The sequence below is a fragment of the Mesorhizobium sp. WSM4821 genome (genome assembly GCF_055901555.1).
Genome location: NZ_CM148371.1, coordinates 6,913,431 through 7,257,557 on the forward strand (window position 1 = coordinate 6,913,431; position 344,127 = coordinate 7,257,557).

General features: G+C 61.8%; 322 protein-coding genes and 9 pseudogenes (1 of these 331 cut by a window edge). 150 read left to right on the plus strand and 181 right to left on the minus strand.

Translation table 11 applies throughout. The features are described from left to right. Positions 1 to 519 carry the 3' end of an extracellular solute-binding protein gene (locus AC0NID_RS33685; RefSeq protein WP_473455064.1) on the plus strand. 639 nt of this gene lie to the left of the window's left edge, so the window shows 519 of its 1,158 coding nt (coding positions 640-1,158); the start codon falls outside the window, past its left edge; its stop codon occupies positions 517 to 519. Here the strand turns inward: AC0NID_RS33685 and AC0NID_RS33690 are convergent. After that, positions 505 to 1,341, minus strand: coding sequence for an amidohydrolase family protein (locus AC0NID_RS33690; protein WP_473454865.1), 837 nt, complete (start codon positions 1,339 to 1,341; stop codon positions 505 to 507). The two genes, AC0NID_RS33685 and AC0NID_RS33690, sit on opposite strands and share 15 nt — an antisense overlap. A 68-nt stretch (positions 1,342 to 1,409) precedes the next feature. Then, entirely contained in the window at positions 1,410 to 2,198 is a 789-nt protein-coding gene (locus AC0NID_RS33695) for an IclR family transcriptional regulator (RefSeq protein WP_473454866.1), read from the minus strand. Between the two features lie 161 nt (positions 2,199 to 2,359). Here AC0NID_RS33695 and AC0NID_RS33700 point away from each other — a divergent pair, with 161 nt between their 5' ends. The 8 genes from AC0NID_RS33700 to AC0NID_RS33735 all read left to right on the plus strand — a co-directional run bounded on the left by AC0NID_RS33700 (position 2,360) and on the right by AC0NID_RS33735 (position 9,688). Next, on the plus strand, positions 2,360 to 3,679 hold the full coding sequence (locus AC0NID_RS33700) for a type 2 periplasmic-binding domain-containing protein (RefSeq protein ID WP_473454867.1): 1,320 nt from the start codon (positions 2,360 to 2,362) through the stop codon (positions 3,677 to 3,679). Between the two features lie 146 nt (positions 3,680 to 3,825). After that, positions 3,826 to 4,722, plus strand: a complete 897-nt coding sequence (locus tag AC0NID_RS33705) for a carbohydrate ABC transporter permease (protein ID WP_473454868.1) — start codon at positions 3,826 to 3,828, stop codon at positions 4,720 to 4,722. 2 nt (positions 4,723 to 4,724) lie between these two features. Then, complete coding sequence (locus AC0NID_RS33710) at positions 4,725 to 5,591, plus strand: carbohydrate ABC transporter permease (RefSeq protein ID WP_473454869.1); 867 nt, start codon at positions 4,725 to 4,727, stop codon at positions 5,589 to 5,591. A gap of 1 nt (position 5,592) precedes the next feature. Next, positions 5,593 to 6,690, plus strand: a complete 1,098-nt coding sequence (locus AC0NID_RS33715) for an ABC transporter ATP-binding protein (protein ID WP_473454870.1) — start codon at positions 5,593 to 5,595, stop codon at positions 6,688 to 6,690. Positions 6,691 to 6,694: 4 nt separating this feature from the next. After that, the gene (locus AC0NID_RS33720; protein ID WP_473454871.1) at positions 6,695 to 7,807 is read left to right on the plus strand and encodes a mandelate racemase/muconate lactonizing enzyme family protein; all 1,113 of its coding nucleotides are present in this window, start codon (positions 6,695 to 6,697) and stop codon (positions 7,805 to 7,807) included. 10 nt (positions 7,808 to 7,817) lie between these two features. Beyond that, entirely contained in the window at positions 7,818 to 8,147 is a 330-nt protein-coding gene (locus tag AC0NID_RS33725) for an L-rhamnose mutarotase (RefSeq protein ID WP_145713039.1), read from the plus strand. Beyond that, complete coding sequence (locus AC0NID_RS33730) at positions 8,140 to 9,216, plus strand: Gfo/Idh/MocA family protein (RefSeq protein WP_473454872.1); 1,077 nt, start codon at positions 8,140 to 8,142, stop codon at positions 9,214 to 9,216. The genes AC0NID_RS33725 and AC0NID_RS33730 overlap by 8 nt, the downstream gene beginning before the upstream one ends. A 1-nt stretch (position 9,217) precedes the next feature. Then, positions 9,218 to 9,688, plus strand: coding sequence for a MaoC/PaaZ C-terminal domain-containing protein (locus tag AC0NID_RS33735; protein WP_473454873.1), 471 nt, complete (start codon positions 9,218 to 9,220; stop codon positions 9,686 to 9,688). A 135-nt stretch (positions 9,689 to 9,823) separates the two neighbouring features. On the opposite strand, the gene AC0NID_RS33740 is transcribed toward AC0NID_RS33735, so the two are convergent. From AC0NID_RS33740 to AC0NID_RS33790, 11 genes are all read right to left on the minus strand, one after another. Then, a complete protein-coding gene (locus AC0NID_RS33740) occupies positions 9,824 to 10,780 on the minus strand; it encodes a C-terminal binding protein (protein WP_473454874.1) in 957 nt (318 codons plus the stop codon). A 15-nt stretch (positions 10,781 to 10,795) separates the two neighbouring features. Beyond that, the gene (locus AC0NID_RS33745) at positions 10,796 to 11,551 is read right to left on the minus strand and encodes an HpcH/HpaI aldolase family protein (protein WP_473454875.1); all 756 of its coding nucleotides are present in this window, start codon (positions 11,549 to 11,551) and stop codon (positions 10,796 to 10,798) included. A 43-nt stretch (positions 11,552 to 11,594) separates the two neighbouring features. Then, the gene (locus tag AC0NID_RS33750) at positions 11,595 to 12,320 is read right to left on the minus strand and encodes a hypothetical protein (protein WP_473454876.1); all 726 of its coding nucleotides are present in this window, start codon (positions 12,318 to 12,320) and stop codon (positions 11,595 to 11,597) included. Positions 12,321 to 12,340: 20 nt separating this feature from the next. Further along, on the minus strand, positions 12,341 to 13,651 hold the full coding sequence (locus AC0NID_RS33755) for a TRAP transporter large permease (protein WP_473454877.1): 1,311 nt from the start codon (positions 13,649 to 13,651) through the stop codon (positions 12,341 to 12,343). A 3-nt stretch (positions 13,652 to 13,654) separates the two neighbouring features. After that, entirely contained in the window at positions 13,655 to 14,167 is a 513-nt protein-coding gene (locus AC0NID_RS33760; RefSeq protein ID WP_473454878.1) for a TRAP transporter small permease, read from the minus strand. A 261-nt stretch (positions 14,168 to 14,428) separates the two neighbouring features. Then, positions 14,429 to 15,406, minus strand: coding sequence for a TRAP transporter substrate-binding protein DctP (dctP, locus tag AC0NID_RS33765; protein ID WP_473454879.1), 978 nt, complete (start codon positions 15,404 to 15,406; stop codon positions 14,429 to 14,431). Positions 15,407 to 15,503: 97 nt separating this feature from the next. Further along, complete coding sequence (locus tag AC0NID_RS33770; RefSeq protein ID WP_473454880.1) at positions 15,504 to 16,049, minus strand: flavin reductase family protein; 546 nt, start codon at positions 16,047 to 16,049, stop codon at positions 15,504 to 15,506. Continuing rightward, complete coding sequence (locus AC0NID_RS33775; protein ID WP_473455065.1) at positions 16,049 to 17,143, minus strand: LLM class flavin-dependent oxidoreductase; 1,095 nt, start codon at positions 17,141 to 17,143, stop codon at positions 16,049 to 16,051. The genes AC0NID_RS33770 and AC0NID_RS33775 overlap by 1 nt, the downstream gene beginning before the upstream one ends. Next, the gene (locus AC0NID_RS33780) at positions 17,143 to 17,859 is read right to left on the minus strand and encodes a GntR family transcriptional regulator (RefSeq protein ID WP_473454881.1); all 717 of its coding nucleotides are present in this window, start codon (positions 17,857 to 17,859) and stop codon (positions 17,143 to 17,145) included. The genes AC0NID_RS33775 and AC0NID_RS33780 overlap by 1 nt, the downstream gene beginning before the upstream one ends. Positions 17,860 to 18,224: 365 nt before the next feature. Then, the gene (locus AC0NID_RS33785; protein ID WP_473454882.1) at positions 18,225 to 18,884 is read right to left on the minus strand and encodes a Vgb family protein; all 660 of its coding nucleotides are present in this window, start codon (positions 18,882 to 18,884) and stop codon (positions 18,225 to 18,227) included. 9 nt (positions 18,885 to 18,893) lie between these two features. Beyond that, positions 18,894 to 20,114: a helix-turn-helix domain-containing protein gene (locus tag AC0NID_RS33790; protein WP_473454883.1), complete on the minus strand. Its 1,221-nt coding sequence runs from the start codon at positions 20,112 to 20,114 to the stop codon at positions 18,894 to 18,896. 138 nt (positions 20,115 to 20,252) lie between these two features. Between AC0NID_RS33790 and AC0NID_RS33795 the strand changes: the two genes are divergently transcribed. After that, positions 20,253 to 20,561, plus strand: coding sequence for a hypothetical protein (locus AC0NID_RS33795; protein ID WP_473454884.1), 309 nt, complete (start codon positions 20,253 to 20,255; stop codon positions 20,559 to 20,561). Positions 20,562 to 20,601: 40 nt separating this feature from the next. Here AC0NID_RS33795 and AC0NID_RS33800 read toward each other — a convergent pair whose 3' ends face one another. From AC0NID_RS33800 to ehuB, 5 genes are read right to left on the minus strand one after another with little or no spacing between them, the layout of a single operon-like run. Further along, the gene (locus tag AC0NID_RS33800; RefSeq protein WP_473454885.1) at positions 20,602 to 21,327 is read right to left on the minus strand and encodes a GntR family transcriptional regulator; all 726 of its coding nucleotides are present in this window, start codon (positions 21,325 to 21,327) and stop codon (positions 20,602 to 20,604) included. After that, a complete protein-coding gene (gene ehuA / locus AC0NID_RS33805) occupies positions 21,324 to 22,103 on the minus strand; it encodes an ectoine/hydroxyectoine ABC transporter ATP-binding protein EhuA (protein WP_473454886.1) in 780 nt (259 codons plus the stop codon). Before ehuA ends, AC0NID_RS33800 begins: the two co-directional genes overlap by 4 nt. Next, positions 22,100 to 22,759, minus strand: coding sequence for an ectoine/hydroxyectoine ABC transporter permease subunit EhuD (gene ehuD / locus AC0NID_RS33810; RefSeq protein ID WP_473454887.1), 660 nt, complete (start codon positions 22,757 to 22,759; stop codon positions 22,100 to 22,102). Before ehuD ends, ehuA begins: the two co-directional genes overlap by 4 nt. Next, positions 22,756 to 23,484 (minus strand): ectoine/hydroxyectoine ABC transporter permease subunit EhuC, encoded by a 729-nt coding sequence (gene ehuC, locus AC0NID_RS33815; RefSeq protein ID WP_473454888.1) that lies wholly within the window; start codon positions 23,482 to 23,484, stop codon positions 22,756 to 22,758. Before ehuC ends, ehuD begins: the two co-directional genes overlap by 4 nt. 53 nt (positions 23,485 to 23,537) lie before the next feature. Next, the gene (gene ehuB, locus AC0NID_RS33820) at positions 23,538 to 24,407 is read right to left on the minus strand and encodes an ectoine/hydroxyectoine ABC transporter substrate-binding protein EhuB (RefSeq protein WP_473454889.1); all 870 of its coding nucleotides are present in this window, start codon (positions 24,405 to 24,407) and stop codon (positions 23,538 to 23,540) included. 217 nt (positions 24,408 to 24,624) lie between these two features. Here ehuB and AC0NID_RS33825 point away from each other — a divergent pair, with 217 nt between their 5' ends. The 6 genes from AC0NID_RS33825 (at position 24,625) to AC0NID_RS33850 (ending at position 32,061) form a co-directional block, all read left to right on the plus strand. After that, a complete protein-coding gene (locus tag AC0NID_RS33825; protein ID WP_473454890.1) occupies positions 24,625 to 25,815 on the plus strand; it encodes a M24 family metallopeptidase in 1,191 nt (396 codons plus the stop codon). Between the two features lie 64 nt (positions 25,816 to 25,879). Then, complete coding sequence (locus tag AC0NID_RS33830) at positions 25,880 to 27,028, plus strand: M24 family metallopeptidase (protein WP_473454891.1); 1,149 nt, start codon at positions 25,880 to 25,882, stop codon at positions 27,026 to 27,028. Positions 27,029 to 27,038: 10 nt separating this feature from the next. Beyond that, entirely contained in the window at positions 27,039 to 28,295 is a 1,257-nt protein-coding gene (locus AC0NID_RS33835; protein ID WP_473454892.1) for a sarcosine oxidase subunit beta family protein, read from the plus strand. Between the two features lie 13 nt (positions 28,296 to 28,308). Beyond that, on the plus strand, positions 28,309 to 28,605 hold the full coding sequence (locus AC0NID_RS33840; RefSeq protein WP_473454893.1) for a sarcosine oxidase subunit delta: 297 nt from the start codon (positions 28,309 to 28,311) through the stop codon (positions 28,603 to 28,605). Continuing rightward, positions 28,602 to 31,556, plus strand: coding sequence for a sarcosine oxidase subunit alpha family protein (locus AC0NID_RS33845; RefSeq protein ID WP_473454894.1), 2,955 nt, complete (start codon positions 28,602 to 28,604; stop codon positions 31,554 to 31,556). Before AC0NID_RS33840 ends, AC0NID_RS33845 begins: the two co-directional genes overlap by 4 nt. Then, positions 31,549 to 32,061: a sarcosine oxidase subunit gamma gene (locus AC0NID_RS33850; protein ID WP_473454895.1), complete on the plus strand. Its 513-nt coding sequence runs from the start codon at positions 31,549 to 31,551 to the stop codon at positions 32,059 to 32,061. Before AC0NID_RS33845 ends, AC0NID_RS33850 begins: the two co-directional genes overlap by 8 nt. A gap of 27 nt (positions 32,062 to 32,088) precedes the next feature. On the opposite strand, the gene AC0NID_RS33855 is transcribed toward AC0NID_RS33850, so the two are convergent. The 9 genes from AC0NID_RS33855 to AC0NID_RS33895 form a co-directional block, all read right to left on the minus strand. Then, positions 32,089 to 33,126: a phosphotransferase family protein gene (locus AC0NID_RS33855; RefSeq protein WP_473454896.1), complete on the minus strand. Its 1,038-nt coding sequence runs from the start codon at positions 33,124 to 33,126 to the stop codon at positions 32,089 to 32,091. Between the two features lie 31 nt (positions 33,127 to 33,157). After that, positions 33,158 to 34,369 (minus strand): acyl-CoA dehydrogenase family protein, encoded by a 1,212-nt coding sequence (locus AC0NID_RS33860; RefSeq protein ID WP_473454897.1) that lies wholly within the window; start codon positions 34,367 to 34,369, stop codon positions 33,158 to 33,160. 140 nt (positions 34,370 to 34,509) lie between these two features. Continuing rightward, positions 34,510 to 35,388, minus strand: a complete 879-nt coding sequence (locus tag AC0NID_RS33865) for an SMP-30/gluconolactonase/LRE family protein (RefSeq protein ID WP_473454898.1) — start codon at positions 35,386 to 35,388, stop codon at positions 34,510 to 34,512. 44 nt (positions 35,389 to 35,432) lie between these two features. Beyond that, a complete protein-coding gene (kce, locus tag AC0NID_RS33870) occupies positions 35,433 to 36,395 on the minus strand; it encodes a 3,5-dioxohexanoate:acetyl-CoA acetone transferase (RefSeq protein WP_473454899.1) in 963 nt (320 codons plus the stop codon). Continuing rightward, on the minus strand, positions 36,392 to 37,339 hold the full coding sequence (locus tag AC0NID_RS33875) for a 3-hydroxyacyl-CoA dehydrogenase (RefSeq protein ID WP_473454900.1): 948 nt from the start codon (positions 37,337 to 37,339) through the stop codon (positions 36,392 to 36,394). Before AC0NID_RS33875 ends, kce begins: the two co-directional genes overlap by 4 nt. A gap of 10 nt (positions 37,340 to 37,349) precedes the next feature. Then, positions 37,350 to 38,156 carry an SDR family oxidoreductase gene (locus tag AC0NID_RS33880; RefSeq protein WP_473454901.1) on the minus strand — a complete coding sequence of 269 codons (807 nt, stop codon included), beginning with the start codon at positions 38,154 to 38,156 and terminating at the stop codon, positions 37,350 to 37,352. 14 nt (positions 38,157 to 38,170) lie between these two features. Next, positions 38,171 to 40,243, minus strand: a complete 2,073-nt coding sequence (locus AC0NID_RS33885) for an ABC transporter permease subunit (protein ID WP_473454902.1) — start codon at positions 40,241 to 40,243, stop codon at positions 38,171 to 38,173. Then, positions 40,240 to 41,781 carry a sugar ABC transporter ATP-binding protein gene (locus AC0NID_RS33890; RefSeq protein ID WP_473454903.1) on the minus strand — a complete coding sequence of 514 codons (1,542 nt, stop codon included), beginning with the start codon at positions 41,779 to 41,781 and terminating at the stop codon, positions 40,240 to 40,242. The genes AC0NID_RS33885 and AC0NID_RS33890 overlap by 4 nt, the downstream gene beginning before the upstream one ends. 79 nt (positions 41,782 to 41,860) lie before the next feature. Continuing rightward, positions 41,861 to 42,988, minus strand: coding sequence for a sugar ABC transporter substrate-binding protein (locus AC0NID_RS33895; RefSeq protein WP_473454904.1), 1,128 nt, complete (start codon positions 42,986 to 42,988; stop codon positions 41,861 to 41,863). Positions 42,989 to 43,205: 217 nt separating this feature from the next. Between AC0NID_RS33895 and AC0NID_RS33900 the strand changes: the two genes are divergently transcribed. After that, entirely contained in the window at positions 43,206 to 43,886 is a 681-nt protein-coding gene (locus tag AC0NID_RS33900) for a GntR family transcriptional regulator (protein ID WP_473454905.1), read from the plus strand. Positions 43,887 to 43,930: 44 nt separating this feature from the next. On the opposite strand, the gene AC0NID_RS33905 is transcribed toward AC0NID_RS33900, so the two are convergent. Continuing rightward, positions 43,931 to 44,602 carry a GntR family transcriptional regulator gene (locus AC0NID_RS33905; protein WP_473455066.1) on the minus strand — a complete coding sequence of 224 codons (672 nt, stop codon included), beginning with the start codon at positions 44,600 to 44,602 and terminating at the stop codon, positions 43,931 to 43,933. A 145-nt stretch (positions 44,603 to 44,747) separates the two neighbouring features. Between AC0NID_RS33905 and AC0NID_RS33910 the strand changes: the two genes are divergently transcribed. The 8 genes from AC0NID_RS33910 to AC0NID_RS33945 all read left to right on the plus strand — a co-directional run bounded on the left by AC0NID_RS33910 (position 44,748) and on the right by AC0NID_RS33945 (position 53,533). Continuing rightward, positions 44,748 to 45,335 (plus strand): amino acid synthesis family protein, encoded by a 588-nt coding sequence (locus AC0NID_RS33910; RefSeq protein WP_473454906.1) that lies wholly within the window; start codon positions 44,748 to 44,750, stop codon positions 45,333 to 45,335. Continuing rightward, on the plus strand, positions 45,328 to 47,136 hold the full coding sequence (locus tag AC0NID_RS33915) for an alpha/beta fold hydrolase (protein WP_473454907.1): 1,809 nt from the start codon (positions 45,328 to 45,330) through the stop codon (positions 47,134 to 47,136). Before AC0NID_RS33910 ends, AC0NID_RS33915 begins: the two co-directional genes overlap by 8 nt. Next, positions 47,133 to 48,185: an LLM class flavin-dependent oxidoreductase gene (locus AC0NID_RS33920; RefSeq protein ID WP_473454908.1), complete on the plus strand. Its 1,053-nt coding sequence runs from the start codon at positions 47,133 to 47,135 to the stop codon at positions 48,183 to 48,185. Before AC0NID_RS33915 ends, AC0NID_RS33920 begins: the two co-directional genes overlap by 4 nt. Beyond that, positions 48,182 to 49,657, plus strand: coding sequence for an aldehyde dehydrogenase (locus AC0NID_RS33925; RefSeq protein ID WP_473454909.1), 1,476 nt, complete (start codon positions 48,182 to 48,184; stop codon positions 49,655 to 49,657). The genes AC0NID_RS33920 and AC0NID_RS33925 overlap by 4 nt, the downstream gene beginning before the upstream one ends. Before the next feature lie 66 nt (positions 49,658 to 49,723). After that, positions 49,724 to 50,728 (plus strand): ABC transporter substrate-binding protein, encoded by a 1,005-nt coding sequence (locus AC0NID_RS33930; protein ID WP_473454910.1) that lies wholly within the window; start codon positions 49,724 to 49,726, stop codon positions 50,726 to 50,728. A 66-nt stretch (positions 50,729 to 50,794) separates the two neighbouring features. After that, complete coding sequence (locus AC0NID_RS33935) at positions 50,795 to 51,655, plus strand: ABC transporter permease (protein WP_473454911.1); 861 nt, start codon at positions 50,795 to 50,797, stop codon at positions 51,653 to 51,655. A 1-nt stretch (position 51,656) separates the two neighbouring features. Beyond that, positions 51,657 to 52,457, plus strand: coding sequence for an ABC transporter permease (locus AC0NID_RS33940; RefSeq protein ID WP_473454912.1), 801 nt, complete (start codon positions 51,657 to 51,659; stop codon positions 52,455 to 52,457). Beyond that, complete coding sequence (locus AC0NID_RS33945) at positions 52,454 to 53,533, plus strand: ABC transporter ATP-binding protein (protein WP_473454913.1); 1,080 nt, start codon at positions 52,454 to 52,456, stop codon at positions 53,531 to 53,533. The genes AC0NID_RS33940 and AC0NID_RS33945 overlap by 4 nt, the downstream gene beginning before the upstream one ends. A gap of 44 nt (positions 53,534 to 53,577) precedes the next feature. On the opposite strand, the gene AC0NID_RS33950 is transcribed toward AC0NID_RS33945, so the two are convergent. Next, on the minus strand, positions 53,578 to 54,480 hold the full coding sequence (locus tag AC0NID_RS33950; RefSeq protein ID WP_473455067.1) for a LysR substrate-binding domain-containing protein: 903 nt from the start codon (positions 54,478 to 54,480) through the stop codon (positions 53,578 to 53,580). A 193-nt stretch (positions 54,481 to 54,673) separates the two neighbouring features. Between AC0NID_RS33950 and argH the strand changes: the two genes are divergently transcribed. From argH to AC0NID_RS33980, 6 genes and pseudogenes are all read left to right on the plus strand, one after another. After that, complete coding sequence (gene argH / locus AC0NID_RS33955; RefSeq protein WP_473454914.1) at positions 54,674 to 56,140, plus strand: argininosuccinate lyase; 1,467 nt, start codon at positions 54,674 to 54,676, stop codon at positions 56,138 to 56,140. Further along, positions 56,137 to 57,009 carry an amino acid ABC transporter permease gene (locus AC0NID_RS33960; protein WP_473454915.1) on the plus strand — a complete coding sequence of 291 codons (873 nt, stop codon included), beginning with the start codon at positions 56,137 to 56,139 and terminating at the stop codon, positions 57,007 to 57,009. Before argH ends, AC0NID_RS33960 begins: the two co-directional genes overlap by 4 nt. 7 nt (positions 57,010 to 57,016) lie before the next feature. After that, positions 57,017 to 57,787 (plus strand): amino acid ABC transporter ATP-binding protein, encoded by a 771-nt coding sequence (locus AC0NID_RS33965; protein ID WP_473454916.1) that lies wholly within the window; start codon positions 57,017 to 57,019, stop codon positions 57,785 to 57,787. A 50-nt stretch (positions 57,788 to 57,837) separates the two neighbouring features. Next, positions 57,838 to 58,680, plus strand: coding sequence for an ABC transporter substrate-binding protein (locus AC0NID_RS33970; protein ID WP_473454917.1), 843 nt, complete (start codon positions 57,838 to 57,840; stop codon positions 58,678 to 58,680). 125 nt (positions 58,681 to 58,805) lie between these two features. Next, entirely contained in the window at positions 58,806 to 60,197 is a 1,392-nt protein-coding gene (locus AC0NID_RS33975) for an MmgE/PrpD family protein (RefSeq protein WP_473454918.1), read from the plus strand. A 10-nt stretch (positions 60,198 to 60,207) separates the two neighbouring features. Then, positions 60,208 to 61,065 (plus strand): annotated as a pseudogene (locus AC0NID_RS33980) (polysaccharide deacetylase family protein); the annotation flags it as partial. Positions 61,066 to 61,102: 37 nt separating this feature from the next. Here AC0NID_RS33980 and soxA read toward each other — a convergent pair. From soxA to AC0NID_RS34020, 8 genes are read right to left on the minus strand one after another with little or no spacing between them, the layout of a single operon-like run. Then, the gene (soxA, locus tag AC0NID_RS33985) at positions 61,103 to 61,882 is read right to left on the minus strand and encodes a sulfur oxidation c-type cytochrome SoxA (RefSeq protein WP_473454919.1); all 780 of its coding nucleotides are present in this window, start codon (positions 61,880 to 61,882) and stop codon (positions 61,103 to 61,105) included. After that, entirely contained in the window at positions 61,882 to 62,205 is a 324-nt protein-coding gene (gene soxZ / locus AC0NID_RS33990; RefSeq protein WP_473454920.1) for a thiosulfate oxidation carrier complex protein SoxZ, read from the minus strand. Before soxZ ends, soxA begins: the two co-directional genes overlap by 1 nt. Continuing rightward, positions 62,202 to 62,684 (minus strand): SoxY-related AACIE arm protein, encoded by a 483-nt coding sequence (locus tag AC0NID_RS33995; RefSeq protein WP_473454921.1) that lies wholly within the window; start codon positions 62,682 to 62,684, stop codon positions 62,202 to 62,204. Before AC0NID_RS33995 ends, soxZ begins: the two co-directional genes overlap by 4 nt. A gap of 2 nt (positions 62,685 to 62,686) precedes the next feature. Next, positions 62,687 to 63,127, minus strand: a complete 441-nt coding sequence (gene soxX / locus AC0NID_RS34000; protein ID WP_473454922.1) for a sulfur oxidation c-type cytochrome SoxX — start codon at positions 63,125 to 63,127, stop codon at positions 62,687 to 62,689. Between the two features lie 5 nt (positions 63,128 to 63,132). Further along, a complete protein-coding gene (locus tag AC0NID_RS34005; protein WP_473454923.1) occupies positions 63,133 to 64,395 on the minus strand; it encodes an NAD(P)/FAD-dependent oxidoreductase in 1,263 nt (420 codons plus the stop codon). After that, the gene (locus AC0NID_RS34010; RefSeq protein WP_473454924.1) at positions 64,382 to 64,726 is read right to left on the minus strand and encodes a c-type cytochrome; all 345 of its coding nucleotides are present in this window, start codon (positions 64,724 to 64,726) and stop codon (positions 64,382 to 64,384) included. The genes AC0NID_RS34005 and AC0NID_RS34010 overlap by 14 nt, the downstream gene beginning before the upstream one ends. Further along, entirely contained in the window at positions 64,713 to 66,887 is a 2,175-nt protein-coding gene (locus tag AC0NID_RS34015; RefSeq protein WP_473454925.1) for a xanthine dehydrogenase family protein molybdopterin-binding subunit, read from the minus strand. The genes AC0NID_RS34010 and AC0NID_RS34015 overlap by 14 nt, the downstream gene beginning before the upstream one ends. 12 nt (positions 66,888 to 66,899) lie before the next feature. Next, a complete protein-coding gene (locus AC0NID_RS34020; protein ID WP_473454926.1) occupies positions 66,900 to 67,370 on the minus strand; it encodes a (2Fe-2S)-binding protein in 471 nt (156 codons plus the stop codon). Positions 67,371 to 67,687: 317 nt separating this feature from the next. Between AC0NID_RS34020 and AC0NID_RS34025 the strand changes: the two genes are divergently transcribed. The 3 genes from AC0NID_RS34025 (at position 67,688) to AC0NID_RS34035 (ending at position 70,416) form a co-directional block, all read left to right on the plus strand. Next, on the plus strand, positions 67,688 to 68,407 hold the full coding sequence (locus tag AC0NID_RS34025; protein WP_473454927.1) for a response regulator: 720 nt from the start codon (positions 67,688 to 67,690) through the stop codon (positions 68,405 to 68,407). Then, positions 68,404 to 69,882: an ATP-binding protein gene (locus AC0NID_RS34030; RefSeq protein WP_473454928.1), complete on the plus strand. Its 1,479-nt coding sequence runs from the start codon at positions 68,404 to 68,406 to the stop codon at positions 69,880 to 69,882. Before AC0NID_RS34025 ends, AC0NID_RS34030 begins: the two co-directional genes overlap by 4 nt. Before the next feature lie 201 nt (positions 69,883 to 70,083). Continuing rightward, positions 70,084 to 70,416, plus strand: a complete 333-nt coding sequence (locus AC0NID_RS34035) for a c-type cytochrome (RefSeq protein WP_473454929.1) — start codon at positions 70,084 to 70,086, stop codon at positions 70,414 to 70,416. A 249-nt stretch (positions 70,417 to 70,665) separates the two neighbouring features. Here the strand turns inward: AC0NID_RS34035 and AC0NID_RS34040 are convergent, their stop codons facing one another. Beyond that, on the minus strand, positions 70,666 to 70,905 hold the full coding sequence (locus AC0NID_RS34040; RefSeq protein ID WP_473454930.1) for a hypothetical protein: 240 nt from the start codon (positions 70,903 to 70,905) through the stop codon (positions 70,666 to 70,668). A gap of 407 nt (positions 70,906 to 71,312) precedes the next feature. Between AC0NID_RS34040 and AC0NID_RS34045 the strand changes: the two genes are divergently transcribed. After that, on the plus strand, positions 71,313 to 72,017 hold the full coding sequence (locus tag AC0NID_RS34045; RefSeq protein ID WP_473454931.1) for a Crp/Fnr family transcriptional regulator: 705 nt from the start codon (positions 71,313 to 71,315) through the stop codon (positions 72,015 to 72,017). Between the two features lie 6 nt (positions 72,018 to 72,023). On the opposite strand, the gene AC0NID_RS34050 is transcribed toward AC0NID_RS34045, so the two are convergent. Next, on the minus strand, positions 72,024 to 72,227 hold the full coding sequence (locus AC0NID_RS34050; RefSeq protein WP_473454932.1) for a DUF1858 domain-containing protein: 204 nt from the start codon (positions 72,225 to 72,227) through the stop codon (positions 72,024 to 72,026). Between AC0NID_RS34050 and AC0NID_RS34055 the strand changes: the two genes are divergently transcribed. Beyond that, a complete protein-coding gene (locus AC0NID_RS34055; protein WP_473454933.1) occupies positions 72,144 to 72,440 on the plus strand; it encodes a DUF6522 family protein in 297 nt (98 codons plus the stop codon). The genes AC0NID_RS34050 and AC0NID_RS34055 overlap by 84 nt on opposite strands. A gap of 269 nt (positions 72,441 to 72,709) precedes the next feature. Here AC0NID_RS34055 and AC0NID_RS34060 read toward each other — a convergent pair whose 3' ends face one another. The 3 genes from AC0NID_RS34060 to AC0NID_RS34070 form a co-directional block, all read right to left on the minus strand. Further along, positions 72,710 to 73,078, minus strand: coding sequence for a YciI family protein (locus AC0NID_RS34060; RefSeq protein ID WP_473454935.1), 369 nt, complete (start codon positions 73,076 to 73,078; stop codon positions 72,710 to 72,712). Positions 73,079 to 73,407: 329 nt separating this feature from the next. Continuing rightward, positions 73,408 to 73,866 (minus strand): nuclear transport factor 2 family protein, encoded by a 459-nt coding sequence (locus AC0NID_RS34065; RefSeq protein ID WP_473454936.1) that lies wholly within the window; start codon positions 73,864 to 73,866, stop codon positions 73,408 to 73,410. 113 nt (positions 73,867 to 73,979) lie between these two features. Then, entirely contained in the window at positions 73,980 to 74,342 is a 363-nt protein-coding gene (locus tag AC0NID_RS34070; RefSeq protein ID WP_473454937.1) for a hypothetical protein, read from the minus strand. 81 nt (positions 74,343 to 74,423) lie between these two features. On the opposite strand from AC0NID_RS34070, the gene AC0NID_RS34075 reads away from it, so the two are divergent. From AC0NID_RS34075 to AC0NID_RS34100, 6 genes are all read left to right on the plus strand, one after another. Continuing rightward, positions 74,424 to 75,038 carry a TetR/AcrR family transcriptional regulator gene (locus AC0NID_RS34075; RefSeq protein WP_473454938.1) on the plus strand — a complete coding sequence of 205 codons (615 nt, stop codon included), beginning with the start codon at positions 74,424 to 74,426 and terminating at the stop codon, positions 75,036 to 75,038. An 11-nt stretch (positions 75,039 to 75,049) separates the two neighbouring features. Beyond that, positions 75,050 to 76,318 (plus strand): beta-ketoacyl-ACP synthase II, encoded by a 1,269-nt coding sequence (fabF, locus tag AC0NID_RS34080; protein WP_473454939.1) that lies wholly within the window; start codon positions 75,050 to 75,052, stop codon positions 76,316 to 76,318. A gap of 53 nt (positions 76,319 to 76,371) precedes the next feature. Further along, positions 76,372 to 77,226, plus strand: coding sequence for an oxidoreductase (locus AC0NID_RS34085; protein ID WP_473454940.1), 855 nt, complete (start codon positions 76,372 to 76,374; stop codon positions 77,224 to 77,226). Positions 77,227 to 77,896: 670 nt separating this feature from the next. Further along, the gene (locus AC0NID_RS34090) at positions 77,897 to 79,111 is read left to right on the plus strand and encodes a glycosyltransferase family protein (protein WP_473454941.1); all 1,215 of its coding nucleotides are present in this window, start codon (positions 77,897 to 77,899) and stop codon (positions 79,109 to 79,111) included. Position 79,112: 1 nt separating this feature from the next. Then, positions 79,113 to 80,357 carry a glycosyltransferase family 4 protein gene (locus tag AC0NID_RS34095; protein WP_473454942.1) on the plus strand — a complete coding sequence of 415 codons (1,245 nt, stop codon included), beginning with the start codon at positions 79,113 to 79,115 and terminating at the stop codon, positions 80,355 to 80,357. Then, on the plus strand, positions 80,354 to 81,550 hold the full coding sequence (locus tag AC0NID_RS34100; RefSeq protein ID WP_473455069.1) for a glycosyltransferase family protein: 1,197 nt from the start codon (positions 80,354 to 80,356) through the stop codon (positions 81,548 to 81,550). Before AC0NID_RS34095 ends, AC0NID_RS34100 begins: the two co-directional genes overlap by 4 nt. A gap of 90 nt (positions 81,551 to 81,640) precedes the next feature. Here the strand turns inward: AC0NID_RS34100 and AC0NID_RS34105 are convergent, their stop codons facing one another. Next, entirely contained in the window at positions 81,641 to 82,315 is a 675-nt protein-coding gene (locus tag AC0NID_RS34105) for a methyltransferase domain-containing protein (protein WP_473454943.1), read from the minus strand. A gap of 75 nt (positions 82,316 to 82,390) precedes the next feature. Between AC0NID_RS34105 and AC0NID_RS34110 the strand changes: the two genes are divergently transcribed. The 4 genes from AC0NID_RS34110 (at position 82,391) to AC0NID_RS34125 (ending at position 87,102) form a co-directional block, all read left to right on the plus strand. Beyond that, entirely contained in the window at positions 82,391 to 82,654 is a 264-nt protein-coding gene (locus AC0NID_RS34110) for a hypothetical protein (RefSeq protein WP_473454944.1), read from the plus strand. A 17-nt stretch (positions 82,655 to 82,671) separates the two neighbouring features. Next, a complete protein-coding gene (locus tag AC0NID_RS34115; RefSeq protein WP_473454945.1) occupies positions 82,672 to 85,386 on the plus strand; it encodes an ABC transporter transmembrane domain-containing protein in 2,715 nt (904 codons plus the stop codon). A 280-nt stretch (positions 85,387 to 85,666) separates the two neighbouring features. After that, positions 85,667 to 86,116, plus strand: a complete 450-nt coding sequence (locus tag AC0NID_RS34120) for a cyclic nucleotide-binding domain-containing protein (RefSeq protein WP_473454946.1) — start codon at positions 85,667 to 85,669, stop codon at positions 86,114 to 86,116. Between the two features lie 131 nt (positions 86,117 to 86,247). Then, positions 86,248 to 87,102, plus strand: a complete 855-nt coding sequence (locus AC0NID_RS34125; protein WP_473454947.1) for an MBL fold metallo-hydrolase — start codon at positions 86,248 to 86,250, stop codon at positions 87,100 to 87,102. Between the two features lie 111 nt (positions 87,103 to 87,213). Here AC0NID_RS34125 and AC0NID_RS34130 read toward each other — a convergent pair whose 3' ends face one another. Both AC0NID_RS34130 and AC0NID_RS34135 read right to left on the minus strand, forming a co-directional pair. Then, positions 87,214 to 87,990, minus strand: a complete 777-nt coding sequence (locus AC0NID_RS34130) for a polysaccharide deacetylase family protein (protein WP_473454948.1) — start codon at positions 87,988 to 87,990, stop codon at positions 87,214 to 87,216. Further along, a complete protein-coding gene (locus AC0NID_RS34135) occupies positions 87,987 to 89,075 on the minus strand; it encodes a glycosyltransferase family 4 protein (protein WP_473454949.1) in 1,089 nt (362 codons plus the stop codon). Before AC0NID_RS34135 ends, AC0NID_RS34130 begins: the two co-directional genes overlap by 4 nt. A 74-nt stretch (positions 89,076 to 89,149) precedes the next feature. Between AC0NID_RS34135 and AC0NID_RS34140 the strand changes: the two genes are divergently transcribed. The 8 genes from AC0NID_RS34140 to AC0NID_RS34175 all read left to right on the plus strand — a co-directional run bounded on the left by AC0NID_RS34140 (position 89,150) and on the right by AC0NID_RS34175 (position 99,970). After that, positions 89,150 to 90,328: a DUF3095 domain-containing protein gene (locus tag AC0NID_RS34140; protein WP_473454950.1), complete on the plus strand. Its 1,179-nt coding sequence runs from the start codon at positions 89,150 to 89,152 to the stop codon at positions 90,326 to 90,328. Positions 90,329 to 90,436: 108 nt separating this feature from the next. After that, positions 90,437 to 91,780: a nucleotide sugar dehydrogenase gene (locus AC0NID_RS34145; protein WP_473454951.1), complete on the plus strand. Its 1,344-nt coding sequence runs from the start codon at positions 90,437 to 90,439 to the stop codon at positions 91,778 to 91,780. Positions 91,781 to 91,877: 97 nt separating this feature from the next. Next, entirely contained in the window at positions 91,878 to 93,218 is a 1,341-nt protein-coding gene (locus AC0NID_RS34150; RefSeq protein WP_473454952.1) for an adenylate/guanylate cyclase domain-containing protein, read from the plus strand. 161 nt (positions 93,219 to 93,379) lie between these two features. After that, complete coding sequence (locus tag AC0NID_RS34155) at positions 93,380 to 95,275, plus strand: ABC transporter ATP-binding protein (RefSeq protein WP_473454953.1); 1,896 nt, start codon at positions 93,380 to 93,382, stop codon at positions 95,273 to 95,275. Continuing rightward, positions 95,272 to 97,170, plus strand: coding sequence for an ABC transporter substrate-binding protein (locus tag AC0NID_RS34160; protein ID WP_473454954.1), 1,899 nt, complete (start codon positions 95,272 to 95,274; stop codon positions 97,168 to 97,170). The genes AC0NID_RS34155 and AC0NID_RS34160 overlap by 4 nt, the downstream gene beginning before the upstream one ends. A gap of 2 nt (positions 97,171 to 97,172) precedes the next feature. Beyond that, complete coding sequence (locus tag AC0NID_RS34165; protein WP_473454955.1) at positions 97,173 to 98,171, plus strand: ABC transporter permease; 999 nt, start codon at positions 97,173 to 97,175, stop codon at positions 98,169 to 98,171. Beyond that, positions 98,168 to 99,349 carry an ABC transporter permease gene (locus tag AC0NID_RS34170; protein WP_145722172.1) on the plus strand — a complete coding sequence of 394 codons (1,182 nt, stop codon included), beginning with the start codon at positions 98,168 to 98,170 and terminating at the stop codon, positions 99,347 to 99,349. Before AC0NID_RS34165 ends, AC0NID_RS34170 begins: the two co-directional genes overlap by 4 nt. A gap of 141 nt (positions 99,350 to 99,490) precedes the next feature. After that, a complete protein-coding gene (locus tag AC0NID_RS34175) occupies positions 99,491 to 99,970 on the plus strand; it encodes a class I SAM-dependent methyltransferase (RefSeq protein ID WP_473455070.1) in 480 nt (159 codons plus the stop codon). A 57-nt stretch (positions 99,971 to 100,027) separates the two neighbouring features. Here the strand turns inward: AC0NID_RS34175 and AC0NID_RS34180 are convergent, their stop codons facing one another. Continuing rightward, positions 100,028 to 101,443, minus strand: coding sequence for a DUF5939 domain-containing protein (locus tag AC0NID_RS34180; RefSeq protein WP_473454956.1), 1,416 nt, complete (start codon positions 101,441 to 101,443; stop codon positions 100,028 to 100,030). Position 101,444: 1 nt separating this feature from the next. Between AC0NID_RS34180 and AC0NID_RS34185 the strand changes: the two genes are divergently transcribed. The 5 genes from AC0NID_RS34185 (at position 101,445) to AC0NID_RS34205 (ending at position 108,848) form a co-directional block, all read left to right on the plus strand. Further along, positions 101,445 to 102,428, plus strand: a complete 984-nt coding sequence (locus tag AC0NID_RS34185) for a hypothetical protein (protein WP_473454957.1) — start codon at positions 101,445 to 101,447, stop codon at positions 102,426 to 102,428. Between the two features lie 75 nt (positions 102,429 to 102,503). Beyond that, complete coding sequence (locus AC0NID_RS34190; protein ID WP_473454958.1) at positions 102,504 to 103,031, plus strand: GNAT family N-acetyltransferase; 528 nt, start codon at positions 102,504 to 102,506, stop codon at positions 103,029 to 103,031. Positions 103,032 to 103,210: 179 nt separating this feature from the next. Then, complete coding sequence (locus AC0NID_RS34195) at positions 103,211 to 104,596, plus strand: hypothetical protein (protein ID WP_473454959.1); 1,386 nt, start codon at positions 103,211 to 103,213, stop codon at positions 104,594 to 104,596. 252 nt (positions 104,597 to 104,848) lie between these two features. Then, a complete protein-coding gene (locus AC0NID_RS34200) occupies positions 104,849 to 108,148 on the plus strand; it encodes an adenylate/guanylate cyclase domain-containing protein (RefSeq protein WP_473454960.1) in 3,300 nt (1,099 codons plus the stop codon). Positions 108,149 to 108,167: 19 nt separating this feature from the next. After that, a complete protein-coding gene (locus AC0NID_RS34205) occupies positions 108,168 to 108,848 on the plus strand; it encodes a peroxiredoxin-like family protein (RefSeq protein WP_145722178.1) in 681 nt (226 codons plus the stop codon). Positions 108,849 to 109,155: 307 nt separating this feature from the next. On the opposite strand, the gene AC0NID_RS34210 is transcribed toward AC0NID_RS34205, so the two are convergent. The 3 genes from AC0NID_RS34210 to AC0NID_RS34220 form a co-directional block, all read right to left on the minus strand. After that, complete coding sequence (locus AC0NID_RS34210; protein ID WP_473455071.1) at positions 109,156 to 110,565, minus strand: DUF5939 domain-containing protein; 1,410 nt, start codon at positions 110,563 to 110,565, stop codon at positions 109,156 to 109,158. Between the two features lie 324 nt (positions 110,566 to 110,889). Further along, positions 110,890 to 111,204 (minus strand): glycosyltransferase family 2 protein, encoded by a 315-nt coding sequence (locus tag AC0NID_RS34215; RefSeq protein ID WP_473454961.1) that lies wholly within the window; start codon positions 111,202 to 111,204, stop codon positions 110,890 to 110,892. Further along, positions 111,161 to 114,007 carry a glycosyltransferase gene (locus tag AC0NID_RS34220; protein ID WP_473454962.1) on the minus strand — a complete coding sequence of 949 codons (2,847 nt, stop codon included), beginning with the start codon at positions 114,005 to 114,007 and terminating at the stop codon, positions 111,161 to 111,163. The genes AC0NID_RS34215 and AC0NID_RS34220 overlap by 44 nt, the downstream gene beginning before the upstream one ends. Positions 114,008 to 114,939: 932 nt before the next feature. Between AC0NID_RS34220 and AC0NID_RS34225 the strand changes: the two genes are divergently transcribed. The 4 genes from AC0NID_RS34225 to AC0NID_RS34240 are packed head-to-tail and all read left to right on the plus strand — an operon-like array spanning position 114,940 to position 120,262. Next, positions 114,940 to 115,605 carry a hypothetical protein gene (locus AC0NID_RS34225; protein WP_473454963.1) on the plus strand — a complete coding sequence of 222 codons (666 nt, stop codon included), beginning with the start codon at positions 114,940 to 114,942 and terminating at the stop codon, positions 115,603 to 115,605. A gap of 7 nt (positions 115,606 to 115,612) precedes the next feature. After that, complete coding sequence (locus tag AC0NID_RS34230) at positions 115,613 to 118,678, plus strand: OmpA family protein (RefSeq protein WP_473522279.1); 3,066 nt, start codon at positions 115,613 to 115,615, stop codon at positions 118,676 to 118,678. Between the two features lie 15 nt (positions 118,679 to 118,693). Then, positions 118,694 to 119,188 carry a Rab family GTPase gene (locus AC0NID_RS34235; protein WP_473454965.1) on the plus strand — a complete coding sequence of 165 codons (495 nt, stop codon included), beginning with the start codon at positions 118,694 to 118,696 and terminating at the stop codon, positions 119,186 to 119,188. Positions 119,189 to 119,191: 3 nt separating this feature from the next. Then, positions 119,192 to 120,262, plus strand: a complete 1,071-nt coding sequence (locus tag AC0NID_RS34240) for an adenylate/guanylate cyclase domain-containing protein (protein ID WP_473454966.1) — start codon at positions 119,192 to 119,194, stop codon at positions 120,260 to 120,262. A 239-nt stretch (positions 120,263 to 120,501) separates the two neighbouring features. Here AC0NID_RS34240 and AC0NID_RS34245 read toward each other — a convergent pair whose 3' ends face one another. Continuing rightward, entirely contained in the window at positions 120,502 to 120,975 is a 474-nt protein-coding gene (locus tag AC0NID_RS34245; protein ID WP_473455073.1) for a DUF2269 family protein, read from the minus strand. Then, on the minus strand, positions 120,975 to 122,261 hold the full coding sequence (locus AC0NID_RS34250; protein ID WP_473454967.1) for an SDR family oxidoreductase: 1,287 nt from the start codon (positions 122,259 to 122,261) through the stop codon (positions 120,975 to 120,977). Before AC0NID_RS34250 ends, AC0NID_RS34245 begins: the two co-directional genes overlap by 1 nt. A 158-nt stretch (positions 122,262 to 122,419) precedes the next feature. Here AC0NID_RS34250 and AC0NID_RS34255 point away from each other — a divergent pair, with 158 nt between their 5' ends. Further along, on the plus strand, positions 122,420 to 122,608 hold the full coding sequence (locus AC0NID_RS34255; protein ID WP_473455074.1) for a DUF2934 domain-containing protein: 189 nt from the start codon (positions 122,420 to 122,422) through the stop codon (positions 122,606 to 122,608). A gap of 220 nt (positions 122,609 to 122,828) precedes the next feature. On the opposite strand, the gene AC0NID_RS34260 is transcribed toward AC0NID_RS34255, so the two are convergent. Continuing rightward, positions 122,829 to 123,035 (minus strand): hypothetical protein, encoded by a 207-nt coding sequence (locus AC0NID_RS34260; RefSeq protein WP_473454968.1) that lies wholly within the window; start codon positions 123,033 to 123,035, stop codon positions 122,829 to 122,831. Positions 123,036 to 123,162: 127 nt separating this feature from the next. After that, a complete protein-coding gene (locus tag AC0NID_RS34265; RefSeq protein WP_473454969.1) occupies positions 123,163 to 123,372 on the minus strand; it encodes a hypothetical protein in 210 nt (69 codons plus the stop codon). 222 nt (positions 123,373 to 123,594) lie between these two features. Here AC0NID_RS34265 and AC0NID_RS34270 point away from each other — a divergent pair, with 222 nt between their 5' ends. Together AC0NID_RS34270 and AC0NID_RS34275 are read left to right on the plus strand one after the other, a co-directional pair. Further along, positions 123,595 to 123,834, plus strand: coding sequence for a hypothetical protein (locus AC0NID_RS34270; protein WP_473454970.1), 240 nt, complete (start codon positions 123,595 to 123,597; stop codon positions 123,832 to 123,834). A 6-nt stretch (positions 123,835 to 123,840) separates the two neighbouring features. Further along, positions 123,841 to 124,251, plus strand: a complete 411-nt coding sequence (locus tag AC0NID_RS34275) for a GFA family protein (protein ID WP_473454971.1) — start codon at positions 123,841 to 123,843, stop codon at positions 124,249 to 124,251. Here the strand turns inward: AC0NID_RS34275 and AC0NID_RS34280 are convergent. Both AC0NID_RS34280 and AC0NID_RS34285 read right to left on the minus strand, forming a co-directional pair. Next, positions 124,248 to 124,607: a response regulator gene (locus AC0NID_RS34280; protein WP_473454972.1), complete on the minus strand. Its 360-nt coding sequence runs from the start codon at positions 124,605 to 124,607 to the stop codon at positions 124,248 to 124,250. The genes AC0NID_RS34275 and AC0NID_RS34280 overlap by 4 nt on opposite strands. Further along, positions 124,604 to 127,705: a CheR family methyltransferase gene (locus AC0NID_RS34285; RefSeq protein ID WP_473454973.1), complete on the minus strand. Its 3,102-nt coding sequence runs from the start codon at positions 127,703 to 127,705 to the stop codon at positions 124,604 to 124,606. Before AC0NID_RS34285 ends, AC0NID_RS34280 begins: the two co-directional genes overlap by 4 nt. Positions 127,706 to 127,940: 235 nt before the next feature. Between AC0NID_RS34285 and AC0NID_RS34290 the strand changes: the two genes are divergently transcribed. Beyond that, a complete protein-coding gene (locus tag AC0NID_RS34290) occupies positions 127,941 to 128,645 on the plus strand; it encodes a response regulator (protein WP_473522278.1) in 705 nt (234 codons plus the stop codon). 37 nt (positions 128,646 to 128,682) lie between these two features. On the opposite strand, the gene AC0NID_RS34295 is transcribed toward AC0NID_RS34290, so the two are convergent. Next, positions 128,683 to 128,955: a hypothetical protein gene (locus AC0NID_RS34295; RefSeq protein WP_473454975.1), complete on the minus strand. Its 273-nt coding sequence runs from the start codon at positions 128,953 to 128,955 to the stop codon at positions 128,683 to 128,685. Positions 128,956 to 129,229: 274 nt separating this feature from the next. Between AC0NID_RS34295 and AC0NID_RS34300 the strand changes: the two genes are divergently transcribed. The 20 genes from AC0NID_RS34300 to AC0NID_RS34395 all read left to right on the plus strand — a co-directional run bounded on the left by AC0NID_RS34300 (position 129,230) and on the right by AC0NID_RS34395 (position 148,510). Further along, entirely contained in the window at positions 129,230 to 130,336 is a 1,107-nt protein-coding gene (locus AC0NID_RS34300) for an NAD-dependent epimerase/dehydratase family protein (RefSeq protein WP_473454976.1), read from the plus strand. Continuing rightward, positions 130,333 to 131,406, plus strand: coding sequence for an NAD-dependent epimerase/dehydratase family protein (locus AC0NID_RS34305; RefSeq protein ID WP_473454977.1), 1,074 nt, complete (start codon positions 130,333 to 130,335; stop codon positions 131,404 to 131,406). Before AC0NID_RS34300 ends, AC0NID_RS34305 begins: the two co-directional genes overlap by 4 nt. Continuing rightward, complete coding sequence (locus tag AC0NID_RS34310) at positions 131,403 to 132,695, plus strand: TIGR04295 family B12-binding domain-containing radical SAM protein (RefSeq protein ID WP_473454978.1); 1,293 nt, start codon at positions 131,403 to 131,405, stop codon at positions 132,693 to 132,695. The genes AC0NID_RS34305 and AC0NID_RS34310 overlap by 4 nt, the downstream gene beginning before the upstream one ends. Beyond that, entirely contained in the window at positions 132,680 to 133,780 is a 1,101-nt protein-coding gene (locus AC0NID_RS34315) for a glycosyltransferase family 4 protein (RefSeq protein ID WP_473454979.1), read from the plus strand. Before AC0NID_RS34310 ends, AC0NID_RS34315 begins: the two co-directional genes overlap by 16 nt. Before the next feature lie 2 nt (positions 133,781 to 133,782). After that, on the plus strand, positions 133,783 to 134,913 hold the full coding sequence (locus AC0NID_RS34320; RefSeq protein ID WP_473454980.1) for a CgeB family protein: 1,131 nt from the start codon (positions 133,783 to 133,785) through the stop codon (positions 134,911 to 134,913). Continuing rightward, complete coding sequence (locus AC0NID_RS34325; RefSeq protein ID WP_473454981.1) at positions 134,910 to 136,004, plus strand: CgeB family protein; 1,095 nt, start codon at positions 134,910 to 134,912, stop codon at positions 136,002 to 136,004. Before AC0NID_RS34320 ends, AC0NID_RS34325 begins: the two co-directional genes overlap by 4 nt. Continuing rightward, complete coding sequence (locus tag AC0NID_RS34330) at positions 136,001 to 137,110, plus strand: CgeB family protein (RefSeq protein ID WP_473454982.1); 1,110 nt, start codon at positions 136,001 to 136,003, stop codon at positions 137,108 to 137,110. The genes AC0NID_RS34325 and AC0NID_RS34330 overlap by 4 nt, the downstream gene beginning before the upstream one ends. Positions 137,111 to 137,133: 23 nt before the next feature. Beyond that, positions 137,134 to 138,177, plus strand: a complete 1,044-nt coding sequence (locus AC0NID_RS34335) for a UDP-glucuronic acid decarboxylase family protein (RefSeq protein ID WP_473455075.1) — start codon at positions 137,134 to 137,136, stop codon at positions 138,175 to 138,177. A 161-nt stretch (positions 138,178 to 138,338) separates the two neighbouring features. After that, positions 138,339 to 138,488, plus strand: coding sequence for a hypothetical protein (locus AC0NID_RS34340; protein WP_473454983.1), 150 nt, complete (start codon positions 138,339 to 138,341; stop codon positions 138,486 to 138,488). 159 nt (positions 138,489 to 138,647) lie between these two features. Beyond that, on the plus strand, positions 138,648 to 139,751 hold the full coding sequence (locus tag AC0NID_RS34345; protein WP_473455076.1) for an inositol-3-phosphate synthase: 1,104 nt from the start codon (positions 138,648 to 138,650) through the stop codon (positions 139,749 to 139,751). Beyond that, a complete protein-coding gene (locus AC0NID_RS34350) occupies positions 139,748 to 140,344 on the plus strand; it encodes a histidine phosphatase family protein (RefSeq protein WP_473454984.1) in 597 nt (198 codons plus the stop codon). Before AC0NID_RS34345 ends, AC0NID_RS34350 begins: the two co-directional genes overlap by 4 nt. 13 nt (positions 140,345 to 140,357) lie before the next feature. After that, the gene (locus tag AC0NID_RS34355; protein ID WP_473454985.1) at positions 140,358 to 141,461 is read left to right on the plus strand and encodes a CgeB family protein; all 1,104 of its coding nucleotides are present in this window, start codon (positions 140,358 to 140,360) and stop codon (positions 141,459 to 141,461) included. Then, positions 141,461 to 142,267: a sugar phosphate nucleotidyltransferase gene (locus AC0NID_RS34360; protein ID WP_473454986.1), complete on the plus strand. Its 807-nt coding sequence runs from the start codon at positions 141,461 to 141,463 to the stop codon at positions 142,265 to 142,267. The genes AC0NID_RS34355 and AC0NID_RS34360 overlap by 1 nt, the downstream gene beginning before the upstream one ends. A 2-nt stretch (positions 142,268 to 142,269) precedes the next feature. Next, positions 142,270 to 143,034, plus strand: coding sequence for a TIGR04290 family methyltransferase (locus AC0NID_RS34365; protein WP_473454987.1), 765 nt, complete (start codon positions 142,270 to 142,272; stop codon positions 143,032 to 143,034). Further along, positions 143,027 to 143,959 (plus strand): glycoside hydrolase 5 family protein, encoded by a 933-nt coding sequence (locus AC0NID_RS34370; protein WP_473454988.1) that lies wholly within the window; start codon positions 143,027 to 143,029, stop codon positions 143,957 to 143,959. Before AC0NID_RS34365 ends, AC0NID_RS34370 begins: the two co-directional genes overlap by 8 nt. A 7-nt stretch (positions 143,960 to 143,966) precedes the next feature. Next, positions 143,967 to 144,812, plus strand: coding sequence for a PIG-L deacetylase family protein (locus AC0NID_RS34375; RefSeq protein ID WP_473454989.1), 846 nt, complete (start codon positions 143,967 to 143,969; stop codon positions 144,810 to 144,812). Next, complete coding sequence (locus tag AC0NID_RS34380) at positions 144,809 to 145,873, plus strand: glycosyltransferase family 4 protein (protein ID WP_473454990.1); 1,065 nt, start codon at positions 144,809 to 144,811, stop codon at positions 145,871 to 145,873. The genes AC0NID_RS34375 and AC0NID_RS34380 overlap by 4 nt, the downstream gene beginning before the upstream one ends. An 8-nt stretch (positions 145,874 to 145,881) precedes the next feature. Continuing rightward, positions 145,882 to 146,871: a GNAT family N-acetyltransferase gene (locus AC0NID_RS34385; RefSeq protein WP_473454991.1), complete on the plus strand. Its 990-nt coding sequence runs from the start codon at positions 145,882 to 145,884 to the stop codon at positions 146,869 to 146,871. A 62-nt stretch (positions 146,872 to 146,933) separates the two neighbouring features. Then, positions 146,934 to 147,821 (plus strand): class I SAM-dependent methyltransferase, encoded by an 888-nt coding sequence (locus AC0NID_RS34390; RefSeq protein WP_473454992.1) that lies wholly within the window; start codon positions 146,934 to 146,936, stop codon positions 147,819 to 147,821. A 506-nt stretch (positions 147,822 to 148,327) separates the two neighbouring features. Continuing rightward, positions 148,328 to 148,510: a hypothetical protein gene (locus AC0NID_RS34395; RefSeq protein ID WP_473454993.1), complete on the plus strand. Its 183-nt coding sequence runs from the start codon at positions 148,328 to 148,330 to the stop codon at positions 148,508 to 148,510. On the opposite strand, the gene AC0NID_RS34400 is transcribed toward AC0NID_RS34395, so the two are convergent. Next, positions 148,511 to 149,074: a sigma-70 family RNA polymerase sigma factor gene (locus tag AC0NID_RS34400; protein ID WP_473454994.1), complete on the minus strand. Its 564-nt coding sequence runs from the start codon at positions 149,072 to 149,074 to the stop codon at positions 148,511 to 148,513. 583 nt (positions 149,075 to 149,657) lie between these two features. Here AC0NID_RS34400 and AC0NID_RS34405 point away from each other — a divergent pair. The 3 genes from AC0NID_RS34405 to AC0NID_RS34415 are packed head-to-tail and all read left to right on the plus strand — an operon-like array spanning position 149,658 to position 154,005. Next, positions 149,658 to 150,644, plus strand: a complete 987-nt coding sequence (locus tag AC0NID_RS34405) for an ABC transporter substrate-binding protein (protein ID WP_473455078.1) — start codon at positions 149,658 to 149,660, stop codon at positions 150,642 to 150,644. Between the two features lie 2 nt (positions 150,645 to 150,646). Further along, positions 150,647 to 152,929, plus strand: coding sequence for an ABC transporter permease (locus AC0NID_RS34410; RefSeq protein WP_473454995.1), 2,283 nt, complete (start codon positions 150,647 to 150,649; stop codon positions 152,927 to 152,929). Then, positions 152,929 to 154,005 (plus strand): ABC transporter ATP-binding protein, encoded by a 1,077-nt coding sequence (locus AC0NID_RS34415; RefSeq protein ID WP_473454996.1) that lies wholly within the window; start codon positions 152,929 to 152,931, stop codon positions 154,003 to 154,005. The genes AC0NID_RS34410 and AC0NID_RS34415 overlap by 1 nt, the downstream gene beginning before the upstream one ends. Here the strand turns inward: AC0NID_RS34415 and AC0NID_RS34420 are convergent. Further along, the gene (locus AC0NID_RS34420) at positions 153,995 to 154,789 is read right to left on the minus strand and encodes an inositol monophosphatase family protein (RefSeq protein WP_473454997.1); all 795 of its coding nucleotides are present in this window, start codon (positions 154,787 to 154,789) and stop codon (positions 153,995 to 153,997) included. The genes AC0NID_RS34415 and AC0NID_RS34420 overlap by 11 nt on opposite strands. 45 nt (positions 154,790 to 154,834) lie before the next feature. Beyond that, positions 154,835 to 155,407 carry a histidine phosphatase family protein gene (locus tag AC0NID_RS34425; protein WP_473454998.1) on the minus strand — a complete coding sequence of 191 codons (573 nt, stop codon included), beginning with the start codon at positions 155,405 to 155,407 and terminating at the stop codon, positions 154,835 to 154,837. A gap of 327 nt (positions 155,408 to 155,734) precedes the next feature. Between AC0NID_RS34425 and AC0NID_RS34430 the strand changes: the two are divergent. Continuing rightward, positions 155,735 to 155,877: pseudogene (locus AC0NID_RS34430) on the plus strand (GNAT family N-acetyltransferase); the annotation flags it as partial. A 143-nt stretch (positions 155,878 to 156,020) separates the two neighbouring features. Here AC0NID_RS34430 and AC0NID_RS34435 read toward each other — a convergent pair. Genes AC0NID_RS34435 through AC0NID_RS34445 form a run of 3 tightly spaced genes read right to left on the minus strand, consistent with a single transcriptional unit; the run spans position 156,021 to position 158,969 of the window. Continuing rightward, positions 156,021 to 156,797: an ABC transporter ATP-binding protein gene (locus AC0NID_RS34435; protein ID WP_473454999.1), complete on the minus strand. Its 777-nt coding sequence runs from the start codon at positions 156,795 to 156,797 to the stop codon at positions 156,021 to 156,023. Further along, complete coding sequence (locus AC0NID_RS34440; protein WP_473455001.1) at positions 156,791 to 157,870, minus strand: FecCD family ABC transporter permease; 1,080 nt, start codon at positions 157,868 to 157,870, stop codon at positions 156,791 to 156,793. Before AC0NID_RS34440 ends, AC0NID_RS34435 begins: the two co-directional genes overlap by 7 nt. Then, positions 157,860 to 158,969: an ABC transporter substrate-binding protein gene (locus AC0NID_RS34445; RefSeq protein WP_473455079.1), complete on the minus strand. Its 1,110-nt coding sequence runs from the start codon at positions 158,967 to 158,969 to the stop codon at positions 157,860 to 157,862. The genes AC0NID_RS34440 and AC0NID_RS34445 overlap by 11 nt, the downstream gene beginning before the upstream one ends. 142 nt (positions 158,970 to 159,111) lie before the next feature. Between AC0NID_RS34445 and AC0NID_RS34450 the strand changes: the two genes are divergently transcribed. Then, positions 159,112 to 159,903 carry a class I SAM-dependent methyltransferase gene (locus AC0NID_RS34450; RefSeq protein WP_473455002.1) on the plus strand — a complete coding sequence of 264 codons (792 nt, stop codon included), beginning with the start codon at positions 159,112 to 159,114 and terminating at the stop codon, positions 159,901 to 159,903. A gap of 46 nt (positions 159,904 to 159,949) precedes the next feature. Here AC0NID_RS34450 and AC0NID_RS34455 read toward each other — a convergent pair whose 3' ends face one another. The 7 genes from AC0NID_RS34455 to AC0NID_RS34485 all read right to left on the minus strand — a co-directional run bounded on the left by AC0NID_RS34455 (position 159,950) and on the right by AC0NID_RS34485 (position 168,210). After that, the gene (locus tag AC0NID_RS34455) at positions 159,950 to 160,279 is read right to left on the minus strand and encodes a hypothetical protein (protein ID WP_473455003.1); all 330 of its coding nucleotides are present in this window, start codon (positions 160,277 to 160,279) and stop codon (positions 159,950 to 159,952) included. A gap of 47 nt (positions 160,280 to 160,326) precedes the next feature. Next, a complete protein-coding gene (locus AC0NID_RS34460) occupies positions 160,327 to 161,745 on the minus strand; it encodes an FAD-binding oxidoreductase (RefSeq protein ID WP_473455004.1) in 1,419 nt (472 codons plus the stop codon). Positions 161,746 to 161,773: 28 nt separating this feature from the next. Further along, entirely contained in the window at positions 161,774 to 163,216 is a 1,443-nt protein-coding gene (locus AC0NID_RS34465) for an NAD-dependent succinate-semialdehyde dehydrogenase (RefSeq protein WP_473455005.1), read from the minus strand. Between the two features lie 49 nt (positions 163,217 to 163,265). Continuing rightward, positions 163,266 to 164,021 (minus strand): IclR family transcriptional regulator, encoded by a 756-nt coding sequence (locus AC0NID_RS34470; protein WP_473455006.1) that lies wholly within the window; start codon positions 164,019 to 164,021, stop codon positions 163,266 to 163,268. A 121-nt stretch (positions 164,022 to 164,142) separates the two neighbouring features. Beyond that, positions 164,143 to 165,234, minus strand: coding sequence for an extracellular solute-binding protein (locus AC0NID_RS34475; protein ID WP_473455007.1), 1,092 nt, complete (start codon positions 165,232 to 165,234; stop codon positions 164,143 to 164,145). A gap of 31 nt (positions 165,235 to 165,265) precedes the next feature. Beyond that, positions 165,266 to 167,059, minus strand: coding sequence for an ABC transporter permease subunit (locus AC0NID_RS34480; protein ID WP_473455008.1), 1,794 nt, complete (start codon positions 167,057 to 167,059; stop codon positions 165,266 to 165,268). Continuing rightward, entirely contained in the window at positions 167,056 to 168,210 is a 1,155-nt protein-coding gene (locus tag AC0NID_RS34485) for an ABC transporter ATP-binding protein (RefSeq protein ID WP_473455010.1), read from the minus strand. The genes AC0NID_RS34480 and AC0NID_RS34485 overlap by 4 nt, the downstream gene beginning before the upstream one ends. Positions 168,211 to 168,513: 303 nt before the next feature. Between AC0NID_RS34485 and AC0NID_RS34490 the strand changes: the two genes are divergently transcribed. The 11 genes from AC0NID_RS34490 to AC0NID_RS34540 all read left to right on the plus strand — a co-directional run bounded on the left by AC0NID_RS34490 (position 168,514) and on the right by AC0NID_RS34540 (position 180,079). After that, positions 168,514 to 169,302, plus strand: coding sequence for a CoA transferase subunit A (locus AC0NID_RS34490; RefSeq protein ID WP_473455080.1), 789 nt, complete (start codon positions 168,514 to 168,516; stop codon positions 169,300 to 169,302). After that, complete coding sequence (locus tag AC0NID_RS34495) at positions 169,299 to 170,075, plus strand: CoA-transferase (protein ID WP_473455011.1); 777 nt, start codon at positions 169,299 to 169,301, stop codon at positions 170,073 to 170,075. Before AC0NID_RS34490 ends, AC0NID_RS34495 begins: the two co-directional genes overlap by 4 nt. A gap of 17 nt (positions 170,076 to 170,092) precedes the next feature. Then, positions 170,093 to 171,304, plus strand: a complete 1,212-nt coding sequence (locus AC0NID_RS34500; RefSeq protein WP_473455012.1) for a CaiB/BaiF CoA transferase family protein — start codon at positions 170,093 to 170,095, stop codon at positions 171,302 to 171,304. 15 nt (positions 171,305 to 171,319) lie between these two features. After that, on the plus strand, positions 171,320 to 172,381 hold the full coding sequence (locus AC0NID_RS34505) for a 2-hydroxyacid dehydrogenase (protein ID WP_473455014.1): 1,062 nt from the start codon (positions 171,320 to 171,322) through the stop codon (positions 172,379 to 172,381). 13 nt (positions 172,382 to 172,394) lie between these two features. Further along, positions 172,395 to 173,072: a class II aldolase/adducin family protein gene (locus AC0NID_RS34510; protein ID WP_473455015.1), complete on the plus strand. Its 678-nt coding sequence runs from the start codon at positions 172,395 to 172,397 to the stop codon at positions 173,070 to 173,072. Between the two features lie 8 nt (positions 173,073 to 173,080). Then, the gene (locus tag AC0NID_RS34515; protein ID WP_473455016.1) at positions 173,081 to 174,595 is read left to right on the plus strand and encodes an FGGY family carbohydrate kinase; all 1,515 of its coding nucleotides are present in this window, start codon (positions 173,081 to 173,083) and stop codon (positions 174,593 to 174,595) included. After that, positions 174,592 to 176,142, plus strand: coding sequence for an acetolactate synthase large subunit (locus AC0NID_RS34520; protein WP_473455017.1), 1,551 nt, complete (start codon positions 174,592 to 174,594; stop codon positions 176,140 to 176,142). The genes AC0NID_RS34515 and AC0NID_RS34520 overlap by 4 nt, the downstream gene beginning before the upstream one ends. A gap of 10 nt (positions 176,143 to 176,152) precedes the next feature. Further along, positions 176,153 to 178,465: a molybdopterin-dependent oxidoreductase gene (locus tag AC0NID_RS34525; protein ID WP_473455018.1), complete on the plus strand. Its 2,313-nt coding sequence runs from the start codon at positions 176,153 to 176,155 to the stop codon at positions 178,463 to 178,465. Positions 178,466 to 178,479: 14 nt separating this feature from the next. Further along, complete coding sequence (locus AC0NID_RS34530; protein WP_473455019.1) at positions 178,480 to 179,049, plus strand: peroxidase-related enzyme; 570 nt, start codon at positions 178,480 to 178,482, stop codon at positions 179,047 to 179,049. A 2-nt stretch (positions 179,050 to 179,051) separates the two neighbouring features. After that, positions 179,052 to 179,462, plus strand: coding sequence for a rhodanese-like domain-containing protein (locus tag AC0NID_RS34535; RefSeq protein WP_473455020.1), 411 nt, complete (start codon positions 179,052 to 179,054; stop codon positions 179,460 to 179,462). Between the two features lie 302 nt (positions 179,463 to 179,764). After that, on the plus strand, positions 179,765 to 180,079 hold the full coding sequence (locus tag AC0NID_RS34540) for a hypothetical protein (protein WP_473455021.1): 315 nt from the start codon (positions 179,765 to 179,767) through the stop codon (positions 180,077 to 180,079). 62 nt (positions 180,080 to 180,141) lie between these two features. Here AC0NID_RS34540 and AC0NID_RS34545 read toward each other — a convergent pair. From AC0NID_RS34545 to AC0NID_RS34575, 7 genes and pseudogenes are all read right to left on the minus strand, one after another. Then, positions 180,142 to 180,605 (minus strand): annotated as a pseudogene (locus tag AC0NID_RS34545) (DUF995 domain-containing protein). A gap of 232 nt (positions 180,606 to 180,837) precedes the next feature. Continuing rightward, complete coding sequence (locus AC0NID_RS34550) at positions 180,838 to 181,782, minus strand: glycoside hydrolase family 26 protein (RefSeq protein WP_473455022.1); 945 nt, start codon at positions 181,780 to 181,782, stop codon at positions 180,838 to 180,840. A 14-nt stretch (positions 181,783 to 181,796) separates the two neighbouring features. After that, positions 181,797 to 182,303: a DUF995 domain-containing protein gene (locus AC0NID_RS34555; protein ID WP_473455081.1), complete on the minus strand. Its 507-nt coding sequence runs from the start codon at positions 182,301 to 182,303 to the stop codon at positions 181,797 to 181,799. Positions 182,304 to 182,337: 34 nt separating this feature from the next. After that, the gene (locus AC0NID_RS34560; protein WP_473455023.1) at positions 182,338 to 183,765 is read right to left on the minus strand and encodes a UDP-glucose dehydrogenase family protein; all 1,428 of its coding nucleotides are present in this window, start codon (positions 183,763 to 183,765) and stop codon (positions 182,338 to 182,340) included. A 14-nt stretch (positions 183,766 to 183,779) separates the two neighbouring features. After that, positions 183,780 to 185,624 (minus strand): glycosyltransferase, encoded by a 1,845-nt coding sequence (locus AC0NID_RS34565; RefSeq protein ID WP_473455024.1) that lies wholly within the window; start codon positions 185,622 to 185,624, stop codon positions 183,780 to 183,782. Then, complete coding sequence (gene galE, locus AC0NID_RS34570) at positions 185,621 to 186,607, minus strand: UDP-glucose 4-epimerase GalE (protein ID WP_473455025.1); 987 nt, start codon at positions 186,605 to 186,607, stop codon at positions 185,621 to 185,623. The genes AC0NID_RS34565 and galE overlap by 4 nt, the downstream gene beginning before the upstream one ends. Further along, positions 186,607 to 187,620, minus strand: coding sequence for a UDP-glucuronic acid decarboxylase family protein (locus AC0NID_RS34575; protein ID WP_473455026.1), 1,014 nt, complete (start codon positions 187,618 to 187,620; stop codon positions 186,607 to 186,609). Before AC0NID_RS34575 ends, galE begins: the two co-directional genes overlap by 1 nt. A gap of 875 nt (positions 187,621 to 188,495) precedes the next feature. On the opposite strand from AC0NID_RS34575, the gene AC0NID_RS34580 reads away from it, so the two are divergent. After that, complete coding sequence (locus AC0NID_RS34580; RefSeq protein ID WP_473455027.1) at positions 188,496 to 189,635, plus strand: helix-turn-helix domain-containing protein; 1,140 nt, start codon at positions 188,496 to 188,498, stop codon at positions 189,633 to 189,635. A 70-nt stretch (positions 189,636 to 189,705) separates the two neighbouring features. Here the strand turns inward: AC0NID_RS34580 and AC0NID_RS34585 are convergent, their stop codons facing one another. Continuing rightward, positions 189,706 to 190,239, minus strand: coding sequence for a hypothetical protein (locus AC0NID_RS34585; protein ID WP_473455028.1), 534 nt, complete (start codon positions 190,237 to 190,239; stop codon positions 189,706 to 189,708). Beyond that, positions 190,211 to 190,456 (minus strand): hypothetical protein, encoded by a 246-nt coding sequence (locus tag AC0NID_RS34590; RefSeq protein WP_473455029.1) that lies wholly within the window; start codon positions 190,454 to 190,456, stop codon positions 190,211 to 190,213. The genes AC0NID_RS34585 and AC0NID_RS34590 overlap by 29 nt, the downstream gene beginning before the upstream one ends. 621 nt (positions 190,457 to 191,077) lie before the next feature. On the opposite strand from AC0NID_RS34590, the gene AC0NID_RS34595 reads away from it, so the two are divergent. Continuing rightward, complete coding sequence (locus tag AC0NID_RS34595) at positions 191,078 to 191,746, plus strand: adenylate/guanylate cyclase domain-containing protein (RefSeq protein ID WP_473455030.1); 669 nt, start codon at positions 191,078 to 191,080, stop codon at positions 191,744 to 191,746. A 212-nt stretch (positions 191,747 to 191,958) separates the two neighbouring features. Here the strand turns inward: AC0NID_RS34595 and AC0NID_RS34600 are convergent, their stop codons facing one another. After that, the gene (locus tag AC0NID_RS34600; protein ID WP_473455031.1) at positions 191,959 to 192,324 is read right to left on the minus strand and encodes a hypothetical protein; all 366 of its coding nucleotides are present in this window, start codon (positions 192,322 to 192,324) and stop codon (positions 191,959 to 191,961) included. A gap of 61 nt (positions 192,325 to 192,385) precedes the next feature. Between AC0NID_RS34600 and AC0NID_RS34605 the strand changes: the two genes are divergently transcribed. Next, positions 192,386 to 192,631, plus strand: coding sequence for a hypothetical protein (locus AC0NID_RS34605; protein ID WP_473455032.1), 246 nt, complete (start codon positions 192,386 to 192,388; stop codon positions 192,629 to 192,631). 27 nt (positions 192,632 to 192,658) lie between these two features. On the opposite strand, the gene AC0NID_RS34610 is transcribed toward AC0NID_RS34605, so the two are convergent. From AC0NID_RS34610 to AC0NID_RS34630, 5 genes are all read right to left on the minus strand, one after another. After that, positions 192,659 to 193,048 (minus strand): SWIM zinc finger family protein, encoded by a 390-nt coding sequence (locus AC0NID_RS34610; protein ID WP_473455033.1) that lies wholly within the window; start codon positions 193,046 to 193,048, stop codon positions 192,659 to 192,661. Positions 193,049 to 193,147: 99 nt separating this feature from the next. After that, positions 193,148 to 193,480, minus strand: coding sequence for a DUF3024 domain-containing protein (locus AC0NID_RS34615; protein ID WP_473455082.1), 333 nt, complete (start codon positions 193,478 to 193,480; stop codon positions 193,148 to 193,150). Between the two features lie 196 nt (positions 193,481 to 193,676). Further along, positions 193,677 to 194,846 carry an ATP-binding protein gene (locus AC0NID_RS34620; RefSeq protein ID WP_473455034.1) on the minus strand — a complete coding sequence of 390 codons (1,170 nt, stop codon included), beginning with the start codon at positions 194,844 to 194,846 and terminating at the stop codon, positions 193,677 to 193,679. 154 nt (positions 194,847 to 195,000) lie between these two features. Then, complete coding sequence (locus AC0NID_RS34625) at positions 195,001 to 195,381, minus strand: aldo/keto reductase (RefSeq protein WP_473455035.1); 381 nt, start codon at positions 195,379 to 195,381, stop codon at positions 195,001 to 195,003. A 103-nt stretch (positions 195,382 to 195,484) separates the two neighbouring features. Further along, positions 195,485 to 197,098 (minus strand): GMC family oxidoreductase, encoded by a 1,614-nt coding sequence (locus AC0NID_RS34630; RefSeq protein ID WP_473455036.1) that lies wholly within the window; start codon positions 197,096 to 197,098, stop codon positions 195,485 to 195,487. A 216-nt stretch (positions 197,099 to 197,314) separates the two neighbouring features. Between AC0NID_RS34630 and AC0NID_RS34635 the strand changes: the two genes are divergently transcribed. The 4 genes from AC0NID_RS34635 (at position 197,315) to AC0NID_RS34650 (ending at position 202,025) form a co-directional block, all read left to right on the plus strand. Continuing rightward, positions 197,315 to 198,397, plus strand: coding sequence for a sugar ABC transporter substrate-binding protein (locus AC0NID_RS34635; RefSeq protein ID WP_473455037.1), 1,083 nt, complete (start codon positions 197,315 to 197,317; stop codon positions 198,395 to 198,397). 101 nt (positions 198,398 to 198,498) lie between these two features. Beyond that, entirely contained in the window at positions 198,499 to 199,539 is a 1,041-nt protein-coding gene (locus tag AC0NID_RS34640; RefSeq protein WP_473455038.1) for an ABC transporter permease, read from the plus strand. Between the two features lie 5 nt (positions 199,540 to 199,544). Further along, complete coding sequence (locus tag AC0NID_RS34645) at positions 199,545 to 201,047, plus strand: sugar ABC transporter ATP-binding protein (protein ID WP_473455083.1); 1,503 nt, start codon at positions 199,545 to 199,547, stop codon at positions 201,045 to 201,047. A gap of 9 nt (positions 201,048 to 201,056) precedes the next feature. Next, a complete protein-coding gene (locus AC0NID_RS34650; RefSeq protein WP_473455039.1) occupies positions 201,057 to 202,025 on the plus strand; it encodes an ABC transporter permease in 969 nt (322 codons plus the stop codon). 86 nt (positions 202,026 to 202,111) lie between these two features. Here AC0NID_RS34650 and gloA read toward each other — a convergent pair whose 3' ends face one another. Continuing rightward, complete coding sequence (gene gloA / locus AC0NID_RS34655; RefSeq protein ID WP_019856614.1) at positions 202,112 to 202,522, minus strand: lactoylglutathione lyase; 411 nt, start codon at positions 202,520 to 202,522, stop codon at positions 202,112 to 202,114. A gap of 161 nt (positions 202,523 to 202,683) precedes the next feature. On the opposite strand from gloA, the gene AC0NID_RS34660 reads away from it, so the two are divergent. Beyond that, positions 202,684 to 204,123: an FAD-binding oxidoreductase gene (locus tag AC0NID_RS34660; protein WP_473455040.1), complete on the plus strand. Its 1,440-nt coding sequence runs from the start codon at positions 202,684 to 202,686 to the stop codon at positions 204,121 to 204,123. Between the two features lie 7 nt (positions 204,124 to 204,130). Then, complete coding sequence (locus AC0NID_RS34665; protein WP_473455042.1) at positions 204,131 to 204,916, plus strand: FadR/GntR family transcriptional regulator; 786 nt, start codon at positions 204,131 to 204,133, stop codon at positions 204,914 to 204,916. Between the two features lie 53 nt (positions 204,917 to 204,969). Here AC0NID_RS34665 and AC0NID_RS34670 read toward each other — a convergent pair whose 3' ends face one another. After that, positions 204,970 to 205,875, minus strand: coding sequence for an NAD(P)-dependent oxidoreductase (locus AC0NID_RS34670; RefSeq protein ID WP_473455044.1), 906 nt, complete (start codon positions 205,873 to 205,875; stop codon positions 204,970 to 204,972). A 104-nt stretch (positions 205,876 to 205,979) separates the two neighbouring features. On the opposite strand from AC0NID_RS34670, the gene AC0NID_RS34675 reads away from it, so the two are divergent. Continuing rightward, entirely contained in the window at positions 205,980 to 206,720 is a 741-nt protein-coding gene (locus tag AC0NID_RS34675) for a FadR/GntR family transcriptional regulator (protein ID WP_473455046.1), read from the plus strand. Positions 206,721 to 206,728: 8 nt separating this feature from the next. On the opposite strand, the gene AC0NID_RS34680 is transcribed toward AC0NID_RS34675, so the two are convergent. The 5 genes from AC0NID_RS34680 to AC0NID_RS34700 form a co-directional block, all read right to left on the minus strand. Next, positions 206,729 to 207,460, minus strand: coding sequence for an ABC transporter ATP-binding protein (locus AC0NID_RS34680; protein WP_473455047.1), 732 nt, complete (start codon positions 207,458 to 207,460; stop codon positions 206,729 to 206,731). Next, a complete protein-coding gene (locus AC0NID_RS34685; protein ID WP_473455048.1) occupies positions 207,457 to 208,182 on the minus strand; it encodes an ABC transporter ATP-binding protein in 726 nt (241 codons plus the stop codon). The genes AC0NID_RS34680 and AC0NID_RS34685 overlap by 4 nt, the downstream gene beginning before the upstream one ends. After that, positions 208,179 to 209,210: a branched-chain amino acid ABC transporter permease gene (locus AC0NID_RS34690; protein ID WP_473455049.1), complete on the minus strand. Its 1,032-nt coding sequence runs from the start codon at positions 209,208 to 209,210 to the stop codon at positions 208,179 to 208,181. The genes AC0NID_RS34685 and AC0NID_RS34690 overlap by 4 nt, the downstream gene beginning before the upstream one ends. Further along, positions 209,207 to 210,079, minus strand: a complete 873-nt coding sequence (locus AC0NID_RS34695) for a branched-chain amino acid ABC transporter permease (RefSeq protein ID WP_473455050.1) — start codon at positions 210,077 to 210,079, stop codon at positions 209,207 to 209,209. Before AC0NID_RS34695 ends, AC0NID_RS34690 begins: the two co-directional genes overlap by 4 nt. Before the next feature lie 111 nt (positions 210,080 to 210,190). Continuing rightward, the gene (locus AC0NID_RS34700; protein ID WP_473455052.1) at positions 210,191 to 211,411 is read right to left on the minus strand and encodes an ABC transporter substrate-binding protein; all 1,221 of its coding nucleotides are present in this window, start codon (positions 211,409 to 211,411) and stop codon (positions 210,191 to 210,193) included. Positions 211,412 to 211,570: 159 nt separating this feature from the next. Here AC0NID_RS34700 and AC0NID_RS34705 point away from each other — a divergent pair, with 159 nt between their 5' ends. Beyond that, positions 211,571 to 212,557 (plus strand): aldo/keto reductase, encoded by a 987-nt coding sequence (locus AC0NID_RS34705; protein WP_473455053.1) that lies wholly within the window; start codon positions 211,571 to 211,573, stop codon positions 212,555 to 212,557. Between the two features lie 321 nt (positions 212,558 to 212,878). Here the strand turns inward: AC0NID_RS34705 and AC0NID_RS34710 are convergent, their stop codons facing one another. The 5 genes from AC0NID_RS34710 to AC0NID_RS34730 form a co-directional block, all read right to left on the minus strand. Next, positions 212,879 to 213,934: an ABC transporter ATP-binding protein gene (locus tag AC0NID_RS34710; RefSeq protein ID WP_473455054.1), complete on the minus strand. Its 1,056-nt coding sequence runs from the start codon at positions 213,932 to 213,934 to the stop codon at positions 212,879 to 212,881. 22 nt (positions 213,935 to 213,956) lie between these two features. Then, positions 213,957 to 214,697: an RraA family protein gene (locus AC0NID_RS34715; RefSeq protein WP_473455084.1), complete on the minus strand. Its 741-nt coding sequence runs from the start codon at positions 214,695 to 214,697 to the stop codon at positions 213,957 to 213,959. 82 nt (positions 214,698 to 214,779) lie between these two features. Next, positions 214,780 to 215,658: a carbohydrate ABC transporter permease gene (locus tag AC0NID_RS34720; protein ID WP_473455055.1), complete on the minus strand. Its 879-nt coding sequence runs from the start codon at positions 215,656 to 215,658 to the stop codon at positions 214,780 to 214,782. Continuing rightward, a complete protein-coding gene (locus tag AC0NID_RS34725) occupies positions 215,655 to 216,473 on the minus strand; it encodes a carbohydrate ABC transporter permease (RefSeq protein ID WP_473455056.1) in 819 nt (272 codons plus the stop codon). Before AC0NID_RS34725 ends, AC0NID_RS34720 begins: the two co-directional genes overlap by 4 nt. A gap of 107 nt (positions 216,474 to 216,580) precedes the next feature. Next, positions 216,581 to 217,861, minus strand: coding sequence for an ABC transporter substrate-binding protein (locus AC0NID_RS34730; protein WP_473455057.1), 1,281 nt, complete (start codon positions 217,859 to 217,861; stop codon positions 216,581 to 216,583). A 420-nt stretch (positions 217,862 to 218,281) separates the two neighbouring features. Between AC0NID_RS34730 and AC0NID_RS34735 the strand changes: the two genes are divergently transcribed. Continuing rightward, a complete protein-coding gene (locus AC0NID_RS34735; protein WP_473455059.1) occupies positions 218,282 to 218,983 on the plus strand; it encodes a FadR/GntR family transcriptional regulator in 702 nt (233 codons plus the stop codon). A 73-nt stretch (positions 218,984 to 219,056) separates the two neighbouring features. On the opposite strand, the gene AC0NID_RS34740 is transcribed toward AC0NID_RS34735, so the two are convergent. Then, a complete protein-coding gene (locus AC0NID_RS34740) occupies positions 219,057 to 220,043 on the minus strand; it encodes an aldo/keto reductase (RefSeq protein ID WP_473455060.1) in 987 nt (328 codons plus the stop codon). Positions 220,044 to 220,333: 290 nt separating this feature from the next. Between AC0NID_RS34740 and AC0NID_RS34745 the strand changes: the two genes are divergently transcribed. Together AC0NID_RS34745 and AC0NID_RS34750 are read left to right on the plus strand one after the other, a co-directional pair. Next, positions 220,334 to 221,494: a mandelate racemase/muconate lactonizing enzyme family protein gene (locus AC0NID_RS34745; protein WP_473455061.1), complete on the plus strand. Its 1,161-nt coding sequence runs from the start codon at positions 220,334 to 220,336 to the stop codon at positions 221,492 to 221,494. Positions 221,495 to 221,572: 78 nt separating this feature from the next. After that, complete coding sequence (locus AC0NID_RS34750) at positions 221,573 to 222,475, plus strand: NAD-dependent epimerase/dehydratase family protein (protein ID WP_473455062.1); 903 nt, start codon at positions 221,573 to 221,575, stop codon at positions 222,473 to 222,475. Between the two features lie 531 nt (positions 222,476 to 223,006). On the opposite strand, the gene AC0NID_RS34755 is transcribed toward AC0NID_RS34750, so the two are convergent. From AC0NID_RS34755 to AC0NID_RS34790, 8 genes are all read right to left on the minus strand, one after another. Further along, on the minus strand, positions 223,007 to 224,407 hold the full coding sequence (locus AC0NID_RS34755; RefSeq protein ID WP_474033388.1) for an L-serine ammonia-lyase: 1,401 nt from the start codon (positions 224,405 to 224,407) through the stop codon (positions 223,007 to 223,009). Between the two features lie 116 nt (positions 224,408 to 224,523). Then, on the minus strand, positions 224,524 to 226,059 hold the full coding sequence (locus tag AC0NID_RS34760) for an aldehyde dehydrogenase family protein (RefSeq protein ID WP_473459109.1): 1,536 nt from the start codon (positions 226,057 to 226,059) through the stop codon (positions 224,524 to 224,526). A 25-nt stretch (positions 226,060 to 226,084) separates the two neighbouring features. Continuing rightward, entirely contained in the window at positions 226,085 to 226,969 is an 885-nt protein-coding gene (locus AC0NID_RS34765; protein ID WP_473459039.1) for an NAD(P)-dependent oxidoreductase, read from the minus strand. Positions 226,970 to 227,121: 152 nt separating this feature from the next. Further along, on the minus strand, positions 227,122 to 228,030 hold the full coding sequence (locus AC0NID_RS34770; protein ID WP_473459041.1) for a LysR family transcriptional regulator: 909 nt from the start codon (positions 228,028 to 228,030) through the stop codon (positions 227,122 to 227,124). Between the two features lie 68 nt (positions 228,031 to 228,098). Beyond that, positions 228,099 to 229,259, minus strand: coding sequence for a M20 aminoacylase family protein (locus AC0NID_RS34775; protein WP_473459111.1), 1,161 nt, complete (start codon positions 229,257 to 229,259; stop codon positions 228,099 to 228,101). An 8-nt stretch (positions 229,260 to 229,267) separates the two neighbouring features. Beyond that, positions 229,268 to 229,783 carry a hypothetical protein gene (locus AC0NID_RS34780; RefSeq protein ID WP_473459043.1) on the minus strand — a complete coding sequence of 172 codons (516 nt, stop codon included), beginning with the start codon at positions 229,781 to 229,783 and terminating at the stop codon, positions 229,268 to 229,270. A 13-nt stretch (positions 229,784 to 229,796) separates the two neighbouring features. Next, on the minus strand, positions 229,797 to 230,612 hold the full coding sequence (locus tag AC0NID_RS34785; protein WP_473459045.1) for a DUF3100 domain-containing protein: 816 nt from the start codon (positions 230,610 to 230,612) through the stop codon (positions 229,797 to 229,799). Between the two features lie 158 nt (positions 230,613 to 230,770). Beyond that, a complete protein-coding gene (locus tag AC0NID_RS34790; RefSeq protein ID WP_473459047.1) occupies positions 230,771 to 231,676 on the minus strand; it encodes a LysR family transcriptional regulator in 906 nt (301 codons plus the stop codon). A 203-nt stretch (positions 231,677 to 231,879) separates the two neighbouring features. On the opposite strand from AC0NID_RS34790, the gene AC0NID_RS34795 reads away from it, so the two are divergent. The 8 genes from AC0NID_RS34795 (at position 231,880) to AC0NID_RS34830 (ending at position 239,844) form a co-directional block, all read left to right on the plus strand. After that, positions 231,880 to 232,908 (plus strand): transporter substrate-binding domain-containing protein, encoded by a 1,029-nt coding sequence (locus AC0NID_RS34795; protein WP_473459049.1) that lies wholly within the window; start codon positions 231,880 to 231,882, stop codon positions 232,906 to 232,908. A gap of 114 nt (positions 232,909 to 233,022) precedes the next feature. Further along, positions 233,023 to 234,234 carry an ABC transporter permease subunit gene (locus tag AC0NID_RS34800; protein ID WP_473459051.1) on the plus strand — a complete coding sequence of 404 codons (1,212 nt, stop codon included), beginning with the start codon at positions 233,023 to 233,025 and terminating at the stop codon, positions 234,232 to 234,234. Next, positions 234,231 to 235,358: an amino acid ABC transporter permease gene (locus AC0NID_RS34805; RefSeq protein ID WP_473459053.1), complete on the plus strand. Its 1,128-nt coding sequence runs from the start codon at positions 234,231 to 234,233 to the stop codon at positions 235,356 to 235,358. Before AC0NID_RS34800 ends, AC0NID_RS34805 begins: the two co-directional genes overlap by 4 nt. A gap of 2 nt (positions 235,359 to 235,360) precedes the next feature. Beyond that, entirely contained in the window at positions 235,361 to 236,140 is a 780-nt protein-coding gene (locus AC0NID_RS34810; RefSeq protein ID WP_473459113.1) for an amino acid ABC transporter ATP-binding protein, read from the plus strand. A gap of 81 nt (positions 236,141 to 236,221) precedes the next feature. Continuing rightward, positions 236,222 to 237,037 carry a serine O-acetyltransferase EpsC gene (gene epsC, locus AC0NID_RS34815; protein WP_473459055.1) on the plus strand — a complete coding sequence of 272 codons (816 nt, stop codon included), beginning with the start codon at positions 236,222 to 236,224 and terminating at the stop codon, positions 237,035 to 237,037. After that, positions 237,034 to 237,921, plus strand: a complete 888-nt coding sequence (locus tag AC0NID_RS34820; RefSeq protein ID WP_473459057.1) for a VOC family protein — start codon at positions 237,034 to 237,036, stop codon at positions 237,919 to 237,921. The genes epsC and AC0NID_RS34820 overlap by 4 nt, the downstream gene beginning before the upstream one ends. Before the next feature lie 11 nt (positions 237,922 to 237,932). After that, positions 237,933 to 238,952 carry an asparaginase gene (locus AC0NID_RS34825; RefSeq protein WP_473459059.1) on the plus strand — a complete coding sequence of 340 codons (1,020 nt, stop codon included), beginning with the start codon at positions 237,933 to 237,935 and terminating at the stop codon, positions 238,950 to 238,952. 19 nt (positions 238,953 to 238,971) lie between these two features. Continuing rightward, positions 238,972 to 239,844, plus strand: a complete 873-nt coding sequence (locus AC0NID_RS34830; RefSeq protein WP_473459061.1) for an NAD(P)-dependent oxidoreductase — start codon at positions 238,972 to 238,974, stop codon at positions 239,842 to 239,844. Between the two features lie 204 nt (positions 239,845 to 240,048). Here the strand turns inward: AC0NID_RS34830 and AC0NID_RS34835 are convergent, their stop codons facing one another. From AC0NID_RS34835 to AC0NID_RS34870, 8 genes and pseudogenes are all read right to left on the minus strand, one after another. Beyond that, complete coding sequence (locus tag AC0NID_RS34835; protein ID WP_473459063.1) at positions 240,049 to 241,215, minus strand: aminotransferase class V-fold PLP-dependent enzyme; 1,167 nt, start codon at positions 241,213 to 241,215, stop codon at positions 240,049 to 240,051. Between the two features lie 288 nt (positions 241,216 to 241,503). Next, complete coding sequence (locus tag AC0NID_RS34840; protein ID WP_473459065.1) at positions 241,504 to 242,307, minus strand: IclR family transcriptional regulator; 804 nt, start codon at positions 242,305 to 242,307, stop codon at positions 241,504 to 241,506. A gap of 224 nt (positions 242,308 to 242,531) precedes the next feature. After that, on the minus strand, positions 242,532 to 243,113 hold the full coding sequence (locus tag AC0NID_RS34845; protein ID WP_473459067.1) for a sarcosine oxidase subunit gamma: 582 nt from the start codon (positions 243,111 to 243,113) through the stop codon (positions 242,532 to 242,534). Then, entirely contained in the window at positions 243,106 to 243,732 is a 627-nt protein-coding gene (locus AC0NID_RS34850; protein ID WP_474033389.1) for a glycine cleavage T C-terminal barrel domain-containing protein, read from the minus strand. Before AC0NID_RS34850 ends, AC0NID_RS34845 begins: the two co-directional genes overlap by 8 nt. A 214-nt stretch (positions 243,733 to 243,946) precedes the next feature. Continuing rightward, positions 243,947 to 244,976: pseudogene (locus AC0NID_RS34855) on the minus strand (IS110 family RNA-guided transposase). After that, a complete protein-coding gene (locus tag AC0NID_RS34860; protein WP_473459069.1) occupies positions 244,973 to 245,164 on the minus strand; it encodes a DUF2783 domain-containing protein in 192 nt (63 codons plus the stop codon). The pseudogene AC0NID_RS34855 and the gene AC0NID_RS34860 overlap by 4 nt, the downstream one beginning before the upstream one ends. A 3-nt stretch (positions 245,165 to 245,167) precedes the next feature. Then, a complete protein-coding gene (locus tag AC0NID_RS34865) occupies positions 245,168 to 246,793 on the minus strand; it encodes an FAD-dependent oxidoreductase (protein WP_473459071.1) in 1,626 nt (541 codons plus the stop codon). 30 nt (positions 246,794 to 246,823) lie between these two features. After that, positions 246,824 to 247,774 (minus strand): MBL fold metallo-hydrolase, encoded by a 951-nt coding sequence (locus AC0NID_RS34870; protein ID WP_473459073.1) that lies wholly within the window; start codon positions 247,772 to 247,774, stop codon positions 246,824 to 246,826. A gap of 181 nt (positions 247,775 to 247,955) precedes the next feature. Here AC0NID_RS34870 and AC0NID_RS34875 point away from each other — a divergent pair, with 181 nt between their 5' ends. Then, on the plus strand, positions 247,956 to 248,441 hold the full coding sequence (locus tag AC0NID_RS34875; protein ID WP_473459075.1) for a MarR family winged helix-turn-helix transcriptional regulator: 486 nt from the start codon (positions 247,956 to 247,958) through the stop codon (positions 248,439 to 248,441). A 32-nt stretch (positions 248,442 to 248,473) separates the two neighbouring features. Here AC0NID_RS34875 and AC0NID_RS34880 read toward each other — a convergent pair whose 3' ends face one another. From AC0NID_RS34880 to AC0NID_RS34910, 7 genes are read right to left on the minus strand one after another with little or no spacing between them, the layout of a single operon-like run. Beyond that, positions 248,474 to 249,172 (minus strand): ABC transporter ATP-binding protein, encoded by a 699-nt coding sequence (locus AC0NID_RS34880; protein WP_473459077.1) that lies wholly within the window; start codon positions 249,170 to 249,172, stop codon positions 248,474 to 248,476. Then, positions 249,172 to 249,885 (minus strand): ABC transporter ATP-binding protein, encoded by a 714-nt coding sequence (locus tag AC0NID_RS34885; RefSeq protein WP_473459079.1) that lies wholly within the window; start codon positions 249,883 to 249,885, stop codon positions 249,172 to 249,174. Before AC0NID_RS34885 ends, AC0NID_RS34880 begins: the two co-directional genes overlap by 1 nt. Then, positions 249,885 to 250,844: a branched-chain amino acid ABC transporter permease gene (locus AC0NID_RS34890; protein WP_473459081.1), complete on the minus strand. Its 960-nt coding sequence runs from the start codon at positions 250,842 to 250,844 to the stop codon at positions 249,885 to 249,887. Before AC0NID_RS34890 ends, AC0NID_RS34885 begins: the two co-directional genes overlap by 1 nt. Then, positions 250,844 to 251,797: a branched-chain amino acid ABC transporter permease gene (locus AC0NID_RS34895; protein ID WP_473459083.1), complete on the minus strand. Its 954-nt coding sequence runs from the start codon at positions 251,795 to 251,797 to the stop codon at positions 250,844 to 250,846. The genes AC0NID_RS34890 and AC0NID_RS34895 overlap by 1 nt, the downstream gene beginning before the upstream one ends. A gap of 58 nt (positions 251,798 to 251,855) precedes the next feature. Further along, positions 251,856 to 253,112 carry an ABC transporter substrate-binding protein gene (locus tag AC0NID_RS34900; protein WP_473522364.1) on the minus strand — a complete coding sequence of 419 codons (1,257 nt, stop codon included), beginning with the start codon at positions 253,110 to 253,112 and terminating at the stop codon, positions 251,856 to 251,858. Between the two features lie 38 nt (positions 253,113 to 253,150). Continuing rightward, the gene (locus AC0NID_RS34905) at positions 253,151 to 254,755 is read right to left on the minus strand and encodes a GMC family oxidoreductase (protein WP_473459087.1); all 1,605 of its coding nucleotides are present in this window, start codon (positions 254,753 to 254,755) and stop codon (positions 253,151 to 253,153) included. 10 nt (positions 254,756 to 254,765) lie between these two features. Further along, positions 254,766 to 256,172, minus strand: a complete 1,407-nt coding sequence (locus AC0NID_RS34910) for an aldehyde dehydrogenase family protein (RefSeq protein WP_473459089.1) — start codon at positions 256,170 to 256,172, stop codon at positions 254,766 to 254,768. Between the two features lie 151 nt (positions 256,173 to 256,323). On the opposite strand from AC0NID_RS34910, the gene AC0NID_RS34915 reads away from it, so the two are divergent. Continuing rightward, entirely contained in the window at positions 256,324 to 257,274 is a 951-nt protein-coding gene (locus AC0NID_RS34915) for a helix-turn-helix domain-containing protein (protein WP_473459117.1), read from the plus strand. Here AC0NID_RS34915 and AC0NID_RS34920 read toward each other — a convergent pair. From AC0NID_RS34920 to tnpC, 4 genes and pseudogenes are all read right to left on the minus strand, one after another. Further along, positions 257,269 to 257,661 (minus strand): annotated as a pseudogene (locus AC0NID_RS34920) (transposase); the annotation flags it as partial. The gene AC0NID_RS34915 and the pseudogene AC0NID_RS34920 sit on opposite strands and share 6 nt — an antisense overlap. Beyond that, positions 257,662 to 257,893: pseudogene (locus tag AC0NID_RS34925) on the minus strand (tyrosine-type recombinase/integrase); the annotation flags it as partial. 1,312 nt (positions 257,894 to 259,205) lie between these two features. Continuing rightward, positions 259,206 to 259,637, minus strand: a complete 432-nt coding sequence (locus AC0NID_RS34930) for an IS1096 element passenger TnpR family protein (protein WP_473459091.1) — start codon at positions 259,635 to 259,637, stop codon at positions 259,206 to 259,208. Positions 259,638 to 259,645: 8 nt separating this feature from the next. Next, positions 259,646 to 260,785: pseudogene (gene tnpC / locus AC0NID_RS34935) on the minus strand (IS66 family transposase); the annotation flags it as partial. A 403-nt stretch (positions 260,786 to 261,188) separates the two neighbouring features. Between tnpC and groES the strand changes: the two are divergent. The 3 genes from groES to AC0NID_RS34950 all read left to right on the plus strand — a co-directional run bounded on the left by groES (position 261,189) and on the right by AC0NID_RS34950 (position 264,118). Next, positions 261,189 to 261,485: a co-chaperone GroES gene (gene groES / locus AC0NID_RS34940; RefSeq protein WP_254023998.1), complete on the plus strand. Its 297-nt coding sequence runs from the start codon at positions 261,189 to 261,191 to the stop codon at positions 261,483 to 261,485. A 61-nt stretch (positions 261,486 to 261,546) separates the two neighbouring features. Continuing rightward, the gene (groL, locus tag AC0NID_RS34945) at positions 261,547 to 263,220 is read left to right on the plus strand and encodes a chaperonin GroEL (RefSeq protein WP_473459093.1); all 1,674 of its coding nucleotides are present in this window, start codon (positions 261,547 to 261,549) and stop codon (positions 263,218 to 263,220) included. Positions 263,221 to 263,341: 121 nt separating this feature from the next. Next, positions 263,342 to 264,118: a sulfite exporter TauE/SafE family protein gene (locus AC0NID_RS34950; protein ID WP_473459095.1), complete on the plus strand. Its 777-nt coding sequence runs from the start codon at positions 263,342 to 263,344 to the stop codon at positions 264,116 to 264,118. Positions 264,119 to 264,132: 14 nt separating this feature from the next. On the opposite strand, the gene AC0NID_RS34955 is transcribed toward AC0NID_RS34950, so the two are convergent. From AC0NID_RS34955 to AC0NID_RS35020, 14 genes and pseudogenes are all read right to left on the minus strand, one after another. Beyond that, complete coding sequence (locus AC0NID_RS34955) at positions 264,133 to 264,375, minus strand: hypothetical protein (RefSeq protein WP_473459097.1); 243 nt, start codon at positions 264,373 to 264,375, stop codon at positions 264,133 to 264,135. Beyond that, a complete protein-coding gene (locus AC0NID_RS34960) occupies positions 264,369 to 266,312 on the minus strand; it encodes a putative bifunctional diguanylate cyclase/phosphodiesterase (RefSeq protein ID WP_473459099.1) in 1,944 nt (647 codons plus the stop codon). Before AC0NID_RS34960 ends, AC0NID_RS34955 begins: the two co-directional genes overlap by 7 nt. Before the next feature lie 212 nt (positions 266,313 to 266,524). Next, positions 266,525 to 267,706 carry a 5-demethoxyubiquinol-8 5-hydroxylase UbiM gene (ubiM, locus tag AC0NID_RS34965; RefSeq protein WP_473459101.1) on the minus strand — a complete coding sequence of 394 codons (1,182 nt, stop codon included), beginning with the start codon at positions 267,704 to 267,706 and terminating at the stop codon, positions 266,525 to 266,527. 436 nt (positions 267,707 to 268,142) lie between these two features. Continuing rightward, positions 268,143 to 270,044 (minus strand): glycoside hydrolase family 127 protein, encoded by a 1,902-nt coding sequence (locus tag AC0NID_RS34970; RefSeq protein ID WP_473459103.1) that lies wholly within the window; start codon positions 270,042 to 270,044, stop codon positions 268,143 to 268,145. Between the two features lie 337 nt (positions 270,045 to 270,381). Continuing rightward, on the minus strand, positions 270,382 to 270,537 hold the full coding sequence (gene ccoS, locus AC0NID_RS34975) for a cbb3-type cytochrome oxidase assembly protein CcoS (RefSeq protein WP_008871940.1): 156 nt from the start codon (positions 270,535 to 270,537) through the stop codon (positions 270,382 to 270,384). A 36-nt stretch (positions 270,538 to 270,573) separates the two neighbouring features. Continuing rightward, positions 270,574 to 271,232, minus strand: a pseudogene (locus AC0NID_RS34980) (HAD-IC family P-type ATPase); the annotation flags it as partial. Next, positions 271,154 to 271,333: a hypothetical protein gene (locus AC0NID_RS34985; RefSeq protein WP_473459105.1), complete on the minus strand. Its 180-nt coding sequence runs from the start codon at positions 271,331 to 271,333 to the stop codon at positions 271,154 to 271,156. The pseudogene AC0NID_RS34980 and the gene AC0NID_RS34985, both read right to left, overlap by 79 nt. Continuing rightward, positions 271,330 to 271,827, minus strand: coding sequence for a FixH family protein (locus AC0NID_RS34990; protein ID WP_473459119.1), 498 nt, complete (start codon positions 271,825 to 271,827; stop codon positions 271,330 to 271,332). The genes AC0NID_RS34985 and AC0NID_RS34990 overlap by 4 nt, the downstream gene beginning before the upstream one ends. Continuing rightward, a complete protein-coding gene (gene ccoG, locus AC0NID_RS34995) occupies positions 271,824 to 273,383 on the minus strand; it encodes a cytochrome c oxidase accessory protein CcoG (protein ID WP_474033390.1) in 1,560 nt (519 codons plus the stop codon). Before ccoG ends, AC0NID_RS34990 begins: the two co-directional genes overlap by 4 nt. A gap of 168 nt (positions 273,384 to 273,551) precedes the next feature. After that, positions 273,552 to 274,415 (minus strand): cytochrome-c oxidase, cbb3-type subunit III, encoded by an 864-nt coding sequence (gene ccoP, locus AC0NID_RS35000; RefSeq protein ID WP_473522329.1) that lies wholly within the window; start codon positions 274,413 to 274,415, stop codon positions 273,552 to 273,554. Positions 274,416 to 274,417: 2 nt separating this feature from the next. Beyond that, on the minus strand, positions 274,418 to 274,567 hold the full coding sequence (locus AC0NID_RS35005) for a cbb3-type cytochrome c oxidase subunit 3 (RefSeq protein WP_473458217.1): 150 nt from the start codon (positions 274,565 to 274,567) through the stop codon (positions 274,418 to 274,420). An 11-nt stretch (positions 274,568 to 274,578) separates the two neighbouring features. Continuing rightward, a complete protein-coding gene (gene ccoO / locus AC0NID_RS35010; RefSeq protein WP_473458216.1) occupies positions 274,579 to 275,310 on the minus strand; it encodes a cytochrome-c oxidase, cbb3-type subunit II in 732 nt (243 codons plus the stop codon). Further along, positions 275,301 to 276,932: a cytochrome-c oxidase, cbb3-type subunit I gene (gene ccoN, locus AC0NID_RS35015; protein ID WP_473458215.1), complete on the minus strand. Its 1,632-nt coding sequence runs from the start codon at positions 276,930 to 276,932 to the stop codon at positions 275,301 to 275,303. The genes ccoO and ccoN overlap by 10 nt, the downstream gene beginning before the upstream one ends. Positions 276,933 to 277,532: 600 nt before the next feature. After that, positions 277,533 to 278,282, minus strand: coding sequence for a Crp/Fnr family transcriptional regulator (locus AC0NID_RS35020; RefSeq protein ID WP_473458214.1), 750 nt, complete (start codon positions 278,280 to 278,282; stop codon positions 277,533 to 277,535). 154 nt (positions 278,283 to 278,436) lie between these two features. Here AC0NID_RS35020 and hemN point away from each other — a divergent pair, with 154 nt between their 5' ends. Continuing rightward, the gene (gene hemN, locus AC0NID_RS35025; RefSeq protein ID WP_473458225.1) at positions 278,437 to 279,786 is read left to right on the plus strand and encodes an oxygen-independent coproporphyrinogen III oxidase; all 1,350 of its coding nucleotides are present in this window, start codon (positions 278,437 to 278,439) and stop codon (positions 279,784 to 279,786) included. 151 nt (positions 279,787 to 279,937) lie between these two features. Here hemN and AC0NID_RS35030 read toward each other — a convergent pair whose 3' ends face one another. The 13 genes from AC0NID_RS35030 to glmS all read right to left on the minus strand — a co-directional run bounded on the left by AC0NID_RS35030 (position 279,938) and on the right by glmS (position 293,908). After that, entirely contained in the window at positions 279,938 to 280,210 is a 273-nt protein-coding gene (locus AC0NID_RS35030; RefSeq protein WP_473458213.1) for a DUF2274 domain-containing protein, read from the minus strand. A gap of 12 nt (positions 280,211 to 280,222) precedes the next feature. Continuing rightward, positions 280,223 to 281,437, minus strand: coding sequence for a TraB/TrbI/VirB10 family type IV secretion system protein (locus AC0NID_RS35035; RefSeq protein WP_473458212.1), 1,215 nt, complete (start codon positions 281,435 to 281,437; stop codon positions 280,223 to 280,225). A gap of 13 nt (positions 281,438 to 281,450) precedes the next feature. Beyond that, a complete protein-coding gene (trbG, locus tag AC0NID_RS35040; protein WP_473458211.1) occupies positions 281,451 to 282,476 on the minus strand; it encodes a P-type conjugative transfer protein TrbG in 1,026 nt (341 codons plus the stop codon). Further along, a complete protein-coding gene (gene trbF, locus AC0NID_RS35045) occupies positions 282,473 to 283,198 on the minus strand; it encodes a conjugal transfer protein TrbF (RefSeq protein WP_473458210.1) in 726 nt (241 codons plus the stop codon). The genes trbG and trbF overlap by 4 nt, the downstream gene beginning before the upstream one ends. Beyond that, the gene (gene trbL, locus AC0NID_RS35050) at positions 283,199 to 284,521 is read right to left on the minus strand and encodes a P-type conjugative transfer protein TrbL (RefSeq protein ID WP_473458209.1); all 1,323 of its coding nucleotides are present in this window, start codon (positions 284,519 to 284,521) and stop codon (positions 283,199 to 283,201) included. 29 nt (positions 284,522 to 284,550) lie between these two features. After that, positions 284,551 to 285,276: a P-type conjugative transfer protein TrbJ gene (gene trbJ / locus AC0NID_RS35055; protein ID WP_473458208.1), complete on the minus strand. Its 726-nt coding sequence runs from the start codon at positions 285,274 to 285,276 to the stop codon at positions 284,551 to 284,553. Beyond that, positions 285,273 to 287,723: a conjugal transfer protein TrbE gene (trbE, locus tag AC0NID_RS35060; RefSeq protein WP_473458207.1), complete on the minus strand. Its 2,451-nt coding sequence runs from the start codon at positions 287,721 to 287,723 to the stop codon at positions 285,273 to 285,275. The genes trbJ and trbE overlap by 4 nt, the downstream gene beginning before the upstream one ends. Beyond that, entirely contained in the window at positions 287,717 to 287,989 is a 273-nt protein-coding gene (locus AC0NID_RS35065; RefSeq protein WP_473458206.1) for a VirB3 family type IV secretion system protein, read from the minus strand. Before AC0NID_RS35065 ends, trbE begins: the two co-directional genes overlap by 7 nt. Further along, positions 287,989 to 288,297, minus strand: coding sequence for a TrbC/VirB2 family type IV secretion system protein (locus AC0NID_RS35070; RefSeq protein WP_473458205.1), 309 nt, complete (start codon positions 288,295 to 288,297; stop codon positions 287,989 to 287,991). The genes AC0NID_RS35065 and AC0NID_RS35070 overlap by 1 nt, the downstream gene beginning before the upstream one ends. A gap of 11 nt (positions 288,298 to 288,308) precedes the next feature. Continuing rightward, positions 288,309 to 289,277 carry a P-type conjugative transfer ATPase TrbB gene (gene trbB / locus AC0NID_RS35075; RefSeq protein WP_473458204.1) on the minus strand — a complete coding sequence of 323 codons (969 nt, stop codon included), beginning with the start codon at positions 289,275 to 289,277 and terminating at the stop codon, positions 288,309 to 288,311. Then, positions 289,274 to 289,687 (minus strand): CopG family transcriptional regulator, encoded by a 414-nt coding sequence (locus AC0NID_RS35080; protein WP_473458203.1) that lies wholly within the window; start codon positions 289,685 to 289,687, stop codon positions 289,274 to 289,276. The genes trbB and AC0NID_RS35080 overlap by 4 nt, the downstream gene beginning before the upstream one ends. Before the next feature lie 119 nt (positions 289,688 to 289,806). Then, positions 289,807 to 291,837 carry a conjugal transfer protein TraG gene (locus AC0NID_RS35085; RefSeq protein WP_473458202.1) on the minus strand — a complete coding sequence of 677 codons (2,031 nt, stop codon included), beginning with the start codon at positions 291,835 to 291,837 and terminating at the stop codon, positions 289,807 to 289,809. A 247-nt stretch (positions 291,838 to 292,084) separates the two neighbouring features. Then, positions 292,085 to 293,908 carry a glutamine--fructose-6-phosphate transaminase (isomerizing) gene (gene glmS / locus AC0NID_RS35090; protein WP_473458201.1) on the minus strand — a complete coding sequence of 608 codons (1,824 nt, stop codon included), beginning with the start codon at positions 293,906 to 293,908 and terminating at the stop codon, positions 292,085 to 292,087. A gap of 326 nt (positions 293,909 to 294,234) precedes the next feature. Here glmS and AC0NID_RS35095 point away from each other — a divergent pair, with 326 nt between their 5' ends. Beyond that, positions 294,235 to 294,495: a hypothetical protein gene (locus AC0NID_RS35095; RefSeq protein WP_473458200.1), complete on the plus strand. Its 261-nt coding sequence runs from the start codon at positions 294,235 to 294,237 to the stop codon at positions 294,493 to 294,495. A 408-nt stretch (positions 294,496 to 294,903) separates the two neighbouring features. On the opposite strand, the gene AC0NID_RS35100 is transcribed toward AC0NID_RS35095, so the two are convergent. The 15 genes from AC0NID_RS35100 to queC all read right to left on the minus strand — a co-directional run bounded on the left by AC0NID_RS35100 (position 294,904) and on the right by queC (position 307,531). Continuing rightward, positions 294,904 to 295,293 (minus strand): hypothetical protein, encoded by a 390-nt coding sequence (locus AC0NID_RS35100; protein ID WP_473458198.1) that lies wholly within the window; start codon positions 295,291 to 295,293, stop codon positions 294,904 to 294,906. A 552-nt stretch (positions 295,294 to 295,845) separates the two neighbouring features. Beyond that, positions 295,846 to 297,816: a relaxase/mobilization nuclease RlxS gene (rlxS, locus tag AC0NID_RS35105; RefSeq protein WP_473458197.1), complete on the minus strand. Its 1,971-nt coding sequence runs from the start codon at positions 297,814 to 297,816 to the stop codon at positions 295,846 to 295,848. 209 nt (positions 297,817 to 298,025) lie between these two features. Beyond that, on the minus strand, positions 298,026 to 298,700 hold the full coding sequence (locus AC0NID_RS35110; RefSeq protein WP_473458196.1) for a lytic transglycosylase domain-containing protein: 675 nt from the start codon (positions 298,698 to 298,700) through the stop codon (positions 298,026 to 298,028). Then, positions 298,688 to 299,236 (minus strand): signal peptidase I, encoded by a 549-nt coding sequence (gene lepB / locus AC0NID_RS35115; RefSeq protein WP_473458195.1) that lies wholly within the window; start codon positions 299,234 to 299,236, stop codon positions 298,688 to 298,690. The genes AC0NID_RS35110 and lepB overlap by 13 nt, the downstream gene beginning before the upstream one ends. Continuing rightward, positions 299,233 to 299,502 carry a helix-turn-helix transcriptional regulator gene (locus AC0NID_RS35120; protein WP_473458194.1) on the minus strand — a complete coding sequence of 90 codons (270 nt, stop codon included), beginning with the start codon at positions 299,500 to 299,502 and terminating at the stop codon, positions 299,233 to 299,235. Before AC0NID_RS35120 ends, lepB begins: the two co-directional genes overlap by 4 nt. Positions 299,503 to 299,668: 166 nt before the next feature. Further along, the gene (locus AC0NID_RS35125; protein ID WP_473458193.1) at positions 299,669 to 299,992 is read right to left on the minus strand and encodes a DUF736 domain-containing protein; all 324 of its coding nucleotides are present in this window, start codon (positions 299,990 to 299,992) and stop codon (positions 299,669 to 299,671) included. Positions 299,993 to 300,297: 305 nt separating this feature from the next. Then, the gene (locus tag AC0NID_RS35130) at positions 300,298 to 300,639 is read right to left on the minus strand and encodes a hypothetical protein (protein WP_473458192.1); all 342 of its coding nucleotides are present in this window, start codon (positions 300,637 to 300,639) and stop codon (positions 300,298 to 300,300) included. Positions 300,640 to 300,723: 84 nt separating this feature from the next. Continuing rightward, entirely contained in the window at positions 300,724 to 301,143 is a 420-nt protein-coding gene (locus AC0NID_RS35135) for a DUF2958 domain-containing protein (RefSeq protein ID WP_473458191.1), read from the minus strand. A gap of 144 nt (positions 301,144 to 301,287) precedes the next feature. Then, complete coding sequence (locus AC0NID_RS35140) at positions 301,288 to 302,274, minus strand: ArdC family protein (RefSeq protein WP_473458190.1); 987 nt, start codon at positions 302,272 to 302,274, stop codon at positions 301,288 to 301,290. A gap of 399 nt (positions 302,275 to 302,673) precedes the next feature. Beyond that, a complete protein-coding gene (locus AC0NID_RS35145) occupies positions 302,674 to 303,390 on the minus strand; it encodes a DsbA family protein (RefSeq protein WP_473458189.1) in 717 nt (238 codons plus the stop codon). A 252-nt stretch (positions 303,391 to 303,642) separates the two neighbouring features. After that, positions 303,643 to 304,692 (minus strand): cation:dicarboxylate symporter family transporter, encoded by a 1,050-nt coding sequence (locus AC0NID_RS35150; RefSeq protein ID WP_473458224.1) that lies wholly within the window; start codon positions 304,690 to 304,692, stop codon positions 303,643 to 303,645. A gap of 422 nt (positions 304,693 to 305,114) precedes the next feature. Next, positions 305,115 to 305,477 (minus strand): glycosyltransferase family 9 protein, encoded by a 363-nt coding sequence (locus tag AC0NID_RS35155; protein ID WP_473458188.1) that lies wholly within the window; start codon positions 305,475 to 305,477, stop codon positions 305,115 to 305,117. 268 nt (positions 305,478 to 305,745) lie between these two features. Then, complete coding sequence (gene queE / locus AC0NID_RS35160; RefSeq protein WP_473458187.1) at positions 305,746 to 306,480, minus strand: 7-carboxy-7-deazaguanine synthase QueE; 735 nt, start codon at positions 306,478 to 306,480, stop codon at positions 305,746 to 305,748. Further along, positions 306,477 to 306,833, minus strand: coding sequence for a 6-carboxytetrahydropterin synthase QueD (gene queD / locus AC0NID_RS35165; RefSeq protein ID WP_473458186.1), 357 nt, complete (start codon positions 306,831 to 306,833; stop codon positions 306,477 to 306,479). The genes queE and queD overlap by 4 nt, the downstream gene beginning before the upstream one ends. Beyond that, positions 306,833 to 307,531: a 7-cyano-7-deazaguanine synthase QueC gene (queC, locus tag AC0NID_RS35170; RefSeq protein ID WP_473458185.1), complete on the minus strand. Its 699-nt coding sequence runs from the start codon at positions 307,529 to 307,531 to the stop codon at positions 306,833 to 306,835. The genes queD and queC overlap by 1 nt, the downstream gene beginning before the upstream one ends. A gap of 402 nt (positions 307,532 to 307,933) precedes the next feature. On the opposite strand from queC, the gene AC0NID_RS35175 reads away from it, so the two are divergent. Both AC0NID_RS35175 and AC0NID_RS35180 read left to right on the plus strand, forming a co-directional pair. Further along, complete coding sequence (locus AC0NID_RS35175) at positions 307,934 to 308,323, plus strand: hypothetical protein (RefSeq protein WP_473458223.1); 390 nt, start codon at positions 307,934 to 307,936, stop codon at positions 308,321 to 308,323. 3 nt (positions 308,324 to 308,326) lie between these two features. Then, complete coding sequence (locus AC0NID_RS35180; protein ID WP_473458184.1) at positions 308,327 to 308,617, plus strand: hypothetical protein; 291 nt, start codon at positions 308,327 to 308,329, stop codon at positions 308,615 to 308,617. Between the two features lie 652 nt (positions 308,618 to 309,269). On the opposite strand, the gene AC0NID_RS35185 is transcribed toward AC0NID_RS35180, so the two are convergent. From AC0NID_RS35185 to panB, 4 genes are all read right to left on the minus strand, one after another. Further along, positions 309,270 to 309,899 (minus strand): acyl-homoserine-lactone synthase, encoded by a 630-nt coding sequence (locus AC0NID_RS35185; RefSeq protein ID WP_473458183.1) that lies wholly within the window; start codon positions 309,897 to 309,899, stop codon positions 309,270 to 309,272. A gap of 94 nt (positions 309,900 to 309,993) precedes the next feature. Next, positions 309,994 to 310,719 carry a LuxR family transcriptional regulator gene (locus AC0NID_RS35190; protein ID WP_473458222.1) on the minus strand — a complete coding sequence of 242 codons (726 nt, stop codon included), beginning with the start codon at positions 310,717 to 310,719 and terminating at the stop codon, positions 309,994 to 309,996. Positions 310,720 to 310,886: 167 nt separating this feature from the next. Further along, positions 310,887 to 311,750, minus strand: a complete 864-nt coding sequence (panC, locus tag AC0NID_RS35195; RefSeq protein WP_473458182.1) for a pantoate--beta-alanine ligase — start codon at positions 311,748 to 311,750, stop codon at positions 310,887 to 310,889. Further along, on the minus strand, positions 311,747 to 312,583 hold the full coding sequence (gene panB, locus AC0NID_RS35200; RefSeq protein ID WP_473458181.1) for a 3-methyl-2-oxobutanoate hydroxymethyltransferase: 837 nt from the start codon (positions 312,581 to 312,583) through the stop codon (positions 311,747 to 311,749). The genes panC and panB overlap by 4 nt, the downstream gene beginning before the upstream one ends. A 175-nt stretch (positions 312,584 to 312,758) precedes the next feature. On the opposite strand from panB, the gene AC0NID_RS35205 reads away from it, so the two are divergent. From AC0NID_RS35205 to AC0NID_RS35270, 14 genes and pseudogenes are all read left to right on the plus strand, one after another. After that, positions 312,759 to 313,721 (plus strand): NUDIX hydrolase, encoded by a 963-nt coding sequence (locus AC0NID_RS35205; RefSeq protein WP_473458180.1) that lies wholly within the window; start codon positions 312,759 to 312,761, stop codon positions 313,719 to 313,721. A gap of 64 nt (positions 313,722 to 313,785) precedes the next feature. After that, positions 313,786 to 314,760 (plus strand): quinolinate synthase NadA, encoded by a 975-nt coding sequence (gene nadA / locus AC0NID_RS35210; RefSeq protein WP_473458179.1) that lies wholly within the window; start codon positions 313,786 to 313,788, stop codon positions 314,758 to 314,760. Beyond that, on the plus strand, positions 314,757 to 316,304 hold the full coding sequence (locus AC0NID_RS35215) for an L-aspartate oxidase (protein WP_473458178.1): 1,548 nt from the start codon (positions 314,757 to 314,759) through the stop codon (positions 316,302 to 316,304). Before nadA ends, AC0NID_RS35215 begins: the two co-directional genes overlap by 4 nt. Next, entirely contained in the window at positions 316,301 to 317,188 is an 888-nt protein-coding gene (gene nadC, locus AC0NID_RS35220) for a carboxylating nicotinate-nucleotide diphosphorylase (protein WP_473458177.1), read from the plus strand. Before AC0NID_RS35215 ends, nadC begins: the two co-directional genes overlap by 4 nt. A gap of 183 nt (positions 317,189 to 317,371) precedes the next feature. Further along, entirely contained in the window at positions 317,372 to 318,382 is a 1,011-nt protein-coding gene (bioB, locus tag AC0NID_RS35225; protein ID WP_473458176.1) for a biotin synthase BioB, read from the plus strand. Beyond that, a complete protein-coding gene (locus tag AC0NID_RS35230) occupies positions 318,379 to 319,518 on the plus strand; it encodes an 8-amino-7-oxononanoate synthase (protein ID WP_473458175.1) in 1,140 nt (379 codons plus the stop codon). The genes bioB and AC0NID_RS35230 overlap by 4 nt, the downstream gene beginning before the upstream one ends. Further along, entirely contained in the window at positions 319,515 to 320,150 is a 636-nt protein-coding gene (bioD, locus tag AC0NID_RS35235; RefSeq protein WP_473458174.1) for a dethiobiotin synthase, read from the plus strand. The genes AC0NID_RS35230 and bioD overlap by 4 nt, the downstream gene beginning before the upstream one ends. Next, entirely contained in the window at positions 320,150 to 321,415 is a 1,266-nt protein-coding gene (locus tag AC0NID_RS35240; protein ID WP_473458173.1) for an adenosylmethionine--8-amino-7-oxononanoate transaminase, read from the plus strand. The genes bioD and AC0NID_RS35240 overlap by 1 nt, the downstream gene beginning before the upstream one ends. Next, a complete protein-coding gene (locus tag AC0NID_RS35245; RefSeq protein ID WP_473458172.1) occupies positions 321,412 to 322,395 on the plus strand; it encodes a beta-ketoacyl-ACP synthase III in 984 nt (327 codons plus the stop codon). The genes AC0NID_RS35240 and AC0NID_RS35245 overlap by 4 nt, the downstream gene beginning before the upstream one ends. Before the next feature lie 338 nt (positions 322,396 to 322,733). Beyond that, on the plus strand, positions 322,734 to 324,380 hold the full coding sequence (locus AC0NID_RS35250; protein ID WP_473458221.1) for an MFS transporter: 1,647 nt from the start codon (positions 322,734 to 322,736) through the stop codon (positions 324,378 to 324,380). 480 nt (positions 324,381 to 324,860) lie between these two features. Beyond that, positions 324,861 to 326,062 (plus strand): annotated as a pseudogene (locus tag AC0NID_RS35255) (porin). Between the two features lie 776 nt (positions 326,063 to 326,838). Continuing rightward, on the plus strand, positions 326,839 to 327,990 hold the full coding sequence (locus AC0NID_RS35260) for a porin (RefSeq protein ID WP_473458170.1): 1,152 nt from the start codon (positions 326,839 to 326,841) through the stop codon (positions 327,988 to 327,990). 939 nt (positions 327,991 to 328,929) lie between these two features. Beyond that, the gene (locus tag AC0NID_RS35265; RefSeq protein ID WP_473458169.1) at positions 328,930 to 329,682 is read left to right on the plus strand and encodes a carbonic anhydrase; all 753 of its coding nucleotides are present in this window, start codon (positions 328,930 to 328,932) and stop codon (positions 329,680 to 329,682) included. 182 nt (positions 329,683 to 329,864) lie between these two features. After that, entirely contained in the window at positions 329,865 to 332,399 is a 2,535-nt protein-coding gene (locus tag AC0NID_RS35270; protein ID WP_473458168.1) for a two-component system VirA-like sensor kinase, read from the plus strand. 111 nt (positions 332,400 to 332,510) lie between these two features. Here AC0NID_RS35270 and virB11 read toward each other — a convergent pair whose 3' ends face one another. The 11 genes from virB11 to AC0NID_RS35325 all read right to left on the minus strand — a co-directional run bounded on the left by virB11 (position 332,511) and on the right by AC0NID_RS35325 (position 341,943). Further along, positions 332,511 to 333,551 carry a P-type DNA transfer ATPase VirB11 gene (gene virB11, locus AC0NID_RS35275; RefSeq protein WP_473458167.1) on the minus strand — a complete coding sequence of 347 codons (1,041 nt, stop codon included), beginning with the start codon at positions 333,549 to 333,551 and terminating at the stop codon, positions 332,511 to 332,513. Beyond that, the gene (gene virB10 / locus AC0NID_RS35280) at positions 333,535 to 334,677 is read right to left on the minus strand and encodes a type IV secretion system protein VirB10 (RefSeq protein ID WP_473458166.1); all 1,143 of its coding nucleotides are present in this window, start codon (positions 334,675 to 334,677) and stop codon (positions 333,535 to 333,537) included. The genes virB11 and virB10 overlap by 17 nt, the downstream gene beginning before the upstream one ends. Next, positions 334,674 to 335,555 (minus strand): TrbG/VirB9 family P-type conjugative transfer protein, encoded by an 882-nt coding sequence (locus AC0NID_RS35285; RefSeq protein ID WP_473458165.1) that lies wholly within the window; start codon positions 335,553 to 335,555, stop codon positions 334,674 to 334,676. Before AC0NID_RS35285 ends, virB10 begins: the two co-directional genes overlap by 4 nt. Next, entirely contained in the window at positions 335,552 to 336,265 is a 714-nt protein-coding gene (locus AC0NID_RS35290) for a type IV secretion system protein VirB8 (protein WP_473458164.1), read from the minus strand. The genes AC0NID_RS35285 and AC0NID_RS35290 overlap by 4 nt, the downstream gene beginning before the upstream one ends. After that, complete coding sequence (locus AC0NID_RS35295) at positions 336,262 to 336,420, minus strand: type IV secretion system lipoprotein VirB7 (RefSeq protein ID WP_095814513.1); 159 nt, start codon at positions 336,418 to 336,420, stop codon at positions 336,262 to 336,264. The genes AC0NID_RS35290 and AC0NID_RS35295 overlap by 4 nt, the downstream gene beginning before the upstream one ends. 21 nt (positions 336,421 to 336,441) lie before the next feature. Next, positions 336,442 to 337,329: a type IV secretion system protein gene (locus tag AC0NID_RS35300; RefSeq protein WP_473458163.1), complete on the minus strand. Its 888-nt coding sequence runs from the start codon at positions 337,327 to 337,329 to the stop codon at positions 336,442 to 336,444. Between the two features lie 58 nt (positions 337,330 to 337,387). Then, complete coding sequence (locus AC0NID_RS35305; RefSeq protein WP_473458162.1) at positions 337,388 to 338,071, minus strand: TrbJ/VirB5 family protein; 684 nt, start codon at positions 338,069 to 338,071, stop codon at positions 337,388 to 337,390. Between the two features lie 13 nt (positions 338,072 to 338,084). Then, complete coding sequence (virB4, locus tag AC0NID_RS35310) at positions 338,085 to 340,454, minus strand: type IV secretion/conjugal transfer ATPase VirB4 (RefSeq protein ID WP_473458161.1); 2,370 nt, start codon at positions 340,452 to 340,454, stop codon at positions 338,085 to 338,087. Further along, positions 340,454 to 340,780 (minus strand): type IV secretion system protein VirB3, encoded by a 327-nt coding sequence (locus tag AC0NID_RS35315; RefSeq protein ID WP_473458160.1) that lies wholly within the window; start codon positions 340,778 to 340,780, stop codon positions 340,454 to 340,456. Before AC0NID_RS35315 ends, virB4 begins: the two co-directional genes overlap by 1 nt. Then, positions 340,780 to 341,085, minus strand: coding sequence for a pilin major subunit VirB2 (gene virB2, locus AC0NID_RS35320; RefSeq protein WP_473458220.1), 306 nt, complete (start codon positions 341,083 to 341,085; stop codon positions 340,780 to 340,782). Before virB2 ends, AC0NID_RS35315 begins: the two co-directional genes overlap by 1 nt. Positions 341,086 to 341,160: 75 nt before the next feature. Continuing rightward, positions 341,161 to 341,943, minus strand: coding sequence for a type IV secretion system lytic transglycosylase VirB1 (locus AC0NID_RS35325; protein ID WP_473458159.1), 783 nt, complete (start codon positions 341,941 to 341,943; stop codon positions 341,161 to 341,163). A gap of 140 nt (positions 341,944 to 342,083) precedes the next feature. Between AC0NID_RS35325 and AC0NID_RS35330 the strand changes: the two genes are divergently transcribed. Next, positions 342,084 to 342,296 (plus strand): hypothetical protein, encoded by a 213-nt coding sequence (locus tag AC0NID_RS35330; protein ID WP_473458158.1) that lies wholly within the window; start codon positions 342,084 to 342,086, stop codon positions 342,294 to 342,296. A gap of 850 nt (positions 342,297 to 343,146) precedes the next feature. Next, positions 343,147 to 343,872 (plus strand): two-component system response regulator VirG, encoded by a 726-nt coding sequence (virG, locus tag AC0NID_RS35335; RefSeq protein WP_473458219.1) that lies wholly within the window; start codon positions 343,147 to 343,149, stop codon positions 343,870 to 343,872. Positions 343,873 to 344,127: the final 255 nt, after the last annotated feature.

Here is a 344,127-nt window from a genome sequence, read left to right on the forward strand (position 1 = left end):
GCCTGCGCGCCGCTGATCTATGGCTATGTCTCCTATGCCATTGCCGGATTCCGGACCAACCCGCTTGCCTTCACGGATATTCCGGTCGCCGGCAATGCCGGTCCGGTCGGCTCGGCGCTCGGCGGAACCGGCATTGCCGTTTCGGCCTTTTCGAAGGCCAGGCAGGCGGCCATCGACTTTGCCTATTGGATCGCCGGCGGCGAGGTGCAGCGCGGCCCCTATGCCTCGGCCGGCGGCCAGCCCGGCCACGCCGCAGCCTGGGGCGATGCCGCCGTCAACGCGGCCGCCGGCAATTTCTACAAGGACACGCGTGCCACGCTCGAAGGCGCCTGGGTCAGGCCACGGCACGATGGCTACATGGCCTTCCAACAGGCCGCGTCCGATCGCATCGATCTCGGCCTGGCCGAAAAGCACGATGCCGGTCGCGTCGTTGCCGATCTCAATCGCCTGTTTCTGGAGAGTCTCCCAACGCGGGTGGCCGGCGCTGCCGACGGAGGAGCGGCGTCAGAAATTCCATAGCCGCTTGGCATTGGCGGACAGCAGCCATGTCCGCTCGTCGGCACTTACGCCTTCAAGCAGTGCGTGCGTGGCCGCCACCCAGGTCGCCAGCCCGCCGCCAAGCGTGCAGACGGGCCAGTCGCTGCCCCAGACGACGCGGTCCCAGCCGAAACAGCCGATCGTGTGTTCGACATAGGGGCGCAGGGTCTCGACGGTCCAGGATCCGGCATCCGCATAGGCGACCACGCCGGAAATCTTGGCCATGACGTTCGGGCGCCGCGCGATCTCCGCCATATGCTCGCGCCAGGGATGCTCACCGCCGCCCTTGATGTCAGGCACGCCGCAATGGTCGAGCACGAACTGCACATCCGGTGCGAGATCGGCGAGTGCGATCGCCTTGGGGATCTGATGCGGCAGAACGACGAGATCGAAGGTCAGCCCGGTACCGGCAAGCCGCTTGATGTTCTCGCGAAACAGCGCGCCTTCCGAAAGCTCGTCCGGCATGACGTGAAGCACACGGCGAAAGCCTTTTACGAAAGGATCGGTGCGCTGCGCCTCCAGGTAGGCGGCAAAGCCCGGCACTTCCGGACGGCAAGAGGCGATTGCCCCGCGCAGCAAACTGTCCTTCTGGTGCGACAGCGCCTCCACATGGCCGGTTTCAGCCTCGATGTCGGCCGGATCGACATCGACCTCCATGTGAAACGCGCCCACTATGCCGACGCGGCGCGCCTGGACTGCATAGTCGTCGTGGGAAAAATCGCGGTTGAGCGCCGGGACGCCGGAGAGCCAGGGATAGCGCAGCGCCGAAAGGTCGATCAGGTGCAGATGGGTATCGAAAATCATGACGGCGTGCTCCTCCTCCGACGTTTCGAAAATCATCTCACGGAGAAATTTTTCATTCAAATAAGAATTTATTCCGACTGCCTGACCGCCGACCCCGCCAATTGCGAGAGTTTTTCGGCCGCCGCCTGCAGCAACTCGATCGTCCTGGTGATATCGGGCGCCCTGGGTGCGTTGACCAGGGTTATATAAGGGATCGACAGCGCGGCGATCGCCTTGCCGTCCGACCCCAGCACCGGGGTCGACAGGTTGAACACCCCGGCGGTTTGCATGGACGCCATCATCTCGTAGCCGCGTTCACGAATCTGGTCGAGGCGGGCAAAGAACTCCGGTGATTGAGGCGGCTTGTCGGTGCTGCGCAGATGCTCGGAGATCATCATCTGCCGCTCTTCCGGCGAGCGGAAAGCCAGCAGCACATGTCCCGAGCCGGTGTCGAACAGGCTGATATGCGAGCCGACGCGTATAGAGATGCCCCAATAGTCGGGAGCCTCCTGCTGCGCGATCACGACGGCGGAACCGCGGTCGAAGACGACAAGCTGGTTCGCCTGCTGCGAGGTTTCGGCAAGTTCACGCATCAGCGGCGTCGCGTAGGAAACCAGCCGCCGCACCGGCGCGTGCAGTTGCGCCAGGCCAAACAGCTTGAGCGTCAGCGAATAACGGTCGCCGTCGGGCCGCGTGACATAGCCGCGCCGCACCAGCCGGTCCAGCATGCGGTAGAATTCGTTGGGGCTGCGGTCGAGCTTCTTGGCGATTTCCGCCTGCGTCAGGCCGCCATCGACGCCGGCCAGAAGCTCTAGGATGTCGAGCCCCTTGTCCAGCGCCGGGGCACGATAACGGTCATCGTCCTCGTCTTCCGCCATAGTCACTCCCCAGTGAATTTCTGCTTTCATATACGCACAATGATCCGCATCGGAAAGAACTTTCAGCTTGACGGATGCATAAATGTTTTGTTTGTATATGAATGAAGCGCTGCAAATCGGGGCGATACGTATCGCCGACACAGGCCTTTGGGAGGAATCGAATGACCAGACTGTTTTACGGCCTGTCGGCCGGCGTGGCCCTGCTTGCACTTGGTGCGGGCGCTGCTTTTGCTGCCGAACTGCCAGGCAAGTTCGACGGCGTCACCATCGACGCCAAGCTGATCGGGGGCCAGCAATATGAAGGGCTCTATGCGCGCATCGGCGAATGGGAAAAGCTGACCGGCGCCAAGGTCAACGTGATCTCGAAGAAGAACCACTTCGAGCTCGACAAGGAAATCAAGTCGGATATCGCCTCCGGCAGCATCAACTGGTGCGTCGGCTCGAACCACTCGTCCTTCGCGCCGCAATATCCCGATATCTACACCGATCTCGGCGCGCTGCTGCCCAAGGAAGAAATCGGCGCTTTCGTGCCGTCGACGATCAAGGCCTCGACGCTCGACGAAAAGCTGGTGATGCTGCCGCGCGCGCAGTTCGACGTCTCGGCGCTCTACTACCAGAAGAGCCTCTATCAAGACGAGGCCAAGAAGGCCGCCTACAAGGCCAAGTACGGCACGGAGCTGGTGCCGCCCGACACCTGGGACGAGGTTGCCCAGCAGGCGGAATTCTTCGCCAGCCCGCCGGATTTCTACGGCACCCAGTTCGCCGGCAAGGAAGAGGCGATCAACGGCCGCTTCTACGAGATGCTCATTGCCGACGGCGGCGAATACCTCGACAAGGACGGCAAGCCCGCCTTCAACTCGGAGGCCGGCGTGCACGCGCTCGACTGGTTCGTCAATCTCTACAAGGCCAAGGCGGTGCCGGCCGGCACCACCAACTATCTTTGGGACGATCTCGGCCAGGGCTTTGCCTCGGGCACGGTCGCCATCAACCTCGACTGGCCGGGCTGGGCAGGGTTCTTCAACGATCCGAAATCGTCGAAGGTCGCCGGCAATGTCGGGGTGAAGGTGGCGCCGAAGGGTTCGGCCGGTATTCGCACCGGCTGGTCGGGACATCATGGGTTTTCGGTCACCGAAAACTGCGCCAGCAAGGAGGCTGCCGCGTCCCTGGTCTGGTTCCTGACCAATGAGGACAGCCAGAAGCTTGAAGCCGCAGGCGGACCGCTGCCGACCCGCACGGCGGTCTGGGACTGGGACATCCAGCAGGCGGCCGGCGATCCTTACAAGGCGGAAGTGCTTGCGGCTTTCCAGGAAGAGGCAAAGCACGCTTTCGCCGTGCCGCAGACGCCCGAATGGATCGAAATCTCCAACGCCGTCTATCCCGAATTGCAGGCCGCCATCCTCGGCGACAAGACCTCCAAGCAGGCACTGGACGACGCTGCCGCCAAGGCCACCCAGATCCTCGAGGACGCCGGCAAGCTTTGACATCCTCCCAGCGGGGCCGCCGCGCCTATCGAAGAGCGGCGTCCCCGGACCGTTTCCAGATTGACCATGCGCAATACGCCTTGTCTTGATCACCGTTCGCCGATCGCGGCCTTCGGCATCCGGGCGCCAACCAGAACCGGATCGATATGAAAGGCTGGAGACCCTCGCCGCCATTGCTGCTTCTGCTGCCGGCGGTCATCGTGCTGGCGGCGGTGGTGGTCTTGCCGCTGCTGCTTTCACTCTATTCCAGCTTGACGCCGTTCCGGTTGACCAAGCCGGAGACGCTCTGGGTCTTCATCGGCGCGCGCAACTACGTCAACCTACTGACCAACGGGGATTTCTGGATCGCCTTCGCCCGCACCGTGGTGTTGCTGACGGTGGCGCTCAATCTGGAAATGCTGATCGGACTCGGGCTGGCGCTGCTGGTGGAGAAAGCGTCGCGCGGACAGCGGGTCCTGCGCACCATCATGATGTTCCCGATGATGTTTTCGCCGATCCTCGTCGGCTTCCAGTTCAAGTTCATGTTCAACGACAATATCGGCCTGGTGAACAACGCCTTGCAGGCGCTCGGCCTGACCGACCGCGCCATCCCGTGGCTGATCGACGGCAGTCTCGCCTTCATCGCCATCCTCACCGCCGAAATCTGGTCATCGACCTCGGTGTTCGCGATCCTGATCCTGGCCGGGCTGCTGGCGATGCCGCGCGAGCCGGTCGAGGCGGCCCGCGTCGACGGCTGCACGCCGTGGCAGACATTCCGCTATGTCACCTGGCCGTTCATCATGCCGTTCGCCTTCATCGCCATGACCATCCGCTCGCTCGACGTAGCGCGCGCCTATGACATCGTAAAGATCATGACCGACGGCGGTCCCGCCGGCCGCACCGAGCTTGTCTGGACGCTTGTCGCGCGCACCGCCTACAGCGACGCCAGGATGGGCCTGGCCAACGCCATGGCCTATTTCTCGATCCTGCTGTCCATCCTGTTCACCGTCTATTTCTATCGCAAGCTCGCCGCGGCGCGCACGCAGATCGCGGCGGAGTGGTGAGGATGGACCAGAACAGCCTGCATCGCGCCCGCAACAAGGCGCTCGGCATCGCTCACGGCGTCGGATTGTTCCTGGCCATGCTGGTGATCTGCCTGCCCGGCATCTGGATCGTGCTTTCGTCGCTGCGGCCGACCGTCGAGATCATGGCCAAGCCGCCGGTGTGGATCCCGCGGGAGCTTTCGCTCGACGCCTACGTCGCCATGTTCAGCGGCATCGGCAAGGGCGGCATTCCGGTGCTCGACTATTTCCGCAATTCGCTGATCATCTCGGTGACCTCGACCGTGATCGCCATCGTCATCGGCATGGCCGGCGGCTATGCCTTTGCCCGCTATCGCTTCCGCGCCAAGTCGGCGATGTTCCTCGGCCTGATGCTGACGCGCACGGTGCCCGGCATCGCGCTGTCGCTGCCGCTGTTCTTCGTCTTTGCGCGGCTCGGCGTCATCGACACGCATTTCGGGCTGATCCTCGTCTATGTCGCGCTCAACGTGCCCTTCACCATCTGGCTGATCGACGGCTTTTTCCGCCAGGTACCGAAGGACCTCGCCGAGGCGGCGCAGATCGACGGCTGCACGCGCTGGCAGGCTTTCTGGCAGGTCGAGTTTCCGCTTGCCGGGCCAGGCATCGCGTCGGCCGGCATCTTTGCCTTCCTCACCTCGTGGAACGAGTTCGCGCTGGCCTCGCAGCTGACGCGTTCGATCAACTCCAAGACGCTGCCGGTGGGCCTGCTCGACTACACCGCCGAATTCACCATCGACTGGCGCGGCATGTGCGCGCTGGCCGTGGTCATGATCATACCGGCGCTCACGCTTACCTTCATCGTCCAGAAACACCTCGTCGGCGGCCTTACCTCCGGCGCGGTGAAAGGCTGACATGGCAACCGTATCCCTGAAGAAACTCACCAAAAGCTATGGCCCCGTCGCGGTCGTGCACGGCATCGACCTCGAGGTCGCCGACCGCGAGTTCATCGCGCTGGTCGGTCCGTCCGGCTGCGGCAAGTCGACGACCTTGCGCATGATCGCCGGCCTCGAGGACATCAGCGACGGCCTCATCGAGATCGGCGGCCGCAAGGTCAACGACCTGCCGCCGCGCTCGCGCAACATCTCGATGGTGTTCCAGTCCTATGCGCTCTACCCGCATATGACGGTGCGCGAGAACCTCGGCTTCTCGTTGAAGATCGCCGGGGCCGCGAAAGAGGAAATGGACCGCCGCGTCGCCGAGGCATCGGGCATTCTCGGCCTCGACCAGTTGCTCGACCGCCGGCCGTCGCAGCTGTCGGGCGGACAGCGCCAGCGCGTCGCCATGGGCCGCGCCATCGTGCGCGATCCCGACGTCTTCCTGTTCGACGAGCCGCTTTCCAATCTCGACGCGAAGCTTCGGACGCAAATGCGCACAGAGATCAAGAAGCTGCACGCCAAGGTCCAGTCGACGGTGATCTACGTCACCCATGACCAGGTCGAGGCGATGACGCTCGCCGACCGCATCGTCATCATGCGCGACGGCTTCATCGAGCAGGTCGGCACGCCTGACGAAGTCTTCCGCCGGCCGCAGACGCGCTTCGTGGCGGGCTTCATCGGCTCGCCGCCGATGAACCTGCATGAGGCGGCCGTCGATGACGGACAACTGCTGTTCCAAAGCGGCGAGAGATTGCCTTTGCCCAGCCAGTTCAAGGCGAATGTCACGACCGGCGACAAGGTGGTGTTCGGCCTCAGGCCCGACGATATCTATCCGACGGGACACGGCATCAGCTCCGGCGACGACGCCGATGTGCACCAGCGGGAGTTCCCGGTGACGGTGACCGAACCGCTCGGCAACGAGACGCTGGTGTTCGCCGAATTCAACGGCAGCGACTGGGTATCGCGCATGCTCAATCCAAAGCCGCTGAGAGCGGGCGACCGGGTTAAAATGAGCCTGGACCTGTCGCAGGCCCATCTGTTTTCTGCTGAAACCGGCAAGACATTGCGAGGTTAGCGTCATGGCGAGGATTGAAAAAGTCGAACTGCGCATGGTCGACCTGGTGCCGAAGGTCAAGCGCACCGATGCGATCCAGAGTTTCGTGTCGCAGGAAACGCCGATCGTCACCATCACCGACGCCGACGGCGCGGTCGGCACCGGCTACAGCTACACGATCGGCACCGGCGGCTCCTCGGTGATGCGGCTGTTGGCCGACCATCTTGCACCGCGGCTGATCGGCCGCGACGCCGACATGATCGAGGCGATCTGGCACGAGCTCGAATTCGCCACCCACGCCACGACGATCGGCGCGATCACGGCGATCGCGCTGGCGGCCATCGATACCGCGCTGTGGGATCTGCGGGCGAAGAAGCAGGGCCTGCCGCTATGGAAGCTGGCCGGCGGCGCCAAGGACCGCTGCCCGCTCTACACGACCGAAGGCGGCTGGCTGCATATCGAGACCGAGGCGCTGGTCGAGGACGCGCTGGCCGCCAAGGCCAAGGGTTTTCGCGGCTCGAAGGTCAAGATCGGCAAGCCGCACGGCTCCGAGGATTTCGCTCGCCTGGCTGCGGTGCGCCAGGCGGTCGGCTCGTCCTATGAAATCATGACCGACTGCAACCAGGGCTTCTCCGTCGACGAGGCGATCCGCCGCGCGGAACGGCTGCGCGAGCTCGACCTCGCCTGGATCGAGGAGCCGTTGCCGGCCGACGACATCGACGGCCACGTGCGCCTGTCGAATGCGACGTCGACGCCGATCGCTATCGGCGAGTCGCTCTACTCGATCCGCCATTTCCGCGAATACATGCAAAAGGGCGGCTGCTCGATCGTGCAGGTCGATGTCGGCCGCATCGGCGGCATCACGCCATGGCTGAAGGTCGCGCATGCGGCCGAGGCGTTCGACATACCGGTCTGCCCGCATTTCCTGATGGAACTGCATATCAGCCTGACCTGCGCGGTTCAGAACGGCAGATATGTCGAGTATATTCCCCAACTCGACGATCTGACCGGCAAGAAGATGCGCATCGAGGACGGGCACGCCATGGCGCCGGACGAGCCCGGCATCGGCATCGACTGGGATTGGGATGCGGTCAAGGCGAAGAGCATCGCGGAGTTCACCACAGAGATAACGAAATAGGGAGGCGGACATGCAGCGGATGGGAATGGTGCTCGGCCTCAAGCCGGAAAAGGTGGCCGAGTATGTGCGGCTTCATGCTGCCGTCTGGCCTGATGTGCTTGCCATGATCTCCGCCTGCAACATCAAGAACTATTCGATCTATCTCAAGGAGCCGGAGCACCTTTTGTTCAGCACCTTCGAGTACCACGGCACCGACTATGCCGCCGACATGGCCAAGATGGCCGCCGATCCCAAGACGCAGGAATGGTGGGCGCTCTGCATGCCTTGCCAGGAGCCGTTGCCGACCCGCAAGGAGGGCGAGTGGTGGGCGTCGATGGACGAAGTCTTCCATCATGACTGATCGCGTTTTCGATCCCGCCTCGCTCTCTCAAGCCTGGGCGCAACCGTCGAAACCCAAGCCGATCGTGATCTTCGGCGCAGGCTCCATCGTCGGCGATGCGCATATCCCGGCCTATCGGAAGGCCGGCTTTCCGGTCGCCGGGCTTTTCGATCCCGACCATGCCAAGGCGGAAAAACTCGCGGCAAAATGGGGCGTCACCGCTTACCGGTCGGTCGAGGAAGCCGCTTCGATCAAGGAGGCCGTCTTCGATCTGGCGACGCCGCCGGCTCATCATGCCGGCGTGCTCAAGGCGTTGCCCGACAATGCGGTGGCGCTGATCCAGAAGCCGATGGGCAGCGACCTTGCCGAGGCGAGCGAGATCCTCGAAATCTGTCGCTCTAAGAACCTGAAGGCAGCGGTGAATTTCCAGCTTCGCTTCGCGCCGATGATGCTGGCTCTGAAAGATGCGATCGCCAAGGGATGGCTGGGCGAGGTGGTCGATTTCGACGCATGGCTGGCGCTGGCGACACCCTGGCAGCTCTGGGAATTTCTGCTGAAGGCGCCGCGCGTCGAGATCGCCATGCATTCGATCCATTATCTCGACCTGATCCGGCAATTGCTCGGCGATCCGCATGGCGTTCATGCCAAGACGCTCGGCCATCCCAACCACAAGGTCGCGCAAACGCGCACCAGTGCCATCCTCGACTATGGCGATACCGTACGCTGCGCGCTGTCGATCAACCACGACCACAAATTTGGCCGCAGGCACCAGGCCTGCGAATTCCGCATCTGCGGCACCGAGGGCGCCGCCTATCTCAAACTGGGGCTCAATCTCGACTATCCGCGCGGCGAGCCTGATATTCTTGAAATCCATCCAAAGGGCGGGTCCGACTGGGTTACGGTGCCACTCGTCGGCGAATGGTTCCCGGACGCTTTTGTCGGCCGCATGGCCAATGTCCAGCGCCATGCATCGGGCGAAGACGCAGAACTTGTCAGTTCCGTCGAGGAGGCATGGAACACCATGGCGCTTGTCGAGGCCGCCTACCAATCGAGCGCGGCGCCGGCAACACCGATCGCGGCGAGGCCCTGACATGGAGCAGACGATCTATTTCGAGGACTACCAGATCGGCTCGTCGCGCACGACCGGCGGGCGCACCATCACCGAGACCGACTTCGTCGTCCATGCCGGCCACACCGGCGACTTCTTTCCCCACCACATGGACGCCGAGTTCATGAAGACGACACCGTTCGGCCAGCGCATCGCTCATGGCACGCTGGTGTTCTCGGTCGGCGTGGGGCTGACGGCGAGCATCATCAACCCGGTCGCCTTCTCCTATGGCTACGACAGGCTGCGCTTCATCAAGCCGGTGTTCATCGGCGATACGATCAAGACCCGCACCACCATCTCGGCCAAGGAAGATGACCCGAAGCGGCCCGATTGCGGCCGCGTCATCGAGCGCTGCGAGGTGATCAACCAGCATGGCGATGTGGTGCTGGCGGCCGACCACATCTACATCGTCGAGCGCCGCGACAAGCCGGGCGGCGCTTCGAACTCAGGTTGACAAAGAGCGCCAACAAAAAACCCGCCTCGGCGGCAGGTCGCCAGCGTTGATGCCAGGGGGACCTCATATGCGATCGCCCTGCCCTTGCGGGGGAGATCGGCAGCTTCGCCGCACGGCGCCGACTTCGAGAATTGGTCACACCCGGTTGACCGGATATACCGGCTTGCCGCCGCGCAGGACCGATGCGACATCGGCAAACACCTTGTTGCGAACCTCGGCGTAAGACTGGGTCGAGTAGTGCGCAGCGTGTGGACTGACCAGGACGGCATCCAGCGCCAGCAGCGGATTGTCGGGCGAAGGCGGCTCATGTTCGAATGTGTCGATGCCGGCGCCCGCCAGATGGCGGCGCCGGATCAAATCCGCCAATGCGACCTCGTCGACCAGGCCGCCACGGGAGACGTTGATGAGGATTGCCCCTTGCTTCATGCGCGACAGGGCTTCTGCCGATATGATGTTCCTGGTCTCCGGTGTCGCGGGAACATGCAGCGAGACGATGTCGGCCCTGGCAAGCAGCTCGTCGAAACCGACCGGTTCAGCACCGCCGGCCGTAATGCGCTCTGCCGGCATATGCGGGTCGTAGGCAATGACATGATAGCCGAAGACCCGCGCCCGCTCGGCAGTCAGGCGTCCGATCTGGCCGAAGCCGATCAGGCCGAGAATCTGCCTGTCCGGCCGCGTGATGCCGGCGCCGTCACCCATTGCAGCCCAGCGGCCGGCGCGTACTGCGCTGTCGAACTGCTTCAGCCTGCGCGTCAGGGCCAGGATCAGGGCCATTGCATGCGTGCTGACTTCTATCAGATTGGCGTCCGGCACGTACGTCACCTGAACACCGGCACGGGTGGCGGCTTCGACGTCGATCGAGTCCAGGCCTACGCCGAACCGTCCGATTACCCTAAGGTTCTTCAGTTCCGCCAGGACGCGAGCCGTGATCGGCTCCCGCAGGATCATCAGCGCATCGGCGTCCCGGCACTGTTCGATCAGGGCGTCCTCCGTGAGGAGCGTCTTTTCGACAAACTCGGCGTTCAGGCCGTCGAGATAGCGCAGCTGCTCTGCCTCGACTGACAACACGCCGTCGGTCTTGATTATCTTCATGCCAATCTCTTGCAATCAGGCGGTGCGCGCGGCGGCGGCGCCGGCGGCAAGGCCGGCGCCGAGGAACATCGTGTCGCTGGCCAGCATGTAGAAGCTGATGCCGTGCTTCGACCATTTGCCGACATCGTCCGCCGAGGGGCGAAAGATGCCAACGGCCTTGCCGGCCGCGCGCGCCGCGGTCGCGATCCTGACGATCGCGGCATTGAGCTTGTCCTGGCCGGCCGGCCCCATGGCGTCGATCGAGACCGACAGGTCGCCGGGGCCAATGAAGATCACGTCGACGCCGTTAACCCTCACAATGTCGTCTATGTTGGCGAGGCCCTCGGCCGTCTCGACCTGAATCGCGACTGCCAGGGTCTCGTTGGCCGACTTGAGGTAATCCGGAATCCTGTAGCCATAGCCGGCGGCGCGGCCTGGACCGACACCGCGAGCGCCGGCAGGCGGGTAACGGCTGGCCGTAACCGCCATGCGCGCCTGCTCGGCCGTCGAGATGCGCGGCACCAGGACGCCGGACGCGCCGGCGTCGAGCGCGGCCGCGATCCACTCCGGCGTGTGGCCCGGCACGCGCACCATCGCGGGAACCTTGTGGACGTCGGCTGCTCGGATCAGGTCCTCGATCCGTTCGCGGCCAATCTGCGAATGCTCCCAGTCGATGCACAGGAAATCGACCCCGCTTGCGGCCGCCACTTCGACTGCCACCGGATGCGGGATGGCGCAGAAAGTGCCGATGAGGCGATCGTGAGAGACACATTTTTTTCGAAAGTCGTACATGAAATCTCCAGAGATTTTTCGGCGTAGGCGAAAACTGTTCGCTCTACGCTGCGATGGGCTGGGGCAAGGGATGCACGGCTTCCGTCGACATCGGGAAATGCCGGCTGCCGCCTGAAAAGGGCGGGAAGGTCTGGTAGTCGGCGCGCATCTCCAGCCGCGCCGGCGATTGCAGTGCGTGCGTGAGCGCCGCGGGACTGTCGAACATGACCCGGTTGCGCTGCATATGGTCGACCCGCGGCCATGGCAGCGAGCCGCACCAATCCAGCCGCGACAGGACCTCGATGTGGCGAATGCCGGGGAAACCCCGCATCAATTGTGGATGATGCGTCACGTAGTGGTGGAGCCAGGCGTTCATGTCTTCGGCCGGCCCGGGGTAATGGACAAGGTAACTGCAGGGAAGCCCGCCGGCAGGCGTCCTGACGTCGGCGTCATCGACGGGAAACGGACGCACGCACATTGCCTGCTGCGTCGGCCTCGACCCGGAAATGCTCGACAGCACGCCCGGTGCGGCAAGCGCCAGCAGATGGCCGGAGGGCGCGAGCGCCGCCTCCATGTCCGCCAACTCGTCGAAATAAATCTGGAGGCCAAAGACCGGCGGTGGGCCATCCTTGTTGAACATATCCGTCGCCACTTCAGGCAGATAGATGTTTGCAAGCGCAAGGCCCGGCGTCGTCGCGATCACGCGCCGCACCGCGTCGACGTCTTCACGGGCGATGGCCAGGTTTTCCTGGCGGTCGTCGTGGAAGAAAGCGAGATAGGCAAAGCGCATCTGGACACCTGCTCGTTCGGCTAGATCAAGTTCGGAAGGAAGAGGGCGATCCGCGGAAAGACGACAATCAGCAGGATCAGCAGGAGGGTCAGCGCGATGTAGGGCGCCGCGGCCATGGCAACCGTTTTGAGCGACGTACCTTTTGGCGCAACACCGATCATGATGAACAGCAGCAGGCCAAAGGGCGGCGTGGTGAAGCCGACCTCGTAGGCGAGCAGCAGGATCAGCCCGAACCAGACAGGATCGTAGCCGAATTGCTGGGCGATCGGCAGGAAGATCGGCAGCGTGATCAGCATCATCGAGACCTGATCCATGAACATGCCGAGCAGCAGGATGACGAGCACCATCAGGAACAGCATGGAATACGGTCCAAAATCGTAGCCCACGATGAACTGGATAAAGCCGCTCGACGCCCCGGAGAAGGCGAATATCTGCGAGAACGTTGTCGAAGCCGAGATGATGAGGAAAGTCATACCCGTGACCTTCATCGCATCGTCCAGGGACTTCCAGACAACCGACCAGCTGAACCTTCGGTAGGCGAACAGTAACCCGACAACGGCGGCGCATCCGAGCCCCGCCGACTCCGTCGGTGTCGCTATTCCAAGGATGATCGTGCCGACCACCATGAACACGATGACGCTCATCGGAACGATGTTGACCGCAACCGCCCTCACCTTCTCGGCCGCACGAACGGTCGGCACCGGATAGTGCGGAGCAGCGTCAGGGTCGATCTTCGTCTGTGCGAAGATCAGCGTCGCGTACATGACGACGAGAAGTAGCCCAGGCAACGCACCTGCTATGAGCAGCGCGCCAACGTCGATCTGGGCCAGCGAGCCGAGCAGGACAGCCAGCGAGGACGGCGGGATGATGACGGCAAGGCTTCCGGCGCCAAGCACCGGCCCGTAGGCCATGTGCGGCTTGTAGCCCCGCTTCAGCATCTCGGGCACCATCAGCGAGCCCATCATGCCGGTATTGGCGAGGCTCGAGCCTGACAGCGCGGAAAAGATCGTGCCGGCGGCGAGCACGACATAGGCAAGACGTCCCCGCAGATTGCCGATGCACAGGTCGAGCGCGTAGATGACTTTCTCGCCGAGGCCGGAGCGGAAGAACAGGCTGCCCATGACAAGAAACATCGGCAGCGGCGCAAGCGCATAAGTCGAGACGGCGTCGGAGAAGTTGGCGATCATCTGCGTCACGCCGACCGAACCGCCGAAGAACAGGTACAGTCCGATCACATTGGTGACGAAGAACGCGAAGGCGACCGGCAGCCCAAGGCCCATCAACACAAGGATGGCGCCGACAAGCACGGCGAATGGAAACAGCCAGGCCATCGGTCAGAGCCCTTCCATTTCCAGAGGATCGAGCGTGTACAGCGTGTCATGGCCCAGCAGATATCTGAGCCATTCCAGCGCCGAGAGGTAGAAGGCGAGCGCGATGGGCAGAAAGACCAGCCATTTCGGCATGTCAAAGCTGCGCGTCTCATATTCGCCGCCAGACACAGCTGTTATCAGGGACGACAAGGCGACGCTGCCAAGGTAGAGGCAGACGCCGATGCAGGCGAGATACACCAGCTTTTCAAGCACCGCCCGAGCCCGCACAGGCAGCGCCTTGCGCAGGAACTCGACGAAGACATGGCCCTTGCTGTGGACGAGCCAGGGCATCGGCAGAAAGGCCGCGTAGAGCAGACCGTATTCCGTCGCGGACACCGCCCAGGCAAGCGGTCTCAGGCCTAGATTGCGGACACACACATCGGCGACCACGGCGACAATGATGAGGCCAAGCACCACCTTCGCCGCCGCTGCGAGCGCAAGGCTCAGCTTCCCGATCGCTGCAAACAATCTGTCCATTCCCGACGGCCCTCATGCCTACCTTGACGCAGGACAAACGCATATGTGGTCCCCCTCATCCGGCCCTTCGGGCCACCTTCTCCCCGCTGGGGAGAAGAGGCTGGCATCAACGCCGGCGGGCCTCTCTCCCCTCGGGGAGCGGTGGGATTGCCCCGAATTGCCCTTCGCAATTCGGTTGGCAATCCGAGTGAGGGGGCTCTTGCCCCATGTGCGATTGCCCCAACCCTCGACGGGGGCGCAGAAGCGCGCCCTCCCATCGGGCTATTGAAAGAACTTCTTCAGCTGGTCGATGTTGGTGGGGTCGCGTTCGGTCATTCTGGTCCAGCTCGCCTGCGCGGCGGCCGCCAGGAATTTGTCGCGGCCGGCGCCGGTCAAGCCGATCACCTTCTGCCCGCCGTCGATCATCGCCTGTGCTTGCTTTTCGGACTCGGCAAGATTGGCGTCGTAGCTCGCGCGCTCGTACTCGACGGCCGTGTCGGCAAGCAGCTTCTGCGCCTCGGGCGACAGCGTGTCCCATTTTGCCTTGTTGATCGAGACCAGCACGTCGGTTTTGAAGAATTGCGGGTCGACGCGGTATTTGGTGAACTTGTCCCAGCCGAAGGACGCATAGCCGAACACCGTGTAGGCGTTGGCATTGACGACGCCGCGCTCGAGCGAGGTGTATACGTCTCCCGGCGCCTGCACGATCACGGTTGCGCCCAACGATTCAAGGAAATCGCGATAGAGCGGCGACGACCGGATCTTCAGACTGCTCCAGTCGATGCTGCCTTCGTCATCGAGCTTGGGTTCGTCGACGGTGAATATGTTGAAGCCCGAGCCCGCGTCGACATGCGCCAACAGATGGGCGTTGGCCTTCTTCTCGAAGATTCCGCTGATGAAATCCCAGCCGCCATTCTCGCGGACCTCCCAAGGCGTCTTGGTCGATGCGGAGAAAACCTCGCCTTCGGGAACGAGCTCCAGGAACTGACCTGCCGGTGTGTCGATCAGGTCGATCAGGCCGCTCTTGAGTGCCGCGCCCTGCTGAATCGGCGGAATGACCTCCGGCCCGCCGCGCACATTGATCTGTACAACGCCCTTGCCTTTTTCGTTCACCTTTTGAACGAACTTCAGGAAACTCTGTGCGTAGCCGTTCTGCGTCGGCGTAAAGTGCACGGCGTTGAGGACAACCTCCTCGGCCGTCGCAATACCCGCTGCACCCGACATGAGTGCAGCCAGAACAAGGGATTTCCAAATGCGCATTGCCGTACTCCCTCTGATAGATCACTTCACCTAGGATCTGGACCCACGGTCGGGTCGATCTGAATTGCGTCGCTGCGCCGCCATGTGAACGGCAGTTTCAGTTGGCATCTTCTCCTACTGTCAGGAACCGCCCATGCGCGTAGAAGACCGGCGATCGGTCGGCGCGATCCAGCGCGACCCCCGAGACGATGCCGATCACGATCACGTGCGATGCCCGCACGATGATTTCAGCTACCCGGCATTCGAAATTTGCCCGCGCGCCGACGAGCAAGGGCGCGCCGGTTTCGCCGCGCACCCACGACCCGGCCGAGAACCGCGCGACGCCCTTGGCTGTGGTCATGCCGCCAAAGGCCCGCGCAACATTCTCCTGGTCGCCGGCAGGGAGATTGACGGAAAAGGGCAAGCCTTCGCGAATGGCCGAGGCAAAGGTGCTGCCGCGGTTGACGCAGGCCAGAAGCGAAGGCGGCTCGGCGCTGAATGAGCAGACGGCCGTCGCCGTGATGCCGCAAAGGCCGATCTCGCCGTGCTCCGACGCGAGGATGGCGACCGACCCCGCCACGGCCCGCATCGCCTGCCTGAAGGCGCGCGGATTGATGGCGTCGCGCCCATGCACCCAAGTCGTGGGACTGTCGGCCGCCGGCATCAATTTATTCGAAGCCCGGCCTGGCGCATCAGCGGCAGCACGCGATCGCAGAAGAAAGGCAACTCGTAGGTGTAGTTGACGAATGTGAGAGCGGCGCCGGAATAACCCTGGTCCATGATCTCAGTGAGATCGTCGACGATCTTTTCCGGCGTGCCGATGAGCGGGAACGTACCCGCGCCGCCGGCGAACCTTTGCCGGTATTCGGTGAACGCCCTTGCGTCATGCGAGTTGGCGAATTCCTTCTTCTTGCGCATATGCTCGTCGACCGCGCCGTCGTCCGCGCATTCCAGCGCGTAGTGCCGGTAATAGTCCTCGGCTTCCTGCTGGGTCTCCCGGCAGACGACGTGGCAGACGGTGTAGACGCCGACTTCGCGACCGACTTCAGCGGCGCGGTTGGTGATGTCGACCACATGCGCGCGGCCATCGGCAATTTCGGAAAAAGTCGAGAACAGGTAGTCGCAGTGGCGCGCCGCATAATTGCGCCCCGGCGCGCCGAAAGCGGCGTTCATGGTCACCGGGCGCGGCGCCTGCAGGCTTGGCGGGCGGCTGACGACCCCCTTCAGATCATAGAACTCGCCGCCGAAGTCGAACGGCTCCCTGGATTGATAGGCACGCACGATGATGTCGATCCATTCCTCGGCCTGATCGTAGGTCCGGTCGCCGACCGTCTGGCCGAACATGGCGAACTCGTCCGGGTTCCAGCCGCAGACGATGTTCAAGCCCGCACGCCCGTTGGAGATATGGTCGACCGTCGCCAGCGCTTTTGCAGCCTGCAGCGGATGAACCAGCGGCACGTGCACCGTCATGAACAGACCGATGTTTTCCGTGGCGACGGCAAGGCCCGCCGCCCAGGTGAAAGTCTCGAACGACCATTCCCGCACATGCGTCAAACCGCCGAAGCCGCGCCAGCGCGCGATCGGCAGCAGGAATTCGAGGCCGGCGCGATCGGCGATGCCGGCAGAGTTTAGGTTGTCTTCCCAGCGGGCGCGCCAGCGCTCTGGAACGGTGGTCATCGCCAGGCCGCCATCGGCGTTCATCGAGAAGACACCGAGCTTGAACCGGTTTGGGCCTTTCAGCGGATGCTGCTTTCTGATCATGATTTTCCCTGCCGTGGGATGCTCGCAGCTTCATCGTTGAAGTGTTGCAACGGTGGGCTCAGCTTCATGAAACGCTCCTCGGCGTTCTGAATGAAGTGGGTCATCCGGTCGTAAGCCGCGACGGCGTCGCGCTTGAGGAATGCCTCGTAGATGGCGCGCATGCCGGCAACGATGACGGCCTGCGTCGGCTGGTGTGACAGCGTCTTTAACCGGACGACGAGTACATGGTCGGCGAACCGGGCAATCGTCTGTGAAAGGCGATCGTTCTCGACAGCGCCGAGCCAACAATTCCTGAATGCCGAATTGGCCTGGAAAAAGAGGTCGGCATCGCCGGTGGCGGCGGCGGCTTCCGCCTCCTGAAGCGCGGCTGCCAGCGTCTCGAGGCCAGGGGCATCAAGTGTGCGGGCGGCATGCGCGGCGGCCCGCGGCTCGAGCAGGCGTCGGACTTCGAAGATGTTGGAGATGTCCGTCGCGGTCAGCGTGGGCAGTGTGAAGCCGCGCGTCGTGCCGACCAGATAGCCTTCATGCACCAGTTGCATCAACGCGTCGCGGACAGGCATTCTGGAAATGCCAAGCTGGGCGGCGATATCGACATCGACGAGCTTCTGGCCAGGCGCCAGTTCGCCGCGCTGTATGGTCAGGCGAACCTGCTGATAGACCTGGGCACGCAGGTTGCCCTCGCCAATCCGTTTGAACTCGATCGGTTCCGTCATCCACGCCTTCCCCTGCGAAGATTTCGTATATCGTTGTGACTGTGTTCTCGCGATCGTCCCGTTTGAATGCAGCCACATGGCGGTGAAATTCGACCTGCCAGCTGTGTTCCCGCCACAAGTGGAGCATAGGCTGGGTCGCCTGGCAAGATATTTTAAGTCTATAATGTATACTGTTTGATTTCCGCGACGAGGAGGGCGGCCGCGAAACGGCGCTATCTGTGCTGTCGTCATGAAAGAGCGGAGGCGCAGTAACAGGCGATCGGCTGGGCAAGAGCTCAGCGATCCAGTCCGCCACGTCGATCGTCACTTGATCCGCAGGCGATCCGGGAGGACCGGTTCGTCAAGGGTGGGCAGGGTCGCTTCGCTTACTTGCTCGTGGGAACTTCGGAGCCTCGCCTGGGTCGGCGGACGGCTCTCACCTTGCCGCTGTTTCCACCGCCGCAGAAGAACTGATCGCCGCCATTTGACTCGAGACCCGACACGCCTGTTGCCGGCGGCATGTCGAGCCTCTCCAGGACCTTTCCCGTTTCAGGATCTATTCGCCTGACGTCGCTCTCGTCACCTTCCCAGGTGCCGTGCCAGAGTTCCCCGTCGATCCAGGTGACCCCGGTGACGACGCGGTTGCATTCGATGGAGCGAAGAACCGCTCCTGTCTGAGGATCGACCTGATGGATCTTCCGGCCGCGATAGTGCCCCACCCAGAGCGTCCCTTCGGCCCATGCGAGCCCCGAGTCACCACCGCCACCAGGGGCCGGGATCGTCGCCAGCACTTCGCCGGTCTTCGGATCAATCCTCTGGATGCGATCCTCGGCGATCTGGAACAGGTGCTGGCCGTCGAAAGCCGTTCCCGCGTGTGCGGCGACGTCGATCGAGCGCACCACATTCCCGCTCTCAGGATCCAAGGCGTTCAGCCTGTCTCCGGACGCAAACCAGACGTGCTCGCCGTCGAACGTAACCCCAGCCACCTCGTCGGCGCCCGGAAAGGGACCATATTCGCGAAGGATTTCGGCTGCGGATCGTTTCATGCGTCCATCCTAGTAACCCGTGAGCGGACCGGGGAGTAACAAGGTTGTCGGGAATCCCGGCACGGGCGGCGTCATCCAGCGACGCGCTCGCGCGCGGCCATAGAACTGCACCTTGCCTGCCGCCGCAAGCTGCTCGAGCCAGCGCTGCACGGTGCGCGGGCTGGTGCCGAGCGCAATCGCCAGCGCCGAGCTCGACCATGACTCGCCGTCGGCGAGGAAGGCCAGCACCGCTGCATGCTGCTCGTCGACGGGCGGCGCCAGCACCACGACATCGCATGCGCGGCGCGGCTTAAGCGCAAAGCCTTGGCTGGTCGCGCTCACCTCGGCCAGCGACCGCAGCTCCACGCGGAGCCGACCGACTTCGACCCGCAACCGGGCGCGATGCGATTCATCGGCATGCTTGCCGCCGAAGGCGCGGGCGACGAGCGCCTTCCTCGGCACGTCCGCAGGCCAGGCTTCGCCCAGCGCGCGGGCCAGCGCGAACAAGACCGGGCGCGTCGCGAGCGAGACGACCGTGCCGGCGTCCCGCACGACATTGCGGCAGGCGTCCACGACGAGCGCCCCCGACGCCAGCAGCGCCTCGACCTCATCGAGCAGGAGCGAGCGCTCCTCGCCACGCGCGATCAGGCGCGCCGCGGGCGTGTTCATCACGAGGGATGCGCTTTCGACCTCCGCCGTCAGTGCCGGGATATCCGCCTCGCGCGCGGCATTCTCGGCCCGGGCGAGCGCGGCGCGCGCCGCCTTGGTCCGCAGGCGTCGAATCGCCACGCCCGCGATCACCAATTCGTGGGCGGCCCTCGACGCCGGCGGCAGCGGTGCGGGGTCGAACCCGGCGAGCCTGCGCTCGGCCTCGTCGAGGCGTCCGATCAGGAGCAGGCGCCGGACCTCGAGATTGCGCGCATGCGCGGCATTGATGCGGTCACCATGCTTCTCAAGCGTCGCCCGCGCCGCGTCGAGCGCCTTCGCCGGCCAGCCGAGGTCGCGCGAGACGAGTGCGATCTCGGCTTCGGCGACGACACACCGGGCGCGGGCCACGGCCTCTTTCGGACCGAAGGCGCGCGCCGCGCTTTTGAGGAGAGCCTTTGCTCGAGCGAGATCGCCGAGCTGCGCCATCGCGATGCCGCGCAGCGCGAGCGCGGGCGCATCGTCACGCAGGGCGACCCGCTTCAAGGCGCCAAGCGGATCACCCATTGCAAGCGCCCGCGCCGCAGCGGTGATCAGCGAGTCCATCTGAATCCCGTCACACTTGTCACTCTCACCGTTCGATATCCGGTCCTAATCTATCTCGGAACCGACAGCCAGCACGCCGTATCGAGACGCGCCGTATCGATACCGTGTGAAACGACGCAGACACGAGGGAGAAGAGTGATGACCGGCGATTTCACCGCGAGGTCCAGCACGATCGTTGCTGCTCGGCATGAAACTGCGGATGCCTGTGCCGGAAGCGGCAACGCGGCCACGCTCGGCGCGGCCCACTGGTTATCCCTGGCGGCCGCGCCAACATTCGCAATCATGGCGCTGGTGACGGCCGTTTCCGGTGGTGCGGACATGATCTGCTCAGCGGAAGCGTCACCGCTGAACGGAATGGTCATGATGTACTTGCTGATGAGCGCCTTCCATCTGGCGCCCTGGCTGAAGCTGGTCGCCAGCCGACGAAGCGCTGCCCGGCGGTCGTGATACGGCGCTCGCCAGATCAAACCGTAACCGGCAACGCAAATCACAAAGTCCCATCGGACGTGCCGGCCTCGCCTGCATGGCGCATCATGCGGCGAAAGCTCATCGAGATATGAGCTCGCCTTATGTGCCCGATGGACTCCCAGTCGCCGATCTCGGCGGCGGCAAGGACCTCTTCCATTTCGCGGCGGAACGCGGTGAACTCCTCCACGAGGCCCAACTGCGGCATCATCTTCAGGACGACACGCGCGACTTGAAAATACAGGCGCTCGCTGATCTCGCGCAGCGGCTGGTTGCCGGTCATCGCCGTAAGTTCGTAGAAAAAATCCATGTTGAGGCGCAGGAAAGCGCGCTGATCGGGATTGAGCACATCGGAATCGCAGCGCGCGATGAGCGCCCTGATGCGGTCGAGGTCTTCCGCCGTGCGCGGGATCGGCGAAAGCTTGCCGACGAGGAGCGCCAACTCCAGGCGCAAGTGATAGACCTGCTGCAATTCCTCGATGTCGACGTCGGTGACGATCGTGCCGACGCCATGGACGGATTGAACCAGGCCCTCGGATTCGAGGCGCGCCAGGACACGCCGAACCGGCGTGCGGCTGATCTGGAATTCCTGGGCAAGTTCTTCCTCGGAGAGATGGCTTCCCGGGGTGTAGTCTAGCAGGCAGATGCGGTCGCGCAGTATCCGGTAGATGCGCTCGAACCGCTCCCGCGCCGAGAGCGGGCGCGGCGGCGTCACGGCTATCGGCCCGGCATCCGTCTCAAGCGTCATCCAGCCTCCAGGACAGCGTGCAGGAACTGCCGTGTCCGCTCGTTCTTGGGTGCGCCGAACAGCTCGTTCGGAGGACCCTGCTCGCAGATCTTACCCGCGTGGAAAAAGCACACGCGATCGGAAAACTCCCTGGCAAACCCCATCTGGTGGGTGACCATCAGCATGGTCAGGTCATGCTCCCTACCGAGTTTTCGGATGACTTCAAGCACTTCGCCGACAAGTTCCGGGTCGAGCGCCGAAGTAACCTCGTCGAACAGCATGATCTTGGGCCGCATGGCGCAGGCGCGGGCAATGGCTACGCGCTGCTGCTGGCCGCCGGAAAGCTGCGAGGGATAGTGGTCCTTCTTTTCCGACAGGCCGACCATGTCGAGCAGCTCGGCCGCACGCGCCTCGGCATCGGCCCGCTTCATGCCGAGCACGGTTATCGGCGCCTCGATGCAGTTCTGCATCGCCGTCATGTGCGGGAACAGGTTGAACGACTGGAACACCATGCCGATCTTGGCGCGGATCTTGCGGATGTGGGCGAGATCGGCGGGAACCAGCTTGCCGTTCCTCTCCATGTGGGTGAGCGGCTCGCCTTCGACCCAAATGACGCCGTCGTTGATCGTCTCCAGCGTCATCAGCATGCGCAGCACCGTGGTCTTGCCGGAACCCGACGGGCCGATGATGGAGACCTTTTCGCCGCGTGCAATTTCCAGGTTGAGCCCGTCGAGAACGGTCAGCGCGCCGTATCGCTTCGAAACATTGTCGAAGCGGACCATCGGTTGTTCCGTCATCGCATGGCCCTCCGGTTGAGCACGCGTTCCAGCGTGCGGATGAGCGCGGCCGAAACCAGGCTCATGGCAAGGAAGAACAGGCCGACCAGCGTCATCGGCTCGGTATAGCGGAAGGTATCGGAGCCGATGATCTTGGCGGTCTGCATCAGTTCCATCACGGCGATCGCGGAAAGCAACGGCGTCTCCTTGAACAAGGCGACCAGATAGTTGCCGAGCGCCGGAACGATCGGCGGAATCGCCTGCGGGATGATGATGTCGCGAAACGTCGTCCAGGACGACAGGTTGAGGGCGATCGAGGCTTCCCACTGGCCGCGATGGATGTTGTCGAAACCGGCGCGATAGACCTCGGAACAATAGGCGGCGTAGTGGACACCGATGGCAAGCACCCCGGCGGTGAAGGCGTCGAGCACCAGGCCGAACTTCGGCATGACAAAGTAGAGAAAGAATATCTGGATCAGCAACGGGGTCGAACGGATCAGCTCGACCAGCACCGAAATCGTCCAGCCGGTCCATGGCACGGCAATGCGGACGACCGCCAGCACCAGGCCAAGCGAGGCGGCAAGCGCAAAGCCGATCAGCGTCGCCTCGATGGAGACGACGGCGGCGCGGGCGAGCACCGGCAGGATTTCCAAGGCAAATGCCCAATCCCAGATCATGCTGCCTTCCCCCGCGCCAGCCCGAGCGAAGCCCGCCGTTCGAGAAGCCGCATGCCGATGGTGAGGACCAGCGACATCGCCAGGTACATCAGCAGCACGAGGGTGAAAATCGGAATGGTCTTGAACGTGTTCTGGTTCATCTGCTGCGCCTTGAAGGCGAGGTCCGAGAGCGTGATCAGCGAGACCAGCGCCGTCGATTTCAAAAGCTCGATGAACAGATTGCCCCAAGGCGGGATCATGGCGACGAAAGCCTGCGGCAGGATGATCCGGCGCAGCATCTGGGGGCGGCTCATGTTCAATGCAGTGCACGCCTCCCACTGGCCGCGGGCGACGGACTGGATCGCGCCGCGCACGACTTCCGATCCGTAGGCGCCAACGTTCAGGCCGAGCGCCAGAACGGCGACCAGAAATGCGTCGAGCGTGACACCGAATTGCGGCAGCACGAAAAACAGCCAGAACAATTGGACCAGCGCCGACGTGCCGCGGAATATCTCGACATAGACCGTGGCCAGCCATCTGAGCGGCGCCGGGCCGTACATCCGCGCCAGAGCCGCCAGCACGCCCATGACAATTGCCAGCAGGCTGCCGAGGATGGCGATCTCGACCGTCAGGACCGCGCCCTGCAGCAACCCCGGCAGAAACAGGCTATAGGCTTCCTGCGTTGCCAGGGCGGCGATTACGCCAAGCGCAATGATCAGCATGGTGACAAGCGTGCGGATTCCCATGCGATTCCCCTAGAAAAAAGGGCGGCGCTTTCGCGCCGCCAGCAGTTGGGAACCTACTCGCCCGCGCAAAGCTGCGCGGTGGTCTTGTTGGGGAGATAATCCTTGCCGAACCCGAGCGGCTCGACCAGCGCAATGTGCTCCGGCGAACCGAGGAACGTCTTCAGTTCGGCGTTGAACGCTTCCTGCAGATCCGTATCTTCCTTGCGGAAGCCGAAACCGCCATGGCCTTTCACCGACTTGCCGGCAACCTCGCCGAAGGGTGTGGTCGATTCGACGCCGTCGGCCTTCTTGGCCATGTCGGCGATCGAAAGGGCGGTCAGCGCGGCAGCGTCCGCGCGGCCAGCCTGAACGGCGGCGACGAGGCTCGACTGGTCGGGCAAAGCGACAATCTGCCCTTCGGCGACGCCCGCGTCCTTGGCGTAGCCGCCCTCGACGGCGCCGGCCATCACGGCGAGCTTGAGATCCGGATTGTCCTTGATGCTGGAATAGTCCTTCACGCCCTTCGGATTGCCTTTTGCCACCAGCATGGCCTGACCGATGCCGTAGGACGGCTCTGAGAAATTGATCTCGGCGCAGCGTTTCGGGTTGATGAACATGCCGGCGGCGATGATATCGAAGCGGCCAGCCTTGAGACCCGGAATAAGCGAGCCGAATTCGGTCAGCACGCCGTCGACCTGCGCGATACCCATCTTGGCGAGCACCGCCTTGGCGACTTCCGGCGCCTCGCCGGTCAGCTTGCCGTCAGGCGTGGCGAAACCGAACGGCGCCTCGTTGGCAAAGCCGACGCGGATGTAGCCGTCCTTCTTGGCCTGCTCGAGGGTGGTTTCCGCATGAGCGGGCCATGACGTCAATGACGTCGCGGCAAGCGCGAGGCAGGCGGCGGCTTTCACCACCATCCGGCGTGATATCGATGATCTGACCATGCTTTTCTCCCATTGAACGACTGATGAATGGTTCCCAGGATGCGTCTTCTTCGAGATCGACATCCGTCTGATTAGACGTATACAACTAGCCTAGACATTCTGCAAGCGAGGATGTAAAAACCTTTTAAATCCGGCTGGAATTCGTAGTTGCACGACGAAATTATTGCCTAGTTGTGCACAATTTAGGCCCAGCGCATCCGTTAAAGGCGGGATTTTGGTGGCGAGCGCGAGCGGTTTCGGGACATTCACGCAAGCGGAGTATGCGCAGCGACTGGCCGGCGTGAAGAGACGCATGGAGAGGGCCGGCTTCGACCTGATCATCTGTCAGGATCCCGCCAACATGTGCTGGCTGACCGGCTATGACGGATGGTCGTTCTATGTGCCGCAATGCGTGCTCGTCCATCTGGAGGAGGACCGGCCGATCTGGTTCGGCAGGGCGCAGGACGTCAGGAGCGCACGCCTGACCACCGGCCTGCCGGAGAAAAACATCGTGCCGTTCTCGGAGCGGCTGGTGCAGCAGCCCGTCGAACACCCCTATGACGAACTCGCCCAACTGATCCGGTCGCGCGGCTGGGGAAAGGCCCGCATCGGCGTCGAGATGGACGCGCATTATTACACCGCGCGCTGCCACGCCCATCTCGCCGGCGGGCTGCCTGAGGCGCACTTCGTCAACAACAACGATCTCGTCAACTGGGCGCGGCTGGTCAAATCCGAAGCCGAGCTGGTGCTGATCCGCGAGGCCGGTGCGATCTGCACGCACGCCATGGACCGCGCCATCGAAAAAATGCGACCCGGCGTGCCCCAGAACCATGTCATTGCGGAAATCTATCACGCACAAATCATGGGCGTGCCTGGAGCGGGCGGCGACTATGCCGCGATCTGTCCGCTGATGCCCGTTGGCGAGGGCACCAGCACGCCGCATCTGACCTGGTCCGACGCGCCGCTGCCGGACAGCGGCCTCGCCATTCTGGAGATCGCCGGGGTGCGGCGACGCTATCATGCGGCGCTGACGCGGACCGTACATTTCGGCAAGCCGCCGCAAGCCATCATCGACATGGCCAAGGCGATTGTCGAGGGCGTCGACGCCGGTCTCGAAAAGGCGCGCCCTGGCTGCACCGCCGAAGAGGTGGAAGCCGCCTGGCAGGCGGTCTTGCGGAAGAACGGGCTGAAGAAGGAAAGCCGCGTCGGCTATCCGGTCGGGCTCGCCTACCCGCCCGATTGGGGCGAACGCACGGCAAGTCTTCGTCCCGGCGACACCACCGAGATGCAGTCCGGGATGTGCTTCCATTTCATGGCCGGCGTTTGGCTCGACGATTTCGGCATCGCCATCTCGGAATCCTTCGTCGTGACCGATCGCGGCGGCGAACGCCTCTGCGAAGTGGCGCGCGAACTCATCGTCATCGACTGACCATGACGGACGGGACGAAAGATCATGCCGGCAATGCAGCCGGCAACCAGCACGAGGACGCCTGATGGACCGTAATCCGTTTTCCGAAGCCGAAATCGCCGGCCGCCTTGCCAAGGTCCGTGCGGCGCTTGCCGAGCGCGCGCTCGACGCGGCGGTCTTTGCTTCGCCGGAGAACGTCTTCTACCTCACCGGGCTTGACCACTGGGGATATTTTGCCCCTCACCTGCTGATCGTCCCGCTCGAAGGAAAGCCTGTTCTGGTCACGCGCTCGATGGAAAAGGTGACGATCGAGAAACAAGTGACGGCAGCGGAATTCCGCGGCCATTCCGACAGCGAAACGGCGGCCGACCTTGCCGCGCGGGTGCTTGCGGAACTCGGCCTGTCCGGCAAGCGGATCGGCCTCGAATACTGGACGGCTGGCCTCAGCCATGGGCTTGCCGTCGCGCTCCAGGCGCAGGCCGATGCCAGATGGAGCGACGTCTCCGGCCTGGTCGACAAGATGCGGCGGATAAAGAGCGCAGAGGAACAGGCGCTGATGCGGCGCGCCGCACAAGTGACCGACGCCGGCGCCGGCGCCGCGATCGCGGCGATCTCTGAGGGCGCCTCCGAACAGGAGGTCGCCGCCCAATGCGTCGCGGCGATGATCCGCGCCGGCGGTCATGCTCCAGGCTTCGGCCCGTTCATCCGCCCAGCGGCGCGCCTGGGCGAAGAGCACACGACGTGGGGCGACGGGATCTACCGCAAGGGCGAGCCGGTCTTCGTCGAGCTCTCCGGCTGCATCTCGCGCTATCACGCGCCGCTCGGCCGGCTCGTTCGCATCGGCTTTATCAGCGACGAAGACGCCGCGATGGCGGAAGTGACCGCCGAAGCGTTCAACGCGGTCGTCGAGGCGCTGCGGCCCGGCACCAGGGCGCGCGACGTCTACGCCGCCTGGCAGGCCGTCGCCGACGAGGCCGGTCTTTCCCACTATCGACGCCACCACTGCGGCTACCTCGTCGGCGTCGGCCAGCCGCCGTCCTGGACAGGCGGCAATTCGGTAACGGGCCTCAGGCACGATTCCGACCTCGAGATCGAGACGGGGATGAGCTTCCATATCCTGTCGTGGCTGATGGGCACCGGTCGCGGCGACGACTTCGTCTCCAACACCGTACTTCTGACCGATGCGGGTGCCGAAGTGCTCACCCGCACACCGGCCGGCCCGATCGTTCGATAGGCCCGCACGCATGGCGCGCTACTCGGCATTCTCGATTTTCCGCAACGCGCTGTCCGGCCAGAAGAACTGGCAGCGCGCCTGGCGTGCGCCGGAGCCAAAACCGTCCTATGACGTGATCGTCATCGGTGGCGGTGGACACGGCCTCGCCACCGCCTTCTACCTCGCCGAGAACCACGGCATCCGCAACGTCGCGGTGCTCGAGAAAGGCTATGTCGGCGGCGGCAATGTCGGCCGCAACACCACCGTCATCCGCTCCAACTACCTGCTCGACGGCAACACCCAGTTCTACGAATTCTCGATGAAACTCTGGGAGAACATGTCGCGGGCGCTGAATTTCAACGTCATGTTCTCGCAGCGCGGCCAGCTCGTCACGGCGCATTCGGCCGATCAGCTCGACGGCTTCAGCCACCGCGCCAACATCATGCGGCTGAACGGCATCGATGCCGATATCCTCGACCGCGACGAAGTGCGCCGGCTGGTGCCCTATCTCGACTTTTCCGACACGGCCCGCTTTCCGATCCATGGCGCCATCTTCCAGGGCCGGGCGGGCACGGCGCGCCACGACGCCGTCGCCTGGGGCTATGCGCGCGCCGCCGACGGCCATGGCGTCGACATCATCCAGAACTGCGAGGTGACCGGCTTCCTCGGCGACGGCGACAGCATCGTCGGCGTCGAAACGACGAAAGGCCGGATCGGCGCCGGCAAGGTCGGCCTCGCGGTCGCTGGCCATACATCCGTGCTCGGCGCCAAGGCCGGCCTTGAACTGCCGATCGAAAGCCACGTCCTGCAGGCCTTCGTCACCGAACCGCTGAAGCCTTTGGTGGACCATGTCGTCGCCTATGGCGCCGACCATTTCTACGTTAGCCAGTCGGACAAGGGCGGGCTGGTCTTCGGCGGCAATCTCGACGGCTACAATTCCTACGCCCAGCGCGGCAATCTCGGCGTCGTGCGCGAAGTGGCGGAGGCGGCGATCGCGCTGATGCCATGCATCTCGCGCGTCCGTCTGCTGCGCCATTGGGGCGGCGTCATGGACATGACGCCCGATGCCAGCCCGATCATCTGCCCGACGCCGATCGACGGCCTCTATCTCAACGGCGGCTGGTGCTATGGCGGCTTCAAAGCGACGCCGGCTTCCGGCTGGTGCTTCGCCCACACGATCGCCACCGGCAAGCCGCATGCCTTGATCGCAGGCTTCGGTCTCGACCGTTTCGGCACCGGCCGCACGCTCGACGAGGCCGGCGCCGGCCCCTCCGCCTGGCTGCAATAGGAGGCGGAATAAAATGCTGCGCATCGAATGCCCCTGCTGCGGTCCGCGCGACCATGACGAGTTCCGCTACGGCGGCGATGCTTCCGTCACGCGTCCGGCCCACGACGATCCCGATCCGGAGGCCTGGTACGCTTACGTCTATGTCAGGACGAACCCGGCAGGCCTGCACCGCGAATTCTGGCAGCACGTAATCGGTTGCCGGCAATGGCTGGTGGTCGAACGCGACACCCGCAACCACGCCATCGCATCCGTCGACTTCGCCAGGCAATCAACTGCCAGGCAATCACCGGCCAGGAAATCACCAGCATGAGCTCGAACCACAAGCGGCTGTCGATAGGTGGCCGCATCGATCGCGAGCGGCCGGTCGATTTTACCTTCGACGGCCGCAAGCTTACTGGATATCGCGGCGACACGCTTGCCTCCGCGCTGCTCGCCAATGGCGTCACCCTGGTCGGGCGCAGCTTCAAATATCATCGTCCGCGCGGCATTTTTTCCGCCGGGCCCGAGGAGCCCAACACGCTGGTTACGCTCGGAACCGCAGGCAGGCGCCAGCCGAATCTGCCGGCGACGACACTGGAACTCGCGGACGGCATGGCCGCGGAGAGCCAGAACCGTTGGCCTTCGCTTGCCTTTGACGTGCAAAGCGCCAATGGCCTGTTCGCGCCGTTCCTTTCGGCCGGCTTCTACTACAAGACCTTCATGGGCCCGACGCGCCGCGCCTGGATGGTCTACGAGCACTTCATCCGCAAGGCGGCCGGGCTGGGCAGAGCAGGCACCGACCCTGATCCCGTCCGCTACGAGGTTCGTCACGCCTTCGCCGATGTCGCAGTCATCGGCGCCGGCCCGGCGGGATTGTCGGCGGCGCGTGCCGCGGCGGCGGCCGGTGCGCGGGTCGCGCTGATCGAACAGGATTTCCTTCTCGGCGGCCAGCTTCTGGCGGAACCGTCCGACAGTGCCGCGGCCTCATGGTTGAGACAGGCCGAAGCCGAGCTGGAGGGTTTCGAAGCCGTCGCCCTGATGAAGCGGACGACCGCTTTCGGCACCTATGACGGCAATGTCATCGGACTGGTCGAGCAACGCGACCCAACCGATCCGCGGCCGACCGGCGAAGCGCTGCAGACGTTCACCATGCTTCGCGCCCGCTCGATCGTTTTCGCCACCGGCGCCATCGAGCGACCAATGGTATTCTCGAACAACGACAGGCCCGGCGTCATGCTTGCCTCGGCCGCCCGGACCTATCTCAACCGTTTCGCCGTCCTGCCCGGCAAGAAAATCATCGTCGTCACCAGCAATGACGGCGCCTGGCGCGCCGCTCTCGACCTTGCCGCGGCCGGCGCGGAGGTAACGGTTGCCGATCCGCGCGCCGCGCCGCCCACAGCACTTGTCGCGGAAGCCGCACGGCTTGGTGTGATGGTGCGGGCCGCAACGCACATCATCGGCCTGCGCGGCGGCCATGCCGTCAGGCGTGCAACGCTCAATGGACCGGACGGCCAATCCGAGGCCGCCTGCGACCTGGTCTGCATGTCCGGCGGCTGGTCGCCGACCGTGCATCTCACCTCGCATCTGGGCGTCAAGCCCCAATATCGTGACGACATTGACGGCTTCGTGCCGGGCGCGTTTCCGGCGGACCGGTTCGGCGCCGGCGCGATGATGGGAATCTATTCGACCGCCGATGCCATCGAGGACGGTCATCGCGCCGGCACCGAAGCGGCATCGTTCTGCGGCAAGTCGGCGCCGGCGCCCGCTCCGCCGAAACTCGATCTGGGCGAGACCGCCACGGCCCCGCTTCGCGAAATCCCGTCCGTTGGACGTGGCAAAGCCTTCGTCGATTTCCAGATGGACGTGACGACCGGGGATATCGATCTCGCCTATCGCGAGGGCTACGAATCGGTCGAGCACCTGAAGCGCTACACCACGCTCGGCATGGGCACCGACCAGGGCAAGACCAGCAATTTTCCAGCGCTTATCGCGATGGCGGCGCTGCGCGGCGCAACGATCCCCGAGACCGGCGCCACCACCTTTCGCCCGCCCTACACGCCGATCGCCATCGGCGCGCTTGCCGGACGCGCCACCGGCCATCATTTCAAGCCGATCCGCCTCACGCCGATGCACGACTGGCACATGGCGAACGGCGCCGAGATGCTGGAGGTCGGTCTCTGGATGCGGCCCTATTTCTACAGGCAGTCCGGACGCGACGTGAACGAAGCCTATGTCGCCGAGATGCGGACTGTGCGCCAGGCCGCGGGCCTGATGGACATCTCCACCCTCGGCAAGATCGACGTCCAGGGTCCGGACGCCGCGATTTTCCTCGATCGCGTCTATGCCAACGGATTTGCCAAGCTGCCGGTCGGCCGCGCCCGCTACGGCGTCATGCTGCGCGACGACGGCATCGTCTTCGACGACGGCACCACAACGCGGCTGGCGGAGAACCGGTTCTTCATGACCACCTCGACCGCCAAGGCCGCCGACGTGCTGTCGCGTCTCGAATTCCTGCTCGATACGGCCTGGCCGGACTTGCACGTCGCCGTGACCGCGGTGAGCGATGAATGGGCGGCGATGTCGGTTGCCGGACCGAAAAGCCGCGCAATCCTCAGTGCGGCGTTTCCCGCGCTCGACGTTTCCGATGCGGCGCTTGCGCATATGGGACTGCTCGACAGCGAATGGCAGGGCCGGGCGCTGCGCATCCTGCGCCTCAGTTATTCCGGCGAGCGCGCCTATGAAATCTATGTCGGCGCAACCGCCGGCGAACGGCTCTGGAGCCGCCTGCTCGAAGTCGGCGGAGCATTCGACCTGAAGCCTTACGGCGTCGAGGCGCTCGGCGCGCTGCGCGTCGAAAAGGGCCATGTCGCCGGGCCTGAAATCGATGGGCGCACGACGCTCCACGATCTCGGCCTCGGCCGCATGGCCGGCAAGCGCACCGGCTGCGTCGGCGACGTGCTGCGCCGGCGCCCCGCCTTCCAGGCGCCCGACCGGCAGCGCCTGGTCGGACTGGAATGCATCGAGGAGGGAAAACGCCTGCGCGGCGGCGCCATCCTGTTCCTGCCGGGCGAGAACCCTTACGGCCACGGGCGCGGCCGCGTCACCTCCGTCACCTTCAGCCCTGAACGCGGCCACTATGTCGGGCTGGCCTTGCTTGCCGGCGATGTCGCTGCTGAAGGCAGCGAGGTAGTGGCCGTCTATCCGATGAAGGCCGAAACGGTGCGTGCCCGCATCGTCTCGCCGGTATTCCTCGATCCGCAGGGAGAGCGGCTGCATGGCTAGTCAAAGTTGGGCTAGCCCGGATTTCAGCCTGTCCGTGGCCGATTGCCCCCTCATCCAAGTCGAGGCCTGGGACGGGGCGCTGACGCAATTCGAATCGAGCCTCTCGGCGTCGCTCGGCAGCAAGCTTCCGGCCTCGGTCGGAGAGACGGTTCGTCACAAGAGTTTCCTCGTCATCCGCGTTGCACCTCGCCGTCTCTGGCTGACCCTCGACGACGGCACGCTGGCACCTTCGCTTGCCCTCGACCCGGATCTCGGCTGTTCGGTTTCTCTCGGCGAAGGCCGCGTGCGTTTCAAAATGGCCGGGCCCGACATCTCACGCGTTCTCTCCAAATGCATCGCCGTCGACTGGCGCGCGCCGACTGCCGCTCCGGGCCGGGCCGTGCAGACGTCCTTGCATCATGTGCCCGCGCTTTTCCTGCGCACCGGCGAGACCGCGTGCGAACTCATCGTGCCGCGAAGTTTTTCGCGAAGCCTCTCGGATTGGATTGCTGACGCCGTGGTGTAGGAAAGGACCTGGGCGCGAACGCTCCCGTCAGGCGGCGCTCCACGGTCTTGCCCCGTGGATGATCTCTTGAGCGCGTACGGCAAAGCGGCCGGCGAGAGGCCACTTGCTGGCGGCATCGGCCGACGCCGCGCTGCCTGCCCGCGCCCGGTCGGCGATGCCGACGAAGATCACCGCGAAACGGAACAGCGAAAAAACCAGGTGGAAGCGTTCCAGGGGCGCAGTGGGTATGGCATGCGCGAAATAATGGTCGAGGAATTCGCGCTGGCTGGGGATGCCCAGTGCGGCATGATCGAGGCCGAGGATGCCGCCATATTCGTCTGGGGTCGAATGCCAGGTCATCGAGCAAAAGCCGAGATCGGCGAGCGGATGGCCGACCGTCGACAGCTCCCAATCGAGAATGCCGATCACCTGCGGCTTCGCGGGATGGAACAGCAGATTTCCGAGGCGGAAGTCGCCATGCGCGATCGACACGCGTCCGTCATCCGCCGGCAAGTGCTGCGGCAGCCAGTCGGCTACCGCTTCGAGCGCCGGAATTGTCTCGCTCGGCGATTCCCTGAGCTGCCTGGCCCAGCGGGCAATCTGGCGCTCGAAATAGTTGCCGGGCCGGCCATAGTCGCCGAGGCCGACCTCGTCGGGGCGGACCGCATGCAATTTTGCCATCGCTTCGGCCATGCCGAAATAGATGGCGCGTCGCTGCGCGGGCGAAAGGCCGGGCAGCGAACAGTCATGGAAGACGCGGCCATCCAGCCGCTCCATCAGGTAGAAGGGCGTGCCGAGCGGCTCGACATCCTCGTGATAGAGCACGGGTCCCGGCACCGGGACGTTGGTCGGCGCGAGCGCTTCAAGCACGCGGAATTCGCGGTCGACGGCATGCGCCCCGCGCAGGATCGGCCCGGCCGGCTTCTTGCGCAGCACCATGCGATGCGCACCATAGTCGACGAAGTAGGTGGGGTTGGACTGTCCGCCGGCGATCCGCTCGAGCGTCATTGAGGCATCGCCGAAGCGGCTCGCGAGAAAGCCCTTCAATGCGGCAGGATCGAAATCCGCATTCAACGGCCGCGCCATCTTTTCCTCCCGGGACGCCACCGCGCGTCCCTTATGCCTCGCCTTCGACCGCCCAGCGCCAGAAGCCCTTCTGTTCCTCGTTGAGGAAACGGTTCAGCACCATCTTGTGGACCTCATCGGCACCGTCGACCAGCCGCGCCTGGCGAGCATAGCGGTAGATCCATTCGAGCACCGTGTCCTTGGAATAGCCCCGCGCGCCATTGATCTGGATCGCCACATCGGCCGCGTCATGCAGCACATTGGCGACCTGGACCTTGGCCATCGACACTTCCTTGCGGGCAAAGCCGCCGCGGTCCAGCTCCCACGCAGCCTTCATCACAAGGATGCGGCCGATCTCGATGCGCATAGCGAGGTCGCCGAGTTTCAGCTGGACGCTTTCGCGGTCGGCGAGGCGTTGACCGAAACCGTGGCGCTCGGCAGCGTAGGCGCGCGCGATCTCGACGCAGCGTTTGGACAATCCGAGCCAGCGCATGCAGTGGGTGAGCCGCGCCGGGCCGAGCCGCACCTGCGTCACCTTCATACCCCTGCCCTCGCCGGCCAGCATGTCTTCGACAGGGATTTCGAGCCCATCGAATTCCAGCTCGCAATGCCCGCCATGCTCCTCCGGGCCCATGATCTCGATGCGGCGCAGGATGCGCCAGCCTGGCTGGCCCTTATGGAACATCAGGGCCGACAGGCCATGGCGCGGATCGTCCGAGGTTCGCGCGATCAGAATGAAATGGCTGGCCTCCTCCGCGCCGGTGATAAACCATTTGCGGCCGGTCACCACATATTTGTCGCCGCGCCGCTCCGCACGCGTCATGATCATCGAAGGGTCCGAGCCGCCGCCGGGGTGCGGTTCGGTCATGGCAAAGGCCGAGCGCACCTTGCCCTCGACGATCGGCTTCAGCCATTTTTCCTTTTGCGCTGACGTGCCGAGCGCCTCCAGAACCATCATGTTGCCATCGTCGGGCGCTGCCGAATTGAACACCACCGGTCCGAAGATCGACCGGTTCATCTCCTCGTAGCAGACCGCCATGTCCATTTTGCCGAGACCGGCGCCGCCGGTTTCGGGCTTGAGTTGCAGGCACCACAGGCCCGCCATTCGCGCCTTGGCGCGAAGCCCTTCCAGCAGCGGCAAGGCGATATTTCCATGCGCGTCATAGGACATCTTGTCGGCCTCGAGCGGCAGGATCTCGCGCTCGACGAAGTCCGCAATGCGGACGCGGTAATCTTCGGTGCGGGCGGGAATGTCGAAATTCATGGACAATCTCTCAGCGATGAAACGAGGTGGCCGCCATCGACCTCTTTGGACGAGATCGCCGAAGTAGTATTGGCCATCGTCAAGAAACCGAGCCAGCGCTCGCTTTCCTTATTCGCCTCTATCCCCTTTTGCAGCCGCCGTCATCCGGCGAAGCGTGGTTCGGCAACGCCTTTCACTCCAAGGCCGGTTATTGCGAACAGGCTGCCGCGCAGGACGCCATCGCCGGGGAAGCGCGGCAGCGGCGGCTTTGCCATCGAGGTCACGTAGAGCGTGTCGAGCTTCGGCCCGCCGAACATGACGCTGGTGATCTTCTTGACGGGCATGTCGATGATGCGGTCGACGCTGCCGTCGGGCGCATAACGCACCAGCCGGCCGTCATAGACGAGGGCATTCCAGAGGAAGCCTTCGGCATCGACGGTAGACCCATCGGCAGCGCCGCCCCGGCTGGTGTCGACGCGGACGAAGGTGCGCCGGTTGGTGGCGGCACCAGTCGCGATGTCATAGTCGTAGGCCCAGATCTCGCCGGTCCAGGTGTCGGCGAAATAGAAGGTGCGATCGTCGGGGCTCCAGCAGGGGCCGTTGGAGCAGATGATGCCGGAGTCGATCCTGGTGACGGAAAAATCAGGATCGAGCCGGTAGAGGCCGCCGGACGGCCCCTCTTCCATCGTATCCATCGACCCCGCGAAAAAGCGGCCCCGGCGGTCGACCTTGCCGTCATTGAGCCGATTCATCGGCTTGTCCGGTTCCGGATCGTGGATCAGCGTCACCTCGCCGGTGGCGAAATCGAGCAGATGGAAGCCGCGCTGAAGCGAGACCACCGCGCCGCTGCCGTCCTTGCGTAGCGCCATCGAGCCGATCTTCATCGGCACATCCCAGCAACGGATTTCGCCACCGTCGGCGGTCGCCCGAAACACGCGCCCGTCGAAACTGTCGATCCAGTAGAGACGCTCCTGTTCGACATCCCACAATGGGCCTTCGCCCAGCGTGGTCTTCACGTCCACCACGACTTCGATCTTCATGCCGTCCTCCTCTGTTGGCACCGTGCGGCGATAGGCGAGCCGCCTCAGAACGCGACGTTGTCGCCGCCCTTCAATGACAAGATTTCGCGTGCCTCGTCGGGCGTCGCCACTTCCATGCCGAGGCCTTCGATGATCTTGCGGGCAAGCACCACCTGTTCGGCGTTCGATTTGGCAAGCTTCCCCTTGCCGGCCCAAAGACTGTCTTCGAGCCCGACGCGGATGTTGCCGCCAAGGGCGGCCGACTGCGCGGCAATACGCAACTGGCTGGCGCCGGCACCGAGCACCGACCAGCGGAACTGGTCGCCGAACAGCCGGTCGGCAGTGCGCTTCATATGGGCGACGTCTTCGGGATGCGTGCCGATGCCGCCAAGCAGCCCGAACACCGACTGCACGAAGAAGGGCGGCTTCACCAGCCCGCGATCGGCGAAGTGCGAGAGGTTGTAGAGATGGGCAATGTCGTAGCACTCGAACTCGAAGCGCGTGCCGTTGTCGTAGCAGGTCGCAAGAATGTATTCGATGTCTTTGAACGAGTTGCGGAAGACAAGGTCACGCGTCGCTTCCAGATGCGGCTTTTCCCAGTCGAACTTGAAGGTCTCGTATTTGTCGACGAGGTGATAGAGCCCGAAATTGATCGAGCCCATGTTGAGCGAGGCGACCTCGGGCTTGAATTCGGCGGCCGGGCGCACGCGCTCCTCGACCTTCATGTAGGGGCTGCCGCCGGTGGTGATATTGATGGCGGCATTGGTGGCCTGCTTTATGCGCGGCAGGAACCGGGCGAAGGCCGCCGGCGTCTGGTCCGGCTTGCCGGTCTCCGGATCACGGGCATGCAGGTGCAGGATCGCCGCACCCGCCTCCGCCGCCGCGATCGCCTCGGAGGCGATCTGGTCCGGCGTGATCGGCAGATAGGGCGACATGGTCGGCGTGTGGATCGCCCCCGTCACCGCACAGGTGATGATTACCTTGCCCCTGGTCTGCGCAGCGCCGGGCTTGCGGTTCGTTTCCGTCATCGTCCGAACTCCCGATCCGATTTTCTCTTGTGCGCCGCCAGCGCCATCAGCCGGCGGTCGCGCCACACCTGCCGTTGGCCGAGTTCTTCCCGCGGCAGCCGCTTGCGACGGTCGGCCTCGACGGTTGCCAAGACCTCGCCCGCCCAGTCGACGCGGCGCAGCATCTGCGGGAAGATATTCGAATAGATCGCCTGATAACGCTCGACATAGTCGCGCACGCCGCCGGGCGCATTGAGATCGATCGTCTCGAACGGACCCATGAACGACCAACGCAGCGCCAACCCGTCGCGGATGCCGATATCGACATCCTCGACGCTGGCATAGCCGTCGGCGACAAGGCGAAAGGCCTCCTCCAGCAGCGCGCCCTGCAGGCGGTTCATGATGAAGCCGTCGAGTTCGTGCTTCATCACCAGCGGCGCATGACCCGCAGCGACGAGGAAGGCGCGGGTCCTTTCGACCGTCTCGGCGGAGGTCCACGGCGCCGGCACGACTTCCGCCGCCGGGATGAGATAGGGCGGATTGATCGGATGCACGACCAGGCAGCGGTGCCGCCCTTGCAGATGGTCGGTGAATTTCGACGGCAACAGCGCAGAGGTGGAACTGGCGATCACCGCTTGCGGAGCGGCCAGTGCATCGATCAGGGAGAACACCTCGCGCTTCACGCCGAGATTTTCCGGCGTGTTCTCCTGGATGTGGACCGCATCGGCCAGCGCTTCTTCCAGTTCCGCAACGATGGCGATGCGACCAAGCACGGCGTCGATTGGCTGTCCCCGCAGCAGATCGTTCGCGGCGAGGTCGCCCAGCACGCCGGCGATATAATCGCGCGCACCTTCGGTCGCGGCCGGCGACTGATCCCACATCCGCACATGGTGGCCGGCGCGGGCGAAGCTGATCGCCCAGGCCCGTCCGATGAAGCCGCTGCCGACAATTGCTACCTTTGTCATAGTCCCTTCCTCAAAGCGTTTCGACATTGCCGTCGACGCCGAGCGACTGGCCGGAAATGTTGATGCCCGCATCGGACAGCAGGAAGGCGACCATCGAGGCGACGTCATAGGGGCTGGTCATGCGGCGCAGCGAGATGTTCTGGAGATAGCGCTCCGTCATTTCCTCGTTCGACACGCCAAGCTGCTTGGCCCGGTCGGCGATGACCTTGTCGATGCGCGGCCCCTCGATGATGCCGGGCAGGATGGCGTTGACCCTTATGCCGTGCGGCCCGAGTTCCTTGGCGAGGCTTTGCGTGAAACCAATGACGCCGAATTTGGCTGCCGAATAGGGCGTGCGGAAAGCGTAACCATGGCGGCCGGCCGCGGACGACATTGAGACGATCGAACCGCCGCCCGCCGCCTTGATCAGCGGCACGGCGCGCCGGGCGCAGAGGAACTGGCCGGTCAGGCAGACGTCGATGCAGCGCCGCCAGTCCGCCGGATCGATCTCGTCGACGCCGCCGGTCGGCCCGGCAATGCCGGCATTGTTGATCAGCGCGTCAAGGCCGCCGAGCTTTTCCTTCACGGTCTCGAACAGCCGGTCGACGTCGTCGTCGCGCGAGACATCGGCTTTGACCGCGGCGACGAGGGCGATCCTGTCCGGAGCAGCGGCCAGCGCCTCGTCGGAAACGTCGCAAACGACGATGCGCGCGCCGAGCCGCGACAGCGTGTCGGCAATAGCCAAGCCGATGCCGCCGGCCCCCGCCGTCACCAGCACGCGCTGCCCCTTCAGCCCGGTCAGAAAATCGTCCGCCGATGACGGTGCCCCTTTACTCATCGTCCTGTCCTTTCTCATTGCAGCCGCCGTTCGCGCAGCGCCATGACAGCACCCAGAACGACCAGCCCGTACAGAATTGCCCTTGTGGCATAGGGAAGCGTGGTGCCGGCCAGCAGCATCTGCAATGCCGTGAGCAACAACACGCCGCCGAGCATGCCGAGATAATGACCGCGTCCACCGGTGATCAGCGCGCCGCCAACCACGACAACCGCGATCGACGGCAAAAGATAGTCGTCGCCCATGCCCAGGCTCGCCTGGCCCGAAAAACCGGTGAGCATGATACCGACGATCGCCGCGCAGACGGCCGAAAGCATGTAGACCAGGATCAGCGTGCGTCCGACCGCGATGCCCGACAGCTGGGCCGCGCGCAGGCTGTTGCCGATGCCGTAGACGCGGCGGCCGAAAGCGGTGCGGCCGAGCAGCAGCACGGCAAAGACGACAAACGCGATCATGAACAGCACCACCGGCGTCAAGGCGAATAGCTTGCCTGTCATGAACCAACGCAGCATCGGCGAGGAAAAGCCGGCCGGAGTGCCCTGCGAATAAAGGAGGGCGAAGCCCTGCAGAATGCCGTTGGTGGCCAGCGTCATCACGATCGGCGAGATGCCGAGGAAGACGATGCCAATGCCGTTCGCCAGTCCTATCAGGCAGGCGATGACCAGGACCGTCGGCAGCGCATAGGCAAGTGCCGCATCCGACCCGTTGACCATGCCGGCAAGGAGGATGCCCGAAAGGCCGATCGTCCACGGCACCGACAGGTCGAGCCCGCCGGTGAGGACCACGCTGCCCTGCCCCAGTGCGAGGATGGCGAGGAAGCTCGACAGCACGAACATGGAATTCCAGTAGGTGACGTTGAAGACGGCGCGTCCGAGCCAGATCTGGGTGACGATCACGACAATGGCCAGGCAGACATAGGCCGGCGCCGCATAGCGCAGCGTCTCGGCATTGCGGACGTGGAAGGGCGGTCGCGGCACCGGCTGGTGGCCGGCATTGTCCCGCGCGATCTTCAGCCGCCGGTCGACGCGATCGATCTGCGACGGCAGCATTCCGGCGCGCCACGCGGCCAGCCGCGCCCGCGTGGCGCGGAACTGGCGCGCCAGGACGGAGCCATGCGACAACGAACCGGCAAGCACCGCAAGGATCAGGATCGTGCCCTCGGCAATGGTCGAATAATAGGCCGACACGTTGAGCACGAGCAGGATGTTGACGACCATCATCAGGATGTATGCGCCGAACACCGTGCCGACCGGCCCGCCCTGCCCGCCGCCCAGCCTCGTGCCGCCGACGACGACCGCCGCGAACATCGACAACAGCAGCGGATTGCCGACGAGCGGATCGCCGCTGCCGGTCTGGGCGCTGATGAAGACGCCCGCGAGCCCGTAGCAGCCGCCGGCAATGACATAGACGAAGAAGCGGACGAGAACGACACGCACACCGACGGAGGCGGCAGCATCGGGATCGCTGCCGACCGCATAGAGAGCCGTCCCAAAACGCGTCCCCTTCAGCCAAAACCAGGCGAGCAGGACGACGCCGATCACCACCAGCGGCATCGGCAGCCAGCCGTCGATTGCATCGCCGAGATAGAAGGCGCCGAGATCGGGCGAGACGAAGCCGCCCGGCTTGTCCATGACCAGCAACGTGACGCCTTGCAGGATGAACATCGTCGACAGCGTGACGACGATGGGCTGCATGCGCAGGACGGCGATGAAAAAGCCGTTGAAGGCGCCGACCAGCATGCCGACGCCAATTCCCACCAGCGTCCACAGGGCAACGCTCGAACCGGTCGCCATCGGATCCATGCTCGTCGCCAGGACGACGTTGACCAGCGAGATCACCGCGCCGGCGGACAGGTCGAAGCCGCCGGACAGGATGACCAGCGTCTGGCCAATTGCCGCCAGCGCCGAGGTAGCACCGCCGCTCGAGAGGAACGAAATGTCGAAATAGGTGAGCCGCCCGGCGCTGACCAGATCGACGACGAGCAAAAGCGCTGCGAAGACGATCGCGGCGATGATCGCGCCCCTGTGCCGCGACAGGAGCCGCGACAAGGTTCCGGCTGGCGCGGCGGCGGGGGAACTGATCGCGCTCATTCAGCCGCCTCTCGAACCGCATCGCCATGGCCCAGCGCCGGCCTCATGATCGCACTTTCGGAAATATCCTTACCCGCAAGCTCCGCCACCAGCCGGCCGTCGTAGAGGACGAGCACCCGGTCGCACTGGTGGACGAGTTCGGGAATTTCGGTCGAATGCAGAAGGATCGAGCCGCCGGCCGCCACATAGTCGCGCATCATCACATAGAGCTCGTGCTTGGTGCCGACGTCGATGCCGCGGGTAGGATCGAAGAGCAGCAGGATGCGGCTTTCGGCGACCAGCCATTTCGCGATGGCGATCTTCTGCTGGTTGCCGCCCGAAAACGCCCCTGCCCTCGTCCACATGGCGCGGCGGTCGACCTCGACGGTCGAGAAGGCGGATTGTACGGCGCGTGCTTCCTCGCCCTCCCGGATCAGGCCAAACCGCGTGAAGCGCCCAACGACTGGAAGCGATGCGTTCTGCCGGCCAGGGAGCTTCAGGAACAGGCCCTCGGTCTTGCGGTCCTCCGGCACCAGCCCGATCGCCATATTGGGCTTGAGCGCGTCGGCCGGCGAGCCGAGCCACACCTTGTGGCCGTCGACCACGACATGGCCGCGTTCGATCTCGGCCATGCCGAAGCAAGCGAAGAACAGGTCAAGCTGTCCCATGCCCTGAAGTCCGGCAATGCCGAGGATCTCACCCCTGCGCAGGTCGAAGCTGACGCCGTCGAGCTTTCTGCCGGCCTTGAGATCGCGCACGCCGAGCACCGGCGGACCGAAGACGGCCTCGCTTTCGGGTTTCGGCGGAAAGGTCTGGGAGATGCTGCGGCCGATGATCTTTTCGATCACCTCACCATCCGAGACATCGGCGACCGGCGCGGTGACGATATGACGGCCGTTTCTGAGGATGGTCAGCGTGTCGCAGAAGGCCCGCACCTCGCGCATGCGATGGGTAATGAACACGACCGTCGTACCGGCCGCCTTCAGCCGCGCGATGATGCCGCCCAGCCATTCGACGTCGCCGCCCGACAAGGTCGAAGTCGGTTCGTCGAGCAGGAGGATGCGCGGCTTGCGGTAAACGGCGCGCGCGATCTCGATCTTCTGCCGTACGGCAAGATCGAGCGTCGCCACCTCGGCGTCGAGATCGACCGAGAGCCCAAGATCCAGAATGTGCTTGCGAACCGCCTTGCGCGCGGCCGACTGCCTGATCAGGCCGATCGGGCCGACAGGCGCGTAGGGCAGCAGCATATTGTCGAGAACGCTCAGATCGCGGACCAGGGTCATTTCCTGGAAGGCTGTCTGTATACCCTTGGCATGCGCGGCGCGCGGCGAGCCGAGCGGCGCCGGTTGGCCAAGGACGGTGATTTGCCCCTCGTCGGGCCGCACCAGCCCCGAGAGCAGCTTGACCAGCGTGGACTTGCCGGCGCCGTTCTCACCGAGCAGGGCGTGCACGCTGCCCGATGCGATCTCGAAAGAAACGCCGTCAAGGGCGACCGTTGCGCCGAACGCCTTGCGGACTCCCTCTATGCCGACAGCAGTCGAATGCGCTGAAGCGTTCATAATTCCCGATTCCCGACCGCCCTTTGGTGAAGGCGGCGCATGGGGCAATTGAAATGCCCCACGCGCCGCTTCGGAGAGCTTACTCCTCGGGCTGGCCGACAAGCGCGGCGGCAAGGCCGATCTCTGGCGTCTGGTCGGAGAAGATCGAGGCGAACCAGCCGGGATTGGAGACCAGCGACGGCTTGAAGGCGTTGCAGCCGGCCTTCATCTCCGCCCAGGTGCCCTCGTCGCAGAGCTTGATCGTCTCGTTGGAGACGACCGGCAGCGGCAGGATCGTCTTCTTGGGCACATCCTTGCCTTCAAGAGCCTCGACGGCAAGCTTGAGGGCAAGTGCACCGGAATAGGGCGGCGACGCGTAGGAAATGCGCGGCGCGCCGAGTGGTGCATAGGGAGACGCCGCACCCTCGACCTCGGTGCCTTCCGGCAGCATCTGGATGCGGCCGCCATTGGCGCCCTCGCCGGCACAGGGCAGGAGTTCGCTGGTCTTCTTGCCGGCTTCCAACTGCATCGAATTGGCGGTGAAGCAGCCGACCTGCATCCATAGCCCATCGATGTCGTCCCAGCTGCGCGTCGCCAGGATCTTCGAGAGCTCGGTACGAGCCACCGCCTGGCTCCACATGCCCACCGCCTCGCCGACGATCTTGATGTCGGGGTATTTGGCCAAGACTTCCTTGGCCGCCTTGGTGCGCAAATCGTCGACCGAAGTGCCGGGAACGCCGGTCACCGCGATGATGTTGCCTTTGCCGTCGAGTTTCTTGACCAGCCATTCGGCCGTCACCCGTCCTGCCTCCTCCTGGTCGATATGGACGTTGTAGGCGCAAGGCTCGGTGATCTCGGCATCATAGGCGAACACCTTGACGCCTTTGGCGCAGGCATTCTTGACCACCTGGTTGAGCGCAGTCGGCGAGATCGGAAATATCACGATCGCCTCGGCGCCGGCCTGCACCATCGCGTTGACCTGCTGGATCTGGCGCTGCGCATTCGGCCCCGCGACCTGAACCTGAAGATCGACCTTGTCGGCCATGCTCTTGTGCGAGGCCATGGCCTTGACCATGTTCGCGGCCTCGGCCTGCCAGTCGTTGCCGATGAAGCTCATACTCAGAAAGATCTTATGCTTTTCGGCCGCATCGGCGGCGGACACCCCACAAGCGCAAACAGCCATGCCAGCCAGCAGCGCGAGCCGCCGGGCTTTCGATCCGATACCCATTCGAAACTCCTCCCAATTCAGACGACCGAATGCCTCCCAGGGACCACCAAACGCAGCCCTTGTCATTCGATGCGGTCGACCGTATCATGATTTGATCAAAGATCAATGATAGAATGGATTATATCAAAACCGGGATGCGCCGACGCTTGACGTGGCAATCCGAACCTTGCATGCCGGAGGCAGCAGCGGCGTCGGCCCGTGCAGGAAGGTAATGCGGATGGCTGGGGCAGCGTTCAGGAGGCCAGGTGTCGAGATCACTCCCCTGTCCAGGGATACCCTGCAGGAGAGGGTCTATAGCCATCTCACCGAACTGATCCTCGACGGCAGCATCGTGCCGGGCGAGATGGTGACCGTGCAGAGCCTTGCCGACGCTTTCGGCGTCAGCCCAATGCCGGTCAGGGAGGCGCTGCGACGGCTGACGGCCGCCAACGCGCTGATGGTGGTCTCGGGCCGCTCGATCGGCATCCCGGCACTAAGCCGCGCGCGCCTCATCGATCTCAGGAATGTCAGGTTCGAGATCGAGGCGATCGCGGCGGCATGGGCGGCGGAACGCATGGACGACAAAAGCATGGCGCAGCTCGGCCGGCATCTGGATGCGCTCGAACAGGCCAATGCCGCCGGCGACGTCAAATCCTACCTGCGCGCCAACTACGCCTTTCATTTCTCGATCTACCGGGCGGCGGGCTCCGAGAACATTCTCAACATCATCGAGAACCTGTGGCTGCAGATCAGCCCGTATTTCAACATGCTGCACGATTCCGGGAATTACTCGACCGCCAACGAGCATCATCAGCAGATGTTTGCGGCCTTGCGCGACCGGGATGCGGATGCGGTTCGCGCCGCGGTCCGCGCCGACATCGATGCGGCCTTCATGGTGCTGGTCGAGCTGCTGAAGTAGCGACGAAAGCACTGCCCGCTGGTGCTCAAGCCAAATCGCTTACTTCAGCTATCGCTAAGGGTCTGTTGCGCAATTCGCCAAGCCTGCTCCACATGCCGCCGGGCCGCGGCTTCGGCGTCATCGCCGTTGTGCGACTTGATCGCGTTCATGATGTCGGTCATTTCGGCAATCGCGGCGTCGCGACGATTCACCGAAGCGATGGTCATGGAACGCAGTTGGTTGATGCGCACGTTCAGACCCTGGACGATCTCCCAGGCGATACGCTTGTCGGCAGCATCGAAAAGCACTTCATAGAACTTTGTCGTCGCCCGCATCACCTCGATCGGATCGGCTGAGGCCCACGCCGTGAGCAGAACATCAAATGCGCGCTCAAGCGCGGCGATCTGGTCCGCCGTCGCTGTCAGCGCGCAGGCGCGCGCCGCAATGCCCTCCATCAGAGCGCGCAGTTCATAAATCTCGTCGGTGCGACTGAGATCTGGGCGGGCCACGGCGGGTCCGTGGCCCGGTATCATCTGGACCAGGCCCTCGGTTTCCAACTGCCGCAGAACTTCGCGCACCACCGAGCGACTGACGCCGAGCTGGTCGCAAAGCGGCCGTTCGACCAACCTTTCGCCGGGTTGGAAGTGAAACCCCATGATCGCGTCGCGCATGCGCTCCAGAGCCAGTGTCCTGAGCGTCTTGGTGGATCGTTCGATCCTGAGTGTGTCGTCGGCCAATTCGTCTACTCCCACCATCCGCAAAGAAACAGATTCGACGATCCGTTGACAAGGTATTTGGTCTTCAATAGTATGGTATACCATAAGACGACCGAGGCGAAAGTTAACTTTTCCGGGTGCCTCCCGATCGACCAGTGAGGATTTGATGAAGCCGGCCATCCGAAAGATCGTCACCTATGTCGAGAACACGCTGATCGAGGGCGGCAAGGCGGCCCCACGGCCGCTGCGCCTGATCGGCGTGGCGGCGGTGCTCGACAATCCCTGGGCCGGGCGCGGTTTCACCGAGGACCTTTCTCCAAAGATTCGCGCCTATGCGCCGGTCTTGGGGGAAGTGCTGACCCGTGAAATCCTCGCAGCCGCGGGATCTGGCGAAGCGATCGAAGGCTACGGCAAGGCCGCAATCTGCGGCACGTCGGGCGAGATCGAGCATGCCTCGGCACTCATCCACACGCTGCATTTCGGCAACCACTATCGGCGTGCCGTCGGTGCCAAGACCTATCTTGCCTTCACCAATCTGCGCGGCGGACCCAATACGCCGATCATGATCCCGCTCATGGACAAGAACGATGAAGGCCGACGTTCGCACTACCTGACGGTGCATTTCCAGATCGGAGACGCGCCGGCGCCGGACGAGCTGGTGGTGGCGCTTGGCGCCTCGATCGGCGGGCGACCGCATCATCGCATCGGCGACCGCTACCAGGATCTCAAGGAGGTCGGCGATCTGCATGGTTGAGCCGACGGCTCCTGGCTGGCATCGCCGAACGGCGCCTGACGGCACCGGCTTCATCCGTGCCGGATCCGGCGCGCCGGTTCTCCTCATTCACGGCGTCGGCATGAACGCGGCGATCTGGGCACCCCAGATCGAGCTGATGAAGGGCAGATGGGATGTGATCGCGATCGACATGCTGGGACATGGCCCGTCCCCGCTCCCGCCAGCGGACGCAAGCCTTGCCGACTATGCAGGACAGGCAATCCGGCTTCTCGACTATCTTGGCCTGGATGCCGTCTCGATCGTTGGCCATTCAATGGGGGCGCTGGTCGGGCAGGAAATCGCTCTCAGTGCGCCCCAAAGGGTCCGCCGCATCGTGTCGCTCAACGCGGTCTTTCGCCGCCCGGCCGACCTTGCGCAGGCGGTACGCGAGCGCGCCGCCGAATTAAATGGCGCGAAAAGCACGTCAGGAACAGACGCGACGATCGCGCGCTGGTTCGGCAATCCGGTCCCCGACGCCCTGGCCGAGGCCGCAAGGACGACGCGCGCGGCACTGCAAAGCGTCAGCTCGAAAGGCTATGCGCGCACATATCGACTTTTCGCTCACGCGGATGCCGCACATGGCGATCTTCTTTCCGGTCTCGCGATGCCGGCCCTGTTCATGACCGGCTCCGAGGACAGGAATTCGTCACCTGCGATGTCGGCGGCGATGGCACGCCTCGCGCCGCTGGGTCGCTGCGTCGTTCTGGAGGGCGAACGACACATGATGGCCATAGCCTCGCCCGATACGATCACACGGCGCATCGTTGATTTTCTAGAGAGCAACGACGGCGCAAGCCCATCGGAGCGACCGGCGATGGATACAACGTTCGACGCGGGCGAATTCAGGCGGGCGCTCGGTTCCTTCCTGACCGGTGTTACCATCGTCACCGCGATCGGCCCGGAAGGGGAGCCTCGGGGGTTCACTGCCAATTCGTTTACATCCGTTTCGCTCGACCCACCGCTTGTCCTCGTCTGCATCGCCAAGAAAGCGCTAGGTCATCCCGTGTTTTCGACCTCGAAGTGCTTTGCCATCAACGTGCTCTCGGAGGAACAGAGAGCCGCGTCCGGCGTCTTTGCTTCGAAATCGCGGGACAAGTTCTCGGCTGTCGAATGGCGTTTCGGCCCGACCGGCAGTCCGTTGCTCGGCGGGTCGGTGGCGACATTTGACTGTGACATGGAGCAGTTGGTCGATGCCGGCGACCATTCGATCCTCATCGGCCGCGTTCGCGAATTCTCTCACAATTCATCACAGCCCCTCGGCTATTGTCGTGGCGCCTATGTCTCGCCTGGTCTGAGCCAGGAAGCGCTGGCGGCCGCGCCGCCTGACATGGAGGTCGGCGCAATCCTCGAAGATGAAGGCCGCGTTCTGTTCTTCAAAACCGTTGATGGCTTTTTCGAATTGCCAGCGGGCCGAGGACTCGGGACGCCCGGCGACACGCGAAGCCTCAAGGGACGCCTCGCCTCGAAAGCGATCGAGGCTCATCTCGGATTTCTGTTTGCGGTCTGGGACGATGCAGCAAACCCGTCCCGAGCGCATGTCTACTACCGCGGCACGGTAGACGCGCCCCACTCCAGCGATGGCCAAGTCCGGCTCGTCGACATCGACAGGATTGCCGGACTGAACATCGCCGACGCTGCCGTGCGCTCGATGCTCGCCCGCTACGTTCGCGAATGTCGGGAAGATGCGTTTGGAGTCTATGTCGGCAACGAGGTCGAGGGTGAAGTCCGTCCGCTCGCCGAGCCGGCATCCATGAAAACTTCCAATCCGGGTGAACAGATATGAAGTTCTCGCTCTTCGTCCATATGGAACGCTCGGACCCGGCAAAGCAGCATGCCGAGCTTATCGACGAGCTTGAGGAACTGGTCCTGATGGCCGAGGCGGCAGGCTTCGAGACAGCCTGGATCGGCGAACACCATGGCATGGAGTTCACCATCTCGCCGAACCCGTTCATCAACATCGCCTATCTCGGTGCCAGGACAAAACGCATCCGGCTCGGCACGGGAACGGTCATCGCGCCGTTCTGGCATCCGATCAAGCTCGCCGGCGAAGCAGCCATGGCCGACCTCGTCACGGGCGGGCGGCTCGACATCGGCATCGCGCGCGGCGCCTACAGCTACGAATATCAACGCCTGTTCCCAGGACTTGACGCCTGGGGCGCGGGCCAGCGCATGCGCGAGATCATCCCCGCCATCAAGGGGCTATGGGAAGGCGACTTCGAGATGTCCGGGGAATTCTGGTCGTTTCCCTCCACCACCTCGTCGCCCAAGCCGCTGCAAAAGCCGCACCCGCCGATCTGGGTGGCGGCGCGCGATCCGAACTCGCACGACTTCGCCGTGTCCAACGGCTGCAACGTCCAGGTCACGCCGCTCGCCTCCGGCGACGGTGAAGTAACCAGCCTGATGGAGCGCTTCAACGCTGCGTGCGCGGCGCATCCGGACATGGCCCGCCCCGATATCATGCTGCTGATGCACACATTCGTTGCCGAGGACGCCGCCGATACGGAGCGGCTGACGAAGGACCTGTCGCTGTTCTACTGCCAGTTCGGCGCGTGGTTCCAGAACAAGAAGCCTGTCCGCCAAGGCATACTGGAGGCGCTCGACGACGATGAGATCGCGGCCATGCCGCAATACGCGCCGGACAAGATCCGACAGAACCTGGTTATCGGCGAAGCCGAAGAGGTGATCACCCGGCTGAAGGCATACGAGGCGCTCGGCTACGACCAATATTCGATCTGGATCGACAGCGGCCTGCCACACGAACGCAAGAAGAAGTCCCTGCAGCTGTTCGTCGACAAGGTGATGCCGGCATTCCGGCACGGGAGGCCGCAATGACCCTTGTGGCCTTCAGGAACTTCATAGACGGGGCGTTCGACCCGCCGATGGCCACGTTCGAAAGCATCGATCCGTCCACCGGAGCGCCCTGGGCGACGATGCCGGCCGCGACGGAAGCCGATGTCGATCGCGCCGTCGAAGCGGCGCACCGGACGCTGCGCTCCGCCGCCTGGGCCTCACTGACGGCAACGGCGCGCGGCAAGCTGCTGGTGCGCCTCGGCGATCTGGTCGTCGCCAATGCCGGCCGCCTGGCCGAACTGGAGACGCGCGACACCGGCAAGATCATCCGCGAGACCCGCGCCCAGATCGCCTATGTCGGCGACTACTACCGTTACTATGGCGGGCTTGCCGACAAGCATGAAGGCTCGCATGTGCCTATCGACAAGGCCGATATGGACGTCACCATCCGGCGCGAGCCGATCGGCGTCGTCGCCGCCGTCGTGCCGTGGAATTCGCAACTCTTCCTGTCGGCCGTCAAGCTCGGCCCGGCGCTGGCGGCCGGCTGCACGGTCGTGCTGAAAGCCTCGGAGGACGGCCCCGCGCCGCTGCTGGCCTTCGCGGAGCTCGTTCACGAGGCCGGATTTCCCGCCGGAAGCGTCAGCATACTGACCGGGTTCGGGCATGATTGCGGCCGACGCCTGACAAGTCATCCACTGGTCTCACGCGTCGCCTTCACCGGCGGACCCTCGACCGCTCGCGCGGTCGTCCGCAACACGGCGGAAAATCTCGCCTACACGACGCTGGAACTGGGCGGGAAAAGCCCGGTTGCCGTTTTCGCCGACGCAGACCTGGACAGTGCGGCAAACGCGGTCGTGGCCGGGATTTTCGCCGCGTCTGGACAAAGCTGCGTCGCGGGCTCCCGGCTGCTCGTCGAGCGTTCGGCAAAGGCCGATTTCCTGGACAGGCTCAGGCGCAAGGCCGACGCCATCAGGATAGGCGATCCGCAGGATCCGGCCACCGAAATGGGACCGCTGGCAACGCTACGCCAGCGGGAATGGATTGAGAAGATCATTGCCGAGAGCCTCGCCAATGGCGGCACGCTGGTCACCGGCGGAAAAAGGCCCGACGATCATCCGCGCGGCTTCTACTACGCACCAACCATCATCGATGCCGAGGACACGGGACTGCGCTGTGTGCGGGAGGAATTGTTCGGTCCGGTGCTCAGCGTGCTTGCCTTCGACACGGAAGCTGAAGCACTGGCGCTTGCCAACGATACGCCGTTCGGCCTGGCCTCGGGCGTGTTCACCACCAATCTCGCCAAGGCGCACCGCATGGCGCGCGACATCCATGCAGGCGTAGTCTGGGTCAACACATACCGCGCCGTTTCGCCGCTTGTGCCGTTCGGCGGCTATGGTCAGTCGGGGCTCGGCCGTGAGGGCGGGGCCGACGCCATCCGCGATTACACGCGCTCGAAATCCGTCTGGATACGAACATCCGACGAGCCGATCCCGGATCCGTTCGTCATGCGATGAGGCCGGCGCCGCGGTCGCGCAATTTCATAACAACAAGAAACCAAGCAACCAACAGAGGAGAATGACATGAAACTGATTTTGACCGGCCTCCTGGCCGGGCTCCTGGCAGCCACTGCCGCGCACGCCGATGAAATGGTGTTCACCAGCTGGGGCGGAACCACCCAGGAAGCGCAGACCAAATCCTGGGCTGCTCCGTTCGAAGCGAGCTCCGGCATCAAGGTGCTGCAGGACGGCCCAACGGACTACGGCAAGCTGAAGGCCATGGTGGAAGGCGGCAGCGTCGCCTGGGATGTCGTCGATGTCGAAATGGATTTCGCCATCAAGGCGGCCAAGGATGGCCTGCTGGAGCCGATCGATTTCAACGTTGTGCCGAAAGCCGATCTCGATCCTCGTTTCACCACCGGCCATGCGGTTGGCAGCTTCTACTACTCCTTCGTTCTTGCCTGGAACAAAGGGGCCGTGCCGGGCGAACCGACGGGCTGGGCCGACATGTTCGACCTGACGAAATTTCCCGGCAAACGCACGTTCTATAAATGGTCGGCGCCGGGCGTCATCGAGATCGCACTGCTGGCCGACGGCGTGCCGGCGGACAAACTCTATCCGCTCGACCTCGACCGAGCCTTCAAGAAACTCGACACAATCAATCCGCAAATCGTCTGGTGGGACAGCGGCGCGCAGTCGCAACAACTGATCGCTTCCGGTGAAGCGGCCTTCGGCCAGCTCTGGAACGGACGCGTCTTCGCCCTCGAGCAGGACGGCGCCGATGTCGGCGTATCCTGGAATCAGAACATGACCGCCGCCGACGTACTCGTCATCCCCAAAGGTTCGAAGAACAAGGCGAGCGCCATGAAATTCCTGGCCACCGCGACAAGCCCGAAAAGCCAGGCAATGTTTGCCGAAGCAAGCGGCTACGCACCCATCAATACCGCAGCCAAGGCCGAAATGCCGGCCGATATCGTCAAGTCGCTGCCAGACGCCTATGTCGACGGGCAGATCGACCTCGACATGAGATACTGGGCTGAAAACCGCGACGCGATCGCGGAGCGCTGGTACGCCTGGCAGGCCAAATAGCCGACCTCACCCATGAACCGGCGGGACGCCCCAAGGCATCCCGCCTGATCTGACGGGATCATCGCCATGTCGGGCAATTTGCTTCATCGACCGCCAATCCTCCGAGGGCCAGATGGCATCGGCGGCGCCTTGCCGGCGCTGATCCTTATCATCCTGTTCTTCGTGGTGCCGGTCGTTGCGTTGCTGCTGCGCAGCGTAACCGAACCCGTACCGGGCCTGCAGAACTACGCCACGCTGTTCGGCGACGGTACCTATGCGCGGGTCTTCTTCAACACCTTTCTGGTCGCCACCGTCGTCACCGCCGTCACCGTCATCGTGGCGTTTCCAGTCGCCTGGATGCTGGCGATCATGCCGCCCGCCCTCGGTTCGATTGTCTTCGGCATCATCATCCTGTCGATGTGGACCAATCTGCTCACCCGCACCTATGCCTGGATGGTGCTGCTTCAACGCACCGGCGTCATCAACCGGACACTGATGGATATCGGCCTTATCAGCGAGCCGCTGCCGCTGATCAACAACCTGACCGGCGTCACCATCGGCATGGTCTACATCATGCTGCCCTTCATGATACTTCCGCTGGTCGGAACCCTGCGCGCCATTGATCCGATGACGCTGCGTGCCGCCGCTCTGTGCGGTGCGAGCCCCTTCGATGCCTTCCGCCGCGTCCTGCTGCCATTGTCGCTCCCGGGAATCGCTGCAGGCGGCCTGATGGTGTTCGTCATGTCGCTCGGCTATTTCGTGACGCCCACGCTGCTCGGCGGCACCTCCAACATGATGCTCGCCGGAATGATCGCCCAGATGATCCAGTCCCTGCTCAACTGGGGGCTCGGAAGCGCAGCGGCCTTCATCCTGCTCTTAGTCACCATGGCGCTCTACGCGCTGCAACTGCGCCTCGTCGGCGCCAAGCGCATGACAGGAGGCGTCTGAGATGCTGCTTGACTACGACCGGCTGGGCTGGCTGCGCGCAGCACTTCTGGGTTTCACCGGCCTGGTTGCGGCGTTTCTGTTGCTGCCGGTGATCTTCATCGTGCTTCTGTCGTTCGGATCGTCGCGATGGCTGGCCTTTCCGCCGCCCGGCTGGACGCTGAAATGGTATGAGGAACTCTTCGCCGATCCGGCCTGGCTCGAAGCGGTGCTGACCAGCGCGCGCATTGCCACCATGGCTGCGATTCTTGCCGTCGCCGTCGGGCTCCTGGCTTCCTTCGCCCTGGTCAGGGGACAGTTTCGCGGGCGCAACACGCTTCGCGGCCTTCTGCTGACGCCAATGGTGCTGCCGGTCGTCGTCTTCGCCATCGCCCTTTATGCATTCTTCCTGCGGATCGGGCTCGGCGGCACCACGGCAGGCTTCGTCATCGCCCACACAGTCCTGGCACTCCCCTTCGCCATCATTCCCATCACCGCGGCACTCGAAGGCTTCGACAAATCCGTCGAGGACGCGGCGATCGTCTGCGGCGCGAGCCCATTCGAGGCAAAACTCCGGGTCACCTTGCCGGCGATCAAAATCGGGATCTTCTCGGCGGCGATCTTTGCCTTTCTCGCCTCATGGGACGAGGTGGTAGTCGCGATCTTCATGGCCAGCCCCACCTTGCAGACCTTGCCGGTCAAGATCTGGGGCAGCCTGCGCCAGGATCTGAGCCCGGTCATCGCTGCGGCCTCCAGCCTTCTCGTTCTTCTGACGCTGAGCCTGATGATCGTGACCGCACTCATTCGGCGGAAATTGTCCAAATGACTGAACCCTTCCTCTCCATTCGCGACCTGCGCAAGACGTTCGGCAGCTTCGTCGCCGTGCACGATGTCACGATCGATATACCCAAGGGCGAGTTCCTGACCTTTCTCGGCCCTTCTGGCTCTGGCAAGTCGACGACGCTCTACGCGATCGCCGGCTTTCAGCATCCGACATCCGGCAACGTTCTTCTCGAAGGGAGGTCGCTGCTGTCGGTGCCGTCGCACAAGCGCAATATCGGCATGGTGTTCCAGCGCTACACGCTGTTCCAGCATCTCACCGTCGCCGAGAACGTTGCCTTTCCATTGCGCGTGCGACGTCGACCGGACGCCGAGGTGAAGCGAAAAGTCGCCGAGATGCTCTCGCTGGTGCGACTCGAGAGTTTCGGCGGCCGATATCCCGGCGCGCTTTCCGGCGGACAGCAGCAGCGCGTGGCGCTTGCCCGGGCGCTTGCTTACGATCCGCCGATCCTATTGATGGACGAGCCGCTTTCGGCGCTGGACAAGAAGCTGCGCGAGGAAATCCAGGCCGAGATACGGCGCATCCACCGCGAAACCGGCGTGACAATCCTTTACGTCACCCACGATCAGGACGAGGCCCTGCATCTTTCGGATCGCATCGCGCTGTTTCGGGACGGGCGCATCGAGCAGATCGGCACCGGCGAGGACCTCTATCTGAGACCTGCGAGCGAATTCGTGGCCAGCTTCATCGGAAATTCCAATTTCCTGCCGGCCGAGCATCTTGAAACCGTCAACGGCTCCGCCACGATCCGCCTGGCAGATGGCTCAGTTGTCTCGGGTGTCAGGATCGATCAGGATTTTGGCCATGGCCAGAAGACCAGGCTGATGGTGCGGCCGGAAGCGTTTCGGCTGAGACCCGGCCCGGCCACCGCCGGGCTTGCGGTCGAGTTCATCGACACCGCCTTCTTCGGCGAGCGGCGGCGCGTCGTCGCGCGAACGGCCACCGGCCAGGAGATCGACGTCAGGCCGACATCCGACATGCCAGAAGCACATGAAGGCATCGCCTCGAGCAGACAGCAGATTTTTTTCGATCCCGCCGCCGCATTTCTGTTTCCAGCCTGACAGACGACAGTTTGACTTCAGCGCGGCGGATCTCGGCGCAACGTTCAGTCCCGCGTCCCTTCGGTTTCCGCCATCAGCCACTTCTCGAAGGTCTGCATCGATGCGCTCGGCGCGATGTCTTGCGGCTTCGCGAACCAGTAGCCGTAGTCGCTGCGGTAGCCGAAACTGCTCGGGTTGGCGAGCCGCCCGGCTGCCAGATCGTCGAGCATCAAGCCGCGCGGGATCAACGCCATGCCCTGTCCGGCGAGCGCGGCGCGAATCACCATGGTGTAGTAGCCGAAGCGCGTGGTATGCCGCGCTTCCAGCCCGGCTTCGCCACGACTCTCGGCAAAGTGTCGCCAATGCAGCGGGGTCTGGGGATGCTCCAGCATCACGCCGTTGGCCATATCCGCAATCGTCTCAGGCCGACCGGCTTTTTCCCAGTAGGATGGCGCGCTCACCAAGAGCACCTCGCGCCCGAAAAGATAATGCGTCTCCTCCCCTTGCTCAGGCTCCGAAAGGAAACGGAATATGCCGTCGGGAACCTCCGACTGGGTGGGCGACACGAAAGTGGTGAACTGCACCTCGATCTCGGGATGCTTTTCGGTGAACTGCACGAAGCGCGGCAGTAGCCAGCGATCGCCGAAGATGGGTGGCACCTGAAGACGCAGCACGCGGGGTCCAGGTTTCAGGCGCGCGACGCGCAGCGCAGCGTCCTCCATCGCCTTCAACGCCGTCCGCGCCTGTTCGATATAGATCGAGCCGACCTCGGTCGGTATCATGCCGCGCGGTGTGCGGATGAAGGCCGGACTGCCGATCAGGTCCTCCAATGCCAGCAATTGCTTGCTTACGGCGCTCTGCGACAGGGAAGTGCCGTCGGCGGCGGCGCTGGTCGATCCTCTCTCGGCCACCGCCAGCAGCACCTGTAGGGCGGTTATCGAAGGCAAGCGCTGCCGACCGGACGCCACGCAATTCTCCGCTTCATCCCCGTTGACCATGTCACGCATCCGTCATGGCCGCGTTTTTCGCATGAATGCCAATAAACCCTACGGGATATTCGAGCTAGTCGTTCTTGTCATAGCGAAGTGAAATAACTTCATTTGCACAACAAAGGGGCACATGGGAACCTTGCCGAAAGTATAAACAAACAGGGGAATACGAATGCCTGAACCCACTCAGCTCTGGGGTGGACGCTTCAAGTCCGGACCGTCGGAAGCCTTGGCCAATCTGTCGCGCGCTCCGGTGTCCTATTTCCGCCTGTACCGGGAGGATATTGCCGGCTCGCGCGCCCATGCCTCCGAGTTGAAGCGTGCCGGCGTGCTGGATGAAGGCGAGTTCTCCGCCATGCGTGCCGCTCTCGACGCTATCGAGGCGGACGTCGGCAGCGGCCATGAGGAGCCTATCGCCGGCGACGAGGACGTTCATACCTTCCTGGAGCGTCTGCTGATGGCGCGCCTGGGCGCCGTTGGCGGGAAGCTGCGGGCGGGGCGTTCCCGTAACGACCAGACCGCAAACAACACACGCCTCTATCTTCGCCGGATGGCCCGCGAACTCTCGCGGGCCATTATTTCCGTCGAGGAAGCCCTGATGGACCAAGCCTCGCGTCACACCGAAACCGTCATGCCAGGTTTTACCCATCTCCAGCCGGCACAACCGATCGTGCTTGGCCACCACCTGATGGCGCATGCCCAGTCGCTGTTGCGCGATCTGCAGCGGCTTCAGGATTGGGACCGTCGTTTCGATCGCTCACCGCTCGGCGCTGCCGCGCTCGCCGGTTCCGGCATTGCCTGCCGGCCGGACCAATCCGCCATCGAGCTCGGCTATTCCGCTGCCTGCGAGAACTCCATTGACGCCGTCTCGGCCCGCGACCACGTGGCCGAGTTTCTTTTCATCTGCTCACTCGTCGCGGTGGACCTGTCGCGGTTGGCGGAAGAGATCTGCATCTGGAGCTCCAAGCAATTCAGCTGGATTCGGCTGCACGATTCATACTCCACCGGCTCGTCCATCATGCCGCAGAAGAAGAACCCGGATGTCGCCGAGCTGACGCGGGGCATGTCCGGGACGTTGATCGGCAACGTCGCAGGGTTCCTCGCCACGATGAAGGCCATGCCGCTTGCCTACAATCGCGACCTGGCCGAAGACAAGCGCAGCCTGTTCGAGACGATCGACATCCTCGATCTGGTTCTTCCGGCCTTTTCCGGCATGGTTGCTACGCTCGAGTTCGACGTCGAGAAACTGCGTGAGGAGGCTCCAAAAGGCTTCACGCTGGCAACCGAGGTCGCCGACTGGCTGGTCGGGCAGAACGTGCCCTTCGCGGAGGCGCATGAGATAACCGGCGCGGTTGTCCGCTACTGCGAGGAGCGCGGCCATGATCTCGCCGGCCTGACGGAGGATGATCTGCCGAAGATCGACTCGCGTCTGAACGCAGGCATGCTTGCCGCTATCGCGCTCGACAAGGCTCTCGCCAGCAGGACTGGCTACGGCGCCACCGCGCCGCTCCGTGTCCGCGAACAGATCGCGCGTTTCGAGACGGCGATAAGGGCCTGCCGCGCCTTCGCCGAGGCGCCCGTGAAAGCACACACCGCCGCACACCAGAGGAACGACGATCAGGAGCTGCGAAGCCGATGACAGCCGCAACCATCAGCCCCACCCGCACAGACGACAAATACGAGATCGCCCATCTGAAACTGGTGCAGAAGCGCCTTATCGGCCGAACGGTCGCCGCAGCCATCGTCCTCCTCCTGCTGGCCGGCCTGGTCCGTGCTTTCAGCGTCGGCCAGATCGAATGGAGCTACGTACGCGATTTCCTGTTCGCGCCGGCCATTCTCGAGGGCCTCGTCAACACGCTTCTGATGACCGTGGCAGCCATGACTCTCGGTATTGTGCTCGGCGTCGTCATCGCCATCATGCGCATTTCCGGTAATCCCGTGCTGTCTTCGATTGCCATCGGCTATGTCTGGGTGTTTCGCGGGGCACCGGCTCTGCTGCAACTGATGCTATGGTTCAATCTGGCACTGATATTTCCGACCATGGGAATCCCTGGCCTCTTCGAGTTCAGGACAGTGGATATCATGACGCCTTTCGTTGCCGCCATGCTCGGCCTCGGCATCTCACAGGGAGCGTATACCTCGGAAGTCGTGCGAAGCGGTCTTCTCGCGGTAGACAGCGGTCAGTACGAAGCAGCGCGGACCATCGGCATGACACAGATGAAGATGCTGCGCCGCATCGTCCTGCCACAGGCCATGCGTGTCATGGTTCCTCCGATCGGGAACGAAGTGATCGGCATGGTAAAGCTGACATCGCTGGCAAGCGTCATCCAATATTCCGAAATACTGCACAACGCCCAGATAATCTACTTCGCCAACACCCGCGTTCTTGAACTGCTGCTGGTGGCAAGCTTCTGGTACCTCGCCGTGGTTTCCGTCCTGTCGGTCGGCCAGCACTACATCGAACGCTATTTCGGACGCGGTTCGAAATCTATCCGCGCATCGATGTGAGGTCGTCATGAACAAGGACACCCTCATAAAAGCCGTCGACGTTGTAAAGAATTACGGAGACTTCCGCGCCCTCGACAAGGTCAGCATGGACGTTGCTCGCGGCGAAGTGAGCTGCGTCATCGGTCCGTCCGGCTCCGGAAAGAGCACGCTCCTGCGCTGCATCAACCTGCTTGAGCGCTTGGATGGAGGCGCCATCTGGGTAGACGACGAACTGATGGGCTATCGGCGGGAAGGCAACAATCTGCACGAGATCAGCGACGCGGAAATATCCCGTCAGCGTCGACGCATCGGCATGGTCTTCCAGCGGTTCAACCTGTTCCCGCATAAAACCGCGATCGAGAATATTACCGAAGGCCCGGTGCATGTGCTGGGCGAACCGGCCAAGGAGGCACGCGAGCGAGCCCACGCCTTGCTAGAACGCGTCGGTCTCACGGAAAAGGCAAATCATTACCCGTCTGAACTTTCGGGCGGCCAGCAGCAGCGCGTCGCCATCGCCCGCGCCATGGGCATGCAGCCGGATGTCATTCTCTTCGACGAGCCCACATCGGCGCTCGATCCGGAACTCGTCTCGGAAGTCCTCGACGTCATGAAAGATCTGGCAGCGTCCGGAATGACCATGATCGTCGTCACTCACGAATTGGGTTTCGCACGCAATGTGGCCAATACCGTCACGTTCATGGAGACCGGAAAAGTGGTTGAAACAGGCTTGGCATCGGAGGTTCTCAGTGCCCCGAAAAGTGCCAGAACGGAAGAATTCATCAGGGCCGTTCACAGCTGAGAAAAACTGGCGGGTTTGAAAAATCTTCCAGTACCAAACCAGGATCAGAAATGGGGAACCACATGAACAAATATCTCGCAATGGTCGCCGTTACATGCCTTGCCGCCACCTCGGTCAATGCCGAAGGACTGCCGGAACGAATCAAGTCAGCCGGCAAGGTGATCGTCGCCAACCAGCCGAACTACCCTCCGATGGAATACAAGGATCCGGCGACCAACGAACTGATGGGCGTCGACATCGATCTCGGCCTTGCTCTCGCAAAGCAGCTCGGCACCACGGTCGAGTGGGCCGACATCGGCTTCGAGCAGATGATCTCCTCGCTGACCACCGGCCGCGTCGACCTCATCCACAGCGGCATGAGCGACCTGCCGAAGCGCCGCGATACGCTCGACTTCGTCGACTACATGAAGTCCGGCGCCCAGTTCTACACGACCTTTGCCCGCAAGGATGAGCTCAAGACGCTGACCGACTTCTGCGGCAAGACCGTCGGCATGAGCCGCCGCACCTCCTTCCCGGATGAAACGGCGAAGTGGAGCGCCGCGAATTGCGAAGCTGCCGGCCTGCCGGCCATCAAGGTCGTCGGCACGGAAGGTTCGGCCGATGCCCGCGCGCAGTTGAAGCAGGGCCGCGTGGATGCAGCGGTGCAGGGCTCCGAAACGCTCCCCTACCTACTGAACCTCGAAAAAGACACCTATGCTGTTGTCGGCGAACCCTTCACCGCTGTCTACCAAGGCATCGGCTTCGCCAAGAAGGACACCGAACTGCGCGACGCCTATGCAGCCGCCCTCAAGGCATTGATAGACAGTGGAGAATACAAGGCGATCTTCGCCAAGCATGGCCTCGAAGGCACCCTACTCGAAGGAATCTACATTAACGGCAATGCCGTCAAGTAGCGCGAACACATCCTGGCCCCGACCCGATCGGCCGGGGCCAGGCACCCATGACTACTGGCCGCGCGCTAACGCCGCAGACGAAACACGGGATGCCGACCCAGTTCCTGTACCCAGAGAAGACAACCATGCCCCGCGTTCTCGACGACGCCCCTGTCGACAGGCTGGCATCTTTCGTTTCGACCCTTCGCTTCGAATTGCTTCCGGCCGAAATCATCGAAAAGACGAAAATACACATTGCCGACACGCTCGGCGCCGCTCTGGCCGGCACCCGCTCGAACGAGTTCCGAATAGCGCGACAGGTGATCCGGTCGGAGGGCAATGCCCGTATCTGGGGCACCGCCGAGCACGCCGGCGCGCGCGATGCCGCGCTGGTCAACGGCGTTGCCGCCCACGCCTTCGAACTGGACGATTCAGGCGGCTGTGACCACTCGGGTGCCGTCGTGATACCTGCCGTACTCGCCGCCCTGGCGGAATCGCCGCACGCAATATCCGGCAAGGAACTGATCGCGGCGGTCGTCGCCGGATACGACGTCGGACGGCGCGTCCTTGAGGCGACCGGTGGCTACGACAGCCACAATAGTCTCGGCTGGCACTCGACAGGCACATGCGGCACGCTCGCCGCCGCCGCGGCCGTTGCCAATCTTCGCGGCCTTGATGCGCTCGCCACGCGACACGCCATCACACTCGCTACCAGTTTCTCGTCCGGCCTTTGGGCCTTCATTCATGACGGATCGCAGGCCAAGAAGATCCATGCCGGCCGTGCGGCTGAAGGCGGCCTGCTCGCCGCCCTTTTGGCGGCGCAGGATTTTGCTGGTCCCTCGATGGTCTTCGACGACGTCTGGGGCGGCTTCTTTCGTACTTTCAACAAGGACGCCTGCCAGCCGCCGAAGCTTTGCGAGGATCTTGGCGAAATCTGGAAGATCAAACGTGCCGTGCTGAAACCTTATGCGTCCTGCCGGGGCGCTCATTCCGCGATTGACGCACTCGAGGACCTGCTTAACGAAACAGGGCGCGATCCCGCCCAAATCGATACGATCGGACTGCGCATGAGCGCCATGCTGATGGGGATGTGCGGCGCCAAGCAAAATGGCGCAATGGCGCCGACCCAGATGAGCCTTCCCTACGCGCTCGCCGCCCGCTGCGTATTCGGCACAGCCGGCCTGCAAGCCTATTGCGCCAAGCGCCGCGCCGACAGCCGCGTGCATGCACTGATGCAAAAAATGCATCTCAGTATCGATGAGACCATGTTGCCGCTGGATGAGCCGGTCGTGACTCTCGTCTTCGAGGATGGTCCAAGCGTTTCGCGTATGGTCCCGCGCGCCACGGGATCAGCGGAAAGACCCATGCAACCGACCGCGATCGAGGCAAAATTCCACGAATTGGCAACCATGAGCCTGCCGGCCGAGCAGGCGGCAAGACTGTGGTCCGCCCTTGCCGATCTTGAAAATCTCGAAGACTGCCGCACGCTGGAGGCTATGCTTGAAGGCGATGCCGGCACCCGCCCGCTGTTCCAATGAGGTGCGCCTTTTGACCCACGATCTCAGCCCACGCCCGCTCAATCCGGCTCCGAAAGCACCACCGATGACCTGGCCGAACGGTGCGAAGAGCGCTTTGTTCATCGGTTTCGACGTCGACGCCGAGACAGCCTGGATCGGCAACAATCCATCGAATGTCGATCGCATGGTAACCACGTCGCATGGTGGTTACGACGCCCGTGTCGGGATAGGCAGGATTCTCGAGTTGATGGACGAACTTTCCCTGAAGGGAACGTTCTTCACACCAGGCTGGACGGCGCTCGCCCACTTTGCCGCATGCGAGGACATCGTGAAAGCGGGCCATGAAATCGGCCATCATGGCTATCTGCATAAATTGCCGGAGCGCGAGAAGCTGGAGGAGGCATTTGAGGAAATCGACCGCGGTTTCGAGGCGCTGCAAAAGGCGCTCGGCGTAAGACCGGTCGGCTATCGGGCACCTTCGGGCGAGAATTTTCCGGAACTTCTGGCCTATCTCGCAAAATCCGGCATCCGCTATTCCAGTTCCTTCCGCGACGACATCCTGCCTTATCGGCATGCATCCCACAACGGCGTTGCCGGACCGGTTGAAATTCCGGTCAACTTCGCCTTCGATGACTGGAACTTCGGCATGTCGAGCCGTGCCAGCCCACGACCGTTGTTTGGCCGCGAAGCCATTCTGCCGCTTTGGATCGACGAATTCGAAGCGACCCACGCCTGGGGCGGCGTGACCACGCTGGTACTGCATCCGCAAGTCTCCGGGCGGCCAATGCGCTGGCACTGCCTACGCGACTTTCTGCGGCACGTGCAGAGTAAATCCGATGTCTGGATCGCGACCGGCCGGCAGATCGTTGACCACTTTGAAGCCTGTGAAGCGGCCTCCCCTTCGCCGGCGGGCCTTGCCAGCGGCGTCACGGCCGCACGGCCGGCGTCTCGATCGGCAGGCCCCGGGCCTGTTCCATGAGGTAGAGTTCCAGGTCGACGAGTTCGGGCGCGCCGAAGGCGAAGGGCTCGGCCCTGACCCCAATCATGCAGTTTCGCAGGCGCCGTTGCAGCGAGCCGACCGTCTGCCATTCAAGCCGGTAGAGCGGATAGCCGGTCGGATGTGCCTGCGGGATGACGCTGCCGCCGAGCCGCTTGCCCCAATTGCCGTCGTGGCAGGAGGCACAGGCGAGATCGAGCTGGCCGATGCGGCTCTGGAACAGACGCCGGCCGTTGTCGCGGAACGGCGCGAGCCGAGAGTCGGCTGCCGGCGTGATTGGCATGCCGCGCGACTGGTGCGCCACATAGGTCGTCAGGGCGAGCAACGCATCAGACTCAGGCGCCAGCGGCTCGGCCTGCTGCCGCCGCGTTCGGCAGGAGTTGATACGCCCGGCCAGATCGATCGGTCGTTCCGTCGCCTCGTCAAGGGCCGGGTGGCGCGCGGCAACGCCGCGCATGGTCCGGGAGGCGTCGCCATGGCAGCCGGAGCAGGCGACACCCACCCTTCCTTCCGCCTGCTGCCAGAGCTGCTCGCCCTGCAGCACCCACAGCATGCCGGGGTTGCTCATGTCGTCGGCCTGCAAAGCCTGCGTCTGCGGCGTCATGAAATCGAAGCCCGAGCGCTTCTCGCCGTCTTCGATGCCGGCAGCGACGGCCAAGCCGCAGACAAACGCCGCAATGATCCCCGCCAAGCCCCAGAGGGCGCGCATCAGCTCACCGTGATCTCGGCCGACGCGGTCTGCGTCTTCCCGGCATCGTCCGTCCAGGCGAACTCGATCGTGCCACTCGTGGTGGCGACGAGCGTGAAGGCGAAGAAGGGATTGGCCGACACTGCCGGGTGGAGATCGGCCCAAAACACCTCCTCGCCGTCATAGGTGCAAGCGAAGCGGCGGATGATGTCGCGGGGGATGTTGGAGCCGTTCGGGCCGACACGGTAGCCGGTTTCCATCGGATGCGCGATCATCGCCTTGATCTCGACGACCTCCCCCTGCTTGACCGCTTTCGGCACATTGATCATCGCACGCGTCGTCATGACAGATCCTCGATGCAGGCGGCCAGCGTGACGATCGCGCTCGCCCTGCTCGACCAGAAGCTGCCGTCGCTCATCTCCGCGACCGCGACCACCACCTGCGAGCTAGCAAGCCGAATCCGCGTCGAGACGGCGGCGCGGCCGGAGCGCGGCCCGAGATGGAAGACCGCGACATTCGCTTCCGGGTTCTTCTCGTTGAAGACCGCGATGCGCCGGACATGATCGCCCGCGCTCATCGGGCTCTCGGCGGCGACTGTGATCCCAACCGCATTGCCGTTCTCGACCAGAGGCGGCAGGTCGAGCCGGACGCGGCCGTCGAGAATGTCGGCTCCCCCGGCGAAGGCGCGGATCGCTTCGTCGAGGCTCGGACGGGCAATGGCCCAGCGCGGCAGACTGATTACCAGCAGGCCGGTCATGCCGGCCCGAAGAAGTTGCCGCCGTCCGACCAACCTTCCGTGAACTCGAAGCGGGTCTTCGTGCATGATCACCCCTTCAGCGTGGCGAGATAGGCGACGATGTCCTCGATATCGGCGCCGGTCAGGATCGGCTTGCCGCGCCAGACGGTGGCAACGCGCCGGCCTTCCTCATCCGCGATCCGGTAGTAGGAGGGCATGATCGTATTCGGCGCCAGCCACTTCATGTCGGCCACGCGCAGCCGGATCTGGCCTTCAGAAAGCCTTGCCCCGACGCCTGTCAGGTCGGGTGCCAGCGTGCCGTGCAGATGCGCATCGGGAAATGGCCCACTGTGGCAGAGCGTGCAGAGGCTGCGCTGCCGGTCCGAGATCAGCGCGGCGCCGCGCGCAGGATCACCCTTGCCGCCGACCAGAGGCCCCATGATCGCGTCGCCGGTCACGGCATAGGAACCCTCCTCGCCGGCACCGGGCGAGCCCGCAAGCAGCAATCCGGTAAGAGCGAGACAAGCCATCCTCGTCATCCGAACACTTCACTGGTGATCGTCCGAAACCAGTCCTGCGCATAGGCGGCCTCCAATTCGCGGACGGAGGGCGGCGCTTCGAGCGGGCTGGTGCCGCCCGCACCCTCGACCTCGGCAAGCAGGCCGTCGCGCGGCTGGTAGACGCCGGCGATCGAAATGCCGTAGCCGGGCGCGACCAGGCTATAGCAGGTATTGATGAGCTTCGGCTGCGCCGGCTGCCGGTCCCTGACCAGGGCGGCGACCGCCGCGGCGCAGGCTTTTGCCTGGGCGTTGGCGCTGAAGGCGGATTTCGGCATCGCCCCGCCGATTGCCGCGTCGCCGACGACGTGGATCGCCGGCTGCAGGCGGGACTCGAAGGTGACCGGGTCGATCGGGCACCAGCCCGTCTGATCCGCGACGCCGGCTGACTGCGCGATCCTGCCCGCGCGCTGCGGCGGGATCACGTTGGCGATATCGGCCTTGTGGCTGTCGAACTCGGTTACCAGCGTCCTTGTCGCCGGGTCGACTTCCGTCACCCTGCCGCCCGAGGACAGCGGCACCCATTCGATCAGGCCGGGATAGAGTTCCCGCCAGGCGGCTTCGAACAGCCGCTGCTTCGAAAAGGCGTCCTTGGCGTCGAGGATGATCAGCTTGGAGCGCGGCTTGCTGGTCTTGAGGTAGTGCGCGATCAGGCTTGCCCGCTCGTAGGGGCCGGGCGGGCAGCGGAACGGGTTGGCTGGCGCTGAGAGGACGACGACCCCACCGTCCGGCATCGCCGTGAGCTGGTCGCGCAGCAGCAGCGTCTGCGCCCCCGCCTTCCAGGCATGTGGCATGATCTCCGCCGCCGCCTCGTCGTAGCCCGGCAGCGCGTCGAAGCGCAGGGCGACACCCGGCGCCAGCACCAGCCTGACGTAGCCGATGTCCGTACCGTCATCCAGCCGGACGCGCCGGCGCTCGGCATCGACGGCGACAGCGCGCCTGCGGATCAGCCCGACATCGCCGAACCGGTCATAGCGGAAGGTCTGCGCCTCGATGCCGCGCAGCCCTGCAAGCACGGCATTGCTGAACGGGCAGGCCAGATAGTCCGCCTCCGGCTCGATCAGCGTCACGGCAAGGTCACGATCCAGCTGCTTCAGTCCGCGGGCGCAGCTTGCCCCGGCAAAGCCGCCGCCGACCACGACCACGTGGGGCTGTGCCTGCGCACGCACCTGCGGCGCGGCAAGGACGGCCGCGGCGACGCTGGCCGCCGCGCCGCCGATCAAGGCTCTACGGCTGGGCATGGCGTGCCGCCTCCGACTTGGTGAGCCATTCGGCGATGGCGCGCGTCTCCTCCTCGGTAAATCCCCTGGCGATGCGGTCCATGACCGTCGCCTCACGCTCACCGGAACGGAAGGCCTGCATCTGGGCGACGATGTCGGCCGCCGCGTGGCCGTCGAGCGAGGGGATGGCTGAGCCGAGCGCCGCTGGCCCATGACAACCGGTGCATGCCGCCGCACCGGGCGCCGCGTCGGCCCATGCCGGCGCGCTAGCCACGAGCGTCATAAGCAAGACGGGCGCGAGCGATCGTTCGCCGCGCCTGTCCTTCGAGCGCTCCACGTCATGCGAGGTCATGGTTCTTCAGCGGCAGCGTGCGGATGCGCTTTCCGGTGGCGGCGAAGATCGCATTGAGGACGGCGGGTGCTGCGACCGCGATGGTCGGCTCGCCAACGCCGCCCCAGAAGCCGCCGGACGGCAGTATGATCGTTTCCACCGCTGGCATGTCGGCCATGCGCACGACCTCGTAGCTGTCGAAGTTCTCCTGTTCCATGCGGCCGCCATTGACGGTGCATTCGCCGTAGATGCAGGCGGATAGACCATAGACGAAGGAGCCTTCGACCTGCCGCTCCACCTGTGCGGGGTTGACGACATGACCCGGATCGGTGGCCGCCACGATACGGAGAATCCTGAGCTGCCCGTCGGTGACCGATACCTCCGCCGCCGCCGCCACATAACTGCCGAAGCCCATGATCTGCGCCAGGCCGCGGTGAACGCCTGCCGCGGGCGGGGTATCCCAGCCGATCCGCTCGGCAACCGCCTCCAGCACGGCGAGGTGCTTCGGATGGTTGGCCATCAGCTTGCGTCGGAAGGCGAGCGGGTCGACGCCGGCCGCATGGGCGAGTTCGTCCATGAAACACTCAACGTAGAGCGCGTTCTGGTTGAGGTTCACGCCACGCCAGAAGCCTGGCGGGATCGGCGGGTTGCGCATGGCATGGTCGACAAGCAGATTGTCCACCGTATATCCCAGCGTGCCTTCCGCGCCATTGAGGACGAGGCCCTGGAAGACCACCGGGTCCATACCGTTCTGCATGCCTTCCGGCCGCACTGCGGCAAGGATCGACTGGCCGGATATGCGCATGTGCAAAGCGGTCAGGTTGCCGTCCGCGTCAAGCGCACCGGTCAGCCGGCATCGCGTGGTCGGATGGTAGGCGCCGTGCAGCATGTCCTCCTCGCGCGACCAGACGAGCTTTACCGGCGCTCCCGGCACCTGTTTGGCGATACTGACCGCCTGACGAACGTAGTCCTGGAAGTTGCCGCGCCGGCCGAAGCCGCCGCCGAGATGGATCTTGTGCACCTCGCATTGCTGCACCGGCAGGCCGGCGGCCTCGGCCGCCGCCGCAAGGCTCGCCTCGCCGTTCTGGGTCGGCACCCATACCTCGCAGCGCTCCGGCGTGTAGAGCGCCGTCGCGTTCATCGGTTCCATGGTCGCGTGGTTCTGATAGGGGAAGGCATAGGTCGCCGTGACCGTCCGGTCAGCCGCGGACAGGGCAGCACCAGTATCGCCCTGCTGGGCGCCGATGAAGGCGTCATTCGCGCCGAGCCCTTCTTCGAGCATCGCCGCGATCGAGGCGCTGGTGACCTGCCTGTTGGGACCTTCGTCCCAGACGACCGGCAGGGCGTCGAGAGCGGTCTTCGCCCGCCACCACGTATCGGCGACAACCGCAACCGCGGTCTCGTCGACCTGAACGACGGTGCGCACCCCGGGCATTTCAGCCACCGCCGCCGCGTCGAAGCTCTCCACCTTGCCGCCGAAATACGGGCAGGCCCGGATCGCCGCGTTGAGCATGTTCGGCAGCTTGAGGTCGACGCCGTAGACCTGGCTGCCGTTGAGCTTGTCGGCGGTGTCGAGCCGCGGCAGCGGCTTGCCGGCTATGGTCCAGTCCTTCGGGTCCTTCAGCGTGACATTGGCAGGCGGCGCCATCCGCGCGGCGGCGGCGGCCAGCTGTCCATAAAAGGTGGCGCGATCCGATGCCGGATGCGTGACGATACCCATCCTTGCAGTGCATTCGCTGGCCGGCACACCCCATTCGGCGGCCGCGGCGGCGATCAGCATCTCGCGCGCGACGGCGCCACCAATGCGAACATATTCGTGCGACTCGCGGATGCCGCGGCTGCCCCCGGTCGAGAAGTTGCCCCACACGCGATCGCGCGCGAGGTTCTGGGCCGGCGACGGATATTCGGTCGTGACCTTGGACCAGTCGCAATTCAACTCCTCGGCGACGAGTTGCGCCAGGCCGGTCAGCGTCCCCTGCCCCATCTCGGAGCGGGCGATGCGGATGACAACCGTGTCGTCGGGCCTGATCACCACCCAGGCATTGATCTCCGGCCCAGTCTCGGCGCCCTCGGCAAGCGCAGGCTTGATGAACGGCAGGTTGAAGCCTAGGGACAGGCCGCCGGCCGTGGTGGCCACGCCGACGATGAAGCTGCGGCGGGAGATGGAAATTATGGCGTTCATGACCGTTCTCCTTCAACCGCGCTGCACAGATTCACCGCTATTGGCGGCCAGCTTGATCGCGGCGCGCACCCGGTTGTAGGTGCCGCAGCGGCAGATATTGGTGATCTCGGCGTTGATGTCCTCGTCCGTCGGATTCGGGTTCTGCATGAGCAGACCCGCCGCGGCCATGATCATGCCGGCCTGGCAGTAGCCGCATTGCGGCACATCGAGTGCCAGCCACGCCTGCTGGACCGGATGCGAACTGTCCGGCGAAAGCCCCTCGATCGTGGTGATTTGCTGGTCCGGCTCGACCGCGCTCACCGGAAGCACGCAGGAGCGCGTGGCGACGCCGTCTATATGGACGGTACAGGCGCCGCAAGCCGCAACCCCGCAACCGTATTTTGTCCCGGTAAGCCCGATCTGCTCGCGGATCACCCACAGCAGCGGCGTGTCCGGATCGACCTCGATATCACGTGGCGCGCCGTTGATGGTTAGTCTGGCCATTGTGCAAATCCTTTCGGTCAAAGGCTGGCGAGGACCGCCGTCCGGATGCCGCGCGGCATGGCCTGGCGGTGAAGACCGGAAGCCCCGGCTAGCGACGAGGCCAAGCTAGCCGGGAGCTGTCGCAGAACCTTGTCCGGACGACCGGTAGTTCATCGCAAGCTGTCGCAGGCGCGAGCCCTGATACATTTCGTTACACTTCTCACGTTTTGTTGAACCCGCGCGAGCTTGCCGCCATGGTGCGGAAGGTGATCATCGGTGTAGACGCGAACTAGATATCGCCGATACTGGCCGACTATTTGGCGGCCTTGGAGCAATGCATGGAAGCAGCGCAGCACATCGCGGTTGTCGACGACCACAGGGACATCCGCGATCTCGTGGGGAAGTACCTTACCCAGCAGGGTTACCGCGTCAGTGTCGCCGACAGCACCGCGGCGCTCAAGCGGCTGCTCGACCGCAGCCTGCCCGACCTCATCGTCCTCGACATCATGATGCCTGGCGAGGACGGCATTAGCGCCTGCCGGCACGTGCGCGGGACGGTCGACGTTCCGATCATCTTCCTTACCGCCATGGCCGAGGAGATCGACCGGATCGTCGGCCTTGAGATCGGCGCCGACGACTATCTGACCAAGCCGTTCAATCCGCGGGAATTGCTGGCGCGGATCAAGGCGGTGCTCAGGCGCGTTCACAGCCTGCCGCCGCAGCGTGGCCGTCTCAAGTCGAACGCGTTGCGGTTCGACCGCTGGACGCTGAATGTCGGCCGCCGCGAGCTGGTTGGGCTCGACGGCGTGGCGGTCGCGCTCAGCACGGCTGAATTCCGCCTTCTGACCGCCTTCATCGAGCATGTCGGGATCGTGCTCAGCCGGGATCAACTGCTCGACCTCACGGTCGGGCGCACCGCCGACGGTTTCGATCGGGCCATCGACAACCAGGTGAGCCGACTGCGCAAGAAAATCGAGGCGGACCCGAAGAATCCGATGCTGATCAAGACGCACTGGGGCGGCGGCTACTGCTTCACGGCCGAGGTGGCCCAGGCATGATGCTGTTGTGGAGACGCAGCCTGGCGGCCCGCTTCCTCATGCTGGTGCTGCTTGCGCTTGCCCTGTCGCAGGCGATCACCTTTCTGATCTCGTGGGACGAGCGTGGACAGGCCCTGCACGCGGCGGCCAAGGGCGAGTTCGTCAGCCGCACGTCGTCCCTTGCCCTTCTGCTGGACACGACGCCGCCCTCGCTTCGGCCCGAAATCCTCAACGTCAGCGGCACTGCCTATACGCGCTTCTGGACCTCGGATGACGGCCCCAGCAATCCCCTCGCCTGGCAACAGGAAGCCCTGACGCAGCTCGCCAAGCCGCTGCCCGGGATCGCCGGCAAGTATGCTGCCTACATGAACGGACAGACTTCGAGCGCAGTCGATGCCGCCGATCCTTCCGTGCCGCCGCGCATGCTGGATTTGTCCGGCAATGGCAGGCCGTTCTCGCGGCCGGCCAAGTTTCTTTATATGGACGCCGCCCCAAACGGCATGGGCCTTTCCGTCCGCCTCGACGACAGCACCTGGCTGAACGCCGCCTACGCCAAGGCGATGCCGAACGCGTTCTGGACGACGCAGTCGGCGATCTCGCTGGCGCTCACCGCACTCATCCTGTCCGCCATAGCGATCTTCGGGGCGCGGGCAATCGCGCGTCCGCTGCGACGCCTGGCCAATGCCGCCGAACTGTTCGGCCGCGGCGAGGCCGTGCCGCGGCTGCCGGAATCCGGCCCGGACGACATCCGCCAGACCGCCGAGGCGTTCAATCGCATGCAGGAGCGCCTGCAGCGCTTCGTCGAGGACCGCACGCGCATGCTGGCGGCGATCAGCCACGACCTGCGCACGCCGCTGACCTCGCTCCGGCTGCGCGCGGAGTTCGTCCAGGATCCCGATCTCCAGGAAAAGATGCTGAAGACCATCGAGGAAATCCAGACGATGACGGAAGCGGCGCTCGCCTTCGCGCGCGAGGACGCCGCGGTAGAGGAGACGCGGACCGTCGATCTTTCGGCGCTGGTCGGCAGCCTCTGCGACGATCTCGCGGAGTTGGGTCAAGACGTCACCGTCAGCGACGGGCCCAAAGTGCTATACCGTTGCCGTCCGGACTCGCTGCGCCGGGCGATCCGCAACCTCGTCGAAAATGCGGTCCGCTACGGCGAGCATGCCGAGGTGAGCCTGGTCAGGAGTGCCGACAGCCTTGACATCGTGATCGAGGACGCCGGATCCGGCATTCCGGCAGGCGACATGGAACAGGTGTTCGCCCCCTTCTTCCGCCTGGAGCAGTCGCGCAACCGGGAGACCGGCGGCGTCGGCCTCGGCCTGTCAATTGCCCGTGCCATCGCCCGCCATCACGGCGGCGACATCGTGCTGGAGAACCAAAGCAAAGGCCTTCGCGCGGTCCTCAGGCTGCCGCTGATCGACATGGCCAAGCAGCTTGCACCGGCGCCTGTGCCTGAGACCGCTCCGACCGGACTGCGATCCTTGCCGGTTTGACCGAAATCCGTCCCGCGATCGGAGCACGCTCTGGCGCGCCACGAACCGATCATCGCCGCGGCAACGAAGGACAAGTCACCGCCCGCATCTTCCCCAGCACCTTCCTTGGCCCTGCCGCCGCTCTCGCTGATGGCGGCTGGTCCTGCCGGAGCTTCCGGTCACCAGCAAACCCCTCCCCCAACGTTCTGCAGAGGTCATACGATGAACCGTTCACAAGCCACGACACGCAACCACATCATTTCCGCCGGAACTGCGGCCGCGTCACTGGCGACGTCTGTCACGCGAGCGCGCGCGTTCCTGACTGGGCTTTTCGCCGCCGGCCTGCTGTTGCCGGCCGCCGCTTTCGCGCAGCAGGCTGATGGGGAGCGGCTGTTCCGGCAACGCTGCGGCACCTGCCACAGCCTGGAGCCCGGCCAGAACAGGGTTGGCCCGCATCTGTCGGGCGTCATCGGCCGCACGGCCGGGTGTGGAGGGCGGCCGCTATACGGTGGCGTTGCGGGAGTCGGGCATCGTCTGGGAAGGCGGCACCCTTGATGCCTTTCTCGCGGCACCGCGACAGGCGGTGCCAGGCACGTCTATGACAGCGGGCGTTGCCAATGCCGCCCAGCGGGCAGCGATTGTCGCCTATTTGGAAGGTGGGGTCACGCGGTAGCGTCCGGCCCGCACATTCAACGACCTGCGAGATTCATCGATGGCGGCACGATTTTCCTGCGCCGCATGTCCAACCACCCTCGTTGCATGGAGGGTGACTGGACATTTTTTGGATCGGGCAAGTTCAGTATATTAACGGCCCGCCCATGGTGCACGACCCTTATGGACCTTGCCGGGCTGTGGTTGTCCTTCTTGCGAGGCCACCACGGGCAGCGGCAAGGAAGCCGTATGACTCGTATCCAAGGTCATTTCGCTTTTGTCGACATCAGGAGCGAACCCGCGGGTCGGGTCGCGGTCCGGGTTTTGATTGGCAGCGAAAGAGACCCCTGTCGACAAGGCGAGAAGGGCGAAAGCCGTTACAAGTTTCTTCATCGTATTTTCCTTTCTTGGAATGAGCGGACCGCCAACAGGCGCCTCGCGCGGTGTTGACTCCCGCTTGCGAAACCGCTGTCGGCTTTCTGTCTCGTCACCATGACGAGGCTTCCTGCTCACGATTGAAACTTACGCCACGCCTGTCGCAGGGATTTGCCCGAGTACGATCGAAATGTACCCGAATGTATGCGAATCTACGCGAGAGCCTCGTAGTTCTTGGATTTCGGGTCGCTTCGACAAATTTGGCTACAATTTTTATCGGCCGGCCATCGTACGCGCACAGCCGACGGGCGTTTGAAAAGGCCACACTGGTGACGGCTTGTCGCCGTTCGGTCACATGTGACATTGTGGCGATGCATTCGCGCATCGAGTCTTTTAAGTGCCACCCGATGGAAGGAGGAGTTATCGTGAGCCGCCTCGACCGCTCGCTGATTGCTGGGCTGTCTCCATTCCAGGGCGTGGCTCCGGCGGACCTCGATCGCATCCTTCAGAAGGCCCGTTCGTTGCGGATAGCGAAGGACGAGGCGGTTTTCGAGCAAGAAGGCGAAGCCCATTCCTTCTTCCTCCTGATCGCAGGGCATGTCCGCGTGGTGAAGACGACACCGGACGGTCAGCAGGTGATCGTGCGCTACATCAGTCCGGGGGAATTGATGGGCATCGCCCAGGCATTGGGCCGATCCACTTATCCGGCGAGCGCGATCGCAGCGGTCGATTGCGTGGCGCTGGCCTGGCCGAGCAATCTCTGGTCGAACTTCGCAACCGCTTTCCCAAATTTTGGCACCAACACCTATAAAACGGTGGGGACCAGGCTTAACGACACGCACAGCCGGGTCGTCGAGATGGCTACCGAGCAGGTGGAACAGCGCGTTGCCCATGCGTTGCTACGTCTCGTCAAGCAGACCGGAAAGACCACGGATGAAGGCATTCTCATTGACTTTCCGATCTCACGCCAGGACATCGCGGAGATGACCGGCACGACGCTTCATACGGTCAGCCGCCTGCTCACCTCCTGGGAAGACAAGGGTCTGGTCAAGAGCGGCCGCCAGAAAGTGACTATTGTCGAACCGCATCGCCTGTTCCTGCTTGCGCAGGGACGCGCGGAGAAGAGTTGAAGCGACCTATCCCTTCATGGCATCGACCAGATCGTGGACGAGCCGTGTTTCGTCCACCTGATGCTCTTTGGCCGCATCCGCAGGCGTGTGAAAGGATGCAATGGGACAGCCCACACAAAGCAATCCATGATCAAGAACCACGCGAATGGTGTCCGGCCACTCGCGCATGATTGCGTCCATCGTCATGTCATCGTGAAACTTCGGTTTCATGGCTCCTATCCGCTCCTGGAACACCATCATCAGGCATCGGAGCGCCCCCGTCATTGCGGATCAGCAAACAGAAACCAGATTGGCGATGACGAGGGCAGACACCGTCTTTCCTTCCGGCATCATGACCGCGAGTTGACGATGATCGTCGATCATGATGGCGAGATCATCAGCCAAGAACTGACCGCGGCCGCACCCAGACGGAAGCGGACTTGAGCGGGACGCCGTCAGAGAACGGCATGCTGAGTGGCCGAACAGATAGAACATCCACGATCAAATACGGCATCTCGCCGGGCCGGATTGCCAACATCGCGGCCTTCGCGATCGATCAGCCCGAGGACACCACGATCAACGAGTTCACAGTGGGCCGGCCAACCAGCCGTTAAGAAGGGCGGCGGGTGCTTTCGATCTTCAAACCGTTTGTCAAACCAGTAGCGGGGTGAGTGCACCATCGCCGCCGTGCAAGGCTGAACAGGCCTAGCAGCTCACTGCAAATCAGCCATCTCATACAGCGGCCGGATTTCGATCTCGCTCGGTCCCGGCATCGGATTGGGGCAGCGTTTCACCCAGGCGACCGCCTCGTCCATGTCCTTGACTTCCCAGAGCCAGAAGCCGGCGACTAGTTCCCGGGTCTCGGCGAAAGGTCCGTCGATGACCGTACGGCCTGGACCATCGAACGCAACACGCTTTCCCTGCGAGGAGGGCTTGAGGCCGTCGGCGGCGAACAGGATGCCGGCATTGCGAAGCTCGTCGTTGAATCTGCCCATCTCCGCCATCGCCTCGCTCGCCTCGGGCGTGGGGAGAAAGCCCTTTTCGCTGTCGTCGGTCGCCTTCACCAGCACCATCACACGCATCGTCTGTCTCCTTGTTGAGCCGGCCCTCATCGGCCTGGTATCGGAACGACGAACGGGATCTTCGGAAATCGACATCGTCCGGCATTTTTTCGACAATTGAGGCGCAGTGCGCAAGCGGCCGCTTCCAGGTCAAGGGATCGCGATGGCGCGATGACGGGATTGAAGCGCGCAACGGCCTCGCCTTGTGCACGCTTATTCTCCGTTGGAGCAGCCTGGCCCTTTGGAGCGATTTTACATCATTCGGCAGACGGGCATTGTTCGAACCTGCGAGTTCCGAGAGGAAAAACGCCAGCCCAGCGGGAATGGGGACGCGGAGGGCTGCGCTTCTGCTAGCTTACAATCTGTTCGGCGACAGCTTCTTCGAGGCCAGCTGCCGCTAGGGCGGCAAGACCGCTGGCCGCTGCTTGTGAATCGTAAAATTCCTCGAGAGCATAGACTCTGCCCCACCGCAGGGTGAACACGTGGAGACCGCGGTTGACGTACGGCGCGTCGCCGTTGAGCAGCGTTGCGGTGCCGTCCCACCGGGCAAACACGGTGGTATGCCACGGCCAGCCCTTCACCCAGATATGGTTGACCGTGAGATGGAGGTTGGGCAGGACGCGGCCGAGGCGCTCAAACCAACGGCGCACGGCTTCTTTGTCGTGGCGCTCACCACCAAGCGCGTGGGCGCCGCAAACGCGGTGATGGACATGCGGCACGAGTGATTTCACCGCCTCATCCCAGCGATGGCTGTTGACGTGGTCGAAGCTCTGTCGGATCGATTTCTCGACAAAATAACTGTATAGCATTTGACTTCTGCTCCAGACTTATTTGGTGGCGTGATCGAGGGTGCCGTGTGGCGCGCCGCGCGGACGCAAGAGCCCGCGGCCGGCAGCAGGCAGGCTGCGGTCTGCACGTCGGGTCAACGCATTGTCGCGTCGGCCCGCAGATGCGTGTCAGTCTCGGTCGAGACCGTCACCTCCTCGCCCGACCTTGAGAACGCGTAAAGCCAGTCCTGGTGGCCTGGCATGGAAAATGCCACGGAGTCGCCGTCGGCGAGGCCCATGACGACGCGCAGCGGATCGCCTCCGATCTTCGGCGCGAAGGTGGCGGTGACCTCCAGGAGGTCGCCGTGCACCGGGACGTAGTAGACCACCATGTCGAGGTGTCCCTCGTGCAGGCTGCCGCCTTCGATTGGGCGTCCGATGGTTGCTTCCCCGGCAAAAGCCGGGGTTGCAAGAAACAGCGCGGCCAGAAGCGATGTGCTCAGGGTTTTGCGGATCATCTCATAATCTCCGTTTTTAGATTGCGTTCGACCTCTATATAGGATATAGATTACGAATGCAATCTAAAAAAGGAGATGACGATGCGCGTAAGTCGCAGTCAGGCCGCGGAAAACCGCGAAACCGTGATCAATGTGGCAAGTCGCCTTTTTCGGGAGCGAGGCTTTGACGGCATCGGCCTCAAGGATCTGATGAAGGGTGCCGGGCTGACCCAAGGCGCCTTTTACAAGCAATTCGCGTCAAAGGAGGACCTGGCTGCGCAGGCGTCCAGGCGGGCGATGGAGAGCGCTACCCACCGATGGTCGGCCGCGACTGTGGCAAAACCCGAGGATCCGCTTGGCGCGGTGATCGCGTTCTATCTCAGTATGGACCATCGCGGAGAAAAGATGGACGGCTGCCCGATCGTGGCGCTCGGTTCGGATGCCGCCAGACAGGGCACGGACGTGAAAGCGTCGTTCGAAGCCGGGATCAAGCAGCATCTCGAGATCCTCGGCCGCTTCATTGCCGAGACCAATGGCGAGGATACCGATGGCAAGGCCATGGCCATTCTCTCGACGATGGTCGGCGCGCTGATGTTATCGCGCGTCGTCAACGATCCCGACCTCGCGCAGGCCCTTCTGGATGCGGCGACCGATCAGGTTCGCGAAACCGCCGGGCGCTTGAACGGCGTGGCAGCGCCGACGGCGCACCCAAACTGATAGGAAAATAGATGCGACGGATTGTCGTTACGGGCATGGGAGCGGTCACACCCCTTGCTGCCGATGTTGAAACGTCCTGGTCGCGCCTGCTTGCCGGCCGCTCGGGCATCCGGAGGCTTCCGGACGATTTGGTGCGCGACCTGCCGGCGAAGATTGGCGGCGTGGTTCCCTCCCTGGAAGAAGATCCAGACGCTGGTTTCAATCCCGATGTCATCCTGTCTGCGAAGGATCAGCGCAAGGTAGATCGGTTCATTCTCTTTGCACTTGCTGCGGCAGAAGAGGCACTTGCACAGGCGAAATGGGAGCCTGCCCTGGAAACGGATCGCCTGCGCACAGCAACGATCATCGCTTCAGGCGTCGGCGGATTCCCCGCCATCACCGCGGCGGTGCGCACGGTCGACCTGCGTGGCGCCCGCCGCCTGTCGCCCTTTACGGTGCCGTCCTTCTTAGTGAATCTCGCGGCGGGCCACATCTCGATCCGTCATGGCTTCAAAGGTCCATTGGGCGCACCGGTGACGGCGTGCGCCGCCGGCATCCAAGCGATCGGTGACGCGGCCCGTCTTATCCGCGCGAACGAAACTGATATTGCCGTGTGCGGGGGCACGGAAGCCTGCATGAACATCGTCAGTCTCGGTGGGTTTGCTGCCGCACGCTCTCTTTCGACCGGCCTCAATTGGGCGCCGGCTCAAGCCTCGCGGCCTTTCGACACGTTGCGGGACGGCTTCGTGATGGGCGAAGGGGCCGGTATCCTGGTCATCGAGGAATTGAGCCACGCGATTGGTCGCGGTGCGAAACCGCTCGCCGAGTTCGTCGGCTACGGCACGACGGCGGATGCTCATCACGTCACCTCCGGTCCCGAGGACGGCGACGGCGCGCGCCGTGCCATGGAGATCGCAATTGCCCAAGCCGGTATTTCGGCGCGTGACGTTCGCCACCTCAATGCGCATGCGACCGCCACGCCAGTGGGCGACCTGGGTGAGATCGAAGCGATAAAAAGCGTATTCGGGCGCGATTTCGAGATTGCTGTCAGTGCAACGAAATCGGCGACCGGACACCTGCTCGGAGCCGCCGGCGGGCTTGGAGCCATCTTCGCAATCATGGCGCTCAGGGATCAGGTGGCACCGCCAACGCTCAATTTGAGTGCTCCGGATCCAGCCGGCGACGGGATCGACTTCGTCGCAGACCAGGCCCGACCAATGGGAATGGATTACGCGATCTCTAATGGCTTCGGCTTCGGAGGAGTCAATGCCAGCGCGCTGTTCCGACGCTGGACCAACTGACCGGCGCGAGCACCGAACGAAACGCAATCCAGCACAAAGAAAGAGGTGATTTCATGAACAACACCAATCTTGGCGTCGCCCTGGTGACGGGCGCATCCACCGGCATCGGGCATGCAACCGCCAAAGCCCTGCAGAACGCGGGCTTTCGCGTGTTCGGAACCAGTCGTCGTGCCGTCGCCCAAAGGAGCGACGGCGTTACCATGCTGACTTGCGACGTGACCGACGACGCGTCCGTGGCGAAACTGGTCGATGACGTGCTGGCCGAGGCCGGGCGCATCGATCTGCTTGTCAATAATGCTGGCATGGGTCTGCTTGGTGGCGCGGAGGAGTCCTCGATGGCCCAGGCTAAGTCGTTGTTCGACGTGAACGTCTTCGGCGTTTTCCGCGTGACCAACGCGGTGTTGCCGATATTGCGACGCCAAGGGAAGGGCAGAATCGTCAATTTGAGCTCGGTGCAGGGTTTCATCCCAGCTCCCTATTTCGCGCTCTATTCGTCGACCAAACATGCCGTCGAAGGCTATTCCGAATCGCTTGACCATGAGCTGCGCGCGTTCGGAATTCGCGTTATATTGATCGAGCCCGCCTATACTCGTACGTTATTCGAAGATAATCTCGCCAAGCCGGATCAGTTGCTTGATATCTATAACTCTGCGCGCTCTAGCATGAATGTAGTCGTGCGGAAAGCGATGGAAAAGGGCGACGCGGCCGAAGTGGTAGCCAAGACCGTTTTGGCGGCTGCGACCGATCCCGCTCCGAAGAGGCGCTATGCGGCAGGAAAAATGGCGCGCCAAGTCAGTTTTCTGCGCCGTTTCGTCCCCGCATTCGCATTCGACAAGAGCCTGCGAAAGCAGCTCGGGCTTCCGGTCGAACGTCGACGAGTTCCACATCTACGAAAGAGCATCCCATGAAGATCGGTATCATCGGCGCTGGGAACATCGGCACCACATTGGCGCAAAAGCTTGCCGCAACCGCCATGAGGTCAAGCTCGCCAATTCGAAGGGGCCGGCGTCCGGCGCCGCGCCCAGGCCGTCTCGAAAAAGTACCGTCACCGCCCCAGTTGAGGCATTAGCCGGAAGCCATCGCGATCGACAAGCAACCGGTGTTGCACACACCCTACTGCCAGGCGATGTGTTGCGAGCGCTGGCATCCACTCGATTCCTGCCGAATTTCCGGCTAGCCTAGGCGATAGATGGCTCAGTTCTGGTGGGTGAATCACAATCAGACCGCCCGTCAAGAGTTTGATGGGCAGCACCTTTGGTCCCCCAAGACCGAGAGCAATGGCGCGCGAAGTGAGTTCTACAACGATATGCGCCGTGCGGCTCCCGGCGATCTTACCCTTTCGTATGCCGGTCAAGCAGTTAGGTATTGGCAGGATAGCGGAATTCGCCTTTGCTCCGAAACCAATGGAGTTCGGAGAGACTGGAGCTTATTGGAATCAAGAGGGATGGCTTCTGCCGATCGTTTGGACACCGTTTTCACTTTCGATCCATCCCAAAACAATAGTAGGGAGTCCCGGCCCACTCCTGCGGGGTCGCCCACTGTCCTCAAGCCGAGAATTCTAAAAGAGACGTTCAACAAATGACCCAGCACGCACAAAACGCTCGAATTCTCATGTACAGCCACGACACGTTCGGGCTCGGCCACTTGCAGCGCTGCCGGACGATCGCGCATTCGCTGGTCGAGGATTTCCGCGGACTTCAGGTGCTTATCATTTCGGGTGCGACTATCGCTGGCGCCTTCGACTACCGCGCCCGTGTCGACTTCGTGAAGATCCCCAGCGTCATCAAGTTGCGCAACGGCGAATACACCTCGCTGGAAAAGGATATCGATCTGCATGAGACGCTAAGGATGCGCCAGTCAATCATCCGCCACACAGCCGAGACCTTCCGGCCGGATATTTTCATCGTCGACAAGGAACCGCTCGGCCTGCGTGGTGAAATCGAAGACACGCTGTCCTACCTCAAGACGCGGGGCACCACGCTCGTGCTTGGCCTGCGCGAGGTGATGGACGCGCCGCATCTGCTCGAAGCTGAGTGGGCACGCAGGGATGTGATGCGCAAGATAGGCCTGTTCTACGACAAGGTCTGGGCCTATGGTCCGCCGGATTTCTACGACCCGTTGACCGGCTTGGATGTGCCGCCGGCTGTCAGGGCAAAGATGAAGTTCGTCGGTTTCCTGCAACGGAGCCTGCAGAAGAACGAGTTGCCCGGCCACCGGCCCGAGGGCGACTATATCCTCGTTACCACCGGTGGCGGCGGTGACGGCGGCGACTTGATCCACAACGTCATCGATGCCTATCAGCAGGATCCGCACTTGCGGCATAGGGCGCTGATCGTGCTTGGGCCTTACATGCCGGCGCGCAAACGCGACAAGCTGCTCAAGAAGGGGTCCAAGATCCCCTACATCAAGATGATCGAGTTCGACAACCGCATGGAAGAGCTGATTGCCGGCGCCAAGGCGGTCGTGGCGATGGGCGGTTACAACACCTATTGCGAGATACTGTCTTTCGACAAGCCGGCGCTGATCGTGCCGCGCGTCAAGCCCCGCGAGGAACAACTGATCCGCGCACGGCGCGCAGCCGAACTCGGCCTCGTCGAGATGCTCTTGCCGGAAGAAGCCGAGGATACAAAGCGGTTTGCCGATGCACTGGAGGTGCTGCCGGACCGGCCCCGCCCATCGCAGAGCAATCCGCATCTGACGCTGGAAGGGCTGCCTCATATTTCCGAAATCGTCGCGGAACTGCTCGAGCGGCGGGCCGGCCATCACCTTTCGGTCATCGAAGGCATGAACTGAGTTGCAACATCGCAAGATCGTCGTGGTTCTGAAGGGCTATCCGCGGCTGTCGGAAACCTTCATCGCGCAGGAACTGCTCGGTCTGGAGCGCGCGGGGTTCGAGCTGATACTCGTCGCGCTCAGGCGGCCGACAGACGCAAAACGCCACCCCGTGCATGACGAGATCAAAGCGCCCGTTCACTATCTGCCGGAATATTTGCATGAGGAGCCGCTGCGCGTGGCTCGCTCGCTGTTTGCTTGTCTGGTGCGGCCGGGCTTCTGGCGCGCGCTCGGATCGCTGGCTACCGATATCCCACGAGACTTCACGCGCAATCGCGTGCGCCGCTTCGGGCAAGCGCTCGTGCTGGCGGCAGAATGGCCGAAAGATGCGGGCTGGCTGCATGCACATTTCGCGCACACGCCGGCATCGGTGACGCGCTATGCCAGCCAGCTTCGCGGCCTGCCCTGGAGCTGCTCGGCCCATGCCAAGGACATCTGGACTTCGGCGGACTGGGATCTGGCTGGCAAGCTTTCCTCGGCGTGCTGGACGGTCACTTGCACGAAAACCGGCTTCGACCGGCTGCAAAAACTCGCCAACGGCAACTCGTCCGTGCATCTGAGCTATCATGGGCTCGACCTTGATCGCTTCGGCAGTTTCGGCGAGGCGCGAAAACAGCATGACGGCTTGGCGCCGGACGAACCGGTTGTCGTTCTGAGTGTCGGGCGCGCCGTCGAAAAGAAAGGTTACGATACGTTGCTGGAGGCCCTTGCCCTGTTGCCCGGCGATTTGGCGTGGCGTTTCGAACATATCGGCGGCGGCGAGGAACTGGAACGGATCAAGGCGCTGGCGCAAAAGCTCGGCCTTGATGGTCGCGTCTCTTGGAAAGGCGCGCTTGCGCAGGAGGAGGTGCTCGAGCACTACCGCCGCGCCGACATCTTCGCCCTGGCCTGTAGGATCACGGCAAATGGCGACCGGGACGGTCTGCCGAATGTTCTGGTGGAGGCGGCTAGCCAGCGGCTTGCCTGCGTGTCGACCGATATTTCCGGCGTGCCGGAGCTTTTATCGCCGGATGAAACCGGGCTGCTGGTTCCGACGGAAAACCCAATTGCCCTGGCACAGGCGCTGGAGCGCCTGATCCGTGATCCCGTGCTGCGCGCCCGCCTCGGCGACGCCGCAGAGCGGCGGGTGCGCGGCAATTTCGATCATATGGCAAGCATTGGACAGCTCAAGGAACTGTTCGAGCGGGAGTGGCGGGCCGCCGGATGAAGCGGCTGCGTGCTTTCTTCTATGTCCAGCACCTGCTCGGTATCGGCCACCTCGCGCGCGCCAGCCGCATTGCGGCGGCTCTGGTCGATGACGCGTTTGACGTAACCGTCGTGACCGGCGGAGCGCCGATCGCGGGGTTTCCGGGGCCGGGTGTAAAATCTGTAACCCTGCCACCTGTCACCTCCGGTGATGAAGGATTTTCCGGACTTGTAGACCTGCAGGGCAACCCCATCGACGATGATTTCAAGAAATGGCGTTCAGAGCTGCTGCTGCAGGCATTCCGGGATTGCAGGCCTGATATCGTCATTGTCGAGGCGTTTCCATTTGGACGCCGGCAGATGCGTTTCGAACTCTTGCCGCTGATCGAGGCCATCGACGCGACGTCGCCCAGACCGCTGCTGGCGACGTCCGTCCGCGATATCCTTCAGGAGCGCGTCAAGCCGGGCCGAAACGAGGAAACGGTCGATCTCATCAACAGGCATTTCGACCTTGTTATGGTTCACGGCGATCCGGCTTTCGCAACCATCGACAAGACATTCCCACTGGCTGGGGCGATCAGGGCCGAGGTCGCCTACACAGGGCTCGTTGCCGCGCCGCCATCGCCCGCGACCTCCGAGCGCTTCGACGTTCTGGTGTCGGTTGGCGGCGGGGCTGCCGGAAAGAGCCTTGTCAGTTCCACCGTCGCAGCCGCGCGGAATGCCAACAACGCTTGGAAATGGTGTTTGATCACCGGCCCAAACCTGCCGAAAGACGAGTTTGACGCGATCGCACGCGATGCCACGCCGGGCCTGTCCATCTTCCGGTTCCGCGAGGATTTCGCCAGCCTGCTGACCGGCGCCCGCCTGTCAGTCTCGCAGGCGGGTTACAACACGGTCTGCGATGTCCTGCGCGCGGGTTGTCGCTCCCTGCTCATTCCATTTGCAGCCGGCGGGGAAACCGAGCAGACGTTTCGCACCCTGATGCTCGAAGAACTCGGTCTTGCAACGGTGCTGATGGAAACGGACCTGACCCCTGAAGGTTTGGCGCAAGCGATCGACCAGGCGTTGGCAGGACCGCCGCCATCCGCGCATGGTCTCGATCTGAATGGCGCGCGTCGCTCGGCGCAAATCCTGCGCGAGCGGTACCCAACATGGTCCCTAAAAGCGGGGCCCGGTTTCGGAAAAGTTCATGACCAAACAGACGATAGATCCTAACGCGCGTCGCGTCTTGAAGCCATTGATGCGACGCGTTTCAAGTCCTTGTTTTTCATTAGCCCAAACTGCTGCGTACTTGGGCGAAATGCATTAGACAGTTCCGATCAGCATGAAGCGCGTATAATTTTTTGTCGGCAGTTCGCCGGAGAACCGCACCTCCCCTAGCGCCGCCATTGCTTCGAAGGCTGCAAGTGAAGCCACGCAGTTGATATGCGTCGGCTCGCTGAAATAATCGTTCGATTGCAGCAGTACATTCGTGCCACGCGGAAGCAGAGCAAGCCAGGCGCGCAGATCGGCTATGTGTTCGCAGCTCGTATTGACCACCAGGTCGGGCCGCCCGGCCGCATAGTCGAGTGCGTACATATCTGACGTCAGCGCCCGGAACCGGTCGCCGGCTTCCCGGTTGAGGGTCCGGGCGACCGGCGCGACTTCAGGATCGATGTCGATGCTATCGACCGCCGAGACGTCGAAGCGGGCGTCATTGAAAAGCATTGCCGGCAATACGCCGTACCATCCACCCAGAACCCATATGCGCCCGAACCGGCCGCCGCAGCTTTCGACCAGCCTGTCGAGCGCCCACATCTTGCAGGCGACCTGCTTATGGTTGAAGGCGTTGGCGATCTCGGCCTTCGGATGCTTGGCGATGACGCGCGCCAGCCCTGCCACGAGAGGGGATTTGACATAGGCAGCAATTCCCCGTGTGAGATCCAAGGCTTGCTCGTGCCCGTCCATCCCGGCATTGCGTGGTTGCGTGACATCCATCATATTCGTCTTGTATGTTGGGATTTCGGGCGACGCAATCTTGCCTCCCGCAAGGTTGTTTGATCCGCGGACGTGATCATGCTGCAAGCCGCTTCGCCATTGCCCGGTGCCGGAGAGAGCCGGTTGCATCTGTCCAGACCATCGGCGTGCATCCGCCAGCACCAGCCACGCAGCCGCGGCCTCGTGCTCGGCTATTCGCCAATACCCTACGAGAGCCGCGAACCGTTTGAGCGCGGGACAATCTCCTTGCACTGCAGCTTCGAGCTTGTTGTTAGCGACGAAGAAATTGCCGATACGCCATTCGCCAGCAGGTGCTTTTACATCCTGCATCCTTCCATCTGAAGGGTCCACAGTCGCATATGGAACCCAGCCTAGCCCGCTATATCTGGACGCACACCAAGAAGCAGCAGCTCTGGATATTGATGATCGTCGTGCTTTCGATGATCCCGTATTTCATGTCCTTCGACCTGCCGAAGCTGATCGTCAACGGCCCGATACAAGGTGGCGGCTTCGAGCGGCCGGGCGCGACCCAGCCATTCATGAGGCTACACTATGACCTGCCGTTCATCGGAGAGGTCCAGTTCTTCTCCGGCTTTCAGCTCGACCGCAAAGAGACGCTGTTTGCCCTGAGCCTAGTGTTCCTCCTGCTAGTCGTCATCAACGGCCTATTCAAACTCTACATCAACACCTACAAGGGCCGCCTCGGCGAACGCATGCTGCGGCGTATCCGCTTCGATCTGGTCGATCGTGTGCTGCGGTTTCCGCCGTTTTACTTCAAGCGGGTGAAATCCGCAGAAGTGGCGACCATGATAAAGGATGAGGTGGAGCCGCTGGGCGGCTTCATCGGCGATGCCTTCGTGCAGCCGGTGCTGCTCGGCGGTCAGGCGCTGACGGCCATGCTGTTCATCGTCGTGCAGAACTTCTGGCTCGGAATGATAGCGGCCGTGATCGTGGTGATCCAGATCCTGCTCATCCCGCGAATGCGGCGGCGGCTGATCGTGCTCGGGCGCGAACGGCAGTTGACGGCGCGCGCGCTTTCGGGCCGGGTTGGCGAAATCGTCGATGGCATCGGTGCGGTTCACGTCCACGATACATCAAACTACGAGCGCGCCGACATAGCTGCCCGGCTCGGGCACATCTTTAAGATCCGCTTCGATCTTTACCAATGGAAATTCATGGTAAAGTTCCTCAACAATTTTCTCGCGCAGGTCACGCCCTTTCTGTTCTACATGATCGGCGGGTATCTGGTCATCCAGGGGCGGCTGGACGTCGGCCAGCTCGTGGCCGTGATCAGCGCCTACAAGGACCTGCCCGGCCCGATGAAGGAACTGATCGACTGGGATCAGGCGCGGCAGGATGTCCAGGTCAAATATCAGCAGGTCGTTGAACAGTTCACCGTCGAGGATCTCATTGCGCCGAGAATCGGGGCATTGACGATCGATGATCCCGATCCGATGACCAACCCCCTGTCGGCGATCAGTCTGTCCATAGCAGACGATGGCGGTGGAATGCTCCTCGACCATATCTCCCTCCAGGTCAAGCCGGGTGAGACGGTGGCGCTGGTCAGTACCGCATCAGGCGGAGCGGAGGCGCTTGCAGAAGCCTTCGCGCGGCTGACCTGGCCGGATAGTGGAAGGATCGCTTCGGGCGCCGACGACCTGCTTGAACTGCCCGAAGCAGTGACCGGCCGGCGCATGTCCTATGCCTCGTCGGATGTTTTCCTGTTCCAGGCAAGCCTCCGCGATAACCTGCTCTACGGGTTGAAGCATGCGCCGCTGACATCGGTGCCTTATGACGGTGCTGCGGCAGACCAGCACCGCTGGAACATCAACGAGGCGCGCCGGTCGGGCAATCCGGACCTTGATATCCACAGCGACTGGATCAACTATGCTTCCGCCGGCGCTACCGGCCCGCACGACCTCTTTGAAGCCGTGCGCCGGGTGCTGGACGCAGTCGTTCTATCGCGCGACATTCTGGATCTTGGCTTGCGCTCTTCGGCCGACCTCAAACGTCACACGGAGCTTGCCAGGCGGATCGTCGAACTGCGTGCGGCGCTGCGAACCCGGCTGGAACAGGAAGGGCTGAGCGGACTGGTGGTTCCTTTCGAACCGGGCGCCTATAACAAGGAAGCAACGATCGGCCAAAACCTGCTCTTCGGCGCTGCCGCCGGCCCCGAACTGGCCGACAGGGCTCTAGCGGCCAATCCCTATTTTGCTTCTGTGCTGAGGCAAGCCGGGCTCGACCGCACGCTCTACGAAATGGGCATGGAGATCGCCGAACAGGCGATCGAGCTGTTTGCCGACCTGCCGCCCGATCACCAGTTCTTCCAGCAGCTCGCCTTCATGAGCGCCGAGGAGATACCCACTTACGAAACCTTGCTGCAACGGCTCAAGAACCGTCCCCACGAGGCGGTTTCGGAGAGCGACCGCGCCATGATCGTCACCTTGAGCTTTGCCTATATCGAGCCCCGGCACCGCTTCGGCCTGCTGAGCGACGAGCTGATGAGCAAGATTGTCGCGGCACGCAACCGGTTCTATGAAAACCTGCCGCCCGAGCTGCAAAATGCGATCGAACGGTATGATCCTGCCAAGTACATTGCCGCGGCCACCGTCATGGACAATGTCCTGTTCGGGCGTGTGGGCACCAATCATCCCGACGCGCCGGACCGCATACGCTCCATCGTCTATGAGATTCTCGACGAACTGGGGCTTTATGCCGAACTTCTGGATGTCGGCCTGGACTTCAACGTCGGCTCCGGCGGCAGGCGGCTGACCGGTGGACAGCGACAGAAGCTCGACGTTGCCCGGGCCCTGCTCAAGCGTCCTGATTTTCTCATTCTCAACCGGCCGCTGTCGGCGCTCGACCAGCGCATGCAGGAAAAGGTGCTGCGAAACGTCCTCGAGGAAGCCAGGCGCGACGGTTATTCGCCGACAATAGTGTGGGTCGTGACCAATCCGGGGATGGGAATGATGTTCGATCGCGTTATCGTCTTCGACTCGGGTCAATTGGTGGAAGACGGAACACCCGAGACACTTTTGGCAAGGAACGGTATCTTCAAGGAACTGTTGTCATAGAGCAATGGACATTCAGATGGGAGCATTCTGCCGGTGGAATTTACTGCAAGCTCAAGGGATTCGGCCAAGGGCGTAGGGGGACCACATCCGCGCCTAAAACCCGAAGGTTTGCCGCAAATTCGCCCGGCTCTTCGGGTTTCAGGCGGCACCGCCCGATCGCACGACATCGGGCTTGCCGCCTTTCGCGTGGTTCGTCTCGCCGTCCCGGAAATAGAATTGATTCCATCTGGGCGGCCGTTGGTCTAGTCTGGCAAACGCGAATTTGGGAAGGTTTGCGACAATGCTGCTCAAGGATGAAGTTGGAATGCTGCAACGCGTTCCCTTGTTCTCTGCCATCGAGCCCACAAAGCTCAAGCTGCTTGCGTTCACATCCGATCGTGTGAGCTACAGCGCCGGCCAGATCCTTTTCCGGCAGGGCGACGAGGGAGACGCCGCCTATGTCATCCTTTCAGGCAGGGCCGATATTCTGGTCGATTCCGACAGCGGACCGATAAAAGTTGCCGAACTGGAGCCAAATTCGATTGTTGGCGAGATCGCCATATTGTGCAACAGCTCCCGCACTGCCACCGTCAGAGCGGCAAGTCCGCTGGAAGCCTTGAGAATCCGCAAGGATCATTTCCTGAGGCTTATGCGGGAGTTCCCGGAAATGACCATTGAGATGTTGCGGGTTCTTGCCGATCGCCTAAGCCATACGACCGCGGATCTGATCGACGCACGAAGCGCCAAATAACGAAGACGTGCGCTCGACCTACGTCGTCGTGATGGCACTGTCCTCTTTGTGAGAAGGTCACCCGAGAAAACCTGTCTCGCCTAGCAGCAGTTGTTTGGCTACGATGGGCGACGGGGCTGCGAAGGGCTAGCATGGACGACGACGTTTTCCTGGTCAGGTTTTGGGGCGTGCGCGGCAGCATTTCGGTATCGGGGCCAGAATTCTCTCGCTATGGCGGCAACACGACCTGCATTGAGATGCGATGCGGAAAGCATACGCTTCTATTCGACGCGGGCTCTGGCCTACGGCCTGCCGGCGACGCGCTTCGGGCATCGGGCGTGACCGATTTCGACCTGCTTTTCACCCATTGCCATTACGATCACATCATCGGGCTGCCGTTTTTTGCGCCGATCTATGACTGGAGCGTCAAGGTTACGCTTTGGTCCGGGCATCTTGCAGGACGCATGACGACGCGGCAGATGGTCGATGAGTTCATGCGGCCGCCGTGGTTTCCGGTGAAACTAGATATCTGCAAGGCAAGGCTCGACTGCCGCGATTTCGTGTCCGGAGACGTGCTTCGGCCGCGCGAAGGGGTGGTGGTCCGAACCGGCAGTCTTATCCATCCGGGCGGCTGCATAGGCTACCGGGTCGAATGGGGCGGCCGCGTCGTGGCGGTGATCACAGACACTGAGCACGAGCCGGACAAACTCGATCAGGCGGTGCTCGGCCTGATCGAAGATGCCGACCTTGTCATTTACGATTGCACCTACACCGAGGAGGAAATGGAACGCCGCCGCGGCAACGGGCACTCGACATGGCAACAGGGCGTCAAGCTCTGTGAGGCGGCCGGTGCGCGCGGGCTTGCGCTGTTTCACCACGGTCCGACACGCACCGACGAGGAACTGGACGAGATCGAGAAACTGGCCAAAGACAGGTTTGCCGGCGCTTTTGCCGCGCGGGATGGCCAGACGCTCAAATTTCCAGTCTCATCGCACAAAAAGCGCTGAGCCATTTTCTCTAGATCGCTTCACCGTTTCACAAAACGGTGAAGCACTCTATCTCTCTGTTTTGACGCAATTCCTCAGGGAAAGCGCTACGCGCTTTTCCCGGGAAACCGTTCACACTTTTCCTGGAATTGCTCTAGCGGCGCTGCGCCCGATCAATGTCCTGATCGGAAGCCATGCGCAGGCTTCAGTCCGTGCGGTGACCGTGAACAGCCGTTCGAGGAAAAGCCAGGCCGACTCATCATGTACGAGATGATGGGTGAGCAGGCCGACCGGTTCGCCGCCGTCGAATGCATGCTGCAATTGCGCGATGACAGCCTGAACCAATAGGCCATGATCGCGGCAGCCGCGCGTGCCATGCCAATCCATGATGTCGACATTGCTGTTGATGACCGCCAGTGGAGCCGGCTTCGGCGGACCATAGACCGACAATGCCGCAAATCCTATCGATCCAAGGTCGGATACCAAGCCGGCGTCGATCCTGTTCCAGGGTGGCACCAGCATCGGAACGGCACGTGCGCCGTGCAGGCCTGTTACGTGCGACAGCCCGCGAGCCAAATCATCGAGCACCGCCTCGCGTGGACGATGCGGGCCGAGTTCCTGCTTTTTCTGGTCCTCGGGCGCATGATTTCGGTGCGCCCAGCCATGGATGGCGACCGTGACATGCGGCGCCTCGTCAAGCCGGACGACAAGCTTCTCATCAGTCAGGGCCGGTATGACGGCCAGAGTGACCGGAACCGCGAATTTGCCGGTGAGGTCGAGCAGCCGATCAAGCGCAGGCGTCGGATCCACGGCGTCATCGTCGCGCAGCCAAAACTCTGCCTTACGGTCCGCCCGTTGCCGGCACGCCAGTTCTTCCACCAAGGGCTGCCAGATCTGATCGGATGTCATGAAACCAGGATCTTCGCAAGAAGTTCGGCGAGACGCGCCGCTGCAGCATCGAGGGCACGTTCTTCGAGGATGAAACGTCTGGCTTCCGCGGCCATGATGGTTCTTTCGTCGTCATGGGCCAGGAGCCTTGCAATGGCAGAAGCGAACGCCGCCACATCACCCGGCGGGGTGAGAAGCCCGGTCTGGTCATCCCGCACGACCTCCGGCACGCCGGCGATGTCCTGAGCCACCACCGGAAGGCCGGCGGCCTGCGCTTCAAGATAGGCAACGCCATAAGCCTCGCCGTAACCCGGCCAGACGTAAATTCCCCCACTGTAGAGGACATCCGGCACGGCGGCCGGCTCAATCGCGCCAAGCCATTCGATACGGTCGGCGGGCAAGCCGGCGAATTGCGCCTTGACCTCGTCACGGGCAGGCCCATCGCCGACGACCGACATGGTCCAGGGCAGGTGGCCGATCCGACTAAGCGCCTGCGCCAGCATGCGATAGCTTTCGACTTTGTCGCCCGGGCGCATCATGGCGACGGTAACGAGGCGCGTTGGACAACCCCGTACCGGCAGTTCCCGGAATACCGATGTGTCGATGAAGGGCGAGAGCATACCGAAAGCGGCGTCGGGAATCGCATCTGTCAGTCCCTGGCGATCCCTTTGCGTGAAGCAGATGTTCAGCGCTGCCTGTTCGACGGCTCGCGCCACCAACGCTTGCGTATCGCCCCACAAACCGGCATTGCGCCGCCTCGAATAGGAGGCTTCCGCTGTCACATAGGGGATAGCAAAAGCCGACGCCAGCTCGGGTCCGATCAGGTCGGGTGCCTTGTAATAGGGATGATAGGAGAACCAGAGATCGGGCTTGCCGTCGCGATCCCAAAGCTTGGTCAGTCGCGCGACTTCCTCTCCGGCCTCGACCTTGAGCGCATCGAAACTTTTCGAGTCCGGTTCGCGTAGATAGAAGCGCAATTCGGATGCCAGTTCGACGCTATGCCCTCCATGCTCCAGCGCCTTGACCAGCGTCCGTGCCATCTGGCGGTCGCCGGACGCAACGGGATGATTGGGTGACTTCAGCGGCGCGTAGAAAGCAATTCGCATCGCCGGACCCTATCATCGGAAAGCCTGCGCAAGTCAATTTCGAAGCATGATCGATTTGACCTTCGAGCAGTCGAATGTGCTATCTGATGCTCATGGAAACAGCTGCCGCGTCCGACCCGTTTGTCGCTTCTTTGCCGGTCTTCGCAAAGTTCGAAAGCGTTGCCGATATCGATAACTATCGGCCTCTCCCCGATGGCTGGGCGCTGGCCACCGCCGACATCGTCGGCTCGACCAAGGCGATCGAGGCTGGGCGCTATAAAACCGTCAATATGGCTGGCGCCAGCGTCATTTCGGCGCTGCTCAATGCGCTGGGTCGGCAAGATCTTCCCTTTGTCTTCGGCGGCGACGGCGCGCTCGTGGCGTTTCCCGGCTCGGCGCTGGAGATCACCCGCAACGCGCTGGCGGCTGTCCAGAGATGGGTGGCGGACGAACTGGACCTGACCTTGCGTGCCGCAATCGTGCCGATAAAGGATATAAGAGCGCAAGGCCTCGACGTTCGCGTGGCGAGGTTCCAGGCCTCGGAAGCGGTCTTCTATGCCATGTTCGCCGGCGGCGGCGGCAGTTGGGCGGAAGCCGAGATGAAAGCGGGGCGCTACCGCATCGATCCGGCGCCGGCCGGCGCGCGGCCGGATCTGACTGGTCTCTCCTGCCGCTGGAACCCGATCGAAGCCCGGCATGGCGAAATCGTCTCGATCATAGCCGTACCGGGGGTGTCGCGCGACTTGCGCGGTTTTCAGTTTCTGGCTTCCGACATCATCGTCCTTGCCGGCAGGCAGGAACGCGATGGCCACCCGGTGCCGGTGAACGGGCCAGGCTACAGTTTTCTGCCCGCCGGCCTCGATATCGAGGCGCGGGCCATGGCGCCGTCAGGATGGCGGTGGCTGTCGAAGCTGTGGATAGTGTTCCTGATGACGCTTACGGCCGTCACCGATAGATACGGCTGGACGATCGGCAGTTTCGATCCGAAGGTCTACAAACGCGACGTGGCCAGCAATTCGGATTTCCGGAAGTTCGACGACGGCTTGAAGATGACCATCGACGTTGACGCGGATGTGTTGCAACGGATCGAGAACCGGCTGAAACAGGCGGAAGAGGCGGGCATCTGCAACTATGGCCTGCACCGCCAGAAATCGGCCTTGATGACATGCCTCGTCGCCTCGCCGCTGCAGCGCGATCACGTTCATTTCATAGATGGCGCCGCCGGCGGCTATGCGATGGCTGCCGCAAGCCTGAAGGCGAAGGTGCCGGTCTGACGACGGCTTGCGGAAATCGATATTCCGCAATATGCCTCGGGGTTCTTGGGGACCAGTTGAGCCTCGCCATTAGAGCGGATAGCCTGCCGAATTGACGGAAAGCAATTTTTGGACGCCTCGCGATCGACATATGACCGTCTTCTGAACCGGATTTCGACGCGCGCCGCGCAAGTCGGCGTGATCGGACTGGGCTATGTCGGGTTGCCGCTGGCGGTTGCGATCGCGCGCGCCGGCTTCCCGGTTTCCGGCTTCGACATCGAAGCCCAGAAGGTCGAGAGCCTGAACAACGGACAATCCTACATTGAGGCGGTGACGTCGACAGCCCTTGCCGGCCAAGTGGCGAGCGGACGGTTCCGCGCCACTGCGGATTTTGCCGAACTGGCCGTCTGCGATGTCATCATCATCTGCGTTCCGACTCCGCTGACGAAAAACCGTGAGCCGGACCTCTCCTTCGTCAGGAACACGGCAGGCACCATCGCGAAGCATCTGCGTCTCGGCCAGCTGATCGTGCTGGAATCGACCACCTATCCCGGCACCACCGACGACGTGATCAAGCCCATACTGGAAGAAACCGGCTTGCAGTCGAAGACAGACTTCTTCCTCGGCTTCTCGCCCGAACGCGAGGATCCCGGCAACGTCAACTTTGACGTCGCGACGATCCCCAAGGTCGTGGCAGGCGACGGCATTGAAGCGGCGACACTCGTACAGGCTTTCTACCAGGGCGTGGTCAAGACCGTCGTTCCGGTTTCCACCACGGCGACCGCCGAGGCGGTGAAGCTGACGGAAAACATCTTCCGTTCGGTCAATATAGCCCTGGTCAACGAGTTGAAGGTCGTGCTCGGTGCGATGGGCATCGACATCTGGGAGGTTATCGAGGCGGCAAAGAGCAAGCCCTTCGGCTACATGCCTTTCTATCCTGGCCCCGGACTTGGCGGGCACTGCGTTCCGATCGATCCCTTCTACCTGACCTGGAAGGCGCGCGAATACGAACTGCCGACCCGCTTCATCGAGCTGGCGGCAGAGATCAACACGGCCATGCCGCGTCATGTGGTCGATGAACTGGCGAAGGCGCTGGACCGGCGCTGCGGCAAGGCGCTCAGCCGCTCGCACATTCTCATAATCGGGCTTGCCTATAAGAAGAATGTGCCCGACATCCGCGAAAGCCCCTCATTGCGGCTCATTGAACTCATCGAGGAATGGGGCGGCAAGGCGGAATTCCACGATCCGCATGTTACCGAGATCCCGACCACACGGGAGCATATGGCGATCAAGGGGCGGCGCTCGGTCGAACTGACCGAGGCGGCCTTGAAGGATTTCGATGCTGTCGTCGTTGCAACCGACCACGACGCGATCGACTATCAGGCGATCGCTGATCACGCTCTTCTGATCGTCGACACACGCAATGTTTTCAGCCGCCTCGGGCTAGCCCGAGCGACGGTGGTGAAGGCCTGACAGCGTCTGAGCCGGCGAATTTTTGCCCGATGTCAGGATCGTGATTGCACTCCGCCGGCAGTCTCGCCACATAATGCCCCAGTAGTTCGGAGAGAGCATGAGCACAGCGCAAGCAGAAATTTCCACCATTCTTATGGATAAGGTTGCCGATTGGCTGACCCAATCGGCGCTGGCGGGCGACGACCTGGAAACATTGGTAAAGGGCTTTTGTGAACGGCTGGCGGCTGCCGGCCTGCCGTTGAAGCGGGTGCATTTGGGCTTTTCGATGCTTCATCCGCTTTACGACGCGCTTGGCTTCACCTGGCTCCGCGGCCAGGGAATGGAGGTGGAAGGCTTCCGCAATGAGGACGGCGCTCATTCTGACAGATTCCTGAACAGCCCATACTACCATCTGCTCAGCCACAAGCTCGACCATCTGCGGCGCCGGCTCGACCCGTCGGTGACGTCGGAATTTCCTGTTTTTGATGAACTCAGGCTTATGGGCGTCACCGACTACATGGCTTTCGTCCATCCCTTCAACGGCAATACCAGTCAGGGCATGATGGGCTCCTGGTCCACCGACAGTGCCTCAGGCTTCAGCGACAGCATGATTTCGGCGCTGTTGCGCATCCAGAACCATCTCGCCATCGCAACCAAAATGGCAGTGCTCACCAAGCTCGCCGACAACATGATGACTACTTATCTCGGCGGCGACGCCGGCAGGCGGGTGCTGGACGGCCAGATCAAGCGCGGCGAGGGCGACACAATCCGGGCCGCACTGGTCATGGGCGATATGCGCGGCTCGACAAGGCTTGCCCAAACCTCCGGCCGCGAAATCTATATCGAGACGCTGAACCAGTTTTTCGATGCCATTGCTGCACCTTTCAATCGCAAAGGCGGGCAGATCATGAGTTTCCTGGGGGATGGCTTCATTGCCGTCTACCCTTGCGAAAGGCACCGTGCGCAGTCCGAGATCGCCTGCCAGGCTGCCCTTGCGGCGGCGCACAAGGCCAGCGCGCGCATGATGGATCTCAATCTGCGCAGAAAGGAGCAGGGGTTGGGCGGTATAAAATTTGGTATCGGCCTGCATGTCGGCAATGTGATGTTCGGCAATGTCGGGCTTACCGACCGGCTCACATTCTCTGTCTTCGGCTCGGCTGTAAACGAGGTCCAGCGCCTCCAAACCCTGACCAAGAAATATCCGCATAGCGTTCTCGCCAGCAAAGACTTCGCCAGCTATTGCGGCGCCGACAGCTGGCTGACGCTCGGCGAGGAGGAACTGGCGGGTATCAAACAGAAGCTGACGGTGCTTTCACCCGATCTGTCGGGTGCTCTCGCACCCGATGAAGACGGTGCGCTGGAGCCGATTTACGACCGAATATCGGACGCCGAGCAGGTCATGCTGCTTCATCGCGATGCCGCGCGGCAGTCGGCGGGCGACCCGAGGAAGCTCCAGTAACCGCAACGATCTGATCCGAACGCCTTTGGTATGCAGTCCGGTCGCCGGTTCCGCAGGGAACTGGCGACCGTTTCGAATCCAAGTTGCTCTAGGCGCGCAATCCGCTAGTCTCGCTTTCTGGGTCTGCCGGCCGGCAGTCCGCCAGAGTGGGCTGGTTGAGAATGAATTCGGGCGTTGATCTGCTGCGGATCGAGGATGTTGGCATCTCTTTTGCCATTATCGGGGGACCGTTGCACGCCGTCAGGCGCGCAAGTCTTCGCGTGCTGCCCGGCAAAGTTACCGCGCTTGTGGGCGAGTCCGGTTCCGGAAAATCGGTTCTCAGCCAGGCAGTGATGGGCATTTTGCCGAACACAGCTCATGTTCGCGGCCGTATCCTGTTTTCCGATCCTGAAAAGCCCGGCACGACGCAGGATATTCTGCAGATGCCGCGTGACGGACCAGAAATCCGGGCGTTGAGAGGCCGCCGCATCGGCGAGATCTTTCAGGAGCCGATGACATCGCTGTCGCCGCTGCACACGATCGGCAATCAGGTCAGCGAATCCCTGCAGATTCATACGCCCATGGCTCGGGTGGAGCGCAAGGCGCGGACCGAGGAAATGCTCGGCCTTGTCGGCTTTCCCAACCCCAAGCGCGCCTATGACATGTATCCCTTTGAACTTTCGGGAGGATTGCGTCAACGCGCCATGATCGCCATGGCGCTTATCTGCCGGCCCGCCCTGTTGATCGCCGACGAGCCGACGACGGCGTTGGACGTCACCATCCAGGCGCAAATCCTGCAATTGCTGCGCGGGCTCCAGACCAAGCTGAACATGGCGATGCTGCTGATTACGCACGACCTTGGCGTGGTCGCCAATGTCGCCGACGAGGTGGTGGTCATGTACCATGGCGAGATCATGGAAGCGGGACCAGTGGAGGCGATATTCCGCCGGCCAGGCCACCCTTACCTGAAGGGCCTGATGGCAGCCGTTCCGCATTTCGACCTGAAGCCTGGCGAAAGGCTAAAGGCGCTTCGCGAGGTGCCGGTGAATGTCGGGAACCTGCTCGGCAATCAGACGGCGCCGGCATCGAAGGGGCTGGACGACATCCTGCTGTCGGTCAGGGATCTGACAAAGACCTTCACCATCCGCAAGTCCGGATGGTTCGGCGGGGATCATCAAACCTCCGTTCGCGCCGTGGACGGTGTGAGCTTCGATATCAGGCGGGGTGAGTGCCTGGGTCTTGTCGGCGAAAGCGGCTGCGGTAAAACCACCGTCAGCAAGATCCTCATGCGGGCTGTCACCCCTAGCGGCGGCTCTGTGATCTTCAACGGCCGCGATGATCCGATCGACGTCTTGGAAGCCGAGGGAGACGCCCTGCGCATGTTGCGCGCGAAAATCCAGATGGTCTTCCAGGATCCGGTTTCGTCGCTTTCACCTCGCATGACGGTGGAAAACATCTTGAGCGAGCCGCTGGAAATCCATCAACGTGGCAATGCCGCGTCCCGACTCGTCACGGTCAAGAGCCTGATGCAGGCAATCGGGCTCGATCCGCGCTTCATAAAGCGTTATCCGCACAGTTTCTCCGGCGGGCAGCGTCAGCGTATCGGGATCGCGCGCGCGTTGGCGCTGGGGCCTGAACTCCTGATCTGCGACGAGCCGGTTTCGGCACTCGATGTCTCTGTCCAGGCGCAGATCCTGAACCTGCTGAAGGACCTGCAGAAGGAACTGGGCCTGACCTACCTGTTCATATCCCACAACTTGGCAGTGGTGGACTACATGGCAGATCGCATCGCGGTGATGTGCGGCGGGCGTATCGTCGAACTCGCGCCGCGCGACATTCTGCTAAGGAAACCGGTCCACCCCTACACGCGCTCACTGGTCGCCGCAGTACCTTACCCCGATCTCGACAGGCCGATGGATTTCAAGACGCTGAAGCTCGGCGGCGCTTCCGACACCAGTGCATGGGGACCGCAATTCCGCGATGAGGGCGACGAGGATATGCTGTCGCCGCTCGACCTTGGCGGCGGCCACCTCGTGCTGGCCCGGCGTACGGCCGATGTCAGCGAGTTACGCCATTGATCAACCGGCGCACCGTCCTTGGACTTATGGCTTCGGCATTTCTGCCGGGCACGTCGCGCGCCGGCGATCTGGAGCCGGCATTTCTTCAACCGCGGCTGAAGGCCAGGGCGCTGCCGGCACTCGCCGAACGCCTGCCCAAGAGCCCGCGCGCGTTGAATCTCACTGCGATGGGCCGGCAGCCCGGCCAGTATGGCGGCACGCTGCGTACGATCATCGGCAGCCAGAAAGATATCCGGATGATGACGATCTATGGCTATGCTCGCCTGGTCGGCTACGACGAAAAGCTTAACCTGCAAGCCGACATTCTCGAAAGTTATGACGTAGCGGATGATCGCGTCTTCACTTTCAAGATACGGGAAGGGCATAAATGGTCCGACGGCAGCCTGCTGACGCCGGAGGATTTTCGCTATTGCTGGGAGGATGTCTGGCTGAACGATGAGCTTTCGCAAGGCGGGCTTGCCCCGGCCCTGCTGGCGGACGGCAAGCCGCCACGCTTCGAGATCGTCGATCCATCGACGGTCCGCTATAGTTGGGATGCGCCAAATCCCGACTTCCTGCCCAAGCTCGCTGCTGCATCCCCGCTATCGCTTGTTCTGCCGGCCGCCTATCTCAAGCAGTTCCACAAGAAATACCAGGATCAATTTCGGCTCGCCGGCCTAATGAAGGAGAATCGGGTCAAGAAATGGACGCTCCTGCATATCCGCATGTCGCGGCAGTATCGCCCGGAGAACCCGGAGCTGCCGACGCTCGATCCCTGGCAGAACCGGACCAAGCCGCCGGCTGAACAGTTCGTCTTCGAGCGCAATCCGTTCTTTCATCGAACAGACGAGAACGGCCGGCAACTGCCCTACGTTGACCGGATTGTCATGAATGTCAGCTCGTCGGCGATCATTTCCGCCAAGACCGGTGCGGGCGAGAGCGACCTGCAATGCATGGGAATTGACTTCACCGACTACTCCTTCCTGAAGGATGCCGAGAAGCGCTACCCGGTGAAGATGCATCTGTGGAAACGCACACAGGGTTCGCGGCTGGCGCTGCTCCCAAATCTGAATTGTGCCGACCAGGTCTGGCGCGGTCTCTTGCGTGACGTGCGCGTGCGCCGCGCACTTTCGCTCGCTGTGGACAGGCGAGAGATCAATATGGCTGTGTTTTACGGATTGGCGCAGGAAAGTGCCGATACTGTCATGCCGGAGAGCCCGCTCTACCGGCCAGAATTCGCGAAAGCCTGGATCGCCTATGATCCTGACCAGTCCAATGCCCTGCTCGACGAGGTCGGGCTTAAGACGCGTGACGATGACGGCCTGCGGATACTTCCCGATGGACGCCCTGCGCAGATCATAGTGGAAACGGCCGGCGAAAGCACACTGGAAACCGACGCGCTCGAACTCATCACCGATCACTGGCGCAAGATCGGCATCGCCCTGTTCATCCGGACTTCGCAGCGCGACATCTTCCGCAGCCGCGCGCTTGGCGGCCAGATCATGATGTCGATGTGGTCGGGCATCGACAATGGCGTGCCGACCGCCGACATGAACCCGAGCCAGTTGGCCCCCACCATCGACGACCAGCTGCAATGGCCTCTCTGGGGTGCTCACTACTTGTCTCATGGCAAGATGGGTGAGGCACCCGATCTTCCTGAAGTAGTCGAGTTGATGGCTTTACTCAAGCGCTGGAAAGCATCGACCGAAGCCACGGAGCGCACCGAAATCTGGAATTCGATGCTGTCGATCTACACCGATCAGGTGTTTTCGATCGGCACGGTGAACGGAACGCATCAGCCGGTTCTGGCGTCTTCGCGGCTGCGTAATCTGCCTGACAAGGCGCTCTACGGCTACGACCCGACGGCCTATTTCGGTGTCTACATGCCGGATACATTCTGGCTTGGAGAGTCCTGAGCGTGCTTCGATACATTGTTTGGCGCATCACCGTGATGGTTCCAACGCTGCTGGTCATATCGGCGCTGGTGTTCACGATCATCGAACTTCCCCCCGGCGACTATTTCGACAGCTTTGTTGCCGAGCTTCGGGCTCAGGGTGAAGGGGTGGATTCCGATCGCATCGAGATGATGCGCAAGGAATATGGTTTCGACAAGCCGCCGATCATTCGCTACTTTTACTGGGTCGGCGGGATGCTGCACGGCGATTTCGGCTATTCCTTCGAATATGAGCTGCCGGTTCGCGACGTCGTCGGGGACCGAATGTGGCTGACCGTGCTGGTTTCCTTCGTCACGATCATCTTCACCTGGCTCATCGCCTTTCCGATCGGCATGTACTCCGCAACGCATCAATACAGCTGGGGCGACTACGGCCTGACTTTCTTGGGCCTTCTCGGCCTTGCCATTCCGAACTTCATGCTGGCGCTGATCCTGATGTATTTCGCCAACATCTGGTTCGGCACCTCCATCGGCCATCTCATGGACCAGCAATATCTCGGCGAGCCGATGAGCTGGGCCAAGGCGAAGTCGATCCTCGCCCATCTCTGGATCCCGGTCTTGATCATCGGCACCGGGGGCACGGCAAGCATGATCCGGCGGCTGCGCGCCAATCTGCTCGATGAGCTACACAAGCAATATGTCGTAACCGCGCGCGCCAAAGGCCTTCATCCCTTCAGGGCGCTGGTCAAATATCCGCTGCGCATGGCGCTCAATTTCTTCATTTCCGACATCGGCTCTATCCTGCCGGCCATCATCTCCGGCGCCGAAATCACGGCGATCGTGCTGTCTTTGGAAACGACCGGGCCGATGCTGATCAAGGCGCTGCAAAGCCAGGACATGTATCTGGCGGGGTCGTTCCTCATGTTCCTCGCCTTCCTGACGGTCATCGGTGTCCTGATTTCCGACCTGGCGCTGGCGCTGCTTGATCCACGAATTCGTTTGCAGGGCGGCAGCACCAAATGAACACGCATTCGCCGCTGCCCGCTCCGGGTGCTCCACTGCAACACTACGTTTCCACCGCGCCCATTGACCTGCAGTCGGTCGAGGCGATGACGCCGGAGCAGTCGAAAGTCTTTCAGGCGTCGCAGTTGCGGCTGATGTGGTGGAAATTCCGGATGCACCGGCTTGCCGTTGTATCCGGCATATTCCTGGCGGCGCTTTATTTCGGGATACTGATCTGCGAGTTCCTGGCGCCCTACAATCTGCACACGCGCAACATGGACTACATCCATTCGCCGCCGCAGCGGGTGCACCTGTTCCACAACGGCCAGTTCGTCGGGCCGTTCGTCTATGGCCGACAGATGACACTGGATATGGACACGCTCAAGCGGAACTACATCGAGAAAAAGGATGATGTTCAGCGGATCCGTTTCTTCTGCAAGGGCGACAGTTATCAGTTCTGGGGCCTGATCGAAGGTGACAGGCATTTTGTCTGCCCTGCCGAAAACGGCCAGCTCTTTCTAGCCGGCACTGACAGGCTGGGGCGCGATGTGCTCTCGCGCATCATCTATGGCGCACGCATTTCACTGACAATCGGCCTCGTCGGCATCAGTTTCAGCTTCCTGCTCGGCATCGTCATCGGCGGACTGGCCGGCTATCACGGCGGTATCTTCGACCTGATCGTTCAACGGATAATCGAAGTTCTGCAATCGATCCCCAGCATACCGCTATGGCTGGCTCTGGCGGCGATCATGCCGATAACCTGGAGTCCGATCCTGATCTATTTCGGCATCACCGTCATCCTCGGGCTGCTCGACTGGACCGGATTGGCGCGGGCCGTGCGTTCAAAGCTTCTAGCCTTGCGCGAGGAGGATTACGTTCTGGCCGCGCAATTGATGGGCGCCAGAAGCAGCCGCATCATCGGGCGGCATCTCATTCCCGGTTTCATGTCGCATCTGATCGCGACGGCGACGATCTCCATACCCGGCATGATCCTGGGCGAGACGGCGCTAAGCTTCCTCGGGCTCGGCCTGAGGGCGCCGATAACCAGCTGGGGCATCCTGCTCACCGAGGCGCGCAGCGTCAGCGTCATCGCGTTCTATCCATGGCTGCTTTTGCCGATGCTCCCCGTCATTCTCGTCATCATGGCGTTCAACTTCCTCGGCGACGGCTTGCGGGACGCCGCAGACCCCTACAAGTGAGATCGCTATTCCGCCGCGCGGCCTGCCGACCACTCGTATTACGCTTGCCGGCGGCCGGTTGCGTTGTTGCAAGGTTCGTCGTTCGCCTCTATATGCGGCAAGCCTCGATCGGGGCTGCTGGTTCAGGACATACAATCGCATATGAGTCGTCTCGATAATTTCATCAGCAGGATGACCGCACAGCGCGACATTCTCAATCAAATCTGCCCCGAGGTGGCGAAGATGGATGGGCTTGTGCTCGAGCTCGGCCTCGGCAACGGCAGGACGTTCCACCATCTGCGCGAGCGCCTGCCCGGGCGCCGGATCGTGGTGTTCGACCGCGAAGTTGGTGCACACGCCAGCTCAATTCCCGACGCTGAAAACCTCGTGCTTGGCGAAATACGCGAGACGGCCCGCAAGTTCATTGGCATCGACGCGGCTCTTGTTCATGCCGACATCGGCACCGGCTATGACGATCGCGATGCAGTGACCTCTACCTGGCTTCCCGATCTGATTGCGCGCCTGCTTCGCGTCGGCGGCTTCGCGGTCAGTGGCACGCCGCTCGACCACCAGCTGCTGCAACGCCTCCCGCCGCCAACTTCGGAGCCCGCCGATCGTTATTTCCTCTGCAGGCGCGTGTAAGGGGCGGAGACGGCCCAAATCTTCAGGGGCCCAAGCCTTCGCTTCGGGGCCGAGTCTTCAGGGGATCGTATAGACTGCTATCTCCCGCTCAATGCCGCGCAGCGAGACCTCATGAGGCACCGGCGTCAGCGCGTTCCTGTGCAACAGATCGGCGGTGAGATTGTCTTCGACCACCGCACGCGTGGCGAAGATCGCCTGTGCCTTGGCAAGGTTCTGGACCCGTGAAGCAATGTTGACCGTCTGGCCGAAATAGTCCTGCCGCTCGTTCATCGACACGGCGATGCAGGGGCCGGCATGGACACCGATCTTGAGCAGCAGATCCTCGCGCCCGCTCTTGTCATTGAGCGCACGCATGGCATCGCGCATCCTGAGCGCCGCGGCAATTGCCCGATCGGGCGTCGCGAAGGTCGCCATCACCGCATCGCCGATCGTCTTCACCACCGCGCCTGCCTCCGCCGCAACGATCTCATGCAGAACCTGGAAATGCTCGCGCACGAGATCGAAGGCTGAAAGATCGCCCACCCGCTCGTAAAGCTCGGTCGATCCGCGCAGGTCGGTGAACAGGAAGGTCAGACTGGTGATCTTCAGGCGCTGATTGATGTCGAGCGTATCCGTGCGATAGAGATCGCGGAACGTCTGGTTGGTGAGCAGGCGCTTGGCGGTCAGGAATGGCCGGCGTTTGCCCAGGAAATCATGCAATGCCTGGCCGGCGATGAAGACCGTCGGCAGCACGCGGGTGTCGGTCCTGTTCTCCAGCGAAATGCGCAACGGGCCGGGTTGAATCTCCAGCGTCTGGTTCTGGACATGGTCGCGATCGAAGACCAAAGGGAGGCTTCGGCGCTCTTTTGTCGGTTCGCCCTTCCCGTCGATGAACTGCGCTGAATGGGTGACCGGCTCGAAGACGATGATGAATTCAGACGGAAGCTGTATCGGCAGAACCGCCTTTTCACCGGGGGCAAGCTCGATATCCTCCAGCGAGAAGGCTTCTATCTTTTTCGCGAAATCCTCTTCCGGCAGATCGACGCCGGACGCCCAGTAGATCTGGCGGAAATATTCCACCAACGGCAGTTCGTGTGGATTGTGGGCGGCAATCCTGCGCACGCGGGGACTGACGGTGAATGTCACCTCGACCATCTCGTCGAGGGTCGGTGAATAGCCCTCGGAGCACAGCGCGCAAGTGTATTCGTCCTTCTGCAGGGTTTTCAGGGTGGCGTTGGTGTCGAGCACGCCGCCACAGCCGGGGCACAGAACATTCCACGAAATGTCGAAGATGCCCACCCGCGCCGCATGGAGAAAGGCGCTTATGGCGCGTTCTTCGTCGAGGCCATGCTTGCTGGCGAAGGCTGGCGCATTGATGCGGCAAAGTTCGCGGTCCTTGCCCTGCGCGATGGTTCGCTTGATCGCATCGATTGCCTGCGGATCGACATCGGTCGATTGCCGCAGAAGCGAGAACAGATCCTGAGCTTCGTTCATCGTGCAGGCTCCGAGTGCTCCATCTTACTTCGAAACGGATCATACGGCCATTCGAATAGATAAGCCTGATGACAGTTCAATTTCCATTCGGCGGATATTCACCGGCCGCAAGCGGCACTATGATGGATCCATGGGGCATTCATCTTTGGGGCTTTCTCCCATGCCAACGTCCGACAACCCGCGATTTCCCGCGGCCCTGCGCCTTTTCTCGGTGGGGGTCATCATCGTCCTGATTGTAGGGGCCGGTTTGTTTTTCGCGCCTGCGCTGGTCAAGCTGCGCTGGCCTTGGGCGGTGACGCCGTTTAATGCCCGCTTCCTCGGCGGCTTCTACACCGCCGAAATGGTCGTGATGGCGGCGCTGCTATGCTGGAATCGTTGGTCGCCCGGCAGGCTCGTGCTCGTCATGGCCTTCATCTTCACCGTCACCGTGTCGGTGGCTTCGTTCATCAATCTTGGCTATTTCAACTTCGAGCGCAAAGCGCCCTGGCTCTGGTTTTTGGTCTATCTTGCTTCGGTCGCGGTATCCGGGGTGTTCCTGTGGCGGGCCAGGGCCCGTCCTTCTGCAAAAGGCGCGATGTTGAACCCCGCATGGCGCGGCTACATGCCGGTGGAATCGGCGATCCTCGGGCTCTATGGAGTCGGTCTGTTGCTGTTTCCCCTGACATTCAGCGGCTTCTGGCCATGGCCGATCGATGCCTTCCACGCTCAGGTCTACAGCGCTATCTTTCTCGCCGGTGCGGGCGGCACATATCTTGTCTGGAGAAACGCGCCGCGCGAGGAACTGCTGGTGCTCGGCTTGGCGCAGTTTCTGGTTGGCCTGCTTGCCATCCTTGGCCTCGTCATCACCGACGCTGCGGTGCACCGGATCGACTGGACGACGACCGGGACATTGTGCTGGCTAGCCCTTTTCGGCTGGATCGGCATCAGCGGCGTTTTCAAACTCTACGCCGCCTCCCGGTATTTTAGCTCGCAATCGGCATCATAGGTTGCAGAGACGGTTGGATTTTCACATGATGTGCGGTGCATCGTGCCGGGCCGATTGCCTTTCGCCGGGAGCGCCATGACCAGCACGACCTCGTCATCGTCCGAGAAGAAGATCCAGCCGCAGCTCCGGTCCGTCCGGCCAAGCGATGCGAAGGCGCTTTGCGCTATCTTCAACATGCCGGGCTTCCGCTGGGGCACGCTCAGGATGCCCTTCGAGATGGTAGAGCAGGTGGAGCGGCGCATCGCCAAGTCCGGCCAGGAAACCACCTGGATCGTTGCGGAGTTGGACGGCAAGGTCGTCGGCCATGGTAGCCTGGTCGTGCAGAGTTCGCCGCGCCGTTCGCACATCGGCGAGATCAATATCGGCCTTCACGATGCCTTTGTCGGCAAGGGCATCGGCTCTGCCATACTTGGCGCGCTGCTTGACGTGGCCGACAACTGGCGCGCCCTGAAGCGGGTCGAATTGACCGTCTATGCCGATAACGAACCGGCCGTCCGTCTCTACACAAGCCACGGCTTCGAGGTCGAAGGTCGGCATGTTAAGGCCGGCTTTACCGACGGGCAGTACCACGATCTCCTGAGCATGGCCCGGCTGCGGTTCTGAGATACGACTTTTGGCCTTAACTGTTTGGCCAATCCAACAAATTCGTGCGGGCGAACAGGTGATTGCTCATGGCGAACTCCGGTAGGACACGGTCAATTGGCAATCTATGTGTGGGCCGGCTGCATCCAGCAGGTCTGGTCTCCCTTGGCGTTTGCACCGCAAGTGGCTAGACGGGACCAATGACCGCCGTCTTTGACCCAACTCCTACGCCTCCGGTGGAAATCCTGGCCGTGCTGTCGCTGCTCTGCCCGGAAGTGGTGCGTGACATCGAGCAGAACTGGAATGCACCGGTTTCCGATTATGCCCGCCATCTGTGGCGACCGGTGGCAAGGCCTGCATCGGGCCCGGCGATCGCTGCCCGCTCGATCCTGCGCGAAGTCCTGCATCAGCGCCTTGGCGTGATCATGCAGCCTGAAGAGATCGGCAAGGCCCTCGAAGAATTCGAGCACAGACCGGTGATTCAGTCCGGCCTGCATTGCCTTCTTCTGATGGACCGGACCACCTTCGATGCCCTCCTGCTTGCCTGGCTCGGCGCGGTCGAAAACGGGCTGTCGGCCTTCTTCAGCTTCATGGGAACGACGATGACCATGGAGACAATTGGCCGGGAGGGGCCGGGATGGCTCGATGTCGGCGACGACAAGGTCAACTTGTTTGGCATGGGGCGCCACAAACTGTGCCGCAAAAGTGCCTGCGTGGCCGGTCCCGTCACCCTCAACAAGCGCGCGCTCGAAGCGGTGGGCGACGAAACGGATGCCAGCCGCTGGCTGGGCACACTGCTTGCCAGCCAGGACAAGGTGTTTGGAACCGCAGCCGATGCGCTGACAGCCCTCAACGAGGATCTGGTCGCCGATTGGGATCGTTCCGGCATGGCCCTGCCGGTTTTCATCGATGATCGGCTCGCCGCGGCTGCCGTGGCGCGGCATCTAGAACATGATGGCAGCCTTCTTTCCAGGCTGCTCATTGAGCCCGCAAGGCGCCAGCGTCTCGAATGTGCCTTGCAAGCGGCCGCATCGAGCCCATTCGGCAAATTCCTGCCCAATGCCACGGCCTATTTCTGGGGCATCCGCGAGGAGCGCGTGCGCAAGCTTGTCCTCGAAAACGGGCACCTGATCGAGCCTGACAGGCCGCATGGTCTTTCCATCCCGTTCGAGCGGCTGCATCTCAGGCAGGCGCTGCTGGATGGCGTGCTGCTGCCGAACTTGTTCCTGATGTTCCTCGTCCTTGCCATATTGCCGCGCGTGCGGGTTGTGGGCGGCCTGAGACAGATTGGTTATATAGCGCTGTTCCACTCGATCCTGCTGGCTGCGCTGGATGAAAACGCACCGGAAGAGCGCCATCTGGCTGCGGAGCTGCAGGTTCGGGAAAATGCCTGGGGCATGCGGGTCATCGATGAAAAGATCTCGGTCCGCGAGCAGCTTGCCGGGCTGCCGGAAGGGGCGCTCTTTCCGGACCTGCTCCGGCAATACCGTTTGCGGACATTTGCCGAGACGACCGACGACCTGAAACTGGTTCGCGAAAACGCCCGATGGCGCAAGATCGGCCAGGCAGGGATCAAGGCGAGCTGAGCCTTACTTCAGATGATTTTCTGGAGCGCAACCGCAAGCAACGGAGATCTGTCGGTGAGCCTCCGGCGTCTGATCCGGCCGCTTCCTCGACGCTGACGCCTTTCGGGATTTCGACGATGGCCGCACGAATCGCTTGATGCCCATTTGCGCTGCCACTTGCTGGTCGACGGCTATCGGTTCATCCTGTGAACGTTCTGGCCGTGAAGTGCGTAGCGAGATCACGCCGACACGGCCCTAGCGAGGTCTTGTCCTATGGACTGCTCTGGCTGCGGTTTCGAAGTTGAGGGCGGTTACGCTTTCTGTCCGAGGTGTGGCAGGCGCCAACCCGTGCCATGCGCCAGTTGCGGCTACCCCTGCGCACCTGATTTCGAGTTCTGTCCGAAATGCGGGGCAAGCGTCGGTGCGCCCGCAAAAACCGTCGAACGGCCTGCTCCGACACCAAGCCGGACCATTGTACCGCCTTCTCGAACTCCGTCGCTGCTTCCGAACATTGAAAGCGAAGAGGAGCTGCATTCCGTCTCTGACGCCGATCGACGGACGGTAACGGTCCTGTTCGCCGACCTTTGCGGCTTCACGACACTCAGCGAGCAGCTCGACCCCGAGGTCATGCAAGCGCTGCAGAACGAACTGTTCAAGGAATTGACGGCGGCCGTGCGAAACTTTGGTGGTTTCGTCGACAAATTCATCGGCGATGCACTGCTCGCTTTGTTCGGTGCGCCGGTCGCGCACGAGGACGATCCGGAACGTGCGCTTCGCGCCGCCCTCGACATGATCGCCCGGACGGCGCGGCTCGGCGAAAGCGCCCCCCACTCCGGCTCGCCTCTGTCACTCCATATCGGCATAAATACTGGTCCGGTCGTCACTGGCGGATTGGGCATCGGCACCGCCAAATCCTATTCGGTGACCGGCGATACAGTGAATACGGCGCAACGCCTGCAATCGCTGGCCGCACCGGGTGAGGTGCTGGTAGGCGAGCTCACTCACAGGCTGACCCGGCATGCCTTCTCTTACGAGTCGCTGGGTGATGTCGTGCTTCGCGGCAAGTCCGGCAGTGTGCTTGTCCATCGACTGGATGCACCGCTTGCGGCGCCGCGTGCAGCGCGTGGGCTCGAGGCGCTCGGCCTCAGCGCGCCGATGATAGGTCGTGCTGCGGAGCTCCATAGAATGCTGGCGAGCCTTGACCAGGCGTGCGGCGGCTCGGCCCAACTTGTCCGCCTCGTCGGAGAAGCCGGTATCGGGAAATCGCGGCTGGTGAAGGAGTTCGTCGCCCGCGTCGGCGACGAGGATCGTTTTCGCAACGTCGCCGTGCGGCAGGCCACGTGCTCACCGCTGGGCGAACGATCATTTGGCGCCTTGGGCGCAGTGGTGCGCAGCGCTGCCGGCATGATGCAAAACGACAATGCGGACGAAATGCGGGGAAAGCTCGCAAGCTTGCTTGCCGATCTCGGCCTGCAGGGCGAGGAGGCGACGCGGCTGATGCCTTTGCTCTACCATGTGCTTGGCCTTGGCGACCCCGATGCTACCTTGCAGCATGTCGAGCCCGAGCAGCTGCGGCGGCAAATTCTCCACGCAGTCCGCACAATCATCGAACGGCGGCTGGCGCTGTCGCCTCTGTTGATTGTCGTCGAAGACCTGCACTGGGCCGACGCCGTGTCGCTCGAGGCACTGCGTTTCGTGATGGACAGGTTGGTGCGCACGCGGTTGATGGTGTTGGTCACGCATCGTCCGGCGCCGGACAACGACCAGCTCGACTCAAGTCGGGTCAGTCACACAGCGCTCAGGCTTTCGCCGCTCAACAGTGATGATGGACGCAGCCTGCTGGCGGCGCTTTTCGGCGAGAGCTGGGTAAACTCCGCCGGAGCGCTTGTCGACCAGATCCTCGAGCGCGCGGGCGGCAACCCGCTTTTTGTAGAGGAGATCGTTCGCGGCCTTATCGATCGCGGTATACTGATGCGCGAGGGCCAGCGATGGCGGACCGTGGCAGGGGAAATCGCAACCGGCATTCCAGCCACTATCCAGGCAATGTTGCTTGCTCGCGTCGACCGGCTGCCCCAAGGGGCGCGTCGGTTGGCCCAGGAGGCCGCGGTAATCGGCCCGCGCTTCGATGCCACACTTCTGAAAACCGTGACAGCCGACCCCGGCCGGCTGGAAGCCGACTGCGAACTGCTTTGCGATGCGGAATTCATCGAGGAAGTTGCCGGATCAGGCTCGGTCTCGTCGCAGAGCTACCGCTTTACGCAAACATTACTGCAGGACGTGATCTACCAGAATCTGCTCCTGCAACGCCGGACCGACATCCACGGGCGGGTCGGCGCTGCCTTGGAGCAACTGTGCGGCGACAAGCCGGAACGGCTCGAGGATTTGACCGTGCTCGGTCATCATTTCTCACAGAGCGCCGAGCGGGAGAAGGGCGCGCACTACCTGCAGGCGGCGGGCGATCGCGCTCGCATGATATACGCCAACGACGACGCCCTTCGTTTCTACGAGCGAGCACTGACTGCGTTGGACGCGATCGGGCAAACACCGCTCAAACTGGCAATTGCAGAGCGCATTGCCGATTTGAGCGGCCCGGTAGGCCGCCGCGAGATTGCGCACCACCACTACGAGACGGTGTTGCAGGCATACCGCGAGTCCGCCAATCGTGTCGCTTCGGCGCGAGTTTTGCGTAAGATCGGTCGGCTGCTCTGGGACGTCGGCAAGCGGGACAACGCAGAATCCCGCTATGCTGAAGCGGCAGCGCTCCTCGATGGAGCGGACGCCCCGACCGAGCAGGCGCATCTCTGGCAAGAACGTGGCCGACAGGCGTTCCGTAGCGGAGATCACGCTCTCGCGGCAAAATGGGCAGACGCGGCACTGGATTGCGTACGTACTCTGACAACGGAACATGTCTCCGAGGTAGGGTATGACGCCACTCTTGTGACCGCCGAGGCACTTAATACCAAGGCTGTTGCGCTGGCTCGCCTTGGGCGAGACCGTGAAGCCGTGCGTCAGGTTGAACGTAGCATTGAATTGGCCGAAGCCGCCGGTCTACTGGGTGCGGCCTGCCGCGGCTACACCAATCTCGGCGTGCTTTACACGACCATCGATCCGGCACAGGCAATGGAGGTCTGTCGGCGCGGTCTTGAAGTGGCGCGCCATATTGGTGATTTGGGTTTCCAGGCGCGCCTCCTCGCCAATCTGGCGGTCGCTTGTTGTACTTTCACGGATCGCTGTCCAACGGAGGGCGTGCCTGCTGCCGAGAAGGCCATCGAGATCGACCGGGCGCTCGATCAGCGCGAGCACCTGCCGGTGCCGTTGATCGTGCTTGGGCAGATCCACCAGTGCCACGGGCGTCCGGAACTGGCGATTGGCTTGTTCCACGAAGCACTGGACGTAGCCCGCGAAACGGGCGAACCCCAACTGCTGTTTCCGTGCTATGATGGTCTCGCAACGCTTAATCTCGACCTCGACAATCTGGCCGAGGCCGAACGCTACTTTTCCCTGGCGCAGGATATATGCGCCCAGCACGGGCTCGACCCGGAGGCGCTTGTGGTGCTGCCTTTTCTCGACTAGCCGGGGTTGGAGGTTGGAAATGTCCTCGCGCAGTGACTTGGTGCCGCTTCAACCGGGCGACCGTGCGCCGAACTTGGTACTCGACGCCATTACCCAGGAAGGCAAGATCGCGCTTGACGACTTTCGCGGACAAAAACCGGTGCTGGTCGGCCTGTTTCGAGGTCTGCATTGTGCGTTTTGCCGGCGCTATATCGCCGCCCAGGCGCGGCTTGATCCGGATCTGCGCGACAAGGGCGTGGAGAGCCTGACGGTGGTCAACACGCCGATCGAACGGGCGCGTCTCTATTTCCGCTACCATCCGATGCCGAATCTGCTTGCGGCCTCCGATCCTGAACGCGCTTCACATCGTGCTTTTGGACTGCCCAATCTCGAATTCACCCAAAACGAGACGAACTGGCCGTACAAGGTCTCGATGGCAGCGGCAAAGGATATGCGGGTCGACATACCAGGCGAGTTGCCAGGTCCGATGGATCCTATTGCGGCCAGCGAAATCCTCAACAAGAAGGACAATTACGAAGTGACCGAAGCCGACGAGCAGATGATGGCAACGGGACACGGACAATTGGTCGGTCAATTCCTGCTGGACCGGCAGGGGATCGTCCGCTGGAGCTTCACGGAGGTTCCAGAGGGTGGGCGCTACATGTTTGGGAAGCCAAACCCGCAGGAGCTGATGTCAGCCGTGTCCCAAGTCGCCCAATAGACACCTTTGCAAGAGTGTTCCGGGGCAGTGGTGAAATGCAGTACGCGGGCCTCAGGCGTCCTGGCTCGGAACTCTACCTCCAGTTTCTTCTTGGAGAGAATACCGCCCCCGATAACCCATACACATTTCTCGTCGAGCGGCTTCCACCTACACGAATAAAAGCCCCTCGGAAGCGGGCCGACGTCGTGCCGGCGCAATGACGCGCGACCGTGTTTCGGGCGGCAAGCTGGACCGCTGGACCTGCCCTGAGTTTTTTACCGAAGGAAGCCGTCGCAACGATTGATAAGTTTGTGGCACGCAGTCGCCTCTATTCCCGCATAATGCGATAGACAGTTGCATCGCCCTCTACACCTCGAAGAGGCGCATCAAACGCGACGACGCCTCGGCCGGCAAGCAGGTCACTCACGCCGGGCGCGGAATAGAGCGCCTCGGAGATGCAAACTTGTCCGGCTTCCGCCAGCGACTGCACGCGTGCGGCGACATTGACGGTCTGGCCGAAGTAGTCGAGATTGTCGTTGAGTGTGACGGCAATCGATGGACCGCAGTGGGCACCCATCTTCAGGATAATCCCCGGCCTGACATTGTCGCCGTTGAAGCGATCGATTTCTTCAAAAATGTTGAGGGCCGCCGAAATCGCATCCGATGGCCGCGAGAACACTGCCATCACCGCATCTCCGATCGTCTTTACGACAGCGCCGGAATGCTGGTGGACCGCCGCATTGAGAAGGGCGAAATGCTCGCGGACCAGGGCATACGCGTTGAGGTCGCCAAGGCGCTCATACATGGCGGTGGAACCCTTGAGATCCGTGAACAAGAAGGTGATCTGCCGGATGCCGAGCCCCTCCTTCTCGTCGACACGCTCGGAACGGAAGAGCCGGCGGAAGGTTTGCCGCGCAAGCAGCGCCCCGCCGGAAACAAATGGATCGAAATCGAGCGTCGGCTTGGTCGTCAACGCGACAAGCTCGGGCGGCCAGTTGATGAGAAGCAACGCGCCACGACCGGGTCCCGTATTCGCAACCTCAATGACAGCCGGACCGGGCGGCATGGCCGGCAAGTCAGGCAAGAAACTCTTGCCGTCATAGTTGATCTTAAGAAGTGTCGGCGCCAACACCGGATCCCCTGATATTGGTACCGCGAATGCCGCCTGTGTCTGCACGTTGACGCCTGACAGGGAACCGGGGTCGAGGTCAGCGCGCAGCGTTGTTGTCGTGCCCGGCAGCAGGAACGTCATGCCCCGCACGAAGCCTCGCAGAACGTCCAGAAAGCGTACGTCCTGCCCGGGCAGCCGCCCGTCATTGCCGAAGCGTAGCTTCCAGTGAAAATCCTCGACAGAGAGCGTCTGGGGCTCGTGGAACGAAAGCCGCCGCAGATGGGGCGATACAGAGAAGGAGACCTCAATGAAGTCGTCGAGGTTGGTTTCGCCCGATACGTCGCACAGGCCGCAGACGTAATGCGTCTGCAATGTGCGCAGGGCGCCGAAACTATCGAGCACCATCCCGGATTGAGGACAAAGCACGTCCCAGCTCATATCGAACAGGCCGCAGCGGGCCGCGTGAAGGAAGAGGTCGATTGCTTCAGGCTCGGCGATTGCGCGGTCGCGGGCAAAGGCCAGCGGATTGACACGATAGAGCGCCTGGTCGTCGCCGCTCCTGATAAGTGTTTCGAATTTTGAGATGACGCGCGGGCTCCAGGCTCGCGCTTGCTCGATCTCGGTCATCTTGCCTTCGAGAAGACGATCGTTGACCACTGGAACGACAGCTCCACCCGTTTGCCTTGTGGCAGCCTACCAAAAATCCTGCCCGATGCGAATGGACCGGAAACGCTTCGTCTGTCTGTAGACTTGGGGCGGCACGCGCCACACTGGTGCAGACGCTCTGAATGTCGGGCGGTCATTAGCGGACTTTGCAACATACCGACTAGCGCTATTCGACGAGCCAGATTAACGGTTCTGGCGATGCTTTCTGCCGCCTCTGGAGGAGCGACGTCCTTTGTAGATGGCTCCTGCAACAAGGGGTCGACGCGACAACACCCCTTCCAACCGTCAGAATGCCGTCACCGGGAGCGAGCCCCGTCCACGTGGGGTAATCGCGGAACAACGCGCCCTGGCGGCAACGCCGGCGTTTGCGTGCTCGATCAGCCGCACGCCCGTATCGGTCTCCGCGTGACATCGCGCGATCGCGGCAGTCTGGTCACATGAGCCATTGTCAACAACGATAATCTCCAGCGCACGATAGGACTGAGCGCGTACGCTGCCGAGCGTCTCGTGGATTGTGTCTTGCCCAAGATGAGCGGAAATAATGACACTGACAAGTTCACCGCTCTTTGAGCACGGCCTCGACAATGGCAACAAAGTCATCGAGCGAGCGATCTCCGCGAATCTCGATGCGCGGAAGATCGATGGGATCGCAATCGAGGTCCGCCGGCCCGTGCTTGCGGCCGAAGCCGATCCGATATCCGCACTCCCTGGCCAGCCGGCCAAGCCGTCGGTCGGTGACAGAAAATGGTGCCGCGAACGCCGTGGTTGGCCGACTGGTCCACCGTTCAATGAACATACGAGATCGCAACAGCTCGGCGGCCAAATCAGAGCTCGACAGACCATCGATCGCGCGATGCGTCGCCAGATGGCTTCCGAAGAACGCACCTTCGGCGGAGAGGCGTCGCACCGTTCCGGCGTCCATAAGCTGTATCGGCGGACCGCTGTCGGCGTCCCACAGTGCACTTTCACCCACCAAGTCCGTCACCAGGAACACTTCCGCGGTCAGGTCGTTCGCGCGCAAGATCGGCCAGGCATGGTCGGCAAAGTTCTGGAAGCCGTCATCGAAGGTGATGAGCACTGGGCGGCCAACGAAAGGGCTACGGTTGGCGATGGACCCTTCCAGCTGCTCGGACCCAATCGCGTGAAAGCCATTGGCGCGCAGCCATGCCATCTGGCTGGCGAATGCGGCGGGTGTGAGCCGAAACCGGGTGAGCGCGGCCGGACCATCATGGGCGACGCTGTGATACATGAGGACAGGGATACGCTGCCGCCGCTCGCTACGTGCGACGTCGCGGCGCAAGGCCCGTGCCCCGCCCCAGACGATATTTCGCGAGACCCCGATTCCGACGGGCGCGCGGATTGGCACATGGTCTATCATAGGTTCCGTCGCCACCTCGCCCGGTGACAGGCGGCGGAAGCGGTCTATGCGATAGAGCTCGGTCTGGATCGATTGCTCCAGGACAAGGCCTTCGGTCGCTACCAGCGTCTCCGAGATCGCTTGTGCACCGAACGTGTTCCAGTCGAAGCCTGTCCTTTCCACATTGTCACGCAGCACGAATGCGTGTGCGCTGATGAAACTGCCGCCAGGCGCCAACGCCTCGGCGAATTTTTTAACAACGCGCCGCAACTCGGCGAGATCGTCCAGGTAGTAGAGCACTTCCGAACAGACGATCAGATCCATCTCACCCGGCAGCGTCTCGGCAGAGAAATCCAGTACGCGAAATTCAATATTCGGCTGATCGCCGCATCGCGCGCGGGCCCGTTCGACGGCTATGGCGGAGATGTCGGTTGCGGTCAAATGGCCCACTCGCGGCGCCAGCTGGCGCGTGAAATGGCCTTCCGCGCAGGCCAGCTCAAGCGCCCGTCCGATGGGAACGGCCGGCAGAATTTCGAGCTGCCGCTGATATTTTTCCTGCTCATAGGGCGAACCGTAGTTCCAGGGATCCTCTGTCGCGAAATAGCCATTCCAGAACGACGTGCGATCCCGGTCGTGCCTGGTCCGTGCACGGCGCGGCGCCGCGGGAGGCTCCGCAGGTTCGGGGCTCGACCGAACCAGCTCCCGCGCTTCCTCGGCCAATTGGGCGAGTTTGCCGAAGTGACTGTCCGGATCGGACCGGCGTTCAAGCCGCTCGGGGGGCACAACATTCAGGATCAATTCGCTCCAATAGTCCCTTGTCACTGTCCCAAGGGCGGCGAATTGCACGACAGCCTCGATCTGGCCATCCATTATCAGGTAGGCATAGATTTGATCGATTCCTTGCGGAAGTTCGACTGGGGTCGGATTTCGAGCGTCGACGCGAATTCCAAGTGTCCGCGCCAGTCTGCGCGGCGCGGCAAGGTCGTCGCCGTCGAGAAGCATTTGCTCAAGCTGATACTGTACGCGGCAACCCGCGACGGGATTGTTCCAGACCTTGCCGAGGTCGATGATCAACTGGGTGAGGGAGCCGCCGAACCTGTCCCACCTGGCAGCCAATTGCGCTGGCACCGATGAGCTTCCTGCCATAAGGCCATCGAAGGCCACCCTGGCGATCTCACGCGCCCATTTGCGTCCTGCCGGGAGCGCGCGCAGGGACTGCGGGTCGATCAAGCGCGAGCCGCTGCCGCAATCCGACGCGGCGTTCCACAACGCGAACCACGCGAGTGCTTCGGAGGCGGTGCCGCCGTTCGCCGAAATCGCTCCATTGACGTGAGCCGGTGCCGGGTGTTTGACCCTGGGATCAGGAGAAAAGCCGCGGGCGATCACGATTTCCGCATCTACCAGCATCTGCGCCGAATTGCGGCTGAGCGAGTTGGGGCTGGCCCGATAGAAAGCGAGCGGTTCGTCGACCATCACCCAATTTTTGCCCAGACGTGCGAGGCGCTGCCACAGATCCCAGTCCTCGCAGGTGCGCAGCGACACATCGAAGCCGCCCAACTCGACAATTGTCTCCCGGTCGACGAGCAGCGCGTGAGTGGCGATGGCGCATCGGCGGGCGAATGTTTCGAAGGGCTGGGTAGCAACTTCCGCCGGAATGCTCGACGGCGCGAGTTCGCCATCGGGCATCACGCGCCGGGAACCGCAATAGGCGGCGACCGCATCGGGCGCGGTTTTCAGTGCGGCCAGCATTTTCGCAAGGAAGCTGGCATCCACCCAATCGTCCGCATCCAGAAACATGAGCCAGCGGCCGCGTGCTGTCGAAATCCCGCTATTGCGCGCGCCGGCGGCGCTATACGTGCAAGAGCTCAACTGCCGAAACCGGGCATCGCGCTCCACATAACCGGCCAAAATCGCGGCGGTGGCGTCCGTGGAAGCCTCGTCGACAACGATCGCCTCCCAGTCCATTATTTGCTGATCGAGAAGGCAGTCGAGCGCGCGCGCCAGCGTTACCTCCGCGTTGTGCGCGGGAACCACGATTGAAACCAAGGGATTATCCGCCACGCCGTCTTACCCGCGCCTGGTTCGAAGGTAGAACAAGAGTCCCGAAACATAGCCGGCGAATTCCTGCCAAAGGAAACGGTCCTCAGGGACGCTGCGTCCGAGCAGTCCCCTGCGAACTCTTCCGAGCCGCCGCGACTCCGCCACTTGGCTGCAGAGCGAGCCTGCCCCTGTCGTGCTATCGATGTTGGAAGCCTGGTGCAGCATTCGCTTCCGTGCCGCCGAGCCTGGGCGCCCGCTGTCGCAGATGCACGTCAAAGCCAAGCATGCCGCATACTCATGTCGATACCCGGAATCGGCGCCATGGCTACAAGCTGCGGTCGCTGGCGCCGTATGAGGTGCAATAGCTATGGCAAACTGACGGCTTTTGCAATCGGGGGCGCAATAAATGCAGGCCCACTGAAGCTGGTGTGAAGGACTGCAGCTATTGTGACTATTGCCCCCTCCTATCGACCGGAATGCCTCGATTCCGAGGTGTATTCTCGAACAGCCATTCTCCGTGCGAAAGAAGTCCTTCTTCTACCGTTGGGCCCGCCTCGGAAGCCAATCGTTGCAGTATAGCAGCCGGGTGCGAGACAGTATGTGCCCGCCAAACCAGATAATTTAGCCGCATCTAATGAATATGCGCTACTTAATTCCGCCCCAGTAGATAATGGCCTGATAGTGTATTGCCCATTTCGATAGTAGATAGCGCCCAATGGTCGATTAGATTAGCCGGTTGTGGCTGCTATCACAAAGGGATGCGAGAGCGACGCCAATCGGAACTTGTGCATTTTCTGCTAGTCCAAGAGATGTAAAAGGGACGCACGAATTGGCTTACGTCAAGAAGATTCCGGCTTGCGAGCCGGGTATTTTGCTGACATGCTTGCGTGTTTTTCAGTTTTGCACCGTGGCAGGTGTTCAAACGATGGGGCATAGGGATGGCTAAGGAATCTGCGAATACCGCTTCTTCAGCAAATAAAGCGGACGAAAATCTGATAGGTAATGCAGACGGGAACGGGCTGGCCTTCATGGGGGTCCAGGCGCGCGAGGGCGGCGTCTCCGGCGACGCTGTAGGTGTCGACAAGATACGTGATCTGCTGTTCGGCAACCAGATGCAGGACTATGACCGCCGTTTTTCCAAGCTTGAAGAACGGTTCTTGCAGCGCTTCAAGGATGTCGAATCCGAGGCCAAGCGCAATCTGGAAATGTACGAGTCGAATGCAAAGAAGCAGGTTGAATCGCTCGCGGCGCAATTGCGGAACGAGAAGGATGCACGAGCCGAGGCCGACAAGGAGATTGACCGCAATCTTCGCGAACAAAATCAGGCGCTTGAAAAGCAGGTGCGGGCGTTGTCGGATCAATTGAGCGAGCTTGAGCGCGAAGTTGCGGACCGGATAAATCGAAGCGATCAATTGCTGCGTGAGGAAATCAAGCAAAAGAATGAAAGCATTCAGATGCTTATCGAGAAAATGTTTTCCGATCTCAGCAACGTCAAGACTGACCGAAATCTTTTGGCTGGCCTGTTTGTCGAGGTTGCAAAGTGTCTAAATCAGGATCCCGTCGGCAGCAAGAGCAATTCGGAACGTAGCTGGAAAGTGAGTTGATCGGAACTTGACGTCGACCGTCGACCCAATCAGCCTTCCTCAAAGAGCAGCTTCGAACGATACAGAGATTGATCGCGAGGCTCTGGCTAGTCTTTTGGTCGAAATTGCCCGGAACGTCGATCCGGACTATCGCGCACGTTTGGACGGCGTTCCAACCGCCGATCCTCGCATGGAAACGCTGCGCCAGTTGCTGGTCGGCCGTGAAATTTCAGAGCTTTCACGAGTTACCCACCTGCTCGACGAACCTGAGCAGCTTGCGGCCGCAATGGGGGACGTTCTCCCCAGTGCAGCCGCTCGTGCGCCTCATGTGCAACTCGGAGAGGCCCTTGCGCCAGCTGTCGAGAGGGCGGTGCAACGGTCCATCCAGAAGAGCCCGCGTACGCTTACGGATATATTGTACCCGGTGTTTCTGCCGGCAATTCGCAAATCGATCGGGGAAAAGATCGATCAGACCTTTCAGTCGCTGAATGAAACTTTAAGACATATATTTACCTGGCATGGGCTCAAGTGGAGATTTGAAGCCTGGAGAACAGGGGCAAGCTTCTCAGAAGTTGTTCTTAAGCATTCTCTTGTCTATCGTGTAGAACATGTCTTTCTCATTAACCGCAATTCCGGTCTTTTGATAGCGCACGTAACTGCTGATAATGCAACGAGCGAAGATCCTCAACTTATTTCTTCGATGCTCAGCGCAATTCAAGATTTTGTGAAAGACTCATTTAACGAGAAAGAACAAAGCGGCCTGGACACCATCCGTTTCGGGGAGCTTCGTCTCTGGTCAGAAGTCGGACCGTTTGCGACCTTGGTTGCGGTGATCCGGGGAAATCCGCCAGAGGAATTACATGAGATAGTTCGCGATGTGTTGCTTCGCATCCATGATGAATGCTCACAGGCTTTAGAGCAGTTTGACGGCGACAGTTCGCAGTTGGCTGGCGTAGAGGCGCGGTTGCAGTCCTGCGTTGAACTGAAGCAGGAGGAATCAAACCAGGGATTTCCATGGCTGGTGGTGGCTGCAGTCCTGCTGGTTTTGATTCCGGCAGGCGGTTGGTTCTTTCTTTCCTGGCAATCCGGGCAGCGCTGGCAGGCCTATGTGTCGCGACTGGGGACCCAGCCGGGCATCATCGTTGCCGAACAAAAAATGCGCGATGGCCAATTCTATATTGCGGGCCTGAGAGATCCGCTTGCTGCAGACCCGCAGTCGCTGTTGTCCGGAACGCAGGTCAATCCCGCCCGCGTTCACTCGCAGTGGCAATTCTATCAGAGCCTTGAGCCGGAGTTCGTGGTGAAGCGGCTAACGGCGTCGCTGGCTCCGCCGGATTCAGTACGACTTTCGATCGTCAATGATCGCATCGTTGCCGAGGGCGAGGCACCCGACACCTGGATAGATCGGGCGCGCGCAGCCGCCCGACAGCTTTCAGCAGGCGGACCGGTATTCGACATCTCCAAGGTTCGTGATGTGAGCCCCGAAACACGCGCGGCGGAGCACTGGCAGGCCTATGTGTCGCGACTGGAGACCCAGCCGGGCATCATCGTTGCCGAACAAAAGGTGCGCGATGGCCAATTCTATATTGCCGGCCTGAGAGACCCGCTTGCCGCCGACCCGCAGGCTCTGCTGTCCGGAACAGAGGTTGATCGTGCTCGCGTTCACTCGCAGTGGCAATTCTATCAGAGCCTAGAGCCGGAATTCGTGGTGAAGCGGCTAACGGCGTCGCTGAACCCGCCGAAATCGGTTCGCCTTTCGATTGTCGAGGATCGCATCGTTGCCGAGGGTGAGGCTCCCGACACCTGGATAGATCGGGCACGCGCAGCCGCCCGACAGCTTTCGGCAGGCGGACCGGAATTCGACATCTCCAAGCTCCGTGACGTGAGCCCAGAAGCACGCGCGGCCGAGCACTGGCAGGCCTATGTGTCGCGACTGGAGACCCAGCCGGGCATCATCGTTGCCGAACAAAAGGTGCGCGATGGCCAATTCTATATTGTCGGCCTGAGAGACCCGCTTGCCGCCGACCCGCAGGCTCTGCTGTCCGGAACAGAGGTTGATCCTGCTCGCGTTCATTCGCAGTGGCAATTCTATCAGAGCCTTGATCCGAAGTTCGTGCTGAAACGGCTGATGGCGTCGCTGAACCCGCCGAAATCGGTTCGGCTTTCGATCGTCGAGGATGGCATCGTTGCCGAGGGTGAGGCTCCCGACACCTGGATAGATCGGGCGCGCGTGGCGGCCCGGCAGCTTTCGGCAGGCGGACCGGAATTCGACATCTCCAAGGTCCGTGATGTGAGCCCAGAGGCACGCGCGGCCGAGCACTGGCAGGCCTATGTGTCGCGACTTGAGGCCCAACCGGGAATCATCGTCGCCCAACAAAGGGCAAGGGGCGGACATTTCTATATTTCCGGCCTGAGAGACCCGCTTGCCGCCGACCCGCAGGCGCTGTTGTCCGGAACGGAGGTCGATCCTGCCCGCGTCCATTCGCAGTGGCAATTCTATCAGAGCCTTGATCCGAAGTTCGTGGTGAAGCGGCTGATAGCGTCGCTGACCCCGCCGAAATCGGTTCAGCTTTCGATCATCCAGGATCGCATCGTTGTCGTGGGTGAGGCTCCGGCCGCCTGGATCAACCGGGCCCGGGCCGCCGCTCAGCAGCTGTCCGCGGACGGAGTGGCTCTGGATGTCTCGCAGCTGCGTGAGCTGAGCCTTGCGGAACTCAATCATTTGAGAGAGGTCATCCAGGCGACAGATATTCTCTTCTATTCCGGCAAGGTTGTGCCGGGACCAGAACAGACGCCGGTTCTCGACAAATTGGCGGATCAACTGAAGGAATTCGCCCAAAATGCCCGCAAGTCAGGCGTAACAGCTCGGTTCATGTTGACCGGGCATTCGGACGCCACGGGCCGTGAGACGGCCAACGCGTCGATCAGCGCCGCCCGCGCCGAGACAGTTCGTGCGCTTCTCAACAAGCGCGGCGTCGCTCCGGAACTGCTGCTGGTTCGGGGCGCGGGCACCTTTGAGCCGGCGGTGCCTGAAGATAGTCGAACTGGGAGCTCCGCCAATCGCCGGGTTTCGGTTACGGTAAACCTAGACTAGTCCGGAGCCCGAGGGATGTTGCAAAAAAAGATCTGCATGTTGGGCGGGTTCGGTGTCGGAAAGACGAGTCTGGTTCGCAGGTTCGTGCAAAGCATCTTTTCGGAAGCCTACTTGACCACGGTCGGGGTGAAAATCGACAAGAAGAGTGTCGCACTCCCGGACAAAACCGTGGATCTGATCTTGTGGGATTTGGCCGGCGAAGACGATATCGGCTCATTCCGAGTCAGCTATGTGCGAGGTGCGACCGGGCTCGTGCTTGTCGTCGATGGAACCCGCGCCGCTACTCTTGCCGTGGCACTCACGTTGCGCGAGCGGGCCGAGGCCGAATTCGGCGCTATGCCGTTTATATTGCTGTTCAACAAATCCGATCTGGCCGATCGGTGGGCAATATCCGATAATGAGATTAACGAACTGAGGCAACTTGGCTGGCAAATCTATCTAACAAGCGCGCTTTCGGGTGAATGTGTTGATGATGCGTTTCGTCAGCTTGCTTCGATGGTCACCGAATAGACCATGCATGGATTTCCAAGAGAAGTCAGAAGCTGGATTTACAATTTCTTCAACATTGAGCACTCCGTCGCATTTCTGAAAATTGACGCCCAGCTTTGCATAGCTGCGAAGGGCGGCAGTATCAAACATTACGGACTCTCATCACTTCGCATTGGTAAGCCAGTTGCCGAGCAGCTTGAGTTCATGGAAGGTCTGCTGCCTTGCCCGGAGCTTCCATTTCATATGGCCATGGTCGAACTGCCCGGCGGGCGTGTCGCGGACCTTCATCTTTTTGCTGACAATGGCTGCGTGTGGCTGCTCTTTCTTGACGCCACTGCCGAACGTGACAACAGGCAGCGGCTTCAACAGAAGGCTTATGAAATGACGCTCCTGCAAGAGAGGGAGCGTCAACTCAACGAGAAATTACAAGCGACGAACGAGGCGTTGAGGGAGAGCCAAGAGGGATTGTCGCGTGAATACCAGCGCGCCGAAAGCCTACTCCTCAACATTCTTCCGGCGTCGATCGCTGAGCGGTTAAAAGCGGACGAGCAAATTGCAGACAACCACGCAGAGGTGAGTGTGCTCTTTGCCGACATCGTCGGCTTTACGGAAAGAGCGCGGAGCGTCGGAGCTGAGACAACGCTCGCAATGTTAAATTACTTCTTCAAGGCGGCGGATCTGCTCTCGGAACGATACGGCTGCGAAAAGATCAAGACAATCGGCGATTGTGTGATGGTGGTCGCGGGCCTGCCCGCCGCGCGATCCGATCATGCAGAAGCCCTTGCGCACTATGCACTTGAACTGCGGAAGGCGGTTAAGCTCGAGCGCTTCGCGGGACAACCGCTAAGACTCAGGATTGGAATTCACTCAGGACCAATCGTTGCGGGCGTCATAGGCAAAAGGCGGTTTGCCTATGACCTGTGGGGCGAGACCGTTAATCTCGCCTCACGTATTCAAACATCCGCGGAGCCCGATGAAATCCGTATTTCGGATGCAACCCACAAACTGCTTGGACCAGACTTTGCTTGCGACCCACTCGAGGAAACGGAATTGCGTGGTACAGGCCGTGTGCGAATGTGGCGACTCCCGGCCTGATTTGCCGCTTGGCAGTGCCGACCCTGGAGCGGCTGACAGGCACGCCCAGCGACCTTACGATCCGTAGAGGATCGAGGCGCTCACGCGGTTCATAGCGTTTGTATTTCTGGAACTGCTGAAAGCTGATGCCGATGGACCGAGCAAGCTGCGCCTCTTCGAAGGTCTGCCGGGAAACTGCGAGAATAGCGAAACCGGTCGACGAGCGCATCGACTTCATTGCCAGCGCAGAGGGCGACGGCTCACCACTCGATCGCCGGTCGCGCGATCATCAGCCAGAAGATTCCGAGGATCGCGGCAAAGGCGGGAAAGCCAAAGGCGAACCACAGCCAGAAAAGCCGGTGGTACCGGGCGGGCAGCGAGGCCCCGGATTTGGCTGCTTCGCAGGCCAGATTGCGCATCTCCATCTGCATCCAAACCACCGGCAGCCAGAAAATACCGGTGATGATGTAGAGCGCAATGGAAAGCACGATCCAGCCTTCGGAGAGCGGGTAACCCGCCTGCCAGGCGAGCGCGACGCCGGTTATGGGCTGCGCCACGACGGCGGTCGCCGTGAAGAGAAAGTCGGCGATCACCACAATGCGCGCCACTGCTGCAATTGTTGCCGTGTTGGCGGTCCTGTGTGCGAGAAGCATGAAGAAGGCGATGCCGGCGCCGGTGCCAAGCAGCACGCTGGCGCCGATGATATGCAGGAACTTAAGCACGAAATAGAGCATCATCGCTCCTCCAGGATTGCCAGCGCAACAAAGTGAAGGACGATGATCGGCAAGACCTTCAAGAATGGCCCAAGCGGTTCGTTCCACAGGTCCGGGCGCAGGAAAGTGCCCAAGATCAGATAAAGCAGCGAGAGCGCAATACCAGCGTAGAGGCCTTTTCGCGCCGTTGGCCGCCAGGCTATGAGTGCGCCGACAACGATGTCGGCGAGAGCGCCGGCGACCACGGTCGGAGCCGACAACATGCCAGCCCCCGTGCTTTGCATAAGGCTGATGCCGTTGCCGAAACCAGTGGTCAGCGACACAATCCCCGTCATGATCCAGAAGAAGGGCAGGACAACGAGGATTGCAGGCTTGGCGAGATAAAGCCCGGCAAACCATTTCTCCTGCACCGTCGCCGGATTGAGCGCGAGGACCTGCGCCAAGCTTTGGGGCTGTATGCCGGTCAAGGACTTCCACTCGGAGGGGTTTCCGACCGCCCCGCGTGTCATCTCCTTGCCCGCGTTGGTGCGCATTGGGGGCCGCCAGCCGAGCATCGCGGCAAGGTCGCCGAGGCGGTAGAGAAGCCGCGCAACCCACCCCGGCAAGACAAGTCTGGCTGCGGGAGCCCATCCGAGCCAGCGGCGGAAAGAGCCGACAATATCGTCCATGGTCAGTTGTTCAGGACCTGCAAGTTCCAGCGCGATACGAGACCGACTGCCGGGATTGAGAAAGAAGAGCACCGTCGAGACCACATCCTCGAGCTGCACGACTTGTAGCCGGCCGGTATCGGGCATTGACGGCAGGACCGGCAGCGAGGCCAGACCGCGAAACAAGGCGCTGGCGCCAAACACAGGCCGGCCGAGCACCACGGAGGGGCGAAGGATTATCCAATCCAGATCAAGCGCCATCAGGGCCTGATCGCCGGCATATTTCGTTGCCGAGAACGACGAAGGCTGGGCCCGATCCACACCCATTGCCGAGAAGTGGATAACCTTGGCAACGCCGGCACGCGCGCAGGCACGGAAAAGAGCCGCCGCCGCATCGTGATGAACTTGCCCGGCCTTTTCGCGAGGACTGTCCTGCAGAACGCCGGCACAGTACACGACGGCGTCGATGCCGGTGAGATGCGGCAGCCAGTCTTCAGGGCGTAACGCGGTCGCCACGTCCAGCACCAACGTTTGGTAATCGAGGGCTTCATTTGCCCGAGGGCTACGGACGACGCCGACCACCTCATGTCCTTCGGAAACGAGGCGGGCGCTGACCGAAGCGCCGATCAGGCCGGTGGCGCCGACAACAAGGACTCTCATGCGATTTCGATCTCGGCTGCTGGAGGCATATTGTTCATTCTACTCTCCAGCTGCAAATGTTCGACGTGCTCTCCCGCGCGGGAACTGTCGGGCAGCGTGGACAACATCAGGAGGCCTAGCATGGACAGCGAAAAGCGTGTCAGGGGGGAGCCCATGAAATATGGGAGCGTGAAGGCCGTCCGGAAGGACGAGAGCGGGAGCATTGGGATCAGGCAGTCCAAGAGATCGAGGCAGGGGGTTCCGAAGCAGAACGCGGTCCGGTCGTTCCCGACCCGACCGTTGGAGCCGGCTCCGATCCCGCACGGGCTACGCCAATTCCCGGAGCTAACGGCAAGCCGGCGACTTGACCGGCTGTTCGGGACGGAAAGGAAAATGCCAATGCCTCGTCTTATCTCCTTGGGAGCGATCGGAACGGCGGTACTCTTCATCGTTTGGCCAGACCAGACCGGCCGGACTAGCGCCGAGATCCAGCCTGCGCCCCATGCAATAGAGCTGGATGGATAACGATAGCCGTCGAACTCCATTCGGAACAGGGCGTGCAAGGGTCGCAGCTGACGCGATCCTGGCCTAGGTCGAGGGCGCGGCATCCTCATTCCTGTACTCCTGAATGAGGCGAAGGATTTGCGATCGAACCAACTCGCGAGCCTCGGGCTGAACGAAGGGCATCAGGAGTTCGACCCGCTCCTCGATCTTCTCGGGAAGTTCCGCGGCAGGATCGATGAGGTCGTTACCATGCGCGTAAAAGCTTCTTGTCGGGTTCGGAAAAATGCCCATTCATCTGCTCCAAGCCAGCTTCTCTGCTTTAATTGGTAGGCTGACGAATTGTTCCCCCCGGCGATCGGTGACTAAAAGGCTGCTTCTCCGGCAGAAACGCAGTCCCTGACGTGCCGGAAGGTCGCGATTATTGCTGATCCGGCATCTCCGTATTCTCCTGGGGATTCTTCTTTATGCCCGCCGCAGGCGAGGTGTCGGCCGGGGCGTTGCCGCCTTGATTCTGCTCAGGCGCTCTTTTAATCGGCGAGGTTTGCCAGCCCATGTCGCCATTATGAGAAAGCCGACGATAAATGATCGCGGCTATCGCCAGTGAAAGTATAGCGTTGCGTCGCTGCATGTCCGGCTCCTTCCTGCGAGCCGCACAGCCAATATCGAAAATGGTTCCCATCTAAAGCAATGCGCAGGATCAACGCCTTGCAGCATACGTTGGGCACCCAGGAAAACGCCTGAAGCTTCGGGCCGTGGAACTTCGCACCTCGCCGGCGGTTGACATGCACGAATGATGAGCAGCGAGCGAAATGAGCTGTTCACCGATCCAGTCGCGACAGAAGGGGATACCATGGCCAAAGAGAATTCCACATCGAAGCCGACAATTCGGCAGGCGAGTGCCGACGGCTTGCCGCATCCAAAGCGGGACGCCGACAATATGGATGCGGGAGCGAAGCCGCCGACCCCGAAGACTGCCGGCACCTCGAAACCACCGACTGCTCCGCTGGACAATCCGGTGGCGAACCGCAATGCCGGCCGGCCGCGCCAGCCAGGCACCACGCCGCGACCGTCCGAAAAGCCGCTGGACTAAAGGCCGGTGACGGGGCTCGAACGGGACGGCGGCTGCCTGTGCGGCGCCGTTCGCTTCAAAGTGAGCGGCGCACCGTTGCGCGTCGGAATCTGCCACTGCCAGGATTGCCGCCGCGCCAGCGGCAGTTTGTTCACGCCGTTCGGCGTGTGGGCCATCTCCGCCTATCACGGCAGCGGAGAAATGAAGACGTTCGCCAAACGCAGTTTCTGTCCGCAATGTGGTTCGCATGTCGCCTGGCTGCGGGATAACGAGGCCGAGATCATGCTCGGCTCGCTCGACATGGCTCCCAGCGACCTCATTCCGGAGTATGAACTGTGGGTAACGCGCCGTGAGGACTGGCTTATGGCATTACCTTGGGCGGAGCAATTTGCCGGCGATCGCTTTCCGATCCATGACGAGGCTGATGAAGCAAGTTAGGAAGTGCGGGCCAATTCTGCCAATGCACTCAAAATGGCAGCCTGATCTGCCGGCTTGCGAACAAATTTGAAGTTGGCGAAGGCGAATGGAACATCGTGCGGGCCAAATCCGCTCAGACACGCGAACGGAATATCGCGGGTTTGCAATTCTTCTGCAATTGCCAGGCTTGTCTCGTCATTCAGCTGAACATCCAGCAACGCCATGTCGACATGATCTTCGCCGATAAGGCGAAGCGCCGCCGCCACCGAAGGGGCGGGGCCGACGACCTGATGTCCCGAAGCGCGCAAACAAGCAGCGATGTCCTCGGCGATGAGCCATTCATCCTCGACCACCAGAACGCGCAGCCGGTCGCTCATGGCGTCTCCTTGCGCGTCATGGGAAATGTGATCTGGACCTCAAGGCCGCCACGATTGAAGGCGATCTCGACGTTTCCGCCCAGCCTATAGCCGATCTCGCCATGCAACAGCGAAAGCCCGAAACCGTTTGCTTGGGGCTTTCTCACCGGCGGCCCGTCTCTCTCGCGCCAGGCGAGCATGAAGACATTGCCCTCGCCCGACCATTTTACAACGACCCTGCCCAGGGGCTTCGACAGCGCGCCATATTTGGCGGCGTTGGTCGCCAGTTCATGTATGGCCATGCTGAGGGAAAGGCCCTGTTGCGGACTGAGCTTCACTTCAGCGCCGTCGAGCTCGAACCGGTCGATGCCGAAAGGTTCGAGTTCCTGCCGCAACAGTTCGTTGATAGCGGCTTCCTTCCAGCGCTCCTTCGACACCAGCCCGTAAGCCCGCGACATGGCGTGCAAGCGACCGATCAGCGCCTCGGCGAACTCCTCCTTCGTTTCCGAATTTTCGCGGGTGCGGTTGGCGATGCTGGCGACGACCGCCAGCATGTTCTTGACGCGGTGGTTCAGCTCTGAAATGAGCACCTGGTTTTGCGCTTCCGCCTCGGCCAAGGAGGTGACGTCGACCAAAGTGACCACGACGCCCTGAATTCTATCGTCCTTGTCGCGATAGGGATTGATGCGAACCATGTGAACCCGGCCCTGTGCGTCGCGCGCCGGATGATGGCTCTGGGTCTCTCCGGTTTCGAACACGGCATCGATGTGCTGTTTCAGTTCGGGATAGTCGAGCTGACTCGAAAGCTCGGTCAGCGGCCGGCCGACGTCGGATGGACGCAGGCTGAAGAAAGACGAGGCCGCAGGAGTAAAGGTGCGCACCACCAGGTCGCGGTCGAGAAAAATGGTTGCGATCTGGGTGCTCTCGAACAGATTGCGCAAGTCGCTATTGGCGCGATCGAGCTCCTCTATCTTGCTGGTCAGTTCCGAATTGATGGTGTTGAGCTCCTCGTTGAGCGACTGCATCTCCTCCTTCGACGCCTCAAGCTCCTCGTTGGTCGACTGCGCCTCCTCATTGACGGAGACGAGTTCCTCGTTCGACGATTTCACTTCTTCCAGCGCGGTTTCGTACTCCTCGATCGTTGATTGCAGTCGCTCGCGCGTGTCGCGCAGCTCCCGCTCGAGATCCGCAGTGCCTTCGCGATCACGGTCCTCGCCCCCCACGTCCGACCGCGCCTGCGCCGGGCCCGATGGTTCGAACAGGACAAGATACAGCTGTTCGCCCTTGCCGCGTTCCGCCAGAGGCTCGACAGTAAGTTTGATCGACTGGACCGGTTCGTCGTCCTCATCGACGATGACATTTTCCCGCACCACGGTACGGCGCGCCGCGACCGCTTCCCGCAACGCCGCACGCAGGTCGAGCCGCAGCCCGCGGCGGGCCAAAGTCAGTACTTGCCGGCTTGGAATGCCTTGTGGCGCTTCGAGATATCTGCCGGTGCGGGCCGAATAGTAGACAATATCACCTTCGCCATTGACCAGGACATGCGGTGGCGCGAAACGCTCCAGCACCTGCGCCTCGACCGCCTGCCGAAGCCGATAGCTGGCAGTCCCTTTCTTCGATCCCATGCCGTCCGACAAAAAGGCGCCCGAACGGCCGTCGCCGATCAGCGTCGGCAAGGTTATATGGGGCGAGGCATGTTCCCGCGCCTGGAAAATGCGCTGCTTCTTATCGACGACGGCGAAGAGGTTGTCGTGCTGGCCGATGCTTTCGGACGTGCCGAGGAAAAGGTAACCGCCCGGCTTCAGCGCGTAGTGGAAGATCGGAATGACCCGGTTCTGGTTGTTCGAGCCGAAATAGATCAGCAGGTTGCGGCATGAAACCATATCCATGCGCGAAAACGGCGGGTCGCGGACGACGCTGTGAGGAGAAAAGACGCACAGTTCCCGTACCTCGTTGACAAGCAAGTAACTGTCGCCGTCGCTGCTGAAAAAACGCTGCTTGCGTTCGGGCGAGAGCCCCTGCAGCAATGCCGCCGGGTAACGCGCCGCGCGCGCCACCGCGAGTGCCGGCTCATCGATATCAGTCGCAAATATCTGGACGCGTGGGACGACCGAAAGCGTCTCCATATGTTCGCGCATCAGCATGCCGATGGAGAACACCTCCTCGCCGGTGGCGCAGCCAGGCACCCAAACCCTGACGGCGTCGCTGGCAGTCTTGCCCTCGAAAAGCTGTGGGATAATCTTCTCCTCGAGCAGCTTGAAGGCATCGGGATCGCGGAAGAAATCGGTGACGTTGATCAGCAGATCACGAAAGAGGTTCATCGATTCGCGCGGGTCCTTCTTCAGCCATTCGACATAGGCTGCAACCGACTGAAGCTGTGCGATCTGCATGCGCCGTTTTACGCGACGCAGGAATGTCTTGGTCTTGTAGCCGGAGAAGTCGTGGCCGGAATGACCGCGCAGAATGCCGTAGATTTCCTCACGCAGCCGACCGATGTCTGCCGCACCGTTCTCGCTGCCGTCGTCGGCAACCCCGTTCAGCATATCGAAGCTGCGGGCAAAGCCCTCGAGCTTCGCCCCCATCTCGTCGGCAGGCGCCGCAATGTCGACCAGCCCGCTGGAGATCGCACTTTGCGGCATGTCCGGATTACGTGGACCGTGACCGTTGGGGGCTTGGGCGACCGTCAATCCGCCACGCTCCTTGATCGCCTTTGCGCCCAGCGTGCCGTCGGAATCGCCGCCCGACAAAATGACCCCGACGGCATATTCGCGCTGATCCTCGGCAAGCGCGCTGAAGAAGATGTCGATCGGCTTGCGTTCGCGGCTGAGCACGTTGGACGGCCGCAGGTGCAGCACCCCCTTCTCGATCGTGAGAACGACGTTCTGCGGCATCACGTAAATGTGGTCGGAGAGGACTGTCATTCCGTCCTCGGCGACTACGACCGGCATCTGCGTGTAACGCCCGATGACCTCGTGAAGCAGGCTTTCGCGCTCCGGGCTTAGATGGGTAACGATGACGAACGCCAAACCGGGCTGACCGCTGACGCCTTTGAACAGACCTTCCATGGCAGGAATGCCGCCGGCTGACGCACCGACTCCGACAATGGGAAATCTCTTCATCCGGGTGTCACCGCAAACCCCTGGTTGAACAGCCTCGACGACAAGGGCGGCCAGATGGCCCAAACCCCGATCGCACTGAACGCAAAGCCAGCATATAGCGGACGAGAGGGCCGGAACAAGTCAGTGCACAAGGCGTTAACTTCTGGAACCCTTGTGGTAATTTCAATGTCAAAACGAACACCTGACGTAAAGCCGACAAAACAAGCGTTGCTGCGATCCACGGAACTGATGGGCTTTGCTGGAACTGAGCCCATTCCGCCCCGGATGCTGGTTTTGGCGAAACGATTACAGGCAGCCTTGCAGCAGCATTCCCAACGAGTTCGCGCGGACAATTGGAAATCTCGCACAAAGAGAGGAAAATGAAGTGCGCGATCTGCGAGGGGTGCACATCCTGATCGTGGAAGACGACTGGGTATTGGCCGGCGACCTTGCCAGATACTTCGGCAATATGGGCGCGGTCGTCCTTGGCCCTGCGGCGACAGTCGAGCAGGCGTCCGCGCATACCGAGACGGCTGAGGCGGCGATCCTCGACGTCAATGTCAATGGCCGGAGGGTGTTTCCGATAGCAGATGAACTGATGCGCCGCGGCGTGCCTTTCGTTTTCTTCAGCGGCGACGAGGATATCGTCATCCCGGAACGTCTGCGCCACGCCAGCAATCTTCGAAAATCATTGGATAGCCACGCCATCTTCGACGCCTTGTTCCCTCCGGTCTCTCCAGTGAATTTGTCTGACAACGTGTTTTCACTTTTGCCTAAGCTCAGGCTCGCGGCGCGCCTGCTTCTGGGCGACGTTGGCGCTTCGGACCGGCTGGTCGAGCGAACGCTGGAGCGAGCCATCGGCGAGATCGACAGGAGGCGGGCCGGCGTGTCGACCGAAGATTGGCTGAACGGAATTATGCGAAGTCTCGCCAGATCGAGCGGAATGAACCTGTTGCACTGAAGCGCGACCGATCGGCAACCATCGACGTAGAAGCCTATCAGCCGCTCTGGTTACGTTCGATGAACTTGTTGAACCGGCTTTTTTTGCCACCGCCGGTTTCGTCCTGGTAGAGGAAGGCCAGATCGTTCTGGTCGAAAATCCGGAAGAACTCGCCCCATTCGATGGCTTCGAACTCCTCCTCGGGCTCTCCAAAATCGATCCGCAGGATGCCGCCCTCGCCCCTGGTTCGCACAACCGCAGGTCGGCCACCCCGATCTTCGGCCCACTGGCGGATCTCGTCGTGATTGGTGGTCGTCTTCGATTCAGACATTGAAATCTCCTTTCGATCTGAACTTTCGCGGCCGGTTTGGCTTGCTGTGCGCGCCACCGCTTGGAGGACAGCTCCTGCCTGTCCTTTGCTTCCAAATACGGCCGGATGAGCGCCTAACCCCAAGCGGGCTGCAATGTTCCAACGCACCCGAGGCTTGTTCGCGGCGCGTTCACCTCGGATTGAGGGACCCCCAAACCATCTTTGTTGAAGGAGAGGGAACAAACCTTTTGTCAAACAGTTCGGGGCGCCAAGGCCATCTGCACAAGGAGTTGTCGTGGAACGCATACTGGTTACCGGAGGTTGCGGCTTCATCGGCCGCCACGTCGTCCAGGAACTCGTCGAACAGGGTTATGCCGTCTGCATTCTCGATGCGCTGCTGGAACAGGTGCACGGGGGCGAGGCGATCAGCCTGCCGGCGGGAGCCGAACTGATCAAGGGCGACGTTCGCGATCGCGACGCTGTCGCCGAGGCGCTCCAGGGCGTCGACGCCGTCCTCCATCTGGCGGCCGAGGTCGGCGTCGGCCAGTCGATGTACGAGATCGCCCGCTATGTCGGCGCAAACGACCTCGGCACCGCTACCCTGCTTGAAGCACTGATCAAACATCCGGTTGGGCGGATCGTTGTCGCCTCATCGATGAGCGTCTACGGCGAGGGCCTCTATGGCACGCCGGACGGCCGGCGTGTCGACAATGCACGGCGCCAGCCGAGCGACATCAAGAGCGGCCGATGGAATTTGCTGTCGATGCAGGGTGAAGCGCTGTCGCCTCTGCCGACGGACGAGGAAAAGCCGGTCGATCTTGCCTCGATCTATGCGCTGACAAAATATGCCCAGGAGCGCGCGGTGCTGATTTTCGGGGACGCCTACGGCGCCGATGCGGTGGCGCTGCGCCTGTTCAACGTCTTCGGCGCCGGACAGGCGCTCTCAAATCCGTATACCGGCGTCCTGGCAAACTTCGCCTCACGGCTCGCCAATGGCCAGCGGCCGATGATCTTCGAAGATGGCGAGCAGAAACGCGATTTCGTCCATGTGCGAGACGTCGCCCGCGCCTTTCGCCTAGCCTTGGAACAGCGCCAGGCACGCGGCCACGTCATCAACATCGGCAGCGGAAAGGCCTATGCGATCAGCGAGGTCGCGCGGCTGCTCGCCGACGCAATGGGTGTGCCGGAGCGTCAGCCTGAAATCCTGGGCAAGGCGCGCACCGGCGATATTCGCAACTGCTTCGCCGACATTTCCAAGGCGCGCGAATTGCTCGGCTTCGAGCCGCAGCACCGGCTGGAGCACTCCCTCGACGAGTTCGTCGCATGGGTGCGCAACACGGTCGCCATCGACCGCGGCGCCGACATGAAACGGGAACTCGAAGAGCGGGGGCTGGTGTCATGAGGCTGGATCGTTTTCGCGAAGCGCCGGTCACCATCGTCGGCGGCAGCGGCTTCATCGGTTCAAACCTCGCCGACAGCCTGTTATCGGATGGGCTGCCGGTGCTGATCGTAGACAATCTCAGCCGTCCGGGCGTTGAGCAGAATCTGGCTTGGCTGGCGCAGAAGCACGGTAGTCAACTTGCCGTGGAAACCGCCGATGTCCGGGACGCGGACGTCCTGGCACCGCTTGTGGCGCACTCCAGGGCGATATTCCATCTTGCCGCGCAGACCGCCGTCACCACGAGCCTCGTTCAGCCAAGCGAAGATTTCGAAATCAATCTTCGCGGGACGTTCAACATCCTGGAAGCCGCCCGCCGGAGCGGCAAGCGCATCCCGGTGATCTTCGCCAGCACCAACAAAGTCTACGGCGGCCTGCCCAATGTCGCCGTGCGAGAAGAAGAAGACCAGTGCGTGCCCTGCGACGCCGGCATACGCACCAACGGCATAGCCGAGACCTTTGGTCTCGACTTCTGCACGCCCTATGGCTGCTCCAAAGGCGCGGCGGATCAATATGTGCTCGACTATGCCAAGTCGTACGACCTGCCGACGGCGGTCCTGCGCATGAGTTGCATCTATGGACCGCGCCAGTTCGGCACGGAAGACCAGGGCTGGGTCGCACATTTTCTGCTCAGCGCTCTTTCCGGCCGGCCGATCACGATCTACGGCAACGGGAAGCAAGTGCGCGACATCCTTCATGTCTCCGATGCCGTTGCGGCCTATCGCGGGGTGCTTGCCCGGATCGAGGACATCAAGGGGGAGGCATTCAATCTCGGCGGCGGACCGAAAAACGCCGTCAGCCTGCGCATGCTGCTCAATGAGATCGGCGAGATGACCGGTCGCACGCTTTCGATCCTCTACGGCCGGGAACGCACCGGCGATCAGCCCTTCTTCGTGGCCGACACCCGCAGGATAGAAGCGACGCTCGGCTGGCAAGCTCATGTTTCCTGGCGCGACGGGATCCGCGATCTCGCCGACTGGCTGCAGCGTCATCGCCTTGAGCCTCAAGCCGAAGCCGCGAGGTGCGTGGCATGAAAGTCGCCCTGGTCAATCCGTTCTGGAGCTACGAGGACAGTATCTATTTCGGCTGCCGCCAGCCGCATCTGCCGCTGGAACTGGGCTACTCGAAAGCCCTGCTGGAGGCCGATGGCCATGAGGTGCTGATGCTGGACGGTCAAATCCAGAAGCTTGACAACGCGGCGCTTGCCGATCGCGTCGCCGCCTTCGCGCCGACCATGACGGTGGTCAGCACGGCGCCGACTTATCTGTTCTGGCGTTGCGCGCCGCCGGAGCTGCGCGTGCCTGCCGATTTCCTCAACCGCCTCGCCGGGCGCGGCGGCCGCACCGTCGCTGTCGGACCGCACGGCTCGGCGACGCCGACGCCGACGCTGCGCAAACTTGGCGTCGACGTCGTCGTGCGCGGCGAATGCGAAGAAATCGTCGCGGAAATCGCCAGCCGTGACGAGTGGAGCGCGCTACCCCACACCGCTCATCTCCACGAGGGAAAACTTGTCGGCAATGGGGGCGTCCACACCAGTTCCTTCGTCGGTCATCCGCCCCTCAGTTGGCCGTCCGACTGGATTGCCGCCCATCCGCACCATCACCACAGATTCGACGACAATCAGGCGGGTTTCGGAGCGGAGGTCGAGGCGTCCCGCGGCTGCCCCTACAATTGCAGCTTCTGCGCCAAGATCGATTTCCGCGACGCCTACCGCCGCCGGAACCACGATGCGGTCATGGCGGAAATCGACCGCCTGATCGAACAAGGCGTCGGCTACATCTACTTCATCGACGAGATCTTCCTGCCGCAGAAGGCGCTGCTGGAAGCCTTGGTAGATCGCGACGTCAGGTTCGGCGTGCAGACCCGCATCGATCTCTGGAAGCCGGAGCTCCTCGAATTGCTAGGGGCTGCCGGCTGCGTTTCGATCGAGGCCGGCCTTGAAAGCCTGACCGTCGAAGGCCGGGCCATGCTGGCAAAGCGTTGCCGGCTGGGTACCGAGGAACTGGCCGCGCTGCTGGTCGATGCACGACGTCACGTTCCGTTCGTACAGGCCAATCTGATCGGCGTGGTCGAGGACGATCCCGCTTTGGTCGATCATTGGCGCAAGCACCTCATTGACCGCGGTGTGTGGGCCAACGAACCGGTGCCGCTCTATCCCTACCCTAGTTCACCCAGCTACCGCGAGATTTGGGGCGAGCCGGACGATCTCGCCTGGGAGCGAGCGCACGAGCATTATCTGGCGTCGTTCCGGACATTCAGCGACATCCAGGAGAAGCGCCCACGTGCACTGGCCGAGTTGGAGGCCACATGTTGCAGCCACTGATCCGGCGTTCGCGGCGAATCCTGATGACCGTCGATGCCGTCGGTGGCGTCTGGCGCTACGCGCTTGATCTGGCGCGGGAGCTGGCTCAGGGCGGCGACAGCATCGTGCTCGCCGGATTAGGTCCGGAGCCGTCCGAGGAGCAGGTGAAGGAGGCGCAGGCTTTCGCAGCCCTGGCATGGCTCAAGACACCGCCGGACTGGACGACCAGGAATGAGGACGATCTGGACAGGTTGCCGCAGGAACTAGTGCCACTTGTTCGTGACTATGCGATCGACCTCATCCATCTCAATGCGCCGACGCAGGCCGTGGGACTGGATGTGCCGTGCCCGATCGTGGCGGTCTCGCATTCCTGCGTCGTGACGTGGCTCCGCGCCGTCAGAGGACAGGCCGTGGACGGCGAATGGGGCTGGCAGAAGGGCCGCAACAGACGCGGTTTCGATTGGGCAAATGCGGTAATCGCCCCCAGCCGCAGCCATGCCGACATGCTGGAGGCCTGCTACGGACCGATCGCCCGCCTGAGCGTCGTCAGCAACGGCACGCGGCCGGGTCCAAAGGCACAGAGGCGCGAGGCCGTGGTTCTCGCCGCCGCGCGCTGGTGGGATGAAGGAAAGAACGCAGCTACGCTGGACCAGGCGGCAGCGCTGACCAAATGGCCCGTCTTTGCTGCCGGGCCGCTGCGGGGCGCCGATGGCCAACGCGCCGATTTCAGCAACGTCGTCCCTCTTGGTTCTGTCTGCCACGATGAGGTGCGTCTGTTGATGGCGCGGGCCGGCATCTTCGTATCGCCGTCCGTCTATGAACCCTTCGGCCTTGCGGTGCTGGAGGCCGCCACATCCTCGACACCTCTGGTGCTTGCCGACATCACCACCTATCGCGAATTGTGGGACGGCGCGGCTATGTTCTACCAGGTCCATGATCCACGCGATCTCGCCAGATGTATTGATCGTCTCTCTTGCGACGCCGAGTTCAGGCGCCGGCTCGGCGAAGCCGCCGCACGCCGTGCGCACAAGTTTTCACCGGCAAGACAAGCGGTCGCCATGCGCGACATCTACGATCGGGCCGCGCTGGCCGTTGCGGAACGCTGACGATGCGGTTTTTGTTCTACACCCATTCCGTCGTTTCGGACTGGAACCACGGCAACGCGCATTTCCTGCGCGGCATCATGCGGGAGCTTGTTGCGCGCGGGCATCAGGCGATCGCCCTCGAGCCCGCAGACGGCTGGAGCCGTTCGAACCTGCTGGCGGAGAAGGGCTCTTTCGCGGTCGAGCGCTTCAGAAAGGATTTTCCGGAACTGGTGCCGGTGACCTACGACGCCTCCTTCGACCATGAAAGCTGGATTGCCGATTCCAATGTGGTGATCGTCCACGAATGGACCGACCCGGAGCTTGTCGGGCGCATCGGCAGGGCAAAGGCGGACGGAGGCGGCTTCACGCTTCTGTTCCATGACACCCACCATCGCGCCGTCTCTGCGACGCAGACGATCTCGGCTCTGCGGCTGGAGCATTACGACGGTGTGCTCGCCTTCGGCGAAGCGCTGCGGGAAAGCTACCTTCGTGCCGGTTGGGGCAAACGTGCTTTCACCTGGCACGAGGCGGCGGATGAGCATCTGTTCAAGCCGCACCCGGAAATCACCCCTAAATCGGACGTGATCTGGATCGGCAATTGGGGCGACGACGAGCGCAGCGCCGAAATCAAGGAATTCCTGATCGACGCGGTGGAAGAACTTGACCTGCGTGGCACCGTTCACGGCGTACGCTATCCACGCGAAGCGCTCGCCGATCTTGCCGCCGCCGGTCTGGATTACGAGGGCTGGATTGCCAATGCCGACGTGCCCAAGGCATTCGCGGCCCATCGCGTTACCGTCCACATCCCGCGACGTCCCTACCGAGAGAGTTTACCCGGAATCCCGACGATCCGCATGTTCGAGGCGCTCGCCTGTGGCATCCCGCTCGTTTCGGCGCCTTGGACCGATGCCGAACACCTCTTCAGGCCAGGCACTGACTTCCTTTTCGCGCGCGACGGAACCGAGATGCGCCATCTTCTGCGCGACGTGCTGGGCGACGCTGACTTGGCCGCCTCTCTCGCGAGGTCCGGCCTCGAAACCATCCGGACGCGACACACTTGCCGTCACCGGGCGAAAGAGTTGTTCGACGTACTCGCCCAATGCGGGAATCGCCAAGCCATCGATCCCATCGCCATAGAGGAGAGCTTCGCATGAAGATCGCATTTTATGGGTCGAGCCTGCTGTCGTCCTATTGGAACGGCGCGGCGACCTACTACCGCGGATTGCTCAAGGCGCTTTCTCAGCTCGGCTACGAGATCACTTTCTATGAACCGGACGTCTACGACAGGCAGAAGAACCGCGATATCGAGGCACCGGACTGGTGCAGTGTCGTCGTCTACGAGGCGAACACGCACGCGCTGATGCAGGTGGCGGCACGCGCGGGCGAAGCCGACATCGTCGTCAAGGCGAGCGGAGTGGGCTTCGAGGACGAAGCGCTGCTGCGCGCCGTGCTCGACCACGCCCACGCCGATTCGCTGACGGTATTCTGGGATGTCGACGCGCCGGCTACTCTGGGCCAGTTGCGCGACGAGCCGGACCACCCCCTGCACTGTGCGTTGCGGGAGATCGACCTTGTCCTCACCTATGGCGGCGGCGATCCGGTCGTCTGGGCCTATCGTGCGCTGGGGGCGGCCGAGTGCGTGCCGATCTACAATGCGCTCGATCCCGAGACGCATCATCCGGTGGCGAAAGACAACCGTTTCGCTTGCGACCTCGCTTTTCTCGGCAACCGCCTGCCGGACCGCGAAGCACGCGTCGAAGCCTTCTTTCTCGATCCGGCCGGCCGATCGGGCGATCAGCATTTCCTGCTCGGCGGATCGGGTTGGGGTGACAAGCAGCTTCCTGCAAATGTTGCATGGCTCGGCCACGTCGGCACGCGCGACCATAATGCGTTCAACGTCACGCCTAAGGCGGTGCTGAACATCAGCCGCGACAGCATGGCAGCCAACGGCTATTCACCTGCCACGCGCGTCTTCGAGGCTGCAGGTGCCGGCGCATGCCTCATCACCGACGCCTGGCTCGGCGTCGAATTGTTCCTGGTCCCTGGGGAAGAGATCCTGGTGGCGCGCGACGGCAACGATGTCGCCGAAATCATGCGAACCCTTACACCCGAGCGGGCAAAGGCGATCGGCGCATCAGCGCTTCGGCGTGTTCTCGCCGAGCATACCTATGCGTTAAGGGCAGCTGTGGCCGACGCTGTCTTCAAGCGTCATTTCGAGCGCCCCACGGTGGAGGCAGCGGAATGACCAAGCGGCTCGATATCGTCTTTCTTGGCCTGTCTTTGTCCTCTTCATGGGGAAACGGCCACGCCACGACCTTTCGCGGGTTGCTGAAGGGCCTGCACGAGCTCGGCCATCGCGTCACCTTCCTCGAGCGCGACGTACCGTGGTACGCAAGCCATCGCGATCTGCGCGACCCGAATTTCTGCACGTTGCGCTACTACGAAACGACGAACGATCTTCGTCGCACCTATGCTCGCTGCCTGAAACAAGCCGATATCGTGGTGGTTGGGTCCTTCGTCCCAGAGGGGCGAACAGTCGTCGACATCGTCGCATCCCTGTGCACGGGCCAGTTCTGCTTTTACGACATCGACACGCCAGTCACTTTGGCAAAGCTCGCCGCGGATGATTGCGACTACATGTGCCGACGGCAGGTTCCGTATTTCGACGTCTATTTCTCATTCGCCGGCGGGCCAACGCTCGCCCGTTTGGTGGCGGACTTCGGTGCACGCCGCGCCGAGCCGCTCTACTGCTCCGTCGACCCGGAGCGGCATCGCCGAACTGCCGATCCGATCTGCTGGGACCTTGGCTACCTCGGCACCTACAGCTCTGACCGGCAGGCGACGCTGGATGCACTCCTGCTTGAACCGGCAAGACGCATGCCGGACCGCCGCTTCGTCGTGGCCGGCTCGCAATTCCCATCTGAGACCGTTTGGCCGAGCAATGTCGATCGCATCGAGCACTTGCCGCCGGCGGACCACGCCGCCTTCTACAGCCGCCAGCGCTACACGTTGAACGTCACGCGCAGCTCCATGATAGCGGCTGGATGGTCTCCCAGCGTACGTCTTTTCGAGGCGGCTGCCTGTGGCACGACGATCATCAGCGATCGCTGGACAGGTCTAGATAGCTTCTTTCCGACAGCCACGATCAACACGGCCAGCCAAGCCGAAGACGTGATCGACATACTATCCGGGCAGTCCGACCGCGCCAGGCTGGCTATAGCCAAGCGGGCACGCGAAACGATCCTGGCAGCACATACCGGCGCCGCGAGAGCCCGCGAATTCGTTTCGCTGCTGGCGCGGCCAAGATCGGCACCTCGGGCCCTCGATCTGAACATTGAAAGTGCAGCATGACTGGCAGACAGGAGAAAATAGAGATGCGGCAATCAAGAAGGACGCAACGGACCAAGACGGCGCTTGTCGCCGGTGGCGCGGGTTTCCTCGGTTCGCATCTTTGCGAAACACTGCTTCAGGCCGGGTACCGTGTGATCTGTGTGGACAATTTCCTTACCGGTCGAATTGATAACATCATCTCGATCATGGACCGCCCTCGTTTCCGCTTGATCGAGCAGGATATTTGCCGACCATTGGACCTTACTGAGCCTGTGGACCGCATTTTCAATCTTGCGTGCGCCGCGTCACCGCCGCGCTACCAAGCCGATCCGGTACACACCACGCGAACCTGCGTGATCGGAACGCTAAATCTGCTTGAGCTCGCCGCCCAAAACTGTGCGCGCTTCGTGCAGGCATCGACAAGCGAAGTGTATGGCGATCCCGAACAGCACCCGCAAAGGGAAGACTATTTCGGTCACGTGAACTGCACCGGTCCGCGCGCCTGTTATGATGAGGGCAAACGAACCGCAGAAACCCTGTGCTTCGACTATCTGAGAGCCGAAATGGCGGACATCCGGGTCGCGCGCATCTTCAACACCTATGGCCCTCGCATGGATCCTGCGGACGGCCGGATCGTCTCGAACCTGGTGATGCAGGCCCTCGAGAGGCGACCAATGACGATATTCGGCGACGGGCTGCAAACCAGATCGTTCTGCTACGTCTCCGATCTGATTGACGGTCTGGTTCGCCTTATGAATATCGCTTCGAATCCGCGCCAAGCGGTCAATTTGGGCAATCCCGGGGAATTCACCGTCCTTCAACTGGCCGGATTGGTGAGAGATATGACCCATAGCAAGTCAGCCTTCAAATTCCTGCCACTGCCGCAAGACGACCCTCGCCGGCGGCAACCGGACATTTCCCGAGCAAAAACCCTTCTCAATTGGTCGCCAAAGGTGCCGCTCAGGCAAGGCCTGATGCAGACGATCAGCTATTTTCAACTCGAAGCCAATCGGATCGGGGATCGAATTCCCCCTGCAGCGACAAGCGCGAGGTCCGCTCCAGGCCGACTGCAAAACCTGCCGGCCTGAAGCCACGGGAGAGGGCCGCGCTCGGGCATGGAATGTGAGACCGTCCGAACGCGCGATCTCACCAATTATGGGAACATCCAGCCGCGCTCGCCGTTGGGCGATGATACCAGCATGGAGGACGGCCCGTGCGTGAAAGACAATCCGCCAAGGATATCGAGCAAATGGCCGAAAGGGAAACCGCTGCCTTTCTGAGACGCGCCTCGATCACCTACCTTGAATGCTGTGTGAGCCTGATGATGACGCATCTTGAGCGCGAGGAAGTGGCCACCATCCTGGAAAAAGAAGCGGATATGCTGCGAAAGCTCGACTGAGGCTGCGCGCTCGCGCGTCGATCGCTGAGTAAGTCTCAAAAGCGGCGCGGCTTGGATCCAGCCATGGAGTTCGTGATTTTTCCAGGTCGCAAGGAACATTCCTTCCCGCTGGCAGTTCGGCGCGAGGAACTTACCTTCAACAACGATGGCGGCAGTTTCGTGGGATCGAACAAGGTACGGATTGGCATAGCCGGCGTCGGCAATTGCGCGTCTTCCCTCGTCCAGGGCCTCTCATATTATCGAGACGCCAGAGGCAATGAGCCTATACCCGGCCTGATGCATGCCGATCTCGGCGGCTATCATGTCGATGACATCGAGGTGGCCTGTGCTTTCGACGTCGCCAAGGGCAAGGTTGGGCGTGATGTGGCGGAAGCCATATACAATGCGCCCAACAACACGTTCCGCTTTGCCGATGTCGCGCCAACCGGCGTTCATGTCGAGCGCGGACCAACACTGGATGGCATCGGTAAATACCTGCGCGATGAGATCGAGGAGGCCGAGGAGCCGGTCGCGAATATCAGCGCGCTCCTTCGGCAAAGCGGCACAGATGTACTGATCTCATATCTGCCGGTCGGCTCGGAAGAGGCTACGCGCTATTATGCCGAGTGTGCGCTCGAGGCAGGCTGCGCCTTCGTCAACTGCATACCGGTTTTTATTGCATCGCGGCCGGAATGGCGCCAGCGGTTCGAACAGCGTGGCCTGCCATTGATCGGCGACGACATCAAAAGCCAGGTCGGCGCGACAATCGTGCACCGGCTGCTTGCCAATCTATTCCGCGAGCGCGGCGTCCGCATCGACCGCACCTATCAGCTGAATTTCGGCGGCAACACCGATTTCCTCAACATGCTGGAACGCGAGCGGCTGGAATCGAAGAAGATTTCAAAGACACAATCCGTAACGAGCCAGATCGACGTGCCCCTGGAGGCCGGCAACATCCATGTCGGCCCCAGCGACCATGTGCCCTGGCTTACCGATCGAAAGTGGGCCTACATCCGCGTCGAAGGCACGACCTTCGGAGGCGTGCCTCTGAATGCAGAGCTCAAGCTGGAAGTATGGGATTCGCCCAACTCGGCCGGGGTCGTTATCGACGCTGTCCGCTGCGCCAAGCTGGCGCTTGACCGCGGCATCGCAGGAGCTCTGACCGGTCCCTGCAGCTACTTCATGAAGTCGCCGCCCGAGCAGTTCACCGATGCCGAGGCACGCCTGCATACGCTTTCTTTCATCGCCGGGAGGGACGAGTCGATGCTCGACGCCGCGGAATGACGACGACCTTCTTTTTGATCCGTCATGCGGCGCATGACAATGTCGGCGACTATCTTGTAGGACGCATGGCTGGAGTTTGCCTTGGCGAAACCGGCAGGGCACAAGCCTTGCGCGTGGCCAACCACATGGCACCGGAGCCGCTGGCAGTCATCTGTTGCAGCCCTCGCGAACGAACGCTGGAAACCGCAAAACCGATCGCAATCGCCTGCAGCCCCGATACGATCACAATCTGCCAGGAGCTCGACGAGATCGACTTCGGCGTGTGGTCGGGGAAGACTTTCGAAGAGTTGAGCCAGGACGCCGACTGGCGGGTGTGGAACAGTCGACGTCAGCAGGCGAGGACGCCCGGCGGCGAGACCATGCTGGACGTGCAGCAACGTGTCATCTCGCTGATGCAGCACCTTCGCGAACGCTACCGGAACCAGTCCGTGGCTCTGGTCAGCCACGCCGACGTGATCAAGGCCGCCGTCTGCAAGGTGCTCGGCTTGCCGCTGGGAGACTGTTTTCGGTTCGACATCGACCCCGCTTCGATTACGACGGTCGTCTCCGGTGACTGGGGCTCCAAGCTGATCCGATTGAACGAAGCCGCCTGACGAGGACTGCCGGATGCGAATGGTCATTTTCGGTCTCACCGTTACCTCTTCGTGGGGAAACGGACACGCCACGCTGTGGCGCGGGCTGATCCGGGCGCTCGGCGGCATGGGCTGGTCCATCACCTTCTTCGAGCGTAACACCCCCTACTATGCCGGGGCGCGCGACCTGGATCATCTCGATGGCGGCAATGTCGTTGTCTATCCGGACTGGAGGGACATCCGCCATGTCGCGGAACAGGCGATCAGGCAATCGGACGTCGTCATCGTCACATCCTATTGCCCCGACGCCGTGGAGGCATCACGCATGGCGCAGCAGGCCTGTCACGGACTGAGGGTTTTCTACGATCTTGACACCCCGGTCACACTCGCCCGGATCGAGCAAGGTCTAAGGCCGGCGTATTACGGGCCCGAAGGCCTGCGCGATTTCGATCTTGTCCTGAGCTATACTGGCGGGACCGCAATTGATGCGCTCAAAACGCTGCTGGGTGCCCGCTGTGTCTTGCCTCTCTACGGTCATGTCGATCCCGAGAGACACCGCCCGGCACAGCCCCGGGCCGAATTTGCCGGGGATCTGTCCTATCTCGGAACTTATGCCGCAGATCGCCAGGCCGGCGTCGAAAAGCTGCTGGTGCGCACGGCAGCGCGCCTGCCGGACCACCGCTTCGTCATCGGCGGCGCCCAATACCCGCACGAATTTCCGTGGGGCGAAAACATCTTTTTTGTTAGGCACCTTCCACCTGCGGACCATCCAGCCTTCTTCTGCTCATCGCGCCTGACGCTAAACGTGACGCGCGAGGCAATGGCCGGGAGGGGCTGGTGCCCTTCGGGCAGGCTGTTCGAGGCGGCAGCCTGCGGCGCGGCTATCGTCAGCGACACCTGGCCCGGGCTGAGCAGTTTTTTCCAACCCGGCAGCGAAATCATCCTGGCCGACACCACCGACGACGTGGTCGCGGCAGTTTGCTTGTCCGACAGCGAAGTTGACGCAATCCGGCACCGTGCGCGCGAGCGGGTACTGGATGAACACACCTCTGCGCAACGCGCCAAGGAACTGGACCGCCTTCTGTCCGATTCGTTGCAAGGCTCGACGGCGAGCGAGCCGTTGAAGGAAGCAATCTGATGTTGGGCATCGTCCCCGCCGCCGGCCGCGGCAGCCGCATTCAACCGCTCGGCTTCTCGAAGGAGCTCCTGCCGGTCGGCAGCCGCATCGATGGCCAGACCGAGCGTCCCTGCGCGGTGAGCGAATATCTGGTGCGCCGCATGGTGCGCGGCGGCGTCGACAAGATCTGCTTCGTCATCGGATCGGGAAAATCAGACATCCTCGAATATTATGCCGCCGGCTACGGCGACGCCGCCGCACTGTTTGTCGTGCAGCCTACTCCCGTCGGTCTTTGCGATGCGATCTTCCGCGCCGCGTCGCTCGTCGCGCCGGACGAGGCGGTTCTGATCGGCCTGCCCGATACGATCTGGTTTCCAGAAGATGGCTTTTGCCGCCTGCCGGACGACCGGCTGTCGTTTCTACTCTTCCCCGTGGATCATCCGGAACTCTTCGATGCCGTCGTTCTCGACCAGGACGATCGAGTGCGGGAAATCCAGGTCAAGCAGCAGGATGCCGCCACGAACTGGATTTGGGGTGCATTCAAGATGCCTGGCCGCATCCTTCATCAACTCGCGATGCTCTGGCGCGAACAGGATCGCCATGACGAATATGTCGGCACGCTGATCAACGCCTATCTCGCGACCGGCGGTGAGGCCTATGGCGTCAAGGGAGGCACCGCCTATGTCGACGTCGGCACCTTCAACGGCTACCGCACGGCACTTCGGTTGCTTGAGAACAACGACGCCACTTTGGAGGACCCGATAAAGCTCATGTTCATGCTGCGAGGGCAGTCGCATATACCTAGCCATCCAGGCGAAGGAGGCTAGCCATGCTGCATTCGAACGCCGAAATCCGCCGCCGCATCGATGCCCTTGGCCCGTGGTTCCACAACATGGAGCTGGCGGGCGTCGAGACCGCCCCCGACCATTTTCTCGGCAATTATCCGCTGATCAAATGGCGCGAGTTCGCCGACGCCATTCCTGCCGATCTGTCCGGCAAGGCAGTGCTCGACATTGGCTGCAACGCCGGTTTTTACTCGATCGAGATGAAGCGACGCGGCGCCGGTCGTGTCCTAGGCATCGATTTCGATGAAGCCTATCTGGCGCAGGCGCGCTTCGCCGCCGAGATCGCCGACTGCGACATCGAATTCCAGCAGCTGTCGGTCTACGACGTCGGTGCCCTGCGGGAGAAATTCGACATCGTGCTGTTCATGGGTGTGCTGTACCACTTGCGGCATCCCCTGCTGGCTCTCGATCTGATCCGGGAGCATGTCGCCGGCGACCTGATGATCTTCCAGTCCATGCAGCGCGGCAGCATCGAACTGCCTGCTCTCGATGAGAACTATCCTTTCTGGGCACAGGATCTGTTCGATCGAGCGGAGTTTCCCAAGCTGCATTTTATCGAGCACCGCTACGCCGACGACCCGACCAATTGGTGGATTCCCAATCGCGCCTGCACTGAAGCGATGCTGCGCAGTGCCGGCTTCGACATCGTGCTTCACCCGGAACAAGAGGTTTATTTCTGCCGCGCCGCCGAGGAGCCGGTCGGCGCCGGCGCCGTCTACCCGTCGAAAGGACAACTTCTTCATGATTGAAGCTGCGATGATCTGGAACGAGCCGAACAACAAGTCTCATTGGGACCCCGAACTCGACCTCGACTGGAGCCGCTTCGCCAATATGGCAATACTGGCCGCCGACCGGATCGCAGCCGAAAACCCCGCCATCACCAAGGTCTTGGGCGGCATTTCGCCGATCGATGCCGATTTCATGGCACTCATGAAGCAGTACGGCGTGCTCGATCACGTCGATGCTGTCGGTGTGCATGGCTTCCCGCTCGACTGGAACCTCTGGCAGATCCAGGAATGGCCCCAGAAGATCGGCGAGATTTCGACCGTCACCGACCTTCCTGTATGGGTCAGCGAAGTTGGCGTGTCGAGCTTCGGCGCCGAGGAGGTACAGCTGTGGGGTCTGCGCCGGACCGCCGAACTGCTGCTTGGCAATGTCTCGCGCGTACAATGGTACAGCCTCTACGATCTTCCGCGCGAATGGGGGGCAACGACGCGTCATCGCGAGGCGGAAGGCTCCTCCTACTATCGCCATTTCTACATGGGTCTGCTGCGCGAGGACGGTACGCCCAAACCCGCGCTCGACGAATTCCTGCGTCACGCCCCCGAAATGGGACTGGTGCAATGGTTTCACTTTGAAGATCCCCGGCTGGATGAGGCCGTCGCCTGGATGAAACGGCTGGGCGTCACCAATCTGCGCACCGGGCTGTCCTGGGCCGACAGTTTCAGGCCGAACGCGCTGGACTGGTACGACCGGCAGATGGAAGCACTTGCCGATTTCGACGTGACCATCACATTCTGCTTCACTCCGGAGCATCGCGGAGTGATGCCGCATCACACCAGTCCGCCGCTAGTGCCAGAGGAATTCGCGGAGTTTTGCGCGACGATGACCCGCCGCTATGCTCCTGGCATGATTGCCTCCCCGGTCGAAGCGGTTCGGGCATCGGCGACATGAGCGTTTCATGCAACACGCACTTGACAGGTCCGGAACGCTTGCCGAATTCGCGGCCCTGCTGCTAGGCGCTGCTTCGAACGGCTCCGACGGCGCTGAGATCTTGATCGTAGTCGCGCATCCGGATGACGAGACCATCGGCATCGGCGGGCATCTTGCCGGTTTGCGCGGAGCTCGCATTGTTCATGTCACTGACGGCGCGCCGCGAGACCTTGACGACGCGCGAGCCCACGGCTTTGAGACTTGGCAGGATTACGCCAAGGCCCGCCACAGGGAGTTGCAGGCGGCGCTGGCGGCAGCGGGTTCGCCGTCGACGGCCCTGACCAGCCTCGGTTACCCGGACAAGCAGGCCGCCGGAAACCTTAGCTCGCTCGCAAGGGAACTGACCGGCCTTTTGGCAGATTCTCACGTCAGCTTCGTCTGCACGCATCCTTATGAAGGCGGTCACCCCGATCATGACGCGACTGCCTTTGCCGTCCATGCGGCCTGCCATTTGCTGCGCCGCAAGGGACGCCGGGTCCCGGCCGTCGTCGAGATGGCGTACTATTCGGCCGGACCCGAGGGTGCGGTCCTTCAGGATTTCAACGGGGGACCCGATTGCATCGAACTGCACCTCACGGAAGCGGCTTTCGAACGCAAGCAGTGCATGCTGGCCTGCCACCGGACACAACGAAGGACGCTGGCGCCGTTTACGGCGCGCGTCGAACGGTTCCGGATGGCACCTGCCTATGATTTCCTGGCGCTGCCGAACAACGGCAGGCTCTACTACGAGGCGCTGCGGCTCGGCTTCGAACCGGCGGGTTGGCTCCACGCCGCGGCTGCTGCGCATGAGGAGCTTCGGCTCGGCCGGCCATGACCCTCACCGTCCTGAACGTCGCCTACTCTCTCGCGCCAGTCGGCCCGGACGCGGTTGGCGGTGCCGAGCAGGTCCTTTCGATGCTCGACCAGGCACTCGTGCGGGCGGGACACGGTTCTATCGTAATCGGTTGCCAGGGCTCCAAAGCGGCGGGCGTCCTCATCGAGACACCTGCTGAACCAGGTGTGCTCGACGATGCGGCGAAAAAACGGGCACAGCGCCACCACCGCACCGCGATAGAAGCCGCACGCGCCCGTTGGCCGATCGACGTGATACATCTGCACGGCATCGATTTTGATGCCTATCTGCCTGACGATGGGCCGACGCTTGTGAGCCTGCACCTGCCGCTCGATTGGTATCCGGCCGATGCTTTGCGCCCGGTACGCGACGATCTGTGGCTTCACGCCGTCTCAGTGGCCCAACAGCGAACCGCGCCGCCGGGCGCCAGGCTGGTTGCGCCCATTCCAAACGGCGTCGACATCGACGCGCTGAGCGGTCGGCAGTCCAAGCGCAGCTTCGCTTTGGTGCTCAGCCGCATTTGCCCGGAAAAGGGCATCCATCTGGCGCTGGACGCAGCCAAGCAGGCTGGCGTACCGCTGGTCATCGGTGGCAAGGTCTATCCCTATGAAACGCACACGCAGTACTTTCATGACGAAGTTCAGCGGCGCCTCGACAAGCAGCGCCGCTTCCTCGGTCCGCTCGGCTTCACCGCAAAACGGCGCTTTCTCAACGCCGCCCGTTGCCTGGTTATTCCCAGCCTTGCGGCGGAAACCAGCTCGCTTGTCGCGATGGAGGCCCTCGCCTGCGGCACGCCGGTGGTCGCCTTTCCGAACGGCGCACTGCCAGATGTGGTCAGACACGGCAAGACCGGCTTCCTAGTGAATGACGTCGACGAGATGGCAGAGGCCATCGTCGCAGCATCCCGACTGGATGCCGAGATATGCCGGGCCGAGGCGCGGCAGCGCTTTTCGCTCGACCGAATGATTTCGTCTTACATGGACGCCTACCGTGCGCTGGCAGGGCTTGGTGCCGTTAGCAGGCGCTTCGCGGCGGCGCAGTGAGCGGTTTTATGCTTCGCTCCGAGATCATCGACGATCTGGCCACTCTTGAGGCCCTGGCGCCGCGGTGGTGGAAACTCTGGGCGCACAGCCGGACGGCGACGCCTTTCCAATGCCCCGCCTGGCTGGTGCCGTGGTGGCGTGCATTCGCGCCCGGGGACCTGGCGGCGATCGCGGTCTGGCGTGGCGACGATCTGGTGGGATTGGCGCCGCTTTACCTGGAAGACGCAACGTCCGGTTTGAGGCTGCTTCCGGTCGGGATTTCGCTAAGCGACTATCTGGATGTCCTGTGTTTCCCCGGCATCGAAGCAGCTGTCGCCGCCGTCATCGCAGACGAGGTTCTTGCGATCAATTGGTCGCAATGGATCTTACCGGACCTACCGGCCGATGCTGCGGGCCTCGCAATTACACATCCCGCGCTGGGGGCAGGTCAACCCGCCGACCACGCAGCTTGTCCGGTGCTCCCGATTGCCGGTGACGATGCCCTTGCGGTCTGCATTCCAGCGCGGCGAAGGCGCCAGTTGCGCCGTGCACATAAAGCCGCATGCAGGCGCGGCTGCGTCTCCATCATACCGGCGCATACCGATCCCGGTGGATTTTTCGATCACCTGATTCGCCTTCACGGCGCGCGCTGGGCCGGGCATGGCGACGGCGTGCTGACCGACCCGGCTGCAGAAGAATTTCATCGGCAGGCGCTTTCGTTGCTTGCCGCACAGGGCCTTGTCCGATGCTGGCTTGTTGCTATCGATGATGCGGTGGTCGGCGCCTACTATGGATTTCACCATCGTTGCCGCGCCTACGCCTATCTTGGCGGCTTTGATCCGGCCTACGCCGAGGAAAGTCCCGGCGCAATCCTGATCGGTCACGCGATTGCCGAGGCGGCTCGTGAAGGGGCGCGAGAGTTCGATTTCCTGCGCGGCCAGGAAACCTACAAATATGGCTGGGGTGCCGTCGATCAATGGACAATGCGAAGGGTCTGGACGCGAAACACAGCCCAATGAGCACGACTGGCCGAAAACCATCGCCACAGGCGTCGACAGCAAGAATAGTACTCGACGAGTGCATGGCCGACGGTGTCTGTGTCGAAGCCACCATCGCCAGACTGGCGCTTCGCTTCGAGACGGGGATCGAAGCGGCGGAGCTGGCGGAGATCGCGCTGGATATGTATTCAGCCGACCTGCGAAAACGAGGCGGACTGGAGCGCATCGCCGAGCTGCTTCGCCACAGGCCTGATATCTTTGCCACGCTGCGCGAAACAGGCGCGGCCGTTCGCCACGAGCGTAATGAGGAGGAAACGGATGCCGCTGTCGTCAAGCGACTGGCCGCCGGCTTCGATGCCGCGGCGGCGATTTCCCTGGCGGCGAGCGTCCAGCTGTCTTCATTGGGAGACGAGGAGAAACTCGCCGCCGCCACCGACGAGATCGTCGCATGGCTGGACAGGCAAGGCTTCACCACCGACCGTGACATTCTGGACATTGGCTGCGGCATTGGGCGTTTCGAAAGCGCGCTCTCCGATGCGGCGCACCGGATCGTCGGCATAGACATATCGTCAAAGATGATTTCGATCGGTCGGCAGCGATGTGCCAGGCTGAGCAATGTGGAATTGCGGCTGACCTCTGGTCTCGATCTTGCCGATTTCGGCAACGCAAGCTTCGATTGCGTGCTGGCTGTCGACAGTTTCCCCTACCTGGTGCTGGCTGGCCTGGCGGAGCGGTATTTCAAGGAAATTGCGCGTGTCCTGAAGACGGCAGGCATGGCAGCACTTCTGAATTACTCCTATCGAGGATCGCCGGCGCTGGATCGTGCCGATGTTCATCGCCTCGCTAGAACCCACGGCATGCAGGTCGTGGTTGACGGCGAAAAGCCGTTCCGGCGGTGGGATGGCAATGCTTTTCTTCTTACCGCATCCGACGGAACATTACGGCCCAATAATTGTTCGGGCGTCAAATAGAAGAGGCCACCTGTGTGTGCCCACAATCCGAAGGAGGACCAGGTTGGCATCCGGCGGCAAGAAGCACATCAGCTCGGTGGCGGTGGCAACGGCTCCGGCGCCGGCGCGATGACCGATTCGGTCAAGGACAAGGTCGAGGAAACTCGGTTTGTCCAACAGAGACTAAAGCAGCGCACCGAGTAGCGCAGGCTCGATGGCTATCGGATCAAGTCCGATCGGCACCAGTATCATGCCGCAGATCGGCTCTCTTAAAGACTGGCTGTTGCAACCGTAGACGCGAATCATGACCAGTGGCCAGCTAAGTTCGCGAGAGTCGAATTGTCGAGCGCTCCCGGATTGCCGGGAAGGAGCGGAGGGAAAGGCATAGTTTCCCCCGACGACGCCAGCGGCTTCGAAACAATGCTGTGCAAGGGTCGGTGCTGACTGCCAGAATGGCGCGTGAATCCTTGCAAACTCTGATTGCTGTCACCACACTGGTGAAGGGGCCAATTCGTTAAGAGAACACGATGTCTCGTTTGAGCGACGATACCATCAGCCCGCAACTCCGGCAGGCTATAGACCGCAAGATTGCATTCTTGCTGACCGCCATCGAGCGGGAAAAGGTGCCCGACCGGTTGACCGATCTCGCCGTCCAGTTGCAGAACGCCCTTGTCGAGAAGCGCCGATGTGAAGCGAAAAAAGACAATTAGCTAACGGCGCCTGTCGACTGCGAAGTTTCCCTGTGCCTCGGACAGGTGATCGCGGTGCTCTATCAATGTCTGTAGCGAACTTTCGCCAAGGTATTCCAGCACGTCGGCGCGCGCTCGGTTAAGACGGCTTTTTACCGTTCCCACCGCGCAACCGCATATTTCAGCAGTTTCTTCGTAGCTGACACCAAGAACCCCGATGAGCATCAGGACCTCGCGCTGATGTTCCGGCAGCTTCTGGACCGCACGATAGACTTCCTTGCTCTGAACGGACCAATCCTGTGTAGCTTCCGAAATTGGGATCAGAGAAGCGCAGTCAAGCAAGCCGGGTTTTTCCCTGTCGGCGGCCTTGACACGCGTATAATAGGTGTTGCGCATGATGGTGAAGAGCCATGACTTCATACGCGTTCCAGGCTCGAACTTATCGATGTTGGCGAGCCCCTTGGTCAACGTCTCCTGGACAAGGTCATCGGCATCGTCAGGTACACGGCAGAAGGTGCGCGCGAAGGCTCGCAAGGCGGGTATCAGGTCAACGATGGAAACTTGATCCGCTTCCCGGTTGGCCAAGGCGTAGCCCCTGGAGGACAATGGTCCAGCTCCCCAGCAAGAATGAGTTCATGAACGCAGACCTAGCTAAATGCATGAAGGTTTGGATCGTTCCGGACATCGAAATAAGTCGCTAGAAAACGTTGGATCGGCGAACGGCACGCCCGTTGCGGGTCTCCGCCTGCCGTTGGGCGGCTGCGAAGGAAAGAGTGGTGAAAGGGGCCAGACGTCATGATGCGGCGACCCCGGCACAGGTTGCCGTTGAGCTGTGACCCGAGGCTGACTGGCCAGCTGCGGTTCATCGATCCGGGCCGCAGCGCCGCGACCTGCCTGGTCGGTTTGCCTTTCGTCGCCACGCCGACGATCCGCTTCTCTTTGACCATCAATCCTGGATCTCATTGACGACGCGGCTGACTTTAACATCGATGGGAGGAAATACGGGACAGCCCTGTTCCACCCGCCACCGACTCGAGTTGCAAATCGGCATAAAAGCTCCCAATCTCGTTGCCGCCGCAGCAAAGCTTGATACTTGTTAGACGGCGAAGCAATGGGAGGAAATACGCACATGAAAAAGATTTCTGTCCGTCTGGCGTCAACGGTTGTCATGCTCGTCTCTGCAGCCACGTCGGCTTACGCCGACAGCCTCACCGTCTATTGCGCCGCCGACGAGGCCTGGTGCCAGCAGATCAGGACTTCCTTCGAGGAAAAGACCGGCATCACTGTCGACATGACCCGCAAGAGCTCCGGAGAGACATATGCGCAGTTGCGCGCCGAGGCCGGAAACCCGAAGGGCGACGTCTGGTGGGGCGGCACCGGCGATCCTCATCTCCAGGCCGCCGAGGAAGGACTGACTGAGGAATATACGTCCCCGATGCGCGGCGAACTGCATGACTGGGCGATCAAGCAGGCGGAAGCCGCCAACAACAAGACGATCGGCGTTTACTCCGGTGCGCTCGGCTTCGGCTACAACAAGGATCTGTTGGCTAAGGGCAACCTGCCGGAGCCCAAATGCTGGGCCGATCTGACCAAGCCGGAATACAAGGGCCACATCCAGATGGCCAACCCGAACTCATCGGGCACCGCCTATACGATGCTGGCCACGATGGTTCAGCTGATGGGCGAGGACAAGGGTTTTGAGTACCTGAAGGCGCTCCACGCCAACATCAACCAGTACACCAAGTCCGGCTCCGCTCCGATTAAGGCCGCGGGTCTCGGCGAAACGACCATCGGCATCGTCTTCATGCATGACGCGGTGACGCAGACCGCAGCCGGCTTCCCGATCGTCACGGTGGCGCCTTGCGAAGGCACCGGCTATGAGATCGGCTCGATGTCGCTGATCAAGGACGCCCGCAACCCGGAAGCAGCAAAGCAGTTCTACGACTGGGCGCTGACCGCCGAGATGCAGTCGAAGGCGAAGGACGTGAAGTCGTTCCAGTTGCCTTCGAACAAGAACGCCACCGCGTCCGAACTGTCGCCCGACCTGTCGACCATCAAGCTCATCGACTACGACTTCAAGAAGTATGGATCGAGTGCCGAGCGCAAACGCCTGTTGCAGAAGTGGGACACGGAGGTCTCGACCCTGCCGCAGTAATCATGCGCGTCCGCACCGCCACGAGCGCGCTTCACCCGACCGTTGTCCTGTGGACGGCGGCCGGCTTGGTTGGCTATGCGCTGCTGCCTTGGTATGGGCTGGAAAGCAACTTCTTCACCTTGTCCTGGCTGTTGGACGGCTATCCGCTTGACGATGACGTCGCGCCGGCGCTTTTCCTTGTGCTGCAAGGCGAGAAACTCTGGCTCGCTCCCCTAGGGCCGCTGCTTGTCGCGCCGCTCCTGCTATGGGGGCGCCGGAAGTCGGACCCATTCTTTGGGAATTTGCTAATCGCCGTCGGCGCGACCGGCGGCGCCTACTTCCTGCTTCAAGGTTTCGGCATTGGTCTGCGTGGTTTCCAGTGGCAATGGCTGACCTGGCTCTTTGGCGAGCTTGACGACCGCCAGTTCGGCATGGGCTGGGGAGCACTGCTGGTAAGCAGCGCGTTCCTGTTCCTGTTCACCCTCGGGCTTGCGGCGCGCGGCGCGGTGGCCGGCGACGAATTCGTCGTCGGCTCGATCGGCTTCGTCGTTACGGTGGTCGCCATCTTCATCTTCATGCCAATCGGTCAAATGTTGGGGAGTGCGCTGCTCACGCAAGAGGGCGACTATTCGCTACCCGTCTTTCTCGCGAAACTCTCCAGCGGCCGGCTCTGGAGTCTCGGCTGCCTCTTCGGCGGTCCGCGCTGCGGCGTCGCCTGGAACTCGCTCTTTCTCGCCATCCTCGTTGGCGTGATGACCACTGCACTCGGCCTTGTCTTTGCCCTAGTGGTGACCCGTACCGGCTTTCGCTACGGCGCGCTGTTGCGCGCAATGACCGTGCTGCCGATTATCACGCCACCCTTTGTCATCGGCCTCGCCATCATTCTTCTGTTCGGCCTCTCGGGTGCCATCAACCTGGGTTTCGCGGAGCTGATCGGCGTCCAACCGACACGATGGATTTATGGGCTGCCTGGTCTGCTCATCGCCCAGGTGCTCGCCTTCACGCCGATAGCCTTTCTGGTGATGATTGGAGTGGTCGAGGGGGTCAGCCCTTCCATGGAAGAGGCCGCCCAGACCCTGCGCGCCAATCGCTGGCAGACTTTCATCACCGTCTCCCTGCCGTTGATGCGGCCGGGTCTGGCAAACGCCTTTCTGCTCGGCTTTATCGAGAGCATGGCTGACTTCGGCAATCCGCTGGTGCTCGGCGGCAATTTCGATGTGCTGTCCACCGAGATCTTCTTCGCTATCGTCGGCGCACAATACGATCAGGCACAGGCGGCGATCCTCGCCCTCGTACTCTTGTTCTTTACGCTCGGGGCTTTCTACGCCCAGCGATTCTGGCTCGGCAAAAAGTCCTACACGACCGTCTCCGGTAAAGGAGACGCCGGCGTCCACCCGCATCTGCCGGCAACATTTCGCAACCTCGTCTTCGCGGTGGCCGCCGTCTGGACGCTTTTTACCTTGCTGATTTATGTGACAATCTTTTACGGCAGCTTCGTCAAGCTGTGGGGCGTCGATTTCTCTCTGACCTTTGAACACTACGTGAGGGCGTTCTCCATCGGGTGGAATGAGTTCGGCATCCACTGGCACGGCTCGGCCTGGAATTCGTTCTGGACGACCATGAAAATAGCGTTGATCTCAGCGCCACTGACCGCGGCCATCGGACTTTTGACCGCCTATTTGCTGGTCCGCCAGAATTTTGCCGGCAAGGACACTTTCGAATTTGCAACGTTGCTGTCCTTCGCCATTCCCGGCACTGTTATCGGCGTTTCCTATGTGATCGCGTTCAACGTGCCACCGATCGAACTCACCGGCACCGGCATTATCCTGGTGCTCTCCTTCATCTTCCGCAACATGCCGGTCGGGGTCCGCGCCGGTGTCGCGTCGATGTCGCAGATCGACCGCAGCCTCGACGAGTCCTCCCTGACTCTCGGGGCAAACTCGTGGCAAACCTTCCGCAAGGTGGTGCTGCCGCTGCTGCGGCCGGCCATCCTCGCCGCGCTGGTTTATTCCTTCGTTCGCGCCATGACCGCCATCAGCGCCATTATCTTTCTGGTTAGCGCGCAGTACGACATGTCGACCAGCTACATCGTCGGCCGGGTCGAGAATAACGAATACGGTGTCGCCATCGCTTATTCCGCCGTCCTGATCGGCGTCATGCTGGCGGTGATCGGTCTGATGCAGCTTGTGGTTGGCAGCCGCATGATCGGCCGCCGCGGTCTCGACGGCGATCTGGCGCAGTCGCGCACCAATGTCAGCCAGGCGGTCGTGGCGCGTCCCCAGCCGGCGATCTCGGGAGGCGGATGATGGCCGAAATTCGCAGCAATGCCGCCTCAGTCGAATTCAGGAACGCCACCAAGATCTACGGCAATAGCAAGGCGCCCGCCGTCAACGACATCTCGCTGTTTATCGCGGCCGGGAAGCTGGTCACCCTCCTTGGACCATCGGGCTGCGGCAAGACGACCACCTTGCGCATGATCGCCGGGCTGGAAATGGTAACGAGCGGCCAGATCCTGATCGGGGGCGCCGACGTAACCCGGCTGCCGGCAACTGATCGTGATGTCTCCATGGTGTTTCAATCCTACGCGCTTTTCCCGCATATGACCGTGACCCAGAACGTCGAATACGGCTTGGGCTTTTCCGGCTTCGCTAGGAAGGAGACGGCCGAGAGGGCCAGAGCCGGGCTTGATCTGGTCGGACTCTCCAATTTCGGCGACCGCCTGCCGAGCCAGCTTTCGGGCGGACAGCAACAGCGCGTCGCGGTGGCGCGGGCGCTGGTTCTGGAGCCGCAGGTGCTGCTCTTCGACGAGCCTTTGTCGAACCTGGATGCCAAGCTGCGCCGCCGCGTGCGCGAGGAAATTCGCGAGATTCAGCAGAAACTCGGCCTGACAGTCGTCTATGTCACCCACGACCAGGAGGAGGCGCTCGCCGTCTCCGATCGGATCATCGTCATGAACAATGCGGCAATTGCTCAAGACGGCACGCCGCGCGAGCTCTACGAGCAGCCCGCAAATGCCTTCGTGGCCGACTTCATCGGCGAAGCCAACATATTCCAATGCGAGGTCGTGTCGGTCGAGGGCGACAGTGCCACCGTGCATCTAGGCCCCGCGGTCCTGAAGCTGCCGGCTCGCGGCCGCAAGCCGGGGCCAGCCAAGCTGGCGACACGACCGAGTCGCATCGAGATTGGCGAACCGAACGCTCCCGGCACGTTGCCCGGCATGCTCGAAAAAGTGACCTATGTCGGCAGCCACCTCGAATTCGTAGTCGCCACGGAATTCGGCGAAGTCTTCGTGATCTCGCCGGATGTCGATACGGCGTTTCAAGCGGGGCAGCCGGTGAGCATCGGCTTTCCCGAACGTGGACCCGTGCTGATCACAGACTGAACGCCTCTTTGCAAAGTGCGTGGACCTTGTCGAACACGCCCTTGCCGCCCGCGATGACCAGTGTTCCTTCCTCCAGGACCGTTTTCGGGTCGGGCGGGACGACCAATCCGCCGGCCTCTTCGACCAGAAGCATGCCAGCGAGGCAGTCCCAAGCATTCATATGCTCCTCGACATAGGCGAGCAGCCTGCCCGACGCGACGTAGGCAAGCATAAGCGCACCAGATGCATTGCGGAAAAAGACGCCGCCCTCCTGAAGCAGGAGATCGATCAGCTTGGCGACGCTGCGAGCTTCACGACGATTGGAGAAGCCGGTTCCGACCGAGCCTTGCGTCAGGCTCGTCGTCGGGCTTGTCTTGATGGGTCGGTCGTTGAGAAAAGCTCCGCCGCCGCGTCGCCCATAAAAAGTCTCGCCGGTAGACGGTTCATGGATAACGCCCAAGACGGTCACATCCTCCTTGACGCAGGCGATGACGACGGTCCAGGCCGGGATGCCGCGCAGGAAATTGGCAGTGCCGTCGATCGGATCTATCACCCATGTGTAACCCGACCCGCCCGCGAGCGCGGCGTGTTCCTCTCCTATGACGCCGTCTTGGGGATATTGCGCTGCAAGTTCCTGGCGGATGAACGTCTCGACATTCCGGTCGGCCTCGGAAACCAGGTCCTGATGACCCTTGCTCTCGATTGTGAGTGTCTCCAGTTGTCGGAAATATTGCAGGCCGAGCTCGCCGGCGCGCCGCGCCAGGGCAGTCGCAAACAGCATCCGATCATTATTGTCACCGGCCATGGGCGCGCGCTCCGTGTTTGATGCACATCGTTGGGAAGATTGAGATTAACCCTCGGCGATCGGCCGCCACTCGTGGATGATTTTGTAGCCCGGCAACTCGAAAGCGAAGAAATGTCCTTGGAACGGCTGGTCCTGACTGCGCGAAATCGGCACATCCAGTAGCTTGCAGAGCAGGAGCGTGCCGACACCGCCGTGCGCGACGAAAGCAATGTCGCCGTCATGATGGGACCCAAGAATGCGAAACACGGCCCGTACGACGCGTTCTTGGGCATCGACCGCACGCTCCCATCCGCGGACACTCTCGTGTGGATTAGCGAAGAAGGAGTCAGCAACTCGTTCGAAATCGGCGGGCGGAAGGAAGCCTGTTGCGGAGCGGTCATTCTCGCCAAGATGCTCATCCATTTGGACGGGCAAACCAAATCCAGCGGCCAGCAGGCCAGCCGCTTCAATTGCCTTGGCCTCAGAGCTCGACCATATGGACGTCAGGCCCGACAGCACCGCATTCCCCGCGAAAGCCCTCATCCGGGTGATACCACGATCCGAAAGCCGCCAGGCTGGGACTGGTAGGTCGGGATTAACGGAAACTTCTGGGTGAGTGATAAAGAAGGCCGTCGGCATGCCGTTGCGCTCCGATAAATCCTTCCGAAGGCCTAACAGAGCTGATTAAGCTGTCTTAGGCGATATTGCCACCCGGCGTGCCGCCAAATTTGCATAATAGCATCGAGGCGGTGGTCGCCGACACCTCCAGCCTCGTGTTATCGTGATCTCATTGGAGAGCATCGACCATGTCGTCCGAAGGCATGAGCGCAAACGATCCGGGCACGGCCGAGGCGAGATCGCGTAGTCAGTGCGATCAAAGAACATGCCGGCATGTCGAACGCCGACGTCCGAAATCCGCTAAGCAATGGAGATCATAGTAGTGCCGCGACACACGCTGGCCCGCCTGGCGTATATGCAGAGTTTCTACAGCACATCGGCCTCGGGATTGACGAGACCGTAACGCCAATGTCCAAAGGCCGCCGCTTCCTGAACCGGGGGAAACCAACGGGCCTTGGGTTTATGGATTGGCCGGCCACGCCCTGAGCTGAAGCACGCTCTGCCCTCAACAAGCGGTCAGGGGCGCAGCTCGTCAGAGTGCTAGTTGATCAATCGGCGCAATGCGGTTGCCGTCACGCGGCCGGAACTACTGCCGTTTCGAATTTCCTCCGAATCGCGGTTCGGTTTTCCTTGCCTAGATAAGAACCGTCCGACGCCCATCCGCCGCGCCGTCCACAATAACGTGGCCGATGCCGCGCGAGCACGGCTCGATGCGCGCATTGACGTAATAAACGTCCCGCAGCAGATCGGATGTGATGATGTCCGGCGATGGCCCGCAGGCAACCAGACGGCCGTCGGCGATGACCATCGCCTGATCGGTGAAGCGCAGGGCGTGATTGAGGTCGTGCAGGGCGATCAGCACGACCATGCCTCGCGCCTGAGCAAGTTCCCGCATGAGGCCGAGCACTTCCACCTGCCGCGACAGATCGAGTGCCGATGTCGGTTCGTCCATCAGCAGGATCTGCGGCTCGCGCACCAGCGTCTGTGCCAGGCTGGCGAGTTGCCGCTGGCCGCCGGAAAGCTCGCCTATGTTGCGAAAGGCGATGTCGGCGATACCGAGCGCGGCCAGAGTCTCGTCGATTCGAGCCAGATCATCGTCGCTCACAGACCAGCCCATTCCCTGCTTGCGGGCGAGCAACACCGACTCGTAGACGGTGAGCACCGCGTTGGCGGACGTGTCCTGTGGCATGTAGCAGATGCGGCTCTTCCCGCGAACGGCCCCCTCGACATGTACCGCTCCCGGTCCGTGCAGAAGGCCGGCGATGCGCCTGAAAAGCGTCGACTTCCCGGCGGCATTCGGACCGATCACGGCCACGATTTCTCCACCCTCGAACGCAGGCGTGGTTACATCCCGAAGCCGGAGGCTCTTGCCGTAGCATGCGCCGAGCGCCTCGAGCCGGATCGTCACCATGAGCGCCTCGTGCTGGACAGGATCAGTGAGATAAAGAACGGGATGCCAATGAGCGAGGTGACGACGCCAATCGGGAAGACCGTCCCCGGGATAAGCGACTTGCTGACGACCGAGCTAACCGACAGGATGAGCGCGCCCGCAAGGGCCGAGGCGGGCAGGAAGAAGCGTTGGTCCTCGCCGATGACCATGCGCGCAATGTGCGGGCCTACGAGGCCGATAAAACCTATGGTGCCGACGAAGGCGACGGGGATGGCGGCGACAAGGCTCACCAGGATGAGCGTCTCGAGCCGCAGGCGAGCGACCTTGACGCCGAAGCTTGCCGCCTTGTCCTCACCGAGCCGCAACGCCGTCAGCGCCCAGGCGCGCCGCGCGAAAATAGGTAAGACTGCGAGGACAATGAATGTGGTGACGGCAAGCTTGGGCCAGGTGGCCTTGGTGAGGCTCCCCATTGTCCAGAAAACGACCGCCGCCAGCGCTTCCGCCGACGCGAAAAACTGGACGAGCGCGAGCAGCGCGTTGAAGGTGAAGACCAGCGCGATGCCGAGCAGCACGATGGTCTCAACACTCACGCCGCGCTTCACACTCAGCATGTGAATGAGGAAGGCGGCCAGCATCGCCATCACGAAGGCGTTGATCGGCACAACATATTCGACTGCGGCGGGGATAAGCCTCACCCCGAAGGCCAGTGCAAGCGCGGCGCCGAAGCTGGCGGCGGCGGATATGCCGAGCGTGAAGGGGCTCGCCAGCGGGTTGTTGAGGATGGTCTGCATCTGCGCGCCGGCCACTGCGAGCGCCGCCCCGACGACGACGGCCATCAGCGCCACCGGCATGCGGATTTCCCACAGTACCACGCGCACCTGCTGCGGCACCGTTTCGGGGAGCACAAGCGCCTGCACGACCTCACCCAGGCCGTAGCGGGCAGGACCGACCGCAAGATCGACGCAGAGGCTCAGAAGCAGGGCGGCGGCGAAGCCAGCGAGAATAAGCTGCCGCCGCCCGACGAGGGCGCGGTAACGGCCCCGTCCCGCGGTGCTGTCGAGCGTGGTGCCGATGGCCGTCCATTCAATCGGCATCGGTCAACGAGACCCAGTGGCCAGGCCTGTAGGCGACGGGCAGGAACTTCTCGTGCAACTGCCTGAACGTCGCCTCGGGATCGAGATCGGCGAAAAGATCCGGATGCAGCCACTTCGCCATCTGCTGGATGGCGACGAACTGATAGGGGCTGTTGTAGAACTGATGCCAGATGGCATGCACCTGACCACTCTCGGCGGCCTTCACGCCGGTCAGCGCCGGCCTCTCGGTCAGCCCTTTCAGCTTGCGCAGCGCCTCGGCCTCATCGCGGCCGGGGCCGACGCCGACCCAGGCACCGCCCGGCACATAGGCTTCCCACCAGCCGCCAGTAACGATGATCTGATCCGGGTTCGAGGCGATGATCTGTTCGGGATTGAGTGTGCCGAACGTGCCGGGAATGACGTTCTTGGCGATGTTGTCGCCGCCCGCTATCTCGACGAACTTGCCGAAATTGTCGTCGCCGAAGCTCATGCAGCAGTCGTCCGAATAGCCGCCGGCGCGTTCGATGAAGACCTTGGGCCTTTCCGGCTTGGCCTTCTCGATGACGTCGGTAACGCGCGCGATCTCGGCGGCGCGCCAGGCGATGAATTCCTCGGCGCGCTCCTCCTTGCCGAACAGCTTGCCAAACAGGCGCATGCTGGGTTCGGTGTTGGTAAAGGGACGCTCGCGAAAATCGACATAGACCAACGGAATGCCGGCTGCGGCGAGCTTCTCGATATAGTTGGCGTCTTCCGTGGCCTGCTTCGACTCGATGTTCATCAGGATGACGTCGGGCTTGAGCGACACCGCCTGCTCGACGTCGAAGGTGCCGTCCTTGAAACCGCCGAAGGTGGGGATCTTCGCCATCCGGGGAAATTTCTCGACATAGGCGGCGTAATTGTCCGGATCCGCTTGGCTGAAATCCTCGCGCCAGCCAGCGATGCGCTTGAACGGATCCTCGGTGTCGAGCGCCGCGACGAGATAGACCTGCCGGCCCTCACCCAGGATTACCCTCTCGACCGGGACGTTCACCTCGACCTGGCGGCCCGTGATGTCAGTCACTGCCACCATTTCGGCCCTGGCGGCCAGTGTCATCGACAAGGCGACGATAGCGGCCGCCATCGCCCCTGCTGGGATGTTTCCGAAATTCATCGCGCCCTCTCTTGAAGTGGATTGTCAGAGGCGGCTTATAAAAGATGACTTCAAATCTCAAGAAATATCTTTTAGAGCCATTCCAGACTGATACGACGACAAGAGGTTCGGAATGGCGGGCGAGGCCAATTATTCGCTACGGGACGAGATACGCGACTATTGGTCGACGCGCGCCGAGACATTCGACCTTTCGGTGGGGCATGAAGTCTTCTCTCAGCGGGAACGCCTGGCGTGGCACAGGCTGGTGCTCAAGCACTTGGGGCCCGGGCATGGGCGTCGCGCGCTCGACCTCGCTTGCGGCACCGGGGTTGTATCCCATCTCATGCACGACCTGGGTTATGCCGTGACCGGGCTCGATTGGTCGGAGGCCATGCTTGCCCGCGCGCGTGCAAAGGCGACGCAGCGGGAACGCGGCATCCGGTTTCTGATCGGCGACGCCGAGCGAACCCTTGAAAAAAGCGAAAGCTACGACGTCCTCGTCACCCGTCATCTCGTCTGGACGTTGGTGGATCCCCGAGCGGCATTCGCCGAATGGTTCTCGCTGCTCAAGCCTGGCGGACGGCTGCTGATCATTGATGGTGATTTCGTCAGTGAGACCTGGGTAACTGCTCTGCGACAAGTCCTGGAAAGGACCGTTGGCCGGACAGTCGGACCGGTCGACGGACTGGATCAGGCGATGGTGGAGCGCCATCGCAGCATCCTGTCACGGCTTCACTTTTCAGGCGGCGCCAAAGCGGACGAGGTCTGCGCGCTTCTCGTGGAGGCTGGCTTCGAGATGCCTGTGGTCGACATCCGGCTCGGCGCGATTCATCGCGCGCAGGCGCGGTACATGACCTTCCTCAGGGCGCTGGAACGCTCGACGCAGCATCGCTACGCGATCTGCGCGACCAAGCCGGCCTCGTAGAGGTCAGTCTCTCAATCTCGCGGGACCGCGGGCCAAGGACTTCGTTTCACCGAGGACGGTCAAGAACGACGGCGATGCCGTAGATCAAAGTTTCATCGAGGTGGGTTGGGCGATGATGGAGATGCTGCTCGAGCCAGAACAGTTGCCGGCCGGCCACCAGGCACGATGCATCGTTCGGCTTTTCGACCTGGATTGTGTTCGGGGACGACTTGAAAATCCGTTTAGAGCATGATCGGCAGGCCTTTGGTGATCCTGCTCTGATTGATGCGGACGCTCGGCCTATGCCATCGAGCGGTGCCAGAAAAGTCGGCGCATGGTCATTTCCTGGGAAGAAGAACTCCTCGGCAGATAAAGCGGCCATGCTGTCGTCGATCAATTGTCCGAAGCCAGCAGCATTGTTGAGTAAGCGTATCGATCAGATACTTACGAGCTGTCGAAGATCCGCCCGCGGTTCAGGATTCCCTTCGGATCGAGGGCGGATTTCAGCCGGCGCATCGTCCCGATCTCGGCTTCGCTCCTCGTCAGAGACAGCCATGGCTTCTTGTCGACCCCAATGCCGTGCTCGGCCGCGATCGATCCGCCGCTCTCCGCGACGAGCCGATAGACCACGTCCATGACCTCGCGGGCATTCGGCGTCCGGACCACATAATGCAGGTTTCCGTCTGCCAGATGGCCGAAGACGATGAACTCCGTCTCGGGATCGATCCGCCGAACCGCAGCTTGGCTCGCCGCCACAAAGGCCTCCATGCGATGGACCGGGACGCTGATGTCTCCGCCCATGACGTGGTCGCGCGTGCGGACATAGTCCGCACAGGAATCGCGCATCGTCCAAAGCGATTGGAACTCGCGCGGCGACTGCGACACGACCGCATCCTCGGCCACGCCGTCTTCCAGCGCCTCCATGAGGCTGGCGGCAAACCGCTCGATTGTCTGGTCCTCGTGAAAGGACTGTACCTCGGCAAGCACATAGAAAGGCGCCCCCATTGGGAGCGGGCGCGTCGTGCCGAGGAACCCGGTTACGCCTTCATAGGCCTGGGGCAACATGAGTTCGAAGGCGGAAAGGCCCGAACCGACGGCACCGCGCAGCCGTTCGAGGAGGCGCACCGCCGCATCGAGCGAGGGAACCGCCAGAAACGCATTGGCCTCGTCGACCGGTCTCGGATGCAGCCGCAGCAGCGCCCTGGTCACCACGCCGAGCGTTCCCTCGCTGCCGATGAAGAGATGGCTGAGGTCGTAGCCGGCATTGTCCTTGTCGAGGCCGCGCAGGCCCGACAGCACGGTTCCATCCGCCAGCACGGTTTCGAGCCCCGCCACCTGGGCGCGGAACATGCCGTATCTCAGGACACGGATGCCCCCCGCATTGGTGGCGACATTGCCACCCACGGTCGCGGTACCGCGCGCCCCGATGTCGACGCCGAACTGATAGCCGGCGGAATCGGCTGCCTCCTGAACCGCCTGCAGCGGCACGCCCGCCGAAGCCAGGATCGTCCGCGTGACCGGTTGCACCTCGCCGAGCAAGCTCATCCGTTCCGTCGAGAGCACTGCCTCCCTGTCGGCGATGCGGTGTCCGCCGGAAAGGCCGGTGCGCCCGCCATGGACGACCAGCGGCTGGGCGAAATCGTTGCACGCGGCAAGGCAGGCGGCCACTTCTTCGGTCGTTCCTGGCCGGGCGATGAAACGGGGCCTGGCCGAATAGCGCCCCCTCCGATCCTCCTGGTAGCGCGGATCGATCGCATCGCCCACCAGCAGCGCATTGCGCGGCAGGGCGAGCGAGAGTCGGTCGAGCAGAGCCGGGTGAGCAGCGTCATCAGTCTCGATGGCAGAAGAACTTGAGGGGAACATGATCGCGCGTCCAGCCGGCCAGATACGGCTACGCGCCCATCTCGGTCACATATTTGGTGACCAGATAGGCTTCAATTGCCTCCGATCCACCCTCGGTGCCGTAGCCCGAGTCGCGGACGCCTCCGAAGGGCACTTCCGGCAAGGCGAGCCCATTGTGGTTGATTGTCGTCATGCCCGCGTCAATCCGCAGGCCAAGGGCCCGGATTGTCTCCGCGGACCGTGTGAAGGCGTAGGAGGCGAGCCCGAACGGCAGTCGGTTGGCCTCTTCGATCACTTCGTCGAGGCCCGAGAAGCGGTTGACGATCGCCACCGGTCCGAACGGCTCCTCGTTCATGATCCGGGAAGCCGTCGGAGCGTTGGCGACCACGGCCGGCTCGAAGAAATTCCCGACATTGCCGATGCGTCGCCCGCCCGTGGTGACTTCGGCACCGCGGGACACTGCGTCGCCGATCAGGCCTTCGAGCGCCGGGATCCTGCGCTCATTCGCCAGCGGACCCATCCGGCTCTCCGGGTCCAGGCCGCCGCCGACCTTGATTGCCTTGGCGGCGCGGGTGAAGCCGTCCAGGAACTGGTCGTAGACGCCGTCCTGGATCAGGAAGCGCGTCGGCGAAATGCACACCTGTCCGGCATTGCGGTACTTGGTGGCCGACAGGACCATGATCGCCTTGGAGACATCCGCGTCGTCGAAGACGATCGCCGGCGCGTGGCCGCCGAGCTCCATCGTGGCCCGCTTCATGTGCAGGCCGGCCAGGCTGGCGAGGTGCTTTCCGACCGGAGTGGAGCCGGTGAAGGAGATCTTCCGGATCACCGGATGCGGGATGAGGTACTCGGAAATCTCGGAAGGCACGCCGTAGACGAGGTTGACGACGCCCGCAGGGATGCCGGCGTCGACGAAGCAGCGGATGAGTTCGGCCGGTGACGCGGGCGTCTCTTCTGGAGCCTTCACGATGATCGAGCAGCCGGCGGCGACCGCGGCGGAGAGCTTGCGCACGATCTGGTTGATCGGGAAGTTCCAGGGCGTGAACGCCGCGACGGGCCCTACGGGAAGCTTGATCGCGAACTGCGCAACACCGCTCGCCCGTGCCGGGATGATTTGGCCGTAGGCGCGCCGCGCCTCCTCGGCGAACCAGTCGATCGTGTCGGCGCCGCCCATGGTTTCCGACCGTGCCTCGGCGAGCGGCTTACCCTGCTCAAGCGTCATGATCGCGGCGATCTCGCCGGCGCGCGAACGCAACAGCTCGGCGGCCTTGCGCATCAGTTTGTAGCGGTCGAACGCCCCAGTGGCGGCCCAGACGCGCGAGCCCCTCTCGGCGGCCGCGAGTGCGTCGTCGAGATCGCAACGGCTCGCACGGGCGACGGTGCCGATGATCTGTCCGGTTGCCGGATCGGTGACGTCGATCGTACCGCCGTCGATTGCATCGCGCCACTGGCCGTCGATGAAGAGCTTGGTGTTCGGATAGGCAATCGACATTGGACTTCCTCGAAATGCGTGATGGGAAAGTCGGATGGACTTTCGCGGCTCAGCCGCGGGGGGAATAGCCGAGTGCGATGGAAATGCTGCGTGCGGCCTCGACGACGTCGACGGAATACTGCTTGATCTGCTTGCGCTTGATGCGGGTGTCGGGGCCCGACATGCCGATCGCGCCGACCAGTTCACCGTTGCGGCCGAGGATGGCGCAAGCGCAGGCCGCGATGCCCTCGCGCCATTCGCCGTGGAGGACCGACGCGTAGCCTTGCGCACGCGCGAGCTCCACGTCCTCCCGCAATTCCTCCATCGCGGTGCGTGTGGTTTCGGTGTAGCGCGTCAGCTGCGGGCGGAAGCGCTCCAGATAGCTGTCGGGAAGCTGCGCCAGCATGGCCTTGCCGGTCGCCACCGTGTAGGCGGGCGCCCGGGCGCCGACGCTCGTGTGGGCGCGGATGTGGTGGTCGCTCTCGATCTTGTCGACATAGAGGACTTCGGTGCCCTCGAGCACCGACAGGTGGATCGTCTCGCCGGTCGCGGCGGCGAGCTTGGTCATTGCCGGGCGCGCGAGCTTGACGAGATCCATGCGGCGGATGACGTGATTGCCGAGCTCCCAGATCTTCGTCGTGAGTTCATATGTGCTGTGCGGCGGGATCTGGCGTACGTAGCCATGGATCTGCAGCGTCGTCAGCAGGCGGTGAACATTGCTCTTGGTGAACTTGAGTTCCGCCGCGAGGTCGGTCACCCCCCGGGGCTGTTCACTGAGCGCAAGCATCTCCAGAAGTCGCAGTCCCTTGGTGAAGGCTTTGTCCATGTATGACCGCTTCGATGTCCATTCCCGGGGGCTGTAGCACGCCGGGCCGCGCCGCCAAAGCCCGCTGATGAGGCGGTCGCGATACGGCATCGCGGCCGCCCGGCGGTCGTCTTGGGAGACGTTACTGCGCGAGCAGAGCGTTCAGCTTCTCCTGGCCGTACTCCTCATTCGTGGAATTGCCGGCGGGCGAAGGCGCCCCCCAGTAATCCGGGCTCCATTCGATCGCCCGCGAGACGTTCTTCGGGTTGTTGGCCCAATAGATACTGATCGCGGGATCGGCGGCTTCGAATACGACCGGCGACGGCAGCGCGACCGGGAAATTCGAGGTGAGTTCAGCCGCGCGCTGCGGGTCGAGGCGCCACGACAGGAGCTTGTGGGCGTTCTCCCGGTCGGGCGCACCCTTCGGGATCGAGAAGAAGTCGTAATAGACGAAGCCCTGGTTCCATTCGAGTTCGACCGGCGCGCCTTCGAGTGCCAGCTTGCTCATCGAGCCTGTATAGGCCATGCACATGTCGGCCTCGCCATCCAGCAGCAGCTGCGGCGGCTGGGCGGAGGTGGTCCACCACTTGGCGATGTGCGGCTTGATCTCCGCGATCTTCTTCAGGGCGCGCTCCATGTCGAGCGGGTAGAGCTTCTCCTTTTCGACGCCGTCCGCCATCAACGCGGCCTCGAAAACGAAGCGCGGCCAGCCGGGCATGCATCGGCGGCCCGGGAACTTCTCGACATCCCAGAAGTCGGCCCAGTTCTTGGGAACGTTGTCTCCGGTGAACTTCTCCTTGTTGTAGACCATGGCCACGCCGATCACCTGCAGCGCCACGCCTTTCTTGCGTTTCAGGTTATCGGGCATCGCCGCCAGCGTCTTCTGGGCAGGCTCGGATAGCATCGAATAGTCGATATCCTCAAGACAGCAGTCGCCGAGCAGCTTCGTTTCCTGGTCGAAGATGAAGGTCAGGTCCCATTCGGCCTTGCCGGCGTCGGCCTGGGCCTTGATGCGCGGCCCGCTGCGAGCCTCCTGCACGGTGATGACCTTGATCCCGGTCTCCTTCTCGAACGGGTCGTACATAACCTTGCGCAGCGCCTCGCCATAGCCGCCGCCCGGGTCCTGCATGATGACCTCGGAGCTTTGGGCCATCGCAATGCCGGTGCCCGCGGTCGCAGCGACGGTCGCGGCAAGCAGCGCCCTCGACAGTCTCCGTATCGTCCATTCAATCATTTCAAATCTCCTCCGATTAATTTTTGCATTCTCACGCCACTCCCCGCGACCGGGCCAAGACCGGCCGCGCCAGAGCTATTCCCCCCACGACGAGCAACACCTCGAGGGTCGACACGACCGCGAGCACTGGATTGAGCTGGTAGTTGATGTCCGCCCACAGCATGAGGGGCAGGGTTCTCAGATGCGCGCTCGACAGGAACAGCGAGAGAACCAGTTCGTCGAACGAATGCAGAAAGGCGAAGAACGTCGCTGCGGCAAGCCCGGGCGCGATAGCCGGAAGGGTGACGGTCCGGAACACGGTCACCGGCGAGGCGCCGTGGACCGCGGCCGCCTGCTCAAGTTTCGGGTCGACCGCCTGGAGCGAGGCCGCCACGATGACGACGACGATCGGCAGCCCGCCGATGGCGTGCGCTGCGGCGAGCCCCCACATCGAGCCAACCAGGTCGAAGCGCAGGAACAGCGTGTACAGCGACAGGCCTAGCACCACAGGCGGCACGATCACGGGACTGACGAGCAGCAGCATGATCGCCGACTTGCCCTTGATCCGGCTGCGCACGATGCCCATCGCCGCCGACGCCCCCAGCGTCACGGCGATGCAGGCCGACATGGAGGCGATTACGAACGAGTTCCAGAACGCCGCCATCCAATTGGAATCGGAGAAGAACTTCTCGTACCAGCGCAACGAGAACGCCGGCGGCGGAAAGGTGAGATAGGTGGCGCTGCTGAAGGAGATGATCATCACCACCACGATGGGCAGGATCAGCCCGGCCACCACGAGACCGCCCATCACTCGGACGGTCCAGGTGCCGAAACTCTCCGGCAGACGGCCGAGGAGGCGCAGCAGCGGCCACCCGATCGCATCGGCGGCCGCGCTTGCTGACGAACGCCGGCGCCCGGAACCGCGCCGCGCCGCGCCGGCGGCCGGCTTTGCCGCCACATCCGATAACTCGCCGCCGCCCCAGATGAACTCGAAGCCGAGGAAGCGCCCGGCGATCCCCACTACGGCGAGCGTTATGACGAGCAGAACCACGGCCAGCGACTGCAGGAAGCCCTCCGAGGTGGCGAAATCGGCCTGCTGAGTGATGTGCATGGCGAACATCTGGTCGCCCGGGCCGCCGAGCAGGGTAGGCGTGATGAAGAAGCCGAGCGCCGTCACAAAGACCAGCAGGAAGCCGGCCCCGACGCCCGGCAAGGTCAACGGGAACAGCACCCGCCAGAACGCGGCGATGGGCCCTGCCCCCGCTGCCAGTGCCGCGCGCGCCAGGCTCTGGTCGAGGCGCGCCACGCTCGCATAGATGCTGAGGACCATGAGCGGCAGGAGAACCGCGGTCATGCCGAGCAGAACGGTGCCTCGGTTGAAGAGAAGCTGCGCCGGTTCGGCGAAGACGCCGAGGGCGGTCATCACCTTGTTGATCGGGCCGTTGCGGCCCAGCAGCACCATCCAGGCGTAGGTGCGGATCAGGATCGCGATGAAATAGGGCAGCACGATCGCGGTCGCGATCAGCACCTGGACCACGCCGCGGCTCCGGTGGATCAGGAGCGCGGTCGGATAGCCGAGCAGCAGGCACAGGCACGCCACGGTGAACGAGATCTGCATCGTGCGCAGAAGTGATTCCCAATAGAGCGGAACCGAGAAGACGCGCTCGAAATAAACGGACCATGTCGGTCCGCTCACGCTGATGCGGCTGAGGTCGATTAGCGGCAACAGGTAGATGAAGGCGAGGAAGCCGGCAGCCGGCAGCAGCAACACGGCGGGATTCTTGATCCGCTCCGAAAGCCGGACCGCAGGAGTGCGCGCGGGCCGCGAGTCGAAGGCGGTCGTCATGACAGGACCCAGCAGTCTTCGGCGCTCCAGCTGAGATGCAGCGGGTCACCGACCGACGGCAGGGGGCGACCGACCCTGTCGGTGCAGCGGATGAGCAGGGTTTCCCCGCCTTCCATCCGCGCCTCGACACGCAGGATTTCGCCGAGGAAGAGCGCCGAAGTGACGACTGCCGGAATGGAGTTCGCCGCCGGCGTATCGGAGATCGCGATGCGCTCCGGGCGGACGAGGACCGTCGCGCGTCCGACGTCGATCGCGTCGCGGCTCTCCGCGCTGAACACGTAGCCGGCGCGATTCTTGAGCGTCATGGTGGAGCCGCGCTTCTGCACGACCTCCGCCTCGATCAGGTTGCTCTCGCCGACGAAGGAAGCGACAAAACGGTCCTTCGGGTGACGATAGATTTCGGTCGGCGTGCCGACCTGGATGATCTTGCCGGCATCCATGACCGCGATGCGGTCGCTCATGGTCAGGGCCTCGCCCTGGTCGTGCGTCACGAAGAGGATCGTGCTGCCGAGGGTCCGGTGGAGCTGCCGGATCTCGATCTGGATCGATTCGCGAAGCCGCCGGTCGAGGGCACTCAGCGGCTCGTCCATCAGCACGACCTTGGGCCGCAGCACGATGGCACGTGCGATCGCCACGCGCTGCTGCTGGCCCCCGGACATCTGCGACGGCATCTTCTTGGCATGTTCCGACAGCCGCATGATCTCGAGCGTTTCGGCGACACGCCGCTCGGCCGTTGCGCGGTCGATGCCGGCCATGCGCAGCGGAAACGCGACGTTCTGCGTCACGGTCATGCTGGGGAACAGGGCATAGCTCTGGAAAACCATGCCGAAGCCGCGCTTGTGGGTCGGCACATCGTGGACGGCCCGGGCGTCCACCAGGATCTCGCCCTCGTCGAGCCGCTGGAAGCCGGCGATGAGGTTGAGAAGCGTCGTCTTGCCGCTGCCCGAGGGGCCAAGCAGCGTGATGAATTCGCCCGACTCTATGTCGAGGCTTATCTGGTCGGCGGCGCGGAAGGCCCCGTAGGACTTCACCACCTCCCGAATGGCGATACCCGATCCAATGACGCCTCGCCCCATGGCGTCGCACGCGGCGCCGGACGCATTGTCCGCCATGTTCCGGCGCTCGACGCGCCAGGCCATCTTGTCGGCCATCTCACCTCTCCTCCCGCTGTTCCATATTATAGAACAGCATTCTGTTTTTATCATTTGCTGCCGCTTTGCACTTGTCAAGCCTTTCGTGAAAGGGTTGCCGGTGCGTCCGACTCATCGGAGCTGTTTCGCCTTTCCTGGACCAGCCGAAACCGGATTGACAAGAACCGGCGGCTGGGACTAGGTTGTTTTTCAGAATAGCGTTCTATATTGTGGAACAATTGCGCAAAGGCCAACGGCCGGCCGTCCAGTTCGCGCGAACGGGACGGAACTGGGAGGATAGAAGTGCCGATTTCCCTTCGCGACATGGCGAAGCACATCGAACGGGGAATGCGGATCGCCCTGCCCGTCGATTATGCGGGCGTCTCGATGGCCATGACGAAGCCGATCATCGAACGGGATGCCGGCGATCTTCACCTGGTCTGCGTTCCGACCGGCGGCCTTCAGGTCGACCAGTTGGTCGGCGCCGGCCTCGTGCGGACGGTGGAGACCAGCGCCGTGTCGCTCGGCGAAGCTGGTAGCGCCCCCCGTTTCAACGAGGCGGTCCGTGAAGGCGCGATCCGGGTGATGGACGCGACTTGTCCGGCCATCCATGCAGGCCTGATGGCGGCGCAGAAGGGAAGTCCCTTCGTACCGATGCGCGGCCTCATCGGCACTGACGTCCTCCGCTACCGCAGCGACTGGCGGGTGATCGACAACCCTTTCGCGGAGGCGGGCGACCCTATCGTTCTCATTCCCGCCATCAAGCCGGACATAGCCGTTTTCCATGCGCCGGTCGCCGACCGTCTCGGCAATGTGTGGATCGGGCGCAGGCGTGAACTTGCCGCGATGGCCTATGCCTCCGCCGCAACCATCGTGACGGTCGAGCGCATCGTAGAGGAGAGCCTGCTCCTGTCGGAGACCACCGCTGCGGGCACCTTGCCAGCGATCTACGTTACCGCGATCGCCCATGCGCCGAAGGGCGCGTGGCCGTATGGCCTGTGGGGCGAATACCCCACCGACACCGCGGAAATCCTCCGCTATGCCCGCGCGGCGAGGACGGCCGACGGCTTCGCCGACTACATGCGGGCGGACCGGATGGAGCCCGCGCAATGAGCGGGATCCTGCCACGCGAGGTGCTGATCGTCACGATTGCACGGCTCCTGGACGGGGTTCGCCACGTCGCCGTGGGCGCCTCCTCCCCAATTCCCGCCGCGGGCGCCATGCTGCTGCGCGCCATGAAGACGCGGGCCGGAGCGCCCGAGCCGCGCCTATCGATCCTAGGCTCCGTCGAACACAACTTCTTCACCAACGGCTCAGCCGAACTGTTCGACTGCGCCGGCCAGGGCCGCATCGACGCCTTTTTCCTCGGCGGCGGCCAGATCGACGGCCACGGCAATGTCAACCTGGTCGGCGCGGGAGGCTACCCCCGCTCGACCGTGCGCTGGCCCGGCTCCTTTGGTTCCAGCTATCTCTACTTCGTCGTGCCCCGCGTGATCCTGTTCCGCGAGGAACACAGTCCGCGCGTCTTCATCAATAAGGTCGATTTCGTCAGCGCGCCCGGCGTCAGCGATGACGGCGTCTACCGCGCCGGCGGCCCTTATGCGTTGCTGACCGGCAAGGCGCTCTTCAGCTTCGACAAGGCCCGGCCGGGCTTCCGGCTGGAAAGTGTGCATCCGGGTCACGATCTTGGGGAAATCCTCCAGTCGACCGGCTTCGCCTTTGCCCACCATGACGAGGCGCGGCAGACGGAGCTCCCGGACGACGGGACGCTCGCCCTTTTGCGCGGACGCGTCCTGGACGAACTGTCGGAAACCTATCCCGAGTTCGCCGACCAGATGCGCAAGGATCTGGGCCGCGCTCAAGCGCCCGCCGTGTTCGCCTCATGAATGAATTGGACAGGACGATGATATTGAACACGGGCTCGCTGGCCAATATCAAGGTGATCGACGCAAGTCGCGTGCTGGGCGGTCCCTATGCCGGCCAGGTGCTGGCTGACCACGGCGCGGCCGTCGTCAAGGTCGAGCCGCCGGCAGGCGACGAGACGCGCGGCTGGGGCCCTCCCTTCCTCGACGGCACCGCGAGCTACTTCCTCGGATTGAACCGGAACAAACGCGGCATGGCGCTCGACATGGCGCAGCCGGCCGGGCAGGAACTGCTGCTGGCGCTGCTGGAGACGGCGGACGTCTTCATCGAGAACTTCAAGACCGGCACGCTTGAGCGCTGGGGGCTGACCAGGGAAGAACTGGAACGGCGCTTTCCACGCCTCGTCCACTGCCGTGTCTCCGGCTTCGGCGCCGACGGGCCGCTCGGCGGCCTGCCGGGATACGATGCCGCGATCCAGGCCTCGACCGGCATCATGAGCGTGAACGGGGAGCTCGGCGGGCAGCCGCTGCGCGTCGGCTTGCCGGTCGTCGACATGGTGACCGGGCTCAATGCGGTGATCGGCATCCTCCTGGCTCTCAACGAGCGGGCGGTGAGCGGCAAGGGTCAGTTCGTCGAAACCGCGCTCTATGATTGCGGCATTTCGCTGCTGCATCCCCACCTGCCGAACTACTATCTCTCCGGCAAGGTCCCCGGGCCGTCCGGCAACGCGCATCCGAACATCTGTCCCTACGACACATTCGCAACCGGAACGGAGCCGATCTTCCTCGCGGTCGGCAACAACCGGCAGTTTCAGACGCTCTGCCAAACCATCGGCCGCCCCGACCTGCCCGACGACTTGCGCTTCGCCAGCAATGGCGAGCGCAATATCAACTGCGATGCCCTGAAGGTCGAACTCGAAAAGGCGCTCGCGGCGTTCGAATGCGATCCGCTCGCCGACACTCTGATCAAGGCGGGCGTTCCGTGCGGCGCCGTGCGCACAATCGACCAGGTCGTCGCCGACCCACATACGAGCCATCAGGAGATGGTCGTCGACATCGGCGCCTACCGCGGCACCGGCAGCCCGATCAAGATGTCGCGCACGCCGGCAAGCTACCGGCTTGCGCCGCCGCATTTCGCCGAGCATACGGCCGAGATCCTCGGCGAGGTCTCTCTCGATGGCGATCGCTATCGGGACGTCCTGCCCGGTTTTGATGGCGGCGGCCCCGTCCGGGCCAAGACGAAGACCGCATAGGAGGTGCCGGAGGCCATGGACTTGGTGTCGCAAACGCGTCCGCTGTCGATCGGGATCATCGGCGACGGCTTCATGCAACCCAGCTTCTTCGAGCAGGCGCTGTCGAGGCGGCTCGCAGGGCGTGAGGCGACCTACCGGCAGATGCAGATCGACTGGCCGCTCAAGGTGCAGTCGACGAAGTTTGATCCGCATCTTCCCGTGGCCGAATTCGTCGGCCGCCCGGAGCACTATTTCGACTTCATCGCCGACCTCGATATTCTGGTGACGCACCTCGCGCCGATCACGGCCGTGAGTCTCGGGCATGCGCCGAAGCTGAAGATCATCGCGGTGTCGCGCGGCGGGCCGGTCAACATCGAGATGGCGGCCGCACGCGCCCGCGGCATCACGGTCGTCAACACGCCCGGCCGAAACGCCTCGGCGGTCGCGGAGTTCACCGTCGCCTCGCTGCTGGCGGAGACGCGTAACCTGATACGGGGCCATCTGTCGGTGGCGAGCGGCGAATTCCGCCGCGAATTCTACCATTATGACCATGCGGGCCCGGAATTGGGCGAACTCATGGTCGGCATCGTGGGCTTCGGCGACATCGGCTCGCGCGTGGCGCGGCTCCTGCGGCCCTTCGGCTGCCGCATCGTGATCTATGATCCGTTCCGGCAACTGACGCAGGAAGAGACCGAGGCCGGCATGCACAAGATGGAGCTGGACGAACTCCTGTCCCATTCGGACGTCGTCACCCTCCATCCGCGCGTCACGCCGCAGACCAAAGGCATGATCGGCCGCGCTCAGATCGCCTCGATGAAGCCCGGCTCCTACATCGTCAACACGACACGCGGCCAGGTGCTCGATTACGGCGCACTCTATGACGCGCTGGTGTCGGGACAGTTACGCGGCGCGGCGCTCGACACCTTCGATCCCGAACCGCCGCCGGCCGAATGGCCCCTGCTGAAGCTGCCCAACGTGACGCTGTCGCCGCACATAGCGGGCGCGTCGCGTTATTCCATCACCAAGGCCGCCGACATGATCGCCGAGGACATCGGTCGCATCCTGGAAGGCAAGCAACCCCTCTACCCGATGAAGTGAAACGGTGCCTGCAATGAACGACGAACAACGCGCGCTGAGAACCGAACTGATCGAGGCATGCCGCAGCATGAACAGCCTCGGTATCAACAAGGGCACGGCCGGCAACATCAGTGTCCGCCACGGCGACGGATTCCTGATCTCCCCGACCGGCATCCCCTATAAGGACCTGCTTCCCGAACACGTTGTGGCAATGAACTGGGACGCCACTTTCGCCGGCGACGTCCTGCCGTCGAGCGAGTGGCGCTTTCACCGCGACATCCTGCGCGCCCGGCCGGACCTGAAGGCGATCGTCCACACCCATTCAACGCATGCGACCGCCGTCTCGATCCTCGGCAAGGACATTCCGGCGATCCATTACTCGATCGCCGCGACGGGCGGCGCCACTATCCGCTGCGCGCCTTACGAGATCTTCGGCTCGCAGGCGCTGGCCGACGTCGTGGTCAAGGCCCTGGAGGGCGGCCGCGCCTGTCTCATGGCCCATCACGGCGTCATCGCAGCGCATGTATCGATCGCCCGCGCGCTGGCGCTTGCGGTAACGGTGGAGCAGTTGGCGCAACAGTATCTTCTGTGCCTGCCCTGCGGCGAACCGCCGGTGCTCTCGGACAGCCAGATCGCGGAGGTGCTGGTGAAGTTCAAGACCTACGGACAGCAGGACACGGCCGCGCCCGAAGGGCTGCGGCAGGCCTCCTGATCCAGGACATGGGCCCTTTCCTGCTCTGCCTCGATTCCGGGACGACAACCGTCAAGGCCGCCGTCTTCGACGGGCATGGCCGGATCGTGGCGACGGCGGAGCGCCAGAATCGAGCGCTGCGGCGCGAGGGCGCACGGATCGAGCAGGACATGGCCGCAACGCGCGACGACGCGTTTGCCGTTATGCGGGAGTGCGCGGCCGGGCTCGGCGGGACCCTCGACGGCATCCTCGTCACCGGCCAGGGCGATGGCCTGTGGCCGCTCGACACGCAGCTTCGGCCCGCCGGGCACGCCATGACCTGGCTCGACGGGCGGGTACGGCAGATCGCGGTCGAGCTGCAGGACTCGGGCACGCTGGACAAAATCCAGGCGGTGACGGGGTCGCGTCCGACCGCCGCGTCGCAGAGCCTCCAGCTGCTCTGGCTGCAGCGGAACGACCCGCAGCGTCTGGCGACGATCGCGCATGTGCTGCGGCTGAAGGAGTGGCTGTTCTTCACGCTGACGGACGCCCTGCTCGGCGAGCCGACGGCTGCCCTGCCCGTCTGGGGTGACTGGCGTTCGGGCGCCATGTCGCCGATCGTCCAGCGGACGCTCAACCTGCCGCGCGGGCTGGAGCTCCTGCCCGATTTCGCCCCCGTTGGCGAATGCCGCGCCATGCTTTCGCCGGAAGCGGCCTCGGCTACCGGCATTGCAGCGGGCACGCCGGTGCTGCTCGGACCAGGCGACGTCCAGTCGACCCTCGTCGGCCTCGGCCTCGGCATCCGGCCGGCGGTGACGCGCGCCTCGATCTTCGGCACCAGCGCCATCCATGCCTGCCACATCCTGGACCCGGCGCTGATGCGGGCGACGCCGCCTGGCGCCATGCTGCAGCGTTTCGTGCTCGGCGACGGCTATCTTTCGTTTCACCCGAGCTTCAACGGCGCGACGCTTTTCCAACACATCGGGCGCATCGCGGCTGGCCTGCCGGCCCATGCCGAACCTGCCTATTCCGGACTGATCCTGCACCCGTTCTTCGAGCCGGGCGGCGAGCGGGCTCCCTACACGGCACCCAATGCCACCGGCGCGCTGTTCGGACTTACGGCGCACGCCCGGCCCGAACAGATCGCCTGGGCCGCACGCGAAGGCCTGGCCTTCGTCGCGCGCATCAGCCACGACATGATGAACGCGCCCGCCGGCGTCCTCTCGCTCGGCGGAGGGCTGGCGGCGGACCCCCACTTCGCCGGGTTCCTCGCGACGCTTATGGGCACCCCCGTCGAGCGCACCAGCGAGGCCCAGGCCGGCTTGCGCGGACTAGCCGCCATCGGCGCGAGGCATCTGTTCGGCGCCGGCGACGCGGAACTCGCCGGCTCGTGGGTCGTCGCACCCGATGCCGTCGCCGCGCCGCGAACCGGCAAGGCGGCAGCGTATGCCCAGGACAAATATGCACTGTTCGTGAGCCTGCTCGATTCAATCTCGCCACATTGGCAAAGGATGGCTGCGATCCGTGATCTTGCAGACGACATGATGGAGACCACGCGCGCATGAACGGTGCCGACCTGCTCTGCGAGACACTGCTCGCCAACGATATCGACGTGTGCTTCGCCAACCCGGGCACGTCGGAAATGCATTTCGTCGCCGCGCTGGACCGTCAGCCGCGCATGCGCTGCGTGCTCGGCCTGTTCGAGGGCGTGGTCACTGGCGCGGCCGACGGCTATGCCCGCATGGCCGACAAGCCGGCGGCGACGCTGCTCCACCTCGGCCCCGGCCTGGCCAACGGCCTGGCCAATCTCCACAACGCGCGGCGTGCCCGCTCGCCGATCGTAAACGTGGTGGGCGAGCACGCGACCTATCACCTTGTGCACGATGCGCCACTCACCTCCGACATCGACTCCCTGGCCCGGCCGATGTCGCACTGGGTGGGGCGCGCTGAGACCGCCGATACGGTCGGCGAGCGGACGGAGGATGCGATCCGCGCCGCCCGCAGCACCCCGGGCCAGATCGCGACCATGATCCTGCACGCCGACGCCGCGTGGAGCGAAACGTCGCGCGGCATGCCGGTGCCGCTTCCCCCCACCCTGCCGGCAAGCCCCGACCAGACGCGTATCGACGCGGCGGCCGCGGCGCTGCGCTCGGGTCGGCGCACGACGATCCTGGCGACCGGAGCTGCACTACGCTCGGCACAACTCGAGCTTCTCGACCGCATCGCCGCGCGCACCGGAGCGCGCCTGATGGCGCAGCAGGCGAACGGCCGCATGCAGCGCGGTGCCGGGCGCGTGGCCGTGGACCGGGTGCCCTATGTCATCGATCAGGCCGTCAGCACATTCGCCGACACGGAACAGGTGATTCTCGTCGGCGCGCAGGCTCCAGTCGGCTTCTTCGCCTATCCCGGAAAGCCGGGGAGCATGTTGCCCGAGGGATGTCGCGTGCTGGACCTCTACGTCGCGGGCGAGGATCCCGTCGCCGCGATCGGAGCGCTGGCCGAGACGGTCGGCGCAAGCGAAGGGCCGGCGGCGCGCCTGGCGCCGCGGCATTCGCCCGAAATGCCGTCCGGGCGGCTGACTCCCGAGGCGATCGCGATCGCCCTAGCCCGGTTCATGCCCGCCGATGCGATCATCTGCGACGAATCCGTCAGTTCCGGACGCGACTTCTTCCGCAGCAGCTACGGCGCCGAGCCGCACGATTTCCTCCAACTCACCGGGGGCGCGATCGGGATCGGCCTCCCGCTCACCACCGGCGCCGCCATAGCGTGCCCTGATCGCAAGGTGATCGTGCTGCAGGCAGACGGCAGCGGCATGTACACCGTCCAGGCCTTGTGGACGCATGCGCGCGAGAAGCTCGACGTCGTCACCATCATCTTCTCCAACCGCCGCTACCAGATCCTGCTGGGTGAACTGAAGAATGTCGGGGCCGGAACGCCCGGCGAGAACGCCAGCCGCATGCTGAACCTCGACGACCCGGCGCTGGACTGGATCAAGCTCGCCGCCGGTATGGGCGTGGAGGCGGCGCGCGCCGAGACGGCGGACGGTTTCGCGGACCTGCTGGCGTCGGCGTGCCGGCGCAAGGGACCGTTCCTTATCGAGGCGATGATCTGAGGAAGCTGACATGGGAGCGATCACGAGGTATCCGCACTGCAGCCACTGGGGCGCCTACACAATCCTCGTCGAGGACGGCCGCATCGTCGGCGTCGAGCCATTCGAGCACGATCCGGCGCCCTCGCCGATCATTGATTCGATCCGCGAATGGGCGAAGCCCGACCGCCGCGTGCTGCGGCCGATGGTCAGATCCGGATGGCTCGAAAAGCGACTGGCGAGCGACCGCGGCGGTCGCGGCAGCGAAACCTTCGTGCCCATCAGCTGGGACGAGGCGACGAAGCTGGTAGCGGACGAGATCCAGCGGGTTTCCGGCGAATACGGCAACGCGTCCATCTTCGCCGGCTCCTATGGCTGGACGAGCTGCGGGCGCTTCCATCATGCCTCGTCGCTGCTCAAGCGCATGCTCAACCTCGCCGGCGGCTACACCGGACATGTCGACACCTATTCGATCGCGGCGGGGCCGGTGATCCTTCGCCACACGCTTGGCGACGACACCGCTTGCGGCGGTCAGGCGAACACGCTCGACGCGATCGCCAAGAATACCGAAACACTCGTGGTCTTCGGTGCGCTCTCGCCGCGGACGGCCCAGATCGAGGCCGGAGGCATCGGCAGCCATGCGCTGGAGACCTATCTGAGACGGTTTTCCGAGCGTGGGGTGAAGATCGTTCTCGTCTCGCCGCTGCGTGACGATCTTCCCGATTGGCTGGCGGCGGAATGGTGGCCGATCCGGCCGAACACGGACACGGCGCTGATGCTTGGTCTCGCTGGCGAGATCGTCAAGACGGGCCGCCACGACCGGGAATTCCTCGCCCGCTGCACGAGTGGTTCGGACCGCCTCCTCGCCTATCTCGACGGCAGCGAGGACGGCGTGCGCAAGGATGCGGCCTGGGCAGCCGGCATTTGCGGGCTGCCGGCGGACCCGATCGCGCAACTTGCGCGGCGCCTGGTCGATACGCGCAGCATGCTGACGGTGAGCTGGAGCCTGCAGCGGGCCCACCATGGCGAACAGCCTTTCTGGGCCGCCCTCGGCCTCGCCTCGATCGTAGGGCAGATCGGCCTGCCGGGCGGCGGCGTCGGCTACGGGTACGCCTCACTCGGCGGCGTCGGCGCGCCGTACAACATCGGCAAATCGCCGGCGATGTCGCAGCTCGCCAAGCCGATCGACAGTTTCATTCCCGTCGCCCGCATCAGCGACATGCTGTTGAACCCGGGCGCGCCGTTCACCTATCAGGGGCAGACGAGGAACTACCCGCACGCCCGGCTCGTCTACTGGGCGGGCGGCAATCCCTATCACCATCACCAGGACCTGAACCGCCTTTCCGAGGCGTGGACGCGGCCCGAGACGATCATCGTGCAGGATCCAATGTTCACGGCCACCGCCCAGCGCGCCGACATCGTCCTGCCGGCGAACACCTCGATCGAGCGCAACGACATCGCCGGCAACAAGCGCTCGGACTTCATCCTCGCCATGCACCGGGCGATCGATCCAGTCGGCGAGTCGAAGTCCGATTTCGATATATTCGATGCGATCGCCGGTAAGCTCGGCGTCGGCGAGCGCTTCAACGAGGAACGCGACGAGATGGGCTGGTTGCGCCATCTCTACGGGATCAGTCGGGACGACGCAGCCAGGCGCCTCGGGTTCGACATGCCGGATTTCGACACGTTCTGGGAGCAGGGCTACGCGCGCTGTCCGGTCAAGGCGGAGCACACCTACCTGGCCGAGTTCCGTGACTATCCCGAGGAATATGCGCTGGACACCGAGAGCGGCAGGATCGTGCTCGGCAGCGAAACGCTGGCAAAGCTCGACTATGCGGACTGCCGGGCGCACCCTGCCTGGATCGAGCCGGCGGAGTGGCTGGGCAGCGCCGGCAAGACCGGCCGGTTCCATCTCATCTCGCATCAGCCGGTCGGGCGCCTGCACAGTCAACTGGAGACTGCCGCGACGAGCCGGGCAATGAAACGCGGCGGACGCGAGCAGACGCGGATCAATCCCACCGACGCGGAAGCGCTCGGCATCGCCGACGGCGATTGCATCAGGCTGTGGAACGACCGCGGCGCCTGCCTAGCGACCGCGCAGGTGAGCGACAGCGTCCGGCAGGGCGTCGTCGTGCTCCCGACCGGCGCCTGGTTCACGCCCTCCGGCAACAGCGGGTTGGAAATCGCCGGCAATCCGAACGTCCTGACGCTCGACGTCGGCACCTCGCAGTTCGGCCAAGGCTGCTCGGCCCAGACTTGCCTCGTCAACGTCGAGCGCTATGTCGGCGAAACCGCCGACGCCTTCGACAAATACCACGAAAAACTGGTCGCTCTGGCGGCCGTCTGAGGGAGACAACACGAATGACCGCGCCCGCCATAAGCCGCTTCCCCGTTCCCGAGATCGCCAGCCTTCCCGACGACATCCGCGAACGCATTCTCGCCGTGCAGGAGAAGTCGGGCTTCGTGCCCAACGTTTTCCTCGTGCTGGCGCATCGGCCGGACGAGTTCCGTGCCTTCTTCGCCTATCACGACGCGCTGATGGACAAACCAGGCCCGATCACCAAGGCCGAGCGGGAGATGATCGTCGTGGCCACGAGCAATGCCAACCAGTGCCAGTACTGCGTGGTGGCGCATGGCGCGATCCTGCGGGTGCGCGCAAAGAACCCGCTGATCGCCGATCAGGTGGCCATCAACTACCGCAAGGCAGATATCACCCCGCGACAGATGGCGATGCTCGATTTCGCGATGAAAGTCTCCGCGCGCGCCTATGAGGTCGGCGACGCCGACATCGCCGATTTGAAGAAGCACGACTTCAGCGACGAGGACGCCTGGGACATCTCGGCCATCGCCGCTTTCTTCGGGATGTCAAACCGGCTGGCCAACGTGACCAGCATGCGACCGAACGACGAATTCTACGCGATGGGGCGCTGACCATGGCAAAAGGCTACAAGGATCTGCTCGCCGAGGCCGACGCGGTCGTCAAGTCCGTCACGGTGGCGGATGTTGTTGCCGCCACACCGGTCGACATGGTCCTGGTCGACATTCGCGATCCGCGCGAACTTGAGCGGGACGGCATGATTCCGGACGCCTTTCATGCACCGCGCGGCATGCTCGAGTTCTGGATCGATCCGGAAAGCCCCTACCACAAGCCGAAATTCGCGGAAGCCAAGACCTTCGTCTTCTACTGCGCCTCCGGCTGGCGCTCGCTCCTCGCAGCCAAGATCGCGCAAGAGATGGGGCTCGACGCGCGCAGCCTTCGCGGAGGCTTCTCGGAATGGAAGAAGGCCGGCAATATCATCGCCGAGCCCAGAAAGGACAGTTCTCATCGAGCAGATCGAGCTTGAGGGAACAGCAAGTATCACAGCGGGCCCGACCCAGACAGGAAGTTGGAACGCCTCGCCTCCATGACTGACGACCTTGACGTTGGTTTGCAATACGCAGAAACGCGCATTGCGCGGTGCAACGAGGAAACGAAGTGAAATTTCGCATCCCATCGGCGGACGCGCCGCCGGGCTCATTTGGTCAAATCCCCACTTGAGGCATGAGGAATGCAACATTTTGTCTAAATTTATCAAGATATTTCAAACCAGAACCTAAAGTCCTGTGGGTACAACGCACTCCAGACAATAACATTGGAGGCTAGCACATGACGTCTACTGCGCATCGGAACCGTTTTAGAAGAGTGGCGATTGCATCGATCGGGCTTGCTGTTTCCGCGCTTCTCGGCGCAAACGCGCAAGCAGGCGAGATGCGCAAGCCAAAGGAGGAGACACGGTCCGTCTACCTTGTCAAATATCGGGTAAACAACGATGTTCGCTACAACAAGAAGCCCGTAGGCAAGGTCGTTAAGATATCGACGTCCCGATACTTGAACAGCAACTCCTATGTCTGCACTCCGAGCGGCTTTGGTCAGAAAGCGCGCTGCTACACGCGAGGGTTCTCGAATCAGCCACGCGTTTAAATTGGACCTGGTTTGACGGAAGCCGCCGCGTCTGAAGGCCGCGGCGGCTCCGTTTTGCGCGGTTATCGAGAATTCGCCTTAAGACGCGAAATTTCTTTGCTTACCCGATCACCTTTGACCAGTTTGCGCGCTTCATCGTCCCGGCGAGCGGGATTGTGACGAAAGACATACCATCTTCCACCGATGGAAGGCTTCTGATAAACGACGCCATTTTTTCGCGGTGCAGGAAACATGTGATTGCACCGCTTCTTTCCAGACCCCCTTTCGCTACTTTGCTGGTCCAGAGAGCGCGCATGCAGAGCTTGCCCCCATTGGTCGCATACCAGTTTCCCTCAGCATGGGACGAGGCTTTCCCTTTTGCGCGACCAAGCGGCGAACGGCTTCCGATTTGCAGAGAACAGCCCGCGAGCAGTTGTCTCCGCAGAATAGAACCCACCGCCGTTTGCCATTTCCAGGTGCGGCAGGCATAGAGCTTTTCAAGCGCTGAGGCCTTCATTGGCGTCGCGGCAGCGGCGCGTTTTGCCATAGTGTCGCTCGCCGGTTGTTTGTGAAGAGCGGCGTAGGCATTGCCAGCAAGCAAGAACACAAACAGGGCCGCACTTGAGACAACCAACGGATCGAAAACATTTTACTTCCTATCCAACAAGGCAATTCCAGTAAGACTGCGTAAGAGTCCTGCGTTGGGACCGCATATGACCAAAGGGATAGAGCGGTTCGGCCATCTGGGAAAGCCGAACCACTCTGTCGAACGACTTGGATCAGTCCAGTGGATGGTTGGCCACGCGCCAATCAGGCCGGCCGACATTTCTCGGCCATGGATAGACTTCAAGATCGTTGAAGTAAACAACGGCTGTCATGTCCGGGAACTCGGCATGCGGCTTGTTTGCTTCCGCAGCCCAGTCACGAACATATTCGTCGTTACCTTCGTAGCCAAGCTCCGCAATGGCGATAGGTTTGCCGAATCCCGTCACACGGTCATAACCCGGCTTTGTCCGCTCCACAAAAGTGGTATCACGGCCGACCTCCAGCTTGTCATAGGGCTGATAGCCAAAGACGGACAGACCGATAATGTCGACATACTTGTCGCCAGGATAGAAGGCTTTCAGCCCTTCTTCCCCCTTCGGTGACCACATGTATTGGGCCGTCGGAAGATGCTTGCGGCATATGTCGATGACATGCCTGTAGGCGTTCACATAACCTTCAGGGTTCCAGAAAGCCCAGGTGAATTGCCCGTCATTATCCTCCATTTCCTGCGCCCAGCGGATCGTGACGGGGCTTTTCAGCTGCGCCGCCGCAGAGCAGACCGCTGACATATTGGCATCGTAGCGCCCGCCCAAAATCCCGGCGAGCAAATCCTCAGGACTTACACGCCAGTCCCTCGCCCAGGACCACGGCTCGACCGTGATTAACAGGGAACGTCCACGCTCACGCGCATAGGCATCTGCGACGCTGAGCGTTGCCAGATCAACATCTTCCCAAGGAAGAAAAAGGTGTTCGATTTTTGAGTTGGAATCGTTGGTATAATCCGCGTGCGGATCGTAGGCGCCGGGGGTTACGGAGTCAGCCGTAATGATGGGACGCTTGTCCCGAAACTGATTGCGGCTGTCGACACTCGCTCCCGACACGCCGCTGGCTGCATAGACACCACCGGAAATGCATGCGCTGCAAAGCAAGGCTGCTGATAGTTTAAAGAGACTTTTCAAGACCCCCTCCTTTTTTACTGTTCAGATTGCTGTGCCGCACCAAGTGCGGCTTTGATGGCATTGAGTTGACGGGAAACCAGATCGGTGGACACCAGCTTGCTGGCCTCGTGGTCTTCGTGAACCTCGGCGTGACGGAACACATACCACTCACCAGCGGGCTCGCGCTTTTGGTAGATCGTTCCATTATCGATGCGATGCGAAAAGCAGGTCTTGGCGGGAAATGCGCCTTGTTTGGAATGCCATGTCGCGTTGAGACACATCCAACCTGTCTCGGTGATGATCCAGCGGCCTTCCGCCCAGGATTTGCCCGTCTCACCGTCGGTCCATGCCGAAAATTGCCGGTCCGCGCCCACCATTCGTCCGGCTCCGCTGTCCCACTGCCAGCTTTTGTCTCTATAGAGAACGTAGATTTCGCCTGCTGTCATGCGGCGTGCCCCTTCCGGCAGAACGGAAACCTGTGAGGAAGAGGCAAAGGCCGGTGCAGCAATGCAGGACACTGGCCAAGCGACTGCTGTCAGCATCCGGAAACCTGACAGCAATAGAGCCCGCTTGAATTCAGAGAGTGCCACGGGAACCTCCTGCCATCTCGAGATGAGCGGCGCCCGTCAACTGTCCTCGATGGGCATGTCCCGTCGCATCAGGAAGCGCGCCCGGGAAATTGTCATGCCGGTTCGTAGCTGAGCGGCCGATGGCCGAAACACGGAAGCCAATTTTTTCTGCAACGCCTGGTTCAAAGGCATTCCTGAGATCGATCAAGACCGGCTGGCGCATGGTCTTCTTCAGGCGCACGAGATCGAGCTTTCGAATGCTGTCCCATTCCGTGATAACGACCACAGCTTCGGCGTTGCACGCGCATGCATAGGGATCGTCAAAAAATTCGACTTCGGACAGGAGTTGACCCGCATTCTCCATGCCCACGGGATCATGGGCACGGATCTTGGCGCCGAAACGCTGCAAGGTTTCGATAAGCGGAACAGAGGGTGCATCGCGCATATCGTCCGTATCGGGTTTGAAGGTGAGCCCCAGAACCGCGATCGTCCGCCCTTCGACGTCGCCGCCCAGAGCGTCCATCACCTTCAGCGCCATGCGGCGCTTGCGTGCTTCATTGGCGGTCACTGTTTCCTCGACGATCCGAACCGCTACCCCATAATCCTGCGCTGTGCGCAGAAGAGCCATCGTGTCCTTCGGGAAACAAGAGCCCCCGTAGCCCGGGCCGGCATTGAGGAAGCTTGTGCCGATGCGCTTGTCGAGACCCATGCCCAGCGCGAGTTCTCCGACATTGCTGCCGACTTGCTCGCAAAGATCGGCCAATTCATTGATAAATGTAATCTTGGTCGCCAGGAATGCATTGGCAGCATATTTGATCAGTTCGGAAGTGCGGCGCTGGGTGACGACGATCGGCGTCTTTTGTGCTTCGAGAGGTGCACCGTAGAGTTCCATGAGAACGTTGCGCGCCCGCTCATCCTCAACACCGATCACGACACGGTCGGGTTCCATAAAATCGCGGATGGCGACGCCTTCGCGCAAGAATTCCGGATTTGACGCAACGGAGAAATTGCCTGCCGTACGTACAGATCCGATGATCTTCTGAACTACATCGCCGGTGCCCACCGGAACGGTGGACTTCACCACCACCACGGCGCCGTCGTCGATCAGCGGCGCAAGTTCGCGCGAGGCCATATAGACAAACGACAGATCAGCATCCCCATGACCGGCTCGCGGTGGCGTCCCAACCGCGATGAAAACGACCGATGCCCCCTTGACCGCCTCAGCCAGGTTGCACGTGAAGCTCAACCGGCCTACCGCTGAATTGCGTTCCACCAGTCCATCCAGACCGGGCTCGTAAATCGGTACGATGCCGCGTACGAGACCATCTATTTTCTGAGCGTTCTTGTCCACGCATGCAACTTGGTGGCCCCAGGCCGCGAAGCATGTGCCGCTGACCAAACCGACATAGCCTGTTCCAATGATCGCGATCTTCATGTGTTGATTGCCTTCTATCGCTGATTTGAATTGCTGGGAGCATTGGTGCGCCAACGTGGATTGAAGACGGTTTTGTGAAGAGCGCGACCACCGACGCCTGCCCCGGCAATTGAGAAGCTGTCGTCGAACAGGGAAAAGCTTTTGGTTCCCCAGGCGAGCGCCTCGATGCCGTCGCGTCCACGCTCGACCGTGGCGAAACTGGTAACCATCAAAAGGGCCATGAAACTGCTTGCCAGCGCGGGGCGATAGGCGCGACTTTTTATCCGCACGTCATTCTCCCTGCCATGCTGCAGCAAGATCATGAAAATCAGCAGCAAGTAAAAGCATGCATTGATGATGGCGAAGACGAAAAAGCCGCGCGTTTGATACGCATCCTGCACGAACACGACCGGCAGAATGGAGATCAGGACCACGAAGGCATACGGCGCCAGCACGCGAAACGGTAGCGGATCGACTTCGGACGTGCCTTTTGGCGTGACGCGAAAATCAACAAAGGATCCGGTCATCCAGTCACGGAACGCGGCAAAGGTTCCAGCCAGACCCCACGGCCAGCGCGCCAGCAAAAACAGCATCGCTTCCCAACTGAAAATCTTGCCGTCGATAGGCCGAAATGTGCGACTCGATCGCCACCAGAATGCCAGAAGCAGGAGCATAAACGACTGCGGCATGAAATGGAGCAGAAACTCTGGATAAGTGACGTCGATGAAATTGTCGCCCTGGATCAGTACGATCACGGGCAACAGGAATGTCAGAGCAAAAAAGAAGGCGTAAAGCGGGTACCATAACTGCGAAAATAGGAATTGAACCTTCAAACGCAGCGGCAAGTGTCCGATCAGTTTTGGTGAGTATTGCAACAGGATCGTCACCAGGCTCCGCGACCACTGGAACTCCTGCGTTACAAGATCGGCAAACGTCCGTGGGCCGTCGCCATGGGCGATGGCATCGAGCGCGTGAGCCCCTCGCCAGCCATGGGCATTCATGAACAGCGTTGTGGAATGATCCTCGGCGAGTTCTGGCCCCAGTCCACCGATTTCCTTCAATGCCGCTGTGCGCACCGCATAGTGCGATCCGATGCATATGGGCGCGAAGCCATTATTGTATCCGGCTTGCAGTGACCCGTGCATGCTCGCTTCAATGTAGAGGCGGCCACGCGCGGACCAGCTTTCATGTGCATTGCGATCGCAAATGCTGGGCGCGGAAACGTAGCCGATTGTCGGGTCGGCAAAAGGCCGCAACATGTTATAAAGGTAGTCCGGTTCGGGAACATGATCGGCATCGAGCTGCGACACAAAATCATATCGGTCGTAGCCATAATGATCGTAGAAGAAAGCCAGGTTGCCTTCCTTGCAGCGTGTGCGGCGAGGCCAGGACTGGCGATGGTAATCGACGCGACTTTTGCGGGTGGAAACGAATACGCCATGTTCGCGGCACCATGCGAGCGTTGCGGGCGATGGATCCTCATCGGCCAGCCACGTGTCGTGAGGCACGTTCTGGGCCAACATCGCCCGCAAGGTTTCGGCCACCACCTTAAAAGGTTCTGATGGAGCCTTGGTGACCACCATGGCCACGCGACTTCCTGCGGAAATACGCAGCCGTCCGTGCGGCCGGCGTGCATTGAAGAAAATGGTGATGAAGTAGGCTGGCAAAAGCGTTATCCACGCCAAAAGCGCCGTCACCAGAATTGAGCCGACCATGTTGATGTGGGTGGCTCCGAAAACCCACCATTGCCAGAAGAATGCGACGGCCATCGCCCACAAAACCGCACCCACAATGTACTCGACGCGCTTTCGGCCGGTGAAGACCGGCACCATCAGCGGTTCTTCCCTGTCAACAGACAGCGCGATGGGCGGCGTGCTCATGACCGCACCTCAAGCCCGAAGAAGGGAGCCGCCGTGCGAATTATCGTATCGAGATCGGAATAGAGCGCCTGAAAGCCAAGTTTTTCGGCAGCGAGTGCCGGATCGGCATAAAGCACCGGAGGATCGCCCGCACGACGAGCGCGCATCTCGACCGGCACGTTGCGACCTGTCAGCCGGCTGATCGCTTCGAGAATTTCCTTAATGGATGTACCACGCCCGCTGCCAAGATTGACGGCCAGATTGCCACCGCAGTTGATCAGATGTTCGAGCGCCAGCACATGAGCGCGCGCCAGATCCGCGACATGAATATAGTCGCGAATGCAGGTGCCGTCGGGCGTATCGTAATCCTGGCCATAGACTTCGAGAAAATCGATCCTGCCTGCAGCGGCCATCATGGCTCGCGGAATAAGATGTGTTTCTGGATCGTGGGTTTCGCCGATTTCCCCGTCGATATCCGCGCCGGACGCATTGAAATAACGCAGCGCCACGTAGCGCAGCGCATAGGCAGCCGAATAATCGGCAAGCATCTGCTCCGCGATGAGCTTCGTGCGTCCATAAGGACTGATCGGACGCTGGCTCTCGCCTTCGCGGATCGGTAAGCGATCTGGAATGCCATAGGTAGCGCAGCTTGACGAGAAGATGATATTGCGCGTTCCGCTTCTCTGGCAGGCGTCCAGCAGCGATTGGGTCCCGGTGACGTTGTTCTGATAATATTTTGCCGGTTTCTCCACGGATTCGCCGACATAGGCCGATGCAGCAAAATGGATCACCCCGATAGGGCGATACTCCTCCATGACCTGGGTCAACCGCTCCGAGTCAAGGATATTGCCTTCAACGAAGGCGCCCCATCGGACGGCTGACCGGTGACCCGTGGATAGATTGTCGTAGACAATCGGATCATAACTCTGCCTGGCCAAAAGCTTGGCTGTATGGCTGCCGATAAAGCCGGCGCCACCAACGACAAGTACGTTCTTGCCGGACATCAGGCGGCCTCCGCCAGCATTCCGGAGGGCTTCCTCAGCTGCCGTTCGAAATAAGCGATCGTCGACTTCAGACCATCGGGCAACGCCACGGTTGGTTCCCATCCAAGTTCTCTCTGGGCCACTGTGATGTCGGGCCGACGCTGGCGCGGATCGTCCACAGGCAACGGGCGATAGACGACTTTGGAGCTCGAGCCGGTCATTCCCACGATCTGCTCGGCCAACTCACCGACTGTAAATTCGCCGGGATTGCCGATGTTGACAGGCGTGTGGATCGCCTGAGGGCCGTACATGAGCCGGTAGAAGCCCTCGATCAGATCGTCCACGTAACAGAAGGAACGCGTCTGCGACCCGTCGCCGTAGACTGTGATGTCCTCGCCCTTGAGCGCCTGCACGATGAAGTTGGAAACGACCCGGCCATCGTCCGGACGCATGCGCGGACCGTAGGTGTTGAAGATGCGCACGATACGGATGTCGACGCCGTATTGCTGATGAAAATCGTAGAACAGAGTCTCGGCAGAGCGCTTTCCTTCGTCATAACAAGAGCGCGGACCGAAGGAATTGACATTGCCCCAATAGCTTTCGGGCTGCGGATGCACATGGGGATCGCCGTAGACTTCCGAGGTGGAAGCCTGGAAAATCCGCGCCTGGTAATGTGCTGCCAGTTCCAGAAGATTGAGCGCCCCGATCACGCTTGTCTTCATCGTATGAACCGGGTCGGCCTGATAGTGCGGCGGAGAAGCCGGGCAGGCGAGATTGTAGATCTCGTTGACCGGCAGATCGAGCCGGTCCACGATATCGTGGCGCACAAAGCTGAATGTGTCGTAGCTCAGGAGGTGGCGCAAATTCTCTAGCCGCCCCGTGGAAAAATTGTCTACACAGATAACAGAATGGCCGTCTTGCAAAAGACGTTCGCACAGATGTGATCCGAGAAAGCCGGCCCCACCTGCGACAAGTACCCTCCGTTGCGAGGAAAGATCAGATTTCAACTTTGCAGACTGAAATGCGATACTCACGGGAGCCCCTCATTCATAAAAATCCTCAGTGCCAAGAGGAAGGAATGTAGTGTCTAAAAATGCACTGAGACTTCAGGATTTCTTCCTGTAGTGAATCTGAGGATTTCTAATACCTTCCCGGTTCCTACGTTGCGATATCAGGGAATCCGGAAACTTTTCAAAGCGTCCATTTTTGCAGCTGACCCGCCGCAGACATTGTTTTTTGATGGAGACGGGGTGCTTCAAGCGATTCGATTGCCTGCGCCGAGATCGATGCTGCCACTGGCCTTTTATCTCGAACCGAGCCAAGAAACCCATTCATGGTCGGTTCAGGATCGAGCCGCTAATGGCTATCGTTTGTTGACTTGGTCAACAATACTTAACTAATCCACAAGATTGATCCTTTAGTGTATATAAAATTATGTTTATATTATACCCATACACGTAGGAGGCGGATATGCTTGCATGATGCGGATGGACTTCTGGGCTATATTACTGAATTCCATGAACGTCTGCGTAATCCTGGCTGCAGTTTCCGTGGCCTGTCGTGATTTCGCTCCTTTCCCGGGTTCGGCTCACCTCAGTATTTCTGATCTTTATCGATCCTCTCCATTCAGGATGATGAAGGTGCCTTCCGGCCTGCTGCGAGCTGTCATTATCTATTTCTTTTGCCCGACCTGGATCGGCGCGCGCTTTTTTACGACAAGAAGGAGGTTGGAGAGCGGCGCTTATCACTTCCATCGCAAGCTTCCCCTTCATGTCCTTTTTGCATACAAGCTGGCAGGTCGGAATGTTTGTCTATGCGGTCGGTCAGTTGCTTCCCATGGCGATGACCGTGACATATCTCCTGAAGCAGCGCGGCGTTGCGACCTTCCGGATCGTGGCTGGAGGCAGTAATGTCAGATAAGACGGTCCCACCTAACGACATGGAGCCGACATCTGTCGAACGTCGCCGCTGGCCGCGCATGTCGCAGGATCCACGCGGTGAGGATGAGGTGGAGAAGGCCGTCCTGACGCCGTTGCGCTTTGAGACGGAAATCCTTCCACCAATCCAGCAGTTTGCTGCCTGGCGGGAGCATATGGCGGTATTGATGGATACGCGCCTGCCGAACAATGTGGGTCCCGAGGATGGATTTGTCGTCCAGCAGGCGGTGTGGAATCTGGGCGGCATGCTTTTATTGCAACAAACTGTTCCTGCCTTCAGTTACGAACGCTCGCCAGACGCGGTGCGGTTCAGTCCAATTGACCATTGGCAGATCACCGTTCTCCGCGCCGGTCGGACCTGGACCGGAGTTGACGGACGCGTCGCACAAAATGAACCGGGCATGATTGAAATCCGCTCGCTCGGCCATCCGTTTAGCGGGCGGGCGCTGGCAACGGAGTCGATCAGCCTAATCGTTCCCGTCGATTTGTTTACAGATGGCGGTAGCTTGCCGGCGACGAGCAACAACGTCGTTTTGGGTGGACACCGAGCCAAACTTCTGATCGATCTTATGTCAAGCGTTGAAGCCAATCTCGATCGCTTCACGCAAGATGACCTTCCGAGAATCAAAGACCGTTTGCGGAAAATGATACTCGACGCCGTTACACCTTTGGTGGATCGTGATGACGGCAACGATCAGATCTCACAAATCGGATTGATGACGCGGGCGAGACGCTTCATTTCGAGCAATCTTGCCTCGCCCGGCCTGACGCCGGATGCTCTCGCCCGGGAACTGGCGACCTCGAGGACACGGCTCTATGAGCTTTTCGAAACGTCCGGCGGCGTTGCTAATTACATTCGTCGACGACGTCTATCCGCAGCTCATGCAATATTAGCGGATCCCTCCGACACCCGAAAGGTCGCCGAAGTTGGTCTAGCAATCGGCTTTGATTCAGCGGCGAATTTCAGTCGAGCTTTCACGCAGCAGTTCGGGTATAGTCCGAGCAACATACGCAAGCAGTCGTCCGAATACTACATCTACCTGGATAGGAACACAGGCAATAAACCAAATATCACATTCGAAAGCCTGCTGCAAACTCTCGGTCTTTTTTGATTATAACTGGGGCAATTATTATATTTGCATCAAAGATGTCGATGACGACTTTTTGCATCTAAGAAATCGATCAACCTTCTGTGCCTAAAATCGGAAATTTTCGAATAAGCCGCATGTCGCCGATAGTAGAAGAAACGCCTCTTCGATAGTAGGCCTCGCGATGTAGATCTCCCACTACCATCTTCCAACACTCCTTTGGCGCCGTGCGGGGAAGCCTTCTCGCGCGAAAGCGCTTGCGTTCCCATGAGGCCGGCGGAACGGACATGCGCATTGAGATCCGCCTAGCGCCGGCGATTCCCAAGGCACAGCAGTAATAAGACACGTCCATCTCGACCTCGGTGTGCGCAATGCTCGCAGCATCCTGCGGTAAACGATCGGGCGTGACCGCATGAGCGGCGTCGCCAAGCAAAACCGCTCTTGCGCGGATGAACGAGGGCATTGGATCGAGATCGAGGATATCGGTCCAGATCAGCCAGTCCGCCGTGGTCCGGTCGAGAACCTCAGGGACGGGATCGTGAACGCCGGAAAACGTCGCCTGTACTCCGGCATGATCGCTCTGAGCCAGTTTGGGGTCGTCAACACGGTCGGCGCTGCAGCAGGGCAAACCAGTATACTCTTTCGCCGGGAATCGTGGCCAGACCGATGCGTTTGCCGGCGCCCCAGCTCTCGGAAAGACGCGCGGGATCCATTCCTTGGGGGAGCCCGGGCGCGATGGCGCGCCAGCAGGCGTAGCGGGCGAAATGCTCGCGCGACTGCGGAAACAGCGCCCTACGAACCGCGGAGTGAATGCCATCGCAAGCGAGCACCAGCTCGCTTTCCACAATCTCCCCATTTGCGAAGCGCAGGGCAATGTTCTCACCAACCGGCCGTGCATCCCCGCATTCCATGTTGGTGCGAATGATAGAGCGCGGTAGCTCCGAAAGAAGGGGCCTGTGGAGATCGCCGCGATGCAGTACGGCCGGCCATGCTGAGGTGACCGTATCGCTGGCTGAAGCGCTGAAAATCCGTGGATTGGAGAACTTGTCCCTTGTCGTCGAGAAGGTCGAGTCTGTGTATTGGCTGCGCCTCGGCCACAACCGCTTCGTAGAGCCCGAGCGTACGAAGGGCACGAAGCGCGTTGGCGCTTAAGACTGAGACCCGCACCCAGAGGTTTCAGTTCGCTCGCCTGCTCGTAAATCTCGGTCTCCCATCCGAGGAGTTGCAGACCCTTGGCAACTGCAAGTCCGGCGATGCCAGCGCCAACGATGACTGCACGCATATTCCTGCTCCCTTTCGCCTTTGTCACGCGGCAAACACTTTGCGACACCAAAGCGTTCCTGGCGAAGAGCGAGGAACGACACAGCTAGTGCCTTCTCCGGTTTCACGCGGAGGGAGTTCTCCGGTATGGCGTATCCATGCGTTTGAGATTCGCGAAACCGTGCGATTAGCGTTAAATACTTTGCATGGACATGAGCCAGACGCAGAGTTCAGCCGACGCTTCGGTCACGGTTGCATTTATCGATCTTGCGGGCTTTAGCGCCATCGCGGACGTTTATGGAGATGCAGCTGCAATCGATGTTCTCCAGATTTTCGAGAGCATGGTCCGCAAAGCACTGAGCGGCTATGGACCTCCGATCAAATGGATCGGCGATGAGGCAATGCTTTCATTTCCCGAGCCGGAGATCGCGATCCAGGTACTTGGAGAACTGTTGCAGGCATGCCGAAAAGAACCGCGCCTGCCGCTAACCCGGGCGGCGCTGAACCATGGGCCGGTCATCCGCAGGGCAAATGACCTCTTTGGATCGACCGTTAACATAGCAGCACGCATTGCGTCGCTCGCTTCCCCCGGCCAATTGCTGGCTACTCGAACCATCGCCGAGGCGGCCGCCGCCAAAGGCATCCTGACGAAGGAACTCGGAAAAGTGGCGCTGCGCTCGGTCGCTGAGGAAGTCCCGCTTTATGAGATCGAGCTTGCGCCGTCGCCTGACCCGGCCTGGATCGATCCCGTGTGCAAGATGCATGCTCCGTATGCATCCTATCGACGGGCTGCTCCAGAAGGGCCTTGGTTTTGTTCGCCGCGTTGCGAAGAGGCATATCGCAAGTCGCCGCAGACCTATCCGTTCCCTCGATGACCGGCAGCCTCCGGTAGCGGCCTTTTTTGTCAGTGCCATGTTTCAGTCAGCGTCGACAGCATCGCTATTGGGTCGGTACTGCATTCGGTACTGCATCGCCGTGGCATTTCCCTTAAGCCTTGATTTTTATCCGCTTTTTCGTCTCAGTCCGTGCCATCCACCATTGGGCGCAACTGCCCTGTCTCCGAAACATGACTTATCGAAAAATACCGTCAGTAACGTCGGAATTTCCTGATCATAAGGCCGTTCCGCTCATCCGGCCGGTCGTCCTCGAAAAGCCACAGCCCCTCCTCCACATGGCGAAGCGCTTCCTCCTTCTGGCCCTGCGCCTGGCAGAACTCGGCAAGCTGAAGATAGGCCCACGGCGACGACAGGTTCTTGGCACGCAGCGCAATGCGCGTGTCCATGTCGCCATCGCGTTCGGCGAAGGAATCAAGGATCGCCATAAGCCCGAAGTCATCGAATCCATACTCCTCCACGCCGCGGCGGGGACCGATCCGGGCCGGCAGCTTGTCCCAAGCCTCCTGCGCCAACCGCCGAAATTCGGACGAGCCCTTCCTCGCCCAGAACTTCCGCATATTGCGCCGCCGCACCGTAAAAGGTGTCGTATGTTCCTTCCGTCTCGCGCAGGAAGAGATCGTGAGCGAGTGCCAACGGATCTGGCTTGGCGGTCCGGCACGCAGCGAGGTGAATACGCTTCGCATGAGTGAGCAGCGCGGTGCAATAGCCGTGGGAATCGTCGATATTCTCGACGGCGCGCTCGATCTGGGTGCTCGCATACTCCGCAAGCTCGACGACCAGCGCCGCACGGGACCGGAGGCTAGTTCGGCCAGCATGTCCAGCGCGGCATCCACGCCGGCAGCCCATCCTGACGCCCGCCGGTAATCGACGAAGCCACGGATACGGGTCGCGTCAAGGATCGCCTCGCGACAACTGCGATTCGAGCGCCTTGTCGTCAGCGCCCGCGGCCGCCGTCGCGATCTCAAGCTTGCGAAGCAGCGCCGGATCCCTTTCGGCGATGTCCATGATCATCCCGGCCAAGGCATCGACGCTCCTAGTCCAGAGATAGCCCCGAACCCGCGCAAGCGTGTCGCCGCTGTCGGCCTCGCCGGAGGCAACCGCGGCATTCGCCGCCAGAGCCACCGCCACCATGTGCTTGCACAACCCTTCGCGCTCGAAGGCCGGACACGAGCACTCGCCATCGATCGCCGTACGTTGGCCGGTGATTACGGTACGGTAATACTCCGTTCCGGCAACCCGGGCGAGAATCCGGGTTGGCTCGATGCCTAGAATGTCCACCATCCGTCTTGGAAATAAGCCTCCCCGCGCGCGAAGACCGCGTCGCCGGCAAGGTCTCTGAGGGCGTGTGGATCAAATCGCGGGTGGCTTTTCGAATTTATATCACCGGATGGAGCAGACCGTCGGTCTCGATAAGGTGGAGCGCAGCGTAACCGAGGCATGCAGGCGAAACCACTGGCCGGTATGTCGATGCCACATGACCTCGAAGCGGGTTTCCACAAGATGGTGCTCCAGATGATCGAGCCGCGTGAAGGCACAACCGAATTCCTCGCCTAAGTTCTCCGCAAAGCCGGAACAGTACCGGGTGATGAAGCTGTATTTGCTGCCGTGCCACTTGCCGAAGACGGGATAGTTGAACTGCGTCGGGCGAATCTCTGGCAGAAAACGCGGCTTGAGCGTTCCTGCGATATTGCTCGCAGATGGTCGCGACTGCAGTCTTCTCCTCCTGGGTCAGAGCTTTGACCCGAATCCATCTGCGTTCCTGCCTCGGCATATTCCGCTCCAGCCAATCAAAGAGAGTAATACGGCAGGTACAACTTTTCTTGCCCATTGTGCCAGCTCAGAGGCCTTGGAAGGTCATTGCCAGCGTGCCCGGATGGCGGCAGTCTGGGATTCCTCTGCCCGGCGCCTACTAAAGGCCGATCAGCTCCGAGACCAGGGCGGACAGACCCGTCGCCTCGGTGTCGCTGTTTAGCGGATATCGATCCTGACCGGCATAGACAACGTACTTGCGTGTCGGTGCGGCATCTTCGCAGGCGAGATGAAAGCCCTTCTCGATGCGTGGCGCCAGACCGCGCGTGATCTCGATCGCCCATCTTCCATGTTTCGGAATGTCGAGAAGCAGATCAATTTCGGCGCCCGCCGATGTGCGATAGAAACTTGCCGAGCTATGCGCCGGCGCTGCCGAAATCAAATTCTCGATCGCAAAGCCCTCCCAACTCGTACCGACGACCGGGTGGCCCGAGAGCTGGTCGAAATCGATGATACCGAGAAGGGCGTGGAGCAGCCCGCTGTCCCTGACATACACCTTTGGCGATTTGACGAGCCGCTTGCCGATGTTGGCATGAAAAGGCGGCAGCCGACGGACCAGCATCAGATCGGCGAGCAGGTCAATATAGCGCGTCACGGTCTGCGCGCTGATGGCGAGCGAGGCAGACAGCCTGGATGCATTGAGCAGGCTCCCCTGCCCGTGCGCCAGCATGGTCCACAAACGCTCCAAGGTTTCGGCAGGAATGCGCGGCCCGAACTGCGGAACATCGCGTTCGAGGTATGTGCGAATGAAGTCGCGGCGGACATCAAAGCTTTGCGTGTCATCCGCAGCGAGGAAGGAATCCGGAAAACCGCCGCGTACCCACAACGCAAGAAGGTCCTCTGGGGTTCGTGCAGCCTCGGCAACATCAAACGGCCCCATCTCAATATAGGCAATGCGGCCGGCCAGCGTCTCGCCGGATTGGCGCAGCAGATCGATTGAGGCCGATCCCAGGACAAGAAAACGTCCGGTGCGATGCCCGCGCCGCCGACCTTGATCGATCAGTCCACGCAGCGTCTGAAACAGTTCCGGCGTGCGGTGGATTTCGTCCAGGATCACAAGCCGATCTTCGTAGGCTCTGAGGAACAGTGCCGGCTCGGCAAGCTTCGCGCGATCTTCCGTGGCTTCCAGGTCGAGATAAAGGGATGGCCGCTCATCGGCTATGCTTTGAGCGAGAGTCGTCTTGCCGACCTGTCGAGGTCCAATCAGTCCGACGGCAGCCTGCCGTTGAAGGGCGGTGTCAACCAGCTTGCGTGCTCTTCGCTCGATCATCCTTGCAAATTATCCATGATGCGGATGATTTGCAAGGATAGATAGCTGGAAACGACTCACGCGCTGCATTCCTGGATAATAGCCGCTTCCCAGCTTGATCGGCTTATCTGAGTGTGAACCGGCTCGGGGTCTCAGCGCCGATCGGCTCGAGAAGTCATTGAAAATTCGGTGGCCGGCGGGCTTCGTCCGGATCATGGATCGAGACCATGTCGACATAATCGGTGCCGAGGCGCTTCAGCGTTCCCTCGAGCGAGCGCATCACGGCATCGCGCGAATAGTCGAATTCAGCGCGGAATGAACCGGGCTGGTCCCACAGCGCCGGCTGAAGGTCCTCAGGAGGGATCGGAACGAGGTCGTAGCCGATCTTCGACGAGATGACGATGTCGGCGCGCGGCAGCGACTTGATCGCCAGCCCCAGCCGGGTCTCGCTCACACCGAAGCCATAGACCGGCGCTGTGTCGAAATAGCGGATGCCATTCTCGTAGGCCGCATGCACCGTCTTGACCGCAGCATCCGTGTCGACGGCGCGGTACATGTTCCCAGCCCGGTTCCGCCAAGCCCGATCGTCGTCACCTTCAGGCCGTTCTTCGCTACAGCCCTGAACTTGATCTCTGCCATTTTGCTTCCCTTGCCGTGTTCTATATTCCCGGGAGAGTCTTATGCTGGTGGCTGACCCGCCCCGCGATCATGTCCGCCGCCTTTTCGGCGATCATGACGACGGCGGCATTGGTGTTTGACGACACGATGCTTGGCATCACCGAGCTGTCGCAGACGCGCAGGCCTTGAAGGCCGCGCACACGAAGCTCGGGATCGACGACGCTCTGCGCATTGCCGCCCATCCGGCAGGAGCCGACCGGATGGTAGGCGCTGCGGCCGTGCTCGCGGGCGAAGGCTTCGAGCGCTGCACGCCCGTTCATTGCCGCGCCCGGAAGGTGCTCGCGGCTGATGTATTTGGCGAATGCCGGCTGCGACAGGATCTCGCGGCTGATCTCGATGCCGTCGATGGCGCGCTCGAGATCGTAACGTTCAGCGAAGGGATTGGGATCGATGATTGGCGGATCGCGCAGATCAGCCGATTGCAGCGTGACGCTGCCGCGCGAACGGGGGCGGACATGGTAGGAGTTCAGCGTGCAGCCATTGCCGCCGGGAACAGAGCCGATGCCTTCCTCGACACCAGCGCCAGGCAGGAAATGGAACTGGATGTCAGGAGTTTTCTCAGTGCGGTCGCCCCACCAGAAGCCACCGGCTTCGACGATGTTGGACGCCACCGGTCCTTTGCCGAACAGCGCGTATTCGAGACCGGCGACCGCCTGCCAGCGCATCTTCTTGTAGCGATCGATGCCGTGCGGCCCGTTGAGCTCGGCGACGACATCGACATCCATGTGATCGTGCAGGTTCTGGCCGACGCCGGCGAGGTCATGGATCACCCTAATGCCATGTTCCCCGAGATGCGCGGCCGAGCCGATTCCCGACAACATCAACAGCTTGGGCGAGCCGATGGCGCCGGCGGTGACGATCACCTCGCGGTCGGCGCGCAGCATTTCGGTGCGGCCATTGACGACGATCTCGACGCCGATCGCACGCCCGTTTTCGACAACGATGCGGCTGACCGTGACGCCGGTGCGTAGCGTCAGGTTCTTGCGGCCAAGCGCCGGCCTGAGATAGGCGACGGCCGTGCTGCTGCGTTTCCCCAGACGCGTCGTCGTCTGGTAGAATCCCGTGCCTTCCTGCTGGCCGGCATTGAAATCGGCCCTGAAGGGAAGGCCCGCCTGCTGCGCCGCCTTGACGAAGACCCGCGTCAGCGGATGCGGCGCGCCGCTGGAGACGCCAAGCGGTCCATCTATGCCATGTTGCGGGCAGGCGAAGGTGTCGTTGCCCTCGGAGCGCCGGAAATAGGGCAGCACCTCGGCGTAGCTCCAGCCCGCACAGCCATCGTCGGCAGCCCATCCGTCATAATCGTCAGGGCAACCGCGGGTGAACACCTGGGCGTTGATCGAGGAGCCGCCGCCGAGCACGCGCGCTTGCGGATAGACCATGGTGCGGCCGTCGATCGCCTTGCCGGGCGCCGTCTCATAGCCCCAGATCAGCGGCCCGGACGTCATCTTGAAGAAGCCGACCGGCAGATGGATGTAGCGATCGGTGTCGGGCGGGCCGGCCTCGAGCAGGACGACTGACAGGTCCGGATCCTCGCTCAGCCTGGCCGCCAGAATGCAGCCGGCCGAGCCGCCGCCGACGATGATGTAGTCCGACATTTTCGCTCCCTTTGCGTGGGCGCAATCAACGCCCTGCCCTCCCGTGTGCGACGATCTCAAGCCGCTTGTGCCGCGTCAAGAGAAAGGGTATGGTTATCGTGTTGAAGGGTTGTCGTACAAGTGGACGAACTTGGCAATCCCCTCTTTCGGAGTCCCGGCCGCGCTCCCCGCGCAAGCCGCCGGGCGGGAAACAGAATTCAATCGGGAGGTTTGATAATGAAGGACAGGACAGGTTTTACGCTCTCCGGCACAGTCAGCCGCCGGACGCTGATGATGGGTGCCACAGCCGGCGTCGCCGCGCTCGCCATGCCGAAGGTGTTGCGTGCCCAGGAGAAGCCAACGCTGGTGACGTCGATCCGCTCGTTGTCCAACCCCTACCATGCTGTGTGGAAGACCGGCGCCGAGGCTTACGCCAAATGGGCCGGGCTCGAACACGTCACGCTGGTTTCCGAAGGCAACAGCGAGAAGGGCATCGCCGACATCAAGGCAATGCTGGCCAAGACCGGCGGCAACATGGTGCTCAATTCCGATCCCAACGATACGCCTGATGCGCGCCCCATCGTCGAGGCCTGCGCCAAGGCCGGCGCCTATGTCGTGACGCAATGGAACAAGCCGGCGGATCTGCATCCGAAGGACTTCAATCCGAACTACGTTTCCCATATCGAGTTCGACGGCATCGCAAGCGGCAAGACCATCGCCGAGATCCTATTCAAGACCATCGGCGGCAAGGGCGGCATCGTAGCACTTGGCGGCCTGATCTCGACCACGGCGGCGATCGAGCGCAAGAAGGGCCTCGATGCCGCACTGGCCGCCAATCCCGACATCAAACTGCTCGACTTCCAGGTCGCCAACTGGAAGTCGACCGAGGCCTTCGACCTGATGGGCAATCTGCTCACCCGTTTCGGCGACGACATCAAGGGCATCTGGGCCGCCAATGACGATATGGGCTCGGGCGCACTCGAGGCGCTGCGCGCCGAGAACCTCGCCGGCAAGGTGCCGATCGTCGGCGTCGACGGCATCAAGACGGCGGTCGACGCGGTGCGCACGGGCGAGTTCGCCTGCACCGTCACCTCGGACCCGTTCTGGCAGGGCGGCATGGGACTGGCCATCGGCTACAATGCCAAGATCGGCAAGTTCGACCCAACCAAGGAGCCACCGGAACACCGCGAATTCTATGGCAAGGCGGTGCTGATCTCGCACGACAATGTCGAGGAGTATTACAAGACCAACGTCGATGCGAAGCCGGAGGTCGACTGGAACGATCTGTGGGGTCGGGTGACTGGAGCGATCCGGACCTGACCATCGGAGCGGGCTGCTCTCCCTGGCGGCCCGCTTCCTCTTGCCGTCGTCGTGCACTGCCTCGCATCGGCGACTGTCATCAGCAGACGGGAAGCGGTTTCTTGACAATCCATACAGAACCCATGAAGTCCGTTTCGGACATCGAGCGGACGACGCTTATGACATTTCTCTCCGGCCGCATCGCCACTGTGTTCGGTGGCAGGCGCTGGCGCAGCCTGGCCCCGCTGGCGGTATTGCTGGCGCTCTGCGTGTTGATCGCCATCGCCAATCCCAATTTCATCGAACTGCGCAACCTGGTGCGGCTTGCCAACTCCGCCGCCGTGCCGCTGACGCTGGCGATGGGCCTGACCTTCATTATCCTGATGGGCAGCATCGATCTTTCCGTCGAGGGAACCTTGTCGGTGGCCGCGATGGTGGTCGTGCTGCTCGCCGCCAATGACAGCAATGGCAACGACTATGGCTGGTGGGCGGTGCTGGCCGCGATCGTCGCCGGCACTGCCATGGGTTTCCTCAGCGGTCTGGTCCAGACCATGCTGCGCATCCCGTCCTTCATGGCGACGCTCGGCATGTGGTTCATCGGCCTCGGCCTGTCGGTCTACATGCTCGGCGGCTCGGCGATCCGGCTCAACGACGCCTCGATCCGCGACCTTGCCCTGCATCGTTTCTTCGGCCTGCCGCTGGCGGTGTGGGTCGCGACCGGGGCGTTCCTGCTCGCCGCAATCGTCCAGTACCATACCAAGCTCGGCCGCCACATCCTGGCGATCGGCGGCGACGAGGATGTGGCAAAACTCTCCGGCGTCAACGTCATACGCGTGCGCATCACCGCCTTCGCGCTGGCCGGCTTCTTCTTCGGCATATCAGGCGTGCTTGCCGCGGCGCAGCTCGGCCAGTCGCATGCCGTCATCGGCGACGGGAGGCTGTTTGCGGCGGTGACCGCCGTCGTCGTCGGCGGCACGGCGCTGACCGGTGGCGAAGGCGGCGTCGTCAACACGCTGATCGGCGTGCTGATCGTCACCGTGCTCGCCAACGGCATGATCCTGCTCGGCATTTCGCCCTACATCCAGCAGACGGTGCAGGGCCTGATGATCATCGCCGCGGTGGCGCTGTCGCTCGACCGCATGCGTCTCAGAATCGTCAAGTGAACGCCATGCTGCGCGCTTCCGGCATCATCAAGAATTTTCCCGGCGTCCAGGCCTTGCGCGACGTCAGCATCGAAGTCCGGCCGAACGAAGTGGTCGGGCTGATCGGCGAGAACGGAGCCGGCAAGTCGACGCTGATGCGGGTACTGGCCGGGACCTACCGGCCGGATGGCGGCAGCCTCACCCTGGACGGCGAGCAGCTTCGCATGCGCAATGCGCGCGACGCGGCACGGCATGGCATCGGCATGGTGTTTCAGGAACAGTCGCTGGTGCTCAACCTGACGGTCGCCGAAAACATCTATCTCGGCCAGGAGGACCGCTTCACCCGCTTCGGTATCGTCAACTGGCGCGCCATGAACGCGGCGGCGCGACGCCAGCTTGGCAAGATCGGCATCGACATCGATGTCACCGCGCGCACTTCGGAACTCACTTTCGCCGCCCGCCAGATGGTGGAGCTGGCCAAGGCGCTGACGCTGGAGGAGATGGTCGAGCGGCCGCTGCTCATCCTGCTCGACGAACCGACCTCCGTGCTCAACGCCGCCGACATCGAAGTGCTGTTCGCGCGCGTGCGCTCGCTCAAATCGCGCGCCAGCTTCGTCTTCGTCTCGCACCGCCTCGACGAGGTGCTCGATATCTCCGACCGCGTCTACACCATGAAGGACGGCACGGTCGTCGCCGAACACCGCGCGGCTGATGTCACCGCGCCGGAGCTGCACGAGATCATGGTCGGACGCGGGCTGCAGGCTGAATATTACCGCGAGGCCCGCCAGCAGCAGCCGCGCGAGACGGTCATGGTCGAGGCCAAGGGATTGGGCGCGAATGGTGCCTATCATGGCGTCGATCTCAAGATCAGGGCCGGCGAGATCGTCGGCATCGCCGGGGTCGTCGGCTCCGGCCGCGAAGAGGTCACGCGCACGATCGGCGGCTTCCTCCAGCACGATGCCGGCGAGATGAAAATCGCCGGCGACACGGTGCGCTTCGGCTCGCCGGGGCCCGCGGTGCGCAGGGGTATCGGCTATGTGCCACGAGAGCGGCGGCTCGAAGGGCTGGTGATGTTCCTGTCGATCGCAGAGAACATTTCGCTGTCCGATTTGTCGAGCGTCATGCGCCATGGCGCCATCGACTATGGCAAGGAGCGCCGGCTCGCCGCCGACTGGATCAAGCGGCTGCGCATCAAGGCGCCCGGCCCCGACGCCGCCTGCCGCAAGCTCAGCGGCGGCAACCAGCAGAAGGTGGTGCTGGCGCGCTGGATGACGGCAGGATCGCGCATCCTTGTGCTCGACCACCCGACGCGCGGGCTCGATGTCGGCGCCAAGGAGGAAGTCTACGAACTGGTCCGCGATCTCTCCGCTCAAGGCGTGGCCATCCTGCTGATTTCAGACACGCTCGAGGAAACCATCGGCCTGTCGCACCAGGTGCTGGTGATGCGCGACGGCGAGATCACCGCCCGCTTCGACGCCAGCCCGGGAAACAAGCCGAACCAGGTCGAGTTGCTGCGGGCGATGGTGTGAGGCAGACCGATGAATGAAGCTTTCTCCTTCAGGCGGATCTTCGAAGGCAAGTGGACGCAAGGCGCCATTCCATTGGTTCTGCTTGTCGCCCTGCTGCTGATCATCGAGATCGCCGCACCCGGCTTTCTCACCGGCGAAACCGTGGCTCTGCTGTTTGCCAACACGGCAGTGCTGTTCATCCTGGCGACGGGAGTCACCTTCGCCATCCTGCTCGGCGGCATCGACCTGTCGATCCAGGCGGTCGCCTCGCTGGCCAGCGTGATCCTGGCGCAGTTGCTGCCCTCGCTCGGCCTCGCCGCCTTTCCGGTGGCGATCCTGTCCGGCCTCGCCTTCGGAACGTTGAGCGGCATCGTCCATGTCAAGCTGCGCGTCCCGTCCTTCGTGGCGACGCTCGCCACCGGTGGCGTGGTCACCGGCATTGCGCTGTGGGTTTCCGATGGGCGCGCCATCACCATCGAGGAAGGCGGCCGCGAAAACACCGCCTGGATCAACGCCACGGTCGCCGGCCTGCCGGTCGTTGTGCTGATTTCGGCTGTCATCGGCATCGCCAGCTTTCTGGCGCTGCGCTACACGCGCTTTGGCCGCCAGGCGATCGCGGTCGGCGCCGGTGAGCCGGCCGCATGGGCGGCGGGCATCAATGTCGACCGCACCAAGATTATCGCCTTCGCCGCTTCCGGCATGCTGGCCGCAGTCGCCGGCGTGGTGCTGGCGGCGCGGCTTTCGAGCGGCTCGCCGGTTCTCGCCAATCAGCTGCTGCTGCCGGCCATTGCCGCCGTCATCGTCGGCGGCACCGCCATCACCGGCGGGCTGGGCGGCGTCGCCCGCACAGCAGTCGGCGCGCTGATCATCTCGATCGTGCGCATCGGCATGACCTTCGTCGGCGTCAACATTTTTCTGGAAAACATGGTGTTCGGCGCGGTGCTCATCGCCGCTGTCGCCATCACCATCGACCGCAGCAAGATCGCGGTCATCAAGTGACAGGTCGCTCCGCACCGCCTCCCAAGCAAACGCGGACAGGACGGGACCGCATCGGCGCGAGGCCGATGCGGTCCGACCCGAAATCCCTACATCGTGTCGAGGCCGATCAACTCGATCTTGTAGCCGTCCGGATCCTCGACGAAGGCGATATGGGTGGTGCCGTGCTGCATCGGCCCTGGCTTGCGCGGGATCTTGGCGCCACGCTTCTCGAGTTCGGCACAGACGGCGTAGATGTCGTTGACGCCGAGCGCCAGATGGCCAAAGCCGGTGCCGATCTCGTAGGGCTCTTCCCTGCCCCAGTTCAGCGTCAGCTCGACGACGGCCTCCTTGTCCTCCGGCCCATAGCCGACAAAGGCATTGGTGAACTTGCCGCCGGGATAGTCGTCGCGGCGCAGCAAGGTCATGCCGAGAACCTCGGTGTAGAAGGCAATCGACTTGTCGAGGTCGAGAACCCTGATCATGGTGTGCATATAGCGAAAGCCCGGGGCGTCGCTCATTGGGAAAGTCCTCCGAATTCAGTGATTTGCTGGTCTGACCATCCACATCAAACGGTTGGCGGAAACATGACCTCGCTTGATGTTCTAAATCAGGGTTGTATGATAACACGACAAGATCGGTGGTTGTCCAGTCGTTTTACCAGAGGTTCGATAACCGGATCATGAATGTCGTGCCACCCACCTCCCAATCGCTGATCACGGCTCTTGCCGGCGTACTGCCGAATGGCGGCCTTCTGACCGAGGACGGGGACCTGGCGCGCTATAGCCGCGACTGGTCGGGCGACCATTTCGGCCGCCCGCTGGCGGTCGCGCGCCCGGCTTCGGTCGAGGAGATGTCGGCGCTGATGCGGCGCTGCCATGCGGAGCGTATTCCGGTCGTGCCGCAAGGTGGCTTGACCGGCCTCGTCGGCGCGGCGGTAGCGGCGGATTTCGGCGAGGTCGTCATCTCGCTGGAGCGCATGAACAGGATCCGCTCGATCAGCCCGATCGACTTCGCCATGGTGGTCGAGGCCGGCTGTATTCTCGAAGACGCCAAGCGCGCCGCCGAGGAGAGTGATTGCCTGCTGCCGATCACGTTCGGGGCGCAAGGCAGCTGCCGCATCGGCGGCAATGTCGCCACCAATGCCGGCGGTTTCAACGTGCTGCGCTACGGCATGACGCGCGACCTTGTGCTTGGCCTCGAGGTGGTGCTGGCCGATGGCCGGGTCTGGAACGGGCTGAAGGTGCTGCGCAAGGACAATCGCGGCTACGACCTCAAGCAGATTTTCGTCGGCAGCGAAGGCACGCTCGGCATCGTCACCGCCGCGGCGCTAAAGCTCTTTCCCAAGCCGACGCAGATCGAGACGGCGCTGGTCGGCCTGCGTTCGGTCGAGGACGCGATGGCGCTTTATGCGCGGGCGCGACGCGACTGCAGCGACCTTCTCACTGCCTTCGAACTGATCCTGCGCCAAGGCATCGAAATCACCATGCGCGAGGGCGTGGACTTTCCCGATCCGCTGACCGGGGCCTACCCCGCCTATGTGCTGATCGAGGTTTCCTCCGGCGGGTTGATCGACCTGTCCGCCATGCTCCTGGATTTCCTGGCGGGCGCTGCTGATCTCGTCGGAGACGGAATCATGGCGTCGACCAGGGCCCAGGCGGAGCGGTTGTGGCTCTATCGCGAAATCATGGTCGAGCGCCAGGGACGCGGCGGCCGCTATCTGCGCACCGATGTTTCGGTGCAGATCTCGAAACTCGCCGATTTCGTCACCGACGCCCTCCTCGAACTGGAACGGGCGCGCCCTGACGCACTGGCTGTCACCTATGGCCATGTCGGCGATGGCAATATCCATCTCAATGTCGTGCCGCCGGAAGGTATGACGGCCGAAGCGATGGAACTTTTGTTCGAGGAGGCGGAAGCGAGGATTTTTGCGGTTGTCGATCGCTACGGCGGCTCGATCAGCGCCGAGCACGGCATCGGCCGGGTCAAGCAGAAAGCGTTCCTCGAACGGATTGATCCAGTGACGCTCGATCTGGCGACTGGCATCAAGGAGGCGTTCGACCCGCGCCATATCTTGAGCAACGGACGCATTCTGGCAACCAAGGCTGATCATGGTCTATAGGTGAGCGATGGCACTGAAACTCGACAAGGTGAATCGCGGACCACACCTTTCAACTCTGGTTGCGAGTTCGATCTCGCGCGAGATCGCGCAGGGGCGGCTGAAGCCCGGCGACCAGTTGCCGACCGAGCAGGCGCTGGCGACCACGTTCGGGGTCAGCCGCAACGTCGTGCGCGAGGCGATCGCGCGGCTGCGGTCGGAGGGCCGCATCTGGTCGCAGCAGGGACGCGGCGCTTTCGTCACCGATTCCAACAACCCCACCGTGCTGACCATCGATTACGAGGCGCTGCAGCGTGCCGACTCATTTCGCAACCTGTTCGAACTGCGCGGCATCCTTGAGGTGCAAGCGGCTGCACTTGCCGCAAGGCGGCGCACCGAAGCCGATCTCACCGCGATGGGCGACGCGCTCGCCGGCATGCGCGCGGCGCCCTATGGCAGTGTCGCCTGGCTGCGCAGCGATCTCGAGTTCCACCGCACCGTCGCCGAGGCGACACGCAACGCCTACATGGGGCAGTTTCTGGTCTTTGTTTCCGAGCGTGTCCGCGAAAGCATTCTCGCTGCCGGCAACCAGCAGAAATCGGACGATATGGCCCGTATCACGCTGGGTGAGCACGAGCGCATCCTGGCCGCCATAAGCGCCGGCGACGCCGAGGCGGCGCAGACGGCCATGCGCGACCATCTGGCGGGCGCGGCTCTGCGTGTTGGACTGCACGAGGGTGATGCGATTGCCGAGGCAACACCTTCATCGCGACACACAAGACTGAGGAAGGCTATCCGCAAGCAAGCCGCCGGATAATTGTGCCGCCCCCGGCGCCTCAGTCGTCCCGGCGCTTTATCGGTCCGGCTTCGTCACTTCGTTGGCGGCTCAACCAGCGAGACGCCGTTGAGACCGGCAATGATGTCGGACAGTGCCGGCACGAACTTTTCGCCATGGCCTGTGGTAACCGCGGTGGCAAAGCCGTTGCGCACCGCCGCACCGATCGGGTTGGCGACGCCAGCGGCTTGAGCGAAGGAAGCGAGATAGGTCATGTCCTTCAGCGCATTGACGATGGCAAAGCGCTGCGCGTTCTCGTTGCGGTTCAGGACGAAATCGAAGAAGGCATGGTAGAAGCCGCAGTCCATGCGGCTGCCGGAGATGACGCTGTTGAAGACGTGCGGCGTCAACCCGGCCTTGACGCCAAGCGTCAGCGCCTCTGAATAGATCGCCGAGTAACCCATCGAAACGAAATTGTTGAGCAGCTTCATAGTGTGCCCGCTGCCGGTCGGCCCCGTATGCACGACGCGCGCGGCGAAAGCCTCGAGCACTGGCCGCGCCCGGGCGACAGCCTCGTCCGGACCGCCGACCATGACGTCGAGCTTGCCTTCGGCCGCTTCCTTGGGCGTGCGCGCCAGTGGCGCGTCGATCAGCATCACGCCTTGCGCGGCAAGTTCGGCCGCAAGTGCTGTCGTCGATGATGGGTTGGAGGTCGAGCAGTCGATGACCAGCAGCGGCATTTCGGCCGTGGCAAGCCCATCCGGACCCTTGATCAGCATTTCGACCTCGCGCGATCCGGTGACGCAGAGAATGACAATGTCGCAGGCGGCGGCGAGTTTGCGAGGGCTAGCCGCGTCAGTGGCGCCGGCTGCTATCAACCGGTCGGCGGCAGTGCGGCTGCGATGCACACAGACTGTCAGCGGCCAACCCTTGCGCAGCAGATTGTCGGCCATGCCGGCACCCATGCTGCCCAAACCAATGAAGCCTATGCGTTCTTTCATGCAATCCTCCAATCTTGGCCCGCCCGGCGGGCCACATTTCCTCACCTTGCGGCGGGCACCTGTCGATGCAATCCTTTGCCGGAGAATCGGACCGGAGTCCCCCGATGGCGGAGCCCATGCTTTTTGATGCCATACCGCAAGCGCCCAATCTGCGGACCGGGCTCGTCAACACGCTGATCGCGCAGATCGAGGCCGGCGACCTGGCGCCGGGTCAAAGGCTGCCGACCGAGCAGGAGATCGTCGCCGCGACAGGCGTCAGCCGCACCGTCGTGCGCGAGGCGTTTGCTGCGCTCCGCGCCCGGGGGCTGATCACCACGCGCCAGGGGCTCGGCGCTTTTGTCGCCAAGGATCCCCTGCCGAGGACCTTTTCCATCCTGCCGGATGATCTTGAATCGATTGACGAGGTGCTGCGTGTGCTGGAACTGCGCATGGGTATCGAAGTCGAAGCGACCGGCCTTGCCGCCGAACGGCGAAGCGACAGCGCGCTCGAGCAGATGAGTTCGCGGCTGGACGCGCTGGAAGCCGCGGTGCGTGCCGGCGGGTCGGGCTCTGAAGAGGATTTCGGCTTCCACCGCGCCATCCTCGCCGCAACGCAAAATGCCAATTTCACCCGGCTGTTCGACACTTTCGGCAGCGCCATGATCCCGCGCCAATGGACACGCCTGGACCGAATGACCGTTCCCGAGCGGGAAAAGTACCTGGCCCGGATGCAGCGCGAGCATCGCGCCATTCTCGCCGCCATCGAGGCCAGGGACGTCAACGCGGCGCGGCGCGCCATGCGCACCCATCTGACCAAGAGCTATGCCCGCTTCGAGGAGTTGCGCGACAGGGCAAGGCAAGACTGACTGGCCGCTCATGACGCGGCTCCCGCAACGCCGCCGAGATACAGTTCCCGCATCAGTGACATGTTGCGCAATTCGGCGATCGGCCCCGTGACGACGATGCGGCCGTTCTGCATGAGATAGCCGCGCGACGCGACGGCCAGAGCGAGGCCGGCATTCTGCTCGACCAGCAGCACCGACGCACCGAAACGCTCGCCTATGCCGAGAATCATTGCCTTGACCTCCTTGACCAGCAGCGGCGACAGCCCAAGCGACGGCTCATCGAGCAACAGCACGCGCGGCCGCGTCATCAGCCCGCGCGCAATGGCCAGCATCTGCTGCTGGCCGCCACTCAGCGAGCCGCCCTTGTCGCGCCGCTTGACGGCGAGGATCGGGAAGAAGGCCAGCATCGTCTCGAAATCGGCTTCGACAGCGGCATCGTCGCGGCGCGAATAGGAGCCAAGACGCAAATTCTCCTCGACCGTCATGTCGACGAATATCTTGCGCCCTTCCGGCACCAGCACGACGCCTCGTCTGGCCATGACATCGGCCGCAAGTCCGGTCACTTCGGCGCCATTGAAAGAGATGCTGCCGGCGCTTAGCCGGATCAGCCCGGCGATGGCCTTGAGCAGCGTCGACTTGCCGGCGCCGTTGGGCCCGAGGATGGTGACGATCTCACCCTCGCCCAGCGTCAGCGAGACACCCCGGTTGACGATCGTCGGCCCATAACCGGTGACAACGTCCGAGACGGCAAGCAGGCTCACAGATCGCCTCCCAGATAGACTTCCAGCACCATGGGATCGGCAAGCACGGCTTCGGTCGGGCCGTCGGCGATCTTGGAACCGAAATCAAGCACGGCAAGGCGGCGGCACAGCATCTGCATCAGCTTCATGTCGTGGTCGATGACGCAGACGGTGATATCCTTGGCGGGCAGCTGGCGGACAAGCGCGACCAGAGCCGTGGTCTCGCGATCATTGAGGCCGGCGGCGGGTTCGTCGAGCAGAAGTAGCGACGGCCGCGTGGCGAGTGCCAGCGCGAGGCCGAGCAGACGCAGGCTGCCAAATGGCAGCACGCCGGCTTTTTCTCCCGCAAGCGCGCTGAGCCCGACGAAGTCGAGCAAGGCCTGCGGCGTCGGCCACGGATTGGTGGCGCCGGCATCCACCCGGACATGCTCGCCGGCAATCTGGACGTTCTCCAGCACGCCGAGGCCGGCAAAGGCCATCGCCTGCTGGAAGGTGTAGCCGATGCCGGCCCGCGATATGGCGTGCGGCGCCAGACCGGTGATGTCTTGCCCTCGAAATGTCACGCTGCCGCCGCTCGGCCTGTGGACGCCGGTGACGACGTTGAACAGTGTCGTCTTGCCCGATCCGTTCGGGCCGACGACGCCTAGGATTTCCCCGTCTTCGATAGTGAGGTCGACGCCTGCCAGCGCGGTGACGCCGCCGAATTGCTTGCTCAGGCCGCTGATCGCCAGGATCGGGCTCATTGCCGCGCCTCCGAGGGCGTTGCGTCGCGCTGCTCCGGCTCCGGTTTCGGCTTGCCCGCGAACACTGCACGAAGCGCCCGCACCATGCCGCCGATCAGGCCTTCGGGCAGCAGCATGATCACCGCGATCAGGCAGACGCCATAGACGATGCGCGACTGAACCGGGTCGAGATTGAACACCTCGGGCAGGAAGGCGACCAGTATGCCGCCGGCCAGCGGTCCCTCGATAAGGCGAGCACCGCCGATCATGACCATGAGCGCCAGGTAGATGCTCGGGAAGGAGGAGAACTGGGAAGGCGAGATGTGGCCGAGAAAGTAGGCAAGCAGCACGCCGGAGATGCCGGCGAAGATACCGCTGACGACGAAGGCGCCGATCTTGTGCCGCCCGACATTGACGCCGAGCGAGGCTGCAAGTTTCTCGTTTTCCCTGATTGCGCGCAGCGTGCGGCCATAGGACGAGTTGATGATCGCCCAGCTCGCCACCGCCGCGACAGTCACGAAGGCCACGACCATCAGATAGTAGCGCGTCAGGTCACCGACATCGGCGCCAAAGAGGGTGACCGGACCAGCCAGATCAAGCCCTGTCGCCGCACCCGTATAGTCGCCGCCATTGGTGAGCACGATGGCCAGCAATTGCCCGAAGGCAAAGGTCATGATGACGAAGTGATGGCCGCCGACGCGCAGCGACGGAATGCCGATGATCATCGCGAATACGGCGCTCGCCAGCACTGCCGCCGGCAGCGCTGGCCAGAAGCCGACGCCGAAATCGCGCGCCAGTATCGCCGCAGCATAGGCGCCAACGCCGACCAGTGCTGCATGGCCCATCGACAGGATGCCGGTCTGGCCAAAAAGCACCGACAATCCGTAAAGGGCGATCACGTTGGTGCCGGCCGAGATCGCCAGCGACAGGAAGCGGTTGCTTGGCGAGAACAACGGCACCAGCGCGATCAGCGCCAGGATGACCAGCACCGGCAGCAGGGACCTCAACGCCTTGAAGGCAGGCCCCGCGCGATCGAGGCCTCCGTTCATGATGCCATCCTGGGTCCGCTGGTGCCGCCGAACAGGCCGTGCGGGCGAACGATCAGCACCATGATCATCAGGGCAAAGGAATAGGCGTCGGTCCATTGCGAGAAGCCGTAGCCTGCGCTGAATCCTTCGACGATGCCGAGGATCAGACCGGCGGCGACGGCGCCGTAGATGTTGCCGAGCCCGCCGATGAGTGCGACGGCGAACCCCTTCATGACCATGGTGCCGCCGGTGAAAGGCGTGATCGGAAACAGCGCGATCAGCAATGCGCCGCCAAGCCCGGCCAGCGCACTACCCAGCACGAACACGCCGGTGATGTAGCGGCGCACCGGAATGCCCATCAGTGCCGCAGTATCGCGGTCCTCGACGCTGGCCCGCAACGCCCGGCCGTAGCGGCTTGCCGTGATCATCCTGAAGCTCAGCGCCACAACGGCGATGGTGATCAGAATAACCATGACGCGCACCGACGCGATACGCACGCCACCGACTTCCCAGACCGTTGCAAGCGGACGCGGAATGCTCTTCTGGTTGGGGTTCCAGAACAGCACGACGACATGTTGCAGCACGACAATGAGGCCGAGCGAAACGATGAAGCCGTTGGTCGGCCGCTCCAGCGTGAAGCGGAAAAGACCGCGCTCGAGCACGTAGCCCATCAGGCCGACCGCCAGGATCGCCAGCACCACCGCCACCGGGAAGCCGAGGCCGGCGCTGACGGCAAGCCAGGTGACGATGCCGCCGATCATCAGGAATTCGCCATGGGCGAAGTTGATGATACCGGTCAGGCCGAAGATCAGTGTGACTCCAATGGCGATGAGCGTGATCACGCTGGCGATGGAAAGGCCATTGAGTATCTGCTGTATGAAAATATCCACCGCTGACGTCCGCTGTTGACGTGGAGGCCGGCGACCCGGACCCGCCTGTATTCAAGAAGGATGAGTTGGCGGCGCGAGTGACGCCGCCAACAGACGGATCAATTCCGTAGATCAGCTTTTCGGCGCTTCAGCCGGCGGCTGCTGCATCGAGCAGGAGATGGCCCCGCCGGGTGCCGCGGCGCAGACCTCGGTGGCATGGGTGACCTGGTGGGTTGGATTGAAAGTCAGGTCATCCGAGACCACGCCTTCATGGTGCAGCGTTAGCAGCGCTTCGACCGTCTTGTCCGGATCGAAGCTGCCGGCCTTCTCCCAGGCTTCGGCCAGAAAGTGGACGTAGTCGTGGTAGAGCAGTGACACCGACGAGGTCACACCGTGTGGCGCGCCCGCCGCGAAATAGGCGTCGAAATAGGCCTTGGCTTTCGGGTTGGACGACTCGCCCCAGCAGACCGGGACGCAGCTCATCGCCACGGGCACATCAGCTGTCAGCGCCTTCTCCTTCCAGATGCCGGGGTCGACGCCGAACAGGAAGTAGCTCTTGGCGGCACCCAGTTCCAGCGCCTGCGGCAGCGCCGTCAGCGTTGAATCGCCATTGTACCAGAAATGGATGATGTCCGGGCTGAGGCTCTTGGCGCGGGTCAGGAAGGGCGAGAAGTCCGTGGTGTCAGGCGGGTAGAAGATGATGTCGGGAACCTCCTGCCCCTCGGCCTTGAGCGCCTTGAAGTAGTAGGACGACAGGAATTGGCCGGTCGCGTCGTTGCCGACGATCATGACCGACTTCTTCGGCTTGTAACCAAGAAGCGGCTCGAGAAGCGTGAGTACGCCGCGCGCCGTCGAGCCGGACCGCTGGAACTCCTGTGGCTCGGACTGAAAGAGATAGTGATCCTCGCCGCCCGGCTTGACCGAGTCAGGTGTGAGGATTTTCGCCAGCGTCGAATTGCCGGCGAAATGGACGATCTTGGCCGGCTGCGTGATCTTGGCCATGGCCAGCGTGAAATCATGCGTCTCTGATCCGAAGATCGCCTGCACCTTGACGTCGCGCACCAGTTCCTGGGTGGCGGCGATGGCAGTCGAAATGTCGGTGCGATCGTCGCGCTTGACCATTTCCAGCTTGTAGGTCTTGCCGCCGACCTTGATGCCGCCGGCGTCGTTGATCTGGTTCACGGCAAGGCCGACGCCTGCTGGCAGGGTATGGCCGGCGGAAACGAACGAGCCCGACTCCGCCGCGACGACGCCGATCTTGACGATATTGTCTGCGTCCTGCGCGAATGCAGGATAGGCAAGCGCGCCCAGGCAGAATGCTGCCGACGCGCTTATTTTCAGAACGGTTTTCAACTTGAGATCCTCCCGACTCCAAATCTTTGCAGTCTTACCGTGTTGTCATACAACCCTGTTATCTGGTAAATCTAACGAACAGGGATGTCAATCGCGTTGCCATGCGATAAAACGCGGTCCGCAGACCAAGCCTCAACAAGCCGCAGTTAGGAACAAGACATGCAGTCACGGAAATTCGGCCGCACCGGTCGCGATGTCAGCGAAATCGGCTTTGGCTCATGGGCGATCGGCGCCGCCTGGGGCGAGGTCAATGACAACGACGCCATTGCCGCCCTGCACGCGGCACTCGACGCCGGCGTCACCTTCATCGACACCGCCGATGTCTATGGCGACGGCCGTTCCGAGAAATTGATTGCCCGGGTGATGAAGGAGCGTGGCGGCGAACGCCCTTTCATTGCCACCAAGGCCGGAAAGCGGCTGCCGGCACAGACTGTCGAAGGCTTCAGCCAGCAAAATCTGACGAGTTGGGTAGATCGCAGCCTCAGATATCTCGAGGCCGACACGCTCGATCTCGTACAACTGCATTGCCCGCTGACAGACCTATACTATCACCCGGAAGTTTTCGAACGCCTCGACCGTCTTGTCGAGCAAGGCAAAATCCGCAACTACGGCGTTAGCGTCGAGCGCGTCGAAGAGGCGCTGAAGGCAATGGAATATCCAGGCGTTGTCAGCGTGCAGATTATTTTCAACGCTTTCCGCCAGCGGCCGGCGGAATTGTTCTTCGACCTGGCGAAAAAGAACAATGTGGCGATCATCGCCCGCGTCCCGCTGGCGAGCGGTTTGCTCACGGGCAAGTTCAAGGCGGACAGCAAATTCGAGGACTCCGACCACCGCAAATTCAACCGCAATGGTGAGGCGTTCGACGTCGGCGAAACCTTCTCGGGCGTGCCCTATGAGGTCGGGCTGGCAGCGGTCGAGCGTATCCGGCCGCTTGTTTCGGGCGACACGACGATGGCGAAATTTGCCCTGCGCTGGATCCTGATGTTCGACGCGATCACGGTGGTCATCCCGGGCGCGCGTAACCCGGAGCAGGCGCGTTCCAATGCTGAGGCCGCAGACCTTCCCCCGCTGCCCGATGAAATCATGGGCAAGATCCGAAACATCTATGATCGGGATATCAAACCCTACGTGCATCAACGCTGGTGATCAAACACCGCCTGGCCGCAGTCGATGGAGGTTTGCTGCCGTTTTGCCGAAGTTGTCAGCTTCCCCGGCAGCCTGGGGCTGAGCCTTATTCCGCTCGAGGCATCGACGGCAAACGGCAACACGGTGTTGACCATCGCCGCGGGCTGGCGTCGTCTTGTATCCTGGGATACCGGATTGTTCGCTCCTCTGGTTTACACCTGACCATACCCGGCTGCCGACAGCCTCCGCTCATGGACAAGGGGGCGGCGCGCTCGAACTTACAGGCCTGGGTACTTATAGGGGCGCGGGGATAGGGCTGTGATCCGCCCGGCAGCGCCTTCCCTAAACGATCCTGGTGCCGTTTCGCGCATCGAAAAGATGCAGCTTATTGACCATGATCTCCAAACCAATCTCCTGATCAGGCCTGAACGGAGGCTGATCCCGTGCCTCTGCCATGAGGTCGATGCCACCTGCATTTAAGGTAAGTTCCTGGGCCTCCCCGGTCGGCTCGACCACATGAACCGCCGCACGAGCGTGGTTGCCGCCGATTGCAATGTGCTGCGGGCGAATCCCATACACCACCGCTTCCCTGTCTCCCATCGGAGCGTCCTCCGGCAAGGGTAAGCGAAGGCCCTGCTCGGCGACGAATGCGCCGTTGTCGATCCGGCCCGGGATCAGGTTCATTTCCGGCGATCCGATAAAGCTGGCGACGAACAGGTTGGCGGGTCGCTCATAGAGCTCTGAAGGTGTGCCGATTTGCTCGACCCGGCCACGGTTCAGCACCACGATGCGGTCGGCGAGCGTCATCGCCTCGGTCTGGTCATGTGTGACGTAAATGCTGGTGCGCCCGAGCCGTTGGTGAAGCTTCTTGATCTCGGCACGCATCTTCACGCGCAGCTTGGCGTCGAGGTTGCTGAGCGGCTCGTCGAACAGGAACGCCGCCGGGTCGCGTACGATCGCGCGCCCCATGGCGACACGCTGGCGCTGGCCGCCGGACAGCTGCCGCGGCATGCGGCCCAGCAGATCCTGCAGGCCGAGGATTTCGGCGGCCGCCTTCACCCTCGAGACGATCTCTTCCCTGGGAACCTTGGCCAATCGAAGCGCGAAGCTCATATTGTCCGCCACGCTCATGTGCGGATAGAGCGCATAGCTCTGGAAGACCATGGCTATGTCGCGCGACTTGGCGGGCATCTCGTCGACCACACGCCCGGCGATGCGTATCTCGCCGGTTGTCTGTTCTTCCAGCCCGGCGATCATGCGCAGCAGAGTTGACTTGCCGCAGCCTGACGGGCCAACAAGAACCACAAACTCGCCACTGGCGATCTCGATGTTCACGTCGCGCAGGACTTCCACGGCGCCGAAGCTCTTGCCGAGCTGCTCTATCTCAATTGCAGACACCTATTTTCCTCCGGTCTCGGCATCACTCATCTTGTTGCGCATGCCGCCATGTCCGGTATTCGGCCGCGCCCTCGGGGCTCAACGGGTAGTATCTCCGCAGATCCCCACCTTTGGCCAAGCGCGAGCGTGAAAACTCTTCCCACTCGATATGCTCGCCGGCGAGCTCGACCAATTTTGGGGCAAGGGCGACCGGCACGACGACCACGCCGTCATTGTCAGCGACAATGATGTCGCCAGGGATGACGAGCACGTTCGAGCAGGCGATGGGAACGTTGACGGCGAACGGGACAATGTTGGTCTGGGCGTGGAAATTTGGCGTGACATCCCTCACCCAGATACCGATATCCAAGGCCGCGGCCTGGGCAGAATCCCGGATACAGCCGTCGACGACAACGCCGGCCCCGCCCCGCCCGGCGAAATAGGTCAGCATCATCTCGCCGAAGATGCCGCTGCCGAGATCGCCGCGCGCATCGACCACGACCATGTCGCCCGGCTGTGTGAGGTACAGGACGTGACGGTGGAGTTGGCGTTCGGGCTCCTCGTACTCAGTCTCGTTGTAGAGATCTTCCCGCTTCGGCATACATTGGAGCGTGAGAGCAGGCCCGGCCGCCGTGCGGCCGGCCTTTAGCGGCCGCGGCCCTCGGATGTGCGGATCGCGGATACCCATCTTGTGGTAAAGCTCGCTGGCCAAGGTCGCTGAACCGATCGCTGCGAGTGCGTCGACCAGTTGCCTCTGTGGCCGAGAAATGTCCCTTATTGCCAGAACTTGGTCCACTTCCACCTTTCATCCTCCCGTTATGTCGGCGACGGGCCCGCGCCGTCGATGTCGCTCAAATCCTCTCAATTCAGCCGCGAACTGCACCGGTCGTGAGACCCTTGACCAGCAGGCCTTGAGCAAACCAGACAAACACCAGTGTCGGGATGACCATGAGAACGCCGGCCGCCGACATCGCCCCCCAGTCGATTCCGAACTGCGAGACGAAATTGGTAAGCCCGACTGGCAGCGTCTGCGCAGCCTTGCTTGAGGTCAGCGTCAACGCGAGCAACAGGTCATTCCACGTGAAGAGGAAGGTGATCACCGCGCTGGCCCCGATGCCAGGTGCAATCAGAGGCGCCACGATCTGAACAAGTGTGCGCACCGTGCCGGCGCCGTCCGACTGGGCAGCCTCCTCGATCTCTTTCGGCACATCCTGGATGAAGCCCAGCAGCAGCCAGATGGCGACGGGCAGTTTGGCCGCCGTATGGCTCAGGATCAGCGCCCAAATAGTGTCCAGCAGGCCCATGGCGGCAAAGACGGCGAAGAGCGGGATGGCAAGCGCGATGACCGGGATCATGCGCATGATCAAAAGCAGCCCGAAGACCAGCATGACACCCGGCATCCTGAAGCGTGACAGGGCGTACGCACAGGGTACGGCCAGCAGATGCACCAGGATGACCGTCGCGACCGAGACGATGACGGTATTCCAGACATAACCCATTGTGTCGTACTCCGTGAAAACGGAGACGTACTGCGCCATGGTCGCGGTCACGGGAATGATGTGCACGGGGACGGAGAAGATGTCGGCCGAACTGCGGATCGATGTCAGGAACAACCATGCCAGCGGAAAGACGGTGAGGGCGACGGTCAGAACCAGCGCCAGGTACTGACCGGCGACGCCAGCCGTGAGACGGCGGCGGCGGCGCTTTGGCTTGGGACGCGTGCTGACGATCGCGGCTTCGGTCATATCGCCCTCCGTTTTGCAAGCAGCCACGGCACTCCGTACAGGAGGCCGAGCACGAACAGCGACATCCCAAGCGCGATGTAGGAAACCGCCGCCGCGTGTCCGAAATCCACCGCCTGAAACGCCAGCAGATAGGAATAGACGGTAAGCAGGTTGGTGGCGCCTCCCGGGCCGCCCTGCGTCATCAGCCATACGACGTCGAAGGTGCGGAACGTGTCGATGATGCGAAGCATCAGCGCTATCATGATGACTGGACGCATCAGTGGCAGCACGATGTGCCAGAAGCGCTGCCATGGTGTGGCGCCGTCCACCGTGGCGGCCTCGAGCGGCTCCTGCGGCAAGGATTGCAGACCGGCAAGGAACAGCAGCACCATCAGCGGCGTATTCTGCCAGACATCGGCTACGATCACCGAAACAAGCGCCCATGTCGGGTGGTTGAGCCACGGAATGTCGGGCAGGTTGAACATACGCAACAGCGCGTCGACCAGGCCGTATTGGGTGTTGAAAAGCCAACGGAAATTCAGCCCCACGACGGCGGGCGCGATCATCGGCGGCACCAGCAGCAAGGTGCGCGCGAGCCGCATGCCGCGCAATTTGCCGTTGACGAGCAGGGCGATCGCCATTCCGGCCACTACTTCAACCGTGATGGAAATGACGCTGAAGATGGTCTGATTTCGTAGAGCCTGGTTGAACTGGCGGCCGAAGAGTTCGTCGGTGTAGTTGCCCACGCCGGCAAATGGCGCGGAGCCGCTCAGATCCCAGCGAAAGAAACTCATTATGAACGAGTATCCGAGCGGATAGATAAGGATGGCGACCATGACGAGGAGCGCCGGGCTGGCCAAAAGGTACCCTCTCTGCCAGGTGTAGGGCAGCGGCGAACGTCGCCGGCGCCCTGACGCCTGGTGCTGAACAACGGGCGGCATCCTCAATCGTATGCTCCGGCCCGGCGCATGATCTCCTCAGCCTCGGTGGCCGCCTGGTTGAGCGAATCGCTCGGCGAGACCTGGTCGGTCAAAGCCTGTTCGATGGTCGAGAACATCAAGGTGCAGACTTTCGAGAAACCGGCGAGCTTCGGCCATTCCTTGCCGTTCGCTATCGTCGTCTCGAGTTGCTGCAGCCACATTGCCTGCGGGCCCTTTGCCGCCGCTATCACTTCCTTGGCGATCGCCTGGCTGCTGGGGAAGTTGGTGAACTGATCGAACTGCAGCCGCTGCGCCTCTGGACCAACCGTATATTTGATGAATTCGACGGCAGGCTCTGTGCGTCCAGATTGTCCATTGAGAGCCATGGCATGGGAGATGGCGCACGAAATCGCCGCCTTGTCCCTGATGTAGGGTGCAGTCGACCACTTGCCGACAATGCGCGAGGTTTCCCGATTGGACAAGGTGGCGAAGGCGCCTGGCCAATCGAAATTGGCATAGACCGTTCCTGACGATAGCTCCGTAGAGTTCTCGTTCCACCGATATCCGACCGCATCCGGCGGCACGATTTTGTGCTTTTGGATCAGGTCGCGATAGAAGGTGAGCGCCTTGATGCCTGCCTCTGAATTGAAAGCCGGCTTGTTGGCCTGGTCGACCCAGTCCCCCCCGGCTTGCCACAGGAGATCGCTGAAGGTGCGCTGCGCGGGGTCACCCTGCCCCGGCACGACCAGCCCGTAACGGCCATTGCCTGTTAGTTTCAGGCCAACCTCAACGAGATCCTCCCAGGTCTCGGCCGGCTTCAGGCCTTTCTCCTTGTAGACGTCGCTGCGGTAGTACTGCACACGCGCATCCATATTGCGCGGGATGGCGGCCAGATTGCCGGTCTTGGGATCGCGTAGGTATTTGACCGCAACCGGATAGAAGTCAGCCAATTCGGACTCGTTGAAATAGCTGTTCAGCGGCGCAAAATGGTTGAAATAGGAATCGATCTGGGCGGTGTGCGTGCTGTAGACGTCGTACTGGCTCGATTTCGCGGCGCTCAGCGTGACGACTTTTGATGTCAGTGGAGTGAATTCCAGCAGATCGTAGCGAACCTTGATGCCAGTCTTGGCGGTGAAATCCTGGACGATCTTCTCCCAGTATTTGGGATAGAGCGGGCCGCCGGTGATCAGCAGTGCGGTGATCTCGTTCGCCTCTGCCCTGGCGATCCACGGCGCGGCAAGCGAGCCGGCCGTCACCGCGGCACTCGCCGCCAGGAATCTGCGTCTCGATAGGTTTCCGGACATCACAATTTCCTCCTTGCTTGTGATTGATCGGCCCCTCGGGGGTCGAGCGACGGCCGCAAAGTATTCCCGTGGATCCCGGTGTGGCTTTGCTCCTCCCACAGCGAGACTATCCGGATCACTCCCGTCCACACACCGCCTTCTCCTGCCGAGGTTCGGTGGCCTCAGAGGCCTCCGGCGATAGATCTTCCTTTCGTCCTGCCTTCCTTCCGGCGACCCGCAATCGGTGCGTCGCGAGCCGTCGAGCCGGCCGGACACAATGCGACGAGCGCGGTCAGCCAACCGCGTAACAATCCCGAGAGTCCAATCTCCCTTCCCGCGGGCCGAGTTTTAGGTTAGTGAGCATTCATGAGATAAGTTGACTGCATATCCAACCATCAGCCTATAAGCTTATCAGACAAGTAGATGTTAATGGTCGATTCCATGGAGGTCAAGCTTCAAACTTTGCCCAAGCAGGTGGCGGGCGTGCTCGCGCGTCGCATCGCCACCGGCGGCGTCCCAGGTGGCCAGGGGCCGTCGGAACAGCAGATCCTTCAGGAGTTCGGGGTTTCGCGCGCGGTCGCGCGGGAAGCGCTGAAAATTCTGGCCTCTCTCGACATGATCGAGATCGCACAGGGAAGGCGCGTGGTGCTGCGTCCTGCCGAAGAATGGGACTATCTCAGTCCATTGCTCATCGACTGGCTGCCGCCCGAACAGGTCCGCAAACTCCTTGCCGAAGCCCACGCGACGCGAATAATCATCGAACCCGCCATCGCCGCCATCGCGGCCAAACACATGACCAAGGAAAACCTCGAACGTCTTGGCACCCTGCTCGCAGCGATGTCGGCGACCGAGGATAATCCGGACGCCTATCTGAAGCTTGACCTGGACTTCCATATGGAAATTTGCCGCGCTTCCCAGAACAGGATCCTTGACCGCTTCATGTATTCGTCACGGTGGTGGCAAGCGGCGAGCAGACGCGTTAGCAACCAGATGCCGCATGCTCTTCCTTCCGCGACGGAAATGCACAGAGCGATCTACGAGGCGTTGGTGGCACGCGACGCGAAGCGCGCCGAAGAGGCAATGCGCCGCCACCTGAAGGCAACCACTGCCGTCGCCATGCCCGACAAAGAAATGGCGAGTTGAACACCGTTCTTCAGGCGCGGCCAGCTGTCGAGGCTGACCGCGCCGCCTGCGTGTCGGGAGGACACGGACCGAACTAGGCTCTTCTGGCTTCCTGTTCCTGAAGCTGTTTAGCGCGATATCCGAACATGTCGCCCTTGTCCTTGATTTCCGCCCAGATGGGGGCGGTGAATTTGTCGATGGCCGCGACGTCCGCATCGGAAATCTTCCAACCGACACTCTCGACGTTTTCCTCAAGCTCCCTGACCGTCCGCGCTCCCACAAGGGGCGAACTCACACCCGGCCTGCTGGTGAGCCATTGGATCGCAAGCTGCGGCAGCGTCTTGCCGTATTTGGCCGCTATTGGCTTGAGGGAATCGACGGCTCCGACAGCTCGCTCGTAGGTGCCCGGTTGGAACAGCACGGTGGTGCGCCGCTCGTCTCCCTCGGCGAACTTGGTATCCGGCGAGAGCAAGCCCGTGAGCAGCCCTTGGGCCAGACCGCTGTAAGGCATGACGCCGATATCGTGCTTGCGGCAATAGGGCAGAGTTTGCCCCTCAACCTCGCGCCAGAGCATGTTGTAAGGAGGCTGAAGCACGTCGATCACGCCATGCTGGCGGGCGCTGTCCATATCAGCTGTGCTGAAATTCGATACGCCGACAGCTTTGATCCGCCCTGACGACCGCAGCCTCTCCAACCTCTCCATAGTCGGGCCGATGGGACAATCTGAGTTCGGCCAGTGGACAAAATAGACGTCGACATAATCCGTCTGCATCCGTTTCAGCGAGCCGTCGAGTGCCGCCTCTATCGCTGCAGGTTCGAGATGGTTGGGCGCAACCTTGGTCGCGATGATCGCCTTGTCCCGGCGGCCGGCCAGCGCCTTGCCGACGACCTCCTCGGCATGGCCTTGTCCATAGGCTTCGGCTGTGTCGATCAGCGTAATGCCAAGCTCCAGGGCACGTCGAATCACCCGGATCGATTCCTCGTCATCGGCCGCGCCCCAAAATGCGCCGGACATTCCCCAAGTCCCCAGACCGATCTCCGACACCTTGACCGGCGACGATCCTAGCTGTCGCTGTTGCATCCTATTCCTCCAGTTTGCAGCATCCATGGCTACGCTTGCCGCCTTGCTGCGACTTATTTATACGCTTATATGCTCGTCTAACAAGTATGTTTTGGCCGATGAAATCCCTTGACCGGAAGCGGCAGGGTTCCCGCTATCGCCACCACTCCAGCGCTTTCCACGCGAATTTCTGCGTAATCGCTCAAAGGGGGTTTACGCCATATCTTCTCACCTTGTATGCTCATCGGACAAGTTAGAATTTGCTCGTACTGCACGTTTGAAGCGCGGCGCCATCATTGGAGGAGGGTTCGATGAAGATCGTGGACATCAAGACAGCGGTCGTCGCCTATCACGGCAAGGCGACCCTGATCCGTATCGACACGGACGCCGGCATCTCCGGTTACGGCGAGGCGAACCCCGATGCGGGCGCTGCCGCCATTGTCGGGTTAATTTCAGAGCTCAAGTCGGAGCTTATCGGTCAGGATCCGCGTAACGTCGAATATTGCTGGGACAAGATTCGCCGCGACCATGTGTTCTCCGGCGCCCAGGCCGGCATCTTTCTCATTGCCCTGACCGGGCTTGAGATGGCGCTGTGGGATGTAGCGGCGAAGGCTGCTGGCCAGCCGCTCTATCGCATGTTCGGCGGCAAGTTCCGCGACCGGATCAGGCTCTATGCCGATTGTGGCGACGGCGATGAACAAACTGGTTCGTCGCAAGGATGCGCGGCGCGTGCCCGCCGCATGGTGGACGAGGGCTTTACTGCGCTAAAATTCGACATCGACAATTTGCGCCATCCGGCAAAGTTCGACGCGGTGAACCACACCATCAACGGCGCGGAGCTACGCTTCATGGTCGAACGCGTGGCAGCGGTGCGCGAGGCGATCGGCCCCGACATCGACCTCTGCATCGACCTGCATGCGCGCTACGACGTGCTCAGTGCCAGCCGCATTGCGGTGGAGATGGAGCGGTTCAACCTTCTGTGGCTGGAAGAGCCCATTCCGGCGGAAAATGTCGAGGCTCTGAAGCAGATCCGCATGCGCACCAAGACCCCGATCTGCGTCGGCGAGAATCTCTACATGCGCTGGGGCTTTCGTGAGTTGTTCCAGAATTATGGCGCCGACGTCGTCATGCCAGACGTGCCGAAATGCGGCGGTCTCGCGGAAAGCCGCAAGATCGCCAATCTCGCCGAAATGTATTACGTGCCATTCGCGCCGCATCTCGTGTCGACGCCGCTCGGCACAATGGCGACATGCCATGTCTGTGCGAGCGTTCCCAACTTCCTTGTGCTGGAGTGGCATGCCCTCGAAGAGCGGGAAGCGTGGGACAGTTATGTACGCCTGCCGGACGGGGCCAAGTCTATCGTTCTAAATGGTCATATTGTCGTGTCGGAAACGCCCGGCATCGGCGTCGAACTCGACATGGACGGCGTGCATAAATACGCGGTGCCCGGCTACGGCATTTTTGAAGAGTGAGTGACTGATAGCTTTTGGACCGAGCGGAGATGCCTCTTGGCCAGGTTTCCGCTCGATAGAAGTCTGTTGGGAGGACCCATGGGCAAGCGGATCATATTCACCGGTGGCAGCGGCAAGATCGGCCGTCACGTCATACCCGACCTGCTTAAGCGCGGGCATCAGGTCCTGAACCTGGACCTGACGCCTCTCGATGTGCCAGGCGTCGACACTGTCATCACCAACCTTGCGGATGCCGGCGAGACCTACAATGCGCTGACGTTGCATTTCGGGTTCAATGAATATCTCGACGGAAAGGGCCGCAGCCCGGTCGACGCCGTGGTCCATTTCGCGGCCATCCCGCGAATATTTCTGCGACCGGACAACACCATGTTCGCCGCAAATGTGCTGTCGACCTACAACGTGATCGAAGCGGCCACCAAGCTCGGCGTCCGCAAGATCATCACCGCGTCCAGCGAGACGGTGTATGGCGTGTGTTTTGCCGAAGGCGAACGCAACTTCACTTCGTTTCCGGTGGAAGAGGACCGCGATACCGATCCGACCGACAGCTACGGCCTTTCCAAGGTCCTAGGCGAGAGGATCGCACGTTCCTTCGCTTCCCGCACTGGTTCCGACATCTATGCCCTGAGGATAGGCGGCGTTGTCGAACCGCAAGACTATGTCCGCTTCCCGGAGTTCCTCGCGGACGCCTCGAAACGGCGTCGCGACGGTTGGACCTATATGGACGCACGCGATCTGGGCCAGATCGTGCATCTTTGTATTGAGAAGGACGGTTTGGGATTCCAGATCTTCAACGCCGTCAACGACAATATCGTTGCCGATGCACCAACGGAAGAATTTCTCATGAAGCATGCAGCAGGGACACCGATTACGCGCTCGATGGAGGAATTTGAGGGGCCAATCTCAAATCGCAAGTTGCGTGAGCTTTTAGGATTCCGGCAAGAGCATGATTGGCGAGCGCAGCCTCTGGCTCATGATGAATGACCGCCAGACCGGTGGTTGCGCTTCACCAAACGGCGGAAGGCGAGACGCCTGTCCTCGCCACCGTGCTGACCGGCCTGCCACGAACGCCTAGATCAGATGTGAGCTCATTTTTGTCGCGTCGGCCCAATATAGGACTTTAACTGCATCATAGTGATAGCTTGCCGATCGAACCCCCTCCATCGACATGCAGAGTCTGGCCGCTCATGAAAGCTGCGTCGTCGGATAGAAGGAAGTCTTTCGACGCTCATTTCTGGCATTCTGCAGCTCGAGTATTTGAAACAGCTTGACCCGCGGAGCGGTCATTCTTAACCTCCGTCTCAGAAGCAGGATTTCGGTAAGCCGCGAAGCAATTCAAACTCAGTGGAGAATTTCGTCGGTAGATTCTTAGACTCGAGCCAGACGTGCAAAGCTGAAGGGCAGCGCGTCTATACTGTTTCTAGAAGCTGATGCCGGACCGGTCCTCAAGGCAAGCTGTGGACCGAGCAAGTGTCCATAATAGACCGGCTGCATATTGTTCAAGTGCTGGAGTAGTCAGCACTCCACGACATTCACCGCCAGCCCGCCCAGGCTGGTCTCCTTGTATTTCTGGCTCATGTCGATGCCGGTCTGGCGCATCGTTTCGATCGCCGCGTCGAGCGGCACGAAATGCGTGCCGTCGCCCTTGATGGCTAGCGAAGCGGCAGTCACCGCCTTCACCGCGCCGAGTGCGTTGCGTTCGATGCAAGGCACCTGCACCAGTCCGCCGACCGGATCGCAGGTCATGCCGAGGTGATGTTCGAGCGCGATCTCGGCGGCATTCTCGACCTGCTCGGGCGTGCCGCCCATGACGGCGCATAATCCCGCCGCCGCCATCGCCGAGGCCGAGCCGACCTCACCCTGGCAGCCCACTTCGGCACCCGAGATCGAGGCGTTCGTCTTGATGATGCCGCCGACCGCCGCCGCGGTCAGCAGGAAATCGCGGATGCTCGGCTGGTCGGCCTCGGGATGGAAATGCAGCCAGTAGCGCAGCACCGCGGGCAGCGTGCCCGCGGCACCATTGGTCGGCGCGGTGACAACGCGCCCGCCGGCGGCGTTTTCCTCGTTCACCGCCATGGCATAGATCGACAGCCAGTCATTGGCGAGCAGCGGGTTGGGCCGGTTCTGTTGCCATTGTTCCTGCAGCTTGTCATGCAATTGCCGCGCACGGCGGCGCACCTTCAAACCGCCCGGCATGATGCCGTCCTGCGACAGGCCGCGCTCGATGCAGCCGAGCATCGCCTGCCAGATCGCGTCGAGCCCCTCGTTGAGCTTCTCGCTCGGCATGTGGGTCTCTTCGTTCTCGCGCTTCATCTCGGCGATGGAGAGGCCGCTCTTCTTCGCCATCGCCAGCATCTCGACGGCGTTCCTGAAGGGATAGGGAACGCGGGTCGAAGACTTGTCCGGACCCTTGGCCTTCAGCCGCTGCAGCTCTTCCTCGGAAACCACGAAGCCGCCGCCGATCGAATAGTAGATACGCCTGAGCAGCAGGCGGTCGTCGGCATCGTAGGCGAAGAAAGCCATGCCATTGGCGTGGCCGGAAAGCGGCGTCTTGCGGTCCAATACCAGATCCGTCGCCGGGTCGAAGCAGTAGGAAGGATGGCCGGGCGGTGAAACCCGCTTGTCGGCAGCGATGCGGGCGCAGATTCCATCGGCCTGATCGGGGTCCACCGTCTGCGGCGTCTGGCCGGCAAGACCGAGCACCACCGCGCGGTCGCTGCCATGGCCGATGCCTGTATAGGCCAGCGAGCCGTGCAGGCTGGCGGCGATGCGGTCGACCTTGGCGCCGGCCGGGCGTGGCCAGTCGTCTCCCGCAACTTCGTCGAGAAAACGCCGCGCAGCCGTCATCGGTCCCATCGTGTGCGAACTCGATGGTCCGATGCCGATCTTGAACAGGTCGAAAACCGAAAGGAACATTATCGGTCGCTCCCTGTGCCATGCCGGGGATCGTGGCCGTTTCTCAGTTTGGGGATGTGGAGGAAACAAAGGCATGGCACGCGGAAAGTGCTCCGCACGCCCTGCCGGACCACCCGTCAGCCTTGGGAGAAATAGCCGAAGGTGATCGTGGGCTCCGCCGCCGTTTCGACCCAGACGCTTTTCGTCTGGGTATACGCGAGTAGCGCGTCCTTGCCGCTTGAGCGACCATAGCCGCTGCGGCCGAACCCGCCGAACGGGGACATAACGCTGATGGTCTTGTAGCCGTTGATCCAGAAGGTTCCGGCGCGGACGCTGGCCGCCACCCGATGCGCGCGTCCGACATTCTGCGTCCAGACCGCGCCGGCGAGCCCATAAGGATTGTCGTTGGCGATGGCGATCGCCTCTTCCTCGGTGTCGAAAGGAGTTACTGCCACGACGGGCCCAAAAATCTCCTCCTTCGAGACGGTCATATCGGGCAATACATCGTCCAGGATGGTTGGCGCGTAATAGTAGCCGCCGCTCGCCTCGAGTTCGGCCGGCTTCTTGCCACCAGTTACCAGGCGGGCGCCCTCGTTGAGGCCATGCCGCACCATATCCTCAATCTTTGTCCACTGCCGGGCATTGTTGATCGGGCCTATTTGGGTGGTGTCGAGATAGGGATCGCCGACGGGGATCTGCTCGCTCGCCCTGGCGTAGCGTTCGACAAATTCCATATGGATCGACCGGTGAACCAGCAATCGGGAGCCAGCCACGCAGCTCTGGCCAGCGCCGCCGAAGATCGCCGATTGCGCCCCCGGGATGGCGCGGTCGATCTCGGCGTCACCGAAGACGATGTTGGCCGACTTGCCACCTAATTCCAGGATGCAGGGCACGACGTTCTTGGCGGCGGCGGCCGCAATCAGCGCGCCGGCATGGGCAGAGCCGACGAATACGACAAGGCCGGTTCGTGGATGTGCGACGGCAGCCTGGCCGGCCGTGATGCCCTGTCCCGCGATAACGTTCACCAACCCGCGCGGCGCGCCGCCGCGCTCGCAGAGCACACCGAGTATGAGCGTGCTGAGCGGCGTCAACTCCGAGGGCTTGATAACCACAGCGTTGCCTGCGCAGATCGCCGGCGCGATCTGCCAGCCGCCGGTGTTGAGCGGTGCGTTCCAGGGCGTAATTTGGAGGACGACGCCAATCGGCTCCTGTCGCGTATAGTTGAGATGGGTGGTCGGCACCGGAATTACATCGCCGTGGAGCTTGTCGCACCAGCCGGCATAGTATTCGAACATCTCGGCGACCTTGACCACCTCGCCACGTATGTCCCGGATCGGCCGGCCCGCCGAGCGGCTCTCGAGTTCGGCAAGCGCGACTGCGCTCTCGCGGATCTTTCGGGCGATCTCGTTCATAACGCGGCCCCGAGCGGACGCGGTCAGTTTCATCCACTCAGCCTGCGCGCGCGACGCGGCGTCCATTGCCGCATCGATGACGGACGCGTCGGCGTCGCGGAAGGTCGCGAAGCCCTTGCCCGTCGCCGGATCGGTCAGCGTCAGTTGGTCGCCGGAGCCGATCAGCACTTCGCCCCCGACATAGCTGCCAATATCCTTGCCCGGCAGGAAACCTTCGAGCAACTCGCGAATACGCTGGCCGGGATCGGCCGAGATCGTCATATTGCCCATATCACGTCACTTTCGATCAGTTGGAGGAGTCTTGAAATTCGCCCATGCGGGTAAAGTCGTCGCTGTCTTTGAGCGCGGTCGAGCCGGCCCAGAGCTTTGCGACGAGGTCGGAAACCGGGAGATCTGCGCCCGACCGCTTGGCCAGTTCGGCGGCGAGACGGACGTCTTTGCGCATCAGACCCATTGAAAAACCGCTGTCAAACCGGCCTGACATAATCCAGGTCGGGAAGTGGACCTCACTGATCATGGAACGTCCGGACGCGGCGTTGAGCACGCGCAGTGCGGCCTCGGGGCTGATACCCGCGGCAAGGGCCAGCTTCAGCCCCTCGCTGGTCGTAACCATGTGCGATGCCGCCAAAAGATTGTTGACGAGCTTGGCGACATTGCCAGCGCCGCTCGGGCCGACATGCAGCGCCTTTGACGACATCGCCTCGACGACCGGCCGTGCCAGCGCAACATCCTCGTCGGAGCCACCAATCATCATCGTCAGGTTGCCGGAGGCCGCGCCGCTGGGGCCGCCGCTGACCGGTGCGTCTAGAAAGCCATGGCCCATCGCGCCGAGCCTGGCAGCGAGTTCTCGGCTGACATCGGGTTCGGAGGTCGATGTGTCGATTATGATGACGCGGCTGCGGCCGGACTCCAGCAGAGCAATATTATCGCGAACGACGCCGGCCACGTCTTTTGCGGTCGGCAATGAAAAGACCAAAAAGGCGCTGCCTTTGAAGGCGTCAGCGATGGATGCGATCGGCTCGACGCCGGATTTCTGTGCTAGCGCCTTTCGATCTGCTGAGAGATCAAAGCCGAGGACGCGGAAGCCCTTGCCGGCAAGCGTCTGCGCCATGCCCAGGCCCATACTGCCCAATCCAACGACGCCCACCGTCGTGTTTTTCAAGTCTGACATGGCTCCACTCCAACCTGAGTTCCCGCGACTGGATGATGTCGTCCTAGTCGAAACAGGCACTTTGTCGGGATGAGGCTCGCACCGATTGCATGGCATCGGTAGATGGAATGCCCGGAACAATACGTTGCCGGTATTGCAACACACCATTCGCGTCAGATCGCAAAGGCCGCCATTTCTCTGGCAAGGCATCCGGCGAGCCGGTCCACCGATGTCGGGAGGCGCCGGCGCGCTTTGACGAGAAGATGCGCGCTCGCCTCGGCCAGCAGCGGATCCGACAATTCCACGACACCAAGCGCGTCCCGAGCGAGTTCGGTCGATACGGCGAAGCGAGGCAGGAAGGTCACGCCGAGGCCCGCGCTTACGAAGCGGCGAAGCACGTCGATGGACGGCGTTTCGATCATCGGCGCGACGGCAACACCGCAATCGGCGGCCACGCGGCCGACGAGCTGCGTCACGCCATGCCCTTTGAACAGCAGCGCGCATGGCGTCTGCAAACACTCGGCCAAGGTAACCCGCCGTCGACCAAGCAGCCGATGACCGGAGGGAGCCACGAGGCAGAGCGGCTGGCGAGCGATCGCGAGTGATCGGATGCGGGTGTCGATGACGGGATTATACGCGACCCCAATGTCGGCGTCGCCGTTGGCAATGCCATCAACGACGTCAGACGTGCTCCCCAGATCCACGACGTATCGGATCGTCGGATAGACTGCGGCGAACGTGGTCAATCCATGTTCAATCAGGTCGGCCAGAAATCCTTCGCCGCAGCAGATGCGGATTCTGGCCTGCTGCAGCCCCTTGAGTTGGTCGAGTTGCTCGGCGAGATGCCCGCTATCCTCCAGGATGCGCTGGCCATGCTCGAGCACCAAAGCGCCGGCATCGGTCAGGCTGACCCCGCGGCTGGTCCGGTCAAACAGCGCCAGCCCAATATTGCGCTCCGTTTCTGCAATCTGGCGACTCACCACGGAGGGAGCCACATTCAAATGCTCGGCGGCGCCGCGGATCGAACCGATCCGGACCACCGACATGAAGATGCGCAGCGCCTTTGCATCGAGCGTTTCCACGCCTCGATATTGAGGCTGGATCAGGCATGAGTCAAATTGCGTTGCTGGGATCGCAACACCCGATCGCGTCACAATGGACGCAGGGCGTCGGCCACCAGCACGGTCCAAAAATTGGCGCCGAGGGGAAGAACCTCATCATTAAAATCGAAGAACGGAGAATGCAGGCCGGGGTTTTCGCCGCTGCGTCTGCTGCCCAGCCAGAAATAGCAGCCCGGCTTCTCACGCAGCATGAATGCGAAGTCTTCGGCCGCCGTGCTGGGCAATGTCTCGACAACGGTCATTTGGCTTCCCGGTCTCGCGGCAAGCGAGCGGACCCGCGCGGCGCAGGCGGCGTCGTTGATGGTGGCCGGGTAGCGAGCGACGTGTTCGATCGACGCCTCACACTCGAAACCCTCGGCAATCGAAGTAGCGATCCGCGTCATTCGCCGAGCGATCTTCGCGCCGATCGCTTCATCAAACCATCGTGTCGTGCCGCGGATCGTGACGGTTTCGGGGATGACGTTCCAGGCATCCCCGCCATGTATCTGCGTTGCCGAGACCACCGACGCTTCGAGCGGCGATATGTTCCGGCTGGTGATGGTTTGCAGCGCAGATACGATCTGAGAAGCGGCAACCACCGGATCGGCTCCCTCGTGTGGCATCGCCCCGTGCGATCCGCGGCCGTTGACGCGAATTTCGAACGTGCCAAGTGCGGCCATCATTTCAGCATCACGAGCAACGCATTCGCCAATATCGAGGGCCGGCCAGTTGTGCATGGCGTAGACTGCGTCGACTTCAAAATCGCGAAACAGCCCGTCGTTGACCATTACGCGTGCGCCGCCCTCGTTTTCCTCCGCCGGTTGAAAGATGAAGTGAACGGTTCCCTGGAGGTCGAGCGTGGCGCAGGCGCGGGCAGCGGCCAATGCCATCGCGACATGGCCGTCATGGCCGCAGGCGTGCATCGTGCCCGAAGTTATCGAAGCATAAGGAAGCCCCGTTTTTTCGAGGATCGGAAGCGCATCCATGTCGGCGCGGATTCCGATCGCTCGGCGCGACGTGCCACGGCTTAAGGTCGCAACGAGCCCTGTCCGGCCGTAACCTCTGGTAACGGCATATCCCCATCCGGTAAGAAGCCCGGCCACGAAGTCGGCTGTCTGATGCTCCTCGAAGGCGAGTTCTGGATGTTGATGCAGATGCCGCCGCCAGCGGACAGCCAGTTCGACATCATCGGCCGATAGCGTTGCCGGCATCCCCATCGCTAACCGGTGATGCGCAGGACGAGATCGGCGACGACGACCGAACCCAGATAGGTCCCGAGCATCACGCAGATCGCCACAATCACGATCTTCCATCCCGACTTCCTGGCGATCACGAACTCGTTTTGGGTGAGCGCCAATCCTCCATAGGCCAGAGCTGGCGTCGCGAGCGCAAGGAAGTTTAGCGCGGTGACCTTTTCGACCACATAGGCCGAGCCAGGCACGCCGGGAATGGTGATGAGAATTGCCAGAAGTGAGATCCACGCGACGCTCGGCAGATAGAACGGAACGAAGCGGGCAAGCGCCAGACCGGCGACCGAAACCACGTAGAGGATGGCCATTCCCGGGAATGCCTTGAGCGGGTCGGTTCCGGTCGCGACCCAGTTCGAAGCCAAAGCCAGGGCCGACGCGATCAGCAGCAAGGCTGAATGCCGGCCGACTTCTATCTTGCGTTCGTCATCGGTGTCGAGGGGCAGCGTCTGATCTTTCACAGGCGTATCTGTCGTGTGCGCGCTCATAGATCTTCTCCGGTCAGGCCGACGCAGCAACTTGGTAGGGGCGGCTCTTGCGATAAAGCCACTCTGTCAGCGGCAGGGCGACAAACAGACCGACATACAGTCCCGTCGCATATGTTAGGATGTTGCTTGCCGCGGCGAGCGCCAAGATCAGGTCTTTTTGCTCTGGAATAGACGCGACGAGGCTGCCGGTGCAGGCAGCCAGCATGCTGCCCGAACCGACGCCGCACGACATTGCGAGGGCCCGGAAGTCGAACCAGCCTAGTCCGTGGATCAGCGGTGGCATGATCGCGAAGACAAATGTGCCGATGAGCGTTCCCGTGGCATAGACACCCATCGCGCCGGCGCCTTCAGCGCTGTTTAGTCCATAGCGATCGGCGATCAGCGCCAGATTGGGCTCGCGGTCGATAGAATAGGTCGCGCCGATCGCCTCGCGGCCCATGCGCAGTACGAAGACCGCAACCGGAAAGGCGATCAGGATCGTTCCGAGATTGCCGATCTCCTGCATGACAAGGGCCGGCCCCGCTTCGATTATCTTGTCGATCTGCGGTCCGACGGTGGTGCCGAACTTGGCGATGAACGGCATGATAGCGATGGTGATCATCGTGCCGGCAAGTTTGACGGAGCCTGCCGGCAGGAAGCTGCCAGTCGCCTTGAGAATATTCGGATTGAGCAACACGCCTAGTGCGAAAGCATAGAGGATGGGCAGCAGGATGATGGTGCCTATCCCGATCGGAATGCGTCGAAGACCGATCAATTCCGCGACTATGACGATCGCCAGCACCGTGGCGTGCAGCCAGATGCCGTGACGTGGAGCTTCCGATACCGCCATTTATGTCCTCCTGCTCGAGCCAAACATGCTCGGTCAGTATGATTTGCGGTAACCAAATTGGTAGCTGGCGCTGGCGGAACAAAGCGTTGCTGCAAATGCAACGTGGCGCACACCTGCTTTGTCAGACGACAACCAATAGCCTCTTCTCGCCTTCGACGCTAGAAGATGGGCAGCAAGGTGGCCTCCGCCCGCAATCGCTCCAGCACGGCCGCGACGGCGGGCTTGCGCCTTTCGCCCTTGCGGAAAGCAGCGAAAATCTTGCGGCGCAGGATCGGCGTGATCTTGCGCGCGATCAGGTCACCACCGTGATTGACCATTCTCAGGCCCGGCAGGACAGCGATGGACTGTTCGGCACGAATGAGGGCCGACACGACATCGAAAGCGTTGCACCGGCCATTGATAACAGGGCTGAAGCCGGCGGCCTGGCACGCCCCGATCAGGACATTGGCGTAGGGGCTGGAACTTGTATCGACGGCCCAGCGCTCGTCCTTGAGGTCGCCTAAGCTGATGCTGTCTCTGGACGCATAGCGATGGCTAGACGGCATGATCGCTACGAGGGAATCCTCGTAGATCTCGATTGTCTCCACGAATTCCCCCGGCATGTCCTGGGCGTCGCTGAGATCGTCGATCAAAGCGATATCGGTCTGCCAGGCGCGGAGCGCAGCCAGGCCCGGACTTGGTTCGAGTTCTTCGAGGAGGATTCTGAGCCTGGGATGCAGCGCCTCGACGCTTCGCATCGTTTGCGGGATCAGCGCCGCCGCAATTGAGGGGAATGCAGCGATGCGCAGTTCTCCCGCCACGATGCGATTGAACTCCGCAATGTCGGTCCTGGCTTCTTCAAGGATCGCGATGATGCGCTGGGCATGCGCCACGAGGTTTTCGCCAGCTGGCGTCAAGGCAACGCCTCGTCCGCGCCGCTCGATCAACGTCACGCCGGCCTCGTCCTCCAGTAACGCGATCTGTTGGGAAACCGCAGACGGGGAGATCAGCAGCGCCTCTGCCACCGCCGCCATTGTCTTGCGCTGTGCCAATTCCCGCAAAGTGCGCAGCCTTCCGAAATCCACGCTTCCTCCACCAAATGGCCCATTTTTCTAATGTATATAGCAAAAATTATTAACTAGACCTAACCAAAAAGCAGCGCTTTGCTGCATCGGACAAAAAGGGACGTCGAGAGCCGTCCGATTTTTGTTCTTGGCGATCACGCAAGCGATAAGGCGCCGGATCAGTGACTTGGCCGCGCCCAGCTCTAAACAATAAGAGGGTGAACATGAAACTTGGTGCCATTTTCGTTTCGACCGCGCTGGTGCTTACCGGTTTTGCCGCCGCACCTGCCTCGGCTACAGTACTGGATACGGTTCTTCAGAGAGGAACACTGAACTGTGGGACAGACAATACTGCCCCCGGCTTCGGCTACCTGAATACCAAAACCGGCGAGATGGAGGGCCTCGACGTCGACTTTTGTCGTGCCGTTGCCGCTGCCGTTCTTGGCGACGCCAAGAAGGTCAACTTCGTGGTCGTCACCGACAAGAGCCGATTTACTGCTGTGCAGACCGGTCAAGTTGACGTGGTCTTTGCCCACACCACCGTCAAGCCCGCGCGCGAATCGGCGATCACCGTCGATTTTCTGCCGATGAACTTTTGGGACGGCACGGGCGCCATGGTAAAAACAGCGTCCGGCGTCAATTCCATCGACGAACTGGACGGTGCCAATCTCTGCACGACGCAAGGATCGGGCACAGAAGCCACTATTGCCAACCTGATCAAGGCCAAGAGCTGGAACAGCAAGGTTCTTACCTATGAGAACCTGGAGAAGCTATTCGGAGCGCTGGATGCGGGCCGCTGCGACGCCATGCTTACGGACAAGTCGGCGCTTGCAGCCTGGCGCGGGAACTCTTCCAACCCGGCTGACTTCACGATCCTGCCCGAGATTCTTGAGAAGTCGCCGTTCGCTGGTTTTGTTGCGGCAAACGATTCCCGCTGGCGCAACGCACTTCGCTGGATCACCTTTTCGCTATTCCAGGCAGAGGAGAGCGGCATCACTTCGACAAACCTCGAAGAGAGCCTGAAGACCAAGGATCCCGCGACGCAGAAGTTCCTCGGCCTTGACGGCACGTTCGGAAAGGACTTTGGCATCCCCGCCGATTTTGTCGCCCAGACCATTAAGCAGGTCGGCAACTATGGCGAGATCTACGATCGCAATCTCGGCCCCTCGACGCCCTACTTCATCGACCGGAAGGGCACCGCGAACGCTATGTCAAAGGACGGCGGCGCGATTTTGTCGCCACTCTGGAACTGACGAGGCACTGCGGTAGCCCGCTCACTCCGGGCTACCGCGTCGCCGGAGCGCAGAGACAAGCAATGAATGCCTGTCGTGCGCGTTCGGCAGGGTACCGTGCGGCGGGGCAGCACAATGGCGATCGAGACCAATATTCCCGTCCCTCGGCCATCAGACTTGACGGGTCCGTCAAGACTGGGTGTTCGACGGGCGAGACAGTTTGCGCTGCAAGCGGCGATTATTATCGCTGCGGGCACCGTCGTGGTCCTATTTTGCCTGGCTGTAAAAGACGGACTCGCGGCGCGCGGCATCGGCTTCAGTTTCGACTTTCTATGGGCGAGCGCCGGCTTTGAAATCAGCGAAGGAATAACGCTGCGGGCGAGCGACGGCTGGTGGTGGCCCGTGCCGTTCTCGTCGTCAGATACCAACATGCAGGCGCTGATCGCCGGCCTCATCAACACGCTCAAGGTCGCCATACTCTGTATTCTGGCCGCTACTGTGCTGGGCGTGGCATTGGGAGTCGGGCGCCTCTCGACCAACTGGCTTGTCCGACGGATCACATTCTGGATCGTCGAATTCCTCCGGAACACGCCGCTGCTGATCCAACTGACTTTCTGGTACATCGCCGTCGTTCTCAAATTGCCCCCGGTGGCCGCCGCGACGAACCTGTTCGGTGGTTTTATTGCCAGCCAGCAAGGGATCTTCTTTCCGTCCGTCACGATGTCTCAAGAAGCCAGTGGCGCCGCGCTGGTCTGCCTGGCACTGGGTATGGCGTTGATCCTGGCACCAATCGCCCGATCAATGCGTCAATGGCGCTTGTGGTTCTGGGGCATTGGCCTTGCGTTGCTGGCGGCCTGTTTCGCTCAGGGCTTTCCGCTGGTGCTTGATCTTCCAGTCGCGACGCGCTTTCGCGCTTCGGGCGGTACGGCCCTGAGTCCCGAAATGGCGGCCATCTTCCTGGCCATCACGGTCAACAGTTCCGCTTATCTGGCCGAAATCGTGCGAGGCGCGATCGAAGCCTTGCCCCGGGGACAGTGGGAAGCCGCCAGTTCGCTGGGCTTCTCGCGAGGCGACACCTTGAGGGACATCGTGCTTCCACAGGTCTTCCGCGTCGTGCTCCCCTCGTTTGGAAACCAGTATATCGGCCTCGCCAAGAACACGTCGCTCGGCATCGCGATCGGCTTTCCCGATCTGTTCAATGTGAGCGGCACGGTCGCCAATCAGACAGGCCGCAGCCTCGAAGGCATCCTCATCGTGATGGTCTGCTATCTCCTGCTGAGTTGGACGATCAGCGGCATCGTCAATCTGCTCAACGCACACTTCAATCGGCCCGGAGTGCAAAAATGAACGCGTCGCCGGCTGTCTGGATCCGCCGCAACCTGTTTGCAAAGCCGTTCGATGCCGCGCTGACGTTGGTCGTCGTGCCGCTGCTCGGCTGGATCCTGTGGTCGATCCTGCACTGGGCCTTTGCAATGGCCGACTGGTCGGTTGTTCGTGACAGCCTCAAGGTCTTGATGACGGGGTTGTTTCCCGCACAGGAGTTGTGGAGGGCCTGGATCGCCACAGGGCTGATAGCCGCTCTTCTCGGACTGGCCTGCGGCGACGGCTTTCCGATGACGCGTATGCGCGCCATAGCCATCCCCACCGTGGTGGCGGTCGCAAGCGTGCTTGCGGGCTCGTTGTCATCCGCCATTTGGATCGCAACGACCGGCGCTGCGTTTGGTATTGCCTGGCTTGTCGCGACGTGGTCTCGCCCCCTGCGCAGGGTTACCGCGCCGATCTGGCTGTTTGGCCTCGGCGCCGTCTTCCTCGTCCTTACTCCGGCTGGCGTTTCATCCTGGGGCGGTCTGCTCCTGTCGGTCCTGATCACACTGACGGCGGCGATCCTGATCCTGCCCATCGGGGTGCTTCTCGCCTTCGGACGGGCTAGCCGGATCGCCAGCCTGCGCATCCTGTGCACGGCCTATATTGAATTGATGCGCTCGGTGCCGCTGATCCTGATCGTCTATTGGATCTGGGTGGTGCTGCCTCTGCTCTTGCCCCAATGGCCGATCCCGGACGTCGTCCGCGGCATGATCGGCTTCGTCGTATTCTACTCCGCCTATGCCGCGGAATTCGTGCGCAGCGGGCTGCAGAGCGTCCCGCAGGGCCAGCGGGAGGCGGCTCAATCGCTTGGCATGAGCGCGCTCGACGTGAACAGGATCATCGTGTTGCCGCAGGCGCTGCGCGTCGCTGTCCCGGGATTGGTTGGCAATGTCCTGGATATCTTCAACTACGCGCCGCTTGTCTTCATCATCGGTCTGACGGATTTTCTGCGTGCCGGACAGATGATCCTGGCCGACCCGGCCAACAGTGGCAACACCTACGAGGTCTACGTCTTTCTGTTCGGCGTCTATTTCGCTATCGGCAGCGTAGTCACCTTCCTCGCGAGACGCCTCGAAACACATCTCGGCAAAGGAACGCAGCAATGACCATGGTGACGCTTGGGGCTGGCAAGGACGCGATCGTGAAAATGATCAACCTGAACAAATTCTACGGCACCTTCCATGTGTTGAAGAGTGTCGACCTGGCGGTCGAGAAGGGCGAGGTGGTCGTCATCATCGGCGCCAGCGGTTCGGGAAAGTCGACGCTCATTCGCTGCGTCAACGGCCTGGAGATGTTTCAGGACGGGCAACTGGAGGTGGATGGCTATCGCATGCCGCCTGCGAGCGAGCGCCAACTCGGGGCCGAAAAGGCCCTGCAGGCGATCCGCAAGGGGGTCGGCATGGTCTTCCAGCAGTTCAATCTTTTTCCGCACAAAACGGTCCTTGAAAACGTTGCGCTGGCGCCTATGCGGGTCCGCAAGAAACCTCGTGCCGAAGCCGAGGCCAACGCGACCCGGCTTTTGAAGCGCGTCGGTCTGGGCGACCAGGCGCACAAATATCCCGCCCAACTTTCGGGCGGACAGCAGCAGCGCGTCGCGATCGCGCGATCCCTCGCCATGGATCCGCATGTGATGCTGTTCGACGAGCCTACCTCGGCGCTCGACCCGGAGATGATCGGCGAGGTGCTCGACGTCATGCGCGAACTGGCCGCCGAGGGCATGACCATGATGATCGTTACCCATGAGATGGCCTTTGCCAAGGAAGTCGCCGATCGCGTCATCTACATCGATCACGGATCCATCCTCGAAGTCGGCTCGCCCACTGAGATATTCGATACGCCGAAAAACGAGAGAACCAGGCTGTTCCTCTCGCGCGTGTTGAAACACTAGGCGATGCAGCCCGCCCGCCTCCAATGAAATCGCCGCCCAGCCCTCGCGGCGCCCTCGACCGGAAACACAGCAGAATTGCCAATGCCAGAGAAGATAAACATTGTGACTTCGCCTGAACCAGACATTAGCGTCGATGAGCTCGTGCGGCACGCGCGTGAGATGTTCTCGCAACAACCTGACATGACACTCATGTTCGGTTTCAACCCGGATGAGATGCAGTCAGACGGCGAGCTGTTCGCGTCGGTTCTCACGTCCACCCTGCCATCAGGTGCGCAGCGCAGCCTGGTCCATAAGCTTGCAGCGGAGGTCTTTGCGAGGGATCCGGAGGTGGTTGGTGCCGCGCGCGCCGACATCAGGGCAACCGCCATCAAGGACAACGATCCCCTTGGCGAGATCGGATCGCTGCTGTTTGCCAACGGACTGCACGCCCTGCTCGCCTATCGCGTTTCGCATCACCTCTGGAAGACAGGGAGCAGGGTGCTTGCGATGGCGCTAAAGAGCGTATTCGGCCGGGCTCTCGCGGTGGACATCCATCCTGCAGCCGAACTCGGCCGAGGCCTCTGGATCGACCATGGAATTGGCGTGGTCATTGGTTCCACGTCGATCGTCGAAGACGACGTTTCGATGTGGCATGGCGTGACCCTTGGCAGCGATCTGAAGGACCGTAGCGCGACGCGACACCCCCGGCTGCGCAAGGGAAGCACAATCGGCGCCGGTGCGGTGATCCTGGGCGGCATCGACATCGGATCGGGTGCTGTAGTGGCCGCCGGATCAGTCGTCCTCAAGGAAGTCCCGCCGAACATCACGGTTGCCGGCGTGCCGGCCAAGCCAAAAAATCGGGGTGGCGAATCTTTCAAGGGCTTCCACCCAAGCAGCGAAGATGCGGTGACGAAATGACCGGGTTTCTTGGAATCGACCATCCGCTTGTTGTCGTCCGTGACCTGGAAGCAATGCGCCAACGCTACACGGCCCTGGGCTTCCGGATGACTAACCCCAGTAAGCATCCTTGGGGGACCAGCACCTCCGTCGCCGTCTTCAGGAAGTGCCTGCTGGAACTCATGAGCATCTATGACGAAACGCTGATCGACGAGAAGCCAGCAGGCGATTTCCGGTTCGGCCGGTTCGTTCGCGACGACCTCGACGAGCGCGAGGGAATCTCTCTGCTTGCACTGCATTCGGAGGACGCCGAAGCGGATGCCGAACTCGTTAAGGCGCGTGGCATTGAATGCCAGGGCACGATCGAGTTCGGCCGCGACATCGTGTTGCCTGACGGGTCAAGAGACCGCACCTCCACGACGCTGAAGATACTCGCTTCCGAAACGCTCCCCCGCCTTTCGAACTTTGCCTGTCACCAGCACCGACCCGACCTCATCGAAGTGCCACAGTGGATGGACCACCCAAACGGATGCGTAGGTATTTCGAATGTTTCCATACTGGCGCAGCGGCGGGATCACGCGCTGGTACGCGATCGTCTCGTAGGACTTTATGGGGCCGCCGCAGTGTCATCTACGGATGCGGGCCTTTCGGCGGTCACGGGCAACGGGAGCTTCACCGTCATTGACCGAGCCCAGGCGGCGGAGGTTTATGGCGATCTTCCGCAGGACCTGCTCGCTGACACCCGGCCCTGCTACTTCGCGATCGACGTCACCACGCCCGACCTTTCGCGCGCGCTTGCATTCGTGGTTCAGGCAAATGTCGCTCATAGCAGCTTTCAGGACCGCATTCTGCTGTCGGATGCAGGCCACTTCGGCAACGTGTTCCTCTCCTTCGTGAAGGCTTGAGAGCAACGCTGATGCCACCCAATGTCTCGACGATTGGAAAAGCCGGTGACCTGGTTGGCCCGCAGCGAACGGTCATGGTCGTCGGAACTGGGGGAACGATCGCCCAGGCCGGTTCGAGAGAAGCGACCATATCCGTCTCCGAACTGACGGCGGCAGTCAGCACACAAGCGACCGGCGGCCTCGTGGTGTGCAGCGAGCAGGCTTTCCAATTGACCAGTCCAAACGTAACGCCCCAGCATTGGAGCCAGCTTACCCTTCACACCAAGCGGCTGCTGGCCGATCGAGAAATCAGCGGCGTGGTCGTCACACACGGGACTGACACTCTCGAGGAGACCGCTTTCTTCCTTCATCTGGCAACCGGTAGCGAAAAGCCGGTCGTCGTGGTCGGATCGATGCGGCCGACCCACAGCGACCAGGCGGACGGTCCACGAAACCTGCGCAACGCGATCGTGCTGGCTGCGTCGCAGGAGGCGGTCGGGATGGGTGTTCTGGTTACGCTGAGTGATCGTATAGAGAGCGCGCGGGACGTCACAAAGATGCATACCAACTCGCTCGATGCGTTTCGAAGCCCCAATTCGGGACCACTCGGACATATTGCTGGTTCACACGTCGTCTTTGAACGGTTCCCCACCAAGCGGCGTGGACCTCTATCGGCTTTTGCCAGCTTTGGCGGTGAGCCCCTGCCCAAGGTGGACATCATCTACGGCTATGCCGGCGTCGGCCCCGAATACCTGATGGCTGCACTTTCAAATGGCGCCGCCGGCATAATCTTTGCCGGCACCGGCGACGGCAGCATTCCGACTGCACTCGAAGAGCCTCTCATGGCCTTGCGCAGAGCCGGAGTCTCCATTGTGCGATCTTCTCGGACCAACGGGGGCACGGTCTCGCGAAACGGCGAAGTCGACGATGATCGGCTGGGCTCGGTGGCCGCAGGAAACCTCAATCCGCAAAAGGCCCGCGTCCTGTTGATGCTTGCCTTGCTCCACACCTCCGACCCGGTCGTTGTTCAGAAACTCTTCGATCAACACTAGCAATTCACAGGGGCAAACCATGTTTTCCAAAGTTGGAATTGTCGGCCTTGGCAGGATGGGTCTTGCCATGGCCGAGCGGTTCATCGAGACCGGGATCGAAACTGTCGGGACCGATGTGAGCGACGCCGCCCGCAATGCGGCCTGGGAACGCGGCGTCGGTGTGGTTGGCACCGCAAGCGAGGTCTTCGAGGCGGCCGATGTCGTGGTGCTGTCTTTGCCGACCGCTCAGGACGTGCAGACGGTCCTTGCTGGGCTCCTACAATCGAGCGCTGGACGCGACCTCTATATCATCGACACCACGACTTCGGATCCGGCGGTTACCCGGGATCTGGAAGCAAAGTTGTCGTCTCGGAACGTCCATCTCATTGATGCGCCAGTTAGCGGCGGGTTCTTCGGAGCGAGATCAGGAACACTCGGTATCATGGTAGGCGGAGACCAACAGCACCTCGAAACGGTACGTGGCGTTCTCGAACGAATCGGCACTAAAATCATGCTCATGGGAGGTCCCGGGAGCGGACATGCGACCAAGCTGCTAAACAATTTGCTCGGCGCGGCCAACCTCCTAGTCACCACAGAGCTGATGAGGATGGCAACCGCTCAAGGCCTCGACCCTGCCAAGACGATCGCTGCGCTGAATGCGGGAACGGCTAAGAACAGCGCAACCGAGTTCAACTACCCGAAATGGGTGCTCAATCGGCAGTTTGATTCCGGGTTCTCGATTCGTCTGATGCGAAAGGACGTCCGGCTAGCACAAAGGTTGGTTGGAGATGCGGGTGTACCGCTGCCGATTTTGGACGCAATCGCGCAGATTTGGAACGACAGTGAACGATCGATTCCGAACGGTGCTGATTTCAACCAGATTGTGGATTTCCACCCTGGGGGCGGCGACTGAATCTTCTGCGACAAGGGCGGCAAACACAGAGTGTATCGCTGGGCGGTAGACAAAGAGCAGATCTTGTTCACGCCTCAAAAGAGCCATTCTTGGGCCGCGAGCCCGCACAAATCGCAGCTATTCGCGCGCCTCTACCGGACGGAATCGATCACTTGGCAGATATTCTGATCATGTTCCGCAGTGGGAATGGCGGCCCACGAGTGATCACGCGGCCCTGTTGGATCGCGCAGTTGACACGCCTCGTTTCTGGACAACCTCGAGGAACCGATCGACGTCGGATGCCGTGTTGAACATGCCGAAGGAGATGCGGACGCCGTCGCGCTCGGGCGAAACACGGACGCCATGTTCGGAGAAATAGTCGATCCATTCGGCTGCCGGGAGTGCAGCCACATAGATGTGCGGGGCACGGTTTTCCCGATGGCGCGGTCCGACCAGCGCAATGCCCAGCTGGTCCAGGCCGTCGATCAGCCTGTCGCCGAGATCGAAGCAATGGTTTTGGATATTCCCGATGCCGACAGACGCGACCAGGTCGAGCGCGGCGCCGAGCGCTTGAGTTACGGGCAGGTTGAAGTTACCGATCTCGAACCGGCCGGCCGTCGGCGCCAGAGTCATATCGTCCGGCCGGGCGACGAAGTCGGCGGGCGGATTGGCGAGGCTGATCGCCGCAAGATAGGCAGGCTCCAGCTCGATCAACTCGTGATCCCAGTAAAGAAAGCCGAGGCCCTGCGGGACGAGCAAGCCTTTGTGCGTGCCAGAACCGATGAAGGACGCGCCGGTCTCCTTGGCGTCGATCGGCACCACGCCGACGGCCTGCATGATGTCGAGCACGTAGTAGAGATTTCGTTCCTTGCAGAGCTCGCCAACGCCATAAATGTCGAAACGATGGCCGGCATGGAACGTCACATGCGACATTGAGATCGCCTTGGTATTAGCGTCGACATGCGGACGGAAGCTGTCGGCGTTGACGAGTTCCGTCATCGGAATGAAGCGGACCTCAACCCCCTTCTTCTTCAGATTCAAAAAGGCATAGGTGTTATTGGGATGGTCGCCATGAACCATCAGCACGTTGTCGCCAGCCTTCAGCGGTAGCGCGTTGGCCGCTATGTTCATGCTCTCAGAGGTGTTCTTGGTGAATGCGATCTCTTGCGGGCTGGCGTTCACCAGGCGTGCGACCTTCCCGCGCGTCTCCTCCATACGCTCGATCCAGACGGATTTCGGCCCGGCGGTCTCGTATCCTTCGCGAATGAAGGTCTCCAGCGCCTCCTTGACCGGCAGCGACAGAGGCGTTTGGAAGCCGGAATCGAGGTAGACTAGTTTTTCGACAGCAGGAAAGAGCTTTCTGATCGCCTGCACGTCAAAGTATTTTGTCATAGCCATCTCCATCCTGGGCGGCAGACGGCACCCGCCGTCGCCTGAAGCGCGTCGTTTCTCTGCTGGTTCAGCTAAGCCGAACCAGGTCTGAATTCTGCGCTCCACGCCATGGCCTGTTGCACCGCACAAAATCTGCGCACCTTGGCGATGGCTAAAATGATAGGCAAAATATTCACGCCGTCCACGGTAAGATAAATTATGAGTATAATTTATTCCGAAAAATGAGAAACAGCGCTTAAGGCGAGGAACCATCCGCCATGGTGCCACGACTGAAAGTGTTAAACTTTCTCAGATCGTTCTCGAGAAGGCGGTCTCAAAATCAGAGTCCATCTGCAGGATTGTCTCTGAAAGATGGTGCGCGGCGCGAAGGAGGGGCTCACGGAACCGGTCGAGGTCCTCGAAACTGACCCGGGCAACCGGCACGGAGACGCCAAGACAGGCGATCAACGTGCCGTCGGGCGACATGATCGGAACGGCACAACCGACGACGCCTTTGACGAATTCCTCATTGGTTCTTGCCCAACCGGTTCGCCTGGTTTCCTCCAATACGGCCAGCAACGTGTCCGGATCCGTGATGGTCCGTTCGGTGTGCTGCTTTATGGTGAGGGATCGTACTAGCCGCTCCCGTGCTCGCGCTGGCAGCAGGCTCAAATAAATCTTGCCGGTCGATGTGCAGTAGAGCGGAGCCCCGGTGCCGGGGTCAAATTGCAGGCCCTGGGGCGCCGCCACACGCACACTATCGACATAGACAATGGCGTTGTTCCGAACGATCCCAATTTCACATTGTTCGCCAATCTCGGCTGCCACAGCTTGCAGTACTGCATGACGACGAGATGTCCGGAACGCAGATCCGATCGTCTTTCCCGCCAGAATTACCAGTTTGTTGCCAACGATATATCGCTTTGTGCCTGGTGCTCTCTGCAGGAGACCGCGGTCCTCGAGATTTCCGATCAGCCTGTGGGCGGTGGGCAGAGGAAGAGCGAGATCCTTAGCAATGTCGGCGGCCGAAACCGCTTTGAGCTGCCCCGCAACGTAGTCCAGGACCGAGAATGCACGGTCAAGCGGTCCATCTTGGCCGGCGAGCGACGTCATGGTTTCTAAGCTAATGGAAGGATCGAAATTCGAAAAGGATCATGTCAAAAGTCGATCGGATAAAAAACTTGCGCCTGATCAACGCGAAATCAGGCGTCCGACCGGGCTGCTCCACCCCGACCAGCTCCCCGGTCGAGCGCTCACCGTCATGCCCTTCACAGTGGTCCCTTTTGGGGTCTGACGCACTCTTGCGTCCCTAACTCATTGGAGATTCTTGGATGCGTTCAAGGTTGTGGAGTCTCTTTCTCGATTGCGTCAGCAAGGGCATCCCACAGGTACTCGGACATGGAACGTCGGACCCGAAGCAAGTAGCGATCGTGATCGAGTTGTGCGACGAGGATCAACGCCTGCAGAAAATGGCTCTGGGCGCAGCGGCCCGGGCCAAAGGCGCGGGGATGCAGATCGATCGGGCAGCCCTTCTCGAGAACCCGGCGGGCAGCGCCGCCGCTCAGCTTAATCGCGACCGAATGGTCGGACACGTCGTTGGCCGCGAAGTGTCGACCCGAAAGGCCGGCCTCCAGCATGTCCTTCAACTTCGGAATCCGGTGGAGCGGAGCCTGCACCATCCACTCGTCCGGCCCCAGCCACAGCACCGTCACCTCGCCTTGTTGGTCGAAGGCGTTGGCGTCGCGGGGGATTTTGGCGCCCAGCACGCGGGTCGCAATGGCGAGATCGGCCTCGTTGCCCAGGCGAAGATTGAGGGTGCCGAGGTCTTCGACCTGGTTCAGATTGGCCACGCCGATAACGGGCTGCTTTTTCGAGATCAGCGAACGCGCCATAGGGGCGGTGTCGATTACCTTAAGCATGCGCACGCTCTCCCTCGGCGTCGAAGAAGGAAGGTTTCGTCAGCGTCACCTCTTCGGCATCGCCATGGATGCTTCGCACGGTCAGCGTCTGACCGATGCGCGCTCGGCCGTCCTCCACCAACGCGAGGGCGATGGAGCGCCCGAGCGTTTCGGACCAGTAGGTGGAGCAAACCCAGCCGATGGTCTTCACCGGCGGCTTGCCGGTCGCACCCTCCACCAGATGAGAGCCGTGCGGTATGATGTAATCCGGCTTGCCGGTCAGGAGCCCCACCAGTTCCTTGCGCCCTCGGCGGGCGACTTCCGGCGCGGCAAAACCGCGCTTGCCGATAAAGTCGTTCTTCTTTTTCGATACGATCCAGCCCATCCCCAAGTCGAAGGGCGTTACCGTACCGTCAGTGTCCTGCCCGACCACGACGAAGCCGCGCTCGGCTCGCAGGATATGAAGCGCCTCTGTGCCGAACGGGCAGATATCGTATTCGATTCCCGCCTCGATGACCCGCTCCCAGATATACTGGCCGTAGCGGGCAGGCACGTTCACTTCGAAGGTGGATTCTCCGGTAAAGCTTGCCCGCAGAACCCGGCAATCGACCCCCGCGACAGGGATGGTCTTCATCGTCATGAATGGGAGCGCCTCCGCCGAGATGTCGGCGTCGGTCAGCTTCTCGCAGGTGAGATCTTCCTATGTTCGTTACGCAATCTGCTAAACGATGGCAGTTGCTTCCCGCTTCGCGGAATGATCTCAGCCATCCCGGCAGGGACGGCTCGGTGCGTCCTGTAAGAACGCTGTTGGTGGAATGGCCTGACAGAATCGTCGCAGGCGAGCGTCTGCAGGATCAGGCAGCGGCGGGCGTTCCTCCGTGCGGATCGAACAGCTCGCCCGTCCTGAGCATCGTATGCATGATCACTGCCAGCTTGCGCGCCAGGGCCACGGCGGCTCGTTTGAAGCCGAGCCGTTCTTTCAGCTCCAACGCCCAGGTTCGCAGGGTGCTGGTATCCGTCGACCGGTTCAGGATGACCGCGGCCGCTTCGTATAGCAATCCGCGCAACTGATTGTCGCCACGGCGCGAGATATGGCCGTCATTATCGACCTCGCCAGATTGGTAGCGTCTCGGGGTCAGGCCCACCCATGCGCCCACGGCACGCGAGTTCCTGAAGTTCGCCGGATCCTCCACGGCCGCGGCAAAGGCGGTGGCTGTGACGGTGCCGACACCGGGCACCGACATGAGCAGACGGCAGTGCTGGTCTTCACGAGCCATCGCGGCCAGTTGCTCAGCTCCGCTATCTGGTATCGAATATCACTCCCCATGCCCGAAGCATTGGCACGACGATGCGCGCCAGCTTTGCTTCGCCCTGCAGAAGATCGTGAACGTTGCGCTCGAACACACTGCCGGCGCCCTTGGGCACGACGGGGCCGAACGTCTTCATCAATCCGCGGATCTGGTTGGATATCTGCAAACGCATCTTGAGAAGCTGGCGCCGCGCGGTGATCAGCGTGCGGATCAGCATGCTGTCGAAACCTTTGACCCGAACCTCTCCGTAGAAGCCGACCTCGGCCAGATGTGCCAGGCCATCGGCATCGTTCGCATCGGTCTTGTTCGCGGCCATGTCGAGCGCGGCCTTGGCATGCCGCGCCTCGATGCAGATCGCGGGCAGCCCCTCTGCCGTCAGCGCATGGTAGAACCACACCGACAGCGGCCCCGTCTCGAACACGACCCGCCAGGCATACGGTGCGCGCTTGCGGATCAGCGCCGCGAGCAGTTGCGGGTCGGACGCGCACTTGCCCCGCCAAATCCTCTTGCCGTCCTGCCGGATCGATATTGCCGTCTCTTTCATGGATACGTCGAGACCGATATACTGCTTCATGGCTCGGCTGCTGTTCGGATTGCGTCCCGCAGCACGGCACGGTCACCGACATGATTGGCTAGCAGCAGGATCAGGCGCGCGTTCAGGGCAGCACTTTCGCTGTCGCTCAAGCCTTCATGCGCAGCGAGCAGTTCCGCATAGAACCCGTCTGGATCTGGAATGTTGGGCGTCGTGATGAGTTCGGCCATGGTTCAGTCCTTTGCACACGCCTTGCGAAGTGCGGTACGAACGGCGCCGGCGTCGAAACTTGACCAACGCGCCGCCACATGCTGGTCGGGGCGGATCAGGTAAACCGCTGAAACGGCGTCGCCGAGATATCGCTCACCAAGCATGCCGGAAGGATCGTCCGACGCGTTGAGGCCGACCCGCTGCATTGGGATCCCGTCGATGTTGGAGATCTCCGGCGCGTCGGCATCCACCGTTAGCAGCACGAAGTCCGATCCGAGGCTGGAGAGCAGGAAGCCGTCTGCGACAGGGGCGTCGGGACAGGGACTGCCGACGCGCGTTCGAGGCGGGCCGCCCGGAAGTTCGTCTGGCCCGTTGAGCGAAAGCCCGGCATAGGTGCAGGGGACCGACAATCGACCGGAATTCACGAGCGGGCGGGCGAAGGCGAAGTGCTCCGCCAGGTAGAGCACCGCATTGCGGAAGATGTGGCTGACCTTCGATTTGGGCGTGATGAAGTCGGTCGATCGGGTCGAGTTCAGGATGTTTTCGTCGGCGCCGAAGACGCGCTCCTCGTCGTAAGAGTCGAGCAGCTTTTCAGGAGCCAGTCCCTTGACCACGAGGCCAAGCTTCCATCCGAGATTGTCGACGTCCTGCATTCCGGAATTGGCGCCGCGCGCTCCGAAGGGGGAGACCTGGTGCGCGGCATCCCCTGCGAATAGCACGCGGCCATGCCGGAACTTCCTCATCCGTCGGCACTGGAAGGTATAGATGGAGGACCAGACGATTTCGTACTCGACCCCGTCGCCAAGCATGGCGTCCAGGCGTCGCCGGATGTTCTCTTCCTTCTTCTCCTCCTGACGATCGACGTCCCAGCCGATCTGGAAGTCGATGCGCCAGATTCCGTCGGGCTGCTTGTGCAGGAGCGCGGAGGCGCCCGAAGACTTGAATGGAGGCTCGAACCAGAACCATCGCTCGGTCGGAAAGTCGGCGTTCATCCTGATGTCGGCAATGAGGAAGCTGTCCTGAAAGACGCGTCCTTCGAAGTCGAGGCCGAGCATTCCACGCAACGGCGACGCGGCACCATCGCAGCCGATCAGCCACTCCGCCTCGAGGCGGTACGGGCCCTCGGGCGTCATGACGTCCAGGACGACATGGTCAGGCTTCACTTCGACGGCGTCGACCCGGTTCCTGCCGCGCAACTGGATCGGCGCGCCGGCCGTCTGCGCCTCTCGCACGCGATCAACGATGAACTTCTCGAACCAGGGTTGCTGGAGGTTGATGAAGGCGGGGAAGCGGTGACCGGTCTCCGGCAGGAGATTGAATTCGAAGACCTTGCGGTCGCCGTGGAAGACCTTGCCCACGTTCCAGACGACACCCTTGTCGATCATGGCCTGCCCGCAGCCGTAGCGGTCGGCGATCTCGAGCGTGCGCTTGGCGAAGCAGATCGCACGGCTGCCCATGCCGATGCCCTCGTGATCGTCGAGCACGACGACCGGTATGCCCTGGAGCCCAAGGTCGAGCGCGGTTGCGACGCCGATCGGCCCGCCGCCCATGACCACGACCGGGTGGCGCACCGGGGCCGGCGCGTCCTGATCGGGACAACGCTCGTAGGGGTAGAGCTTGAAGGCGAGACTGTAGCGATCCTGCATCATGCGGTTTCCTCCCAACCTGCAGAAGCGATTTCAGCCCTGAAGCTGCTCCCACATCTCGACATCGCGCTGGGCCGTCCAGATGCGCGGCGTATCGATTCCACGGGCCTCGTCGTAGGCGCGCGCCACGTTAAACGGCAGGCAGTGCTCGTAGATCGCGTAGTCCTTGAACTTGGGATCGCAGGCATCGCGCACGGCGCCAAAGGCTTCCTTGAGCGAACCGCCGCGCGCCGCTACCTGCTGGGCCGGGCGGTAGGTGCTTTCGACAAAGTCCCGCGTCGCTGCAAGCGCCGCATCCACCATGTCGCGGCCGACAAGGGCATCGCCGCGGCCGGGGGCGATGGATTGCGGATCGTAGGCCTTCACCGCGTCGAGCGTCGCGCCCCAGTCTCCGAAATGACCGTCGCCACAATAACAGGCCGAGTGGTATTCGACGACGTCGCCGGTGAACATAGTTTGGGCATCGGGCACCCAGATCACGGTGTCGCCCGCGGTGTGAGCGCGACCTATCTGCCTGATCTCGATCTTCCGCTTGCCGAGGTAGACCGTCATGCTGTCGCCGAAGGTCGTCGTCGGCCAGGTCAGGCCGGGGATCGATTCATGTCCCTGAAACAGGCGCGGGAAGCGCTGGAACTCGCTTTCCCAGTCCTCCTTCCCGCGTTCTACGACCATTGCGCGCGCCTTGTCGGACATGATCACCTGGCTTGCTCCGAAGGCTGATGCCCCGAGAACGCGCACGGCATGGTAATGCGTGAGCACGACATGGGTGATCGGCTTGTCCGTGACCTCGCGGACCTTCTCGATGACCTTGTTCGCCAAGCGCGGCGTTGCCTGCGCCTCGACGATCATGACGCTGTCATCGCCGATGATCACGCCCGAGTTCGGGTCGCCCTCGGCGGTGAAGGCCCACAGCCCCTCCCCGATCTCGGTGAAGGCGATCTTCTTGTCAGCCATGTCGCCCTGCGACGCGAATGCCTTGGACATCGGTTGCTCCTCTTCCCTCAGACGGCTTCGAAGCCGCCACTGTTTCTACCGCGAATCCGCCGTTCTCACATCGTTCATGCAGCGAGTTCGGATTTTCATTGCAGTCGCAACGATTCATTTATCGTTGCGACTGCAATGAAAGTCAATATCATTTCGATCGAAACGAATCTGGAGACCCGTCATGGCTAACAACGATTTCGTCCTCTCGGCATTCCTGCCCTACCGCCTCGCCGTACTCTCAGAGCGCGTCAGCAGGCGGCTGTCGGTCGAGTACGAAAGGACGCACGACCTTTCGGTCGCCGAATGGCGCGTTCTCGTGCATCTACGGCGCTGCAAGGAGGTTTCGGTGCGCGAGATCCACAACTGCGTGAATCTCGAAAAGCCCAGGGTCAGCCGCGCGGTGGCGCGGCTCGAACGTGCAGGTCTCGTAGGGAAAATGCCGAGCGAAGGCGACCGGCGGCTGGTGGTGATCTCGCTGACGGAAAAGGGGCATGCGGCACTCGCCGACATCCTTCCTGCGGCGATGGAAGTGCAGGCGCGCCTCATTGACGGTGTCGGGCGTGCCGAGATCGAAAGGTTCTGCGGGGTCATGGAAAAGCTCCACGCGTTGCTCGATGACGACCCGCAAGCCCGGCCGCGCTCGCGAATGGACCTGACCGACCGCTGATCCTTGATGCCGCCGTCCGACCTCATCTTGGTCTAGAAATACGCTTCGTGCAGACGGCTGGCATCATCGCGCAGCGGCTGCGCGGGCCCGGCATAGGTCATGCCGCCCAGCCGCATCACGACTGCCGTCTCGGCAATCGACAGGGCGACCTCGGTGAACTGCTCGACGATGATGATGCCCATGCCGCGGGCCTTCAGGCTCTCGATCGTCGAGACAAGGCGGCGCACGATGAGCGGCGCCAGGCCGAGCGACATCTCGTCGATCAGCAGGTAGCGCGGTCGCGCCATCAGCGCATGGCCGATCGCCAGCATCTGTTGCTGACCCCCTGACATAGTGCCGGCGAACTGCCCACGGCGGGCGGCAAGTTCCGGGAACAGCGCGTAGACCTCGTCGAGCGCGCCCGCGACCTGCTGCATCGGCAAAACGCTTGCCGCCGCCCGCAGATTGTCGTCGACGCTGAGCCGGCCGAGGACGCGATGGCCCTCGGGCACCGCCGCCACGCCCGCCAGCCTTATCGCATCGGGACGCAGGCCGCGGAGCGAACGTCCATCGACCCGGATGTCGCCAGACGTTGCCGGCAGCATCCCGGCGACGGATAGGACGAACTCCGACTTGCCCGCGCCATTCGCGCCGAGGATGGCGACCGCCTCTCCCGCCCCGACGCGGAAGGTGACGTCGCGGACTACGGTGCGGCCGTCACGCTCTACCCGAAGGCCCTCGACTTCCAGCATCAAGCGACCTCCTCGGCCAGACCGAGATATGCCGCCCGCACCTTGGGATCGCCAAGCGTCGCTTCCGTCGGGCCGAGGGCGATGCGCTTGCCAAAGTCGAGCACGAGGATGTCGCTGCAGATGCGCGAGATCAACTCGACGTCGTGATCGATGACGAGCGTCATCGCGCCCGTCAACTTGTGGATCTCGACGATCAGGTCGCCGAGGCGCGCGGTCTCGTCCGTACCGAGTCCGCCCGCGGGCTCGTCGAAGACGACGAGGCGCGGCCGGCCGACCAGGCAGCGCGCCACGTCGCACAGCCGGCGTTCGAACGTATTGAGGTCGCGCCCGAGAACCGGCGCCTTGGCTGTCAGGCCAGCCATGTCGAGCGCGCGGGCGAGGTCCGCCTGCTTCTGCGACGGGGTTCCGGCCAGGGAGTCCAGTACGACGCGGACATTGTCGGCCACCGAAAGGTCGTCGGCGATCTGCTCCTTCTGGAACGAGCGGCGCAAACCCCAGCGGGCGCGCAAATGGGGCGGCATGGCGAGCAGGTCGGTATCGCCGAAGTGCATCGTTCCCGCCGCGCGCAGGAAACCCGAGATGACATTCATCAGCGTCGTCTTGCCGGCACCATTGGGCCCGATGATGCCGCTGACGGGCGCGGTGAACGTCGCAGATACCGCATCAAGGGCCGTCACGCCGCCGAACTTCACGGATATGCCGTCGAGCCTCATCATTGGCGCTTCCTCGCAGCCAGAGAGATGATCTGCCCGGCGATCCCGTCCGGTGCTGTGATGATGGCGTGGAGGAGTGCTGCCCCGAACACCACGAGCGCGAGATCGGCGTCGAGGCCCCAATTGTTGAGCACCGCCGGCAGGATGCGGTAGAGAGCCGCGGCGATCACGATGCCCAGCCAATACCGCGCGCCGCCGACGACAACCAGCGCGAAGAGCATGATCGATTCGGACGCCCTGAAGGTCGCGGCATCGAGCAGACCGAGCGAACCCGCCAGCAAGCCGCCGGCGAGACCGGCCAGCAGCCCGGACAGGGAGAACGCCCAACCCTTGTAGAGCGTGACGTTGATGCCCGAGGCCATGGCCGCCGCTTCCGAGCGGCGGATCATCGCCCAGGCCCGGCCGGGCGCCGTGCGGCGGTGCAACTCGATCAGCAGGAAGCCGAGCGCGGCCACCACGATCGCATAGCGCAGATAGGCGCCGTCGCCCACTGCAAGCGCCGGGCGGCGGAATGGGGCGGAGACCGAGGCCATGACGCCCCAGAAGCCTTCGCCACCATTCGGAAAGCGGAAGGTGGAGAGCATGATCTCGATGCCGCCGGCCGCCATCATGGTGATCAGCGCGAGATAGAGCCCACGCATGCGCAACGCCGGAAGGGCCAGCACGATGCCGAAGCAGGCCGTGACCAGCCCGGCGGCGAGGACATTGACCTCAAAGGGAAGGTCGAGGCCGTGGTTCATGCGCAGCATGACCCAGCCCCCGACGCCCATCAGCGCCACCTGCGCAAGCGAGACCATGTTGAGACGGGCATAGAGGACGCCGATGCCGGCGGCAGCGAGCGCGAAGCAGACTGTCGAAGTCAGGATCCGCACCCATTGGCTGCCGACGATACCCGGCAGGAAGAGCACCGCGAAGGCCGCAATCGCGATGCCGGCCAGGCCCGAGGCTGTCGGGCGCATCACTGGTCTGCCTCGAACAAGGGGCGGCGGTTGCGCTGCATCCACAAGAGAACGATCGCGGCGATGACGAAAGGGGCGAGGGGCCTGACCGATTTCAAGGTAGCAGACAAGGTCAGCAGCGACTCGATCACGCCGATCGACAGCCCGCCGACCAGAACCAGAAAAAGGCTGTCCAGCCGTCCGCAGATCGCCGCGGCGATGCAGGGAATGACCAGGAAGGTGATGATGGTCGGCTCGAGCCGTACCAGATCGCCGAACATCAGCCCGGTAAACCCCGCGATCACGCCGGCCATGGCCCAGGCCAGGGTTTCGACGCGCAGGACGGGGACGCCGAGCATCGCCGAGAGGTCCCGGTTGTTGGCGAGCGCGCGCATCTGCAGGCCGGTGCGGGTGTATTCGAGATAGGCCCAGATGCCGGCCACGATGGCAATCGCGCCGAGCACGACGATCAGGCGCGTGACCGTGACCCGCAGACCGAGGATGGAAACCGCCACCGCATCCGTGGGCAGGGAGAATTTGCGCACGTCGTCCTCCCAGAGGAACGCGGTGATACCGAGGACGACAAGTGCGAAGCCGAGCGTGGCGACCGCCTTGACCACCGGGTCGCGCCAGGCAAGCTTGGGAGCCACCAGCCGCCCGTAGACGAGCGAGAGCCCGGTTGCCGCGAGGATGGCGGCGAGCCATGTGACAGGTCCTGGCCACCCCCACTGACCGAGCTGCCAGGCCAGCATGACTCCCAGCGCGCCGACCGCTCCACCTGCGAAATTAAGCACGCCCGTGGCCCGATAGAGCACGACGAGCCCAATGCCGCCGAGGCTGTAGAGCGAGCCGACCGCGACGCCGCTCACCAGGAAGAGGCCGACCACGGAGGCCGGCTTGCCCCAGACGAGCAGACCGACCACCACGGCCATGGTCAGCAGATAGATGATGATCGAGTTCAGGTGCCGCACCATCGGTCCCCACTCCACTGGGCGGCGCCGGCAGCGGCCGGCGCCGCACGGATTGCCGGGGTCAGCGCAAGCCCAGGGCCTTCTCAGCCTCGATCAGCGCTGCGAAGTACGGACCATCGTATTCGTAGCATTCGCGCACGACCTTGAACCCGTCGCCCGCCACGACAACCATGGTGCCGGCGTGGTTAGGCATGTGCCGATCGGCCTCGCCCACATAGTAGGGACCACACAGGAGGTCGCTCTTGTAGCCGGCAATGGCCTTGATGGCCGCCGTCACCCTGGCGCGGTCGTCGAGGTCACCCGCGGCCATCGCATCTAGCGTCTGGGTGAAGAACTTCGCCGAGAGATAACCAGCCTGGCTGAACGTGTCACGGGGCGCGCTCGCCGCCGCATGAGCCTGCATCACGGACAGCCAGTGCGCGTTGTCCGGTCCGGCGCCGTCGAATGGTGTGAGTTCGGCGTTCACATACATGGCGCCGTCCCAGTATTTTCCAAGCGCGGCGGGAATGGATCGGTCGTAGAGCGGCGTCGAGCTGATCCACTTGTAGGTGTCGCGGATGTCCTGTTCCTGCGCGGAGCCGAGAACCGCGATGGCGAGACCGGCGGGCAGGTTGACGAGCATCGTATCGGCGCCGGAAGCAATCGCCTCCAGCAGGCCGGAATTGACATCCGGCGCTGCGGGATTGAGCAGGACGGACGATCCTGCGAGGCCCTTCGCCGCCATGTATTCCTCGACCGCTCCGCACGACCAGTTGCCGACCGATGGGATCGCAAGGCCAATGCAGGAGATGTTTTTCGCGCCAAGCTCCTCGACCGCATAGATCGCTGCGCCGATCGACGATGCCAACGGTCCTTGATTGGTCGAAACAATGTTGGAACTCTCGAAACATTCCGACACGGCGCAACCGGCGGCCATCGCGATGATGTTCTCGCGGGCGTAGAGCGGTGCGTTGACGCTCATCTCGACGAAGGACGCGTTGCCGACCATCGCCACGACGCCCTGGTCCTGGACCAGCTTGGCCGCCGCCTGCGCGGCAAGCTCGGGATTCCACTGGTCGTTCTCGACCATGTACTGCACCGGGCGGCCGTGAATCCCTCCGGAGGCGTTGACGCAGTCGAAGAAGGCCTTGGCCGCGGTCGTCGCCGAGGAGAAATCGCCGGGCGCCGCATTGCCGAAGATGCCGCCGACCTTGATTGGCGCGCCGGCGGCGGGTGTCCCGCCGCCGGAGCCGCAGGTAGGCTTGTCCGCGGCCATGGCGGCCCCCGAAAGCATCGTTGCCGCCAAGGCTGCCGGTGCCAGTATCGCAAGTTTCCTCATTGCAGTTCTCCTCCCGTTGAGTCGGATTATTGTCGTTTTCAGGCGCCGAGACTCTCCTTCCCGGTGATGAAGCGCGACGCGCGCTCGGCGATCATCATCGTCGGTGCGTTGGTGTTGCCCGACACCAGACGCGGCATGACCGAAGCATCCGCAACACGCAGCCCGCGCGTTCCCCTGACACGCAGTTCGGTATCCACGACTGCCATCCTGTCGGTTTCCGGTCCCATCTTCGCCGTACCCGCCGGGTGGAAGACCGTCTTGGCGGTCTGCCGTATAAAGTGGCGAAGCTTCGCGGGATCCTTTTCCACGCCCGGCTCGGGCAGCGCGCGTCGCTTGACGAGACGGGCCAGCGACGGCGCTTCCAGTATCTCGATACCCTTGAGAACGCCGCGCACCAGGACTTCCAGATCGTCGGGATCACTGAACGTGCCGGCGTCGAACAAGGCCGGATCCTTTGGATTCGCCGATCTGAGCCTCACGCTTCCCCGCGATTTGGGCCGCAGGAAGCAGGGGCCGATCGCGATGCCGTGCTTCTCGACCGGGACGCGATCGGCCCAGCCCACCATGAAGGGCAACACATGGAACTGGAGGTCCGGCAGGCCGGCGTCCGACACGTCGATGAAACCGCCGCATTCCACCACGTTGGACGTCAGCAGTCCGGTTCGCGTGGTCAGGTACTGCAGCATGTGGCGGATGGCTCTGAAGCCCTTGTCCTCGCCGTAGATAGATACGGGATCGACCGTCTCGCCCTGCACCGTCGTCTCGATGTGGTCCTGATAGTTCTGCCCGACACCCGGCAGGTCCGAGACCACCGAAATGCCGTGCTGGCGGAGATGGTCCACCGCCCCGACGCCGGACAGCTGCAGCAGCCGCGGCGTCTCGATCGCGCCCGCGCACAGCACCACTTCGCCACCGGCCTCACAGCGCGTGCCGTCCTCGAGCTCGACACCCGTGGCCCGGTTGCCGGTAAAAGTGACTCGCGCCACGCGCGTCTCGGTCAGGATCTTCAGATTGCTGCGCTCCTCCGCCTGGCGAAGGAAGGCCTGGGCGGCGCTCCATCGGCGACCGTCATGCGTGGTCGTCTGGTAGAAGCCGACGCCTTGCTGGACGGAGCCATTGAAGTCGGGATTGTAGGGGATACCGACCTCCTGCGCCGCCCTGATGAAGGCGCGAGAGAGCGGATGGTGGAAGCCTGTTTCCGAGACATGTAACTCCCCCGAAGTTCCGTGATACTCGCCCGAGATCTCCATATTGTTCTCGAGATCGCGGAACACGGGGAGGACATCGGAAAAGCTCCAGCCGCGGTTGCCGTCCTGGGCCCATCCGTCATAATCCTGGCTCTGGCCGCGGACATAGAGCATGGCGTTGACCGAGGAGCCGCCGCCGATCACGTGACCCTGGAGGACGATGGACGGACGACCGTTCAGACGTTCAGACGGCTCGCCCACATAGGCGACGATGTCGCGGCCCTTGTGGATGATTTTGAAGAACGTGGCGGGGATCCCGATCCAGCGGTCGGTATCGCGCCGACCGCTCTCGATCAGCAACACGCGCGCCCCGGAGTCCTCCGATAGGCGGTTGGCCATGACGCAGCCCGACGAGCCGCCGCCAACGATGATGTAGTCGAATTTCTCGGTCGCCATCTTCATCGCCTCAGCTGAAAACGACTTGGATGTCGGTATATTCGGCAAGGCCTTCCTCGCTGAACTCGACCCCCAGGCCGGATTTCTTGACCCCGCCGAAAGGCGCGTTCGGCTGGATGGCGCCATGCTTGTTGATCCAAACCGAACCGCACTGCATGCGCCGCGCGACCTGCTTTGCCTTGTCTATATCCTTCGACCAGACCGATCCTCCGAGGCCGTTGGGACTGTCGTTGGCGGCGGCGATCGCCTCGTCCAGGTCGGAGTAGCGGATGACCGGCAGCGCCGGGCCGAACTGCTCTTCGGCCACTAGCGGGTCGTCATTGGTCAGGTCGGCGATGATGGTCGGCGGATAGAATAGCCCCTCGCCCGGCTCGCCGCCGAGAAGCACCCGCCCTCTCCCCTTGGCACTTTCGACCAGGCGCGCCACCTTGTCGAACTGCATACGGTTGTTGACGGGGCCGAGAACGGAGTTCGCGTCCAGACCGTCGCCGACCGGGATGTTGCGGGCGTAGGCGACCAGTGCATCGCAGACCGCATCGTAGACATCGTCATGCACATAGAGACGCTTCATGGCGGCGCAGGTCTGGCCGTTGTTGATGAAGGCGCCCCAGAATAGGCCCTCCGCGATGGCCTTCGGATCGACGTCAGGCAACACGATTCCGGCATCGTTTCCGCCCATTTCGAGCGTCAGCCGCTTCATCGTCTCCGCAGCCGACATCATCACCTTCTGGCCTGTTGCGCAGGAGCCGGTGAAGACTATCTTGCGGATGCCGGGATGGGCCGACATGGCAGCCCCGATGTTGTTCTGCACGTCGTCCGAGGTGACGACATTGACGACGCCTGCCGGCAGCACCTCGTTCATCAGTTCGACCAGCCGCAGGGTCGAAAGCGGCGTGAACGGCGATGGCTTGACCACCACCGTGTTGCCGGTGCGCAGAGCCGGCAGGATGTGCCAGACAGCGATCATGACCGGGAAGTTCCACGGCGTGATCGAGCCTACGACGCCGACCGGGTTGCGGTGCATCTCGACCCGCCCCTCGTTGTTGTCCTGCAAAACCTTCATCGGCAGCGAGAGAGATGCCGTGTATCCGGCCCACGCCTGTGCGCCGCCGATCTCCCAGCGCGATCCGAGTCCGCCGAGCGGCTTGCCCTGTTCCCTGGTCAGAAGCTGGGCCAATTCCTCGGCATGCTCGCCGATCTCAGCCGTCACCGCCTCGCAGGCGGCTTTCAGCTCGGCGTCCGGTTTGCGTGACCAGATCTCAAATGCCGCTTGCGCGGCCGCAACCGCTGTGTCCAGATCCGCGAGGGAAGCGTTCGGCGCACGGCCGACCTCTTCGCCTGTCGATGGATTAATGACGCCGAACGTATCGGCAGTCGCCACGCGAGCGCCGCCAATCGTCATGCCTGAAGCTGGCATGTTATCCTCCCTGGTAAGTCTCCTCGGCTCTCAGAGTAGGCAAACCTGCGGCCCTGTCTTGAAGGGCAGCGACGGCTGGGTTGGATTCCTGCGCCAGACGGTCGAATCTCCTGTATTGCGCACGGGAGACAACTGCTGCATTCTTCAGCTCATGCTGACACAGATTTCGGCAGAGCGCCTTCCGGTCGAACAATTCCGAACTGACCTGCATCGCATCTGCGGCGAGTTCGATGCGCGGCCGGGGGATGTCCGTCCCACTCTGCGCGGCGCCCTCCATCTGGAAACGCGCGCCGGGCTGGAAATGGCACATGTCGCTGCCGACATTCAGCAGATCGTACGCACAAGGCAACACGTCCGGCGCGACGACGGCGAAAACTACTTCCTGGTCATCCAGGAGGAAGGCCGCGCGCTGATGTCGCAGAACGACGAGGTGCGCATGATCTCGCCCGGCGACATGATCCTCATCGACTCCGCCCAGCCGTCCGACTTCACCTTCTTCAGCACCTTCAGCCGGCAGCTATCGCTGCATTTGCCGCGGGTCGAGATGTGGGCGCGCTTTGGCAACAATGTCCGCGGCGGCCTTTTCGTGCCCCGCTCCGACCATACGGCGATCGCAATATGTGCCGTCATCTCTAAGGCATTCTCGCCCTCGTCCAGCGAGGCGCAGAGCGGATACCTCAACGAGGCACTCTTCGGCCTGATCGGCGCGATGCTCTACGGGAGACTTCATACACCCGGTTCAACTCCGATCGAAGCCGACGTGGCGGGCGCTGAGAACCTCAAACGCGGGATGGCCTACATCGACAATCGCTATGCCGATCCCGAGTTGACCATCGCCACCATCGCCGAGGATTTGTCCGTCTCGGTGCGGCAATTGCAGCGCGGCTTTACCCTGATCGGCACGACACCGACGTCTTACCTGCTCCAGAAGCGTCTCGAGCAGGCCTGCGCGCATCTGTCTGTCCGCAACTCCCGCCGACCGGACATTTTGATCTCCACGATCGCGATGGATTGCGGTTTCAGCGACGTATCGTATTTCAACCGGTTGTTCCGCAAGGCCTTTGGCTGCGCACCGGGTCAGTATGGCACCGTAGAGCGGTGAGCCGGACATATAAGCGATAGCGTTGATTTGCGTTGAGGCGCGCTGGACGGCCCACTCGTCGTTCTGTTCGAGCAGCAGCGCGCCGACGAGGCGGATGATGGCGCCGTCGTTGGGGAAGATGCCGACGACGTCGGTGCGCCGCTTGATCTCGCCGTTGAGGCGTTCGATCGGGTTGGTGCTGAGGAGCTTGGCCCTGTGCGCCTTCGGGAAGGTCATGTAGGCGAGCACGTCCGGTTCGGCGTCGTCGAGGATAACGGCGAGCTTTGGCACCTTCGGCCGGATCTGGTCGGCTACAGTGCGCCACTGGGCGCTGGCGGCCTCCGGTGTCTCCTGCGCGAAGGAGGCGGTAGCGATTAAGGCCGAGACGACGCGGCGGCCGCTCTTGCCCGGCTTGAATAGGCCGAGCTTGTCGAGCGGGCTCGTGACCGTGCGCACCGTCCAGGTCGCGACCTTGGTGTAGAAGGCGGTGTTGTTCAGCTTGGCGTGTCCGAGCAGAACCTGGATGATCCGAATAATCGGTACCATCCTCCAGAAGGTGCGTCGCGAAGCTGTGGCGCAGCGTGTGCGGTCCGACCCGCTTGGCGATGTAGGCAGCCTGCGCCGCCTCCACGAAACTACGCTATTGCCGCCGATTCCCCCCCTATTCCCATTCAATCATCAATTAGACTATCATCTTATTAATTTTCTTTACTAAATCATATCACATGATTTCGCATACCGTCAATAATACCGTCAGATTCCTACGCTGTTGAAAAGACTGAAACAATGTGGTCGACGCCGCGGTATGCACACTTTTGACTGCATTATTTACGAGCTGTCATTCGGCGAGGCAAAGCTGGAGTTCTCCGACCATAAGGCAAGGACGGGCTTGCTCATGCTCGACAGTCCTAGATCGAGTAGACGAGCGGCTGTATGAAAGGCACAAGTGGTCACTCAATTCACCCCACACAAACGGCCCCCAGCTGGCGGTCACAACAATCCCGCTCGACACCCCACGCGCATGCTGGACCACATTGCTCGACGCGTCGATCTAAATTCATAATGGCTTAGAGTTTCCCTGCCGCCGGCTCTGTCGGCCATGCGACGGATGGTAGAGAGCCGACGGGCGGTAGAAAGCATAGCCAGTTGTCCTGCGACGGCATTGTTGGGGGCGTCCTGCTATTAACGCAGATCGGCGTTCTTTCCTTCCTCGTGCACTGTTCCGTTTAATCTCGGTTTAATGGTCAAATCGGCGTGGGGCCCAGGAGGGTGGCAAACCGGCGTGAGGGCCCTGAGGGTGCGAGCCGCAGATTATCGCGGCGAACCTGTCTGTTCCCTCCGGAGAAGCCGCAGAGCAATGGAAGGGGCCGAACGAAGCTCTTACCTCTTGGCCAACGTCTCAGTGCTCGATTGGTCTTGTGAACTCCGAGGCCACAACCGTAAAGCAAACTGTGACGCCCATGGAAAATCGGTCTTCCGATCGCAATGACGTCAAGGCCCGCGTGACCACCTACAACATCGCAGCACACGCCAGTATCCGGCACGATGTCACGGCTTTCCGGTTCCGTTGCGGTTCAACGCCCTGCGTTCACGGCGGAATTCGTGCAGGGAGAGATTCGCGCGGTAGGCGCACTGGACGGGCGCGCCATCTTGTCTATCTAATCGCCGACACGGGACTCAGGCTCTCTGAAGCGGCAAACCTCACACGGAGACAATCCACCTCGATCACAAAATCCCAAACAGTTCGTCCTCAAAACGAGCATTCCTCTCGACCTGCCGATCGGAACCTATCGAACAAGCAAATTGCGAGCGCCTTGCTTTAGGATTGCCAGGCGCTTCTGCAGGCATTTGCAGACCATCGATTGCGATAAGCGCTCCTTTTGGCGAACCACTTAGGTTATGATGAATTGCAAAAGTAATTACCCACGCCCCCTCGATGCGGCAGTGCGTCGTCACTCGTCCTCGATGTCCGGGTACTGCGGGGGAGCCTTGCCGATCTTGCCGACGATCCTCGGGTACTTGGCATCGGGCTGCGCCTGCCCTGTTCCAATAACTTCAACGCGGAAGCGCCACTCGTCACCGTAGTCGTACAAGAAGGTCATTGCCGAGCCCACCTTCTGGAAGGCCGTGATGACGCGCGTGCCTTTCACGCTGCGAGAGCAGCTCCTCTCTATGTCGGCGAAGAGTTCGAACCGCTGTGGCGAGTCAAACAACTTTCCCGTCAGCTTTGAATAGAAGCCGTAGGCGTGGTCCATATCGAAGCCAAATGCCGCTACGATGGCTTCAGCCAGATCCGCTAGCGCGCTCGAACTCGACACCTCGATGTCCCGATAAAGTCGTGCCCGAAGAGAGGCTCGGAAGATCAAGGTCGCGGGCTCAGTCATAGCGGATTTCAGGCGCTGACGGTTTGAAGGATGATTTTGAAGGGGTTCGTGCCTGGCGCGAGACGAGCCGGGTCGACGACGGTTCGAATGTCGGCTTCGCCCTGGGCGGCCCACATGGCGCGATAGCCGTTGGTGATCTTCCGTTGAACGACGGCGGGTCTCAGCGCCCGTTCGCAGGCATTGTTCGTCGCGTCGACCATTCCTGGCCATTGGGCAAAGGTCAAAAGTTGATCGCGAGCTCGCCTGAACTTGTTTTGGATGTTGCGGGCCAGATCGCACGACGTTGTGGTGGCGAAGATATCGTCCAGACTTCGCTCCAGGGCGCGACGCTTGCCAGTGATGGTCGAGGCGGCGAAGGTTTCGATACCGTCGGCTAGGGCGAAGGCCCTTTGCAGCCAACGCTTGAGCCGTGAGGGCAACATGTCCCCACTTGCCTCGTCCGCATAGGCGACGTCGCGGGCGAGATGCGCCAGGCAGGTCTGATGCGCATTTGCGTGACCTTGTTGCGCGGCATAGCGATCGGAACACCAGACGTCGGGCCGATGGCCGTCCATCAGGGTCCGGACCACGACGGCGCCGCCCGTTGGCGCCGCTTGATGAACAACCGCTTCGGGGCAGCGAAACACCCAGTGGTAGGCGTTGCTTCCTTCGATCCGCACGCCGGTCTCGTCGGAGGCGATGACCTTGGCCCGGCGCAACGCCGCGACGGCCTTGTCGCACTCGGCCGCGAAGGCGCCCTGCGCACGACGCAACATGTTCATCAGTCCGCCCTGACTGATGGTGAGACCGAAAAGGTTCGCGAAGGCGCCCTGCAGCCGCTCGTAGGACAGGGCCTGGAAAGTCTTGAGATAGGTCGCTACGGCGTGCACGCGTGGTCCGAACGGCGTCCCCTTCGCCGCATCTGGCACAGCCGCGACGACCAGCGTGCCGCAGGACGGGCAACGGACTGCCAGACGCCGATGGCGCTCGATCAAAGGCCTGATCGCGGGAAGCTCAATCTTATCGTGCTCGCTGACGGTTTCGGCAGGAAGATCGCTCGACAGGCTGGCGCGGCAGCAACGGCATCGGTCGGGATGATGATCAATGATGCGATCGGCATCCTCACTCATGGCGCGGCTGTGACCTTCATGACCCGCCTTGGCGCCGCCGCTGCAAATCAGTGCGATCCATATCCGCATAGATTCAGCGATTCTTGCCCCTGACAAGGGCGTGGGTAATTACTTGCAAAAAGCTCAAGACTGTTTGGCTGGCCATCGATTCCGGCGGACTGCTCGGCCATTAATTTCACATAATTTCACATTCCAAACAGAGACGAAAGTTGGCCGAGCGCTTACGGCCGAAACGCTCGACTAGGCAGTTGGATGCACCCTAACCGACGCGAGGCTTCCGCGCCGATTCCAAATCCTTTGCTCTTCGGCCGTCCCCTCGTCCGTCTTGACTAGTACGAGCCCACAGCCTATTTCAGCGCCACGTTAGCACTCTCCACTGGCGAGTGCTAACCACGCTCCGGCAACGGAGAACCTTTCAACCTCCGCACCAGGGATATCCAAAATGGCAAAGTCGAATTTCCGGCCGCTGCATGACCGCGTGGTCGTACGCCGGGTTGAATCCGAATCCAAGACCTCCGGCGGGATCATCATCCCCGATACGGCGAAGGAAAAGCCGCAGGAAGGCGAGATCATCGCCGTTGGTTCCGGCGCCCGCGACGAAGCCGGCAAGCTCGTCCCGCTGGACGTCAAGGCCGGCGATCGCATCCTGTTCGGCAAGTGGTCGGGCACCGAAGTCAAGCTCAATGGCGAAGACCTTCTGATCATGAAGGAATCCGACATCATGGGCATCATCGGCTGAATATCGGCCTCACCATCACTTAAACCCCGGGCTCAATTCAAGCCCCTGCCAGGAGCTAAAAATGGCTGCCAAAGACGTAAAATTTTCTCGCGATGCCCGTGAGCGCATGCTGCGCGGCGTCAACATCCTCGCCGACGCGGTCAAGGTCACGCTCGGCCCCAAGGGCCGCAACGTCGTCCTCGACAAGTCGTTCGGCGCCCCGCGCATCACCAAGGACGGCGTCACCGTCGCCAAGGAAATCGAGCTTTCCGACAAGTTCGAGAACATGGGCGCGCAGATGGTCCGCGAAGTCGCTTCGAAGACCAACGACATCGCCGGCGACGGCACCACGACCGCGACCGTTCTGGCGCAGTCGATCGTCCAGGAAGGCCACAAGGCGGTTGCCGCCGGCATGAACCCGATGGACCTGAAGCGTGGCATCGATCTCGCGGTCAGCGACGTCGTCGCAACGCTGATCAAGAACTCCAAGAAGATCAAGACCTCGGAAGAGGTTGCCCAGGTCGGCACTATCGCCGGCAATGGCGATGAGTCGGTCGGCGCTATGATCGCCGAAGCGATGCAGAAGGTCGGCAATGAAGGCGTCATCACGGTCGAGGAAGCCAAGACCGCCGAGACCGAACTCGAAGTTGTCGAAGGCATGCAGTTCGACCGCGGCTATCTCTCGCCCTACTTCGTCACCAACGCCGACAAGATGGTTGCTGATCTCGAGGACGCCTACATCCTCCTGCACGAGAAGAAGCTCTCCAACCTGCAGGCCATGCTGCCGGTTCTCGAAGCCGTCGTCCAGACCTCGAAGCCGCTGGTCATCATCTCGGAAGATGTCGAAGGCGAGGCTCTGGCCACGCTCGTCGTCAACAAGCTGCGTGGCGGCCTGAAGATCGCCGCCGTCAAGGCGCCGGGCTTCGGTGACCGCCGCAAGGCCATGCTGGAAGACATCGCCATCCTCACCGGTGGCCAGGTCATCTCGGAAGACCTCGGCATCAAGCTCGAGAATGTCGGCCTCAACATGCTCGGCCGCGCCAAGAAGGTGTCGATCTCCAAGGAGAACACAACCATCGTCGACGGCGCCGGCAAGAAGGCCGAGATCCAGGGCCGCGTCGCCCAGATCAAGCAGCAGATCGAGGAGACCACCTCGGACTACGACAAGGAGAAGCTGCAGGAACGTCTCGCCAAGCTGGCGGGCGGCGTTGCCGTCATCCGCGTCGGCGGTGCGACCGAGATCGAAGTCAAGGAAAAGAAGGACCGCGTCGATGACGCCCTCAACGCGACCCGTGCGGCCGTCGAAGAAGGCATCGTTCCCGGCGGCGGCGTCGCACTTCTGCGCGCTTCGCTGGCCATCACCGTCAGCGGCGCCAATTCCGACCAGACCGCCGGCATCAGCATCGTGCGTCGCGCGCTGCAGGCTCCGGCTCGCCAGATCGCGGCCAACGCCGGTGCGGAAGCATCGATCGTTGCCGGCAAGATCCTCGAGAACACGGGCCCGACCTTCGGCTTCAACGCCCAGACCGGCGAATATGGCGACATGATCGCCATGGGTATCGTCGATCCGGTCAAGGTCGTGCGCACAGCTCTCCAGGATGCGGCCTCGGTCGCTGGCTTGCTGGTCACCACCGAAGCCATGATCGCCGAGGCTCCGAAGAAGGAGTCGGCTGGCGGCGGCATGCCTGGCGGCATGGGCGGCGGCGGCATGGGTGGCATGGGTGGCATGGGCGGTATGGGCGGTATGGATTTCTAAGGTCCACGCACTCAACAATCTCGATGGGCGGCAGCGATGCCGCCCTTTTCTCTGACGCGGAGCCAAGCCGGATGCCACATCCACAAGGCTACATACGGCGGCACTTTCACGGCGGACACCAATGACTGACTTCATTCTGTTCGCCATTGTCGGCTTCCTCGCCCAGGCCGTTGACGGCGCGTTAGGCATGGCTTATGGCGCGATCTCCTCCACCGTGCTGCTCTCCTTCGGTGTTCCGCCGGCGCAGGCTTCCGCCGCGGTACACGCGGCGGAAGTGTTCACCACGGCCGCTTCCGGCACGGCGCACCACTACCACCGCAATATCGACTGGAAGCTGTTCTGGCGGCTTGCTCCTTTCGGCATTCTCGGCGGCTGCCTCGGTGCCTTCGTGCTGACCTCGTTCGACGGCGACATGGTGAAGCCCTACGTCACAACCTATCTCGCTGTGATCGGGCTCTGGCTGTTCCTCCGGTCGTTCCGCAAGATCCCCAGCAATCCGGTTCCTACCCGTCTTGTGGCGCCGCTGGGCACTGTCGGCGGCTTCCTCGACGCTGCAGGTGGCGGCGGATGGGGCCCGATGGTCGTGACCGGACTGCTCGGCGCTGGCGCGCCGCCCCGCTATGTGATCGGCACTGTCAATGCGGCCGAGTTCCTGATCACGCTAGCGGTGTCCGTCACCTTCATCGCCGCGCTCGTCACTGGGCACTGGCAGGAAGCGGGGGCGCTGTCGACACATGCAAGCTCGGTGCTGGGGCTGATCGTGGGCGGCATAGTCGCCGCTCCGCTTGCGGGATGGGTGCTCAAGGCGATTGCCGACCGGACGCTTTTGCGGCTCGTCGGCTGCCTGATCATGCTGCTCGCTTTGTTCCAGACCGCCCAACAACTGGTATTCGTCTGACCTGAGCAAGCGGACTACCCTTCTAAGTCTTCGCTTTGCTTCCGGACATCATGATCGGCGTAACCGAAGTGAATCGCGGACTGGAGGCGACTTGCCACCCTGGAAAACCTAACCTGCGCCACGAACAGCGTATGGCACGCCAGTGGATCAACGTGTTTCCCGTTTTGCCTCGCCCAGCCCATCGGTCCTTTGACGCTCTGCTCGATGCAGTGACTGCTCTGCTCGCTGCTGTGACTGATGACGGCGGCGATCAACATTGCTTCGCGTGCTCCTTTAGTGCCAATTCAAGCGCTTGGCTCAAAGGCACCGCCTTGGAGAATAGGAAGCCCTGAGCGGTTCTGCAGCCAAGCTTGTGCAGAATTTGCCGGTCTGCCTCCGTCTCGACGCCCTCGGCCATGACCTCGATGCCGAGCGCCCGACCAAGATCGACCACCGTTTTGACAAGCAGCCGGTCCTCCCGAGACTTGGCTAAGCCGCGAACGAAGCCCTGGTCTATTTTCACCTTGCGTATCCGGCTGTCCTTGAGCGATGCCAACGTGGAAAACCCGGTGCCGAAATCATCGAGGGCGATGGAAATGCCGGCATGTGAAAGGCGCCCGAGCTTCTCATCCACTCTGTCCGGGTCTACAGGGGATTCTTCGGTGATCTCGATTTCGAACATCGTTGCTGGCAGGCCTTTTGCCGCCAAACCATTCAGAATCATGTCGTCGATATCGCCGGCCTCCAGTTCGCGCGGTGAAACATTCATTGCCACACGTACATCACGACAGTCAGCTTTCACCAAGCCGTCCATAAGAGCACAACAGTCGGCGAATACCGTTTGGGTCAGCAGCTGAAGCATTCCGGTCTCGCGTGCGGCTGTCATGATTTCGGGCGGAAAGATGGAACCGTGAATCGGATGGGACCACCGTAGCAAGGCTTCAAAACCGACCACGATCTCGGTGTCGAGTCTTACGATGGGCTGGAACCAAGGTCCCAAGCTTCTCGTCTTTATCGCCGAATGAAGATCGCGTTCAATGGACTGGCGGCGTTGCAGTTCCCTGTCGAGTTCGGCATCGAACAGGCAAAATTCGTTCCTGCCACAACGCTTGGCTGTGTAAAGGGCGATATCCGCCCGCAGCAACATTTCCGTCAGCCCCAGGCTTTCAGCCAAGTATATTCCTATAGATGCCCCGATCCGGACGGACGCGACCCCAGGATAGGGGCAAGCAAGCTTGGCTATGATGTTGGATGCGAGAATACCGGGAGAAGGAGAATTTCTGAGCGAGGGAAAAAACAGCACAAATTCATCGCCACCGATGCGGGCAAGCCTTGAGCCTTCCGGCGCTTCCTCCTCTATTCGGCGGGCGATCCTGACGAGCAGTTCATCACCGGTCCTGTGACCGTAGGTATCGTTGACAGATTTGAAACCGTCCAGATCAATCAGCATTGCCACGAAGGGGCCGTCTGTGTTCTCGAACTGACCGATTGCGTGTTCGAGGCCCCGCCTGTTTAGGAGCGCGGTCAGGTGGTCCTCCCTGGAATTGCGCTCCATTTCCGCCGCAAGCCGCTCGGCCTCATGTCTCAGGCGGCTCGCTTCGCGGAAGCGGGCTTGTCCTACAAACGAGGCTCGAACCAAGCCGCCCTCGAAGAGCAGAACGGCAAAAGCCAGCATGTAGTTTTCCAAGTTGCCTTTCGTCAGCAACCACCCCGCTGTGATGAGGAGTGGCGGTGTGATGAAGTTGATCGCTGCCGCGGCATATGAACTCCCGTATGTAACCGCACCAGCTGAAATGCCGGCCAGAATAATCAGATGCAGCGGCGCTTGGGGGGTTGTGTAGCCAACAGTAAGGACGGCAAGAAAGGACCAGGCAAACCCTGCCAGAAGAGCAAGGATGCCAAACCAGCGAAGCCGCGGCGAAACCCTCGTCAAGTCGTCCTGGACTCCCGGTTCCTTCAGCTGATAACGGGCGAGTGCAAGGCGGGCGGCATTTATCGTATTGATGACCAAAAACCAGGCTACGCTGGCAAAGCCGTTCTCGGAAAGGGCCTGCACGGTCAAAATCAGGCCCGAGAGGATAATGCTTATCGGCATTGATACGAAGAGACCTGCCCTAAGGTCAGCAAGCTGATCCTGAAGGATTCTGGCCTCCAGCTCGTCTTCTTTCTTCAGGTTCGGACGGGTCAGTTTGCATCTCCTGCTTGTACGCAGCACATGTCTATGCAAGCCTACTAAAGGAGGGGTTAACTGTTCAGCGCGACATCAGCCTCTGGGTTGATCAGCCAAATAAAGCGCTGAGACTATGCCTCTTCGGGGCGACATTTAGGACAGCCGCGGGAAGCTGCCGCCTCTGCGTGCGGGGGCGGCGATTACTCCGGCGAATGGGGCGTCTCATCGCGCAAAAGTCCAAAGCTGCTGGTACGGTTTCATCGCCTAAGCATGGCCGAAATGCCATGCCGCATAAAGGGAACATGTTGGGCGAACCGAAGCCCAACATGTCTTGCAAGCCGTGCCGCCGGGTGCTCGCTTGAGTAGAGTCCGACGACAATGTTCGTGCCATGGAAGAGCGGCGCCGCTGACAGGCGAAGCCACCTTTCGTATCCGTGCAGCATGTCGGGATCGGCAATCTCGCGACCGTCGCGACATGCTGTTAGGATTCCATAGGCGAGTTGCTTCTGGCTGCTGATACCGATGTTGAAACCATGCGCAGTTACCGGGTGCATGCCGATGGCAGCGTCGCCGATGAGTGCGGCGCTGGGAGCTCGGAATTTGTGCGCCCAAGTCGTGACCAGCGGGTAGGTATAGCGCTTGCTTGCCAAGGTCATTTTTCCTAGGCGCCCTCGACACCGGTTCGTCAATTCCCTCAGAAACAAATGGTCGCTGAAGGCAAGCAGTCTATCGGCCTCGTTTGAGCGCAGGGTGAGCAGCAGCGACGACACGCCCTCCGCCAGGGGCAACATCGCTATCGTCTGATGGTGATCGAACCATTCGATTGCCACCTGGTGGTGGGCGCGCTCATGCCGCACCCGGCATATTAGCATGGAGTAGCCAAGCCGATGGATATCGGCGCCTATACCGAGCAGATCACGAGTGGCCGACAGACGTGAATCGGCGGCAACCACAAGGCTAGCGTTCAACTGCACGCCATCAGACAGCGTTACGACTGCTCCTGTCTGGCTGGTTGTTGCATCTACGACCGAGTGGCCGCACAGCAGCCGCGCGTGATTCTGAAAGTGGATGGTCTTGAACAGCGCGTCGCGAATTCGGCAATTTGGGACCAAAACTCCGAGGGGTTCTCCAGACCCGCTGGGAGGATCGAAACGCAGAGCGAAAGGGCTCGAACCGTTGAGCACGCGGGCGCCGTGAAGCGGTGATTTGTCCGAAGCGGGGATGGCATCCCAGGCGCCGATCTCGCGAAGGATTCTGATCGAGGCGTGGGTCAGCGCGATTTCCCGACCGTCAAAAGGCGGATTGGCGAGAGTATCGATTGAGTTCTGTTCGACAACTGCGACCTTGAGTTGGCTTTGAGCGAGTGATGCGGCGAAGGAAAGGCCGACCGGCCCGGCTCCGACAACAACGATATCGAATCTGTCATCAGCGCCGCCCATCAGCGTGCCGCCATCGCGGCGGCTATCCTCGTGAGACGCTGGTTAAGTTCAGCCTCCTGTCGTTCGCTGCGTTCCAAAGCCCGCCGTATCGCCTCAAGGCGCAGGGCGGGAAAATCCGCATGCATCAGCAACGAAGCAGGAAATCGCCTCAAACTCGTACGCGGGTGATCGGACCAGCGCTCGCGTCCGCGCAGCCAAGCACATACCCAGCCAGCAAGCGAGATTGTCCCGTCGGCAGTTTTTGACCGACGCGGCGCCCTTGTCCCCCTGTATGCAGGGTCGGTTCCAATCAGGTCGTGGAACTCGTCAACCAGGAGCACGGACCGGTGGACCGCCCGCCGGACGAATGAGAATCTTATCTGAGGCTTCTGATGACTGCATATTGTCGGCATTCATTGGTTGAGAAGTGGCCTCCCATACGTCGACAGCGCTGAATTCAGCTTTCCAGCAGCCACACTTGCATCGAGCCTTTCGCCCGATTGTTCCAGAGGTAATATGGGACAGCGGTTAGCCGGCAGCCGGAAACGATCGGGGGCGCATTCCTGTACAGGCTGTCTCCCCACGCTTGGTCTTCGACACGCTCTGCGGAGGCGGTCAGCGTGACCACGCCATCGAAGAGATCGCCCCGTTCCACCGTTTCGATCCTGGCGTCTCGCGGCAGTTTGAGCTGCTGCACCGCCCCCCCGGGATTGTCGACCTCTTCAACGCAATAAACCAACGGCCCGCGCTTGAGCGCCACCCGGCCGATGTCCTGCTTGACTGAGGGATGAGCATAGATGCGCTCGGGAGAAATCGGTAGTTCGAGGGCGATGATGTCTCCGGCATGCCATAGCCGCGAGATCGCAAGATAGCCATTTCTGGTGCATGCCGTCACGTCGACTGCATATCCCCCGACTGAAGCTTCGGCTTCATGAGCCCAACCGGGAATGCGGAGGTTAATGGTGAACTCGGCCGGCGCGTCAGGGCTGACCTCGATCCTGATCGAGCCGAATAATGGATAGGCGCTGGTTTCCCGCAGGAACACATTGCCCGTAGCGAGTTGGATGTTCGTCGAAATGCCGCCGTAGAGATGGAAGGCGATTGCGTTCTCACTGGCCGAGACAAAATAGCCTCCGACCGAAGCAATCAGACGAGACGAATTCATCGTGCAGCATGGGCATGGGTGCCAGGCCCATCTGCTGCGTCGCCCATCGCTCTCGAGCGGATTGGAGTAGAAATAGCGCTCGCCATCGCGCGAAAGGCCGGTCAGCGCGCCGTTGAACAACGCCTGTTCCAGAACGTCGGCGTATCGGCCGTCGAGTTCGAGATGCAGCATGCGATGTGCCCAGAAGATCAGGCCTACCGAGGCGCAGGTCTCCGCATACGCCGTATCGTTCGGCAGGTCGTGATCCTCAGTAAAGCCTTCATTCGCGGCAGCCGGACCCAAGCCGGACGTGATGTAGATTTTCGAGGAGATGACGTCGGCCCAGAGCACCTCGCATGCTTTCTTGAGGCTGCCGTCATTCAGTTCCGCCGCGAGGTCGGCCATGGCAGAAAGCATGTACATCGCTCGGACCGCATGTCCGACCACCTTAGTTTGCTCGCGCACCGGCCTGTGCGACTGGTTGTACTCATATCTTTTCGCCCTGAAATCCTTGGGGTTCTCCCCGCGCGCGACCGCTTCCTGATCGAAGTAGTGCGGCTGACGCCCGCGCTCATTCATGAAATAGGCCGCGAGGTCGAGATGCATTCTGTCTCCAGTCAAGCGATAGAGCTTAACGAGGGCCAGCTCGATTTCCTGATGGCCGCAATAGCCGCGCTTCTGGCCGGGGTTCGGGCCGAATGTCTTGCACACATGGTCAACATACCGCTCAAGGATGTCCAGCAGCCGGCGCCGGCCCGTCGCGAGGAAGTAGGCGATACCGCCCTCGAGCAGATGTCCAAGATTGTAGAGTTCGTGATTGTCGCGCAGGTTGGTCCAGCGCTTGTCCGGCTCGCGCTGCAGGTACCAGCAGTTCAGATAACCGTCGGGAGCCTGCGCCTTTTCGAGATCGTCGACAATGTTTTCGATCCATGCCTCGATGTCGGGATCACGCCTGTGCGACAGCGCGTAGGATGCTGCTTCTATCCACTTGCCGGCGTCGGAATCCCAGAACACCTGCCTGAAATCGTGCTCGTTGCCTGGGACGCTCAGTGGCAGCGACTGGTTCGGCAGTGTGAGGGACAGCAACACACCTTGCTTGCCAAGCTGGACGTGCTGGCTGGGGATGGTCCGTGTCAGCACCGTCTCCAGCCGCTCGCGCCAGAATTGCCCCTCCAGCGCGACATCAACGAACCGAACTGGCTTGAACTCGCTCATTCGAACGCATCGGCTCCTGCAATGACATGCGCCGGCCTGCTCACGGCTTCGACAATGCCGGCGCCCCGGCGAACAGGGCCAGCACCTGATACCGCTCAGCTTCCGTCCGGCTAGACATGCGTTCTCCCCTTGAAAAGACTCGTCCATTAAATCAGGGCGGTGGGGAGACAGCACTGATCTGGGTCAGCCAGACACGACAAACCCGCGCCGCCGGTCTGTCCGCTCCGTTGTACTTGGAACACGTCCATCGCCAGCGCTCGTGCGGCCGTGGGAGGTACTTCGTGGCATCGGCCGCTTGCATGGCGGAATGGGCGACGCAGGCCCTCGAGTGGCGGAATCAGCGTTCCGGCCTCTCGTCCCGGTCAATGAGGATACGCTCGGCGGCTCCGTCGAGATCCTCGTATTGACCACTCCTCAAGGCCCACAGGAAGCCAGACAGTCCAAGCCCGCCCAACAACAGAGCCACCGGTATGAGATAGACCAGGATTGTCATGAGGGTTGCGTCAATGTGCCGGTGTGGGAGCGGCTTTCAGGCGGAGCAGTCTGGCACAAAACCTTGCAGCCTCGACGCATTGCCAATGACAAGCAGTGATGAGGCCGACATCGCGATTGCCGCAATCAATGGTGTTACCTGCCCCAAAATGGCGATCGGGACGGCAATGGCGTTGTAAACAATCGCGATGGCGATGTTTTGCCGGATTAGTTGTCCGGCCTTTCGCGAAACGTCGAGGGCAAGGGAGATGGCCGAAAGGCTTTCGTGCAGGAAAACGAAATCCGCAGCTTTGCGGCCGACATCGGCCGCCATGGCTGGAGCGATCGAGACATATGCCGCGCCCAGCGCAGGGGTGTCGTTGAGGCCGTCGCCAGCCATGAGCACCTTGTGGCCGTCCTTCGCCAGGTTTTCAATATACTTGACCTTGCCCGAAGGAAGCAGCGCCGGAACAAAGTGATGTATCCCCAACGTCGCGACCTCGCCGCATGCAGCCCCGGTATCGCCCGACAGCATTTCACGGAAACTCGGGCGTTGTTCAATTGCTCTATGGCCGCCCTGGCGTCCGGACGCAGCGCGTCCTTGAAGACAAAGGACGCCACGATGATCCCGTCTTTGGTCAGAACCGTTCCGCCGTATCTGCTTTCGCCACCGGTTCGAGCCTTCCATCCAGCCCAACCGCGCCGCCCCAATCGCCAAGCGAGCGGCTTGCCAGCCGGATCTCCTGGCTCGACGGCAGGACGGATGTAACCCCATTCAGATCCAGCGCCATTTCAGCGCCCGGCGCACAGCAGCTCATTGCAGCGCTCCCCCAGAAATCATGATTCGGCGAACGTCGCGATAGGGCTCTGTCAGACCGGCATCGGCATCGACTTCGACGATCCAGACGCCATCCCTTGGCAAGTGCTGCGCGGCAAATACCTGGTCCGAGGCGAGGGCGAGAGTGACGGCCTTGTCCCCTGCCTCGTAGGCGGGATGTCGAAACAGTATCTTCACGCCATGCAAGGGGACCGGCTTGCCGGTGGCATCGCTCAATCTGTAGCGGACCTCACCCCCAGCGATCGCCAGATTGCCGGTCCAGCCGAGTGCCGCCTGCGCACGCCCTTCCTCGGCCTTTCGGTTGAATTGCTGGCTTGCCACATAGGTATTCTCGACGACAAGCCCGGTCCAACTCGTGCTGGCGAGTGTCGCCATCGTCAGATTGACCGCGATGATCACGCCGAAAAAGGCGAGAATGGTGACCAACATCTGCTTGCCGGTGAATTCGCGGGATTTTTGCGTTTTGCTGCTCATCTGGCGGCCTCCGGTGCGTTGAAAGTGGCCGTGTATTCGTCCGTTTCGAAGCTCGCCTTGTCCTCGACGCGGAACTTGAACGTTTGCGTTGCGCTTCCCACCTGATCCGCCGGCTGGCGCACGAAAACCTTCAGCGTTTTCAGCCGGTCGGGTTCGGCCGCGACGGCGAAGGACCGGTCAGCTGGAAGGTCGACACCAACGACGTTCATTTCGGCTCCATGCAATCCCTGCATCGTGACGACGATCGTTCTCGGCTCGGGGATCATGTTGAGCAGCTTGACGGTGTAGCCGTTGCGGATCGAACCGTCCGACAGGGTGACGAATTGCGGGTTGCGGTCGTGCAGGACGTTGACCTCGAGCCGGTCGCGGGTCAGCAGCGAATAGAGCAGCGCAAGACCGATCGCCGACCATGCGCCCATGTAGATGAAGGTGCGCAGCCGAAATATCTTGCGGAGATTGAAATGGGCTAGTTTGTCGGAGAAAGCGCCGCCGTCGGTGCGGACGAGCGACGGGTTCACCGAACAGGAGCCGCCTGCGGTCGCCACCGCCATGTTGGCGTTGTAATCGGACAGCGTTGCGTAGGAGATCAGCCCGCGCTCCTTGCCGAGTTTGTCCATGACGCTGTCGCAGGCATCGATGCAGAGCGCGCAAGTGATGCATTCGAGTTGCTGACCGTCGCGAATATCGATCCCCATCGGGCAGACAGCGACACAGGCGTTGCAATCGACGCAGTCTCCGACCGGTTGCCCCGCAGCCTGGACCTTCTTGGCATGACGCGACCGAGGTTCGCCGCGCCAGTCGTTGTAGGTCACGGTGAGCGAATTTTCGTCGAGCATGGCCGCCTGGATGCGCGGCCATGGGCACATGTAGGTGCAGACCTGCTCGCGCATCAGCCCGCCGAATGTGTAGGTGGTCGCCGTCAGCACGGCGATGGTGATGTAGGCGACGGGCGCGGCGGTGCCGGTGAAGACCTCGCCAGCCAGCGTCGGCGCATCGGCGAAATAGAAGATCCAGGCGCCGCCGGTGGCAGCCGCTATGACCAGCCAGATGGCGTGCTTCGCTACGCGCAGCGCAAGCTTGCGCGCGGTCCACGGTCCGGCGTCGAGCTTCATGCGGGCGTTACGATCCCCCTCGATCGCGCGCTCCACAACCAGAAACAGATCGACCCATACGGTTTGCGGGCAGGTATAGCCGCACCAGGCTCTGCCAATTGTGGACGTGATCAGGAAAAGGCCGATGCCGGCCATGACCAGAAGGCCGGCCACATAGTAGAATTCCTGCGGCCAGATCTCGATGAAGAAGAAATAGAAGCGGCGGTTGGCAAGATCGATCAGTACCGCCTGATCGGGAGCAAACGGACCTCGATCCCAGCGCAGCCAGGGCGTCAGATAATAGATGCCCAGCGTGATCGCCATCACCAGCCATTTGAAGCTGCGAAAACTGCCCGAAGCCCGCTTGGGAAATATCTTCTTGCGTGGGGCATACAGCGGCTCACGGGTGTTGGGGGAGTCAATCGCTTCTGCTTCGGGCGGTTCTGTCTGCGTTTTATCACGCACGTGGCATCTCCAGTCCCGCTGCCGATGTCAGGGCCGCCCATCGAACAGCCTCGCCGTGGGCGGTCCGCCCCGTGTTGATGCAGGTCACAGCCGGAATGGTGTCGAGGCCCGGCTCGCGCCGGGCCTCGTCGCTTGGCAGGGGGGAGGGCCGAGAATAGGCTTCCGTTCCTATTCTCCGCCGCCAAGCGAATGGACATAGACCGCGAGTTCCTTGACCTTGGTTTCGCCGAGACGCTCAACCCAGGCCGGCATCACGCCGTGTTTGGGTGCGCGGATCTGCGCGGCGATGGCTGTTTCGCCGGATCCGTAGAGCCAGATCGAGTCGGTCAGGTCGGGTGCGCCAAGCTCCGTGTTTCCCTTTGCATTATCACCATGACAGGCGGCACAATTTTCGGCGAAAACATTGGCGCCGGGTATGACCATTGCTTGATCGCCAACAGCGCCGGAGAGACTCGAGACATAAGCGCTGACCTGTCTAATCTGCTCGGGCGCAATGATGTCACCAAACGCCGGCATTTCCGACAGGCGCGTGTCGGGGTCGGAGGCAACGCGGATGCCGTGCGTGATTGTCTGCTGGATCTGTTCGGCCTTGCCGCCCCACAGCCAATCGTCATCATTCAGGTTGGGAAAGCCCTTCGAACCCTGGGCGCCGGAGCCATGGCACTGAACGCAATTGACCTTGAAGGCGGCGCCACCGGCCGCGATAGCGAATCCGCGCAAAACATCGTCGGCGGCAATCTCGGAGACAGTCTTCGCCTGAAGGGCGGCAACATACTTGCCCTTGGCGACCTCGGCCGCTGCCAGCTCATTCTTGACATCGTTGCGGCTGGAATAGACGAGCACGCCTCGGGTGGCGGAGCTTAGCATTGGCCATGCGGGATAAGCGATGGTGTAGCCGATCGCCCAGACAATGGTGACGTAGAAGGTGATCACCCACCAGTGCGGGAGCGGATTGTTGAGCTCCTTGATCCCGTCCCATTCATGGCCGGTGGTCGAGAGGTCGGAGACTTCGTCAATGTGCTCTCCGCTCATGATCAGTCGTCCTTGAGAGGCATTTGAGCAGCTTCGTCGGCTCGCGTCCTGCTGCCGGGACGAAGCGCAAAGGTGATGCATCCTACGAAGAACAGCGCCATAGCGAGCAGGCCCCAACTGTCGGCAAACGCCCGCATGAAGTTATAGGTCATCACCATTCTCCTCAGCGGTAACCGGCGGCTTCGTCGTAGGTCTTGAAATCGACCAGCGTGCCAAGCATCTGGAGGTAAGCGACCAGCGCGTCCATCTCGCTGACCTGTTGCGGGTTGCCGTCGAAATCGCCGAGCTTGGCCTTCGGGTAGCGGCCCTCCAGGTCGGATGTGTCGGCATTGGGATTGGCCTGCGCCATCAGATCATCTCCGGCGCGAGCGATCATCTCATCGGAGTAGGGGACGCCGACGCGCCGGTTTGCGATAAGGTGCGTCGAGAAGTCCTTCACGTCGATCGCCGTATCCTTCAGGAAGGCATAGCTCGGCATGATCGATTCCGGTACCACCGAGCGCGGCTCGGTAAGATGCTGAACGTGCCACTCATTCGAGTAGCGATCACCAACCCTGGCGAGATCCGGTCCTGTGCGCTTCGATCCCCACTGGAACGGGTGGTCGTACATCGACTCGGCCGCCAGGCTGTAATGCCCATAGCGCTCGACCTCGTCCCGGAACGGCCTGATCATCTGGCTGTGGCAGAGATAGCAGCCCTCGCGCACATAGATGTTGCGGCCGGCGAGTTCGAGCGGCGAATAGGGCCGCATGCCTTCGACCTTCTCGATCGTATTGTCGAGATAGAAGAGCGGCGCGATCTCGACGATGCCGCCGATCGTCACCACCAGAAGGGAGCCGACGAGAAGCAGCGTGGCGTTCTTCTCGATGGCGGCATGTTTGTCCATCAAGCCCATTTGCTGGCTCCTGATCGCGCAGGTCGGACGGCGGTGATGGGACGCGGCATCGGTTTCTCCTCGCGCTGGTAACCGAGGATTGTCATGGTGATGTTCCATGCCATGATAAGGGCGCCGGACAGGTACATCGCGCCGCCGATGGCACGCGTAATGTAGTAGGGATGCATGGCGGCGACAGTTTCGGCGAACGAGAAAACCAGAAAGCCCTGCTCGTCGTATTCGCGCCACATCAGGCCCTGCATGACGCCGGAGACCCACATCACCGCGGCGTAGACGACGATCCCGAGCGTTGCCAGCCAGAAGTGCCAGTTGACGAGCCGCAGCGAATAGAGCCGCTCGCGGTTCCACAATTTCGGCACCATGAAATAGATCGCGCCAAACGAGATCATGCCGACCCAACCGAGTGCGCCCGAATGGACGTGACCGATGGTCCAGTCGGTGTAGTGCGACAGCGAATTGACGGCCCTGATTGACATCATCGGGCCTTCGAAGGTCGACATGCCATAGAAGGCTATGGCCATGACCATCATGCGGACGATCGGATCCGTCCGCAGCTTGTCCCAGGCCCCGGAGAGCGTCATCAGGCCGTTGATCATGCCGCCCCAGGAGGGCATCCAAAGCATGATCGAGAACGCCATGCCTAGCGTCTGGGCCCAGTCCGGCAGGGCGGTGTAGTGGAGGTGGTGCGGGCCGGCCCAGATGTAGAGAAAGATCAAAGCCCAGAAATGGATGATCGACAGCCGGTAGGAATAGACTGGCCGGTTGGCCTGCTTGGGCACGAAATAGTACATCATGCCAAGGAAGCCGGCGGTGAGAAAGAAGCCCACGGCATTGTGGCCGTACCACCACTGCGTCAAGGCGTCCTGGACGCCGGAGAAGGCTGAATAGCTTTTTGAACCCACGAACGAGACTGGCATCGACAGGTTGTTGATCACATGCAGCATCGCGATGGTCACGATGAAGGACAGGTAGAACCAGTTGGCGACGTAGATGTGCGGTTCCCTGCGCTTCAAAATGGTGCCGAGGAACAGGACGAGGTAGGCGACCCAGACGATGGTCAGCCAAAGATCCACATACCATTCGGGCTCGGCGTATTCGCGGCTTTCGGTGATGCCGAGCAGGTAGCCCGTCGCAGCCATGACGATGAACAGCTGATAGCCCCAGAACACGAACCAGGCCAGATTGCCGCCGAACAGCCGGGCGCGGCAGGTGCGCTGTACGACATAAAGGGACGTGCAAAGCAACGCATTGCCGCCGAAGGCAAAAACCACGCCGGATGTATGCAACGGCCGCAAGCGGCCAAAGTTGAACCAGGGCTCGACGCTGAGATCGGGATAGGCAAGCTGCAGCGCGATGACCACACCAACCAGCATGCCTACGACGCCCCAAAACACCGTCGCGACGGCCCCGTAACGGATTGGACCGTCCATAAAAGCGGAGGGGTCTATCGGAACTACAGGCTTGAACTCCGTATTGCGCAACAGGATCGCGGTGAAACCAGCTACGGCGAAGAACAACACCCACATATGCTGGCGGAAAGGTTCATCTACGCCGAAACCGGCAGCCACCAGGGCCGCAAAAGCAAACAGGCTTAGAAGCACGATCTCTGTGCCGAATTTCATCGCAAATCCCGATCTCGAATCCGGCGGACGCCAAATCCGCTGTGCATCAATTGCGCAGCCGCCGCCTGCTCGCCCTGATCCATGTCAGGGCCGCCCATTTGTTTCCGGCAGCATCGAGTTCGGCGCAATCAGATGGTGGCGAATGAAGAGGGAACGTAGCGGGCCTGCTCGCTCATGGACAAGTGGGGTGGGCTCGGAGCCGGGGCGGGCGTGGAGACGGGCGACACAATGAGGCGTGCCCATTCGAAAAAGCTGGGGCTCAGCGACGGGCTGAAAAGTACTGTCGTGCCTTGCTAAACGTCGCTCGCTTCGAATGGCTCGGGACGGCCAACGCAATCGTTGCGTTGCTTCGTGACATTCACCGGTTCGAGGAGGGGCAATCTTGCCTCCACCAGCCGCTTGCGCGCCGGCCACCTCGGGGATCAATGCTTCGCCGGCGAGCTGTCCGAAACACTCCTGGCGATTGGTCAGGTGATCCGGTAGCGAGCGCGGAAGCTGTCGGGTTCATGCTGCCGCGGCATCACGAAGGGTTATGGCGACACATTGCATTCGAACGGCGCCACGAAACGGAGTTGGCGACGCAGACCCCGCAGCTTGGGCCTATCCAAACTGCCGCGCCATTCGGCTGCCGCAACGCTGCTCCAGCCGGCTCATGCTGTCCACGATCACGCGGCGTTTGTTCTCGATCCGGATCACGCCGTCAGCTCGCAATCGCGTCAGCTGGCGGCTCACGGTCTCGTTCGTAAGTCCAAGGAAATCAGAGATGTCGGCACGAGTCAGCGGCAGATCGAACGACGCTGACCTGGCGGCCGGGTCAACACTGGAATCGATATTCCGGGCGATCATGACGAGAAAACTCGCCACCTTTTCCGATGCCGTCTTGCGCCCCAGCGTCACCATCCATTCGCGTGCTGCGTCGAGTTCGTCCAGCGTCTGCCTGAGCAGGCGATGCTCGAGTTCCGGTGATTCCTTCATCATCCGTTCCACGGCTGCCTTCGGAAACGAGCACAGCGTGACAGCTGTTGCCGCTTCCGCATTGATCTCGCTTTCCACCTTGAAGGGTCGTCCCAGAAAATCCGGCGCAAACCGGAGAGCTACGATCTGCTGGCGCCCGTCCGAAAGGCTCTTTGTTAGCTTCACCACGCCTGAAAGCACATTCGAATAGCTGTCGACGGCCTCGGCATCGCCGATCAGTTCGACTCCCGACTCGATCTTGTGGCGCGTCGAATTTTTGGCGAGCCCAACCAAACGGTCTGGATCGAGCGCACCGCAGACACCACGACGCCTTGCCTCGCAAGAGAGGCAAAGAACGGGAACGCCGGAACTGTGAATGTCTTGCCGTAATGTCATGCCGTCGCTCTACCCTTCTCCCAAGCGCCGACAGGGTAGCAATCTAAGGTAGAAAAATCCTTGCGGCAGTTTGTCCGAGTTGCTGACCGAAATCAGGGCTTTGGCTCGCCAATAAGCCCAGAGTTCCAGCGATGCAAACATGGTGGACCACAACATGCAGTCCGAAATAGCTGCCCAGGTTGGCGAGAACGTCCCGCGCTATACCAGTTATCCAACTGCACCGCATTTCCACGCGGGCGTCAATCCTGCGGTTTATCGTGGCTGGCTGGAGGCGCTTAAAAGTGGCAGCGAGATCTCGCTCTATCTGCACATCCCCTATTGCGACAGACTCTGCTGGTTCTGTGCGTGTCATACCAAACAGACGCGCCACTATGAGCCGGTGACGGCCTATCTGCGCTCGCTACACGCGGAGATCGCGACGGTTGCGGGTCTCGTCAGCGGCAAGGGCCATGTCCGCGCAGTCCACTTCGGCGGCGGTTCGCCCACCATGCTGAAGCCCGAGGACATGGTGGCGCTTGGCGCGTTTTTGCGGGACAGCTTCGATTTTCTCCCGGACACAAAAATCAGCGTCGAGATCGATCCAAACGACATGGATGAGGCGCGCCTTGATGCGCTGGCCGAAATCGGCATGACCAGGGCGAGTCTCGGCGTCCAGGATTTCGAGCCAAAAGTGCAAAAGGCAATCAACCGCGAGCAAAGCTTTTTGCAAACGAAGGCTGTCGTCGACGGAGTTCGCTCCCGCGGCGTCGGTTCCGTCAATCTGGACCTGCTCTACGGATTGCCGCACCAGAGTAGGGAGAGCGTCTGTTCCACCGTAGCGCAGGCGCTGACCCTGGAACCGGACAGGATGGCGCTGTTCGGCTACGCGCATGTGCCCTGGTTCAAGAAGCATCAGACGATAATCAAAGAGGCGTGGCTGCCTGGCCCCATGGAGCGTTTGGCGCAATCGCAACTCGCCGCGCGAGCGATTGTGGACAAGGGGTATGAAGCAATAGGGCTCGATCATTTCGCCAAGCCAGGCGATGCCTTGGCGATAGCGGCCCGCGCAGGGGCTTTGCATCGCAATTTTCAAGGCTACACGGAGGATTGCTGCGAGACACTGATCGGGCTTGGCCCTTCGTCCATCGGCCGTTTTCGCCAAGGCTACGTGCAGAACAATATTTCGACCGCCGAGTACGGAAGTATGGTTGCGCATGGCGGGCTGGCGGTTGTCCGCGGTATCGCGCTTTCCGACGACGACCGCGTTCGCGGCTGGATCATCGAGAGGCTGATGTGTGATTTCGCCTTCTCGGCAGTCGATCTGCTGGAACGCTTCGGCAAAGCCGGCCAGAAGCTCCTTCTTGAGTCGAGTACCATGGCCCTCCACGATCCCGTTCGATTGCTTGAACTGGATGGCGACCGTTTCGTCGTGCCGGCTGAAAGTCGCCCATTCGTCCGAAGCATCGCGGCCAGGTTCGACAAATATTTCCAAAGCGGAAGGGCCAGGCACTCGGTTGCAGTTTGAGCCAAAGAGTGCGGTCGCGGTGACGCGCTCCCCTGTTTGCCTCCATTGTGAGTGAGCCTGTTCACGTGTGATCCTTGACGGATCGGGTTACATATTCAAGCGGAGTTAGCCCATCGAGGCTCGTGTGCGGGCGGTTCACTCATTGCCTCGGTTACTCGGAATCTGAGCCTGCCAGACGCCGCGACTTCTCCGGCATGCTGGACGTCGGCAAACCTTCTTTTCTGGCCTTGGCAAACGCTCGGTCGCCTTCCAGAAACCCCGCCAGCATGAAAGGGATGAGTTCCGCCACCGTTTCAGACTCGCCATAGGCCTGACGATAAAGGGCAGCATACTCCTTGAGTGCTTGGCCCAACTGCGCGCTGACGGTGATGGTAATCTTCGAAGGTGTTCGGTCTGGAAGCTTTCCAAGTTTCAAGTTGGCCATATTCACTCCTGCTCAACTCGCGTATGGCCGTAGCAGCAGATCCTTGTGCACGATGACGCGCAGTGGCCAACCTGGGCGGATGGTGATGGTGGGCTGAACATTGAGGTTCTTCTCGGTGATGCGCTGGCCGGCTTGACTGACGTTCTGCTGAGTGGATTCCCGGATCGCTTTGACCAGATCGCTTTCGTTTTCTCCAAAACTTAACTCGGTGCCGACGCCCAGCAATGTGGCCAGCGCGACTCCCTTGATCAGCTGCCAGGTGTGGAAATCGATCTTGTCCTCGAGCCCGGCATAGCCGGCAGTGTCTGTCGCCGGCAGATTGTCGATTTCGATCGAAGAACCGTCTGGCAGTATTATTCGCTGCCAAACCAGAAGCGCCCGTTTTTGCCCAAATGCGACGACGCTGTCATAGGTCCCGATCAGCCGCGAGCCTTGCGGGATAAGCAGGATGCTGCCGGTGAGCGTATCGTGCACGTTCTCGGTGACCTGCGCGACGACAAACCCGGGCAAGTCGGAATTTATGCCGGTGATGAGACTTGCGGCGATCACGCTGCCGGCCATGAGCTGATTTGGCGAAGCTGGCGTCTGCAATGCATGCAGGTTGTAGATCCCGCTGGTGCTACGCTGGCTGACAAAATCGAGCTTGCGTTGTTGATTGTTCTGATCGCCCTCAGCCGGGGCAACGGAATCTGACGGCCGAGCGGCATCAGATTGCGGAGGCGCCCCGAACGGCTGCTGGGCACTTTTCGCATTACCGCCGATGCCCCCCTCCTTGGGTTGATTTTCAATGCGGAAGAAGACTTGTGATTCGCGCGCCTCAATCGCCTGCTGGGCAACACGCTGCTCCTCGGCGGAGTTGTCCTGCCCTGGCGCGATGCCGAGCTGGCGCCGCCGCTCAAGGATGGGGCGACCGAGGTCGCCCGGCAGTGGTGGTCCAAGCACAGGAGGGTTCGGCTTCACTCCGGAATAGTCCTTGGGAAGTGTTTCAAGTCCTTCAGGGGTTGGCTTGCGGTCAGTGTTGTAGAGATCTTCCGCCTTTTCTTTGAAGCGAAGCGCCGGTCCCTGCAGCGCCATCATCGTGACGCCCAGGATGGCACCGGACCCGACGGCAGCGATGGCGACGATCACGCCGCGCTTGAACTGCACGGCGCGGCGGGGCGAGGCCCGTAACTGCAGCTGCTCGGGATCGAGTTTTGGCGGAGCATTGGATGGGGAAGTGTCGGTCATAAGGCCCCTCTCCTCACCTGCTGGAGCGCGCAAAGAGAGATACGCGACGCGGCGGTTGCCGGCCGTCCGTCCTTGTGATGCGCACCACTTGCTGCTGCTTGGTGCCGAGGCGTAGTTCGGCCGCGGCGAAGAGCCGATCGACAATGTAGTAGTTGCCGCGCATGCGGTAGTTGACGAGCTGGTTGTCCCCGTCAGAGCCGACGATGAAGAGTGGCGGGGCCTCTCCCTGGTCTATGCGGCGGGGGAACTCGATATAGACCTTGCTGCCATCATCGAAGGCTCGCGTCGGTCTCCAGGGCGGTGTGTCGCCCCTAATCGAGTAGCGAAAGCGAATGTTTTCGAGCGCCACGTTCGACGCCACCGGCATGGTAGCCTCGGCCTGAGCGTTACGCTGGCGGAGCGCGACGATCTGGTCCTCGCTGTACGTCCAGGAGATCGCCGCCATAGCGGTCTTATCGGTGCTTTGAAGCTGCAAGTGGTAGGTGCGTCGTTCCGTGGTGATCACCAGATTGGTGCTAAGTCCCGGCGCGAAGGGTTTTACCAGCACATGGGTGCGCCGGTCGTCACCGGTGCCGCTGACGGTATCGCCGATGACCCAGCGCACCGTGTCGCCGGCCGACACGGCTGTCAGTTTCTCGCCCGGCTGTAGGGCGATATCGGTGACGCGCTCCGGCGCGGCATAGAGCTGATAAAGCGCGCCATCGGTGAAGGGATAGACCTGCACCGCATTGACGTAGCCGTACCGGGTGGGTTGCTGCGTCGCCGCCTTGTTGGCGTCGGCGACGCGTTCTTCAGGAGAGCGCTTGTCGTCGGCGATTTTGCCCGGTTCTGGCTGCAACTGGCCGGGGAGCGGCAACGGCTTTGGCACCTCGACTATCTTGACCGGTGTCTCTGGCGCCTTCTCGATTGCCGCTGCTTTGAAGTCGGCAGCATCATACGAGATTTCAGGCGGCACCGGCTTCGATGCGCAGGCCAAGAGAACTGCTGCCGATGCGGATAGGATCAGCGCGGCACGGAACGATTGGGCTCTATTTGTCATCGGCGGGCTCCTTCGGGGAAAACGGATGTCGGTGCGGCACTGTCGAGCTCGCGCGACCAGTCGATGGCGTTGATGAATACACCGAGCGGATTGTTGCGCAGCTGATCCGTATTGCTTGGCGGGCGGATCACGATGGTGAGGATCGCGGTCCAGCGCGTGGTGCTGGCAAGGCTGCCGCGCTCAAAGACCTGCTCAGTCCATTTGACCTGGAACGAGCTGTCGGAAGCCCTGACCACACTGGTCACCTGGACGGACACGCTGCGCGTTCCGATCTGACCGAAGGGATCGTTTGCCTTGGCGTACTCATTGAGGAAGAGTGCCGCACGGTCGGTGGCAAGGTCGTAAGCCGCCAGCCAGTTCTGCCGCACCAGCACCGGATCAGTGGAGACGGAACGGACATTCTGGATGAAGCGGCCGAGGTGCCAGGCTATCTCGGCGTCGGAGGGCTCGTAGTCTTGGATAGCCGGCGCGACGGCGCGTGCCTCGCCGAAGCGGTCGACCTCGACGACGTAAGGCACAACACGGCTCTGCATCGACTGCCATACGAGTCCGCCAGAGAGCCCGGTCGCCAAGGCCAGACAGCCGAGGGCCATGAGCCGCCAGTTCCTAGCCTGTACTCGAGATGAGCCGATGCGCTCGTCCCATAGCTGGGCGGCCTTTTGATACGGCGTGACCGGTTCGGGTGTCCTGCCGTAACGTTGAACGGGTCGCTTGAACAGCATCTAGTCATCCTTGTCGTTGAGAGAGGGATTGGCGCTGCCTCCCGGCCTGTCGCCTTCACGGACAGCCTGCATGGCGGCGTGGCGGTGGGCACGGGCGGTCTGTTCGGAACGCAAGCGTCTTGCCCACGTCGGAGCGGCATTAGGATCTGCAGCGGTTGGGTTTCCAGTCATGGACGCGGTGGTCGCACCACCGGTCGCGGTCCATGCCGCTTCCCGGCCGGCATCGGCGCTGCGCCCGAACGTTCCCGCGGCAGCTCTTGCTGCTCGCATCGCGGCGCCGCCGGCGGCACTGGTCACGCCCTGCAATCCAGCAGCCACACCGGACAGGCCGGTGTGGGGCGAGGTTGCTCGCCCGATCTGCCAGGCCGTTAAAGCAGCCGATCCCATCGTTGTGCCGGCCCGAATTGCGGCGAGACTGCCGCCGGCTGCCATGCGCGCGCCAGCAAATGCCGTGCCTCCGGCAACGAGCGATGCACCAGCAGCCGCCGCAGTCGTGCCAAGTGCGGCGCCCGCGCCAAGCTGCGGCGCGCCGGACACTAGACCCGACGCGATGCCGGGCCCAAAGATGCCGAGCCCAAGCAACGCCAGCGCGCCCAGCACCTGTGACATCGCGGCGGCCAGGTCCGGCTCCTTGCCTTGCAGCGCGGAAGCAAACTCGCCGAAGAGTGTGGAGCCGATGCCGACGATGACGGCAAGTACCATCACCTTGATGCCTGAAGAGATGACATTGCCGAGCACGCGCTCGGCCAGAAACGCCGATCGATTCCAGAGTGCGAAGGGAACCAGAACAAAGCCGGCAAGCGTGGTGAGCTTGAACTCAAGGATTGTGATGAACAGCTGAATGGAAAGGATGAAGAAGGCGATGATGACCAGGAACCAGGCCATGAGCAGCACGAAGATGGTGAGCGCGTTGCCGAAGATTTCTGGAAAGCCGAGCAGCTGACTTGCCTGATCAAGCAGCGGCCAAGCGCCTTCGAAGCCCGTCGCGGCGATGCGGCCCGGGCGCATGAGATTGTCTGGGGAGAGATTGCCGGAGGACGCGTTGATGCCGAGCCCGGCAAAGGAGCGATAGATGATGTCGGCGAGGTTCTTATAATTATTCAAGATGAAGGCGAAGACGCCGACATAGAGCACCTTGCGGGTAAGCCGGCCGAGAATGTTGGGCTCGTCGCCGAGCGCCCAGGCCAGCCCGGCCAGCGTGATGTCGATGCCGATCAGGATGGTGGTGAGGAAGGCGACGTCGCCCGAAAGCAGACCGAACCCGCTGTCAATGTAGTGGATGAAGGTCTCCATGAAGCGATCGATGACGCCAAGGTCGTTCATGCCACCGCCTTCCTCGTCAGAGTTGGTGATCAATTGCCGGGATAGGCCGAGCCGGTACCCAGGAAGCGCTTGGTCGTCTCGCGGGCGGCTTCCTCGGACTGCGCCTTGCGCGCGGCATCCTCGGCCTCAGCTCGAAACTGAGTCGCGAGCAGCGTTTGGATCTGCATCTGCTGCTTGGTCGAAAGCGCGATCAGCTGGTTGGTGGCCTGGCTTGCCTGAAGCGCACCGGCTGCCCCTTGGCTGCGGTTGACGAGATCGGCAAGCAGGTCGCCGTCGGCGCGGACGTTCTCGACGATCTGCGACTGGACCCGCATGGTCTGGCGGAACGCCTGCATGGCGCTCTGCCAGCGCTCGCGCGCAGCGGTTGCCACATCGCTGACCTTGATCGTGGCCTCGTAGCTTTCTGGATATTGGCTGCGCCACTGGTCTTGAAGCTTGCCCAGATCAAAGCTGAGGCCACTCGCCTGGTCCATCAAACCGTCAATGCGATGGATCGAACCGGTGAGTTGGCCCACGGAAGAGAAATCCAGACGCTGAAGATTGCGCGCCATGTTCTGCAGCATGGTTGCCTGGTTCTGCAGCGACTGGATCTGGTTGTTGATCTGCTCCAGCGCGCGCGCCGCCGTCAGCACGTTCTGCGCATAATTGGATGGATCGAACACGATAAGGGCGTAGGCCGGCTGCACATAGTCGGCCATTGGCTTGGCGATCAGGGAAACGGTGATCAGGCTGGTGAAAAGACGGCGTCCAATCATGAGGATTGCTCCATGTCTGGTTGAGGGAATTGCTGGAGAAGCTCGGCAGCCCAATCGACGCCGCGCGCGCTCAGAAAGCGGGAGGCAAAGCTGTCTTGCCCGTCTTCAGACTGGATTTTGTCGATCAGGGTCTGCGTCGCCGGATCGGAAGCGCCGCAAAGCGCAAGAGTGATGGGGCCAAGCCCGAGCTCGAAGAGACGATTTCCGCTACGTGACTGAAGATAGTAGTGGCGCTTCGGCGTGGCGCGGGCGATCAATTCGATCTGCCGCTCGTTCAAGCCGAAGCGCTCGTAGGCTGCCCGCGCTTGTGGTTCCACAGCACGATCATTGGGAAGGAAAATGCGCTGGGGGCAGCTCTCGATGATCGCCGGCGCGATTGAAGAGCCCGCGATATCAGCCAGCGATTGCGTAGCGAAGATCACCGAAACATTCCGCTTTCGGAGCACCTTCAGCCATTCGCGGATACGGGCGGCGAAGAGCGGATTGTCGAGATAGACCCAAGCCTCGTCGAGCATCAGCAGCGTCGGCCGTCCATCGAACCGCTCCTCAAGACGATGGAACAGGTAAGTGAGCACAGGCAGCACAGCGCCTTGGCTCTGCATCAGCTCTTCCGTCTCGAAACACTGCACATTCGATAAGGCCAGCCGATCATCATCGGCGTCGAGCAGGCGGCCGAAAGGACCGTCGAGCGTGTAGGGCATCAACGCGGACTTCAGCCCGTTGGACTGAAGCAGGACCGAAAGGCCGGTCAGCGTGCGTTCCTGCGCCGGCGCGGTGGCAAGGCTGGTGAGTGCCGACCAGATTGCCTCCTTCACCTCCGGCGTGACGGTGACATTCTCATGGGCAATGAGGCCGACAATCCACTCGGCTGCCCAACTGCGGGCAGCCTGGTCGCCGATATTGCGCAGGGGCTGGAAGGCGAGCGCACCGTCAGCACCCAGCGCGTAGTGTTCTCCACCCGTGGCAAGGACTGCCGCGCGCGCCGAATTGCCTTTGTCGAAGACATAGACCTGCGCGCCGGCATAGCGCCGGAACTGCAGCGCAATCAGGGCAAGCAGCACCGATTTGCCGGCGCCGGTCGGGCCAACGATCAGCATGTGGCCGACATCGCCGACATGGGTGGATAGTCGGAATGGTGTCGACCCGTTGGTCTCTGCGAACAGAAGTGGCGAGGCCTCTCGCTGGGTGACCTTGGCGAGATGCTCGTTCGCCGTAGGACCTGCCCAGACCGACGACAATGGCATGAGATGCGCAAGGTTCAATGTGTGAACGAGCGGCTGGCGAACATTGGCATAGATATGACCAGGCAGCGAGCCGAGCCACGCCTCGACCGCATTGACGCTTTCGCTGATGGTGGTGAAGCCGAGCCCATTGATGATTCGCTCGACCGCGCGAAGTTTCTCCGCGGCGGCTTGATGGTCCTCATCCCACACTGTCACCGTTGTGGTGAGATAACCGAAGCCGACATGGTCGCCGCCCAACGCCTGAAGGGCTGCGTCGGCATCGAGCGCCTTGTTGTCGGCATCGCTGTCGACCAGCGGGACAGGTTCGTTGGTCACGACCTCGCGCAGGATGGCCGCGATCGATTTGCGCTTGGCAAACCACTGGCGGCGCAACCGTGTCAGCGTCTTCGTGGCTTCCGTCTTGTCGAGCGGGATGAAGCGCGTCACCCAGCGATAGGCGAAATCCTGATGATTCAACGCGTCGAGAATTCCGGGCCGGGTGAGATTCGGGAATCCGAGGACGGTAAGGGTGCGAAGATGGTGTTCGCCGAGCATCGGCTCCAAGCCGCCGGTAAGCGGCGCGTCCACCAGGATGCCGTCGAGATACATCGGCGTTTCCGGGACAGCGAGTGGATGGCGGCGGGTCGAGATTGTGCCGTGGAGGTAAGTCAGGGTCTCGGCATCGTCGAGCACGCGCACCTCGGGCATGAAACCGGACAAAAGATCGAGGACCCGGTCGGTCTCGTCGCGAAACCGCGCCAGCTCCTGGGGCCAGTCTCTCCCGCCGCCAGATTGGTGTGCGTCAACGAGCGCGCTTTCAGCCCTCGCCCGTGCGTCCGGGGGCGGCATGAACAGCAAAGTCAGGTGATAGCGGCTCTCGTAATGCGCGACCTTGCCCTCGAAGGCCGCGCGTCGTTCTTCATCGACCAGCCAAGACGCGGCGTCGGGAAAGGTTGAGTTAGGATAGCCGAGCGCCTCTATGCGCTCGGCTTCGAAGAACAATGCCCAGCCGGAGCCGAGCCTTCTCAACGCGTTGTTTGCCTGGGCGCAGATGCCGACAAGTTCTGCTTCCGTCGCGCTTTCGAGATCGGGCCCGCGGAACCGTAAGGTCCGCTGAAAGCTGCCGTCCTTATTAAGCACGATGCTGGGCGCGACGAGCGCTGCCCAGGGCAGATGGTCGGCAAGTTTGTCGGCTTTGCTGCGGTATTCTGACAGGTTCAGCATGCCAACCATCCCTTCAGACGAAGGTGACGAACGAGCACGCTGGTGAAGTCTGGATCGCGTCTTGTGGCAAAGACCGCCAGAGTGTGGCCGGCAATCCACAGCACCAGCCCAGCGATCCACTGCTGCAAACCGAGTCCGATAGCTGCGGCCACCGTGCCGTTGACGATCGCCACCGCTCGCGGTGCACCGCCCAGCAGGATGGCTTCGGTCAATGCCCGGTGAACGGGAACCGCGAAACCCTCAATATGCTGCTCTCCAGCGACCATCAGACGAGTGCCCCGCCGCCAAAGGAGAAGAAGGAGAGAAAGAAGCTCGATGCCGCGAAGGCGATCGACAGCCCGAAGACGATCTGGATCAGCCGGCGGAAACCGCCTGCGGTGTCACCGAAGGCAAGGGTTAAGCCCGTGGTGATGATGATGATCACGGCGATAATCTTGGCGACCGGTCCCTGTACAGACTCCAGGATCTGCTGCAGCGGCTGTTCCCAAGGCATGCCGGAGCCTGCTGCGCGGGCTGGGACCGTGAGAACAAGCACGAGCGCGGTGGACGAAAGAAAGCGAAGCTTCTTGCACATGAATTGGCCTTTCAAAACTGCTGAAGTTGCGGGAGCGTCAGTTGGGTGACGGCGTAATCGCCGCTGCCGTCGAGACCGGTGACCTCGGCGATGGCGTCAATGCGGCACGAGGATCCGCGCCCGGCGATGAAGACAATCAGATCGATGGCATCGGCGATCAGACGGCGTGGTACAGTGACGACGGCTTCCTGCGCGAGTTGCTCGATCCGGTAGAGGGCGGAGCGCGCCGAATTGGCGTGAACCGTGGCGATGCCGCCGGGGTGGCCAGTGTTCCATGCCTTCAGCATATCGAGGGCTTCCGCACCCCGGACTTCGCCTACGACGATGCGGTCGGGCCTGAGCCGCAGCGTCGAGCGTACGAGATCGGCAAGCGTTACCGAGCCCCGTCTTGTCCTGAGTGCAACGCAGTCCTTGGCAGCGCACTGCAGCTCGCGTGTGTCTTCGATAAGGATCACCCGCTCGTCGCATTCCGCGACTTCGGCCAGCAGCGCATTTGCGAGCGTGGTTTTGCCCGACGACGTGCCGCCTGCGACCAATATGTTGCGCCGCTCGCGCACGGCCTTCCTCAGCGCATCGGCCTGCAGCGGCAGCATTATTTGGTCGGCGACATAGTTGGCCAACGTGTAGAGTTTTGCGGCCGGTTTACGGATGGCGAAGCATGGCGCCAGAACGACTGGCGGCAACAGCCCCTCGAAGCGCTCTCCCGAGGGCAGTTCGGCGCTGACGATCGGACTACCCGCATGCGCCTCGGCACGCACATGGGAAGCGACCAGGCGGACGATGCGTTCCGTCTCGGATGGGTGCATATGCACGCCGGTACCGACCCGACCTTCTCCCAGCCGGTCGAGCCGCAGCGCACCGTCGGGATTGACCATCACCTCGATAACAGATGAATCGGCAAGGGCCTCAGCGATTGCCGGGCCCATGGCGGTGCGCAACATGGCACGATGGCGATGGTCGACCTCCGGATGAGAACTCATCCTTCCCCTCCCCCGCCATTATCCGTCCCAAGCGACCGTTTGCCTGAGGCGATCTGGCGGCCCACTTGCTCGACGAATTTGTCGAAGCGCTCCTGGGCAATCGCCTGCGTCGCCCTGTCCGGGACTGGTGTGTGAGCATGAAGCGTGACGGAAAAGCGAATGAAGAGCGCCAGGCTCTCTAGGATCATGTCGACGTCGCGTCTGAGATGACCGAGGTCACGGGAAAGACGGTCGAGCCTTACGCCGTAGCGCCGGTCGAGCTCGTTCTCGCCACGCCGCTCGATAAAGGCCTCGACTGCCTTCGCCACGATCGCTGATTTGGTCGTCGATGGATCGCGGCTGAGGTCGTCCAGTTTCTTGCTCAAGTCGGGTTCGAGCAGAAACTGATGACGAATGCGCTGAGGGCTCATGTGGCTCTTCCAACTATCCCAGCGCTGTTGCGCGGGCGGGAACGAGCATCGCCGACTTCCTCGAAATTGCTTATGGCCGTTATCTACGCTGATTTGCGCTCTGCCTTCGGCGGCTTCTTTCAGAAGCCGGGTACGATGTCCTTGTTGTCGCCCCTTCCCTCGTTGATGCCATAGGCGCGTGCGGCAGTGGAAATTCGGTCCATCACGCGCCTGTCGGCAACTGCCTCGCTATCATCGTCCGCGGGCTTGAGCAGGTCGTCCCGGTCGGGCTCCAGAGTGACGGCTGTATGCTCTTCAGGCAGACCCGGATGTCGCTGTTGCTGGACACCTCCTTCATCTTCAATTGCCTCGCCCGCGCTTTCGCCGCCGCCAGCAAGACGGCGGTCAACGCCCCGCACCTGCCCGATCCAACAGTCCGGACGCGGTACTGGCCGATCCGCGTAAGCGCCGTCGCGCAATACCGGCGCAGAAAGCACGCGCTCGGTGAAATTTGGATCCTGGTAGTAGCGCAGCTTCTTTGCCCGGATCGGCGGCAGCCCTGAAACCAACACCAGTTCATCGGCTTGCGGCAACTGCATCACCTCGCCCGGCGTCAATAGTGGGCGGGCGGTCTCCTGGCGGCTAACCATCACGTGCGACAGCCAGGGGGCCAAGCGATGGCCGGCATAGTTGCGCATGGACCTCAGCTCCGTCGCCGTGCCGAGCGCGTCCGAAATGCGTTTGGCCGTGCGCTCGTCATTGGAGGAAAAGGCAATCCGCACATGGCAGTTGTCGAGAATGGCATTGTTGTCCCCATACGCCTTGGAGATCTGGTTCAAGGATTGCGCGATCAGATATGCACGGATGCCATAGCCGGCCATGAAGGCGAGCGCGGTTTCGAAGAAATCAAGGCGACCGAGCGCCGGGAATTCGTCCAGCATCATGAGCAGTTGATGCTTCCTGCTCTTCTTAGGATCCCCCTCCAGCCGCTCCGTCAGACGCCTGCCGATCTGATTGAGCACAAGTCGCACCAGCGGCTTCGTGCGCGAGATGTCCGATGGCGGCACGACCAGATAGAGTGACATCGGTCGCTCGGCATCCAGGAGGTCGGCAATGCGCCAGTCGCAGGCTGATGTCGCTGCCGCCACGGTAGGATCGCGATAGAGGCCGAGGAACGACATGGCGGTCGAAAGAACGCCTGAACGCTCGTTCTCCGACTTGTTCAACACCTCGCGAGCTGCCGAGGCCACGACAGGATGGACCTGGGGCTTATCCGCCGCGCCGAGATGGTTGGTCGTCATCATCCGCCGTAGTGTCGCGGCAAACGAGCGTTGCGGGTCCGACAGGAAGGTGGCGACGCGAGCGAGCGTCTTTTCCTCTTCGGCGTAAAGCACGTGCAAAATGGCGCCGACCAAGAGTGAGTGACTGGTTTTCTCCCAGTGGTTCCGCCGGTCCAGCGCGCCTTCCGGATCTACCAGGATGTCGGCGATGTTCTGGACGTCGCGGACCTCATCTGGACCTTTTCGTACCTCCAGCAGCGGGTTATAGCGCGCCGACCTCGGATCGGTCGGATTGAACAGGAGACAGTAGGAGAACTTCGAGCGCCAGCCGGAGGTCAACTGCCAGTTCTCGCCTTTGATATCGTGAATGACGGCCGAGCCGGTCCAGGACAGAAGAGTTGGAACAACCAGTCCGATGCCCTTGCCTGATCGTGTTGGGGCAAAGGCCATGACGTGCTCGGGCCCGTCATGGCGCAGATAGCGATCCTTCAGCTTGCCTAGGAAAACGCCGGCCGGCCGAAACAGCCCTGCCGTCTCGATCTCGTGAGTCGCGGCCCACCTTGACGAGCCATATGTGGTGACCGACCCGAGCTGTCGCGCGCGCCAGAGCGAGCCGGCGATCGCGGCGGCACAGCCCACCAACCCACTGGCGCCGGCAAGTGCACCGGCCTTATCGAAGACCTCGGGCGCATAAGCGTCGAAGTGGAACCACCATTCGAACAGTTTCCACGGCTTGTAGATCTGCCAGCCAGCCGCGACTAACCATGGCGCGCCGAGTGGCGGTTGATGGCCGAGCATGTGGGCGCACCACTGCGTGGCCGCCCATACGCCGAGTATCACGATTGCGAACACGACGGCGATCTGCCCAATCAGCAACTTCGTAGGCGTCATCGGCTTGCTCCGCAGTTCTGGACATGCGGGGCCAAGCATCGCGCGGTGCGATGTGAACTGAAATGCACACTACGCACGACCAGGTGCGATGAGGGAATGGGCAGGATCGCTCAGACTGGAAACTTTCGGTGGAGCAAATATGCCCATTTGGCCGCAGACCTGATCTGCGTCTCGTCGACATCCTAATGCCGGTGACGCTTTGAAGTGTATTTCCGATGGACGCATGCCACCTGTGAGCGCGTCACAATCATTCGACGGTGACCGATTTTGCGAGATTGCGCGGCTGGTCGACATCTTTGCCCATGGAGACCGCCGTATGATAGGCAAGAAGCTGTATCGGCAGCGAGAAAATCATAGGTGCGATAATCTCGTCGACGGCCGGCAGCACGATCGTATGCATCGTGTCGAGTTTCGACGCAGCGGCCCCATTTTCATCGGTGATGAGGATAATCCGCCCTCCACGGGCGGCCGCTTCCTCCATATTGGAGACGGTCTTGTTGAAAAAGCGATCATGTGGCGCGATGACGATCACTGGCATGTTCTCGTCTATCAATGCGATCGGACCATGCTTCAATTCGCCAGCCGCATAGCCCTCAGCATGGATGTAGGAAATCTCCTTGAGCTTCAGCGCACCTTCCATCGCCAGTGGGAAACTGGTGCCGCGGCCAATATACAGGACACCATGACACTTTGACAGTTCGCGCGACAGGAGCTCGATATCTGGCTGGATGCTGTTCAGTACCCGGCCCATGACGCCCGGCATTTCGGCAAGGCTCCGGACGAGCGCCTTCACCTCATATTCAGTTAGCGTTACACGGTCCTTGGCAGCGCCGATGGCGAGTGTGGCCAGAACCGCAAGCTGGCACGTGAAAGCCTTGGTGGAGGCGACGCCGATCTCCGGGCCGGCAAGGATCGGGAAGATCGCGTCGGCCTCCCGAGCGATGGTCGATTCGCGGGAATTGACGACAGCGCCGGTTTTCAGCCCACGCCCCTTGCAGTACCTCAGGGACGCGAGCGTATCGGCGGTTTCGCCGGATTGCGAAATGAAAAGAGCCGCCGATTCCGGCGGCAACGGGATCTCCCGGTAGCGGAATTCGGACGCAACGTCGATTTCGACCGGCAGGCGCGCATAGCGCTCGAACCAGTATTTTGCGATCAGTCCGGCCAGATAGGCGGTGCCGCAAGCCGAGATCGCCAGGCTCGGGATGCTGGCGAAATCTATGCTCGAAACCGTATCGACGCGATTCCCTTCGAAGTTGATGTAATGACCGAGCGCACGGGCGATGACCTCGGGCTGCTCGTAAATTTCCTTCTCCATGAAGTGGCGACGGTTGCCCTTATTGGCCAGGTATGCCCCGGCCGTGGAAGTCTGGCGCGGACGTTCGACGGGATGGCCATCGAAATCGAAGATATCGGCGCCTGCCTTGCCGATAACGGCCCAGTCGCCGTCGACGAGATATGTGATTGCATTTGTGAAGGGAGCTAGCGCCATGGCGTCGGAGCCCAGGAACATCTCGCCGTCGCCGTGACCGATCGCCAGCGGTGGTCCATTGCGCGCCGCCATGATGGTCGACGGATCATCCTCGAAGAGAATGGCAAGCGCGTAGGCGCCCCTGACGCGCTTCAGCATGGCGTGCATTGCCTCACCCCGCCCCATGCCCTCCCGGCGGTGTCTTGCCAAGAGATGCACGACGACCTCGGTGTCGGTGTCGGTCTGGAACTCGGCGCCCGCCGCCGCCAGTTCGTCCTTCAACTCGGCGAAATTCTCGATAATGCCGTTGTGAACGACGGCCACACCGTCCGTAAAGTGCGGGTGCGCGTTGCGCTCAGTCGGTGCCCCATGAGTTGCCCAGCGCGTGTGTGCGATGCCGATGGTGCCACTCAGCGGCTCTTCCTTCAACCTCGTCTCGAGATTGATGAGCTTGCCCTCGGCGCGCCGGCAGTGCAACGAGCCCTCGGTGATGGTGGCAACGCCGGCCGAGTCATATCCTCGATATTCAAGACGCTTCAAAGCGTCGACCAACCGATCCGACACCGGCTGATGCCCAACGATGCCAACAATCCCGCACATGATCGTCTCCGAATTCTTCCCGGTAGCCTCAGCCGACCCGAAGGGCACCGCCCGGCGCTGAGCCTCCTAGTAGAATTCGGTAAAACAGGTAAAATCGATTGTTGGGATGGCTGCCATCCAGCCAGTGGATAAAAGAGGACGTGTTGACCAGCGAGAAACGGTACGCGCGGTGCCGGCTTGCGTCCACCAACCGCCAGTTGGGACGAGTTTCCGTAGTCGGATGAGGCGTAACGATCATCGCAATGTCCGCTTTTTACATGCTGTTGACTCGCCCAGTTAACGGCCCTTAGATCCATTGACTGCTACAATGCTTAGGGGTTTTCAAAATGCCGTTCAAACGGGCCGGTCTATACCCTGCCGATCTCGACCTATGCCAACGGGTATTCGACCAGATATGCAGTGACGAGCATATCGCCCGCTCATCGTTGGAGGCCGACAATCTCGCCCTGGATATTTTAGTCGCGTTGGAAGAAGAGGCTGACGCGGATGAGGCTGAGCTGCTTGAACTCATCAGATCGAAGCGGCGGGCTACTCGTCATCTCAGAAACCCTGCAGAGAGGCATGGCGGACGTCTTCGTCGCCGCTGAGGGATGCAGTCACCCGGACCTTCCCTTTGCCTGTTCGACTGCCTTGCTGGCCGCCTTGGCAAACTCCTGCATGTTTGCTCACGCGCACTGTCGGCCGTCTGGAACTTGCGCCAAACTCATCAGTTTTGGACAATGCCAAACAGCGCGTGGCAACGACCCTGACTTCCATCGGCACGCTGACATCCCGGCCGGCGGCTCGACGCCCCTCAAGGCGTGGCCTGGAAGCATCGCAGCCGGCGCCCTCGGCAGCGCGGCGGCCAACCTTGACTGCGTCTCGACACGAGGTCGGCGCTTCACCGGAAACGGCGCAAGGGCAGCGATAAGCACATGCGCAGGAGCCTGCCGTGGCAGTCACCTGAACCAGCAAGCGGCCCCGGGTGTTCTTCCGCTTTCATCCGGGCTTCGCCATCAACCCAAAACGGACAGCTGATGTGCTACAAAAACCCGACTACTTGAAAAGCTACCGACACACCCATGATCGACGCCGAGCCGGTTCGTGCCCTCGAAATCGATGACGACAACTTCGGCGTCGAGCTCCGGCCGGAGTTTCGCCACCACCGGGCCGATCCCCATCTCAAAGAAGTAGACAGCCTCTATAGGGGCGTTTGCGGTTTCGAGTTGGGTTCTCAATGGCAGATAGCTGCGGTGAAGGTGTGGGCTGAGCAATTGCGGGTCGGCCGGAGACATGCGCAGCAACAGTTCGTTTTTATGTGCCGTTGCTGGGTTATGAATCGGCTGCGCACGGTCGCGGTCTTTTGAGTAGGCGAGGCCAATCTTCGAGGTGTTGGGGCTGCTCATGGCTCCCTCCCGAATTGGGACGGAAGCATGATGCTCGCCTACAGCCGACGATGCTCGTAACGTTTATCGCCGATGTCGACATCGTTACACACCATCGGTGCGACGAGTCTCGCCTTTTCCGAGCATAAGAGCGGTTCACCTCGTCCACCGATCAGCTTGGAAAGCGGCGATACTCTGATGCTCGAAGCGCATGGCCAAACTGTTCGACCTCGTCAGATCGTTCGCGAGCCATTGAAGCGGAGGCGGCTCGTTGCTCGGAATGCCCTTATCCTCATGCCATGTGGAAGGGCATCCACAGCGACAGCAGCCGGGAGGAGCTCGATCCCTTGTTTTTGTCGAGCTGGTTCAGCAAATGTCCTCGACGTTTGCGCGAGCTCCGGCAAGCTTAGCGGCGATCTGGCGCGAGCCCGAGCATCTTGGTTAAATGGGATCGCAATTGGCCACGGGCGCGCTATCGTTTATCCGATAGACCTGCCAGAGCTGGTGGCACTCACGCTCTCGGAGCGCCTTGGTCGAACTCTAGCCGGGCCAGTCCAAGGCACACCACACAAGTTATGAAACGCTAGGACCACTCCTTTGCCGACCGACGTTCCAGGAGATACCGTCTCGCTGCACTATGCCAGAAATCTCTTTGCCGATATGCCGCTCGAGCACCGGCCGCCACGGGACCAGCACGAACTCGCGCGATTTCTCGATAACGGCGCATTTGCCGCTGGCGAGCTCAACTGAGCGGCGGAGAGTGCCTTGTACCCGGTCTCCGGGTCGCACTTCAGCATAGGACAGACCGAGCTCTTCCGAGAGCTGACCGGCAACACGGTTCAGTTCACGCTGGCGGAGGATCGAAATCATGTTGGCGCGATAGACGGTGCGGTCCTGCTCTTCATGCGCGAGACCCTGAGCAATCAGCCATTGCCGCCTGCGGGCTTGCGCCTCCCTCACCTCACGGCCAAAGCCGGAGTTGCGCAGGGCCTCTGGTGCATCGGAAACCATTTCCCGGTCGATCCAGGTGGCACCGTCGAACCCGATTTGCTGATCCAGCGGCATTGATGAGAGCTTGTCGACGACAACAGGCACAGCCATGGCTCGCTTGCGCTCGTAGTCGGCGACTTGGTCGAGATGGTTCGGCGCGATAATCCATGTGCCGTCGGCTTCGCGCCTGACAGTGCCGGTCTCGCGGCGAATGGCTTCCAAACGACGCACATGGGTTTCGGCGAAGCGTTCGCTGGCAGACGGATCATGCTTCAGGTGGATATCAACATTGTAGCGCCCGCCATGGACGGCAGCGATCTCGACGACGGTGCGGTCAACCTGCCTCGGCCCGGTGTTTCTCGGCGAGACACGGACGATGCAGCCGTCGGGCGTCGGTTCGGTGGCCTCGCCTTTGCCTACATCGATGTAGTGGCTTTTCCCGTCCACCCCATCCACAATGAGGTAGTGGCGGTCGTTGATCTCGTCGGCAAGCCCGCGCGCCACAAGGCGGCCAACGAAAGGTTGCGCGAGCTGCCCGGATTGATCGTGGATCACACAGTCGGCTGCACTTCGGGATAGTCCTTTACCCGCAATGTCTCGGTGCATCGTCTTGATTATGTCACCGCGCTCGCCGATGCGCTGCAGTGTCGCTTCGAGCTCATCGTCGAGGCGCCAGCGGCCGGAGCTGATCTCCTCGGCCAGACCCATCCGTCCGAGTTTGCGCAGGCGGCCCTGGTGCAGGGTCTGTCGAAAGGCGTCGCGGCCGACCGGAGAAACCAGTCCATCGCTGTCGCGCATGCTGAGCAGTTGCCGGTCGACGCTGGTGAAGCGCTCCTGCTCCATTTCCTGGCGCAGGCGGTGCTCGATCTCGCGATCGGTTCGTGGACCGAGATCGAGGCTGACCAGCTCGGCGGCCCGTTCGCGGATTCCGCTTGAGATATATTCCCGCGCGATGACGAGGTTCTCGCCGCGGTCGTCCTTGCCACGGACGATGATATGGGTGTGCGGGTGGCCGGTGTTGAAATGATCGACGGCAACCCAGTCGAGCTTCGTGCCGAGATCCTCCTCCATCTGCGCCATGAGCCGGCGCGTGAGTGGCTTCAGGTCGTCATACTGGATGCCGTCTTCGGGTGCGACGATGAAGCGGAATTGATGCCGATCGCCATCGGCACGATCAAGGAAGGCCTTGCTGTCGACGCGATCACTGTCGGCGCCGTAGAGCTCGCCAGGCGCGCCTTCCCGGGTAACGCCGTCGCGTTGGATGTAGCGCAGATGCGCACGCGCCCCACCCTGGCCTTTGCCGGCCAGCTTGACGACGCGCGCCTTGACCACCACCCGCCGCTGCCGGAAGGCAGCATACCTGTCGCGTGATTTCAGCAGCGCGGCGGCCGCTCCACCGCGCCCTGCCCGGCTGCCGTTAAAGCGGCCGCCGCCCTGCGGCCGGCCGCCGGCTCTGTTAATCGCCGCCCGGACCTGGCTGGCGAAGCGTTTGCCTGCCTTCGAGCCGCGCGAACCTATTCTGCCGAGCTTCGGCCTGAATTCGTCATCCTGCATCGTGGCCTCCCAGAAATCTCAAGCAGTGTCAGATATTTGCGTGTTCCACACTCCCGGCTCTGCCAGCAGCCTCCAGAAAAAACGATGTGCAGACAAAGACGTCGCTGCCTCCTGGAGGCAATGCCTTTATCTTGCCTTACGCCGCCCTTCCGCTTTCCGGCTTCCGCACCCGCTCTTTCCCGCCCCGCAAAACCGCCCCGCTCGCCGAGTCACCCGCCATTCGGTTTTGTCCGAGCGCGCAGCGGCACAAAGAGATCGCCTTTCGCTTCGCCTGCGCGAACGCCGTTACGAAGGAAGAAGAGCGAGCGGCCGGAGGGAGCGTTTTGGCTGTTTGGCGCCTTGGAGTCCCCTTCGAATTGATCAATGTCGTCCGCCGAAATCCCCTTTCCCCTGAGCTGTTTAAGATAGGCAGCTGTCTCCTTGGGCAGCGGCTTCCCACGCTTCAAATGCTCTTCGTAGCGCTCGGGTCCTGCATTATAGGCGGCAAACAGGCCGGGGAATCCGAAGCGGTCAAACATGGCGCTGAGATAGGCGGTTCCGGCGAGAATATTGTCACGCGGATCGTGCGGATCGGCTCCCAGACCGTATTCGGCACGCATGTCCTCATACGTTTCCGGCATCACCTGCATGAGGCCCATTGCGCCCGCGCGTGAGGTAATTGGGCGGCCGTCGAGCATGGTCTTGCCGCCGCTTTCGGCATCCATGACGGCGTAAATCCAGGCCTGAGGAATACGGAAGCGTCTGCTCGCTTCGCCTGTGAACTCGTGCCACCTTTGAAGGTGCGGAATTTGGGAGATGGCGACCGGTTCAGCGCCGGTCGAGGCGGAACAGGCGCATGGCGCAAAGGCGATCATGCCGAACATCAGGAGGGTCACTCGGTCCATAGCAGCACGAGCCTCCCGACGACATTTGCGCGCGGCACCGGCCCGAAATAGCGGCTGTCGAATGACCGAATATCGTCGCTGCCGACTAGGAAGATTTCGTTGTCGGCGAGTGTCCGGCACCCGTTCCACCGTGGCAGCGGGCGGCCTCTGGTATCCTTCGCCAGCCGTCGCGCAACGATCTCGCCGTCGATGATGACCGCGTCATTGAAGGTGCAGACTTCGTCGCCCGGCAGCGCGGCAAGACGTTTTACCAGCGGCACGTTGCGGGGCAGATAGCCGCGTTGGGCGGCGAGTTCGGCGAGCGATTCTGGCGGGCGGACGAGCACCAGATCGCCACGAGCCGGTGCTGCAAACCCGAGGCGATAGAGGCCGACGGGCGCGCTGGCCGAGGCGTTCCAGACCAGCCAGGGCCATGGTTTGACGGTGCCGGCGAAGCCGATCAGGGTCAGTCCAATCACGGCAGCGGCGATGGTTTTGCGTGCCTGGAGGCGCCGCAGGCGGCTGCCGATCAGACGGATGGAAGGGCGCCGGCTCATGCTCGGCCTCCCTGGCCGGCTTGGCCGGAACCGGCCTCGCCACCCTCATTACCGGCGTACTGCGGGTGTCCTTTCGACCATCCGTCGAGTTCGTCGATGTGGTAGCGGACATAGCGGCCGTGCTTGCGGAATTTCGGGCCGCCGCCCTTGAGTCGCATCTTTTCCAGCGTGCGCTGGGAGAGCCCGATATAGAAGGCGGCTTGGGCCGTGCTGAGAAAGGGACTGCCCTTTTTGGCGCGGGCCGCGCGTTCGTTTTCGTCGTCCATGGTGATCCTCGTTTCGCTTCGGACAAGCGAGGGCGAGGATGGGCGAGTGAGATCGCCTCCGGGACGGGCGAAGAGTCCGGGGGAGAGTTTTCGCCGGGGCGGGTTTGGCTGGAGCGCCTGGGAATGAGCCCCGCGCCGGCTGGGGCGCGAGGCTCGGGTCGGCCGGTCAGTCGGCCGGGTTCCAGATGATGGCGTAGGTCTCGTCATCGTCCTGGCCGGCGGCGCGGCCGAGATTGGCGTAGAGCCTGCGCGGTCCGAACTCCGGCGCTGCAATCGACAGGCTCACATAGTCCTTGCCGGAGGTTTCGCCGGTGCGGATCCAGCCGGCGCCAACTTCGACCCCTTGCGTCAGCACCCGGAAGTCGGGATGGTTGTCGGCGCTCTTGGCCTGGTTGGGGACGATGTCGATTTCGGCGCGGACGCTGAGCGTCTTGAGCTGGCCCTTGTAGCCGCCGTTTTCCTGCTTGTTGACGTAACCGATCGCGGTCATTTCGAAGTCTCCTTTTGCTGTCGCCGGGGACCATCCCCTGCGATGGCGGACCGTAATGGGCGCGTCCGGACCGCCTGAACCCGACAGGGCCGAAGCGATAGCGGAGGACCCGAGCGGGCAGTTTTTTTGAAGCGAAGCGGCGCGAGGAAGCCGCCGCAGGCGGCGGGGAAAAAAGCTGATCGGCGAGGGTTTCGGGCGGCCGGATCCGCCCATAGGTCACAAGCCAGCCGCAGGGGATGGTCCTTGAAGAGAGCAGGAGAGCATGGGAAACGCGGTCGCTACAGCCAGGCAGGAGGGGCGGGAATTTACAAGGCCTGCGGCTGATCAGGTGCCCACGCCGATCGAGATCGTGACCGCAGGTTGAGCGCAGAGCAGGCATCGCGCGGGCGGGCTGATCCATGGGGATCAGGAGTTTGCCGGACTGGATTCTGCTGCGCGATGCGGGGCAAAGGAAGCTCGAACATGCAGCAACCGCGATTCATCCAGCGCGGCAGCCAGGTCTCGAGCCGTTGGGGCCGCACCAGAAGCGGCACGAGGACGCCGCGCGCGCGGACGGACGGCAAAATGTCGGACAGGTCGGGCGCGCGTTTACCGTAGCGCATGTTGAGGGCGGAAATATTCAGTCGGTCGAGCGGGGATATGGGCAAGCTTCGTGTCTTTCTCCTTCGTTTGGGGTGCGATTGTCCCCGCCGGGGAGACCGAAGGCCGATGCGGCGGGGACGGGTTTGCGCCTAGCGGCGCCCTGGCTCCGCCACGTCTGGCGGAAGCTCGGAATTGGATTTGGCAAGTGCTTCCGCTGCCTGCCGCAGAAGCCGCTCGGCTTCGGTGATCTGGCCGGCGCTGCGCGCGGCCTCCGCATAAACGGACAGCGGAAAACGCGCTATGAAATAAAGGTCGCGCTCGATGCCCAGTCCGAGCGGACCCTTGATGGATTCGAGTTCGGCAAGGCTGACGCTGCCGAGTTCAGGGAAGCCGAAGCCGAGGTCGCAAAGGCCGAACAGCGTGTCGCCGTCTGCATCGAGTTCGGTAAGAAGCCAGATCGCAGGACCGGCCGGATCGAACAGTTTCACGACCGGTGCGTGGTCGGTTTCGGTGTCGGCAGCGCCGTTGGCGAGGAGCCGGGCGCGCAGTTCATCGGTGATCAGGATCATTGCGGAATTCCTTCAAGACGGTTCGGGCTGATTGAGTGCGGCTTTTTGAAACAGTCGGATACGAGCGGCTGGTGCGCCGCGCGCGGGCGCGCATCGGCGCGCCGTCAGAAGCGCAAGGCGGTCGCGCATGGCGATGGAGCGCGCTCACGCGGCGATCTCGGCATTCGCCTCACCTTCGATCTCGGCATGCGCCTCGCTTTCGACGTCGGCATTGAGACCAAGCAGGAAATCGGCGGCTTTCGAGGCATGGCTGGCGGCGCGGAAAATGGCGCGATTGTCCTCGCGCAGAACCGTCAGCCATGAGCCGATGTAATCGGAATGGCGCACGGTCGGCTCGATACCGAGACTGCTGCAGATGAAGGCTGCGGCCATCTCGGCGACCAGTTCCTCGCGCGCATAGGTTCTGGAGCCGAATGAGCCTGACAGGTCGCGCGCGAGTCGCGTCGGGTGGCCGGTCCAGTGGCCAAGCTCGTGAAAGCAGGTCCGATAGTAGTCGATCTGGTGGAAGAAAGCCGGCTGGGGCGGCACCTGGATGGTGTCGCTTCCGGGCATGTAGAAAGCGCGATCGCCACCGATACGGAAATCCGCACGGCTTCTGCGAATAAGTTGCTCGGCCTGCGGGACGATTTCGCGCGTCGGCAGCGGCTCGGCGGCGGCATGGAGATCGTCGGGAAGATTGTCGCACTGCGCGACATTGAAGACGGTAAAGCGCTTCAAAAAAGGCACGGCCTGCGGTTCGTCGCCGTCAGCCTTGGCGCGTTCCTTTTCGCCCCTGGGAATAAAGCGGTCAGCGTGAACGATGGTCGTGCCGCGCTCGCCCTTCCTGACATTGCCGCCAAGGGCAAGCGCCTGCCGGAAGGTGAGCCAGTTCTGGCTGGGGTATGGGCGCTCGATGACGGCGCCCCACAGGATTAGGATATTGATGCCGGAATAGCGGCGCTGGGTGGCTGCATTCCTGGGCAGGCCAAGGGCTGCCTTTGCCCTGCCCCAGGGCTTGACCCATGGCACGGTGCCGCGCTCCAGTTCGGCAACGATGCGGTCTGTGATCTCCTGGTAGAGGCTGGCGCCTGAGCGCCCGCCCTTGCCCGAGCCTGCCCCTCGGCTGCCGGAACGCTTGTTGTTTGCACGCATTGTCTGGTCCTCCATTCGCCAATCGCGCCCTCCCCGGAAGCGGGGTGGGCGGCGAAAGCGACCGGAAGGCCCGCCGTAGAAGGCGGACCGCATCCGAAGGACCGGAACGAAGAGGAGGACCCGGAGCGGCAAGCGGAGGGTTGCGGGATGCCGCGGCTGGCCTAGAAGGGAGTGCCGCCCACCCCGTGCCACCGGGGGAAGGCCACCACAAAAATCGACGCCGGCCAGCTGGCCGGCGACCGTCAGCAGCCGACAGGCTGCCCGCGTCAGGGGGCGAAGCCGGATGGCCGAGACCGCCTGAGCCTGTTGAAGAAAAGCGGGCTCGGTACACGAGCACCCGGCGCGCGCCTTCAGGCGCGCGGGCGCTCAGGACTCTGGTCCCGAGAGCAGTTGATGCGGTCAAAATGCCGATTTTGCAGCTGTGGAAGACTGAACCTTGGCGTTTGCGCGCACATCGGCGATGCAGCTTCGCAGCCCGGCCGTCTCTACCACCCCGGCTATCACTTCGTCGCCGACCACCAACGCCGGCGTGCCGGTGATGTACAGCTCGTTCGCGAGCGCGCGATCGCGTGCGATGGCTTCGGTGATGGCCGGGCCTTCCATATCCCGCTTGAGCTGCTCAACATCGAGGCCGACACGTGCCGCAATGACTAGGGTGGTTCTTTGGTTCACCAAGCCGGGAAAAGCAAAAAGGGCGCGATTGAACGCCTCATATTTTCCCTGTTTGTGGGAGGCGAGCGCCGCACGCGCGGCGAATTCGGAAGCAGGTCCCAGGACCGGGAGCTGTTTACGCACAATCCTCAGATTGGGATCATGCTTGAGGGCTTGCTGGAGAATGAGGTCCATTTCCTTGCACAGCGGGCAGTTGTAGTCGAGGAATGAGACCAAAGGGACGTCGCCCTGCGGATTGCCGGCGACTGGCGAAGCGAGGTCGTTGAGGAGTGCGTCGCGATGCTGCGGAATGAGTATCCTCAAGTCCGCCGCGAGCAAGGCGTTCATCTCCGAGCCGTTGCAGGTCGTCAACCTATCTGGCTGTCGCCTTAGCGTACCCAGCACGGACAGGGCGAGGACTAAAAAACCGATTACGGCGACAAGGACGGCGTTTTGCTTTGACATGGGTCGGGCTCCAATCAGCCGTTAGCGGGGCAGCAACGGCTGGCCTTTTGGCGTGAAAGTTGGTCGTCGCTTTGGATCGCTTGCCCGGCAGTTCCCGCAGTATCGGCAGTCGCGGGGGGCTCACAATGTCGATGCCGGCGCCATCTGGCGGTTGCTTTATGACGGCTTCGCTCCAATGGGCTGACTGCAATAGCTGAGCGGCGTTCGCGAGTTGCCAGAGACCACCGGTCATCACGCCGGGCGATCTGCCCTTCAACGCCCGAGCGCCGAATGACCGGCTCGCGAGAGCCTTTGCCAGTCGTCCATCATCCGGCTCGCCCTGCTCCAGGCGACAACGAGCCTTCCCACTGCGCTGCCGAGAAGAATGGTCAGCACACGGCACTCCGACATAAAGTGGTCGACGCCAAGAATAAGCGTCGCGCCGGCAGCTGGGGCGGTCGGAACGACAAAGAGCGCTGCAGCCAACGTGAGGAGGCCCGCGCCGGTAATGCGAGTTGTTCCCTTCGAAGAGAGCAAGGCGACGAACAGCAGCAGGATCCGACCGCCGATCGACAGATCCGTGTTCGTCGCCTGGGCGAGGAAGAGGGGGGCCAGCGTCATGTAGATATTGGTGCCGTGCAGATTGAATGAATATCCGGCGGGGATGCCGAGGCCCACGACCGAACGCCTGGCGCTCGCCCCTTCGACGGGCGCGGCCCTCATCAGAATGCCGACCAGCTTAAACACCGGCGCAAGGACCGCCTGAAGCAAAGAAAGCACAGGCTTGCCCGTGTCGCCGACCATCGCCAGAGCGATGCCGAACAGGACCGAGAAGAACAGGACCTGCAGGATGTCGCCTTCGGCGAAGGCACCAACGATTGACGGCATCAGAAAGCCGGTCACGAACTGCTCGTGGATCTTCGCCGCATAGCCCTTCACGGCCTGAGCATCGAGCGACGCTGGATCGATGTTGAGGCCGGCACCCGGCTGAACGAAATTTGCGACAATGAGACCGACAATCAATGCGAGGCTCGAGAAGGCGAGGAAATAGATCATTGCCTTGCCGGCGACCCGGCCGACCTTCTTGAGATCGTTCATGCCGCCGATGCCGGTCGCAATTGTCAGGAAGATGACAGGCGCGATGATGATCTTCACGAGCTTGATGAAAGCATCGCCGAGCGGCTTCAGAGCCTCTCCGGTCCCCGGATAGAAAAAGCCAACAGCAACGCCAAGGGCGACGGCGGCAAGCACCTGAACGTATAGCCGCGCAATATGGGGCTTACGAGGCCCGGCGTTCGCGCTGTGGAGTTGTGGAGCTAACACCGTTTCTCTCCCTGCCGGATCGGGTCGGGCTCTTCCTCGCTTCAAGGGCCGTTCACTGGCGGCGCTCCGGCCGAACGCTGCTGCCATCTCTGGCGCAAGTGCCGTGCCAAGCAGCGGCGGTGCGATAACGCGCAGGACCTCTCACGCAGTGCCGCATTCGCCGCAGGCGCGTGCCCTCTTAAATGCAAGGGCAGACCGTCGGCGGACATGCGGCGTGGCAGCGGCCGAAAGGTCGTCGAGGCAATCTGTTTGCCTTGGTGGCTGCGATCGGGATCTAGATGGTCGACATCTGGCTATGGCTATGTCCAAGCCATCGCCCGGTCGGCTGAGCTTGTCGGATATCAAACACCGCTGTCGACAGGGGATCGCTACCGCGATCCGTATAGTCTGTCGCTCCACAGATGGAGTAATCGACGGCCGTGTTACGGCATGGGCCCTGAGCTGCCTCTTCGCGCGCGATCGTCGTTCTGGCCGCACCGCCCACGTGCCACAATAAGTTTGTCCCGCCCCTTACAATAATTCATCAAGGCGTCCACCTCGGCAATCACCAGATCGGGCGTGATGTCGAGCTTGCAGCGGACTTTGACTGGGCAGCGCCACACTTTGTCCAGACCACATCCGCGACATTCAATAACGCTCATAAGCATGCTGACCAGGGGACCACGAAATCCCCAAATTTCCGGCAGATGTGACGCGGTGAAAATTCCGACAGTAGGGCGGCCAAGCTGGGCAGCGACATGCCCAGTGCCTGAATTGTTCGACACCACGAGCGCGGCCGAATTCATGATTGATTGAATTCCAATTCTGACAAGTCGACAGCCGTTCGAATCTCCGCGGCTCCACGGTCGCGAGCTGTCATCGCAACCTCCTCAAGCGCTTCCCGGCTTTCGCCACGGCCGACGAGGATCACCACACTACGGGAGAAAGAGCAGCGACAAGTTTGCCGAAGTTTTCAATCGGCCAATCGCGCAAGCTGTAATTCGAAAACGCCGCCAAATGGCGGCCAAGCCGTCGAACCGAAAAACCGCGGGCGCAATTCCCGCACAGGCGCGACTAAACGCCTCTCCTGTTTCCCCAGAGCATAACGTGCAACTGCGGCAACACGCGTGCTTCGAACCACCTGTCGTGTGTCACCCTTTCCACAAGCCACTCCATGCGTTTTATTATTCCGTCCAGGTCGACAGGTGCGTCTTCATTGGCAAGGCGCGGTGGCGTGTGATTGCCGGGTTGCAGATAGACCGGAAGGCGCGGAAATCGCGCCGCGGCGTCTTTGGCGTAGGCGTAGTCTTTCTCGTCGAAAACAACGAGCTTGAGCACGATTTGCGGCTTCTGCTGCGCCGCTTCTATGCACGCCTCGAATGCAGCCCAATCGGTCCTCATTTCGCTTGACGGCGGCTTTGGGCTGAGAACCAGCACATCAAGATCCGCAAACCAGTCGCTGACCACCGAACCTTGGGTTTCCAGCGCAAAACGGTAACCTTCACCAAGGCCTCGCTCGATCAGCGCACCGAAGGGCTGAATGGCCGGATTGCCGCCTGACAGCGACACCATCACTGGCCGGCCACCGGAAAGCGCAACGACGCTTTGCCACACCGCATCGATTGGCATCACCTCCCATTCGTGGCGGAATTGACTTTCCACCGCATGGAGGCTGTCGCACCAGGAGCACCGGTAGTCACACCCGCCGGTTCTGATGAAGACTGTAGGCAAACCGATGAGCACTCCCTCGCCCTGGATCGTGGGCCCAAATATCTCGCTCACACGGATTGCGGGACGCGTGTCCGTCACGGCCGGTATTCCGCCCAGGTTTTCGGGGTTTCGCTCACCCGCACGGCCGCGGTTTCCGGCAGACGTGCCTTGCACCATTCATAGAAATGTCTGGCCAAGTATTCCGCCGTGACTTGCTCATGTCCCAGCACCTCGTTGAGGTGCCGATGGTCGAGGCTCTCGTCGATATAGCGTTTGAGCGGCGCCAGATCGTGATAGTCGCGCACGAAGCCGTGCGCGTCCAGGTCCTTCGCCGAAAGTTCCACTTCGACGATATAGTTATGCCCGTGCAGGCGCGCGCACTGATGCTCCGGTGGCAAAGAGGTGAGCTGGTGCGAGGCCGAGAAGTGGAATTCCTTGGTGATGCGGAACATCAGGCGCTCCTCCTCCGCAGCGCCTCGAGCCAGAAGACAGGGTCTTCGTAGTCGGTAGGATCAGCGTGCCCCGCGAGATGAAACGCCTCGCGCCGCTCCACGCAGGTCCCGCACCGTCCGCAGTGACGCTCGCCGCCCTTGTAACACGACCAGGTCTCCGCAAATGGCGTTCCGTGTCTTGATCCATCCCGGACGATGTCGCCCTTCGTGAGGTTGACGTAGGGCGTATAAAGGCGAATCTCTGCGTAGCCTTCCAGCGCGCGGTCTTGCATCATCTGGAAAGCTTCGATGAAGGCCGGACGGCAATCTGGATAGATGAAATGGTCCCCACCGTGTACGGCCATTGCCACCGCTTCGGCCTTGTGCGCGGTGGCGAGACCGAAGGCAATTGCCAACATGATGGCGTTCCGGTTCGGCACTACCGTGATCTTCATCGTGTCTTCGGCGTAGTGGCCGTCCGGCACGTCGACATTATCGGTAAGCGCTGAGCCGGAGAGGCCGCGGCCGATTTCGGGGATGTTGATGATCTGGTGCATAGTGTTCAGTCGCTCCGCGCAGAGAGCGGCGAAGCCCAATTCTTTCCTGTGCCGTTGGCCGTAATCGAAAGACAGGAGGCCGGCGAGCTCGTGCTCCGCTGCCACGCTGTGAGCAAGGGAAACGGAGTCCAATCCGCCGGAGCAGATGACGAGAGTCTTCATCGTGGTATCCTTGTTTTGACCGGGTAAGGCTGCGACCGGAGATTTCTCTGCGGTCCCCCTACCCCAGCGAGTCAACTTTGTGAACCCGGTGGAGTCTGATCGCTGACGTGCCGTGGCGCACCGGGCGCCGACAGCGGGCTCTTTCATGGTGTCCAAACCCAAGCATATGCTCAGAAGGACAAATGCGAAGCGACTCGAGGCATTGGTGGGAAAGAAGCTGACCTATCCAAATCTGCGTTACGGAAAATTGGCGAAGCAACGAGGAAGGAACGGAGTTAGTTAATGGCGGGAGTGCACAAGCCCAAGTTCAAGGACAGTGCGCGCGCCCCGCTTCAGGATCAGTTCGATCTGCAACACGAATCCGCCGTTGCAATCACCCCTATATTGCGCGCAATAGCCTACATGGCGTTGGATGAACTGGATTTGGCGATTTTCCAGATGGCGGTCGAAAGCGTCCGCTCACTCTCCCTAAGCTTCAACCAAAAAGCCGCAGAGATAGCCATGAGAAGCCACGGTGTCCTGGTTTTTGACGTGAGGGTCGATGGTGACTCAGAGGTCCAGCGGATCGCAGCCATCCGATATCGAGCCGACCAGACGGGCGTGGTCGCGTTGGACAGACAAGGCCTTGTTACCCGCTCTTGCATGGTCAATGGCACTTTCTCACATTTCATTTCGCCATTGGAGAACTGGGCCAGCATGCCCCTGTCAATGCAGGCCAAGATCGATGTCACCGTCCATGCCGGTGTCTTCCTAGGCGCCTTGCGAAATGCCGGTCATATGCTTGGCAGCTAGCATATGACCGGAATGCATCTGTGGATTTTTGGCTCCACCTGCGCGTCCGAGCGGCCGGCCACCGAGGCTCTGTGGCGCGCGGATGTGTCCGGGGAGAGCGCGACGATCTGCTGCACACGTTCGGATATACCTCACGCGCACGAGCCGCGCTCCTTAGTTACCTTCTCCTTCACGTTACAGGGATTGCGCGAAAATATTACTCCGGTGCGCCTGCTTGGCAGTTACGCCGCGCTTCTGCAGTTAATCGAGCAGGAAAATCGCGCAATCAGTGGAGATCCACGAGAACTGGCTTGAGGCGACCCGCTACCACAACATGGATCATCTGCGCGAGCACAAGAAAGAGAACCTGAGGGCATTGGCCGCCTGAGACGCGGCCCGCCATGTCCGCCGCTCCGCTAAACACGGGGGCTGCACGGCGGCCACGCCAACGTCACCGCTGAATGCCACGCCATTTTGCTGACACACACAACTGCAACACTTCTTACATGGGAGCATGAATACGAACCCCGTTGCGCGATTCACCATTCCTTCACTTTATTAGCTCACGTTCATAAGCGGACATGTTGGTGTAGCTCGTACGTGCCCAAAGCCCCGGCGCATCGACCCAGCGCCGGGGCTTTTTTGGTACCAGAAGGTACCGCTGAAAGGAGCAATCGTCCAGCGGTGCAGGCCTTGGCTGTTCTGTGACGATTCCGGAGTTGCTGCTTTTTTGCGGCGTAGAGAAATCCGGGCTTTTACGGCGTCCAAAAACTCGGGTGTCTGCGGCGGGGCGCGCCATTTGGCGCGGTGACGTCGGAATTGCGGAATGCACCTAAACTTCTTGGAGCCAGGTCGTGCGGGGGAATCGACCGGAATAGAAGCTTCGCACTACGCGGTCCGGCCAGCATATCAACCGTAGGTAGCGCCCGCGGGCAGGAGCATTGGTCAGGCTGAGCATCGTTAAGCGCTAGGCCGACGGGCCGAGAACCGGCTGCCATAATACAGGTCCGTTCAGACGTCCCCTCCAGCGGATGCGCTTGAGGCTAGCGTGGGAAATCTCGAGAAAACCGGCGACCGCCTTCGTGTTACCAACCGGCTTGGGCTGTCCGATGCGCGTCAACGGCCACGTTGCGAGACGCAGGATCCGTTCCATGCGTGTATCGGTCACTGTCACAATCCGAGTGAGATTATTCGCCAAGCCGAATTCGATCATGCCGGCGAAGAGCTCGTAGGTTGCTTGCGCCAGTCCGCCAGACTTAGGCGCTGATGGAGGGAGATCGAGTGCGAAACGACTGCTCTCCCAAATGCGGGCACTCGCGGGCGCCGCGGTCTCCCCCAGCAGCATCGGAAAGGTATCGCGCAACATTGTCGGTCCGGTAGTCGGTAAAAGACGGACGCAACCGCAAATTCGCCAGTCGGATCCCTTGAGAAGCAGATAGACGGGGTTCAGGCTGTCGAATGCGTCTGTTTCCATCTCGCTTTCGGTCTGAACTTCCCAATCCAGCCTTTCCTTGAAGACCCGATGCCTGAGCCCGTGCATTTCGTTGAGCTCGTTTGGAAACTCGCCGTAGAGCTCAGGTGTTATCAGCTGCATCATCTGTCGCCTCCGTGCAGGATGTGTTCCCGCTATCGAAGAGCAAAGCCGACATTGATGCAGCCTGTAGACCTTTACAGCTTTCCAACAAAACGAGTCAGGATCTCCACTGACGGGAAGCAGTCAGCCGTGCTACGCCCTGGTTTATGGTTCGCACGCCAAGCTTTGCCTTGGCGTTTTCCAGATGGAAGGTCACGGTGCGTTTCGAGACGCCGAGGATCTGGCTGATATCCCAGGCGGACTTACCGCGCGCCGCCCATTTCAAGCATTCGAATTCTCGCGGGGTCAGGATTACGCCATCGACCACGCAATCTTCGGCGAGCCTGCGCCGGGCATATATATGAAAGCTGATCGCGACCAGCTGCAATGCCTTTTCGTAACGTGTCAGTGACCGCAAGAGAGGCGGACGGGACTGGTCGGAAGCGAAGGTCAGCGCCGCAAAGCGGCTGCGATGGTCGTGCATCGACATGGTCAATCCGCCACGAATGCCAAATCGAGCTGCTTCTTCTAGAATCTGTTGCTGTGAAGACGCGAGATGTTGCCGAGGTCGATCCACACCCCAATCAAAGATGTCCCAGCCTTGAAGCCCGCGCAGGATGACCGGATCATGGCTGTGGTAGCGCATTTGCATATAGTGTGATGTCCAGGATGAAGGATAATTTGAAATCAAGCGCGGCCTCTGGCAGGAGGCCGACGGGTAACTGAAATAGGCGAAGTGCGGAAAGTCGAATGCGGCTGCGGCAGACGCCATTGCCTCACACAGATCGACCGCATCGACGCTTTCGGAGAGTTGCTCAAGGAAATCTTCAAAAACGCGATGCATCTGCGCTTGCATAACCTCCGTGCCGTTGCTCGATTGCAGGCGGAGACCTTGGTCTAAATGATTGGCGATCAAGGCAACGTGTGCGAGTTCGTCAGTTTGATCGCCGGTATTGCTCTGCTACTTTGGTTAATGAGGCTGTTTGTGCGGCGACTCAGCGCCGCGAGCGTCTAATTTGTTGCACCGATCGGTGACATTCCTATGTTGTCGATGAGCCGTATGTCGCCGAGCCATGCCGCCACAAGTAAGCGTGCCGGTCGGTCAAGGCTCGTCAGCGGTTGCAGATCTGCCTCGCCGCGAAGTTCCAGGTATTCGACTTCGCGATAGCCTGTCGCCAGAATTGTTGCGCGCGCTTCATCAAGCATGGGCAGGACAGGAGAGCCACGCGCAAGCCGCTCAGCCGTGTCGAGCAAGACCGAAGCCAGCTTTGGGGCAATGGCGCGTTCTGCTGGCGAGAGCCGGCTATTGCGCGACGATAGTGCAAGACCATCGGTTTCGCGGACTGTCGGACATGCGACCACCGTGATCGGGATGTCAAGGTCCCGGACCAAGCGCCTGACAAGCTGAAGCTGCTGGAAATCCTTTTCGCCAAAGAAGGCGAAGTCAGCGCCGGTCTGCAGGAAGAGCTTGGCCACGACCGTCGCCACGCCATCGAAATGGCCGGGCCGGAAGGCGCCGCACAGGCCCTCGCTGAGAGTGGACACCGAAACGGCCGTGGCGAAGCCCGCTGGATACATCTCGTCTGCATCCGGTACATAGAGCAGATGTGCGCCTGTCGGCACGAGCTTGGCAGCATCTTCGTTTTCCGTCCGGGGATAGGCGGCAAGGTCGGCGGCACTGTCGAACTGCTTGGGATTGACGAACAGCGTCACGACTACCCGCTCGGCCTTCTGAAGCGCGGCCCGCACGAGGCTCAGATGGCCTTCATGCAAGGCTCCCATGGTCGGCACAACGGCGACACGGGCGCCTGAGCGACGCCATCCCGCGGCAACAGCGCGGAGTTCGGCAACGGTTCGAACGATCGGCACGCTCATGTGACGTCTCCGGCCTTCGTCTCATTGGCGTAGAGATGTTCGGCCGCCGGAAAGCGCCGTTCCCTCACGTCAGCGGCATAAGCCGCAATCGCCGCATCGGCCTGGTTGCCCAGTTCGGCGTAACGCTTGACGAATTTCGGTCGGAAAGAGCCGAAAAGCCCAAGCATATCATCGCTGACCAAAATCTGGCCGTCGCAGGCGGGCGAGGCGCCGATGCCGATTGTGGGGATGGCGATCTCCGCAGTGATGCGCCGTGCGAGCGGCTCGGGCACTTTCTCCAGCACCACCGAGAAAGCGCCGGCTTCCGTGACCGCACCGGCGTCGCGCCTGATGCGCTCGGCATCGTCTCCGCGCCCCTGGACGCGGTAGCCGCCGAGAGTATTGACCGCCTGCGGCGTTAAGCCGACATGGGCCATGACAGGCACGCCGCGCGCGGCGAGGAAGCGGATCGTCTCGGCCATGGTCTGCCCCCCCTCGAGCTTCACCGCTGCACAACCGGTCTCCGCCATCAGGCGCGCAGCGTTGCGGAAGGCCTGCTCGGGGCTTTCTTCATAGGAACCGAATGGCAGGTCTACGACCATCAATGCTCGCACCAGACCGCGGCGCACCGCCTGGCCGTGCATGATCATCATGTCGAGGGTGACGCTCAGCGTCGACGAGAGGCCGTGCAGGACCATGCCGACGCTGTCTCCGACGAGAACGATGTCGCAGTGTGGATCAACCAGTCTGGCGATCGGCGTCGTATAGGCCGTCAGGCAGACGAGCGGAGTCTGGCCTTTCCGCATTCGAACATCCGGCGGTGTCATCGCCTTTGTCTCACCAGTTGCGCTCACCCGAGGCATCCTTCCCTAGCGTTACCCGCCGCGGGTGTCGCGTTTGGCATATTTTTGTGCGCGTGCGAAGAGCTAAAAAAGACATCCAGTTGTGCGGTGTTGACGTTCGTGCAGCATCGCTTAAATTCAATCGATTCAATCACCCTGCATTTGGGGCCAACTCATTATCGCGAACATGGACCATCAGGGAAAAGGAACCAGAAAAGGCAGAGCCGCTCTCAAGGCCGACGAAGCAAAAGTGGACCTGATCGCCGTTGTCGTCGCCGTAAACGACAGTGAACCCTGTCTTCTCACGATCGGGAACGCGGACACCCTTCCGTCCGGACCATATGCGCTAGAGCATCGATCGCTGCAAGCCGGTCTACGGGGTTGGGTGGAGCAACAGACCGGCCACCCGCTGGGGTACATCGAGCAGCTCTACACCTTCGCTGATCGGGACCGCATAGGGGCCGAGCGCCAGGAACGCGCCATCTCAATCAGCTATCTGGCACTCACTCGGATGGACCAGGCAACGGGCTCCGCCAACTGTGGGTGGCGGAGTTGGTACGAGTATTTTCCCTGGGAGGACCATCGCTCCGGCACGCCCGTGGTGCTCGAGATTTTACGACCACGCCTGATTGAGTGGGCTGAGGGCGCCAGCGACGCCACTACGCGACGCGAACGCCGGCAGCGCGGCGCGATTGCCTTCGGTTTCGATGACCGCAATTGGAACGAGGAACTCACGCTCCAACGCTACGAGTTGCTCTACGAATCCGCCCTGATCGAAGAGGCTGGTGGCGGGCGGCACGTCGCGCCCGCGGCGGTATCTGGCAAGGCAATGATCGCCGACCATCGACGAATCCTGGCGACCGGCGTTGCGCGGCTCCGTTCAAAGATCAAGTACCGGCCGGTGGTGTTCGAACTCATGAGACCGTCGTTCACGCTGCTTCAGTTGCAGCGGACCGTGGAGGCGCTCGCCGGGAGGCTCATCAACAAGCCGAACTTCCGAAGACTTGTAGAGCAGCAAGAGCTGGTCGAGGAAACTGGCGAGACCTCCCTCGAGACGGGCGGGCGGCCGGCAAAGCTCTATCGGTTCCGCCATGCCGTCGTCGACGACAGGGCTGTGGCCGGAACAAAATTGCCGCTCACGCGGGCTTGACATACTTATAGTCAAGGTAGACATATTCCCCTTATTGTCAGATCGAATATAATCGGAGGCGCTGATGACTGGGGCGTTACCTACGGCTGCGTCCCTGTACGAGCGCGTCCGGCGGGTGATCCCGCCGGTCGAATGGCCGGCGTTCACCAGCGACATTGAAGCCATCCTGGCGCTGAAGCGCAATCGCAATGCGGTCATCCTTGCGCACAATTACCAAACGCCGGAGATCTTCCACTGCGTGGCCGACATTGTCGGCGACAGCCTCGCACTGGCCCGCAAGGCGGCTACGGTCGAGGCGCAAATCATCGTGGTTGCCGGCGTGCATTTCATGGCCGAGACGGCCAAGCTGCTCAATCCGAACAAGATCGTCCTCCTCCCGGATCTCGGCGCCGGTTGCTCGCTGGCCGATTCGATCACGGCACAAGACGTGCGGCTGATGCGGCAGCGCTATCCGGGGGTCCCGGTTGTCACCTACGTCAACACTTCGGCGGCTGTAAAAGCGGAGTCGGACATCTGCTGCACCTCGGGCAACGCCAGGGCGGTTGTGGAATCGCTCGGCGTGCCGCGTGTGATCATGGTGCCCGATGAATATCTGGCGAAAAACGTGGCGGCGGAAACGGAGGTCGAGATCATCGCCTGGAAGGGCCACTGCGAAGTGCATGAGCGATTCACGTCGGCCGACATCCGGGAACTGCGCGATGCGCATCCAGGGGTCATCGTGCTCGCCCATCCCGAATGCCCGCCACAGATTGTAGCAGAGGCGGAATTCTCCGGCTCGACCGCGGCCATGTTGGAATATGTCGAGCGGGAGAAACCGCCGCGCGTCGTCCTGCTAACGGAATGTTCGATGAGCGACAATGTCGCGGTCGCGCATCCCGAGGTCGAGTTCGTCCGCCCCTGCAATCTGTGTCCGCACATGAAGCGCATCACACTGGCTAACATTCGCGTCGCACTCGAGGAGAACCGGCATGAGGTTCGGATCGATCCCGGAATTGCAGGGCGCGCGCGCCGTTCGGTCGAGCGTATGCTTTCCATATGAGCCTCGACGTTCATGACATCGGCGGGGCGCCGGTCATCATCGGCGCCGGTGTGGCAGGCCTGATGACGGCGCTTCATCTGGCGCCAGAACCGGTTGTGCTTCTGTCCAATGCGAGGCTGGGAACCGGAGCCTGCAGCCAACTCGCCCAAGGCGGTCTTGCGGCAAGTGTCGGCGGCGAGGACAGTCCCGAATTTCATCTTTGTGACACCCTCGCAGCCGGCGACGGCCTCTGCGACGTGACGACGGTGCGGCGAACGGTGCAAGCTGCACCCGAAGCGATCAGGACTCTGGAACGCTTCGGTGTGGCATTCGACCGACGCGCTGACGGCGCGTTGCGGCTCGGGCTTGAAGCGGCGCACTCGCAGCGGCGAATCGTGCATGCGGCGGGCGATGCCACGGGTCGGGAGCTGGTCCGCGCGCTGATCGCCGCGGCACGGCGCACAGCCTCCATCACTATCCTGGAGAACGTGGAGGCCCGCCGGCTTATCGTGGAAGACGGGGCGATCATCGCCGTGGTCGCGGCCGGGTGCACGGGCGCCATCGCCTTGCCAACGCGCCGCGCGGTCCTGGCGACCGGCGGCATCGGCGGCTTGTTTAGCGAAACGACAAACCCGGCTGGCTCATGTGGACAGGGGCTCGCCCTCGCCGCCTGTGCCGGGGCGGAGTTCGCCGACCTGGAATTCGTGCAGTTCCACCCGACCGCCCTCGAGGGTCCGCGGCGGCCGATGCCGCTGGTGAGCGAAGCGGTGCGCGGCGAGGGTGCTGTGCTCATCGACGAGCAAGGAGAGCGTTTCCTCGCTGAAACCCCCGGGGGCGAGCTTGCGCCTCGCGACGTGGTTGCGCGCGCGGTTTGGCACCAGCTCGCTGTCGGACGCCGTGTGTTCTTGGACGCAAGGCAATGTCTCGGCCTCAGATTTGACAAGCGCTTTCCGGCAATCGCCGATTTGTGCCGCCAGGCCGGCATCGATCCCGCGACCGACCCGATCCCGGTGCGCCCGGCGGCACATTATCACATGGGCGGTGTCGCTGTAGACGCTGCCGGCCGCAGCTCCATCGAGGGGTTGTGGGCATGTGGCGAGGTCGCATGCACCGGTCTGCACGGCGCGAACCGACTCGCCAGCAACTCGCTTATCGAAGCGGCGGTCACAGCGAGCTGGGTTGCTGAAAGCGTCGCCGACGTATCACACACCCGGCGACCGCGCGTGTGTTCCGCATTCGTGCCTCGACGGCCAGACGCCTCCGGCATCCGCCCAATCGTCTCGGCCGCGCTCGGCATCATCCGCGATGGCGAGACGCTACGCGACGGGGTGGCGACCCTGTTGCCGATTGCAGCTCACGACAGCGCTGCCTCCGGCCCCGCCCTGGTCGCGCTGATGATCGCCATTGCGGCCCTGCGGCGCGAAGAGAGCCGCGGCTCGCACTGTCGTTCCGATTTCCCCGGACGCGATGCAGATGCGCGCCAGTCACGGCTGACACTGCGCAGCGCAATACAGACCGCCGTCGCACTCAGCTGGCGGGCGCCGATACGGAGCACCCTGACATGAATTCGTTCTCACCCCTTCCCTCAACCCTGATCGAGCCAATCGTGCGCGGTGCTCTTCTCGAAGACCTGGGCAGATGCGGTGATCTGACCAGCGACGCCGTGATCCCGCGTGATCGCACGGCCACCTTGGTGCTCAAGTCGCGACAGATGGGCATCGTTGCCGGTCTCGATCTGGCCGCCTTCGCCTTCATGCTCGTCGAGCCTGCGATCGACATGCACATCTGGCGCGCTGACGGCAGCGATGTCGCGGCGGGCGAGACTATCGCCAAGTTGTGCGGACCGGCGCGAGGCCTGCTCACGGCCGAGCGCACGGCGCTCAATTTTCTGTGCCGCCTGAGCGGCATCGCCACTGCCACAGCGACGATGGTCGAGGCCGTGCGTGGCCACAAGGCGAAGATCGTGTGCACGCGAAAGACGACGCCCGGCCTGCGCGCGCTGGAGAAATACGCCGTACGCGTCGGCGGCGGCGCCAATCACCGCTTCGGGCTCGACGACGCCGTGCTGATCAAGGACAACCACATCGCGATCGCCGGCGACATTGGCACGGCAATAGAGCGGGCGCGCGCCGCCGCAGGCCACATGGTGAAGATCGAGGTCGAGGTCGAGACCCTTGAGCAGCTCGATACAGCGCTCACGCTGGGAGTCGACGCAGTGCTGCTCGACAATATGTCGGTTGAGGACCTTGCCCGCGCCGTGGCACTGGTCGGTGGCCGCGCCATCACCGAGGCCTCCGGTCGGGTGACGCCGAAAACGGCTCCATCGATTGCTGCGACGGGGGTCGACCTCATCTCGGTCGGATGGCTGACACACAGCGCGCCCATCCTCGACATCGGCCTGGATATGCCGGCGCATCGGCGCGCGCTTGAACTGATGGAGATGGAATGAAAACCATTCCCACCTCCGCTGGAGCGCGCCGACGCAGGAGCCGCTCCATGCGAGCCTGCATCTTTGTGGGGCACACCCTCCAACTGGTTCAGGCTCATCGGGCTGATCGACGATCATAGCGAGCCCGAGGAGGGTCGACAGACTCCTGCACGCGCTGTCGGACCAGCGACAAAGCTTTTGACGATGACGATTGGAACGAACTCGGAGTGCGACGTGAAGCAAGCCATGCAATCGATCGAGGGGGCACTATCCCGATGGAACCGCAAAGAGGCCGAGGCCATCCACGGGATGCCATTCAATGACCTGCTCTTCCTGGCTCAGACAATCCACCGCCAGAACTTCGATCGCAACCGGGTGCAGCTGTCGCGGCTGCTCAGCATCAAGACCGGCGGATGCCCGGAGGATTGCGGCTATTGCAGCCAGTCTACACATTACGAAACCGGCCTGAAGGCGTCCAAGCTGATGGAGGTGGAGCGTGTCATTGCCGAAGCGATCAAGGCGCGGGACGCCGGCGCCACCCGCTATTGCATGGGCGCCGCATGGCGCAGTCCGAAGGAACGCGACATGGGGTCCGTGGTCGCCATGATCGAGGGCGTGAAGGCGCTCGGCATGGAAACCTGCATGACGCTTGGAATGCTGGACCTCAGTCAGGCGCAGCGCCTGAAGGCGGCCGGTCTCGACTACTACAACCACAACATCGACACGTCCGAGCGCTATTACGGCGAGGTTGTTTCAACCAGGACCTTTGCCGACCGGCTGGAAACACTTGGGCACGTGCGCGAGGTCGGCATGAAGGTCTGCTGCGGCGGCATTGTCGGGATGGGAGAGGAAAAGGCCGATCGCATCGACATGCTGATCACACTCGCGAACCTGCCCGAGCCGCCGGAAAGCGTGCCGATCAACATGCTGATCCCCATCAGGGGGACGCCGCTTGCCGAGGCCGAACCCATCGATCCGATCGATTTCATCCGCACCATTGCGCTCGCCCGCATCATGATGCCGAAGTCCTATGTACGGCTCTCCGCCGGCAGGACGGCGATGAGCGACGAGACCCAGGCGCTGTGCTTCTTTGCCGGCGCCAATTCCATCTTTGTCGGCGACACGCTGCTGACTGCGGACAATCCCGGGGAGGACAAGGATACTCGTCTATTTAGACGTCTGGGCATCGAACCGATGCAATGCGAGGCGAAATGAACGAGCCACCGCTTGCCCGCTATGAAGCAACCTTGCAGGGGCTGGCACGCAAGGACCGGCTGCGCACATTGGCGCCGCGGGTCGGGCTCGACTTTTCGTCCAACGACTATCTCGGGCTTGCCGCCTCGAAGAGACTTGGCGATGCAGTAGCGGCGGCAATCGAGCGGGGCACCCCGGTCGGCGCTACCGGATCGCGGCTTCTGCGCGGCAACGCGCCGGAGCATGAGGCGTTGGAGGCAGATGCGGCCGCGTTCTTCGGGGCCGAACGGGCGCTGTTCTTCGGCAGCGGCTACATCGCCAACTTCGCCCTGCTGAGTACCCTGGTGAAAAAGGGCGACCTGCTGATCCTCGATGAACTCGCGCATGCCAGCATGCATGAAGGGGCGCGGGCTGGACGCGCCGAGTTCAGGCTGGTGGCGCACAATGACATTGATGCTTTTGAGGATGCTATCAAGCGCTGGCGCGCCGAAGGCTGCATGGGGCGCATCTGGATCGGGGTCGAAAGCCTCTACAGCATGGATGGCGACTGCGCGCCGATGGAGAGCCTGGTCGAGCTTGCCGATCGGCAGGAGGCATTCATACTGGTCGACGAGGCACATGCCACCGGGGTCTGGGGATCGGGGGGCCGAGGGCTGGCCGCCGCTTTCGAGGGCCGCGACAACATTGTCGCGCTCCACACATGCGGCAAGGCGCTCGGCGCATCCGGCGCACTCGTCACTGGGCCGGGAGTGCTGTGCGACTATATTGTCAATCGCTGCCGGCCGTTTATCTACGCCACCGCGCCATCGCCGCTAATGGCAGTGGCGGCGCGCGAAGCACTCGCAATCCTGGTCGACGAGCCGATGCGCCGCGTTCAGTTGCACGAGCACGTTGCCTTCGCAAGCCGGCAGCTGGCCGAGCATTGCGGAGCCAAGCTCAGCAGTTCGCAGATCCAGCCATTTGTCATTGGGGAGGTGACGCGCACCATGGCGATCGCGGCGGCTCTGCAGGCTCGCGGCTTCGACATACGCGGCATTCGTCCGCCGACAGTGCCGGAGGGCACGTCGCGGCTGCGCATTTCGCTGACGCTCAATGTCGGCAAGGCTGACATTTCGGCCATGGTCGAAACGCTTGCCGAATTGTTGGCCACGGCATGAGCAAGCGCATCGTCGTCACCGGAACAGATACCGGAATAGGCAAAACGGTTTTTGCCGCGGGGCTCGCAGGCCTGCTCGACGGCTTTTACTGGAAGCCGGTGCAATCGGGTCTCGATGAGGAGACCGACAGTGAGGCGGTTGAACGGCTCGCCGGCCTGCCGTCAGGGCGCGTGCTGCCGGAAGCTCACCGCTTGAAGAGCCCGCTGTCGCCGCATCGTTCAGCCGAAATTGACGGCGTCTCGATTGAGGCTGCCGATCTAGCATTTCCAGTCCTGCCGACACCGCTCGTCATCGAAGGCGCTGGCGGACTGATGGTGCCGATCAACCGACAGACAAGATTCATTGACATCTTCGCTCAATGGCGGCTGCCGGCCATACTGTGCGCCCGCACCGCGCTCGGCACAATCAACCACACTCTGTTGTCGATCGAGGCCCTGCGAGCCCGCTCCATCCCGCTGATCGGCATCGCCTTCATTGGCGATGAGGTAGCCGACACGCAAAGGACAATCGTGGAATTCAGCGGCGTGCCGCAGCTCGGCAGGCTGCCGCACCTCGATCCACTGACGGGTGAGACGTTGAGAGATGCAATGATTGCCGGCTTCGACCTTGCCTTGATTTCCGGAGTTGGCTGATGTCGCAGTCTCGAATCTGGCACCCATTCACCCAGCATGCGCTTGAGCCCGCGATCCCTGAAATCGTGCTTACTGAAGGCACTTATCTACACAAGGCCGACGGCGCTCGCATTCTGGACGCCATTTCCTCCTGGTGGGTCGTCACCCATGGCCACCGCCACCCCCGCATCATGAAAGCCATCGAGACGACCGCGTCGACCCTCGACCAGATCATCTTTGCGGGCTTCACGCACGAGCCGGCAGAACGCCTGGCCAAGGCGCTTGTCGGCCTCGCTCCCGCCGGACTCGACTGGGTGTTCTATTCCGACAGCGGCTCGACTTGCGTCGAAGTCGCATTGAAGATGGCGCTCGGTTATTTCCGCAACATCGGCGCGCCGCGCTCGCGCATCGCCGTCATGGAGCACAGCTATCATGGCGACACGATCGGCACGATGAGCGTTGGCACCCGCGGCGTATTCAATGCTGCCTACGAACCCTTGCTGTTCGAGGTCGACACCATTCCCTTCCCGGCAGCAGGGCGTGAGCAGGAAACGCTGGATCGGTTCGAGGCCGTCAGCCGCGACCGGCGCGCCGCCGCGCTGATCGTCGAGCCGCTCGTGCTCGGCGCCGGCGGCATGCTGATGTATCCGGCTTGGGTTCTGACCGAATTGAAGAAGATCACTGAGGCCACCGGCATGCTCTTGATCGCCGATGAGGTGATGACCGGCTGGGGACGTACCGGAACCATGTTCGCCTGCGAGCAGGCCTTGATCTCTCCGGATATCCTGTGCACCTCGAAGGGCTTGACCGGCGGCTCCGTCCCGCTGGCAGCCACGCTCGCCAGCAATGCCATCTTTCAGGCCCACTATTCCGAAGACCGGAAGAAGACTTTTTTCCACTCAAGCTCCTACACCGCCAATCCGATCGCCTGCGCGGCCGCATTTGCCAATGTCGAGGTCTGGCGGAACGAGCCTGTCGCCGAGCGGATTGCGGCGTTGAGCGCGAAACAGGCCACTGGCCTGCAACGCTTCCGAAACAATCCCTTCTTCGCCGACAGCCGAGCGAACGGCACGATCCTCGCTCTCGATCTGCGCACCAGCTCGGCCGGCTATCTGGCGGAGATCGGGCCGAAATTGCGCGCTTTTTTCCTCGAGCGTGGCATGCTGGTGCGCCCGCTCGGCAATGTGCTCTATCTCCTTCCGCCCTATTGCATCACCGGCGAGGAGCTCGATCGGCTCTATGACGCCATCGAGGAGGCCGGCGAACGCTTCGGTTCGCGGTCATGAACCGGTCGTCGCGCATACTCGGCTTCGGTCATCATGCGCCGGCGCGCAAGGTTGAGAATCCGGAAATCGAAATCCGTCTCGGGCTCGAACCCGGCTGGATCGAGCGACGCACCGGAATCCGTTCGCGCTTCTGGGCAACGGGCGAAGACACGTTATCGGGCCTTGCCGCGCGTGCCGGCGACATGGCGCTGGCGAATGCCGGCATCGGCCGTGACGATATCGGCCTGCTGTTGCTCGCGACGTCTACGCCCGACCATCTTCTGCCGCCGAGCGCGCCGCTGGTGGCACACCGGCTGGGACTCGACCGCGCCGGTGCGGTTGACCTGACAGGCGCCTGCGCCGGCTTCATCTATGCCCTGCTGTTCGCGGACGGATTCACCCGCCTGCATGGCAAAGCGAGCCTGGTCATTGCCGCCAACATCCTCAGCCGCCGCATCAATCCAGCCGAGCGCGCAAGCGCGGTGCTGTTTGCCGATGCCGCCGGCGCCGTGGTGGTTGCCCCTTGCGAAGAGCCGGATCGAGGCATCCTCGGCGCCGCGCTGGCTTCGGACGGCTCGCGCTATGGACTGATCCAGATTCCCGCCGGAGGAAGCAATGCACCATTCCACGGCGGCCTGGACCTCGAGCAGACCTGGATGACGATCGCCGACGGCCGCGAAGTGTTCGCCAAGGCCGTGGAGATGATGTCTCGCTGCTCGCAGGATGCCCTCTCTGCTGCCCGAATGGGATCGCAAGACATCGACCGGTTCGTGCCACACCAGGCCAATGCCCGGATTTTCGATGCGGTCGGTAGGGTTCTCGGAATAGCGGATGAAGCAATCGCCAAGACGATTGCCGAGTACGGCAACTCTTCCGCCGCGACCATCCCGCTCTCGCTCTCGCTTTCGCATCGGGCACAGCCGTTTCGGCCCGGCGAAAAGATTCTTCTTGCGGCAGCCGGTGCCGGTCTCAGCGGAGGCGCCCTGATCATAGGAATTTAGCCGCACGGCGGCCATGCACAGGAGTGGTCACGGATGACAAGAGCAAACGGGTCCGCGAAAAAATGGTCGCCGGCAAGCTTCATGGGCGCTGGCGCGGTGAGGCGAGAGCGATCAAAGTTGCAGGCGATTCTGTCGATCAGCACGATCGGCAATGCTGTCTTGCCGCAAGGGGTTGTCGGCGCCAGCCTGGGAGAGCGCAGCCGACAGAGCTCATGCACAGCCTCCTCGTTCGACGAAGTCATCCCGGTCGATTGGTCGGCCCTTCCGATCCAGAGATCAACATTGTAGCGGCAGCAGTGCAGCCGAGAATTGAACAAGCGGCCCTTGAAGGCATCATCATGCAGTCCGAAAAAAATACCCATCTGCCTGCCTCAACAACGCTCGCTCCCTTCCGAAACCGGGTGTTTCGCTCGATATGGACGGCCACACAAATATCCAGCCTCGGCTGGCTCGTGCAAACGGTGGCCATCAGTTGGCTGATGGCCACGATTTCCGCTTCGGATCTGATGGTTGCACTCGTGCAGGCTGCATCCACCTTGCCGGTATTCCTCCTTTCAATCCTGGCCGGAGCCATTGCCGACAACTTCAGCCGCCGATGGGTAATGTTTGCGGGGCACTGCCTGATAGCATTGGCATCAACGACGCTGATGATTTCTGTGGGTCTAGGATTTGCCGGTCCCTGGCTAATTCTCGGATTGGGTTTCCTGGCCGGCTGCGGCTTTGCCTTGAATGATCCGGCCTGGCACGCTTCTGTTGGCGACATCCTTCACAAAAGGGACATCCCGGCCGCGGTCACCCTCATGTCCGTCGGATACAACACGGTCCGCAGCATAGGACCGGCCTTGGGGGGCATGGTCTTGGCGTTCTTTGGACCGCTGGCCGCTTTCGCCTTGGCAGCGCTGAGTGATCTGGCGCCCCTAAGCGCAATATGGCGTACTCGATGGGATGTTCGCACTTCCCCTCTCCCTCGTGAACGAATGACGATGGCAATTCATGACGGAGTGCGCTTCACGGTGATGTCCCTGGAGATCAGGGCAGCAATTGCCCGTGCAACCCTTTTCGGCCTGGCAAGCATCTCCATCCTTGCATTGCTGCCTCTGCTTGTCCGGGACCAGCTGAAAAGCGGACCCATCATCTACGGCATCTTGCTGGCCGGCTTCGGGATGGGTGCTTTCATCGCGGGCATGAGCAATAGCTTTCTGAGGCGGGTCACGTCTCAAAACAGGCTGGTGTCCTTCGCCTCCGTCGCTTGTGCAGCATGTTGCCTTTCGCTTGCACTCACATCATCGATCCCTGTGGCGGCGATTTCGCTGGCACTTGGCGGCGCGGGTTGGCTCATCACCTGGACTGGCATCGACGTGTCGGTGCAGCTGGCAAGCCCCAGGTGGGTGGTCGGCCGCACATTGTCGATCTACTACGCGTTGAGCGCAGGCGGGATGGCGGCGGGCAGCTGGATCTGGGGTACTGTCGCACAGAACTACTCCTTAGGCTGGGCCTTGGAGGGCGCCGCAGGCGCTTTGTTGCTGGTTGCAGCTGCGGGAATACTGTTTCCGGTCGGTCCATGGGAGGAAACGGATCAGGAAAGTTCGGATTTTCGGCCGCCTGAGCTGGCACTCGACTTAAAGCCCAGAAGTGGCCCCATAGTGGTGAAAGTGGAGTATCGTATATCTGAAGAGAATATCGAGACCTTTCTGGGCTACATGCGCGCAAGGCGGCATGTTCAGAGCCGTGCTGGTGCGCGTAACTGGACACTGCAGCGAAATCTTCAAACGCCTTCGATCTGGACAGAGACATTCCGCACGCCAACCTGGATGGATTTTCTTCGCCTGAATCATCGGCTCACGGCAGCGGATAAGGAAATCGGTGATCATCTCCTGTCACTGCATGATGGGGAGCGTCCGCCTCACACAGTGCTTTCCATCGAACGCACGACTGAGGCAGCTCGTACCCGTTCCCCGACACTCTTTTCTCGCCCCCCCAGGTGACGACCTCCAAGAGCGATGCTCAGCCTGCGCCGACAAGAGAGCGCCACGAGCAGCAGCGGCCAATTTAAATTATCGCGAAGCCAGCTCGTCGGAATGGCACGTCGCTTGCTGCTCCGCATGGAACGCACCCTGCTAGCCCACTAACAGCGGAGATGATTATGGCGATTGATTCACAAGGGCTGCCCCTCCCGTGTGCCCGAAGAGTTTGGCCGAACAGCCGTGTGGAAGCGGGGCGGTAGGCGTTGTGACGTCTATTTTTAAGCCGGACGCAGGTCGATCCTCACTTTTGTCGGCAGAAGGCAACCCAGCACAGCGTTTCTTCCGTGTGTCGCACCATTGTCGAAGCAGTACGTCCTCGCGCCAGACAAGACGTCGATTTCCTTATGCCAATATCAGACGGCAACTCACCTATTCAGCGGGGTTCCGCATTCCTCAGATCGCAATGAAGAACGCGATCCCCTTTTGAATGGAGAATCCAGAATGAACGTGAGCAGCCTTCTTCTCGGCTCGGTTGCGGCCCTGATCTCCGTTTCGGTGGCTCGCGCGGCGGACGAAAACTCCGCGTCGGATCGGACCGAACATGTCCACATCTGCGACGTCTACGGTGCAGGCTACTTGCATGTCCCCAACACCGACACCTGCCTGCGCATCGGCGGCTACGTCCAATATGACGTCGGCATCGGTGGTGTCCCTTCGCATGAGGGGGCAAGAACATCCAGTGCGAGAACCGGGGAGGCTCAGGGCAGTTGGCGAAACAACACGCGTTTCACGTTCAAGACTTGGACGCGCCAGGAAACCGAAATGGACCACTGAAGACCTATACTGAAAGCCGCCTGAACTTCGGCAACCGCAACCCTTATCCGGGTCCGGACAGTGCTCAGAACCAAGCCTTCGACAGTGGCGCCAAGTTGGCTTCCGCCTGGATCCAGCTTGGTGGTCTCCGAGTCGGGAAGGACGAATCGGCCTTCGACACATTTATCGGATACACCGGGAACGTCCTCAATAACGCACTTGTTCCGTATGGCGACTTCGATCAGTACTACATGGATACCGTCAATGGGTTTTCGGCTGTGGTTTCACTTGAACAAGGGGCGAGTGAGGTCGGTTTTCTCGACAGCCATGTTCCCGACGTCGGTCTTAGGCGTGAGACAGAGGCCGGGGAACTGCGCTCTCTGGGCGATCCGCAAGGCGGCAGAAGCGCATTGGTCTTGAGGGCTGGTGGTCGCCGGCTTTCGCCCTTCGGCGGGCGGTTCAGCCAGTTGTGCAGCCCGGATGGCGGGCAAGAGGGTCCCGCTCGCTGCAGGGCAGCCAGAAACGGGGCTGTTCGAGACCGAGCGTTTCGAATTGCACCTGGCGAAGCGCACGCAGGGTCCTCGAGCTTTCGGCGCCGGAGACGGCGGGTGAAGGGAGCCCCGGGACGAGAACGCGTTCAGTGTCATTGCTGCGCAATTTGGGCGGCTTGCCTTTCGCGATGTTCGAACGCGTCGGTGAGCTATCGAGTTCTTGGTGGGTCATCCCAAGCGCCCGCCCCTCCTCTCGCCAATGGCGACCACCCTCTCGACGTCTGCGAGCTTTTGGGCAAACGTTCGGCGACGAGGAGCAGGTCTTGTTCGTTCCGCTGGGCGTCGACGATCTTAGTCAGAGCCTCTTCAAAGCCCAGAACAAAAAAGGTCATGGCGTAAGCACCCATAGCCACCGTGGGGTCTCCTTTTTCATCTTCAAATAGGTGCTCTTTGCGATGCCCACTCGTTCCGCCATCATCATCACAGTCAGGCTGCATTTTTGCGGGCGAGCGCAATGTCGGCCCAGACTCTGGGAGGCAATGTGTCGGTCACTGTCGAGCGCATCTTTGTCTCATAAAAACGGCCTTAACTCATTTTAGGTCGTTTACATAAGCCCGAAGCCGGAATGTGTCGGTATTGGCAAAGGCTGTCGGCATCGGGCGAAAGTGTCAGATTCCAAACATACGAAGTTGTCCCAAGCTTTGATTCTCGTGCTCAGCCTGCGCCGACAAGAGAGCGCCACGAGCAGCAGCGGCCAATTTAAATTATCGCGAAGCCAGCTCGTCGGAATGGCACGTCGCTTGCTGCTCCGCATGGAACGCACCCTGCTAGCCCACTAACAGCGGAGATGATTATGGCGATTGATTCACAAGGGCTGCCCCTCCCGTGTGCCCGAAGAGTTTGGCCGAACAGCCGTGTGGAAGCGGGGCGGTAGGCGTTGTGACGTCTATTTTTAAGCCGGACGCAGGTCGATCCTCACTTTTGTCGGCAGAAGGCAACCCAGCACAGCGTTTCTTCCGTGTGTCGCACCATTGTCGAAGCAGTACGTCCTCGCGCCAGACAAGACGTCGATTTCCTTATGCCAATATCAGACGGCAACTCACCTATTCAGCGGGGTTCCGCATTCCTCAGATCGCAATGAAGAACGCGATCCCCTTTTGAATGGAGAATCCAGAATGAACGTGAGCAGCCTTCTTCTCGGCTCGGTTGCGGCCCTGATCTCCGTTTCGGTGGCTCGCGCGGCGGACGAAAACTCCGCGTCGGATCGGACCGAACATGTCCACATCTGCGACGTCTACGGTGCAGGCTACTTGCATGTCCCCAACACCGACACCTGCCTGCGCATCGGCGGCTACGTCCAATATGACGTCGGCATCGGTGGTGTCCCTTCGCATGAGGGGGCAAGAACATCCAGTGCGAGAACCGGGGAGGCTCAGGGCACCTGGCGAAACAACACGCGTTTCACGTTCAAGACTTGGACGCGCCAGGAAATCGAAATCGGACCACTGAAGACCTATACTGAAAGCCGCCTGAACTTCGGCAACCGCAACCCTTATCCGGGTCCGGACAGTGCTCAGAACCAAGCCTTCAACAGTGGCGCCAAGTTGGCTTCCGCCTGGATCCAGCTTGGTGGTCTCCGAGTCGGGAAGGATGAATCGGCCTTCGACACATTTATCGGATACGCCGGGAACATCCTCAATAACGCACTTGTTCCGTATGGCGACTTCGATACCAACGTGGCTCAGTACTACTTGGATTTCGCCAATGGCTTTTCAGCTCTGGTTTCACTTGAACAAGGGGCGGGTGAGGTCGGTTCTCTCGACAGCCATGTTCCCCACGTCGTCCTAGGCGTGAGACAGACGCAGGCCGGGGGCGCAATCACCGGCGTCATCGCTCGTGACAGCAATTACGACGCTTTGGCCGGCAAGGTCCGCATCGACGTCAATGTCACAGATGACCTGTCGCTATTCGGTATGTTCGGCTACGGCTCCGTTGGCAATCTCAACGACGACCCAACCAAGGCAGTAGCCGCTCATGGTCGCGGCTTCTACAAGAATTGGAGCGGCGACTGGGCTTTGTGGATGGGTGCCACTTACACGCTCGACGAGAAAACGTCGTTGAACCTCCAGCTCTCTGGTGATCAGCTCAGGAACTCCGGACTGGCTGCAAACGTCGCCTATATGGCCATTCCAGGTTTCACAGTCACAGCCGAAGTCGACTATGCCCACTACGCCAATCTCACTGCCGTCGGCCGTTCCGGCATGAATCCGACACACGGCAAAGCGGACAGCCTCGGCGGCGTACTGCGATTCCAAAGCTCGTTCTAGCGCAACGAATCTGAATGTCGGGGGTCCGAGTGGTGACCTCGGTGTCCGGCCTTGCGATGTTCAAGACGTCGTCCCGGAAGATCATGCCCGGAATTCCTTGCTGGACTTCATAGCCTGCTCAGCGAGGCTCCCACCGAGCGCTCAGTAATGCCACTCAACAGCTGGTCCGGGACATCTTTCGGCCCATATGAATCCCGGTTGTGCTACCCCCATTACGATGAGCTGCTCGATAGCTCGAGCTTCGCCGGCGGCAAGAACGGTAGACACCTGGACGTTCCCTCCAGGCACTCGTCAAGTTTCCTCAGTGGTTCAGGATCAGCTTTCGGCGGGCGTCTTTGCAACATCAGTACAGTTCACCAAGAACCTGAGTTGCCCATGAACATGGCCGACCACGCAGCGGACCGCCCAGAGGGGCGCAAGCCTCGGGGTCCTGATGTCGCATTCGCCGAGATATGGCGGACACTCCGATGTCAACCGGTGTCCTCAGCAGCACCGCAAACTGGGCATCAATGCATCCATGTCGTGGATGTTCTTATCGAAGCAATCGATTTTTCTGGCTGTCCAATGATGAATATGAAGCGTCACTTGGCGTGGTGGGCGCCATCGGAGTCGTTGCATGGAATCGCTTGCCCAGTGCGGCCAGGGTGCCGAGGCGATCTTCGGTGGGGGCGACCATCTGATCTGCGACGCAACGGCAATCGGCCGTCGTGGAGACAATGGCTTCGGCCAAGTAGCTGGGACCATCTGCCGGGTGAAAATCACTGCACACCGTATGTGGTGGCGAGCACGGCCGCGGGACTGTCCTATGTCGGTCAACCCGAAGCAGCGATGGCGGCGGACCGAACTGTTCGGCTGCAAATTGCGACGACGTCGCCCACAGCCTCGACCGCAGTTTCTCGGCCAGCGCTAAATTGACGTGTTGAGAGGAGCCAAGCCAATATGCACCGTCGTAATCTGATCAAGGGGTTCATTGCGCTGGGTGCGTGTCCTATTTGCGCTGAAGCCGCGCGGGCGGCCAGCACCGAATGGGGATGTGCAGGCCCGGTCGGACCCGAACAATGGGGGCAGCTGGACAAGACGAATTTGGTCTGCTCGGCGGGCATGCAGCAATCGCCGGTCGATATCAAGGGCGCGGTCAAAGCGGATATACCCCACATCGCCATAGGCTGGCACAGGGGTGGCGGCAGGATGATTAACAACGGCCACACCATTCAAACGAACCTGCCGCAAGGCAGCACGCTCACTCGGGGGGATCGTGTCTATGAGCTGCTACAGTTCCACTTCCATGCGCCAAGCGAGCACCACGTCGCAGGCAAGACTTTCCCGATGGAAGCGCATTTTGTCCATAAGGACCGCAACAGCGATACTCTGGGTGTGCTGGGCGTGTTTCTGACGCCAGGCGCGACAAATGCCAGTTTTGCCAGGCTTGCTGCAGCATTTCCAGCAACGTCGGGCGAAGAGGCAGCGGTCGACAATGTTGACCCGAACGGGCTTCTGCCGGCTTCGCTTGGCTACTGGACATATGAAGGATCCTTGACATCACCACCATGCACGGAAAACGTCGACTGGATGGTGGCGACGGAACCGGTTGAGGTCGACCCAGCAGACATGGAGCGATTTACCTCGCTATATCCCCGGAACGCGCGCCCTATCCGTTCACCCAATCGGCGCTTCATCCTGGGCCTCAGCTGAGGGTCCCTGAAGCCGCGAAGGGGCGAAGCACCGCCTGCGCGTTGTATTCATCTGCTTCCAAGACCGCAACGATGTGCTCCGCATCGCGGGGGTCCCTTGGACGCTCATTCGCGTTCTGGAAGCGGCTCAAAACCAAGTTTTGGCAACGGTGTTGAACCGTTCTCATAAGGGGAGAGGTAGGCGTGGCTTTCTTATTCCAGCAGCATCCGGCCGCCTACCGAATCCGTGGCGAGCTGGACTGCGGGTTGGACCTTCGCAAGGCGTGCACCGCGCATCAAACGCCGTTTCCTTGGGAAACACGGCTCAGTTCCGACAAAGCAATTGTAATCGCCCTAGCCGCCTCGACTGCGCTCTTGGTCGGGACGCAGGGGCAGCCTCCGCAGATCAACGACGCGATCCTAAGCCAACTGCGAACGATTCAGATCAACGATGCATTACTCCGGCGCGACGTCGCCCGCGCCCGGACGGATATGGTCTTGGACTCCCGGTCGGTTTCTTCTACCGGACAGGCATTGCAAAGGAATCGTGAAAACTTGCAACGCCCTCCCGAGGTTTCGCCCGATGAGAGCTCCGGGCAATCCAGATTGCGCGCGCAGCTCATAAACTCGATCGAAAACAAAGAGGCTGCCGTCTCAGCCTTGGTCAAGCAAGATCAGCTTGTGCAAAACTTTCTTGCAGATCTTGCTCGCTCGCTTGGTCGCCTTGGGGGGGCATCGTCGCGCAGGGTTGCACTGTCTAAGCTGATCGCGTTTTCGGCCGAACCGGGGCTCACCCTTGCATCACAGATGGATCAGCCTCCCGACCAATTTGCTCCGAGCCAGGCCCGGGCTGCCGCGGATGCTTTGGGCATTTTCCGCAGTCTCCTGTCTTGTTTATGGAGGTTGGACCAAGCTGCCAATCAGATCGCATCCCTCGACACGTCCTCCAGGGCCGCCGAACTGGAGCGAGAGCATCTGAAAGGCTACAACTTGGCCAGCGCGCAAGCGCAGCGTACGCGATTTTCCTTTGGCTTGCTGTCCATATGCCTCTGCTTGTTTGCGATCATTCGTTCCTCCAGGCAGCATCTGCGGATGAACCGGCTGAAAAGGCGGTTGCAGCTTGAAGAGGCAATGCGTGAGATCGAATCTCGCTTTAACGATAGCAAAGCAAAGAACGCCGCGGCGCGCTTTTCCACCGAAGCAGCGCTTAGAGTCGTGCAACGCGTTTTCGATGCGCATCAATGCGCGCTTGCTCTGGTGGATCCGAGTCTCAGCAGGCAGACTGAGTGCTTTGTGGCGAACACGTGCATACCCGTCTGGAACGTGGCGCTTATTGAGGAAGTCGTTTCACTTGTCCGTGCCGGACGACCAGTGTTTCGCGTCGTTTCGGCGGCGGAAATGGTTCGGACCGCCCTAGGTACTTCCGGTGTTTGTCAAATTGTTGCTTGCAGGGCCTCCGATCAGCAGGCTGTGGTTTGCATCCTTGTTTTTGAACGAGATCGCTCACTCCCCTCAGCAGACGACCTGCGGGTTCTTGCCAGTGCCATTGTGCGTTTGAGCAACCATCTTGAAATGCAACGTGTAAATACCGAACGCGACCTTCTGGTGAGTCGATGGGAGCATGTGGAAAGGCTGAGGACCGTCGGCACGATCGCAAGCGGCGCCACACATGAGTTCAACAATATTTTAGGCGCGATAATCGGATATTCAGAAATTGCCCAAGGTCTGGTGCGTCGCCCCTCCAGAATTCGGAACCACATCGACCAAATCATCTTAGCTGGACACCGAGCCAAGCTGATCGTTGACCAGATCTTGTCGCTCAGCCGAAACCGAAAGCGCGTTGCAGTGCCTTTCAACGTCTCCGAAATTGTCATGGATCTCGCGTCATTGCTGCGGGTTACAGTTCGTGCGGATGTTCAGTTGAACTTCAAGATCAACGAGTGGCAAACGATGGTCGAGGGCAGCCCAACCGAGATGCAGCAGATCCTCATGAATCTGTGCAAGAACGCGTCGGAGGCTGTCTTGAACGAGGGCCGTGTCGAGGTTAGCGTTTCCCGCGCTCAGGTGTGCCAAACCAAGCCGCTGGCTCAGGGCACCTTGAGACCTGGAGATTACGTTCTCCTCTCCATCAGCGACGATGGCCCAGGAATCGCAAGTTCGATACTTCCGCATGTCTTTGAGCCCTTCTTTACCACGCGCTCTCTCGTCGGCGGGACCGGGCTGGGTCTTGCTGCGGTTGACAGGCACGTGAGCGCGCTCGCAGGATGCCTTGACGTCACCTCGGCTGTTGGCCAAGGGACGCGGTTTGACATCTACTTACCGGCCTGCGAGGAGAAGCCAGTCAGCGCAGACATCGCTTTCGGTCCATACGACGGGTCACTTGGCAACGGAGAAATCATTGCAGTCGTGGAGCCCGATCCAGCAGAGTTGGAGATCTACAAGGACAAGATCGCCGCGCTGGGTTATAAGCCCGTCGGCTTCGCGACCTTCGAAAGTCTTTGCGGCTGGACCGAGAGCGGGAAGGCAGCCGACCTGCTGATCTTGGGTAAAATGCCTTTCCTGGAGCGAGGACAGGCCGAATCCGTATGCCCCACCCTGATGACGGTGCCTGTCATAGTCGTGGGCGAAATCGACCCCATGCCGGTCACATCTGCCAATCAGGCCTTCGTCCTTTGGCTAGCGAAGCCGGTTTCGTCCCGGACAATGCAGCATGCGGTTCGTACAATGATGATGGCATGATCCCGCCGACTCGATCGGGCTACCCAAGCAATCCGAGAAGACCGTCAAAAGGGCATTGGAGCAGAACAATGACGCGTCACATCACCGACTTATCGATCCCGAGACGTTTCCTTAGTGCTTATTGAGAAGGTCGGCTACGGTCTCTCCCCGTCGCCGGGCATCGGCGGCGAGCCATACCTCTCCCACCTCATACACGTCGCCTTGGGTACGGAACGGTACGATGACGTCAATGGCAGCCGACAGCATGTCAAGAAGCGTGCGGTCTTCCACAGCGGCTCCTTGCGCGCTGCTCTTGACGAGTGAAAAGAGCTTTTTGAAACCTTGGACCGGATCAGCCCCATGAATCGTTGATATCGATCCTGCATGGCCGGAGACGACTTCACTAAGGTAGGCCCAAGCGGCATCATCGCGCATCTCGCCAAGCAATATTCGATCAGGGCGCATGCGCAAGCTGGCTTGCAACAGTTGCTCGGCCGTCACTGTACCTGCGCCTGCCCGGTCCTTTGGATAGAGTAAGCGGACATGGTTCTCGTGCGGGACTGCAAGTTCGAGCGTGTCCTCGATGCTGATCAACCTCTCATGCGGGGGTATAGCGTTGATCAAAGTCTTGCTCATTGTCGTTTTGCCGCTTCCAGTTGGTCCGCAAAGCAGCATCGTGAGCCGCCCGCAGACGCAGGCTCGCAAAAATTCCTCCAGGTCGCCATGGTCGTAGTGCTGAAGAATCGTTTCGTCCTGCCGCTCTTGGCGCTCTTTTCGTGACCGCCATTGATTCCAACGCGAGTATTCGTAACGAGAAGAAACTTCCTTGAGTTCGGTCACACGACTTGAGGGACGCCGTATCGTCAGGCTTATTGTTCCTGAGGGTACAGCGGGCGGCAAACAGATCTGCAGCCGCTCTCCGTTCGGCAACTCAGTCGCACAGAGGGGGCTTTGGGGTCCGACATCTTGCTTGCGCAGCGCTCCGGCGAGGATCGCGATGTCCTCCAGATCGTCATAAGACAGTGGCAGCGCGTGTTTCGTGAACACGCCGGCCTGTCGGACAAAGGCTTCCCCAGGCCGGTTGATGGCGACCTCTTCGGTCCTTGGCTCCTCAAGCCATTTCAGAACGGGCTCGAGAAGCAAACGCAATTGAGGATCAGCCTCCGATTGCATTGTTGTCTCTCCGGCGTTCGCGATGTTGGGGGGACGGCGCCACGGCAGTCGCTCTAAGATCGTATACATCGGAGAAGTCGAGGTCCCGAGCCACAAAGATGGATACGGCGTCACCCTGGTTTTTCTTCAAGGTTGGGGGAAGGTTGATCGTCGCTCTCAATGTCGTCTCGACGGCTTGTCCACCATTGCTCTGGAAGCTGTTGATGCCGCTTCCTCCGCCAGAGCTGGCCGCATATTGACCAGCCGCCTGAAACGCGCCTTGGATGACACTCATGAGAATCGCTCCGCCAAAGCGTTCCCGGAAGTGATTGTCCACCGTGCCAGGCATTCCGGAGCGGCCGAGCTCGTCAGCGCCCGGCGATGCTATCGAAACGAGGGCATGGTCAGGTGTTTCGATGCGCGTCCACAGCACGAAGACACGCGCATCCCCCTGCTGGAGACCGTGCTGGATCTCGCCAATCACGGTCGTCCCACGATCCAAGAGCACGACATTGTTGGTGGCGCCGCGGACGGCTTTAGGTAAGACGCACTTCACATAGCCGGGCAAATTTGTGTCGACCGCCGTTTGCAAAATGCATGGAATGATCGTTCCTTGAGTAATCACGAGATCAGGGTGCGGCAAAAGTGTGGCCCGGCTCGACTCCTGTATATCTGGCTTCAACCGGCCTGACAGATCGCCACCGCTTGAAATCTCATCCGGTGTCGTGGGAGCATCCTTATGGTCGTCTTCGCTCCGCTGACCGTCTTTGGGCATTTGACTGCTGCTACTGTAGGCGAAAATTGGTGTTTCCTCTGGCGGCGCATCAGCTGGCGCCGTTGGGGGCGGCGTGGATGGCGCAAGATCTGCCGCCTGCGCCGCCTCTGCCGGTGCTGGAGGTTCTGGAGCAACCTCGATTGGCACGGGACGGAATGGCTCGGCGTTGGCGACAATTGGCGGTTTTGGCTGAGATGGTTCGTCTTGTGTGCTGGAACGACCTCCGAGCCAGATGAGCGATAGAGACGAGATCAGAACAAGAGCAGCGACGACCAACTTCTGTGATCCCGAAACATGCCGGCGGGCCGGCTCCGAGACCATCGATCCGGATGCATGGACATCATGTCCCGCCTGTGGGCCGGTTTCATTCATCGTCCCGAGCCTTTCAAAACGCGCCACACGTCGGGTGTCACTGTACCGGTCCCTGGCGCTCGTCCCACAGGGTCATAAGCCCTGTTGAAAATGGACAAGACCGTGTTGCCATCTCTCAGACGCCATTCCCGGGCGACGGCGGATACTTCAACATAGTCGCCTTTGACCGTGTAATTGGCAGCGGCTTCCTTGCCGTCGGGATTGATAATGTACAGGGAGGGTATGCGGGAATTGCTTGCGAAGCCAAATACGGTCGTAAAGCCATTATCGAAAACTTCCAGCGGCGCCAGCGATCGATCGCCCTTTGCGACATAGTGAAAATTGCTTTCGTCTGGACTGGCAGTTGCGGCGGGCCGATTCAACAAATCCTGAACTCTCTCGTCTTGCAGCACTTTCGCCCGGGCTCGGCCAAGACTCCAGCGCCTTTCTGCTTCCTTTCTCTGAGCAGCAGCCTCATCAGCAGGATAGGTGAACTGCACACTGTAGTATAGGTCTGGTTGCTGCTCATCGAGTTTTGGCATCTCTTTTGTTGAAATACTGAAGACGTATCTGCGTGTACCGGACTCGCTCTCGGCCAGCACGACGACCGGCTGCGGCGACAGCATCCGGCTAGCCTTGAAAAAGAGATAATTGGCGCGCGGGAGCGCAGCCAGGTCCTTGCTATTGGAAACGGCCACGGCTGCGACGGTCTCGTTGGCCGCGAATGTGACAACCAGCGTTGCCCCAACTGCGGTCGATAGGCGCACCACTTCGTCGGGACGGTAAGTCAGGTAGCGCATCCGCGCATCATGCTTGCCGGCAAGCGGCGTGTCTTCGGCGCACGCTTCCATCGTTAGGAAGAGTGAACAGGCCAGCGCCAGAAATGCTCTTTTTGTCATGGCTGCACGTCGCCCAGGTTCGATACGGTATCTTCCGAGGTTTGATAGGAGGTGACGAGTAGACCTCCCGGATTGGTGAGCCTCGATTGCCCAGGCAGACCCGTCAAGCGCTCGTAGCGGATGGTAGCTGTCCAGGAGGTCACTATCGGTGTCTGCCCATCAACAACAAGCGTACGTTTGTATCGGATCTGCTGAACGTCGGGACTGATGTCGTTTGATGAAATATGCCCGACCTCGAGCTTGCCGCGCTTGCCAACCGTGACCTGCGGCGAGGTGGGATTGGGATAGTTGAAGGAATCTTGATATTGCTGTTGCACAGCCGGTGCGCTGAAACTGGATACGAGGTCATAGGCGTATTGGGCTGTATCTGCCGTGTAGCCCTCGCGCAGGCGTACATATTCCCACAGCGAAGCGTTTATGACGGCTCGGTCTTGAGTTGCGGGCAGTCGAGAGATTGACACTTCGCTGTCAACGGTCCCGTCCGGCCGCACCCAGAGGAACACAGGTACGAGCTTGGCCAACGGGACCATGGCAGCGATGGTAAATGCCTGGGCAACATTTCCTAGGACCGCCACTGCCGCAAAGGCTACAAGGGCCTTTGACAGGCGCCGCGCAGACTTCGCTCGCGAAGTTTGAAACGCTTCCACCTTCTTGTAGTGGGCGGCTAGCGTTTCTCTCTCCACCAGAAGAGCATGTTCAGGAAATTTCACTTGGGCTCTTCCGCGCACTCGACCTGAAGATCCTCAGGGGTGGTTTCCCATTGTCCGGCGTTCAGTTGGAATGGCGTACCCGTGCAGGTCGCAAGCCGATCGGTTGTCTTGCAGGCCGCCAAAGCGAGGATTGACAACAGTAGATAGCGTTTCATGTTTTTGGCACCTGTTATTGATTAATGACGCGCCGTTTTGGCAAAGTAGCGGTTGAGGTTGTTCAGAGATCGGTTCTCGCCTGCCCAAGAGCCGCCGGCGATGCTGCTGGCGATCGTCGGAAGCGCGATGATCAGAGCGTCGCCAGCCAGGAAGAGCATGTCGAGCTCGTAAAGCCCGATGATCTTGGCTGCTGTCGTGGACGACATTTTGATCATGATAATCATGCCCCCCAGCGCGACTGCTTCGGCAGCGATAACTATCGTTGCAACGATGTTGAGGAGGAGAAGCAGCAGCCCGTACGAGAGCAGTTGGCCGATCCATCTGGTGGCCATGTCTCGCGTGTGATCGAAAAGATAGCCTACAAGGACCAAAGGGCCGATCGTCAAGAGCACCTTCGTCAGAATTCCCACGGCATCGTAGATCTCGAACGCTGTCCACATCGAGCCGTAGAAAATCCATTGCGCTCCCTCGAACGCAAGTATGTCCTGGCCGTTCATAGGCCCAATTTCGGAAGCAATCATCTGAAACGCAAACTGGCTTGAAGCAAACATCAAGTCGAGCTTCCCGGGAATATCGACGAATGGCAAGTCGCTGCTACTTATCTGGTGAGCAAACCTTGGAATCGTGTCGTCGAAGAACGCTTCAATGTAATGCTGGTAGTTGGACTGGTCTAAGATAAGGGCAACGACAATCGACACCATGATTACGCGCGAGATACCCCCGCGCGCATCGACTTGACCACGCATGACCAGACAGCCTTGGATTATTATCCAAAGCGTCACACACGCAACCAGAGGCGCGCTGACCGCCTCTTGGATTTTTTCAAGCACGTTGTGCAGCCCTGACGTAAAGGCCACATCAAAGATCGTGTGTATGGCCGTGAATGGCGCGGGAATCCTGAAACTCATGGCCTGAGCCTGATTTGTCCCTGATCAGCGCAGCTGAGCCGGATGAACTCTGCGTGGTTCACGGGAGGCTGCCGAACATTTTGGCGGTGTCCCGGCGTTCGCGACGCTGCGTGGCAGCCTCCTCCGCGGCGTGAAGGCTCGCTTGTGCAGTGGCCATCGTCAGCAGACTCGTGGCCTGGACATTCTGAATGATCGCATCGTGAATCTGCTTGAGGACCAGACCATTGGTCACTGTGGCCTGCACGATATTTCCCGAGCGGGAAAGCTGACCAAGCGTGTCGGCGTTATTCTTAAGGCGCCTGTCCATTACGCCCATAGTGTCGGCTGCGAGAGCTGCGGTATTGGCGGCACCAGAGATCTGTGCCTTTAACAGTTCCGCTTCTGCATCGGAGCCGGTGACTGTCCGATTTGAGTCCCCCGCAATGTTCCACGCCATGGTCGAAGCTGGCTTCCCACCATCAAACATCTGCTCCTCCAGCCTATTGCTGGATGGGTAGTGATTTCCTTGGTTGAGTGCGCCCAACAGTCCCGTGACAGCAAATGACGACGTCAGCATCTCCACCATTTCGATCGTAGCAGCGAGCGTTTGGGCTGACTTTATAAGGATCGCCGCAGTGGAACCCGCTGTTAAGGCCGATTGTGCTTCCGTTAGCGGATCGCTGACAATAAATTGCGACCGGGCCTGTGTGCTAAGCAGAAAGGAAGCAGCGAGCGTCGTCGCTGCAATCTTGGCAAATCTCATGAATAGTCCTCCGTCAGTCTTGAACTTCGTGGTAACGAGCCATGAACTCGTCGAGCCACGCACTTGGGGCATCTCCGTGCTGCTCACGAAGCTGGTCGGCAAAGCGCACGGTGTTGGCACGCCCCGAGAGTACGGCTACATGCTCGCGCATCTGGCCGAGATCGAATTCGCAAACAACACTCCCGCTGTCGCGCTTGAGCAAAAACTTGCGGCTGCCAATTGCGATTCCCTGGCGGATTGCCTCGAACTCCTGCGTGGTGCACTTCAAGCCATCGACATACGCAACCCGGTCCGCCGTCGGTGATGGGTAGAAAATCTTCGTCATGCATTGCGCAACGAGACTGGCTCCGAGCGGCGATTCAAGCACGTGTTCAGGCTGCTGCGTTGCGAGTATCAACATCCCATTATTCTTGCGGACGGTAAGCAAGAACTTGTCGATAACAGCCGAGAACTGGGGGTTGAGCAGATAGAAGCGAAATTCGTCGCAGCTCATGACGAACCGACGGCCATCGACAACAGCGCCCACGCGGTGCAGAAGATATGCGGCGGCCGGCGCGCAGACTTCCTCAAATTCCAGGAGCTGCGTCATGTCGAAGCCGGTAATGGAGGCATCCAGCTTTACTTCATCGGCATCGCCGTCAAAGGCCCATCCAAGCGCATTCCCTCGACACCAGCGCTGCAGCCGTGCTCCTGCGCCCTCGGAGGGGCCGTGCAGCAGAAATTCGCGCAGGCCCGCAATTGAGCGCATGACGGGTTCGAACGAAAGTTGACGAACAATGCCACGCTCCAGTCGACGGCTTTCCTCCGGCGAGATCGGGCCACGGCCGTCACTCTCGATCAGGGCCATCAACCACTCGCGCAGAAAGTCCAGCGAGGCGGAGGTGTTGTCCAGTCCACGCAGAGGGGCCAAGCCGCTCGGAGCGCCTCTGCGCAACGCTAGATATGTCCCTCCGGTGGCTCGCACCAGCAGTTCACCACCCCGGTCCTTGTCGAAAAAGACGATCGCACCATCGCGATCCACCACGCTTTGCTCAAGCATCGCGAGGATAAACGTCATCAGCGTCGTCTTGCCTTTGCCGACGGGTCCGAATATCGCCGTCATACCGACGTCATTCTCATGCGGGATGTAGTCGAAACAAGTTCCACCGTTCGTGCGAAAGCGCGCAACAGCTTTGCCCCAGTGGCCGGAAGTGGAACCACTTGGAAAATTCTCAAAAGAGACAAGCCCGGCAAAATTGTGCGAGGTGATCGCCCCGGGGCGCGTGCGCCACTTCTTGTTCCCCGGAAGTTGGGACCAGTACGCGGCCTCCATGCCGATACCCTCTTGGACAATAACGGCGCCAGTGTCGGCCAGCCTTGCGCGGGCATTTGCTGCGCGATCTCCAAGGCTGTTGAGGCTTTCGGCATAGACGCACAGGCTCAAATGATGTGAACCCATGACGAACTCGTTACTTGCCAGTGCGTCCTCTGCTTCGGCAAGTTCATTGATTTGGGTGAGAGCCTTGTCGCCGGCGCTCGTCATCTGGCTGGACTTAAGGCTGAGCTTCGCATGAGCTTGTGGCCGAGTGAGGAAGGAAAAGCTCTGGCTGAGCACAAGCGGGAAGTTGGCGGACAGCAACGGATTTAGCATTCCTGGCCGCGTCGTCGCCGGATACTCACGCAACGAAAACAATGATCCCACGGAGCTATCCCCGGGTCTTCGAATCTCAAGCGCCCGCTTTCCGCATATGACTTGGTCAGTGTAGATCGAAGCGCCAAGTGAGCCGGTAACCATCGGAACCGGGAGAAACCGGCAAGTCATGATCAGCCGAAGCGCCTCACCGATTTCCGTGAAGAGCACGTCGCCTTTCTCACGAACACCCAACCGGCGCAGACCGTAACCGCCGAGTGACCCAGCAATGATCTGCCAGAGGTCCTCCAGGGTTCGTATTTGTGCGGCCAGATCGTTGTCATTGCGCCTGGGGGATTTGGCAATGCGCCAGCCGATCTTGCCGATTGCGGTGCGAGGGAACACGATGACAGTGAGGAAGTGATCGTTGCGAAACAGCTTGCCCGACAGCACCCGGCTCTCATAGGCCTCGCTCAGACTGCCAGCGAATGAACTTTGAAACTGGCGCGATGCCGGCTCCGGCACATCGTTGTTTCGCACAAGATGAGCGTACAGCGTGACATTGTCATCGGCGATGTTGCGCAAGAGCGTGTTGAACGCGCGGCAGCGCGAGTTGCGCATCTCAGCGTCTTCCAAATCGAACGGCTGCCCGTTCACATGTGCCATGGCCATGATCGATCCGTCTTCCAGAAGGACAACCTGATCGCTTAGATGACCGACATAAGGAAGATAGATCTCGCCAGATCTCTCGGTCCGGCCACTGGCGCCAAACATTACACCATTCCTCTTCCGCGTTTCGGCACTCTGATCGGATTGGCGCTGACGCTCGCGCCGCCCCAGACCGGCCCGTCCACGCTTCTGCCGGCGGTCTGCAAATAGAGGAACGCGACGCTTGCGGCGTTATAGTCACGCTCAACAATCAGCCGTGCTCCGAACCACAGTGGCACGAGCACGACTTCATAAAGTGGGTTCTTAAGGATGATGATGACGAGCCCCGCCAACATCATAATCGCTCCGGCCAGCGTTAGCGGCACCCCCAGAAAAAGGGCGGGGCGTGTCGCCGCCACATAGAGGGTGCTCACTTCCAACCGGTCGCTCATCAGCCGCCGCCTATGAGCGCCTTGCCCAGGAAGCTGGCGCCAAACATGATGACGATTCCTCCAACCACGCCCGCAACGAGGCCAAGTGAAGCACGACCGAACATCCAGGAGATGCCGATGGCCACGAGTCCGAGCACAGCCAGCGATTGTCCGAAGGGGCCAAGGATGAAGGTGCAGATATTCTGGACCATCGTGGCAGGATCCGTCCCTCCGGTCACCTGGGCCGCGGCTGGCCCGCTGGAGAAGACCGTCCACGCGACGCCCGCAGCAGCGGCCGGTACATATTCAGCCGCCATGCGCAACATGGAAAAAGGCGAAGGAACACGCGTTTTAAGCGCACGAAGTATTTTGAGTGGCTTCATCATTGTATCTCCATGATTTCAATCGAATACGAGTTTGTTCGGGTTCGAGGGTTCCCGCTCTTCCGCAGCCTGGCTGCCTGTCGGACCGGAGGGATCGGCCCTGGAGCGGTTTGGCTGATAGGAGCCCCAGATGTCCCACGAATTTTGGTTGGGCTGCTTTCTAGTGGCCTGTTGGCTCTGTTGGAGCAGAGGCGGCACGGCCTTGCGACCGGGCGCCTCAAGATGTGGCGCATCGCGAGCGGTCGACTCCAGCGTTGGCTCAAGGTGACTTGAGATGTCCTTTGCGGCCGACTCGACCTTGCGTACATAACCGTTGGCGAAGCCACGCGTGACGTCGCCCGTGTTATAGGCCGAGATGGCACGGCGAAGCGCCAGTTGCTGCGCCGGAGCAGTCGCGCCGCCGGCATACCGGCTTTCAAGCAAGTGGGCGGCAGCCGAAAGGGAGGCGCAGGGCTCGAAAGCCTTTTCCGGCGTGAGACTTAGCGTGGGAAAGTTCTTGCTGTTTATCTGCATCAATCCAACATCGACAGAATGTTGTGCTTCGAGTCGCTCCTTGATGCCCCGCGTCGCTTCCAGGTGGTCTATCCAGCGAAGCTGCTCGCCTGTGGTGTTGTCATGAGCCACCAGCGTTTCAAAGCCACTTTCAATCTTGGCAATCGCGGCGAGGGTGGACGGCGCAACCCAGGGAGCGCATTTGCGCGATAGGCTGCGGAACTCACGGGGCGAAAGTGGCGCGGGCTCGGCTGGGAGCGACATGGATGTCAACAGGACAATGGCCAGCGGCCAAACTGCAATAAACATTTCCTATCACCTACCTTTCCAAGCCGCCGTGCGGGCTCTGGCCTTGTTCGGCACGCGCTTATCGGGGAGGTTTGTTACTGCGTGATGTTCAAGTTCAGCTTTTCGGTTTCAATTGAAGGAAAGACCGTGTTGGTGTCCACATGAGTGAGCAGCTTGCGCATGCTCGGGTGGCGCGGGCGCGATCAGCCGGCTACATCCAAAGCATTTTGGCCCGTCCCGACGATCCGTTGCTCCTGAACGTAAGCCGCGGCTTCGGCGTCATGGATGGTGATGGGGTCGTCTGCGGGCGCCTGAGCAAAAGCAAATGGAAACTCGGCGGCTTACCCGGGCTGCGGGTGCCGTGGGTCAATTGAACAGGAGAACCGAGAGGCGCCAAGCTGCCCAAGGTTGCGTATGCTGCGATTTGCTTTAAGGGGATAGTCATGCGCGGGCCTGCACGGTCAGGTCATCGACACCGCGAGCTCATCCGCGAAGCTAGGCCCAAATCCCCGGCGCGAGGGTCAATTGGAAGACGTCGGGGCACAGCTCAGCCTGGTGCGAGCCTGATTCAGCTGTTCGGCCGGCCGCCACAGGGGATCATGTACAGTCCACCGGCACATGACCGCACGCCATCGGCGGCGTCCGACGGCGCAATCGGCAAGCATAGTGACTGGTTCAAAGGGAGTGTGTGCATTCAACTGAGAAATGTTAGCTCGGTAGCCGCAACCGACCTGCCGGTCGCGCGCACGGGGCTTTGCGCCGCCGGCTGCCTCGGAAGGACCCGCCGTGGGCGGGAGACCCCGCCGCCTCTACAATCAATCAAACGCCGCGCTGCTCCACCGCGTCGGAGCCGGACACTCGACCGGTTTGGTTTCGAGATGATCCAGCTCAGCAAGCGCCAGAACTGCGACGCCGCTAGGACATGGCAGGCAGCTGGGCGTCCGTGCGGTCGAAGTCGAGTGGTTTGACAGGCCTGCATTCGACCTCGAATCGATAAAGCGAATGAGGCCATGGCAGGGTCATGCCGGCGCTTGGATCGGTCTGGTCGCCACGGGCTGCTTGGTGCGGTCAATTGGCTGTGGATGAAAAGACCAGGACGAGCAACGGCCTCACATTGGCCGCACGCCACGGCGAGTGGTAAGCAAGGGACAGCTGTTCTGCATCGGTACCCCAGGGTTGCTCGGCAACAGCTTTAGACAGGGATTCAAAATTGAAGGTGAGCCGTTGAAACATGTTCTTGTCATTGACGATGATGCCGCAATGCGACGCCTCATCGCCGAGTATCTCAGGATGCATGCCTTGAAGGTGACCGCAGTCAACGATAGCAAGCAGTTCAACTACGTTCTATCCCATGAGCCTGTCGACCTCGTGGTGGTTGACCTCAATCTAGGCCGGGAGGATGGACTTGCGATCGTCCGCAATCTGGCGACAAAATCAGACTTACCCATCATAGTGATCAGCGGCGACCGGCTTGATGAGGCGGAAAAAGTCGTTGCACTGGAGCTCGGAGCAACTGATTTCATTCCCAAGCCTTTCGGGCTGCGCGAGTTTCTGGCCCGCATTCGCGTAGCGCTACGCCAGCGCCTTGCCAGTCCGCGAACGAAAGATCATCGCTCGTTCCGGTTTGGAGCCTGGAAGCTCAGCGTCAAGCAGCGGCGGCTAATCTGTGCAGAGCGTGGCGAGGTCAAGCTTACCGCATGTGAGTTCAATCTCTTGATCGCGTTCCTGGAGAACCCCCGCAGCGTACTATCCAGAGAACGGCTTTTGCTCGCGAGCCGTGTGCGTGGAGAGGAGGTCTACGATCGAAGTATCGATGTCCTGATCTTGCGCTTGCGCCGAAAGCTCGAGGCTGATGCGGCCAATCCTCGCCTGGTCAAGACGTGTCGTGGTGCGGGGTACTTCTTCAACGCTGACGTTGACGTCAGCTACGGAGGTAGTTTGGCCGCGTGACAGGAGCTAGCAGACGAGGCTGATCAAGCGAAAGCAGCGTTCTCAGGCCACAGGCTTCAGCTCGGGCGCCCGGGTGTAGGCAGGCGCAGGTCGTGGATCTGGCTGCTTGGATGGCTGTCGACGATGCTGCTGAGGACGTCGGCGAGATAGCCGAGTGGCTCGACACGATTATGCTTGCGGGTTTCGATCAGCGATGCATGACTGCCCCAGTGTTCGGCATCGCCGTTCGAGCCAGCGAAGAGCGCGTTCTTTCTT

Bases quoted from the DNA above. Each gene is read 5' to 3' on its own strand.
- AC0NID_RS33690 (WP_473454865.1), bottom strand. From the start codon at position 1,341: ATGATTTTCGATACCCATCTGCACCTGATCGACCTTTCGGCGCTGCGC.
- AC0NID_RS33695 (WP_473454866.1), bottom strand. From the start codon at position 2,198: ATGGCGGAAGACGAGGACGATGACCGTTATCGTGCCCCGGCGCTGGAC.
- AC0NID_RS33700 (WP_473454867.1), top strand. From the start codon at position 2,360: ATGACCAGACTGTTTTACGGCCTGTCGGCCGGCGTGGCCCTGCTTGCA.
- AC0NID_RS33705 (WP_473454868.1), top strand. From the start codon at position 3,826: ATGAAAGGCTGGAGACCCTCGCCGCCATTGCTGCTTCTGCTGCCGGCG.
- AC0NID_RS33710 (WP_473454869.1), top strand. From the start codon at position 4,725: ATGGACCAGAACAGCCTGCATCGCGCCCGCAACAAGGCGCTCGGCATC.
- AC0NID_RS33715 (WP_473454870.1), top strand. From the start codon at position 5,593: ATGGCAACCGTATCCCTGAAGAAACTCACCAAAAGCTATGGCCCCGTC.
- AC0NID_RS33720 (WP_473454871.1), top strand. From the start codon at position 6,695: ATGGCGAGGATTGAAAAAGTCGAACTGCGCATGGTCGACCTGGTGCCG.
- AC0NID_RS33725 (WP_145713039.1), top strand. From the start codon at position 7,818: ATGCAGCGGATGGGAATGGTGCTCGGCCTCAAGCCGGAAAAGGTGGCC.
- AC0NID_RS33730 (WP_473454872.1), top strand. From the start codon at position 8,140: ATGACTGATCGCGTTTTCGATCCCGCCTCGCTCTCTCAAGCCTGGGCG.
- AC0NID_RS33735 (WP_473454873.1), top strand. From the start codon at position 9,218: ATGGAGCAGACGATCTATTTCGAGGACTACCAGATCGGCTCGTCGCGC.
- AC0NID_RS33740 (WP_473454874.1), bottom strand. From the start codon at position 10,780: ATGAAGATAATCAAGACCGACGGCGTGTTGTCAGTCGAGGCAGAGCAG.
- AC0NID_RS33745 (WP_473454875.1), bottom strand. From the start codon at position 11,551: ATGTACGACTTTCGAAAAAAATGTGTCTCTCACGATCGCCTCATCGGC.
- AC0NID_RS33750 (WP_473454876.1), bottom strand. From the start codon at position 12,320: ATGCGCTTTGCCTATCTCGCTTTCTTCCACGACGACCGCCAGGAAAAC.
- AC0NID_RS33755 (WP_473454877.1), bottom strand. From the start codon at position 13,651: ATGGCCTGGCTGTTTCCATTCGCCGTGCTTGTCGGCGCCATCCTTGTG.
- AC0NID_RS33760 (WP_473454878.1), bottom strand. From the start codon at position 14,167: ATGGACAGATTGTTTGCAGCGATCGGGAAGCTGAGCCTTGCGCTCGCA.
- dctP (WP_473454879.1), bottom strand. From the start codon at position 15,406: ATGCGCATTTGGAAATCCCTTGTTCTGGCTGCACTCATGTCGGGTGCA.
- AC0NID_RS33770 (WP_473454880.1), bottom strand. From the start codon at position 16,049: ATGCCGGCGGCCGACAGTCCCACGACTTGGGTGCATGGGCGCGACGCC.
- AC0NID_RS33780 (WP_473454881.1), bottom strand. From the start codon at position 17,859: ATGACGGAACCGATCGAGTTCAAACGGATTGGCGAGGGCAACCTGCGT.
- AC0NID_RS33785 (WP_473454882.1), bottom strand. From the start codon at position 18,884: ATGAAACGATCCGCAGCCGAAATCCTTCGCGAATATGGTCCCTTTCCG.
- AC0NID_RS33790 (WP_473454883.1), bottom strand. From the start codon at position 20,114: ATGGACTCGCTGATCACCGCTGCGGCGCGGGCGCTTGCAATGGGTGAT.
- AC0NID_RS33795 (WP_473454884.1), top strand. From the start codon at position 20,253: ATGACCGGCGATTTCACCGCGAGGTCCAGCACGATCGTTGCTGCTCGG.
- AC0NID_RS33800 (WP_473454885.1), bottom strand. From the start codon at position 21,327: ATGACGCTTGAGACGGATGCCGGGCCGATAGCCGTGACGCCGCCGCGC.
- ehuA (WP_473454886.1), bottom strand. From the start codon at position 22,103: ATGACGGAACAACCGATGGTCCGCTTCGACAATGTTTCGAAGCGATAC.
- ehuD (WP_473454887.1), bottom strand. From the start codon at position 22,759: ATGATCTGGGATTGGGCATTTGCCTTGGAAATCCTGCCGGTGCTCGCC.
- ehuC (WP_473454888.1), bottom strand. From the start codon at position 23,484: ATGGGAATCCGCACGCTTGTCACCATGCTGATCATTGCGCTTGGCGTA.
- ehuB (WP_473454889.1), bottom strand. From the start codon at position 24,407: ATGGTCAGATCATCGATATCACGCCGGATGGTGGTGAAAGCCGCCGCC.
- AC0NID_RS33830 (WP_473454891.1), top strand. From the start codon at position 25,880: ATGGACCGTAATCCGTTTTCCGAAGCCGAAATCGCCGGCCGCCTTGCC.
- AC0NID_RS33835 (WP_473454892.1), top strand. From the start codon at position 27,039: ATGGCGCGCTACTCGGCATTCTCGATTTTCCGCAACGCGCTGTCCGGC.
- AC0NID_RS33840 (WP_473454893.1), top strand. From the start codon at position 28,309: ATGCTGCGCATCGAATGCCCCTGCTGCGGTCCGCGCGACCATGACGAG.
- AC0NID_RS33845 (WP_473454894.1), top strand. From the start codon at position 28,602: ATGAGCTCGAACCACAAGCGGCTGTCGATAGGTGGCCGCATCGATCGC.
- AC0NID_RS33850 (WP_473454895.1), top strand. From the start codon at position 31,549: ATGGCTAGTCAAAGTTGGGCTAGCCCGGATTTCAGCCTGTCCGTGGCC.
- AC0NID_RS33855 (WP_473454896.1), bottom strand. From the start codon at position 33,126: ATGGCGCGGCCGTTGAATGCGGATTTCGATCCTGCCGCATTGAAGGGC.
- AC0NID_RS33860 (WP_473454897.1), bottom strand. From the start codon at position 34,369: ATGAATTTCGACATTCCCGCCCGCACCGAAGATTACCGCGTCCGCATT.
- AC0NID_RS33865 (WP_473454898.1), bottom strand. From the start codon at position 35,388: ATGAAGATCGAAGTCGTGGTGGACGTGAAGACCACGCTGGGCGAAGGC.
- kce (WP_473454899.1), bottom strand. From the start codon at position 36,395: ATGACGGAAACGAACCGCAAGCCCGGCGCTGCGCAGACCAGGGGCAAG.
- AC0NID_RS33875 (WP_473454900.1), bottom strand. From the start codon at position 37,339: ATGACAAAGGTAGCAATTGTCGGCAGCGGCTTCATCGGACGGGCCTGG.
- AC0NID_RS33880 (WP_473454901.1), bottom strand. From the start codon at position 38,156: ATGAGTAAAGGGGCACCGTCATCGGCGGACGATTTTCTGACCGGGCTG.
- AC0NID_RS33885 (WP_473454902.1), bottom strand. From the start codon at position 40,243: ATGAGCGCGATCAGTTCCCCCGCCGCCGCGCCAGCCGGAACCTTGTCG.
- AC0NID_RS33890 (WP_473454903.1), bottom strand. From the start codon at position 41,781: ATGAACGCTTCAGCGCATTCGACTGCTGTCGGCATAGAGGGAGTCCGC.
- AC0NID_RS33895 (WP_473454904.1), bottom strand. From the start codon at position 42,988: ATGGGTATCGGATCGAAAGCCCGGCGGCTCGCGCTGCTGGCTGGCATG.
- AC0NID_RS33900 (WP_473454905.1), top strand. From the start codon at position 43,206: ATGGCTGGGGCAGCGTTCAGGAGGCCAGGTGTCGAGATCACTCCCCTG.
- AC0NID_RS33910 (WP_473454906.1), top strand. From the start codon at position 44,748: ATGAAGCCGGCCATCCGAAAGATCGTCACCTATGTCGAGAACACGCTG.
- AC0NID_RS33915 (WP_473454907.1), top strand. From the start codon at position 45,328: ATGGTTGAGCCGACGGCTCCTGGCTGGCATCGCCGAACGGCGCCTGAC.
- AC0NID_RS33920 (WP_473454908.1), top strand. From the start codon at position 47,133: ATGAAGTTCTCGCTCTTCGTCCATATGGAACGCTCGGACCCGGCAAAG.
- AC0NID_RS33925 (WP_473454909.1), top strand. From the start codon at position 48,182: ATGACCCTTGTGGCCTTCAGGAACTTCATAGACGGGGCGTTCGACCCG.
- AC0NID_RS33930 (WP_473454910.1), top strand. From the start codon at position 49,724: ATGAAACTGATTTTGACCGGCCTCCTGGCCGGGCTCCTGGCAGCCACT.
- AC0NID_RS33935 (WP_473454911.1), top strand. From the start codon at position 50,795: ATGTCGGGCAATTTGCTTCATCGACCGCCAATCCTCCGAGGGCCAGAT.
- AC0NID_RS33940 (WP_473454912.1), top strand. From the start codon at position 51,657: ATGCTGCTTGACTACGACCGGCTGGGCTGGCTGCGCGCAGCACTTCTG.
- AC0NID_RS33945 (WP_473454913.1), top strand. From the start codon at position 52,454: ATGACTGAACCCTTCCTCTCCATTCGCGACCTGCGCAAGACGTTCGGC.
- argH (WP_473454914.1), top strand. From the start codon at position 54,674: ATGCCTGAACCCACTCAGCTCTGGGGTGGACGCTTCAAGTCCGGACCG.
- AC0NID_RS33960 (WP_473454915.1), top strand. From the start codon at position 56,137: ATGACAGCCGCAACCATCAGCCCCACCCGCACAGACGACAAATACGAG.
- AC0NID_RS33965 (WP_473454916.1), top strand. From the start codon at position 57,017: ATGAACAAGGACACCCTCATAAAAGCCGTCGACGTTGTAAAGAATTAC.
- AC0NID_RS33970 (WP_473454917.1), top strand. From the start codon at position 57,838: ATGGGGAACCACATGAACAAATATCTCGCAATGGTCGCCGTTACATGC.
- AC0NID_RS33975 (WP_473454918.1), top strand. From the start codon at position 58,806: ATGCCCCGCGTTCTCGACGACGCCCCTGTCGACAGGCTGGCATCTTTC.
- soxA (WP_473454919.1), bottom strand. From the start codon at position 61,882: ATGCGCGCCCTCTGGGGCTTGGCGGGGATCATTGCGGCGTTTGTCTGC.
- soxZ (WP_473454920.1), bottom strand. From the start codon at position 62,205: ATGACGACGCGTGCGATGATCAATGTGCCGAAAGCGGTCAAGCAGGGG.
- AC0NID_RS33995 (WP_473454921.1), bottom strand. From the start codon at position 62,684: ATGCACGAAGACCCGCTTCGAGTTCACGGAAGGTTGGTCGGACGGCGG.
- soxX (WP_473454922.1), bottom strand. From the start codon at position 63,127: ATGGCTTGTCTCGCTCTTACCGGATTGCTGCTTGCGGGCTCGCCCGGT.
- AC0NID_RS34005 (WP_473454923.1), bottom strand. From the start codon at position 64,395: ATGCCCAGCCGTAGAGCCTTGATCGGCGGCGCGGCGGCCAGCGTCGCC.
- AC0NID_RS34010 (WP_473454924.1), bottom strand. From the start codon at position 64,726: ATGACCTCGCATGACGTGGAGCGCTCGAAGGACAGGCGCGGCGAACGA.
- AC0NID_RS34015 (WP_473454925.1), bottom strand. From the start codon at position 66,887: ATGAACGCCATAATTTCCATCTCCCGCCGCAGCTTCATCGTCGGCGTG.
- AC0NID_RS34020 (WP_473454926.1), bottom strand. From the start codon at position 67,370: ATGGCCAGACTAACCATCAACGGCGCGCCACGTGATATCGAGGTCGAT.
- AC0NID_RS34025 (WP_473454927.1), top strand. From the start codon at position 67,688: ATGGAAGCAGCGCAGCACATCGCGGTTGTCGACGACCACAGGGACATC.
- AC0NID_RS34030 (WP_473454928.1), top strand. From the start codon at position 68,404: ATGATGCTGTTGTGGAGACGCAGCCTGGCGGCCCGCTTCCTCATGCTG.
- AC0NID_RS34035 (WP_473454929.1), top strand. From the start codon at position 70,084: ATGAACCGTTCACAAGCCACGACACGCAACCACATCATTTCCGCCGGA.
- AC0NID_RS34040 (WP_473454930.1), bottom strand. From the start codon at position 70,905: ATGAAGAAACTTGTAACGGCTTTCGCCCTTCTCGCCTTGTCGACAGGG.
- AC0NID_RS34055 (WP_473454933.1), top strand. From the start codon at position 72,144: ATGATCAAGAACCACGCGAATGGTGTCCGGCCACTCGCGCATGATTGC.
- AC0NID_RS34050 (WP_473454932.1), bottom strand. From the start codon at position 72,227: ATGAAACCGAAGTTTCACGATGACATGACGATGGACGCAATCATGCGC.
- AC0NID_RS34060 (WP_473454935.1), bottom strand. From the start codon at position 73,078: ATGCGTGTGATGGTGCTGGTGAAGGCGACCGACGACAGCGAAAAGGGC.
- AC0NID_RS34065 (WP_473454936.1), bottom strand. From the start codon at position 73,866: ATGCTATACAGTTATTTTGTCGAGAAATCGATCCGACAGAGCTTCGAC.
- AC0NID_RS34070 (WP_473454937.1), bottom strand. From the start codon at position 74,342: ATGATCCGCAAAACCCTGAGCACATCGCTTCTGGCCGCGCTGTTTCTT.
- AC0NID_RS34075 (WP_473454938.1), top strand. From the start codon at position 74,424: ATGCGCGTAAGTCGCAGTCAGGCCGCGGAAAACCGCGAAACCGTGATC.
- fabF (WP_473454939.1), top strand. From the start codon at position 75,050: ATGCGACGGATTGTCGTTACGGGCATGGGAGCGGTCACACCCCTTGCT.
- AC0NID_RS34085 (WP_473454940.1), top strand. From the start codon at position 76,372: ATGAACAACACCAATCTTGGCGTCGCCCTGGTGACGGGCGCATCCACC.
- AC0NID_RS34090 (WP_473454941.1), top strand. From the start codon at position 77,897: ATGACCCAGCACGCACAAAACGCTCGAATTCTCATGTACAGCCACGAC.
- AC0NID_RS34100 (WP_473455069.1), top strand. From the start codon at position 80,354: ATGAAGCGGCTGCGTGCTTTCTTCTATGTCCAGCACCTGCTCGGTATC.
- AC0NID_RS34105 (WP_473454943.1), bottom strand. From the start codon at position 82,315: ATGATGGATGTCACGCAACCACGCAATGCCGGGATGGACGGGCACGAG.
- AC0NID_RS34110 (WP_473454944.1), top strand. From the start codon at position 82,391: ATGCTGCAAGCCGCTTCGCCATTGCCCGGTGCCGGAGAGAGCCGGTTG.
- AC0NID_RS34115 (WP_473454945.1), top strand. From the start codon at position 82,672: ATGGAACCCAGCCTAGCCCGCTATATCTGGACGCACACCAAGAAGCAG.
- AC0NID_RS34120 (WP_473454946.1), top strand. From the start codon at position 85,667: ATGCTGCTCAAGGATGAAGTTGGAATGCTGCAACGCGTTCCCTTGTTC.
- AC0NID_RS34125 (WP_473454947.1), top strand. From the start codon at position 86,248: ATGGACGACGACGTTTTCCTGGTCAGGTTTTGGGGCGTGCGCGGCAGC.
- AC0NID_RS34130 (WP_473454948.1), bottom strand. From the start codon at position 87,990: ATGACATCCGATCAGATCTGGCAGCCCTTGGTGGAAGAACTGGCGTGC.
- AC0NID_RS34135 (WP_473454949.1), bottom strand. From the start codon at position 89,075: ATGCGAATTGCTTTCTACGCGCCGCTGAAGTCACCCAATCATCCCGTT.
- AC0NID_RS34140 (WP_473454950.1), top strand. From the start codon at position 89,150: ATGTGCTATCTGATGCTCATGGAAACAGCTGCCGCGTCCGACCCGTTT.
- AC0NID_RS34150 (WP_473454952.1), top strand. From the start codon at position 91,878: ATGAGCACAGCGCAAGCAGAAATTTCCACCATTCTTATGGATAAGGTT.
- AC0NID_RS34155 (WP_473454953.1), top strand. From the start codon at position 93,380: ATGAATTCGGGCGTTGATCTGCTGCGGATCGAGGATGTTGGCATCTCT.
- AC0NID_RS34170 (WP_145722172.1), top strand. From the start codon at position 98,168: ATGAACACGCATTCGCCGCTGCCCGCTCCGGGTGCTCCACTGCAACAC.
- AC0NID_RS34175 (WP_473455070.1), top strand. From the start codon at position 99,491: ATGAGTCGTCTCGATAATTTCATCAGCAGGATGACCGCACAGCGCGAC.
- AC0NID_RS34180 (WP_473454956.1), bottom strand. From the start codon at position 101,443: ATGAACGAAGCTCAGGATCTGTTCTCGCTTCTGCGGCAATCGACCGAT.
- AC0NID_RS34190 (WP_473454958.1), top strand. From the start codon at position 102,504: ATGACCAGCACGACCTCGTCATCGTCCGAGAAGAAGATCCAGCCGCAG.
- AC0NID_RS34195 (WP_473454959.1), top strand. From the start codon at position 103,211: ATGACCGCCGTCTTTGACCCAACTCCTACGCCTCCGGTGGAAATCCTG.
- AC0NID_RS34200 (WP_473454960.1), top strand. From the start codon at position 104,849: ATGGACTGCTCTGGCTGCGGTTTCGAAGTTGAGGGCGGTTACGCTTTC.
- AC0NID_RS34205 (WP_145722178.1), top strand. From the start codon at position 108,168: ATGTCCTCGCGCAGTGACTTGGTGCCGCTTCAACCGGGCGACCGTGCG.
- AC0NID_RS34210 (WP_473455071.1), bottom strand. From the start codon at position 110,565: ATGACCGAGATCGAGCAAGCGCGAGCCTGGAGCCCGCGCGTCATCTCA.
- AC0NID_RS34215 (WP_473454961.1), bottom strand. From the start codon at position 111,204: ATGACTTTGTTGCCATTGTCGAGGCCGTGCTCAAAGAGCGGTGAACTT.
- AC0NID_RS34225 (WP_473454963.1), top strand. From the start codon at position 114,940: ATGGCTAAGGAATCTGCGAATACCGCTTCTTCAGCAAATAAAGCGGAC.
- AC0NID_RS34235 (WP_473454965.1), top strand. From the start codon at position 118,694: ATGTTGCAAAAAAAGATCTGCATGTTGGGCGGGTTCGGTGTCGGAAAG.
- AC0NID_RS34240 (WP_473454966.1), top strand. From the start codon at position 119,192: ATGCATGGATTTCCAAGAGAAGTCAGAAGCTGGATTTACAATTTCTTC.
- AC0NID_RS34245 (WP_473455073.1), bottom strand. From the start codon at position 120,975: ATGCTCTATTTCGTGCTTAAGTTCCTGCATATCATCGGCGCCAGCGTG.
- AC0NID_RS34250 (WP_473454967.1), bottom strand. From the start codon at position 122,261: ATGAGAGTCCTTGTTGTCGGCGCCACCGGCCTGATCGGCGCTTCGGTC.
- AC0NID_RS34260 (WP_473454968.1), bottom strand. From the start codon at position 123,035: ATGGGCATTTTTCCGAACCCGACAAGAAGCTTTTACGCGCATGGTAAC.
- AC0NID_RS34265 (WP_473454969.1), bottom strand. From the start codon at position 123,372: ATGCAGCGACGCAACGCTATACTTTCACTGGCGATAGCCGCGATCATT.
- AC0NID_RS34270 (WP_473454970.1), top strand. From the start codon at position 123,595: ATGGCCAAAGAGAATTCCACATCGAAGCCGACAATTCGGCAGGCGAGT.
- AC0NID_RS34280 (WP_473454972.1), bottom strand. From the start codon at position 124,607: ATGAGCGACCGGCTGCGCGTTCTGGTGGTCGAGGATGAATGGCTCATC.
- AC0NID_RS34285 (WP_473454973.1), bottom strand. From the start codon at position 127,705: ATGAAGAGATTTCCCATTGTCGGAGTCGGTGCGTCAGCCGGCGGCATT.
- AC0NID_RS34295 (WP_473454975.1), bottom strand. From the start codon at position 128,955: ATGTCTGAATCGAAGACGACCACCAATCACGACGAGATCCGCCAGTGG.
- AC0NID_RS34305 (WP_473454977.1), top strand. From the start codon at position 130,333: ATGAGGCTGGATCGTTTTCGCGAAGCGCCGGTCACCATCGTCGGCGGC.
- AC0NID_RS34310 (WP_473454978.1), top strand. From the start codon at position 131,403: ATGAAAGTCGCCCTGGTCAATCCGTTCTGGAGCTACGAGGACAGTATC.
- AC0NID_RS34315 (WP_473454979.1), top strand. From the start codon at position 132,680: ATGTTGCAGCCACTGATCCGGCGTTCGCGGCGAATCCTGATGACCGTC.
- AC0NID_RS34320 (WP_473454980.1), top strand. From the start codon at position 133,783: ATGCGGTTTTTGTTCTACACCCATTCCGTCGTTTCGGACTGGAACCAC.
- AC0NID_RS34325 (WP_473454981.1), top strand. From the start codon at position 134,910: ATGAAGATCGCATTTTATGGGTCGAGCCTGCTGTCGTCCTATTGGAAC.
- AC0NID_RS34330 (WP_473454982.1), top strand. From the start codon at position 136,001: ATGACCAAGCGGCTCGATATCGTCTTTCTTGGCCTGTCTTTGTCCTCT.
- AC0NID_RS34335 (WP_473455075.1), top strand. From the start codon at position 137,134: ATGCGGCAATCAAGAAGGACGCAACGGACCAAGACGGCGCTTGTCGCC.
- AC0NID_RS34340 (WP_473454983.1), top strand. From the start codon at position 138,339: ATGGCCGAAAGGGAAACCGCTGCCTTTCTGAGACGCGCCTCGATCACC.
- AC0NID_RS34350 (WP_473454984.1), top strand. From the start codon at position 139,748: ATGACGACGACCTTCTTTTTGATCCGTCATGCGGCGCATGACAATGTC.
- AC0NID_RS34355 (WP_473454985.1), top strand. From the start codon at position 140,358: ATGCGAATGGTCATTTTCGGTCTCACCGTTACCTCTTCGTGGGGAAAC.
- AC0NID_RS34360 (WP_473454986.1), top strand. From the start codon at position 141,461: ATGTTGGGCATCGTCCCCGCCGCCGGCCGCGGCAGCCGCATTCAACCG.
- AC0NID_RS34365 (WP_473454987.1), top strand. From the start codon at position 142,270: ATGCTGCATTCGAACGCCGAAATCCGCCGCCGCATCGATGCCCTTGGC.
- AC0NID_RS34370 (WP_473454988.1), top strand. From the start codon at position 143,027: ATGATTGAAGCTGCGATGATCTGGAACGAGCCGAACAACAAGTCTCAT.
- AC0NID_RS34375 (WP_473454989.1), top strand. From the start codon at position 143,967: ATGCAACACGCACTTGACAGGTCCGGAACGCTTGCCGAATTCGCGGCC.
- AC0NID_RS34380 (WP_473454990.1), top strand. From the start codon at position 144,809: ATGACCCTCACCGTCCTGAACGTCGCCTACTCTCTCGCGCCAGTCGGC.
- AC0NID_RS34385 (WP_473454991.1), top strand. From the start codon at position 145,882: ATGCTTCGCTCCGAGATCATCGACGATCTGGCCACTCTTGAGGCCCTG.
- AC0NID_RS34390 (WP_473454992.1), top strand. From the start codon at position 146,934: ATGGCCGACGGTGTCTGTGTCGAAGCCACCATCGCCAGACTGGCGCTT.
- AC0NID_RS34395 (WP_473454993.1), top strand. From the start codon at position 148,328: ATGTCTCGTTTGAGCGACGATACCATCAGCCCGCAACTCCGGCAGGCT.
- AC0NID_RS34405 (WP_473455078.1), top strand. From the start codon at position 149,658: ATGCTCGTCTCTGCAGCCACGTCGGCTTACGCCGACAGCCTCACCGTC.
- AC0NID_RS34410 (WP_473454995.1), top strand. From the start codon at position 150,647: ATGCGCGTCCGCACCGCCACGAGCGCGCTTCACCCGACCGTTGTCCTG.
- AC0NID_RS34415 (WP_473454996.1), top strand. From the start codon at position 152,929: ATGGCCGAAATTCGCAGCAATGCCGCCTCAGTCGAATTCAGGAACGCC.
- AC0NID_RS34420 (WP_473454997.1), bottom strand. From the start codon at position 154,789: ATGGCCGGTGACAATAATGATCGGATGCTGTTTGCGACTGCCCTGGCG.
- AC0NID_RS34425 (WP_473454998.1), bottom strand. From the start codon at position 155,407: ATGCCGACGGCCTTCTTTATCACTCACCCAGAAGTTTCCGTTAATCCC.
- AC0NID_RS34435 (WP_473454999.1), bottom strand. From the start codon at position 156,797: ATGGTGACGATCCGGCTCGAGGCGCTCGGCGCATGCTACGGCAAGAGC.
- AC0NID_RS34440 (WP_473455001.1), bottom strand. From the start codon at position 157,870: ATGCCGATTGAATGGACGGCCATCGGCACCACGCTCGACAGCACCGCG.
- AC0NID_RS34445 (WP_473455079.1), bottom strand. From the start codon at position 158,969: ATGGCGGCCGCTATCGTCGCCTTGTCGATGACACTGGCCGCCAGGGCC.
- AC0NID_RS34450 (WP_473455002.1), top strand. From the start codon at position 159,112: ATGGCGGGCGAGGCCAATTATTCGCTACGGGACGAGATACGCGACTAT.
- AC0NID_RS34460 (WP_473455004.1), bottom strand. From the start codon at position 161,745: ATGTTCCCCTCAAGTTCTTCTGCCATCGAGACTGATGACGCTGCTCAC.
- AC0NID_RS34465 (WP_473455005.1), bottom strand. From the start codon at position 163,216: ATGTCGATTGCCTATCCGAACACCAAGCTCTTCATCGACGGCCAGTGG.
- AC0NID_RS34470 (WP_473455006.1), bottom strand. From the start codon at position 164,021: ATGGACAAAGCCTTCACCAAGGGACTGCGACTTCTGGAGATGCTTGCG.
- AC0NID_RS34475 (WP_473455007.1), bottom strand. From the start codon at position 165,234: ATGATTGAATGGACGATACGGAGACTGTCGAGGGCGCTGCTTGCCGCG.
- AC0NID_RS34480 (WP_473455008.1), bottom strand. From the start codon at position 167,059: ATGACGACCGCCTTCGACTCGCGGCCCGCGCGCACTCCTGCGGTCCGG.
- AC0NID_RS34485 (WP_473455010.1), bottom strand. From the start codon at position 168,210: ATGGCCGACAAGATGGCCTGGCGCGTCGAGCGCCGGAACATGGCGGAC.
- AC0NID_RS34490 (WP_473455080.1), top strand. From the start codon at position 168,514: ATGGCGAAGCACATCGAACGGGGAATGCGGATCGCCCTGCCCGTCGAT.
- AC0NID_RS34495 (WP_473455011.1), top strand. From the start codon at position 169,299: ATGAGCGGGATCCTGCCACGCGAGGTGCTGATCGTCACGATTGCACGG.
- AC0NID_RS34500 (WP_473455012.1), top strand. From the start codon at position 170,093: ATGATATTGAACACGGGCTCGCTGGCCAATATCAAGGTGATCGACGCA.
- AC0NID_RS34505 (WP_473455014.1), top strand. From the start codon at position 171,320: ATGGACTTGGTGTCGCAAACGCGTCCGCTGTCGATCGGGATCATCGGC.
- AC0NID_RS34510 (WP_473455015.1), top strand. From the start codon at position 172,395: ATGAACGACGAACAACGCGCGCTGAGAACCGAACTGATCGAGGCATGC.
- AC0NID_RS34515 (WP_473455016.1), top strand. From the start codon at position 173,081: ATGGGCCCTTTCCTGCTCTGCCTCGATTCCGGGACGACAACCGTCAAG.
- AC0NID_RS34520 (WP_473455017.1), top strand. From the start codon at position 174,592: ATGAACGGTGCCGACCTGCTCTGCGAGACACTGCTCGCCAACGATATC.
- AC0NID_RS34525 (WP_473455018.1), top strand. From the start codon at position 176,153: ATGGGAGCGATCACGAGGTATCCGCACTGCAGCCACTGGGGCGCCTAC.
- AC0NID_RS34530 (WP_473455019.1), top strand. From the start codon at position 178,480: ATGACCGCGCCCGCCATAAGCCGCTTCCCCGTTCCCGAGATCGCCAGC.
- AC0NID_RS34535 (WP_473455020.1), top strand. From the start codon at position 179,052: ATGGCAAAAGGCTACAAGGATCTGCTCGCCGAGGCCGACGCGGTCGTC.
- AC0NID_RS34540 (WP_473455021.1), top strand. From the start codon at position 179,765: ATGACGTCTACTGCGCATCGGAACCGTTTTAGAAGAGTGGCGATTGCA.
- AC0NID_RS34555 (WP_473455081.1), bottom strand. From the start codon at position 182,303: ATGCTGACAGCAGTCGCTTGGCCAGTGTCCTGCATTGCTGCACCGGCC.
- AC0NID_RS34560 (WP_473455023.1), bottom strand. From the start codon at position 183,765: ATGAAGATCGCGATCATTGGAACAGGCTATGTCGGTTTGGTCAGCGGC.
- AC0NID_RS34565 (WP_473455024.1), bottom strand. From the start codon at position 185,624: ATGAGCACGCCGCCCATCGCGCTGTCTGTTGACAGGGAAGAACCGCTG.
- galE (WP_473455025.1), bottom strand. From the start codon at position 186,607: ATGTCCGGCAAGAACGTACTTGTCGTTGGTGGCGCCGGCTTTATCGGC.
- AC0NID_RS34580 (WP_473455027.1), top strand. From the start codon at position 188,496: ATGTCAGATAAGACGGTCCCACCTAACGACATGGAGCCGACATCTGTC.
- AC0NID_RS34595 (WP_473455030.1), top strand. From the start codon at position 191,078: ATGGACATGAGCCAGACGCAGAGTTCAGCCGACGCTTCGGTCACGGTT.
- AC0NID_RS34600 (WP_473455031.1), bottom strand. From the start codon at position 192,324: ATGCGGAAGTTCTGGGCGAGGAAGGGCTCGTCCGAATTTCGGCGGTTG.
- AC0NID_RS34610 (WP_473455033.1), bottom strand. From the start codon at position 193,048: ATGGTGGACATTCTAGGCATCGAGCCAACCCGGATTCTCGCCCGGGTT.
- AC0NID_RS34620 (WP_473455034.1), bottom strand. From the start codon at position 194,846: ATGATCGAGCGAAGAGCACGCAAGCTGGTTGACACCGCCCTTCAACGG.
- AC0NID_RS34625 (WP_473455035.1), bottom strand. From the start codon at position 195,381: ATGTACCGCGCCGTCGACACGGATGCTGCGGTCAAGACGGTGCATGCG.
- AC0NID_RS34630 (WP_473455036.1), bottom strand. From the start codon at position 197,098: ATGTCGGACTACATCATCGTCGGCGGCGGCTCGGCCGGCTGCATTCTG.
- AC0NID_RS34635 (WP_473455037.1), top strand. From the start codon at position 197,315: ATGAAGGACAGGACAGGTTTTACGCTCTCCGGCACAGTCAGCCGCCGG.
- AC0NID_RS34645 (WP_473455083.1), top strand. From the start codon at position 199,545: ATGCTGCGCGCTTCCGGCATCATCAAGAATTTTCCCGGCGTCCAGGCC.
- AC0NID_RS34650 (WP_473455039.1), top strand. From the start codon at position 201,057: ATGAATGAAGCTTTCTCCTTCAGGCGGATCTTCGAAGGCAAGTGGACG.
- gloA (WP_019856614.1), bottom strand. From the start codon at position 202,522: ATGAGCGACGCCCCGGGCTTTCGCTATATGCACACCATGATCAGGGTT.
- AC0NID_RS34660 (WP_473455040.1), top strand. From the start codon at position 202,684: ATGAATGTCGTGCCACCCACCTCCCAATCGCTGATCACGGCTCTTGCC.
- AC0NID_RS34665 (WP_473455042.1), top strand. From the start codon at position 204,131: ATGGCACTGAAACTCGACAAGGTGAATCGCGGACCACACCTTTCAACT.
- AC0NID_RS34670 (WP_473455044.1), bottom strand. From the start codon at position 205,875: ATGAAAGAACGCATAGGCTTCATTGGTTTGGGCAGCATGGGTGCCGGC.
- AC0NID_RS34675 (WP_473455046.1), top strand. From the start codon at position 205,980: ATGGCGGAGCCCATGCTTTTTGATGCCATACCGCAAGCGCCCAATCTG.
- AC0NID_RS34685 (WP_473455048.1), bottom strand. From the start codon at position 208,182: ATGAGCCCGATCCTGGCGATCAGCGGCCTGAGCAAGCAATTCGGCGGC.
- AC0NID_RS34690 (WP_473455049.1), bottom strand. From the start codon at position 209,210: ATGAACGGAGGCCTCGATCGCGCGGGGCCTGCCTTCAAGGCGTTGAGG.
- AC0NID_RS34705 (WP_473455053.1), top strand. From the start codon at position 211,571: ATGCAGTCACGGAAATTCGGCCGCACCGGTCGCGATGTCAGCGAAATC.
- AC0NID_RS34720 (WP_473455055.1), bottom strand. From the start codon at position 215,658: ATGACCGAAGCCGCGATCGTCAGCACGCGTCCCAAGCCAAAGCGCCGC.
- AC0NID_RS34725 (WP_473455056.1), bottom strand. From the start codon at position 216,473: ATGGTCGCCATCCTTATCTATCCGCTCGGATACTCGTTCATAATGAGT.
- AC0NID_RS34730 (WP_473455057.1), bottom strand. From the start codon at position 217,861: ATGTCCGGAAACCTATCGAGACGCAGATTCCTGGCGGCGAGTGCCGCG.
- AC0NID_RS34735 (WP_473455059.1), top strand. From the start codon at position 218,282: ATGGAGGTCAAGCTTCAAACTTTGCCCAAGCAGGTGGCGGGCGTGCTC.
- AC0NID_RS34740 (WP_473455060.1), bottom strand. From the start codon at position 220,043: ATGCAACAGCGACAGCTAGGATCGTCGCCGGTCAAGGTGTCGGAGATC.
- AC0NID_RS34745 (WP_473455061.1), top strand. From the start codon at position 220,334: ATGAAGATCGTGGACATCAAGACAGCGGTCGTCGCCTATCACGGCAAG.
- AC0NID_RS34750 (WP_473455062.1), top strand. From the start codon at position 221,573: ATGGGCAAGCGGATCATATTCACCGGTGGCAGCGGCAAGATCGGCCGT.
- AC0NID_RS34755 (WP_474033388.1), bottom strand. From the start codon at position 224,407: ATGTTCCTTTCGGTTTTCGACCTGTTCAAGATCGGCATCGGACCATCG.
- AC0NID_RS34760 (WP_473459109.1), bottom strand. From the start codon at position 226,059: ATGACGATCTCGGCCGATCCCGGCCAGCGTATTCGCGAGTTGCTCGAA.
- AC0NID_RS34765 (WP_473459039.1), bottom strand. From the start codon at position 226,969: ATGTCAGACTTGAAAAACACGACGGTGGGCGTCGTTGGATTGGGCAGT.
- AC0NID_RS34775 (WP_473459111.1), bottom strand. From the start codon at position 229,259: ATGCCGGCAACGCTATCGGCCGATGATGTCGAACTGGCTGTCCGCTGG.
- AC0NID_RS34780 (WP_473459043.1), bottom strand. From the start codon at position 229,783: ATGAGCGCGCACACGACAGATACGCCTGTGAAAGATCAGACGCTGCCC.
- AC0NID_RS34785 (WP_473459045.1), bottom strand. From the start codon at position 230,612: ATGGCGGTATCGGAAGCTCCACGTCACGGCATCTGGCTGCACGCCACG.
- AC0NID_RS34795 (WP_473459049.1), top strand. From the start codon at position 231,880: ATGAAACTTGGTGCCATTTTCGTTTCGACCGCGCTGGTGCTTACCGGT.
- AC0NID_RS34800 (WP_473459051.1), top strand. From the start codon at position 233,023: ATGGCGATCGAGACCAATATTCCCGTCCCTCGGCCATCAGACTTGACG.
- AC0NID_RS34805 (WP_473459053.1), top strand. From the start codon at position 234,231: ATGAACGCGTCGCCGGCTGTCTGGATCCGCCGCAACCTGTTTGCAAAG.
- AC0NID_RS34810 (WP_473459113.1), top strand. From the start codon at position 235,361: ATGGTGACGCTTGGGGCTGGCAAGGACGCGATCGTGAAAATGATCAAC.
- epsC (WP_473459055.1), top strand. From the start codon at position 236,222: ATGCCAGAGAAGATAAACATTGTGACTTCGCCTGAACCAGACATTAGC.
- AC0NID_RS34820 (WP_473459057.1), top strand. From the start codon at position 237,034: ATGACCGGGTTTCTTGGAATCGACCATCCGCTTGTTGTCGTCCGTGAC.
- AC0NID_RS34825 (WP_473459059.1), top strand. From the start codon at position 237,933: ATGCCACCCAATGTCTCGACGATTGGAAAAGCCGGTGACCTGGTTGGC.
- AC0NID_RS34830 (WP_473459061.1), top strand. From the start codon at position 238,972: ATGTTTTCCAAAGTTGGAATTGTCGGCCTTGGCAGGATGGGTCTTGCC.
- AC0NID_RS34835 (WP_473459063.1), bottom strand. From the start codon at position 241,215: ATGACAAAATACTTTGACGTGCAGGCGATCAGAAAGCTCTTTCCTGCT.
- AC0NID_RS34840 (WP_473459065.1), bottom strand. From the start codon at position 242,307: ATGACGTCGCTCGCCGGCCAAGATGGACCGCTTGACCGTGCATTCTCG.
- AC0NID_RS34845 (WP_473459067.1), bottom strand. From the start codon at position 243,113: ATGCTTAAGGTAATCGACACCGCCCCTATGGCGCGTTCGCTGATCTCG.
- AC0NID_RS34850 (WP_474033389.1), bottom strand. From the start codon at position 243,732: ATGACGATGAAGACCATCCCTGTCGCGGGGGTCGATTGCCGGGTTCTG.
- AC0NID_RS34860 (WP_473459069.1), bottom strand. From the start codon at position 245,164: ATGGCCGAACTCATCACGACGCCCAACATTCCAGATCCAGACGGGTTC.
- AC0NID_RS34865 (WP_473459071.1), bottom strand. From the start codon at position 246,793: ATGATGCAGGATCGCTACAGTCTCGCCTTCAAGCTCTACCCCTACGAG.
- AC0NID_RS34870 (WP_473459073.1), bottom strand. From the start codon at position 247,774: ATGTCCAAGGCATTCGCGTCGCAGGGCGACATGGCTGACAAGAAGATC.
- AC0NID_RS34875 (WP_473459075.1), top strand. From the start codon at position 247,956: ATGGCTAACAACGATTTCGTCCTCTCGGCATTCCTGCCCTACCGCCTC.
- AC0NID_RS34880 (WP_473459077.1), bottom strand. From the start codon at position 249,172: ATGCTGGAAGTCGAGGGCCTTCGGGTAGAGCGTGACGGCCGCACCGTA.
- AC0NID_RS34885 (WP_473459079.1), bottom strand. From the start codon at position 249,885: ATGAGGCTCGACGGCATATCCGTGAAGTTCGGCGGCGTGACGGCCCTT.
- AC0NID_RS34890 (WP_473459081.1), bottom strand. From the start codon at position 250,844: ATGCGCCCGACAGCCTCGGGCCTGGCCGGCATCGCGATTGCGGCCTTC.
- AC0NID_RS34895 (WP_473459083.1), bottom strand. From the start codon at position 251,797: ATGGTGCGGCACCTGAACTCGATCATCATCTATCTGCTGACCATGGCC.
- AC0NID_RS34900 (WP_473522364.1), bottom strand. From the start codon at position 253,112: ATGAGGAAACTTGCGATACTGGCACCGGCAGCCTTGGCGGCAACGATG.
- AC0NID_RS34905 (WP_473459087.1), bottom strand. From the start codon at position 254,755: ATGGCGACCGAGAAATTCGACTACATCATCGTTGGCGGCGGCTCGTCG.
- AC0NID_RS34910 (WP_473459089.1), bottom strand. From the start codon at position 256,172: ATGCCAGCTTCAGGCATGACGATTGGCGGCGCTCGCGTGGCGACTGCC.
- AC0NID_RS34915 (WP_473459117.1), top strand. From the start codon at position 256,324: ATGCTGACACAGATTTCGGCAGAGCGCCTTCCGGTCGAACAATTCCGA.
- AC0NID_RS34930 (WP_473459091.1), bottom strand. From the start codon at position 259,637: ATGACTGAGCCCGCGACCTTGATCTTCCGAGCCTCTCTTCGGGCACGA.
- groES (WP_254023998.1), top strand. From the start codon at position 261,189: ATGGCAAAGTCGAATTTCCGGCCGCTGCATGACCGCGTGGTCGTACGC.
- groL (WP_473459093.1), top strand. From the start codon at position 261,547: ATGGCTGCCAAAGACGTAAAATTTTCTCGCGATGCCCGTGAGCGCATG.
- AC0NID_RS34950 (WP_473459095.1), top strand. From the start codon at position 263,342: ATGACTGACTTCATTCTGTTCGCCATTGTCGGCTTCCTCGCCCAGGCC.
- AC0NID_RS34955 (WP_473459097.1), bottom strand. From the start codon at position 264,375: ATGTTGATCGCCGCCGTCATCAGTCACAGCAGCGAGCAGAGCAGTCAC.
- ubiM (WP_473459101.1), bottom strand. From the start codon at position 267,706: ATGGGCGGCGCTGATGACAGATTCGATATCGTTGTTGTCGGAGCCGGG.
- AC0NID_RS34970 (WP_473459103.1), bottom strand. From the start codon at position 270,044: ATGAGCGAGTTCAAGCCAGTTCGGTTCGTTGATGTCGCGCTGGAGGGG.
- ccoS (WP_008871940.1), bottom strand. From the start codon at position 270,537: ATGACAATCCTGGTCTATCTCATACCGGTGGCTCTGTTGTTGGGCGGG.
- AC0NID_RS34985 (WP_473459105.1), bottom strand. From the start codon at position 271,333: ATGAGCTGCTGTGCGCCGGGCGCTGAAATGGCGCTGGATCTGAATGGG.
- AC0NID_RS34990 (WP_473459119.1), bottom strand. From the start codon at position 271,827: ATGAGCAGCAAAACGCAAAAATCCCGCGAATTCACCGGCAAGCAGATG.
- ccoP (WP_473522329.1), bottom strand. From the start codon at position 274,415: ATGAGCGGAGAGCACATTGACGAAGTCTCCGACCTCTCGACCACCGGC.
- AC0NID_RS35005 (WP_473458217.1), bottom strand. From the start codon at position 274,567: ATGACCTATAACTTCATGCGGGCGTTTGCCGACAGTTGGGGCCTGCTC.
- ccoO (WP_473458216.1), bottom strand. From the start codon at position 275,310: ATGGGCTTGATGGACAAACATGCCGCCATCGAGAAGAACGCCACGCTG.
- ccoN (WP_473458215.1), bottom strand. From the start codon at position 276,932: ATGAAATTCGGCACAGAGATCGTGCTTCTAAGCCTGTTTGCTTTTGCG.
- AC0NID_RS35020 (WP_473458214.1), bottom strand. From the start codon at position 278,282: ATGACATTACGGCAAGACATTCACAGTTCCGGCGTTCCCGTTCTTTGC.
- hemN (WP_473458225.1), top strand. From the start codon at position 278,437: ATGCAGTCCGAAATAGCTGCCCAGGTTGGCGAGAACGTCCCGCGCTAT.
- AC0NID_RS35030 (WP_473458213.1), bottom strand. From the start codon at position 280,210: ATGGCCAACTTGAAACTTGGAAAGCTTCCAGACCGAACACCTTCGAAG.
- AC0NID_RS35035 (WP_473458212.1), bottom strand. From the start codon at position 281,437: ATGACCGACACTTCCCCATCCAATGCTCCGCCAAAACTCGATCCCGAG.
- trbG (WP_473458211.1), bottom strand. From the start codon at position 282,476: ATGACAAATAGAGCCCAATCGTTCCGTGCCGCGCTGATCCTATCCGCA.
- trbF (WP_473458210.1), bottom strand. From the start codon at position 283,198: ATGCTGTTCAAGCGACCCGTTCAACGTTACGGCAGGACACCCGAACCG.
- trbL (WP_473458209.1), bottom strand. From the start codon at position 284,521: ATGAACGACCTTGGCGTCATCGATCGCTTCATGGAGACCTTCATCCAC.
- trbJ (WP_473458208.1), bottom strand. From the start codon at position 285,276: ATGATTGGACGCCGTCTTTTCACCAGCCTGATCACCGTTTCCCTGATC.
- trbE (WP_473458207.1), bottom strand. From the start codon at position 287,723: ATGCTGAACCTGTCAGAATACCGCAGCAAAGCCGACAAACTTGCCGAC.
- AC0NID_RS35065 (WP_473458206.1), bottom strand. From the start codon at position 287,989: ATGGTCGCTGGAGAGCAGCATATTGAGGGTTTCGCGGTTCCCGTTCAC.
- AC0NID_RS35070 (WP_473458205.1), bottom strand. From the start codon at position 288,297: ATGTGCAAGAAGCTTCGCTTTCTTTCGTCCACCGCGCTCGTGCTTGTT.
- trbB (WP_473458204.1), bottom strand. From the start codon at position 289,277: ATGAGTTCTCATCCGGAGGTCGACCATCGCCATCGTGCCATGTTGCGC.
- AC0NID_RS35080 (WP_473458203.1), bottom strand. From the start codon at position 289,687: ATGAGCCCTCAGCGCATTCGTCATCAGTTTCTGCTCGAACCCGACTTG.
- AC0NID_RS35085 (WP_473458202.1), bottom strand. From the start codon at position 291,837: ATGACGCCTACGAAGTTGCTGATTGGGCAGATCGCCGTCGTGTTCGCA.
- glmS (WP_473458201.1), bottom strand. From the start codon at position 293,908: ATGTGCGGGATTGTTGGCATCGTTGGGCATCAGCCGGTGTCGGATCGG.
- AC0NID_RS35095 (WP_473458200.1), top strand. From the start codon at position 294,235: ATGCCGTTCAAACGGGCCGGTCTATACCCTGCCGATCTCGACCTATGC.
- AC0NID_RS35100 (WP_473458198.1), bottom strand. From the start codon at position 295,293: ATGAGCAGCCCCAACACCTCGAAGATTGGCCTCGCCTACTCAAAAGAC.
- rlxS (WP_473458197.1), bottom strand. From the start codon at position 297,816: ATGCAGGATGACGAATTCAGGCCGAAGCTCGGCAGAATAGGTTCGCGC.
- AC0NID_RS35110 (WP_473458196.1), bottom strand. From the start codon at position 298,700: ATGGACCGAGTGACCCTCCTGATGTTCGGCATGATCGCCTTTGCGCCA.
- lepB (WP_473458195.1), bottom strand. From the start codon at position 299,236: ATGAGCCGGCGCCCTTCCATCCGTCTGATCGGCAGCCGCCTGCGGCGC.
- AC0NID_RS35120 (WP_473458194.1), bottom strand. From the start codon at position 299,502: ATGGACGACGAAAACGAACGCGCGGCCCGCGCCAAAAAGGGCAGTCCC.
- AC0NID_RS35125 (WP_473458193.1), bottom strand. From the start codon at position 299,992: ATGACCGCGATCGGTTACGTCAACAAGCAGGAAAACGGCGGCTACAAG.
- AC0NID_RS35135 (WP_473458191.1), bottom strand. From the start codon at position 301,143: ATGATCCTGATCACCGATGAACTGCGCGCCCGGCTCCTCGCCAACGGC.
- AC0NID_RS35140 (WP_473458190.1), bottom strand. From the start codon at position 302,274: ATGCGTGCAAACAACAAGCGTTCCGGCAGCCGAGGGGCAGGCTCGGGC.
- AC0NID_RS35145 (WP_473458189.1), bottom strand. From the start codon at position 303,390: ATGTCAAAGCAAAACGCCGTCCTTGTCGCCGTAATCGGTTTTTTAGTC.
- AC0NID_RS35155 (WP_473458188.1), bottom strand. From the start codon at position 305,477: ATGAATTCGGCCGCGCTCGTGGTGTCGAACAATTCAGGCACTGGGCAT.
- queD (WP_473458186.1), bottom strand. From the start codon at position 306,833: ATGTTCCGCATCACCAAGGAATTCCACTTCTCGGCCTCGCACCAGCTC.
- queC (WP_473458185.1), bottom strand. From the start codon at position 307,531: ATGAAGACTCTCGTCATCTGCTCCGGCGGATTGGACTCCGTTTCCCTT.
- AC0NID_RS35175 (WP_473458223.1), top strand. From the start codon at position 307,934: ATGGCGTTGGATGAACTGGATTTGGCGATTTTCCAGATGGCGGTCGAA.
- AC0NID_RS35180 (WP_473458184.1), top strand. From the start codon at position 308,327: ATGACCGGAATGCATCTGTGGATTTTTGGCTCCACCTGCGCGTCCGAG.
- AC0NID_RS35185 (WP_473458183.1), bottom strand. From the start codon at position 309,899: ATGATGCAGCTGATAACACCTGAGCTCTACGGCGAGTTTCCAAACGAG.
- AC0NID_RS35190 (WP_473458222.1), bottom strand. From the start codon at position 310,719: ATGCATCGCGTTTTTGAAGATTTCCTTGAGCAACTCTCCGAAAGCGTC.
- panC (WP_473458182.1), bottom strand. From the start codon at position 311,750: ATGAGCGTGCCGATCGTTCGAACCGTTGCCGAACTCCGCGCTGTTGCC.
- AC0NID_RS35205 (WP_473458180.1), top strand. From the start codon at position 312,759: ATGGACCATCAGGGAAAAGGAACCAGAAAAGGCAGAGCCGCTCTCAAG.
- nadA (WP_473458179.1), top strand. From the start codon at position 313,786: ATGACTGGGGCGTTACCTACGGCTGCGTCCCTGTACGAGCGCGTCCGG.
- AC0NID_RS35215 (WP_473458178.1), top strand. From the start codon at position 314,757: ATGAGCCTCGACGTTCATGACATCGGCGGGGCGCCGGTCATCATCGGC.
- nadC (WP_473458177.1), top strand. From the start codon at position 316,301: ATGAATTCGTTCTCACCCCTTCCCTCAACCCTGATCGAGCCAATCGTG.
- bioB (WP_473458176.1), top strand. From the start codon at position 317,372: ATGACGATTGGAACGAACTCGGAGTGCGACGTGAAGCAAGCCATGCAA.
- AC0NID_RS35230 (WP_473458175.1), top strand. From the start codon at position 318,379: ATGAACGAGCCACCGCTTGCCCGCTATGAAGCAACCTTGCAGGGGCTG.
- bioD (WP_473458174.1), top strand. From the start codon at position 319,515: ATGAGCAAGCGCATCGTCGTCACCGGAACAGATACCGGAATAGGCAAA.
- AC0NID_RS35240 (WP_473458173.1), top strand. From the start codon at position 320,150: ATGTCGCAGTCTCGAATCTGGCACCCATTCACCCAGCATGCGCTTGAG.
- AC0NID_RS35245 (WP_473458172.1), top strand. From the start codon at position 321,412: ATGAACCGGTCGTCGCGCATACTCGGCTTCGGTCATCATGCGCCGGCG.
- AC0NID_RS35250 (WP_473458221.1), top strand. From the start codon at position 322,734: ATGCAGTCCGAAAAAAATACCCATCTGCCTGCCTCAACAACGCTCGCT.
- AC0NID_RS35260 (WP_473458170.1), top strand. From the start codon at position 326,839: ATGAACGTGAGCAGCCTTCTTCTCGGCTCGGTTGCGGCCCTGATCTCC.
- AC0NID_RS35265 (WP_473458169.1), top strand. From the start codon at position 328,930: ATGCACCGTCGTAATCTGATCAAGGGGTTCATTGCGCTGGGTGCGTGT.
- virB11 (WP_473458167.1), bottom strand. From the start codon at position 333,551: ATGCAATCGGAGGCTGATCCTCAATTGCGTTTGCTTCTCGAGCCCGTT.
- virB10 (WP_473458166.1), bottom strand. From the start codon at position 334,677: ATGAATGAAACCGGCCCACAGGCGGGACATGATGTCCATGCATCCGGA.
- AC0NID_RS35285 (WP_473458165.1), bottom strand. From the start codon at position 335,555: ATGACAAAAAGAGCATTTCTGGCGCTGGCCTGTTCACTCTTCCTAACG.
- AC0NID_RS35295 (WP_095814513.1), bottom strand. From the start codon at position 336,420: ATGAAACGCTATCTACTGTTGTCAATCCTCGCTTTGGCGGCCTGCAAG.
- AC0NID_RS35300 (WP_473458163.1), bottom strand. From the start codon at position 337,329: ATGAGTTTCAGGATTCCCGCGCCATTCACGGCCATACACACGATCTTT.
- AC0NID_RS35305 (WP_473458162.1), bottom strand. From the start codon at position 338,071: ATGAGATTTGCCAAGATTGCAGCGACGACGCTCGCTGCTTCCTTTCTG.
- virB4 (WP_473458161.1), bottom strand. From the start codon at position 340,454: ATGTTTGGCGCCAGTGGCCGGACCGAGAGATCTGGCGAGATCTATCTT.
- AC0NID_RS35315 (WP_473458160.1), bottom strand. From the start codon at position 340,780: ATGAGCGACCGGTTGGAAGTGAGCACCCTCTATGTGGCGGCGACACGC.
- virB2 (WP_473458220.1), bottom strand. From the start codon at position 341,085: ATGTTGCGCATGGCGGCTGAATATGTACCGGCCGCTGCTGCGGGCGTC.
- AC0NID_RS35325 (WP_473458159.1), bottom strand. From the start codon at position 341,943: ATGTTTATTGCAGTTTGGCCGCTGGCCATTGTCCTGTTGACATCCATG.
- AC0NID_RS35330 (WP_473458158.1), top strand. From the start codon at position 342,084: ATGAGTGAGCAGCTTGCGCATGCTCGGGTGGCGCGGGCGCGATCAGCC.